The sequence below is a fragment of the Halomonas gemina genome (genome assembly GCF_023554995.1).
Classification (GTDB): Bacteria; Pseudomonadota; Gammaproteobacteria; order Pseudomonadales; family Halomonadaceae; genus Halomonas; species Halomonas gemina.
On the sequence record NZ_JAMJPK010000001.1, the window covers coordinates 388,464 to 840,874 of the forward strand.

General features: G+C 65.2%; 412 protein-coding genes, 7 tRNA genes and 4 pseudogenes (1 of these 423 only partly in view). 174 read left to right on the forward strand and 249 right to left on the reverse strand.

All coding sequences use genetic code 11. The features are described 5' to 3' along the window. Positions 1-170 carry the 5' end (the start) of a ribokinase gene (locus M8009_RS01925; RefSeq protein ID WP_250059077.1) on the reverse strand. 763 nt of this gene lie to the left of the window's left edge, so the window shows 170 of its 933 coding nt (coding positions 1-170); the start codon lies at positions 168-170; its stop codon lies off the left edge, out of view. A 14-nt stretch (positions 171-184) separates the two neighbouring features. Then, positions 185-1,120: a D-2-hydroxyacid dehydrogenase gene (locus M8009_RS01930; protein WP_250059078.1), complete on the reverse strand. Its 936-nt coding sequence runs from the start codon at positions 1,118-1,120 to the stop codon at positions 185-187. Between the two features lie 212 nt (positions 1,121-1,332). Between M8009_RS01930 and M8009_RS01935 the strand changes: the two genes are divergently transcribed. From M8009_RS01935 to M8009_RS01995, 13 genes are all read left to right on the forward strand, one after another. Next, a complete protein-coding gene (locus M8009_RS01935) occupies positions 1,333-1,623 on the forward strand; it encodes an FmdB family zinc ribbon protein (RefSeq protein ID WP_250059079.1) in 291 nt (96 codons plus the stop codon). 65 nt (positions 1,624-1,688) lie between these two features. After that, complete coding sequence (aspS, locus tag M8009_RS01940; protein WP_250059080.1) at positions 1,689-3,470, forward strand: aspartate--tRNA ligase; 1,782 nt, start codon at positions 1,689-1,691, stop codon at positions 3,468-3,470. 75 nt (positions 3,471-3,545) lie between these two features. Further along, complete coding sequence (locus M8009_RS01945; RefSeq protein ID WP_250059081.1) at positions 3,546-4,295, forward strand: YebC/PmpR family DNA-binding transcriptional regulator; 750 nt, start codon at positions 3,546-3,548, stop codon at positions 4,293-4,295. A 9-nt stretch (positions 4,296-4,304) separates the two neighbouring features. Beyond that, positions 4,305-4,844: a crossover junction endodeoxyribonuclease RuvC gene (ruvC, locus tag M8009_RS01950; RefSeq protein ID WP_250059473.1), complete on the forward strand. Its 540-nt coding sequence runs from the start codon at positions 4,305-4,307 to the stop codon at positions 4,842-4,844. A gap of 141 nt (positions 4,845-4,985) precedes the next feature. Continuing rightward, entirely contained in the window at positions 4,986-5,600 is a 615-nt protein-coding gene (ruvA, locus tag M8009_RS01955; RefSeq protein ID WP_250059082.1) for a Holliday junction branch migration protein RuvA, read from the forward strand. A 44-nt stretch (positions 5,601-5,644) separates the two neighbouring features. After that, positions 5,645-6,661, forward strand: coding sequence for a Holliday junction branch migration DNA helicase RuvB (ruvB, locus tag M8009_RS01960; protein WP_250059083.1), 1,017 nt, complete (start codon positions 5,645-5,647; stop codon positions 6,659-6,661). A gap of 58 nt (positions 6,662-6,719) precedes the next feature. Further along, complete coding sequence (gene tolQ, locus M8009_RS01965; RefSeq protein ID WP_284047698.1) at positions 6,720-7,397, forward strand: protein TolQ; 678 nt, start codon at positions 6,720-6,722, stop codon at positions 7,395-7,397. A 13-nt stretch (positions 7,398-7,410) separates the two neighbouring features. Continuing rightward, complete coding sequence (gene tolR, locus M8009_RS01970) at positions 7,411-7,854, forward strand: protein TolR (RefSeq protein WP_250059085.1); 444 nt, start codon at positions 7,411-7,413, stop codon at positions 7,852-7,854. A 9-nt stretch (positions 7,855-7,863) separates the two neighbouring features. Then, a complete protein-coding gene (tolA, locus tag M8009_RS01975) occupies positions 7,864-9,009 on the forward strand; it encodes a cell envelope integrity protein TolA (RefSeq protein ID WP_250059086.1) in 1,146 nt (381 codons plus the stop codon). After that, complete coding sequence (tolB, locus tag M8009_RS01980; RefSeq protein WP_250059087.1) at positions 9,009-10,298, forward strand: Tol-Pal system beta propeller repeat protein TolB; 1,290 nt, start codon at positions 9,009-9,011, stop codon at positions 10,296-10,298. Before tolA ends, tolB begins: the two co-directional genes overlap by 1 nt. Positions 10,299-10,335: 37 nt before the next feature. Beyond that, the gene (pal, locus tag M8009_RS01985) at positions 10,336-10,881 is read left to right on the forward strand and encodes a peptidoglycan-associated lipoprotein Pal (RefSeq protein WP_250059088.1); all 546 of its coding nucleotides are present in this window, start codon (positions 10,336-10,338) and stop codon (positions 10,879-10,881) included. Between the two features lie 29 nt (positions 10,882-10,910). Next, positions 10,911-11,690 (forward strand): tol-pal system protein YbgF, encoded by a 780-nt coding sequence (gene ybgF / locus M8009_RS01990; RefSeq protein WP_250059089.1) that lies wholly within the window; start codon positions 10,911-10,913, stop codon positions 11,688-11,690. A 17-nt stretch (positions 11,691-11,707) separates the two neighbouring features. Next, the gene (locus tag M8009_RS01995; protein WP_250059090.1) at positions 11,708-12,472 is read left to right on the forward strand and encodes a YciK family oxidoreductase; all 765 of its coding nucleotides are present in this window, start codon (positions 11,708-11,710) and stop codon (positions 12,470-12,472) included. A gap of 31 nt (positions 12,473-12,503) precedes the next feature. On the opposite strand, the gene M8009_RS02000 is transcribed toward M8009_RS01995, so the two are convergent. Both M8009_RS02000 and ubiG read right to left on the reverse strand, forming a co-directional pair. Then, positions 12,504-13,178, reverse strand: a complete 675-nt coding sequence (locus M8009_RS02000; protein WP_250059091.1) for an HAD-IA family hydrolase — start codon at positions 13,176-13,178, stop codon at positions 12,504-12,506. Then, on the reverse strand, positions 13,178-13,903 hold the full coding sequence (gene ubiG, locus M8009_RS02005) for a bifunctional 2-polyprenyl-6-hydroxyphenol methylase/3-demethylubiquinol 3-O-methyltransferase UbiG (protein WP_250059092.1): 726 nt from the start codon (positions 13,901-13,903) through the stop codon (positions 13,178-13,180). The genes M8009_RS02000 and ubiG overlap by 1 nt, the downstream gene beginning before the upstream one ends. A gap of 142 nt (positions 13,904-14,045) precedes the next feature. Here ubiG and galU point away from each other — a divergent pair, with 142 nt between their 5' ends. After that, positions 14,046-14,936 carry a UTP--glucose-1-phosphate uridylyltransferase GalU gene (gene galU / locus M8009_RS02010; protein ID WP_250059093.1) on the forward strand — a complete coding sequence of 297 codons (891 nt, stop codon included), beginning with the start codon at positions 14,046-14,048 and terminating at the stop codon, positions 14,934-14,936. 5 nt (positions 14,937-14,941) lie between these two features. Next, positions 14,942-16,231 carry a nucleotide sugar dehydrogenase gene (locus tag M8009_RS02015; RefSeq protein ID WP_250059094.1) on the forward strand — a complete coding sequence of 430 codons (1,290 nt, stop codon included), beginning with the start codon at positions 14,942-14,944 and terminating at the stop codon, positions 16,229-16,231. A 93-nt stretch (positions 16,232-16,324) separates the two neighbouring features. Here the strand turns inward: M8009_RS02015 and M8009_RS02020 are convergent, their stop codons facing one another. Next, complete coding sequence (locus M8009_RS02020; protein WP_133634177.1) at positions 16,325-16,903, reverse strand: superoxide dismutase; 579 nt, start codon at positions 16,901-16,903, stop codon at positions 16,325-16,327. 235 nt (positions 16,904-17,138) lie between these two features. Here M8009_RS02020 and M8009_RS02025 point away from each other — a divergent pair, with 235 nt between their 5' ends. Genes M8009_RS02025 through msrA form a run of 4 tightly spaced genes read left to right on the forward strand, consistent with a single transcriptional unit; the run spans position 17,139 to position 24,569 of the window. Further along, the gene (locus M8009_RS02025; protein ID WP_250059095.1) at positions 17,139-17,993 is read left to right on the forward strand and encodes a hypothetical protein; all 855 of its coding nucleotides are present in this window, start codon (positions 17,139-17,141) and stop codon (positions 17,991-17,993) included. A 27-nt stretch (positions 17,994-18,020) separates the two neighbouring features. Further along, complete coding sequence (gene tamA / locus M8009_RS02030; RefSeq protein ID WP_250059096.1) at positions 18,021-19,877, forward strand: autotransporter assembly complex protein TamA; 1,857 nt, start codon at positions 18,021-18,023, stop codon at positions 19,875-19,877. An 11-nt stretch (positions 19,878-19,888) separates the two neighbouring features. Beyond that, positions 19,889-23,902 (forward strand): autotransporter assembly complex protein TamB, encoded by a 4,014-nt coding sequence (tamB, locus tag M8009_RS02035; RefSeq protein ID WP_250059097.1) that lies wholly within the window; start codon positions 19,889-19,891, stop codon positions 23,900-23,902. Between the two features lie 52 nt (positions 23,903-23,954). After that, complete coding sequence (msrA, locus tag M8009_RS02040) at positions 23,955-24,569, forward strand: peptide-methionine (S)-S-oxide reductase MsrA (protein ID WP_250059098.1); 615 nt, start codon at positions 23,955-23,957, stop codon at positions 24,567-24,569. A 124-nt stretch (positions 24,570-24,693) separates the two neighbouring features. On the opposite strand, the gene M8009_RS02045 is transcribed toward msrA, so the two are convergent. The 11 genes from M8009_RS02045 to can form a co-directional block, all read right to left on the reverse strand. Next, on the reverse strand, positions 24,694-25,431 hold the full coding sequence (locus M8009_RS02045) for a Crp/Fnr family transcriptional regulator (RefSeq protein WP_250059099.1): 738 nt from the start codon (positions 25,429-25,431) through the stop codon (positions 24,694-24,696). A gap of 237 nt (positions 25,432-25,668) precedes the next feature. Beyond that, the gene (locus M8009_RS02050; RefSeq protein ID WP_250059100.1) at positions 25,669-26,217 is read right to left on the reverse strand and encodes a hypothetical protein; all 549 of its coding nucleotides are present in this window, start codon (positions 26,215-26,217) and stop codon (positions 25,669-25,671) included. A 113-nt stretch (positions 26,218-26,330) separates the two neighbouring features. Next, complete coding sequence (locus M8009_RS02055) at positions 26,331-27,377, reverse strand: hydrolase (protein WP_250059101.1); 1,047 nt, start codon at positions 27,375-27,377, stop codon at positions 26,331-26,333. Positions 27,378-27,384: 7 nt separating this feature from the next. Further along, positions 27,385-28,704, reverse strand: coding sequence for a Xaa-Pro dipeptidase (pepQ, locus tag M8009_RS02060; RefSeq protein WP_250059102.1), 1,320 nt, complete (start codon positions 28,702-28,704; stop codon positions 27,385-27,387). Continuing rightward, positions 28,701-29,648: a LysR family transcriptional regulator gene (locus M8009_RS02065; RefSeq protein ID WP_250059103.1), complete on the reverse strand. Its 948-nt coding sequence runs from the start codon at positions 29,646-29,648 to the stop codon at positions 28,701-28,703. The genes pepQ and M8009_RS02065 overlap by 4 nt, the downstream gene beginning before the upstream one ends. A gap of 64 nt (positions 29,649-29,712) precedes the next feature. Continuing rightward, positions 29,713-30,771, reverse strand: a complete 1,059-nt coding sequence (locus M8009_RS02070) for an ABC transporter ATP-binding protein (RefSeq protein ID WP_250059104.1) — start codon at positions 30,769-30,771, stop codon at positions 29,713-29,715. Then, on the reverse strand, positions 30,768-31,790 hold the full coding sequence (locus M8009_RS02075) for an ABC transporter ATP-binding protein (protein WP_250059105.1): 1,023 nt from the start codon (positions 31,788-31,790) through the stop codon (positions 30,768-30,770). Before M8009_RS02075 ends, M8009_RS02070 begins: the two co-directional genes overlap by 4 nt. Before the next feature lie 4 nt (positions 31,791-31,794). Continuing rightward, the gene (locus tag M8009_RS02080) at positions 31,795-32,736 is read right to left on the reverse strand and encodes an ABC transporter permease (RefSeq protein ID WP_250059106.1); all 942 of its coding nucleotides are present in this window, start codon (positions 32,734-32,736) and stop codon (positions 31,795-31,797) included. Continuing rightward, the gene (locus tag M8009_RS02085; protein WP_250059107.1) at positions 32,733-33,779 is read right to left on the reverse strand and encodes an ABC transporter permease; all 1,047 of its coding nucleotides are present in this window, start codon (positions 33,777-33,779) and stop codon (positions 32,733-32,735) included. The genes M8009_RS02080 and M8009_RS02085 overlap by 4 nt, the downstream gene beginning before the upstream one ends. A gap of 105 nt (positions 33,780-33,884) precedes the next feature. Continuing rightward, positions 33,885-35,459 carry an ABC transporter substrate-binding protein gene (locus M8009_RS02090; protein ID WP_250059108.1) on the reverse strand — a complete coding sequence of 525 codons (1,575 nt, stop codon included), beginning with the start codon at positions 35,457-35,459 and terminating at the stop codon, positions 33,885-33,887. Positions 35,460-35,605: 146 nt separating this feature from the next. After that, a complete protein-coding gene (gene can / locus M8009_RS02095) occupies positions 35,606-36,256 on the reverse strand; it encodes a carbonate dehydratase (RefSeq protein WP_250059109.1) in 651 nt (216 codons plus the stop codon). Between the two features lie 162 nt (positions 36,257-36,418). Between can and gorA the strand changes: the two genes are divergently transcribed. The 4 genes from gorA to M8009_RS02115 all read left to right on the forward strand — a co-directional run bounded on the left by gorA (position 36,419) and on the right by M8009_RS02115 (position 40,474). Further along, complete coding sequence (gorA, locus tag M8009_RS02100) at positions 36,419-37,780, forward strand: glutathione-disulfide reductase (protein WP_250059110.1); 1,362 nt, start codon at positions 36,419-36,421, stop codon at positions 37,778-37,780. A 238-nt stretch (positions 37,781-38,018) separates the two neighbouring features. After that, on the forward strand, positions 38,019-38,597 hold the full coding sequence (gene ectA, locus M8009_RS02105; RefSeq protein WP_133634146.1) for a diaminobutyrate acetyltransferase: 579 nt from the start codon (positions 38,019-38,021) through the stop codon (positions 38,595-38,597). 109 nt (positions 38,598-38,706) lie between these two features. After that, positions 38,707-39,972 (forward strand): diaminobutyrate--2-oxoglutarate transaminase, encoded by a 1,266-nt coding sequence (gene ectB / locus M8009_RS02110; protein WP_250059111.1) that lies wholly within the window; start codon positions 38,707-38,709, stop codon positions 39,970-39,972. A 91-nt stretch (positions 39,973-40,063) separates the two neighbouring features. Then, the gene (locus M8009_RS02115) at positions 40,064-40,474 is read left to right on the forward strand and encodes an ectoine synthase (protein ID WP_250059112.1); all 411 of its coding nucleotides are present in this window, start codon (positions 40,064-40,066) and stop codon (positions 40,472-40,474) included. 64 nt (positions 40,475-40,538) lie between these two features. On the opposite strand, the gene M8009_RS02120 is transcribed toward M8009_RS02115, so the two are convergent. Further along, positions 40,539-41,081 carry a DUF3833 domain-containing protein gene (locus tag M8009_RS02120; protein ID WP_250059113.1) on the reverse strand — a complete coding sequence of 181 codons (543 nt, stop codon included), beginning with the start codon at positions 41,079-41,081 and terminating at the stop codon, positions 40,539-40,541. Between the two features lie 608 nt (positions 41,082-41,689). Here M8009_RS02120 and M8009_RS02125 point away from each other — a divergent pair. The 6 genes from M8009_RS02125 (at position 41,690) to yidD (ending at position 46,395) form a co-directional block, all read left to right on the forward strand. Next, a complete protein-coding gene (locus M8009_RS02125; protein ID WP_250059114.1) occupies positions 41,690-42,538 on the forward strand; it encodes an ATP-dependent zinc protease family protein in 849 nt (282 codons plus the stop codon). A 43-nt stretch (positions 42,539-42,581) separates the two neighbouring features. Then, positions 42,582-44,087, forward strand: coding sequence for a UUP1 family membrane protein (locus M8009_RS02130; RefSeq protein WP_250059115.1), 1,506 nt, complete (start codon positions 42,582-42,584; stop codon positions 44,085-44,087). Positions 44,088-44,091: 4 nt separating this feature from the next. Continuing rightward, positions 44,092-45,054, forward strand: coding sequence for an alpha-L-glutamate ligase-like protein (locus tag M8009_RS02135; protein ID WP_250059116.1), 963 nt, complete (start codon positions 44,092-44,094; stop codon positions 45,052-45,054). A 73-nt stretch (positions 45,055-45,127) separates the two neighbouring features. Continuing rightward, positions 45,128-45,601, forward strand: coding sequence for a transcriptional repressor (locus tag M8009_RS02140; RefSeq protein ID WP_250059117.1), 474 nt, complete (start codon positions 45,128-45,130; stop codon positions 45,599-45,601). Continuing rightward, positions 45,598-46,038: a phosphoribosyl-AMP cyclohydrolase gene (hisI, locus tag M8009_RS02145; RefSeq protein ID WP_250059118.1), complete on the forward strand. Its 441-nt coding sequence runs from the start codon at positions 45,598-45,600 to the stop codon at positions 46,036-46,038. Before M8009_RS02140 ends, hisI begins: the two co-directional genes overlap by 4 nt. Before the next feature lie 69 nt (positions 46,039-46,107). Further along, on the forward strand, positions 46,108-46,395 hold the full coding sequence (yidD, locus tag M8009_RS02150; RefSeq protein ID WP_250059474.1) for a membrane protein insertion efficiency factor YidD: 288 nt from the start codon (positions 46,108-46,110) through the stop codon (positions 46,393-46,395). Here yidD and M8009_RS02155 read toward each other — a convergent pair whose 3' ends face one another. Both M8009_RS02155 and M8009_RS02160 read right to left on the reverse strand, forming a co-directional pair. Further along, complete coding sequence (locus M8009_RS02155; protein WP_250059119.1) at positions 46,396-46,824, reverse strand: SufE family protein; 429 nt, start codon at positions 46,822-46,824, stop codon at positions 46,396-46,398. A 27-nt stretch (positions 46,825-46,851) separates the two neighbouring features. Further along, on the reverse strand, positions 46,852-48,045 hold the full coding sequence (locus M8009_RS02160; RefSeq protein WP_250059120.1) for a tyrosine-type recombinase/integrase: 1,194 nt from the start codon (positions 48,043-48,045) through the stop codon (positions 46,852-46,854). Positions 48,046-48,345: 300 nt separating this feature from the next. Between M8009_RS02160 and M8009_RS02165 the strand changes: the two genes are divergently transcribed. Continuing rightward, on the forward strand, positions 48,346-49,386 hold the full coding sequence (locus M8009_RS02165) for a DNA-binding protein (RefSeq protein ID WP_250059121.1): 1,041 nt from the start codon (positions 48,346-48,348) through the stop codon (positions 49,384-49,386). A 51-nt stretch (positions 49,387-49,437) separates the two neighbouring features. Here M8009_RS02165 and nfuA read toward each other — a convergent pair whose 3' ends face one another. Further along, positions 49,438-50,028, reverse strand: a complete 591-nt coding sequence (gene nfuA / locus M8009_RS02170) for a Fe-S biogenesis protein NfuA (RefSeq protein WP_250059122.1) — start codon at positions 50,026-50,028, stop codon at positions 49,438-49,440. 307 nt (positions 50,029-50,335) lie between these two features. Between nfuA and metH the strand changes: the two genes are divergently transcribed. The 4 genes from metH (at position 50,336) to M8009_RS02190 (ending at position 57,729) form a co-directional block, all read left to right on the forward strand. Then, positions 50,336-54,055: a methionine synthase gene (gene metH / locus M8009_RS02175; RefSeq protein WP_250059123.1), complete on the forward strand. Its 3,720-nt coding sequence runs from the start codon at positions 50,336-50,338 to the stop codon at positions 54,053-54,055. A gap of 52 nt (positions 54,056-54,107) precedes the next feature. Next, on the forward strand, positions 54,108-55,436 hold the full coding sequence (locus tag M8009_RS02180; RefSeq protein ID WP_250059124.1) for an MATE family efflux transporter: 1,329 nt from the start codon (positions 54,108-54,110) through the stop codon (positions 55,434-55,436). Between the two features lie 117 nt (positions 55,437-55,553). Further along, positions 55,554-57,206 carry a nitrite/sulfite reductase gene (locus M8009_RS02185; RefSeq protein ID WP_250059125.1) on the forward strand — a complete coding sequence of 551 codons (1,653 nt, stop codon included), beginning with the start codon at positions 55,554-55,556 and terminating at the stop codon, positions 57,204-57,206. Next, on the forward strand, positions 57,199-57,729 hold the full coding sequence (locus tag M8009_RS02190) for a DUF934 domain-containing protein (protein WP_250059126.1): 531 nt from the start codon (positions 57,199-57,201) through the stop codon (positions 57,727-57,729). The genes M8009_RS02185 and M8009_RS02190 overlap by 8 nt, the downstream gene beginning before the upstream one ends. A 65-nt stretch (positions 57,730-57,794) precedes the next feature. Here M8009_RS02190 and smrA read toward each other — a convergent pair whose 3' ends face one another. Then, positions 57,795-58,388, reverse strand: coding sequence for a DNA endonuclease SmrA (gene smrA, locus M8009_RS02195; RefSeq protein WP_250059127.1), 594 nt, complete (start codon positions 58,386-58,388; stop codon positions 57,795-57,797). 115 nt (positions 58,389-58,503) lie between these two features. Here smrA and M8009_RS02200 point away from each other — a divergent pair, with 115 nt between their 5' ends. From M8009_RS02200 to M8009_RS02220, 5 genes are all read left to right on the forward strand, one after another. Beyond that, positions 58,504-58,944 carry a gamma-glutamylcyclotransferase family protein gene (locus tag M8009_RS02200; RefSeq protein ID WP_250059128.1) on the forward strand — a complete coding sequence of 147 codons (441 nt, stop codon included), beginning with the start codon at positions 58,504-58,506 and terminating at the stop codon, positions 58,942-58,944. A gap of 68 nt (positions 58,945-59,012) precedes the next feature. Further along, the gene (gene arsC / locus M8009_RS02205; protein WP_250059129.1) at positions 59,013-59,360 is read left to right on the forward strand and encodes an arsenate reductase (glutaredoxin); all 348 of its coding nucleotides are present in this window, start codon (positions 59,013-59,015) and stop codon (positions 59,358-59,360) included. A 57-nt stretch (positions 59,361-59,417) separates the two neighbouring features. Continuing rightward, positions 59,418-60,041 (forward strand): NAD(P)H:quinone oxidoreductase, encoded by a 624-nt coding sequence (gene wrbA / locus M8009_RS02210; protein ID WP_250059130.1) that lies wholly within the window; start codon positions 59,418-59,420, stop codon positions 60,039-60,041. Continuing rightward, positions 60,038-60,430: a DUF2069 domain-containing protein gene (locus M8009_RS02215; RefSeq protein WP_250059131.1), complete on the forward strand. Its 393-nt coding sequence runs from the start codon at positions 60,038-60,040 to the stop codon at positions 60,428-60,430. Before wrbA ends, M8009_RS02215 begins: the two co-directional genes overlap by 4 nt. 88 nt (positions 60,431-60,518) lie before the next feature. Further along, on the forward strand, positions 60,519-60,989 hold the full coding sequence (locus M8009_RS02220; RefSeq protein ID WP_250059132.1) for a c-type cytochrome: 471 nt from the start codon (positions 60,519-60,521) through the stop codon (positions 60,987-60,989). A 70-nt stretch (positions 60,990-61,059) separates the two neighbouring features. Here M8009_RS02220 and M8009_RS02225 read toward each other — a convergent pair whose 3' ends face one another. After that, positions 61,060-61,743 (reverse strand): cytochrome b/b6 domain-containing protein, encoded by a 684-nt coding sequence (locus M8009_RS02225; protein WP_250059133.1) that lies wholly within the window; start codon positions 61,741-61,743, stop codon positions 61,060-61,062. Between the two features lie 127 nt (positions 61,744-61,870). Between M8009_RS02225 and M8009_RS02230 the strand changes: the two genes are divergently transcribed. The 3 genes from M8009_RS02230 to pdxH all read left to right on the forward strand — a co-directional run bounded on the left by M8009_RS02230 (position 61,871) and on the right by pdxH (position 63,651). After that, positions 61,871-62,572: an AzlC family ABC transporter permease gene (locus M8009_RS02230; RefSeq protein ID WP_250059134.1), complete on the forward strand. Its 702-nt coding sequence runs from the start codon at positions 61,871-61,873 to the stop codon at positions 62,570-62,572. Next, on the forward strand, positions 62,569-62,916 hold the full coding sequence (locus M8009_RS02235; RefSeq protein ID WP_250059135.1) for a branched-chain amino acid transporter permease: 348 nt from the start codon (positions 62,569-62,571) through the stop codon (positions 62,914-62,916). The genes M8009_RS02230 and M8009_RS02235 overlap by 4 nt, the downstream gene beginning before the upstream one ends. A gap of 93 nt (positions 62,917-63,009) precedes the next feature. Next, on the forward strand, positions 63,010-63,651 hold the full coding sequence (pdxH, locus tag M8009_RS02240; protein ID WP_250059136.1) for a pyridoxamine 5'-phosphate oxidase: 642 nt from the start codon (positions 63,010-63,012) through the stop codon (positions 63,649-63,651). Between the two features lie 63 nt (positions 63,652-63,714). Here pdxH and M8009_RS02245 read toward each other — a convergent pair whose 3' ends face one another. Further along, positions 63,715-66,462, reverse strand: coding sequence for a bifunctional acetate--CoA ligase family protein/GNAT family N-acetyltransferase (locus M8009_RS02245; protein WP_250059137.1), 2,748 nt, complete (start codon positions 66,460-66,462; stop codon positions 63,715-63,717). Positions 66,463-66,573: 111 nt separating this feature from the next. Here M8009_RS02245 and M8009_RS02250 point away from each other — a divergent pair, with 111 nt between their 5' ends. After that, the gene (locus M8009_RS02250; protein ID WP_250059138.1) at positions 66,574-67,509 is read left to right on the forward strand and encodes a histone deacetylase family protein; all 936 of its coding nucleotides are present in this window, start codon (positions 66,574-66,576) and stop codon (positions 67,507-67,509) included. Positions 67,510-67,662: 153 nt separating this feature from the next. Beyond that, complete coding sequence (locus M8009_RS02255) at positions 67,663-68,298, forward strand: helix-turn-helix domain-containing protein (RefSeq protein WP_250059139.1); 636 nt, start codon at positions 67,663-67,665, stop codon at positions 68,296-68,298. 3 nt (positions 68,299-68,301) lie between these two features. Here the strand turns inward: M8009_RS02255 and M8009_RS02260 are convergent, their stop codons facing one another. Beyond that, a complete protein-coding gene (locus tag M8009_RS02260; protein WP_250059140.1) occupies positions 68,302-69,147 on the reverse strand; it encodes a formate dehydrogenase accessory sulfurtransferase FdhD in 846 nt (281 codons plus the stop codon). Positions 69,148-69,242: 95 nt separating this feature from the next. Here M8009_RS02260 and M8009_RS02265 point away from each other — a divergent pair, with 95 nt between their 5' ends. The 11 genes from M8009_RS02265 to M8009_RS02315 all read left to right on the forward strand — a co-directional run bounded on the left by M8009_RS02265 (position 69,243) and on the right by M8009_RS02315 (position 79,779). Then, positions 69,243-69,674, forward strand: a complete 432-nt coding sequence (locus tag M8009_RS02265; RefSeq protein WP_250059141.1) for a DUF3305 domain-containing protein — start codon at positions 69,243-69,245, stop codon at positions 69,672-69,674. Then, entirely contained in the window at positions 69,671-70,261 is a 591-nt protein-coding gene (locus M8009_RS02270; RefSeq protein ID WP_250059142.1) for a DUF3306 domain-containing protein, read from the forward strand. Before M8009_RS02265 ends, M8009_RS02270 begins: the two co-directional genes overlap by 4 nt. Before the next feature lie 186 nt (positions 70,262-70,447). Continuing rightward, positions 70,448-72,160: a 4Fe-4S binding protein gene (locus M8009_RS02275; RefSeq protein ID WP_250059143.1), complete on the forward strand. Its 1,713-nt coding sequence runs from the start codon at positions 70,448-70,450 to the stop codon at positions 72,158-72,160. A 4-nt stretch (positions 72,161-72,164) separates the two neighbouring features. Beyond that, complete coding sequence (locus M8009_RS02280; RefSeq protein WP_250059144.1) at positions 72,165-72,767, forward strand: TorD/DmsD family molecular chaperone; 603 nt, start codon at positions 72,165-72,167, stop codon at positions 72,765-72,767. Between the two features lie 93 nt (positions 72,768-72,860). Then, positions 72,861-73,064 (forward strand): twin-arginine translocation signal domain-containing protein, encoded by a 204-nt coding sequence (locus tag M8009_RS02285; RefSeq protein WP_250059145.1) that lies wholly within the window; start codon positions 72,861-72,863, stop codon positions 73,062-73,064. Between the two features lie 26 nt (positions 73,065-73,090). Beyond that, entirely contained in the window at positions 73,091-75,946 is a 2,856-nt protein-coding gene (locus tag M8009_RS02290; protein WP_250059146.1) for a molybdopterin-dependent oxidoreductase, read from the forward strand. A 10-nt stretch (positions 75,947-75,956) separates the two neighbouring features. Beyond that, on the forward strand, positions 75,957-76,571 hold the full coding sequence (gene fdh3B / locus M8009_RS02295) for a formate dehydrogenase FDH3 subunit beta (RefSeq protein WP_250059147.1): 615 nt from the start codon (positions 75,957-75,959) through the stop codon (positions 76,569-76,571). Positions 76,572-76,583: 12 nt separating this feature from the next. Then, positions 76,584-77,642, forward strand: a complete 1,059-nt coding sequence (locus M8009_RS02300) for a formate dehydrogenase subunit gamma (protein ID WP_250059148.1) — start codon at positions 76,584-76,586, stop codon at positions 77,640-77,642. A 94-nt stretch (positions 77,643-77,736) separates the two neighbouring features. After that, entirely contained in the window at positions 77,737-78,060 is a 324-nt protein-coding gene (locus tag M8009_RS02305; protein ID WP_250059149.1) for a DUF1244 domain-containing protein, read from the forward strand. Continuing rightward, positions 78,057-78,578 (forward strand): molybdenum cofactor biosynthesis protein B, encoded by a 522-nt coding sequence (gene moaB, locus M8009_RS02310; protein ID WP_250059150.1) that lies wholly within the window; start codon positions 78,057-78,059, stop codon positions 78,576-78,578. The genes M8009_RS02305 and moaB overlap by 4 nt, the downstream gene beginning before the upstream one ends. Next, positions 78,571-79,779, forward strand: a complete 1,209-nt coding sequence (locus tag M8009_RS02315) for a molybdopterin molybdotransferase MoeA (protein ID WP_250059151.1) — start codon at positions 78,571-78,573, stop codon at positions 79,777-79,779. The genes moaB and M8009_RS02315 overlap by 8 nt, the downstream gene beginning before the upstream one ends. Here the strand turns inward: M8009_RS02315 and M8009_RS02320 are convergent. The 7 genes from M8009_RS02320 to M8009_RS02350 all read right to left on the reverse strand — a co-directional run bounded on the left by M8009_RS02320 (position 79,766) and on the right by M8009_RS02350 (position 83,110). Then, the gene (locus M8009_RS02320) at positions 79,766-80,353 is read right to left on the reverse strand and encodes an acyl carrier protein phosphodiesterase (protein ID WP_250059152.1); all 588 of its coding nucleotides are present in this window, start codon (positions 80,351-80,353) and stop codon (positions 79,766-79,768) included. The two genes, M8009_RS02315 and M8009_RS02320, sit on opposite strands and share 14 nt — an antisense overlap. 10 nt (positions 80,354-80,363) lie before the next feature. Then, on the reverse strand, positions 80,364-80,717 hold the full coding sequence (locus M8009_RS02325; protein WP_250059153.1) for a TusE/DsrC/DsvC family sulfur relay protein: 354 nt from the start codon (positions 80,715-80,717) through the stop codon (positions 80,364-80,366). After that, entirely contained in the window at positions 80,717-81,007 is a 291-nt protein-coding gene (gene tusB, locus M8009_RS02330; protein WP_250059154.1) for a sulfurtransferase complex subunit TusB, read from the reverse strand. Before tusB ends, M8009_RS02325 begins: the two co-directional genes overlap by 1 nt. Before the next feature lie 21 nt (positions 81,008-81,028). After that, positions 81,029-81,403 (reverse strand): sulfurtransferase complex subunit TusC, encoded by a 375-nt coding sequence (gene tusC, locus M8009_RS02335; RefSeq protein WP_250059155.1) that lies wholly within the window; start codon positions 81,401-81,403, stop codon positions 81,029-81,031. 20 nt (positions 81,404-81,423) lie between these two features. After that, on the reverse strand, positions 81,424-81,816 hold the full coding sequence (tusD, locus tag M8009_RS02340; RefSeq protein WP_250059156.1) for a sulfurtransferase complex subunit TusD: 393 nt from the start codon (positions 81,814-81,816) through the stop codon (positions 81,424-81,426). A gap of 69 nt (positions 81,817-81,885) precedes the next feature. Further along, a complete protein-coding gene (locus M8009_RS02345; protein ID WP_250059157.1) occupies positions 81,886-82,560 on the reverse strand; it encodes a Bax inhibitor-1/YccA family protein in 675 nt (224 codons plus the stop codon). A 79-nt stretch (positions 82,561-82,639) separates the two neighbouring features. Then, positions 82,640-83,110, reverse strand: a complete 471-nt coding sequence (locus M8009_RS02350) for an NUDIX hydrolase (RefSeq protein WP_250059158.1) — start codon at positions 83,108-83,110, stop codon at positions 82,640-82,642. A 124-nt stretch (positions 83,111-83,234) separates the two neighbouring features. Here M8009_RS02350 and M8009_RS02355 point away from each other — a divergent pair. The 15 genes from M8009_RS02355 to M8009_RS02425 all read left to right on the forward strand — a co-directional run bounded on the left by M8009_RS02355 (position 83,235) and on the right by M8009_RS02425 (position 91,118). Next, positions 83,235-83,324 (forward strand) — tRNA-Ser (locus tag M8009_RS02355). Positions 83,325-83,487: 163 nt separating this feature from the next. After that, on the forward strand, positions 83,488-84,540 hold the full coding sequence (locus M8009_RS02360) for a tyrosine-type recombinase/integrase (protein ID WP_250059159.1): 1,053 nt from the start codon (positions 83,488-83,490) through the stop codon (positions 84,538-84,540). 36 nt (positions 84,541-84,576) lie between these two features. Next, positions 84,577-84,717, forward strand: coding sequence for a hypothetical protein (locus M8009_RS02365; protein WP_250059160.1), 141 nt, complete (start codon positions 84,577-84,579; stop codon positions 84,715-84,717). Next, positions 84,714-85,295 (forward strand): hypothetical protein, encoded by a 582-nt coding sequence (locus tag M8009_RS02370; RefSeq protein ID WP_250059161.1) that lies wholly within the window; start codon positions 84,714-84,716, stop codon positions 85,293-85,295. Before M8009_RS02365 ends, M8009_RS02370 begins: the two co-directional genes overlap by 4 nt. Positions 85,296-85,366: 71 nt before the next feature. After that, the gene (locus M8009_RS02375) at positions 85,367-85,579 is read left to right on the forward strand and encodes a helix-turn-helix transcriptional regulator (RefSeq protein WP_250059162.1); all 213 of its coding nucleotides are present in this window, start codon (positions 85,367-85,369) and stop codon (positions 85,577-85,579) included. A gap of 272 nt (positions 85,580-85,851) precedes the next feature. After that, a complete protein-coding gene (locus tag M8009_RS02380; RefSeq protein ID WP_250059163.1) occupies positions 85,852-86,025 on the forward strand; it encodes a hypothetical protein in 174 nt (57 codons plus the stop codon). Beyond that, positions 86,022-86,333, forward strand: a complete 312-nt coding sequence (locus tag M8009_RS02385) for a hypothetical protein (RefSeq protein WP_250059164.1) — start codon at positions 86,022-86,024, stop codon at positions 86,331-86,333. Before M8009_RS02380 ends, M8009_RS02385 begins: the two co-directional genes overlap by 4 nt. Beyond that, positions 86,330-86,581, forward strand: a complete 252-nt coding sequence (locus M8009_RS02390) for a hypothetical protein (RefSeq protein ID WP_250059165.1) — start codon at positions 86,330-86,332, stop codon at positions 86,579-86,581. The genes M8009_RS02385 and M8009_RS02390 overlap by 4 nt, the downstream gene beginning before the upstream one ends. Further along, positions 86,566-86,847 carry a helix-turn-helix domain-containing protein gene (locus M8009_RS02395; protein WP_250059166.1) on the forward strand — a complete coding sequence of 94 codons (282 nt, stop codon included), beginning with the start codon at positions 86,566-86,568 and terminating at the stop codon, positions 86,845-86,847. The genes M8009_RS02390 and M8009_RS02395 overlap by 16 nt, the downstream gene beginning before the upstream one ends. 43 nt (positions 86,848-86,890) lie before the next feature. Continuing rightward, positions 86,891-87,292: a hypothetical protein gene (locus tag M8009_RS02400; RefSeq protein ID WP_250059167.1), complete on the forward strand. Its 402-nt coding sequence runs from the start codon at positions 86,891-86,893 to the stop codon at positions 87,290-87,292. A 458-nt stretch (positions 87,293-87,750) separates the two neighbouring features. Further along, entirely contained in the window at positions 87,751-88,155 is a 405-nt protein-coding gene (locus tag M8009_RS02405; RefSeq protein ID WP_250059168.1) for a hypothetical protein, read from the forward strand. A 562-nt stretch (positions 88,156-88,717) separates the two neighbouring features. Next, positions 88,718-88,933 (forward strand): hypothetical protein, encoded by a 216-nt coding sequence (locus tag M8009_RS02410; protein WP_250059169.1) that lies wholly within the window; start codon positions 88,718-88,720, stop codon positions 88,931-88,933. Between the two features lie 16 nt (positions 88,934-88,949). Beyond that, a complete protein-coding gene (locus M8009_RS02415) occupies positions 88,950-89,888 on the forward strand; it encodes a hypothetical protein (protein WP_250059170.1) in 939 nt (312 codons plus the stop codon). Further along, entirely contained in the window at positions 89,885-90,271 is a 387-nt protein-coding gene (locus tag M8009_RS02420) for a hypothetical protein (protein WP_250059171.1), read from the forward strand. Before M8009_RS02415 ends, M8009_RS02420 begins: the two co-directional genes overlap by 4 nt. Positions 90,272-90,635: 364 nt before the next feature. Beyond that, a complete protein-coding gene (locus M8009_RS02425) occupies positions 90,636-91,118 on the forward strand; it encodes a hypothetical protein (RefSeq protein ID WP_250059172.1) in 483 nt (160 codons plus the stop codon). A 689-nt stretch (positions 91,119-91,807) separates the two neighbouring features. Here the strand turns inward: M8009_RS02425 and M8009_RS02430 are convergent. After that, positions 91,808-92,458, reverse strand: a complete 651-nt coding sequence (locus M8009_RS02430; RefSeq protein WP_250059173.1) for a metallophosphoesterase — start codon at positions 92,456-92,458, stop codon at positions 91,808-91,810. An 88-nt stretch (positions 92,459-92,546) separates the two neighbouring features. On the opposite strand from M8009_RS02430, the gene M8009_RS02435 reads away from it, so the two are divergent. Further along, the gene (locus tag M8009_RS02435) at positions 92,547-93,104 is read left to right on the forward strand and encodes a YaeQ family protein (protein WP_250059174.1); all 558 of its coding nucleotides are present in this window, start codon (positions 92,547-92,549) and stop codon (positions 93,102-93,104) included. Positions 93,105-93,133: 29 nt separating this feature from the next. On the opposite strand, the gene M8009_RS02440 is transcribed toward M8009_RS02435, so the two are convergent. Beyond that, positions 93,134-94,840, reverse strand: coding sequence for a potassium/proton antiporter (locus M8009_RS02440; protein WP_250059175.1), 1,707 nt, complete (start codon positions 94,838-94,840; stop codon positions 93,134-93,136). 161 nt (positions 94,841-95,001) lie between these two features. Between M8009_RS02440 and M8009_RS02445 the strand changes: the two genes are divergently transcribed. Next, complete coding sequence (locus tag M8009_RS02445) at positions 95,002-96,261, forward strand: ABC transporter substrate-binding protein (RefSeq protein WP_250059176.1); 1,260 nt, start codon at positions 95,002-95,004, stop codon at positions 96,259-96,261. Here the strand turns inward: M8009_RS02445 and M8009_RS02450 are convergent. From M8009_RS02450 to M8009_RS02460, 3 genes are all read right to left on the reverse strand, one after another. Further along, a complete protein-coding gene (locus M8009_RS02450) occupies positions 96,258-97,037 on the reverse strand; it encodes an alpha/beta fold hydrolase (RefSeq protein ID WP_250059177.1) in 780 nt (259 codons plus the stop codon). The genes M8009_RS02445 and M8009_RS02450 overlap by 4 nt on opposite strands. Before the next feature lie 25 nt (positions 97,038-97,062). Continuing rightward, on the reverse strand, positions 97,063-97,746 hold the full coding sequence (locus M8009_RS02455) for a 7-cyano-7-deazaguanine/7-aminomethyl-7-deazaguanine transporter (protein WP_250059178.1): 684 nt from the start codon (positions 97,744-97,746) through the stop codon (positions 97,063-97,065). Between the two features lie 142 nt (positions 97,747-97,888). After that, complete coding sequence (locus tag M8009_RS02460; protein WP_250059179.1) at positions 97,889-99,799, reverse strand: propionyl-CoA synthetase; 1,911 nt, start codon at positions 99,797-99,799, stop codon at positions 97,889-97,891. Between the two features lie 333 nt (positions 99,800-100,132). On the opposite strand from M8009_RS02460, the gene M8009_RS02465 reads away from it, so the two are divergent. Further along, a complete protein-coding gene (locus tag M8009_RS02465; protein ID WP_250059180.1) occupies positions 100,133-100,462 on the forward strand; it encodes an ArsR/SmtB family transcription factor in 330 nt (109 codons plus the stop codon). A gap of 9 nt (positions 100,463-100,471) precedes the next feature. Here M8009_RS02465 and sohB read toward each other — a convergent pair whose 3' ends face one another. Further along, positions 100,472-101,512 (reverse strand): protease SohB, encoded by a 1,041-nt coding sequence (gene sohB, locus M8009_RS02470; RefSeq protein ID WP_250059181.1) that lies wholly within the window; start codon positions 101,510-101,512, stop codon positions 100,472-100,474. Between the two features lie 134 nt (positions 101,513-101,646). Here sohB and M8009_RS02475 point away from each other — a divergent pair, with 134 nt between their 5' ends. Continuing rightward, positions 101,647-101,958: an SCP2 sterol-binding domain-containing protein gene (locus M8009_RS02475; RefSeq protein ID WP_250059182.1), complete on the forward strand. Its 312-nt coding sequence runs from the start codon at positions 101,647-101,649 to the stop codon at positions 101,956-101,958. 94 nt (positions 101,959-102,052) lie between these two features. Here M8009_RS02475 and nudC read toward each other — a convergent pair whose 3' ends face one another. The 4 genes from nudC to M8009_RS02495 are packed head-to-tail and all read right to left on the reverse strand — an operon-like array spanning position 102,053 to position 104,861. Next, positions 102,053-102,826 (reverse strand): NAD(+) diphosphatase, encoded by a 774-nt coding sequence (gene nudC, locus M8009_RS02480; RefSeq protein ID WP_250059183.1) that lies wholly within the window; start codon positions 102,824-102,826, stop codon positions 102,053-102,055. Further along, positions 102,826-103,587, reverse strand: coding sequence for a DNA polymerase III subunit epsilon (dnaQ, locus tag M8009_RS02485; protein WP_250059184.1), 762 nt, complete (start codon positions 103,585-103,587; stop codon positions 102,826-102,828). Before dnaQ ends, nudC begins: the two co-directional genes overlap by 1 nt. Before the next feature lie 37 nt (positions 103,588-103,624). Continuing rightward, a complete protein-coding gene (gene rnhA / locus M8009_RS02490) occupies positions 103,625-104,095 on the reverse strand; it encodes a ribonuclease HI (RefSeq protein ID WP_250059185.1) in 471 nt (156 codons plus the stop codon). Beyond that, the gene (locus M8009_RS02495) at positions 104,088-104,861 is read right to left on the reverse strand and encodes a methyltransferase domain-containing protein (protein ID WP_250059186.1); all 774 of its coding nucleotides are present in this window, start codon (positions 104,859-104,861) and stop codon (positions 104,088-104,090) included. Before M8009_RS02495 ends, rnhA begins: the two co-directional genes overlap by 8 nt. A 96-nt stretch (positions 104,862-104,957) precedes the next feature. On the opposite strand from M8009_RS02495, the gene gloB reads away from it, so the two are divergent. From gloB to M8009_RS02530, 7 genes are all read left to right on the forward strand, one after another. Further along, complete coding sequence (gloB, locus tag M8009_RS02500; RefSeq protein ID WP_250059187.1) at positions 104,958-105,725, forward strand: hydroxyacylglutathione hydrolase; 768 nt, start codon at positions 104,958-104,960, stop codon at positions 105,723-105,725. Positions 105,726-105,798: 73 nt separating this feature from the next. Further along, a complete protein-coding gene (locus M8009_RS02505; protein WP_250059188.1) occupies positions 105,799-106,986 on the forward strand; it encodes a transglycosylase SLT domain-containing protein in 1,188 nt (395 codons plus the stop codon). Between the two features lie 42 nt (positions 106,987-107,028). Beyond that, positions 107,029-108,858, forward strand: coding sequence for an extracellular solute-binding protein (locus M8009_RS02510; protein WP_250059189.1), 1,830 nt, complete (start codon positions 107,029-107,031; stop codon positions 108,856-108,858). Between the two features lie 58 nt (positions 108,859-108,916). Beyond that, on the forward strand, positions 108,917-109,990 hold the full coding sequence (locus M8009_RS02515) for a microcin C ABC transporter permease YejB (protein ID WP_250059190.1): 1,074 nt from the start codon (positions 108,917-108,919) through the stop codon (positions 109,988-109,990). A 4-nt stretch (positions 109,991-109,994) separates the two neighbouring features. Next, positions 109,995-111,089 carry an ABC transporter permease gene (locus M8009_RS02520; RefSeq protein WP_250059191.1) on the forward strand — a complete coding sequence of 365 codons (1,095 nt, stop codon included), beginning with the start codon at positions 109,995-109,997 and terminating at the stop codon, positions 111,087-111,089. After that, positions 111,082-112,680 carry an ABC transporter ATP-binding protein gene (locus tag M8009_RS02525; protein WP_250059192.1) on the forward strand — a complete coding sequence of 533 codons (1,599 nt, stop codon included), beginning with the start codon at positions 111,082-111,084 and terminating at the stop codon, positions 112,678-112,680. The genes M8009_RS02520 and M8009_RS02525 overlap by 8 nt, the downstream gene beginning before the upstream one ends. Positions 112,681-112,896: 216 nt before the next feature. Next, the gene (locus tag M8009_RS02530) at positions 112,897-114,639 is read left to right on the forward strand and encodes a sensor domain-containing diguanylate cyclase (RefSeq protein WP_250059193.1); all 1,743 of its coding nucleotides are present in this window, start codon (positions 112,897-112,899) and stop codon (positions 114,637-114,639) included. A gap of 13 nt (positions 114,640-114,652) precedes the next feature. Here the strand turns inward: M8009_RS02530 and M8009_RS02535 are convergent, their stop codons facing one another. Then, positions 114,653-115,351, reverse strand: coding sequence for a pseudouridine synthase (locus tag M8009_RS02535; RefSeq protein ID WP_250059194.1), 699 nt, complete (start codon positions 115,349-115,351; stop codon positions 114,653-114,655). Further along, the gene (locus M8009_RS02540; protein ID WP_250059195.1) at positions 115,351-116,166 is read right to left on the reverse strand and encodes an amidohydrolase; all 816 of its coding nucleotides are present in this window, start codon (positions 116,164-116,166) and stop codon (positions 115,351-115,353) included. Before M8009_RS02540 ends, M8009_RS02535 begins: the two co-directional genes overlap by 1 nt. Before the next feature lie 137 nt (positions 116,167-116,303). Here M8009_RS02540 and rarD point away from each other — a divergent pair, with 137 nt between their 5' ends. Both rarD and M8009_RS02550 read left to right on the forward strand, forming a co-directional pair. After that, positions 116,304-117,230 (forward strand): EamA family transporter RarD, encoded by a 927-nt coding sequence (rarD, locus tag M8009_RS02545; protein WP_250059196.1) that lies wholly within the window; start codon positions 116,304-116,306, stop codon positions 117,228-117,230. A gap of 76 nt (positions 117,231-117,306) precedes the next feature. Then, positions 117,307-118,458: an NAD(P)/FAD-dependent oxidoreductase gene (locus M8009_RS02550; protein ID WP_250059197.1), complete on the forward strand. Its 1,152-nt coding sequence runs from the start codon at positions 117,307-117,309 to the stop codon at positions 118,456-118,458. Positions 118,459-118,498: 40 nt separating this feature from the next. On the opposite strand, the gene M8009_RS02555 is transcribed toward M8009_RS02550, so the two are convergent. Continuing rightward, entirely contained in the window at positions 118,499-119,773 is a 1,275-nt protein-coding gene (locus M8009_RS02555) for an O-acetylhomoserine aminocarboxypropyltransferase/cysteine synthase family protein (RefSeq protein ID WP_250059198.1), read from the reverse strand. 146 nt (positions 119,774-119,919) lie between these two features. On the opposite strand from M8009_RS02555, the gene M8009_RS02560 reads away from it, so the two are divergent. After that, positions 119,920-121,638, forward strand: a complete 1,719-nt coding sequence (locus M8009_RS02560; RefSeq protein WP_250059199.1) for a SulP family inorganic anion transporter — start codon at positions 119,920-119,922, stop codon at positions 121,636-121,638. 11 nt (positions 121,639-121,649) lie between these two features. Here the strand turns inward: M8009_RS02560 and lhgO are convergent, their stop codons facing one another. Further along, the gene (lhgO, locus tag M8009_RS02565) at positions 121,650-122,849 is read right to left on the reverse strand and encodes an L-2-hydroxyglutarate oxidase (protein WP_250059200.1); all 1,200 of its coding nucleotides are present in this window, start codon (positions 122,847-122,849) and stop codon (positions 121,650-121,652) included. A 143-nt stretch (positions 122,850-122,992) separates the two neighbouring features. On the opposite strand from lhgO, the gene csiR reads away from it, so the two are divergent. Both csiR and M8009_RS02575 read left to right on the forward strand, forming a co-directional pair. Further along, a complete protein-coding gene (gene csiR, locus M8009_RS02570; RefSeq protein WP_250059201.1) occupies positions 122,993-123,679 on the forward strand; it encodes a DNA-binding transcriptional regulator CsiR in 687 nt (228 codons plus the stop codon). A gap of 177 nt (positions 123,680-123,856) precedes the next feature. Next, positions 123,857-124,066 carry a hypothetical protein gene (locus M8009_RS02575; protein ID WP_250059202.1) on the forward strand — a complete coding sequence of 70 codons (210 nt, stop codon included), beginning with the start codon at positions 123,857-123,859 and terminating at the stop codon, positions 124,064-124,066. 139 nt (positions 124,067-124,205) lie between these two features. Here the strand turns inward: M8009_RS02575 and M8009_RS02580 are convergent, their stop codons facing one another. The 3 genes from M8009_RS02580 to M8009_RS02590 are packed head-to-tail and all read right to left on the reverse strand — an operon-like array spanning position 124,206 to position 126,615. After that, the gene (locus tag M8009_RS02580) at positions 124,206-125,138 is read right to left on the reverse strand and encodes a 5-oxoprolinase subunit C family protein (protein ID WP_250059203.1); all 933 of its coding nucleotides are present in this window, start codon (positions 125,136-125,138) and stop codon (positions 124,206-124,208) included. After that, a complete protein-coding gene (pxpB, locus tag M8009_RS02585) occupies positions 125,135-125,863 on the reverse strand; it encodes a 5-oxoprolinase subunit PxpB (RefSeq protein ID WP_250059204.1) in 729 nt (242 codons plus the stop codon). Before pxpB ends, M8009_RS02580 begins: the two co-directional genes overlap by 4 nt. Then, positions 125,860-126,615, reverse strand: coding sequence for a 5-oxoprolinase subunit PxpA (locus M8009_RS02590; protein ID WP_250059205.1), 756 nt, complete (start codon positions 126,613-126,615; stop codon positions 125,860-125,862). The genes pxpB and M8009_RS02590 overlap by 4 nt, the downstream gene beginning before the upstream one ends. A 214-nt stretch (positions 126,616-126,829) precedes the next feature. On the opposite strand from M8009_RS02590, the gene M8009_RS02595 reads away from it, so the two are divergent. The 4 genes from M8009_RS02595 to M8009_RS02610 are packed head-to-tail and all read left to right on the forward strand — an operon-like array spanning position 126,830 to position 130,285. Beyond that, the gene (locus tag M8009_RS02595) at positions 126,830-127,831 is read left to right on the forward strand and encodes a TRAP transporter substrate-binding protein (protein WP_250059206.1); all 1,002 of its coding nucleotides are present in this window, start codon (positions 126,830-126,832) and stop codon (positions 127,829-127,831) included. 51 nt (positions 127,832-127,882) lie between these two features. Beyond that, a complete protein-coding gene (locus M8009_RS02600) occupies positions 127,883-128,434 on the forward strand; it encodes a TRAP transporter small permease (RefSeq protein WP_250059207.1) in 552 nt (183 codons plus the stop codon). A 16-nt stretch (positions 128,435-128,450) separates the two neighbouring features. Further along, entirely contained in the window at positions 128,451-129,746 is a 1,296-nt protein-coding gene (locus tag M8009_RS02605; protein ID WP_250059208.1) for a TRAP transporter large permease, read from the forward strand. Positions 129,747-129,766: 20 nt separating this feature from the next. Continuing rightward, the gene (locus tag M8009_RS02610) at positions 129,767-130,285 is read left to right on the forward strand and encodes a winged helix DNA-binding protein (RefSeq protein ID WP_250059209.1); all 519 of its coding nucleotides are present in this window, start codon (positions 129,767-129,769) and stop codon (positions 130,283-130,285) included. Positions 130,286-130,313: 28 nt separating this feature from the next. On the opposite strand, the gene M8009_RS02615 is transcribed toward M8009_RS02610, so the two are convergent. The 8 genes from M8009_RS02615 to osmF all read right to left on the reverse strand — a co-directional run bounded on the left by M8009_RS02615 (position 130,314) and on the right by osmF (position 139,898). Further along, positions 130,314-132,152: a protein kinase domain-containing protein gene (locus M8009_RS02615; RefSeq protein WP_250059210.1), complete on the reverse strand. Its 1,839-nt coding sequence runs from the start codon at positions 132,150-132,152 to the stop codon at positions 130,314-130,316. Between the two features lie 4 nt (positions 132,153-132,156). Then, positions 132,157-133,755: a dihydrolipoyllysine-residue acetyltransferase gene (locus tag M8009_RS02620; RefSeq protein WP_250059211.1), complete on the reverse strand. Its 1,599-nt coding sequence runs from the start codon at positions 133,753-133,755 to the stop codon at positions 132,157-132,159. A gap of 28 nt (positions 133,756-133,783) precedes the next feature. Beyond that, positions 133,784-134,761 (reverse strand): alpha-ketoacid dehydrogenase subunit beta, encoded by a 978-nt coding sequence (locus M8009_RS02625; RefSeq protein WP_250059212.1) that lies wholly within the window; start codon positions 134,759-134,761, stop codon positions 133,784-133,786. A gap of 1 nt (position 134,762) precedes the next feature. Further along, positions 134,763-135,974: a thiamine pyrophosphate-dependent dehydrogenase E1 component subunit alpha gene (locus M8009_RS02630; RefSeq protein WP_250059213.1), complete on the reverse strand. Its 1,212-nt coding sequence runs from the start codon at positions 135,972-135,974 to the stop codon at positions 134,763-134,765. 167 nt (positions 135,975-136,141) lie between these two features. Further along, positions 136,142-136,870, reverse strand: coding sequence for an ABC transporter permease (locus M8009_RS02635; protein ID WP_250059214.1), 729 nt, complete (start codon positions 136,868-136,870; stop codon positions 136,142-136,144). Further along, positions 136,863-137,807: an ABC transporter ATP-binding protein gene (locus tag M8009_RS02640; RefSeq protein ID WP_250059215.1), complete on the reverse strand. Its 945-nt coding sequence runs from the start codon at positions 137,805-137,807 to the stop codon at positions 136,863-136,865. The genes M8009_RS02635 and M8009_RS02640 overlap by 8 nt, the downstream gene beginning before the upstream one ends. Beyond that, complete coding sequence (locus M8009_RS02645; protein WP_250059216.1) at positions 137,804-138,964, reverse strand: ABC transporter permease; 1,161 nt, start codon at positions 138,962-138,964, stop codon at positions 137,804-137,806. Before M8009_RS02645 ends, M8009_RS02640 begins: the two co-directional genes overlap by 4 nt. Positions 138,965-138,971: 7 nt before the next feature. Then, positions 138,972-139,898 (reverse strand): glycine betaine ABC transporter substrate-binding protein OsmF, encoded by a 927-nt coding sequence (osmF, locus tag M8009_RS02650; RefSeq protein WP_250059475.1) that lies wholly within the window; start codon positions 139,896-139,898, stop codon positions 138,972-138,974. Between the two features lie 91 nt (positions 139,899-139,989). Between osmF and M8009_RS02655 the strand changes: the two genes are divergently transcribed. Next, positions 139,990-140,967, forward strand: a complete 978-nt coding sequence (locus M8009_RS02655) for a DUF1853 family protein (protein WP_250059217.1) — start codon at positions 139,990-139,992, stop codon at positions 140,965-140,967. A gap of 30 nt (positions 140,968-140,997) precedes the next feature. Here the strand turns inward: M8009_RS02655 and M8009_RS02660 are convergent, their stop codons facing one another. The 7 genes from M8009_RS02660 to M8009_RS02690 form a co-directional block, all read right to left on the reverse strand. Then, positions 140,998-142,227, reverse strand: a complete 1,230-nt coding sequence (locus tag M8009_RS02660; RefSeq protein WP_250059218.1) for a TIGR02679 family protein — start codon at positions 142,225-142,227, stop codon at positions 140,998-141,000. Next, complete coding sequence (locus M8009_RS02665) at positions 142,227-146,384, reverse strand: TIGR02680 family protein (protein ID WP_250059219.1); 4,158 nt, start codon at positions 146,382-146,384, stop codon at positions 142,227-142,229. The genes M8009_RS02660 and M8009_RS02665 overlap by 1 nt, the downstream gene beginning before the upstream one ends. A gap of 32 nt (positions 146,385-146,416) precedes the next feature. Further along, complete coding sequence (locus M8009_RS02670) at positions 146,417-147,673, reverse strand: TIGR02678 family protein (protein WP_250059220.1); 1,257 nt, start codon at positions 147,671-147,673, stop codon at positions 146,417-146,419. After that, positions 147,661-149,211 carry a TIGR02677 family protein gene (locus tag M8009_RS02675; protein WP_250059221.1) on the reverse strand — a complete coding sequence of 517 codons (1,551 nt, stop codon included), beginning with the start codon at positions 149,209-149,211 and terminating at the stop codon, positions 147,661-147,663. The genes M8009_RS02670 and M8009_RS02675 overlap by 13 nt, the downstream gene beginning before the upstream one ends. Before the next feature lie 200 nt (positions 149,212-149,411). Beyond that, positions 149,412-150,122 (reverse strand): HipA domain-containing protein, encoded by a 711-nt coding sequence (locus M8009_RS02680; protein WP_250059222.1) that lies wholly within the window; start codon positions 150,120-150,122, stop codon positions 149,412-149,414. A gap of 134 nt (positions 150,123-150,256) precedes the next feature. Further along, entirely contained in the window at positions 150,257-151,669 is a 1,413-nt protein-coding gene (gene cysS, locus M8009_RS02685) for a cysteine--tRNA ligase (protein WP_250059223.1), read from the reverse strand. A 1-nt stretch (position 151,670) separates the two neighbouring features. Then, positions 151,671-153,368, reverse strand: coding sequence for a glutamine--tRNA ligase/YqeY domain fusion protein (locus M8009_RS02690; RefSeq protein WP_250059224.1), 1,698 nt, complete (start codon positions 153,366-153,368; stop codon positions 151,671-151,673). Positions 153,369-153,698: 330 nt separating this feature from the next. Between M8009_RS02690 and M8009_RS02695 the strand changes: the two genes are divergently transcribed. The 3 genes from M8009_RS02695 to M8009_RS02705 all read left to right on the forward strand — a co-directional run bounded on the left by M8009_RS02695 (position 153,699) and on the right by M8009_RS02705 (position 155,379). Beyond that, the gene (locus tag M8009_RS02695) at positions 153,699-154,205 is read left to right on the forward strand and encodes a peptidylprolyl isomerase (protein ID WP_250059225.1); all 507 of its coding nucleotides are present in this window, start codon (positions 153,699-153,701) and stop codon (positions 154,203-154,205) included. An 85-nt stretch (positions 154,206-154,290) separates the two neighbouring features. Continuing rightward, positions 154,291-155,058, forward strand: coding sequence for a UDP-2,3-diacylglucosamine diphosphatase (locus tag M8009_RS02700; RefSeq protein WP_250059226.1), 768 nt, complete (start codon positions 154,291-154,293; stop codon positions 155,056-155,058). A gap of 21 nt (positions 155,059-155,079) precedes the next feature. Further along, positions 155,080-155,379, forward strand: a complete 300-nt coding sequence (locus M8009_RS02705; protein WP_250059227.1) for a nucleotidyltransferase domain-containing protein — start codon at positions 155,080-155,082, stop codon at positions 155,377-155,379. A 122-nt stretch (positions 155,380-155,501) separates the two neighbouring features. Here M8009_RS02705 and M8009_RS02710 read toward each other — a convergent pair whose 3' ends face one another. From M8009_RS02710 to M8009_RS02760, 11 genes are all read right to left on the reverse strand, one after another. Next, complete coding sequence (locus tag M8009_RS02710; RefSeq protein ID WP_250059228.1) at positions 155,502-156,521, reverse strand: CobW family GTP-binding protein; 1,020 nt, start codon at positions 156,519-156,521, stop codon at positions 155,502-155,504. Between the two features lie 159 nt (positions 156,522-156,680). Next, complete coding sequence (locus M8009_RS02715; RefSeq protein ID WP_250059229.1) at positions 156,681-158,498, reverse strand: SurA N-terminal domain-containing protein; 1,818 nt, start codon at positions 158,496-158,498, stop codon at positions 156,681-156,683. 182 nt (positions 158,499-158,680) lie between these two features. Continuing rightward, on the reverse strand, positions 158,681-158,953 hold the full coding sequence (locus M8009_RS02720) for an HU family DNA-binding protein (RefSeq protein ID WP_106231210.1): 273 nt from the start codon (positions 158,951-158,953) through the stop codon (positions 158,681-158,683). Between the two features lie 177 nt (positions 158,954-159,130). Further along, positions 159,131-161,539, reverse strand: coding sequence for an endopeptidase La (lon, locus tag M8009_RS02725; RefSeq protein WP_250059230.1), 2,409 nt, complete (start codon positions 161,537-161,539; stop codon positions 159,131-159,133). A gap of 432 nt (positions 161,540-161,971) precedes the next feature. Then, on the reverse strand, positions 161,972-163,252 hold the full coding sequence (gene clpX, locus M8009_RS02730) for an ATP-dependent Clp protease ATP-binding subunit ClpX (protein WP_250059231.1): 1,281 nt from the start codon (positions 163,250-163,252) through the stop codon (positions 161,972-161,974). 125 nt (positions 163,253-163,377) lie between these two features. After that, positions 163,378-163,998 (reverse strand): ATP-dependent Clp endopeptidase proteolytic subunit ClpP, encoded by a 621-nt coding sequence (gene clpP / locus M8009_RS02735; RefSeq protein WP_250059232.1) that lies wholly within the window; start codon positions 163,996-163,998, stop codon positions 163,378-163,380. A gap of 85 nt (positions 163,999-164,083) precedes the next feature. Next, positions 164,084-165,454: a trigger factor gene (gene tig, locus M8009_RS02740; protein WP_250059233.1), complete on the reverse strand. Its 1,371-nt coding sequence runs from the start codon at positions 165,452-165,454 to the stop codon at positions 164,084-164,086. 262 nt (positions 165,455-165,716) lie between these two features. Continuing rightward, positions 165,717-165,791 (reverse strand) — tRNA-His (locus M8009_RS02745). 23 nt (positions 165,792-165,814) lie between these two features. Continuing rightward, positions 165,815-165,889 (reverse strand) — tRNA-His (locus tag M8009_RS02750). A 72-nt stretch (positions 165,890-165,961) separates the two neighbouring features. Continuing rightward, positions 165,962-166,038: transfer RNA gene (locus M8009_RS02755), tRNA-Arg, on the reverse strand. A 67-nt stretch (positions 166,039-166,105) separates the two neighbouring features. Next, positions 166,106-166,182: transfer RNA gene (locus M8009_RS02760), tRNA-Pro, on the reverse strand. A gap of 177 nt (positions 166,183-166,359) precedes the next feature. Between M8009_RS02760 and folD the strand changes: the two genes are divergently transcribed. The 4 genes from folD (at position 166,360) to M8009_RS02780 (ending at position 169,477) form a co-directional block, all read left to right on the forward strand. Next, the gene (gene folD, locus M8009_RS02765; RefSeq protein WP_250059234.1) at positions 166,360-167,217 is read left to right on the forward strand and encodes a bifunctional methylenetetrahydrofolate dehydrogenase/methenyltetrahydrofolate cyclohydrolase FolD; all 858 of its coding nucleotides are present in this window, start codon (positions 166,360-166,362) and stop codon (positions 167,215-167,217) included. A 147-nt stretch (positions 167,218-167,364) separates the two neighbouring features. After that, a complete protein-coding gene (locus M8009_RS02770) occupies positions 167,365-167,832 on the forward strand; it encodes an S-ribosylhomocysteine lyase (RefSeq protein WP_250059235.1) in 468 nt (155 codons plus the stop codon). After that, the gene (gene mtnN / locus M8009_RS02775; protein WP_250059236.1) at positions 167,829-168,563 is read left to right on the forward strand and encodes a 5'-methylthioadenosine/S-adenosylhomocysteine nucleosidase; all 735 of its coding nucleotides are present in this window, start codon (positions 167,829-167,831) and stop codon (positions 168,561-168,563) included. The genes M8009_RS02770 and mtnN overlap by 4 nt, the downstream gene beginning before the upstream one ends. Before the next feature lie 2 nt (positions 168,564-168,565). Then, positions 168,566-169,477 (forward strand): alpha/beta hydrolase, encoded by a 912-nt coding sequence (locus M8009_RS02780; protein WP_250059237.1) that lies wholly within the window; start codon positions 168,566-168,568, stop codon positions 169,475-169,477. Between the two features lie 72 nt (positions 169,478-169,549). Here the strand turns inward: M8009_RS02780 and pyrC are convergent, their stop codons facing one another. Continuing rightward, positions 169,550-170,587 carry a dihydroorotase gene (gene pyrC / locus M8009_RS02785; protein ID WP_250059238.1) on the reverse strand — a complete coding sequence of 346 codons (1,038 nt, stop codon included), beginning with the start codon at positions 170,585-170,587 and terminating at the stop codon, positions 169,550-169,552. 141 nt (positions 170,588-170,728) lie between these two features. On the opposite strand from pyrC, the gene M8009_RS02790 reads away from it, so the two are divergent. Together M8009_RS02790 and M8009_RS02795 are read left to right on the forward strand one after the other, a co-directional pair. Beyond that, positions 170,729-171,622: a DMT family transporter gene (locus M8009_RS02790; RefSeq protein WP_250059239.1), complete on the forward strand. Its 894-nt coding sequence runs from the start codon at positions 170,729-170,731 to the stop codon at positions 171,620-171,622. A gap of 62 nt (positions 171,623-171,684) precedes the next feature. Next, positions 171,685-172,110, forward strand: coding sequence for a hypothetical protein (locus M8009_RS02795; RefSeq protein WP_250059240.1), 426 nt, complete (start codon positions 171,685-171,687; stop codon positions 172,108-172,110). A 230-nt stretch (positions 172,111-172,340) separates the two neighbouring features. On the opposite strand, the gene M8009_RS02800 is transcribed toward M8009_RS02795, so the two are convergent. Then, a complete protein-coding gene (locus M8009_RS02800; RefSeq protein WP_250059241.1) occupies positions 172,341-173,582 on the reverse strand; it encodes an NAD(P)/FAD-dependent oxidoreductase in 1,242 nt (413 codons plus the stop codon). A 79-nt stretch (positions 173,583-173,661) separates the two neighbouring features. Continuing rightward, on the reverse strand, positions 173,662-174,120 hold the full coding sequence (locus M8009_RS02805) for a tellurite resistance TerB family protein (RefSeq protein WP_250059242.1): 459 nt from the start codon (positions 174,118-174,120) through the stop codon (positions 173,662-173,664). A gap of 206 nt (positions 174,121-174,326) precedes the next feature. Between M8009_RS02805 and M8009_RS02810 the strand changes: the two genes are divergently transcribed. After that, on the forward strand, positions 174,327-175,394 hold the full coding sequence (locus tag M8009_RS02810) for a glycosyltransferase (protein WP_250059243.1): 1,068 nt from the start codon (positions 174,327-174,329) through the stop codon (positions 175,392-175,394). 9 nt (positions 175,395-175,403) lie between these two features. Here the strand turns inward: M8009_RS02810 and M8009_RS02815 are convergent, their stop codons facing one another. From M8009_RS02815 to M8009_RS02890, 16 genes are all read right to left on the reverse strand, one after another. After that, positions 175,404-176,471: a glycosyltransferase gene (locus tag M8009_RS02815; RefSeq protein ID WP_250059244.1), complete on the reverse strand. Its 1,068-nt coding sequence runs from the start codon at positions 176,469-176,471 to the stop codon at positions 175,404-175,406. Further along, a complete protein-coding gene (locus tag M8009_RS02820; RefSeq protein WP_250059245.1) occupies positions 176,468-177,034 on the reverse strand; it encodes a serine O-acetyltransferase in 567 nt (188 codons plus the stop codon). The genes M8009_RS02815 and M8009_RS02820 overlap by 4 nt, the downstream gene beginning before the upstream one ends. Before the next feature lie 98 nt (positions 177,035-177,132). Further along, positions 177,133-178,275, reverse strand: a complete 1,143-nt coding sequence (locus M8009_RS02825) for a glycosyltransferase (protein ID WP_250059246.1) — start codon at positions 178,273-178,275, stop codon at positions 177,133-177,135. Continuing rightward, positions 178,275-179,570, reverse strand: coding sequence for an O-antigen ligase family protein (locus M8009_RS02830; protein ID WP_250059247.1), 1,296 nt, complete (start codon positions 179,568-179,570; stop codon positions 178,275-178,277). The genes M8009_RS02825 and M8009_RS02830 overlap by 1 nt, the downstream gene beginning before the upstream one ends. Positions 179,571-179,684: 114 nt before the next feature. After that, positions 179,685-181,061, reverse strand: coding sequence for an undecaprenyl-phosphate glucose phosphotransferase (locus M8009_RS02835; protein WP_250059248.1), 1,377 nt, complete (start codon positions 181,059-181,061; stop codon positions 179,685-179,687). A 48-nt stretch (positions 181,062-181,109) separates the two neighbouring features. Continuing rightward, positions 181,110-182,039: a glycosyltransferase family 2 protein gene (locus tag M8009_RS02840; protein WP_250059249.1), complete on the reverse strand. Its 930-nt coding sequence runs from the start codon at positions 182,037-182,039 to the stop codon at positions 181,110-181,112. Then, positions 182,029-183,747: a hypothetical protein gene (locus M8009_RS02845; RefSeq protein ID WP_250059250.1), complete on the reverse strand. Its 1,719-nt coding sequence runs from the start codon at positions 183,745-183,747 to the stop codon at positions 182,029-182,031. The genes M8009_RS02840 and M8009_RS02845 overlap by 11 nt, the downstream gene beginning before the upstream one ends. Before the next feature lie 18 nt (positions 183,748-183,765). Then, on the reverse strand, positions 183,766-184,617 hold the full coding sequence (locus M8009_RS02850) for a glycosyltransferase family 2 protein (RefSeq protein WP_250059251.1): 852 nt from the start codon (positions 184,615-184,617) through the stop codon (positions 183,766-183,768). A gap of 65 nt (positions 184,618-184,682) precedes the next feature. Continuing rightward, entirely contained in the window at positions 184,683-186,371 is a 1,689-nt protein-coding gene (locus tag M8009_RS02855; protein ID WP_250059252.1) for a hypothetical protein, read from the reverse strand. Between the two features lie 207 nt (positions 186,372-186,578). Next, entirely contained in the window at positions 186,579-187,502 is a 924-nt protein-coding gene (locus M8009_RS02860; RefSeq protein WP_250059253.1) for a hypothetical protein, read from the reverse strand. Between the two features lie 84 nt (positions 187,503-187,586). Further along, positions 187,587-188,687: a rhamnan synthesis F family protein gene (locus M8009_RS02865; protein WP_250059254.1), complete on the reverse strand. Its 1,101-nt coding sequence runs from the start codon at positions 188,685-188,687 to the stop codon at positions 187,587-187,589. Positions 188,688-188,702: 15 nt separating this feature from the next. Then, on the reverse strand, positions 188,703-189,254 hold the full coding sequence (gene rfbC / locus M8009_RS02870; RefSeq protein WP_250059255.1) for a dTDP-4-dehydrorhamnose 3,5-epimerase: 552 nt from the start codon (positions 189,252-189,254) through the stop codon (positions 188,703-188,705). Continuing rightward, the gene (gene rfbA / locus M8009_RS02875; protein ID WP_250059256.1) at positions 189,251-190,132 is read right to left on the reverse strand and encodes a glucose-1-phosphate thymidylyltransferase RfbA; all 882 of its coding nucleotides are present in this window, start codon (positions 190,130-190,132) and stop codon (positions 189,251-189,253) included. The genes rfbC and rfbA overlap by 4 nt, the downstream gene beginning before the upstream one ends. Before the next feature lie 51 nt (positions 190,133-190,183). Next, complete coding sequence (gene rfbD, locus M8009_RS02880; RefSeq protein WP_250059257.1) at positions 190,184-191,071, reverse strand: dTDP-4-dehydrorhamnose reductase; 888 nt, start codon at positions 191,069-191,071, stop codon at positions 190,184-190,186. Beyond that, positions 191,068-192,150 carry a dTDP-glucose 4,6-dehydratase gene (rfbB, locus tag M8009_RS02885; RefSeq protein WP_250059258.1) on the reverse strand — a complete coding sequence of 361 codons (1,083 nt, stop codon included), beginning with the start codon at positions 192,148-192,150 and terminating at the stop codon, positions 191,068-191,070. Before rfbB ends, rfbD begins: the two co-directional genes overlap by 4 nt. Before the next feature lie 360 nt (positions 192,151-192,510). Continuing rightward, positions 192,511-194,238 carry an SLC13 family permease gene (locus M8009_RS02890; RefSeq protein WP_250059259.1) on the reverse strand — a complete coding sequence of 576 codons (1,728 nt, stop codon included), beginning with the start codon at positions 194,236-194,238 and terminating at the stop codon, positions 192,511-192,513. Positions 194,239-194,381: 143 nt separating this feature from the next. Between M8009_RS02890 and M8009_RS02895 the strand changes: the two genes are divergently transcribed. From M8009_RS02895 to M8009_RS02920, 6 genes are all read left to right on the forward strand, one after another. Then, positions 194,382-195,191 carry a helix-turn-helix domain-containing protein gene (locus tag M8009_RS02895; RefSeq protein ID WP_250059260.1) on the forward strand — a complete coding sequence of 270 codons (810 nt, stop codon included), beginning with the start codon at positions 194,382-194,384 and terminating at the stop codon, positions 195,189-195,191. 38 nt (positions 195,192-195,229) lie between these two features. After that, on the forward strand, positions 195,230-196,132 hold the full coding sequence (gene cysD / locus M8009_RS02900) for a sulfate adenylyltransferase subunit CysD (RefSeq protein ID WP_250059261.1): 903 nt from the start codon (positions 195,230-195,232) through the stop codon (positions 196,130-196,132). After that, positions 196,132-198,036, forward strand: a complete 1,905-nt coding sequence (cysN, locus tag M8009_RS02905; protein ID WP_250059262.1) for a sulfate adenylyltransferase subunit CysN — start codon at positions 196,132-196,134, stop codon at positions 198,034-198,036. Before cysD ends, cysN begins: the two co-directional genes overlap by 1 nt. Before the next feature lie 66 nt (positions 198,037-198,102). After that, a complete protein-coding gene (cysQ, locus tag M8009_RS02910; protein WP_250059263.1) occupies positions 198,103-198,885 on the forward strand; it encodes a 3'(2'),5'-bisphosphate nucleotidase CysQ in 783 nt (260 codons plus the stop codon). Between the two features lie 157 nt (positions 198,886-199,042). Continuing rightward, positions 199,043-199,261, forward strand: coding sequence for a hypothetical protein (locus M8009_RS02915; RefSeq protein ID WP_250059264.1), 219 nt, complete (start codon positions 199,043-199,045; stop codon positions 199,259-199,261). An 84-nt stretch (positions 199,262-199,345) separates the two neighbouring features. Then, complete coding sequence (locus tag M8009_RS02920) at positions 199,346-200,020, forward strand: transposase (RefSeq protein ID WP_250059265.1); 675 nt, start codon at positions 199,346-199,348, stop codon at positions 200,018-200,020. A gap of 135 nt (positions 200,021-200,155) precedes the next feature. Here the strand turns inward: M8009_RS02920 and M8009_RS02925 are convergent, their stop codons facing one another. The 3 genes from M8009_RS02925 to M8009_RS02935 form a co-directional block, all read right to left on the reverse strand. Beyond that, complete coding sequence (locus M8009_RS02925; RefSeq protein WP_250059266.1) at positions 200,156-200,632, reverse strand: hypothetical protein; 477 nt, start codon at positions 200,630-200,632, stop codon at positions 200,156-200,158. Then, a complete protein-coding gene (locus M8009_RS02930) occupies positions 200,629-200,931 on the reverse strand; it encodes a nucleotidyltransferase family protein (protein WP_250059267.1) in 303 nt (100 codons plus the stop codon). The genes M8009_RS02925 and M8009_RS02930 overlap by 4 nt, the downstream gene beginning before the upstream one ends. A 67-nt stretch (positions 200,932-200,998) precedes the next feature. Next, positions 200,999-201,175, reverse strand: coding sequence for a hypothetical protein (locus M8009_RS02935; protein ID WP_250059268.1), 177 nt, complete (start codon positions 201,173-201,175; stop codon positions 200,999-201,001). A gap of 117 nt (positions 201,176-201,292) precedes the next feature. Here M8009_RS02935 and M8009_RS02940 point away from each other — a divergent pair, with 117 nt between their 5' ends. From M8009_RS02940 to M8009_RS02950, 3 genes are all read left to right on the forward strand, one after another. Next, on the forward strand, positions 201,293-201,475 hold the full coding sequence (locus M8009_RS02940; protein ID WP_250059269.1) for a hypothetical protein: 183 nt from the start codon (positions 201,293-201,295) through the stop codon (positions 201,473-201,475). A gap of 68 nt (positions 201,476-201,543) precedes the next feature. Further along, complete coding sequence (locus M8009_RS02945; RefSeq protein WP_250059270.1) at positions 201,544-201,990, forward strand: CopD family protein; 447 nt, start codon at positions 201,544-201,546, stop codon at positions 201,988-201,990. Between the two features lie 336 nt (positions 201,991-202,326). Then, a complete protein-coding gene (locus tag M8009_RS02950) occupies positions 202,327-202,899 on the forward strand; it encodes a hypothetical protein (RefSeq protein ID WP_250059271.1) in 573 nt (190 codons plus the stop codon). Positions 202,900-202,956: 57 nt separating this feature from the next. On the opposite strand, the gene mscL is transcribed toward M8009_RS02950, so the two are convergent. The 6 genes and pseudogenes from mscL to M8009_RS02980 all read right to left on the reverse strand — a co-directional run. After that, positions 202,957-203,376, reverse strand: coding sequence for a large conductance mechanosensitive channel protein MscL (gene mscL, locus M8009_RS02955; protein WP_250059272.1), 420 nt, complete (start codon positions 203,374-203,376; stop codon positions 202,957-202,959). 280 nt (positions 203,377-203,656) lie between these two features. Continuing rightward, positions 203,657-204,076: a phasin family protein gene (locus tag M8009_RS02960; protein WP_250059273.1), complete on the reverse strand. Its 420-nt coding sequence runs from the start codon at positions 204,074-204,076 to the stop codon at positions 203,657-203,659. Positions 204,077-204,428: 352 nt separating this feature from the next. After that, a complete protein-coding gene (locus M8009_RS02965) occupies positions 204,429-204,698 on the reverse strand; it encodes a type II toxin-antitoxin system RelE family toxin (protein ID WP_250059274.1) in 270 nt (89 codons plus the stop codon). Continuing rightward, complete coding sequence (gene relB / locus M8009_RS02970) at positions 204,682-204,903, reverse strand: type II toxin-antitoxin system RelB family antitoxin (RefSeq protein ID WP_250059275.1); 222 nt, start codon at positions 204,901-204,903, stop codon at positions 204,682-204,684. The genes M8009_RS02965 and relB overlap by 17 nt, the downstream gene beginning before the upstream one ends. A 406-nt stretch (positions 204,904-205,309) precedes the next feature. Then, entirely contained in the window at positions 205,310-205,738 is a 429-nt protein-coding gene (locus M8009_RS02975) for a phasin family protein (RefSeq protein WP_250059276.1), read from the reverse strand. A 733-nt stretch (positions 205,739-206,471) separates the two neighbouring features. Continuing rightward, positions 206,472-206,604: pseudogene (locus M8009_RS02980) on the reverse strand (prepilin-type N-terminal cleavage/methylation domain-containing protein); the annotation flags it as partial. 396 nt (positions 206,605-207,000) lie between these two features. Between M8009_RS02980 and pilB the strand changes: the two are divergent. Both pilB and M8009_RS02990 read left to right on the forward strand, forming a co-directional pair. Continuing rightward, positions 207,001-208,797 (forward strand): type IV-A pilus assembly ATPase PilB, encoded by a 1,797-nt coding sequence (pilB, locus tag M8009_RS02985; protein ID WP_430886880.1) that lies wholly within the window; start codon positions 207,001-207,003, stop codon positions 208,795-208,797. A 270-nt stretch (positions 208,798-209,067) separates the two neighbouring features. Continuing rightward, positions 209,068-210,312 (forward strand): type II secretion system F family protein, encoded by a 1,245-nt coding sequence (locus tag M8009_RS02990; RefSeq protein WP_250059277.1) that lies wholly within the window; start codon positions 209,068-209,070, stop codon positions 210,310-210,312. 184 nt (positions 210,313-210,496) lie between these two features. Here the strand turns inward: M8009_RS02990 and M8009_RS02995 are convergent, their stop codons facing one another. Continuing rightward, positions 210,497-211,015: a L,D-transpeptidase gene (locus M8009_RS02995; protein WP_250059278.1), complete on the reverse strand. Its 519-nt coding sequence runs from the start codon at positions 211,013-211,015 to the stop codon at positions 210,497-210,499. Further along, entirely contained in the window at positions 211,015-211,683 is a 669-nt protein-coding gene (locus M8009_RS03000) for a TetR/AcrR family transcriptional regulator (protein WP_250059279.1), read from the reverse strand. The genes M8009_RS02995 and M8009_RS03000 overlap by 1 nt, the downstream gene beginning before the upstream one ends. A 468-nt stretch (positions 211,684-212,151) precedes the next feature. Between M8009_RS03000 and lexA the strand changes: the two genes are divergently transcribed. Both lexA and dinB read left to right on the forward strand, forming a co-directional pair. After that, positions 212,152-212,805, forward strand: coding sequence for a transcriptional repressor LexA (lexA, locus tag M8009_RS03005; RefSeq protein ID WP_133633777.1), 654 nt, complete (start codon positions 212,152-212,154; stop codon positions 212,803-212,805). A 36-nt stretch (positions 212,806-212,841) separates the two neighbouring features. After that, positions 212,842-213,888 carry a DNA polymerase IV gene (gene dinB, locus M8009_RS03010; RefSeq protein WP_250059477.1) on the forward strand — a complete coding sequence of 349 codons (1,047 nt, stop codon included), beginning with the start codon at positions 212,842-212,844 and terminating at the stop codon, positions 213,886-213,888. A gap of 15 nt (positions 213,889-213,903) precedes the next feature. Here dinB and M8009_RS03015 read toward each other — a convergent pair whose 3' ends face one another. Together M8009_RS03015 and purU are read right to left on the reverse strand one after the other, a co-directional pair. Continuing rightward, positions 213,904-214,575: an energy-coupling factor ABC transporter permease gene (locus M8009_RS03015; protein ID WP_250059280.1), complete on the reverse strand. Its 672-nt coding sequence runs from the start codon at positions 214,573-214,575 to the stop codon at positions 213,904-213,906. A 9-nt stretch (positions 214,576-214,584) separates the two neighbouring features. Further along, positions 214,585-215,439: a formyltetrahydrofolate deformylase gene (gene purU, locus M8009_RS03020; RefSeq protein ID WP_250059281.1), complete on the reverse strand. Its 855-nt coding sequence runs from the start codon at positions 215,437-215,439 to the stop codon at positions 214,585-214,587. Positions 215,440-215,751: 312 nt separating this feature from the next. On the opposite strand from purU, the gene M8009_RS03025 reads away from it, so the two are divergent. The 4 genes from M8009_RS03025 (at position 215,752) to M8009_RS03040 (ending at position 219,390) form a co-directional block, all read left to right on the forward strand. After that, a complete protein-coding gene (locus M8009_RS03025; protein WP_250059282.1) occupies positions 215,752-216,786 on the forward strand; it encodes a TRAP transporter substrate-binding protein in 1,035 nt (344 codons plus the stop codon). A 117-nt stretch (positions 216,787-216,903) separates the two neighbouring features. Further along, entirely contained in the window at positions 216,904-217,353 is a 450-nt protein-coding gene (locus tag M8009_RS03030) for a TRAP transporter small permease (RefSeq protein ID WP_250059283.1), read from the forward strand. Then, the gene (locus tag M8009_RS03035) at positions 217,350-218,627 is read left to right on the forward strand and encodes a TRAP transporter large permease (protein WP_250059284.1); all 1,278 of its coding nucleotides are present in this window, start codon (positions 217,350-217,352) and stop codon (positions 218,625-218,627) included. Before M8009_RS03030 ends, M8009_RS03035 begins: the two co-directional genes overlap by 4 nt. A 16-nt stretch (positions 218,628-218,643) precedes the next feature. Further along, positions 218,644-219,390 (forward strand): M15 family metallopeptidase, encoded by a 747-nt coding sequence (locus M8009_RS03040; protein ID WP_250059285.1) that lies wholly within the window; start codon positions 218,644-218,646, stop codon positions 219,388-219,390. Between the two features lie 54 nt (positions 219,391-219,444). Here M8009_RS03040 and M8009_RS03045 read toward each other — a convergent pair whose 3' ends face one another. The 9 genes from M8009_RS03045 to M8009_RS03085 form a co-directional block, all read right to left on the reverse strand. After that, positions 219,445-221,250: a PHA/PHB synthase family protein gene (locus M8009_RS03045; protein ID WP_250059286.1), complete on the reverse strand. Its 1,806-nt coding sequence runs from the start codon at positions 221,248-221,250 to the stop codon at positions 219,445-219,447. A gap of 116 nt (positions 221,251-221,366) precedes the next feature. Then, positions 221,367-222,527 carry a Fic family protein gene (locus M8009_RS03050; RefSeq protein WP_250059287.1) on the reverse strand — a complete coding sequence of 387 codons (1,161 nt, stop codon included), beginning with the start codon at positions 222,525-222,527 and terminating at the stop codon, positions 221,367-221,369. 108 nt (positions 222,528-222,635) lie between these two features. Beyond that, positions 222,636-223,904, reverse strand: a complete 1,269-nt coding sequence (locus tag M8009_RS03055) for an amidase (RefSeq protein WP_250059288.1) — start codon at positions 223,902-223,904, stop codon at positions 222,636-222,638. A 59-nt stretch (positions 223,905-223,963) separates the two neighbouring features. Beyond that, a complete protein-coding gene (locus M8009_RS03060) occupies positions 223,964-225,364 on the reverse strand; it encodes an amidase (RefSeq protein WP_250059289.1) in 1,401 nt (466 codons plus the stop codon). Between the two features lie 68 nt (positions 225,365-225,432). Further along, positions 225,433-226,686 (reverse strand): M20 family metallo-hydrolase, encoded by a 1,254-nt coding sequence (locus M8009_RS03065; RefSeq protein ID WP_250059290.1) that lies wholly within the window; start codon positions 226,684-226,686, stop codon positions 225,433-225,435. Between the two features lie 9 nt (positions 226,687-226,695). Beyond that, positions 226,696-227,973 (reverse strand): TRAP transporter large permease, encoded by a 1,278-nt coding sequence (locus M8009_RS03070; protein ID WP_250059291.1) that lies wholly within the window; start codon positions 227,971-227,973, stop codon positions 226,696-226,698. 41 nt (positions 227,974-228,014) lie between these two features. Further along, on the reverse strand, positions 228,015-228,536 hold the full coding sequence (locus M8009_RS03075) for a TRAP transporter small permease (RefSeq protein ID WP_250059292.1): 522 nt from the start codon (positions 228,534-228,536) through the stop codon (positions 228,015-228,017). A gap of 3 nt (positions 228,537-228,539) precedes the next feature. Continuing rightward, the gene (locus M8009_RS03080) at positions 228,540-229,541 is read right to left on the reverse strand and encodes a TRAP transporter substrate-binding protein (RefSeq protein WP_250059293.1); all 1,002 of its coding nucleotides are present in this window, start codon (positions 229,539-229,541) and stop codon (positions 228,540-228,542) included. Positions 229,542-229,644: 103 nt separating this feature from the next. After that, positions 229,645-230,637 carry an asparaginase gene (locus tag M8009_RS03085; RefSeq protein ID WP_250059294.1) on the reverse strand — a complete coding sequence of 331 codons (993 nt, stop codon included), beginning with the start codon at positions 230,635-230,637 and terminating at the stop codon, positions 229,645-229,647. A gap of 265 nt (positions 230,638-230,902) precedes the next feature. On the opposite strand from M8009_RS03085, the gene M8009_RS03090 reads away from it, so the two are divergent. Continuing rightward, positions 230,903-231,634 carry a FadR/GntR family transcriptional regulator gene (locus tag M8009_RS03090; protein ID WP_250059295.1) on the forward strand — a complete coding sequence of 244 codons (732 nt, stop codon included), beginning with the start codon at positions 230,903-230,905 and terminating at the stop codon, positions 231,632-231,634. Positions 231,635-231,712: 78 nt separating this feature from the next. Here M8009_RS03090 and M8009_RS03095 read toward each other — a convergent pair whose 3' ends face one another. Together M8009_RS03095 and M8009_RS03100 are read right to left on the reverse strand one after the other, a co-directional pair. Beyond that, complete coding sequence (locus M8009_RS03095; protein ID WP_250059296.1) at positions 231,713-235,708, reverse strand: EAL domain-containing protein; 3,996 nt, start codon at positions 235,706-235,708, stop codon at positions 231,713-231,715. A gap of 202 nt (positions 235,709-235,910) precedes the next feature. Next, positions 235,911-236,504, reverse strand: coding sequence for a transglycosylase SLT domain-containing protein (locus M8009_RS03100; protein WP_430886881.1), 594 nt, complete (start codon positions 236,502-236,504; stop codon positions 235,911-235,913). Positions 236,505-236,792: 288 nt separating this feature from the next. On the opposite strand from M8009_RS03100, the pseudogene M8009_RS19300 reads away from it, so the two are divergent. Next, a pseudogene (locus tag M8009_RS19300) lies at positions 236,793-236,870 on the forward strand (diguanylate cyclase domain-containing protein); the annotation flags it as partial. Positions 236,871-236,881: 11 nt separating this feature from the next. Here M8009_RS19300 and M8009_RS03110 read toward each other — a convergent pair. After that, positions 236,882-239,389 (reverse strand): EAL domain-containing protein, encoded by a 2,508-nt coding sequence (locus tag M8009_RS03110; RefSeq protein WP_250059298.1) that lies wholly within the window; start codon positions 239,387-239,389, stop codon positions 236,882-236,884. Positions 239,390-239,745: 356 nt separating this feature from the next. Between M8009_RS03110 and M8009_RS03115 the strand changes: the two genes are divergently transcribed. Then, complete coding sequence (locus M8009_RS03115; protein WP_250059479.1) at positions 239,746-241,353, forward strand: ribonuclease J; 1,608 nt, start codon at positions 239,746-239,748, stop codon at positions 241,351-241,353. Positions 241,354-241,472: 119 nt separating this feature from the next. Here the strand turns inward: M8009_RS03115 and M8009_RS03120 are convergent, their stop codons facing one another. From M8009_RS03120 to mobA, 7 genes and pseudogenes are all read right to left on the reverse strand, one after another. Then, positions 241,473-241,763 carry an H-NS family histone-like protein gene (locus M8009_RS03120; RefSeq protein ID WP_133633719.1) on the reverse strand — a complete coding sequence of 97 codons (291 nt, stop codon included), beginning with the start codon at positions 241,761-241,763 and terminating at the stop codon, positions 241,473-241,475. A gap of 260 nt (positions 241,764-242,023) precedes the next feature. Beyond that, positions 242,024-243,016: a GTP 3',8-cyclase MoaA gene (gene moaA / locus M8009_RS03125; protein ID WP_250059299.1), complete on the reverse strand. Its 993-nt coding sequence runs from the start codon at positions 243,014-243,016 to the stop codon at positions 242,024-242,026. Continuing rightward, positions 243,013-243,468, reverse strand: a complete 456-nt coding sequence (gene moaE, locus M8009_RS03130) for a molybdopterin synthase catalytic subunit MoaE (protein WP_250059300.1) — start codon at positions 243,466-243,468, stop codon at positions 243,013-243,015. The genes moaA and moaE overlap by 4 nt, the downstream gene beginning before the upstream one ends. A 2-nt stretch (positions 243,469-243,470) precedes the next feature. Next, positions 243,471-244,331, reverse strand: coding sequence for a cyclic pyranopterin monophosphate synthase MoaC (gene moaC / locus M8009_RS03135; protein WP_250059301.1), 861 nt, complete (start codon positions 244,329-244,331; stop codon positions 243,471-243,473). A gap of 13 nt (positions 244,332-244,344) precedes the next feature. Then, positions 244,345-245,598, reverse strand: a complete 1,254-nt coding sequence (moeA, locus tag M8009_RS03140; protein WP_250059302.1) for a molybdopterin molybdotransferase MoeA — start codon at positions 245,596-245,598, stop codon at positions 244,345-244,347. Next, the gene (gene mobB / locus M8009_RS03145; RefSeq protein WP_250059480.1) at positions 245,595-246,191 is read right to left on the reverse strand and encodes a molybdopterin-guanine dinucleotide biosynthesis protein B; all 597 of its coding nucleotides are present in this window, start codon (positions 246,189-246,191) and stop codon (positions 245,595-245,597) included. Before mobB ends, moeA begins: the two co-directional genes overlap by 4 nt. Beyond that, positions 246,189-246,782, reverse strand: a pseudogene (gene mobA / locus M8009_RS03150) (molybdenum cofactor guanylyltransferase MobA); the annotation flags it as partial. The pseudogene mobA and the gene mobB, both read right to left, overlap by 3 nt. 197 nt (positions 246,783-246,979) lie before the next feature. Between mobA and M8009_RS03155 the strand changes: the two are divergent. Beyond that, positions 246,980-247,564 carry a cupin domain-containing protein gene (locus tag M8009_RS03155; protein WP_250059303.1) on the forward strand — a complete coding sequence of 195 codons (585 nt, stop codon included), beginning with the start codon at positions 246,980-246,982 and terminating at the stop codon, positions 247,562-247,564. A gap of 6 nt (positions 247,565-247,570) precedes the next feature. Here M8009_RS03155 and M8009_RS03160 read toward each other — a convergent pair whose 3' ends face one another. The 14 genes from M8009_RS03160 to M8009_RS03225 all read right to left on the reverse strand — a co-directional run bounded on the left by M8009_RS03160 (position 247,571) and on the right by M8009_RS03225 (position 262,267). Further along, a complete protein-coding gene (locus M8009_RS03160; protein WP_250059304.1) occupies positions 247,571-248,809 on the reverse strand; it encodes a uracil-xanthine permease family protein in 1,239 nt (412 codons plus the stop codon). 91 nt (positions 248,810-248,900) lie between these two features. Further along, on the reverse strand, positions 248,901-250,511 hold the full coding sequence (locus M8009_RS03165; RefSeq protein WP_250059305.1) for a glycerol-3-phosphate dehydrogenase/oxidase: 1,611 nt from the start codon (positions 250,509-250,511) through the stop codon (positions 248,901-248,903). 143 nt (positions 250,512-250,654) lie between these two features. Then, a complete protein-coding gene (locus M8009_RS03170; RefSeq protein ID WP_430886882.1) occupies positions 250,655-252,397 on the reverse strand; it encodes an ABC transporter substrate-binding protein in 1,743 nt (580 codons plus the stop codon). 57 nt (positions 252,398-252,454) lie between these two features. After that, positions 252,455-252,727, reverse strand: coding sequence for a DUF2160 domain-containing protein (locus M8009_RS03175; RefSeq protein WP_250059307.1), 273 nt, complete (start codon positions 252,725-252,727; stop codon positions 252,455-252,457). 12 nt (positions 252,728-252,739) lie between these two features. Continuing rightward, a complete protein-coding gene (locus M8009_RS03180; RefSeq protein ID WP_430886883.1) occupies positions 252,740-253,633 on the reverse strand; it encodes a carbohydrate ABC transporter permease in 894 nt (297 codons plus the stop codon). Between the two features lies 1 nt (position 253,634). Continuing rightward, positions 253,635-254,516 carry a carbohydrate ABC transporter permease gene (locus M8009_RS03185; protein ID WP_250059308.1) on the reverse strand — a complete coding sequence of 294 codons (882 nt, stop codon included), beginning with the start codon at positions 254,514-254,516 and terminating at the stop codon, positions 253,635-253,637. After that, entirely contained in the window at positions 254,509-255,609 is a 1,101-nt protein-coding gene (locus M8009_RS03190) for an ABC transporter ATP-binding protein (RefSeq protein WP_250059309.1), read from the reverse strand. The genes M8009_RS03185 and M8009_RS03190 overlap by 8 nt, the downstream gene beginning before the upstream one ends. A gap of 1 nt (position 255,610) precedes the next feature. Then, entirely contained in the window at positions 255,611-256,699 is a 1,089-nt protein-coding gene (locus M8009_RS03195; RefSeq protein ID WP_250059310.1) for an ABC transporter ATP-binding protein, read from the reverse strand. 612 nt (positions 256,700-257,311) lie between these two features. Next, positions 257,312-257,941 carry a uracil phosphoribosyltransferase gene (upp, locus tag M8009_RS03200; protein ID WP_250059311.1) on the reverse strand — a complete coding sequence of 210 codons (630 nt, stop codon included), beginning with the start codon at positions 257,939-257,941 and terminating at the stop codon, positions 257,312-257,314. Positions 257,942-258,186: 245 nt separating this feature from the next. Next, complete coding sequence (gene ung, locus M8009_RS03205; RefSeq protein ID WP_250059312.1) at positions 258,187-258,870, reverse strand: uracil-DNA glycosylase; 684 nt, start codon at positions 258,868-258,870, stop codon at positions 258,187-258,189. Positions 258,871-258,873: 3 nt separating this feature from the next. After that, positions 258,874-259,353 (reverse strand): xanthine phosphoribosyltransferase, encoded by a 480-nt coding sequence (gene gpt / locus M8009_RS03210; RefSeq protein ID WP_250059313.1) that lies wholly within the window; start codon positions 259,351-259,353, stop codon positions 258,874-258,876. Positions 259,354-259,358: 5 nt separating this feature from the next. After that, positions 259,359-259,904 carry an adenine phosphoribosyltransferase gene (locus M8009_RS03215; protein WP_250059314.1) on the reverse strand — a complete coding sequence of 182 codons (546 nt, stop codon included), beginning with the start codon at positions 259,902-259,904 and terminating at the stop codon, positions 259,359-259,361. Between the two features lie 38 nt (positions 259,905-259,942). Beyond that, positions 259,943-261,247: an NCS2 family permease gene (locus M8009_RS03220; RefSeq protein WP_250059315.1), complete on the reverse strand. Its 1,305-nt coding sequence runs from the start codon at positions 261,245-261,247 to the stop codon at positions 259,943-259,945. 390 nt (positions 261,248-261,637) lie between these two features. Beyond that, positions 261,638-262,267 (reverse strand): riboflavin synthase subunit alpha, encoded by a 630-nt coding sequence (locus tag M8009_RS03225; protein WP_250059316.1) that lies wholly within the window; start codon positions 262,265-262,267, stop codon positions 261,638-261,640. Positions 262,268-262,874: 607 nt separating this feature from the next. Here M8009_RS03225 and M8009_RS03230 point away from each other — a divergent pair. The 4 genes from M8009_RS03230 (at position 262,875) to M8009_RS03245 (ending at position 266,181) form a co-directional block, all read left to right on the forward strand. Further along, complete coding sequence (locus tag M8009_RS03230) at positions 262,875-263,933, forward strand: methionine ABC transporter ATP-binding protein (RefSeq protein ID WP_250059317.1); 1,059 nt, start codon at positions 262,875-262,877, stop codon at positions 263,931-263,933. Continuing rightward, complete coding sequence (locus M8009_RS03235; protein ID WP_106232057.1) at positions 263,914-264,567, forward strand: methionine ABC transporter permease; 654 nt, start codon at positions 263,914-263,916, stop codon at positions 264,565-264,567. Before M8009_RS03230 ends, M8009_RS03235 begins: the two co-directional genes overlap by 20 nt. 262 nt (positions 264,568-264,829) lie before the next feature. Continuing rightward, positions 264,830-265,624: a MetQ/NlpA family ABC transporter substrate-binding protein gene (locus tag M8009_RS03240; RefSeq protein WP_250059318.1), complete on the forward strand. Its 795-nt coding sequence runs from the start codon at positions 264,830-264,832 to the stop codon at positions 265,622-265,624. Between the two features lie 83 nt (positions 265,625-265,707). Further along, the gene (locus tag M8009_RS03245) at positions 265,708-266,181 is read left to right on the forward strand and encodes a GAF domain-containing protein (RefSeq protein WP_250059319.1); all 474 of its coding nucleotides are present in this window, start codon (positions 265,708-265,710) and stop codon (positions 266,179-266,181) included. 44 nt (positions 266,182-266,225) lie between these two features. On the opposite strand, the gene M8009_RS03250 is transcribed toward M8009_RS03245, so the two are convergent. From M8009_RS03250 to glpK, 3 genes are all read right to left on the reverse strand, one after another. Beyond that, positions 266,226-266,302, reverse strand: a tRNA-Val gene (locus tag M8009_RS03250). Positions 266,303-266,326: 24 nt separating this feature from the next. Then, positions 266,327-266,403, reverse strand: a tRNA-Val gene (locus M8009_RS03255). 285 nt (positions 266,404-266,688) lie between these two features. Then, a complete protein-coding gene (gene glpK, locus M8009_RS03260; RefSeq protein ID WP_250059320.1) occupies positions 266,689-268,173 on the reverse strand; it encodes a glycerol kinase GlpK in 1,485 nt (494 codons plus the stop codon). A 211-nt stretch (positions 268,174-268,384) separates the two neighbouring features. On the opposite strand from glpK, the gene M8009_RS03265 reads away from it, so the two are divergent. Beyond that, positions 268,385-269,143, forward strand: a complete 759-nt coding sequence (locus tag M8009_RS03265) for a DeoR/GlpR family transcriptional regulator (RefSeq protein ID WP_250059321.1) — start codon at positions 268,385-268,387, stop codon at positions 269,141-269,143. 148 nt (positions 269,144-269,291) lie between these two features. Beyond that, complete coding sequence (glpD, locus tag M8009_RS03270) at positions 269,292-270,869, forward strand: glycerol-3-phosphate dehydrogenase (RefSeq protein ID WP_250059322.1); 1,578 nt, start codon at positions 269,292-269,294, stop codon at positions 270,867-270,869. 29 nt (positions 270,870-270,898) lie between these two features. On the opposite strand, the gene M8009_RS03275 is transcribed toward glpD, so the two are convergent. Further along, positions 270,899-271,486, reverse strand: coding sequence for a histidine phosphatase family protein (locus M8009_RS03275; protein ID WP_250059323.1), 588 nt, complete (start codon positions 271,484-271,486; stop codon positions 270,899-270,901). Between the two features lie 98 nt (positions 271,487-271,584). On the opposite strand from M8009_RS03275, the gene phnD reads away from it, so the two are divergent. The 5 genes from phnD (at position 271,585) to M8009_RS03300 (ending at position 276,243) form a co-directional block, all read left to right on the forward strand. Beyond that, a complete protein-coding gene (phnD, locus tag M8009_RS03280) occupies positions 271,585-272,589 on the forward strand; it encodes a phosphate/phosphite/phosphonate ABC transporter substrate-binding protein (RefSeq protein ID WP_250059324.1) in 1,005 nt (334 codons plus the stop codon). Positions 272,590-272,672: 83 nt separating this feature from the next. Beyond that, a complete protein-coding gene (gene phnC / locus M8009_RS03285) occupies positions 272,673-273,488 on the forward strand; it encodes a phosphonate ABC transporter ATP-binding protein (protein WP_250059325.1) in 816 nt (271 codons plus the stop codon). Further along, positions 273,475-274,290, forward strand: coding sequence for a phosphonate ABC transporter, permease protein PhnE (phnE, locus tag M8009_RS03290; RefSeq protein ID WP_250059326.1), 816 nt, complete (start codon positions 273,475-273,477; stop codon positions 274,288-274,290). Before phnC ends, phnE (M8009_RS03290) begins: the two co-directional genes overlap by 14 nt. Further along, entirely contained in the window at positions 274,284-275,093 is an 810-nt protein-coding gene (gene phnE / locus M8009_RS03295) for a phosphonate ABC transporter, permease protein PhnE (RefSeq protein ID WP_250059327.1), read from the forward strand. The genes phnE (M8009_RS03290) and phnE (M8009_RS03295) overlap by 7 nt, the downstream gene beginning before the upstream one ends. 85 nt (positions 275,094-275,178) lie before the next feature. Then, a complete protein-coding gene (locus M8009_RS03300; RefSeq protein WP_250059328.1) occupies positions 275,179-276,243 on the forward strand; it encodes an endonuclease/exonuclease/phosphatase family protein in 1,065 nt (354 codons plus the stop codon). 17 nt (positions 276,244-276,260) lie between these two features. On the opposite strand, the gene M8009_RS03305 is transcribed toward M8009_RS03300, so the two are convergent. After that, entirely contained in the window at positions 276,261-277,640 is a 1,380-nt protein-coding gene (locus M8009_RS03305; RefSeq protein WP_250059329.1) for a class II fumarate hydratase, read from the reverse strand. 221 nt (positions 277,641-277,861) lie between these two features. On the opposite strand from M8009_RS03305, the gene M8009_RS03310 reads away from it, so the two are divergent. From M8009_RS03310 to ehuB, 3 genes are all read left to right on the forward strand, one after another. After that, on the forward strand, positions 277,862-278,230 hold the full coding sequence (locus tag M8009_RS03310; RefSeq protein WP_250059330.1) for a phasin family protein: 369 nt from the start codon (positions 277,862-277,864) through the stop codon (positions 278,228-278,230). Between the two features lie 125 nt (positions 278,231-278,355). After that, positions 278,356-278,910, forward strand: coding sequence for a carboxypeptidase-like regulatory domain-containing protein (locus M8009_RS03315; RefSeq protein ID WP_250059331.1), 555 nt, complete (start codon positions 278,356-278,358; stop codon positions 278,908-278,910). Positions 278,911-279,213: 303 nt separating this feature from the next. Next, on the forward strand, positions 279,214-280,089 hold the full coding sequence (gene ehuB, locus M8009_RS03320) for an ectoine/hydroxyectoine ABC transporter substrate-binding protein EhuB (protein ID WP_250059332.1): 876 nt from the start codon (positions 279,214-279,216) through the stop codon (positions 280,087-280,089). A 19-nt stretch (positions 280,090-280,108) separates the two neighbouring features. Here ehuB and hda read toward each other — a convergent pair whose 3' ends face one another. Both hda and M8009_RS03330 read right to left on the reverse strand, forming a co-directional pair. Continuing rightward, complete coding sequence (gene hda / locus M8009_RS03325) at positions 280,109-280,810, reverse strand: DnaA regulatory inactivator Hda (protein ID WP_250059333.1); 702 nt, start codon at positions 280,808-280,810, stop codon at positions 280,109-280,111. Continuing rightward, on the reverse strand, positions 280,807-281,886 hold the full coding sequence (locus M8009_RS03330) for an AI-2E family transporter (RefSeq protein WP_250059334.1): 1,080 nt from the start codon (positions 281,884-281,886) through the stop codon (positions 280,807-280,809). Before M8009_RS03330 ends, hda begins: the two co-directional genes overlap by 4 nt. Positions 281,887-282,020: 134 nt before the next feature. On the opposite strand from M8009_RS03330, the gene purM reads away from it, so the two are divergent. Both purM and purN read left to right on the forward strand, forming a co-directional pair. After that, a complete protein-coding gene (purM, locus tag M8009_RS03335; RefSeq protein WP_250059335.1) occupies positions 282,021-283,094 on the forward strand; it encodes a phosphoribosylformylglycinamidine cyclo-ligase in 1,074 nt (357 codons plus the stop codon). Next, the gene (gene purN, locus M8009_RS03340; protein ID WP_250059336.1) at positions 283,091-283,822 is read left to right on the forward strand and encodes a phosphoribosylglycinamide formyltransferase; all 732 of its coding nucleotides are present in this window, start codon (positions 283,091-283,093) and stop codon (positions 283,820-283,822) included. The genes purM and purN overlap by 4 nt, the downstream gene beginning before the upstream one ends. A gap of 157 nt (positions 283,823-283,979) precedes the next feature. On the opposite strand, the gene dcd is transcribed toward purN, so the two are convergent. The 6 genes from dcd to M8009_RS03370 form a co-directional block, all read right to left on the reverse strand. Beyond that, positions 283,980-284,546 (reverse strand): dCTP deaminase, encoded by a 567-nt coding sequence (dcd, locus tag M8009_RS03345; protein WP_250059337.1) that lies wholly within the window; start codon positions 284,544-284,546, stop codon positions 283,980-283,982. 95 nt (positions 284,547-284,641) lie between these two features. Beyond that, positions 284,642-285,442, reverse strand: coding sequence for an iron-sulfur cluster carrier protein ApbC (gene apbC, locus M8009_RS03350; protein WP_250059482.1), 801 nt, complete (start codon positions 285,440-285,442; stop codon positions 284,642-284,644). 154 nt (positions 285,443-285,596) lie between these two features. Beyond that, positions 285,597-286,751, reverse strand: coding sequence for a coiled-coil domain-containing protein (locus tag M8009_RS03355; RefSeq protein WP_250059338.1), 1,155 nt, complete (start codon positions 286,749-286,751; stop codon positions 285,597-285,599). 137 nt (positions 286,752-286,888) lie between these two features. After that, a complete protein-coding gene (gene arfB, locus M8009_RS03360; protein ID WP_250059339.1) occupies positions 286,889-287,302 on the reverse strand; it encodes an alternative ribosome rescue aminoacyl-tRNA hydrolase ArfB in 414 nt (137 codons plus the stop codon). A gap of 58 nt (positions 287,303-287,360) precedes the next feature. Beyond that, entirely contained in the window at positions 287,361-288,035 is a 675-nt protein-coding gene (locus M8009_RS03365; RefSeq protein WP_250059340.1) for a spermidine synthase, read from the reverse strand. Positions 288,036-288,152: 117 nt separating this feature from the next. Further along, complete coding sequence (locus M8009_RS03370) at positions 288,153-288,701, reverse strand: YqhA family protein (RefSeq protein ID WP_250059341.1); 549 nt, start codon at positions 288,699-288,701, stop codon at positions 288,153-288,155. Between the two features lie 115 nt (positions 288,702-288,816). Between M8009_RS03370 and M8009_RS03375 the strand changes: the two genes are divergently transcribed. The 5 genes from M8009_RS03375 to M8009_RS03395 are packed head-to-tail and all read left to right on the forward strand — an operon-like array spanning position 288,817 to position 293,248. Next, a complete protein-coding gene (locus M8009_RS03375) occupies positions 288,817-289,746 on the forward strand; it encodes a YihY/virulence factor BrkB family protein (RefSeq protein ID WP_250059342.1) in 930 nt (309 codons plus the stop codon). 49 nt (positions 289,747-289,795) lie between these two features. After that, positions 289,796-290,239, forward strand: a complete 444-nt coding sequence (locus M8009_RS03380) for a GtrA family protein (RefSeq protein ID WP_250059343.1) — start codon at positions 289,796-289,798, stop codon at positions 290,237-290,239. After that, positions 290,236-291,414: a sulfotransferase gene (locus tag M8009_RS03385; protein WP_250059344.1), complete on the forward strand. Its 1,179-nt coding sequence runs from the start codon at positions 290,236-290,238 to the stop codon at positions 291,412-291,414. The genes M8009_RS03380 and M8009_RS03385 overlap by 4 nt, the downstream gene beginning before the upstream one ends. After that, on the forward strand, positions 291,411-292,544 hold the full coding sequence (locus M8009_RS03390; protein WP_250059345.1) for a glycosyltransferase: 1,134 nt from the start codon (positions 291,411-291,413) through the stop codon (positions 292,542-292,544). Before M8009_RS03385 ends, M8009_RS03390 begins: the two co-directional genes overlap by 4 nt. Next, positions 292,541-293,248: a polysaccharide deacetylase family protein gene (locus tag M8009_RS03395; protein ID WP_250059346.1), complete on the forward strand. Its 708-nt coding sequence runs from the start codon at positions 292,541-292,543 to the stop codon at positions 293,246-293,248. Before M8009_RS03390 ends, M8009_RS03395 begins: the two co-directional genes overlap by 4 nt. A 63-nt stretch (positions 293,249-293,311) precedes the next feature. Here the strand turns inward: M8009_RS03395 and M8009_RS03400 are convergent, their stop codons facing one another. The 10 genes from M8009_RS03400 to M8009_RS03445 all read right to left on the reverse strand — a co-directional run bounded on the left by M8009_RS03400 (position 293,312) and on the right by M8009_RS03445 (position 301,294). Continuing rightward, positions 293,312-294,742 (reverse strand): phospholipase D family protein, encoded by a 1,431-nt coding sequence (locus tag M8009_RS03400; protein WP_250059347.1) that lies wholly within the window; start codon positions 294,740-294,742, stop codon positions 293,312-293,314. A gap of 159 nt (positions 294,743-294,901) precedes the next feature. Continuing rightward, positions 294,902-295,129 (reverse strand): hypothetical protein, encoded by a 228-nt coding sequence (locus M8009_RS03405; protein ID WP_250059348.1) that lies wholly within the window; start codon positions 295,127-295,129, stop codon positions 294,902-294,904. Positions 295,130-295,166: 37 nt separating this feature from the next. Further along, on the reverse strand, positions 295,167-295,829 hold the full coding sequence (gene ureG, locus M8009_RS03410) for an urease accessory protein UreG (protein WP_250059349.1): 663 nt from the start codon (positions 295,827-295,829) through the stop codon (positions 295,167-295,169). Positions 295,830-296,031: 202 nt separating this feature from the next. Next, positions 296,032-296,745 carry an urease accessory protein UreF gene (locus tag M8009_RS03415; RefSeq protein WP_250059483.1) on the reverse strand — a complete coding sequence of 238 codons (714 nt, stop codon included), beginning with the start codon at positions 296,743-296,745 and terminating at the stop codon, positions 296,032-296,034. Then, positions 296,735-297,244 (reverse strand): urease accessory protein UreE, encoded by a 510-nt coding sequence (gene ureE, locus M8009_RS03420; RefSeq protein WP_250059350.1) that lies wholly within the window; start codon positions 297,242-297,244, stop codon positions 296,735-296,737. The genes M8009_RS03415 and ureE overlap by 11 nt, the downstream gene beginning before the upstream one ends. 247 nt (positions 297,245-297,491) lie before the next feature. After that, on the reverse strand, positions 297,492-299,195 hold the full coding sequence (gene ureC, locus M8009_RS03425; RefSeq protein WP_250059351.1) for an urease subunit alpha: 1,704 nt from the start codon (positions 299,193-299,195) through the stop codon (positions 297,492-297,494). Then, positions 299,192-299,524: an urease subunit beta gene (locus tag M8009_RS03430; RefSeq protein WP_250059352.1), complete on the reverse strand. Its 333-nt coding sequence runs from the start codon at positions 299,522-299,524 to the stop codon at positions 299,192-299,194. Before M8009_RS03430 ends, ureC begins: the two co-directional genes overlap by 4 nt. Positions 299,525-299,610: 86 nt before the next feature. Next, positions 299,611-299,913 carry an urease subunit gamma gene (locus tag M8009_RS03435; protein ID WP_250059353.1) on the reverse strand — a complete coding sequence of 101 codons (303 nt, stop codon included), beginning with the start codon at positions 299,911-299,913 and terminating at the stop codon, positions 299,611-299,613. A gap of 37 nt (positions 299,914-299,950) precedes the next feature. Next, entirely contained in the window at positions 299,951-300,865 is a 915-nt protein-coding gene (locus M8009_RS03440) for an urease accessory protein UreD (protein ID WP_250059354.1), read from the reverse strand. A gap of 186 nt (positions 300,866-301,051) precedes the next feature. After that, positions 301,052-301,294 (reverse strand): hypothetical protein, encoded by a 243-nt coding sequence (locus M8009_RS03445; protein WP_250059355.1) that lies wholly within the window; start codon positions 301,292-301,294, stop codon positions 301,052-301,054. 304 nt (positions 301,295-301,598) lie between these two features. Here M8009_RS03445 and M8009_RS03450 point away from each other — a divergent pair, with 304 nt between their 5' ends. Continuing rightward, a complete protein-coding gene (locus tag M8009_RS03450; RefSeq protein WP_250059356.1) occupies positions 301,599-303,227 on the forward strand; it encodes a hypothetical protein in 1,629 nt (542 codons plus the stop codon). Between the two features lie 64 nt (positions 303,228-303,291). On the opposite strand, the gene urtE is transcribed toward M8009_RS03450, so the two are convergent. From urtE to M8009_RS03490, 8 genes are all read right to left on the reverse strand, one after another. Continuing rightward, positions 303,292-303,990 (reverse strand): urea ABC transporter ATP-binding subunit UrtE, encoded by a 699-nt coding sequence (gene urtE / locus M8009_RS03455; protein ID WP_250059357.1) that lies wholly within the window; start codon positions 303,988-303,990, stop codon positions 303,292-303,294. Continuing rightward, entirely contained in the window at positions 303,990-304,835 is an 846-nt protein-coding gene (urtD, locus tag M8009_RS03460; protein ID WP_250059358.1) for an urea ABC transporter ATP-binding protein UrtD, read from the reverse strand. Before urtD ends, urtE begins: the two co-directional genes overlap by 1 nt. Next, the gene (gene urtC, locus M8009_RS03465) at positions 304,832-305,962 is read right to left on the reverse strand and encodes an urea ABC transporter permease subunit UrtC (protein WP_250059359.1); all 1,131 of its coding nucleotides are present in this window, start codon (positions 305,960-305,962) and stop codon (positions 304,832-304,834) included. The genes urtD and urtC overlap by 4 nt, the downstream gene beginning before the upstream one ends. Positions 305,963-305,968: 6 nt before the next feature. Next, on the reverse strand, positions 305,969-307,570 hold the full coding sequence (urtB, locus tag M8009_RS03470; RefSeq protein WP_250059360.1) for an urea ABC transporter permease subunit UrtB: 1,602 nt from the start codon (positions 307,568-307,570) through the stop codon (positions 305,969-305,971). An 80-nt stretch (positions 307,571-307,650) separates the two neighbouring features. Beyond that, positions 307,651-308,967 (reverse strand): urea ABC transporter substrate-binding protein, encoded by a 1,317-nt coding sequence (gene urtA / locus M8009_RS03475; RefSeq protein WP_250059361.1) that lies wholly within the window; start codon positions 308,965-308,967, stop codon positions 307,651-307,653. Positions 308,968-309,293: 326 nt separating this feature from the next. Beyond that, positions 309,294-310,820, reverse strand: coding sequence for a tripartite tricarboxylate transporter permease (locus M8009_RS03480; RefSeq protein ID WP_250059362.1), 1,527 nt, complete (start codon positions 310,818-310,820; stop codon positions 309,294-309,296). Next, the gene (locus tag M8009_RS03485; protein ID WP_250059484.1) at positions 310,820-311,272 is read right to left on the reverse strand and encodes a tripartite tricarboxylate transporter TctB family protein; all 453 of its coding nucleotides are present in this window, start codon (positions 311,270-311,272) and stop codon (positions 310,820-310,822) included. The genes M8009_RS03480 and M8009_RS03485 overlap by 1 nt, the downstream gene beginning before the upstream one ends. Then, positions 311,272-312,258: a Bug family tripartite tricarboxylate transporter substrate binding protein gene (locus M8009_RS03490; protein WP_250059363.1), complete on the reverse strand. Its 987-nt coding sequence runs from the start codon at positions 312,256-312,258 to the stop codon at positions 311,272-311,274. Before M8009_RS03490 ends, M8009_RS03485 begins: the two co-directional genes overlap by 1 nt. Positions 312,259-312,465: 207 nt before the next feature. On the opposite strand from M8009_RS03490, the gene M8009_RS03495 reads away from it, so the two are divergent. Genes M8009_RS03495 through M8009_RS03510 form a run of 4 tightly spaced genes read left to right on the forward strand, consistent with a single transcriptional unit; the run spans position 312,466 to position 316,182 of the window. Beyond that, positions 312,466-313,071, forward strand: a complete 606-nt coding sequence (locus M8009_RS03495; RefSeq protein WP_250059364.1) for a helix-turn-helix domain-containing protein — start codon at positions 312,466-312,468, stop codon at positions 313,069-313,071. Next, complete coding sequence (locus M8009_RS03500; RefSeq protein WP_250059365.1) at positions 313,068-313,733, forward strand: response regulator transcription factor; 666 nt, start codon at positions 313,068-313,070, stop codon at positions 313,731-313,733. Before M8009_RS03495 ends, M8009_RS03500 begins: the two co-directional genes overlap by 4 nt. Beyond that, on the forward strand, positions 313,730-315,103 hold the full coding sequence (locus tag M8009_RS03505) for a sensor histidine kinase (protein WP_250059366.1): 1,374 nt from the start codon (positions 313,730-313,732) through the stop codon (positions 315,101-315,103). Before M8009_RS03500 ends, M8009_RS03505 begins: the two co-directional genes overlap by 4 nt. Continuing rightward, positions 315,100-316,182, forward strand: a complete 1,083-nt coding sequence (locus M8009_RS03510) for an ABC transporter substrate-binding protein (RefSeq protein WP_250059367.1) — start codon at positions 315,100-315,102, stop codon at positions 316,180-316,182. Before M8009_RS03505 ends, M8009_RS03510 begins: the two co-directional genes overlap by 4 nt. A gap of 30 nt (positions 316,183-316,212) precedes the next feature. Here M8009_RS03510 and M8009_RS03515 read toward each other — a convergent pair whose 3' ends face one another. From M8009_RS03515 to M8009_RS03535, 5 genes are all read right to left on the reverse strand, one after another. Further along, positions 316,213-316,599, reverse strand: a complete 387-nt coding sequence (locus tag M8009_RS03515) for a septal ring lytic transglycosylase RlpA family protein (protein WP_250059368.1) — start codon at positions 316,597-316,599, stop codon at positions 316,213-316,215. 49 nt (positions 316,600-316,648) lie between these two features. Then, positions 316,649-317,530 (reverse strand): uroporphyrinogen-III C-methyltransferase, encoded by an 882-nt coding sequence (gene cobA / locus M8009_RS03520; protein ID WP_250059369.1) that lies wholly within the window; start codon positions 317,528-317,530, stop codon positions 316,649-316,651. Between the two features lie 162 nt (positions 317,531-317,692). Next, positions 317,693-319,153 (reverse strand): sodium-dependent transporter, encoded by a 1,461-nt coding sequence (locus tag M8009_RS03525; RefSeq protein WP_250059370.1) that lies wholly within the window; start codon positions 319,151-319,153, stop codon positions 317,693-317,695. Between the two features lie 163 nt (positions 319,154-319,316). Then, positions 319,317-320,417: a 4-hydroxyphenylpyruvate dioxygenase gene (gene hppD, locus M8009_RS03530; RefSeq protein WP_250059371.1), complete on the reverse strand. Its 1,101-nt coding sequence runs from the start codon at positions 320,415-320,417 to the stop codon at positions 319,317-319,319. Between the two features lie 310 nt (positions 320,418-320,727). Continuing rightward, entirely contained in the window at positions 320,728-321,033 is a 306-nt protein-coding gene (locus tag M8009_RS03535; protein WP_208108524.1) for an MTH1187 family thiamine-binding protein, read from the reverse strand. 144 nt (positions 321,034-321,177) lie between these two features. On the opposite strand from M8009_RS03535, the gene cfa reads away from it, so the two are divergent. Continuing rightward, positions 321,178-322,329 carry a cyclopropane fatty acyl phospholipid synthase gene (gene cfa, locus M8009_RS03540; protein WP_250059372.1) on the forward strand — a complete coding sequence of 384 codons (1,152 nt, stop codon included), beginning with the start codon at positions 321,178-321,180 and terminating at the stop codon, positions 322,327-322,329. A gap of 221 nt (positions 322,330-322,550) precedes the next feature. Beyond that, positions 322,551-323,465: a GGDEF domain-containing protein gene (locus M8009_RS03545; protein WP_250059373.1), complete on the forward strand. Its 915-nt coding sequence runs from the start codon at positions 322,551-322,553 to the stop codon at positions 323,463-323,465. Here the strand turns inward: M8009_RS03545 and M8009_RS03550 are convergent. After that, positions 323,462-324,118, reverse strand: coding sequence for a dienelactone hydrolase family protein (locus M8009_RS03550; RefSeq protein WP_250059374.1), 657 nt, complete (start codon positions 324,116-324,118; stop codon positions 323,462-323,464). The genes M8009_RS03545 and M8009_RS03550 overlap by 4 nt on opposite strands. A 147-nt stretch (positions 324,119-324,265) precedes the next feature. Between M8009_RS03550 and M8009_RS03555 the strand changes: the two genes are divergently transcribed. Further along, entirely contained in the window at positions 324,266-326,227 is a 1,962-nt protein-coding gene (locus M8009_RS03555) for a RecQ family ATP-dependent DNA helicase (RefSeq protein WP_250059375.1), read from the forward strand. Between the two features lie 5 nt (positions 326,228-326,232). Here M8009_RS03555 and M8009_RS03560 read toward each other — a convergent pair whose 3' ends face one another. Both M8009_RS03560 and M8009_RS03565 read right to left on the reverse strand, forming a co-directional pair. Further along, the gene (locus tag M8009_RS03560) at positions 326,233-326,862 is read right to left on the reverse strand and encodes a hypothetical protein (protein WP_250059376.1); all 630 of its coding nucleotides are present in this window, start codon (positions 326,860-326,862) and stop codon (positions 326,233-326,235) included. After that, a complete protein-coding gene (locus M8009_RS03565; RefSeq protein WP_250059377.1) occupies positions 326,862-328,421 on the reverse strand; it encodes a sigma-54-dependent transcriptional regulator in 1,560 nt (519 codons plus the stop codon). Before M8009_RS03565 ends, M8009_RS03560 begins: the two co-directional genes overlap by 1 nt. Positions 328,422-328,701: 280 nt before the next feature. Between M8009_RS03565 and phhA the strand changes: the two genes are divergently transcribed. Genes phhA through M8009_RS03580 form a run of 3 tightly spaced genes read left to right on the forward strand, consistent with a single transcriptional unit; the run spans position 328,702 to position 331,085 of the window. Next, positions 328,702-329,562 carry a phenylalanine 4-monooxygenase gene (gene phhA, locus M8009_RS03570; RefSeq protein WP_250059378.1) on the forward strand — a complete coding sequence of 287 codons (861 nt, stop codon included), beginning with the start codon at positions 328,702-328,704 and terminating at the stop codon, positions 329,560-329,562. Further along, positions 329,559-329,897 carry a 4a-hydroxytetrahydrobiopterin dehydratase gene (locus tag M8009_RS03575; RefSeq protein WP_250059379.1) on the forward strand — a complete coding sequence of 113 codons (339 nt, stop codon included), beginning with the start codon at positions 329,559-329,561 and terminating at the stop codon, positions 329,895-329,897. The genes phhA and M8009_RS03575 overlap by 4 nt, the downstream gene beginning before the upstream one ends. Continuing rightward, complete coding sequence (locus tag M8009_RS03580) at positions 329,898-331,085, forward strand: amino acid aminotransferase (protein ID WP_250059380.1); 1,188 nt, start codon at positions 329,898-329,900, stop codon at positions 331,083-331,085. Between the two features lie 105 nt (positions 331,086-331,190). On the opposite strand, the gene M8009_RS03585 is transcribed toward M8009_RS03580, so the two are convergent. The 3 genes from M8009_RS03585 to M8009_RS03595 form a co-directional block, all read right to left on the reverse strand. After that, the gene (locus M8009_RS03585; RefSeq protein ID WP_250059381.1) at positions 331,191-332,450 is read right to left on the reverse strand and encodes a D-amino acid dehydrogenase; all 1,260 of its coding nucleotides are present in this window, start codon (positions 332,448-332,450) and stop codon (positions 331,191-331,193) included. A gap of 209 nt (positions 332,451-332,659) precedes the next feature. Continuing rightward, positions 332,660-333,958, reverse strand: a complete 1,299-nt coding sequence (locus M8009_RS03590) for an MATE family efflux transporter (RefSeq protein WP_250059485.1) — start codon at positions 333,956-333,958, stop codon at positions 332,660-332,662. A gap of 118 nt (positions 333,959-334,076) precedes the next feature. Continuing rightward, a complete protein-coding gene (locus tag M8009_RS03595) occupies positions 334,077-335,903 on the reverse strand; it encodes a putative bifunctional diguanylate cyclase/phosphodiesterase (RefSeq protein WP_250059382.1) in 1,827 nt (608 codons plus the stop codon). A 294-nt stretch (positions 335,904-336,197) separates the two neighbouring features. On the opposite strand from M8009_RS03595, the gene M8009_RS03600 reads away from it, so the two are divergent. After that, positions 336,198-336,992, forward strand: a complete 795-nt coding sequence (locus M8009_RS03600) for a 2OG-Fe dioxygenase family protein (protein ID WP_250059383.1) — start codon at positions 336,198-336,200, stop codon at positions 336,990-336,992. 291 nt (positions 336,993-337,283) lie between these two features. On the opposite strand, the gene M8009_RS03605 is transcribed toward M8009_RS03600, so the two are convergent. The 15 genes from M8009_RS03605 to asd form a co-directional block, all read right to left on the reverse strand. Further along, positions 337,284-337,868, reverse strand: a complete 585-nt coding sequence (locus M8009_RS03605; RefSeq protein WP_250059384.1) for a YceI family protein — start codon at positions 337,866-337,868, stop codon at positions 337,284-337,286. A 43-nt stretch (positions 337,869-337,911) separates the two neighbouring features. Further along, on the reverse strand, positions 337,912-338,466 hold the full coding sequence (locus M8009_RS03610; RefSeq protein WP_250059385.1) for a cytochrome b: 555 nt from the start codon (positions 338,464-338,466) through the stop codon (positions 337,912-337,914). Between the two features lie 162 nt (positions 338,467-338,628). Continuing rightward, positions 338,629-339,321 carry a type 1 glutamine amidotransferase domain-containing protein gene (locus M8009_RS03615; protein ID WP_250059386.1) on the reverse strand — a complete coding sequence of 231 codons (693 nt, stop codon included), beginning with the start codon at positions 339,319-339,321 and terminating at the stop codon, positions 338,629-338,631. A gap of 175 nt (positions 339,322-339,496) precedes the next feature. Then, entirely contained in the window at positions 339,497-340,693 is a 1,197-nt protein-coding gene (locus tag M8009_RS03620; RefSeq protein ID WP_250059387.1) for an O-succinylhomoserine sulfhydrylase, read from the reverse strand. Between the two features lie 10 nt (positions 340,694-340,703). After that, a complete protein-coding gene (purF, locus tag M8009_RS03625) occupies positions 340,704-342,227 on the reverse strand; it encodes an amidophosphoribosyltransferase (protein ID WP_250059388.1) in 1,524 nt (507 codons plus the stop codon). An 81-nt stretch (positions 342,228-342,308) separates the two neighbouring features. After that, positions 342,309-342,902 carry a CvpA family protein gene (locus tag M8009_RS03630; RefSeq protein WP_250059389.1) on the reverse strand — a complete coding sequence of 198 codons (594 nt, stop codon included), beginning with the start codon at positions 342,900-342,902 and terminating at the stop codon, positions 342,309-342,311. 2 nt (positions 342,903-342,904) lie between these two features. After that, positions 342,905-343,570 (reverse strand): SPOR domain-containing protein, encoded by a 666-nt coding sequence (locus M8009_RS03635; RefSeq protein ID WP_250059390.1) that lies wholly within the window; start codon positions 343,568-343,570, stop codon positions 342,905-342,907. An 11-nt stretch (positions 343,571-343,581) separates the two neighbouring features. Continuing rightward, a complete protein-coding gene (locus M8009_RS03640; protein ID WP_250059391.1) occupies positions 343,582-345,015 on the reverse strand; it encodes a bifunctional folylpolyglutamate synthase/dihydrofolate synthase in 1,434 nt (477 codons plus the stop codon). A 9-nt stretch (positions 345,016-345,024) separates the two neighbouring features. Then, on the reverse strand, positions 345,025-346,047 hold the full coding sequence (accD, locus tag M8009_RS03645; RefSeq protein WP_250059392.1) for an acetyl-CoA carboxylase, carboxyltransferase subunit beta: 1,023 nt from the start codon (positions 346,045-346,047) through the stop codon (positions 345,025-345,027). A gap of 78 nt (positions 346,048-346,125) precedes the next feature. Next, positions 346,126-346,929, reverse strand: a complete 804-nt coding sequence (trpA, locus tag M8009_RS03650) for a tryptophan synthase subunit alpha (RefSeq protein WP_250059486.1) — start codon at positions 346,927-346,929, stop codon at positions 346,126-346,128. 15 nt (positions 346,930-346,944) lie between these two features. Further along, complete coding sequence (gene trpB, locus M8009_RS03655; protein WP_250059393.1) at positions 346,945-348,159, reverse strand: tryptophan synthase subunit beta; 1,215 nt, start codon at positions 348,157-348,159, stop codon at positions 346,945-346,947. A gap of 61 nt (positions 348,160-348,220) precedes the next feature. After that, entirely contained in the window at positions 348,221-348,859 is a 639-nt protein-coding gene (locus tag M8009_RS03660) for a phosphoribosylanthranilate isomerase (RefSeq protein ID WP_250059394.1), read from the reverse strand. Further along, on the reverse strand, positions 348,856-349,776 hold the full coding sequence (gene truA / locus M8009_RS03665; RefSeq protein ID WP_250059395.1) for a tRNA pseudouridine(38-40) synthase TruA: 921 nt from the start codon (positions 349,774-349,776) through the stop codon (positions 348,856-348,858). The genes M8009_RS03660 and truA overlap by 4 nt, the downstream gene beginning before the upstream one ends. 6 nt (positions 349,777-349,782) lie before the next feature. Further along, a complete protein-coding gene (locus M8009_RS03670; protein ID WP_250059396.1) occupies positions 349,783-352,668 on the reverse strand; it encodes a FimV/HubP family polar landmark protein in 2,886 nt (961 codons plus the stop codon). 247 nt (positions 352,669-352,915) lie between these two features. Beyond that, positions 352,916-354,028, reverse strand: a complete 1,113-nt coding sequence (gene asd / locus M8009_RS03675; protein ID WP_250059397.1) for an aspartate-semialdehyde dehydrogenase — start codon at positions 354,026-354,028, stop codon at positions 352,916-352,918. A 345-nt stretch (positions 354,029-354,373) separates the two neighbouring features. Between asd and M8009_RS03680 the strand changes: the two genes are divergently transcribed. The 4 genes from M8009_RS03680 to M8009_RS03695 all read left to right on the forward strand — a co-directional run bounded on the left by M8009_RS03680 (position 354,374) and on the right by M8009_RS03695 (position 359,611). Further along, positions 354,374-355,399, forward strand: a complete 1,026-nt coding sequence (locus M8009_RS03680) for a hypothetical protein (protein WP_250059398.1) — start codon at positions 354,374-354,376, stop codon at positions 355,397-355,399. Between the two features lie 177 nt (positions 355,400-355,576). Beyond that, positions 355,577-356,605: a hypothetical protein gene (locus tag M8009_RS03685; RefSeq protein WP_250059399.1), complete on the forward strand. Its 1,029-nt coding sequence runs from the start codon at positions 355,577-355,579 to the stop codon at positions 356,603-356,605. After that, positions 356,595-357,788, forward strand: coding sequence for a nucleotidyltransferase family protein (locus M8009_RS03690; RefSeq protein ID WP_250059400.1), 1,194 nt, complete (start codon positions 356,595-356,597; stop codon positions 357,786-357,788). The genes M8009_RS03685 and M8009_RS03690 overlap by 11 nt, the downstream gene beginning before the upstream one ends. A gap of 977 nt (positions 357,789-358,765) precedes the next feature. Further along, complete coding sequence (locus M8009_RS03695; RefSeq protein ID WP_250059487.1) at positions 358,766-359,611, forward strand: ABC transporter ATP-binding protein; 846 nt, start codon at positions 358,766-358,768, stop codon at positions 359,609-359,611. A 145-nt stretch (positions 359,612-359,756) separates the two neighbouring features. On the opposite strand, the gene M8009_RS03700 is transcribed toward M8009_RS03695, so the two are convergent. From M8009_RS03700 to leuC, 7 genes are all read right to left on the reverse strand, one after another. After that, the gene (locus M8009_RS03700) at positions 359,757-360,092 is read right to left on the reverse strand and encodes a PqqD family peptide modification chaperone (RefSeq protein ID WP_250059401.1); all 336 of its coding nucleotides are present in this window, start codon (positions 360,090-360,092) and stop codon (positions 359,757-359,759) included. A gap of 42 nt (positions 360,093-360,134) precedes the next feature. Then, positions 360,135-360,299, reverse strand: a complete 165-nt coding sequence (locus M8009_RS03705) for a hypothetical protein (protein ID WP_250059402.1) — start codon at positions 360,297-360,299, stop codon at positions 360,135-360,137. A 196-nt stretch (positions 360,300-360,495) separates the two neighbouring features. After that, positions 360,496-362,391 carry an asparagine synthetase B family protein gene (locus M8009_RS03710; protein WP_250059403.1) on the reverse strand — a complete coding sequence of 632 codons (1,896 nt, stop codon included), beginning with the start codon at positions 362,389-362,391 and terminating at the stop codon, positions 360,496-360,498. Beyond that, positions 362,388-362,870, reverse strand: a complete 483-nt coding sequence (locus M8009_RS03715; protein WP_250059404.1) for a lasso peptide biosynthesis B2 protein — start codon at positions 362,868-362,870, stop codon at positions 362,388-362,390. The genes M8009_RS03710 and M8009_RS03715 overlap by 4 nt, the downstream gene beginning before the upstream one ends. A 62-nt stretch (positions 362,871-362,932) precedes the next feature. Beyond that, positions 362,933-364,012 (reverse strand): 3-isopropylmalate dehydrogenase, encoded by a 1,080-nt coding sequence (gene leuB, locus M8009_RS03720; protein ID WP_250059405.1) that lies wholly within the window; start codon positions 364,010-364,012, stop codon positions 362,933-362,935. A gap of 171 nt (positions 364,013-364,183) precedes the next feature. Next, positions 364,184-364,837: a 3-isopropylmalate dehydratase small subunit gene (gene leuD, locus M8009_RS03725; protein WP_250059406.1), complete on the reverse strand. Its 654-nt coding sequence runs from the start codon at positions 364,835-364,837 to the stop codon at positions 364,184-364,186. A gap of 3 nt (positions 364,838-364,840) precedes the next feature. Then, on the reverse strand, positions 364,841-366,292 hold the full coding sequence (gene leuC, locus M8009_RS03730) for a 3-isopropylmalate dehydratase large subunit (protein WP_250059407.1): 1,452 nt from the start codon (positions 366,290-366,292) through the stop codon (positions 364,841-364,843). Positions 366,293-366,620: 328 nt separating this feature from the next. Between leuC and M8009_RS03735 the strand changes: the two genes are divergently transcribed. Both M8009_RS03735 and M8009_RS03740 read left to right on the forward strand, forming a co-directional pair. Then, entirely contained in the window at positions 366,621-367,514 is an 894-nt protein-coding gene (locus tag M8009_RS03735) for a LysR family transcriptional regulator (protein ID WP_250059408.1), read from the forward strand. A 155-nt stretch (positions 367,515-367,669) separates the two neighbouring features. After that, entirely contained in the window at positions 367,670-368,998 is a 1,329-nt protein-coding gene (locus tag M8009_RS03740) for a hypothetical protein (RefSeq protein ID WP_250059409.1), read from the forward strand. Positions 368,999-369,229: 231 nt separating this feature from the next. Here M8009_RS03740 and M8009_RS03745 read toward each other — a convergent pair whose 3' ends face one another. After that, complete coding sequence (locus M8009_RS03745; RefSeq protein ID WP_250059410.1) at positions 369,230-369,748, reverse strand: zinc ribbon-containing protein; 519 nt, start codon at positions 369,746-369,748, stop codon at positions 369,230-369,232. Positions 369,749-369,984: 236 nt separating this feature from the next. On the opposite strand from M8009_RS03745, the gene leuS reads away from it, so the two are divergent. The 5 genes from leuS to M8009_RS03770 all read left to right on the forward strand — a co-directional run bounded on the left by leuS (position 369,985) and on the right by M8009_RS03770 (position 375,789). Then, a complete protein-coding gene (leuS, locus tag M8009_RS03750; RefSeq protein ID WP_250059411.1) occupies positions 369,985-372,567 on the forward strand; it encodes a leucine--tRNA ligase in 2,583 nt (860 codons plus the stop codon). Between the two features lie 27 nt (positions 372,568-372,594). Continuing rightward, positions 372,595-373,083 carry an LPS-assembly lipoprotein LptE gene (locus M8009_RS03755; protein ID WP_250059412.1) on the forward strand — a complete coding sequence of 163 codons (489 nt, stop codon included), beginning with the start codon at positions 372,595-372,597 and terminating at the stop codon, positions 373,081-373,083. A 119-nt stretch (positions 373,084-373,202) separates the two neighbouring features. Then, positions 373,203-374,261, forward strand: a complete 1,059-nt coding sequence (holA, locus tag M8009_RS03760) for a DNA polymerase III subunit delta (RefSeq protein WP_250059413.1) — start codon at positions 373,203-373,205, stop codon at positions 374,259-374,261. 164 nt (positions 374,262-374,425) lie between these two features. Beyond that, complete coding sequence (locus tag M8009_RS03765) at positions 374,426-374,821, forward strand: PA2779 family protein (protein ID WP_250059488.1); 396 nt, start codon at positions 374,426-374,428, stop codon at positions 374,819-374,821. Between the two features lie 11 nt (positions 374,822-374,832). After that, positions 374,833-375,789: a PA2778 family cysteine peptidase gene (locus tag M8009_RS03770; protein ID WP_250059414.1), complete on the forward strand. Its 957-nt coding sequence runs from the start codon at positions 374,833-374,835 to the stop codon at positions 375,787-375,789. A gap of 274 nt (positions 375,790-376,063) precedes the next feature. Here the strand turns inward: M8009_RS03770 and M8009_RS03775 are convergent, their stop codons facing one another. After that, complete coding sequence (locus M8009_RS03775; protein ID WP_250059415.1) at positions 376,064-380,638, reverse strand: OmpA family protein; 4,575 nt, start codon at positions 380,636-380,638, stop codon at positions 376,064-376,066. A 286-nt stretch (positions 380,639-380,924) separates the two neighbouring features. On the opposite strand from M8009_RS03775, the gene M8009_RS03780 reads away from it, so the two are divergent. After that, entirely contained in the window at positions 380,925-381,350 is a 426-nt protein-coding gene (locus M8009_RS03780; RefSeq protein ID WP_250059416.1) for a DUF488 domain-containing protein, read from the forward strand. A gap of 333 nt (positions 381,351-381,683) precedes the next feature. Here M8009_RS03780 and M8009_RS03785 read toward each other — a convergent pair whose 3' ends face one another. From M8009_RS03785 to M8009_RS03795, 3 genes are read right to left on the reverse strand one after another with little or no spacing between them, the layout of a single operon-like run. Continuing rightward, complete coding sequence (locus tag M8009_RS03785) at positions 381,684-382,925, reverse strand: O-antigen ligase family protein (protein WP_250059417.1); 1,242 nt, start codon at positions 382,923-382,925, stop codon at positions 381,684-381,686. A 5-nt stretch (positions 382,926-382,930) separates the two neighbouring features. After that, a complete protein-coding gene (locus tag M8009_RS03790; protein WP_250059418.1) occupies positions 382,931-384,271 on the reverse strand; it encodes a UDP-glucose dehydrogenase family protein in 1,341 nt (446 codons plus the stop codon). A 36-nt stretch (positions 384,272-384,307) separates the two neighbouring features. Continuing rightward, positions 384,308-384,556, reverse strand: a complete 249-nt coding sequence (locus M8009_RS03795) for a hypothetical protein (protein ID WP_250059419.1) — start codon at positions 384,554-384,556, stop codon at positions 384,308-384,310. Here M8009_RS03795 and mntA point away from each other — a divergent pair. Then, the gene (gene mntA / locus M8009_RS03800) at positions 384,549-384,950 is read left to right on the forward strand and encodes a type VII toxin-antitoxin system MntA family adenylyltransferase antitoxin (RefSeq protein ID WP_250059420.1); all 402 of its coding nucleotides are present in this window, start codon (positions 384,549-384,551) and stop codon (positions 384,948-384,950) included. The genes M8009_RS03795 and mntA overlap by 8 nt on opposite strands. Before the next feature lie 678 nt (positions 384,951-385,628). On the opposite strand, the gene M8009_RS03805 is transcribed toward mntA, so the two are convergent. Further along, a complete protein-coding gene (locus M8009_RS03805) occupies positions 385,629-386,048 on the reverse strand; it encodes a DUF2384 domain-containing protein (RefSeq protein ID WP_250059421.1) in 420 nt (139 codons plus the stop codon). Positions 386,049-386,176: 128 nt separating this feature from the next. Beyond that, positions 386,177-387,430: a Vi polysaccharide biosynthesis UDP-N-acetylglucosamine C-6 dehydrogenase TviB gene (gene tviB / locus M8009_RS03810; protein WP_250059422.1), complete on the reverse strand. Its 1,254-nt coding sequence runs from the start codon at positions 387,428-387,430 to the stop codon at positions 386,177-386,179. A gap of 103 nt (positions 387,431-387,533) precedes the next feature. On the opposite strand from tviB (M8009_RS03810), the gene M8009_RS03815 reads away from it, so the two are divergent. After that, on the forward strand, positions 387,534-388,283 hold the full coding sequence (locus tag M8009_RS03815) for a zeta toxin family protein (protein WP_250059423.1): 750 nt from the start codon (positions 387,534-387,536) through the stop codon (positions 388,281-388,283). Then, a complete protein-coding gene (locus M8009_RS03820; RefSeq protein WP_250059424.1) occupies positions 388,280-388,438 on the forward strand; it encodes a hypothetical protein in 159 nt (52 codons plus the stop codon). Before M8009_RS03815 ends, M8009_RS03820 begins: the two co-directional genes overlap by 4 nt. Positions 388,439-388,561: 123 nt before the next feature. Here M8009_RS03820 and tviB (M8009_RS03825) read toward each other — a convergent pair whose 3' ends face one another. From tviB (M8009_RS03825) to M8009_RS04015, 38 genes and pseudogenes are all read right to left on the reverse strand, one after another. After that, positions 388,562-389,839 (reverse strand): Vi polysaccharide biosynthesis UDP-N-acetylglucosamine C-6 dehydrogenase TviB, encoded by a 1,278-nt coding sequence (tviB, locus tag M8009_RS03825; RefSeq protein ID WP_250059425.1) that lies wholly within the window; start codon positions 389,837-389,839, stop codon positions 388,562-388,564. Positions 389,840-389,941: 102 nt separating this feature from the next. Beyond that, positions 389,942-392,410, reverse strand: coding sequence for an MraY family glycosyltransferase (locus tag M8009_RS03830; protein ID WP_250059426.1), 2,469 nt, complete (start codon positions 392,408-392,410; stop codon positions 389,942-389,944). Positions 392,411-392,444: 34 nt separating this feature from the next. After that, positions 392,445-393,227 (reverse strand): ElyC/SanA/YdcF family protein, encoded by a 783-nt coding sequence (locus tag M8009_RS03835; protein WP_250059427.1) that lies wholly within the window; start codon positions 393,225-393,227, stop codon positions 392,445-392,447. A gap of 106 nt (positions 393,228-393,333) precedes the next feature. Further along, positions 393,334-394,461, reverse strand: a complete 1,128-nt coding sequence (locus M8009_RS03840; RefSeq protein WP_250059428.1) for a glycosyltransferase family 4 protein — start codon at positions 394,459-394,461, stop codon at positions 393,334-393,336. Between the two features lie 32 nt (positions 394,462-394,493). Next, a complete protein-coding gene (locus tag M8009_RS03845) occupies positions 394,494-395,507 on the reverse strand; it encodes a GSU2403 family nucleotidyltransferase fold protein (RefSeq protein WP_250059429.1) in 1,014 nt (337 codons plus the stop codon). Between the two features lie 143 nt (positions 395,508-395,650). Further along, a complete protein-coding gene (locus tag M8009_RS03850; RefSeq protein ID WP_250059489.1) occupies positions 395,651-396,697 on the reverse strand; it encodes an EpsG family protein in 1,047 nt (348 codons plus the stop codon). 43 nt (positions 396,698-396,740) lie between these two features. Next, positions 396,741-398,756, reverse strand: coding sequence for an asparagine synthase (glutamine-hydrolyzing) (gene asnB / locus M8009_RS03855; RefSeq protein WP_250059430.1), 2,016 nt, complete (start codon positions 398,754-398,756; stop codon positions 396,741-396,743). Next, positions 398,756-399,769 carry a UDP-glucose 4-epimerase GalE gene (gene galE / locus M8009_RS03860; protein ID WP_250059431.1) on the reverse strand — a complete coding sequence of 338 codons (1,014 nt, stop codon included), beginning with the start codon at positions 399,767-399,769 and terminating at the stop codon, positions 398,756-398,758. Before galE ends, asnB begins: the two co-directional genes overlap by 1 nt. Continuing rightward, positions 399,766-400,881 (reverse strand): glycosyltransferase, encoded by a 1,116-nt coding sequence (locus M8009_RS03865; RefSeq protein WP_250059432.1) that lies wholly within the window; start codon positions 400,879-400,881, stop codon positions 399,766-399,768. Before M8009_RS03865 ends, galE begins: the two co-directional genes overlap by 4 nt. A 58-nt stretch (positions 400,882-400,939) precedes the next feature. Then, the gene (locus M8009_RS03870; RefSeq protein WP_250059433.1) at positions 400,940-402,034 is read right to left on the reverse strand and encodes a glycosyltransferase; all 1,095 of its coding nucleotides are present in this window, start codon (positions 402,032-402,034) and stop codon (positions 400,940-400,942) included. Continuing rightward, positions 402,031-403,137 carry a glycosyltransferase gene (locus M8009_RS03875; protein ID WP_284047684.1) on the reverse strand — a complete coding sequence of 369 codons (1,107 nt, stop codon included), beginning with the start codon at positions 403,135-403,137 and terminating at the stop codon, positions 402,031-402,033. Before M8009_RS03875 ends, M8009_RS03870 begins: the two co-directional genes overlap by 4 nt. 15 nt (positions 403,138-403,152) lie before the next feature. Then, entirely contained in the window at positions 403,153-404,055 is a 903-nt protein-coding gene (locus tag M8009_RS03880) for a sulfotransferase family protein (RefSeq protein WP_347709822.1), read from the reverse strand. Positions 404,056-404,070: 15 nt separating this feature from the next. Next, complete coding sequence (locus tag M8009_RS03885; RefSeq protein ID WP_250059436.1) at positions 404,071-405,582, reverse strand: asparagine synthase-related protein; 1,512 nt, start codon at positions 405,580-405,582, stop codon at positions 404,071-404,073. 98 nt (positions 405,583-405,680) lie between these two features. After that, positions 405,681-407,081 carry a capsular biosynthesis protein gene (locus M8009_RS03890; protein ID WP_250059437.1) on the reverse strand — a complete coding sequence of 467 codons (1,401 nt, stop codon included), beginning with the start codon at positions 407,079-407,081 and terminating at the stop codon, positions 405,681-405,683. 48 nt (positions 407,082-407,129) lie between these two features. Next, positions 407,130-408,209, reverse strand: a complete 1,080-nt coding sequence (gene pseI / locus M8009_RS03895; protein ID WP_250059438.1) for a pseudaminic acid synthase — start codon at positions 408,207-408,209, stop codon at positions 407,130-407,132. Beyond that, on the reverse strand, positions 408,206-408,751 hold the full coding sequence (gene pseH, locus M8009_RS03900; RefSeq protein WP_250059439.1) for a UDP-4-amino-4,6-dideoxy-N-acetyl-beta-L-altrosamine N-acetyltransferase: 546 nt from the start codon (positions 408,749-408,751) through the stop codon (positions 408,206-408,208). The genes pseI and pseH overlap by 4 nt, the downstream gene beginning before the upstream one ends. Beyond that, on the reverse strand, positions 408,748-409,917 hold the full coding sequence (pseG, locus tag M8009_RS03905) for a UDP-2,4-diacetamido-2,4,6-trideoxy-beta-L-altropyranose hydrolase (RefSeq protein ID WP_250059440.1): 1,170 nt from the start codon (positions 409,915-409,917) through the stop codon (positions 408,748-408,750). Before pseG ends, pseH begins: the two co-directional genes overlap by 4 nt. After that, the gene (gene pseF, locus M8009_RS03910) at positions 409,910-410,614 is read right to left on the reverse strand and encodes a pseudaminic acid cytidylyltransferase (protein ID WP_250059441.1); all 705 of its coding nucleotides are present in this window, start codon (positions 410,612-410,614) and stop codon (positions 409,910-409,912) included. Before pseF ends, pseG begins: the two co-directional genes overlap by 8 nt. Beyond that, a complete protein-coding gene (pseC, locus tag M8009_RS03915) occupies positions 410,611-411,774 on the reverse strand; it encodes a UDP-4-amino-4,6-dideoxy-N-acetyl-beta-L-altrosamine transaminase (protein ID WP_250059442.1) in 1,164 nt (387 codons plus the stop codon). The genes pseF and pseC overlap by 4 nt, the downstream gene beginning before the upstream one ends. Continuing rightward, positions 411,775-412,773 (reverse strand): UDP-N-acetylglucosamine 4,6-dehydratase (inverting), encoded by a 999-nt coding sequence (gene pseB, locus M8009_RS03920; RefSeq protein WP_250059443.1) that lies wholly within the window; start codon positions 412,771-412,773, stop codon positions 411,775-411,777. Positions 412,774-412,798: 25 nt separating this feature from the next. Then, positions 412,799-414,613, reverse strand: a complete 1,815-nt coding sequence (locus M8009_RS03925) for an ABC transporter ATP-binding protein (RefSeq protein WP_250059444.1) — start codon at positions 414,611-414,613, stop codon at positions 412,799-412,801. A gap of 172 nt (positions 414,614-414,785) precedes the next feature. Next, complete coding sequence (gene glmS, locus M8009_RS03930) at positions 414,786-416,726, reverse strand: glutamine--fructose-6-phosphate transaminase (isomerizing) (RefSeq protein WP_250059445.1); 1,941 nt, start codon at positions 416,724-416,726, stop codon at positions 414,786-414,788. A 376-nt stretch (positions 416,727-417,102) separates the two neighbouring features. Next, positions 417,103-417,351 (reverse strand): DUF2442 domain-containing protein, encoded by a 249-nt coding sequence (locus M8009_RS03935; protein ID WP_250059446.1) that lies wholly within the window; start codon positions 417,349-417,351, stop codon positions 417,103-417,105. Positions 417,352-417,579: 228 nt separating this feature from the next. Further along, positions 417,580-418,014 carry a DUF4351 domain-containing protein gene (locus tag M8009_RS03940; protein WP_250059447.1) on the reverse strand — a complete coding sequence of 145 codons (435 nt, stop codon included), beginning with the start codon at positions 418,012-418,014 and terminating at the stop codon, positions 417,580-417,582. 874 nt (positions 418,015-418,888) lie between these two features. Continuing rightward, the gene (locus M8009_RS03945) at positions 418,889-420,307 is read right to left on the reverse strand and encodes an MBL fold metallo-hydrolase RNA specificity domain-containing protein (RefSeq protein WP_250059448.1); all 1,419 of its coding nucleotides are present in this window, start codon (positions 420,305-420,307) and stop codon (positions 418,889-418,891) included. Positions 420,308-420,426: 119 nt separating this feature from the next. Beyond that, positions 420,427-421,449: an NAD-dependent epimerase gene (locus tag M8009_RS03950; protein ID WP_250059449.1), complete on the reverse strand. Its 1,023-nt coding sequence runs from the start codon at positions 421,447-421,449 to the stop codon at positions 420,427-420,429. A 162-nt stretch (positions 421,450-421,611) separates the two neighbouring features. Further along, positions 421,612-421,725 (reverse strand): annotated as a pseudogene (locus M8009_RS03955) (helix-turn-helix domain-containing protein); the annotation flags it as partial. Positions 421,726-421,809: 84 nt separating this feature from the next. After that, entirely contained in the window at positions 421,810-422,646 is an 837-nt protein-coding gene (locus tag M8009_RS03960; RefSeq protein ID WP_250059451.1) for a hypothetical protein, read from the reverse strand. A 306-nt stretch (positions 422,647-422,952) separates the two neighbouring features. Further along, positions 422,953-423,969: a glycosyltransferase family 2 protein gene (locus M8009_RS03965; RefSeq protein WP_250059452.1), complete on the reverse strand. Its 1,017-nt coding sequence runs from the start codon at positions 423,967-423,969 to the stop codon at positions 422,953-422,955. 278 nt (positions 423,970-424,247) lie between these two features. Further along, positions 424,248-426,473, reverse strand: coding sequence for a polysaccharide biosynthesis tyrosine autokinase (locus M8009_RS03970; RefSeq protein ID WP_250059453.1), 2,226 nt, complete (start codon positions 426,471-426,473; stop codon positions 424,248-424,250). A 225-nt stretch (positions 426,474-426,698) separates the two neighbouring features. Next, positions 426,699-427,136 carry a low molecular weight protein-tyrosine-phosphatase gene (locus tag M8009_RS03975; RefSeq protein ID WP_250059454.1) on the reverse strand — a complete coding sequence of 146 codons (438 nt, stop codon included), beginning with the start codon at positions 427,134-427,136 and terminating at the stop codon, positions 426,699-426,701. A 4-nt stretch (positions 427,137-427,140) separates the two neighbouring features. Further along, on the reverse strand, positions 427,141-428,253 hold the full coding sequence (locus M8009_RS03980; protein WP_250059455.1) for a polysaccharide export protein: 1,113 nt from the start codon (positions 428,251-428,253) through the stop codon (positions 427,141-427,143). A gap of 485 nt (positions 428,254-428,738) precedes the next feature. Beyond that, entirely contained in the window at positions 428,739-438,842 is a 10,104-nt protein-coding gene (locus M8009_RS03985) for a malectin domain-containing carbohydrate-binding protein (protein ID WP_250059456.1), read from the reverse strand. 452 nt (positions 438,843-439,294) lie between these two features. Beyond that, on the reverse strand, positions 439,295-440,818 hold the full coding sequence (locus M8009_RS03990; protein ID WP_250059457.1) for a TolC family protein: 1,524 nt from the start codon (positions 440,816-440,818) through the stop codon (positions 439,295-439,297). 20 nt (positions 440,819-440,838) lie between these two features. After that, on the reverse strand, positions 440,839-442,185 hold the full coding sequence (locus M8009_RS03995; protein ID WP_250059458.1) for an HlyD family type I secretion periplasmic adaptor subunit: 1,347 nt from the start codon (positions 442,183-442,185) through the stop codon (positions 440,839-440,841). A gap of 15 nt (positions 442,186-442,200) precedes the next feature. After that, positions 442,201-443,991 (reverse strand): type I secretion system permease/ATPase, encoded by a 1,791-nt coding sequence (locus M8009_RS04000; RefSeq protein ID WP_250059459.1) that lies wholly within the window; start codon positions 443,989-443,991, stop codon positions 442,201-442,203. 100 nt (positions 443,992-444,091) lie between these two features. Further along, positions 444,092-446,464: a polysaccharide biosynthesis tyrosine autokinase gene (locus tag M8009_RS04005; RefSeq protein WP_430886884.1), complete on the reverse strand. Its 2,373-nt coding sequence runs from the start codon at positions 446,462-446,464 to the stop codon at positions 444,092-444,094. Between the two features lie 21 nt (positions 446,465-446,485). Further along, positions 446,486-447,604 (reverse strand): polysaccharide export protein, encoded by a 1,119-nt coding sequence (locus M8009_RS04015; protein ID WP_488592964.1) that lies wholly within the window; start codon positions 447,602-447,604, stop codon positions 446,486-446,488. A gap of 480 nt (positions 447,605-448,084) precedes the next feature. Between M8009_RS04015 and M8009_RS04020 the strand changes: the two genes are divergently transcribed. The 4 genes from M8009_RS04020 (at position 448,085) to M8009_RS04035 (ending at position 452,172) form a co-directional block, all read left to right on the forward strand. Then, positions 448,085-448,396, forward strand: coding sequence for a hypothetical protein (locus M8009_RS04020; RefSeq protein ID WP_250059461.1), 312 nt, complete (start codon positions 448,085-448,087; stop codon positions 448,394-448,396). A gap of 107 nt (positions 448,397-448,503) precedes the next feature. Further along, positions 448,504-449,130, forward strand: a complete 627-nt coding sequence (locus M8009_RS04025) for a YjbF family lipoprotein (protein ID WP_250059462.1) — start codon at positions 448,504-448,506, stop codon at positions 449,128-449,130. 97 nt (positions 449,131-449,227) lie between these two features. Next, the gene (locus M8009_RS04030) at positions 449,228-450,004 is read left to right on the forward strand and encodes a capsule biosynthesis GfcC family protein (protein WP_250059463.1); all 777 of its coding nucleotides are present in this window, start codon (positions 449,228-449,230) and stop codon (positions 450,002-450,004) included. 68 nt (positions 450,005-450,072) lie between these two features. Next, positions 450,073-452,172, forward strand: a complete 2,100-nt coding sequence (locus tag M8009_RS04035; RefSeq protein WP_250059464.1) for a YjbH domain-containing protein — start codon at positions 450,073-450,075, stop codon at positions 452,170-452,172. Between the two features lie 144 nt (positions 452,173-452,316). Here the strand turns inward: M8009_RS04035 and M8009_RS04040 are convergent. Beyond that, the coding region (locus M8009_RS04040) for a transposase domain-containing protein (RefSeq protein WP_250059491.1) at positions 452,317-452,411 on the reverse strand (95 nt) is incomplete at its 5' end.

Below are 452,411 nucleotides of genomic sequence, written 5' to 3' on the forward strand. Positions count from 1 at the left end.
CCCCAGTGGCGGACCCGTCCGCCGGCGCGTGCCATGGCCAGCGACTGGTTGGCCCCCTTGCCCCCCAGACCGACCCGGTAGTCGCGGCTGGCCAGGGTCTCGCCGGGGCGCACCAGGTGAGGGACGCGGTAGAAGTGGTCGAGGTTGATGGAACCGAAGTTGTGCAGCATGCGAGCCTCCGCGCTCAGCCTTCCTGCCAGCCGCGCAGGTTGTCGGCGGTGAGGGCCACGATCCGTTGGCGGGCCTCGGGGGTGATCCAGGCGTTGTGGGGCGTGACGATCAGGTTCAGCGGCTCGTCCAGGGCATCGAGCAGCGGGTGCCCGTCGCGGGGCGGCTCCTCCGGCAGCACGTCGACGCCAAGCCCGCCTAGGCGACCCTGGCGCAGCGCTTCGAGCGCCGCCTGCTCGTCGATGATCCCGCCCCGGGCGCAATTGATCAGCAGGGCGCCGGGCTTGAGGCTGGCCAGCAGGGGGGCGTCGACCAGGTGGCGGGTGGCCTCGGTGAGGGGACAGTGCAGGCTGATCACATCGGCTTCGGCCGCCAGGTCACGCAGGCCGGGGCGGCTGTCGTGGGCCTCGTTACCGGGGCGTGCGGCGAAGTCGACGTGCATGCCGAAGGCCTGGGCCAGGCGCGCCACCTTCGAGCCGAGCTCGCCCTGGCCGACGATCACCAGCCGCTTGCCTTCCAGCTGCAGGGTCGTGTGATCCATCAGGCAGAAGAAGGGGCTGTCGTTCCAGCGTCCCTCGGCCACGTCGCGCTGGTAGAGGGGCAGCCGGGTGGCCAGGGCCAGCATCAGCATCAGGGTGTGCTGGGCCACACTGGCCGTGCCATAGGCCGTGACATTCTTCACGGTGATGCCCAGGCGGTCGGCCGCGGCCATGTCGATGTTGTTGGTGCCGGTAGCGAGCACGCAGATCAGCCTGAGCGAGGGGAGGGCCTCGAGGGTCCCGGCATCCAGCACGACCTTGTTGACGATGGCCACCTCGGCGTCGGCGAGCCGTTCGGCGGCCTGGTCGCGCGTGCTCTGGTCATGCACCTCCAGGCTGTCGAGGTGCTGGCGGATCGGGGCCAGGTCGATGTCGGGACCCAGGCTGGCGGCGTCGAGGATGACGGCTTTCATGCGCTTTTCCTTGTCGATGCAGGCGTGTCGGACAACGGGCTGCGGCAGGGGTGGGCCTTGCCCGGCGCGACAGGCTATAATAGCCGGCTTTCGAGGCAGGCTTGGAATATCCGCGGGCCGGCCCTATATCGCACCACGGTAGCGCGAGACGGTGGGTGCCCCTGCCGTGCTTGACCCATGGGTAATGTCATTACATCGGGAGTGATCAAACCATGCCCATCTACGAATACGAGTGCAAGGCCTGCGGCCACCGCCTGGAGAAGCTTCAGAGGATCAGTGCCGAGCCGCTGAAAGACTGTCCCGCCTGCGAGGCGGCAGAGCTTCAGCGCCTGGTCTCCGCGGCGGGCTTCCGACTCGCCGGCAGCGGCTGGTACGAGACCGATTTCAAGTCCGGCAGCAAGAAGAATCTGGCCGGCGATACATCCAGCGAGTCATCCGGATCGAGCGAGAAGCCGCCGGCAGGCGACAAGCCGGCTAAGAAGAAGGATGAAACGGCGGCCTGAGGGCCGCCTCCTGACTCGAGCCCGGGCGATCACTTTTTTGACAATGCAACGGAACAGGATACGACATGCGCAGCCATTATTGCGGCCAGCTGAACGAGACCCTGGTGGATCAGACGGTCACCCTGTGCGGCTGGGTTCACCGCCGCCGTGACCATGGGGGCGTGATCTTCCTCGACATGCGCGATCGCGACGGCATCGCCCAGGTCGTGGTCGACCCCGATACCGCCGAGGCCTTCGCCAATGCCGACCGCGCCCGCAGCGAGTATGTGCTGCGCATCGTCGGTCGCGTCAGGCTGCGCCCCGAGGGCACCCAGAACCCCAACATGCCCACCGGCATGATCGAGGTGCTGGCCAAGCAGGTGGAGGTCCTCAACACCGCCGCCACGCCGCCCTTCCAGCTCGACGAGCATGGCAAGGTGGGCGAGGAGGTGCGCCTCAAGCACCGCTACATCGACCTGCGCCGCCCGGAGATGATCGAGAAGCTGCGCCTGCGCTCGCGCATTTCCCACAGCGTGCGCGCCTTCCTCGAGGGCCAGGGCTTCCTGGACATCGAGACCCCGATCCTGACCCGCGCCACCCCCGAGGGGGCCCGCGACTACCTGGTGCCGAGCCGCACGCATCCGGGCAGCTTCTTCGCGCTGCCGCAGTCACCGCAGCTGTTCAAGCAGCTGCTGATGGTGTCGGGCTTCGACCGCTACTACCAGATCGCCAAGTGCTTCCGCGACGAGGACCTGCGCGCCGACCGCCAGCCCGAGTTTACCCAGATCGACCTCGAGGCCTCTTTCGTCGAGGAGGAGGACATCATGGCGATCACCGAGGCGATGGTCCGCCAGCTCTTCCAGGAGGTGCTCGACGTCGAGCTGCCCGCCTTCCCGCGCATGCCCTATGCCGAGGCCATGAGCCGCTTCGGCTCCGACAAGCCGGACTTGCGCATCCCGCTGGAGCTCACCGACGTCGACGACCTGATGAAGGAGGTCGACTTCAAGGTCTTCTCCGGCCCCGCCAACGCCGATGACGGTCGCGTCGCCGCCCTCAAGGTCAAGGGTGGCGCCAGCCTCTCCCGCAAGGAGATCGACGACTACACCAAGTTCGTCGGCATCTACGGCGCCCGCGGCCTGGCCTGGATCAAGGTCAACGAGCGCGCCAAGGGGCTGGAAGGGCTCCAGTCGCCCATCGTCAAGTTCATGGAGGGCGTGGTCGAGCAGCTGCTGGACCGCGTCGGTGCCGAGGACGGCGACATCATCTTCTTCGGTGCCGACAAGACGCGCATCGTCGATGAGGCCCTGGGGGCGCTGCGCGTGCGCCTCGGCGAGGACCTCGATCTCTATACCGCCGACTGGGCCCCGCTGTGGGTGGTCGACTTCCCGATGTTCGAGGAGGACGGCAGCGCCCGCCTGCAGGCCCTGCACCATCCGTTCACCGCTCCCTCCTGCGACGCCGAGACCCTCAAGGCTCAGCCAGCCTCCGCGCTCTCGCGGGCCTATGACATGGTGCTCAACGGCACCGAGCTGGGCGGCGGCTCGATCCGTATCCACGACCAGGCGATGCAGCAGACCGTGCTCGAGGTGCTGGGCATCGGCGAGGAGGAGGCCCGCGAGAAGTTCGGCTTCCTGCTCGACGCCCTGCAATACGGCGCGCCCCCCCATGGCGGCCTGGCCTTCGGCCTCGACCGCCTGGTGATGCTGATGAGCGGGGCGAAGACCATCCGCGAGGTGATCGCCTTCCCGAAGACCCAGAGCGCGGCCTGCCTGCTGACCGAGGCGCCGGGCGAGGTGAGCACCGAGCAGCTCAAGGAGCTCAACATCCGCCTGCGCCAGAAGGCCAAGGCGGAAACCGCCAGCGAGTGACGGCGACCCCGACTCGATGTCATCTCACCGGCGCCTTCAGGGCGCCGGTGTCATGTCCAAGGCAAGGAGAGGTGAATGGCAGGCCATAGCAAGTGGGCCAATATCAAGCATCGCAAGGCGGCCCAGGACGCCAGGCGAGGCAAGATCTTCAACAAGCTGATCCGTGAGCTGAGCGTCGCCGCCCGCCAGGGCGGCGAGGAGCCGGCCGACAATCCACGGCTGCGCGCCGCCATCGACAAGGCGCTGGCCAACAACATGACCAAGGAGACCATCCAGCGGGCGGTGGACCGGGGCGCCGGCAACGCCGATGGCGACGCCATGGAGGAGTGCGTCTACGAGGGCTATGGTCCCGAGGGGGTGGCGGTGATGGTCGAGTGCCTGACCGATAACCGAAATCGGACTGTCTCCGAGGTGCGACATGCCTTCGGCAAGCAGGGTGGCAACCTCGGCACCACCGGCTCGGTGGCCTTCATGTTCCACCGTCAGGGTCGCCTGCTGCTGCCCGAAGGGGTCACCGAGGAAGCGGCCATCGAGGCCACCCTGGAGGCGGAGCCCGAGGAGATCGAGGTGCGTGACGATGGCCGCCTCGAGGTGGTCACCACGCCCGACTCCTTCGGCCGGGTGAAGGATGCGCTGGTCGCGGCGGGGATCGAGCCCGAGCACAGCGACGTGGGGCTCTATCCGGACACCACCACACCCATCGCCGAGGCGAATCTCGCCGGCCGGGTGCTCAAGCTGCTCGACATGCTCGAGGACCTGGACGATGTCCAGAACGTCACCACCAATGCGGAGTTCGCCGACGATGTCCTCGATGAGCTCGATTGAGCCTTGCCGATGCTGATCCTCGGCATCGACCCCGGCTCGCGGATCACCGGCTACGGGGTGCTGGACGTCACCACGCCCACGCCGCGCTACGTGGCCAGCGGCTGCATCCGCATCCAGGCCGGCGACCTGGCCCAGCGCCTGGCCCAGGTCTATGCCGGGGTCAGCGAGCTGATCGCGGTGCATGGCCCCGGGGAGTTCGCCATCGAGCAGGTGTTCATGTCGAAGAATGCCGACTCCGCCCTCAAGCTTGGCCAGGCCCGCGGCACGGCCATCGTCTGCGCCGCCAACCATGGCCTGCCGGTCAGCGAGTACGGCCCTCGCCAGATCAAGCAGGCGGTGGCCGGCAGCGGCAGCGCCGACAAGGCCCAGGTGCAGCACATGGTGACCGCGATCCTCGGCCTCTCGGCCACGCCCCAGGCGGATGCCGCCGACGCCCTGGCCATCGCGCTCACCCATGCCCATGCCCGCCTGGGGCTGCTGCGCAAGGGGAGCTATGGCGGGCACCGCAGCCGCCGCAAGGGGAGCGCCTGGCGCGACTTCCGCCCCTGACACTGTCGCCGCGAGGCGACGGTGGCAGATTGTCGAACGCTGTTCCCGCGGGCTGGCATGCGGCTCGGGCGAACAGTATAGTGGCCCGATGACGGCCCCGCGGGCCGCGATGGACTCCAACCCAAGGGACAGCGAACTTCCATGATAGGACGCCTGCGAGGCACCCTGCTCGAGAAACAGCCCCCCTGGATGGTGGTGGACGTGGCCGGAGTCGGCTACGAGCTGGAAGCCTCCATGACCACCCTGGTGGCCATGCCCGGCACCGGCGAGCCGGTATCGCTCTATACCCACCTGGCCATCCGCGACGATGCCCACCTGCTCTACGGTTTCGCCCGGGAGCAGGAGCGTGCCTTGTTCCGCGCCCTGATCAAGGTCAACGGCATCGGCCCCAGGCTGGCCCTGGGCATCCTCTCCGGCATGGACGAGGAGGCCTTCGTGCGCTGCGTGATGGACGACGACGTCAAGGCGCTGACCCGGCTGCCCGGAGTGGGCAAGAAGACCGCCGAGCGGCTGATCATCGAGATGCGCGACCGCTTTCCCCACTGGGAGCAACCGGGCGAACTGGCCGTCGGCACCCAGATACCGACCAGCAACGTGTCGTCCGGTCCCCCGGACCCCGTCGCCGATGCCGAGGCGGCCCTGGTCAGCCTGGGCTATAAGCCCGCCGAGGCGGCCCGCATGCTGGTCGGCCTCGAGGAGGCCGTTTCCACCGAGGCCATGATCAAGGCGGCGCTGACCCGCCGCCTCGCGGGGTGAACCGATGATGCCTCGCCACTTTTCCCCGATGCCGGATGGCCGCCATGCTCGAGACTGATCGCCTGATCGCCGCCGACCCCCGCGACGGGGAGGGCGGCGCCGAACATGCCATCCGTCCGAAGCGGCTCGCCGACTACATCGGCCAGCCACGGGTGCGCGAGCAGCTCGACATCTTCATCAGCGCTGCTCGTGGTCGCGAGGAGAGCCTCGACCACACCCTGGTGTTCGGCCCGCCGGGACTCGGCAAGACGACGCTGGCCAACATCGTCGCCGCCGAGATGGGGGTGGGGCTCAAGTCCACCTCGGGGCCGGTGCTCGAGCGGGCCGGCGACCTCGCCGCCATGCTCACCAACCTGCAGCCCGGCGACGTGCTCTTCATCGACGAGATCCACCGCCTGTCGCCGGTGGTGGAGGAGATCCTCTATCCCGCCATGGAGGACTTCCAGCTCGACATCGTCATCGGCGAGGGGCCGGCGGCGCGCTCGATCAAGCTCGACCTGCCCCCCTTCACGCTGGTCGGCGCCACCACCCGGGCGGGCCTGCTGACTTCGCCGCTGCGCGACCGCTTCGGTATCGTCCAGCGCCTGGAGTTCTACAGCATCGACGAGCTCACCGAGATCGTCGTGCGCTCCGCGCGGCTGCTGGGGGTCGAGAGCGACCGGGAAGGCGCCCGGGAAGTCGCGCGCCGTTCCCGGGGCACCCCGCGCATCGCCAACCGGCTGCTGCGCCGGGTGCGCGACTTCGCCGAGGTGCGCGCCCAGGGCCGGGTGGATGCCGAGATCGCCGACCTGGCCCTGAACATGCTGCACGTCGACCATCACGGCCTCGACCACATGGACCGGCGCCTGCTGCTGGCGATGATCGAGAAGTTCGACGGTGGCCCGGTGGGCATCGACTCGCTGGCCGCGGCGATCGGCGAGGAGCGCGACACCATCGAGGACGTCATCGAACCCTATCTGATCCAGCAGGGCCTGATGATGCGCACCGCCCGTGGCCGGGTGGTGACCCGTCAGGCCTGGGAACACTTCGACCTGGCGCCCCACGAGCGGGCGCCGGACTAGCGGCCCCCATTCCCGTGACGACTGACCAAGACCGACGAGGATCCCCGTGAACGACTCCATGTCCATACCCCACCTGATCATGAACGCCAGCGGCGTGGTGCAGATGGTGATGCTGATCCTGGTGATTGGCTCCATCCTCTCCTGGGTGGTGATCTTCCAGCGCACCTTCGTGATGCGCCGGGCGCGCAAGGCACACCGGGCCTTCGAGGACCGCTTCTGGTCCGGCGTCGACCTCAACGAGCTCTACCGCGAGACGCCCGCCGAGCAGGAGACCCAGGGCGCCGAGCACGTCTTCCGTGCCGGCTTTCGCGAGTTCAACCGCCTGCTGGCCAAGACCCGCAGCCCCCAGGCGATCCTCGAGGGTGTCCAGCGCAGCATGCGCGTGGCCTGGTCCCGCGAGGAGGACCGCCTCAACCTGCACCTGGTGTTCCTGGCCACCGTCGCCTCGGCCAGCCCCTACATCGGGCTGTTCGGCACCGTCTGGGGCATCATGGGCTCCTTCCAGTCCCTCTCCATGGCCCAGCAGGCGACCCTGGCCACGGTGGCCCCCTGGATCGCCGAGGCACTGATCGCCACCGCCATGGGGCTGTTCGCGGCGATTCCCGCGGTGATCTTCTACAACCGGCTCTCCGCCGAGTCGGGGCGCCTGCTGGGCAAGTACGAGGACTTCGCCGAGGAGTTCCACTCCATCCTGCACCGCAACTTGCAGGGCCGGACCGACCCCGGCGCCGACTGAGGGAGAGGCCGTCATGCTAGGACCCTTCAATCGTGGCGGGCGCCGCAAGCCCATGGGCGAGATCAACGTCGTGCCCTTCATCGACGTCATGCTGGTGCTGCTGGTGATCTTCATGATCACCGCGCCGATGCTCACCCAGGGCGTGCAGGTCGACCTGCCCCAGGTCAGCTCCGAACCCATCGAGGAGACCGAGGATCGCGATCCCATCAACGTCGCGGTTGAAAGCGACGGTCGGTATTCAATTTGGGTGGGCGACGACGAACCACGAGAGGTTGGCATTGACGAAATCGCCGAACGCGTGATCATCCTGCTGGAACGCCAGCCGGGGACCCCAGTGATGGTGCACGGCGATCGCAATGTCCCCTATGGCAAGGTGGTGACGCTGATGAGCACCCTGCAGACCGCGGGGGTGAGCAATGTCGGGCTGATCTCGGAACCGCCCCCCGGGGACAGTTGAGGAGCCCACATGGCCAGACATGACCGACGCGTGGGCTATGGCCTGCCGCTGGTGCTCGCCATCGCCCTGCACCTGGCGATCCTGGTGGCCAGCGTGATCCGCTTTCCCGAGCGGGAGACCGAGCCACCGAGCACCACTATCGTCCAGGCGACCCTGGTCAGCACCGAGACCACCACCGACCAGGCCCAGCGCGCCGAGGAGGCCCGGGCCCGGGCGGCGGCCCGCCAGGCCGAGGAGGAGGCTGCGGCCCGCGCCGAGGAGGAGGCGGCTCGCCAGGCAGAGGCCGAGGCCGTCGAGGCCGCGGAGGAAACCGCCCGCCAGGCCGAGGAAGCCGAGCGCCAGCGCCAGGCCGAAGCCGAGGCCCGCGAGGAGGCTCGCCGGGCCGCCGAGGAGGAGGCCGCCCGGCGCGCCGAGCAGGCCGAGGCAGAAGCCGAACGCCGGCGCCAGGCTGAAGCGGAAGCCGAAGCCGAAGCCGAACGCGTACGCCAGGCCGAAGCGGAAGCCGAACGTGTACGCCAGGCCGAGGCGGAAGCCGAACGCCAGCGCCAGGCCGAAGCAGAAGCCGAACGTGTACGCCAGGCCGAGGCGGAAGCCGAACGCGTACGCCAGGCCGAAGCGGAAGCCGAACGTGTACGCCAGGCCGAGGCGGAAGCCGAACGCCAGCGCCAGGCCGAAGCAGAAGCCGAACGCCAGCGCCAGGCCGAAGCGGAAGCCGAACGTCAGCGCCAGGCCGAAGCAGAAGCCGAACGTCAGCGACAGGCCGAGGAGCAGGCCCGTCGTGCCGTCGAAGCGGCCAACCAGGGCCTGGAGCGTGCCATCGAGGGCGAAGCAGACAACGTGGCCAATGCCCGCCAGGCCAGCGAGGCGGCCAACAGCTTCATCAACTTGGTGCGCCGGGCGGTGGAGCAGGCCTGGGTGATTCCGCCCAACGTGCCCGACGGGGCCAGCGCCGAGGTGTCGGTGCGACTGGGCCCCTCCGGGGAGCTGTTCGCGGCTACCATTGGTCAGAGCAGTGGCAACAGCGCCTTCGACCGCTCCGCGGTCCAGGCCGTGGAGGCCGCCGCGCCCTTCGCCGAGCTGCGCCAGTTGCCGGCGTCGGCCCAGCGCGACTATCGTCAATTCAACCTGCGATTCCGACCGGGGGATATCCGCTGATGAACATCCTGAAGACCACCTGGCTAGCCGCCATGCTGATGCTGGTCACCAGCCTGGCCCAGGCCGCCGACCTGACCATCGAGATCACCCGTGGCAGCGACCGTGCCACGCCCATCGCGATCGTGCCCTTCGCCGACGGCGACGACATGCCTCAGGACATTGCCCAGATCGTCTCCGATGACCTGGAACGCAGCGGCTACTTCGAGCCGCTGGAGCGTCGCGCCATGTTCGAGCGACCCGCCTCGAGCGAGGAGGTCCGCTATGGCGACTGGCGCGCCCTGGACGTTCGCTACCTGGTGGCGGGACGCATCAGCCGCGAGGGCGATCAGTACCGCATCCAGTACGAGTTGATGGACGTCAGCGGCGAGAGTCGCATGCTCGCCGAGAGCGTCACGACCGGCCGCCAGGGGCTGCGCGACGCCGCGCACTACATCAGCGACCAGATCTTCGAGGAGATCACCGATATCCGGGGGGCCTTCTCGACCCGCATTGCCTACGTGACCTCCAGCGGCGTGGGCGACGATACCCAATATGCCCTCCACGTGGCCGATGCCGACGGCCGCAACAGCCAGCAGATCCTCTCGTCCGACGAGCCGATCATGTCGCCGGCCTGGTCGCCGGATGGCGGCAAGCTGGCCTACGTCTCCTTCGAGACCGAGCGCCCGGCGATCTACATCCAGGATCTCGCCTCCGGCCGGCGCGTGCGTGCCACCTCCTTCGAGGGGCTCAACAGCGCCCCGAGCTGGTCACCGGATGGCCGCCGCCTGGCGATGGCGCTCTCCAAGGATGGCCAGCCCGAGATCTACGTCATGGACATCGGCTCGCGGGACGTGCGGCGCGTCACCAACAACTCCAGCATCGACACCGAGCCCGCCTGGGCACCGGATGGTCGCAGCCTGCTGTTCACCTCGGACCGCAGCGGTGGCCCGCAGATCTATCGCCTCGACCTGGGCAGCGGCGAGGAGGAGCGTCTCACCTTCACCGGCAACTACAATGCCCGGGCGCGCTTCGCCCCGGACGGCGAGGCGATCTTCCTGATACACCGCGGCAACAACGGCTATCAGGTGGCGCGCCAGGACCTGGAGAGCGGCCGCCTGGTGGCCCTCTCCGACATGGGACAGGCCGAATCCCCCAGTGTCGCGCCCAATGGCACCATGGTAATCTTCGCCACCCAGCAGGGCGGTAACGGCGTGCTGGGCGGGGTCTCCGCCGATGGGCGCGCCACCTTCCGGCTGCCGGCGGCGCAGGGGGATGTCCGCGAACCCGCGTGGTCACCGTTTCTGAACTGATGTATCCAGCACGATATATCCAACGAGGAGTTTCACGATGCAGCTCAAGCCCTATGCCAGAACCCTGGCCATCGCCCTCTCCCTGGCCTTCGTGGCCGGCTGTTCCAGCACGGGTGGCGGCCAGGACGGCGACCTGACGGGAGGTGCTGGCGGCAGCGATCGCGGCGGCGTGTCAACCGGCAGCGCCGATGGCCGGGGCGTCAGCGGTGACCGTGACGGCCGAGACGGACAGCGCGCCGATGCCGACGGCCGCATTCCGGAGACCCGCACCATCTACTTCGAGTACGACAGCGATACCATCCGCAGCGAGTTCGAGCCGGTGCTGACCGCCCATGCCCGCTTCCTGCAGAACAACCCCAATGCCAGCGTCGTCCTGCAGGGCCATACCGACGAGCGCGGTACCCGCGAGTACAACCTGGCGCTGGGCGAGCGTCGCGCTGGTGCCGTCGAGCGCTACCTCAACGTGCAGGGCGTGTCGCCCTCCCAGGTCGAGGTGGTCAGCTACGGCGAGGAGCGGCCCGCGGCCCGTGGCCAGAACGAGCAGGCCTACGCCCAGAACCGTCGGGTGGTCTTCGCCTACTGAGCCGGGCCAACACGACGAGGGAGAAAGCGATGAGACACGGTCTGAAGGGACTGTGCGGTGCGGGAGCCCTGGTGCTCCCGCTGACCGTAGCGATGCCAGCCCTGGCGCAGCAGCCGGTGATCGAGGACCTGACCGGACGAACCGGTTCCAGCAGCTTCTATGACCAGGCGGCCACCCGCGAGGAGGCCGGCGGCAGCCTGGTGATCTTCAACCAGGTCCAGCAGCACCAGGAGGAGATCCGCCAACTGCGCGGCCAGGTGGAGGAGCTGCGCCACCAGCTGGAGCAGCTGCGTCGCCAGACCCGCCAGCAATACCTGGACATCGAGGATCGCCTGATGGCGGCAGGCAGTGGCGTCGACCAGGCCGCTCCGCCCGTGGACGAGGAGAGTGCTCGCCAGGTCGCCGAGACCCCCTCGCCGAGCGGTGACGACCCTGCCGCACAGTCGGCCTACCAGACGGCCTTCTCGCATGTCCAGGCCCGCGAGTTCGGCCAGGCCATCGATGCCTTCGAGTCCTTCGTCAGCGCCCATCCCGACAGCCGCCTGACCGCCAACGCCCACTACTGGCTCGGCGAGCTCTACTCGGCCGAGGGCGAGCTGGAGGCCGCCGATGCCGCCTTCCGGCGGGTCCTGCAGGACTTCCCCGAGAGCAGCAAGGTGCCCGATGCCCTCTACAAGCTGGGGCTGCTGGAGGCGCGCCGTGGGCGCCCCGAAGAGAGCCGGGCGCTGCTCGACCGCGTGCGCGAGGAGCATCCCGACAGCAGCGCCGCTGGGCTGGCCGACGACTTCCTGCGCCAGGCAGGCAACTGAGGGACAGAGGAGACGTGATGACCTGCAAGATCGACTACCAGCCCGCGGCCGGTCTGCTCGAGGGCCGCATCATCCTGGTGACCGGTGCCGGTGACGGCATCGGTCGGGCCGCGGCCCTGGCCTTCGCCGGCCAGGGGGCCACCGTGATCCTGCTGGGGCGCACCATTGCCAAGCTGGAGACGGTCTACGACGAGATCGAGGCCGCCGGAGGCCCTCAGCCGGCCATCTTCCCGCTCAACTTCGAGGGGGCCACGCTCAAGGACTACCATGACATGGCCGAGACCCTCGACAAGGAATTCGGTCGCCTCGACGGTATCCTGCATAACGCCGGGATTCTCGGCCGCATCACGCCCTTCGAGCAGTACAATCCCGAGCTCTGGGAACAGGTAATGCAGGTCAACATCAACGGGCCGATCTGGATGACCCAGGCCCTGCTGCCGCTTCTCAAGAGCTCGCCGGACGCCTCGGTGGTATTCACCTCCTCGAGCGTCGGGCGCCGGGGCCGGGCCTACTGGGGGGCCTATGCGGTGTCCAAGTTCGCCACCGAAGGCTTCGTCGAGGTGCTGGCCGACGAGGTCGAGCATCTGGGCACCCTGCGCGTCAACAGCCTCAACCCCGGGGCGACGCGCACCGCCATGCGCAAGAGCGCCTATCCCGGGGAGAACGAGATGACGCTGCGGCCGCCGGAAGAGATCATGCCCACCTACCTGTGGCTGATGGGGCCGGACAGCCGCGGCCACAACGGCGAGAAGTTCGACGCCCAGCCGCCGAAGCAAGGGTGAGGGCGGTGCCCCGGGGTCGCCCGGGGCACCTTCACCCGTCCCGCCGGGCGCCGCGCAGTGCCGCCACCAGTGCCTCGGTGGTATCGAACCACAGGTCGGCGGGCCAGCCCCGGTAGTCGTCTCCTTCCTCGATATAGCCGTAGCCCACCGCCACCGCGGCCATGCCGGCGGCGCGTGCCGCCTGCATGTCACGCCGGTGGTCGCCGATATACCAGCACTCTGACGCCGTCGCCCGAAGGCGACGCGCGGCCTCCCTCAGGGGCTCGGGATCGGGCTTCTTGACCGGCAGGTCGTCGGCGCAGAGCAGGGCGCCGGGGGCAAGCCCCAATGCCTCGACCAGCGGTGCGGCAAAGGCCCGAGGCTTGTTGGTGACGATCCCCCAGCGGCGCTGGCCTGCCTCCCAGTCGGCCAGCAGCTGCTCCAGTGGGGGGAAGATGCGGCTCTCCTCGGCCACCGCCCGGCCGTAGGCCTCGAGCAGGAAGGCGCGCGCCTCGCCATGGCCGTCGGCCTCCTTGTCGAGGCCCAGTGCCAGGGTCACCAGGGCGCTGCCGCCGTTGGAGACCTGGGCGCGGATCACCGGATAGGGCAGGGCGGGCAGCCCGTGGTGGTGGCGCAGGGCGTTGGTGGCGCGTGCCAGGTCCGGCGCGGTGTCCACCAGGGTACCGTCCAGGTCGAAGAGCAGGACCCGGGGAGGGCCTCCGGCCATCACGTCGCCTCCCGGCGACAGTGCATCAGGTAGTTGACCGAGACATCGCTCGTCGACAGGGCATAGCGACGGGTCAGCGGATGGAAGACCAGACCGTTCTGCTCGCGCACGTCCAGCCCCGCCTCGCGGCACCAGGCCGCCAGTTCCGAGGGGCGGATGAAGCGGCGGTAGTCGTGGGTGCCGCGCGGCAGCAGGCGCAGCAGGTACTCGGCGCCGAGCACCGCCAGCGCATAGGCCTTGGGATTGCGGTTGAGGGTCGAGAAGAACACCTGGCCACCGGGCTTGACCAGGGCGGCACAGGCGCGCACCACCGAGCCGGGATTCGGGACGTGCTCGAGCATCTCCAGGCAGGTCACCACGTCGAACTCGCCGGGGTGGGCCGCGGCCATCTCCTCGACGCTGGCATGGCGGTAGCCGATGGCCACCCCGCTCTCCCTGGCGTGCTCCCGGGCCACGGCCAGCGGTGCCTCCCCCAGGTCGATGCCGGTGACATCGGCGCCACGGTGGGCCATGGCCTCGGCCAGGATGCCGCCGCCGCAGCCCACGTCTAGCACCCGTCGCCCGGCCAGTCCTGCCCGGGCGTCGATGAAGTCCAGGCGCAGCGGGTTGATGTCGTGGAGGGGCTTGAACTCGCCTTGCGGATCCCACCAGCGGTCGGCCAGGGCCTCGAACTTGGCGATCTCCGCCTGGTCGACGTTTTCCGCTTCCGAATGGCTTGCACTCATCTGCTCTCTCCAAGGTGTCGCCGACCTGACACGCTGGCAGGCCGGACTCTGTCCGGTATCATGGGGTATTGTACCCGCTCCCGGGAGGGCATTCCCACGCTTTCCCCGGGGCCGCATTCTCAACAGTGACAGGGACCGCACCATGATCAACAAGGCTGTTCTTCCCGTTGCCGGCTTCGGCACGCGCTGTCTCCCGGCCTCCAAGGCCATTCCCAAGGAGATGATCACCATCGTCGACCGGCCGGTGATCCAGTACGTGGTCCAGGAGGCCGTCGCCGCCGGCATTCGCGACATCGTGCTGGTGACCCATGGCACCAAGAGCGCCATCGAAAACCACTTCGACAAGCATTTCGAGCTCGAGGCGAGCCTCGAGGCCAAGGGCAAGACGGAGCTGCTGGAGGAACTACGCTCCATCGTGCCCGCCGACGTCAACATCATCAGCGTGCGCCAGCCCGAGCCGCTGGGCCTGGGCCACGCCGTGCTCTGCGCGCGCCCGGTGGTGGGCGACGACGAGCCCTTCGCGGTGCTGCTGCCCGACGTGCTGGTCGATGACGAGGGCATCGAGCCCAACGACCTGGCCGGCATGATCGCCTCCTTCGAGGCCAGCCACCACAGCCAGCTGATGGTCGAGGAGGTGCCCCATGAGATGGTCCACAAGTACGGCATCGTCGATACCGGCGGCGAGCTCCCCGGGCCCGGCGAGTCGCGGCCGATCGCCGGCGTGGTTGAGAAGCCGCCCGTCGACGAGGCGCCCTCCAACCTGGCGGTGATCGGCCGCTATGTGCTGCCGGGCCGGATCTTCTCGCTGCTTGCCGATACCCCGCCGGGGGCCGGCAACGAGATCCAGCTCACCGATGCCATCGAGACCCTGCGTCGCGAGGAGGGCGTGGATGCCTGGCGGATGCGCGGCAAGACCTACGACTGCGGCCACCAGCTGGGCTACCTGGAAGCGATCCTCGCCTATGGCCGCCGCCACGCCCGCTACGGCCAGGGGTTCCGTGAGCTGCTGACGCGCTACGCCGGAGAGGAGTGAGGCCCATGCGGGTACTGATCCATGGCAGCGAGCTGGCTGCCGCCTCTGCCGCGGCGGCGCTCTCCTGGGTCGGCCACCGGGTGACCTGGCTGCCCCACGCCTCGGCCGACTGGCCAGCGCTCTCCGCCAGCGGCTGGCTGACCAGCGAACCGGAGCTGATGCGCCGGCTCGAGGAGGGGCTGAGTCAGGGCAGCCTGCGGCTGGTTGCCGACGAGGGGGACGCCGTCGGTGGCGAGCCCTTCGATGTCTTCTGGCTCGCCGTCTCCCCGGACCAGCGTCAGGACGCGGCCGACAGCGTCGAGCGCCTGATGAGCGGGCTCTGCCCGGGGGCGGTGCTGGTCAATAACTCCACCTTTCCGGTGGGGGAGACCGAGCAGCTGGAGTCTCGCCTCGATGGTTGCCGGGCGGTGGCCCTGGCCGACCTGCTCGAGGAGGGGCGCGCCTGGGAGACCTTCACCCGGCCCTCCCGCTGGCTGCTTGGCTGCGACGACGACGGGGCGGAGCGCCAGGTACGCGAGCTGCTGCGTGCCTTCAACCGCCGCCGCGAGGTGTTCCAGCGCATGCCGCGCCGCGCCGCGGAGCTCACCAAGCTGGCCATCAATGGCATGCTCGCCACGCGCATCAGCTACATGAACGACATCGCCGGGCTGGCCGACAGCCTGGGGGTGGACGTGGAGTACGTCCGCCAGGGCATGGGTGCCGACTCGCGGATCGGCTACGAGTACCTCTACCCCGGCTGCGGCTTCGGCGGCCCCAACTTCTCCCGCGACCTGATGCGCCTGGCCGACGTCCAGTCGGCGAGCGGGCGCCACTCGGCGCTGCTCGACCAGGTACTCGACATCAACGAGCACAAGAAGGAGACGCTGTTCCGCAAGCTCTGGGCACACTTCCACGGCCGCCTGGAGGGTCGCCGCGTGGCGATCTGGGGGGCGGCCTTCAAGCCCGGTACCGCCCGCATCGACCAGGCACCGGTGCTCACGCTGCTGCGCGCGCTCTGGGCCCAGGGCGTCAGGGTTCGCCTGCATGATCCGGCGGCGATCCCGGCGGTGCTGGCCGAGGTCGGCGAGCACCCGCTGCTCGAGGTATTCCGGGGCGATCCCCTGGAGGCCTGCGAGGGGGCCGATGCGCTGATGCTGGTCACCGAGTGGAAGGCCTACTGGAACCCCGACTGGCCGCGGCTGGCCGAGCGGCTCGGCGAGAAGCTGCTGCTCGACGGGCGCAATATCTACGACCCCGCCCATGTCGCCGCCTGCGGCATGCACTATCGGGGGATCGGGCGTCGCGCCGATCCCTGACCGGTTGCCCTCAGGTGGCTCGATCAACGCAAGCGGCCCCGCCATCTGGCGGGGCCGCTTGCGTTCAGCGGTCGGCGCTTGAGCGCCGGGCGATCAGCTGAAGTTCTGGGCGACGAAGTCCCAGTTGAGCACGCTCCAGACGTTCTCGAGGTACTTCGGCCGCGCATTGCGATAATCGATGTAGTAGGCGTGTTCCCAGACATCGATGGTCAGCAGCGGGGTCTGGCCATGGGCGATGGGGGTGTCGGCGTTGCTGGTGTTGACGATATCGACACCACCGTCATCGGTCTTGATCAGCCAGGTCCAGCCGGAGCCGAAGTTGCCCGCGGCCTGGGCGTTGAAGGTTTCCTTGAACTTGTCGAAGGATCCGAACTTGGCATTGATGGCCTCGGCCAGCGCGCCGCTCGGCTCACCGCCACCGTTGGGCGACAGGCAGTGCCAGTAGAAGGTGTGGTTCCAGACCTGGGCCGCCTGGTTGAACAGGCCGCCGGAGGAGGACTTGATGATCTCCTCGAGGGACTTGTTGGCATCGTCGGTGCCGTCGGTCAGCTCGTTGAGCTTGTTCACGTAGGTCTGGTGGTGCTTGCCGTAGTGATACTCGAGGGTCTCGGCGGAGATATGCGGTTCCAGCGCGTTCTTCTCGTAAGGCAGTGCGGGCAGTTCGAATGCCATCGAATCTCTCTCCTTGTCGTCAGCGGTCTCGGTACAGCACCCCATGGTGCGGCATCGGAACCTCGGGATTCAAGGCTCGTCAGCTGGCGTTGACGGGCCCCGTGCGTTCCGATGACAAAAAACCTTACACTATCAGGACGATGTGTCGGTGCTGTCGCGGCATCATAGCACCCGGCCCCGGGGGCGCCAATCGACCAGGCCCCGGACACCCCGTTCCCCAGAGAAGGAGTTCGCCATGGCAGAGCGCCCGGATGCCCCCCGGTACAGCCGGCCGATCGTGCCGGACCCGGATGCCAGCCTGTCGGCGCCACGCTGGCGGCAGCCCCCGCCCCCGCGGGTATGGCCCCTGTGGCTGCTGGTGCTGCTGCTCCTCGCCGCCTTTGCCGCCCTGGCCTGGGCCGGCTGGCAGGAGCGCGCCCGGCTGCAGGGCGAACTCACCCGGGTCAGCGGAGAGCTCTCCAACGTGCATGCCCGCTTCGACGCGGAAACGGGCCGGGGGGAGGCCCTCACCACCCTGCAGGAGCGCCTGGATGAGCTGGCCAACCTGGAGGCCGAGCTCGACGCGGTCATCGACGCTCGCCTGGCCACGTTCGAGGCTCAGCGAGAAGAGCGCCTGGCGCCCATCGAGGAGGCGATGTCCTCCCTCGATGACCGGCTTGACACGCTTGGCGACGAGAACGAAGGCCGGGACGATACCCTGGCCGCGACACTCGCCGCGACCCGTAGCTCCCTGGATGCCCTGGAGCGGGCGGGCGAGGAGGGGCGCGCCGCCCTGCGCGAGCGTCTGGCCGCGCTCGACGATGCCCGGGAGGCGGAGGCCGCGCGTCGCGAGACACTGGCCACGGCACTGGAGGAGCTGGAAGCGCGCCTCGCCGACCAGCGCGAGACACAGCAGTCGCGCCTGGCGTCCCTGGACGAGGCGCTGGCGGACCTCGCCGCCGACGTTGAAGCTCTGGCGGGATCACGCGATGATGCACAGGAACGGAGTGAGACGTTGGATAGCCGGCTTCGGGACGTCGAGTCCGGGCTGCGCGAGCTGCGCCAGGCGCAGCTCGCCACGAGCGCCCAGCTCGAGGCTCTTCGCCAGTGACATGTCGCCAGTCAGGAAGCGGTACCAATGGATAATCGCGTGTTCACCCGCCTGGGGACGGCGGTAGTCTGCCTGGGCCTGGCGCCCGGCGCCCTGGCCCTCGAGGCCAACATCGAGGGCATCGAGGACCCGCTGGCGGAGAATGTCCGCCTCTACCTCGACGGGCTTGAGGCCGAGCAGTACAGCCCCGCTCGCCTGGAGAGCGAGGTGCTGCGGCGCAGCAGCGAGGCGCTGCGGGTCTACGGCTACTACTCGCCCCGGATCGAGCCCCGCTTCGACGACCCCGAGGCGCCCTCGGAGGTGACACTCTCCATCGACCCCGGCGAGCCGGTGCGCATCGAGGTCCTGGCGCTCTCCGTGACCGGAGACGCCGCCGAGGATGCCCCTTTTACCGAGGCCATCGAGGCCTTTCCCCTCTCGGAGGGGGATCGCCTGCGCCATGCCCCCTTCGACAGCTTGCGCAGCCGGCTGGCGAACCTCGCCCTCGAGCGCGGCTACTTCGACTGGCGCTTCACCGACCGGCGGATGGAGGTCAGACCCTACGCCAACAGCGCCCGGCTGTACCTGGCGCTGGACAGCGGCCAGCGCCATCGCTTCGGCGACGTGACCTTCCAGGGGCATCATATCGAGACCTCGCGGCTGGAAGCCCTGGCCCCTTTCGCCAGCGGGGATGCCTATCTGGCGAGCGAGGTGGCCAGGTTCAACCAGCGCCTGGGCCAGACCGAGTGGTTCGCCTCGGTGAACGTGCGCCCGCGCCTCGACCGGGAACTGGCGCGGCTGGCCCTGCCGGACGCCGAACCGGGCTGGTGGCAGTCGCTGGACGTCGAGGGCGTGGCGCCCGTCGCCGACCAGGGGCCGCACATCGCCGCCGAGGCGCTGGTATCGGCCGCCGGCCTGCAGCGCCCCGCCGTTCCCGAGGTGCCGATCGACGTGGTGGTGACCCCCGCCGACCGCCACCAGTTCGAGGTGGGGGTGGGCTATGCCACCGACGTGGGGCCTCGCCTGCGCTTCTCCTGGGACCAGCCCTGGATCAACCGCTATGGCCACAGCCTGGATCACGACCTCTACATCTCGGGGCCGGAGCAGCAGTTCACCGGGGTCTATACCCTGCCGCTGGCGGACCCGCTGCGCGACAGCTATCGCTTTCAGTATGGCCTGCGCAACAAGGACAACGACGATACCCGCACCCTGGAGAGCACCGTGGAGGCGGCCCGTCGCTGGACGTTCGACAATGGCTGGGAGCAGAGCCTCTACCTGCGCGGCACCTACGAGGACTTCACCCAGGCCGGGGTCTCCAACCAGGTGCTGCTGCTCTATCCCGGCATCAGCTGGTCGCGCACCCGTACCCGCAACCCCACCTTTCCCACCTGGGGGGATCGCCAGCGCCTGGCCGTGGAGTATTCCAGCGACTGGTGGGGCTCCGCCGCCGAGTTCCTGCGCCTCACCGGCGACAGCGAATGGATCCGCATGCTCGGCGACGACAACCGCTTCGTCGGCCGGGTCGGCATCGGCAGCATCACCACCGACGACTTCGCTGACATTCCGCCCTCGCTACGCTTCTTCACCGGCGGCGATCGCAGCATACGCGGCTACGCCTACGAGAGCCTTGCCCCCGAGGACGACGAGGGCCGCCTGGTCGGTGGCGAGCAGCTGCTGACCGCCAGCCTCGAGGCCCAGCGTCGCATCACCGGCAAGTGGTGGGCCGCGAGCTTCATCGACACCGGCGATGCCTTCAGCGACTGGGGCCCGAGCGACCTGAAGACCGGCGCCGGCCTGGGGGTACGCTGGATCTCTCCAGTCGGCCCGATTCGCCTCGATGTCGCCCATCCCTTCGATGCCGATGATCCCTTCCGCCTCCACTTCGCTATCGGCCCCGAATTCTGAGAGCCAACACCTTGAGAACCCGCGCATTGATCTGGGCCCTGGCCCGACTGCTGATCGTCCTGCCCCTCTGGCTGCTGGGCCTGGTGCTGCTGCTGCTGGGCCTGGCCCTCTCGCCCTGGGGCACCGGCGTGTTGCTCGAGCAGGGGGCCAAGCGCGGGCTCTACGAGCTGGGCGCCGTGGAGGGCGCCCCGCTGGATCACCTGGTGCTGCATGACCTCCGCCTGGAGGCCGGCCCGGCCCGCATCGCCCTGACGCGCTTCGAGCTGGCCTGGTCGGAAGAGTGTCTGCTGCAGGGCCGGCTGTGTCTCGACCGGCTGGCCGTGGAAGGCGCCGATATCCGTCTGGCAGAAACCGACGCCGAGCCGGAGGGGGCTTCGCAGGAGGAGGTCGGCGCGCCCCTCGAGGAGATCCGCCTGCCGTTCCCGGTGGAGCTGCGCGAGCTGTCGCTGAGTGATGTGACCCTGCAGCTCGCCGACGGGACCCTGCTGACCTGGGCGTCCTTTACCAGCGGCCTCCGGGCCGAAGAGAGCACCCTGACCCTGCTGCCCACCCGACTGGTCGGCACGCGCCTGACCCTGCCGCTCTCGGCGGGCACCCGCCTGGCCCTGAGCGAGGCCGAGCAGGAGGGGCCCCGGCTCACCGCGGCAGCCATCGATGCGGCCATCGCCGTGCGCTCGCCGCTGCCGGCCCAGGCCGCCGCCGAACTGGAGGGGCTCGCCGACTTGCCGCTGGACGAGCGGCCGCGACGTGTCCTCCCCGAGGTGACCCTGCCCATGGCCGTGGAGGTGCCGGAGCTTGCCATCGAGGACTTCGCCCTCGCCGGGTCCGTCGAGTATGGCGTCGAGCGGCTGCTTCTGCGCCTCAGCGCCCGCGGCCAGGAGGTGGAGATCGACACCCTGGCGGTGGCCACCGCCGATGCGGATGCCGAGCTGACGGCCCGCGTGGTGCTGCGTGACGACTATCCGCTGGAGGCCCGGCTGGCCGCCGACCTCTACCTGCCGGAGTGGATGCCGGCGCTTGAGGGGGAGCGCATCGAGCTTGCCCTGGCCGGCAGCCTGGCCGACCTCGAGGTCGACCTGGCCGCCCTGGGGCCGGTGGAGGCCCAGTTGGTGGCGCGCCTCGATGCCCTGGACCCGACCCTGCCGTTCAGCGCCTCGCTGCAGAGCGACGCCCTCCAGTGGCCGCTGCCCGGAGCCGAGGTCGAGCCGGCCAGCGACGAGGAGGACGCCGCGGCCGTGGCCCCCGAAGTGCCATGGCAGGTCGAGGACCTGGCGGTGCACCTGGAGGGCAGCCTGGTCGACTACCGCACCCGGGTGTCCCTCAATGCACGGGGACCGGACCTGCCACCCACCGACCTGCTGGTCAGTGGCAGCGGGGATCTCGAGCACTTCCGCTGGTCACCGTTGACGGTCAACCAGCAGGGCGCCGTGCTCCTCAGTCGCGGCCAGGCCGCCTGGGGCGACGGCCTCGACGTCGAGGCCACGCTCACGCTTGACAATCTGGACCCCGGCCGCTTCGTCGAGGGGCTCGATGGGCGCCTGGGCGGCGGCGCCGAGCTGGCCTTCATGCAGGACGCTGCGGGCTGGCGGCTCGAGGTGCCGGGGCTGGATATCCAGGGGGTGCTGGACGACCGGCCGCTGAGTCTCGAGGCCGTCCTCGCCGGGGACAGCGAGATGCGCTGGGAGATCGAGACCCTCGACTTTCGCCAGGGCGACAACCGGGTCAGCGTGGCCGGGCAGGTGAGCCGCCAGGCCCTGGACCTGGCCGGCGACCTGGACATGCCCGCACTGGAGAGCCTCTATCCTGGCCTCGGCGGCACCCTGGCCGGGCGCTTCACCACGGCGGGCAGCCTGGAGGCACCAGAGCTCGACCTCGCGCTGACCGGCCGCTCACTGGCCTTCGCCGGCAATGCCGTAGAGGCACTCGACCTGACGGCACGGGTCGCCGGCCTGGAGGACCCCGACCTGGCGCTGGCCCTGGAGGTCAGCCGCCTCGAGGCCGGCGGGCAGCGCCTCGACAGCGTCACCCTGGACCTCGACGGTCGCCTTTCCGAGCACCGCCTGCGTCTGGCCGCCGAGGGCGGCGAGGCGATGCCGCTGTCGCGTCTGGCCCTGGCCCTGGAGGGCGGGCTCGACGACGCCCGCGAACGCTATCGCGGGGCCCTGACACCGCTGGAGCTCGACAGCGAGTTCGGGGATATCCGCCTCGCCGAGGCGCTGACCTTCGAGGCCGACCTGCCGGCGGGGTCGGCGCGGGTGGCGCCCTTCTGCCTGACCCGCCGCCAGGGCGGCGAGGTGTGCCTGAGCGAGCCGCTGGAGGCCTCCGCGCAGGCCGGCCGGGCGGTGCTCGCGATCCGCGACCTGCCCATGGACCTGGCCGATGCCGCCATGCCACCGGGGTGGCGCATCAGCGGCGAGAGCGGCGGCACCCTCGCGGCCGGCTGGTCCGACGGCGGGGCGCGCTGGCAGCTAGACGCCGACCTCGACAGCCGCGCCGAGGTCACCGGCGAGGACGCCTACGGCCGGGCCTGGTCGGTTCCCGGCACCACGCTGGGACTGCAGCTGGAGGCCACCGAGGCGCAAGCGGAGCTCGACCTGGTGCTGGGGCTGGCCGACAGCGGCGAGCTGCGCCTGGCCCTGGGCATCGACGAGCCGCTGGGGGCGGGTGGGCTCGACGGTCGGCTGCGCATCGATGACCTGCGCCTCGCCCCCTATCGGCCCCTGGCCGCCGGCCTGGAGACGCTGGAAGGCGGGCTCGACGGCGATATCCGCATCGCTGGCACCCGCGAGGTGCCACGCCTCGACGGCCGGCTCGCCCTGGCCGGGCTCAGGGCCGGCGGCCTGGACCTGCCGCTGGAGGTGCACGACGGGGAACTGGTCGTGGAACTGGCCGGCGACCGAGCCGACATCGACGGCTTCCTGGCCGCCGATGAGGGGCGCCTGGAGATTGGGGGCAATGCCCGCTGGCCCGACGGCGGCAGCTGGCAGGCCGCCATCGACCTGCAGGCCGTCGATGACCCGCTGCTGGCGGTGCTGCCGGAGTTCGGGCGCCTGCGCCTGGCCCCGGACCTGAGGATTCGTGCCACGTCGGAGCGGCTTCAGGTCCGCGGAACGGTCGAAATCCCCTGGGCGCGGCTCGAGGTGGGTGAGGTCCCCGACTCGGCCATGGCCCCGAGCCCGGACGAGGTGATCATCACCGAGGAGCAGGATCGTCGGGCCGCCGAGCAAGCAGCAGCGGCAGAAGCGGACGGCGAGCCCGGCGAGTCCACCGCCGAGGCCATGGCCCGGGCGGGCATGGCCACCGACATCCTGATCACCCTCTCCCTGGGACCGGACATGCAGCTGGAGGCCTATGGCCTGGAGTCGGGGCTCTCGGGCAACCTCGAGGTCCGCCAGCAGAACGGGCCGGTCCAGCTGTTCGGCGACGTCAGCCTGGTCGACGGCCGCTTCCGGGCCTTCGGCCAGGACCTGCTGATTCGCGAGGGGATCATCTTCTTCAGCGGCCCCCCAGGACAGCCGCTGCTCGACTTCGAGGCGATCCGCAACCCCGCGGCCACCCAGGACGGGGTGATCGCCGGCCTGCGCGTCAGCGGCTCCGCCGACGCCCCGAGCCTGGCGATCTTTTCGGAGCCGGCCATGGATGAGGCCAGTGCGCTCTCTTACCTGCTGCGCGGGCGCGCCCCGGACAGCAGCGGCGGTGCCGACGGGGCCCTGACCTCGGCGCTGATCGGCCTCACCCTGGGGCAGACGGGCGGCGCCGTGGGCGCCATCGGCCAGGCCTTCGGCATCGATGACCTGAGCCTCGATACCGCCGGGGCCGGGGAGGAGAGCCAGGTGGTGGTCACCGGCAATCTCACCGAGCGCCTGAGCATCGGCTACGGGGTGGGCGTCTTCTCGCCGATCGCCGAGCTCACCCTGCGCTACCAGCTGTGGCGCAGCCTCTATCTCGAGGCGGTCTCGGGTGCGGCCCAGGCGGTCGACCTGGTCTACAGTTTCAGCCTGCCGGGCAATCCGCCGAGCCCATGAGGCGACGCCGCCATGCCCGGCGGACCTTCCACAAGACGATGGAGCCTATCCCATGCCACTGCATCCCGACCGCGCCCTCTCAGGGCGCGACACCCCGCTGCCGATCAGCGGGACCCACCTGGTCAACGGCCACGCCATGCTGCCCCCCTGGCCCGAGGGCATGGAGGAGATCGTGCTGGGACTGGGCTGCTTCTGGGGGGCCGAGCGGCTCTTCTGGCAGCTGCCTGGCGTGCACGTCACCGCGGTGGGCTACGCCGGCGGCGTGACCCCGAATCCCACCTATGAGGAGACCTGCAGCGGCCGTACCGGCCACGCCGAGGTGGTGCGGGTGGTCTTCGATCCCCGCGAGGTCGACCTGGAGACCCTGTTGCGGGTGTTCTGGGAGGCCCATGACCCGACCCAGGGCCACCGCCAGGGTAATGATATCGGCAGCCAGTACCGCTCGATCATCCTCACCACCACCCCTGGCCAGCGCGAGGTGGGCGAGCATAGCCGCGAGGCCTACAGCGAGGCGCTGTCACGCAGCGGCCGGGGCCACGTGACCACCGAGGTCGAGCCCCTGGAGGCCTTCTACTACGCCGAGGAGTACCACCAGCAGTACCTGGCGAAGAACCCCGGCGGCTACTGCGGCCTGAAGGGTACCGGCGTCAGCTGCCCGATCGGCTGAGTGGACGGACAGGCCAGGGACGGGGCTTCTGGCGAGAACGTCTGTCGAGAGCCCCTATCGACAACCCCTATCGAGAGCTGCTCGTCGACGTGGTGGCGTCACCGTGACGAGAGTCACGGTGCGGCTAACGTTGGGCCAGTAATGTCTTCAAACCGTCCCGCTCATCGATCAGGTACTCGGCATCGAAATCCGCTTCCTCGAACAGCCGCGTCGGGTCATATACCTCGATGCGGTCGCGATGCTTTTTCAGCACGCGATCGTGCTCCAGCGCCTTGAGCGTACGATTGATATGCACCGGCGACAGCCCCAGGATATCGCCCAACAGTCGTTGGGATATGGGAAATTCGAACGATGCCAGATCGACGTGCTGCACCTTCTCGAGTCGCAAGAAAGTTTCGACGATGAAATGCAGCACCTGTGAACGCGCACTGCGATGAAGCGTGACGAGCAACCGTTCGGCAAGCAGGGCCTCCTGGCAGCTGATCTTGGCGAAAAGGGTTATTGCCAGCGGTGTCGAGGCTTCAACGATATCGACGATGCTTTCGTGGGGAAACGGCTGAATCAACCCGGGGGTGACCATCCTCGCCTCGGTGATGTGTCGTCGGAAGGTAAACTCCTGAATGCCGATGATTTCCCCGGGCAGGAGCAGATCGATGATCTGCCGATCACCATCCTTGGAACTACGGATGGTGCAGGCCCAGCCATGTTGCAGGATAAACAGATCATCCACCTTGTCACCCGGGCGCCAGAGCAGCTGGTTTCGCTCAGCAGACCTGGCCTGCCGTTCGTAGCGGGCCAGCAGGGTTTCATCGTGTTCACTCAGGTCTAGATACCGGCCAAAGGAAGCCCGGAACGGGCTCATGATGCCCCCTGAAGGGGCGTTGGCGGGTGTTGCGTCAGGCGTTGGCGGGAAAGCGGCCAAACACACGCTCCTTCGGATCACTGCCCGAGCACGATAGAGGTATTCGCTTGGCTCACTCTATACGCGGCCGACGAATCTTTCCATGATGTCGCGCCGCCGGGCAGACGCCTTGCCCCGATGCGCAGCGCCTATCCGGCCTGATCGCTCTGCTTGCGGCCCGGGGTAATGCTTGGCCAATTACGCCCCGCAGGCTTTCGCCCTGGTGAGACCGGGAAGCCGGTCGCGCGCTTCGTGCAGAATCTGAAACTGTGCCCGACACTGCCCGATGCAGTCGTTCAGCCAGGCATTCAGGTCGGGGATGGCGTTATAGGCCTGCAGCCGCTCGTAGAAGCGGCGCGACCGCCATTGATCGAGCAGGGCGCGGCTGAGCTCCTGGGCGGCCATCTCATCGTCGTAGATGAAAAAGTGGCTCTGCCCATGCAGGTCTGGGCATGGGCTCATGGCTGGCCGCCGAAGACGAGGCAATCCCATCGACAGGGACGCTGCCACGTCGATCAAGCATTGAACGCGCTGCTGACTCTCCTCGGCCAAGGCCTGCAGGAGCCTGCTAACGCCAATGTGATAGGTCAGAAAACGCAGGGAGAGCCCATAATATCGAGCATACTCGTCGTATTCATGCTCGCTGGCCAGTGTCAGCAGGTCCTTGACCATGGTGTGGACGGGCGTCGAGCGGTTGGCCTGCTCGCGTGCATGGCAATCCAGGTGGTTGGCGCTGGATGTAGTCACAATGCGTTTCTCCTCTTGTGGCACCGACTGTTGTCGTCGTCCGGACCGACGGCCGATCCTTCTTGCCTGGCGTCAGAATAGAAAAGGCTGCCGTCGGCGTCTGCCAACCTGGGTTAAGGTCCCGTGCTTTTTTTGTGGCTTACCGACCGCAGAGAGGTCTGAAGAGCCGACATCGTCGATTGCCACTCATCCAGCTGTTGGCCGACTCGCCGCGCAAGCCAACTACGCGGTCGCCCTTGGTGCCACTCCACGAACCCTACGTGTCCGCCGTGCGAGGCCACTTCCAGCCGAACGGGTGGCGCAGGAGTCGGGAAGCGCTGGAAGAGGGCGGGTGGCATGAACGGGTCATCATCGGCATGCAGGATAAGCATCGGCAGCGCGATCTCGTCCAGCAGGGGGCCGGCGGAAGCACGGCGGTAGTAGTCCTCGGCGCCGTCGAAACCGTGCAGCGGGGCCGTCACGGCCTCGTCGTAGGCACGCAGGCTGTCCAGGGCCTCGAGCTCCTGCGAAGTGATCGACAGCGGCAGCTCCCCACGGGCCAGGCGAGGGGCCATCTTGCGTTTAAGCGAGCCGAGCAGGTGGCGCTCGTAGACGCGGGAAAACCCGTGACGGAGCGTATCGGCACAGGCCGACAGGTCCAGCGGCGCGCTGATGACGATGGCAGCGTCCAGATCGAGCCCCGCATCACCCTGCTCTGCGACCAGCTTGACCAGCATGTTGCCGCCCAGGGAGACCCCGGCGGCGACCTTGAGGGCGCGGGGATAGCGGTGGGCCAGCTGGCCGATCAACCAGTAGGCATCGGCCGTATCGCCGCTGTGGTAGGCCCGGGGCAGGCGATTGGGCGAGGGCCCGCAGCCGCGGAAGTGCATGAGCAGCGCGCGCCAGCCGAGGCCGGCGGCGGCGTGCAGCAGGTGGCGGGCATAGGGCGAGTCCAGCGAGCCCTCGAGCCCGTGGAAGAGCAGCAGGATGGGGGCGTCTGCCCGGTCGGGCTGCGGTCGCGCCCAGGCCAGTTCGACGAAGTCCCCGTCCGGCAGCTCGAGGATCTCGGTCTCGGCATCGACCGCCGGCGTCGGCAGGCAGCGGGGCAGCAGGGTCTGGACGTGCCGATTGGAGAGCCCCAGGGGCGGGCGGAAGTCGGCAGCGTGCCAGGTCGCGTCCATCGGGCGGTCACTCCGGCGGGGTGAGGTTGTCGTGGCCGGTGGGGGTGATCACCAGGTTGTCTTCGATGCGGATACCGCCATGGTCGGCCAGACGCTCGACGAGCGACCAGTCGATGTCGCCGCCAGCCGCGCCCTCCCTCAGCGGTGCCAGCAGCATGGGGATCACGTAGAACCCGGGTTCCATGGTGACCACCATGCCCGGCTCCAGTTCCCGGGTTAGGCGCAGGGCGGGATCCGTCTCGGGCGGCGGCAAGGGGCGGCCCGCGCCATTTACCCGGCCGGCCACGTCATGGACCTGCAGGCCCAGCGAATGGCCCAGGCCATGCGGACAGAAGGCCCGGGTGATGCCCTGGGCCACGGCCGCCTCGGGCGTGCAGTGGACCAGGCCCTGGTCGGCCAGCAGCTCTGCCAGGGCCCGGTGCATGCGCCGGTGAAGGTCCACGTAGTCCATGCCCGGCGCCAGTTCGCCGATCAGCCGGCGCTGCAGCGCCGTTACCCCCTCGATCAGCGCCGCGAAGGCGGGGTCGGCATCGGGGCCCGCCCAGCTGCGGGTGATGTCGGCGCAATAGCCCCGGTGGCGGTGGCCGGCGTCGAGCAGCAGGCTGCGCCGCCTAGCGGGAGCGACGCTGTCGTAGTGCTGGTAGTGCAGCACGCCGCCGTGGGCATTGAGCCCGACGATGCTGGCGTAGGGCAGGGCCGTCTCGCGCTGGCGGGAGCCGCCCAGGTAGGCGAGCTGGATGTCGAGCTCGGCGCCGCCCGCCAGGAAGGCGTCTCGGGCCGCGCGATGCCCGGCCATGGCGCGGTGATTGGCGTCGCGCAGGCAGGCGATCTCGTAGTCGCTCTTGCGCACGCGGCTCTCGTCCAGGGCAGCCACCAGGGTTGCCGGGTTGCGGGCGGCGCCGGTCGTCTCGGCCAGCGCCGCCGATACATCGCCGAGCACCGCGAAGTGACCGGCCGGCAGGGCCGGCGGGGCGTCGGCGCGGGCCATCTCGATGTCGAAGGCCTCCACCCAGGGCTCGTCGGGCAGGCGGGCCGGCAGGTGCCAGAAGTCGTCCGGGGCATGGACCTTGAGCCTCGGTCGCTGGCCCGGGCGGATCAGCAGCCAGCTGCGCGCGAGGTCGGCCTGGCCGGTCCAGTGCATGAAGTGGCCGTAGGCGGCGAAGCCCGCCTCCTGGTCGTCGGCGAAGTGGCGGCGGGGGTGGCCGCTGAAGAGCAGCACACCGTCGAGCCCCAGGCGCGTGAGCACCTCGTCGTAGGCCCGTTGCAGGGACTCCAGATGGCACCGTTGCAGGAGGGCGAGCGGCGAGGGCGTGGCAGGGGCGGTCATGGGGACTCCGGTGAGGGGATCGGGATGGGTTGATGAGGGGCGCCGCCGGACAGCGCCTTCCAGAGGGCCTCGAGGGCGGGCTGGCCGCGCTCGCGCCGGCGGTAGAGGCGGATCTCCAGGGGGACCTCCCAGCGGGCATCGCCGGCCCGCACCAGGCGGCCGGCGGCCAGGTCGCCGCGCACGGTGCGTTCGGGCAGCCAGCCGAGGCCATAGCCCAGGCCGACCAGCTCGCGGATATTGCCGCTCTGGATGCTCTCGTGGAGCACCCGGAAGCGGGGAGCCTCGGGCAGCTCATCCAGGTGGCTGCGCAGGGCCAGGTCGATCAGCCCGCGGGGGTGGTAGGCGATCAGTGGCAGGGTGAAGCGGGTCCCGGCCTGAAGCGCGAAGCGGGGGCGGCCGTCGGCCTCGGGCAGCGAGGTCGGGATCATCCGCTCGTGCCCCAGGCAGTCATGGGCGAGTCCCTCGGTCTCCGGCATGAGCGGGCAGGCGCCCGGCGGCCAGTAGCAGAGCACCAGGTCGCATTCGTCGCGGGCCAGGGCCTCGAAGAAGTCGCTGGCCAGCCAGCCGGTGGCGCGCAGGTAGGGCGTCAGCGGGGGCGGCGAGGCCCAGCCTGCCAGCCACTCGGGGAGGAAGTGCGCCAGCAGGCTCTGCGGCGCCGCCAGCCGCAGCTGTCCGGCCTGCTCCTCGGCCAGGTGGGCCAACCGCTGGCGGGTCGCCGCCACCCGGCGTGTGACCTCCTGGCAGAGGCCGAGGAACTCCTCCCCGGCCGGGGTCAGCGACAGCGGCAGGGTCTGGCGGTTGATCAGGGTGGTGCCCATCTCCTCCTCGAGCAGCTTGATGCGTCGCGAGAAGGTCGGCTGGGTGACGTTTTGCTCCTCCGCCGCCCGGGAGAAGTGCTGGGTCCGGGCCAGGGTGACGAAGTCTTCCAGCCAGCGCAGTTCCATGTCGATCCTCGTGCGTGCCGTGGCCGTGTCTCGGCCCCGGCATTGTGCCATAGCGTGGCGGGCCTCAGTCGATGCGCCCTTCCTCCACGGCGTGACAGGCCACCTGGCCGCCGTCGGCGGTGGCGATCAGGCCCGGGATCTCGCGCCGGCAGCGCGCGTCGGCATGGGGGCAGCGGCCGTGGAAGACGCAGCCCGAGGGCAGGTTGACCGGCGTGGGCACCTCGCCCTCCAGGCGGATGTGCTGCGGCCGGTCGTCCTCGAGGCGCGGGATCGCCGACATCAGGGCCTGGGTGTAGGGGTGTCGCGGCTTGGCGAAGAGTGTCGCCGTCGGCGCCACCTCGCAGACCCGGCCCAGGTACATCACCGCCACCCGGGTACCGAAGTGCTCGACCACGGCGAGGTCATGGGTGATGAACAGGTAGGTCAGGTTGCGCTGCTGCTGGGCCTCCATCAGCAGGTTCAGCACCTGGGCCTGGATCGACACGTCCAGCGCCGAGATCGGCTCGTCGGCGACGATGAACTCCGGGTCCACCGCCAGGGCGCGGGCGATGGCGATGCGCTGACGCTGGCCGCCGGAGAACTCGTGGCCGTAGCGGGCGCCCCAGTCGGCCGCGATGCCCACCGAGCTCATCACCTCGGCGACCTGCTCCTTGATGCGCTGCGCCGACCAGTCAGGGTGGTGGAGGCGGATCGGCTCCTCCAGGGTCTGCTGGATGGTCATCCGCGGGTTGAGCGAGGCATAGGGGTTCTGGAAGATCATCTGCATGCGCCGGCGGTAGGGCATCAGCGCCTTGTGGGAGAGGTCGTCGATGCGCTGACCGTCATAGTGGATCTCGCCGGCGCTGGGATGGAGCAGGCCCATCACGGTACGGGCCACGGTGGACTTGCCGCAGCCGGACTCGCCGACCACGCAGAGCGCCTCGCCGCGCCGGATCTCCAGGTCGACGCCGTTGATGGCATGCACGTGCTGCTGTTCGCGGACGATCCTGCCCTTCTTGAACTTGAGCTGCTCAAGGAAATCTCCGGAGAGCGCGAAGTGCTTCTCCAGGGCGCGGATCTCCAGCAGGGGGCTGGCCGCCTCGGGGGCCTGGCCAGGGGCGTGGGCGTGGGCGGTGGAACTCATCGGCGAATCTCCTCGGCCGGGATGCGTTCGCGCTCGAGCATCTCGGCGACCATGTGACAGGCGACCCGACAGTTGCCGGAAGTCACGAAACCGGGGACCTCGTCGATGCAGGCGCGGCGGGTGGTGCCATCGGCGCGCTCGACGAAGCCGCAGCGCGGGTGGAAGGCGCAGCCGCTCGGCAGGTTGTCCAGCGACGGCATGCTGCCGGGGATCTGGTTGAGCCGGCTGCCGGGGGTGGCCATCTGCGGCAGGGCATTGATCAGCCCCTGGGTGTAGGGATGCTGGGGGTCGTTGATGATCTCCCGCGTCGGGCCCTGCTCGATCACCCGGCCGGCATACATCACCAGCATGCGCTGGGTGACCTGGCTGACCACGCCCAGGTCGTGGGTGATCAGGATCAGGCCGACGTTGTGCTTCTCGCACAGTTCCAGCAGCAGCGCCATGATCTCGGCCTGGATGGTCACGTCCAGCGCGGTGGTGGGCTCGTCGGCGATGATGATGTCGGGGTCGAGCAGCAGCGCGATGGCGATGATCACCCGCTGGCGCATGCCGCCGGAGAGCTCGTGGGGGTACTGGTCCAGGCGCGCCGCGGGGGAGGGGATCTGAACCTGCTCGAGCTTGCGCAGGGCGATCGCCCGGGCCTCGCGGGTCGAGATGCGCCGGTGGGCCTTGAGGCATTCGACCATCTGCTCGCCGATGGAGAGCACCGGGTTCAGGGTCATCATCGGATCCTGGAAGATCATCGACATGCGGTGGCCGCGGACATGGCGCAGCGCCCGGTCGCTCATCTGGGTCAGGTCGCGACCGTCGAAGTGGATGCTGCCGCCGGCGATGTAGCCCGGCTTGGCGATCAGGTTGAGCAGGCTGAAGGCCGCCACCGACTTGCCGGCGCCGGACTCGCCCACGATCCCCAGGCGCTCGCCGCGCTCGAGGCTGAAGCTGACGTCGCGCAGCGCCTGGACATCGCCGCGGCGAAGGGCGAAGCGCACGTCGAGATGGTTTACGTCGAGGAGTGCCATGGGATCAGCCCTTGTAGAGTCGCGGGTTGAGGACGTCGCGCAGCCAGTCGCCGAGCAGATTGATCACCAGCACCAGCACCACCAGCACCAGGCCGGGGATCAGGGTGATCCACCAGGAGCCCGACTGCAGGTAGTCGAAGCCGGACTTGATCAGCGAGCCCAGCGACGGCTGCGTCTCGGGCATGCCCAGGCCGAGAAAGGAGAGCGCCGCCTCGGAGATGATGGCGTTGGCCACCTGCACCGTGGAGATGACGAAGATCGGCGACAGGGTATTGGGCAGGATATGGCGGAACATGATCCGCCGGCTGGTAAAGCCCATCACCCGGGCCGCATCGACATACTCCTTGTGGCGCTCGGCCAGCACCGAGGCGCGCACCGTGCGCGCGTACTGGGGCCATTCGGCCAGGCCGATGATCAGCACCAGCAGCGGCACCGCATAGGCGCTGAAGGTGGCGCCACCGAAGATCGCCTTGACCAGGGCGCCCACCACGATGGCCACCATCAGGGTGGAGAACGACAGCTGGATGTCGGCCAGGCGCATCAGGAAGGCATCCACGCGGCCGCCCAGGTAACCGGCGAGCAGCCCGAAGCTGACCCCCAGCATTGCCTGGAGGGCCACCGCGCCGAAGCCGATGATCAGCGACACCCGGGCGCCATAGAGGATGGTGGAGAGCAGGTCGCGGCCCTGGGCGTCGGTGCCCATCGGGTAGGTCGGGTCGCTGCCCTCGACCCAGAAGGGCGGCAGCTCCGAGGCCATGATGTCGATCTGCGCCAGGTCGTAGGGGTTCATGGGCGCCAGCCACGGGGCCAGCACCGCCACGGCGACCAGGGCGATGAAGACCACCAGGCTCAGCTGGGCGATCAGGTCACGCTTGAAGCTGTAGAGCAGGTAGGAGCCGCGAAAGCGTGACCAGCGGCTCGCCACCTGGGGTGTCGTGGTTGTCATGCGGGTTTCCCTGTCAGCTTGACGGTGGGGTTGACCAGGCCATAGATCAGGTCGACCAGGGTGTTGGTGATCACGAAGATCAGCCCCACGATCATCAGGTAGGTAATGATCAGCGGCACGTCGGAGCGCTGGATGGCGTTGAGGAACATCAGCCCCATGCCCGGCCACTGGAAGACCGTCTCGGTGAGGATGGTGTAGGCCACCAGGGTGCCGATCTGCACCCCGCCCATGGTGATCACCGGCAGCATGGTGTTCTTCAGGGCGTGCAGGAAGTAGATGCGGCGCAGCGAGATACCCTTGGCGCGCGCGAACTTCACGTACTCGGACTGCAGCACCTCGAGCATCTCCGCGCGGATCAGGCGGATGAACAGCGGCAGCATGATCGAGGCCAGCGAGATGGCCGGCAGCACCAGGTAGGTGAGGCCCTCGAGGGAGGCGAAGTTGGTCGCCCAGGTGCCGAACACGGGCACCGGGTTGCCGCGCCCGTAGGCCGGCATGCCGCCCTCGGTACTGACCAGGTCGTTGAGCCAGGCCCCCCAGCCGGTATCGGCGGGGAAGGGCGACCAGGAGACGCCGATGGCGAACAGCTGGATCAGCATGATGGCGGTGAGGAAGACCGGGATGGAGATGCCGATGATCGACACCCCCATGAAGAAGCGCGACAGCCACGCCCGGGGCCGGATCGCGCTATAGACGCCGATCGGCACCGAGAACAGCGCGATCAGCAGGGTGGTGGCGAAGACCAGCTCCAGGGTCGCCGGCAGGTGGCGGGCGATCACCTCGGTGGTGGGCTGGTTGAAGATGTAGGAGTAGCCGAAGTCCAGCTGCAGGGCATTGCCCGCGAAGCGCAGGTACTGGACCAGGAAGGGGTCGTTGAGGCCCAGCTGCTCGCGCAGGGCCTCGCGCTCGCTCTCCGGCACCGACTGGCCGACCATCTGCTGGATGGGGTCGCCCAGGTTGTCCTGGATGGCGAAGGCGATGAGGCTGATGACGAACATCACCAGCAGGGCATGGAAGAGGCGCTTGATCAGGAAGGCGATCATGGCTGGCGTCCCGTGTGCAACACGCGGCGACGCACTCGGCTGGCGAGCGCGTCACAGGGGTCAGGTTTCGGATGGCCAGCCCCTCGGGGCCGGCGCGGGGCGGACTTACTCTTCGTTGATCACCAGGTCCCCGAGGTAGGGGAAGTTCATCACGTTGAGGATCGGCTCGATGTCGATGTTGGACGCCGAGGCCCAGGCCAGGTCCTGCCAGTGCAGGGGCACGACGGCCGCCTCGTCATGCAGGGTCTGCTCGACCTGCTGCAGCATCTCGGCGCGCTTCTCGAGGTCGACCTCCAGGTTGGCCTCGGCCACCAGCTTGTCGAGTTCCGGGTTGCAGTAGTTGCCGGCGTTGTACTGGCCGGCGCCGCTGTCGGCATCCGGGCAGGCCGTCAGGTACTCGTGGAAGTTGGCGCTGTCCTCGGTGTCGGCGTGCCAGCCGATCAGCATCATGTCGGCGGCGCGGTCGTCGTACTCGCCCCAGTACTGGGCCTTGGGCAGGGTCTTGAGGTCCACCGTGACGTTGATGCGTGCCAGCATGGCGGCCACCGCCTGGGCGATCTTGGCATCGTTCACGTAGCGGTTGTTGGGCGCCATCATGGAGATCTCGAAGCCCTCCTCGAAGCCTGCCTCGGCCATCAGCTGCTGGGCCTTCTCCAGGTCGTAGCGCGGCTCGAGGTCCGCCACATGGCCGGCATAACCCTCCGGCGAGAACTGCGCCGCCGGGGTGGCGAAGCCCTTCATCAGGCGGTCGGCGATGCCCTCCTGGTTGACGGCATAGGCGAAGGCCTGGCGCACCCGCGGGTCCTGGAAGGCCTCGACGCGCTCCTGATTCATGTGGAAGAAGATGATCCGCGTGCCGGACATGGTCACCAGTTGGACATCCTCGTCCTCGCGGATCCGGTCCAGGTCGTTGGGCGGCACCGGGGCGATGAAGTCCACGTCGCCGGAGAGCAGGGCGGCCACGCGGGTGGCGTTCTCGCTGATCGGGGTGAGCACGATGTGCTCCACGTTGCCCGGGGACTCGTCGTCCCAGTAGCCGTCGAAGCGGTCGAACTCCATGCGGGTGCCCTTCTGGTGCTCGACCACGGTGAAGGGGCCGGTACCGGAGAGGTTGGCCGAGGCGAAGGAGTTGCCGTTCTTGACGATCTCGTCCTTGGGGTCGCCGTCCTCGTCGGTGCCGCTGTAGAAGGCGCTGTCCAGCGGGAAGATGTAGGTGGCAAGGTTAAGCAGCAGCGGGTAGGGCTTGGCGGTCGTGAATTCCACCGTGGTCTCATCGACCGCGGTGACGCTCTCGATGGGCTCGAAGATCGCCTTGAAGTCCGGGCTGCGCTTGAGGCGCTCGACGGTCCAGACCACGTCCTCGGCGGTGAAGGCGTTGCCGCTGTGGAATTCCACCCCCTCGCGCAGGGTCATGCGCAGGGTGGTGTCGTCGACCTGCTCCCAGCCGGTGGCCAGGCGCGGCTCGAACTCCAGGTCGCTGGTCCAGCGCACCAGGGGGTCGAAGGTCATGTGAGAGAGCTGGAGGATCCCCCCGGAGAGCTGCTCGTGGATGTCCAGCGACACCGGGTCGGCATCATAGGCCATGCGCAGGGTGGTCTCGGCGCTGGCCACGGAGGGCAGCACGGCGGTGGTCATGGCGGCGCCGATCACGCTCGCCAGCAGGGTCTTCTTGAGAGTCATGTGTCGTTCCATGCCGGTTGACTTGTTGTTGGTGATGACCACGAAGGTCCAGTCAACAACATAGTGAGCTCGGCCATGGAGGCACAATCGAAATTGTGAGAGGGCTCATGCGCCCGACGAATGAGCCTCGCCGGGCGGGGCCCGGGTCAGTCCCCGGCGGGGGTGATGCGGTCGATGCGATAGAGGGTCGCGACCTGGTCGAGGCCATGTACGCTGCAGTCGAGGTCGGAGACCCGGCCGTCGCTCAGCCCGTAGACCCAGCCGTGCACGGAGAGCGCCTGGCCGCGCTGCCAGGCGCGCTGGACGATCTTGGTCTGGCACAGGTTGTTGACCTGGGCCTCGACGTTGAGCTCGCACATGCGATCGATCTGCTCCTCGAGGGGCAGCGTTTCCAGGGCACTGCGGTGGTGGCTGTAGAGCTCGCGCACCGAATGCAGCCAGTAGTCGACCATGCCGCACTCGCCGCCGGCGACGGCCGCCCGCACGCCGCCACAGCCGTAGTGGCCGACCACCATGATGTGGCGCACCTTGAGCACGTCCACGGCGAACTGCACCACCGAGAGGGCGTTCATGTCGTTGTGGTGGAGCAGGTTGGCGACGTTGCGGTGGACGAAGACCTCGCCCGGTGGCAGGTCGATGATCTGGTTGGCCGGCACGCGGGAGTCTGAACAGCCGATCCACAGGTAGTCGGGACTCTGCTGGCGGGCCAGGCGGGCGAAGTAGTCCGGGTCGTCCCGGCACATCTTCTCCGCCCAGGTGCGGTTGTTGGCCAGCAGTCTCTCGATCTCGCGTTTCATGACAGGCTCCGGTAGCCGTGGCAGGGAAGGACGGTGCACCCTTGTAACCTCGCCTGCCGGGGTGGTCAACCGCTCTCCCGGGGCGTCGCCTCGACTGGTATGATCCGCCTCGAGATTCACTGGCGGGCCGAACGCGGCTCGACCCTTCGACAGGAGACTTGTGTGTCAGACTTCGACTATGACCTGTTCGTGATCGGGGCGGGCTCCGGTGGCGTACGCGCCGCCCGCACCGCCGCCGCCACCGGCGCGCGGGTCGCCGTGGCGGAGGATCGCTACCTGGGCGGCACCTGCGTCAACGTGGGCTGCGTGCCCAAGAAGCTCTACTCCTATGCGGCCCATTTCCACGAGGCCTTCGAGGACGCCGGCGGCTTCGGCTGGCACCTGCCCGAGGCGCCGCGCTTCGAGTGGGCCACGCTGCGCGACAACAAGGTCGGCGAGATCAAGCGGCTCAACGACATCTACGGCCGCCTGCTCGACACCGCCGGGGTGCGCTTGATCAACGGCCGCGCCAAGGTGCTTGACGCGCACCATGTCAGCGTCAACGACGAGACCCTGAGCGCCGAGAAGATCCTGGTCGCGGTGGGGGGCTGGCCCTGGGTGCCGGAGTTCCCGGGCAACCAGCACGTGGTGGATTCCAATCGGGTCTTCGACCTCGAGCGCTTCCCCGAGCGCTTCCTGGTCCTCGGTGGCGGCTATATCGCCGTGGAGTTCGCCAGCATCTTCAATGGCCTGGGCAGCGATGCCCACCTGGTCTACCGCGGCGAGCTGTTCCTGCGCGGCTTCGACCAGCAGGTGCGCGAGTTCACCCGCGACGAGATGGCCAAGAAGGGCGTCCATCTGCACTTCGAGGCCAACATCGCCTCGATCGAGAAGGTCGAGGGAGGCCTGCGGGTGAGCCTCACCAACGGCGAGCAGCTCGAGGTGGATGCCGTGCTGGCGGCGACCGGCCGCCGCCCCCACCTCGAAGGCCTGGGCCTCGATCGCCTCGACATCGCCTTGACCGACAGCGGCCACCTGCGCGTCAACGAACGCTTCGAGACCTCCGTGCCCTCGATCCTCGCCCTGGGCGACGTGACCGGTGGCCCCGAGCTGACCCCGGTGGCGCTCGCCGAGGCCATGCAGATGGTCAGGCATCACTTCGACGAGGTCGAGCCGGCTGCGCTTGACTACCGCAACATCCCCACCGCGGTGTTCTGTCACCCCAACATCGGTACCGTGGGGCTCTCCGAGGAGCAGGCCCGCCAGGCCTGTGGCGAGATCCGCGTCTATGTCGCCGACTTCCGCCCCATGAAGCACACCCTCTCCGGCAGCAGCGAGCGCTGCCTGATGAAGCTGATCGTCGACGACGCCAGCGACGTGGTGGTAGGGGCCCACATGGTGGGCGAGGAGGCCGGCGAGGTGATTCAGGGCATCGCCGTGGCCGTGCGCGCGGGCCTCACCAAGGCCGACTTCGACGCCACCGTGGGCATCCATCCCACCGGCGCCGAGGAGTTCGTCACCATGCGTGCGCCGACCCGGCGGTGAGTCCTCGAGAGCCTCGGACGGCGTCGCGGGCCACCCTCAGGGGTGGCCCGTGACGTTTCGGCCTCCCGACGTCATCGGAGTGGGCTATTATCCAAGAGGAGCGGCTCGACTGGCGGGTGCCGGCCCACGCAGCATAATTTTCCATTATGGATCCATGTCGCCAGGATAATCATGGTTTTGAATTGCCGATACGCCGCTGTTATACTCCCCTACAAATTCGCTACAGCGAACCATGACAATGAACGCTACCACCGAGCCCTTCACGCCCTCCGCCGACCTGGCCCGACCCACCGTGGCGGACGCCGTGGTCGGTCACGAGGCCTATCCGCTGTTCATCCGCAAGCCCAATCCCGATGATGGCTGGGGCATCTACGAGCTGGTCAAGTCCTGCCCCCCGCTGGACGTCAACTCCGCCTATGCCTACCTGCTGCTGGCGACCCAGTTCCGCGACAGCTGCGCCGTGGCGACCAACGAGGAGGGCGAGATCGTCGGCTTCGTCTCCGGCTACGTGAAGAGCAACGCCCCGGACACCTACTTCCTGTGGCAGGTAGCGGTCGGCGAGAAGGCGCGCGGCACCGGCCTGGCCCGGCGCCTGGTGGAGGCCGTGATGACCCGCCCGGAGATGGCCGAGGTCCACCACCTCGAGACCACCATCACCCCCGACAACCAGGCCTCCTGGGGCCTGTTCCGGCGGCTTGCCGAACGCTGGCAGGCGCCGCTCAACAGCCGCGAGTACTTCTCCACCGACCAGCTCGGTGGCGAGCACGACCCGGAAAACCTCGTGCGCATCGGCCCCTTCCAGACCGATCGCATCTGAGTCCCCCCGCTTCATCGCGCCTGCCGTCCTCGGGCGGCAGGCAACCCCACGCCCCGTCAGCCGCGCTCGCGCGTCCTGATCCCTATCTATTGCCAACAGGAGGTCGCACATGCAGACCCAGATCCTCGAACGCATGGAGTCCGAAGTCCGGACCTATTCACGCTCCTTTCCGGTGGTCTTCACCAAGGCCCAGAATGCGCGCCTGACCGACGAGGAGGGCCGCGAGTACATCGACTTCCTGGCCGGTGCCGGCACCCTGAACTACGGCCACAACAACCCGCACATCAAGCAGGCGCTGCTCGACTACCTGGCCGAGGACAACATCATCCATGGCCTGGACTTCTGGACCGCCGCCAAGCGTGACTACCTCGAGGCCCTCGATGAGGTGATCCTCAAGCCGCGCGGCCTGGACTACAAGGTCCAGTTCCCCGGGCCGACCGGCACCAATGCCGTCGAAGCGGCCATCCGCCTGGCCCGCAACGCCAAGGGCCGCCACAACATCGTCACCTTCACCAACGGCTTCCACGGCGTGACCATGGGCGCGCTGGCCACCACCGGTAACCGCAAGTTCCGCGAGGCCACCGGCGGGGTGCCCACGGTCGGCGGCAGCTTCCTGCCCTTCGACGGCTACCTGGGCGAGGGCGCCGACACCCTGGACTACTTCGAGAAGCTGCTCGGCGACAAGTCCGGCGGCCTGGACATCCCGGCGGCGGTGATCGTCGAGACCGTGCAGGGGGAGGGCGGCATCAACGTCGCCGGCCTCGACTGGCTCAAGCGTCTCGAGGGCATCTGTCACGCCCATGACATCCTGCTGATCGTCGATGACATCCAGGCCGGCTGCGGCCGCACCGGCAAGTTCTTCAGCTTCGAGCACGCCGACGTCGTCCCCGACATCGTCACCAACTCCAAGTCGCTCTCCGGCCTGGGCCTGCCGTTCTCCCAGGTGCTGATGCGCCCCGAGCTCGATGTCTGGAAGCCGGGCCAGTACAACGGTACCTTCCGCGGCTTCGCGCTGGCCTTCACCACCGCGGCCGCCGCGCTGCGCCAGTACTGGAGCGATGATACCTTCGCGCAGGACGTGGCGCGCAAGGGCGAGGTGGTCGCCAAGCGCTTCCAGAAGATCGCCGGCATGCTCCGCGAGCTGGACATCGAAGCCTCCGAGCGCGGCCGCGGCCTGATGCGCGGCATCGACGTGGGCAGCGGCGAGATCGCCGACAAGATCACCCACAAGGCCTTCGAGAACGGCCTGGTCATCGAGACCAGCGGTCAGGACGGCGAGGTGGTCAAGTGCCTCTGCCCGCTGACCATCACCGACGAGGAGCTGGAAAAGGGCCTCGATATCCTCGAGACCAGCACCAAGCAGGCGCTTAGCTGATAGGCTGAAGGTGTCGCCCCATGGGCGGCCCGGTCATCGACCGGTCGGCAGGGGCCGGCCGGTCCGTCACTGACACCACTGGAGAGCATCCATGATTGTTCGCAACCTCGACGAAGCCCGCAAGTCTGACCGCCTGGTGAAGGCCGAGAACGGCAACTGGGACAGCACCCGCCTGAGCCTGGCCGATGATGGCGGCAACTGCTCGTTCCACATCACCCGCATCTATGAGGGTACCGAGACCCATATCCACTACAAGCACCACTTCGAGGCCGTCTTCTGCATCGAGGGCGAGGGCGAGGTGGAGACCCTGGCCGACGGCAAGATCTGGCCGATCAAGCCGGGTGACATCTACATCCTCGACCAGCACGATGAGCACCTGCTGCGCGCCAGCAAGACCATGCATCTGGCCTGCGTGTTCACGCCGGGCCTGACTGGCAACGAGGTGCATCGCGAGGATGGCTCCTACGCGCCGGCCGAGGCCGACGACAAGAAGCCGCTCTGATCGACCACCGCTGTCGAGACGAGACTTCGACGCCCCCGGCTCCCATGAGCCGGGGGCGTTCTCGTCACGGGGTCCGGTCGAAGACGATGGTGATCTCGGCGAGGGTGACCCCGAATTTCTTCATCGCCGTGCGATTGATCAGGCGCCCGTCGGGCTGCAGGTACATCCAGTCGTCCAGGGTGAAGGTGATCTCGCGCCCCGAGACCTCGACGGGCAGGCGATAGCGCATGGTGAAGGCGTGGCCGGCCTGGCGCGCCTCCACCGGCTCCTCGACGTCATTGGCGCGGCCGATCCAGCGATTTTCCCCCTGGCGCTTGAAGGTCCAGATGCGTCGGTCGGTCTCGCCGTCGTCATAGGTAAAGCGTTCGTCCAGGGTCAGGGTGTCGCCCTCGAGCCGTCCATCGATCTCCACGGTGAAGCGGCGCTGCACCTCGCCGCTGTAGTCCTGCACCATGCCCCAGGCGCGGGTCTTGCCGTCGAAGTAGTCGCCGATGTCGAGGCGCGGTGTGGTGCCCGCATAGCGCTCGATATCGACGCTGCTGCAGCCGGCCAGCAGCCCGAGTGGGAGCAGCAGCATGGCCAGGCGGATGAGCCATTTCCTGTACATTTTTAATTCCATCAAAAGGGTCTGTACAGGAAGGCTAGCGGATTGCCAGTGCGGGCGCCATAGCCTCGGCACTCGTCACATGAAAGGCGTGGCCCTGGTACGCACGGAACGCCCAGAAGTCCGGCCGTTATGTTGTTCATTGGCGACATCGTCGGCGCGGAGAGTCGAATCCAGCGACGGAGCCGGCCTGGGTATTCTCGTGCTTGGCCACGCGGGTCGTGGTGCGCATTGCCCAGCATGGCGCCATATCATCAGAGCGTTGCGGTCCTGGGAGTCGCTGCGGCGCCAGGGATATCTGTTTGCCGACAATGGCAGCAGCGAAGGGCGTCTTCGATCGAATGTCCCGGGCGTGGAAGTCGTGCCGTCATCGCCGTAGGGCGCAACGAACTCCTAGCGCCCGGCAGACGTCATCAGGCGCCTTGGGAGCACTCGAGGGAGAAAAAGCACACAGGGCTATAGGTTCGTATAATGTATATTATGTTAAATCATGGTGATGGGTGAATCGTATGGGGCCGACTATAATCATGCTGTCGCGCCCCGTCGACGTTGGACAAGGCTGTCGGCGACTCCTTATCATCACGCATCACCCTGATGTTCGAGCCCTGTTCATGCGCCACTGCCTGCCGTCTGCCGGCACACTGATCGTTGTCACCCTGCTGTTGAGCGGCTGCACCCTGCTGCCCGACCGCGAGCCCCCGCCGCCGCCCGTTACCAGCGCAGAGTTCCAGGCGCGTATCGAGCGGCTGGAAGGCGCGGTCACCGCCAGCTGCGTGAGCGGCCAGCAGGCCCGGCTCGACCAGCAGCTGCACCGTCAGCAGGCGCTGTCGGCAGACGTGCGTGAGGTCGGCAGCCTGTTGCGGCAACTGCAGGGCCAGGTGGCGCAACTCGACCGCGATGACGACGCACCCGAGGTAACCCGCGAATGTAGCGACAGCCAGACGCGCCTGGACAACAAGGAGATCCTGGGGCGCAGCGAATGGATCGGTCTGCCGGGTGTCGGCACCTACCTCAAGGCGCGCATCGATTCCGGTGCCACCACCTCGTCGCTGTCGGCCACCGAGATCACCCGCTTCGAGCGCGACGGCGAGAACTGGGTACGCTTCAAGCTGGGCCTCAACGAGGCCGATAGCGTGGTCGCCGACGTTCGCGACGAGTGGATCGAGGCGCCGGTGGAGCGCCGGGTGCGCATCATCCAGGCCTCCGGCGAGGATTCGCGCCCGGTGATCAGCCTGCTGATGACCCTGGGTCCACTGCGCGAGACGGTGCAGTTCACCCTCAATGACCGCACCCACCTGGACCACCCGGTCCTGCTGGGCCGCCGTTTCCTGATGGACATCGCCGTCATCGACGTCGCCGAGCAGTACCTCCATGAGCGCCCCGAGTACCCGGGCGGGCGTCCGGCAGAGGAAGCCGCCGCCGACGAGGCCGCTGATCGCGATGAAGAAGCGGACGAGTGACGCTCGTCACGCCGCCTGACCCAAGCTCCCTCAAGGAAGATCCATGTCACGACTGCCCTTCTACCTGATCGTCGCCTTCCTGCTGGTGGCCGGTGTTGCCCTGAGCATCCACCGCCACGTGCAGTTCGAGGTCCCCTGGACACCGGGCGAGCAGCGCCAGGTCTGGGAAATCGAGGCCCAGGTCAACTTCACCGCCGACGGCGGGCCGGCCAAGGTCAACATGGCGCTGCCCTCGAGCCAGCAGGGGTATCGCATCCTCACCGAACACACCGCCTCGCCCGGCTACGGTCTGGCCTTCCTCGAGGAGAACGGCGGCCGACGCGCCGAATGGTCCACGCGCGAGGCCACCGGCGACCAGCAGCTCTATTACAGCGTCCAGGCACTGGTGGCCCCGGAGTCGAAGAACCCGGCGATCGAGTCCCCTCCCCTGCGGCGTGACATCGTCTGGGAAACGCCCTACGACACCGCGGCCAGCCAGGTGATCGAGCGGGCCTGGGCACGCAGCGCCGACCCCTTCACCTTCGCCCGCGAGCTGATCACCGACTTCACCGAGGAGCGCCAGGGCGAGAATGCCCGCCTGCTGCTGACCCAGTTCGATCGCACGCCGCTGCTGGTGCGACTGCTCAACCAGGCCGGCGTGCCGGCCCGAGAGGTCAGTGGCCTGCTGCTCGAGCACGGCCGCCGACGGCAGAGCCTGACCTCCTGGATCCAGGTCTTCGACGACCAGGAGTGGGCGCTGTTTGACCCCCGCACCGGGACCCGCGGCCGGCCGGACAATCTGCTCCTCTGGGAGTCCGCCGGGCAGGCGGTGCTCGAGGTCCAGGGCGGCAGCGACTCGCGGGTCGGCTTCTCGATGCTCTCCCGTAACCAGCCGGCGGCGGCGGCGGTGCGCAGCCAGCTGGCCGATGACACCCTGCTCAACTTCTCGATCCACAGCCTGCCCCTGGAGGATCAGGCGCTGTTCCAGACCATCCTGCTGATCCCCATCGGCGCACTGATGGTGGTGATCCTTCGGGTGCTGGTGGGCATCAAGACCTCGGGCACCTTCATGCCCGTGCTGATAGCGCTGGCCTTCATCCAGACCACTCTTGTCACCGGACTGGTCGGCTTCCTGCTGGTGGTGGCCGTCGGGCTGGTGATCCGCAACTACCTCTCCTACCTGAACCTGCTGCTGGTGGCGCGAGTGACGGCGGTGATCATCACGGTCATCGCCATCATCTCGGTGTTCTCGGTGCTCTCCTACCGCTTCGGGCTCAATGCCGGCCTGACCATCACCTTCTTCCCGATGATCATCCTCTCCTGGACCATCGAGCGGATGTCCATCCTCTGGGAAGAGGAAGGCCCCAAGCAGGTGCTGATCCAGGGCGGCGGCAGCCTGGTCACCGCGGTACTGGCCTACCTGGCGATGAACAACCCCTGGGTCCGCCATATCACCTTCAACTTCCTCGGCGTCCAGCTGATCCTGATGGCGCTGATCCTGCTGCTCGGCAACTACACCGGCTATCGCCTGCTCGAGCTGCGCCGCTTCAAGCCGGTCACGGAGGACTGACCCCATGTGGACGACCCCTGCCCGCCTGCATGCCAAGGGGATCATCGGCATGAACCGGCGCAACATCCGCTACATCGGACGCTACAACAACCGCCGGCTCTATCCGCTGGTGGATGACAAGCTGCAGACCAAGCTGCTGGCCCAGGAGTACGGCATCACCACCCCGGCGCTGATCGGCACCGTGACCACCCAGTTCGGCGTCAAGCACATCGGCGCCATGCTCACCGGCCACTACGGGTTCGTGATCAAGCCGGCCAAGGGCAGCGGTGGCAAGGGCATCCTGGTTATCGAGCGGATCGAGGGCGGGCGTTACATCAAGCCGAGCGGGGCCCAGCTGACCCTCGGCGACGTGGAGCGCCATGTCTCCAACATCCTCTCCGGGCTCTACTCCCTGGGGGGCTCGCCGGACGTGGCCCTGGTCGAGGCGCTGATCAACTTCGACGAGTCCTTCTCCGAGTACACCTACGAGGGGGTGCCGGACATCCGGGTGATCGTCTTCAAGGGCTATCCGGTGATGGCGATGATGCGCCTCTCCACCGCCGCCTCGGACGGCAAGGCCAACCTGCACCAGGGGGCCGTGGGCGTGGGCATCGACATCGCCAGCGGCAGCGCGATCCGCGGGGTGCAGTTCGATCGCACGCGACACGACCATCCCGACACCGGGCACGAGCTCGCCAGCCTGCACATCGGCGACTGGGGCACGCTGCTGCGGCTGGCCGCCGGTTGCTTCGAGATGACCGGCCTCGGCTATCTCGGCACCGACATGGTGCTCGACCGCGACCACGGCCCCATGCTGCTCGAGCTCAATGCCCGCCCGGGGCTGGCGATCCAGATGGCCAACGGCGAGGGGCTGCGCCCCCGCCTCGACCTGATCGAACGCCAGCCCGAGGGGGTCGCCCCCGAGGAAAGGGTCGCCTTCGCCCAGCACCATTTCGCGCGCTCCAGCGAGCTGCGCGAGACGGCCTGAGGGCGGCCACGGCTGGCCCCTCGTCGGCCCGGCGCGTAGAATGGCGCTTCCTTCCAGCCATCCCCCGGGTGCCATGACCGATTCCCGCGACATGATCCGCCAGGCCGAACGGCAGTGCCAGCAGCGCGGCGTGCGCTTCACGCCGATCCGCCGACGGGTGCTGGAGATGATCGCCGCCGCCCCCGGCAGCCTGAAGGCCTACGACCTGCTGGACCGCCTGGCGGCGGAGCACGCCGCGGCACGGCCACCTACCGTCTACCGCGCCCTGGAGTTTCTCATCGACCAGGGGCTGGTGCATCGCATCGAGTCCCTCAATGCCTATGTGGCCTGCCCCTGCCCCGAGCATGCCCACGGCTTCCAGCTGCTGATCTGCCGCCGCTGTGGCCGGGTCGAGGAACTGCACCTGGACGAGATCAACGACCACCTGGCGCGACGCGCCAGGGAGCTGGGCTTCGAGGTCCAGCGCCAAACCATCGAGCTGCTGGGCCAGTGTGACGCCTGCCGGCAGGCAACCGAGCGCCCCGCCACCCCTGCGGAGTTTCCATGAGCGATACCTTCAAGAGCCTCGAGCGGGCCTCACGCGACAGCCGGTTTCCCCTGGCCGGGATTCTCGACGCCATCCGCTTCAACGCCGACGGCCTGATCCCGGCCATCGCCCAGCAGCACGACAGCGGCGAGGTGCTGATGATGGCGTGGATGAACCGCGAGGCCCTGGCGGAGACCCTGCGCACCGGCCGCGTCTGCTACTGGTCGCGCTCGCGCGGCAAGCTGTGGCGCAAGGGCGAGAGCTCCGGCCAGCAGCAGCACCTGAAGGGCGCGGCGCTGGACTGCGACGGCGACACCCTGCTGCTGCAGGTCGAGCAGACGGGGCCGGCCTGCCACAGCGGCAGGCGCAGTTGCTTCTACGTGGCGCTGGAGGACGACGAGGCGCGTATCGCCAGTGACCCCTTGATCGATCCCGACACCCTCTACGGCAAGGGCTGAGACGTGTCCTGCCTGGCCGCCGGGATCCAACGCCTGCTGCGCTGGCTGGGCCGAGCCCTCGGCTGGCTGATGATCGCTGTGGTGAGGCTCTACCAGCTGACGCTGAGCCCGCTGCTGGGCCCACGCTGCCGCTACTGGCCAAGTTGCTCGAGCTATACTCTGGAGGCACTGCGGGTGCACGGCCCGTTGAGGGGCGGGATCATGGCGCTACGGCGAATTGCCCGCTGCCACCCAGGCTGCGAGGGGGGCATCGACCCGGTACCGGGCGGCCCCAGCGAGTGGCTCTGCCGGGAAGACCCGGAGCTGGACGAGCAGTTCCGCTGCCGGACGGACGACCGGCCATCCGGCGACCGCTGATCAGGCGGCCGCTTCCTCTTCGGCCACGCGGTAGATCCGCTCCAGCATGGCGTTGAGGCCGTTGCTGCGGGTCGGCGAGAGGTGCTTGTCGAGGCCCAGGTCACGCATGAAGTGGGGGCTGGTGGAGCGGATGTCCGCCGGACGACGGTCGTTGTAGATACGCATCAGCACGGCGATCAGCCCGGAGACGATGGCGGCGTCGGAGACCGCATCGAAGTGCAGGGTCTCGCCCTCGCGGCGGTGGTGCATCCAGACATTGGACTGGCAGCCCTGGATCTTCAGCTCCTCGACCTTCCACTCATCGGGAAAGGCCGGCAGCTGCTTGCCCAGGTCAATGATGTACTGGTAGCGATCCATCCAGTTGTCGAACATCTCGAACTCGTCGAGAAGCTCCTGCTGGGCCTGTTCGGCGGTGGTCTCGGCGCTCATGGTCTCTCCTGGCGGTGGCTTTAGCCATTATAACGGCTCACGGCCTTCATCTCGATCATCGTCATCGCCTGCCGGGCGCCCGACCCCCAGGCCGTGCCGCGCCTGCTGGCGATGCCACGCTTCGTCCTCGGCATGCAGGTAGCGCGTCGTGGTGTCGAGGCGCGAATGGCGGGCCGTCGCGGCCAGGTAGCGCAGCTCCACCCCGGCCTGGGCCTGGTGGGTCAGGGCCGTATGGCGCAGCCAGTGCGGTGTCGCCTGGCGCAGGCGCAGCACCTCGCCCTGCGCCGTCTCGCCCGCCTCATGCTCGAGCGCATCGGCCGCCTGCCGGAACCCCTCGCGGATCAGCCGGTAGAGGCGGTTGTCACCCAGCCCCCGCCGGCCGTCCAGGGCCCGCAGCAGGGGGGAGGCGTCATCCGGCGAGGGTTCCGCCGCCAGGCCCAGCGCGAGGCGCCATTCGCCGAGCAGCGTCATCATGTCGGGCGGCACCGGGATGCGTGCCGCCTTGTCGCCCTTCCCCACCACGCTCCACCACCAGCGCCCCTCGCGGCGCTGGAAGTCGTTCATGCGCGCCGCGCTCATCTCGCCGATCCGCGGGGCCAGCAGGTAGGCGAAGCCGAACACCAGGCGGCGCCGGGCCAGCTCGTAGCGGTGACGGGGTGAGGCGCCCTCTTCCGCCGGCCGGTTCAGCCACTCCCAGAGCCAGTTCCATAGCGGGCGCTCCAGGTAGCGCTCGATCCCGCCCTGGCGGTTGTCCAGCCGCCGGCGCTTGTCGCGCATCAGCCGGAAGGGGTTGTGGCGGACCCAGCCCGCCTCCACCAGCCAGGCGAACATGCCCTGCAAGATCACCAGGCTCTGACGGCGGCTGGCGGGCGACAGTGGGCCACGGAAGGGACGCCAGCGCGGGTCCTGGCGCGGGCGTACCGGCCCGACCCAGCGTTCGGCGGGCCGCGGGTCGGCCAGGAAGGCCTCGAAGGCGTCCAGGTCCTCCCGGCGCATCGCATCGAGCCCCCTGCCCTGCTCCGCCAGCCACAGCAGCAGGCGCTGGGCCTCGCGGCGATAGGCGCGCCGGGTCCGGGGGCTTGCCCGGTATTCCTCGAGCCACCGTGCCACGGCCTCGGCGTCCGTGCCGGCGGCGATATGCAGGCCCTGATGCGGCACCGCCTCATTGGGCCGTCGCTTGAGCACCGTCGATGTCGCACTGAACACTTCACCAGGCGTCATCTGTCCCGCTTCTCTGTCCATATCTACCCCTTGCTCCTTGCTCCTTGCTCCTTGCTCCTTGCTCCTTGCTCCTTGCTCCTTGCTCCTTGCTCCTTGCTCCTTGCTCCTTGCTGGTCAGTATCCGGCCTTCCCTGCTAGAAAATCAAGATAAGCCGCGTAATCTTGATTATATTCTGAATATCATAAATATTATTACGTATTACGTTTTATGTAATTATCTTCAATAGCGAACCGCCGACGGGTATACTGCGCTCGACCGCCAGGCAGCAGACCCGGCAGACAACTACGAGGACAATGACCATGGCGCGCAGCGGCGTGCGTTACGAGGATGTCCAGCGGGCCATCGATGCCCTGCTGGAGAAGGGCGAGGCGCCCAGCGTGCACAAGGTGCGCGAGGTGCTGGGGACCGGCAGCTTCACGACCATCAGCGAGCACCTGCGGGAGTGGCGGACACGGCGCGAGGAGAACCGCGACCTGCCCCCGCCACGCGGCATGCCCGAGGCCCTGCAGGAGCTCGCCGAGTCGCTGTGGGAGAAGGCCCAGGCATCCGCCAACGAGGCCCTCGCCCACTATCGGCAGGAGGCAGAGGGTCGGGTGGAGACGGCGCGGGAGGAAGCCGGCGAGGCCATGCGCCGCGCCGAGGACGCCGAACAGCGCGAGTCGGCGCTGGCCGCCCACCTGGCGCGTACCGAGCAGCGCCTGGAGGAGCAGAGCGGCGAGCTGGCGCGCCGCGAGTCCGAGCGCGACGTGCTGGCGGAGCGCGAGGCGAAGCTCACCACTCGACAGACTCGCCTCGAGGCGCAGCTGGCGAGTCTGCAGCAGGAGGGCGAGCGACAGGCGCGCGAACAGCAGCAGGCCATGACCGAGCAGGCCACGCGCCACCAGGAGCGCCTGGCCCGGGAGGAGAAGCGCCACGAGAGCAGCGAGGCGCGCCTGATGGGCCTGCTCGACGAGGCGCGCCAGGAGCGCCAGGCCGCCGACAAGCAGCATGCCCAGCGGCTGCAGCAGCTCGAGACACGCCTGGAGCGGGCACAGCAGCTGGTGCAGGAGGCGCGCGGCGCACTGGCCGAGGAGGAGAAGCGCCATCGCGAGACCGAGTGGGCGCGGCACCAGGCCGAGGAGCGGACCCGGACCCTGCAGCATGAGCAGGTCCTGATGCAGGCGCGCATCGACGAGCAGAAGCAGCTGCTGGAGGAGCAGGTGCGCCGCCTGCGCGACCTGGAGACCCAGCTCCACCGCTGCCTGTGGCAGACACCGGTGCCGGTCCGGGCGGGCGAGGAGGCGTCCGGGAACGACGAAGGCCCCGCGGGAGCGGGGCCTTCGACAACAGATTCAGAGTGAGGGCCGGGAAGCCTGGCGGCTTCCCCGGGGCACTCTCCCCCGGTGTTTCGACTAGCGGTAGTAGGCGTTGGTGGTGTCGGTATGGTCGGTCACGTCGCGGATCCCGGCGAGCTCCGGGATGCGCTCCAGCAGCGTCCTCTCGACGCCATCCTTGAGGGTGAGATCCACCGCGGCGCAGCCCTGGCAGCCGCCGCCGAAGGCCAGGATCGCGACCTGGTCCTCGGTCAGCTCGACCAGCTTGATCTCGCCGCCATGGGAGGCCAGTCCCGGGTTGATCTCGCTATAGAGGATGTAGTTGACGCGATCCTCGAGCGGGCTGTCGGCGTTGACCTTGGGCATCTTGGCGTTGGGCGCCTTGATGGTCAGCTGCCCGCCCATGCGGTCGGCGTTGAAGTCGACCACGGCTTCCTCGAGAAAGGGCAGGCTGTTCTTGTCCAGGTAGACGCGGATCTTCTCGAGCTCCAGCAGCTCGTCGCTGGGCTCCTCCTCGCCGGGCCGGCAGTAGGCCAGGCAGGTCTCGGCGTAGGGGGTGCCCGGCTGGGTGATGAAGATGCGCACCGCGATACCCTCGACGTTCTGCTTCTCGAGCAGTTCGGCAAGGTAGTCCTGGGCGCTGTCGGTGATCTGGATGCTGTCGCTCATGGTGCTCTCGCTATCGTGACATGCCGCTCCGGGGTGGCGTCGCGACATGTGCTGAAAGTGTGATGCCCCAATGGTAAGCGACCCGCGCGGCCGACACAATCCCGACTGAATTGCTGGGTTTTAGCCGGCCCCCTGCCGCGGCGGCGCGGCATTTGGTAACATGAGCGACTTTCCCGGCGGTCTGTCGCTGTGCCCGTGCCCGGCAGGCCCGCCCCTTGCCCGCAGCGCCTATCCTCGACAAGACGCCCCAGGCGCCCCGCTGCCGGCTCGACCCCTGACTGCCTTACGCTGGAGATTGATTCGACCCATGGCCGCCGCTCCCACCGCCCTGACCGCCACGCTCCATGACAGCCTCGCGCGACGCATCCTGATGCTCGACGGTGGCATGGGGACCATGCTGCAGAATGCCGGGCTCTCCGAGCAGGAGTTCCGTGGCGACCGCTTCGCCGACTGGCCGAGCGACCTCAAGGGCAACAATGACCTGCTGGGCCTGACCTGCCCCGACCTGGTGACGCGGATCCATCGGCAGTACCTGGAAGCCGGCGCCGACATCGTCGAGACCAACACCTTCAACAGCACGCGGCTCTCCCAGTCCGACTACGGCATGGAAGCGCTGGTCCCCGAGCTCAACCGGGAGTCGGCGCGCCTGGCGCGTGCGGTCTGCGACGCCGTGGCCGAGGAGAGTGGCGTGCCGCGCTACGTGGCCGGCGTGCTGGGGCCCACCTCGCGCACCGCCTCGCTGTCACCGGACGTCAATGACCCGGCCAAGCGCAACGTCACCTTCGATACGCTGCGCGAGAACTACTATGAGGCCGCCGAGGCGCTGATCGAGGGTGGCAGCGACCTGATCCTGATCGAGACCATCTTCGACACCCTTAATGCCAAGGCGGCGATCTATGCCCTGGAGGCGCTGTTCGATACGCGCGGCGAGCGGCTCCCGGTGATGATCTCCGGCACCATCACCGACGCCTCGGGACGTACCCTCTCGGGCCAGACCACCGAGGCGTTCTGGAACTCGGTGCGCCACGCCCGCCCGCTCTCCGTCGGCCTCAACTGCGCCCTGGGGGCACAGGAGCTGCGCCCCTATGTCGAGGAGCTGGCCACCAAGGCCGACGCCTTCGTCTCGGCCCACCCCAATGCCGGCCTGCCCAACGAGTTCGGCGAGTACGACCAGACCCCGGAGGAGATGGCGGCCATCGTCGCCGAGTTCGCCGAGAGCGGCCTGGTCAACATCATCGGCGGCTGCTGCGGCTCCACCCCCGAGCATATCGCGGCGATCCACGCCGCCATCCAGGGGCTGGCACCGCGGCGGGTGCCCGAGCGGCCGCGCGCCTGTCGTCTCTCCGGGCTCGAGCCCTTCAACATCGAGTCCGACTCGCTGTTCGTCAACGTCGGCGAGCGCACCAACGTCACAGGCTCGGCGCGCTTCAAGCGGCTGATCGTCGAGGAGGACTACACCACCGCCCTGGAGGTCGCCCTGGAGCAGGTGGAGAACGGCGCCCAGGTCATCGACGTCAACATGGACGAGGGGATGCTGGAGTCCCAGGAGGCGATGGTGCGCTTCCTCAACCTGATCGCCGGCGAGCCCGACATCGCCCGGGTGCCGATCATGATCGACTCCTCCAAGTGGGAGATCATCGAGGCGGGCCTTAAGTGCGTGCAGGGCAAGGCGGTGGTCAACTCCATCTCGATGAAGGAGGGCGAGGACGCCTTCCGCGAGCAGGCCACCATCTGCCGTCGCCATGGCGCGGCCGTGGTGGTGATGGCCTTCGACGAGGCCGGCCAGGCCGACACCTTCGCGCGCAAGACCGAGATCTGCCAGCGCGCCTACCGGATCCTGGTCGATGAGCTCGACTTCCCCCCGGAAGACATCATCTTCGACCCCAATATCTTCGCCATCGCCACCGGCATCGAGGAGCACGACAACTACGCCGTGGACTTCATCGAGGCCACCCGCTGGATCCGCGAGCACCTGCCCCATGCCCTGGTCTCGGGTGGCGTCTCCAACGTCTCCTTCTCCTTCCGCGGCAACAACCCGGTTCGCGAGGCGATCCACTCGGTATTCCTCTACCACGCCATCCGCGCCGGGCTGACCATGGGTATCGTCAATGCCGGCCAGCTGGCCGTGTATGACGACCTGCCGGCGGAGCTGCGCGAGGCCGTGGAGGATGTGGTGCTCAACCGCCGTGCCGATTCCACGGAGCGGCTGCTGGACCTGGCCGACAAGTACAAGGGCGACGGCAGCGGCCCGGTCAAGAAGGAGGATCTGGAGTGGCGCAGCTGGGAGGTCGAGAAGCGCATCGCCCACTCCCTGGTCAAGGGGATCACGGCCCACATCGAGGAGGATACCGAGCTCGCCCGGCAGCGGGCCGAGCGGCCCATCGAGGTGATCGAGGGGCCGCTGATGGACGGCATGAACGTGGTCGGCGACCTCTTCGGCGCCGGCAAGATGTTCCTCCCCCAGGTGGTCAAGTCGGCGCGGGTCATGAAGCAGGCGGTGGCCTACCTGATCCCCTACATCGAGGCCGAGAAGAGCGCCGACACCCAGGCCAAGGGCAAGATCGTCATGGCCACGGTCAAGGGGGACGTCCACGACATCGGCAAGAACATCGTCGGCGTGGTGCTCCAGTGCAATAACTACGAAGTCATCGACCTGGGCGTGATGGTGTCCGCCGAGAAGATCCTGCAGACCGCCCGCGACGAGAACGCCGACATCATCGGCCTCTCCGGCCTGATCACGCCATCGCTGGACGAGATGGTCCACGTGGCCAAGGAGATGCAGCGCCAGGGCTTCAGCCTGCCGCTGCTGATCGGTGGCGCCACCACCTCCAAGGCCCACACCGCGGTGAAGATCGAGCCCGGCTATGAGCATCCGGTGATCTATGTCACCGATGCCTCCCGCGCCGTGGGCGTGGCCGGCAAGCTGCTCTCCCCGGCCCTGAAGCCGGCCTACGTCGAGGAGATCCGCACCGAGTACGAGACGGTGCGCGAACGCAATGCCAAGCGTCGTCCCAAGGCCGCCGACCTCTCCTACGCCGAGGCCCGCCAGCGCAAGCCGGCCATGGAGTGGGACGGCTACACGCCACCGCGGCCGGCCATCACCGGGATCGAGGTGTTCGACGACTATGACATCGAGGAACTGGTCGAGCGCATCGACTGGACGCCCTTCTTCATGAGCTGGCAGCTGGCCGGCAAGTATCCGAAGATCCTCGACGACCCCAAGGTCGGTGAGGCAGCACGCAGCCTATTCGCCGATGCCCAGGCGATGCTGCGCAAGCTGATCGACGAGCAGCGCATCCAGGCGCGTGGGGTGATCGGGATCTGGCCGGCCAACAGCGTCGACGACGACGTCATCGAGGTCTATGCCGACGAGTCGCGCCGCGAGGTGATCGAGCGCCTGCACCATATCCGCCAGCAGACCACCAAGAACCGCGACGGTGTCTGTCACAGCCTGGCCGACTTCATCGCGCCCCGCCATGACGCTGATGGCGAGCCGAGCGGCAAGCCCGACTGGATCGGCGGCTTCGCCGTCACCACCGGGCATGGCGTGGAGGAACTCGCCGAGCGCTACAAGGCCGCGGGGGACGACTACAACGCCATCCTGGTCCAGTCGCTCACCGACCGGCTGGCCGAGGCCTTCGCCGAGCGCCTTCACGAGCGGGTGCGCAAGGAGTTCTGGGGTTATGTGCCGGACGAGGCGCTGAACAACGACGCCCTGATCGCCGAGAAGTACCAGGGCATCCGCCCGGCACCCGGTTACCCGGCCTGCCCCGACCACACCGAGAAGGCGACCCTGTTCCGCCTGCTCGAGGCCACCGAGAATACCGGCCTCGTGCTGACCGAGAACTTCGCCATGTGGCCCGCCGCCGCGGTGGCCGGCTGGTACTTCTCCCACCCGCGCTCGAAGTACTTCTCCACCGGCAAGATCACCCGGGACCAGGTCGAGGCGCTGGCCAGACGCAAGGGCATGCGCATCGAGGAACTCGAGCGCTGGCTCGCGCCGGTGCTCTCCTACGACCCGGCCTGACCCTTCCGGCCCGCCCTGGCGGGCCGCCTCCCCTCACCTGCCCGGAACACGGATGCTGCCCGAGCCCACTCGCCGCCAGACGATCCTGCGCCTCGCCCTGCCGATCATCGCCGGCATGCTCACCCAGAGCCTGCTCAACCTGATCGACGCGGCCCTGGTGGGCTCGCTAGGCGAGGTGCCGCTGGCCGGCGTGGGCATCGGCGGCTACGCCATGTTCCTGATCACCGCCGTGGTCTTCGGGCTCTCCTCCGGCGTCCAGGCCCAGACGGCTCGCCGCCACGGCGAACAGGACTGGGAGCGGCGCGCCATGGCGCTCAACGCTGGCCTGGCGATCGCCCTGGCGGTCGCCCTGCCCCTGACCCTGCTCTGCCTGTGGCAGGCGCCGCGCCTGCTGGCGCTGATCAACCAGGACCCGGCGGTCAATGCCGAGGCGGTGGACTACTTCCGCTGGCGGGTCGTCTCGCTGATCCCGGTGGCGATGATCTTCTGCTTCCGTGGCTACTGGAACGGCATCCAGCAGACCGGCATCTACCTACGCATCATCCTGGTGATGCATGCCATCAACGTGGTGGCGAGCATCGGCCTGATCTTCGGGCACCTCGGCCTGCCGGCGATGGGCGCGGCCGGGGCCGGCGCCGGCACCACGCTGTCGCTCTTTGCCGGGCTCGCCATCTGGGCCGGGCTCAGCCTGCGCCACGCCACCGCCAGCGGCTTCCTGGCCGGCCTGCCGCGGCGCCCCACCCTGGCGATCACCCTGCGCCTGGCCACCCCCCACTCCTTCCAGCAGCTGTGGTTTGCCGCCGGCTATGCCGTGCTGTTCTGGATCCTGGGCCAGATCGGCACCGCCAGCGTTGCCGTCGGCCACGTGCTGGTCAACCTCTCGCTGCTGCTGATCCTGCCCGGTGTGGGGCTGGGCATGGCGGCGATGAGCCTGGTGGGCCAGGCGCTGGGCCGCCAGGCCCATGGCGAGGCCCACCGCTGGGGCTGGGAGGTGGTGCACCTCGCCTGGCTCTGCCTGGCAGTGCTCGCCCTGCCGATGCTGCTGTTTCCCGAGGCGTTGCTTGGCCTCTTCCTGCACGATCCCGTGCTGGTCGCCATGGGCCGGGTGCCGCTGATGCTCACGGCCGTGATGATCGTGCTCGATGCCGCGGCGCTGGTGTTCGCCCAGGCGCTGCTCGGGGCCGGTGCCCACCGCACGGTGATGGCGACCACCCTCATCCTGCAGTGGCTGGTGTTCCTGCCGCTCGCCTGGTGGGTCGGGGTGGTGCTCGACCAGGGGCTGGTCGGCATCTGGTGGGTGCAGCTGGGCTATCGCTGCCTGAACTCGGCCGGCTTCATGCTGATCTGGCAGCGGCGGCGCTGGCAGGCGCTGGTCATCTGAGCCCGTCGTCATTCCATTTTGCATATAAACTATGAATATTTATTCTTTTCTAGAATAAACGACAAGCGGTAAGGTAGCGCCATAGTCCGCCACTTCCCAGCATCAGGAATGCGCTGAATGTATCGCTACGACACCCACGATCAGACGCTGGTCGATGAACGCGTCGCCCAGTTCCGCGACCAGATGCGCCGCTATCTCGCGGGCCGGATCAGCGAGGAGGAGTTCCTGCCGCTGCGCGTGCAGAACGGCCTCTACATCCAGCGCTATGCCCCCATGCTGCGCATCGCCATTCCCTACGGCATGCTGGCGTCCTATCAGCTGCGCAAGCTGGGCGAGATCGCCGCCCGCTATGATCGCGGCTATGGCCACTTCACCACCCGCACCAACCTGCAGCTCAACTGGCCGAAGCTCGAGGACGTGCCGGATATCCTCGCCGAGCTCGCCAGCGTGCAGATGCACGCCATCCAGACCAGCGGCAACGATATCCGCAACACCACCACCGACCAGTTCTCCGGCGTCGCCGCCGACGAGCAGGTCGACCCGCGCCCCTGGTGCGAGCTGATCCGTCAGTGGTCGACCTTCCACCCCGAGTTCGCCTACCTGCCGCGCAAGTTCAAGATCGCCGTGACCGGTGCGACCGAAGACCGCGCCGCCATTCAGGTCCACGACGTGGGCCTGCGCCTGTGGCGCGATCGTGACGGCGAGGTGCGCGTCAGGGTTCTGGCCGGCGGGGGCCTGGGCCGCACGCCGATGATCGGCGAGGTGGTGCGCGAGGACCTGCCCTGGCAGCACCTGCTGACCTACCTGGAGGCCCTGGTCCGGGTCTACAACCAGTTCGGTCGTCGCGACAACAAGTTCAAGGCGCGCATCAAGATCCTGGTCAAGGCGCTGGGGGTCGACGAGTTCCGCCGCCGCGTCGAGGAGGAGTGGGCCCACCTCAAGGATGGTCCCCAGACCCTGACCGCCGGCGCCGTCGAGGCCGTGGCGGCGCACTTCGTCGAGCCGCCACGGCGCGAGGTGACGGCCGAGGCCATCGACGCCTTCGAGCGGCTGCGCGGCGAGAACCGTGCCTTCGCGCGCTTCGTCACCAACAATGTCGCCGACCACAAGGTGGCCGGCTACAAGGCCGTGACCCTGTCGCTCAAGCGTCGCGAGCATTCGCCCGGGGATGTCACTTCGGAGCAGATGGCGGCCATCGCCGACCTCGCCGACGAGTTCGGCCACGGCGAGCTGAGGGTCACCCACGAGCAGAACCTGGTGCTCACCGACGTGCCGGTGGACCGCCTGGAGGAACTCTGGCAGCGGCTGGAGGCCCTGGGCATGGCCAACCCCACGGTGGGGACCCTGGCCGACCTGATCTGCTGCCCCGGCGGCGACTATTGCGGCCTGGCCAATGCCAAGTCGATCCCGGTCGCCCACGCTATCCAGGAGCGCTTCGAGGACCTCGACTTCCTCTACGACCTGGGGCCGCTGGAGCTCAATATCTCCGGCTGCATGAATGCCTGCGGCCACCACCATGTCGGCCACATCGGCATCCTTGGCGTCGACAAGAAGGGCGAGGAGTACTACCAGATCTCGCTGGGCGGCAGCCAGGGCAATGGCACCTCCCTGGGCAAGATCCTGGGCCCCTCGTTCTTCCGCGAGGACGTGCCGGAGGTGATCGACAAGCTGCTGCAGGTCTATGTCGGCAGCCGCCAGCCCGACGAGACCTTCCTCGACACCTATCGCCGCATCGGCCTCAAACCCTTCAAGGAGCGTGTCTATGCCTGAGCAGACCGTCACCCGCCCGCTGATCGTCAAGCGCCGCCTGGTCGAGGACCAGTGGGTCCGCCACGACGAGGAGACCGTCCCGGCGCAGGGGCCCTCCCTGGTCCCCCTGGCGGTCTGGCAGGCTGCCGGCCGGCGCGACGACCTGGCCCCCTGGCTGCCCAGCGACACCGAGCTCACGCCGGCGCTGGCCGACGAGCTCAAGACGGCCCCGCTGGTCGGCATCGACTTCCCGAAGTTCACCGATGGCCGGGGCTACAGCATCGCCCGACTGCTGCGCGAGCGGCACGGCTATCGGGGCCAAATCCGCGCCCTGGGCGATGTGCTGATCGACCAGCTGTTCTACATGTCGCGCTGCGGCTTCGATGCCTTCTCGCTGCGCGAGGACCAGGTCGTCGAGGATGCCCTGCGCGCCCTGGACACCTTCAGTCGCGGCTACCAGCCGGGCACCGACGACCCCGAACCGCTGTTCCGTCGTCGCCTGCGCGAGCTCGGACAGCGGCACGCGCAACCCGCCCTGGCCTGACGCTCCCTCCCCGTGCAGAGCACGCTGCCGGCCCTCGGGCCGGCAGCACTGTTTGCGCGCGGGCCTCAGCCGCGCCGCTTCTGCTGGCGTTCGCGGTTCGCCGACCTCGCTCGCTCGCTCTTGCGCAGCATCACCCAGGTCGCGCCCAGGCCGCCGTCTGCCTGACCCGCCGAGACGTAGGCCTGGACCTCGTCGAAGGCGCCGAGCCACTTCGCCAGGTAGGAGCGCAGCACGTTGGGCGGGCTGTCGATCTCGCGTCCCCGGCCATGGACGATCAGCACCGAGCGCAGGTCGTGGGCGTAGGCCTCGCGAATGAAGGGCGGCAGCAGTCTCCGGCACTCCTCCAGCGGCCGACGCAGCAGGTGGAGGCTGGCCTGCACCGGGTAGCCGCCGTGACGCAGACGGTCGACCACCGCCTGCTGGATGCCGTCGCGGTGGAAGGCCAGCGGATCGAAGGGGGGCACCAGGTCGACGAAGTCGTCGGAGAGGAAGTCGCGGCCCGAGGCCTCGGCCGCGGCACTCTCGCGCCGGGCCAGCTGCGCCTCGCTGGGCGCGCCGCGGGTTCGCCCGGGGTCGGCCCGGTTGGTGGCGCTGCGCAGGGGACGCACATCCTCCATCAGTGCCCGGAAATCCACGTCGTCGCGATTCGCCTGGCTCATGGGGCACCTCCTGGACGTCATGGGGAAATCCCATCCTAGCAGAGCCGCCCCGGCGGCTTAAGTCGCCGGCCCGATCGTGGCAGGATGGCCACCTCCCCCACGACAAGGATGCCCCATGCGACCCCTCAAGTGGCTGGGGGCCCTGGCCCTCGGCACACCGCTGGCCCTGGCCGGCTGGCTGTGGCTCTCGCTGCTCAGCCCCTGGACCTATGACCGACCCGACCACCTGGATCCCGTCCGGGAGGGCCCCCACCGGGTCTTCGTCTATGGCACTCTCACCCATGCGCCGGTCCGCTGGCTGGTCTACGGCCGCGTCGGCGACCCCGAGCCTGCCGTGCTGGAAGGCTTCGAGCGCACGGGTCTGGACCTGTCGCCGGCGCCCGGGGCCCGGGTCGAAGGGCTGCTGCTGCGTGTCGAGGCCCAGGAGCTCGAACGCCTCGACCGCTACGAACGCCTCGGCATCCGCTACGAGCGGGTCCGCCAGGTGCTCGCCGATGGCCGGGCGGCCTGGGTCTACCGTCGCCTGCCGGCCACGGACGAGGCATCGGCGGAGTGACGTCATGCTGGCCCTGCCTGCACCCGCTGATACAATGGCGCCACCTATCCCGGGTCCAAGGAGCCTCCATGGCCGGCATCACCCTCTACCACAACCCGCGCTGCTCCAAGTCACGCCAGGCCCTGGCCCTGCTCGAGGAGGGCGGTGCCGAGGTGACAGTCCGCCGCTACCTGGACGCGCCGCTGGATGCCGATGAGCTGCGCTCCCTGATCCAGCGCCTGGAGGGGAGTGTCTCGGCGCTGGTGCGGCACAATGAGACCGAGTGGAAGCAGCTCGGGGCCGATGCCGAGGATCCCCGCCAGGTGATCGATGCCATCGTCACCCACCCGCGGCTCCTGCAGCGGCCGATCGCCGACGATGGGCAACGGGCCGCCATTGGCCGGCCGCCCGAGGCGGTTTGCTCCCTCCTCGACTGATCCCCGTCGCGCGTCGCGCCGTCTTCAGGTCCATGCTTCAGTCCATCAGGAACCCCCATGACCGCAAATCTCCCCTATGTGCTGGTCCTCTTCTACTCGCGCCACGGCGCCACCCGCGCCATGGCCGAGCGCCTCGCTGCCGGCGTCGAGTCCTGCCCGGGCATCGAGGCCCGCCTGCGCACCGTGCCGCCGGTCTCGGCCACCTGCGAGGCCGTCGATCCCGAGATTCCCGACGCGGGCGCCGTCTATGCCAGCCTCGATGATCTGCGCCACTGCGCGGGCCTGGCCATCGGCAGCCCGACCCGCTTCGGCAACATGGCCGCCCCCCTCAAGTACTTCATCGACGGTACCAGCGAGCTCTGGCTCGGTGGTGCCCTGATCGACAAGCCGGCCACCGCCTTCACCTCGACCTCCAGCCTGCATGGTGGCCAGGAGACCACGCTGGTCTCGATGCTGCTGCCGCTGCTGCACCATGGCATGGTCTATGCCGGCCTGCCCTACAGCGAGATCGAGCTGATGGAGACCGCCGCCGGCGGGACCCCCTATGGGGCGAGCCATGTCGCTGGCAAGCGCAGCGACCGGCCGCTGGACGAGCATGAGCGCCACCTGGCCTTCGCCCAGGGCAAGCGGCTGGCCCGCCTGGCCCTGGCCCTCGATGCCGCGCGCCGGGAGGCCTCATGAGACAGTGGCTGGAAGGACTGGAAGCCCGCAAGGGGCTCGATCGGCTGACCGAGGGTTCACGCCGGCTGGTGCTGGGCAGCTACGGTCTGCTGCTGGCATTGATGGTCTATCGTGGTGTGATCGTCACCACCGACGGCAATCCCCTGGTGCCCCTGCTGGCCTTCGTGCTGCCGCTGGTGCTGTTCCTGCCCTCGATCCTCACGCGCCGCCCCCGCGGCCATGCCTGGCTGGCCTTCGTCAGCCTGCTCTACTTCAGCCAGGGGGTGATGGTGGCCACTCTTCCCGGCCAGGGGCTGCGCGGCAGTGCCGAGGCCTTGGTCGCCCTTGCCCTGTTCGTCGGCTGCACGGCCTACGCCCGCTTCCGCAGCCGGCAGCAGCGGGCCGACTAGCGGATGGCGCGAGAGCTGCTAGGCTGAGCTTGACCGGCGTCAAGCGACGACCGGTCATCCCCTCACTGGACACGAAATGGAGATCGTGATGCCACTCTCCCGCCTGCCTCTCATCGCTGCCGCCACCCTCTCCACCGCCCTTCTCGCCTCGACCAGTAGCCAGGCCGATGTCGACAAGGCCATCGAGTACCGCCAGGATGCCCTGGGCGTCATGGCCTGGCAGATCGGCCCGCTGGGCGACATGGCCCAGGGCAAGGTCGACTACGACGCCGAGGAGTTCGCCCGCCGTGCCGAGAATCTCGCCGGCGTGGCCCACCTCCCCTGGGAAGGGTTCGTCGAGGGCTCCCTGCGGGGGGACGACCATGGCGTCGATACCGATGCCCTGGCCGATATCGCCGACGACCGGGCGGACTTCGAGTCCCGTCAGCAGACCCTGATCGAGGAGACCGCCACCCTGGCCGAGCTCGCCCGGGGCGATGACTTCACGGCCATGCGCCGTCAGGTAGCGACGGTCGCCGATACCTGCAAGGGCTGCCACGACAACTATCGTGCCGAGTGATCCGGCGCGACGCCGTCACGCCGAGGCGGCGCCTCGAACCGCCTCGGCCTCGCCCCCATCTCGCCGCGCATCACAGCTGCCATAGCCAGCCCACCACCCCGATTGCGACCACCAGCAGGGCGGCCGCCAGCCAGGGACTGCCACGCGCCGGGACGGCGCTTTCGTCGGCCACTTTTTCGGGACCTCCCGGCAGCCGCTTGCGCCCCGTAACCATGGCGCCCACCAGACGCTCCCCCTTCAGCCGATGCACCACCAGGGCCACCAGGTGAAGCACGATCAATGCGATCAGCAACTGCGCATTCCAGTGGTGCAGGGTGTGCAGGCTGTCGCTGACCTCGCTCGAGACCCGCTCATGCAGCGGCGCCTGGAAGAAGATGTCGTCACTGAGGAAGAGCCCGCTGGTCGCCTGGACACTCAGTGACACCAGCATGGCGAGCACCGACAGTCCGCCGAGGGGATTGTGGCCGGCATAGGGCGGCAGCGGCCCGCGGCGCAGGGCGCGCAGGTAGTCCAGCATGGCGCGTGGCCCATGCAGGAAATGCCACAGCCGCGCGTGGTGGCTGCCCGCCAGGGCCCAGCCCCAGCGAAAGAGCAGCAGGCCCAGCACCACCAGCCCGGCCCGACCGTGGATCTCCACGGGAAACACGAAGGGCGCCCCGCCGGTCTTCATGGTGTAGAAGGAGAGTGCCACGGTGCTCACCAGGGCCCAGTGAAACAGGCGTATCGGCAGATCCCAGACTCTCACTTGGTGCATCTTGCTGGCTCCTCGCGTTTCCGGAATAACATCCTTGCCGCCGGGTGAGACATGGCGCCGTGCAGCGTATAATGTTCCGCTCATGCAAGTGTCGGCGCTACACCACACGACGACAAGGAGGTCCGCGTTGCTCAAGCGTCACGCCTGGCGGGAGGCGGGTGTCACCACCCTGCCGGTGATGTTCGGCTACCTGCCGCTGGGGGCCGCCTTCGGCATCCTCGCCATAGAGGTGGGCGTCCCGGCCTGGGGGGCGCTGCTGATGTCACTGCTCATCTATGCCGGGGCTGGGCAGTTCCTGGCCGTCACCCTGCTCGCCGCCGGGGCCGGGCTGGTGGAGGTGGCCGTGGCCACCCTGATGTTGAACTCCCGCCATCTCTTCTATGGCCTCTCCCTGTTGCGCCGCTTCCAGGGTGCGGGCTGGCGCAAGCCCTACCTGGTCTTCGCCCTCACCGACGAGACCTACTCGCTGCTCACCACCCACGGCGGTGATGCCGGCCTGGACCATGCCCAGGCCTTTCGCGTCAGCCTGCTCAACCAGCTCTGGTGGGTGCTGGGCTCGTTGGCGGGGGTGCTGGTCGGCACGACCCTGGCCTTCGATAGTCGCGGCATCGAGTTCGCCCTGACGGCGCTGTTCATCGTCCTCACCCTGGAACAGGCACGCCGGCTGCGCCAGTGGCTGCCCTTCGCCATCGCCCTGGTCACCGGCCTCGCGGCCATGCTGCTGCTGCCGGATCGCCACCTGCTGCTGGGCGCCATCGGGGCGGCCAGCCTGGTGCTGCTGGCCGACTACCGCCGCCGGCAGGGCCGGCTGGCAGGAGGTGCATCATGAACGGCCTCGATCTGCTGGGGTTCATCATGGTCTGCGCCGCGGCAACGCTCGCCACCCGGGTACTGCCCTTCGTGGCCCTGGCGCGCCAGGCGGAGCACCCGCTGATCCTGCACCTGGGCCGCTACCTGCCGCCGGCGGTGATGATGATCCTGGTGCTCTACGCCCTGCGCGACTTCCGCCCGCTGGCCGACGGCCAGCTCAATGCGGCGGCCGATGGCTGGCCGATGATCCTCGCCTCGCTGGCGGTGGTGGGCCTGCACCTGTGGCAGCGCAATGCCCTGCTCTCGATCATCGGCGGCACCGGCGCCTACATGGCGATGGTGCAGCTGGGCTGGGCACCATAAGCTTATCGGGAAATATCTACCGCCCGCCCCGCCCGGGGTATTGAGCTCGAACCGGCGAGCGGCGACCATGGCACAAAATCCGAGGAGAAGGTCATGACACGCAAGATTGCCGATATCCGGCGCGACTATGAAGGCGGCCAACTCGACGAGTCCGCCACCCCCGACGAGCCGATGGCGCTGTTCGACGAGTGGCTGACCCTGGCGCTGGAGGCCGAGGGGGACGACGGCAATGCCATGACCCTGGCCACCGCCGACAGTCAGGGGCGTCCCCATGCCCGCATCGTGCTGCTCAAGGGCATCGACGACCAGGGCCTGGTCTTCTACACCAACTACCACAGCCACAAGGGCAGCGAGCTGGCCAACGTGCCCCATGCGGCCCTGGTCTTCTGGTGGCCCTCGCTCTCCCGCCAGGTGCGGGTCGAGGGGCGTGTGGAGCAGGTCGCCCCCGAGGAGTCGGATGCCTACTTTGCCACCCGCCCGCGCGGCAGCCAGCTGGGCGCCTGGGTGGCCACCCAGAGCGTGGTGATCCCGGATCGCACCTGGCTCGAGGAGCGCGAGCAGCGCTTCGAGCACGCCTACGAGGGTCAGGAGATTTCCCGCCCCATCCATTGGGGCGGCTACCGGGTAGTGCCCGACATGATCGAATTCTGGCAGGGGCAGCCGAGCCGGCTCCACGACCGCATCCGCTACGAGCGCCGCGACGGCAGCTGGCACCGCTTCCGCCTGGCGCCCTGAGCGCGCCTCCCGCCCCACGGCTCCCGCTACTGTGGCGGGGGCCGTTGTCGTCCAGCGACCGGCTCAGTCCGGCAGGCTCTCCAGGCGATGCTTCTGCCAGTCGCTTTCCGGCTCGTTGAGCCGCAGCACCGCATCCACCACCTGCTCCTCCATGTTGTAGCGCTGCTTGAAGCCCAGGTGCTTCATCAGCGCTCGCATTGGATGGTTGTCGACCATGATCTTGCCGATCATCTCCAGGGTGCCCACGCTCTTGCAGTAGCTGATCATCTTCTTCATCAGCAGGCTGCCGATGCCGAGCCCCTGGAGGTCGTCGCGGATGATGACCGAGAACTCGGTACGGATGTTGTCCGGGTCGTTCCATACGCGGACCACCCCGAGCATCTCCTTGCTGCCGTCGTCTTGCAGGTGCTCGGCGATGAAGGCCATCTGCCGGTCATAGTTGATGTGCGAGAGGTTCGACAGGTCGCGCTGGGTCAGGTCGGCCTTGTTGTGGAAGTAACGGAAGCGGATGCTCTCCTCGGAGAGCTGCTCATGGAACCGGGTGATTAGTGGCGCATCCTCAGCGCGGATCGGGCGAACCTCGACCTGCCAGCCGTTCTTGAGCGTCACCCACTCCCGCAGCTCCTCGGGATAGGGCATGATCGCGAAGCGCGCGGGAGTGCCGAGGTCCATGGCGAAGTCCACCGCCAACACGCCATCGCGGTTGAGCAGCAGCGGGTTGAGCTCCAGGCCACGCAGCTGGGGCAGGTCACTGGCCATCTGTGACAGTTTCACCAGCAGCTCGCAGAGCCGCTCCAGGTCGCGCTCGGGATGGCTGGAGTGTTCGCGGATCAGGCGGGCGGCATGGGTGCGCCCCACCACGTCCGCGGCTAGGCTCATGTTGAGCGGCGGCAGGGCCACCTGGCGGTCGGCCAGGATATTGACCTTGTAGCCACCGATGCCGAAGACGATCACCGGGCCGAAGACCGGGTCCCGGGTGATACCGGCACACAGCTGCATGGAGTGCTTGCCACGCTGCATGGCCTGCAGGCAGTACTCGCGGACCGCGAAGTCCGGAAACTTCTCCGTTACCTTGTCGCGCAGGCGTCCCACGGCCTCGGCGACCTGTTCCGGGCTCGCCAGGTCCTGGATCAGGCCGGCGGAGATCTTGTGCGGGTGCTGGCGGTAGCGGAAGGGGCGGCAGTTGCCCTCGTGAACCACCTTGAGGGCCATGGGCCCCTCGAAGGCGGCTGCCGCCTCGGCGGCCTCCTCGGCAGTCTGCGGGTAGCGGCTCGCTGCCACCGGGAGGCCGTAGGCCTCCAGCACCCGGGACGTCTCGGAATGCGACAGGCATTCGCGTCCCGCCTCGCGGGCCTCCTCGATCAGCGACCGGCAGCGCCGACGGATCTCCGGGGTAGTGGCAAAGGGCAGGCTCGGCGGGATTTCCTGGAGCAGTGCCTGCACCCGCTGGTAGTCGACCATGTGCATGAAGGCCTTCACCGCCTTCTCCGGGGAGATGTAGGTGGGAATGCCGGCCAGATTGCACTCGTGGCGCGCCGAGAGGGCCTCCTCGAGGCCCATCCAGCTGGTCAGCAGGTTGCGCCGGAAGCGCTTGCGCGCGGCGATGATCGCCTGGGCGGTGGTCTTCGACGGGGCCAGGCGGGTCGGGGCATGGACGACCAGCACGGCATCCACGCCCGGGTCGGCCGCCACGATCTCCAGGGCCTCGACGAGTCGCTCCGGGGTGGCATTGCCGCCCAGGTCCACCGGGTTCTCGCCGGGCTTGCTCATGTCGAAGTCGTCGCGGCGCAGGGCGTCACGGGTCGCCTCGCTGAATTGGGCCAGCTTGCCCCCGGCGTTGATCAGCTTGTCGATGGCCAGCATCGCCGGCCCCAGGCCATTGGAGACGATGGCCAGGCGATCCCCCTTCAGCGGCTTCACGCGTGACAGCGTCTCCAGGGCATCGAACAGCTCGTCGGAGTCGTCGACCCTGACGACCCCTGCCCGGGCGAAGGCCGCATCGAAGATCTGGTCGCGATTGGCGACACCGGGCGTCGGCGGCAGGCCGGAAATGTCGGACTCCGCCGTACGGCCGCTCTTGATGGCCAGTACCAGGCGATTGCGGGAGGCATCGCGCAGCGCGGTCATGAAGTGCTGGGCATCCATGATGCGCTCGAGGTGAAGCAGGATCGCCTGGGCGGGGGAAAACTGGTTGATGTAGTCCATCAGGTCGGGCAACAGGACGTCGACGCTGTCCCCCACCGTGAGCAGGTGGGAGAAGCCGATGCCGCGGCCGGCGGCCCAGTCGATCATGGCATTGCCGAGCATTCCCGACTGGCCGAGATAGGCCACTCGCCCGGCCTTCACCGGCTGGCTGGCATAGGAGGCGTTGAGCTTGCGCCCCGGCACGATCAGCCCCATGCACTCGGGCCCGAGAACGCGGATGCCCGAGACCCTGGCGGCACCGAGCATGCGGCTGCGGATCGAGCCCTTGTCGCCACGCTCATCGTCGAGGTGGGCACCGCCGGACAGCACCAGCGCGGCCTTGACGCCGAAGCGCCCGAGCCTCTCGATCAGGCCCGGCACCGTCTCCACCGGCGAGCAGATCACCGCCAGGTCGGGTACCTCGGGGAGCTGCGAGACCCGGCTGACGCAGGGCATCGAGAAGACCGACTCATAGCCCTTGGGGTTGACCGCCCACACGCTGCCGGCAAAGCCGCCTTCCCGGAGATTGCGGATCACCAGGCCGCCCATGGAGTGTGGCTTTTCGGAGGCCCCGATCACCGCGATGGTAGCGGGCTCGAAGAAATGGCGCAGGAAGCGGGTGCTCAAGCAGGATCCTCCCTGAAGGGCTCGTCGCCCTTCATTGTGTAAGACTTATTGACACTGTTCTGCAAGCGGGCGTCACGATTAAGGTGACCTCAATCACTTCGGAGCCAGTGCATGATCACCGCATACATTACTCACCCCGACTGCTACTTGCACCACATGGGCCCCGAACACCCCGAGAGTCCGCTGCGGCTGGATGCCATCCGGGCGAGGCTGATGCTCTCCGGCGTGCTGCAGCAGACCATGCAGTCCGACGCACGGGAGGCGACCGAGGAGCAGCTCGCGCGGGTCCACCCCCTTCGCCACCTGCGGGCCCTGGACAAGTGCGTGCCGGAGCATGGCATCGTCACGCTCGATAGTGACACCATGATGAATCCTGACAGCCTCAAGGCGGCACGGGTGGCCGCGGGGGCGGTGGTGCGTGGCGTCGACCAGGTGTTCCGCCACCAGGCCGACAACGTCTTCTGCGCGGTGCGCCCCCCGGGGCACCATGCCGAGGCCACCGACGCCATGGGCTTCTGCTTCTACAACAACGTGGCGGTGGGCGCGGCCCATGCCAGGGCCAAGTACGGGGCCCGCCGGATCGCCATCCTCGACTTCGACGTGCACCAGTGCAACGGCACCATCGACATCTTCAAGGATGACCCCGAGGTGCTGGTCTGCACCAGCTTCCAGTTCCCGTTCTACCCCTGGCGCTACCTGCGCAGCGAATGGCAGAACGTGGTCAACACGCCCCTGCCCGCCGGCACCGACAGTGCCGCCTTCCGCCAGGCGATCGAGGACGACTGGCTCCCTGCCCTGCATGCCTTCAAGCCGGAGATCGTGTTGGTCTCGGCGGGCTTCGACGCCCACCGCGACGACCCCATGGCGGAGCTCTGCCTGGAGGACGAGGACTTCCACTGGGTCACCCTCATGGCACTGGAGATCGCCGCTCTCTATGCCGATGGGCGCCTGGTGTCGGTGCTGGAAGGCGGCTATGACCTGGACTCCCTGGGCCGATGTGCCGAGGCGCACCTCAAGGCCCTGCTCGGGTTGCCCTTCGGCGATTGAGCCGGCTGTTTCCCGGTACAGGGAAACAGCCGGCCTCCCATCGGTTTCCCCGCCTCCCCGTCGCGGCTTGGCATGACGGGGTCGCGGGCGTGGGGCCGCGAGCCATGGCTGTGGTAGGCTTGGGGAAACCTCGTTTCCTATAGTGAACAGCGCATGACCGCCACCACCGATCAGGACGCCGCCCTGCGCATCGCCGCCGGCCGCAAGCCCTTCGTCGAACCGCTGCGCCTCGGTGAGCGCCTCAAGGAGATTCGCCTGGCGCACCAGTGGACCCTGGAGGACGTCAGCCAGCGTACCGGCCTGGCGCGCTCCACCCTCTCCAAGATCGAGAACGACCAGATCTCCCCCACCTTCACCGCGGTGCAGAAGCTGATCAATGGCCTGGGTATCGACCTGCCCCAGCTACTCTCGCCCCCCCGGGTCCAGCCCCGCAGCATGGGGCGGCGCGACCTCACTCGCCGTGGCGAGGGCCAGCGCCACCCTACCCCGACCTACGAGCACGAGCTGCTCAGCTGCGAGCTCGCCCAGAAGCGCATGATCCCCTTCAAGACCATCGTGCGGGCGCGCGCCTTCGACGAGTTCAGCGAATGGGTGCGTCACGACGGCGAGGAGTTCCTGATGGTGCTCGACGGTGAGATCCTGCTCTATACCGAATACTACGAGCCGCTGGCCCTGGCCAGCGGCGACAGCATCTACTTCGACAGCGCCATGGGCCATGCTCTGGTCTCGGTCAGCGACGCCGATGCCGTGGTGCTGTCGGTCTGCACCCGGGGCGAGAGCAGCACCTGAGACTCACGCCCGCACCCGGTCCCCGGGACGCCGGGCGGGTACGGCATCGAGCTCGAGCCGTCCCGCGCCATGGATCGCCTGGAAGTGGCGCCCCTTGGCCCGGGCGATCAGCAGCACGCCGAAGCGCTCGGCCAGCTCCACCCCCTTCTGGGTCACGCCAGACCGCGACACCAGCACCCCGATGCCCATCTGTGCCACCTTGAGGACCATCTCCGAGGTCAGCCGCCCGGTAGTGTAGAAGACGTCGGCGTCGGCACTCTCCGCCGCCAGCAGCCACTGGCGGCCCGCCAGGGTGTCCACGGCATTGTGACGCCCGACGTCCTCGACGAAGTCCAGCACTGCCTCCTGGCGACACAGCGCGCACCCATGCACGGCCCCGGCACTGCGGTAGGTCTCGTTGTAGGCGCCGAGGTTGTCGAGCAGCTGGTAAAGCACCGACTGGCGCATCACGGTGGCCGGCAAGGGGCGCAGCGAGGTCGCCTCGAGCAGTCGGCCGAAAACCGTCCCCTGGCCGCAGCCGGTGGTCACCGTCCGCTGCCCCAGGCGCTCTTCCAGGTCCTCCGGCAGGTGGCGAGTAACCACCGCGGCCGCTTCCACCTCCCAGTCCACGTGCACCGCCTGGAGATCGTGCTGGTCAGCCAGCAGCCCCTGATTGCGCAGGTAACCGACCACCAGGGCCTCGGGGTCGGCGCCCAGGGTCATCAGGGTGACGATTTCCCGCTTGTTGAGGTAGACGGTCAGGGCCCGCTCCGCGGCGATGGCCTGCCGCTTCGCCTCGCCGAACTCGTCGAGCACCTCGATCTCCAGGGTGGCAGGTAGGCGTGCCCGGCTCAGGCTGATGTCGTGCATCCACGGCTCCTCGGCAGAACGTTGATTGTCGATGATGGCATTGTCTCTGCCTACTGTCTTTACTGCATAGACACAAGGCTGGAGCAAGTCGTCACATGTCGCCAATCAGTAGTTCTCGCTCCCTCAGCTTCGATGTCGTCGGCGAACCGCTCGCCATCAAGGGCTTCACCACGACCCGCTGGGAAATCATCGACCTGGCGCCCGGACACGCCGGGCCCTGGACCCTGGACCTGCAGCTCTACATGACCGAGCGGGCCGCCTACCGCTTCAACCTGACGAGTGCCACCCCCCGCTTGTTCGTGCAGGCCGGTGAGGCCGGCGCCAGGCCAACCCCCACTGCCATCACTGCCAGCCAGGACGTGGCCGCGGGCTGGCTCGATGGCGAGCATCGGGTCCTTGAGGTCAACATGCCGCTGGCGATACAGGCCTGGATCGAGGCCTACCTCGCCCATCATGGCGAGGCCCCGGCGGAGGGCCGCAAGAAGAAGCGCAAGGGTGCCGGGCGCGCCCGGGAGATTCAGGCGTGAGCCGGTTCGAGAGATGGTCCCGGCTCAAGCGCGGCGAACTCCCGGCGTCCCCGGAGACGCCGTTGTCGCCGCAGGGGAGCGAGACGAAGGAGAGCGAGGCGCCTGGCCGGGAGCCGCTGGAACCCGATCATCCCGATAGGGCGAGCGCGTCGCCGGCGCCCGGCAGCCTCGACCACACCCTGCCCGACCCGGACACCCTGCCCGCCGGCAGCGACATCAAGGCCTATCTGGCCTCCGGGGTCAGTAGCGGCCTGCGCAAGCGCGCCCTGCGTCGCCTCTTCGCCGCGGACCATTACGGCATCCGTGATGGCCTGGACGACTACGACCATGACTACCGCGAGAAGCTCCAGCCCCTGGCCGGTGAGGTGGCGGAGCGGCTGCGCAACTGGACCCGACAGCGGCTCGACGATGACGAGCCCCCGGAAGATGTCCCGGAAGAGGTTCCGTCAGAGGACACGGCCGCCAGCGAGGAGGGCTCCCCCGAACTTACCTCGGACGCCCCCCAACGGACGTCGGACACCGAAACCACCGGCGCATCCGAGGCGCTGTCGCCCGAGACGCCACGATCTCATGAGCGCAAGGGATGAATCCGAGGCGGGGCAGTCGTCCGACGTCAAGGGTCAGCCCATTGAGCCGGCCTATCGGGTCCATGAAGCAGTTCTGTGCATTAGACCAAGGGAGCGTTTGCGCACGGCGCCGATTCGACCAAGACTGATAGATTAGCACTTCACAACAAGAACAAGTTAACTCTACGTAACCGACCGTGAGACTGCATGAACCAGCGAATCGATATCATGCCGGTGGATGATGACCGCAACCGGCAGGCGCGGGAGGCAGCACGCCAGCGTGTCTCCTGGCCGGTCAACCTCACCCCGGCCAGCGTCGGCTACCGCAGCGAGGGACATGCCCTGGTGCTCGGCAACGAGCGCGACGTCCGGCGTGCCGCCCTTGCGCTGCACAAACGGGGCCTGCCTTCCCCGACCCTGCTCTTCACCGAGCCCATGGCCGATGGCGAGCCGCACGACGAGGACGAGGCGCTGCTCGCCGACACCGCCGCCATGACCCACCAGCGGCTCACCCTGGCCCAGTCCCGTACGCTCGAGGTCGAGGGTTATCTGGGGCACTTCTCGGTTCGCCTGGCCGGCCAGGAGGACACGCTCGACCTGGCACGGGCACTGGCCGGGCGCGGGCATTTCGACCTGGTGCTCGACCTGGGCGAGACCCCGGTGCTCGCCCTCGAGCTGCCCCCACCCGGCTATGCCGCCCTCGCCTGGCCTGACCCCCAGCGCGACGAGCAGCTGGAGGCGCTCGCCGGCCTGGTCGGCGAGTTCGACAAGCCGCGCTACTTCCAGATCGACAACGCCCTCTGCGCCCACTCCGCCAGCGGCTATACGGGCTGCACCCGCTGCCTGGAGGTCTGCCCCGCCGATGCCGTCAAGAGCCACCAGGGCCGCATCGAGGCATGGATCGAGATCGACCCCTTCCGCTGTCACGGCGTCGGCAGCTGCAGCAGCGCCTGCCCGACCGGGGCGATCGAGTTCCGCCTTCCCGAGACGGCCCGCCAGCAGGAGACCCTGCTGGCCTGGCTCGCCGCCTACCGGGACGCCGGGGGCACGGCACCGGTGGTGCGCTTCGCCGAGGCCGGCGACCTGGCCACGGAGGGCGAGGCCGCCGGCCATGTTCTCGACATCCCCCTCGAGGAACTCGGGGCCGCCGGTCACGACCAGTGGCTGACCGCCCTGGCCGGCGGGGCCGCCGAGGTGCGCATCCAGTGCCGCCCCGGCATGCCCGACCGCCTCACGGCCTTCATCGACGACCAGCTGGCCCAGGCACATGCCCTGCTGAACGCCCTTGGCCACTCGCCGACACGGGTGAGCCGCCTGACGGCCGGTGACCAGGCCGCCCGTGACGCCCTGCCGGGCGAGGCGCCGCTGGAGCACGCTCCCCTGACGCTTACCGGCAGCGACAAGCGCGACCGCCTCGATAGCGTGCTCGACCACCTGGCGCGTTGCGGCGCGCCCGATGGCCAGCGCCACGCGATGCCGGCCGGCGCCGCCTATGGCGGCCTGGCGGTGGACGGCGAGGCCTGCACCCTGTGCCTCTCCTGCGTCTCCAACTGCCCGACCCCGGCACTGGCCGCCGGTGACGACCGCCCGCTGCTGAGCTTTCGCGAGGCGGACTGCGTGCAGTGCGGGCTCTGCGCCGAGGCCTGTCCCGAGGATGCCATCACCCTGGTGCCCGGCTTCCTTGCCGACGCCAGGCGCGGCGAACGTCGGGTCCAGCACGAGGAGGCGGCTTTTCCCTGCATTCGCTGCGGCAAGCCCTTCGCCGCCGCGAGTACCGTCGCGACCCTCAAGGCCAAGCTTGCCGACCATCCCTACTTTGCCGGTGATGCCCTGGCACGCCTGGAGATGTGCGAGGACTGCCGGGTCAAGGATGTCTGGCAGGCCATGGCCCGCGACCCCGAATCGCAGCTGAAGGTATGACGCCATGAACGAATTGAACGAGCGCGACGCCCTGCGAGCCGATGTCTACCGGCTGCTGGCACGGCTGCTGCGCGAGGCGCCCGATGCCTCACTGCTCGACTGGCTGGCCGGACTGGAGGTCGACCAGGACGGCACCCTGCTCGCCGAGCGCTGGGCATCGCTGGTCGCCGCCGCGGGCGCGACCACGGCCGCTGCCCTCGAGCGGGCCCACTTCCGCCACCTGGTCGGGGTGGTGCAGGGCGACATCACACCCTATGCCTCCTGGTATCGCAACGGCGAGCTGATGGATGCGGCGCTGGTCGCCCTGCGCCGCGACCTCAAGGCGCTGGGCTTCCAGCGCGCCGAACACAGTCGGGACCCGGAGGACCACCTGGCCGCCCTGTGTGAGGTGATGGCCATGCTGATCGAGGCGCGCTCCGCGGACGAGGCGCGCTTCTTCATGGCGCACCTTGCGCCCTGGGCGTCGATTTGCCTGGCCGACCTGGGAGCCGTGGAAACCGCCTTCTATGCCCACCTCGGTCGTCTTGGAGAGGCCTTTATCGAAGAGGAGTCCCGGCGACTCGAGGCCGAGTCGCGCGAGGATCCCGTCCGGATCGTCGAACCCTGACGCCTCACGGCGGACCGTGAGGCCACAAACACAAAGACAATCACAACAAGGCCCGCAAGGGCCGCAGACAGCATGAGTAGAGGAGACATCCCCATGCCCAACACACGCAATCCGCAGCGCCGGCGCTTCCTCAAGACGCTCGGTATCGGTACTGCCGCCGCCGGTGCGGCGGCGGCCGTCGGTCATGTGACCCTGGCCCAGGCCGACGCCAAGCCGACCAAGAAGGAGGCCAAACCCTCCGGTGAGTACCGGGAAACCCCTCACATCCGTGCCTTCTACGCCACCCTGCGTGACTGACGGCCCCGAGCCAGGAGAGCGATGCTATGCGTCTGACACCTAGATCCGATACTCCGAGGGCCGGCGGACTGGGGATTTCCCGCCGTCAGTTCCTCAAGCGCAGTGGGGCCACCACCGGCGGGCTCGCCGCTGCCGGCTTCATGGGCGCTCCCATGATGCAGCGCACCGAAGCCGCCGAGAAGACCGCCTGGTCCGATGCCCCGGTGGAGACCAAGCGGACCGTCTGCTCACACTGCTCGGTGGGCTGCGGCGTCTACGCCGAGGTCCAGGAAGGCGTCTGGACCAGGCAGGAACCCGCCTTCGACCACCCTATCAACCGCGGCGCCCACTGCGCCAAGGGCGCCTCGCTGCGCCAGCACGGCCACTCGAGCCGCCGCCTCAAGTACCCCATGAAGCTGGTGGGCGGCGAATGGCAGCGGCTGAGCTGGGACGAGGCCATCGAGGAGATCGGCAACAAGGTGCTGGAACTCACCGAGGTACACGGCCCGGACAGCATCTACTGGCTGGGCTCGGCCAAGTTCAACAATGAACAGGCCTATCTGATGCGCAAGTTCGCGGCCCTGGCGGGGACCAACAACACCGACCACCAGGCGCGTATCTGCCACTCCACCACGGTCGCCGGGGTGGCCAACACCTGGGGCTACGGGGCGATGACCAACTCGCTCAACGACATCCAGAACAGCAAGTCGATCATGTTCATCGGCTCCAATCCGACCGAGGCACATCCGGTGGCCATGCAGCACATCCTGCTGGCCAAGGAGCGCAGCCAGGCGCAGATCATCGTCGTCGACCCGCGCTTCACCCGCACCGCGGCCAAGGCCGACAGCTTCGTGCGCATTCGCCCCGGGTCCGACGTGGCCTTCATCTGGGGCCTGCTGTGGCACATCTTCGAGAACGGCTGGGAGGATCGGGAGTACATCGACCAGCGCGTCTATGCCATGGACGAGGTGCGTGAGGAAGTGGCCCAGTTCCCGCCGGACGTAGTCGAGAACATCACCGGCGTCGCCGAGGAGGCGATGCGCGACACCGCTCGCCGCCTGGCCGAGAACCGTCCCGGCTGCGTGGTGTGGTGCATGGGGGGTACCCAGCACACCACCGGCAACAACAACACCCGTGCCTACTGCATCCTCGAACTGGCGCTGGGCAACATCGGCAAGTCCGGCGGCGGGGCCAACATCTTCCGCGGCCATGACAACGTCCAGGGCGCTACAGACCTGGGCCTGATGTCCCACTCCCTGCCCGGCTACTACGGCCTGGCCGAAGGTGCCTGGGCCCACTGGGCGAGGGTCTGGAACCTCGACCTCGACTGGCTGAAGAGCCGTTTCGACCAGGCCGAGTACGCCGATGGCCAGCCGATGTACTCCAGCGGCATCACCGTCTCGCGCTGGATCGACGGCGTGCTCGAGCAGGAGGAGGACATCTCCCAGCGCACCCGGCTCAAGGCGATGTTCTACTGGGGGCATGCGGTCAACTCCCAGACCCGTGGTCCCGAGATGCAGAAGGCCATGCAGCAGCTCGAGATGATGGTCATCGTCGACCCTTACCCCACCGTGGCCGGGGTCATGCATGACCGCCAGGACGGCGTCTTCCTGCTGCCGGCCGCCACCCAGTTCGAGACCACCGGCAGCGTCACCGCCACCAACCGCTCCATCCAGTGGCGTGACAAGGTGATCGAGCCGCTGTTCGAGTCCAAGCCCGATCACGAGATCATGTACCTGCTGGCCAGGAAGCTGGGCTTCGGTGACGAGCTGGTCAAGAACTACCAGATGAACGGCGACGAGCCGCTGATCGAGGACATCACCCGGGAGTTCAACGCCGGCATGTGGACGGTGGGCTATACCGGCCAGAGCCCGGAGCGGCTCAAGGCCCACCAGCAGAACTGGCATACCTTCAGCTTCCACGACCTGCGCGCCGAGGGCGGCCCCGCCGACGGCGACTACTATGGCCTGCCCTGGCCGTGCTGGGGCACCGCCGAGATGGGCCATCCCGGTACCCCGATCCTCTACGACACCAGCAAGAAGGTCTCCGAGGGCGGCCTGACCTTCCGCGCCCGCTTCGGCATCGAGCGCAATGGCGAGAACATCCTCGCCGACGGGTCGTTCAGCGAAGGTTCCGAGCTCGAGGACGGCTATCCCGAGTTCACCGATTCCATGCTCAAGGACCTCGGCTGGTGGGACGACCTGACCGACGCCGAGAAGGCCGAGGCGGAAGGAAAGAACTGGAAGACCGACCTCTCCGGCGGCATCCAGCGCGTGGCGATCGCCCATGAGTGCGCCCCGTTCGGCAATGCCAAGGCGCGCTGCAATGTCTGGACCTTCCCCGACCCCATCCCCAAGCACCGCGAGCCGCTCTACACCAGTCGCCGCGACCTGGTGGCCGACTACCCGACGTGGGACGACGTGGCCTCCCACTACCGCCTGCCCACCCTCTACAAGACCATCCAGGACAAGGACGTCACCGGGAAGTACCCGATCATCCTCACCTCCGGACGCCTGGTGGAGTACGAGGGTGGCGGCGAGGAGACCCGCTCCATGTCCTGGCTCGCCGAGCTGCAGCAGGAGATGTTCGTCGAGATCAACCCGGCACTCGCCAACGACCTGGCCATCGCCGAGGGCGACATGGTGTGGGTCGAGGGCGCCGAGGGCGGCCGCGTGAAGGTCAAGGCACTGGTCACCCCGCGGGTCGCCCGCGAGGTGGTCTTCATGCCCTTCCACTTCGGCGGCATGTTCCAGGGCGAGAGCCTGCACGACCGCTATCCGGAGGGCTCGGCACCCTATGTGCTCGGCGAGGCGGCCAACACCGCCACCACCTACGGCTATGACTCGGTGACCCAGATGCAGGAAACCAAGTGCACCCTGTGTCGCATCGAGAAGGCAAGCTGAGGAGAACACCATGGCCACGATGAAGTTCATGTGCGACGCGGAGCGCTGCATCGAGTGCAACGGCTGCGTCACCGCCTGCAAGAACGCCAACGAGGTGGAATGGGGCATCCAGCGCCGTCGCGTGGTGACCCTCAACGACGGCGAGCCCAGCGAGGTCTCCATCTCGGTGGCCTGCATGCACTGCGACGATGCGCCCTGCATCGCCGTCTGCCCCACCGAGACCCTGTTCCAGCGCGATGACGGCATCGTGCTGCACGACAAGGATCTGTGCATCGGCTGCGGCTACTGCCTCTACGCCTGCCCCTTCGGCGCCCCACAGTTCCCGAAGCAGAACGCCTTCGGCGAGCGGGGCAAGATGGACAAGTGCACCTTCTGCGCCGGCGGCCCGGCGGAGACCCAGGAAGAGGAGTATCAGAAGTACGGGGCCAACCGCATCGCCGAGGGCAAGCTGCCGCTGTGTGCCGAGATGTGCTCGACCAAGGCCCTGCTTGCCGGCGATGCCCAGGAGGTCGCCGATATCTTCCGCCAGCGCGTGGTCCAGCGGGGGCACAAGGATGGCGGCTGGTCGGGCAATCCCCGCGCCGATGCCGATTCCCTGGCCTACGATGCCACCCAGCAGGGGTAAGGAGGTCATGTCATGAGCAAGTCCACACCCTGGCGGGCGCTGTGGCGACTGCCCCTGCTGATGCTGGCCCTGGTAGCCAGCCTGGGGGTTGCCCAGTTCGCCCTCGCCCAGGCCGACCCCGATCGTGAGGCGGCCACGGCCGTCCCGGCCCTGGACGCCGATGCCTGGCGGCAGATCAAGAGCGGCGAGACCGGCCCCAACTACCGGGACAGCCGGTTCGACTCCAGCTACAACCTGATCAACGCCAGCGGCGAGACCTGGCGACAACTGCGTGAGCGCTGGGTCTCTCCCTTCGGGGTGATCGCCGTGGTGGGCATGATCGTCGTGATTGCGCTGTTCTACCTGGTGGTCGGCTCCAAGAAGCTCGATGAACCCCGAACGGGGCGCAAGCTGCTGCGCTGGTCCCTGATGGTCAGGTCCCTGCACTGGACGGTGGCGACGCTATTCATCCTGCTCGCCCTCACCGGGCTCAACCTGGCCTATGGCAAGGCCGTCTTCCGTCCGATCTTCGGCGACGGCTTCTGGGCGGCGATGATGTCCGGTACCAAGCTGATCCACAACTACCTGGGGCCGCTGTTCGGCATCCTGCTGGTGATCCTGCTAGCCAGGCTCTTCGTGCACAATCTGCCGAAGAAGCATGACCTCCAGTGGTTCCGAATGGGCGGCGGGCTGGTGGGCAAGGGACATCCGGATGCGGGCTTCGCCAACGCCGGCGAGAAGGCGTGGTACTGGCTGCTCGCCACCGCCGGCATCGCGGTGATCATCAGTGGCCTGGTGCTGGACTTCCCCAACTATGGCCAGGTGCGGGACACCATGCAGTGGGCCAACATCATCCATGCCGTGGGCGCGTTCGGCCTGACGGCAGTGGCGTTCGGCCACATCTACATCGGCACGCTCGGCACCGAGGGCTCCTTCGAGGGCATGGCGACCGGCTACGTGGACGAGACCTGGGCCAAGGAGCATCACAACCTCTGGTACGAGGAGGTCAAGGACCAGGCCGTTCCCGAGGAACAGCTGGCGGCCGACCGGGTGTCATCGCAGGACGATGAGCCGGCCCCCCGCTCCGGCTGAGCGTTGGCAGTAAGGCGCCCATCGACACCGCCTTCGGGCGGTGTCTTTTGTTAAGCTGGTACGCCAGACGCAATTGCCACCCCGAGGAGCCACCATGCAGCATCTCGACGACGCTACCCGTACCGAACTCGAGGCGGCCGCCTTTCGCCGCCTGCTCCGCCACCTGGACGAGCACAAGGAGGTGCAGAACATCGACCTCATGATCCTCGCCGACTTCTGCCGCAACTGCCTCTCCAAGTGGCTGGTGGCCGCCGCCGACGAACGCGGCGCTGACCTCGATTACGGCGCCGCCCGTGACTACGTCTACGGCATGCCCTATGCGGAGTGGAAGGCCAAGTACCAGCAGGAAGCCACCCCCGAGCAGCTGGCCGCCTTCGAGGCGCGCCAGGCCGCCAAGCAGGAGCAGCAGCAAGGATGAGCGAGCCGATGATTCCCCTCTCCATTGCGGTGTTGACCATCTCCGATACCCGCAACGAGGAGACCGACCGCAGCGGCCAGGCGCTGGTCGAGCGTCTCACCTCCGCCGGCCATGCCCTCCACGAGAAGCGCATCGTGCCCGATGACGTCTACCGCATCCGTGCCGTGGTGGCCGGCTGGATCGCCGATCCGGAGGTCCAGGTGATCCTGACCACCGGTGGCACCGGCTTTACCGGCCGTGACTCCACCCCCGAGGCGGTCTCGGTCCTGCTCGACAAGCAGATCGAGGGCTTCGGCGAGCTCTTCCGCCACCTCTCCTGGCAGGAGATCGGCAGCTCCACCGTGCAGAGCCGCTGCCTCGGCGGGCTGGCCAACGCCACCGTGGTGTTCTGCCTGCCCGGCTCCACCGGTGCCTGCTGCACCGCCTGGGACGGGATCCTGGCCGAGCAACTCGACAGCCGGCACAAGCCGTGCAACTTTGCCAATCTCGTCATCCCCGAGCGAGGCCAGCATGGCTGAGCTGCAATCGGTCGAGGCGGCACTGGTGGCACTGCTGCGTGACGTGGCCGCGACCCCGCCCGAAACCCTCCCCTGTGACGAGGCGGCGGGCCGCGTGCTTGCCGAGGCCATCGAGGCCCGGCTCGATGTGCCGTCCTTCGACAACAGCGCCATGGATGGCTATGCCCTGAACCACCGGGACGCCGGCAAGCGATTGCCGGTCTCCCAGCGCATCACCGCGGGCTCGCCGGCCACGCCCCTGGCGCCCGGCAGCTGTGCGCGGATCTTCACCGGGGGCGAGATCCCCCCGGGAGCCGACTGCGTGGTGATGCAGGAGCGGGTCGAGGTGGCGGCAGAGCTGGCCGCGATACCGCCCGACATCCCGGCCGGTGACAATATCCGCCGCCGCGGGCGTGACGTCGCGTCGGGCGATCGTCTGCTGCCGGCCGGCGAACGCCTGGAGGCTGCGGCCCTGGGCCATCTGGCCGGCCAGGGCATCACCGAGGTGCTGGTGCGCCGGCGGCCGCGGGTGGCGCTGCTCTCCACCGGCGACGAGATCGTCGACCCGGGCCGGCCGCTTGCCGCGGGCCAGATCTACAACTCCAACCGGCCGATGCTCAGGCGGCTGCTCGAACGCTTCGGCGCGGAACTGACGCTGGTCACCTCGATTCCCGATGATCCGTCGGGTACCCGCGAGACCTTGAGCGCCGCCGCCCGGGAGGCCGACCTGGTGATCAGCACCGGCGGCGTCAGTGTCGGTGAGGAGGACCACGTCAAGGCCGCCCTGGCGTCGCTGGGCCAGCTGGACCTGTGGCGACTGGCGATCCGCCCCGGCAAGCCGCTTGCCCTGGGGCGCCTGCCGGGACGGGAGGGTCGCGAGATACGCTTCGTCGGACTGCCCGGCAACCCCGTCTCCTGCTTCGTCGGGGCCTGGCTGTTCCTGCGCCCGCTGCTCGGTGCCCTGCAGGGCTGCCCGGCGCTCGCGCAGCTGCCCTGCCTCCGGGCCCGGGCGGATTTCGCGACGAGCACGGGCCCGCGGCGCCATTACATGCGCGTGATGCTCGAGTTCGGCGAGCACGGAATCCTGGCCCGGGCCTTCCGGGATCAGAATTCGGGCGTGCTGTCTTCCTGCATCAGCGCCGATGCACTGGCGGTGATTCCCGCCGAGAGCCGGGTCGACCCGGGCGATCCGGTCGACTGCCTGTGGCTCAGGGTCGAGTGAGCGGCCCATTGCCAGGGGCAAGGCCCAGGGCGTCATTGACCGCGGGCCAGAGCCTTTCGAAGTCGCGTGAGAGTCGCTCGTAGTCCTCTTCCAGCCAGGGCACCAGCTCGGCCAGGCGGTTGGGGCCGGAAAGCCGCTGGCCGATGCCCTCGATGGCCCGGCAGGTGAAGGCGAAGTCGGCATAGCGATTGAGCCAGTCCTGCTCCACCAGGACCGGCATCATCGCTGCCAGTCGGGCCGGGGCCGGTCGGGTCGCCAGCACCCGATAGCAGCGATGGACCAGCCAGTGCCGCTCGTCGCTCGTCAGCGTACGCGCCGTGAAGTGGTCCCAGACCAGGTCCAGTGCGATGCCGGCATAGCGGCGCTGCCTGCGCGGCGATCGCTCGAGCACGGACGAGACCACCGGATGGCCATCGACGAAGGCATCCACCCGCCGGTGGTGGCGAATGCCGCTCGCCTGCTCGGCATTCCAGGCCGAGAGGTCCACTCCCTTGACCCCATCGGCGATCAGGTTGCCATAGAGGAAATCATCGCTGCCGCCCCGGGCGAGCCAGCCATGCGCAAGGAAATTCACGACCGGCGGGTCACAGGCAGTGGGTGGGCTTGGGCAGCCCGGCAAGGCGGGCGGCAACCTTGGCCGGGCTGCCCGGGAAGAGCCGCATCAGGTGAATGGAGCGTCCCTTTTCGGGTCCCAGGGCTCGTTGCACTGCCTTCACCAGGGGGCGCATGGCAGGCGCCATCTCGTAACGCGCATAGAAGTCGCGCAGCAGCTGGAGAATCTCCCAGTGCTCCGAGGTCAGCGTGATGCCCTCCTCGCGCGCCAGGGCCTCGGCGACCTCGGGCGACCAGTCAGCCATGTCGACCAGATATCCTTCCGGATCGAGGGCATAAGTTTCTGAATCAATGAATAGATAACGGTATATTTCTGTGGTTGCCATCAGTACCAGCTCACCGTGCGCTCGGCTTCCTCGGTCAGGTCCACGAAGCCGTCCACGTCGACCACCTGCACGCTGGCGGCGCAGCGGCCAAGCAGCCCGCGGGACTCCAGGTCCTCCTTCAGGGCGAACAGGCGCCCCTCCAGGCCCGCGTAGTAGCGCACCAGCTGAGGGAGCGCTCCCTGGACCCCATCCTCGATCAGCAGCAGGCGATCCTCCGGCGACATGCCGGCCAAGGCCTGCTGATAGACCCGGCTGGTCGCCGGGGAACGGTTCACGACATGCAGCAGCATTGGCGCACTCCTTGCGTCTGGCTAGAAGGTCAGCACCAGGCGATGCCCGGAGAGGACACGCGACAGTGCCGAGGGCGACAGACACTCCACCTCGAGCATCAACTCGTCGCTCGAGAGGCCGAGGCACGAAAGCCCCTGCTCTTCCACCAGCAGCGTCTCGATATCATACATCTCCAGCATCTCCAGCGTCGCGGCCGTACCCTTCTGCCCCAGGGCACCCGCCTGCTGCCCCGGCAGCAGGGCCGTCACCCCCTCCCCCATGAACAGCAGGGAGACGCGGCGCCCGAAGGCGGCGGCGACCAAGGCGGCATCCAGCCCCTCCCTCAGCCAGCTGCTGCCATGGGGAGCATGGCGCAGGATGACCAGCAGGTCACTGTCGTCATGGTGTTCTTGCATCGCGACTCCGTAACACGCCCTCAGGGACCGAAGGTGACCAGGCGGTCGCAGCGGGAGCCGAGGTCGATCAGCTGGCCCAGCCCGGTCAGCTCGAAGGGAGCCTCCACGCTGACGCCATCCTTGCCATGCCGGGTCGCCTCCCGTTGGTCCAGCAGGCCACGCCGCAACGCGGCGGCGATGCAGACCTGCAACGCGACCCGATGCTCGTCGGCCAGCGCCGCCCAGGCATCCACCAGGTGAGGCTCGTCCTGGGGGGGCGCGGCCAGCCGGGCGGCATTGTGCACCCCATCATGGTAGAAGAACACTGCCTCGAGCCGGTGGCCCCGTGCCACCAGGGCCCGGGCAAAGCGCAGGGCGGAGTGGCTCGCCTGGTCACTGTAGGGGGCACCCATCAGCAGGATGGCATAGCGCATGGGGTCCTCCGGAAACAGCCTGGCCCCGCCGGGAGGCGGGGCCAGGGATTCGTGCGGTAGCGGTAGCCGTCAGTCCTGGCTCATGATCCCCAAGATGGAGAGCAGGCTGACGAACAGGTTGTAGATCGAGACATAGAGAGTAATGGTCGCGAGGATGTAGTTGGTCTCGCCGGCACGATGGACGATCTCGCTGGTCTGGTAGAGGATAGCGGCCGAGGCGAACAGCACGAAGCCGGCCGAGACCATCAGCGACAGCGCAGGGATCTGCAGGAAGATGCCCGCCACCATGGCAATGATCAGCACGATGGCACCGGCCATCAGAAAATTCGCCAGGAAGCTGAAGTCCTTGCGCGTGATCAGCGCCACGGCCGAGAGGCCGACGAAGGTCACCCCGGTCATGCCCAGCGCGGTCATGATCAACTGGGCCCCGTTGGGCAAGGTGAGATAGGCGCTGAGGATCGGCCCCAGGGTGAAGCCCATGAAACCGGTGAAGGCGAAGGTGGAAAGCAAGCCGATCGCCGAGTTGGCCGTCTTGTGCACCAGGAACATCAGGCCATAGGCACCGATGAAGAACACCAGGATGTTCATCCGTTCGATGCCCATGGCCATGGCGGCACCGGCCGTCACGGCGGAGAACAGCAGGGTCATCGCCAGCAGGCCGTAGGTGTTGCGCAGGACCTTGCTGGTACCGACAGCCTGGGTCTGAGTCTGCTGTCGTGTCATCTGCGTGTCTTGGTAAGCCATGGATCCGAAGCTCCCTGTGTGGTTGATCTAGGCACTAGACCTAGAATGCCGCTAGATGGTTCCCGACGCAAGAGACTGGCTAGTCAGGCTTCAACGCGCTTTCTGCGGACATGGCCTCGGCCAGTACCCGGCGCGCCACGCGGGCGGCCGAGTCACAGACCTCCCCGTCGTCCTGCTCGAGCTCCTCGAGGCCCATCCAGCGTAACTCCGTGGCATCGTCGGCTGCCGCCTCCAGCCCTCCCTGCCACTCGAGCTGCACCACCACGATGACGAAATGCATCCTCAGCAGGCCCGCGTCGTCGTGGTCGAACAGGTCGATGGCCGTGAGGATGCGCCGAGGCGCCGCGAGCACACCGGTCTCCTCCAGCAGCTCCCTCGCCGCTGCCTGCTGGAGACTCTCCCCCGCCTCCACCTTGCCGCCGGGCAGCGCCAGCATGCCCGCGCTGGGCGGGTTGCGCCGCCGAACCATGAGGATGCGGTCACCCTTGATCACGGCGGCCGAGACGGCGGGGACCGGCCGAATCCCGGCGCTCACTGTGGGGTCAAGCATGACGCTCTCCTGTAGCCACCTTCTATCCCATTGTGCCTCAGCTCGACAAGCCAGGCCTAACATCTTGATCCCTAGGCGCTCTTGACCCGGCGGGGAAAGCTGGTAATATACCCATCCGTGAGCCGGAGGGATGGCAGAGCGGTTGAATGCACCGGTCTTGAAAACCGGCGAAGGTGAGAGCCTTCCCAGGGTTCGAATCCCTGTCCCTCCGCCAGTACATCGTTTCAGGCAGTCCCAGACATGTCAGAAACTGCTCTAGAAAGCGCCTTCGGGCGCTTTCTTCGTTTCTGGTCGTCCCATACAGTCCTTGACTACCACCCCTCTGAGGGGGCATATCTGGGGGCATCCGCTTATGCCCCCGCCTGGAGGTGCCCCCAATGCCACAGCCGACCAACAAGCTGACGGCGACGGCCGCCCGCAACGCCAAGCCCCGCGACAAGACCTACCGCCTGGCCGATGGCGGCGGCATGTACCTGGAGGTCACGCCCAAGGGAGGTCGCTACTGGCGCCTGAAGTACCGCATCGACGGCAAGGAGAAGCGGCTGGCGCTGGGAGTCTTCCCCGAGACGAGCCTCGCCCAGGCCCGAGAAGCCCGCGACGAAGCCCGCCGGCATCTCGCCCAGGGCATCGACCCGGGCGCCGCCAAGCGTGCTGAGCAGCGGCAACGCAAGATCGCCGCGGCGAACACCCTGGAGGCCATCGCCGAGGAATGGCTCGAGGAGGTCCATAAGAACAAGGTGGTCCCCGACCACTACCGCCACGACCGCCGCCGGCTCGAGCTCCACCTGCTGCCGACACTCGGCCGGGAGCCGCTGGCCGAGATGAGCGCCGCCGACCTGCTGGACTGCCTGCGCAAGATAGAGAAGCAGGGCAAGCTCGAGACAGCCAAGCGGGTGCGCACCCTGGCCAGCCTGATATTCCGCTATGCCATCGCCACAGAGCGTGCCGACCGTGACCCGGCCGCCGACCTGAAAGGCGCGCTACGCTCTCCCAGCATTCGCCACCACCCGGCCATCACCGACCCCGAGGAGATCGCCAAGCTGATGCGCGCGGTCTACGCCTACAGTGGCGAGCCGGCGACCCTGGCCGCGCTGAAGCTGTCCGCCATGGTATTCGTCCGGCCGGGTGAACTCAGACAGGCAGAGTGGCAGACGGTAGACCTGGAGGCCGGCACCTGGTCATTCACGCCCAGCAAGAACGCCCCGCCGCTGATCGTCCCCCTGCCCTCTCAGGCGGTCGAGATCCTGGCCGACCTTCACGACCTGACCGGCCGCGGCCGTTACGTGTTCCCGGGTGCCCGGAGTGCCGCGCGGCCGATGAGTGAGAACGCCATCACCGCCGCCCTGGCTGGCATGGGGTACAAGGGCCGGATGACCGCCCACGGCTTCCGCGCCATGGCCCGGACAGTGCTCGAGGAGCGGCTGGGCTAACCGCCGGCCATCATCGAGCAGCAACTGGCCCACGTCGTGAAGGACGCCAACGGCCGCGCCTACAACCGAACCGCGCACCTGGAACAGCGCCGGGCAATGTTGCAAGCGTGGGCCGACTACCTGGACGCCCTGCGTGAAGGCGCCGGCAACGTGGTGCCGATCCGGGGGACTGCGTGAACGCCAGGCGTGAGAAGCTGCTGGAGGTCATTCAAGGGTGGCGTCGCCCGCGGCCGGAGGATCCTGAAAGCCTCGCCAGCGCCCTCGACCTCGAGTGTTCGATCCTCGAGCGCCTTCCTCCGCGTCCCGACATGAGCCGCGGGGAATGGATCGAGGCTGTCGAGCGCTTCAGGGCCGGCATTGAGCACGCCAGGCAGGCGTTTGAAGGGCTGCCGCCTTCAGCCCGCACAATGTTGGGCCAGCATTTGGCCTTGGGTGACATGGCTGGCGCTGGGGCCTCTGGGCTCTCGGCCGGACCGATGGAGTGGCCGCCCCTGGAGGAACTGCTCGAGGCACTCCACGAGGCTGCCGGCAACCTGGTCGAGGACGCCCCGGCACAATATGCCCGCCCCCGGCCCGAGCTCACGTTGATTGCCGTTGCGGTCCGTGTCTGCAAGCGCCATGGGGTAAGGGTGAGCGCTGCAAGCGGCGGCCGGTTCCTGAAGGTTCTGGAGGTCATCATCCCCGAGCGCGCGGACCACCGCGGCCTGATGCGGCAGGCGATGAAAATGGGGGTAATTTCTCCGCCTGACAGGTGAAACACTCCCCCTAATCTGCCTGGCTGTTCCCAGCCATCCTGAACGTGCCAAGAAGATAAGGAGGCACCAAGATGGCTCAGTCGATCCGCAAGGCCCTGATCAAGCGCCGTGAAGTGCTGGCGCGCACCGCCCTGGCGAACTCAACGCTCTACCGGCTTATGGGTGCCGGCGAGTTCCCGCAGTCGATCCAGATTGGCCCGCGCGCTGTGGCGTGGGTCGAGGAGGAGGTAGACGCCTGGATTGAAGCCCGCATCGAGGCAGCTCGAGAGAAGGGGGCCGCCTGATGTTGACTTGTTCCCCAGCGTCCCACTATGATTCACCTGCTGGCGCAAATTCGCCAGCCGACCTTGGCCGGTCGGAACCACATAGGCGCACAAGCGCCACCATCATGCCGGGCGCTTTTTTTGTGCCTGCCATGCGATATGGCGGCTGTGCGTGGGACACCTCCGGGTGTGCCGGTTTCCTATGTGACCGGTCGGCCAACCCGCGTACAGTCGCCCCCATCCGCTGCTTGGCCGCAGCCGGGGACGACTCCAATCACATAGGAGTCAGACCCATGACTATTCCCACCCGCATCGCGACAGCACGCGCCAGCGCTCACCGCGCCATGGCCCGCGCCGCCCTCTTCTCCGATTCAAGCGCCGCCGTCCGGCTCAAGCGCTACAACCACCATATGACGAAGGCCCGCACCCTGGAAGCCGCGGCAGGCGCTCAGGAGGTGGCTCAATGAACCCCATCGACACCCGCCCCCAGGACATCGCCGAGATCACGCACAGCGTTGGCGTCATTGCCGGCCTGGTAAGCGAGCACCTAACCCGCAATGCCTGTGAAGGCGACGCCCCGTTCCTCAGGGACCGCGAGCTGGCCGGCCTGATGGATGCGACCCGCCATCTTTCCATCCGAGCCCACGAGCTGGCCGAAGCTCTGGACGCGGCAGAACGGGCTGACAGCGACGAGTTGCCACCGTCTGCCCGCCGGCACCTTATGGCCGCCTTTGACGCCCTGCGCCTCGAGCAGGGGCAAGGGGGTGAGTCGTGAGCCTGACCATCAAGAACACCACTCTGAACCTGTGGCTGGCTCGAGGGGAGATTACCCACTTCGCCACCCTGCTGAATCAGGCTGGGCGCCGGGAAGAGGCCGAGGCGCTGACTAGAGCAGGGACCGAAGTCGGCCGAGCTCTGCTCAGCCTCGAGGATCTGCTGGACGAGAATGACGGCGCCATCAAGGCCGCCATCGCCCAGGTAGAGGAAGCGGCAAAGGAGGGGACATCATGTCAACGGCCATGAAAAAGCCCCGGGAGCAAGCCGGGGCCAGTTCAAAGATCAATGCGGGCACCGTTGATCCTAGCACCCAATCTGGGCGCCTGCTACAGGCCCTCAGGCGCCAGCCACTGAGCAGCTATGAGATCACCCTGCGCTTGCATATCGCCCACCCGGCGAGCCCGATCCGTGACCTTCGCAAGCGGGGGCACGACATCCGGACCGAGCACCACCCGCACCCGACGCGGCCGAATGAGCGCATCAAGCGCTATCGACTGATCGAGACGGAGTGAATAGCAGCGGGCGCCTGCTGGCGCCCGCTTGCCGGAGGATGTCATGCCCAGGAAGAAGCGAGAACGGGTTTCGACACCCGGAGGCTTCCTTGCGCTGCCGAAGCTCCTGATGGAACAGGATGACTTTCGGGAGCTGTCACCGTCCGCCATGAAGGTGCTGATGGTGCTGGGGAGCCAGTACAACGGCCGGAATAACGGCGACCTGTCCGCGACGCACTCGATGATGCGGGATTGGGGCGGTATGGCCGAGGGCACGCTCTCCAAGGCGCTGAAGGAGCTTCAGGACAGGAAGCTGATCGTGAAGAGCCGAGAGAACCGGCGAGGCCGTGAGGGGGCACGCTGCGCGCTCTATGCTCTGACCTGGCAGACAATCGACGACTGTCCGGGAAAAGACCTCGACCTGGTGCCCAGCATCGTGCCCTACCGCAAGCTATCCCAGGGGTGAACCAATCGCTCCCCCCTACCCTACCCGCCCACCGTGGCGGGTTTTTCATGCCCACTCGATAATTACCGTCTTCAATTTTTGAAGTGTACGGCATCAATTTTTGAAGCCTTCCCGGGAATCGGGCCGGGTAGCCTCAAATAAGGCATCAATTTTTGAAGCCTTATGGGCCCTGTTCGATATTTACCGGCTTCAATATTTGAAGACCCTTCTAGAGTTACCACCCGGGGGTGGTTTCTGGGGGCATTAGCTGAGCCCACATCTGGACCGAGTGAGTGGAGCTGGTGGCCCAAGCGAGGCCCGGATCTATGATCCGGCCGAGTCGCAGGGCCGAACAACTGAGCGAAGCGAAGGCGTTAGCGTGCTGGCGCTGAACCCGCCGACCGCCCAAAGTGGTCGCCCGCCCACTATCACTGGAACCCGCTGCTGGATCCGGTGGAGGTGTGACCTTGGAGCGCTGGATGGATCGAGTGGAAAATCCCGGAATTCCGGGTATTCAGATGCCGACAGAACCGACAGAACCGGGTTTCGTCAGTTCTGTCGGTACGCCAACCGCGGCTTATCCAGAAATTGAGGTTCCGCCCAAGCCGTCGCCCAGCCGCCATGACTGGCTGGAGTGGGTCGCCGCCCAGGTGCCGCTTATCCCCGATGACCGCCGCTACGTGTGGTCAAGGCTGGCCACCATGCCCCCTCAGGCGATGGAGAAGGCAGCCAGGCGATACGTCCAGACCTGGACGGATGTTGCTGGAGATGAGCCCAAGCCCCACCGCAAGGACAACGCCGGCAGGAGAGCAGCAAACCGGACCTTGCTGGCGCTGATCCGACCCGGGAGCTGGCGCTGGAGACATGAGCACCGCAAGCCCTGATCCCTCAATATTGAGGAGGCGGCACCACCCCTCAGCACTGTTGAGGGGTGCGCGAATCGTTCACCCCTACCGGGTGGAAGCTGGCCATGGCCCAGGGCTGGACCATGGCCACGCCCGCCGCTCGAGAAACACCCCTAGCCCTACTCCCGCGAAACACCCTCCGCCCCTTGGTCTCACAATGCCCAGCACCCTGCCTGGTGGCCGCGCTGTCCTGCTGGCTGTGCGCGTGTGATCCATGATGACCTCGACGATCTGCGCCAGCGCTCAGAACTTTTTAGGTACTCCCGGCGGGGGTGGGGCCTGCGGGTGACATGAGGCGCGGTTCTTTGCATGAGCGAGGCGCGTGAAACCCGGTTGATTGTTGTTGTTTCGCAGCCAGGCCGCCCCGCTTCAGGGCCCCCTGTAACCCGCGTGGCTGGCGCTTTCCCCAGCCTTGGGGCATTTCGGAAGGGTGCCGTGAAACGCGACACCCTCCGGCAGAAATCAGCAGAAACCACCGCCAGTGTTGCAAGCCGGCACAACTTGCGACGCTGTGAGTCATGGCAACCAAGGAGACGAGACCATGAGCAATCAGGCAGCCCAGCCGACCCCGTTGAAGTGGAAGTCCGCCGCCGCCGAGGCGACTGTTGAAGGCGAGCCCCGGCACTCCATCGAATGCGTGCGGCATTTCATGGTGGGCGGGTCGATGGCAAAGCCCGGCCAGGAAGTCCAAGACGTGCCGGAGCATATGGCCAAGCTGCTCCAGCGCACCGGTCGCGCCAAGCTGATCGCAGCCTAACCCCGAGGAGTACAGCATGTCCCAGGCATCCATTCAGGCGATTCTGACCCGCGCATCCCGAGCGCTGCCGGCGAACGTCACCCTGAAGAACCCCGGCACGCCCAACGAGACGTATCAAACCCTCCCGGGTGCGTCAGGCGTTGCGGCAGCCCGTGGCGCCCTCGCGCTGACCGACACCGTGCCGCGTCTGCCGGAGACCACGACCCGCGCCATCAATCAGCCAGCCGGCGAGAGCGAATCACTCGCCATGGCCATCGTCAGGCGGTCGCGTGTCGCCCAGGCCGGCGCCCGCGTTATTCCCGTGGAGCTGGCGCCGGAACCTGGCAGCCCCACCGCGCTCTGGAAGCGTGCTGGCGGTTTCACCGTGATCAGTGGCGCCAGCTTCACCGAAGGCGACGACGCAAGCCCGCTGGCCGCCCAGGAGCTGCCCGCCATGACCGAGGAAATCGACCTCGACTTCATGGGGCAGTACGGCGTCCGCTTCGAGCTGAGCCGCAAGGACCAGAAGCACAGCCACCCCGGCGAGCTCGATGCCAAGATCGTCAACGGCATCGTCTACGGGATCGCCACCCTGATCGACCGCGTTGCCCTGGAGACCCTGGAGGCCAAGCTGCTCGAGGCCGGGGGCGGGGCGGCGATGCCGACCTTCAGCATGGCCGATGTTGCCGCCAAGGGCCTGCGCTTCAACGAGCTTCGCGCCATCGTCGGCACCGATGCGACCGGCCACCTGGTGGAGGATGGACAACTCCGCGTTCGCGGCTTCCCTGCCGAGTTCACTGGCGAGCACCCGGCCACCTTCGCTGGCGCCTTCGACCGTCTCGGCGTGGCGGTGATGGATGACATTCGCGTCCTGGTGGAGCGTACCCGCCTCGATGGCGGCCTGGCGGTGACTTGCTGGGTCGATGCGATGGCGCTGGTACCGGACGCCGGCTACTTCTGGCACGTGTCCTCATGAAGTGGCCCTTTTCTCGCAAGCGCCGCCGCAGGATTGCTGCGGTGCCTGCTGAGCTGGTCCAGGCGATTCAGGACGTGGGCATCGTCTACCGGTCCTTTGTCGAAGATGAGGACGGCATCCAGACGCCCAGGCCCATGACGATGAGCTTTCTCGGCTCGCGCCCGATGTACCTGGATGACCCCCAGGCGGTCGCCAAGCTGCTGCGCAGCCACTGGCCCGAGCTGACCGACCGGCAGGTATCACGCGCCCTGGCGATGATTGGCAACCGGGTCGCGACCCTTCGCAATGAACGGCAGGATCGCGTTGACCTGCTCAAGACTGGCCGCCGCCGCCGTAAGGGATGGATGCGAGACACGGAGAACCTGATGCCATGGGAGCTTTGAAGCACAACATGAGCCGGCAGCGCGTCGCCACGACCCTGCCGCGCGAGACGCTGGAACGGGCCCACTCTGAACGGTCCCGAATCGCCAAGGAGACTGGATGCAAGCCGTCTCTGGCAAAGGTCCTGGCCGCCGCCGTGGAGCGTGGCCTGCCAGGGTAGTTGTCGCGGAGGAAAGGGGATTAGACGGCGAGTGCCCCACTTTTCGAAAAACCCCGTCAGCCGGCAGGTGAGCCAATCCTAGCCGCCGTGGCCGGCCCTTTCTCCAGCGAGCGCGTCATGGCCTGGTGCGCGCTCGCTTTCCACCTGCAAACCCTGCGGGTGGGCGCGAGGCTTTAGCCAGGCCGCCCTCTACTGGAGATCGAGCCTTGTCCAAGCGCCAGCCTCCCCCGCTGATCCTGCCCAAGTCCCTCGATCCTATCGGCTACATCATCGGCCTTTCGGCTGCCCTGAAGCTGGCGCGGGCTGCCAAGCCTCACCCCTGCCGCCCTGACAAGGCGAGCCTGTATATCCCGGCGCCTGATCGTCTCGAGGCGAGTCACCCACTGAGCCGAATTCTCGGCCGACCGCTGGCGCTCGAGGTGTGTGAGGAAATGGGCGGCTCTCACTGGTGGCCGCCATCTGGTGAGCACATCGAGGCTGCCATCCTGGCCCGCCAGGTGCTCGACCTGGTGGAGGTGGGGTTGAATCAAGAAGAGATCGCCGAGCGGTGCGGGTCTACAGCCAAGTGGGCAGGGAATGTGCTGACTGCCTATGAGCTGTGGCAGGAGACCGGGGACCTCGAGGCGGTCCGTCTCGGAGCGAAGGTGACATACTCTTTCGCCTCGCTCCTGCTCAACCGGTCCTGGTGAAGGGTGTGAAGTGAGCTCACTCCCCCGTATCGGAGTAGTGACTTGATTCTCTTCAATTCCCGCAGAGAACCGGCTTTACCGGACAGGCGTAGAAGTGACTCAGGATCACATTTAGGCGCTGAGCCCAGGTCTGGGCCGAGCTCAGAACTTTGTAGGTACTCCCGGCGGGTACGGGGCTTGCGAGGGTATTGCGGCGCCGTTCTTCACGTGAGCGAGGCGCCCGGATTGCCGGCCTACTACTACTTCGCCGCCGGCTCGTGCGCGCGCGGAGTCACGTCGAGGTAATCAGCGGAAAACTCCGCCGATTGACGCCGGCTCGTGCGCGCGGAGTCACGAAGGGTGCGCGGAACTGGTCACCCCTTCCCTGTGCAGTCTCGCGCAGAGATAGCGGAATCCCGCTATCTCTCGGCGTCGACTCGGCTGAATTTTCAGCCAGTAGCGTTTTTTTCGCATCGGCTGGCGCCAGCAATGTGATCCTGAGTCACTTTGACGGTGAGGGGGCATATCTGGGGGCACCTGAAGAGCGCCCGACACAGGAAACCCGCTTCCGGTGCGGCCTTGCGGCATGCTTTGTGCCGGACTGTCCCTCCGCCACTTCTTATTCAGAATCAAGCGCCTACGGGCGCTTTTTTCGTGATGCCGCCATCTCGCTCCTTCCCCGGCACCCTATGCCAGTGTCGTCGCCCTCCTCATCTCAACAGTTCGCGTGTTTCGACCAGTGTCAGACGACCGGTGGCGAAGGCCCCGGTATCGATGTAATGGACGTTGCCCAGCGTCAGTGGCCGCTCCACGATGGTGTGGCCGACGACGACGGCGTCGATTCCCGCCACCGGTGTCTCGTCGCCCCGCCGGATACGGTCACGCCCCCAGACCAGCGTTCGCGGGTCGGCCACCTCGATGCGTGACCAGTCATCCGGCGGCTCGGCGTGCACCAGGCCGACGCGCCTGCCCATGATCGCGATCTCGCGCGCCAGGGGCAGATGGGGAAGCGCTGCCTCCAGGACTCTTCGCATCTCGCCCACACCGCTCTCGGCGACCCAACCGCCGCCATTGGTCATCCACAGTGCCCAGGCGCTGCTGCCCTCCCCGTCGAGCAGCGCTTTCCTGGCCATTTCCTCATGATTGCCGCGTACGGCGTGAAACCACGGCATGAAGACGAGCATCAGGCAGTCGAGCGAATCGGCACCTCGATCGATGAGGTCGCCAACGCAGAACAGGCGGTCCTCCGACGGTCGGAAGGCGACTGCCTGCAAGCCTTCCTGCAGCAGGTGGTACTGACCGTGAATGTCACCCACGACGTAATCGCGGCCTCTGGTGTTTGCATGGTGCTGAATCAACATGGCACGGCCTCCTCCTCCATCCCCCGACGCCACCGACTATGTCATGATGGCAGACCCTGCTTCTCAGACGGACGAGCGACGCAGCGAAATGGCACTCAAGGCAACGATTCACAGGGTCCAGCTGCAGATCGCGGACATGGACCGGCACTACTACGCGGATCACGCCCTGACCGTGGCGAGACACCCCTCGGAGACCGACGAGCGCATGATGGTCAGGCTGCTGGCCTTCGCCCTGAACGCCGACGAGGCCCTGGCCTTCGGGCGGGGCGTGAGCACCGAGAACGAGCCCGACCTCTGGCGCCAGGACCTGACCGGCGACATCGAGCTCTGGATCCAACTGGGCCAGCCCGACGAGAAGAGCGTTCGCCGCGCCTGTGCACGAGCCGACCGGGTCGTCCTCTACACTTACAGCGGCCAGGGCGCCGCAATCTGGTGGGAGCAGATCGCCGGCAAGCTCGCCACCCTCGACAATCTCCGGGTGGTCGACATCTCGCCGGCATCGGTGGCGGCGCTGGGCGACCTGGTGGCCAAGAGCATGACGCTGAACTGCATGATCGAGGATGGTGGGGTCTGGGTGACCGATCCAGACCGGGGAGCTGTCGAGGTGGAAAGCGAGGTGCTGAAGGACACGCGTGCCGCTGGCTGACCACGCCGACGGGCCACCCGAACGTCGGCTCAGTAGAGCCTCAGGCCTACCCGAGTGACCTTGTTGCCATCCATCTCGCTGACCACCCAGTGGATGCCATGCCAGTCCACGTCATCGCCCACCACCGGGTGACCCCCGACCCGCAGGGAGATGAACTCGGCCAGCGTCATGTCGTGCTCGCCGGGGCTCAGGGTCAGGCCATAGGCATCGGCGATATCACGCATCTGTGCCTCTCCGTCGAAGGTGAAGGTCCCGAAGAAGGCCCGCTCGCGCTTGAGCTTGGCATCGCCGTTGAACAGCCGATTGAGCGCCGGCAGATCGTCGGTACGCCCGATCACGCAGATCACGTCCCCCAGCCGCAGCCGGGTACTGCCCTTGGGATGCAGCATGGCATGCTCGCGGAAGAGCGCCGAGATCAGCGCCCCGGAGGGAAAGCGCAGCAGCCGGATCGGCACGTCCTCGAGGTCGGCATTCTCCACCTCGTAGACGAACAGCTCGTAGTCATTCTCGGGCAGGATGCCCAGTGGTCCGCGACGGTTCGGGGTGACGCTGGGCGGCAGCTCGACCTTCATGCGCCGCGCCATCCACGGCAGGCTGCCACCCTGGATCAGCAGTGACAGCAGCACCACCGCGAAGGCCACGTTGAAGTAGAGCGAGGCATTCTCCACCCCACCGATGACCGGGAAGATCGCCAGCACGATGGGCACTGCCCCGCGCAGCCCCACCCAGGCGATGAAGCCGATCTCCCGCCAGCGGAACTTGAAGAAGGGCTTGACGGCGACCAGCACCGCCAGCGGCCTGGCGACCAAAATCAGCACCAGGGCCACCAGCAGCGCCGGCAGCGCGTAATCCAGCATCTCGCTGGGGGTGACCAGCAGGCCCAGCACCAGGAAGAGGCCGATCTGGGAGAGCCAGGCCAGGCCGTCGTGTACCGGCAGGATGAAGTTGAGGTGCCGCCCCGGCCGGTTGCCGATCATCAGGCCGGCCAGGTAGATGGCCAGGAAGCCGCTGCCGCCCAGGGCGCTGGTCAGGCCGAAGACACAGAACCCCAGGCCCAGGGCCAGCAGCGCATAGAGGCCCGGGGCCAGGTCCAGCCAGCTCAGCAAGCGCGCACTCAGCCAGCCGATGCCCAGGCCGATGACGATGCCCAGGCCGAACTGCTGCACGAGGAACAGCAGGGTCTCGCCCACCCCGCCGATATCGCCGACCAGCATTTCCACCAGCACCAGGGTGAGGAAGATCGCCATGGGGTCATTGGTCCCGGACTCGATCTCCAGCGTCGCCCCCACCCGCTCGTTGAGGTTGACCCCCCGGCCGCTGAGCATCGAGAACACCGCGGCGGCGTCGGTGGAGCCCACGATGGCGCCTACCAGCAGCCCCTGCACCAGGCTCAGCTCGAAGACCCACATGGCGAACACTCCCACCAGTCCGCTGGTGATGAAGACCCCCAGGGTGGCCAGGGAGAGCGCCGGCCGGAAGCCGACGCGAAAGGTCTTGAGGCGGGTACGCAGGCCACCGTCGAGCAGGATCATGGCCAACGCCAGGTGGCCGATCAAAAACGCCAGCGAATAGTCGTCGAACTGGATGCCGAGCAGCCCCTCCTCCCCGGCCAGCATGCCCAGTCCCAGGAAGATCAGCAGCAGGGGAACCCCGGCCATCGAGGAGAGCCGGCTGGCGAGGATGCTCAGGGCCAGCAGGAAGCCACTGAGCAGAAAGAGCGTATTGATCGAATCCATGGCGTCCTGCCTCGGCTGCGAGAGAGAGGATTATCGCATGCCGTGCCTGGCACGGCGATTTCCGTTTGTGGTCATCACTGGTCGCCGCCCGTGGACAGCGGTTAAGCTTGCGCGGCACCAACGCAAGGCCGGAGAGCGCGCATGGCAGGAGTCCCGTTTCGATGATCAGATCCGTTTTCCGACGGCCTCTTCGCCGCGGCCTCCTGCTGGCGGCAACTGCCCTCCTGTCGACGCTATGCGCCGCGGCTGACCCACCGACCGCGGCCGACCCACCGACCGCGGCCGACCCACCGGCCGCAGCCGCCGAGGGGCAGGAGGGCCACCCGCCACTGGGCACCGAGGTGATCGTGCCGGACCTCGAGGGTCTCGCCGAGGAGACGGAGAGGGCTGCCGCCGAGGCTGCGGCCTGGGCTGAGACCCGGCGTCGCTACCGCGAGGCCCCGGCCGGACCCAGCGTCGACACGCCCTCGCGCCCCAGCGTCCCGGCCATCGCCCTGCGCCCTGCGGAACCCATCGAGCCGCCGCCGGTCACCTCGCTCAGGGTCATGTTGGACGGCTATCCCAGCCCCCGCCATGCGGCCCTGTTTGTCGCCAGGGAGCGGGGCCTGTTTGCCAGCCGCGGGCTCGAGGTGACCCTCGCCACACCGGCCGATCCTGACGTGCCCAGCAAGTTGCTGGCGGCGTCGCGGATCGACCTGGCATTGGCCCGCCAGCCATTGCTGCACCTCCAGGTGGACCGCGGGCTGCCTCTGGTCCGTGTCGCCACGCTGGTCGCCATGCCCTTGAGTGCACTGGTCCTCCGCGAGGACGGGGCCATCGAGACGCCGGCGCAGCTGGCCGGCTCGCGCATCGGCCATGCCGATATCGACAGCCGTGACGTGCTGTTGGCTGCCCTGCTGCGCGGCGCAGCGATTCGCGACGACGAGGTGGAGACCGTGGCGCTGCACTTCCGGCTCGGCGACGCCCTGCGCGAGGGCCGCGTGGATGGCGTGATCGGCGCCATGCGTCACCTGCTGCCCCGGCAGCTGGCCGACGAGGGGCTGGCCACCCGGGTGCTGCGCATCGAGGAGTTGGGCATTCCGCTGCATGATGGCCTGGTGCTGCTCGCCAACCGCAATCACCTGGCACCGCAGCGGGATGCCATCCGCCGCCTGGTGGCGGCCATCGAGGAGGCCACGGCCTGGATCGCCAACCACCCGGGCGAGGCCTGGGCCCTGATGGTGAACGCGGAGCCGGCCCTGGATAGCGCGGTCAACCGCGAGGCCTGGGAGATGGTCCGCTCGCGCCTGAGCCTCAGCCCGGCGGCCCTGGACCAGGGCCGCTATCGCCGCTTCGAGAACTATCTCTTCGAGGCCGGCCTGATCCGGGAGCGCCACCCGGTATCGCGACTGGCCATCGACCCCGGGGCGCCGCCTCGCTAGCCCTCCACCCGCTCGACGAAGGCGTTGACCGCCGCCTGGAAGGCCGCGGGCTGCTCGGCATGCAGCCAGTGGCCCGCCTCCAGGGTCTCGACCTCGGCTCGCGGCAGCACCTCGCGCAGTGCCGGCAACATCTCATCCGTTACATAGCGCGAATGCGCGCCGCGCAACACCAGGGTCGGGCCGTCGAAGGCGCCCTCGCCCGCCGGCTCCCCCATGATCGTCTCGTAGTCCTCCTGAATCTCGTCGAGGCCGATGCGCAGGCGCAGGATGCCCTGGTCGTCGCGCTCCAGGTTGGTGGCCAGGAAGAGGCGCACGGCGGACTCCTCGACATGTTCGGCGAGCAGCGCGTCGGCCTCGCGGCGATTGGTCGGCTGGCCGTCCTCGACCCGGCGCAGGGCAGCAAAGACGCTGTCGTGGTCATGGCCGTAGGCGAGCGGCGCGATATCGGCGACGATCAGCGAGGCCACGCGGGACGGCGCCAGCCGGGCCAGGCTGATCGCCACCTTGCCGCCCATGGAGTGACCCAGCAAGTGGGCCCTGGCTACCCCGAGCCGGTCCAGCAGGGCGAGCAGGTCCTCGGCCATGGCGTCGTAGCCCATGCCGGCGACATGCGGGGATCGGCCATGGTTGCGCAGGTCGACGGCGATCACCCGATGCCGGCGCTGCCACTGCTTGAGGTGGGAGCGCCAGTTGTCGGCACTGCCGAGCAGGCCATGGACGACCACCAGCGGGATCGCGTCGCCCCCGGTGTCGATATAGTGGAGTTCGGTGGGCATCTATGTCTCCTCGGTTGAGGGTGAGTCAGATTCGGGCCCGTGCCTGGCCGGGCATCAGGTCGGGGCTTCCCGTCACGGCCACCAGGCGGCGACTGAGCCAGGCCAGCAGCACGCCATAGAGGGGCAGGAAGAACGCTAGGCTGATGCCCAGCTTGATCACGTAGTCGACCCAGGCGATCTCCGGCCAGTTGGCGGCCATGAAGGGATCGGGACTCTCGTGGAAGGCGATGGAGAAGAAGGCGAAGGTATCGGCCAGGTTGCCGAGCACCGTGGAGACCGCCGGCGCCACCCACCAGGCCTTCAGGGCGCGCAGGCGGTCGAAGACCTGCACGTCCAGCAGCTGGCCCAGCACGTAGGCCATGAAGCTCGCCAGCGCGATCCGCGCAACGAAGAGGTTCCACTCGCCCAGCCCCTCGAGACCCGCAAAGCCGCCACGCGGAAAAATGACCGAGACGACATAGGAGATCACCAGCGCCGGCAGCATGACCCGCAGCACGATGGCCCGCGCCGGCTCCTTGCCGAACAGGCGCACGGTGAGATCGGTGGCCAGGAAGATGAAGGGAAAGCTGAAGGCCCCCCAGGTGGTGTGGAAACCGAACAGGGTGAAGGGCAGCTGGACCAGGTAGTTGCTGGCGGCGATGACCAGGATATGGAAGGTGACCAGCAACGCCAGGCAGCGCCGGGTCTGGGCATCGGAAAGCACGAACATTACGGCATCCTTTTTTGGGGAGGGGTGAGGGAACCCTCGTGGCACGGGAGCCGCCCGCTGGCGGACAGGCCGCGCATTATACGGCCTGGCCCGACGCCTGGCCATGGCTTGCCGGCGGGGCCAGCGTTCGCGCGACTGAGCGTCAGACCTGACGGGCGTCGTGGGCGGTACCCACCGAGCGCTCCTTCATGGCCTCGTGCACGTCCTGCAGGCTCGCCGGGTCGTCGATGGTCGAGGGCACGCCGAACTCCTTGCCGTCGGCGATATTGCGCAGCAGCTTGCGCAGGATCTTGCCGGAACGGGTCTTGGGCAGGCGGTCGACCACCAGCACCTGCTTGAAGCAGGCGATGGGCCCGATCTTCTCGCGCACCAGGGCGATCAGCTCCTCCTCGAGCGCGACCTCGTCACCCTCGAAGCCATCCTTGGGAATCACCAGCCCCACCGGCAGCTGCCCCTTGAGGGCATCGTGAATGCCGATCACCGCGCATTCGGCGACGGCGGGGTGGGCGCCGACCACTTCCTCCATCTCGCCGGTGGAGAGGCGATGGCCGGCAATGTTGATGACATCATCGGTGCGCCCCATGATGAACAGGTAACCATCCTCGTCGAAATAGCCACCGTCACCGGTCAGGTAGTAACCGGGAAAGGCCGCCATGTAGGCGCTGTGGAAACGCTGCGGGTCACCCCATACGCCGGTCAGGCAGCCGGGCGGCATCGGCTGCTTGATCACCACGCTGCCCTGCTCCATGGGAGCGACCTGCTCTCCCTCGCGATCCAGGACCTGGACGTCGAAGCCGGGCACCGGCACCGTCGCGCTTCCCGCCTTGGTGGGCATCGGCTCCAGCCCCTGGAGGTTGGCGGCGATCGGCCAGCCGGTCTCGGTCTGCCACCAGTGGTCGATCACCGGCACGTCCATCAGGTCATCCAGCCAGTGGAAGGTCGGCGGATCCAGGCGCTCACCGGCCAGGAACAGCGCCTTGAGGCAGGAGATGTCGTACTGGGCCATCAGCTTGGCGTCCGGGTCCTCCTTCTTCATGGCGCGGAAGGCCGTCGGCGCGGTGAAGAAGCTCTTGACCCGGTACTCGCTGATCAGCCGCCAGAAGGCCCCGGCATCCGGGGTCTTCACCGGCTTGCCCTCGTAGACCACCGTGGTACAGCCGCGCAGCAGGGGGGCATAGACGATGTAGGAGTGGCCCACCACCCAGCCCACGTCGGAGGCCGAGAAGAAGACATCGCCGGGCTCCACGTCGTAGATGGCGTCCATGGAGTAGCTCAGTGCCACCGCATAGCCCCCGGTATCCCGCACCACCCCCTTGGGCTTGCCGGTGGTCCCGGAGGTATAGAGGACATAGAGCGGGTCGCTGCCCTTGACCGGCACGCAGTCGGCAGGCTCGGCCGCCTCGACCAGGGCCGCCCAGTCGTGATCGGTCGCCCCCAGTTCGGCGTGGTGCTGGTCACGCTGGAACACCACGCAGGCATCGGGCTTGTGGGCGCTCTGCTCGATGGCCTCGTCGATGATCGGCTTGTAGGGCAGCACCTTGCTGCCCTCGATCCCGCAGGAGGCGGCAACCACGACCTTGGGCGAGGCATCCTCGATGCGCACGGCCAACTCGTGGGGGGCAAAGCCGCCGAACACCACCGAGTGCACGGCGCCCAGGCGCGCGCAGGCGTACATCGCCATCAGCGCCTCGGGCACCATGGGCATGTAGATCACGACCCGGTCGCCCTTCTCGACCCCCAGCGACTTAAGGGCCCCGGCGAAACGGGCCACCTGGTCGCGCATCTCGGTGAAGGTAAGGGTCCGCTTGCTGTCGGTCACCGGGGAGTCCCAGAAGATGGCCGGCTGATCGCCACGCCCCTGCTCGACATGATGATCGAGGGCGGCATGGCAGATGTTGAGCTCGCCATCCACGAACCAGCGCGCATGGCCCGCCTCGTCGTATTCGAGAATGGTCGTGGGCGGTGTGAACCAGGGAATGCGCCTGGCCTGTTCGGCCCAGAAGGCCTCGGGGTGATCAATGGAGCGGCGGAACTCGTCTTGGTACATGCTCATCTGCATCCTGTCAGCAATCGAAGGGGCGTTGATTGTTGACACTCTAGAGCAACTTCACGCCCATAACCTCATACCATCGGCTAACCTTCGACAAAAGTGCAAGGCAACTCGGTCCCTATTGTCGACAACGAGCCGCGCAATGTCCCGGCCTCGGCATTGATCCAGCGTTGACTCGGCGACAGGCGCCAAGCTGGACTATTATTGAGGATAAGCTGAATCAGGATGTGCACGAGCAACAGACGCTACCCGCGAACGGCGGGCTCAGGGGAAGGCATTCAACAGCGCAGGCGACCGGCGATCGGCAAGCCGGCCCTGCCCGGCAGGGGACAGATCATGGGCAATACCAGCGGCGCTGCAGCACGCCTACTGGAAGGCGGCTCAGCGGTCATCGACGAGGCCAGCGCCCTGCTCAAGGCGATGGCCAACGACAACCGTCTGCGGATACTCTGCCTGCTCGACGGCACCGAGCTCTCGGTGACCGAGCTCAACCAGCGGCTCTCGCTCAGCCAGTCGGCGCTCTCCCAGCACCTGGCGATCCTGCGTCGCGAGAACCTGGTCAGCACCCGCCGGGAGTCCCAGACCATCTACTACTCCCTGCATGGTGCGCGGGCGAGAACCCTGATCGAGGCCCTCGGCCATCTGGAACTCGGCGGCAGGCCATAGCGGGCCCGGTCAGCGCTTCTGCCAGCGCCCGGCATCGAGCATCTCGAGGCCTCGTTCGATGCTCTGCTCCACGCCCCGCGAGACGGCCATGCCCAGACGATCGCCGAGCTTGTGTTTCTGCTCCAGCTTCAGGCTGATCACCCGCGCCTGCTGCATGCGCTCGACCAGGTAGGCCTCGCTGGTGCCCAGGGCATCCACCAGGCCTCTCGCCAGGGCATCGCTGCCGTACCAGATCTCGCCGGTGGCCACCGCCTCGATGTCGAGCCCCGGTCGCCGCTCGGCCACATGGCGCTTGAAGAGCTCGTGGGTGGTCTCGAGGTCCTCGAGAAACTTCTCGCGGCCCTCCTCGGTATTCTCGCCGAAGACCGTGAGGGTCCGCTTGTAGCGCCCTGCCGTGAGCAGCTCCACGTCGATGTCATGGCGCTTGAGCAGGCGATGCAGGTTAGGCAGCTGGGCGACCACCCCGATGGAACCGATCACCGCGAAGGGCGCGGCACGCAGCTGGTCGGCCGCACAGGCCATCAGGTAACCGCCGCTGGCAGCCACCTTGTCGACACACACCGTGGTGGCGAAACCCGCCTCGCGCAGGCGATCCAGCTCGGCGGCCGCCAGGCCATAGCCATGCACCAGGCCACCAGCCGACTCCAGGCGGATCACCACCTCGTCGCCCTGGCCCGCCACCGCCAGCACAGCCGAGACCTCCTCGGCCAGCCGCCCGGTGCCACTGGCCTTGATGTCGCCATGGAAATCGAGCACCCAGACCGTCGGGGAGGCCTTCCCTTCGCCCTTGCGGCCGCGCCGGTCATGCTCCTTGTCATCGCGCCGGAAGGCCTTGACCAGACGCTTGCGAGCCCCCGGCTGGCTGGCGGCCAGCTGCATCCGCCGGCGGCGGGAGCGGCGCATGCCGTTGAGCTCCTCGAGCCGCAGCCGGGTACGCTCCCCCGTCTCGCCCCTGACCCGCACGATCACCGCCACCGCCAGGCCGCCGACCACCACCAGGGTCAACAGCTGCGCCACGAACATGCCGAATTCCGTCAGCCACTCGTTCACTGCCTTCTCCTTTAGCTCGCTGTCCCGACATCCTGCCCGGGGCCCTCCCGCCGGCACAAGGGCGCTTGATTCAAACAACCGTTTCAAATACGCTCGGATACCGGACACCTTCCTCCCGCGACCAAGGATCCCCCATGTCAGACGCCACCATCGACAAGCTGCAGAGCCGCTTCGACGCCGAGGCCGCCAGCGGCATGCATGAAGTCTTCCAGTTCCATTTCTCCGATGCCGGCGACCACTACCTGGTCGTGGACGACGGCACGCTGGAAGTCCACGAGGGCGAGCACGACGATCCCTCGGTCAGCCTGAGCATGAGCAGCGAGACCCTCAAGGGCGTCATGAACGGCGAGATCAATGGCATGAGCGCCTTCATGACCGGCAGGCTCAAGGCCACCGGCAATGTCATGCTGGCGACACAGCTGACCCGCCTCTTCCCGGGCCACTGAGGCCCACCTCCCGTGGGGTCAGACCCTTAAGCATTCTTAGGATTAAAACCCTAAGAAAGCTTAAGGGTCTGACCCCGTGTATGGACCCCGTATACTACCCGCGGGGCCCGACCTCCCGGAGATGGGTCTCGATCAGCGCCCGCGAAATCGAGTAGAGCGGCGGCAGCTGGGGCAGGCGCCGCGGGCTGAACCAGGCGGCATCGGCGATCTCGACGCCGTCGATGCGGATGCGCCGGCTGGCCGCCTCGGCGAAGAACCCCAGCATCAGCGAATGGGGGAAGGGCCAGGCCTGGCTCCTGAAGTAGCTGATGCGTCCCACGCTGAGCCCCACCTCCTCGAAGATCTCGCGACGCACGGCCTCCTCGGCCGATTCCCCGGGCTCGACGAACCCGGCCAGGGTCGAGTAGCGCCCCGGCGGGAAGCGCGGGCTGCGAGCCAGCAGCAGCGATTCGCCATGGGTGACCAGGGTGATGATGCAGGGCGAGATGCGCGGGTAGTTGCGATGGCCGCACTGCTCGCAGTGCATGGCGAACTCGGCATCGAGGCGCCGCGCCGGCGCCCCGCAACGCCCGCAGAAGCGATGGTTGTCGAGCCAGGCCGCCACCTGCAGGGCCGTGGAGAGCAGCGGGAACCAGGATTCCGGCAGGCGGGCCAGCCAGGCGCGGGCATCGAGCCAGTCATCCCCGGGCTGTTGCTCCAGCGAGAGCGCCACCGGTTCCTCCTGCCACCAGCACAGCGGCTGCAGCCGCTGATGCCAGGGCTGAAAGGCCTGCAGCGGGCCCTCGTCGACCCCGGGCGCGATGCGCCCCCCGGCCAGGCGGATGACCCGCCCGGCCGTCTCCTCGTTGGGCAACTCCCGCCGCAGCATCAGCGTGACGCCTCACCGCCGGGCAGGCCGGGGTTGGCATCCCAGCGGCATTCGCCGGCGGCATCGCGGATGCGCTCCAGTTTGGCCCGGTGGGCCGCCAGTTCCGCTTCGTCGGGTGGCACCACCCGCAACTGCCCCGGGGAGAGGGAGAGCCGGCGGATGGCCAGCCCCTGGGGTTCGCCGGCGCGCCCTTCCGATGTCGCCGAGGCATCCAGGGAGAGCAGGGTCTGCCCCCCGGTCATGGCCAGGTAGACGTCGGCGAGGATCTCGGCGTCGAGCAGGGCGCCGTGCAGGACACGGTGCCCGTTGTCGATCTCGTAGCGCTTGCACAGGGCGTCCAAGCTGTTGCGCTGGCCGGGGTGCTTGTCGCGCGCCAGGGTCAGGGTATCGAGGATCCGGCAGTGGTCCGCCACCGGTCCGAGCCGCGGCTCGCCGCGCCGGGCGTTGAGCATGCCGAGCTCATGGTCGATGAAGCCCACATCGAAGGGGGCGTTATGGATCACCAGTTCGGCCCCCTCGATGAAGGCCCAGAAGGCGTCGGCAATCTCGGCGAAGACCGGCTCCTCGGCCACCCGCTCGTTGGTGATGCCGTGCACGCCCACGGCCTCGGCCTCGATGTCCCGCTCGGGGTTGATGAACTGGTGATAGCGGTTGCCGGTGAGCCGGCGATTGACCATCTCCACCGCCCCGATCTCGATCAGGCGATGGCCATCACGGGGATCGATGCCGGTGGTCTCGGTATCCAGGATGATCTGGCGCATGGGTGTCTCTCGTCGGCTCGCAGGAAAAGGCGGGGCGTCAGGCGCGGGCCCGGTGCTCGTCGATGGCCTCGTTGGCCAGCTCGTCGGCCCGCTCGTTGCCGGGATGGCCACTGTGCCCCTTGACCCAGTGCCACTCGATCGTGTGGCGATGGGTCTCCTCGTGGAGTTCGCGCCACAGCTCGGCGTTCTTGACCGGCTGGCGGGACGCGGTCCTCCAGCCACGCTTGATCCAGTTGTGGATCCACTCGGTGATGCCCTTGCGCAGGTACTCGGAGTCGGTCCACAGCGCTACCCGGCAGGGGCGCTTGAGCTCGCGCAGCGCCATGATCGCCGCCATCAGCTCCATGCGGTTGTTGGTGGTCACCGCCTCATAGCCCTTCAGCGCCTTCTCGTGGTGACCGCTGACCAGCAGGACCCCCCACCCCCCGGGGCCAGGGTTGCCGCGGCAGGCCCCGTCGGTATAGATCGTCACTGTCTGGGGGGGCTCGGCATGGCGTCTGTCAGTCACCCTTGCGGTTCCTTTCCGGTTGTGGCCCGACCCGCGTGGCGCTGCCCAGTGCCGGCCCGACCAGGGGGCGGGCCAGCTCGAAGGGCGAGCGCTGCGACTGGGCGAGCTGCGCCCGACGGCGGGCATGGATCATGTAGCTGTCCCCCAGCGGCAGGTTGTGGCGCCGGCCGAGGGTCTCCAGCATGGCATTGCGCGGCTGGCTGCCGGGCAGATGGAAGCCGCAATAGTCTACCCGCTCGATCTCGAAGTCGACAAACGCCAGCCAGTCGCCCAGCCGCCGGGGAGAGCGCCAGTGCCCGCGCCAGGGCATGCGACGCCGCCGGCCCGGCCAGACCCGCGAGAGCCCGCCGACACTCAGCGGGCACCAGCCGAAGATGATCAGTCGTCCATTGTCGGCGGTGACACGAGCCGCCTCCTGCAGCATGTGGTGCGGTTCGTCCACCACCTCCAGCAGGTGGTGGACCACCACCAGGCTCAGGCTGTCATCGGGGAGCGGCAAGGCATCCGGTGGACACACCAGGGTCGAGTCGTGGTCGGCCATCTCGCGGCTCGGCGACCAGCCCAGGGCATGGCGGATCGGGCAGATGTCGCTGAGCACGGGGGCCATGCCCAGTTCCAGGCTGTGGAGCCCGACCAGGCGTTCGCAGACCGGCCCCAGACAGGCACGCTCGGCCCGCCACAGGGCCTGGCCCGCCGGCGACGCCCAGTAACGTCGACCCTCCCGGACCAGTCGCGCCAGGGCGTGGGGATCCCGCGAATTTGACATAGTGCCGTTTTCCCTCCACAGTGCCGGGTTTTGTAAACCATATCGCAACGAAACGCGGCAGCGTCTGGCAACGCCTCCGTCGAGGACCCTGAGCCCATGTTGAGCGTGACACCGATACCCGCCTTTAGCGACAACTATATCTGGCTGCTGCGCCAGGACACGAGCCAGGCAGTCTGCGTGGTGGACCCCGGCGATGCAACGCCGGTGATAGAGTGGCTGGAGCGCGAGGGTCTGGAGTTGGGTACCGTGCTGATTACCCACCACCATCACGACCATACCGGCGGCCTGGCGGAACTGATCAAGCGCTATTCGCCGCGGGTGATCGGCCCGGATAATCCCGAGATCGACGGCATCGACGAGCGGGTCGGCGACGGCGACGAGGTGCGGGTGATGGGCAGGCTGTTCGAGGTGCTCGCCCTGCCCGGCCACACCCTGGATCATATCGGCTTCTTCACGCCGGGCATCCCGCCGCTGCTGTTCAGCGGCGACGTGCTGTTCAGTGCCGGCTGCGGCCGGCTCTTCGAGGGCACCCCGGCCCAGATGCATGAATCGCTGTCGCGCCTCGAGTCCCTGCCGGAGGACACTCTGGTGTTCGCCGCCCATGAGTACACGCTGGCCAACCTGGCGTTCGCCCGCGCCGCCGACCCGGACAATGCCGATATCGAGGCCGCCGAGGCAGAGTGCCAGCGGGCCCGGGAGCTCGACCGCCCCACCCTTCCCACCACGCTGGGCCGCGAACGCCGCATCAACCCCTTCCTGCGCTGCGCCTCGGCCGGCGTGCGCCAGGCCGCATCGGCGCACGGTGATACCGACAATGACCTCTCGACCTTCACCACGCTGCGCGCCTGGAAGGATGGCTTCTGAACGCGCCATTGATGGATGACACCCGGCCTGCCCGGAGCGGCAGGCCTTCGCATGACCAGGAGATCACCTTTCGATGACCTACCACACGACACGTCGACGGATCCTGGGCTTCACCAGCTGTCTCGCGCTGATGGGTTCACTGATGGCCACCACCGGCAACAGCCAGGCCTCACCGACACCCCAGCGCGCCTTCAAGGACGATTCGGCCAGCCACAAGGCCCAGCCTGCCCCGCTTCCCGCCAACCAGACCTTCTGGGATGCCCTGGCTCTCGAGCCCAGGGATGCCTGGTCGCGCCTCGCCGAAGCCTTCCAGTGGCAGGAGGACCTCGACCAGGCGCGCGTACAGCAGTGGATCGACCACTACCGCCAGAGCCCCCATAACATCGTCGAGATCACCGAGAGGGCCCGGCCCTGGCTCGCCTGGATCACCGAACGGGTGGAGGAGCGCGGCTTGCCAGGCGAAGTCGCCCTGATCCCCTTCATCGAGAGCTCCTTCGATCCCAACGCCCGCAGCCATCGCGGGGCGGCCGGCCTCTGGCAGTTCATGCCCGGTACCGGCCATGCCCTGGGGCTGCGCCGCGGCGGCGGCTACGACGGTCGCCTGGATGTGGCGCGCTCCACCCATGCCGCCCTGGACTACATCGAGATGCAGGCCGAGCAGTGGTACGAGGGAGACATCGAGCTCTCCCTGGCGGCCTACAATGCCGGCGCCGGCACCGTCAACCGGGCGCGCAGCGCCGCGCTCTCGCGTGGCAAGGCCGGCAGCTACTGGGACCTCAAGCTGCCGAGCGAGACCATGGCCTATGTCCCCAAGCTGATCGCCATCTCGGCAATCATCGCCGAACCGGAACGCTACAACGTCGAGCTGCCCCAGATAGAGGCCACGCCGGCCGTCGCCGAGGTCCCGGTGACCCGCCCGCTGGACCTCGGCGAAGCGGCCCGCCTGGCGGGGGTCTCCCACGCGGCCCTGGCCGACCTCAATCCCGGCCTGCTCGGTAACCGCGCCGACCCGCGCCACGTCAAGCGGCTGCTGGTACCCGCCGAGAGTGCCGAGCGGCTGGTGGCCCGTCTCAGCGGCAGTGCAAACCGGCAATTGGCCGCCGCCGACGGCGATGACGTCTACGTGGTCCGCCGCGGCGACAGCCTCTCGGCCATCGCCTCCCGCCATGCCGTGACGCTGGCCGACCTGGCCCGCTGGAACGGCATCGAGCGGCCCGACGCTTTACAACCGGGGCAACAGCTGACACTTTCCGGTAGTTGATGTCCGGGGCCCCGGCCCCGCCTGCTACAAGGAACCTGATCGATGCGACACGCTGCCCCTGGCCTGGGCCTGCTGCTGGGCGCGCTGCTCGGTGGACCGGCCCTGGCGGCCGACCCCGCCGACGTGGCCACCGTCCATGGCCTGGCCCTCTATGGCGACCCGGCATTGCCGGCGGACTTCACGCACTTCCCCCATGCCGACCCCGAGGCCCCAACGGGGGGCAGCCTGGTGCGCTCGGCCATCGGCAGCTTCGATTCCACCAACCCCTTCATCATCCGGGGCACCCCGGCCACCGGCCTGACCGAGATCTACGATACGCTGCTGACCCAGAACCCCGACGAGCCCTTCTCGATGTATGGCCTGCTCGCCGAGGGCGTGCGGCTGGATCCCGAGCGGCAGTGGATCGAATTCGACCTGCACCCCGAGGCGCGCTTCCATGACGGCGAGCCGGTGACCGCCGAGGACGTGGTGTTCAGCTTCGAGACCCTGACGGAGAAGGGCCAGCCCTTCTACGGGGCCTACTATGCCGACGTCATCGACGTGACGGCGCTCGACGAGAGCACCGTCCACTTCGACCTCGCCGACAGCGAGTCGCGGGAGCTGCCGTTGATCATCGGCCAGCTGCCGATCCTGCCGGCTCACTACTGGCAGGACCGGGACTTCGAGGCCACCACCCGCGACGCCCTGCTCGGCTCCGGCCCCTACCGCATCGGCGTGGTGGAACCGGGTCGGCGCATCGTCTACGAGCGCGTCGACAACTACTGGGGGCAGGAATTGCCGGTGAACCGGGGCCGCCACAACGTCGATCGCCTGGTCTACGACTACTACCGCGACCAAACGGTGGCCCTCGAGGCCTTCAAGGCCGGCAATCTCGACATGCGCATCGAGACCAGCGCCCGCAACTGGGCCACCGCCTACGACTTCCCGGCCCTGGAAGAGGGGTTCGTCGAACGGCTCGAGGTGCCGGACGGCCAGCCCGCCGGCATGCAGGCCTACGTGATGAACCTGCGGCGCGACAAGTTCCAGGACGTGCGCGTCCGCGAAGCCCTCAACCTGGCCTTCAACTTCGAGTGGCTCAATCGCAACCTCTTCTATGGCGCCTACCAGCGCACCGAGAGCTACTTCGCCAACTCCGAGATGGCCGCCGAGGGGCTGCCGAGCGAGGCAGAGCTGGCCCTGCTCGAGCCCCACCGTGAGGCGCTGCCCGAGCGCGTCTTCGAGGAGCCCCTGCCCGTCGAGCACCCCGAGGAGATGCGCCCCCGGCTGGCCAAGGCCCTGGAGCTGCTCAACGAGGCCGGCTATGTGGTCCGCGACGGCGTCATGACCCACCTCGACTCCGGTGCGCCGCTGAGGATGGAGGTGCTGCTCTTCGACACCCAGTTCGAACGGGTCGTGCAGCCGCTGCTGCAGAACCTGGCCAAGCTGGGCATCGAGGGCAACATCCGCATCGTCGACGTCAACCAGTACCTCAACCGGCTGCGCGGCTTCGACTTCGACATCATCGTCGGCAGCTTCCCCCAGTCGGCCAACCCGGGCAACGAGCAGCGCGACTTCTGGACCAGCGAATACGCCGAGGTTCCCCAGAGCCGCAACCTGATCGGGCTCAGTGACCCGGTGGTCGACGACCTGGTCGACGACCTGATCACCGCCGACTCCCGAGAGGCGCTGGATACCGCCGCCCGGGCACTGGACCGGGTGCTGCGCTGGGGCTTCTACGTCATTCCCCAGTGGCATCTCGGGAAGACGCGGATCGCGCTGTGGGACAAGTTCGGCTGGCAGGAACCCTTCCCCGAGTACAACCTGGACATGGCCGCCTGGTGGGTGGACCCCGAACGCGGCGCCGAGATCGAGGCCCGCCAGCGCAACCGCTGAGGTGCATGACCGGCGGCCGGTGCGCCGGCCGCCATCATCCGTGGAGTAAGGATACGCCGTGGCCCGTTATGTATTGCGCCGCCTGCTGCTGATGATCCCCACCCTGCTGGGGATCATGCTGCTCAACTTCATCATCGTCCAGGCCGCGCCGGGCGGCCCCATCGACCAGATGCTGGCCCGCTTCGAGGGCCTCTCCAGCCAGGCCAGCACCCGCATGGAGGGGGGTGGCGGGGACGTCACGTCGAGCGGCGAGTCCCGAGGCGCCCGGGGCATTCCCCCGGCCTTCATCGAGAAGCTGGAGGCGCAGTTCGGGTTCGACCAGCCCGCCCATGAGCGCTTCCTGGGCATGATCGCCGACTACGCCACCTTCGATTTCGGCGAGAGCTTCTTCCGCGACGAGCAGGTCACCACCCTGATGCTCGAGCGCCTTCCCGTCTCGATCTCGCTGGGGCTCTGGACCACGCTGGTGGTCTACCTGGTCTCCATCCCGCTAGGCATCCGCAAGGCCCTGCACCACGGCTCACGCTTCGACGTCTGGAGCTCGGGACTGGTGATCGTCGGCTACGCCATTCCCGGCTTCCTGTTCGCCATCCTGCTGATCGTGCTGTTCGCCGGCGGCAGCTACTGGGATGTCTTCCCGCTGCGCGGCCTCACCTCGCCGGACTTCGACGAGCTCTCCACCTGGGGCAAGGTCAAGGACTACCTCTGGCACATCACCCTGCCGGTGATCGCCTCGGCGATCGGCAGCTTCGCGACCCTGACCATGCTGACCAAGAACAGCTTCCTCGACGAGGTCCACAAGCAGTACGTGCTCACCGCGCGAGCCAAGGGCGCCAGCGACCGACGGGTGCTCTACGGCCACGTCTTCCGCAACGCCATGCTGATCATCATCGCCGGGCTGCCGGCCGCCCTGGTCGGCATCTTCTTCACCGGGTCGCTGCTGATCGAGGTGATCTTCTCCCTCAACGGCCTGGGCCTGCTGGGCTTCGAGGCGGTGATGCAGCGCGACTATCCGGTGATCTTCGGCACCCTCTACCTCTACACCCTGATCGGGCTGGTGCTGAAGCTGATCTCCGATTTGACCTATGTGTGGGTGGACCCGCGCATCGACTTCGAGACACGGGAGTCCTGATCCGATGTCACTGCTCTCGCGCGACCTCTCCCCCATCACCCGCCGCCGCCTCGCGGTCTTTCACGACAACCGCCGGGCCCGGCTCTCGCTGTGGATCTTCGCGATTCTCTTCGTGCTGAGCCTGGTGGCCGAGCTGATCGCCAACGACCGGCCCATCGTCATGCAGTACCAAGGAGAGTGGTACGCTCCGGTGCTGGTGGACTACCCCGATACCGAGTTCGGGGGCTTCCTGCCCAGCCCCGCCGACTACCGCGACCCCTTCGTGCGCGACGAGATCATGGCCAACGGCTGGATGCTCTGGCCACCGATCCCTTTCTCCTACGAGACCCTGGACATGGAACTGGACCACCCGGCCCCGTCACCGCCCACCACCCGCCACTGGCTGGGCACCGATGACCAGGGCCGCGATGTCCTGGCCAGGGTGATCTACGGCTTCCGCCTCTCGGTGATCTTCGCCCTGGTGCTCACCGCGGGCTCGCTGGTGCTGGGGGTGCTGGCCGGCGGCATCCAGGGCTACTTCGGCGGCAAGGTGGACCTGATCGGCCAGCGCTTCACCGAGATCTGGTCGGGGCTGCCGATGCTCTTCCTGCTGATCATCCTGGCGAGCCTGGTGGAACCCAACCTCTGGTGGCTGCTGGGAATCATGCTGCTGTTCTCCTGGCTGGGGCTGGTCGATGTGGTACGCGCCGAATTCCTGCGTGCCCGGAACCTGGAGTACGTGCGCGCCGCCCGTGCCATGGGCCTGCCCTCGCGACTGATCATGTGGCGCCACGTCCTGCCCAATGCCATGGTGGCGACCCTGACCTTCATCCCCTTCCTGTTCACCGGGGCCATCACCACCCTCACCGCCCTGGACTTCCTCGGTTTCGGCCTGCCGCCGGGCTCGCCGTCGCTGGGCGAGCTCGTCGCCCAGGGCAAGAACAACCTGCAGGCCCCGTGGCTCGGCATCACCGCCTTCGTCACCCTCTCGGTGATGCTCTCGCTGCTGGTGTTCATCGGCGAGGGGCTGCGCGATGCCTTCGACCCGCGCCATATCCAGCATGCCGCCAGCCCGTCCCCGGCAGCGAGCACCCCCTCGAGGAGCGGCCACGATGCGTGAACCGACCTCTGCCCCCCTACTAGAGCTGCACGACCTGACCATCGCCTTCGACGGGGTCAGCGTGGTGGAGCGGCTATCGCTCACCGTCAAGCGTGGCGAGACCCTGGCCCTGGTCGGCGAGTCCGGCTCCGGCAAGTCGGTCTCGGCACTGGGCGCCATGAACCTGCTCCCCCCCAATGCGCGAATCGAGGGCAGCCGCCGGCTGGGCGACACCGACCTCGCCACCCTCTCCGACCGGGGGTGGCGAGGGCTGCGGGGCGGCCAAGTAGGCTTCGTCTTCCAGGAGCCCATGACCTCGCTGAACCCGCTGCACCCCATCGGCAAGCAGATCGGCGAGACCCTGCGCCTGCACCAGGGACTGACCGGCAGGGCCGCCCGGGCGCGCACCCGGGAACTGCTGGAACAGGTCCGTCTGCCCCGTGCCGAGGAGCTGCTGGATGCCTGGCCGCACCAGATCTCCGGCGGCCAGCGCCAGCGGGTGATGATCGCCATGGCCATCGCCAACGGGCCCGAACTGCTGATCGCCGACGAGCCGACCACCGCGCTGGACGTCACCGTGCAGCAGGAGATCCTCGCCCTGCTCGCCGACCTGCGCGATGCCCACGGGATGGGCATGCTCTTCATCACCCACGATCTCAACCTGGTGCGCCGGCATGCCGACCGCATCTGCGTGCTGCATGCCGGCCGCGAGCAGGAGACCGGCCCGGTGGCCGAGGTCTTTACCCAGCCCCGCAGCGACTACACCCGACAGCTGCTGGAGGCCGAACCCGCGGGACGCCCGGCCCCCGTGGCGCGGGTGGCGCCGCTGCTGAGCGCCCGGGGGGTCGGGGTAAGCTTCCCGCGCCCGACGCGGCTGTTCGCCCGACGCCCGCCCCCCTTCGTGGCGGTCAAGCCGCTGGACCTCCATGTGGCGCCCGGCGAGACCCTGGGCATCGTCGGGGAGTCCGGCTCGGGCAAGACCACCCTCGCCCTCGCCCTGCTGCGACTGGGCCAGGGCAGCGGCGAGATCGACTTCGACGGCACCCGCCTCGACCAGCTGACCGGCAACGCCCTGCGACGCCAGCGCCGCTGCCTGCAGGTGGTGTTTCAGGACCCCTATGGCTCGCTCTCGCCACGCCTGCCGGTCTTCGATATCGTCAGCGAGGGGTTGCGCTTTCATCACCCGGAGCTCGACAGAGCCGAGGTCGACCGCCGCGTGCGGGCCACCCTGCGCGAGGTGGGCCTGCCCGAGGAGTGCGCCTCCCGCTACCCCCACGAGTTCTCCGGCGGCCAGCGCCAGCGCATCGCCGTGGCCCGGGCGATCATCCTCGAGCCACGGCTGGTGGTGCTCGACGAGCCCACCTCGGCGCTGGATCGCAGCGTCCAGAAGCAGCTGGTCGAGCTGCTGCGCGACCTGCAGGCCCGGCGCCGGCTCAGCTACCTGTTCATCAGCCATGACCTGGCGGTGGTGCGGGCCATGGCCCACCGGGTGCTGGTGCTCAAGGACGGCGAGGTGATGGAACAGGGCGACTGCCTGCAGGTCCTCGAGAATCCCGCCAGCGACTACACCCGGGCCCTGGTGACAGCCGCCGGGCTTGCCCCACGCGAGTGAGCCGATCATCGCCTGGCGTACTGCCTCTGCCTTGATCAACTCAGCTTTCGAGGCCCGTGAAGTAATGTGTTGTACTGCATGAATAAGATAACGGTATAAACCTGCACCCACGTCCGGGGCTGCCAGGAGATCCACGGAGGGGCGTTGACAAGGAAGGCATCCGCCGCAGGTTACGCTGGGTTACACTGTCGACCTGATTCGAGGCCTCGGGATGCCATGCGCACACTCCTCTCCTCCCTGTTCGGGACCCTGCTCCTGGCATTGCTGCTGGCCGCCCCTGCCTGCGCCGGCCCCGCCCCGTTGGCACTCGACGAGGGCTGGGAGTATCGCTGGGGAGACTCGCCCTTCCGGGCCGACGGCACCCCGGCCTGGGTCGACGACCCGGCATCCTCGAGCGAGTGGCAACCGATCGCCTTCCCTTCCAATCCGCCCGGCCGTGGAGGCAGCAAGCACGCCTGGTTCCGCATCACCCTGCCCGAGGGCAAGTGGCGCGACCCGGTGCTCTACATCTACAGCGTCGACCTGATCACCCAGGCCTGGCTGGAGGACGAGCTGATCTACCAGTACGGTCACTTCGATCCCCGCGGGGAGGGCCGCTTCGAGGGGTGGCCCTGGCACATGATCAGCCTGCCCGAGGCCTTCGCGGGCAGGACCCTCTACTTCCGCGTCTTCTCCGACTACACCGACATCGGCCTGTGGGGCGAGATCAAGCTGATGGACCGCCTCGACCTGCTGCACTACATCATCGAGCGTTCGGCCGGGGATCTGGTCGTCAGCGCCTTCCTGCTGCTACTGGCGCTGCTCGCCTTCATCTTCGCCCTCGTGCAGGCCGATCGGCGCAGCTTCTTCGGCATCGGCCTGTTCGCCCTGGCGGCGGGCAGCATGCTGCTGGCCGAGACCCAGGCCAGCCAGCTGCTGCTGGAGGTCCCCCTGCTGTGGGACTACCTGGCCGCCGTCGGCTACTACACCCTGCCGGTGGCCATGGGCCTGATGCTGGAACACTGGTTCGCCGCCCAGCGCCCGACGCTGCTGCGGCGCATCTGGCAGCTCCACCTGGGCTACCTGGTGATGGCACCGGGGCTGGCCCTGGCCGGCGTCATCGACCTCTCCAGCACCTTCCCGCCCTTCGATGCCCTGCTGCTGGTCACACTGCTGGTCATGTTCACCATCATCATCGTGCACCTGGACGCCCTCAATGCCGAGCAGAAGCTAATCATCACCAGCTACGGGCTCTTCGCCCTGCTGCTGCTGGTCGACATGGCTGTGGCCCACGGCCTGCTGCCCTGGCGCCGTGTTCCGGTGAGTGGCGCAGCGCTGGGCTTCGCGCTGGCCGTCGTGATGATCTCGATCTGGCACTACCAACATACCCAAGGCGAGCTGCGCCGCCTCAACCTCTCCCTCGAGAAGCAGGTCGCCGAGCGCACGCGGGCGCTGGAGCAGATGGTCGAGAAGCTGCAGGCCTACTCCTACCAGGACGCCCTGACCGGGTTGCACAACCGCCGCTACTTCGACGAGCTGCTCCAGCACGAGGCGGCAGTCGCGCGCCGCCATGCCACGCCGCTGACTCTGGCGATGATCGATATCGACCACTTCAAGCAGTTCAACGACCGCGAGGGGCACGAGGCGGGCGATACGGTGCTGGTCGGGGTGGGGCGGGTATTGACCCATCACTTCCGCGACGCCGATGTGGTCTGCCGCATGGGCGGCGAGGAGTTCGTCGTCATCATGCCGGGGGCCACCGCGGCCATCGCCGAGGCGCGCCTCGGCGAGCTGCTGGAGGTCCTGAGCCGTACGCGTTTTCGTCACCGCGAGCGGGTGCTCGGGCCGCTGTCGATCTCATGCGGCATTGCCACCTACCCCGAGCATGCCGGCGACCCGCTGACGCTGATCGGGCTCGCCGACAAGGCGCTCTACTCGGCCAAGCACCGCGGGCGGGCGAGGATCGAGACCTACGCCTGACTCGCGCCAGCACTCAGAACAGCGCCACCTCCTCCTCGGTAAGCTCCCGCCACGCGCCGGGCGCCAGATCTCCGAGGGAGAGCGGCCCGATCGCCTCGCGGTGAAGGGCCACCACATGGTGGCCGATGGCGGCGAACATCCGCTTGACCTGATGGTACTTGCCCTCGAACAGGGTCAGCTCGGCAACGCACGGTGAACGCATGGCCAGCTGCGCGGGACGCGTCGGCTTCTCCTCCCCGTCGAGCAACAGCCCCTCGGCGAAACGGGCCACGGCGTCATTCCGCGCCGCGCCGTCCAGCGATTCGGCGAGCGTGACCTCGTAGACCTTGCCACAGCGTCGCTTCGGCGAGGTGACCCGATGGGACCACTGGCCATCGTCGGTGAGCAGCACCAGGCCGGTGGTGTCGACGTCCAGCCGGCCCACCGTCTGCAGGCGTTCCACATGGGGCAGGTCGACCAGCTCGCGGACCAGTGGATAGAGGCCGCGACGGGCACTGCATTCGACCCCCTCGGGCTTGTGCAGCATCACGTAGCGCAGGCCGACCAGGGCCAGGGGCTCGCCATTCCAGGTGACGCGGCTGTGCTGGTCGACCTGGGTGGCAGGGTTCTTGACCAGCTCGCCATCCACCAGGACCTCCTCGCGGTGCAGGGCCTTCTTGGCCAGGCTGCGCGTCAGGTCGGTGGTCTCGCACAGGAAGCGGTCCAGGCGCATCAGTAGCCCACTCCGTCGGCGAGGCCGAAGTGGTCGGCATCGCGCCAGGCGGGAAACTTCTCGCGGAAGCCACGCAGCTCCTCGAGCGAGAGGCTGCCGGTCTTCAGGAAGGGGGTATCCCGGGGCTCGTCGATCAGCGCCTCGCCCTTGGCGTCGACCAGCATCGAATCGCCGGCATAGGCGAGACCCTTGGCATCCTCACCGACGCGGTTGACACCGATCACCGGGCAGAGATTCTCGATGGCCCGGGCCTGCAGCAGCACCCGCCAGGGGTGACGCCGCGGCGCCGGCCAGTTGGCCACGCAGAGCAGGGCATCATACTCGAAGTGCTCGTCGGGACCGGGCTGCTGGCGCAGCCAGACGGGAAAGCGCAGGTCGTAGCAGACGCTGAGCAGGATACGGAAGCCCTTGAGCTCGACGATCACCCGCTCATGGCCCATGGCGTAGCGCTCATGCTCCCCGGCCATGCGGAACAGGTGACGCTTGTCGTAGGTGACCAGGCTGCCGTCCGGGCGCGCCCAGACCAGGCGATTGAAGTAGTCGCCGTGCTCCACCACGGCGACACTGCCGGTGACCACGCAGCCGCGATGTGCCGCCTGGTCCCGCAGCCAGGCCACGGTCCGGCTCTCGGCCATGGGCTCGGCCATCTCCCGGGAGTTCATGGTAAAGCCGGTGGCGAACATCTCCGGCAGCACGATCAGGTCGGTATCGTCGGCGCCGAGCCCGCCCAGGGTCTCCTCGAGCATCCGGCAGTTGGCATCAGGGTCTTCCCAGCGCAGGTCACACTGCACCAGGGTGGTTCTCAGGTCGCTCATGAGCGTGACTCCCGTCCAGTGATAGGCCGGGTTACAGCCTACCCCAGGAGCCCCGGCTGCGTCAGCCGCCGGGCAAGACCCGTGGCGGCAACGCCAATAGCCTGCTAATGTCTAGGCGATTCTGCTTCGAGGCCTTCATGTCCCGCTACCCTACCTCTGCCCCACACCACGAAACCGGCAAGGGCGTCGCCTTCGGGCTGACCGCCTATATGACCTGGGGCTGCTTCCCGCTGTTCTTCGCCCTCTTTCAGGGCGTGCCCGCCTTCGAGATACTGCTTCACCGGGTGATCTGGTCCTGCCTCTTCCTGGTCGGGCTGGTCACCCTGCTCGGCCGCTGGGCGCCCATCCGCCGGGCCATTGCCGAGCCGAGGCGCCTCGGCCGGGTACTGGGTTGCGCCCTGCTCATCGCCCTGAACTGGGGGCTCTATATCTACTCGGTGGAGACCCATCACGTACTTCAGGCGAGCCTGGGCTACTTCATGACCCCGCTGGTCAACGTGGGGCTGGGCATGCTGGTGCTGCGCGAGCGCATGGCGCGCCTGCAGGGCGTGGCGGTGGGGCTCGCCGCACTGGCCATCGCGCTCCAGCTGGTGATACTTGGCGAGCTGCCGTGGATCAGCCTGGCCCTGGCCTTCTCCTTCGGCACCTACGGCCTGCTGCGCAAGCAGGTGCCACTGGACGGCCTCTCGGGCCTCTTCGTCGAGACCCTGCTGCTGCTGCCCCTGGCCCTGATGGCGCTGGGCTGGCTCACCCAGGCCGAGCTCTCCCACTTCCTCGACGATGGCCGCACCACCGGCCTGCTGGTGGCCAGCGGCGTGATCACCGCCCTGCCCCTGCTGGCCTTCGCCGGGGCCGCGCGCCGTCTGCGCCTGGCCACACTGGGCTTCTTGATGTACCTCAACCCGACCATCCAGTTCATCATCGCCCTGCTGGTGTTCCATGAGCCCCTGGCACCGGTGCAGCTGGCCACCTTCGTGCTGATCTGGGCCGGACTGGCCCTCTACTCCTGGTCCGCCTGGCAGTCTCGCCCCCGAGAGGCGAAGACCGCGCTCTCGTCGCGTTGACCCGTCCCGGGCGCCACGGCCTGTCAAGCCGGGCGCCCGTGTCGCCTGACCCGCGCCTTTCCGCTACCATCGCGGGATGACTGCCACACCTCCTCGCGCCGGAAGGCCTCGCCTGCTGCTGGTCGGCGCCGGGCATGCCCACCTGCACCTGATCCGACATCGCCACCGTCTCCAGGGCGCCGAGGTGACCCTCGTCGACCCCGGCAGCTTCTGGTATTCGGGGAGGGCCAGCGGCATGCTCGGCGCCCGCCACACGCCCGCCGAGGATCGCCTGGACCCGACCCGCCTGGCGGCCCGCTACGGCGTGCAGGCCCTGCGGGGCCGCCTGGCACACCTCGACCCGCAGGCACGAATCGCTCGGCTGGAGGACGGTCGCGAACTCGACTTCTCGCTGCTCTCGCTCAACCTGGGGTCGCGCACCCCCTGCCCCGCACCGCGCACGCCGGGACCCCATGTCTGGGCGGTCAAGCCGATCCCGCGTCTGCTCGCCCTGCGCCACTGCCTGGAAAAGGAGTTCTCCCGGGGCCTGGCCCCCCGGCTGGTCGTCGTCGGGGGTGGCCCGAGTGGCGTGGAGGTGGCCTGCCAGCTGCGCGAACTGGCCCGACGCCATGGCGCCCGCCCCGAGATCCAGCTGGTGACCCGCGGCGAGCGGCTGCTGGAAGGCGCCCCCGCGGGGGCCGTGCGCTGGCTGATGCGCCAGCTGGAGCGGCGCGAGATCCGGGTGAGGCTCGGCCTCGACGTCACCGGCCATGCCGCCGGCGGCCTGACCTTCGCCACCGAGGCCAATGCCTGGGGCGAGGACAGCCTGCAATGGCTGCCGGCCGACCATGTCGTGCATGCCACAGGGCTGGCCCCGCCCGAGGTGGTCGAACGGCTGGGCCTGCCACTGATCCCCGGTCGTGGCCTGGCGGTGGAGGCGACCCTGCAGAGCCCCGGCCACCCCGACATCTTCGCCGCCGGGGACTGTGCGGCCATGCTGCACCACGCGCTGCCGCGCCTGCGCATCCACGGCATCCGCCAGGCCCCGGTGCTGCTCGCCAACCTGGCGGCACGCCTGACCGGTGGCCCCCTGACCCCCTACGTTCCCCAGCGGCTGGCCCTGGCGGTCCTCGAGCTGGGCGCCGGCCAGGGACTCGCCATCCGCGGCCGCCGCTGGTGGGGCGGCCGCCTGGCCCTGGCCTGGAAGCGACGACTGGACCACCGTTTTCTTCGCCAATACCTGACCTGACGGAGGGAGCGAGGCCAGCAAAGGCTAACCCGACGCCGCGTCAGGCCTGACTGACGGCCAGCGCCTGGTCCAGGTCCGCGAGGATATCGTCGACGTGCTCGATGCCGATGGAGAGGCGGACCATGTCGGGCTTCACCCCGGCCGCCTTGAGCTCCTCGTCGTTGAGCTGGCGGTGGGTGGTGGAGGCCGGGATCGACGAACAGGTCTTGGCATCGCCGATGTTGACCAGGCGCAGGATCATGCCGAGCGCGTCATAGAAGCGTGCACCGGCCTCGCGCCCGCCCTGGATACCGAAGCTGAGGATGCCCGAGGCACGCCCGCCCATATAGCGCTGTGCCAGGCCGTGGTCCCGGTGGCTCGGCAGGCCGGCGTACTGCACCCAGGTCACCGCGGGGTGCCCGTCGAGGTACTCGGCCACCTTCAGGGCGTTGTCGCAGGTGCGCTCGATGCGCAGCGACAGGGTCTCGAGTCCCTGCAGCAGGTTCCAGGCCGCCTGGGCGGAGAGCGCCGCCCCCATGTTGCGCAGCGGCACCACCCGCGCACGGCCGATGAAGGCGGCCTCGCCCAGGTCGCGGGTGTAGCAGACGCCGTGGTAGGAGACGTCCGGCTCGTTGAGCAGCGGGAAACGCTCGGGGTGCTCGGTCCAGGGGAAACGGCCGGAGTCGACGATCACCCCGCCCACCGTGGTGCCATGACCACCGATATACTTGGTGGCCGAATGGATGACGATGTCGGCGCCGTGCTCGATGGGCCGCCACAGGAAGGGCGTCGGCACGGTGTTGTCGACGATCACCGGCACGCCGTGGCGATGGGCGGCATCAGCCAGGGCCGCCATGTCCACCACGCTGCCGGAGGGGTTGCCCACGCTCTCGCAGAACACCGCCTTGGTGCGGGCGTCGATCAACGACTCGAGGCCGGCGATGTCGTCCTTGTCGGCGAAGCGTACCTCGATGCCCTGGCGCGGCAGCGTATGCGCGAAGAGGTTGTAGGTGCCACCGTAGAGCTCGCTGATGGAGACGATATTGTCACCGGCCTCGGCGATGGTCTGGATGGCGTAGGTGATGGCCGCCATGCCCGACGCCACGGCCAGCCCGGCGATGCCCCCCTCCAGGGCCGCCACGCGCTGCTCGAGCACCGCACAGGTGGGATTCATGATCCGCGAGTAGATGTTGCCCTCGACCTTGAGGTCGAAGAGGTCCGCCGCATGCTGGGCGCTGTCGAACGAGAACGAGGTGGTCTGGTGGATGGGCACCGCCACGGCATGCTGGTCATCGGGGGCGTAGCCGTGGTGCAGGGCGAGGGTCTCGGGCTTCATGGCGTGTCCTTCTGCGTCGTTGTGGGAGTATCCACTGTTTCACCCGATGCTAACCAACCCTGAACCCGACGACCAATATCGTTTAGTCTGGTAGCCATGCCTCGGGGCCGCTCCCGTCGACCCTGCCACCGACATGGCGAACAAGGATGCTCAAGCGCTACCTGCCGATCCTCACCTGGCTGCCCCACTACACTCGCCGGCTGGCCGGCGCCGACCTGATGGCCGGGGTGATCGTCACCGCGCTGGTGATTCCCCAGTCGCTGGCCTATGCCCTGCTCGCCGGCCTCCCTGCGGTAGTCGGCCTCTATGCCAGCATCCTGCCGGCCATCGCCTATGCCCTGCTCGGCACCAGCCGCACCCTGGCCGTGGGCCCGGTGGCGATCATCGCCCTGATGAGCGGTGCCGCCCTCTCCGGGGTGGCCACCCCGGGCAGCTCGGACTACCTGCAGGCGGCCCTGGTGCTCTCGCTGCTCTCCGGGCTGATGCTCACCGCCATGGGCCTGCTGCGCCTGGGCTTCTTCGCCAACTTCCTGAGTCATCCGGTGATCGCGGGGTTCCTCTCCGCCTCGGCGGTACTGATCGCCGCCAGCCAGGCCGCCCACCTGCTGGGCATTCAGGCAAGCGGGTTCACGGCGCTGGGCCTGCTTGTCAGCCTCGCCGGCGACTTGGGGCAGACCCACGGGCCGACCCTGCTGCTCGGCCTGGGCTGCCTGGCCTTCCTGGTCGGGATGCGACGCTACGGGGAACGGCTGCTGCGGGCGGTGAGGCTGCCCAAGGGGCTGGCTTCGCTACTGACCCGGGCCGGCCCGGTGATCGCGGTGGTGGCGACGACGCTGTTGAGCTGGTGGCTCGGGCTCGCGGACCGCGGCGTGGCGGTGATCGGCGCCATCCCCGGGGGGCTGCCGCCACTGAGCCTGCCGCCGCTGGACCTGCCGCTATGGCGCAGCCTGCTGATTCCGGCCCTGCTGATCAGCGTGGTGGGCTTCGTCGAGTCGATCTCCATGGCCCAGATGCTGGCCGCCAAGCGCCGCGAGCGGATCTCGCCCAACCAGGAACTGGTGGGGCTGGGGGGCGCCAACCTTGCCGCGGCCTTCTCCGGGGGCATGCCGGTAACCGGGGGACTGTCGCGCACCGTGATCAACTTCGAGTCCGGGGCCCGTACGCCCATGGCCGGGCTCTTCGCGGCGCTGGGCATCGCGGCGGCGACCCTGGCGCTGACGCCTTTGCTGCAGCACCTGCCCATCGCCACCCTGGCGGCCATCATCACCGTCTCCATCCTGACCCTGGTGGATATCCCCCTCGTGCGCCAGACCTGGCGCTACTCGCGCAGCGACTTCTCGGCCATGGCGGTGACCATCGTGCTAACGCTGGTCGAGGGGGTCGAGGCCGGCATCATCTCCGGGGTCCTGCTCTCCATCGCCCTCTTCCTCTACCGCACCAGCCGACCGCACAGCGTGCTGGTGGGACGCATCGACGGCACCGAGCACTTCCGCAGCATCGAGCGCCACGAGACCGAGACCGTCAGCCACCTGGCCATGCTGCGCGTCGACGAGAGCCTCTACTTCGCCAATGCCCGCTACCTCGAGGACACCGTCTATGCGTTGGTGGCGAGCCGCCCGGAACTCGAGCACGTGGTGCTGATCTGCTCGGCGGTCAACCTGATCGACGCCTCGGCGCTGGAGAGCCTCGACGCCATCAACGCGCGGCTCGAGGACTCCGGGGTCACCCTGCACCTGGCCGAGGTCAAGGGACCGGTGATGGACCGCCTCAAGCACAGCGACTTCCTCGACGATCTCACCGGACGGGTCTTCCTCAGCACCTATGCGGCCTGGCAGGAGCTCAAGCGCTCGCCCGAGACGGCCTGATGGCTGGGCCGTCAACCGACCTCCACCTGCTCCTTCACCTTGTCGACGATATAGCGCCCGATGGGCAGTGCCGAGGTGGCCGCCGGCGACGGCGCGTTGCAGACGTTGACGGTGCGTCGCGTGTTGACGAACAGGAAGTCATCGATCAGCCGCCCGTCGCGGGAGACCGCCTGGGCGCGCACCCCGGCCGGCCAGGGCTGGAGGTCCTCGAGGGTCAGCTCGGGACAGTAGCGTCGCACCAGCGAAAGGTAGCGGCGCCGGGAGAAGGCGTTGCGCAGCTCCGCCAGCCCCGGACCCACGTTGCTGGCCAGCATCCGCCACACCCCGGGATGGGTGAACATCCGCGCCAGGTCCGGCAGCGAGACATCCGACTTGCGATACCCCTCCCGGGCCAGCGCCAGCACGGCATTGGGACCGATCGTGACGCCTCCACCGATCATCGGCGTCAGGTGCACGCCGAGGAAGGGCATGGCCGGATCGGGGATGGGGTAGACCAGGTGGTTGACGATGCCGTCACGCGCCTCTGGCAGGCGGAAGTACTCGCCGCGGAAGGGGCAGATGATGAAGCCAGGATCGCGCCCCAGCATCCTCACGACGCGATCGGCCATCAGCCCGGCGCAGGAGACCAGATAGCGGGTGGAGAACTCGTCATCACGGGTCCTGACCACCACCTCGCCGGGGCGCTCGTCGATCGCGGTCACCTCCTGATCGAAACGGACCTGCCCGCCACGCTGCTCGAACTCCCCGGCCATGGCCCGGGTCACCCGGGAATAGTCGACGATGCCGCTGGAGGGCACGAAGAGCGCCCCGACACCGGTGATCGCCGGCTCCCGCTCGGCAAGCGCCTCGGCGGATAGCCATTCGCACTCGAGGCCATTGGCAGCGGTTCGCTCCCAGAGCCCCTGCATGCGCTCGAGTTCGAGGTCGCTGGTCGCCACCAGCAGCTTGCCGCAGGTGCGGGTCTCGATGCCATGGGCCTCGCAGAACGCGCGGGTGGCCCGGTTGCCCTCGCGGCAGAAGCGCGCCTTGAGGCTGCCGGGGGCATAGTAGACCCCGGCATGGATGACGCCGCTGTTGCGGCCGCTCTGGTGGCGGGCCGCGCCAGACTCCTTCTCGAGCAGCAGGATGCGCCTGTCGGGAAAGGTCTCGCTCAGCTGCATGGCGGTGGACATGCCGAGGATACCCCCGCCGATGATGATGAAGTCGTACAAGGCTCACCTCGGGATGACAGGCATGTGAAAGGGAGAATATCCATGATCACTGACTGTTTCCATTTTTCGATGCTCCACGGCACGATTCACCACAGTGGCGATGATTGGGTATGATGGCACCACATCCGGAACGACAGCGCGCCATGGACACCATCTCGAAACAGAACCTGGGCGTCAGTGCCTACCACTGGCTCAAACGCGACATCATCCGCGGCGTCTTCACGCCCGGCGAGAAGCTGCTGATGAGCGGTCTCAAGGAGCGCTACGGGCTGGGCATCGGCCCCCTGCGCGAAGCCCTTTCGCAGCTGGTGGCCGAGAGCCTGGTGGTGGCCATCAGCCAGCGTGGCTATCGGGTGGCGCCGATGTCGCTGTCGGAACTCGCCGATCTCTATGACGCCCGGGCCCAGCTCGAGGGGCTCGTCCTGGAGCTTGCCATCCAGCGCGGCGGCGACGACTGGGAGGCCGAGATCCTGGCCAAGGCCCATACGCTGGCCAAGGTGACGGAGGTCAACAGCTCCGAGGAACTGCTCGACGTCTGGGATACCCGTCACAAGGCCTTCCACACCGCCATCGCCGCCGGCTGCAACTCCCCCCAACTGCTCAAGGTCCGCGAGGGCCTGTTCGACCAGGTGGAGCGCTACCGCCATCTCTGGCTGCGCGAGACTGTCTTCTCCGCCGAGGCCCTGGAGCGCAAGCGGCGCGAACATGCCGCCCTGGTTGAGGTCATCCTCTCCCGCGACGCCCCGCGCGCCGCCGAGATGATGCGCGAGCACCTGATGACGCCGGTGCCCATCATCACCGAGGTCATGCAGCGGCGGGGGCTGGCGTGAGGCCCTATCCCCCCTGTTGAGGCCGGGTACTCCATTATTCGACTGATAGTTGTCACACCGCCGTCATCGTCAGGCATGAAACTTCGCCTCAGACATCTCCTGAACAACATGCCAATGTTACACTCAGGATACAATCGATGCGTCCGGGGATCCGGCGCCAGCCCCAGGAGACAGACCATGCCTCACCTGCTGCGTTTTTCCCGCGACCTGGAAGCCCGCCTCGAGCGTGCCAGCCACCATACCGGCATCACCAAGGCCGAACTGATCGAGCGCCTGGTGCAGGACGGCCTGACCGACCTGGAGACCCAGCTGCTGATCGAGGGCGCGGCTCCTCGCGCTGAGCGCAGCATCGACCAGCTGCTGCGCGAGAGCGGCCTGGGTGCCTGAACTGGGTGCCTGAACTGGGTGCCTGAACTGGGTGCCTGAACTGGGTGCCTGAACTGGGTGCCTGAACTGGGTGCCTGAACTGGGTGCCTGAACTGGGTGCCTGAACTGGGTGCCTGAAAGAGTTGCCTGAGACGGCACCTCAGGCGAAAACGGCGCGAAAGCTTTGGTAGGCCGCCAACGCCTGCTCGGTCGCAACCGCCTTCAGCCGCACCTCCTGGCCCGGCAGGCACTGGGCCAGCCGTGAGCAGGCCAGCGGCGAGAGGGCCCCGAGCCGGGGGTAGCCGCCGATGGTCTGGCGGTCGTTGAGCAGGGCAATGGGCTGGCCGTCGGGGGGCACCTGCACCGCGCCCAGGCCGATCCCCTCGGAGATCATGCTGGCCATCCGGCAATCGAGCCGCGGACCGCTCAGGCGCACGCCCATGCGATCGGCGCGATCGTCCACCCGCCAAGGGGCATTGAACGCCTGGAAGAGGCTCTCACCGCTGAACTCGCCCACCTGGGCGCCCGGCAGCAGCGCCAGCTCGGCCGGCCGGCGATAGTCGACCTGCGCCTCCCGGGGCGCCACGCGACCGGCGTCGGCACACCGTGGCGTGACCCGCAGAGCGTCACCCTCGGCCAACCGGTGACCCAGGCCATCATGGCCGCCCAGCCCCTCACGTACCACGCAGGCCACGCTGCCCAGCACCGGCGCCGCCGCGAAACCACCGGCCACCGCCAGGTAGGCCCTGAGGCCGTTGACCGGCGCACCGAAGGCGAGCCGCTGGCCCGCCTTCACCGACAGCGATCGCCAGCCGTCGAGGGGCTCGCCATCCAGGGTCGCCGACAGGTCCGCCCCCGCCACGGCCACTACCAGGTCCTGCTCGGCGACGAGTTCGAGCCCGCCGAAGGTCACTTCCAGGGCCGGGGTACCCCAAGCGTTGCCGGCGAGCTGGTTGGCCCAGGCCCAGCCATGCAGGTCTGCCGGCCCACCCTGGGTCACCCCCAGCCGTCGCACCCCGAAGCGTCCGGCATCCTGAAGCAGCGCCAGGGGACCGGCGCGCGCCACCCTCAGGCCGTCTGTCGCATGCGTCATCTTCCCTCCTCCATCGGACGGGTGTCGCCACCCAGGCGCTCGAACTCGCTACGCTCGATGGGCACGAAGCGCACCCGATCACCCACCTGGAGCAGACTGAAGCCCTCCCGGTCACGGTCGAAGAGCACCGCAGGCGTCCGACCGATGAGGTTCCAGCCGCCCGGCGTGACCGCGGGGTAGGCCGCGGTCTGTCGCCCGGCCACGGCCACGCTGCCCGCCGGCACGCGCCGCCGCGGGGTATCCAGCCGTGGCGCCTCGAGCCTGGCATCGACGCTGCCCATGAAGGCGAAGCCCGGGGCAAAGCCCAGGGCGAAGACCCGATAGCTGCGCTCACTGTGGCAGGCCACCACCTCCTCGCAGCTCATGCCGGCCAGCTCGGCCAGTCGCGCGAGCTCGGGCCCCACCGAGGCGTCGTACCAGACCGGCAGCTCCTTGACCGGTGCGTCCGCCGCCTCCTCGTCGGGTTGAAGCCGCTGCAGGAGTTCGATCAGCCATCGCCTGGCTTCGTCCGGCGAGAGTCGCAGCGGGTCGAAGGTCACCAGCACGGTGGTATAGGACGGCACCAGATCGACCAGGCGGTCGCCGAAGGCCGTCTCGCACTCTCTCACCAGGGCGGTGAGCCAGGGCATGTTGGCCTCGTCGATGGCATCGAACAGCCGCACCATCCAGCCGTCCAGCCCGGCGGGCTCGAGGCGTGGCAGCCCCTGCGGAAATGGCGTACTCATGAGGCACTCGCCAGGCCGTTGAGCGCCTCGCGAATCGCCTTGATGGCGGCGATCGACTCGGGATTGTCGCCGTGCACGCAGAGGGTATCGGCGGCCAGCACCAGGTCGCTGCCGTCGCTGGCCGTGAGCGGCTCGCCACGGGCGATGCGCTGCGCCTGGTCAACGATCACCTCGGGGTCGTGATGCACGGCCCCCAGCTCTCGCCGAGAGACCAGCCGTCCCTCGCCGTCGTAGGCGCGGTCGGCGAAGGCCTCGAACCATAGCGTCACGCCATGCCGCTCGGCCAGCTCCCGTGGCGCGGAGGTATCCCGGGTGGCCATTACCATCAGCGGCAGCTGGACGTCATAGGCCACCAGCGCCCGCATCACCGCGTCGAGAATCTCCGGGTCGCGCATCATGTCGTTGTAGAGCGCCCCGTGGGGCTTGACGTAACCGACCTCCAGGCCCTCGGCCCGGCAGACCCCGGCCAGGGCACCGACCTGGTAGAGCACCAGGTTCTCGACCTCCTCGGCCGAGCAGGCCATCGAGCGCCGCCCGAAGCCGACCATGTCCGGATAGGCGGGGTGGGCACCCACGGTGACGCCATGGCGCTTGGCCAGCCGCACGGTCATGCGGATCACGTCGGGGTCGGAGGCGTGGAAGCCACAGGCCACGTTGGCCAGGTCCACATGAGGCATCACCTCATGATCCAGCCCCATGACCCAGGGACCGAAGCTCTCGCCCATATCGGCATTGAGCAGCAGGCTCTTCATGTTCCACCTCCTCTGAACTGGATTACGAAAAGAACTTATCAACGTTTTATCGATAAGACATCGTTCTTTAGTCTACACATCGTTGACTCGGCCTGGCCCGCCTGCCTAACCTTCTTCACGAACACTCGCTAGACTCCTTCTGGATGGCCGGCGTGCTGCGTCGTTCCATACCGTCCTGACAGCGACAACAAGAAACCTACACGAGGTACCGCCCATGACCGCCCGTAACTCCCTTCTTCATCTGACCTCGGCTGCCGCCATCGGTATCAGCCTAGCCACCCTGGGCAGCACCGCCCAGGCCGCGACCGAGTGGGACATGCCCACCCCCTACGGCGACATGACCTTCCACACCGTCAACATCCGCGAGTTCACCGACGACGTGCGCGAGGCAACCGATGGCGAACTGGACATCACCGTGCACTCCAACGGCTCGCTGATCGGCCATGCCGAGATCAAGAACTCGGTGCGTCGCGGCATCGTGCCCATCGGTGAGCTGATCATGTCCCGCCTGGCCAACGAGAACCCGATCTTCGAGGTCGACTCGGTGCCCTACCTGGCGGCCAGCTACGACGAAGCCCAGACCCTGTGGGAGGCCTCTCGCGAGGTCATCTCCGAAGAGCTCGCCGAACAGCAGCTGCGCCTGCTCTTCGCCGTCCCCTGGCCGCCCCAGGGCATCTATACCAACGAGGCCATCGAGTCCGGCGACGACCTCAAGAACCTGAGCATGCGTGCCTACAACACCGCCAGTGAACGGATCGCCCAGCTGGTCGGCGCCGTGCCGACCCAGGTCGAGGTGCCGGACATCCCCACCGCCTTCAGCACCGGCCGGGTCGACGCCATGATCACCTCGCCGGCCACCGGCGCCGACACCAAGGCCTGGGACTACCTGAGCCACTTCAACCACGCCCAGCTGTGGCTGCCGAAGAACATGGTGATCGTCAGCGAGAAGGCCTTCTCACGCCTCGATGAGGCCACCCGGGAAGCCGTGCTTCAGGCCGCCGCCGAGGCCGAGACACGCGGCTGGGAGATGAGCCGCCAGGAGACCGATGACGCCCTCGCGGTGCTCAAGGAGAACGGTATCGAGGTCAGCGAGCCGACCCCGGAGCTCGCCGAACTGCTCAAGGAGATCGGCGCGACCATGACCGAGGAGTGGGCCGGCCGCGCCGGTGATCAGGGGGCCGCCATCCTCGAGGCCTACGAGGCCGCCCGCGACTGATTTGCCACCCGCCGGGGCGCCTCGCCCCGGCACCAGCTTCCGGTTTCCGCCATGACCTACCGCCTACGACCGCTCTACAACCTGGGGGGCTACCTGGCCGCCCTCTGCCTGTGCCTGATCTGCGCCCTGATCACCGCCCAGATCCTCGGGCGCATCGTCGATCGCATCGCCACCGGGATCGGCGGCGACCGCATCGGCCTGGCGATTCCCGGCCTCTCGGAGGTCTCCGGCTTCCTGCTGGTCGGCGCCAGCTTCCTGGGGCTCGCCTACACCTTCGTGCATGGCGGCCATATCCGCGTGACGCTGCTGATCGGACGGCTTCCCGCCGCGCCGCGCGCCTTCGTCGAGCTCTTCTGCCTGAGCATCGCCCTGGTGCTGAGTCTCTATCTCGGCTGGTACCTCTACTGGCTGCTGGATGACAGCATCGCCTTCGGGGAGACCTCCTACGGCCTGCTGAGCATCCCGCTGTGGATCCCCCAGACGGCCATGCTCTGCGGCATCGTGCTGTTCTGCCTTGCGCTGGCCGAGGCCTGGCTTTCCACCCTGGTGACCGTCGCTACCCGACCCTCCAGCTTCACCATCGACGACAGCGGCCAGGATTGAGCCCGGGAGAACTACCATGCTTGTGATGATGACGGTCCTCTTCGGGGTCCTCCTGCTGCTGCTCGGCAGCGGCGTCTGGGTGGCCTTCTCCCTGCTCGCACTGGGCTGGCTGGGGCTCTCGCAGTTCACCTCGGTGCCCACCGGCGATGTGCTCGCCTCCAACGTCTGGGGCGAGAGCTACAGCTGGGAGCTCACCGCCCTGCCGATGTTCATCTGGATGGGCGAGATACTCTTCCGCTCGCGGCTCGCCGACGACATGTTCACCGGCCTTTCGCCCTGGATGCAGCGCATCCCGGGGCGCCTGCTGCACACCAACGTGATCGGCTGCGGGCTTTTCGCCGCCGTCTCGGGGTCCTCGGCGGCCACCTGCGCCACCATGGGCAAGATGACCATTCCCGAACTCACCCGCCGCGGCTACGACGAGAAGCTGATCATCGGCACCCTGGCCGGCTCGGCGACACTCGGCCTGCTGATCCCGCCCTCGATCATCCTGATCGTCTACGGCGTGGCCACCGACCAGTCCATCGCTCGGCTCTTCATGGCCGGCATCTTCCCCGGGCTGCTGCTGATCTCGCTGTTCGCCGGCTACCTGATGCTCTGGTCCTGGCGCTACCCGGACAAGATCCCTCCCGCCGAGACCGGCCTGCCGCTGGGCGAGAAGCTGCGCCGGGCGCGTCGCCTGATCCCCCTGCTGGCCCTGATCGTCGGGGTCATCGGCTCGATCTATGCCGGCCTGGCCTCCCCCACCGAGGCGGCCGCCGTGGGGGTGGTGCTCTCGCTGCTGCTGGCCAGTACCCAGGGCACCATGGACGGCACGGTGTTCCGCGACGCCCTGCTCGGGGCAGTGCGCACCTCGACCATGATCGCCTTCATCCTCGCGGGTGCCGCCTTCCTCACTGCCGCCATGGGCTTCACCGGCCTGCCCCGGGAACTCGCCGCCGGGATCGGCAACATGGGCCTCTCGCCGGTCATGCTGCTCGCGGCGTTGACCCTGCTGTTCATCCTGTTGGGCTGCTTCCTGGACGGCATCTCGGTGGTGGTACTGACCACCTCCATCATGCTGCCCATGGTCGAGGCCGCCGGCATCGACCTGATCTGGTTCGGCATCTACCTGGTGATCGTGGTGGAAATGTCGCAGATTACCCCGCCGGTGGGCTTCAACCTCTTCGTGCTGCAGGGCATGACGGGGCGCAATATCCTGTCGATCGCCTGGGCGGCCATGCCGTTCTTCTTCCTGATGATGCTCGGGGTGGTGCTGATCAGCCTCTTCCCGGGCATCGTCACCTGGCTGCCACAGGCCATGGGCAACTGATGACGATCAAGGAGCAGCACGTGACACGCGTACGGACACCTCGCGGCCCCATCGTCTCCTCGGAGCACCTGTCGCGCAGCAGCCAGGAGCTTTCGGAGTTCGAGTTCGGCCTGATCATCGCCGGGCATGCCTTCGACCGCTGGATGGTGCGCTGCATGGCGGCCAGCGGCTACCCGGAGCTCGGCGCCCTGGACGTGCTGGTGCTGCACAGCGTCAACCATCGGGAACGCGCCAAGCGCCAGGCGGACATCTGCCTGGTGCTCAACGTCGAGGACACCCATACGGTGACCTATGCCCTGAAGAAGCTGACCCGCCTGGGGCTGGTGGCGGGCGAGAAGCAGGGCAAGGAGACCTTCTTTCGCACCACCGAGCTGGGGCGGGAGGCCTGTGGCCGCTATGCCGAGATCCGCGAGGCCTGCCTGGTCGATTCGCTCGCCTCGATGGGCATCGAGCGCGAGGAGATGAGTCGCCTGGCGGGACTGCTGCGGGCCATGTCGGGGCTCTATGACCAGGCGGCACGCTCCGCCGCCTCGCTGTGAGAGATGACGACACGACGGTAAGCTGTGGTTATTCGCGGACAGCTTGCTCCAGCGCCGCCCGCGGGTCGCGGGGATAGAACCGCTCGGGCTGGCGCTCGATATGGGCGAAGAAACGCGTGTCCTTGTAGGGCATCTTCATGAAGCCCGACACCCCGAGCCCCTCGATCAGCCCCACCGCATCGAGGATGTCATCCAGGCGGCGCCTGAACTCGGCCTCCCGGGAGGGGTCGAGCAGCCGGTAGTGGCTGTGGATCTTGAGGTGCTCGGGCAGCGCCTCGAAGATGATCATGCCGGTATGGTGGATCTCGTTGAGGGCCTCCAGCGAGGCGATGATCGCCTCGGGCAGGACCAGGAACTCCTCCGGGTCCGGGCCATCCTCGAAGTAGCTGTGCAGGCGTGAGCGATCCTCCAGTTCCGGCACGGCGCTGACCTCGTAGTGCAACCGCATGCCGGGGGTGACCTCGAAGGGTTCCTCGACGCTCTCCCGGTCCAGGTGCAGGGTATCGCGGGCATTGAACAGGCAGCTCTTGAAGATGCCGCGACGGTGGATCGCCCGGGCCAGGGTGACCATGTTGTTGACCGCGGCGATGAAGGCCGCGCGGCGCTCGGGGTCATGCAGGTTGAGCGAGGTGTCGATATAGACCCCCTCGGCCTCCCAGCGTACCGCCAGCCCGCCCACCACCGGATACTTGCCCAGCCGGCTGACCGCCGCCAGGAAGGCCTTCTCGGTCTCGCCCATGTTCTGCATGAAGTTCTTGTAGTAGCGATCGAGCTGGACGTCGTTGACGTCATTGAGGGTCTCGCGCCCGCCCTCCTCGCGCAGGAAGGACTTGCGCGAGCTGTAGACAACGGTATCGATCTCGCGCCCGGCCGGACGGCTCCAGACCGGCACCAGGGGGGGCTCCTGGGGGGTGGGCAGATCGAGCATCACCAGGCGCGCGAGCCGCGGCATCTCGCGGATGAAGTGGTCGCCGGCGCGCATGCGGGTGCGCAGGTCGGGATCGAGCATGCCGTCTAGCATGCGCGCGAACTCCATGGGCAGCCCCAGGGAGGTGGCGGGAATGGCACGGTGGCCGAAGCGACAGGACTGGGCCGAGGCCAGGGCGTAGAGGGTGGCCGCCGCACCCTGCTCGTCGAAGCGCGGCGACGACAGCGCCCCGTTGAGCTGCTCCTCGCCGATGAAGTAGACATCCCCCAGCCGGGCGTTGGTCTGCTGCAGGTTGTCCGACATCAGCTCCATGACGTTGGTCGCCACGAACTGCAGACTGGCATCGAGCTGGGCGAACACCGAGGAGCCCCAGTCGATCAGCGCGATGGTCTCGTCGCGTGCGTCGAAGACCAGGTTGGAGGGCTTGATGTCGCCATGCACCACCGGCCTGCCGGCCGGCCCGCTCTCGCGGCGCAGGGTGCGCAGGATATCGGCCAGCTGGTCGGCAATGCGCACCACCAGGCGGGGCGACAGCCGTCCCTCGCGCAGCGAGACCTCCTCCATGTTGAAGCCCGGGGCGCGCTGCATCACCAGGATCGACTGGCTGCGCACCCGCTGGAAGACGATCAGCTTGGGCACCCGAGGATGGTCGACCTGCTCCAGCATGAAGGCCTCCTCCTCCAGGCGATCCTGGAGATGCTGGGGCAGGTTGACGCGGGTGAACTTGAAGACGTACTCCTCATCGAGCCCGGTGAGGCCGGCGAAGACGAAGCCGTAGGCGCCCTTGCCGATCAGTTCGATGTTCCGGTAGCCCAGCTGTTCCAGCTGGGCCTGGCACAGCGCTACCCACGCCTTGAGCTTGCGGGCATCGTCGTGGCTGAGCAGATAGATCGACTGCTCTTCCGGAATATAGAACTGCTGCAGGGACGCCTGGGTCATCGCATTAGCCCAAGTGCAGGAGCATCGTCTCCGGCGCTTCGAGATAGCCCTTCCAGGCATTGCAGAAGCGGGCGATGGTGCCGCCATCGATCAGGCGATGATCCCCCGCCCAGGTGACGGTCATGATCGCCCGCTTCACGACCGCGTCGTTGCTGTCGAAGCGCGGCAGCCACTGCGTCTTGCCGATGGCGACGATGGCCACCTCCGGGGCATTGATGATCGGCGCCGCATAGGTGCCGCCCAGCGCCCCGATATTGGAGATGCTGATGGTGCCACCCTTCAGGTCGGCTGCCGCCACCCTGCCCTCACGGGCTCCGGCGGTCAGCCGCTGGATCTCGCCGGCGATCTCCAGCAGGGTCAGACGCTCTACCGCCTTGACGTTGGGCACCATCAGCCCCGCCTTGCCGTCCACGGCCATGCCGATGTTGCAGGACGGCAGGTAGTGGATCTCGTCGCCCGCCTCGTTGAGGCGGCTGTTGAGGATCGGGAAGTCGCGGATCGCCAGCGCCATGGCCTTCATGAAGAAGGGCATCAGCGTCAGGCGCGCATCAAAGGCCTGGGCCTCGGGCTTGAGGCGCTCGCGCAGCGCCAGCAGTTCGGTGACATCGAGCTCCTCGCCGTACTGGAAGTGCGGGATCGTCGAGGCCGACGCCACCATCTGGCGGGCCATGGCCGCGCGCACGCCGCGCAGGGGTTCGACGCGCACCTCGGCCTCCTCGCCCGGCGGTCGGGCCGAGGGTGCCGCCTCACGGGCAGGTGCCGGCGACTCCGCCGCACTCGTGCCGCCGCCCTCGAGGAAGGCCTGGACATCCTCCTTCAGCACCCGCCCCTGCTTGCCGGACCCGGGCACCTGGTCGAGGCGCAGGTCATGCTCGCGCAGCAGGCGTCGCACCGCCGGGCTCGCCGGAATCCGCCCGTGGGGGCCAAGCCCAGTGGCCGGCGGAGCCTCGGCGGTCGAGCTCGCGGCCTTGGCCGCACGGGGGGCCGGTGCGGATGGCGCGGGTGCGGCCGTGGCGGTCTCGTCCGGCTGCTCGGAGTGCTCAGGTGCATAGGCAAACAGCGGCGCATGGACGCGGGCGATCTCGCCCTTGGCCACATGCAGCCGGGTGACCTGGCCCGCCTCGGGAGCGGTGATCTCCATCATGGCCTTGTCGGTCATCACGTCGACGACCGGCTGGTCCTCCTCGATGGTCTCCCCCTCTTTGATGCGCCACTCCACCACCTCGCACTCGACGATCCCCTCGCCGAGGTCCGGCAGGATAAAGTCCTTGGCGCTGACGTCCGCAGCCGCGGCCTGGGACGCTGTCCCGGGCGACTCGGCCGCACGAGGCTCCTGCGTCTCGGGCGTAGCCGATGCCTGTGCCTCGCCCTCGGCCTCATAGGCAAACAGCGGCGCATGGACCCTGGCAATCTCGCCCTTGGGCACGTGAAGCCGGGTGACCCGCCCCGCTTCCGGCGCGGTGATCTCGACCAGCGCCTTGTCGGTCATCACCTCGACCACCGGCTGGTCCTCCTCGATGACGTCACCCTCTTCGATGCGCCACTCCACTACCTCACACTCCACGATACCTTCGCCGATATCGGGCAGCTTGAACTCTGTCATCTTGTCTCTCCTGTCCTGAACCCGGTCGTCAGAAATTCACACTGGCGCGGATGGCCTCGACGATCTTCAGGTGATCCGGCAGGTACTCCTTCTCCAGCGTCAGCGGGAAGGGTGTGTCCAGGCCGGTCACCCGGGCGATGGGCGATTCAAGGTACAGGAAGCAGCGCTCCTGGATGGCCGCGGCGATCTCGCCGGCAAAGCCCCCGGTGCGCGGCGCCTCGTGGGTGACCACCAGCCGACCGGTCTTGAACACCGACTCGGCCACGCTGTCCTGGTCCCAGGGCAGCAGGGTACGCAGGTCGATCACCTCGCAGGAGATGCCATCCTTCTCGGCAAGCTCCACGGCACGGTCGATCACCTCCAGTTGGGCCCCCCAGCCCACCAGGGTCACATCGGTGCCCTCCTTGGTCACCTCGGCCTCGCCGATGGGCAGCTGGTAGTCCTCCTCCGGCACCTCGCCGACGGCCGCCCGGTAGAGGCGCTTGGGCTCGAAGAAGATCACCGGGTCGGGGTCGCGGATCGACGCCAGCAGCAGGCCCTTGGCCTGGTAGGGGTCGCGGGGCACCACAACCTTGAGGCCGGGGGTATGCGCGAAGTAGGCCTCCGGCGACTGTGAGTGGTAATGGCCGCCGGCGATGCCGCCGCCATAGGGGGCGCGGATGGTCAGGCCGCCGACGTTGAAGAGATCGCCGGAGCGATAGCGGAACTTGGCCGTCTCGTTGACGATCTGGTCGAAGGCCGGAAAGATGTAGTCGGCGAACTGGATCTCCGCCACCGGCACCGAGCCCTGGGCGGCCAGGCCGTTGGCGAAGCCGATGATGCCCTGCTCCACCAGCGGCGTATTGAAGCAGCGCGCGCGGCCGTACTTCTCCTGGAGGTGGCTGGTGGCACGGAAGACGCCGCCGAAGCTGCCCACGTCCTCGCCGAAGCAGAGCACCTTGTCGTCCTCGCCCATGGCGATGTCCAGGGCGTTGTTGATGGCCTGCAGCATGTTCATGGTCGGCATCTCACTCCCCTCCCTTGGCGGCTTCATCACCGGCCCGCACGTCCGGGTCCAGGGAGCGCGCCCCCTTCGGGTAGGCCTCCGGGTACTGGCGTATATGGGTCTTCAAGGCGTCGAGCTGGCGCTGCAGCTCCGGGGTGACGTCGGCATAGACGTCGGTCACCAGGCTGTCCAGGGGCGGCGGCGGACGCTTCTCGGCGCGCTTCATGGTCTCCAGCACCTCGCGGCGCAGGCTCTCCTGGAGGGCCTTCTCCTCCTCCTCGCTCCACCAGCCCAGGTCGATCAGCCAGCGCTGCATGCGCAGGATGGGATCCTTCTCGCGCCAGGCCTCTTCCTCCTTCTTCGAGCGGTAGCCGGAGGGGTCGTCCGAGGAGGAGTGGGCGGCCAGGCGGTAGCTCATGGCCTCGATGAGCACCGGCTTGTTGTGCTCCACGGCGATCCGGCGCGCCTCCCGGGTGGCCGCGTAGACCGCGAGGATGTCGTTGCCATCCACGCGGATCACGTGCATGCGATAGCCGAAGGCCCGCGGTGCTACGCCATCGGCGGCGAACTGCTCGATGGAGGGGGTGGAGATCGCATAGCCGTTGTTGCGGCAGAAGAAGATCACCGGTACCTCGTGCACCGCCGCCATGTTCAGGGCCGCATGGAAATCGCCCTCGGAGGCGGCGCCCTCGCCGAAGAACACCGTGGTGCACTGGCCGTCGCCGGCGAGCTTCTGGCCGTAGGCGTAGCCGGTGGCCTGGGGGATCTGGGTGGCCAGCGGCGAGGAGATGGTCATGTAGTGCAGTTTGCGCGACCCGTAGTGGATCGGCATCTGGCGGCCCTTGCCGTAGTCCAGCTCGTTGCCGAACAGCTGGTTCATGAACTCATCGAAGGTGAAGCCGCGATAGACCAGGGCACCCTGCTCGCGATACTGGGCCATGATCATGTCGGCATCATCCAGCGCCGCCGTGGCGCCGATCACCGCGGCCTCCTCGCCGGTGCACTGCATATAGAAGGAGAGGCGCCCCTGTCGCTGGGCGGCGAGCATCCGCTCGTCGAGCACGCGGGTGGCCACCATGGCGCGATAGATCGCCAGGGCCTTGTCGTGCTCGAGGTCGGGGGCCTTGGCGCCCTCGTGCAGGGTGCCGTCCTGCTTGAGCAGCCGGAAGGTGGGAATGCTGAACTCGTCACCGGCCAGGAAGGTCGGCTCGTGGATATCCGCTGTTGTTGTCATCGTCGTGATCCTGTGCCCCTTTTGGGGGCAGTGTTGTCTTTAATACTCCGAACCGCCAGGGGGTCGCCCCGGGGCCGGTCAACGCAACAGTATTGACGTTAACGTAAACTGGAGAGATTGGGTAGTCCCCGAAAGGCGGGAGATGGGCAGGTGCCAATAGTGACCCGTCAGCGAGATCCGGTTAACGGCAGCCGACTGAACAGGCTGTCCACGCTGATGGCCAGCAAGCCGATCATCAGCGCCCCCTGCACCACATAGGCGGTATTGCCGTTGACGATCCCCGAGATGATCGGGTCGCCCAGGTTGCTCGCCCCCACGGTGGCACCGATGGCCGCCGTGGCGATGTTGATGGTCACCGAGGTGCGGATCCCGGCGAGGATCACCGGCGCGGCCAGCGGCAGCTCCACCTGGTGCAGGATCTGGCCGCCGCTCATGCCCATGCCGCGCGCCGCCTCCATCACTCCGGGGTCGATGCCCTCGAGGCCGGCCAGGGTGTTGCGCACGATCGGCAGCAGGCCATAGAGAAAAAGCGCCACGATGATCGGCAAGGTGCCGAAGCCCAGCACCGGCACCGCCAGCGCCAGCACCGCCACCGGCGGGAAGGTCTGGCCGATGGAGGCCAACTGGCTGACCAGCGGCAGGAAGTCCCGTCCCCAGGCGCGGGTCGCGGCAATGGCGGCGCCCACGCCCACCAGGATGGCCAGCACCGCGGCCACGCTCACCACCAGCAGGTGGCGCCCCAGCAGGGTCAGGAAGTCGGCACGGGCATAGATCACCTGGCGGCTGTCGGCCTCGATCCAGCGAAACAGCCCATCGAGCTGTCCCATGCCGAGCGTTGCCGCCAGCAGCAGCGCCAGCCAGCCCAGCGGCACGGCCCAACGGCGCCACTCAATCATCGCTGCGTGCCCCCACCAGGCGGCGCAGGGAGAGCTCTCCCACCGGCATGTCGTCGTCATCCACCACGGTGAGCCGTTCGCTGTGACGCCACAGCATCACCGAGAGTGCCTCGCGCAGGCTGGCCTGCTGGCCGATCCGCTCACGCGCCAGCCGCCTCGGCCCCAGCGGCAACATCCGCTGGCTGACCGGCAACAGCGCCGCCTCCTTCAGGCCGCGATCCTCGCCGCCGAGCAGCGACTCGACGAAGCCGTCCGCCGGCTCGCGTAGCAGCTCGAGGGGCCGACCCTGCTGCACGATGCGCCCCTGATGCATCACCACCAGGTGATCCGCCAGGCGCAGCGCCTCGTCCATGTCATGGGTGACGAAAACGATGGTCTTGTGCAGTCGGGCCTGCAGCTCGCGCAGCTCCTCCTGCAGGCTCTCCCGGGTGATGGGATCCAGGGCGCCGAACGGCTCGTCCATCAGCAGGATATCGGGGTCGGCGGCCAGCGCCCGGGCCACCCCCACCCGCTGCGCCTGGCCGCCGGAGAGCTGGTGGGGATACTTGCCGGCGAACTCCTCCATGGCGAGCCCCAGCAGCGCCATCAGCTCCTCGACCCGCGCCTGGATCTTCGCGGCCGGCCACTTGAGCAGGCGCGGCACCAGGCCGATGTTGCGGGCCACCGTCCAGTGGGGAAAGAGCCCGGTGCTCTGGATGGCATAGCCCATGCGCCGGCGCAGGGTCTCCTGGCGGAAGGCACGGATCTGTTGACCCTCGATATGGATCTCGCCCTCGCTGTGCTCGATCAGCCGGTTGATCATGCGCAGGGTGGTCGACTTGCCGCAGCCGGAGGTGCCCACCAGCACACAGAGCTCCCCACGGGCCACGCTGAGCGAGATATCGTCCACCGCGGTGGCCGCGCCGAAGCGCTTGGTGACATGGATCAGGTCGATCATTGGGCCCCTCCCGGGCGCAGGATCTCGGTCAGGGCGCCCAGCAGGGCGTCCACCAGCAGCGCCAGCACCAGGATGGGGAGCGCGCCCAGCAGCACCAGGTCCATGGCGGCCTGGCCCAGCCCCTGGAAGATGAAGGTCCCCAGGCCGCCGGCGCCGATCAGCGCGGCCACGGCGGTCAGCCCGATGGCCTGCACCGTGGTGATGCGGATGCCCTCGAGGATCACCGGTAGCGCCAGCGGCAGGCGCACCTGGCGGAACACCTGGCCGCGGCTCATGCCCATGCCGCGGGCGGCATCGATCACCCCCGGGTCGACGGCCTCCAAGGCGACGAAGGTGTTGCGTACCATGGGCAGCAGGCTGTAGCCGACCAGGGCCAGCAAGGCCGGCGCCCAGCCGATGCCGCTGACGCCCAGTGCCGCCAGCCAGTCGACATTCGCCGACAGCCAGGCGAGCGGCGCCAGCAGCAGGCCGAAGAGCGCGATGCTGGGGATCGTCTGCAGGAAATTGAGCACGCCAAAGCCGGCCTTCTGCACCCCGGGCCAGCGGCGCATGGCCAGCGCCAGCAGCACGCCGATCACCAGGCTCGCCCCCACCGCCACTCCGACCAGCAGCAGGTGCTCGCCGACGGCGCCCAGGAACTGGCTACTGCGGCCGCGATACTCCTGCCACAGCGCCAGGGGCTCGAGCCAGCGGGAAAGACAGAGCCCCGCGCTCGCCACGGTAGGCAGCAGCAGTGCCCAGCCGACAAACCGTGAGAGAACCAGGCGACTGCGCAGCTCGATCATCGCCAGCAGCAACAGGAAGAGCACCACCCAGAGTCCGGCGCCGATGCCCAGCCGGGCCTGGTCGCGGTCGACCAGGGTCACGGCCGATAGCGCCAGCCAGGCCGGCAGCGCCGACAGCAGGAGCACCACCAGCACGAGGGCCAATGCAAGGCTTCGCCGGGCGGGTCGCCAGGCAAGCCCCGCCAGCGCCAGCCAGGGAAGCGTCGAGGCCAGGGCGCCGCTCGCCCCGAGGACCTCGTCGACCCGATAGCCGGTGCCGGGCACGATGCGATTGGCGGCAACGCTCACCGTGTCCAGGCCCAGCCAGGCCGCCAGGGCGACCAGCGACAGGCTGAGCAGGACGACATTGGGACCGGGGGTGTCCGGGCGCAAGACGGCCTCAGTCGTCCAGGGTATCGAGGAAGCCGGCAGCGACCTCGGCGGGCGCGCGGCCATTTACCGCCACGTCGCCATTGAGGCGCTGCAGGGTCTCGAGGTCCAGGGCCTGGAAGACCGGCGCGAGCAGGGACTCGATCTCGGGATAGGCCTCGAGCACCTCCTCGCGCACCACCGGGGCGGGCTGGTAGACCGGCTGCACGCCCAGGGTGTCCTCCATGACCACCAGGTCGAGGGCCTGCAGACCACCGTCGGTGCCGTAGGTCATGGCCGCATTGACGTTGCTGGTCTGCTGGGCCGCGGCGCGCATGGTGGCCGCAGTGTTGCCGCCGGAGAGCACCAGCAGCTGCTCCTCGGAGAGCTCGAAACCGTAGGCCTCCTGAAAGGCCGGCAACGCCTGGGGCGACTCGACGAACTCGGCGCTGGCGGCCAGCTTGAAGGTCCCCTCGTCGTCGAGGTAGGCCGCCAGGTCCTCGAGGCTTGCCAGCTCATGCTCGCGGGCGAGCTCGCCGCGCACGCTGATCGCCCAGGTGTTGTTGGCCTCGGCCGGCGTCAGCCAGACCAGGCCATTGGCCTCGCGATCCTTCTCGCGCACCGTCTCGAGGGCCTTGTCGGCATCGTTCCACACCGGGCTGTCGGCCATGTCGAAGAAGAAGGCGCCGTTGCCGGTGTACTCGGGATAGAGGTCGATCTCACCGGCGATCAGCGCCTCGCGCACGATGCTGGTTCCCCCCAGCTGAAGGCGGTCCTCGACCTCGATACCGCCCTGTTCGAGGCGCTGCAGGATCAGCTGGCCGAGCACCGACCCTTCGGTATCGATCTTGGAGGAGACCACCACGGGGTCCTGCGCCTGGGCCGAGAGGGCGATGAGGGTACCGGCGGCCAGGGCCGCACAGCGAGACACTGGGCTGGAAATCAGCGTACGGATCATCATGTTCACCCGGTTCCTTATGAATGTATCCTGAGTATAAGGCCTGTACAGCTTGTCTGTCAGACCCTCCCACCAACGTCTGGACATCGCCATGGCCCCACCCGCATGCGGACTCCTCGACCACTGCCACCACCCGCTGGTTCGCGACCTGGCGTGGCTTGTGCTGGTGCCCGACCTGATCGCGATGTCCTGGACAGGTCGGCCATCTCGCAGAGAGCTGGGCCTGGACGATGACGGCCAGCTGGCGGCCTGGCTCGATGCGCTGGAGGCGGCGCCCGACACGCTGGAGGCACATTTGGCACCGGCGCTCAAGGGACGCATGGGGCTCTACCACGAGCGGCTCTGGCAATTCCTGCTCGCCGAGGCGCCCGGCACCCGACTGCTGGCCCACAACCTGCGCATCCACCAGGGCAAGCGCACCCTGGGGGAGCTGGACCTGCTCTACTCTCGACGGGACGCCCCAAGCCCGGTGCACCTGGAGGTCGCCATCAAGTTCTACCTGGGCCTGCCCCAGGGGCCGGGCTCGCCGGATAGCCAGGCCCGCTGGATCGGCCCGGGCGGGGCCGACAGCCTGGCCGCCAAGCGCGAGCACCTGCATCGCCATCAGCTCAGGCTCGCCGGCTCGCCGGAGGCCCGCGAGGCCCTGGCCCCGCTGCTGTCGCCCTTCTCATCCTCTGGGCTGGACGGGCCCGCGCCCCCCATGGCGGTGCGGTTGGCGATCCCCGGGGTGCTCTTCTATCCCTGGCATGCGTCCCTGCCGGCGCCACGGGAAGCCACGACCGACCACTTGCAGGGGCGCTGGCTATTCGCCCGGGAGTGGCACCGGCTGCGCGATGGACTGCCCCCCGGCACCCGAGGCGCCTGGCTGCACAAGCCCCACTGGCTCGCCCTGCCCCGTCGCGAGGCGCTTGCGCCGCTGCGCGACCTGGAGGCCCGACTGGCCCAGCACTTCACCGCCCCGGCCTCCCCGGTCCAGCTGGCCCTGTGGCATGTGGATATGGGATGGCAACGAATCTTTGTCGTCGCCGATGACTGGCCGCGGCAGATTCCGCTGCCGCCCCGACCATGAAGCTAGCCGCCTCGAGAGGGAGGGCCAGAATTAACCGGCGTGAAGGTCGCCGAGCAGGATGTCGATCAGTTGCTCCTCATGCACTGCCCTGCCTCGCTCCTCCAGATCGGTGCGCAACTGAGGATCCCAGCACGCCTCGGTCGGCCGTCCCGCCAAGGGCTTGCCGTCGAGTGCCGCATAACTCCGGAGATCTTCGCCCCCCATCCGCCAGGGCCGCATGGCAAAGCGCTCCAGCAGGGCGTTGGCGATGCCGATACCCGCCCAGTCGAAGTCGCCGTGATAGTGCAGCACGGCCCCGGCGGCCTCCAGCTGCTCCAGCAGGGTGAGCACGGCGGCGCCGGGGCGCCCCCAGGTGGTGATCAGCGGCGCACTGTCGGCCCCCAGGCGCTCGGCCGCTTCGGCCAGTACGGCGGGATTCTCGCAGACAAACACATCCCGTCCTGCACAGTCCCACCCCGGTGGATGGCGCAACAGTTGCCGCAGGGTCAGCCAGCTGGGCTCGGCCTGTTGGCAGTAACGAGACAGGGCCTCATCCAGCGGCCGACCGGGGTGCACTGAAAGCCGCAAGGTCAGCACGGCAGTGGTGATATCACCGCCCATCAGCACGCCGGCATGGGCCCAGATGCTGCGCTCGTCGGGATCCACTCGGGCAACCCCACCCCGCCAGTATCGCGCCAGGGCCAGGCGCACCAGGGCGGCCACCGGCTTGCCGGTATCCAGGCCATGGGCATCGCCCAGGCACATGGCCGCCAGGGCGCTTAACGTCATCCCCTGAGCCGGCAGGCGCTCCAGCACGTCAAACGCTTGGCTCAGAAGCGCTTGGCCCCGGGGTTCGCTGCGCCTCGCCAGCCGCTTGAGCAGCCCGCTGGCCTGCAGCGCCTGCAGCCAATCGGCCACCCCGAGGGGCTCCGCCCGCTCCCCGTAGCCTTCGATGAGCGTGGTCCAGCACCGGTTCTGCGCCTCGCGCCGGGCGCGATCATCGACCAGCGGCCCGTCCAGCGCTTCCAGGGCAGCACGGAGGTCCTCGGCCACCCCGGCACGCGATAACGCCTCGGACATGGCACCCAGCTCCACACTCAGCGACTTGCCCTGGCGGGAAGAGCGCCCGATCAGGCGCTCCACGGCGGCCCGTTCGGCGTCGCTGACGCGGCTCAGGGACAGCCGTCCACCGCCCTCTCGTAACAGCTTGCGTGCCAGTCTCTGGCGCAGGCGGGCGAGTTCGTCACCCCCCAGCAGGCGCTGCAATCGTTCACAATCCATCAAAACAGGCTATCCATGCCGCCTTGCTCCGAGGTCTCCAGCGTTTCTGCCGTCGCCTCGCGACCCTGGCTGACGGGTAGCCCGTCGCGAACGCGACGGCGGCCGTCCCACTGCCAGCGGGTGACATGGACGGCATCGACCCCTTCACGACGCACCAGCTGGGCGATGGCCAGGCCCGGCACATCCGGGTAGCAGCCCCACTCGCGCTCCGAGGTCATGATGGCGTCAAGGTCGAACTGGGCCAGCAGGCCCATGCTCTTGGCCCGGGCATCGTCATCGATGCCGGCGAAGACCTCATCGAGCATCACCAGGCGGGGTGCATCGGCATGGGCACTACCGTAGTGGCTCGCCGCGGCGGCGAACAGCGGCAGGGTGATCACCAGGGCCCGTTCACCCCCGGAGGCGGGGCCATAGGCGGGGCGCCATTGACCGTTCTGATGGCGCTCCACCACGAAACGGTGCCAGAAGCGGTAGTCCAGGGCGCGCTCGAGGATCTCCTGCAGGGCGCCGCCCTCGTCGCTGGCCCGCGCCTCCTCGATGCGCCGACGCAGGAAGTCGCCCACCACCTCGCGATCCTCCGGCGACCAGGCATCCAGGGCCTGACGGCGCAGCCGCTGACAGACATCGGCAAGCCCCGCTGGCGCCGTCATGCCGCCGGCGCTCTGGCCCTCCGTCAGGGGCTGCCAGCGGATACGCAGGCGCATGCCGGTACTGGTGGGCCGGCTCTCCAGCTCGCGGTTCATGGCCAGCACATCGCGCTCCGTGCCGATGATGCGCTCCTGAATGTGGCTGGCCACCTCGTCGATCAGGTAGTTCTCCAGAAGCTCCCGCTCGCGGGCGTTAAGCAGTGCCTGGCGCTGGCTGATCTCGTCGTTGAGCTGTCGATACAGGGCATCGGGGTCCTGGCGCCGCCCCTGGAAGACGATGCGCACCAGCAGCAGGTCGTCGCGGGCCTCGGCGACGCAGTCGTGACCGCCTCGCGAGAGCACGTCGGTGAGCAGCTTGATGTGCTCGTGCAGCCGCCCCTGGTGGGCATGCCAGCTCTCCTCGGAGGCGTCGACATCGGCGGTCGCCTGGGCGGCGGCGCGGGCCAGGCGCACGGCAGGATCCGCCGCCCAGGAGGCCGGAGACTCTTCCACCGCGAAGGTCTCCGGGGCGGCGACGCGCAGCAGTCCCTCCTCCACCAGAGCCCGGAAGGCGGCGATCATCTCGGCGCGGCGCTGATCCAGCTCGGTCAGTCGCTGCTCGCCATGGGCCAGCGTCTCGGCCAGGCGCGCCACCTCGCCGAGCAGGGTCTCGAAGCGTTGCGCCTGCTCGCGCTGCTCCAGCGCCAACGCCTCGCTCTGCTCCTGAAGGGCTGCCAGCTGACGCTCCAGTTCCTGAACCTCGGCGCCCATGGTCTCGCGCAGGGTATCCCGACGCACCTCCGCCTCGCGGGCCTGCTCCTCGGCCTCAACATGCTCCCACTCGGCCTGCTGCAGCGTCTCCCGGGCCGCCTGCCGCTCGTCATGCTGTTCGCCATGGCGGCGCTGCGCCTGCCGCCAGGTCGTGATGGCCTGGACCAGTTCGCTGACGACGAGCCGATAGTCGTTGAGCGCGGCCTGGATCCGCCCCAGGGGCTCGCGCTCGGCGGGCAGGCGTAGATCCTCCGCGGCCTGATAGAGCTCACCGCGCAGCGCCTCCAGGGTCTCACGAGCCTCCTCCAGCGCCAGGCGTGCCTGCTCCAGGCGATCCGCCTGGGTATCCCGGGCGCGCCGCGCCGCCGCCTCGTTGGCATGGGCGTCGCGCAGCGCCTGGGCGCTGGGGCGCTGCTGCCACTCCTGTTCTGCGACCTTGAGGCGCGCCGCCAGGGTCTCGAGCGCCGTCGCGATCTCGGCATCCTGAGTGGCCAGGGCTTCCAGCGCCTGGTGGATCTCCGTCAGCCTGCGCTGCCGGGCCGCCTCCCGGGCCGCATGGCCGATATAGACCGCCGACGGCTTGCCCCAGCGGCCGCTGAGCGGCCCCAGCTGCCAGGCCCCGTCGGAACTGACCCAGGCGAAGGCCTCGGACGCGCCAAGGCCGATACCGGCCAGCAGCCGCTCGATGACCTCGACGGCGACCGGGGAGTGCTCAGGGGGATCGGCACGCAGGGCGCCGGCCAGGCTGGCCTCTGCCTGGGGCGCAACCCCGGCAACCGGCGGCGCCAGCAGGGTGTCCCAGGTGTCGGGGGCCAGCAGCTCGCCCTGCGGCAGCACCCAGGCGTCGAGCAGACCCGCGGCTTCCAGGGCGGCCTCCAGGCCGGCACGTTGGCGCTCATTCACGGAGGGCTGGAAGTCCACCAGCTGCCATAGCGGGGCACCCTGGCGACCATCGCGGCTGCCTTCGCCGCGGGTGTAGGGAGCGGGCGGTGTCCGCTCATCACCGGCCTCAAGGCGGCGAAGCTCCTCCTCCAACTCAGCGCGCTCGGCATCGAGTTCCCGACGCTGCTGCGCCAGCGCATGGCGCTGCTGGTTCAGGCCTTCGCGGCGGGCGTCACGGGTCGCCAAGAGCCCGGCCTCGGCGGGGTCATCGCCGCTCAGGTGCTCGCACCACGGCGCCAGCTCGGCGAGCAGCGCCTCGGGATCCTCGGGTGTGAGCTCGCGAAGTCCCGCGAAGCGCTCACGCCAGCTCGCCTGAAGTGCCTCGGCGGCATCCCAGCGGGCGGTCAGCGCCGCCTGCCACTCCTCCTCGCGACTCGCCAGGGTCTCCTCCTCGCGGCGCGCCTCATGTTCGACCCGATGAAACGCCTGCTCACCGCGCTCCACCTCGTCGAGGCGCCGATTGAGGTGGGTCACCCCCTCCTCGCGACGGCGATGCAGTTGGCGCAGCGCCTGCTGCAGGGCGTCGATCTCCCCGGGATCGGGAGACATCGCGTCAGTGCTGCCTGCTGCCGGCAGCAGTGCCGCCACCTGTTGGCGATGCTCGCCCCCCACACCTGCCGAATCGGCCAGCTCGGCACTCGCCTCTAGCTTCTGCTCCAGCACCGCGACGCCGGCCTCGAGGGCCTGCTCGGCCTCGGCGAGACGCGTCGCGGCGCGCTGATCGCCGTCTCGCTCGCGGGCCAACTGCTTTTCCTGACGCTCGGCCTGGGTACGGCGCTGACGCGCCAGCTCGTCGGCATTGCGCAGCGCCTCCGCCGAGCGCATGGCATCGCTGGCTTCCAGGGTGCGCTGGCGCGCCGCCAGCTCGCGCTGCTGAACCGCCAGCGTCTCCCGCGACTCGATGAGGGCGTCGCGCGACGCCAGCGTCTGTTGATGGGCCTGGCGGTCGCGGCCGAGCTGCAGGCGAATCCGCTCATATTCGGCATTGGCGCCGGTCAGCGACTCGGCGCGACGACGCACCGCGATGCCGGCATAGTGGCGATAGTGCCCAAGGAAGGCCTCTACCGCTCGGGCGGTCTCTTCCAGCCCCTGAATCTCCTCGCGATAGACATCCAGGCTGCGATAGGCCTCGGCCACCTCACTGATCAGCCCGCGCCCCAGCGGCGGCAAGGCGTCGCTGAGCGCCTGGGAGAGGCGATTGGGGTCGGGCTTCTTGGCCAGCTGCGGCTGGCGCAGCTGCAGCAGCAGGTCGAGCAGGGCGCCATAGCGCTGCTCCCCCAGCCGGAAGAGCCGTTCGTCGATGGCACGTCGGTAGTCCGCGGCGCGATCGAAGAGCTGGCCAACGCTGCCCAGGGCCTGGCTCAGCCGCTCGCGGCTGAGGCTGCGGCCATTCTCGATCAGGAAGAGGTCGCGCCCCACGCGCTGCGGCGTGGTGAAGAACCAGGAGCGCACCGGTCGCCCCGCCACCGCCTTGAGGCCGCAGCCCAGCGTAAAGGTCTCGGGTCCCTCATCCCCCTGGCGGCCGAACTCCAACCAGGTATAGCCCAGTCGCTCCTGGTATTCGCCCACCAGCAGGTTCCACTCCATGCGCTTGGCACTGTCGCCGTCGGGTTCCACCCGCGAGGGAATCAGCTGACCATCGAGCAGGAACGGCAGGGTCAGCGCCATCACCTTGGACTTGCCGGTGCCGTTGTTGCCGCGCAGCAGCAGCCGGCCATCGTGGAAATGGAAGGTCTCCTCGTCGTAGTAGAAGATCTCCACCAGGCCACAACGCAGTGGCTGCCAGCGCTGGCTCTGCGGTTCGGGAAGCTCACTCATGGGGCGGGACGCTCATTCATCGAAAGGGACGCTCACTCATTGAAAGAGGACTCGGCAAGATCGGGTTGAGCATTGTCGGGCGCACCGGGAAGCGAGGGCGTCTGAACGCGGAAGCGCCCCAACGCCGGTAGCGGCACGACGCGCTCACCCTGGCGTTTTACCAGGCGCAGCGAGGCCAGGCGGGCCAAGGTCTGCCGGGCAAGGCCATGGGCAGCGCCCGGCTCGCACGCAGACTTGCGCCAGTAGCGGCGGAATGACGGCTGCCACTCCTGGATCCAGGCCTCGGTCTCCTGGAGAGTGACGCCCTCGGGGCCGGCATCGGCCAGCCGCTCGGCCATGAGCAGTGCCAGGTGGCCCTCGGTACCCTCGGCCGGCATCTTCTCGTCGGTCAGCTCACCCTCGGGGTCCACCAGCGCCAGGCCCTCGGCACGCACCTCGGCCACCAGGCCCGTGGCCTGCTGCAGCCGCCGCAGCATGGGGCCGCGCTGATTGGCCAGGTAGGCGGCCTCGTCCTCGTCGAGCTCCTCCCGGTAGACCACCGGGTCATCCAGCAGCCGCCGCGCGAGGCGGTGACGCAACTCACGGTTGCGCCCGTCGGGTGTGTCCGGCACGAAGGTCTCGCTCAGGGCACGCAATCGCGCGTCCAGATCGAGCTCATGATCGGCGCCGTTCAGCGCCACCAGGGAGGGACCGCGGGCGGTGACCAGCAGCGCGGAGAGCACGCGCCGGTCGACGTCATATAGGACGTCGCCCTCCAGGCCACGGCGCAGGAATTGCTCCTCATCGCCGGCCACCCGGACCAGCACGCCCAGCTCCAGCAGCAGACGCACCACGACCACCAGGTCGCGGCGCGCCTCCTGATGATCCAGGGTGAAGGCCAGGCCAGAGTCTGCGAGCGCCGGGTCGCTCACCGCCTGCCCCAGCCCCTCGCCCAGCCGCCCCAGCGTGATCTGCGCATCGCCACGCTCGAGGTCGGCCAGCAGCAGGCAGAACAGCGCATAGCGTCGGCGGTTGAAGGTCCTGCGCTGGGTACCGCGGCCCACTGCCGCCGGGCGGGTGGAATCGCCGAGATCGGCGGGGCGCTTGTGCAGCCGCACGAAGTCACGCTCGCTCTGCAGGTGCCAGCCGGCCTCCCGGGCCAGCCAGTCGCGTAACGTCGCCGCATGGCGGCGAATCAGGGGGAAGGCGGCGTCATCGCTGCGAATCAGCGGCCGGGCCAACAGCGCCCGCAGGGCGCGACGCTGCTCCTCCTGGCGCTGGCGCGTCAGGGCATCGCTCAGCTCGTCCATGCGCCCTCCTCCAAATCGACGATCTCGAGCCGATAGTCACGGCCGCTCAGGGCACCGGCGTCGGTGCGGATGGTCGCGGCGGTCTCCGGCCCCAGCGGGCTCAGGGTGATCCGCAGGCCGCCGTCCCCTGTGGTAGTGGTGACAGGCGCGTCGTCGCCCTGGCCGGCCGCAAGGGCATCCCCCAGCAGGTTAAGCAGCAGGCGAAAGGCACCCTCATTCAGCTCCCCCAACTCGGAGAGCCGCGCGGCGCCACGTTCCACGAGCTGGCGCCGCGCGGCTCGGGCAGCATGAGCCTCCTCAGCCAGCTGGCGGGCCAGAAGCTCGCGCTCCCGGGCGCGACTGCGCAGCTTGGGCGGGGCGCCGGCCTTCTGATAGCTGCCGGTGGCCCTCAGCCGGGCCTGCACCTGCATGCCCGGTGCCTCGGCCCAGGGCGTGCTGGCCGGCACCGGCGTATGCTGCCACTGCTCGGCGGTCTCGGCGTCGATCACCAGGTGGCGGGCAGGCGACAGGCCGAAGGCGGTGCGCCACAGCCGGTGGGCCTCACCATCGTTGTCACACTCCAAGAACCAGCGCGCCAGGGTACGGAAATCCGCCGAGCGGTCGCTGCGTGCCATGCGCCGCTCATTGAGTCGAGCGACCATCTCCAGCAGCTGGGTCACGGCGCGCCGGGCACTGCTGCGCAGCAGCCGGGCCTGGGCCTGACGTCCCGGCTGGTCGAGAAACCAGGCGCGCAGCCCCGCCCAGTGGCCGTGCCAGCGCCGCCAGGCCTCGGCAAAGGCGCGCTCGCGCTCTTCACCGTCACTTGCCGACTCGCCGGGCGCCAGGTCGGCCAGCTCCCGCTCGGCTGCCTGACGCAGCAACCGGTTCACGGGGGGCTCACCATTTTCTCCGTTGACCTCCAGGGCACGGATCAGCTCGGCGATCTCGCCGGAGGCGGTCGTCAGGTCGCCGAGGAAACGCTCGATGTAGCCGATCACCCGCTCCTTGTAGAGCAAGAAGGCGTCGGCATCGCTGTCCTGGCTCTCCAGAGAGCGGTTCAAACCGGTCATGAAGGCGCGAGCATTCTCGGCCAGGTCGGAGAAGACACCGGCCAGGTCACGCAGAAGTAGCTGGCTATCGGTCGCGCTCGGCGCCTCGCTCTGCGACAGTGCCAGCAGCGCCCTCAAGCGAGTACGGATATCCTCGAGTGCCACGCTTTGCAGGGCACCTCGCCGCGCCAGTTCCTGATCATAGGTGGCCAGCGCGGCCTCTACCGCCTCGCCCTGACGGGTGATCTGGTAGACATAGAGGGCGCGGTAGTAGTCCTCGACGCTGGTGACCCGGGCGTTGTCGCGCTCGGCGTCCAGATTGCCCCAGGTGACCAGTTGGGTCAGCGCCACCTGCACGGTGGCCAGTTCCGTACCGCCGATCTGCTGCTGGACATCCTCCGGGCGCAGGTGCACCAGGAAGTGCGACTTGGCCTCAACGAAGGCGCGCATCACCTGCCGATAGAGGTCAGCCTTCTCGGCGGTAACATAGCTGAAGGGGGTGTAATCCAAGATCGCTCCGGTTCACAACAGTGCATTCCATCGAGTCATGAGCAACATTGTGCACGTTGCAGGGCATACCGGTAACTACCAGTTCTCTGCTTGACGATATGGTGACGCTGCTGCTGAAGCCTGCGCCAGCCACGCTCGTTCATTCCGGCCTCCATCAGGGCTTGTGGCAAGTCATCCGACGCCAGCAACACCTCCAGCCGCTATGCGAGTGCCCGTATCTCGCGCCTGACGAGCGCGTAACTGAATCGGCACTCCCTAGCAAAGGCCTGCCAGTCTCGCGGCAGAAGCTGCTGAGAGTTGGCTTGCTCGCCAATGGTGAAAGCCAGATCCGGGTGGCAGCCCAGTACCAGGGTGCCTACGAGATCATAGGCCGGAGCGTCCCGCCAGCGGCCTCGATCATCCTGGAGGAGAGAGATATTCTTGGCATGTCCGTCGGTGTTACCCACCAGCACGTTGAAGAGCTGCCAGCGCAGCAGATGGAGTACCGAGGCGGCATTCGGCCGGCAGGCGTGTCGAGCCGTCGCGATGCACTGCGCGAAGCGCGCCCCGCTGAGCACCTGATACTTGTCGATGCGCGTCTCCCATGGCCTGGCAGAAATCTCCTGGTGGATTCGGCGCAGCCCGGTCGTTCCGATGCCCTCCCTGTCGTAGCGCTCCACGAGCAGATACCCGTGCCCTGCTATCTCGCTAGCCGTGGTGAGCGGACACTCCAAGCCGGCCAGCCGGGCAAGGGTGTTCAGGAACAACTCGTTGAGGATGACCAGGTCGCGGCCATCGACGGCGAACTTGAGGATATAGGACGGGGGCGTGCTTCTCCCGTGCAACTTGATCACGCCACCCTCGACCAGCACCGGGATCTTGTCCTGGGCGCCCGCCAAGGACAGACGCGGAGGAACGGCATCGCCCATCATGCCAATCTTTTATCCCGATTGGGAAAATTTCGGTCATTCCAGCAGTTCGGCCGGGTATTTTTCGCTACCGGGAAAATAAAAAAACGCCAGGCACCCTTGCGGGGCCGGACGTCTTCCAGCTTAAAGCTTATGGCTTACAGCTCTTCTTCAGGCTTCTCGAACACCCAGCTGGTGCCCTCGCGGGCGTCCTTGAGGATGATGCCGAGCGCGGCGAGCTCGTCGCGGATGGCATCGGCGGTGGCGAAGTCCCTGGCCTGCTTGGCCGCGGTGCGCGCGTCGATCCTTGCCTGGATCTCGCCTTCCGAGAGCGGCAGGTCGGAAGCGCCGGCCTTGAGGAAGGTCGCCGGATCCTGCTGCAGCAGTCCCAGGACGGCGCCCAGGCGCCTGAGCTCCGCCGCCAGGGCCGTTGCGTTCTGCGGAGCCTCCTTCCTGGCGCGGTTCAGCTCGCGGGCCAGGTCGAAGAGCACCGACAGCGCCTCGGGGGTGTTGAAGTCATCGTCCATGGCGGCGGTAAAGCGCGCATGGTAGCTGCCATCCACCTTCCCCTCCACGGGCTCGATGCCTTCGAGTGACAGCCCTTCAAGAGCGTTGTAGAAACGCTCCAGCGACTTGCGGGCATCAAGCAGCGACTCCGGCGCGTAGTTGATCGGGCTGCGGTAGTGGCTGGCCACCAGCAGGTAGCGCACCACCTCCGGGTCGTGGTGCGCGAGCACCTCGCGGATGGTAAAGAAATTGCCCAGCGACTTGGACATCTTCTCGTGGTTCACCCGCACCGCCCCGGCGTGCATCCAGGTATTGACGTAGGCATGGCCGGTAGCCGCCTCGCTCTGGGCGATCTCGTTCTCGTGGTGGGGGAACATGAGATCCGGCCCGCCGCCGTGGATGTCGAAGGTCTCGCCCAGGCAGCAGGTGGACATGGCCGAGCATTCGATGTGCCAGCCGGGCCGCCCCTCACCCCAGGGCGAGGGCCAGCTTTCCTCGCCGGGCTTGGCCGCCTTCCACAGCACGAAGTCCAGCGGGTCCTCCTTGTGCTCGCCCACCTCGATGCGGGCCCCGGCGCGCATCTCGTCGGGGTCGCGATTGCTCAGCCGGCCATAGCGCTCGAAGCGACGCACCCGGTAGTAGACGTCGCCGTTATCGGCGGCGTAGGCGAAGCCCTTGGCGATGAGCGTCTCGATCATGGCAATGATCTCGCCGATATGGCGGGTGGCGCGGGGCTCACGATCCGGGGGCAGCACCCCGAGGCGCGCCTCGTCCTCGTGCATGGCCTCGATCATGCGCTCGGTGAGCGAGCTGATCGACTCGCCATTCTCCTCGGCACGCTTGAGAATCTTGTCGTCGATGTCGGTGACGTTGCGCACATAGGTGACGTCATAGCCACGGGCACGCAGGTAGCGGGTGATGACGTCGAAGGCCACCATCACCCGGGCATGGCCCAGATGGCAGTAGTCGTAGACGGTCATGCCGCAGACATACATGCGCACCTTGCCCGGCTCGATGGGCGTGAAGGGCTCCTTGCGGCGGGTCAGCGTGTTGTAGATCTGCATATCAGCCCTTCTTCCTGTCCTGCTCTTTCTTCTGCATCCGGGCCCAGCTGTCCTTGAGGCCCACGGTGCGGTTGAACACCAAGCGGTCGCCATGGCTGGCATGGCGGTCGGCACAGAAGTAGCCCACGCGCTCGAACTGGAAGCGGCTCTCCGGCTCGGCGCCCGCCAGGCTCGGCTCGCCGATCGCCTGCACGGTGACCAGCGACGCGGGATTGAGGTGCTCGAGGAAGTCGGCATCCTTGTCCTTGTCGGGCTGCTCCTCGAGGAAGAGGTTGTCGTAGAGACGCACCTCCATGGGCACGCCGTACTCGGCGCTGACCCAGTGGATCACGCCCTTCACCTTGCGCCCCTCGGGGTTTTTGCCCAGGGTGTCGAAGTCCACCGAGCAGCGCAGTTCGCTGATCTCGCCGGCGGCGTCCTTGATCACCTCGTCACAGCGGATCACGTAGCTGTTGCGCAGGCGCACCTCCTTGCCCGGTGCCAGGCGGAAGAACTTCTTGGGCGGCTCCTCCATGAAGTCGTCGTGATCGATATAGATCTCACGCGTCAAGGGCACCTTGCGCACCGCCATGTCCTCGCGGGCGGGATGGCCGGCAACCTCATAGACCTCCTCGAACTCTTGCGGCACGTTGGTCAGCACGACCTTGAGCGGCTTGAGGACGGCCATGGCGCGCGGGGCATTGTCCTCGAGGTCCGAGCGGATGGCGTGGTAGAGCATGGCGATATCCACCAGGCCGCCATCGGCGCGGGTGACGCCGATCATCTCGCAGAACTTGCGGATCGAGGCCGGCGTATAGCCACGACGCCGCATGCCGGAGATGGTCGGCAGGCGCGGGTCATCCCAGCCATCCACGATGCCCTCGTCCACCAGCAGCTTGAGCTTGCGCTTGGAGGTCAGGGTGTAGTTCAGGTTGAGCCGGGCGAACTCGATCTGGCGGGGCTTCGCCGGCACCGGCAGGTTGTCCAGGAACCATTCGTAGAGCGGGCGGTGATCCTCGAACTCCAGGGTGCAGATCGAGTGGGTCACGCCTTCGATGGCGTCCGACTGGCCATGGGTGAAGTCGTAGGAGGGGTAGATCTTCCACTTGTCGCCGGTCTGGTGGTGGCTGGCGTGGCGGATACGGTAAAGGATCGGGTCGCGCAGGTTGATGTTCGGGGAGGCCATGTCGATCTTCGCCCGCAGCACCTTCTCGCCCTCGGCGAACTCGCCGGTGCGCATGCGCTCGAGCAGGTCGAGGTTCTCGGCCGCACTGCGCTCGCGATAGGGGCTCGGCTTGCCCGCCTCGGTCAGGGTGCCGCGGTACTCGCGGATCTCGTCCGGCGAGAGGTCGTCGACATAGGCCTTGCCCTCGCGCACCAGGTGCTGCGCCCAGGCATAGAGCTGGTCGAAGTAGTCCGAGGCGAAGCGCACCGGACCCGCCCACTCGAAGCCCAGCCAGTGAACGTCCGCCTTGATGGCATCGATGTAGGCCTGCTCCTCCTTGGCCGGGTTGGTGTCGTCGAAGCGCAGATGACAGTCGCCACCGAAGTGCTCGGCGAGCCCGAAGTTCAGACAGATCGACTTGGCGTGGCCGATATGCAGAAAGCCGTTGGGCTCCGGCGGAAAGCGGGTCACGATCTTCCCGCTACGACCGGCCTCGATCTCCTCGCGGATCTGGTTGCGGATGAAATTCGGCGCGCTGGTGGTGTCGGTGGACATGTCGGAAAAAACGACCTCTGGTTGAAGGTGCGGGCCTGGCGGCGCGAACGTGGCGAGCCTTGAGCCGTATTTGGCAGTGCCTCAGCGAGGGGCGCCGGCGGCAGGCCGTAGAGGAGGTCCTACGCCAGGGATGGCGTCGGTAGCGCCCAGGGATGGGTTCACAGCGCCTCCTCGCAGGCCTGCCGCCGGAACAGCCCGAGCGGTGCCGCCATCGGCAATAGGCCTGGACGCCCTACGCTCGCTTCGCCCATGGAAGCAAAACCGTTATTATAGCGCCACAGCCATGGGCAACGCCAAGGCAACGCCCCTTTAGCGCACAGGAACTTATCGATGATCGTACTGCAGACCAATTTCGGCGATATCTCCATCGCCCTGAACCACGACGAGGCCCCCAAGACCGCCGCTAACTTCGAGCAGTACGTGCGCGACGGCTTCTACGACGACACCCTCTTCCACCGCGTGATCCCGGGCTTCATGGTCCAGGGCGGCGGATTCGACACCGACTTCAACCAGAAGCCGACCCGTGACCCGATCGAGAACGAGGCCGACAATGGCCTGAAGAACACCACCGGCACCCTGGCGATGGCGCGCACCCAGGACCCGCACTCCGCCACCGCGCAGTTCTTCATTAACGTCGCCGACAACGACTTCCTCAACCACAGCGGCAAGAACGTCCAGGGCTGGGGCTACTGCGTCTTCGGCGAGGTGGTCGAGGGCATGGACGTGGTCGAGAAGATCAAGGCCGTGCCCACCACCCGTCGCGGCATGCATGCCGACGTGCCCGCCGAGGACGTGGTGATACAGAAGGCCTACGTGAAGGACGAGCCGGAGGCCTGATCCTCGCCCGCCTTTTCACACGCCCGTCGGGACTCTCCAGAGCCAGGCGGGCGTGATTCGTTTCACCGTCTGAACTGGGCCTGCCATGACCACCCTGCTGATTTCCGACCTGCACCTGCACCCCGGCGCCCCTCAGGTCACCGAGGGCTTCCTGCACTGGCTGGACGAACGCGCCCGGGGCTGCGAAGCCCTCTATATCCTCGGCGACTTCTTCGAGGCGTGGATCGGCGACGACCTGCTCGACCTGGGCGAGCAGGACCCCACCGGCAACGCTGCCCTGGCGGCGCGCATTGCCGCCGCCCTGAAGCGCCTGGCCGATGGCGGCACGGCCATCCATCTGATGCACGGCAACCGCGACTTCCTGCTGGGTGAGCGCTTCGCCGCTGCGGCCGGGGCCAGCCTGCTGCCCGACCCCAGCGTGGTCACGCTCGGTGGCAAGCGCGTCCTGCTGATGCACGGCGACAGCCTCTGCACCCGCGACGAGGCCTACCAGGCCTTTCGCGCCCAGGCACGCCACCCGCTCTGGCAGGAGCAGGTGCTCTCGATGCCGATCCAGGAGCGCATCGCCCTGGCCAGGCAGTTGCGCGAACAGTCTGGCGAGGCCAACTCCAACAAGGCCGAGGACATCATGGACGTCACCCCCGACGAGGTGGTCAAGGTGATGGCCGAGCACGGCGTCACGACGCTGATCCATGGCCACACCCACCGCCCCGCGGTGCATGAGCTCGAAGTCGATGGCCAGCCTGCAAAGCGCTATGTGCTGGGTGACTGGCAGCCCGGCAAGGGCTGGGAGATCCTGGTCGAGGAGGTGGGTGAGCCGACCCTGCAGGCCGTGTACTACCCTCAAGCATAAGCCGACCGAGAGAAAGCCCCCATGCGCCTGACGATCGAACAGCGACGCCTCATCAAGGAGCAGGTGAAGAGAGTCTTTGGCGAGACCGCTCGTGTCATGGTCTTCGGCTCGCGCACTCGTGACGACATCAAAGGTGGCGACATCGACCTGCTTGTTCAGGTCGATAATCCTCTGGATCACCCAGCACTGGATGCCGCACGCCTGTCTGCCGCGCTCAGCCGGGCCATGGAGGGTCGCAAGGTGGACGTCCTGCTTCGCGACACGCGGCTCGAGGAGCTACCCATTCACCGCATAGCGGAAGAGACCGGAATTGCCCTGTGAATACCGTCAACCCGGAATCCCAGCGCCTCGCCTTCCTTGCCCGGGTAGCGACCAGAGAGGCCTCTTTGCTGGAGGAGACCGCCACCCGGCTGTTCACCGGCAATGCCCCCGTCACTCAGACGTCACGCAAGACATTCTGCCAGGTTCGCTTCCAGCGCCTCGGCCGCCGGCAGGCTGCCAGCCCCGCCGATCAGCTCCAGCCGTGAATCCCGCCGCCAAGCGCTGTCGGTGAGACTGACCGTGCCATCGGCGCGGTTGAAGAGCTTCCAGCCGTCGCCGGTATGCAGCACCCCTTTCACCCGCAGTTCTGCGGGCAGCTCGCCCAGCAGCCGCGTGACCTGGTCGAGGTCGAAGACCTCGGCGGCATGCCAGCGCCACCCCAGGGTGGCATGCCCCAGCGAGGCGCCCTCCTCGCGCAGCGGCCTGCCCGGCTCGGGCTCGCGAAGTGCGACGTCGTCGAGCACCAGGGTCGCCGATGCGGGCCGGGCCGCCTGGTGAGATGACGAGGCGGCAGCGCTCGCATTCCCATGCCGGCGACCATCCAGCAACCGGGAGAGCGGCAGCTCGCCATGGGGCGCCTCGGCCACCCAGCGCTTGGCCGGCCAGAAGTCACCCAGCCAGGATCGGGCCGCCTCGAGTTGCTCGGGGGTGGCCAGGTCGGTCATGGTCAGGGCCACCCCGTCGGCCATGGCCAGCTGGTCGCGGAAGGTCTCGTGCTTCCGGGCCCGCGGGTCATCGAGTCGCCGCGGGTCGAGCAGCGCGACGATGTCCCGGACGTCCAGCACCCCCTCGAAGCCCTCGCCACGCAGCACGTCCAGCAGCCCCGCCGGATGACCGAGCCCCGAGGGTTCGATGATCAGCCGATCCGGCCGGTAGCGATGCAGCAGGTTGACCAGCGAAGCCTGCAGCACGAAGGCCAGCTGACAGCAGAGGCAGCCACCCGGCAACCCCTTGACCACCAGGTCGTCGCGTTCGGCGAACATCGCCTGGTCGATCCCCACCCGGCCGAACTCGTTGATCACCACCGCCCAGCGCTCGCCATCGGGCTTCTGCTCGATCAACCGACGGATCAGGGTGCTCTTGCCACTGCCCAGGAAACCGGTGACCAGGTGAACAGGAACATTAGCCAGGGGAGCGGGCATGGATAGCCTCCGGCGGTGGGTTAAATGTTATAGAATAACATAATGGGCCAAGCGGCCATCGGGATGTAATGCTCTCGAGCAAAAGCAAACCCCGAAGGCCGAGACCTTCGGGGCTTGCTTGTAGCTCGGCGCTCGGCGCTCGGCGCTTGTAGCTCGGCGCTAGCGACGAATCTCCGCTTCCTCGCGCAGGTCGTCGAGCAGGCCCTGGATGGCGGCCTGGGCCCGCAGCCGTTCCGCCATGCGGGCCACGAAGGACTCGATCTGCTGATTGGGCTCGCCGGGCTGCACCTCGTCCAGGGCGATCAGCACCACGCGCTCGCCATCCACGGCATGGCCATAGACCGGCGAGTCACCCTCGGGATGCGGCAGGCGGAAGGCGGCCTGGATCAGCGCCTCGGAGAGGTTGCTCCCGCCCTGGCGGCTGACGCCCTCGGCCTGCTGCCAATCGATCTCCAGGGATTCACCGGCGCGCAGGCGCTCGACGCGTTCGGCGGCCAGTTCGACCAGCGCCTCACGGGTCTTCTCGCGGCGCACCGCCGCCTCGACCTCGTCGCGCACCTCCTCCAGCGGCAGGGTGGTCGCCTCGCGATGCTCGGCGACCCGCAGCACCAGACGACGATCCTCGTCGAGCTCGATCACCTCGCTGTTGTAGCCCTCCTCCAGCACATCGCCGCTGAAGGCCTGCTCCATCACGCCCGGCTCGGAGAGCACCCCATCGGCGCCCTCGCGCCCGACCCAGTCGCTCTGCTGGAGTTCCAGCCCCAGGTCTTCGGCAACGCTCTCCAGGTCCTCGGCGGCGAAGCTGTCATCGATCAGGCGCTGCGCCTGTTCGTTGAAGGCATCGGTGACCTGGTCACGGGCCAGCTGGCGCCGCAGCTGGTCACGGCTTTCCTCGAAGGCGGGACGGTCGAGCTCGGTGACCTTGACCAGATGCAGGCCGTTGTCGGTCTCGACGATCTCGGAGACCTCGCCCTCGCCCAGCGAGAAGGCCGCCTCCTCGAACGCCTCACCGAAGAAGCCGCGGGAGATGACGCCCAGATCGCCACCGGAGTCGCTGGTGGAGGTATCCTCGGACACCTCGGCAGCCAGCTCGGCGAATGCCTCGCCCTCGGCGAGACGCTCCTGTACCTGCTCGAGGAGGGCCTCGGCCTCCTCGCGGCTACGCGCGTCGCCGAACGTCACCATGATGTGCGAAACCCGACGATCCGCCTCGGCAGCCCCGTCTTCCCAGGCCTCACGCAGCGCCTCTTCGCTGACGTCGGCCTCCTCGGCCATCTGCTGACGGTCGAGAACCACATAGTTCAGCCTTACCTGCTCGGGCCGCCGGTAATCCGCCTGGTGGGCGTCGTAGTAGGCCTCCAGCGCCTGCTCGTCGACCTCGGGCGGCGTCTCCAGGTCTGCCGGCACCAGGGCATGGTGGCGGAAGCTGCGGCTCTGGCGCTGCAGCGCGGCGAGGCGCTCGCGCTCCTCCTCCAGGGTGAAGTCACTCACCGACAGGCCCTGCTGGAGCTGCTGGCGTTTCACGTCGACGCTCAACTGCTGGCGGAACGACAACGGTGTGAAGCCGGCGCTGGCGAGACGATTGCGGAACAGGTCCCGGTCGAAGCGCCCGTTGGCATCCTGGAACTCCGGCAGGTTGACGATCAGCTGGTCGAGCTGCTCCTCGGAGACATGCAGGCCGCCCTCCTCGGCATACTGCGTCAGCAGCCGATCGGTGATCAGCATGTCGAGCATCTCGGCCCGCAGGGCGCGCTCCTGCTCGGGCGGCACCTGGCCGCTGCGGATCGCTCGCTGAACTTCCATTTCCAGCTGCTGGCGGGTGATCGCCTCGCCGTTGACCTCGGCGACCTCGTCGCCACTGTTGCCCAGCAGCCCGACCAGCGATTCCACGCCGAAAAGCGCCATGGTCACGACCACGGCGCCGATGATGATCTTCGCGCCCCAGCTCCTGGAGCGGTCACGAATACTTTGCAGCATGCAGGCCTCTGCGGATCAAGTGAGTCGAGTCGCGCCACATTATACGCATCACCGTGCATCACGCGACGCCAGCAGCGGTGAGGGTGGCCGAAAAAAGGTGACCGACAAAAGAACAGGCGCACCGCCGGGGCGATGCGCCTGTTATGGAACCAACCGTCAGTGGTGCGGCAGGCGCCGTCGACTCAGTTGACGGAGTCCTTGAGCGCCTTGCCGGCCTTGAAGCTGGGGACCTTGGCAGCGCTGATCTCGATCGGCTGACCGGTCTGCGGGTTACGGCCGGTGCGGGCAGCGCGCTCCTTCACCTGAAAAGTACCGAAGCCCACCAGGGAAACGCTGTCACCCTTCTTGAGGCTGTCGGTCACGGTCTCGACCATGGCATCCAGCGCACGAGAAGCCGCTGCCTTGGGAATGTCGGCAGACGCGGCAATGGCTTCGATCAGCTCGGATTTGTTCACACTTCACCCCTTGACGTTTTCGTAAATTGGCTCTAATCGGCGAGACGTTCGGCTGACTGACGCGATCACAGCATGGCGGTAGTTTATAGCAATGCGGTGAAAGACCTGTCAAGCAACCTTCCCTGCCAAACCCCGCCATACCGGGGTTCTGGCACCGGCATAGCGAGATAAATATCGTTAGTGCGTACTGACCATCGGCGCCGAGGAGGTGGAGTCTTCCGCTCGAGGTTCCTCCTTTTTCGGCACCGGCTTGTCGGCCAGTGCTACCTCCAGGACATCATCGATCCAGCGAACCGGGCGAATATCGAGAGCTTCCTTGATATTGTCCGGCACCTCCTTGAGGTCGCGACGGTTCTCCTCGGGTATTAGCACCGTCTTTATACCACCGCGCCTGGCGGCCAGCAATTTCTCCTTCAGCCCGCCGATCGGCAGCACCTCGCCGCGCAGGTTGACCTCGCCGGTCATGGCCACGTCGCAGCGAACCGGACGCCCCGTATAGGCCGAGACCATGGCCGTGACCATGGCAATGCCCGCGCTGGGACCGTCCTTGGGCGTGGCGCCCTCGGGCACGTGGATGTGCAGGTCCTCCTTCTCGAAGCGCTCCGGGTCGATGCCCAGCGCCAGGGCCCGGGCGCGCACCACCGTCTGGGCCGCGCTCACCGACTCCTTCATCACGTCACCGAGCGAGCCGGTCTTGTCCAGGCGTCCCTTGCCGGGCGTGATCACCGACTCGATGTTGAGCAGCTCGCCACCCACCGAGGTCCAGGCCAGGCCGGTCACCCGGCCGACCTGGTCTTCCTGGTCGGCCAGGCCGTAGCTGTAGCGGCGCACCCCGGCATAGGGCTCGATGTCGGCCGCGGCGAGCAGCACCGGTGCCTGGGCGCCCGCCTGGCTCTCCTTCTCGAGGCGCTCGCGGAGCACCTTGCGGCACACCTTGGCGATCTGGCGCTCCAGCTCGCGCACCCCGGCCTCGCGGCTGTAGTAGCGGATCAGCTCGAGCAGGGCGTCGTCCGAGAACTCCAGCTCCTCCGGCTTGAAGCCGTTGGCCTTGAGCTGCTTGGGCACCAGGTAGCGACGCGCGATGGCGAGCTTCTCGTCCTCGGTGTAGCCCGGCAGGCGGATCACCTCCATGCGGTCGAGCAGCGGCCCGGGGATGTTCATCGAGTTGGCGGTGCAGATGAACAGCGTCTCGGAGAGGTCGTAGTCCAGCTCCAGGTAGTGGTCGCTGAAGGTGTCGTTCTGCTCAGGGTCGAGCACCTCGAGCAGCGCCGAGGACGGGTCGCCGCGGTGGTCCATGCCGACCTTGTCGACCTCGTCGAGCAAGAACAGCGGGTTCTTGACCCCGGCCTTGGCCATGCGCTGGATCATCTTGCCCGGCAGCGAGCCGATATAGGTGCGGCGATGGCCACGGATCTCGGACTCGTCGCGCACCCCGCCGAGCGCCAGGCGCACGTACTTGCGGTTGGTGGCCCGGGCGATGGACTGCCCCAGCGAGGTCTTGCCCACCCCGGGCGGCCCCACCAGGCAGAGCACCGGGCCCTTGAGCTTCTTGACCCGCTTGTGCACCGCGAGGTACTCGAGGATCCGCGCCTTGACCTCCTCGAGGCCGTAGTGGTCCTCATCGAGCACCTTCTGGGCGTGCACCAGGTCATGCTTGATGCGGGTGCGCTTCTTCCACGGCACCGCCACCAGCCAGTCCAGATAGGAGCGCACCACCGTGGCCTCGGCGGAGTTCGGCGACATCATCTTCAGCTTGCCCAGCTCCTGGAGCGCCTTGTCGCGGGCCTCCTTGGGCATGCCGGCTTCCTCGATGGCCTGCTCGTACTTCTCGGCCTCGTTAGGCACGTTCTCGAGCTCGCCCATCTCCTTCTGGATGGCCTTCATCTGCTCGTTGAGATAGTACTCGCGCTGCGACTTCTCCATCTGGTCCTTGACCCGCGAGCGGATGCGCTTCTCCACCTGCAGCAGGTCGATCTCGGACTCGATCAGCGCCATCAGGTGCTCGATGCGATCGCGCACCCGGTCCATCTCCAGCAGCTGCTGCTTGTCGTCGATCTTCAGCGACAGGTGGGCACAGATGGTATCCACCAGGCGGCTGGGGTCCTCGATGCCGGAGAGCGAGTTGAGCACCTCGTTGGGCACCTTCTTCGACATCTTCACGTACTGCTCGAACTGGTTGAGCAGTACGCGCACCAGCGCCTCCTGCTCGCGTTCGCTGAGCGGTTCGCTCTCGCGCAGGCTCACCTCGGCGCGGCTATAGCCGCCATCGACGGCGACGATCTCGCGGATATCGGCCCGGGACTCGCCCTCGATCAGCACCTTGACGGTGCCGTCGGGCAGCTTGAGCAGCTGCATGATCTCGGCCACGGTGCCGATGGCGAACATGTCCTCGTTATCGGGGTCGTCCTTGCTGGCCTCGCGCTGGGCCACCAGCAGGACGCGCTTGTCGGCCGCCATGGCCGCCTCGAGCGCCTGGATCGACTTCTCGCGGCCAACGAACAACGGGATGACCATCTGCGGGTAGACGACCACATCCCGCAGCGGCAAAAGGGGCAGACTCAGGGTCTGTTCGGCGTTCTGCTGCATCGCAGACGTTCCTCACACGAAATCGGATGGATACCCAAGGAGTGGGGGCGACAGGCGGGCTTTACAAGGCGCGGCATGCCGTCTACCCACGCAAGCGCCCACCTCGTCAGGCGGAATAATGATCATCGCAATACGGCGTGAAGGAGGCGAAGTGCCCTTGTGGGAGCGCAATTCATTGCCGGTTCGACGCATCGACGAATGGCGCCGAAAGACGCCCTGGGCTGAGTGCCTATTGCTGGGAAGGCCTCCGGCCTTCTATCGCGATCTGAAGATCGCTCCCACAGGAAAGTAGCCTATGTCCTTGCCTGCCAAACAGAATCACGCCAATGTGCAAAGAATCTAAAAAAGCGGGAGCGCCTCGCGACTCCTGTCGGCCATGCTGGCCGACACAGGGAGGCGAGGCGCTCCCGCCCGGGGCCCGGCCCCGGTGGTTCAGCCGTCGGTGCCGTCGACCCGCTGCGCCTCCTGCTGGGAGTAGATCAACAGCGGCTCGCTCTCGCCACTGATGACCGAGGCATCGATCACCACCTTGGACACCCCCTCCAGGGAGGGAATCTCGTACATGGTATCGAGCAGCACGGACTCGAGGATCGAGCGCAGGCCGCGGGCACCGGTCTTGCGCGCCATGGCCTTGCCGGCCACCGCCCTCAGGGCGTCCTCGCGGAACTCCAGCTCCACGCCTTCCATCTCGAACAGCCGGGCGTACTGCTTGATCAGCGAGTTCTTGGGCTCGGTGAGGATCTGGATCAGGGCATCCTCGGTGAGCTCGGTGAGGGTCGCGATCACCGGCAGGCGGCCGACGAACTCGGGGATCAGGCCGAACTTGACCAGGTCCTCGGGTTCCACGTCGAGCAGCAGGTCGCCCACGCCCTTGGTCTCGTCCTTGCTCTTGACCACGGCGTTAAAGCCGATGCCGCCCTTCTCGGCGCGATCGCGGATCACCTTGTCCAGCCCGGCGAAGGCGCCGCCGACGATGAACAGGATGTTGCCGGTATCGACCTGCAGGAACTCCTGCTGGGGATGCTTGCGGCCGCCCTGGGGCGGCACCGAGGCGGTGGTGCCCTCGATCAGCTTGAGCAGCGCCTGCTGCACGCCCTCGCCCGAGACGTCACGGGTAATGGACGGGTTGTCCGACTTGCGCGAGATCTTGTCGATCTCGTCAATGTAGACGATGCCGCGCTGAGCCTTCTCCACATCGTAGTCGCACTTCTGCAGCAGCTTCTGGATGATGTTCTCGACATCCTCGCCGACGTAGCCCGCCTCGGTGAGGGTGGTCGCATCGGCGATGGTGAAAGGCACATTGAGCAGCCGCGCCAGGGTCTCGGCGAGCAGCGTCTTGCCGCTGCCGGTGGGACCGATCAGCAGGATGTTCGACTTGCCAAGCTCGACGTCGTCGTCCTTGGCGCCGAAGCGCAGGCGCTTGTAGTGGTTGTAGACCGCCACGGACAGCACCATCTTGGCGCGGTCCTGGCCGATCACGTAGTCATCGAGGGTGTGACGAATCTCGCGGGGCGCAGGCAGACGCTCCTCGTCGCTCTCGGCATCGGCATCGAGCACCTCCTCGCGAATGATGTCGTTGCAGAGGTCGACACACTCATCGCAGATATACACGGACGGGCCGGCAATCAGCTTGCGCACCTCATTCTGGTTCTTGCCGCAGAACGAGCAGTAGAGCAGTTTGCCGCCTTCGTCCTTGCCTTTGCCGTCGGCCATTCGCGTACCTCTTTCATAATGACGCCCCTACAGTATGGCTCATGGGGCGTCGGGTTCACCACGGCGGCCTCGGCCGCCGGGAAACGTCTCAGTGCATGAAGGTCACTCGGGTGAAATTCACGCTATCAGGATGTCGGCCGCTGTTCCAGCACCGCGTCGATCAGGCCATATTCGGCGGCCTGCGCGCCGTTCATGAAGTTGTCGCGGTCGGTATCCCGGGCGATGGTCTCGATGTCCTGGCCGGTATGGTGCGCCAGGATCTGGTTGAGCTTGTCGCGGATACCGAGGATCTCGCGGGTGTGGATCTCGATGTCCGACGCCTGCCCCTGGTAGCCGCCCAGCGGCTGGTGGATCATCATCCGCGAATTGGGCAGGCAGTAGCGCTTGCCGGCGGCACCGCCGGCCAGCAGCAGTGCACCCATGCTCGCCGCCTGGCCGATGCAGACCGTGGAGACGTCAGGCTTGATGAACTGCATGGTGTCGTAGACCGACATGCCCGCCGTCACGCCGCCACCCGGCGAGTTGATGTACAGGTGGATGTCCTTGTCCGGATTCTCGGACTCCAGGAACAGCAGCTGCGCCACCAGCAGGTTGGCCATGTAGTCTTCCACCGGGCCAATCAGGAAGATCACGCGCTCCTTGAGCAGGCGGGAGTAGATGTCGTAAGCCCGCTCGCCGCGCGCGCTCTGCTCGACCACCATGGGCACCAGGCCACCGGCGGATTGGATATCGAACGGGTTGCTCATCTGGGTGATGTCCTTGGTTCCGATAAATGGAAGCTTAGGGGTATTCCCGCCCGAGCGTAATCGGGCGGGACGCACCGGGGCGTGATCAGGCCTGCTTCTCTTCGCCCTGCTCGTCGGCCTCGGCCTCTTCGCCTTCCTCGTCGACTTCGCCCTGCTGCTGGGCCGCGGCGAGGGCCTCCTGGTAGCTCATTTCCACGTCCTTGACGCTGGCCTGCTCGAGCAGCACATCGACGGCCTTCTCCTCGAGGATAGCCGACTGCACCTGGGTCTTGAGCTGGTCGTTGCCCATGTAGTACTCGACCACCTGCTCGGGGTCCTGGTACTGCTGGGCCAGCTCCTCGACCTTGGCCTTGATCTCGTCGTCGCTGGCCGCGAGCTCGTGGCGCTTGATCACCTCGGCCAGCAGCAGGCCGACCTGGACGCGGCTCTTGGCTTGCTCGGCGAACAGCTCGTCGGGCAGCTGGCTGACATCGAAGTCCTCGCCGAGGCCGAACTGCTGGGCCGCCTGGCGCTTGAGGCCCTCGGTCTCCTGCTGCACCAGCGCCTGGGGCACCGGAATGTCGTTGGCCTTCTTCAGCGCCTCGAGAACCTGCTGCTTGACGCGGTTGTCGATGGCCTGGGTCGCCTCGCGGGTCATGTTCTTCTTGACCTCGGCGCGGAACTTCTCCAGGTCGCCATCCTCGACGCCGAACTTCTCGACGAACTCGGCATCCACCTCGGGCAGGGCCTGGCCCTTGACCGCGTGGACCTTGACCTTGAAGGTCGCTTCCTGGCCAGCCAGCTGCTCGGCCTGGTAGTCCTCGGGAAAGGTGACCTTGAGCTCCTTCTCCTCGCCCGCCTTGGCACCGACCAGCTGCTCCTCGAAGCCGGGGATGAAGCTGCCGGACCCGATTACCAGCTCGTGGCCCTCGGCGCTGCCGCCCTCGAAGGGCTCGTCGCCCAGGAAGCCCTGGAAGTCGATCGTGACCTGGTCGCCCTCCTCGGCGGCGCGCTCGACCTCTTCCCAGCCGGCATTCTGCTTGCGCAGGGTGTCGATCATCTCGTCGACGTCGGCCTCGCTCACCTCGACCACCGGACGCTCGACCTCGGTGCCCTCGATGGACGAAAGCTCGACCTCGGGATAGATCTCGAGGGTCGCGGTAAACTCCAGGTCCTTGCCCGCCTCGTTTACGGTGGCCTCGATCTGCGGATAACCGGCCGGGTTGAGCTCGTGCTCGGAGATGGCACGCACATAGCGCTCGCGCATCACTTCGCCCACCACCTCGTCGCGCACGCCACGCCCGTAGCGCTGGCGGATCACCGACATCGGGACCTTGCCCTTGCGGAAGCCGTCCATGCGAACGGTCTTGGCGGCATCCTTGAGACGGGCGGCAACGGCCTCGTCGACCTCGGCGGCCGGCACCTGGACCTTGATGCGGCGTTCAATCTGGGAGGTCGTATCGACGGAAACTTGCATGAAATGTCCTCTACCGACTGGGGCGTTCTGTGAAAGCGTGAAAGGGTCAAAGGGCTGATTCTAAGAATCCCGCCCGGTACTGGCAAGCGCCGTGCCTGAACAGATGGGGGCCTGGCAGCACATTACAAGGGGCATGACGGGGATTTTTCCGCGCTGGCGACTGCCACGCTCGGCAATGGGAAGGCGTGACGACAAGCGCCATGACACGGATGAAACGCCAGGGAACTGGAACGGGAAAAGCGAGAGCTGCTGAGGGAGGCAATGGGGTGGATGATGGGGATCGAACCCACGACCACCGGAGCCACAATCCGGGGCTCTACCACTGAGCTACATCCACCACTGCCTGAGGTCATGTCGAGGTGGGGTGGATGATGGGGATCGAACCCACGACCACCGGAGCCACAATCCGGGGCTCTACCACTGAGCTACATCCACCACTACGACACGGGTCTTGCTGAAAGCTCTAACGCATCGGCCGAAGCGCTACCGGCCACTCCATGCGACACATGGCGCGCCCAGCAGGACTCGAACCTGCAACCTACGGCTTAGAAGGCCGTTGCTCTATCCGGTTGAGCTATGGGCGCATTCTACGTTTCAGAGCGCCTGACCGCAACCCAAAATGAGAAATAAAACTTCCCAATCAATAGGTTGTGGTCGGGGTGGAGGGATTCGAACCCCCGACATCCTGCTCCCAAAGCAGGCGCGCTACCAGACTGCGCTACACCCCGCCGGCTCTTGCACGGCCCTGACGCCGCCGCAGGGGCCTCGTCAAGCGCTGCGTATTCTACGGAACTTTCCCGGTGGGTCAAGCGAGAAGCGCGCCACGGCCGCCCGGGCGCTTTGCCTTGGGGCCCGGGCATGCGAAAATCCACCGCCTCGCCCACCCACCACCAGAGGGAAGCTCGATGACCGCCCAACTGATCGATGGCAAGTCCATTGCCGCCCGAGTCCGCCAGCAGGTCGCTCGACAGGTGCAGGCACGCCGCGAGGCCGGAGGGCGCATTCCCGGACTGGCCGTGGTGCTGGTGGGCGAGGACGCCGCCTCCGCCGTCTATGTGCGCAACAAGCACCGCGCCTGCGAGGAGGCCGGCATCCGCTCGTTCAAGTACCCGCTGCCGACGGATACCCGCCAGGATGAGCTCGAGAGCCTGGTCGACCAGCTCAACGCGGACCCGCGCATCGACGGCATCCTCGTGCAGCTCCCGCTTCCCGAGCACCTGGACTCCCGCCCGATCCTCGAACGCATCCTCCCGCACAAGGATGTCGACGGCTTCCATCCCTACAACCTCGGCCGCCTGGCCCAGCGCATGCCGCTGCTGCGCCCCTGCACCCCCAAGGGGGTGATGACCCTGCTGGAGGCAAACGACCTCAAGGTCCGCGGCCTGGACGCCACGGTAGTCGGCGCCTCCAACATCGTCGGCCGCCCCATGTCGCTGGAGCTGATGCTCGCCGGCTGCACCACTACCGTCTGTCATCGCTTCACGCGAAACCTCGAGGCGCATGTCCGGCGCGCCGACCTGCTGGTGGTCGCGATCGGCAAGCCGGGTATTGTCAAGGGCGAGTGGATCAAGCCCGGCGCCATCGTCATCGACGTGGGCATCAACCGCCAGGAGGACGGCCGCCTGATCGGCGACATCGACTTCGCCCCGGCCGCCGAACGCGCCAGCTGGATCACCCCGGTCCCTGGCGGCGTCGGCCCCATGACCGTCGCCAGCCTGCTCGAGAACACCCTGCAAGCCGCCGATATGCACGACGCCACCTAAGTTTCCCTTGGGGTCAGACCCCTCAGCAAACTTTGGGGTCAGACCCCTCAATCCGCTTTGGGGTTTGACCCCACGCCCTGCCGTGCACCTTTCGTCGAATTCGGCTAGAATCAGCGCCTCTTTTTCCCCGACTCGCGAGGTCTCCCGATGACCGACCAGAAGATGAATGTCGAAAGCTTTAACCTCGACCACACCAAGGTGAAGGCGCCCTATATCCGCCTCGCCGACATCAAGACCGGCGAGAACGGCGATACCATCCACAAGTACGACATGCGTATCTGCCAGCCCAACCAGGACCACATGGAGATGCCCGGATTGCACTCCCTGGAGCACCTGATGGCCGAGCTCTCGCGCAACCACTCCGACAAGGTCGTCGACATCAGCCCCATGGGCTGCCAGACCGGTTTCTACATCGCAATGATCAACCACGACGACTACGACGGCGTGCTCGACCTGCTGGAAGGCACCCTCAAGGACGTGCTCGAGGCCACCGAGGTGCCCGCCTGCAACGAGATGCAGTGCGGCTGGGCGGCGAGCCATAGCCTGGAGGGCGCCCAAGAGATCGCCCGCGGCTTCTTGGCCAAGCGTGACGAATGGAACCAGGTGTTCGCATGAAGCGCATCGGCATCATCGGCGCGATGGCCCAGGAGGTCGCGGCGCTCGCCGCGCAGCTGGAAGATCGCCGCACCCGTGAGCACGTGGGTTGCACCTTCCATCTCGGCAAGCTGCACGGCGTCGAGGTGGTGATCCTGCAGTCCGGAATCGGCAAGGTGAATGCCGCCATCGGCACTACCCTGCTGCTGGACGTCTACCACCCCGAGGCGATCATCAACACCGGCTCCGCCGGCGGTTTCGGCGAGGGGCTCGAGATCGGCGACGTGGTCGTCTCCAGCGAGGTGCGCCACCACGACGTGGACGCCGTCGTCTTCGGCTATGAGCACGGCCAGGTACCGCAGATGCCCGCTGCCTACCTGCCCGACCCGCGACTGGTCACCATGGCCCGGGAGTGCATCGAGCAGCTGGGCGAGGTCAATGTCGTGGAAGGCCTGATCGCCACCGGCGACGTCTTCATGGCCTGCCCGGAGCTGGTGGCCACCACCCGCTCGCGCTTCCCCACCATGCTGGCCGCCGAGATGGAAGCCGCGGCGATCGCCCAGACCTGCCATCACTACGGCTGCCCTTTCGTGGTCATCCGCGCGCTCTCCGACATCGCCGGCGGCGGCGACAACCACCTCTCCTTCACCGAGTTCCTGGAGAAGGCCGCCGATCATTCCACACGCATGGTCACGGCCATGGTCGACCGCCTGGGTCACCACAGCCGCCAGGCCGAAGCCATCGAGGGCTGAACATGGCTCGCGCCTTGCGTGGCTGGTGGGGGCTGGCCCTGTTCCTTCCCCTGCTGCTGACAGGCTGCGCCACCCATATCGACCGCAACGGCGAGGTCACAGCCCTTGAGGAGGTGGAACCCGTTCACTACGCCGTCGAGCGCCTGGCGCCGCGCACCTATACCCCGCCCGACTGGCCGGAGATGCTCGAAGCACGTGTCCTGCTCCCCGACACGCCGCCAGACCAGCGGCGTCCGGCCGCCCTGCTGGTTCACGGCGGGGGCTGGCAACGGCGCAGCCCCGATGACATGGACGAGATCGCCGAGCGTCTCGCCGAACGCGGCTACGTGACGGTCAACGTCGCCTACCGCTTCGCCCCGGAGCACCGTTTCCCCGCCCAGCTCCACGACCTGCAGCGGGCCATGGCCTGGATCCACGAACATGCTAATGCATGGCGCATCGACACCGATCGCATCGTCGGCGTCGGCTATTCCAGCGGCGCCCATCTGGTCAGCCTGCTCGGGGTCTCCGCCAACGTCGATGCCCTGGCCGAGCCCCATGGTGGTGACCACGCCCGACTGGCCGCCGTGCTGGGCGGCGGCCTGCCGAGCGACCTCTTCAAGTTCGATGACGGACGGCTGGTGGTGGAGTTCATCGGCGGCACCCGGGCCGAGCGGCCCGAGGCGTACCGCCTGGCCTCGCCGATCACCCACGTCGATGCCGACACCCCGCCACACTTCCTCTTCCACGGCCGCTGGGATGGCCTGGTCCCGCTGGACCACGCCACCGACTTCCACGCCGAGCTCCTCGCCCAAGGCGTGGAGAGCGAGCTCTACCTGCAGCACTACCGCGGACACTTCACCAGCTTCCTGACCCGCGGCAACGCCATCGAGGCCGGCATCGCCTTTCTCGACCGGCAGCTACTCGACGATTAAGCCCGTGCCTGAGACGGCAGCGGCCGCCCCCGGGGCGGCCGCTGCCATTGTCGCGATCACCAGTGACTGGCATCAGTCCTGCAGCCTCCACTCCAGCCTCTCGCCGGCGGCAAGCGGCACGATGGTCTGGCCCTCGGCATAGGGCAGCGATTCGGGCAGCTGCCAGGGCTCGCGCACCAGTGTCACGGTGTCGGTGTTGCGCGCCATGCCGTAGAAGTCGGGGCCGAAGTGGCTGGCGAACCCCTCGAGGCGCTCCAGGGCCCCGGCCTGCTCGAAGGCGGTGGCATAGAGCTCCAGGGCCGCCGGCGCGGTATAGGCCCCGGCACAGCCGCAGGCACTCTCCTTGTCGCCGCGCGCGTGGGGGGCGCTGTCGGTGCCCAGGAAGAACTTGGGGCTACCCGAGGTCGCCGCGGCCAGCAACGCCTGGCGGTGGCGCTCGCGCTTGAGGATCGGCAGGCAGTAGTAGTGGGGGCGGATACCGCCCACCAGCATGTGGTTACGGTTGAACAGCAGGTGGTGAACGGTGATGGTGGCGGCCACATTGGCCGGCGCGGCGGCCACGAAGTCGGCGGCATCGGCCGTGGTGATGTGCTCGAAGACCACCTTGAGGTCCGGGTGGCGCTCGAGCAACGGCTTCATGACCCGCTCGATGAACACCGCCTCGCGGTCGAAGATGTCGATATCGGCGTCGGTGACCTCGCCATGCACCAGCAGCGGAATGCCCAGTCGCGCCATGGCGGCCACGGCCGCATCGCAATGGGCCAGGTCGGTGACGCCGGAGGCCGAGTTGGTGGTCGCCCCGGCGGGATAGAGCTTCACGGCCTGCACCAGGCCGCTGGCGTGCGCCCGCTCGATCTCATCGGCCGGGGTGTTGTCGGTCAGGTAGAGGGTCATCAGCGGCTCGAAAGCGGCTCCGGCGGGCAGAGCCGCGAGGATACGCTCGCGGTAGGCCAGCGCCTGCTCGGTGGTGGTTACCGGCGGCTGGAGGTTGGGCATGATGATGGCACGGCCCATCTGGCGGGCGCTGGCGGCTACCACGGCGGCCATGGCCTCGCCGTCGCGCAGGTGAAGATGCCAGTCGTCCGGGCGGGTCAGGGTGATCGAATTCACGGCGGGTCCTGTGTCGAAAGCATGGAGGGGCGTCTTGAGCCAGAATGGCGCCAGTATATCGCAACCCCGCCGACGACCCGAGGCCACGACAGGCCATTCGTCTGCTAACATATCCGGCCATTCCCCGCGCCCCGGAGCCCGATGCCGTCCGTTGACCCTGTTCGCTCGCCGCTGCGCGCCGACCTCCTCCTTCTGCTGGTGACGATGCTGGCCGCCGCCGGCTGGATCTTCTCCAAGGAGGCGCTGGCCGGCATGCCGCCGCTGCTGTTCATCGGCACGCGCTTTGTGATCGCCGGCGGCATCCTGGCGCTCTTCGCCCTCGCCGCCCTGCGCCGGCTCTCCCCGGCCGAGTGGCGCCTCGCGGCCGGGGTGGGGCTGATCTTCAGCGCCGCCATTTCGCTGTGGGTGCTCGGCCTGCACCACTCCCGCCACCTCGGCGAGAGCGCCTTCATCAACAGCCTGGGCATCCTGCTGGTGCCGGTGGTGGCACGCCTGCTGTTCGGCGACCGGCCGCCACGCACCACCTGGATCGCCCTGCCGGTGGCGCTGGTCGGTTTCATGCTGCTGTCGCTGAATGCGGGGTTCCGGATCGAGCCCGGCCAGTGGCTGATCGCCGGCTCGGCGCTGGTGTTCTCGGTGCTGATCAATGCCAACTCGCGGGTGGTCCGCCGCGTGCCCGCCCTGCCGCTGACCGCCATCCAGCTGCTGGTGGTGGGCCTGATGCTGACGCTCGCCTCGCTCCCGTTCGAGCCCTGGCCGGCTCGCCTCTCGGCGGCCACCCTCGGCTGGGTCGCCGCCAGCATCCTCTTCGCCAGCACCCTGCGCTTCTTCCTGCAGGTCCATGCCCAGGGGCTGACCACCCCCAGCCATGCCGCGGTCATCCTGATGCTCGAGGCCGTGTGGACTGCGCTGATGGCCGCCTGGTGGTTCGGCGAGACCATGACGCTGCTCCAGCTGCTGGGTTGCTCGCTGATCTTCGCCGCCCTGCTGATCAACCGCTGGTACTGGGTACGCCGACTCTTCAAGCGCCGCTGAATGCCGTATCATGGCGCCAGAATTCGCCCCGCCACCGACGCCCGGCCACCCATGAGGACATGATGCCCAAGGTAAGACACTACGCCGATATCGTTGCGATCCTGGCCGGCTTCATGTGGCTGGTGCTCTACTGGTCGGTGAGTATCTCCGCGCACCTGGGCAGCATCGAACCCAGCCTCGCCGCCCTGCTGATGGTCGGCAGCCTGATCCTGATCAGCTTCGTGCACCGGCCGATTCGGGTGCTGCTCGGCCGCTACCATGTGCGCAAGCGGCGCACCGAGATGTGGATGCATATCCTCGCCCTGCCCCTGTTTCTGGCCTTCCTGCTGGCCATCGTCATCGACCACCTCATCACGCCGATGAACGGCGAGCAGAAGATGCTGCTGTTCAATGTGCTGGCCACCGCCGGCTGGCTGGTGTTCGTCTTCACCCTGCTCATCAAGTTGCTGATGCACCTGATCCAGCGCAAGCGCAAGGCGAAGAGCTAATTCAGTTTTGGGGTCAGACCCTTCACTAAACTTTGGGGTCTGACCCCAGCACCACTCTGTGGGAGCGACGGTTCGGCGCTCCGACTTCAGATCGCGATTGGAGGCCGAAGGCCTCCCGCCTTCGGCACTCGGTTCGGGGCGCCTGTCGGCGCCATTCGCGCAATGAATTGCGCTCCTACAGGGAACTGTCAGTGACTTCACGCCAATGTGCGAAGAAGCAAAAGTCAGCCTCAGAACCTCTCGGCCCGGAACGGCGCCATATCGATCTCGGCTTGCTCGCCATCCATCATCTGGGCCAGCAGGCGGCCGGTGGCCGGCCCCAGGGTGAAGCCCTGGTGGCCATGGCCCAGCGCCAGCCAGAGCCCCTCCTGCCCCGGCGCCGGGCCGATCACCGGCTTCATGTCCGGCGTGCAGGGACGCGCGCCCTTCCAGGGCTCGGGGTCGAGCCGTTCTCCCAGCGGGAACAGCCTTCGCGCCACGCGCTCGGCGGCGGCCAGCTGCTCCAGGTGCGGCGGCGCCTCGAGGCGCTCCAGCTCCGCCCCGGTCGTCAGGCGGATCCCCGCCTGCATCGGCGCCAGCAGGTACCCCACCTCGGCATCCATCACCCAGTGGCCGAGCCGGGCCGTGCCGGTGGTGCCGTAGTGCATGTGATACCCGCGCTTGACGAACAGCGGGATATCGAGTCCCAGGCCGGAGAGCCAATCCCGCGCCCAGGGCCCCATGGCCATCACCAGCTGCTCGGCCTCCAGCACGCCCTCCTGCGTGGATACCCGCCAGCCGCTGCCCTGGCGAGCGACATCCTTCACCTCCGTCTGCCGAACGCGGCCGCCTTCTGCCTCGAAGCTTTTGGCATAGGCCTGCACCAGGGCGCCGGGATCGGCCACCGTCCAGGGTTGCTCCCAGTGGATCGCCCCGGCCAGATCAGTGGCCAGACTGGGCTCCATGGCCGCCAGTTCACCGACATCCAGCGCCCGGTAGCGCACCCCGAACCGCTCGGCGTTGGCCTCGGCGTCGCGCAGACGCGCCGCCATGGCCTCCTGGCTGCGATAGACCTCCAGCCAGCCTTCCTTACGCACCAGGTGCTCGGCGCCCGCCGCCTCGACCATCGGCGCATGGGCGTCCAGCGAGAGGCAGATCAGCGAGGCGTACTCCGGCACGATGCGCGCATAGCGCTTGGGAGAGGAGTTCTGCCAGTACTGCAGCAGCGGCCCGGCGGACTGCAGCATGCCCCCGGGCCGGTAGCGGATATCCACCTGGCGGTTGGGCAATACCCGCAGCATGGTGGCGAGATCCCGCGGGAAGGGATAGGGCTGCACGGCCTCGCGCTGGATGATGCCGGCATTACCGAAGGAGGTCTCGCGGCCCGGTTCCCGGCGGTCGACCAGGGTCACCGAGTGGCCGCGCCGGGCCAAGTGCCAGGCTACCGACACGCCGACCATCCCGGCGCCCATCACCACGATTTCACGCGCCATCTCTGACTCCTTGTCTGCTGTTCACGGCTCTTACCGAGCATGCACCTTCGCAGTGCGAAGGGAAAGCCCGTGCTCGGCGTCAACCGTCCTCCCCCTCCTGAACCCTCAGCTTGGTGCGGATGAAATCCGAGTGGCTGACATGCAGCAGCTCGGCCAGGCGCCGGATGCGGTGCTCCTCCAGGTGATGCTGCTCGCCATCGGCCAGCGACAGCGACCACATCATGCGCACCAGCTCACAGCGCTGCTCATAGTCGAAGTGCTCCTTGACCAGGCTGACGAAGCGGTAGTGGTCCACCGCCGAATCGGCCTCCTCGCGGGCCAGGCGCATCAGCTCATCGAGGTCCGCCTCCGCCAGGTCGAAACGCCGCTGCAGCAGCTCGCGCAGCAGCGCCACCTCGCTGTCGTCGAGGTGATAGTCGGCACGCGCCACCTCGAACAGCAGCGCCGCCGTGGCCAGCTCCAGGGTGGGGGCCGCCGCTTCGCCGCCCCCACCCTCGGCCAGCATCTCGTTGAAGAAGCGCTGTATCGAATCGATCATAAAGTCCCTCCTGTCACAACCGGTCAGCCGATCTCTCGTGCATGGTGAAATGCTATCACTCCGAGACAACGCACGGCGCGAAAGGTCCCGACCCGATGACCGCCGCAGATGAGATCATCGCCCTGCCCCTGGCGCCCGGGGAGCCCTGACGCGCCCTTCCCAGGCTGTGGTAGCATGCAGCGCATTTACGCTTAATGGAGCCGCCCGTGGCCGCCAAACGCTTCGCCTTCGTCATCGCCGACCTCTACGGCGGCGGTGCCCAGAAGTCGCTGCTCTATACCGCCGACCAGCTGCGCCAACGCGGCCATGAGGTCATCGTCTTCACCCTGCGCGAGCTGGTGGAGCATCGCATCCCCGAGGGGCTCTCGATCGAGAACCTCGGTGTGGTGACCTCCTTCACCAAGGCCACCACCACGGTGCTCACCGAGAAATGGCAGGCACGCAAGATCGCCCAGGCCCTGGAGGCCTGGCAACCGGACGTGGTGATCTCCTGCTCCTGTGACAAGATCACCCGCCATCTGCGCCATTCCAACCTCTACTTCTGGGTAAAGTCCGACGTCTCGGCCAAGTTCAGTGAGCCTAGGAAGCGAGCCCGTGCCTTCGACAAGGTGCGTCGCTTCTATGGCGGCCGACGTGTCATCGCCGTCTCCCATGGCGTGAAGGAGAACCTCGAGAAGGTGGTGGGACTGGAAGCCGAGCGGATACTTGCCATCTACAACCCCTACGAGCGTGAACCCTTCGTCGAGATGGCGAAGGAACCCGCCGAACTACCCGACGGTGAGTTCTTCCTCTGCGTGGCTTCGCTGGAACCCCGCAAGCGCCACGACCGCCTGCTGCGTGCCTACGCGCAAAGCGGCGTGGCCACACCGCTGGTGATCATGGGCAAGGGCAAGCCGGAGCACGAGAGCGCCATTCGCGAACAGATAAGCGAGCTCGGGCTCGAAGACCGCGTCATCATGGCCGGTTACCACCACAATCCCTATCCCTGGATCGCCGCGGCCAAGGCGATGATCCTGACCTCCGATGCCGAAGGCCTACCCCGGGTGCTGATCGAGGCCCTGCTGCTGCACACCCCAGTGATCAGCGTGGACTGCCCCAGCGGCCCGCGGGAGATCCTCACCCAGGAGCTCGCCGACTTCCTGGTGGCGCCCGACAACGAAAAGGGCCTGGCCGATGCGATCGCGCGCATGGACCAGGCCCCCATCGAGATCGAGGAACGCCACTACCGGCAGTTCCTCAGGGAAAACGTCATCCCGCAATTTGAAGCGTTATGATGCACGAAGTCAGGAGGTTATCTCCATGAGGCGAAGATATTCGGCAGTTACAACTTCCGCTGAAAAGGGGGCGTAGTGTTCCGCTCGGATGGTGGGGGGGTTGGCAATCATCTCTTTGATTTTCTTACCCAATAACTCCCCCTCATCGAGAGGTACCAGACAGTCAGAAAGCTCTCCCTTGAGTATCTCCCTTGGGCCTGATGGACAGTCAGTACTGACAACCGGGGTACCGCATACCAGCGACTCTACGATAACGCGGCCGAACCCTTCGGAATCCGATGATAAAACTAGCAGGCGAGCATGATGCATATAGGCATAGGGATTTGATTTTTCACCCACGAAGTGCACTCGTTCAGTGATGCCAAAATCATCGGCCAGTTTCCTTGCCTCGTTGATTTCACCATCGCCCACAACAACAAGGTCTTGTGAAATCCCACTATTGATGTAAGCCCTCAACAACCTATCGTAACGTTTTTGTCGTTTCTCAAGCCTACCCACAAAGACGATATAGTCTTCGTAGCCCACCGACTCCTGCATCATCGTCTGGATATAATTGGCATCGATAATATTATGAATAACTACAGAATCTCTTAAGGCTACACCCTTGGCCGCCAAAAAGTTCAGTATGCCGCGTGAAAGTGCAATGACTCTTCGTCCATTATACAGGCGGATAAGTTGGCGAAGCCTGTGATTATAGCGATGCCCTTCCAATAGTGCAGAGGGATCGGTACGCATACACAACCAAGCCCTTTCTGCCAGACTCGAACGGGTAACGACCTGATGTGTGTAATGAAGGTTAGCCACCACTAGGTCAAATTCGCCGGGCTGATCACGAAACCATTGATCCAGCAGACGAGCATGCAGGTGATATCGTCTTAGCTTTTGCCAGGGGCCGCGAGGCTGAAAGCTGACGACATGGATATCAACGTCGGATGGTACCTCACGCCAAACCTTGTCTTGCAGGGAAACAATCGTGATCGCAAAACCACGAGCAGATAGCGCCTTGGCCAGGCTCAGTATGGAAACGGGAGCTCCACCGCCACCCAGATGATCGGCAAGAAATAGAATACGCATCATAAACGATGAACGGCTCCCACCCTATCGCCAGCTCGTGTAGAACGAATCACTCGAGCAGGCACACCCGCTACTACTACATCATCTCCAAATTCATCAGCCACTAAAGCATTAGCACCGACTACAACACGATTTCCAACGCGCCCTCTTCCCACAAACTTAGCACCCGGATATAGTGTGACGTCGTCGCCTACTCTTTGCATCAAACCATCGTGATTGCGTGGTGCTGCCCCTACGGTTACCTGTTGATAAATCAGGCAGCGCTCGCCAATTTGCAAGCCACCACCTAACACGATTGAGGTCGGGTGAGGCAACCTCAGTCCCTTTCCAATTTCAGCTCTCGGATGGACGTAGAGTCCAAAGCTTGTAACCAACCTGTACTGTGCCCAGTTGGCGATAATGCTCCAGCCCTGAGAGGAGCAAAGCTGAACCAACCGTATATACAGCACGGATTGACGAGAAGGGCTCCGGGAAAACAGCACCTTGAGCAGGCGCAGATACACCCAGCGGGGCTTGCCGCCCAGCACCTCACAGGTGCAGGTATCCAGAAACTTTGTATGAAGCATCACACGCCACTAATCCAGGCAAAACAAAATGATATCAGCTCATCAAACATGGAGCTTGAAGACCAGGTAATCGCAATTATGCATCACGCCTGACCATGTCAGCTCTGCCCCACGAACCGGTTAGCCACCGTCTCAGGCCGGAAGTCATCGAGCCAACTCTCCTTGACAGTTGGCTTCTCGCCTTTTACGGCAGCGCGGATGTCCTCGGCCAGACTCTCCTCGTCATGGGGTACGATGCTGGCTTCCAACTCACCCTTGAGGATCTCGCGAATGCCCCCCGGGCAGTCCACGCTGAGCACCGGCGTACCGCAGGCCAACGCCTCGAAGAGCACGATGCCCATGCCCTCGAAGCGCGAACTGAGCACGAACAGTCTCGCATGGTGCATCCAGGGGTAGGGATTGGCACGCTGGCCGGCGAATATCACTCGCTCATCAATCCCCAGTTCCCTCGCCAGGGCCTCGAGCCTCGAACGCTCCTGACCATCGCCCAACAGCACCAGGGGAAGTACCACCCCGGAACGGGCATAGGCACGCAGCAGCAGGGCCTGATCCTTGGCTGGAACAAGGCGCGCCACGTTGACGATATAAGGCTCCTCGGGAAGGTCCGGCTCGGGTTTTATCATCTGCCGATGGATGCTCTCGAGCGGACAGGGGTTGGCAATCACCTCCAGCGAGGCCGGCCTGAAGTGCCAAGCCCGCATGGCCTCCCGTACGCTCTCGGCCACCCCTTGTGACACCGTCACCAGATGGCGACGATGGTAGAGGCAGCGCGCAAACAGCCGCCGACGCCAGTTGGTCTCACCCACATGAAGAATGTTCTCCAACACGAAGCGCGCCCGATCGTCCCGGAAGCTCCATACCAGTTCGAAGGTGCCGATCCCACGGAAGACGATACGGTCCACCCGGCCATGGCGATGCTCGAAGGCCTTGAGCCACAGCCGGAACACCACACCCCCCATGATGCCGGTGCCAATAAACAGCGAACGCTTGACTAGAGGGTTCAGGATCAGGCGTGCCAACAGTTCCAGGAAAAGACCTATCCCGGTGAGTCGGCTCCACCAGCGCAACGCCAGATGATGCTGCTCCACTTCGGAATGTTCCGGGACAAACGGCTTGTCAACCTGCCGAAAGCAGAGCAAATGGCTCTCATTTCCCGCCTGGGCAAACGCATCCGCTAGGTTCACTGCCACTCGCTCCATCCCCCCCATCTTGAGGGAACGAACTACCACCAGCGTACGCATCAGTACATGTCCTTATGTTTCAGGGCAGGGAAAACGCGTCGACCGGTCTTCCGCTGCCACCGCCAGATATGCGTCACCAGCCCCCCTACCACCAGGTTATGAACATAGACCCCCGTCCCGAAGGAGTTATAGGACTCGAACTGATTGACCACCATCCAATAGACAAAGAAGGCGGCGCCAAACAGCGCTACATCGTTGGGCATCACGCCACCCCGCCAGGCCAGCCAGGTGCCACGGCCGATCCATACCGCCAGGGCAAAGACCACCAGCACGCCGAGCAGGCCGTAGGCCACCCACACCTCGAGCAGATAGTTATGCAGATGGCCGAATCGTTCCTTCACCTCGACAGGAAGCCAGGAGGTATGGTCCATCACCAAGGAACGCCCCTCACTGCCCCACCCCACCAGGGGGCGCTCGGCGATCCACTCCAGGGCCGCCCGCCAGCTATGGATACGAATGCCGATACTGGTGTAAGGCACGGAATCGAACTCACCCTGGGTAATGTCCGCCACTACCGAGCTTTCGTGTGACAACCGCTCGGTCAAGGTGCCCTGGAAGACCATACCCAGCACGATGACAACCACCAGTAGACCACCAGCCGTCAGCATCACCGGCCTGGCAGGATGCGCTGCGCTGACACGCGAACACATAAGGGTCCAACCTAGCCACAGTGCTCCCGCTGACGTCAGGGCTAGTGTTACGGCCAGCCATACGGCCCGTGTCTGGCCGATGGCAATGCCAACCAGGCACAGGCCGATCAGCAGCAGCGATATCGTTATACGCCATGGCACCCACCGCCCGCCAACACGCCCGAAACGCGTCGTGAACACGACCAGTCCCAGCAGAGCCACACCGAACAGCATGGAACCGTGCTGCAGGTTACGGATACCGAAACCCACACGCTGCCCCTGCAGCCCGGCCAACCACTCCTGAAGCCCGTCGCCATGGGTAAAGGAGGCTACCAGGTACCCAAGAAGAGCCAGCGACCATACCAGCAAGGTGTTGCGGGTGCTGCCACCCAGCCACCACGCCACCGCGATGAAGATAAACAGCTTGGCAAGGCGATCCAGCTTGGGATTATCGCCCACCCATTCGGGATGGTGCCATGCCCCCAACGCCCAGGAGAGCGTCTGCACCAACAACGCGGCGAGGAGGAGCCACATGGGCCCGCTGCTCCGAAGGCCAGAGCCGTACACCAGGACCATACCCAGGCCGAGCAGTGCGCAAAGGGTTTCTGCCAGACTTCCTGCCGACGGCCAGAGAATGCCAAACCCGGCATACAGCGCAAGCGCCATAACGCCAGGCCACCTTAGGATCGCAGGACTCTTCCAGGCCGGGTTGCCCTCCCAGATTTCACCGAACCTCATATCGAGCCATCCCTCTCGGTGGCTCGGCTTGCTACCCGCCCTTCAATATGCATTCGGTCCTCTAAGCCCCTTGATGATCGTTAACGCGATGATTCGAAGATCCAGCCAGATCGACCAATTATCGATATACCACAGATCGTACTCGACCCGCTTCTCCATCTTCTCGATGGTCTCAGTAGCACCACGAAATCCATTGACCTGAGCCCACCCCGTGATCCCCGGCTTAGCCTTGTGGCGCTTCATGTACGACTCCACCAAATCCTTGTATTGGTCGTTATGAGCCAATGCATGAGGCCTCGGCCCAACAATGGACATCCGGCCTTGTAATACATTATAAAATTGAGGCAACTCATCTAAAGACGTCCGTCGGAGAAACGCACCAAATCGAGTAATCCTTGGGTCCCCGAGACGGGCTTGGGTGACTTGACCACCAGGTTCCTCGTGAATCTCCATGGAGCGAAATTTATAAACCTTAAAATTACGCCCATTGACGCCAGTGCGATACTGCTTAAATAAAACCGGGGCAGATGGGCACTGTAATTTCAACACTAAAGCGATAGCCACACAAATGGGAAAGGACAGTAAAAAGAAAAACGTTCCGAGCACCTGATCCTCAATTCTCTTGATGAAATGAGCCGTTTCCGTCATCGGAGTGACACTGAGATCAATGCTCATATGACCAGCCACCTCGCTAACACGGTGGTTAAGCAATGACATATCACGAAACTCGGGGATAAACCGTACCTCAACCAACTGATGGCGAAGAGCGTACATCACATCCCTAACCGTGGCTCCCATTTCTAACGGCAAACAAACCCATACCTCACGAGCCCCCGAGGCCGCGACGCGTTGAGCCAAGTGAGCTAAGTCTTTAGATGATGGAGTTTGCTTGAATCTTTGAACACCTGAAATAGAAAAACCTTCGCCTGGATAGCGACGCATTCCTTTTGCCACCTTGAGTATATGCGTAGATGGACCGACAAGAAAAACTCCACGAAGATTAGCACCAAACGATCTAGCGCGCTTAAGGAGCAACATGACAATGATACGAAACCCAGCAGCCAATCCCCAGGAGAGTAACATAGTCGAGCCGAGCCAAATGCGAGAAAACCGATTCGCCGCTTCACTTAAATAAATGATGGAGGAGGCGATAAGCCCTACGAGGACCCATATCACTAACAGACGGAATAAAATCTTGGCAAGTCGTGTGGTCCGCCAATGCACATAAGCACCATCAATAAAGTTGGCCATGACGACAAACAAAGATATTAGCGTCATACCAATGACATAGCGCTCGTGCGGAGGATAGTCAGTAAGGCGGAAATAATAAGCTACAAACCCAGCAATAAAGACACATAGGGCATCGACCAGAGGCACAAAAATGGGCGCAGGAAACGTTTCGGTAAGGCTTTTTTTCATGCTAAACTCAGATAGCTGATCAAAAAACTCTATAGAAGATGAGCAACTTCAGGAAAGCCAAAAACGAGTATGCATAGAAAGAGCTTTTTTAACATTCATCGGGATAAAAGCCTCAATTGATCCCAGTTTAAAGCCGATTAGTTTCAATGCATTCCTCAACAAGGACGATGGCCATAAATAACAATGGCGAAAGCCTAAAAATTTCAATTCCGAAAGCACATACCTAAGCCCCTCTCCCTCGACACCCCCCAATTCTTTACATATCCAAGGTGTACGGGAATGGAAAACCCCTATATCAAAATAACGCGAAAACTCTTGTAACAATGTATAGTCATGCGAATGAAAACAGGTAGCATCGGCGGAATAAGCAATTTTCCAGCCGCTCACAAGCATGGAAGCACCAACATACATGTCTTCGGACAAAATAAGTTGTGTAGGAAAGCCACCAACCTCTTGTAACGCCGTAGCACGGTAAGCTGCAAAGGAGTTGGAAACAAATGCCGCTTTTATCCCCTTGCTTATTGCATCCTCTAGAGAGTATACATGGGAAACACTTGGATAGTTAAAAAAGCGAGCATGCTGAGCCAAAAGCGAGGCACCAACGTGTGGTAGTTGACGGCCATAAGCACATCCAACTTCAGGATCGGCGAATGCGTACAAGAGTTGCTCAATTGCCCTGTCATGCGCCAGAATTGCATCCTGCGTCAAAAAAACATAAATATCGTAACCGGTTAATCGATCAACCATCATTTGACGAGTCCCACCATGATCGAATTCAGAACGCTTTATCGACATGGCGCTATCATTAGAATACTGCTGAACAAGATTTTCTGTACCGTCGTCAGAAGAAGAGTCTACGAAAAACAAATCAAAACAATAACTTTGTTCCGACAATGCATTAACAAACACCTTTAGTTCTGGACCTGCATTCAATGTTGGCACTATGCAACAAATAGAAAAACGCTCATCAGGAAACATGCATGCCTACTTTTTTACTATGACAAGCTTTTTTATACATATCCAATAACATTGGAAGACCATTGACTACATCAGCATATCTCTGAGATTTCATTGCCCTACAAAATTCATGGAAGAGACAAGAAAACTGTATTTCTTCAACAGAAACATTTTGAAAAACACTTCTCTCTTCGGTAAGAGTAGAGAACTTCTCAGAAAGTTCTGCTAAATGATTTTCTTTAGCTGGCCAACCCGCAGCCCCTTGCTCAAGCTTCCACTCTCCCCATTCTAACAATAAAAACGTATCTTCATATCCCTTAACTAGCCATTCTTTTTTCACAGGAGCACTCAACATCAATGGCATCTGATTCATAAGATTACACATGCCTGAATAAGAATCCAGAAGCTCAGTGAGCTTTCCAGTTTCCTGCGATCCTATAGACAATTTTAGTCTAGAAAAATCAGTGTCACGTAAAAGGCTCGAAGCTAAAGGGTGTGATCTACGATATTGATCCACAATCTCATCCGGAAGTGTAACTCCCATTAAATTTAACTGTATATCCCTAGGTGGAATCGCCGGCTTAGTAGAGAAAACGTCTATTTCACCAAAGTCCATGACATGGATGTGATGACCGCCTAAATATGTAGTCAGCAACAACTTGGGTGCGGGTAAATTTACGGAAGAATTTAGCAAGAGAGATGCTTCATGCTGAGCCTTTTTCTTATGTTTTTTATGATATATCTTTACGAAGCAATAATTATTTGACGAAAGGTTCTTTACTACTAAAAACAGGACATCCGGAATTCCTGATTGCCGCCACTGCACATGGTATCTTTGCCATGAAGTCCCAGTTGCTTCTTTGAGTATATCAGGCGCCCATGAATCAATACTCCTGTTTTCTAATAGGTACCATACCCCATCGCTGCCTTTTCGCTCTCTTTCTACAAAAATCTTATCATGAAAATATACCGCATCCATTTTATTTTTGTTACCTATAAAGAAATGAATATCTCTCGCCACTGAGCTAACATTGCCCAATATAATTCTAAATGCTATTATAGAAACCAATGCAACTATAAAATCGGGCGGATGTAAATATAAAAAATCAACTAACACATATGAAAACACACCGAAGAAAGCAAGGCCTTGCGTAATATTCAGCACATTTCCCAATTCTGATGCAGGTAGAAAACCTCTCTCTTCAATCCGCGTGATGTTAATAATATACAGCAGAAAAGTGGCTATTATCACAAAAAATAACAGCAAGATCTCTTTATAAAACACAGAAAAGAAGAATGATGAAAGTAATAAAAAAACAATGCTAGATAGCATTGAAGAAATTCTTTTATAGGAACCATGCAAAAAATCGTCTTGTCCTTCGAAAAGAACTAACTTGGCACTTTTCCTCTCCAAAGATCTATAGCCGACCAAGGTATAGACCTCGCTAACCTTTGATGAAATTACATGTACGACAAACAATAACCCAGATATAACTCCTAAACCAATAACCAGCGCATCCCAGCCTATTTTATTAACAATAGGTATAAAATAAGTTGGTGTAGTTTCCGAAGAAAGCAATATAATTACTTTCATTGGAACTAAAAATGCTAATATCATTGACACTTTGGCAATGAGTGCTGAGAGTGTTGTGATTAATGCCATGACGGGCGATGCAGTAATAAACTTCCACAATAACCTCATTACCCAGGTAAAGACTTTATTTAACATCACATTAATATCTCAGAATCAGTTTCTTTTAAAAAAATAAAATATTTTTAGAATGGTTAACCAAGACAACGCCATATAACTATTATGGCCAAGCTCTGCAGCTTGGGCGAGAATACATTTATAGTCCGCCCACCATTTCTTGGCATCCATAATTTTTTTCGTATAGCTTTTCAAGCTATAACCTTTAGCGCCGATAGCATTTTGAGAATGTTGCCTATATTTCACCAGCGGCTCGGGCAAAAATTGGACAATTCCATCGTTCCTCAAGATGCAACATGAAATCCACCAATCATGCATGACAGCAGCATCGGCCATGGGTAAGGATAATTCAATAGCTCTTCTATTTAAGATAGCTGCACAACCAGTTACGTTATTCTGTATAAGTTGCCGGGGCAACGTTGCATGTCTAGGAAGCCGCTGATAGGAAAAGAAAGAAGGTGAAATACAGCCTAAGGAATTATCAACGACCTCCAGGTCACAATGAATTAAAATCGGCTTTTGCGGAAAATTTAATTCCGTTTCCTTGATAGTCTTTAACATCTCTTGGATTTTTTCCGGCATCCATACATCATCTTGATCACAGAACATGATATAATCAGCCGATGAATAATTCATTAAAAACTCAAAATTCTTTAGAACCCCCAACCTTACGTTTTCATCCTGTATGACAAAAAAAACATCAGGATAAAAATCAGAATATTTTTTCAGTATAGAGACAGTGCTGTCATCTGAGCCGTCGTCATGTACTAATACTCGTATTGGCCGATGTGTTTGCGCAAGCAAAGATTCTAGTAGATCGACTAAATACCTCTCTCCATTGCTTGTAGCTAGCAAGATTTCAACCAATGTATTTTTACACCAAGATGACAAGATTTATTCTCCATTATCTAACCATGCCATAATTCATCGAAAAAAATTTTATTACAACACTACCTTCACCTGCGGCGCGAAAAAGCTGAAGATACTTTATGTAGCCACGATCGATTTCGATGAATATTATCCGGCTTTGCAGGTGATTCTATTAACTCAATATCCAGGTCTTGCCAAACAACAGCGATTCGCCGTGCAAGATCAGCGCGAGCAGCAAGATGCTTTACTCCAGCTATTGCTTGCAGTACAACAAGTTGCGTTGCCGGGTCGCTAGCTCGCTGCCGCCTCAAGGCAGAATGAACGGAGGAGAAGTTTTCGGGAGCTTGCTTCATATGCAGGCTAGCCAGTTGATACTCAAGTAGCGGCGGGCGACTGTTAATACTCGCTAACAGTGCAATGCCCTGATCAGTTTTTCCCTGTAGATCTAGCCCTTCTGCTAGTGCTTGTACTAGAGGTGATTTATTTGGGTGTCGCTCTAGTGCCTTCCGGAGGTGACTTTCAGCTAGGCCAAAATGGCCTTGAGAAAACCAAAGCCGGCTCAATCGCACATGGAAGGATGGGTTAGCATCATTACGTGCGATGGCCTGCCAATAAAAATGCTCAGCAGCTTCATCGTCTAACTCAGACTCGTGACAAATGCCCAGCAGATGAAAGAGGTAAGGCATAACCTTGCCACATAATAACACTTTCCCAAGAGTGTTCTTCGCTTCCAGTGAATTACCTCGAGCCATCTGGGAACGGGCTAGATGTTCCCAACATTCGGGGTCGAAGCGTGCCTCTCGCTCTATACGTTCCTGCCAGTAAACCGAGTCCAATGGCAAATGGGTATGCTTCGCCAAAAGCTCCAACTGCTCTTTTAGGGTGCCTTCCGGCATATGTGAAGAAAGTATAGCTGGCGAGTCCACCCTGTCTGCAGCGGCTAGTAGTAGCTTAGCATGCGTTCCTACTTGACGGTCCTGTACCCAATGGGGGTGTTCACTCTCTGCACGATGATCCGTGAATTCCAACAATCGTTGCCACATTGCCTCCAACTCGTCAATCAGCGAAACTGACAGACGATCACGAATGCTAACCTCGATACTGTCGTGGCTTAAGGAATGACGTATAGGAGATGCCGTCTCTATATCTAACGACAAACAAAAGCGGCTGTTGACTTTTTCTATTACAGGCAGGCCGGCTATCAACGCCTTCTGGGTGACTACCAGACAGAGTTCGCGATCCTCTTCCAACAGATCAAGTATGCGCCGGTGGTAGGCTAACCACATGCGCGCTGCACGCTCAGGATCTCGCCAAAATATCGCGTCCCCCCAAACGCTTCCTTCGCCCAAAGCTAGTACCTGACTGTGACGACGATAAAGAGACTGCACGCTGCCGCTCCAGTGCCGCAGTAGCACCAAGTAGCGACCATGCTTTCCCAGTGCTTTGCGCCAGGCCGGTAGAAACAGGCATGTGCGGGGATCTTTGGCCCCCCAGGTATCACCAGATGTTAGGTCGCGCTGCAGTATATAACGCGAAATTAAATCAACTTGCTGCGGAGGTTCTAGCGTTATTTGATCGTGGAATTGCCAGTTTACACCATTTATCCGCAGCAGGCGGTCATGAAGATCCACCAGCCGCATATCTTCAAAATGGCCCTCAGGATTTGAGATTGCTGGCGGCATCAAGTAAAAACCCATATTGAGCCCAGCACGATAGAGCCATTGGGAAAGCGAAGAAGACAGGCTTCGATGAAAACTAATAACGAGCAATTTCACGACTTAGCACCACGCACGGATCATCGGAACCATAAGAACATCCACATCTAAAAGCTGGAAATTTGGTTGAATTAGACTAAATGAGTATATAATAATGCGTCTGATTTTTATTTGCTATTATCGGTTTTATCTCAGACATGTTTGCTATTATTTAACTTTTTTCACGCAATTATTAGTGGTAAAAACCTCCTAAATTGCAATAAATTATCACTCTTCAAAAATATATGGTGTATTATTCAAAAAATTAATTTCATCACTGACTTTGGCTTTTATCACATCGCCTTTTTTAATCTCAACTCCTGAAGGAAGTTCGAAATTAAACGCACATGCCTGTCCAAAGGTTTTTTCTAAATCCTCCCGAGGAGAATTAGCTTTCACAGTTCCAAGCAAAGCATCATTGCGATATATATCAACTAAAGCGATTTTTTTATTATAATCGTACTTAGCCCAACCGCGCACTAAACCTTTATTTACAGCATCTACTCTACCTTGAGCCTTAGTGATCCTCGACTTATCCAAGTAATCCTCAGGTGAAGGCCGAATGAAGGCTATCGCATCGCTTATCTGCTGTTCGCTTGGTGATAAACCCGAGAATTTTTTAAGTTCGTGAACAAAATTTTCCGTATTGTTTATTACTTTCTCATAAGACACGAACATCGAGTTAGGGTTATTTTTTTCAATAAACCTCAGGCACTCTTCATACTGTGAGACAGCATTTTTCATTCCCTTAATAATATCTTGCTTCATTGAAATATTATTTCTATGTGCGATAGAAAAGATATCTTTGAAAACAAATACATAGAAAGGAGAATCAAGAGTTTTGTGTACAGCCTGTAAATATGAGATGTTCGATGGCCGCTTCCAGCCCCACGTTTTGTATGAAGCATTATATCTTCTTACTGTTTCTAATGCTGAATCATAATCTTTATTCTCGAAAAATGCTGAAAGCTTGAGATCCTCATAAACAGGAGGGGTTGCAGTCTCACCCATGAAGACTCCTAACTTACTTAACGCACCAGCTACCATAGAAGTGCCACCACGTGCTGTACCAACAACCACAATCGGCTTACCGTCTATTGGCCGGCACTTTCCAAGTATTGCAACACCCTTGTTAACCAAAGAGTCTTTCACAACCATCCTCCTAAAGCTCGACGCCTAAGATAACTACTGACCAATTTCTATAAGAAAATAGAACCAAGTGATTCATGAATTAATTTACTTAACTCCAACATTGAATTTAATTTTGTCACCAAAGCTCAACTCACTGCTATCTCCTTTTTTCCTTAACGCATTTATATATTCACAAAACTCCCGCTCTTGCAGTAAGTTAGAGGTTATATACTCCACCTCCCAGAAAGGGAATCTGCTTCTATATACAATGTCTTTTTTATATAATGGGGAGTTGAGGAAGTATGGGAAAAGAAATGCTCCCGCGTGTATTGGAGACGTATTGTTTAAAATGTTAGTAATAACCTCAACTCTGTAGCCTGCAGATTTACTATATTTCTCTTGATCTATTGCACCACGCCAAGGCCGCGGCAAAAAACTAAGTATCTCGCCAACTTTCTCCACTGGCTCTTGCTTTAATTTATCATACATTTTTGATACTGAATATACCACATATGAACTTCTAGCAGACTCAGCTATAGCTTTAGAAAGCTTTTTCTCTCCGTTCTCTATTGCGTATATCCTGTTATTTATTGGCACATAATTTTTCCAGAACTCCCTAAATCCCTTACTTTGGAATACATGGTTGGATATGGATACACAGAATGATTGCAAATGGTGGCCTTCACTAAGACTCCAATTTTCATAAGCAGCTATTGCGTCAATGTCTTTCAAAAGCTCTTTCACAAAAGAACTCAGGCCATTAGATGAGTAATAAACACTATCATTCATTAACAAGAGCCTATCTAGCTCCACGTTACTTTCATATATATAGGAAATTGCATCCTTGTATGCCCCAAAATCAAAGCCTTGATTATTCCGCAGTATTAACTCTTTGCAATTTCTAAGGAAGAACTCTTCCTGCTCCTCACTAAGAGTATGATTGCAAACCAGCATAACATTGACACTATTCTTTGTTAGCTCTTTGACAATATTTTTTATGCTTTCTGACAGTCTCCCATCTGGCTCATAATAGACTAATATTGCATAAGTTCTGCTATCTTCATAATTACCTTTTTTTATTTCGACAATATTATTTTTTTTCCGATTCTTTAATCTTAACTTTTGAGCTAGAATATCTATATGGATATATCTTATTTTAGCCGCTAAAATAAGAATTCTTGTGCCTATGGATGTCAGCTTCCCCATTCAAGTATCCTTTAACTATTCAAAATAATCTGCAACGGAAAAACTATTTGCCATCTCGTCCTTATCTGACACTATAAAATCAACATCCAGATCTGGCCAGTGGATATCTAAATCAGTGTCGCTCCATATTATGGAGCGCTCACAATCAGGGGCGTAAAAGCTGGTTGTCTTATATAAAAAATCTGCTGTCTCAGAAAGAACTACAAACCCATGTGCGAATCCTTCCGGCACCCAAAGCTGTCGCTTATTTTCCTCAGACAAGTAGGCAGTAACCGATTTCCCAAAGGTTGGAGAGCTTTTCCGAATATCTACTGCAACATCAAATACTTCACCACGCGCAACTCGAACCAATTTACCCTGCGCATGGGGAGAAAGCTGATAATGCAAACCCCTCAACACTCCTTTACACGACCGAGAGTGGTTATCCTGCACAAACTCAACCGGGTAGCCGATGGCCTCCTCGAATTTTTTTTGGTTAAAGCTTTCGAAGAAAAAACCTCTCTCATCACCAAATACGTTGGGCTCTAAAAGAACAACCTCGGGTATATCTAAAGGAGTCGCTTTCATTTTCTGGCTCCTTTTACAACACGAAGAAGATATTGTCCATATCCCGTCTTTTCCAACGCCTCAGCTTCTGTCAAGATTTCCTGATCAGAGATCCAGCCATTATGCCAGCCAATTTCTTCAAGACAGGCCACTTTAAGGCCTTGTCGATGTTCAATAGTTTGTACGTACTGACTGGCCTCCAAGAGACTGTCGTGCGTTCCAGTATCTAACCAAGCAAAGCCGCGGCCAAGACGTTCAACACGTAAATCGCCACGTTCTAGATAAGCATTGTTAACGCTGGTAATTTCCAGTTCACCCCGGTCAGAAGGCTTCACCTGCTTGGCAATTTCAACAACGTCGTTATCGTAGAAATACAATCCTGTAACCGCATAGAATGACTTGGGCTCTTTAGGCTTCTCCTCGATGGAAACCGCCTTGCCTTGTCCATCGAACTCAACGACCCCAAATCGCTCAGGATCCTTGACCCAATAGCCGAATACCGTTGCTCCACTCTCATGCCCTGCAGCGCGATTGAGCTGCTCCGTGAAGTGCTGACCATGAAAAATATTGTCGCCCAATACCAAACAGACTGAGTCGTTTCCAATAAACTCTTCACCAATAATGAATGCTTGTGCCAAGCCATCAGGGGTCGGTTGCACTGCATATTCAAACTTTATGCCAAATTGAGCACCGCTTCCCAGCAGTTTTTCGTACTGGGGCAAATCATCGGGTGTAGAGATAATCAGGATTTCACGAATACCTGCAAGCATCAGAACCGATATCGGATAATAGATCATCGGCTTGTCATAGATTGGCAGGAGCTGCTTGGAAACTCCACGAGTGATGGGATGCAGTCGAGTTCCGGAACCACCAGCGAGAATGATACCTTTACGTGACATATTGGCAACCTTGTATTATTGAATCTTAGCTATGCATATTAATATGCCAGCTTAGTTTTTGAATAAATATTCCTGTAACGTCAGCTTGAGCTGTTCGTTCCAATCTGGAATCTCGAGATCAAGAGCCTGTTCCAACTTAGTGAGCGATAGCCGTGAGTTCAGGGGTCGGGCTGCGGGCGTAGGGTACTCTGAGGTGGGTATCGCAACAACGGCGTCCGGGTGTATTAAACGGGTTTCTCCCAAGTCTTTCGCTTGACTGAATATCTCACTGGCAAAACCATGCCAACTGGTCTCTCCATGGGGTGCGAGATGATAGACTCCGTCAAGTAACTGCCTTTCTAGTGCCAGAACACTAATCTGAGCAATCAACCTTGCAGACGTTGGAACCCCAATCTGATCACTGACAACCTTGAGCTTATCTCGCTCGCGGCCCAAGCGCAGCATGGTCTTCATAAAGTTGTTGCCGCGGGCACTGTATACCCAACTGGTACGAAAAATTAGATGCCTGCAGCCGCTAGCTTTGATGGACTGGTCGCCCGCCAGCTTGGTCTGCCCATACACCCCAAGTGGCCTGGTGGGATCGTCTTCTTGCCAGGGTGTATCCCCGCTCCCCGGGTATACATAGTCGCTGGAGTAGTGCACTAGCCACTGGCTTCGTGACTTACTGTACTCGGCCAGCTGAGCAGGCAACTCGGCGTTCAAGCGGTGAGCGAGCTCGGGTTCGCTCTCGGCTTTATCAACGGCAGTGTAAGCCGCTCCATTGGCGATCAGGTCGGGCTGGTGTTTATCAAGCCAGGCTGCCACAGCTCTGGCATCGGTGAGATCCAGCTCCTGTCGTGTGGGTGCCAGCACCTTACCGAGAAGGCATAGCTGGCGCTGTAGTTCAAATCCCACCTGCCCCGTACCGCCGGTTACCAGGATCTTCTTATTGCCTTTCATGCTCCAACCCCCAGGCGCTGGCCTTGATAGCTGCCGTCCTGTACCCGTTTCCACCAGGCTTCGTTATTCAGGTACCATTGAACCGTCTTGCGTAGGCCGGTTTCGAAGGTTTCATGCGGCACCCAGCCTAGCTCACGCTCGACCTTTCCGGCGTCGATGGCATAGCGCAGATCGTGGCCGGGACGATCGGCCACGAAGGTGATCAGCTCCCGATGTGAGGTGTAGGGTGTAAGATGAGAGTTGCCAACCAGCTCATCCAGCAAGACGCATAGTGTGTTCACCACCTCGAGGTTGGTCTGCTCATTGTGGCCACCGATATTGTAGGTTTCCCCTACTTTGCCTTGTGTGGCCACTCTGACCAAAGCGCGAGCGTGGTCTTCTACATAGAGCCAGTCACGGACCTGCTGCCCATCGCCGTATACTGGCAGCGGCTGGCCTGCGAGGCCATTGAGAATCATCAGCGGAATCAGCTTCTCGGGAAAGTGATAGGGACCGTAGTTGTTGGAGCAGTTAGTGACCAGGGTAGGCAGGCCGTAGGTTCGCTGCCACGCGCGAACCAGGTGATCGGAACCAGCCTTGCTTGCCGAGTAAGGAGAACTAGGCGCATAGGGCGTCTCTTCGGTGAAGAGCCCCTCGGGCCCTTCTAGATCGCCATACACCTCGTCAGTAGATATATGGTGAAAGCGGAAATCCGCGGCTTTTTTCGTATTGCTCTCCTGCAGATTTTTCCAGTAGTTCCGTGCAGCTTCCAACAGCACTGAGGTGCCTACCACGTTGGTCTGGATGAACTCTGAAGGGCCATCGATGGAGCGGTCAACGTGGCTCTCTGCGGCAAGGTGCATCACCACGTCTGGATCGTGCTCGTTAAAGACTTGCTGCATTGCAGTGGCATCACAGATATCGGCCTGTACGAAGCGATATCGGTCGTTTCCTTGCACCTCGGCCAGAGATTCCAGATTTCCCGCATAGGTCAGCTTATCGACATTGACAACACGATGATCCGTATTTTGAATCAGCTCACGCACCACGGCGGAGCCGATGAAACCGGCACCACCAGTGACGATGAATGTCTTGGCCATCTTCAGGTCCCTCTACAAATAACGTATGAACCAAACTTTGGTTGGGGGCTAGCTAGACAGGAGGAGCACTTATCACCATCAATCTGCACGCTGATGGTGAGGGGGTCCAGGCACGCTACCGCCCGAGGATTGTCCCGGGCGCTTTCCCATGCCCTTCAGAAACAGGGACATCGCCGGGTAGATCCTGCCCCCGTGCCGAGATCCTTCGTTGATCGCACCATTCTACGCAACTGCGCTGTCCGGCTCCACGCAGGTCGCAGAGCAAGCAGCGTGAACCTTAGCTTGGAGCTAAGGCAACTTGGCTTGTGAAGGATACAGCCCGCGTGTTGTGCCCACAACGGCAGCGCAGCATGAACGCGCTCAGAAGGGAAACACCAGCGGCGTGAGCAGCAGCACCCCGGCCGAGTAGGTCAGGCTGACCGGCAGGCCCACCTTGAGGAAGTCGCTGATGCGGTAACGCCCGGGGGAGTAGACCATCAGGTGGGTCTGGTAACCGTAGGGAATCAGGAAGCAGGCGCTGGCGCCGTAGGCCACGGCCATGATGAAGGGCATGGGGTCGACGCCGAAGGCCTGGGCGGTGGTCCAGGCCACGGGGAAGGCCAGCGCCGCGGCGGCGTTGTTGGTTACCGTCTCGGTCAGCAGCAGCGTCAGGAAGTAGCAGCCGATGAAGGCGGCGTAGACGCCGTGGCCGCTGAACAGCGCCTGCATGCCAGCGGCAAGCAGGTCGGCGGCCCCGGAGTTCTCCAGCCCCTGGGCGATAGCCAGCGCCGAGCCGATGATCATCCACAGCTCGAAGGGGAAGCGGCGGCGCAGCTCGGCGGGGCTGAGCACGCGGCCGGCGATCAGCCCGGCCATCAGCAGCAGCAAACCGTGAAACAGCGGCAGCACCTCCAGCGCCGCCAGGCCGATCACGCTGGCGAAGCCGGCCAGGGTAAACCCGCTCTCCAGGCGGTTGAGCTGGGGGCGCTTGAAGCTGCCGCTGAGCAGATGGAAGTTGCGGTCGATATTGCGGTGCTGGCGGAAGTCGCTTCCCACCGCCATCAGCAGGCAGTCGCCGGTGCGCAGGGGGATCTGGCCGAGCTGGCCCTCCAGGCGCTTGCCGCCGCGGCGGATGCCCACCACGCCGGCATTGAACATGCTGCGAAAGTCCACCTCCTGCAGGGTCTGCCCGGCCAGTTCCGATTCGTGGGAGATCACCACCTCCACCAGGTTGGTGGCCAGCAGATCGTCGGCCTGGTGGCCGAACAGCTTGAGCCCCGGGAAACGCTGCAGCGCCTGCACCTTGCTCACCTCGCCGGTGAACACCAGGGTATCGCCCTCATGCAGGATCTCCTCCGGGCCCACCGGGCTGATCAGCCGCCCGTTGCGTTCGATCTCCAGCAGGTAGAGTCCCTCCAGGCTGCGCAGGCCGTTGGCCTCGATGCTGCGTCCGATCAGCTCTGAGCCGGGCTGCAGGTCAGCGGCCAGGAAGTAGGCGAGCTTGTCGGCGGTCGCCTCGGGCCGGTGGTGCGGCAGCGCGCGGGCCCGCCACAGCAGAACGCCGAAGGTGAGCAGTGCCACCGGAATGCCGACAAGGCTGAACTGGAACATGCCCAGCTCGAAGCCGGCACTGCTCAAGGCGAAGGAGTTGACCACCAGGTTGGTGGAGGTGCCCACCAGGGTCGTCACGCCGCCCAGTATCGAGGCGTAGGAGAGCGGAATCAGCAGCCGCGAGGGGGCGATGCGCTTTTGCCGCGAGATGGCGCCCAGGAAGGCGGCGACCACGGCGGTGTTGTTGAGAAAGGCCGAGAGCACGGCACTGGTGGCCATCAGCCGGGCCGTGGCGCTGCGCTCCTTGCCGCTCAGCAGGCGCTGGGAGAGCCAGTCCAGCAGCGGCGTGCGCTCCAGGGCCAGCGAGACCAGCAGCAGCAGCATCAAGGTGGCCAGTGCCGGGTTGGTGTACTGGCGCAGCAAGGTGGCGGTATCCACCAGGCCAGCCAGCAGGTAGGCGCCGGCCAGGCTGACGAAGGCGATGGCCGGGCGCACCCGGCCGGAGATCAGCAGGGCCAGCAGGCCGGCGATGGAGATCAGTACCGCCCAGGTCATCATGAAGGCTCGTCCTTGAGGTGGCCGGGTTGAAATTCGTGGCTTGTGGGATTCTACGTGGGCTTTTATGATGATGTCGAATCAAGGGCAATTCTGTTTTCGCCTTTGGATTTAATACCCAATATATTCAATGGTTTGGTAAAAGATTGGCCACTAAACATTTATCGCCTGAGCTGCTGAACGAGCGCCGCCTGGAGGCCGTTCGCCTGCGCCTGGATGGCCACACCGTGGCCCGGGTGGCGCAGCAGACGGGGCTTTCCGCGCCCACCGTGTCGGCCGCCTGGAAGGCTTTCCGAGAAGGCGGTTGGGAGGCCGTGCCGGTGCGACAGCGCGGGCGCAAGTCGGGCCAGGCGAGCTCTCTGGGCGAGCGTGAGCAACACATACTCTGGCGCCTGCTCGCCGAGTTGCCCTCGTCACCGCTGCCCGGCTGGAGCAGCCAGGCCCTAGCGGAGGCCATTGCGGCCGAGACGGGCAGCGAGGTCTCGCCGCGAGCCATCGAACACTGGCTGGCCGCGCAAGACCTCAAGCCCACGCCCCTGGCGCTGGCCGGCCTGGCGCGCCGGCGCTCCACCCCGGGCCGCTGGTATCGCCAGCAGGTGCAGCCGGTACTCGAGCGGGTCCGCCAGGCCGGTGGCGATGTGTGGCAGGGCGGCGTTCGCGTTTCGCCACTGGGCGAGCAGCCCCCCGACGAACCGCGCCGCTACCAGCTCTACCTGCACGGCAAGCGTGGCGCACTCTATACACGTTGCCTGCCGGCGCCGCCAATGGCCGAGGCGTACCTGGCGCTGTTCGAACGCTTGCTCGCGCAGGCCGTAGGCCCAGTCGCCCTGCTCTTCCACGGCGCCTGGTTTCAGGCCAGCCCGGAGATCCAGGCCTGGCTCAAGCACCACCCCGAGCTCCACCTGATCAACGTAGCGCCGAACCTTACCTTGGGGTCAGACCCCAAAGTTCGCTGAGGGGTCTGACCCCAACATTCTCTTTGGATGGAAAGCCCATGACGACACTCACACACTTACAGCGCCTGGAGGCCGAGAGCATCCAGATCATGCGCGAGGTGGTCGCGGAGACCGAGAATCCGGTGATGCTCTACTCCGTCGGCAAGGACAGCGCGGTGATGCTGCACCTGGCGCGCAAGGCCTTCGCGCCCTCCCCGCCCCCCTTCCCGCTGCTGCACGTGGATACCCGCTGGAAGTTCCGAGCCATGTACGAGTTCCGCGACCGCATGGCCGAGGAGATCGGCATGGACCTGATCGTGCACATCAACCCCGAGGGCGTGGAGAAGGACATCAACCCCTTCACCCACGGCTCGGCGATCCACACCGACGTGATGAAGACCGAGGGCCTCAAGCAGGCGCTGGAAAAATACGGCTTCGATGCCGCTTTCGGTGGCGCACGGCGTGACGAGGAGAAGTCCCGCGCCAAGGAGCGGGTGTTCTCCTTTCGCACCGCGGCGCACCGCTGGGACCCCAAGAACCAGCGCCCGGAGCTATGGAAGCTCTACAACACTCGCAAGCACAAGGGCGAGTCGATCCGCGTCTTCCCGCTCTCCAACTGGACCGAGCTGGATATCTGGCAGTACATCTACCTGCAGAACATCCCCATCGTGCCCCTCTACTACTCCGCCGAACGCCCGGTGGTGGAGCGCGACGGCACGCTGATCATGGTCGATGACGAGCGCATGCCGCTGGAGCCCGGCGAGGTGCCGATGATGCGCAAGGTGCGCTTCCGCACCCTGGGCTGCTACCCACTGACCGGCGCCATAGAATCCGAGGCCGACACCCTGCCGGCGATCATCCAGGAGATGCTGCTGACCAACACCTCGGAGCGCCAGGGCCGGGTGATCGACCACGACAGCGCCGCGTCGATGGAAAAGAAAAAGCAAGAGGGGTACTTCTGATGTCTCATTCCTCCGATCTGATCGCCGACGACATCGCGGGCTATCTGAAGGCACACGAGCACAAGGGCCTGCTGCGCTTCATCACCTGCGGCAGCGTGGACGATGGCAAGAGCACGCTGATCGGGCGGCTGCTGTTCGAGTCCAAGCTGCTGTTCGAGGACCAGCTGGCCGCCATCGAGGCGGACTCCAAGAAGTACGGCACCCAGGGCACCGAGATGGATTTCGCGCTGCTAGTCGATGGCCTGGCCGCCGAGCGCGAACAGGGCATCACCATCGACGTGGCCTACCGCTTCTTCTCCACCGACAAGCGCAAGTTCATCGTCGCCGATACGCCGGGCCACGAGCAGTACACGCGCAACATGGTCACCGGCGCCTCCAACGCCGATGCCGCCATCCTGATGGTCGATGCCCGCCACGGCATCCTCACCCAGACACGCCGCCACAGCTTCCTGATGTCGCTGATCGGCATGCGCAAGGTGGTGGTGGCGATCAACAAGATGGACCTGGTGGACTACTCGAAGGCGCGTTTCGACGAGATCGTCGAGGCGTACCGCGCGTTCGCCAAGCAGCTGGGGCTAGAGGACATCACCTTCATCCCGATGTCGGCGCTCAAGGGTGACAACGTCATCGAGCACGGCCACCACATGCCCTGGTACCACGGCCCCACGCTGATGGCCTACCTGGAGACCGTAGAGGTCGACGACGAGCGCCTGCAGCGCGACCCCTTCCGCCTGCCGGTGCAGTGGGTCAACCGTCCCAACCTGGACTTCCGCGGCTTTACCGGCATGGTGACCAGCGGCACGGTCAAGCCCGGCGACGCCATCCGCGTGCAGCCCTCCGGCAAGACCAGCACGGTGTCGCGCATCTATACCTTCGACGGCGACCTCGACGAAGCCGTGGCCGGCCAGTCGATCACCCTGCTGCTGAACGACGAGATCGACATCTCCCGGGGCGACATCATCTCCGGCGTCGAGCAGCCGAGCCAGACCGCCGACCAGTTCGAGACCACTCTGGTGTGGATGCACGACCAGCCGCTGCTGCCCGGCCGCCCCTACCTGATGAAGATCGGCACCCAGACCGTCTCGGCGACCGTCACCGACATCAAGTACCAGGTCAACGTCAACACCCTGGAGCACACCGCCGCCAAGCAGCTGGACTTGAACGGCATCGGTGTTTGCACGCTGAGCCTGAACAAGGCCGTGGCCTTCGACCCCTACCGGGAGAGCCAGGATACCGGCGGCTTCATCCTCATCGACCGCATGACCAACAACACCGTCGGTGCCGGCATGCTGCACTTCGCCCTGCGGCGCAGCCAGAACATCCACCGGCAGCACGTGGATATCGACAAGCAGGCCCGCGCGCTCAGCAAGGGGCAGCAGCCCGCGGTGCTATGGTTCACCGGGCTCTCCGGCGCCGGCAAGTCGACCATTGCCAACCTGGTGGAGAAGAAGCTGCACGCCGCCGGCCAGCACACCTACCTGCTGGATGGCGACAACGTGCGCCACGGCCTGAACCGCGACCTGGGCTTCACCGATGCCGACCGCGTCGAGAACATCCGCCGCGTGGGCGAGATGGCCAAGCTGATGGTCGACGCCGGCCTGATCGTACTGACCGCCTTCATCTCGCCCTTCCGCAGCGAGCGCCAGCTCGCCAGCGACCTGCTGGACGACGGCGAGTTCATCGAGATCTTCGTCGACACCCCGCTCGACGTGGCCGAGGAGCGCGACCCCAAGGGGCTCTACCGCAAGGCGCGCCGCGGCGAGCTGAAGAACTTCACCGGCATCGACTCCGCCTACGAGCCGCCTGAGAGCCCGGACCTGCATATCAAGACCGGCGAGATAAGCAGCGAAGCCGCCGCCGACGCCATCGTCGCCCTGCTGCGCGAGCGCCAGATCATCGCCTAACCCCCCTGCGGGGTCAGACCCCAAAGTTCCCTGAGGGGTCTGACCCCAAGGCTTGCTGAGGTTGCTATGTCATTTGCACAACTACTGAACGACGTCGAGCGCATCGCCCACGAGGCGGGTGAGGCCATCATGGCCGTCTACGCCCGCGACTTCTCCGTCGAGGAGAAGGAGGACAAGAGCCCGCTCACCGAGGCGGACAAGGCCGCTCATGAGATCATCGTCGCGGAGCTCAATGCCCTGCCGGGCGGCATCCCGGTGCTCTCCGAGGAGCATACCGAGGCCTTCACCGGGGCGGATGCCGAGGGCCGCTACTGGCTGGTCGACCCGCTGGACGGCACCAAGGAGTTCATCAAGCGCAACGGCGAGTTCACCGTCAACATCGCGCTGATCGAGCACGGCAAACCGGTGCTCGGGGTGGTCGTCGCCCCGGCGCTGGGAGTCTCCTATCTCGCCGCCGAGGGCGTGGGGGCCTTCAAGGCCGAGTGGGGCGAAGGGAAAGGCGGCGAACGCCGGCCGATCCAGGTGGCCGGCACGCCCGCCGACGGCGCCACCTGGCGCGTGGTGGGCAGCCGCTCTCACCCCAGCCCCGACCTGGCCGAGTGGCTCGCGCAGCTTGGGGAGCACGATATGGTGCCCATGGGCAGCTCGCTGAAGCTCTGCCTGATCGCCGAAGGTGAGGCGGACGTCTACCCCCGCCTCGGGCCCACCTGCCTGTGGGACACCGGCGCCGCCCAGGCGGTGGTCGAGCAGGCCGGCGGACGGGTGGAGACCCTGGCCGGCCAGCCGCTGCGCTATACCACCCCGCAGGAGCACCTCAACCCCTACTTCGTCGTCTGGGGCAACGCCTAAGCCCCCTGTGGGGTCAGACCCCTCAGCGGACTTTGGGGTCTGACCCCACGTTCGGCGGTCGGCGACGAGATCGCTTACATCCCGCGGCCGCGTTCTCGCACGGGGCCAGGTGGCGCGATGACGTACCATCGGGGCAGATCCAGGGAGGGATTGCCCCATGAGACCCATCACGCTCGACGTCGATCCCCAGGGTCGGCGCATCCTGTCCTGCACCTGCGGCACCATCGAGATCGCCCGAGCCAATGACTGGCAGGAGTTCACCGTCGAGGCGCTCGACAACGACCTGGCCGTGGTCACCTGCACGAACTGCGAACGGCATGCCCGGTTGGTCCGCCTCGACGCCGAGCCGGAGCCCTCCCCTCAGCCCACCTGGTGATTCAGCAAACTTTGGGGTCTGACCCCAAACTTGGCTGGGAGGGCTACACTGTAACGCGATGTATCCATGCCAAGGGAGAGGGAGATGGTGCGCCCGGCTCGTATCCTGCTGCCCGAGACCCCGCTGCACCTGATCCAGCGAGGCAACAATCGCGGCGCCTGCTTCGTGCATCGCAAGGATGGGCTCAAGTACCTGGAACTGCTCGACGAGTTGCGTCGGGAGTGCGGCGTCGACATCCACGCTTACGTGCTGATGACCAACCATGTGCATCTGCTGGCCACGCCGTGCGATGCCCCCGAGGGCATCAGCCAGATGATGAAGGAGCTGGGCCAGAGCTACGCCCAGTACTTCAACCGCCGCCATCAGCGCACCGGCGGGCTTTTCGAGGGGCGCTACCGCTCCTGCCTGGTGGCGGAGGAGCCATACCTCTTCGCCTGTTACCGCTATATCGAACTCAACCCGGTGCGGGCCGGCATGGTCGAGCACCCCGCTGACTACCGCTGGTCGAGCTACCGCGCCAATGCCCGGGGCGCCCACGATCCGCTGGTCCACCCCCATGGCGTCTACGAGGAACTGGCGGCCTCCCCCACCCGCCGCCAGCAACGCTACCGAGAGCTGTTCAGGGGCGAGCTCTCCGACGCCATGCTCGACGAGATCCGCCAGCAGACCCGCAGCGGCCGCCCGCTCGGCAGCGAGGCCTTTCAGGCAAGGATCAAGCATGCCTTGGGGTCAGACCCCTCAGCGAACTTTGGGGTCTGACCCCAGCACACTGACCAGCGCATGCTCCCAACGCGAAACGCGCTGCCTGCGGGCGATGGCAGCTGCCTGAAGTGGTCCCCATCCTTTGGACCACCTGACAGTTCATCTAAGTTCTGATCCGATATGTCATAGGCCTCAGGCCTGAGGCGGCATGCAATAGCGGCTGCTGAACGCCTTGACGTACTCCAGCGTGGCCAGCAGCTCTTCGCCCAGCGTGAATGCCTTGTTGAGCAGGCTTGCCTGGATCTCGGGATCATCGGGATAGTCGTGGGAAAACTGATTCCGCATCTCTCGAAAGCGCAACCACTGGGCGGCCGAGCGAATGGCGCCAATCTTCTCCAGGCGGTTGAGCTTGTCGATAAAGGTCGGGAATTCGCCCGGCTCCTGGGTCAGCTCAAGCACGCCGGGCAGGAGCCGGGCTCCCATTGCATCCTGAAGCTTGGAAAACCGGATCACGAATTGATCCACCACCGCGAGATCCATGGGCGTGAATTCGGCTAGCGCTTCTGGCGCGACCGGAAAACGGTGGTTCAGTGTTCCCATCGCCCAGCGCAGCCGTTCAGCATGGCGCTCGCAGATGTCGAGGCTTCCCTCGAATGCCTCATGATTCACAAAACCACTCCCGTTTCCCTCGCCACGCGATGCACCGGCAAATCCGGGCTCGCCTGTCGGCAGATCACCAGATCGATCTTCTGCTCACCCAGGCGTTGGTGCAGTTCCACCATAGCCTCCAGCTTGGCCTCCACGATCGCGTCGGAATCCTGCAGCTCCGGCTCGATATACAGGTCGATATCCCCGCCGCGGGCCCTATCGTCTACCCGCGAACCAAACAGCAGGATGCGCGTCGAGGCCCCGAAATGCCGCTTCAGGATCGTCACGATCTGCCGTTGCTCTTGCTCACTCAGGCGCATTGCCGTTTCCGTCAATCAACTTTCAATGCTGATAAGTCTAGCATGACCCCTTATGCGGCCAGATCCGTCAGCGGTTACCGTAGCCAGCCGCCAGCGCCGGGGCATGCACGAGGCAGAGCACAGGTACACCGTCTTCGACCAGCGCCAGGTTGAAGGTGAACTCGTCGTTGCCGGCGATAAAATCACGCCCGGCGGCCTCTACTCCGGCGATGAGCCGATCGATGCTGTTCTGGGCCAACTTCATGAACTCCCTCCATTGCGACTGCCTACGACCTAAGTCGTAGACAAACGTTTGATCTCGGGTATAATGGAAACCACTTCCACATATATTAGCAGGCCATCATGGCCTCGGAGCACCAACATGACCGGCATCGCATTCGCCACCATCTGGGATCAGACCCTTCCCTCGCGTCCGCTGCGCTCGGCGCGTCGTCGCCGCAGCACCGAGCGCTTCCTGACCATCTGGAGCCGCCCTGAGGCCCAGCTGCCGAAGAAGAGCCCCCAGGCGACTCGCACCCACCGCCTGCCGCGCTTCTATATCTAACGCATTCTTGAGGTCAGACCCCTCAGTAGACTTTGGGGTCTGACCCCAAAGGGGAGTTCGGAGCCGCCGTGACCGCCATCCTGCTGTTGCTGCACCTGCTGGGCGCCACCGTCTGGACCGGCGGGCACCTGGTATTGGCGGTGACCATTCTGCCGCGGGTGCTGAAGGGCAAGGACGTGGCGGCGCTGACCTGGTTCGAGCAGGGCTACGAGCGCATCGGCATGCCGGCGCTGGTGGTGCAGATCGTCACCGGGCTGTGGCTGGCGTGGCAGAAGATGCCCTCCCTGGCGCTGTGGTTCTCGGCCGAGGGCGGCCCGGTGGCGCAGCTGATCCAGGCCAAGCTCGTGCTGCTCGGCCTCACCGCCCTGGTGGCGGCCCACGCCCGCTTGCGGGTCATCCCGCGCCTCTCGCCGGCCACCCTGCCGCTGATGGGCTGGCATATCCTCGCCGTCACCCTGCTCTCGGTGCTGTTCGTGGTGGTGGGACTATCGTTCCGGGTGCGCTGGGGAGTCTGAGGTGCGACACCCTTTGCTCATCTCTCGGCGGGACATGCCCCACGGATACTGCAACCCGCGCGGCGGCCATACGGCCCTCTCGCTTGCGCCTCCCTCCCGGTGCGACAGCGATTACGCCCTTGGCTAATTACGAAGTTTCAAATATAGTAACGTTTTGTTTACACAAAGCCTCTCTACCTCGCCCCTCATGACACCTGCCTGCAGCGCCATCGGCGCTGTGTCGCGCCCCTTCATGCCAGCGAAGCGCACAGAGGGTAAAGGCGCTCCATCCGGGGTCATGGCATGTGACAGGGCATCATTGAACAGGGAGTTTCATTGGCATATCGAGGGCACACCATGATCAAGCGCTGGTTGCACCGTGAACCCATCCGCTGCTGGGTGATCAAGCAGGTCGACGAGGACTTGCTGCATCTATGCGAAAGCGGACGGCTGATCACGCAGCTCAAGCGCAAGGAGGCCGAACGCCAGCTCGCCCGGGGGGAGTACCGGGGCGGCGTGCAGATCGGCGATACCGGCATCGTGCTCAACAGCGCGCTATTCGAGGCGCTCGTGCCTTGGCCCGAACTCACGCTGGATGACCACTACCGCGCCCACTGGCAGGGGCGCAGCTGGTCGGTCTCCCGCGTGCCGCAGCGCTGCTGGGCCTGGGAAGGCCGGCTGGTCGCCGAGCCCAGGTCACCCGGCAGCCTGCCGGCCTGGCAGAGCACCGAGGATCTCACCCATGTGCGCGCGCGGGCTGATAGCTCGGAATGGCTCAGCGGCCCAGCGACCTTTCGTGCCGTGAATGCCTTGGAGGATCCAGAGACGGATATCCGCGATGCCATCGCCCGCAACCGCGCCCGCCAGGCGGCCAACCGGGCCGAGCCCGTCAGCAAGGCAAGGGTACCCCAGGAAGAAGAGATCGTCTGATCACCCTAATAACGCCCGCCTGCCAGCCGCGGCAAGCCACCAGCGGGCCTACGGTAGCTACTCCTTGCGCAGTTCATCGCGGATCTCGCGCAGCAGCAGGATGTCCTCCGGCGGCGCGGCGGGTTCCGTGGGCGCCGCGGCCTGCTGGCGGCGCAGGCGGTTGATGCCCTTGACCAGCAGGAAGACCGCGAAGGCCACGATCACGAAGCTGATCACGTTGTTGGCGAAGAGGCCGTAGTTGATGGTCACGGCGCCGGCCGCGCTGGCGTCGGCCACGGTGGCGAAGGGGCCCTCGCCCTTGAGCACCAGGAACAGATCGGAGAAGTCGACGCCGCCGAGCAGCAGCCCGATGGGCGGCATCAGCACATCGTTGACCAGGCTCTGGACGATGGTGCCGAAGGCCCCACCGATGATGATCCCCACCGCCATGTCCACCACGTTGCCGCGCACGGCAAATTCCTTGAACTCCTTGAGCATGCTCGCCCCTCCTCGATGCCCGACGCCCCTTGCGTCGATACCCGCCCAGACCATACCCATGCAGCCCGGGCCGGCCAACGCCAGTATAGTGCAGCCAGCGTAATCACCGAGGCGTGATGGCCCCTAGGGGTAACGTCGCCCCTTGGCCCATCCGACGGCAAGCGCCCCACAGGCAGGCCGGGAGCACCCACACGACAGCAGACCGCCGATCGATGATCGGCGGCCTGCTGGAGTCTTGCGTCAACCCGGCCCGTGGGCCGGGTCTAACACCAATTCAGGCTTACTTGGCCTTGGGTGCGGCTTCCTTGACGGCCTTGCTGGCGGTCTCGGTGGCTTCCTTGGCGCTTTCCTGGGCCTGCTTAACGCTGCTCTCGGTCAGCTTCTGGCTCTCCTGAACGAACTCCTGCTGCAGGGCCACGGCCTTCTCGGCATCGCCCTTCAGGCGCTCGGTCAGCTCCTGAGCGACCTTTTGCTGGCCTTCCATATAGCTCTTGAGGCCTTCGGCGTCCTTGACCTCGATCAGGCTGCGCAGCTGCGCCAGGCTCACGTCGCTATAGGCCTTGGTGGCCTCGAGCTGGGCGTTGATCAGCTTCTCGGTGACATCGACCGAGAGCGCGGCGAAGGCGCGAGCCGGGGCGAAGAAGGTCTCGAGCTGAGCGGTGTCGAACTGCTTGGTGTCGAAGGAAAATACGTTGGTCATGATGGGAACCTCCAGGGTTCTACTTGCCGTGGAACGGGAGATCCCCGTTCTGATGCTGTGCACGATAGCAGCCATTTTTGTGCAGTGCAACATGGATGCTATGAAAAGCTATGAAAAGCTGTGACACCTTGTGATCAAGCGCCCGGCACGTCTTGCGAGGCGCGCCATGCGGCCAACCGCGCGCTGTTTCGCCAGCACCTGGCGGAGTGCTCGTCGACGAGATCCGCCAGGTCACCCACAGAGGCTGGTGCTGGGCACGCCGCGCTTCCAGCAGCAGGTCGCCGAGCTGCTGGGCCGGCATCTCTGCCAGCCGCTGGGTGGTTCAGGCCAGAAGGGAAATGGGGTCTTCCGACTAGCCCTCATAGACATCCTTACGATGGGCCGCCCGGACCACCAGTATCACCAGCCGGTCATCCTGAACCTGGCAGATGACACGGTAATCTCCCACGCGATAGCGCCAGAACTCCGTCAACTCACCTCTCAGGGGGTTGCCCAGTTGGCGCGGATGATCCAGCGACACCACCCGCTCTTCCAGATAGGCACGAATGCGCCGGCGTTGCTGGGGGTCGATCTTCTTGAAACTCTTTGCCGCCGAGGCCAGATATTCAACCTTCCAGGTCACGCCAGAACTCCTCGGCGGTCATGACACGATCCCGGCCCTGGCGAAGCTGCTCAAGCGCATGCTCTGCCAGATAGGCGTCCTCCAGCTCGTCGAGGTGCTCCTCGATCAGCTTGCGCAGGTAAAACGTCTTGGAGCGCCCCGTCGCTCGGGACAGATGGGCCAGGCGTTCTTCGATATCCGGATCCAGGCGGAGACTGATAGGCATGTTGCTCGTCTCTTGTGATACATGCGATCAATGTATCGCAGCTGAGCCTAAACCACCAGCGGCCGGCATCGCTGCCGGCCGCAGGTAGTTCAGGAAATGGGCAGGGAAATGGGGTATATCTGGGGTCTCCCCACGAATGATGTCACGACATCGACATGTTCGAAGGTGTTGGTGCCTCATGCGGGCACGGTGCCGCGCCCTTGGGGTCTGACCCCGCTGCAGCGTGTTGCGCCAACACTCTGATATTACTGAGCAATCAACAACCTGGGGGTCAGACCCCAAGGGCTACGCCGAGCTCTCGGGCTTCCGCCAGGAATATGCAGCCGACAGCAGGCCGCCGATCGATGATCGGCGGCCTGCTGGGGTCTTGCCTCACCCCGGCCCGTGGGCCGGGTCTAACACCAAATCAGGCTTGCTTGGAGGCCTTGGGCGCGGCTTCCTTGACGGCCTTGCTGGCGGTCTCGGTGGCTTCCTTGGCGCTTTCCTGGGCTTGCTTGACGCTGCTCTCGGTCAGCTTCTGGCTCTCCTGGACGAACTCCTGCTGCAGGGCCACGACCTTCTCGGCATCGCCCTTGGCCCGCTCGGTCAGCTCCTTGGCGACCTTCTGCTGGCCTTCCAGGTAGCCCTTGAGGCCTTCGGCGTCCTTGACCTCGACCAGGCTGCGCAGCTGCGCCAGGCTCACGTCGCTGTAGGCCTTGGTGGCCTCGAGCTGGGCGTTGACCAGCTTCTCGGTGTAATCGACCGAGAGCGCGGCGAAGGCGCGGGCCGGGGCGAAGAAGGTCTCGAGCTGAGCGGTGTCGAACTGCTTGGTGTCGAATGCGAATGCGTTGGTCATGATGGGAACCTCCTGGGTTCTGGTGCCATGGAACGGGCGATCCCCGTCCTGATGCCCTGCACGATAGCAGCCATTTTTGTGCAGTGCAACATGGAGGTTGTGAAAAGCCATGAAAAGCTGTGACACCTTGTGATCAAGCGCCCGGCACGTCAGGCGCGGCGCGCCATGCGGCCAACCGCGAGCCGTTTCGCCAGCATTTGGCGGAAGGGCTGGTCGACGAGATCCTCCAGGCCACCACGGCGGGCTGGTGCTGGGCACGCCACGTTTCCAGCAGCAGGTGGCCGAGTTGCTGGGCCGACGCAGCGTGCGCGGCACGCCGGGGCGCACGCCCAGGCGACCGCCGGAAGATATCGAATAAAAGAAAGTAAGAAGAGGAAACAAAAACGCCAGCGGCCGGCATCTCTGCCGGCCGCTGGTTGGTTCAGGCTAGGTGGGTAATGGGGGTCTGTCCCCGATTAGCCTCTAGCCTAAGAAAACAATCACAAATTACTAATATCTACGTCATCACCAAAGGTGTATGTAACTGTCGATGTAGTACTGCTATCACTCGGTAAAGTATATGTCCCTACAATGGTTGCATTAGCACTTGAAGTAGCAGCATTGAATACCAATCCTTGGTCACAAGCAGAAGTGGTATAGGCAGTTGCTGCGCTGGAAGGATCAGAGTTGGCTATAATAGCCGTCCTAGCCGCCGCAATCTCCTGCTCACAAGCAGCCTCAGCAGCATTATCCTGATAGTTGGAATACTGCGGAATTGCAATCGCCGCCAGGATCCCGATAATCGCCACCACGATCAGCAGCTCGATCAGGGTAAAACCGCCCTGTGCTTTGTTCAGTTGGGTCTTCCGGTTCTTCAATTCGTTCATCGTCCTGTCCCTTACTCGTTCGTTCCGCCGTGGCGCGTCTGGCATTGCCTTCTTCTGCTGCCCCGTGCGGGTGTGGATTGATGGTCGGGCCGCCGAGGGTTCCAAAAGAGCCTCACGCGCCCTGCCATCACTTCGCTACAACCTGCCTGTCGCGCGTCTCATCCCTGTAGGTCTAGCACCTTGGCCGCCGACCCTACGCTTACATTAAATTACGCTTTGCAACCCTGCAAGCAGTATTGTAGCCGACAGGCGCAAGGGTAGCATGAGCCTCATGCTGATGAATGAGCCAAGGTACGAGCAAAAGGTTGAAATGGCGTGGTTCCATGCTGGGCGGGGGGTGGCACCAGGGGCTAGAATCACCACAACCGACGAAGCTTGCTGCACCTGCGAGGCGCCATGAACGACTACCGCCCCCCCTCACCCGAGATGCCCCCGGCCACGCCGGCGCCGGCGCCTTCACCGCTGCACGGCGCCACCCAGCGCAGCGGGCTGCGCGGGCTGGCCCGGCGCCTGGTCGCCGACGGCCTGCTCGGCGAGGCGGCGGCAGTGCGCGCCGAAAGCGAGGCGCGCGAGGCGGAGATGTCGCTGCTCGAGCACCTGATCGAGGCGGGCATGGTGCCGGCGCGCAAGGCCACGCTGACCGCCGCCTGGGAGTATGGCCTGCCGATCATCGACCTGGACGCCATCCGCCTGGAGAGCCTGCCCCCCGCGGCGGACTACCCGGAGAAGATCCTGCGCCGGCTGGGCGTGCTGCCGCTGGTGCGCCACGGCCATCGGCTCACCGTGGCGGTGCCCTACCCCTCCACGCTGGCCTTGCTCGACGAGCTGCAGTTCGCCACCGGCCTCACGCCGGAGGGGGTGCTCTCCCCGGTGGACCAGCTCGGCCCGGTGCTCGAGAGCTACCTGGGCAGCAGCGAACGCCGCATGCTCGACGAGCTGGGCGACGTCGACGACGCCGTGGGCGAGCTGGCCTATGACGAGGGCGTGGTGGACGCCTCCGACGAGCAGGCCGCGGTAGCCGCGGCCGGCGACGACGCGCCCATCGTCAAGTTCGTCAACAAGATCCTGCTCGACGCCATTAACCGCGGCGCCTCGGACATCCACTTCGAGCCGTATGAGACCAGCTACCGGGTGCGCTTTCGCATCGACGGCATCCTCCACGACGTGGCCCACCCGCCCTTCGCCATGCGCACGCGTATCTCGGCGCGCCTCAAGGTGATGTCGCGGCTGGATATCTCGGAGCGCCGCCTGCCCCAGGATGGCGCCATCAAGCTCAAGCTCTCCACCACCCGCTCCATCGACTTTCGCGTCAACTCACTGCCCACGGTGTACGGCGAGAAGGTGGTGCTGCGTATCCTCGACCCCAGCTCGGCCCAGATGGGCATCGAGCAGCTGGGCTTCACCCCCGAGCAGCGCGAGATGTACGAGAGCGTGCTCGACGACCCCCAGGGCATGATACTGGTCACCGGGCCCACCGGCAGCGGCAAGACGGTGACCCTCTATACCGGCATCAATATCCTCAACCAGGTGGAACGCAACATCTGCACCGCCGAGGACCCGGTAGAGATCAAGGTGCCGGGGGTCAACCAGGTGAACGTGCTGCCCAAGATCGGCCTGGACTTCGCCAGCGCCCTGCGCGCCTTCCTGCGCCAGGACCCGGACGTGGTGATGGTCGGCGAGATCCGCGACCTGGAGACCGCCGAGATCGCCGTCAAGGCCTCCCAGACCGGCCACCTGGTGCTCTCCACCGTGCACACCAACTCGGCGGCGGAGACCCTCACGCGCCTGGCCAACATGGGGGTGGCGCCCTTCAATATCGCCAGCTCCGTGAGCCTGATCATCGCCCAGCGCCTGGCGCGGCGGCTGTGCAAGCGCTGCAAGCAGCCGGCGGACATCCCCCGCGAGGTGCTGCTGCAGCAGGGCTTCACCGAAGACGAAGTGGCCGGCGCCACGATCTATGAGCCGGTGGGCTGCAAGCACTGCACCCAGGGCTTCAAGGGCCGGGTGGGCATCTACGAGGTAGTGCCGATCAGCGATGACATGAGCCACCTGATCATGACCAACGGCAACTCGCGAGACTTCGATACCCAGGCCCGCCAGGAGGGCCACCCGGACCTGCGCAGAAGCGGGCTTTTGAAGGTGATGCAGGGGCTGACCAGCCTGGCCGAGGTCAACCGGATAACGAAGGACTAGCGCCAAGCGGCCAAGAGCTTATGGGGTCAGACCCCACCGTGGCTGTGGCAGACGACGTAACGCCGGCTACAGGGCCGTTGCGTGTGAGGGGTCTGACCCCATAAGCGAGCCCGAAGACGCCACGGGTGCCTTTGGGGTCATGCCTGGGGTCAGACCCCACGACCATTGCCTAGCGGCTGGCGGGGCTCTTGAGCAGCCAGGGTATCTTGGCAGCTTGGCGCTTGGCAGCTTGGCTGCTCAACCATAACGCAGGGACGGGAACCTATGAACATGGCAACGCAACCCCTGAGCAAGTCGCAGCGCAAGCACCAGAAGCTGAAGCTCTACCGCTGGCGCTGGACGGGCATGGGGCCCAACGGGCGCAAGGTCGCCGGGGAGATCATCGCCACGAAGCGAGCAGAGGTGGAGAAGGTGCTCGCCGGGCAGAACATCGTGGTCAAGCAGATCCGCCGCAAGAGCGGGTTCGGCAGTGGCATGGGCACGATCAAGCCGCGCGACATCATGCTCTTCGCCCGCCAGATGGCGACCATGATTCGCGCCGGGGTGCCGGTTCTGCAGGCCTTCCAGGTGGTGGCGGAGAGCCTCAAGAAGCCGGCGATGAGCGCGCTGGTGCAGGAGCTGATGAATGACGTGGCGGCCGGGGCGAGCTTCTCCGAGGCGCTCAGGCGCCACCCCCAGCACTTCGACCGGCTGTTCGCCAACATGGTGGAGGCCGGGGAGCAGTCCGGCTCGCTGGATCGCATGCTCGAGCGCGTGGCGGCCTACAAGGAGAAGATGGAGTCGCTCAAAAGCCGCGTGAAGAAGGCCCTGTGGTACCCGGCGGCGGTGATCTCGGTGGGCATGGCCGTGACGGCCCTGCTGCTGATCAAGGTGGTGCCGCAGTTCGAGAGCCTCTTCCACGGCTTCGGCGCCGAGTTGCCCGCGCCGACCCGCATCACCATCGCGCTTTCGGAGTTCGCCCAGCAGTACTGGTGGTGGGGGGTACTAGGCCTGGTGGCCTTCGTGTTCTTCCTGCGCACCGCCATGAAGCGCTCCGAGGCCTTCCGCTACCGCATGCATGCCTTCTCGCTGCGCATCCCGGTGATCGGCGATATCCTCGACAAGTCCTCGGTGGCGCGCTATTCGCGCACCCTGGCGACCACCTTCGGCGCCGGGGTGCCGCTGGTGGAGGCGCTGGAGACCGCCCAGGGGGCCGCAGGCAACATGGTCTACGAGCGCGCCATCGCCCAGATCCGCGAGGACGTGTCCAGCGGCCAGCAATTGAACTTCGCCATGCGCATGACCGAGCAGTTCCCGGCGCTGGCGGTGCAGATGGTGGGCATCGGCGAGGAGGCCGGTTCGCTCGACGCCATGCTCAACCGGGTGGCGGACTACTACGAGGAAGAGGTCGACAACAAGGTGGATACCCTCACCTCGCTGCTCGAGCCCTTCATCATCGTGGTGCTGGGCGTGCTGGTCGGCGGCCTGGTGGTCTCCATGTACCTGCCGATCTTCGAGCTGGGGAGTGTCATCTAGCGCCGAGCGCCGAGCGCCGAGCGCCGAGCGCCGAGCGCCGAGCGCCGAGCGGGATGATGGCTCCGCCCGTCATGGTGTCAAGCCGCCTGGCCGCCTGGCTTGCTTGGCGGCTTGGCGGCTTGGCGGCTTGGCTGCTTGGCTGCTTGGCTGCTTGGCTGCTTGGCTGCTTGGCTTGCTTGGCTGCTTAATCATGCAGCCAGACCGGCGTACCCGGCACGGTGATCTCGAACAGTGCCAGCAGCTCACTATCGCGCAGCCGAATGCAGCCATGGGAGCGGGCAACACCCATGGGCTCGCTGGGCGGGGTGCCGTGCAGGTAGATGTAGCGCCGCTGGGAATCGACGCTTCCGCCGCGGTTGCGGCCGGGCTCCAGGCCGCTGAGCCAGAGGATGCGGGAAAGGATCCAGTCGCGCCCCGGGTGCTCGGCGGCCAGCGCCGCGCTGTAGACCTCGCCGGTGGGCCGGCGGCCGCGGTAGACGGTGCCGGGCGGATTGCCCGCGCCGATGGCGGCACGCACATGATGCCAGCCCAGCGGCGTGGCGCCGCTGCCCTCCTCCTCCCCGGTGCCGTTGGCGGCCGTGGAGACCGCGCAAGACCACTCGACCTCGCGCCCCCGCCAGACGCTCAGCCGCTGGGCGCTAGTATCGATCTCAAGCCACCGCCCTTCCTCCGGCGGCAGTTCGGTAAGCAGCGGGGTGCGCATCAGCCCGCCTCGCGCTGGGCCGGGGTGGGCTCGGGCAGCGGCGCGTTCATGGCCGCCACCACCACCGGGCGAAGGCGCCGCACCAGGTCGCGCACGCTGACGTGCTCGCCGTAGTCCTTCTCGGCGATGTCGCGCAGGGCATCGAGGCCGGAGAGGGTGAAGATCACCGTGCCCAGCATGAAGTGCAGCCGCCAGAAGCGCTCGGCATCGGGTAGCTCCGGGGTGGCCTGGCGCACCAATTCCGTAAAGCGGGTGAAGACGCTGCCGTACTCCTCCTGGATATAGCGGCGCAGGTGGCCCTGGGCCTGGCTGTAGGCGAGCCCCAGCAGGCGCATGAACACCTTGAGGCTGTGGCGCTCCGCCGGCACCTCGAGCACGCTGCGCGCCATGGTCTCCAGCAGCTCCTCCAGCGGGATGACGCCGCCCGCGTGGCGCGCCTCGAGCTCGTCGAGGGCCGCGTGGAAGCGCACGGTGAAGGGGTCGAGGTAGCGCGCGAACACCGCCTGGATCAGCGACTTCTTGGAGCCGAAGTGGTAGTTGACCGCCGCCAGGTTGACCTTGGCCTTGCTGGTGATGTTGCGCAGCGAGGTCTCGGCGAAGCCACGTTCGGCGAACAGCACCTCGGCGGTATCGAGGATGCGCGTGACGGTGTCGGGCTGCTGGGCCATGGGCGACGGCTCCACGTCATTGGAAACAGATGTTTGAATGTCATCAAAGTGTATGACAGCCATGGGCGCGGCTCAATGCCGCAGGGAGCTGGGTGTTTGAAACGGGGTCGAGCACCGAGAGACGAGTGCTTACTGTGGGAGCGACGATTCGGCGCTCAGACTGTAGATCGCGTTGGCATTCCTGTGGGAGCGATCTTCAGATCGCGATGGCGCCGCCAGGCGCCCAAGACAATCCCACCGATGCTCCGCGACGGATCGGGAACAGAGTCGAGTCGCCTATCGCGCAATAAATTGCGCTCCCACAAGGAACTATCGACCCTCTTCTTCCGCCTTTGCGCTTGGCGCTTGGCGCTTGGCGCTTGGCGCTTGGCGCTTGGCACTTTTACTGGACAGAAAGACATGCTGTATACTTGATCAGACGCGTGGCGAGACGCTCGCCACTCCCTGGTTACCGACCCTGGAGGTCCTATGAGTCGCTCCCTCACGGCCCGGCAGCAGAACGTGTACGACTTCATCGTCAAGACCATGAACGAGCTGGGCTACCCGCCGACCCGGGCGGAGATCTCCCGGGCGCTGGGGTTCAAGTCGGCCAATGCCGCCGAGGAGCACCTGCGCGCCCTGGAGCGCAAGGGCGCGATCAAGGTGATCCGCGGCACCTCGCGGGGCATCCGCCTGCCCGCCCAGGAGCCGGAGGCCGCCAACGACGAGGGGCTGGACGAGCCGGCCCAGGGCCTGCCGATCATCGGCGAGGTGGCCGCGGGTAGCCCGATCCTCGCCGCCGAGCACATCGACCGCTACTGCCCGCTGCCGCCGGAGTACTTCACCCCGCGGGCCGACTACCTGCTGCGGGTGCGCGGCCTCTCCATGAAGGATGCCGGCATCCTCGAGGGCGACCTGCTGGCGGTGCACCGCACCGAGCGCATCCGCGACGGCCAGATCGTGGTGGCGCGCCTGGAGGACGAGGTCACCGTCAAGCGCTTCCACCGCCAGGGCCATGTGGTCACCCTGGAGGCCGAGAACCCCGATTTCGCGCCCATCGAGGTGGACCTGCGCCATGACCCGCTGGAGATCGAGGGCATCGGCGTGGGCGTGATCCGCGGCGGCAGCGGCCAGGCGCTCTGAGCGAGGCCGGCGGCCCCTCGCCCCATGACCGAGCGCGTGCGCAAGATCCTCCACGCCGACTGCGACTGCTTCTTCGCCGCCGTGGAGATGCGCGACAACCCCGCCCTGCGCGACATCCCGCTGGCCATCGGCGGCTCGCGGGAGCAGCGCGGGGTGATCGCCACCTGCAACTACCCCGCCCGCCGCTACGGCATCCACTCCGCCATGCCCACCGCCCGGGCGCTGCGCCTCTGCCCCCACCTCACCCTGATGCGCGGCCAGTTCGAGAAATATCGCGAGGTGTCGCGCCAGATCCAGGACGTCTTCCACGAGCTCACCCCGCTGGTGGAGCCGCTGTCGCTGGACGAGGCCTTCCTCGACGTCACCGAGGTGGAGGGCTTTCGCGGCAGCGCCACCTGGATGGCCCGCTGGCTCAAGGAAGAATGCTTCCGACGCACCGGCATCACCGTCTCGGTAGGCGCGGCGCCCGCGAAGTTCCTGGCCAAGATCGCCAGCGACTGGGAGAAGCCCGACGGCTTGACGGTGATCCCGCCGGAACGGGTCGACGCCTTCGTGCGCGACCTGCCGGTCAAGAAGCTCCACGGGGTGGGCCCGGCCACCGGCGCCAAGCTCGACGCCCTGGGCATCGCCACCTGCGCCGATCTCCGCGAGCTACCCATCGAGCGCCTGCTGGACGACTTCGGCAAGTTCGGCCGGCGGCTCTATGAGCTCTCCCGCGGGATCGACGAGCGCCCGGTGCGCATTGAACGCGAGCGCAAGTCGGTGAGCGTGGAGACCACCTTCGACCACGACCTCCCCGACCTTGCGACCGCCAGCGCCGCCCTCGCCCCGCTCTGCGACAAGCTGCAGGGCCGGCTGCAGCGCCACGGCCACCCGCCGATGGCCGGGCTCTTCGTCAAGGTCCGCTTCGACGACTTCAGCCTCACCACCCTGGAGAGCCGCGGCCTCACCCCCGATGCCGAGAGCTACACCCGCCTGCTGGAACAGGCCTGGGCCCGCGCCCGCCGACCGGTGCGCCTGCTCGGCGTCGGCGTGCGCCTGGTCCCGGAAGAGGCACGACAGCAGCTGTCACTTCCCCTGTAACCCCGCCCTTCGCGGCTACTTGGTATCGATGTAGCGATGGTCGTTGAAGGTGGCGACCCAGCCGGGGTGATAGACCAGCAGGATGCTCATCAGCATGCCGGTGATGAAGGCCTCACTGGGCATCAGCAGCGGCAGGAAGCGGGCGTACTCCAGCGCCTGGCGCAGCGCCTCGGCGTCACTGGCACCCAGCGCCATCAGCCCCACGGCGGCCAGGCCCGCCGCCAGAGTGGCCAGCGCCGAGCCGAAGAAGCCGCAGACGAACAGGAAGACCATCAGGTTGTCGGGCAGACGCCGGTCGACGATACGCCAGACGATGCCCATCACCAGCGCCGGCACCACCCCGGTGACCAGCACGTTCACCCCCAGCAGCGGCCACTCGATACGCCCCAGCAGTACCATGGCGATATTGATCATGGTGATCGAGAGCAGCGCCAGCGGCGCCTTGAAGACCAGCGTCAGCAGGGCGGTGAACATCAGGTGCAGGGTCAGCCAGTCCACCGCCTGGGCGCGCAGCTGCCAGAACAGCATCACCATCACGGTAGCCGCCAGCCAGCGGTGCTGGAGGGCGTGGTCATCGAGCAGCGCGACCCACGGCCGGCGGCTCAGCGCCAGGCCGACCACCGCCAGCGAGACCAGGCCACAGAGCCACAGCAGCCAGGGCGCGAGAACCGGAGCAGCAATCGTCACGACATCACCTCACGCAAAGACCACGGTCTTGTTGCCGTGGATGAGCACGCGATCCTCCAGGTGCCAGCGCAGGCCGCGCGCCAGCACCGCCTTCTCCACGTCCCGCCCGAAGCGCACCAGGTCGCTGGGGGTGTGGCAGTGGCTGACGCGATGGATGTCCTGCTCGATGATCGGCCCGGCGTCGAGCTCCTCGGTGACGTAGTGGCAGGTGGCGCCGATCAGCTTCACGCCACGCTGATGCGCCTGGTGGTAGGGCCGGGCGCCGGCGAACGACGGCAGGAAGCTGTGGTGGATGTTGATCATCCGCCCCTGGAAGCGCGAACAGAGCTCGGGCGGCATGATCTGCATGTAGCGGGCCAGCACCACGCAGTCGGCGTGGGCCTCGTCCACCAGCTGCTGGACCTCGGCGAAGGCGGCCTGCTTGTCGTCGGCCTTGACCGGCACATGGTGGTAGCTAATGCCGTGCCACTCCACCAGGCCGCGCATGTCCTCATGGTTGGAGATCACACCGGCGATGTCGCAGTCGAGCTCGCCCGCCGTCCAGCGATAGAGCAGGTCCACCAGGCAGTGGGTCTCCCGCGAGACCATCAGCACCACCCGCCGCCGCTGGCGGGTATCGGTGAGCGCCCAGGTCATCTCGAACTCGTCAGCGATCGGCGCAAAGGCCTCGCGCAGCGCCTCCGGCGGCATGCCCACCGAGTCGGCGAGGATCTCGTAGCGCATGAAGAAGCGCCCACCCTCCAGGTCGGAGTGCTGGCTCGCCTCGGTGATCGAGCCGCCGTGACCGGCGATGAAGTTGGAGACCCTGGCGACGATGCCCAGGCGGTCGGGACAGGAAACCACCAGGCGGTAGTAGTGTGACATCGGATGACCCCGGGTTGCGGCTATGGCTGGGGGCAACAGTGTAGCCAAAACAGGGGCTTCGGGCACGCGTGGCGCCGAAGCGTTATGATGACATCATTCCATACACGACCGACACGAGGCACAGCGGCCGATGCTCAACACCCGCGCCCTCTCCTACCTGAGCGAAGTGATTCGTCGCGCCTGCTGAACGACATAGGTTGTTTAAAAAACAACGCTATCGGGTTTGATCAGTCAACAGAGCAACGCCTAGTCTGCTCATATACCGGCCGAGAGGCCGGCAGTTCCGCCAACAACAACGCCCGGAGTCCAAACATGAATCCCACTCGATCGTTTGCCGTGTCCTCCCTCACCGCCGCCGTCCTGGCCGCGGGTGTGCTGGCCAGCCAGGCGCAGGCCGCCACGACCGTGGACCTGAGCTACAACGGCGCCCCGGATCCCGACAAGAATGCCGTGCATGTCTTCGCCACCAACCTCAAGGAGCTGGTCGAGGAAAAGACCAACGGCGAAATCGAGCTCAAGCTCTACCCCAACAGCATGCTGGGGGAGGAACAGGAGCGCATGGAGCAGACGATGAACAGCCCCAGCCTGAACATCGCCTCCTTTGCCGGCATGTCTCCCTTGGTTCCGGAAGTGTTCGTCAGCGCCATTCCCTTCCTCTTCGATGACTTCGAGTCGGCACGCACCTTCTTCGACGAAGGCCAGTACTGGCAGGCCGTCGAGGATGCCCTGCGTGAGCGCACCGGCGTGGAGCTGCTGGCCGTGGTCGAGGAAGGCGGCTTTCTGGCCTTCACCAATGACGAGAAACCCATCTCCTCGCCCAGCGACTTCGAGGGGCTGCGCTTTCGCGCCATGGACCCCAGCCAGGTCGCGCTCTACGAGGCCTTCGGGGCCTCCGGCACGCCGATCCCCTGGACCGAGGTCTACATGTCTCTCAAGACCGGCGTCGCCGATGGCCAGATGAACCCGCCGATGTACATCATCATGGGCAGTCTCTATGAGGTGCAGGACTACCTGACCCTGGCCAACATCCAGTATTCGGACCAGTTCCTGGTGGGTAACGGTGCGATGATCGACGGCTGGGACGAGGCGATGCGCGAGGCCTTCATGGAGGCGGTCGCGGAGGCCAACCAGATGGCCCGCGAGCACAACGAGACCCGGGTCGACGAGCGCATCGCCTACCTCGAGGAGCAGGGCATGGAGGTGATCCGGCCCTCCGAGGAGGAGCTGGCGGCATTCCGCGAGCAGGGCCAGCCGGCCTATCTGGAATGGCTCGGCGAGCAGGACATCGATCAATCCTTCATCGACATGGCGCTCGAGGATGCCGGGATGACCCATCTGGCCGAGTAAGCCACGCCGTCGCCGAGACATCCTGCAGTTCGGGCAGGGGGCTTCTCCCCTGCCCCATGACAGATGGCCTCTATCATGTCGTTATCGAACTCTCGCGTACTGGCCATCAGCCGGTCCGTGTCCCTGACGGTTGCCAGCAGCCTGCTGCTCATCGATCTGGCGGTGATCCTCTTCGGCGTGTTCATGCGCTACCTGGCCGGCGGGGCGCCGATCTGGACCGACGAGCTGGCCCGCTTCCTGATCATCGGCAGCGTGCTGCTCGGGGCCGGTGCCGTCTGGGTGGAGGGCGGCCACATGCGTGTCGCGCTGATCGAGCGCCTGCTTCCAGCGCCGCTGTGCCGCCTCCTCAACCTCTACCAGTGGCTCCTCACGCTTAGCATTGCCGTCGGCGCCGCCATCATCAGCTATCGCTATGCGATGTCCGTCTCGATGTTTACCAGCCAGGGGCTGGGCATCAGCAGGACCATTCCCATGCTGTCGGTGCCGATCGGCTTCGCGCTGCTGGCCTGGCATGCCCTGTGGCATGGTCCGGCACCCCTCAAGACGCTCACGGAGGACCCCGCATGACCTTGACCATGCTGGCCGTCTTCCTCGTGCACGTCCTGCTGGGGTTGCCGCTTTTCATCTCGCTGCTTGCCACGGCGGTGGTGGGTTTTCTGTTCGTGGATCCCGCGATGATCCCGCGCATGATGCCGCAGCAGTTCTTCGGCGGCATCAATGTCTTCTCGTTGATGGCCATTCCACTTTTCATACTGGCCGGCAACCTGATGAATGTGACCCGGCTCACCGACCGGCTGATGGCCTTCGCCAAGCTGCTGGTCGGCCACCTGCGCGGCGGCATGGGCCATGTCAACGTGGTCTCCAGCGTCTTCTTCGCCGGCGTGAATGGCTCCGCGGTGGCCGACACTTCGGCGCTGGGCTCGCTGCTCGTGCCCCCCATGCGCAAGGAGGGCTACTCCACCGCCTTCGCCGCGGGCCTGACGGCGGGCAGCTCGCTGATCGGGCCGATCATCCCGCCCAGCATCTTCATGATCCTCTACGCCTCGCTGACCAACACCTCGGTCGGCGACCTGTTTCTCGCCGGGGTGATCCCGGGCCTGCTGCTGGGCCTGGCGTTCATGACCATGAATGCCTGGTATGCCTGGCACAAGGGGCTGGAAAAGCGTGGCGGACTGCCTTCACGCCGGGAGCTGGCCGTGACGGCCCTGGGCGCCCTGCCCGCGCTGGTGGCCCCGTTCATCATCGTCTCGGGGATCGTCATGGGCTTCGTCACGCCCACCGAATCCGGGGCACTGACGGCACTCTACGTGGCGCTGTGCGGCCTGGTGCAGGGCAATCTGCGCATCGCCGATTTCTGGAAGGCCATGGTCGACACCACCCGCCTGACCTCGGCGATCTTCCTGATCATGGCCGCCTCGGCCACCATCAGCTGGCTGCTCTCCTATGCCCAGGTGCCCAACGAGTTCGTGGCGCTGCTGGCCCCCTACATCGAGCAGCCGGTGGTGATCCTGCTGCTGCTGAGCCTGATCACCTTCGTCACCGGCATGTTCATGGAGGAGGTCTCGGCCCTGATGCTGCTGACGCCGATCTTCTCTCCCGTGGCCATGATGGCGGGCATCGACCCGGTACATCTGGGCATCATCATCACCTTGAACATCACCATTGCCCTGATCACCCCGCCGATGGGCGCCTGCGTGTTCGTGGCGGCCGCGGTGAGCCGGCTCGAGATCACCTCGCTGTTTCGTACCATCTGGCCGTTCGTGGTGACGGCGATCCTGGTACTGATCCTGCTGATCCTCTTCCCTTCCCTGACCCTCTGGCTACCGACCCTGCTTGGCTGACCCCATGGAGACCATCGTGAACCGCTCCCTGTCATCGCCCATCGAACGCCACCCCGACCCCGACTGGTCGGTGGTGAGCCGCATCCCCATCACGGGAAGTGACGAGCCCCTGGTGCCGTTGAGCCTGGCGCCGCCACCGATCAGGATCTTCCCGGTCTATGCCAGGCAGGATATTCCCGGGGCGGTCAACGAATGCTATGTGCGTGAAGGGGTCTATCGGCGGCTGCTGACGGTAGCACGCTCGCTGCCCACCGAGTACGGGCTGGTGATCCTGGACGGCTGGCGACCCTGGCGCGTGCAGCAGTACCTCTTCGACACGCTGCAGGAAGCCATCCGCTCCCACCATCCCGAGCTCAGTGAGGAGACACTGCTGGAGCGAACCCGGGAATTCGTCTCCGTGCCCAGCCGCGAAGCGAACTCGCCGAGTCCCCACCTCACCGGCGGTGCCGTGGATGTGACCCTGAGCGATACCGACGGGCTGCCGCTGGACATGGGCACCCTGTTCGACGAGGCGGTGCCGGCCTCCCACACTGTCGCGCTGGAAGAGATTCCTCACCCGGACGCCCGACAGCGGCAGGCCCGCGACAACCGCCGCCGCCTCCATGGGGCCATGCGGGAACAGGGCTTTACCAACTTGCCGAGCGAGTGGTGGCACTTCGATGCGGGGGACCAGCTGTGGGCCCATTACAGCGGGCATGCCCAAGCCCTCTATGGGCCGGCGGAGCTCGAGACCATTGAAAGTCGTTGGCGGCGACAGCTGTGAGCCAAGGGCCTGCCGGGCTGCTGGCGTGGCACAAGGACACTGGACCCATAAGGCTCAGGACTGGCGCACATAGCTGCCGGGGGCGTCTTCGAGCGCCGGGAAGCGCTCGCTGCCCATCGGGGGTGGCGAGCACTTGCCGGACGAATGCGAGTCCAGCCAACGCTGAAAGGCCGGCCACCAGGAGCCCTCGTGCTCCGGGGCAATCTGCTGCCAGGTTTCCGGGTCCAGGTAGGGCTCGCCCTGACGCTGGGTTCGCATCTGGAAACGCCGATGGGGATGCTCTGGCTCGCTGACAATGCCCGCGTTGTGTCCGCCGCTGGTGAGCAGGAAGGTCACCTCGTCGGCATCGGTCAGCAGGTGAATCTTGTAGACCGATTCCCAAGGGGCAACATGATCCTTGGTCGTCCCCACCGCCAACACAGGCACCCGGATGTCCTGGATCGCAATGGGTCGATGATCGACCTGATAGCGGCCACTGGCCAGGTCGTTGTTCAGGAACAGGGTACGCAGGTAGTCGGAATGCATGCGATAGGGCATGCGCGTGATATCGGCGTTCCAGGCCATCAGGGCGTTCATTGGCTGCCGCTTGCCCAGCAGATAATCGTGCACCATGCGTGACCAGATCAGGTCGTTGGAACGCAGGATCTGGAAGGCGCCAGCCATCTGATAGCCGTCCAGGTAACCCTGGTCCCACATCATGTTCTCGAGATAGGACACCTGGCTCTCGCCGATGAACAGCATCAGCTCGCCCGCCTCGGTGAAGTCCACCTGGGTGGCCAGGGTGGTGAGCGATGCCAGCCGTTCGTCGCCGTCACGCGCCATGCCCGCCGCCGCAATCGACAGCAGGGTGCCGCCCAAGCAGTAGCCCAGGCCATGCACCTTGGGCTGGCCGGTGATCGTGGTCACCACATCTAACGCCGCCATGGGGCCGAGCCGGCGGTAGTCCTCCATGCCAAGGTCGCGATCCTCCGAGCCCGGGTTGCGCCAGGAGATCATGAATACCGTATGGCCCTGGTCCACCAGGTACTCCACCAGCGACTGGCCGGGGGCCAGATCGAGCACGTAGTACTTCATGATCCAGGCCGGCACAATCAATACCGGCTCGGCATGGACCTGTGGCGTGGTGGGCGAGTACTGGATCAACTCGATCAACCGGTTGCGATAGACCACCTTGCCGGGGGTGACGGCCAGGTTCTCGCCGACACGGAATAGCTCGACGCCTGTCGGCGGCTTGCCCGAGATGTTGCGTTCCCAGTCCTCGAGGACGTTCTGCCAGCCATCCACCAGGTTCATGCCGCCTGACTGCAGCGTGGCCGCGGTGACCTCCGGGTTCAGCCAGGGCACGTTGGAGGGCGACCAGTGATCCAGCAGCTGGCGCGTCACGAAGTTGACCACGTGTTCGCGTTGCGGCGACAGGCCCTCGACACCGGTCGTGGCGTTGTGCCACCACTGTTGGGTCAGCAGAAAGGACTGATAGATGACGTTGTAGGGCCACTGCTGCCACGCCTCGCCCGCAAAACGCTTGTCCTGCGCCATGGGCTGGATACAGGGGCTGGCCGCCGGGTCGCTGGCGACACGGCTGACGTAATCCCCCAGACGCAGGCTCTTGCGCAGGGCCTTCTCGCCCAGCTCCACCTGCTTGCCCGGCGACAGCGCAAGGTGCGCCAGCCATTCGACGTACACGCTGGCCAGCCCCGCCGGGGTAATGCCGGCGGTCATCCGCGCCAGATTCGCCTTGAAGGCACGATCCAGGGCATGGGTGGAATAGAACCCCGGATTCGGCCGTTCCTGCTCGGCCGGGGGTGGCGGACACGAAAGGTCCTCTGCACCGCGGGATTTCGTCCGGCTCTCTTCGGTCATCGCCCTGCCCCCTTCAACGAAAAATTGCCAACAGCAGCGCCGTGGTTACCCTTCATGGCAGTAACGCCCTTCAGCCTAGCAGATACTGCGCCGCATCATGACTACATCGGGGCCTACTAACCCGCTTCCTGGCGAAGCAGTTCCGGAACCTGGTAGCGCGTGCTTCGACCTCCTGCAGGGAGCCTTACCAGGCAACCTTTCTCCACAAGCCCCGCCAGATGGCGCGTGGCGGTTGCCTTACTGACCCTTGTCACTTTCTGATACTGAGCAGCACTGATGCCTTGCTCAAATCCCCTTTCCCCTCCATCAAGCAGCCGGTTAAGCACCTTGACCTGCTCGGGGAGCAGGCCGGACATGCTGAAGCGCTGCCAAAAACGGGCCTTGACCAGGGTACGACCGCCCCTGTCGAGCACGTCCACCAGCGTGGCGTCCAAGGTATCCAAGAACCAAGCGAGCCACGCGGTAAGGTTCGGACTTCCTCGCTGGCTCGCTTCCAGGCAGCGATAGTAATCGTCCCTGCGCGCCAGGATCGCTGCTGACATGGCATACATGCGAATACTCTGCTGATCCGCCTGCGCCAAGGCGCGATCGGCGATTGCCCGGGCGATACGCCCGTTGCCATCCTCGAACGGATGAAGGGTCACAAACCAGAAATGCGCCAGGCCCGCTCGAATGAGAGGATCCAGCGCTGGATCATGTCGGCTGGATTCGAACCAATCCAGGAACCGATCGATCTCTACCTCCAACCCCTCTCTGGGTGGCGCTTCGAAATGCACCTTGGGACGATCAATCCGGCCCGACACAACCTGCATCAGCTCCAATCCGCGCCACTGGCCAGGTCGCAGTGCCGTCAAGGAAGATTCAGCATCAGGGAATAGCCATCGATGCCACTGCAGCAGTCTCTCTGCATCCAGTAGTGAATCAGAATTCAGGATGGCATCCAGCATCAATTCGGCCAGGCCTTCGGACCGCGGCGAGGGTGGGCCGTCCGGTTCCTCAATGCCAAGCCGCCGCGCCAGAGAAGAACGCACAGAGGCGACATTGAGGCGCTCACCTTCAATCGCCGATGAGGTGACGATGTTCTGCAAAAGCGTATCCAAGGTCGCCTTCGCTTCTGCCTCCTGCTCATCACCGGGAGTGAGCGCTCCTGACCGGCCAAGCAAGATGCCCAGATTCCTCCAGCACCTCTGTAGACGAGGTTGAACCTCTCCCGCCTGCCACGTGAAATAAGGCCAGTCGGGGTGCTGCCAGATCCATCTCGGGGCTTGTACGGTCATATCAAATTGCCAGGATGACGTCGGAGAGCCAAATACAAACCATATTCGGCTCACATAATGAGCTGAATAATGCTCCTATTCGACTCAACAGGCAAGTGGTGTGGCCCCCTACCCTGCAGCCGCCACCAGCGTTCGCGCAATCGACAGGAGACGCTCGTCCTGCCAGCGGTCGGCGACCAGCTGAACTCCCACCGGTAGCCCTGCTTGTCCGGTGTTCAGCGGCAGGTTGAGGCACGGCACCCCGAGCAGCGTCCAGGCCCGGCAGTAGATTGGGTCGCCGGTGGCATCCAATCCCTGCGGGGCAACCCCCGGGGCGCTCGCCGCCAGGATCACGTCGACCTCATCGGCAAATACCCGCGACAGCGCCTGCCGGCACTCTTCGGCCGCCAGCAGGGAGGCCCGATAGTCGGCATGGGAGGTCGCCAGGCCCTCCTCGATCAGTTCGACGAGCCTGGCACCCATCTCATCGCCGTGCTGCTGGAATTCGCTGGCCAGTGATTGCGCGGCCTCGTAGGCCAGCACCACCTGATGATGCCTGACGAGGTCGTCGTAGCGGGTATCCAGGGGTAAGGCAAACACCCTGGCGCCGGCCTGCTCCAGGCGACTGGCGGTGCTGGACAAGGCCTGCGCGACATCGGGATCGAGGGGCCTGTCACCCGGCAGGTTACGCAGCCCGACGCGTATGCCGCCGACATCGGGCAGTGGCTCGATGGCCTCGGAACGGGTCAAGGCCGTGAAGGTCGTGCAGATATCCTCGATGTGTCGGGCAAACCAGCCCAGCGTATCCATCGAGGGCGCAAAGGCCTTGATTCCCGAGAAGGAGACCGTATTGACGGTGGGCTTGAAGCCGAAGACGCCACAGTAACTCGCCGGGCGAATGATGCTTCCGGCCGTCTGGGTGCCCAGGGCAAGCGGTACCATGCCGGCCGCCACGGCGGCAGCCGAGCCACTGGAAGAGCCGCCCGGGGTCCGCGAGAGATCGTGCGGGTTGCGCGTCTTGCCGGGCGTGAAGTAGGCAAACTCGGTGGATACGGTCTTGCCCAGCGGCAGGGCCCCCTGACGCTTGAGCAGGGTAACCACGGCGGCATCCACGATGGCTCCCGGCGAGACGAGATAGCCGCCGGTCCCCCAGGTGGTCGGCATCTCGGCGGTGTCGATGATGTCCTTGATGCCCACCGGCACCCCGCGCAACAGCTGCCCGGCACCCGGCAGGATCGCGGTCGACGTCGGTGGCATGCGGTATTCCCAGGCCTGGACATCCGCTTCACGCGCCTCGATCCGCGTCTGGCAGGCATGCCACCAGGCCAGATCATCGCATTCGTCTCGGGCAACCCGGGCGCGAAAGGCCTCGATGGTGTCGTCGCCGCGCTCTAACATGCCCGAACTCCTCTGTGCACGGAAGGGTTACCGAGTATCAAAACCATGTCTATACGACGTCAAGGAGCCGGCGGGGCGCCGAGGATGGCCAGGCTGTTGCCCAACTGTTCCTCGATGGCCTGGCCGATGGCCAGCAGCCGCGCGTCCTGCCAGGGCCCGGCCAGCACCTGCAAGCCCACCGGCATGCCGGCATCATCCTTGCCCACCGGCAATGTCAGCCCGCACAGCCCCATGAAGTTGCCCACCACGGTGTTGCGCAGGGCCTGCATGTTGGCCTTGGGATAGGCCCCGTCCGGCTCGAGGCTCTCTAGGGTCGGCGGCGTCAGCGTCACGGTCGGGGTCAACAGGGCATCGACGCGCGCCAGGCACTCGGCGGCGCTTGCCGACAGCGACTTGAGCACGTCGCAGCGTCGGACATATTCCCAGCCGGGGATGTCGTCGGCTGCCTTGACCCGGGCCGCCACATTGGGATCCAGGCCGTCGATGGCCTCCGGTAGCTGGGTCTTCAGGAAGGCCGCCAACTCGACCGCCGCCAGCCCGCCCTGCTGGAACAGGGTGAAGAGCTCATCCGTGCGGGGCAGATCGAGCGACACGATGCGCGCCCCCGCGGCTTCGAGCTGACGGATGGCGGCCTGAACCGACTCGGCGATGCCCGGGCTGCACTCCTCCCAGAAATAGGCCTCCGGGACCCCGAAGGTCAGGTCGGCCAGTGACGGGCGTGCCGGAATGCCGCGGGAATGGGACGTCAGGGCGCCATCCAGCGCATCGAAGGCAAAGGCCAGGTCATCGACACTGCGGGCCAGCAAGCCCGGCGTGTCCAAGGTGGCCGACAGCGGCACGATCTGCGCCGTGGACCAGCGCCCGACCGTTGTCTTGAGACCCGCCACGCCGGTCATCGCGGCAGGCACCCGCACCGAGCCCGCCGTGTCGGTTCCCAGCGCCAGACTGGCCGTGCCGTTGACCAGCGACACTCCGGCACCGGCACTGGACCCACCGGGTGTCCGGTGGTGGACCGGGTCCCAGGGATTGCGGGGCGCCCCCCAATGCGCGTTGGTGCCCAGACCGCCGAAGGCGAACTCCACGGAATGGGTCTTGCCCATCACGCTGGGCAACTGCCGCAGCAGCGCCGAGACCATGGGACCGGGCTCCTCCCAGTGTCGCGGCAACCGCCGAGCGGATCCGGCATAGGTCGGAAGGCCCGGTACCGCATAGATATCCTTGATCGAGATCGGAACGCCCATCAGCGGCCCCGTATCACCGCCGCTGGCAAGTACCCGATCGGCGGCCCGAGCCGTCTCCAGGGTGGCCTCGCCATTCCAGGTCAGGTAGGCGTGATCATGGTCACCGCGACTGGCGTGGTGGTCGATCGCCGTCTCGGCAAGCTGGGCAGCACTCAGCGAGCCGCCGCGCAGCCGGTCATGCTGTTCGCGCAGCGGAAGAAAGATCGGGGACGTGTGCATGGCGAGGCCTTCTTGTGGTTATGGATATGGCTATGGATTTCAGAGCAACACCAGATGCCGTGGGCCGCTCACTTCAGCAGACGCGACGCCGCCTCGGCCAGAGCACGCGCCGCGATGTCGGCATCCTGGCGCTCGATATGCTCGTCGGGATGGTGGCTGATGCCCGCGCGGCAGGGCGTGAAGAGCATGGCGGTGGGGCAGACATGGGCCAGATGGATGGCATCATGGAAGGCACCGGAAACGAGTTCCGGCGTCTCTGCACAGACGCTGCCGGCGCTCTCGCGGAGCACGGACAGAAGAGGCTCGGGGAAGGCCACCGGCGCCACCCGGGAGGTCACCTCGAGGGTGACATCACAGCCACTCCACTGCCGCTCGGCCAGGGCATGGAATTGGCGGTCCAGCGCATCCAGCACTTGTGCGTCGGGGTGACGCAGGTCGATGGTGAAGGTGGCCCGCTGGGCAATGGTGTTGACCGAATCGGGCCACAGGGAGAACTTGCCGATGGTGAAGCGCAGGTCATCGTCCTGTTCCCGAGTCGCGGCCTTCAGCGCAGCGACCAGATCATGGGCACCATCGAAGGCATCCCGGCGCGCCTGCCGCGGCGTGGTGCCGGCATGATTGGCCATGCCTTCGACCTCGATACGATACCAGTTGACCCCCTGGATCCCGTTGACGACCCCCACCGGCTTGCCCAGCTGTTCCAGCACCGGCCCTTGCTCGATATGAAGCTCAATAAAGGCATGCGGTACGAAGGGGTCCGGGCGGTAAGAGAGACCACTCTCCTGCAGCAGGGTCAGGCACTGCTGGAGGGCATCACCGAAGCGCACGCCGTCGCCGTCCACGGCGGCCACGATCTCGTCATACGCCCGCTGCCCGGCGAACCATGAGGAGCCCGAGGCACCCGGAGCAAAGCGCGCACCCTCCTCGTTCGTCCAGGAGACGACCTCGAGCGGGCGCCGGTACTCGATGCCCTGCTCGTGCAGGGTCCTGAGTATCGCCAGGCCCGCGAGGACGCCCAGGGCCCCGTCATGCGCGCCGGCCTGGGGCTGACTGTCCAGGTGGCTACCGATCAACAGCGGGGCCAGGGTGGCATCCTGGCCTTCACGTCGCAGGAACAGGTTGCCCAGGGCATCGAAATAGACCTGGCAGCCAAGCGAGCGGCCCTGCTCGGCGAGCCACAGACGAGCCCGATTGTCCTGAGCGTCGAGGGCCAGCCGTCGAATCCCCTTGGGCTCGAGCGCGCCGATGGTCGCCAGCGCCTGGACATCGTCCCAGAAGCGCTGCCCATCCAGCGTTTCATGAAGATGCATTCTCTCGGTCATGACACCCCCTCAGCGGTAGATCAATTCGGGCAAGTAGGTACTGATCCAGGGCACATAGGTAATGATCACCAGAGACAGCAGCATCAGGCCGATCAACGGCAGACAGGCCTTGAAGACCTCGGGTAATGTCATCTTGGAGATAGCCATGGCCACGAAAAGGTTGAGGCCGACCGGTGGCGTGATCATGCCGACCGAGAAGTTCACCAGGGTAATCACACCGAAGTGCGTCGCATCGATACCCACCTGGGCGGCAATGGGTTGCAGCAGCGGCGACAGCACGATGATGGCCGAGGCGCTGTCCAGGAAGAAGCCGGCAACGATCATGACCACGTTGAACAGCGCCATGACCTGGATGGGATCGTCGGTCCAGGAGAGCACCTCCCCCGCCAGTTGCGTCGGTGCCCCGGTAATCGCCAGCAGCCAGGAGAAGGCCGATGCCCCTGCGGTGATCAGCAACAGGGATGCCGACATCAGCCCTGCACTGTTGAGCGTCGACAGCAGGTTCTTCAGGTCGATCTTCCGATAGACCACCATCCCCACGAACAGGCCGTACATGCAGGCCACGGCGGCGGACTCGGTGGGCGTGAACACGCCGCTATAGATCCCACCGAGCAGAATGACCGGCAAGCCCAATCCCCAGGCCGCCGCCTTGAACGCCGAACCGATCTCGCGCAACGACGGAAACCTGCTGCGCCCATAACCCTTGAAGGATGCGTATACGATGCAATAGGCAATGAGGATCGAGGCAATCAGAATGGCAGGCAACAGGCCTGCCGCAAAGAGACGCCCCACCGAGGTCCCGGTGACCGAACCGTAGATGATCAGCGCGATGCTGGGCGGCACGATGGGCCCCAGGGTGCCCGCTGTGGCGATCACCCCGATGGCGAAGCGCTTGTCATAACCGGCCGCCACCAGGGCCGGAAACATAATACTGCCGATGGCCACCACCGTGGCCGGGCTCGACCCCGAGATGGAACCGAAGAACAGGCACGACAGTACCGTTGCCGCCGCGAGCCCGCCGGGCACCCAGCCGACGAGCGCCTTGGCGAGATCGATCAGGCGGTCCGACAGGCCGCCGATGCGCATCAGCTCGGCGGCCAGGATGAAGAAGGGAATCGCCATCAGCGAGAAGTTGTTCATCCCCGAGAACATGCGCATCGGCACAATGATCGGGTCGGTACTGCCAAAGAACTGGATGGCGAGCATCACAGAAAAGGCCAGCGCCGCAAAGATCGGCAACCCCAGAAGCAGCACAGCGAAGAAGATGGGCAACAAGGCCGTAATCATGGGGAATCCTCGTGGTTGTCACGTAGCGTGGCGTGAGCCCATCACACCAAGTTTTCTTTCTCGGCAGCGAGCTCTTCCGCCATGCTGACGGGGGGCTTACGCCAGACCTCACGGATCACCCAGCAGTAGCGAATGATCAGCAATACCCCAGACAGACCGATCGGCAGGTATACCCAGGCCATGGGCATGCGCATCGCGGGGGACAGCATGCCCCGCTCCAGGGTCAGGGAGAAAAGCTGAAAGCCGAGGTAGGCCAGCATCATGGCGAAGATGATACCGAGTACCGCAGTGAGGATGTGCAACCAGCGATTGACGGCCGGTGGCGCGAAGGCATTCAGCACGTCCACCGAGATGTGGGCCCCGTGTCGAACGCCCATGCTGGCTCCGACGAAGCTCATGCAGACAATGGAATAGATCACGACCTCTTCAGCCCAGGAGAGCGAGTTGTTGAAGCCGTAGCGATAGACGACCTGGAAGGTGGTGATGATGGTCGCAATCGACATGAAAGCGACCATCGCCACCTTTTCCAAGCGATCAATGAGTTTATTGAGCGCTTCGAACATGGCTCAATACTCGATGCCCACGGCGTCGTAGACCTTGTGCAGAAGATCCGTCGTCACGATCTCCTCGTACTCTTCATGCACCGGCATGCTCGCCTCGATGAATGCCGCCCTGGCCTCGTCGGTGATCTCGTTGATCGCGATCTCACCTTCGATCTCCTCGAGAATCCGTCCCTCGTCCTGCAACGTCAGCTCGCGTGATGCGTCGCGACCATTGTCAAACGCCTCGACCATGACCTGCTGCAGATCCTCCGGCAGAGAATCCCAGGCATTCTGGTTCATGACTGCGGCATAGGCATGGTAGGCATGGTTGGTCAGCGACAGATAGTCCTGCACCTCGTAGAAGCGCATGGTGTAGATGTTGGCCAGCGGGTTTTCCTGCCCCTCGACTACGCCTTGCTGCAGGCCGTTATACACCTCGGTAAAGGCCATCGCCGTGGCATTGGCGCCCAGGTTCTCATAGGTCGAGATGATGATCGGCGCCTGCATGGTCCGCATGCGGATCTCGGCAAGGTCTTCCGGCGTCTCGATCGGACGGACATTGTTGGTGATATGCCGGAAACCCGCGCCCCAGAAGTTCACGCCAACCATGTTGTCATCCTCGAGGGTATCGAGAATCTCGCGCCCCACGTCACCGTCGAGCACCTCGACCATGGTGTCGTAGTCCGGCAACAGGAACGGCAGGTCGAGGATCTGCATACGCGGCTCGAAATTCCCTAGGGTGGCAGTTGGCGGGATGCCGATATCGACCAACCCCATCTGGATCTGCTCGATGATCTCGACATCACCGCCCACCTGCGCGGCGGGGAGCACCTCGATGCTGATGCGTCCGTCCGACTTTTCCTCAACCTCTTCCTTGAAGCGTAGCGCCGCCTGACCGTTCGGGGTTTCCTCGATCAGCACGTGGGCAAAGGTGAAGTTGAAGTCCGCCGCCTGTGCCTGGCTGATCCCGAAAGACACTGCTGCGATCGCGGCCGCCAGTGATACCTTGGTCAACTTGTTATTCATTGTTTGCACCTATCTGTGGTTACGGGGCTGGGGTTGTGGAGCCAAGCGCTGGCTTGGCACTCAAGGACCTGCCGAACCGAATCGATCCTTCGACTCGACAGGATCAGGACATCGTTTGTTCGAGGTGAGAAGCCACCTCCTCCGGGCTAACGGTGGAAAGCAGGACAGCCAGGGTCAGACGCGCCTTGCGCGCACTCAAGTCGCGAACGGGGATGGCTCCATGGGCCTGGAGACTGGCCAGACTCCCGGGGAACTCGTAGCGCGTATTGACCGGTCCTTCATGGCAGCCGGACACCACGGCAACCGGAATCCCCCCACGCGTTGCCTCACCGATGGACGCCAACCAGGTCGGCGGAACATGCCCGCGGCCGAGGCCCTCCACCACCAGCGCCTGTGCGCCGCTGGTCACCGCGGCCTCGATGAGTCGTGGGCTGGCATCCAGGTAGGCAGGGAGGATGTCGATACACGGCAGGCGATCGCCGAGGGGAAAGGGCGCTGCCCGCCGCGGGAACTGGGCGAGATGAACCCGCTGGCCATCCACGTAGCCCAGCGCACCGACATCCGGGGCACCGAAGCCGTTCAGCCGATAACTATTGAGCTTGCGGACGCTGCGTGCGGCGAAAATCGACTCGTTGAAGACGACCGTTACGCCAATGCCTTTCACACAGGGTGCTGCAGCAACGGTGATGGCATTGGCAAGGTTGCGAAAGGCATCGGTGCCCTCCTCGTGCGGGGCACGTTGCGAGCCGGTGATGACCAGGGCACACGACTGAAGCGACAGGGTGATATCGAGGAAATGGGCCGTCTCTTCCAGCGTATCGGTGCCATGCGTGATGACGATGCCGATCACGTCCGGCTCCTGCTCCAGGGCCTGACACTGACGACTGAGCGTAACTAGGTCATCTAGGCTGATGGCATTGCTGGGCTTTTGCAGTATCGAGCGAACCTCGATCTCGAGGTCCGGTGCCTGCGGCACTGCCACACGCTCCAGTAGCGACTCGCCTGACATCGCCCCGGACACGTTGAGGCCGGTCCCGCCGGGCTTGCTGGCGATCGTGCCCCCTGTGGTCAACACGATGACGCGCTGTTTGGTCATGGCATGGCACCGAATCTGGTTTGCTCGCGCCCCGATGGGCCTCTCATGCAGGTCATCTCGACGCCCTTCTCGCCCCTGAGCCTGCCTACTGATGAGACATCTGATGTCTGACGTCTTGGGTCATGCTAGACTCAGCTCATGTCGAGATGCAAGCGCCGTTTGTCACGCTCCACATTGCGCAGAGTGATGTCTCGCCACAAACGACCGGGCTCAGCACGCCAGCGAACCCTGCTCTCAGAGGCCAACGACAGCACGAGACCCTTTCATGAATACCTTCTCCACCCCGACGGCTATGCCGGAGCAGCCTGAACGCTTCGGCGGTTCCATCGAACGCAGTTCGATTGCCTTCCAGATACTGGAGCGGATCAAGTCCGCGCTGATTCGCGGTGACCTCAAGCCAGGCGACTACCTGCCCTCAGAGACCGAACTGACCCAGAGCCTGGGCATCGGCAAGTCGAGCGTTCGCGAAGCCATCAAGATGCTCCAGGCGATCGGCATCGTGGAGGTCCGCCGTGGCCATGGCACGATCATCAAGCGCGAGCCGGGGGAGCCACTGGTCGACCCCATGGCCTTCGGCATGATCCTTGCGCGCGGCATGACGCGCGACGTACTCGAGTTCCGGGCGATGTTCGAGCCCGCCTACACCCTCCAGGCGATGACCAACGCCACCGATGAGGACCACCAGCGAATCCAGATGGCCATTGACGACATGGCCGCGGCGATTGCCAACGGCGAGCAGACATCGCGCCACGATGTCAGCTTCCATCGCGCCATCCTGCATGCCACCCACAACCCGATGACCATCCGGGTCGGCCAGACGCTGCTCGAGCTGATCGAGGCGGCCCTCGAGACGTCCATGCAGACACTCCCGGAGACCGCACTCGACGATCACCAGGCGATCTATGCCGCCTTCCGGGCGGGTGATGCCGAGGGGGTTAGATGCGCTATCGAACACAGCGCGAAAAGCTGGGAAACCAACCTGACGTATCGGGATTGAGTCCGCCGGGTAAACAGGTCAAGTTGATACCGATGCGCTGAACCTGCCTACTGCCGAGCATTCCCTCTGCCGGCAATCCTACTCGTCCAGATGAACCGGTTGGCACTCGCCGAGGAATTCGATGAGGCCCTCCAGTGGCATGGGGCGCGCGAAGTAAAAGCCCTGGAAGAAATCGCAGCCATGGCTCAACAGCAGCTGGTGCTGCGCCTCATGCTCGATACCCTCGGCGACCACCTTCAACCCAAGGTGGTGCGCCATGGAGATGATGCCCTGGATGATCGCCGCATCCTCCGCATTGCGCGTCACTTCACTGACGAAACTGCGGTCGACCTTCACGGTGTCGATAGGCAGGTTCTTGAGGTAGCTGAGGCTGGAAAAGCCGGTGCCGAAGTCGTCGATGGCGACGCCCACGCCCATGGCTCTGAGAGCATGCAGCGTCTCGATGGCGCGCTCGGTGTCGTTCATCAGCACGCCTTCGGTCAGCTCCAGTGACAACTTGGGGGCCGGTAACCCGGTCACCGCCAGGGTCTGGCGCAGGTTGCCGAGAAAGCTCGAACGGCGGAACTGCAGCGGCGAGAGGTTGACCGCGACGTTGAGGCCCCCCTGGCCTGCCTCGTCGAGCAGGCGCAGATCATGGCAGGCCCTCGAGAGTACCCACTCGCTGATGGGAATGATCTGGCCGGTCTCCTCGGCCAGGGGAATGAACTGGGCGGGGGAAACATAGCCGCGCACCGGGTTGGGCCAGCGCAGCAGCGCTTCCACGCCTGCGACGCGGCCCTGGCGATCGATCAACGGCTGATAATGCAGCTCGAAGGCCTGCACATCGATCGCCTCCTGGAGCTCATTGCGCAGCGCGACGCGATCACCCAGCCGCTGGGTGATCTCGGGCGTGTACCACTGACAAGCATTGCGCCCCTGCTGCTTGGCCAGGTACATCGCCATATCGGCCTGCTGGATCAGCTCGAGGGGCTGGGAGAGCGCCGAAGTGCTGACGGCGATGCCGATGCTGCACGACAGCGACAGCTCATGTTCGCCGACCCGATAGGGCCGGGCGATGATCGAAAGCAGCCGCTCGGCCACCTGCAGCGCCTGGTCGTCAGTGTCCAGGTCGGGCAGCAGCACCACGAACTCGTCGCCGCCGAGGCGCGCCAGGGTATCCCCGCTGCGCATCGCCGCGGAGAGGCGCTTCGCGACGCCCAGCAGCAGCTGATCCCCGACCGCATGGCCGAGGCTGTCATTGATCGGCTTGAACTCATCGAGGTCGACGAAGAGCACCGCCAACAGGTGGCCGTGACGCCGGGCCAGTTGGAAATCGTGCACCAGCCGATCCTCGAGCAGCGTGCGGTTGGCCAGCCCGGTCAGCGCATCGTGGCTGGCGTGGTGCGCCAGGCGCGCCTCATAAGCCTTGCGTTCGGAGATATCATGCTGGATGCCCACGTAATGGGTGACCTGCCCCGCGTCGTCGCGCACGGGGGCGATGTAGAGATCGTTCCAGAAGGGGGTACCGTCCTTGCGGTAGTTGCACAGGGTGACATGCACTTCGCTCTGACGGGCCAGATGCTGGCGAATCTGCTCCACTGCCGTCCTGTCCGTCTCGGCGCCCTGCAGGAAACGACAGTTGCGGCCGATGACCTCCTCCCGCGAATACCCCGTCATGCTCAGGAAGGCGTCGTTGGCATAGATGATGGGCAGATCGGGCTGTCCCGCATCGGCAATCAGCACCCCGTTGATGCTGGCTTGCACTCCGCGCTCGAGAATCCGCAACCGGGTCTCGCGTTCTCGCCGCTGGGTGACGTCCTTGGCGATGCCAAAGATCCCCGTGATGCGCTGGTCGATCACGATCGGCAGATTGGTGACATCCAGGCGGCGGCGCGTGCCATCCCGATGGGGAATCTGGACGTCATAGCGGCAGGGCTCCCCGTCCACCGTGATCGCGAACTTGCGCTGAACGCGCGTCAGGTCATCGGGCTGCAGGAATTGCGAAAAGTGCCTGCCCAGGATCTGCTCGACAGGAAGACCGGTCAGCGCCGCACAATGCTCATTGGCCGTGAGGAAATGCCCCTGCAGGTCGAGCGAGAACACCGCATCCGGGTTGTAGGCGAACAGCGAACGGTAGCGCTGCTCGCTCTCCCACAGCGCGCGTCGATCCTGCTCGCGCTCCACCGCCAGCGCCACCAGGTCCACGGCCTGATGCAGCCGTTCCTGCTCGCGCTGGCTAGGCCTCGCCGGCTGCCGGTAGTAGGTCGCAAAGGTGCCCAGCAGCCGGCCATCACTGGCGATCACCGGATAGGACCAGCAGGCCCGCAGGCCCGCCTGCCTGGCCGGGTCCCTGAATCCCGTCCAGCGGGGGTCGTGCGCGAGGTCTTCGCAGACCACCAGCTCACGGTCATGGGCCGAGCTGCCGCAGGCCCCGATGCCGGCGCCGATGGGAACGCGAGCGATCGCTTCCCGATAGCTCGGCGGCAGGCTGTTACCCGCGGCCAGGTGCAGCCGCTGGCCGTCGGCGTCAGCCAGCATGATCGAGCATATGCCGCCCTGCAGCTGCCCCTCGAGCATCCGGCAGAGGGCCTCGAGCGTCTGGTCGAGGGGTGCCTCCTCGGCAATCATCGTCTGGATCGACTGCTGCTGCTCGAGCTGTTCGCGTGTCGCCATCAGGTTACGAGAGTGCCCCAGGACCAGGCGCACCAGCCCCAGGCTGACGACCACGAGATAGGTCAAGGTCAGCCCGCCCAGCCCCACGGCCGAGGGCACGACGGCGGCCTGCAGCCAGCTCGCCTCGGCACCGGGATGCACCGACGGGCTAAGCATGGGGCCCCCCGGCAAGCCGATGTGGCGTGATGCGTAGGTGGGGGCTTGCGTCACGTCACGGGACACCCTGCCCGGCGCCGTCAGCGAGATGAGCACCCACTCATCCCGGGCGAGGTTGACCTGGAAACCGCCCAGCTGAATGCGCAGCCCATGCTCCATCAGCGTAACCATGTCCAGCACGGCCACCAGCTGCTGCTCACGACGCGGCACTGCGATCGCCATGATCGCCAGCCCCGGGGCCCCGTCATCGGGCACCATCAGACGCGGTCGCGCAAAGGGCAGGTTCAACCAGTCACGCACGCGCTCGGTATCGGTCCAATGGTCCAGCCAGCGCCGCGCCGCGTCGTTGCGCGCCTGGTACCAGAGCCAATCCAGGGAGTGCTCCGGGGGCTTGCCCAGTAACCCGATGAACGCAAGGCTCGGGGTATCGCGCAGGTGGTTGGCCACATCGCGATGGAGAACCTCCGCTTCAAGCCCGCCAGCGGAGGCATCCAGCCGCTCGGCCATGCGCTGCATCAGTGCCAGGTGCGAGCCCATCACCTGCTCGGCGTTGAGTCGGACGTTGTCGAGCAGGTACTCGGCCTGCTGGGAGAGCCGCTGTTGCTGCTGCCAGCCGAGCAGGTACCACGCCAGACTGCTGACCAGCACCCCGACCAGGCCTACCGTGACGGCCGCCCGGCCCAGATCATGCGGGTGCTGGCCGGCCCCGGCACTCGCCGCCAGCATGGCGCTGCCATACATCAGCGCGAACAGCCCCACCACCAGCGGCGATGACGTCATCGCCCCCACGCCGGACGGCGGCGCCGAGAAGACCCACAATGCCCCCAAGTCGGCCAGCCCGACGACCATCTGCAGTAGCCCCGCCCACCACCAGAGGCGACGCCGCGCCGGCCGCCCCAGCCCCAGGAGCAGGCAGGCGGCCACCACCACCAGCAAGGAGGCAAGCGGTGACGACATTCGCGGCGCCCCGCTCAGCCAGGAGATGCCTGCCTGGCTACCGCCGGCCAGGGCATGGTGCAGCAGGATGACGAGCGTCAAGATCAGCAGGCCGCCACCGGCCAGCAGGCGCGCCCGGGGCCATTGCTGCACCACCGCCAGCAGGCCGGCACCGGACAAGACGGCGGCCAGCGCGGCATCCGGCACCAGCAGGGTTCTCAAGGGGTAGTGCCACCACTGCATCAGCCCGGCGAGCCCCATCAGCATGAAGGCGACCGAGACCATCAGCAGCCAGCTATCTCGGGCGATCTCACGGGTCTTGAACGGCATGAACGGTGTGCTCCCTGCGCCTTGGCAACGTGACGTCCGGATCGCTCCAGGCCCGTCGCCTCCTTGTCGTTGTATGACGGATGTTGCAATGCGTGATGCCAGGACACCAGCCTCTCAACTCATTATCTGGACCCTGCATTCCACGGTCGAGACGATGACGGCCATCCTGGTCCCTCTCCCTGGGTGACGACTCAGCCGCGGATCAACGGCAGAAGGGCCAGACCTCGAGCAGGCCGTCGCAGCGAAACTCCGCCTCGCAGGCGGCCAACTGATGCTGATAGCGCGAGGCGGTGGCGGCTACCTGGCGGGCAGCACGCTGGACAGCAGGCTTGCCGCGCCAGGAGCCCCGCCGGTAGCCGCCCTGCCCCTCGTGATAGGCCAGATAGAGATGTTCGGGATTGTCCAGCGAGACGCCGGCCATGCGCCGAGTTCGGGCGTTATACCAGCCAATGAAGTCGGTGGCATGCTTCATATGGGTGCGCCGCGCAAACAGCCGCCCCGCATCACCCTCGTATTCGCCCCACACCGGGTCCTGGGCCTGAGCGTAGCCATAGGCCGAGGAGGGCCGCGTCCAGGGAATGAATCCCAGCAGCTTTTGCCGTGGCGGCTTCACATGGCTGCGGAAACTGGACTCGCGCTCGATGAAGGCCATCTGGGTGGCGATGGGAGTCCCCCATTTCTCCTGTGAGTCATGGGCGTAGTCGTACCAGGCGGGCTGCTCGCGAAAGATTTCGCAGATATTCGCCTGGTTCTCGGGCGGCGCCGGGGCCAGCATCGCGCACCCGCTGAGCGACACCGACAGTCCGATTCCTGCCGCGAGACGCAACCAGGTCGACCGATAGCTTATGGCATTCATGATCCTCGAGTGACTCCCACGACAGTTTGCGCTGGCAGGCCATTCCGGCCAGCAGGGTTAGGCATTCTCGACGCGGCGGGCTCTGCTACCCAGGCGTGCCGGCGTCGTCACCGAGAGCCCTGATAGGGTACCTGAATATGCGAGTCGACAGGCCCCCTTGGTGGCCACGGAGCGTCGATGCCCTCAGCCACCGTGCAGCGGAGCGGCGCTCCCACTGACGGTGCTGGCACGCCCGCGGCCCTGCTGATGTTCGACCTGGACCACCTCAAGCCCATCAACGATACCGGCGGTCACGCCCTGGGCGACGGCAGGGTCGTTCAGCCTGTCGGGATTTCAGCCGCCAGATAGCGTTCGGCGAAGCCCTCGGCCGTGACCGGCCGCCCGGTGAGAAATCCCTGGATCAGGTTGACGTGGTAGCGGGCAAGCGCCTCCCGTTGGGCCTCGGTCTCCACGCCCTCGGCCACCACCTCCAGACCGAGCTCCTTCGCGAGGCCCGTCACCGCGGCGACGATGGCCGCGCTGCCAAGGCTCTCGCCCAGACCCTGAATGAAGCTGCGGTCGATCTTGAGGGTGGTTACCGGCAGATCCTGCAGATAGCTCAGCGAGGAGTAGCCGGTGCCGAAGTCGTCGATGGCGATGCGACAGTCCATCTCGCGCAGCGCCTCCAGGGTATGAATCGCCTGCTGCTGCTTGTCGAGCAGGATGCTCTCGGTGAGCTCGAAGCCGACCTGCCCCCTGGGCAGGCCATAGTCGGCATGGAGGGTGCGTACCTGGGCCACCAGGTCACTCTGCCAGAACTGGCGTGCCGAGAGGTTGACGGCGACCCGCGGCGGCGCGAGGCCCTCGGCCAGCCAGTCGCGCAGCTGGCCGGCCACCAGCCGCATCAGCCGCGCCCCCAGCGGCAGGATCAACCCCGACCGCTCGGCCAGGGGAATGAAGTCGACGGGCGAGACCTGGCCGAACGCCGGATGATGCCAACGCAGCAGGGCCTCGGCCCCTTGCAAGATGCCACTGTCGCGATCAAACAGCGGCTGATAGTTCACCTCCAACCCCTCGCCGGTTTCGGCGGTATTGCGCAGCGCCGTCTCGAGCTCCAGCCAATGATGGTCCTGCCGGTGCATCTCGGCGCGAAATAGCCGATAGGTGTTGCGCCCCTCCTGCTTGGCGCGGTACATGGCGGCATCGGCCTGGCGCACCAGAACCTCCACCTCCTCGCCGTCGTCCGGGTAGAGGCTGATCCCGAGGCTGCAGCCGACGCGGAAGACCTGCCCGCCCACCTCGAAGGGCGCGCTCACCGATTCCACCAGCCGACGCGCCACCCGGGTGACATCGTCGACCTCCTCCACGGCGTTGATCAGCACGATGAACTCATCGCCCCCCTGACGCGCCAGGGTGTCGTCCTCGCGAAGGTGCCCGCGCAGCCGCTGGGAGACCTTGACCAGCAGTTCATCGCCCACCGCATGGCCCAGGGCATCGTTGACCTGCTTGAAGTGGTCCAGGTCAAGGAAGACCACCGCCAGGCGCTGCTGATGGCGGTGGGCATGGCGAATCGCCAGGTCCAGGCGATCCTCCAGCAGGCGCCGGTTGGGCAAGCGCGTCAGGGGGTCGTAGTAGGCCAGGCGGCGCACCTGCTCTTCGTTCTCGCGGATATGGGTAATGTCGGTGAACAGTGCCGCGTAATGGGTGACCTCGCCCGGGTCATTGCGGATGGCGGTGATGGTCAGAAGCTCGAGGTAGAGCTGTCCGCTCTTGCGGCGGTTCCAGATCTCGCCGCGCCAATAGCCGTGATCCTGCAGGGTCCGCCACATGTCGCGATAGAAGTCGTCATCATGGCGCCCCGAGGAGAGCATCGCCGGGGTACGCCCCGCCGCCTCCTCCAGGCTGTAGCCGGTCATGTGCGTGAAGGCCGGATTGACGAACTCGATGCGCCCCAGGGCATCGGTGATGATGATGCCTTCCAGGGAAGCGTCGATGACCCGCTCTGCCAACTGCAGGTGCTCACGCGACTGGGCCAGTGCCTGATCGCGCTGCTCCAGGGCCTCACGAAGGTCCTCCAGATAGTAGTGCTCGGCACCGGCCAGCAGATCCTGAAAGCCCAGCAGGCCGACCACCTCGTCCTGGTCGTCGAGCACGCCCAGATGACGGACGCGTCGATCGATCAGCAGATCCCGGGCATGGATCAGCGGCGCCTCGACGCGGACCGTGAGCAACGGTCGACTGGCCAGTTCGCCGATGGCGGTGGCATCCGGATGGCGGGCCACGAATCGCACCAGGTCTCGCTCGGTGAGGATGCCGAGCGGCTGGTCGCGGCACACCACCACGGCGGCGTCGCAACCGCTGTGGCGCATGTGCTCCGCGGCTTCATTCAGCGTGAGTTCTCCCGGCAGCAGCAGGGGCCGACGGCGCATTGCACTGCCCACCTCGCGCAAGCGCAGATAGGGCTCCAGGCCCTGATTCAGCGCCATGTCGGTCTGGGAGAGGATGCCCCTGGGGGTGCCCGCATCATCCACCACCAGCAGATGGCGGCGGCGCTCGGCACTGAAGCGCAGGGCCGCTTCGCCTACCGGAGTCGCCTGGTGGATGCTGGCCACCGGGTGACTCATCACCTGGTCGATGGGGCGCCTGACGGCCTCCGGGTCGGCGAAGTCCACGAACAGGCTATCGTGTTCGGTCCAGATGCCGACCACTTGGCTGCCCCGCATCACCAGCATCGAGCTGCAACGCCGCTCGGCCATGCGCGAGGCGGCCTCGCACAGTGGCGTGTCCGGCGCACAGGACAACAGGCCTGTGTGCATGATGCGCGCTACGGGAAGGTCTGTTTTCATGACATCTCATTGATGGAAGAGGCTTGATCAATATCAAGTAAAAACCAGACAATCTACGCCGGTTGGCACAGGCAGTGAATGACGCAAACAAGCCATTTATTGATGCGGATCAATGAGATGACGATTGTCGGCCCTGAACGGCGTGCTCCACCCGTATCCACGCGAGAGGTGGCCACCGCCGGCCTGAGCCGAACGGCTGAGAGCCGCGTTGTGGGGCCCGGCGGGCTTCCCGTATAGTGTTGGAACACTCTCCCAGGCCCGCGCCCTCCTCGATGCCACAGCCACGCGTCCAGATCCGCCCTCGCCGCCGCCCTCCCCTGCATTTCCTGCCGCTGGGCGGCTGCGGCGAGATCGGCATGAACCTCAGCCTCTACGGTTATGGGGAGAGGGGCCAGCAAGACGACTGGATCGCCGTGGACTGCGGCATGATGATCCGCCAGGACCTCCCCGACAATCCGCTCCAGGTGCCGGATCTCTCCACCCTGGAGACGCTCGGGATCCAGCCTCGGGCGCTGATCATCACCCACGGCCACGAGGACCATATCGGGGCCGCCGCCTGGCTGTGGCCCAGGTGGGGCTGTCCGATCCACGCCACCCCGCTGGCTGCCGGCCTGCTGCGAGCCAAGTTCGCCGAACGCGGGCTGGCCACTGACGCCATCAGGGTCATCGAGCCCGGCGAGGCGCTGGAGTCCGGTCCCTTCACGCTGCGCTTCCTGCCGGTGACCCACTCGATTCCCGAGAGCTGCGCCCTGCTGATCGTCGCCGGCGAGCAGCGGGTGCTGCACAGCGGCGACTGGAAGCTCGACCCGGAGCCGCTGATCGGGCCGCCGATCTCGGCCGCGACCTTTCGCGCCATCGCGCCCGTGGACCTGGTGGTGGGCGACTCCACCAATGCGCCGATGCCCGGCCACTCCCGCAGCGAGGGCGAGGTCGCCGAGGCGTTGAGCCACACCATCGCCCGCTGCGAGGGTCGCGTGGTGGTGAGCTGCTTCGCCAGCAACCTGGCGCGGGTCCTGGCCATCGGCCGCGCGGCCGAACGCTGCGGCCGTAGAATCAGCCTGATGGGTCGCTCCATGGAGCGCATGGTAGGCGTGGCCAGAGGGCTAGGCTACCTGGACGACCTGCCGCCGCTGGTACCGGTGACAGACCTCGGCTATCTGCCGCCGGACGAGGTGCTGGTGATCGCCACCGGGAGCCAGGGCGAGCAGCGGGCCGCGCTGTCCCGCCTCTCCCGGGGCCGCCACCCCCATTTCGAGTTGATGGCCGGCGACACGGTGATCTTCTCCGCCAAGTCCATCCCCGGCAACGAGCGGTTGATCGAGCGCCTGAAGCGCGGCCTCAAGCACTTCGACGTGAGCATCCTCGACGATGAGAATCACCCCGAACTCCACGCCTCGGGCCATCCGGCCCAGGACGAGTTGCGCACCTTCTATGGTTGGGTGAAGCCCCGCTACCTGCTGCCGGTCCATGGCGAGCCTCGCCACCAGCAGGCCCACCGGGAGCTTGCCGAGTCCCTCGGCATCCAGGCCCCGATGACGCCGGTAAACGGGGACCTGATCCGCCTGGATGCCGAGGGGCTTTCCCTGGAGGCACGCCACCCTCAGCAGCCGCATATCGTCAGCCAGGATGCGGTTTCCGCCCTGCCCGGACTCGGGAATGGCGACGGAAGCAATCGCTCACGCCATGGCAGCCTTTATCTCGCCATCTCGGTGGCCGCTACCGACACCGGCTGGACCCGCATCGGCCGGCTGATGCTCGACGCCAGCCAGACCAGCCCCATGGACGAGACGGCCTTCGCCGACTGGCTGGACGACTGCCTGGAGGAGATCCAGGTGGACTCCCTGGCGGAATTACGCCTGGCGCTGCAGCCCCGGCTGCTCGCCTGGCTCGCCGATCACCTGCACCGGATACCCGAGGTCCACCTGCAGATACTGGCGGTGGAAGCCGAGATGCTGGGGAAATAGCACGAGTCTTCCATCGTGGGAGCGATCTTCAGATCGCGATGAGCAAGACAAGAATCGCGAAGCAAGCTTCGCTCCCACAATGTCTTCATGGCACCTTTGGGAAAGGTCGGTTAGACGCCTCAGGCCTTGCTGGCATTCTTCGGCGGACGACCACGCTTGCGCTTGGGCTGTTCGGTCACCAGGTCATCCAGGGAAAGGCCGGCCTCATTGATCTGTTCGCGGATCTCGGCGAGTTTCCTGGCCTTCTCGGCTTCCTCTTCCTGGCGCTGAACTTCCTCGTCCTTCTTCTGCTCGATCACCTCACCGATGACCTCGGCCAGCTTGTGAAGCTGTTCCATGCTCAGCTGGCGTGCCGCGGCTCGAGCCACGTTCTTGTTGCGGGCGATGCGCTCCAGGGATTCGCTGGACATTGGCGGTCTCCATGCCGAATGGTGAACAGTTGCGTTGTGTAATGACACGTCAAAAGTATATGCACCTGCGCCACATTGGCAAGAAAAGTCGCGGGAAAAAGCGGAAGAAAGAAAGGGAAAATTGCCTCGCCCTGAGGCAGGCAGACGGGCAGGATTAGCGAAATCCCGGCAGGATGTCCCTCGCCCACAAGCAAACGGGCGACACCGTGATGTCGCCCGTTTGCTTGTGGCGCCGGCTTTCACCCGGCTGCGATGACGGCTCAGCCGCCGGTCATGTTCATGAAGCGCACCACCTGGACGTCGCCGTCGGTGGTGAAGTGATGTCGCTCGGGTTTGAGCGGCATGGCGCGCACGATGGCCTGCTTGAGCGCCTCGATATCGCCGGGGTGGCGACGCAGCACGGCGCGCAGGTCCACGGAGTGCTCGTTGCCGAGGCACAGCAGCAGGCGCCCCTCCACGGTGACGCGAACCCGGTTGCAGGTGTCGCAGAAGTTGTGGCTGTGGGGTGAGATGAAGCCGACCCGGGAGTCGCTGTCGGGCATCATGAAGTAGCGGGACGGACCGAGGGTCGACTCGGTGGTGGGGATCAGTTCGTGGCGGGATTCGATCCGCTCCTGCACCTCGTCGCTGGAGCAGAAGGTCTCGGCACGGGAATGGTCCGACACGTCACCCAGCGGCATCTCCTCGATGAAGCTGATGTCGAGGCCCTCGTCACGCGCGAAGTCGACGAGATCCAGCACCTCGTCATCGTTGCGTCCCTTGAGGATCACGGCGTTGAGCTTGATGCGCTCGAACCCCGCATCGCGCGCGGCACGAATGCCGTCGATGACCTTGTGCAGGTCGCCGGTGCGGGTGAGGCGACGGAAGCGCTCGGGATCCAGGGAGTCGAGGCTGATATTGAGACGCTTGAGTCCCCCCTCGCGCAGGCGAGAGGCGAACTTGGGCAGGCTCGCGCCATTGGTGGTCATGGCGAAATCCCTGAGCCCCGGCAGCGCCCCGATATCCGCGACGAGGCGATCGATATCGCGCCGCACCAGGGGTTCGCCCCCGGTCAGGCGGACCTTCTCCACGCCCATCTCGGTGAAGGCGCGGGCGACCATCGCCAGCTCCTCCAGGGTCAGCACCTGGGCACGCGGCAGGAAGGTCATCTCCTCGCTCATGCAGTAGACGCAGCGGAAATCGCAGCGATCGGTGACCGAGATGCGCACATAGCGCACTCGCCTGCCGAAGTCGTCGATCAGCTCATCGGTCATGAAGTCTTCTCCCAGCGACGGGCATCATGATGGTCCCCGTCGCGCTCCGAAACCCAGTAGTCCCCGCTGGCGGTGTGCTCCTTCTTCCAGAAAGGGGCGCGGGTCTTGAGGTAATCCATGATGAAGTCGCAGGCCTCGAAGGCGGCGCGTCTATGGGCGCTGGCGACCACTACCAACACGATAGGGTCTGCAGGGGTGAGGCGTCCAATCCGGTGGATCACGGTCACGCCCTGCAGTGTCCAGCGGGACTCCGCCTGCTCGACGATCTCGCCGAGGGCCGCTTCGGTCATGCCGGGGTAGTGCTCCAGGGTCAGCGCCTGGACCTCGGGACGCTCGTTGAAGTCACGCACCAGGCCGGTGAAGCTCACCACCGCCCCGATATCGCTGCGTCCTTCGAGCAGGGCGCGCTGCTCGACGCCGGCATCGAAGACGCTTTGCTGCACGCGGATCATCGCTAGCCTCCGGTCACCGGGGGAAAGAAGGCGACCTCGTCGTTGTCGGTCAGCGGGGTGGCATCGCCGGCCATCACCTGATTGACGGCACACAGCACCCGCCCCTGGTCGAGCCCCTCGAAGCGCGGATCCATCGCCTTGAGGGCCGTCTTGAGGCCGGCCACGTCGGAGCTCGGCAGGCGATCGACGGGGACCGAGACGTCGCCGACTCCGAGACGCTCGCGCAGCTCGGCCAGGCACTTGACGCGGATGCAGGGAGCAGCGATGTCGCAGCGCTGCCCCACCGAGACCTCGCCTGAGGCCCCCTCGCCGGTGACGATCGGCGACGGGGCGGACTCGATGCTGGAAGGGGCCACTGCCCGCTCCCCATGGGCTTGCTCGCGCCGATAGTCGCCGGACTTGCCGCCGGTCTTGGTATCGAGGTGGATGGCGCCGATCTCCATGCCCTTGTCCACGGCCTTGCACATGTCATAGAGGGTCAGGCAGGCCACCGAGACCGCGGTCAGGGCTTCCATCTCCACCCCGGTTCGCCCGTTGAGGCGGCAGGTGGCGGTGACATACACGCAGGACTCGGGTTCGTCGAGCTCGAAGTCGATGGCGACCTTCGAGAGGGCCAGGGCATGGCAGAGCGGGATCAGCTCGTGGGTGCGCTTGGCGGCCTGGATGCCGGCGATGCGCGCCGTGGCGAGCACGTCGCCCTTGGGCAGGCCACCCTCGGAGAGTAGCGCCAGGGTCTCGGGCTGCATGCGAATCAGGCCCGAGGCGCTGGCCTCGCGGGAGCTTTCGGGCTTGTCGGCGACGTCGACCATATGGGCCTCGCCGCGCGTGTTGAGATGGGTCAGGGACGGGTTGGTCTGAGGCATGGGGGTCAGCGTCTCATGGCAGTCGATGAAGGGGTTGGATGCGCACCGTCTCGCCAGGGGTCACCCCCTCGCAGTCGTCGGTGAGCTCGATCAGGCAGTTGGCCGCCACCATCGAGGAAAGGATGCCGGAGCCCTGGGCGCCGGTGCTGCACACGTGCAGGCGGCCATCGGCGTCGGCGTGGTAGCGGCCGCGCAGGTAGTCGGTACGCCCGAGGCGGCTCTTCAAGGCCTCGTCGGCGATGGCGACCAGCCGCTCGGGGTCGTGCACCGGCCTGCCCTGCAACTTGGACAGCAGCGGCACCACGAACTGCAGGAATGTCACCATCACCGCCACCGGGTTGCCGGGCAGCCCCAGGAAGGGCACGCCGCGCTCGCCCAGCAGGCCACATGCCAGGGGGCGCCCGGGGCGGATGGCGATGCGCCAGAAGGCCAGGCGGCCGACCGCCTCCAGCGCCGCACGGGTGAAATCGGCGTGGCCCACCGACACGCCGCCGCTGGTGATCACCATGTCGGCCCGCCCGGCGGCATCGCCCAGGGCGGCGATCATGGCCTCCCGGTCGTCGGGCAAGATGCCCAGATCGATCAGCTCAGCACCCTGCTCGGCCAGCAGGCCGGCCAGGGTATAGCGGTTGGCATCGAAGATGCCGGCCGACGGCAGCGGCTCGCCGGGGGCGGTGACCTCGTCACCGGTGGAGAAGATCGCTACCCGCGGGCGACGATGCACGCCCGCCTCGGCCAGGCCCAGGGAGGCCAGCAGGCCGAGCTCGGCCGAACCCAGCCGGGTACCGGCGCGCAGCGCCGTCTGGCCCCGGCAAATGTCCTCGCCGGCCTGACGCACGTGCTGGCCTGGCCTGACGCGTTCGGGTTGGAAAACCACGACCGCCTCGCCGCGCGTCTCGAGCTGCTCGAGCATGATCACGGTATCGGCCCCCGGCGGCAGAGGCGCCCCGGTGGTGATGCGCACGCACTCCCCGGCGCCCAGCGACGCCTCGAAGCGACGTCCGGCCAGCACCTCGCCGACCACTCGCCACTCGCCAGGTGGCTCAGCATGCGAAGGCCAGGCCAGGGCGATGCCGTCCATGGCGGCGTTGGTGTTCTGGGGCACATCGATGGGCGAGACCGCGTCCTCGGCCAGCACCCGGCCGTGGAGTTCGGCCAGGGCCACCCGTTCGGCAGGCAGCGGCGCCTCGACGAGGCCGGCCAGGCGTGCGCGAGCCTCCGCCACCGGGAGCATGCGCTCACCGAGATCGAAGCAGGAGAGCGTCATGGCGCGGACTCCTCACACTGGCGCTCGCGGGGCCATTGACTGGCCGGCCAGCGGGCGGGCCAGGCGGCGATCCAGTCGGTGAGGGCCTCGAGGTCATTGAGGTCCAGCGCCTCGACGCCCTCGGGCAGCGCCAGCGCCGCGTCACTGGCCACGGCGCGCACCCAGGGGTCCTCGGCGACGCGCAGCGACTTGCCCACCTCGGGACGATAGAGCTCAAGCTTGGGCAACGGCCAGGCCTTGAAGCCCTCCACCAGCACCAGGTCGGGATGCTGGGGGCGCACCATCTCGATGAGTTCGGCCAGGTCGGCCTCCTCGCGCCCGGGGGTCTCCATCATCAGCGCCACCCGGGCGCGGGACGCCACCAGCATCGGCGAGGCACCGGCCTGGCGCAGGCGGTGGCTATCCTTGCCGGGCTGGTCGACATCGAAGGCGTGGTGGGCATGCTTGATCACCGCCACGCGCAGGCCCCGTTCGCCGAGGCGCGGCAGCAGCTGCTCCAGCAGGGTGGTCTTGCCGGTACCGCTCCAGGCGGCGATGCCAAGCAGTGGCAGGTCGTCGTCGAAGGGGAGGCGCGGCGGTACGGCATTGCCCAGGGCGCGCTCAAGCCGCTGCTTCTCGTCATCGGTATTGAGGTTGGCGAAGGCGTCCGGGCAGTCGCTGACGTCCACCCGACACCAGGCGTGGCGGGCATACCAGCGGTCGATCTTGCGCTCGCCGTCGGCCAGCGCCGCCGCCAGGTCATCAACCAGGGCGGTACGAATCAGCGCCACCACCGGATGCAGCCGCTCACCGTCGAAGGCCACGGCGATATCGTACTCGCCTTCGCTCCTGCAAACAGCGGCCACCATCCGGTCCACCAAATCCCGGGGCAACGCAGGGCTGTCGCAGGGCACCACCAGCAGCCAGGGCGTGGTTGCGGCACGCAGGCCGCTGTAGATGCCCATCAGCGGGCCCTGGAAGCCGCCTTCGGCATCCTGGATCACGCGATCGGCCAGCGGCCCATAGGCCTCGGCATTGCGATTGGCGTTGATCAGCACCTCGGCAACGCGCCCCGCCAGGCGTTCGCGAACATGCGCCACCAGCGGTCGCCCGGCGAAGGGTTCAAGCCCCTTGTCGCGACCGCCCATCCGGCGCCCCTGGCCGCCGGCCAGGATCAAGCCGGTAAAGTCGTCTCGGGTGATCATCCAATGGCGCTCCTGACGAATCGGTCATGTTATGAGTCATGATGCCTCAGCCCGGCGGCGGGTGCCATGCCGGCCCTCCACGCTGGCGCCCTGCCCTGACACCGGTCAAGCCGTGGCTTATACCCGTGTCTCCAAGGAGGTACACTATGTTGAAAATATTCCACGAATGCGGCAACAACCGCGGTAAGGACCGATCCATGGAAGAGGCATTCGATGTAGGCGCCCGACTCAAGCAGCTGCGGCTCTCACGTGGGCTGTCACAGCGCGAACTGGCCAAGCGGGCCGGGGTCACCAACAGCACGATCTCGCTGGTCGAGCAGAACAACGTCAGCCCCTCGGTGAGTTCGCTGAAGAAGATACTCGACGCCCTGCCAGTGTCGATCAGCGCCTTCTTCGCCGGGGACGAACCCAGCCAGCCGCAGTCCTTCTATCGCCGGGGCGAACTGACCGATATCGGCGATGGCAAGCTTTCCTGGCGGCTGGTGGCTGCCCGGCGCCCCGACCGGCGCATGTCGATCATCCACGAACACTACCCGCCCGGGGCCGACAGCGGCGAGGAGATGCTGGAACACGACGGCGAGGAAGGCGGCGTGGTGATCTCGGGGCAGATCGAGATCACCGTGAACGGCGAGGTGGGAGTGCTGAGTGCCGGCGACGCCTACTACTTCGACTCCCGCCTGCCCCACCGCTTCCGCAACCCCGGCGACGAGGAGTGCGTGATCGTCAGCGCCAGCACCCCGCCGACCTTCTCCGACGCGGGCCAGGAGATGCATCACGCCTGAGCGAGATCACTCCTCCTCGGCGCGGGGCAGTACCCAGTTGAGGATGATGCCGACCAGGGCGGCGAGGCTGACCCCCTGCAGGGTGAACTGGCCATTGCCGAACTGCATGCCACCGATGCCGAAGACCAGCACCAGGGAGACCACCACCAGGTTGCGCGGCGCGGTGAGCGGCTTGCCAGCCCGCACCAGGGTGTTCATGCCGACCACGGCGATGGAACCGAAGAGCAGGGTCATGATGCCGCCCATCACCGGACCGGGGATGGTCTGCAGCAGCGCACCGAGCTTGCCGACGAAGGCCAGGACGATGGCGATGCAGGCGGCGACCACCATGATCCGGGGGTTGAAGGCACGGGTCAGGGTCACGGCACCGGTGACCTCGGAGTAGGTGGTGTTGGGCGGCCCGCCGAACAGCGCCGCTGCGGTGGTGGCCAGGCCGTCGCCCAGCAGGGTGCGATGCAGGCCGGGCTTCTCCAGGTAGTTCCTGCGCGTCACCGAGCCGATGGCGACCATGTCACCGATATGCTCCACCGCCGGGGCGATGGCGACCGGGATCATGAAGAGGATCGCCGCCCAGTGAAAACTCGGCGCGGTGAACGACGGCAGCGACAGCCAGGCGGATTCCTGCACCGGGGTGAAGTCCACCACGCCCATCAGCAGCGCCAGCACGTAGCCCGTGACGATACCGCCCATGATCGGGATCAGGCGGATCAGGCCGCGGCCGAACACCGCCAGCACCAGGGTAACCAGCAGGCTGGCCATGGAGAGGAAGATCGCCGCGCCATAGCCGATGTTCTCGCTGGTCTCGCCGGTGGCCATGTCCACGGCCACCGGGGCCAGGGCCAGGCCGATCACCATGATCACCGGCCCCACCACCACCGGGGGCAGCAGCCGATGCAGCCAGGCGGTGCCCTTGAGGCGCACGAACTGGGAGATCACCACATAGACCAGGCCGGCGGCCATCAGCCCTCCCAGGGTGGCGGGAATGCCGTAGTTCGCGACCGACCCCTGGATGGGCGCGATGAAGGCAAACGACGAGGCCAGGAAGACCGGCACGCTGACCCGGGTCACGCCATGGAAGATCAGGGTGCCGATGCCCGCCGTGAACAGCGCCACATTGGGATCCAGCCCGGTGAGCAGCGGCACCAGCACCAGGGCGCCGAAGGCCACGAAGAGCATCTGCGCCCCGGTGAGCAGGGTGCGCAACGGGGTGTCGGTTGGCATGGCGGCCGCCGTCGTGTCGGTCATGGTCAAGGGCTCCGAGAAGGTCGAGGGGAACGGGTCGCGCGGCATTCTACCAGCCTGGCTGCCCCGGGCTACCGCACACCGCTCCCTTCTTTCAACCCTCCTCTGCCTCCAGGTACTCCTGCAGGCGTGCCTCGGCCTGGTCGTCGAAGAGGATCTCGCAGGCTTCGCGCAGTCCTGGCGAGTGGCGGATGCTCTCCTCGGGCACCACCAGCGAGACCTTGGCGCGGCGCCTCAGGAAGTCCTCGAGCTTGGTCACCATCTCGCGGCGCCTGGCCAGTTTCAGTTCGCAGCGCAGGTATTCGGTGCCCTCGATGAGCACCTCGCCCTGGCGCGGGTCCTGGCGGATGTCCTCGAGCATCTCCAGCGCCTGGGCGCCATAGCGGCGCCAGAGTCGGGTGCTGAGCGGCTCGGAGGCCTCGGCGCTGGTCATGGCATCCAGGTCCATCAGCCGCGCCTGGTGCATGAAGGCCTCGCGAACCGAGGCATCGGGCTCGCCGTACCAGCGAAACGCCGGATACGGGATCTCGATGCCGAGCCGGCGCACCTCCTCCACCACCTCCTCGCCGACATTGAGACAGTCGGTCAGCTTGCCACCGAAGATGCTCAGGTGACGCCGCTCGCTGTCGATATCGATGGCATGCTTGCGCGACAGGTTGAGGAAATCCCGATCGCCGCTACCGCTGGGCTTGACCGCCAGGGGACGCACGCCGCAGCGCGTGGCGATGATGTCCTCCTTGCCCAGCGGCGTCGCGAGTTCGAGTCGCGTGTTGATGTTGTCGAGCACGAAGCGGATATCGTCTTCTGTGGCGCCGACCTCCGGCTTCTCGACCCGGGTATCGGTGGTGCCGATACAGGTGCGCGGCCCCATGGGGATGACGAAGAAGAGTCGACCATCGTCGGCGAAGAAGGCCAGAACGCGCTTGCTGTCGGTCAGCCGCGGCACGATCAGATGGATGCCCTTGGAGAAGACGTGATGGTGGACGGTCTGCTGCCCCGAGAGGCTGTTGTGCTGGTCGACCCAGGGGCCCGCCGCATTGATGAGCACCCTGGAGCGAATCTCGAAGGTACTGTCATCGGTACGGTCCCGGACCCTGGTGACCCAGAGGTCGCCCTCGCGACGCGCCCCCAGCGACTCGACGTAGTTGGCCGCCACGGTGCCGAAATCCAGCGCGCCACGCACGAAATTGAAGACGAAACGCGCATCGTTGTCGTGCAGGTAGGCATCGGAATATTCGAAGCCTCCCTGAGCATTGCGGGTATTGATGATCGGCTCCCGCGCCTTGATCCCCTCGGGTCGCAGATAGTTCGGCATGCGCGTGAAGGCACTGCCCATCAGCCAATAGAGCCAGGTACCGGCCCAGGGATAGAGCGGATGATGGCGAAAGCCCTTGTTGATGGTGGTCAGGAAGCGGATCTCCTGGACCGTGGAGGGGTAGCTTCTGATCAGGTGGTTGCGGCTCTTGCACAGCTTGCGCACCAGCTTGAAGTCGCCGCTCTCCATGTACTTGATACCCCCCCACACCAGGTTGGAGGAGTGCATGCTGGTGCTGCCGGCGAAATCACCGCGATCGATCAGCGCGACCCTGGCCCCCTTTCCGCTCAGCGCCGCCGCCGCCGAGGCCCCATTGATGCCGCCCCCGATGACCAGCGCATCGAAGGTCTGGCCAGGGAGCTTGCGGATATTGTTCTCTCTGAGTTGCATGTCTGGCCCTTCTTCAAAGCAACAGGCCCCGCTCGGTATGCACCGAGCGGGGCCATCCCGTTCAGGCAACCGGTTACACGATCTTGAACGGCCCCGGGAGCGCCCGGGGCAAGGTCGGGCGGGTCATGCGACCCGCCAACTCATCACTCGCGAGAACCGGCAGCCATCCATGCCTCCATCATCTCGTCGTAGGGCACGGTGGTGCCCTGCGGCATCTCGTCATCCAGCTTCGCCTTGGGCGAACCTTCCTGGTCGAGCCAGTACTGGGGGTCACGCTCCTCGTTGAGGTTGGGGGCATAGGTCGTGAAGACCTTGGCCCGCGCCAGGCGCGCCATGATGCTGTCGAGATCCCCGGCGAGGTTGTCCAGCGCTTCCTTCGGCGAAATATCGCCGCTGACGGCCGGTGCCAGGTTCTGCCACCACAGCGGCGCCATGCGCGGATAGTCCGGCACGTTGGTGGAGGACGGCGTCCAGTTGGACTCGTTGGGGCTGCGGTAGAACTCCACCAGGCCGCCGAGCTTGGGCGCCATCTCGCTCATCTGGTCGGAGAAGACATCCGACTCGCGGATCGGCGTGAGGCCCTCCATGAGCTTCTCCAGCGATACCGTCTTGGAGACGGTGAACTGGGCGAACAGCCAGGCGGCGGTGCGGCGATCCTCCGGGGTGGAATCGAAGAAGGTCCAGGACCCCACATCCTGATAGCCGACCTTCATGCCCTCCTCCCAGTACGGCCCGGTGGGCGACGGCGCCATGCGCCACTTGGGATTGCCCTCCTCGTCGGTGACCGGCAGATCAGGGGCGGTCATGTCCGCGGTGAAGGCGGTGTACCAGAACATCTGCTGGGCGATCTGGCCCTGGGCAGGAACCGGGCCGGCCTCGCCGAAGGTCATGCCGCTGGCCTCGGGCGGGGCGTACTTCTCGAGCCAGTCCACCATCTTGGTCACGGCGAACACCGAGGCCGGCGAGTTGGTGGCGCCGCCGCGAGAGACGCTGGCGCCGACCGGTTCGCTCTGTTCGTTGACGCGAATGCCCCAGTCATCCACCGGATTGCCGAAGGGCACACCGGGACTGCCCATGCCGGCCATGGAGAGCCAGGAGTCATGGAAGCGCCAGCCCAGCGACGGGTCGCGACGGCCGTAGTCCATGTGGCCATAGACCTGGGTACCGTCGATCTCGCCGACGTGCTCGGTGAAGAACTCGGCGATGTCCTCGTAGGCGGTCCAGTTGGTCGGCACGCCCAGGTCATAGCCGTAGATGTCGCGGAACTGCTCCTGGAGGTCCTCGCGCTGGAACCAGTCGTAGCGGAACCAGTAGAGGTTGGCGAACTGCTGGGTGGGTAGCTGGTAGATGCTGCCATCCGGGCCGGTGCCATACTGCAGGCCGATGAAGTCATCGAGATCCAGGGTGGGCAGGGTGTAGTCGGCCCACTCGTTCTCCATGGCATTGGAGATGTTGACGGTGGTGCCGTAACGGATATGGGTGCCGATGGCGTCGGAGTCGTTGACGTAGCCATCGTAGATGTTGCGACCCGACTGCATCTGGGTCTGCATGTTGTTGACCACATCACCCTCGCCGATGATGTTGTGGGTCACCTCGATGCCGGTCAGCTCAGAGAACGCCTCGGCCAGCACGTCCCGCTCGTAGATATGCGTGGTCAGGCCCTCGGCGACGGTGTTGATCTCCATGTCGCGGAAGGGCTCGGCCGCCTTGGCGAACCACATCAGTTCCTCGATCTGCTCCTCACGGGAGAGCGTCGAGTTCTGGAAGTGTTCATCGACCAGGCGTTCGGCGATGGCGCGCGCATCATGATCGTCGGCGTGCAGGGCTGGACTTGCCAGCATGACACCGGCCGCCAGTAGAGAGAGTCGCATTGTTGTCGCTTTCATATTGACCTCTTTGGTTGTCGTCGTCCGTCCCTGGACATTCGGCTCCATGCGTTTCTGTCAGCCCCAGCGCATCAGGATCAGTAGCCAGAGCACCGATGCCCCCAGAGCCAGCCAGATGCTGAGCGGGGTGAAGCCCACCACCACAAGGTGGATATAGGCCGCGCAGAGCAGCCCGATGAAGAGCCTATCGCCGCGGGTGGTCGAGATGGGCAGGAAGCCCTTGCGCTCGACCGTCGGCGAGATGACCTCCCAGGCCGTCATGCCGGCCAGCATGGCGGCGATGACCGCGAAGAAGATCGTGGTGGGGGTGGTCCAGACCATCCATTCCATGTCGCGTCCTCCTCAGGTCCGGCCCAGGGCAAAGCCCTTGGCGATGTGGTTGCGAACGAAATAGACCACCACGATGCCCGGCAATATCGTCAAGGTGCCGGCGGCGGCCAATGCCCCCCAGTCGATCCCCGAGGCGCCCTTGGTCTGGGTCATCACCGAGGCGATGGGCTGGGCGCCGGTGGAGGTCAGGGTGCTGGCCAGCAGCAGCTCGACCCAGGAGAACATGAACAGGAAGAACAGGGTCACGCCGATCCCCGAGCTGATCATGGGGATGAAGATCTTCACGAAGAACTTCGGGAAGCTGTAGCCATCGATGAAGGCCGTCTCGTCGATCTCCTTGGGTACCCCGCTCATGAAGCCCTCGAGGATCCACACCGCCAGCGGGATATTGAACAGGCAGTGGGCCAGCGCCACCGCGACATGGGTGTCGAACAACCCGACGGTGTAGTAGAGCTGGAAATAGGGCAGCAGGAAGACGGCCGGCGGCGCCATCAGATTGGTCAGCAGCCAGAAGAACAGGTGCTTGTCGCCGATGAACTTGTAGCGGCTGAAGGCATAGGCGGCCGGCAGCGCCACCGCGATGCTGATCAGCATGTTCATCAGCACGTAGGTGATCGAGTTCACGTAGCCCATGTACCAGCTGGACTCGGTGAGGATCTTGGCATAGTGCTCGAAGGTGAACGCCTCGGGCCACAGGGTCAGTCCGCCGAGGATCTCGGTGTTGGACTGGAAGGACATGTTGAGCAGCCAGTAGATCGGCAACAGCACGAAGACGATATAGGCGGTCATGAGCCCCCGGCGACGCCACTGGCGGGAGGCCGGGCGCGCCTTGCGACGACGCCGGTTGTCGGCGGCCGCAGCGCGCTGGCGAACGGCCTCGGGGGTGGTGGGCAATGCATCACTCATGTCATGCCTCCTGGTTGTTGTCGTCTTTCTGCATGTTCATGATCGCGGTGTAGAACACCCAGGTGACCAGCAGGATGATCAGGAAGTAGATCAGCGAGAAGGCCGCCGATGGCCCCAGGTCCTGCTGGCCGATAGCCATGGTCGTCAGCGACTGGCTGAGGAAGGTGGTGGAGCTGCCGGGGCCCCCGCCGGTAAGCACGAAGGGCTCGGCGTAGATCATGAAGGAGTGCATGAAGCGCAACAGCACCCCGATCACCAGCACGTTGGTGAGCTTGGGCAGCTGGATATAGCGGAACACGGCCCACTTCGAGGCACGGTCGATACGCGCCGCCTGGTAGTAGGCATCGGGGATCGAGCGCAGGCCGCTGAAGCACAGCAAGGCGATCAGCGGTGTCCAGTGCCAGACATCCATCAGGATAATGGTCGCCCAGGCATCCACCGGGCTCGACGTGATGTTGTAGCCATAGCCGAGCTCACGCAGGCTCCAGCCCATCAGGCCGATATCGCCCCGGGTGAAGATCTGCCAGATGCTGCCCACCACGTTCCAGGGAATCAGCAGCGGCATGGTGACGAGTATCAGCACCGCCGAGGCCTGCCAGCCCTTCTTGGGCATGATCAGGGCGATGCCGATCCCCAGCGGCACCTCGATGGCCAGCACGGTCAGCGAGAAGGCGAACTGTCTCAGCACGGCCGCCTGAAGGGCCGGGTCGTTGAGCATCACCTTGAACCACTCGGTGCCCGTGAAGAAGCGTGTATTGGCATCGAAGACATCCTGGACCGAGTAGTTCACCACGGTCATCAGCGGGATGACGGCCGAGAAGGCCACCAGCAGCAGCATGGGCAGGATCAGCCACCATGCCCGGTTGTTGTAGACCTTATTCATGGTCGATCTCCACGCGGTATTCGTCGACGTAAAGGCCGAGTCGCTCATCGGGGAAGCGCAGCCATGCCTTGCCGGTTGGCGTCACCTGGTCCTCCTCGATGCGCGCCTTGAGGGCAATGCTGCCCAGCGTCAGGTAGACGATCGAGTAGGTCCCCAGGTCCTGGGCATGATCCACCCGGGCCTCCATGCCGCCCTCGACCGGCGCGTCGTGCACCTCGATGAACTCGGGACGGATACCCAGCTTGATGTGAGTCGAGCGGGCACCGGCCACGGCGTCATGGACGCCCTGCCCGACCGCCAGCTCGATATCACCGGCCATCACGCGCCCGTCACGGGACGTCACCTCCAGGAAGTTCATGCCCGGGCTGCCGATGAAGTAGCCGACGAAGGTGTGATTGGGCCTCTCGAAGAGTTCCCTGGGCGTGCCGAACTGCACCACCTGGCCCTCGTACATCACGGCGATCTTGTCAGCGAAGGTGGAGGCCTCGAGCTGGTCGTGGGTCACGTAGACCATGGTGATCTCGAAGCGCTGGTGGATCTCCTTGAGCTTGCGGCGCAGCTTCCACTTGAGCTGGGGGTCGATGACGGTGAGCGGCTCGTCGAAGAGGATCGCCGAGACGTCCTCGCGCACCAGCCCCCGGCCCATGGAGACCTTCTGCTTCTCGTCGGCGGTGAGGTTCTTGGCCTTGCGCTTGAGCTGGGCGGTGAGCTCCAGCACCTCGGCGACTTCCATGACGCGCTCATGGACCCGGGCCTCGGGGGTCTTCACGTTGCGCAGCGGAAAGGCCAGGTTGTCGTAGACCGTCATGGTGTCGTAGATGACGGGGAACTGGAAAACCTGGGCGATGTTGCGCGCCTCGGGGGGCAGGGCATTGACCACCTCGCCGTCGAAGAGCACCTCGCCGCTGGAGGGTTCCAGCAGGCCGGAGATGATGTTGAGCAGGGTCGACTTGCCGCAGCCCGAGGGCCCGAGCAGCGCATAGGCTCCCCCCTGGTGCCAGACGTGGTCCATCTCGCGGATGGCATAGTCCTCGGGCGACCGGGGGTCGGGCAGATAGGTATGGGCCAGGGCTTTCAGGGTGATCTCTGCCATCTCAGAGCCCCCCCAGGTGCGTCGGGATATGCACCACCGCGCCCTGGCGGTCGAAGGCATAGACCTTGTGGGTCGGGAAGTAGAGCGTCACCGGCGCATCGACACGGAACTCGTGGACACCCTCGAGGTGCACCGTCATGTGGAAGAGCGCGTTGTGCACATGAAGGAAGGTCTCGGAGCCGCTGATCTCCGCCAGGTCGACGGTCATCTTCACCTCGATATCATCCTTGGCCCGGGGCGAGAGCGAGATGTGCGAGGCACGCACGCCGAAGCGGTACTCGCCCGGCGCCAGGCTGCGCAGGTCGTCGTTGATGGGAAAATGCAGCGTCTTGTCGAAAGTCACCTCGGACCCGGAGATGATTCCCTCGACGATGTTGATCGGCGGTTCGGAGAACATCTCCGCGGTCAGGATGTCGCGCGGACGGTGGTAGACGTCTTCCGTCCGGCCGTACTGCAGCAGGCGCCCTTCATGGAGCACGGCGGTGTTGCCGCCCAGCGCCAGGGCCTCGGCGGGTTCGGTGGTGGCATAGACGGCGATGCAGTTGCGCTCGCTGAACACCGAGCGCAGCTCGTCGCGGAATTCCTCGCGGAGCTTGTAGTCGAGGTTGACCAGCGGCTCGTCGAAGAGCACGACATCGGCATCCTTCACCAGCGCGCGCCCCATGGCGGTGCGCTGCTGCTGACCGCCGGAAAGCTCCAGCGGCAGACGATCGAGCAGGTGCTCGATATGCAGCATCTCGGCGACCTCACGCACCCGCCGGTCGACCTCGGCGCGCGCGACCTTGGCCAGCTTGAGGGGCGAGGCGATGTTGTCATAGACGGAAAGGGCCGGATAGTTGATGAACTGCTGGTAGACCATGGAGACGTTGCGCTTGCGCACCGAGCGCCCGGTCACGTCCTCCCCGTTCATCAGGATTCGCCCGCGGGTCGGGGTATCGAGCCCCGCCATCAGCCGCATGAGGGTGGTCTTGCCGGCCAGGGTCCGTCCCAGCAGGACATTGAAGGAGCCCGGCTGGAGCTCCAGGTTCACGCCCGAGATGTGAGTGGCGCCACCGACCACGTGATCGATGTTATCTAGGATCAAGGACATACAGATCTCGACGGTTCGTTGTTATGTGATGGGTTCGGAGACTGCTGAACACAACCTAGTCGAGATTCGCTTTCAAACACAAATGTCGGCAATCGAAAATATCGAGAACCGGCACAAGGATCCTCTCATCAATGATGCAACCTACTGGATTTACCTGTATTTTTATATCGATTGAACTTTTGTCTAACGAATGAGCGCGGGAGGGGGGGAAATATCGGCTCGGGAAGGAGCGTCACCCTGTGATCGAAAACGAACATGCCACAACATCTTGAGACGATCAGGGATAACGACGGGAAGAGGCAACGCCAGCCTTCGCGACAGGGGACAGGTCGCGGAGGCTGGCGTCAGGAAGGGACTCGGCGTAAAAAAAGGATCATCGCATTTTAGCGTGAACGAAGCGAAGTACCCTTGTGGGAGCGCAATTCATTGCCGGTTCGACGCCTCGACGAATGGCGCCGACAGGCGCCCTGGACTGACTGCCTATTGCCGGAAAGGCCTCCGGCCTTCTTTCGCGATCTAAAGATCGCTCCCACAGGTGCGCCTACAAACGGCATCCTTTTCTGTCGAACGACATCACGCCAAGGTGCGAAGAACCTAAAGAAGTCGTGCCGTTCAGCGGGTACCGAAGATCTTGTCGCCCGCGTCGCCCAGACCCGGGACGATATAGCCGTTCTCGTCGAGATGGTCATCCACCGCCGCGGTGTAGAGCTCGATGTCCGGATAGGCGTCCTGGACCCGCTTGATGCCCTCGGGGGCGGCCACCAGCACGATGACCTTCATGAGCTTGCAGCCGCGCTCGCGCAGCATGTCCAGGGTCGCGACCATGGTGCCTCCGGTGGCCAGCATGGGATCGATGACGATGGCCATGCGCTCGTCCAGGTCATTGGCGAACTTGGCGAAGTACGGTACCGGCTCGAGCGTCTCCTCATCACGGTAGAGCCCCACCACGCTGACCCTGGCACTGGGAATCAGGTCGGTGACGCCGTCGAGCATGCCCAGCCCCGCCCGCAGGATCGGCACGATGGTGACCTTCTTGCCCTTGAGGAGCTGCACCGGGATCTTCTCGCCGTTCCAGCCGTCGATTTCCTGCTCCTGGAGTTCCAGGTCGCTGGTCGCCTCATAGGTGAGCAGCTTGGCCAGCTCGCCGGCCAGTTCGCGGAAGCTCTTGGTGCTGATGCCGGCTTCGCGCATCAGGCCGAGCTTGTGCTGGACCAGGGGATGCTGGATGGCGTGGACGCTCATGGGGGGACCTCTTGGACGGCGGTAAATACGTGGCGACTATCGTCGGATGGACAGCAACGACAAATTGTTAGCCATTCTAACTTCATCCCGCGTCGACGTTAAGCACGGTGCTTGTCCGGCGCCAGGTCTGCGAGGGGGCGCTGTGAATACCTCCCTGTACGCTACCGATGCCATCCCTGGCATAGGACCCCCTCTGCGACCTGTCCCCGGCGCACCTCGCCTTATGCTGCTGTCCGGCAGCGTGTTCAGGGCGTCTCTGGCAGCTGCCAGTCGATGGGCTCACGTCCCTGCTCGACCAGGAAGGCATTGGCCCGGGAGAAGTGATGGTTGCCGAAGAAGCCGCGGTGGGCGGAGAGCGGCGAGGGATGCGGGGATTCCAGCACCAGGTGGCGCGAGGTATCGACCAGCGCCTTCTTCTTGCGCGCCGGACTGCCCCACAGCAGGAACACCGAGGGTTCGGCATGCTCGCTCACGGTGGCAATGGCGCGGTCGGTGAAGGTCTCCCAGCCCTTGCCGCGGTGCGAGCCGGCATTGCCCTGCTCCACCGTCAGCGAGCTGTTGAGCAGCAGCACCCCCTGGCGCGCCCAGTGCTCGAGGTTGCCGTGGTCCACCGGCCTGAAGCCCACGTCCGCCTGCAGCTCCTTGTAGATGTTGACCAGTGACGGAGGGACACGAACGCCGGGGCGCACCGAGAAGCAGAGGCCATGGGCCTGGTTCGGCCCGTGGTAGGGATCCTGCCCGAGGATCACCACCTTGACCCGGTCCAGCGGCGTCAGATCGAAGGCGCGGAACCAGTCCGTCGAGTGGGGATAGATCACCTTCCTGGCGGCCTTCTCGGCGGCCAGGAACTCACGCAGCGCCTGCATGTAGGGCGCCTGGAACTCGTCGCCCAGCCACTGCTGCCAGCTGTCGGGGAGCGGCGTGCTCATGGCTCAGCGCTTCGCCTGGTCGACCAGCGGTTCGACGTAGGCCACGCCCATGTCCCAGGGGAACTGGATCCAGCAGTCCTGGGCGACCTCGGTGAGGTACTGGTCCACCAGCGGCTTGCCCTCGGGCTTGGCATAGATGGTCACGAAGTGGGCCTTGGGGAGCATCTCGCGCACGGCCTTGGCGGTACGGCCGGTATCGACCAGATCGTCGACCAGCAGCCAACCCTCGCCCTCGTGGTCGACGCCCTTCATCACCTCCAGGCCGCCCTGGTCCATGTGGTCGTAGCTCTTGATGCAGACGGTATCGATCAGGCGCACATCGAGCTCGCGGGCGATCAGCGCCGCGGGAATCAGCCCCCCGCGGGTGATGGCGATGATGCCCTTGAAGTCACGCTCGATCAGCCGATGGCAAAGTTCGCGCACGTCGCGATGCAGCTGGTCCCAGGACACGGTGAAGTGCTGGTGGTAGCGATGGGTGCTCATGAGCTTTACTCGTCCTCGGTGAAGGCGCAGACGGCGAAGACCCCGTAGCCCGCCTCACGGATACGCTGGGACCCGCCCAGGTCCGGCAGGTCGACGATGGTGGCGGTCTCGATCACCCGCCCGCCGCTGCGGGTGATCAGCTTGGCCGCGGCCAGCATGGTGCCGCCGGTGGCGATCAGGTCGTCGACGATCAGGATGCGATCGCCCTGCTTGAAGGCGTCGGAGTGCAGTTCCACCTCGGCCTCGCCGTACTCCAGCGTATAGGTCTCGCTGATGGTGCGGAACGGCAGCTTGCCCTTCTTGCGCACCGGCACGAAGCTGCAGCCCAGCTCGTAGGCGAGCGGCGCGCCGATGATGAAGCCGCGAGCATCGATGGCGGCGATGGCGTCGAGGTCCATCTCCTGGTAGCGATGCACGAAGCTGTCGACCAGCTTGCGGAAGGCCGCGCTGTTCTGCAGCAGCGGGGTGATGTCGCGGAAGTTGACGCCCGCCTGCGGCCAGTCGGGGACCGTGCGGATCACGGACTTGATGTAGTCGCCGTAGATGCTCATTAAGTCGAGTCTCGGTGAGTGAGTGCAATGAGTATGGTTCAGTCGAGGAACAGGAACTTGCCGGCAAACAGCAGGGCCAGCACGATCACCGCGGGATTCAGGTCCTTGAAGCGCCCGGAGAGCGTCTTGATCGCGGCGTAGCTGATGAAGCCCAGCGCGATGCCCTCGGCGATCGAGAAGGTCAGCGGCATGGCCAGGGCAGCGATCAGTACCGGCGCGGCGTCGGTCGGGTCGTCCCAGTTGGCGTGGGCCAGGCTGCCGGCCATCAGCACCGCCACATAGAGCAGGGCCCCGGCGGTGGCGTAGGCCGGGATGGAGCCCGCCAGCGGTGCAAAGAACAGGCTGATCAGGAACAGCACCGCCACCACCACGGCGGTCAGGCCGGTGCGCCCGCCGGAGGCAATGCCGGCGGTGGACTCGATGTAGCTGGTGGTGGTGGAGGTCCCCAGCACGGCGCCGGCCATGGACGCGCCACTGTCGGCCATCATCGCGCGGCCGATGCGCGGCAGCTTGCCGTCCTTGTCCAGCAGCCCACCCTTGTGGGCCACGCCGACCAGGGTGCCGGAGGTGTCGAACAGGTCGACGAACAGGAAGGCGAAGATCACGCTGAGCATCGCCACGTCCAGGGCGCCGACCAGGTCCAGGGCCATGAAGGTCGGCGCGATGGAGGGCGGCATGGACATGAAGCCGCCGAACTCGTTGTGACCGAGGAGCATCGCCAGCACGGTCACGCCGAGGATACCGATCATCACCGCCCCGGTGACCTTGAGGTAGGCCAGTGCGGTGATCACGAAGAAGCCCAGCAGCGCGTAGAGCGCGGCAGGCTCGGAGAGGTCCCCCAGGGCCACATATGTAGCGTCGTTGGCGACCACGATGCCGGCATTCTTCAGCGCGATCATCGCCAGGAAGAGGCCGATACCTGCGGCGATACCCAGGCGCAGGGAGAGCGGAATCGAGTTGATGATCCATTCGCGGATCTTGAAGATGCTAAGCAGGAAGAAGATGAAGCCGGAGAAGAAGACCGCGCCCAGCGCCGCCTCCCAGGTGTAGCCCATGCCCAGCACCACGCCGTAGGTGAAGAAGGCGTTCAGCCCCATGCCGGGCGCCTGGGCGATGGGGTAATTGGCCCACAGGCCCATGATCAGGCAGCCCACCGCGGCGGCCAGGCAGGTGGCGACGAACACCGCGCCGTAGTCCATGCCGGCCTCGGAGAGGATGCTCGGGTTGACGAAGATGATGTAGGCCATGGTCAGGAAGGTGGTGATCCCGGCGATGACCTCGGTCTTCACATCGGTCTTGTGCTCGACCAGCTTGAACTGGTTGTCGATCAGGCGTTTCAGCATGGTTGTCGTTCCTGCGCGCGTGGACGTTGCGATGGCCCTGAGGTGCGAGAAAGCCCGCGAGAAAAGCCGCCTATGGTACCCAAAGCCTCGACGAGTGGCGAGGCGCCCGGGCACCTACAAAGGATTGTCGCCAGACGGTGTTACCACTCGGGGCTATTCCGGCGACGGGTCTACGAGGAGGCGCTGTAAACCCATCCCTGGGCGCTACCGACGCCATCCATGGCGTAGGACCTCCTCTCCGCCCCGTCCCCGGCGCCCCTCACCTTGGTAGCAACGACTTTTGAGCGACTCCAGGCAGCACGGTCCCAGCTAGTTAAGCAACTTGCGGGCCATACGCCACCCGGCCGGCCAACGCAGAGTTGACGGAACGGTCAGGTTCTGTCGTTGGCGTCACACTCCTCGTGCCTCCAGCACCCGCTCCACCGTCTCGACGATGGCCTGGGTCTGGGGGTCGATCTCGATATTGACGGCGTCCCCCGGAACCCGATCCACCAGGATGGTGCGGGCCAGGGTCTCGGGGATCAGGTCGACGCAGAAGCGCGGGCCGTGGTCCGCGGTGGCCGACTGCACCTTGCCGATGGTCAGGCTGATGCCGTCCACGCCGATATAGCCCTTGTCGAACAGGAAACGGCCCAGCGCATGAGGCACCTCGAACCAGAGCCGGCGATTGTTGGGGGCCTCGTCGAGCTCGACCAGCTCGGCCAGCGCCATCACATGGCCGGACATGGCATGGCCACCGATCTCGTCGCCGAAGCGCGCCGCCCGCTCGATATTGACGCGATCCCCCACCGTCACCGCACCAAGATTGGTCACGCGCAGGGTCTCGCGCATCAGGTCGAAGCTGACCCTCTCGCCATCGATGGCAGTGACCGTGAGACAGACCCCGTTGTGGGCTACCGAGGCGCCCAGCGCCAGCCCCTCGCGCAGCTCTGCCGGCAGTACCAGCACATGGGTGCGAAAGGCCTCTGCCTCTTGGATGGCCACCACCTCGGCGGTGCCCTGAACGATGCCTGTGAACATGAACGCTCCTCGTGCTGGCCGGCCGCAAGCGGGCCGGCGAAAGAGCGCCAGTCTAGGAAACCCCGGGGACGACGTCCATGGCGGCGAGGGGCAAGACCCTGGGTCTCCCCACGAATGAGGTGATGATATCGACAGGTTCGAAGGGGTTTGTGCCTCATGCGGGCACGGTGCCGCGCCCTTGGGGTCTGACCCCGCTGCTGCATAGTACGCCAACCCTTTGATATAGCTGAGCAATCAAGAGCTTGGGGGTCAGACCCCAAGGGCTACGCCGAGCTCTCGGATATCTACCAGGAATATATTCCACTATTATCCCTCGAGGCAGAGTATTCCACCAATACAAAGCTTTCTTAACGGCATCATCTCCCATTCTCATTGACATACGCTCGTTCGAAACCTAGGATAAGCGGCTACATTTTGAAGGCGCCGATTTGTACCCGGATTGCGGGCGCCGACGTCGCGGACCGCCTCCCGAGGCAGTCCACGGCGTGAAGTGCAGCTAAAAGGGTGTGTCCAGCGTTGATGGCCACCCGCCAGGGTGGCCTTTTTTTCGTGCCTGCCCACTGCCCTGTCCGCCCGACTCTCGACCGGCGCCCCACCGGCGGCTGTGATGATTCGACTCCACGACGTTTCCAAGACCTACTACCCCAGGGGGCGGCGCAGCGCCAGCTCGGCCGTGACGGCGCTCAAGCATGCCGACCTCCATGTGCCCCAGGGCCAGATCCATGGCGTGATCGGCCTCTCCGGGGCCGGCAAGTCCACCCTGATCCGCTGCGTCAACCTGCTCGAGCGACCCACGACGGGCACCGTCACCGTGGATGGCCAGGAGCTGACGGCCCTCTCAGGGGCGGCCCTCAACCAGGCGCGCCACCGCATCGGCATGATCTTCCAGCACTTCAACCTGCTGACCTCGCGCACCGTCTTCGCCAACGTGGCCCTGCCGCTGGAGCTGATGGGCATGAAGCGCGGCGAGATCCGTGAACGGGTCACGCCGCTGCTGGAGCTGGTGGGCCTGGCCGACAAGGCGCGCCAGTACCCGGCACAGCTCTCGGGCGGCCAGAAACAGCGCGTGGCCATCGCCCGGGCACTGGCCAGCCGCCCCAAGGTGCTGCTCTGCGACGAGGCCACCTCGGCACTTGACCCCCATACCACCGGATCGATCCTGGAACTGCTGCGCGACATCAACCGCAAGCTCGGCCTGACCATCCTGCTGATCACCCACGAGATGGAGGTAGTGAAGTCGATCTGCCACCGGGTCAGCCTGATCTCCGATGGCGAACTGGTCGAGGAAGCCGACGTGGGCGACTTCTTCACCGCGCCGGGTACCCGGCTGGGGCGCGACTTCCTCAACGACTTCCTGAAGCTCGACCCGCCACGCGCCCTGATCGAGCGCCTCGAGGAGACCCCCGGGCCACACAGCCATCCGGTGGTTCGCCTGGCCTTCTCGGGCGACGCCGTCTCCACCCCGCTGATCTCGCGACTGGCCCGGGAGTGTGGCGTGGATGTCAGCATCCTTCAGGCCAAGGTGGAATCCATCCAGGAACGCACCCTGGGGCTGATGATCGCCGAACTGATGGGCCCGGCGGAGAAGACCCGCGAGGCCCTCGACTATCTCGAATCCCACGACCTGCAGGTGGAGGTGCTCGGCCATGTCCAGCGCGATGATTGACCTGATCCTCAAGGCCACCCTGGATACCCTCTACATGGTGGGTGTCTCCGGCGTGATCTCGGCCCTGGTGGGTATCCCGCTGGGCGTGCTGCTGTATGTCACCCGGCCGCGACAGATACTGGCCGAGCCGACGCTCAACCGGGTGCTGGGGGCCATCACCAACATCGGCCGCTCGATCCCCTTCATCATTCTGATGGTGGCGATCATCCCCTTCACGCGGATGCTGGTCGGCTCGTCGATCGGCACCAATGCCGCCGCCGTGCCCCTGACCATCGCCGCCATTCCCTTCGTGGCGCGCCTGGTGGAGGGCGCCCTCAACGAGATCCCCCCGGGCCTGGTCGAGGCCGCGCAGTCCATGGGCGCAACACCCTGGCAGATCATCACCAAGGTGCTGGTGCCCGAGGCGCGCGGCGGCATCTTCACGGCGCTCACGGTGACGGTGGTCACCCTGGTCAGCTACTCGGCCATGGCCGGCGCCGTGGGTGGCGGCGGCCTGGGCGACCTGGGCATCCGCTATGGCTACAACCGCTTCAACCCCACCATCATGCTGATCACCGTGGTGATCCTGGTGGTGATGGTCCAGGGTTTCCAGAGCCTGGGGGATTATTTGGTCCGTAAGAGCGACCACAAGTGAGTGAAGACACTGATTTACTGCTGCGCTCGGGCCCTTGAGAAAGACAGCTGGCCGCCGGCGGTGCCGGTGCGCCGGCCCGGTCGTCTCCTCATGTAGCAGGCTACACTCCGGGAACTGTGCTCCGGCGGCGGCCAGCCTCTCTTCGCTCGCGACGTAAATCAGCGCCTTCCCAAATATAGAAATGCAGTATATAGTATTTAGCTATTAAAAATTAACCCATTATGCTTTTCATGTGGGAATAGTACGAAAGGAGAATCACGACATGCGCAAGAGCCTGATCGGCACCCTGGCGGCCTCCGCCCTGACCCTCGGCGCCGGCACCGCCCTGGCCGACGAGCACGCCATCAAGGTCGGCACCGTGGCCGGCCCCGAGACCGACGTCATGCAGGTGGCCGCCGAGATCGCCGAGCGCGAGTATGGCCTCGAGGTCGAGATCATCGAGTTTACCGACTACGTGACGCCCAACGCCGCCCTGGCCGACGGCAGCCTCGACGCCAATGCCTACCAGCACGAGCCCTACATGCGCTCCATGGTCGAAGACCGGGGCTACGACTTTGCCATCGCCGGCTACACCTTCGTCTATCCGATCGGTGCCTACTCCGAGAAGTACGACAGCATCGAGGATCTGCCGGACGGGGCCACCATCGCCCTGCCCAACGACCCCTCCAACGAGGGCCGGGCGCTGATCCTGATGCACAACGAGGGGCTGATCGAGCTCAATGATCCAGAATTCCTGGAAGCCACCCCGCTGGACATCGCCGAGAACCCACGCGACTTCGAGTTCCGCGAGATCGAAGCCGCCCAGCTGCCGCGCGTGCTGCCCGACGTGGACATGGCCTTCATCAACAACACCTTCGCCCAGCCGGCCGGGCTGAGTCTGGACGATGCCCTGATCAAGGAAGGCGCGGAGTCGCCCTACGTCAACCTGATCGTGGTGCGCGGTGGCGACGAGGAGCGTGAGGCCATCCAGCAGCTGGTCAAGGCCTACCAGACCGAGGAGGTCGAGGCCAAGGCGGAGGAGCTGTTTGGGCCGCAGGCGGTGCCCGGCTGGAAGTGAGTGAGTTTCCCTATCTAACTATTTAAAGATGTACGAATCTGGGGCCGGCCGCTGTGCCGGCCTCCTTCGTTCAAGGAGCCGCCATGACACCGGACTACTCCCTGCTGGCCCGCCAGCTCGAGGCCCTGCTCGATACCCGCGACTGGCTGACCAACAGCGCCCAGACCTGCGCCTTCCTGATGCAGGAGCTACCCGACCTCAACTGGGCCGGCTTCTACCTGCAGCACCAGCCCGACCTGCTCTGCCTGGGGCCCTTCCAGGGCAAGCCGGCCTGCCACCCCATCCCCTTCTCGAAGGGCGTCTGCGGCGCCGCCGCCCGCACGCGCGAGACCCAGCGCGTGGATGACGTGCACGCCGTGGCGGACCACATCGCCTGCGATGCGGACTCCCGGGCCGAACTGGTGGTGCCCATCGTGGTGAATGAGCGACTGTGGGGCGTCCTCGACCTGGACAGCCCGAGGCAGGAGCGCTTCTCCGAGGCCGACCAGGCGGGCATCGAGGCCCTGGTGGCCACCTTCATCAAGCGCAGCGATCTCGCATGCAGTGACATCACATAGCGAAACGCCCCCGCAGCTTGGAGCTGCGGGGGCGAGTCGGAATCTGGTAGGACCAGGCGGATTTGAACCGCCGACCTCCACGATGTCAACGTGGCGCTCTAACCAACTGAGCTATGGTCCTGAAGCTGTTGTCACCGGGCGAATCTGGTAGGACCAGGCGGATTTGAACCGCCGACCTCCACGATGTCAACGTGGCGCTCTAACCAACTGAGCTATGGTCCTGCCTCACCGCTGCGGCATCACTTCGCCGTGGCAACGGATGCGTATTGTACCCATCCGCCCCGCAATTGCAAGCCCTAATAGATGGCCCGAGAGCTCGGCGTAGCCCTTGGGGTCTGACCCCCATGTCGTTGATTTCTCGATTATATTAAAGGTTTGGTGTAATAAGCAGCAGCGGGGTCAGACCCCAAGGGCGCGGCACCGTGCTCGCATAGGGCACAAACACCTTCGAACCTGTCGTTATTGTCAGGTCATTCGTGAGAAACCCTCAGGGTCTACCCCCAAGGGCTACTGGGTACGGACCCGCTCGACGGCCTCCTTCCAGCCGCTGTAGAGACGCTCGCGCTCCCCCTCCTCCATCTGCGGCGTGAAGCTTCGTTCGCAGCGCCACAGCTCGGCGATCTCGTCGAGGTCGCGATACCAGCCAAGCCTCAGGCCGGCCAGGTAGGCGGCCCCCAGGGCCGTCGTCTCCAGCACCGTGGGCCGGTCCACCTGGACACCCAGCATGTCGGCGAGGAATTGCATCACCCAGTTGTTGGCCACCATGCCACCGTCGACCCTCAGGATGCCCGGCGAGGCCGACATGTCGTCGTCCATGCAGACCTGCAGGTCGCGGGTCTGGTAGCAGACCGCCTGGAGGCCGGCGGCGACGATCTCGGCAATGCCGGTGTCGCGGGTCAGGCCGAAGATGGCACCGCGCGCCTTCGGGTCCCAGTGCGGCGCCCCGAGGCCGGTAAAGGCCGGCACCAGATAGACGCTGTGGCCGCTGCGCGTCTGGCTTGCCAGGGCCTCGGTCTCGGCGGCATCGGCAAACAGCTGCAGGCCGTCGCGCAGCCACTGCACCGTGGCGCCGGCCACGAAGATGCTGCCCTCCATGGCGTAGGTCGGCTTGCCGTCGAGCCGATAGGCCACCGTGGTCAGCAGCCGGTTGTGTGAGACCTCGGCGGTCTCCCCGGTGTTGACGATCATGAAGCAGCCGGTGCCGTAGGTGCTCTTGCCCATGCCCGGCGAGAAGCAGGCCTGGCCAACCAGTGCGGCCTGCTGGTCGCCGGCCACCCCGGCGATGGGCAGCTCGCCACCCAGCCAGTGGGCATCGACCCTGCCGAAGTCGTCGCTGGAATCCTTGACCTCCGGCAGCAGGCTCGCCGGAATGTCGAACAGGGCCAGCAGCGCCTCGTCCCAGCGCTGCTCATGGATATTGAACAGGGCGGTGCGCGAGGCATTGGTGGCATCGGTGGCGTGCACCCGGCCGCCGGTCAGCCGCCAGATCAGGAAGGTGTCGACGGTGCCGAAGGCCAACTCGCCCCGCTCGGCCCGCTCCCTGGCGCCTGGCACCTCATCGAGCAGCCAGCCGAGCTTGGTGGCCGAGAAGTAGGGGTCGATCAGCAGCCCCGTGCGCGCCTGGACCTCCTCCAGGTGTCCCGCCTCGCGCAGCCGCCGGCAGGCCTCGTCGGTGCGGCGGTCCTGCCAGACGATGGCGTTGTGCAGCGGCTCCCCTGTGGCCCGATCCCACAGCAGGGTGGTCTCGCGCTGGTTGGTGATGCCGACCCCGGCGATCTCCTCGGGCGCGATGCCGCTATCGGCCAGCACTTCACGGCAGGTGGTGAGCACCGTCTCCCAGATGTCCTCCGGGTCATGCTCGATCCAGCCATCATGCGGAAAGTGCTGTGGGAACTCGCGCTGCGCCGTGGCGATGCTGCGCCCCTGGCGGTCGAAGAGGATGGCGCGGGAGCTGGTGGTGCCCTGGTCGATGGCCAGAAGGTAAGAAGCCATGGCAAGCATCCTGTTGTGGTTGTACTGGCGTGCTGATTTCGCTTTTAGACGCTAATGTTCGTTTATGATCATCCAGACTACTCCAGCCGACCGTCCCGCTCAAATGCCCGGCCCCGGGAGAAACTACGACTTTGGATGGAGAAGGATGCTCGGCCCCATGCCTGCAGTGGCCGAAACGATGTCGTAGAATCCGGGGAGCCAAGGAGATCTCATGAATCAGCAGCAACGCCAGGACGCCATCATCGAGCTGGTACGCCGCCAGGGCTATGCCAGCATCGAGCAGCTCACCGAGCACTTCACGGTCACCCCCCAGACCATCCGTCGCGACCTCAACACCCTCTCCGCCGAGGGGCGCATCCGCCGGGTCCATGGCGGTGCGGGCCTGGAGTCGAGCACCGTCAATACTGCCTACTCGACCCGCAAGACCCTCAACCTCGAGGCCAAGCAGCGCATCGCCGCCCTGCTCGCCCGGCACGTTCCCGACCACTCGTCGCTGTTCATCAACATCGGCACCAGCAACGAGGTGGTCGCCGAGGCCCTGCTCGACCACCAGGGGCTGGAGGTGATCACCAACAACCTCAACGTGGCGGCGATCCTCCAGCACAAGGAGGACTTCAACGTGATCATCGCCGGCGGCCAGGTGCGCTCCCGAGACGGCGGCATCATCGGTGAGGCGACCATCGACTTCATCAACCAGTTCAAGGTCGACTACGGCATCATCGGCATCAGCGGCATCGACGAGGACGGCTCCCTGCTGGAATTCGACTATCAGGAAGTGCGAGTCGCCCAGGCCATCATCCGCAATTCCCGCAAGGTCTTGCTGGCCACCGACCACTCCAAGTTCCAGCGCAACCCGGTGGTGCGCCAGGGCAACCTGGCACAGCTCGATGCCCTGTTCACCGACCGCGAGCCGCCCGAGGCCATCCTGCGCCTGCTCAAGCAGCACGATGTGACGCTGCATATCGCCTGACGCCGCGCCCGGCAGCACACTCCTCTCCTTCTCTCGCACTGGCAACACGCCCGGCGGACCCCGACGCGCCTTGATGTTCGTTTTATTTTCGTATATTTTCGATTTCAAACATCATCGAGGTCCGGGCAACTACCGGACGGGAGATTCCATGAGCGACAAGTCGGACGAGGTACTCGACCTCTTCGTGATCGGCGGCGGCATCAACGGCACCGGCATTGCCAACGATGCCGCCGGGCGCGGCCTGTCGGTCGGCCTGTGCGAGCAGGGGGACCTCGCCGGCGCCACCTCCTCGGCCAGCAGCAAGCTGATCCACGGCGGCCTGCGCTACCTGGAACACCATGAGTTCCGTCTGGTGCGCGAGGCGCTACGCGAGCGCGAGGTGCTGCTCGCCAAGGCCCCCCACATCATCTGGCCACTGCGCTTCATCCTGCCCCATCGCCCCCATCTGCGTCCGGCCTGGATGCTGCGCGCCGGCCTGTTCCTCTACGACCACCTCGGCAAGCGCGAAAAACTGCCGGGCTCCCGCAGTATCAGGCTCACCGCGCATCAGGGCCTTGCCCCCGGCATCACCCGCGGCTTCGAGTACTCGGACTGCTGGGTGGATGACGCCCGCCTGGTGGTGCTCAACGCCATCCAGGCCCGCGACAATGGCGCCGAGATCCGGGTCCGCACTCGCTGCATCGGGGCCCACGAGGTCGATGGCCAGTGGGTAGTGGCACTCGAGGAAGTCGATTCCGGTAAACGCCTGACCCGCCGCTGCCGGACACTGGTCAACGCCGCCGGCCCCTGGGTGGAGCAGGTGGTGCGCCGCCAGGCCAGGCGGCCATCGCGGTATGGCGTGCGCCTTATCCAGGGCAGCCACCTGATCGTGCCTCGCCTCAACCACGATGAACGCGCCTATATCCTCCAGAACACCGACCGGCGCATCGTCTTCGTGCTGCCCTATGAGGAGGACTTCAGCCTGATCGGCACCACCGACCGACGCTACGAGGGCGACCCGTCCCGCGTCGAGGCCAGCGGGGAGGAGATCGACTACCTGCTCTCGGTGGTCAATGCCCATTTCCGCACCCGGCTGACCCGGGACGCGGTGATCCGCACCTTCTCCGGCGTGCGCCCGCTGTGTGACGACGAGTCCGCCGACCCCTCGGCCATGACGCGGGACTACACCCTCGACCTTGATACCCGTGGCGCCCCATTGCTGTCGGTCTTCGGCGGCAAGATCACCACCTACCGCAAGCTTGCCGAGGCCGCCCTGGCCGCGCTTGAACCCCACCTGCCGACGATGGCCGCCCCCTGGACGGCCGAGACGCCGCTGCCGGGGGGCGACATCGGTGACCAGGCCAGCTTCGAGAACCAGCTGCTCACGGACTACCCCTTCCTGGACGCCGCCCAGGCACGGCGCTTCGCCCGCAGCTATGGCTCGCTATGCCGGGCGTTCCTGGAGGGCAGGGACTCCCAGGCCGCCCTGGGCCAGGCGTTCGGCGCCGGGCTGACCGCCGCCGAGGTGGACTACCTGATCGAGCAGGAGTGGGCACGCGCCCTCGATGACATCCTGTGGCGGCGAACCAAGCTGGCCCTGCGTCTCAACGCCATCGAGACTCGCCGACTTGCCGACTACCTGAACGATCGTCTCGATCACCGGGGAAGCCAATCCACCTCCCCGATGGAAAAGTCCACCCGGGTGCGTCAAGTCGGTGCCCGATCTGCGCCACGGCGCACCGCCTGAGGTCAGGCGTCACTCTCACGCGAACAGGGTCACAGGACGGTGACGCTGGCCGGCGCGAGTGGCGGCCGCTCACGATGCCGGGTGAGCTCCCGGCCTTCCAGGGCGGCGAGCAGGATCTGCAGCGGGTCCCCGTGACTGACCAACAGGATGGTTTCCCCCGCATGACGCTGCTCAAGTTCAGCGATCAGTCCCGACATCCGCGCGGCCACCTCGGCCACGGCCTCGACCCCGGCATGGCGGTGCGCCGGATCATGGGCGTCCCGCGCCCAGACCTCGGCATAGCGCTCATCCGCCTCGCCCTCCAGGCTCCCGAAATGACGTTCCCGCAGTCGCTCTTCGGCCTCAAGCCGCAGGCCGAAGTGGTGCGCGATGCGCTCGGCCGTCTCGGTGGTACGCCGGAAGTCCGAATGCAGGATCCGGCCAGGTGTCGCCCAGCGCCAGTCCACCAGCAGGCCATCGAGCTGTTCCCGCCCACGGGAGGAGAGACCGTAGCCCGTCAAGCCACGTTCCGGCGAACTGATGATTCGCCCCTGCTGGTTGGCCAGGCTATGGCCGTGGCGCATCAGCAGGTAGCGGTTGTGCCAGTGGCCTGATGCGGCGGGGAAAGTGTTTGACATGGTTTTGTCACGAACTCTAGATTGAGAAGGGTTATTCGGAATCACTCATCGAGATGTCGATATCCGAACGTCACAACAATAATCTCACGAGGCACGCCATGATCCATCATCCCACCCGGTCTCGAAAGCACCCGCTCGCCACGCTGGCCCTCTCCTCGCTGTTGCCGCTTGCCCTGCTGGGCGCTACCCAGGCCCAGGCCCAGGACGATTGCGAGCGTGGCGCCCTGGCTGACATCTACTGCGACGAGAATGGCGACATGGTCGCCGACCGCCCGGCCGACGAATCCGAGTGGGCCGATCCCGACACCCTGATCTTCGCCTATACGCCGGTGGAAGACCCGGCGATCTATTCTGACATCTGGCAGCCGTTCATCGACCACCTCGAAGAAGTGACGGGCCGCGACGTGCGCTTCTTCGCCGTGCAGTCCAACTCGGCCCAGGTCGAGGCGATGCGCAGCGGTCGCCTGCACATCGCCGGCTTCTCCACCGGCCCGACGCCCTTCGCCGTCAACCTGGCCGGTGCCGTGCCCTTCGCCCTGATGGGCTCGGATGACGGACGCTTCGGTTACACCCTGCAGCTCTACACCCACGTCGATTCCGGCATCGACGAGATGGCCGACCTCAAGGGCAAGCGGGTCGCCCACACTTCGCCGACCTCCAACTCCGGCAACCAGGCGCCGCGCGCCCTGTTCCCGGAAGAGGGCATCGTTCCCGGCGAGGACTACGAGGTGGTCTACTCGGGCAGCCATGACCAGTCCATGCTGGGGGTCGTGGCACAGGACTACGACGCCGCCCCGGTGGCCTCGGAAGTCGTCGATCGCATGGCCGCCCGCGGCCTCTATGATCCGGAAGATGTCAAGATCATCTACGAGTCCGACAGCTTCCCGACCACTTCCTACACCTACGCCCACAACCTGCATCCCGACCTGGTCGACAAGATCGAGGAAGCCTTCTTCAGCTTCGAGTTCGCCGGCACCGAACTGGGCGAAGAGTTCGAGGGGGTCGAGAAGTTCATCCCCATCAACTACCAGGATAACTGGAAGGTCATCCGCACCATCCAGAGTGCCAACGGGGTCGAATATACCCCCGACAACCTCGAGTAAGGCTTACCCGCCAGCACGACGCCGGCCTTAGCGTAAAGGCCGGCGTCGCTGTCTGGTCGACCCTCGACTGCCTGGACCCGCCGATGCTAGAGATATCCAACCTGATCAAGCGCTACGGTCACGACGAGCCCGTGCTCAAGGGACTCGACCTCGCCGTCGAAGATAACAGCGTGGTGGCCATCGTCGGTGCCTCGGGCGCCGGCAAGAGCACCATGCTTCGCTGCATCAACCGCCTGGTGGAACCCACCTCGGGATCAATCAAGCTCAACGGCACCGAACTCGTCAAGCTCCGGCACGGCGAGCTGCGGCGCGCTCGACGCAAGATCGGCATGGTCTTCCAGGGCTTCAACCTGATCGACCGCCTCACCGTGATGGAGAACGTGCTGGCCGGCCGGCTCGGCTACGTCAGCCTCTTCCAGGCCATCACCCGCCGCTATCCTGCCGCGGACATCGAGCGCGCCTTCGTGCTGATGGAGCGGGTAGGTATCGCCCACTATGCCAACAAGCGGGCCGACGAGCTCTCCGGTGGCGAGCGCCAGCGGGTCGGCGTGGTGCGTGCACTGATGCAGGAACCCGAGGTGCTGCTGGCCGACGAACCCACGGCGTCGCTGGACCCGCGCACCTCGGAACAGATCATGGTGCTGTTGCAGAGCCTGGCGAGCGAGCTGTCGCTGCCGGTGCTGATCAACATCCACAACGTGGCCCAGGCCAGGACCTACACCGACCGCATCGTCGGGCTGCGCCACGGCACCATGATCTTCGATGGCACCCCCGCCGACTTCGACCAGGAAGCGCTGGACGCCATCTACGGCGGCATCGAGTCGCCCGAGGACGAGACCGCTACCCCGCAGGCCGGACGTGGCGCCAGTGAACGGGAGATTCACCATGACCCGTCCTGACACCACCGGCGCGACCCCGCCGCGGACCTGGCGCAAGCCGCCCTTCATCGCCAACCCCCTGCTGCGCTATGGCCTGCTGGCGGTGGTGGCCGTCTACCTGGTGTGGGCGCTGGCCACCCTGCCCTTCAACTGGGAGCGCATCAGCGAAGGGCTGCCCCGGGCGGCACGCATCTTCGGTGGCGGCTTCCCGCCGAACTTCTCGCGCTTCGACCTGCTGCTGACCGGCTTCACGGAGAGCCTGCAGATCGCCATCCTGGCCACCCTGCTCGGGGTACTCTTGTCGATCCCCTTCGCGGTGATGGCGGCGCGCAACGTCGCCCCCTTGCCCGTCTACCTGCTGGGCCGCGCGGTGATCATCGTCTCGCGCAGCTTCCATCCGGTGATCGTGGCCATCCTCTTCGTTGCCGCGGTGGGCTTCGGCCCCCTGGCGGGGATCCTGACCCTGACGCTCTACTCCATCGGCTTCGTCGGCAAGCTGCTCGCTGAGGAGATCGAGGAGATCGACTGGGGACAGGTCGAGGCCATGCGCGCCACGGGCGCCGGCTACCTGGCCACGCTCTACTATGCGGTCTTCCCCCAGATCCTGCCGCGCCAGGTGGGACTCTCCATGTACCAGCTCGACAGCAACCTGCGCGCCTCCGCGGTGGTGGGTATCGTCGGGGCGGGGGGCATCGGCAGCACCCTGATGAACGCCTTCGGGCGCTATGACTATGACTTCGCCTTCGCCATCCTGCTGGTGATCATTGCCGTGATCCTGCTCAGCGAAGGCGTCAGCGGCTGGGTAAGGAAGAAGATATGGTAAAGGATGCCGACCTGCTGGCCGATCGCGTCTGGCGACGCCACAACCCCCGGGAGCAGCTCATCCGCTACGGCGTCGTGCTGGTCACGCTGATGCTGGTGGTCTGGGCGGTGCGCGACATCGATATATTCTGGCCCTGGGTGTGGGATGCGCCCAATCAGATCTCGAGCCTCGGGGCGCGCATGTGGCCGCCGGACCCGAGCCGGCTCGGCGAGATCGTCAATGCCATGCTCGAGACTGTGCATATCGCCACGCTGGCCACCCTGCTGACCATCTTCATCGCCCTGCCGGTCTCCTACATCGCCGCCCAGAACACCACCCCCAACCGCGCCTGCCTGTGGCTGGGGCGCTTCATCCTGGTGTCGAGCCGCTCGGTGAACACCATCATCTGGGCGCTGCTGTTCGTGGCGATCTTCGGGCCCGGGGTGCTGGCCGGGATACTGGCCATCATGTGCCGCTCGGTGGGCTTCATCGGCAAGCTGATGGGCGAGGCCATCGAGGAGATCGATCGCCGCCCCGTGGAGGCCATGGAAGCCACCGGTGCCTCCAAGGCGAAGGTGATCGCCTATGCCGTGGTCCCCCAGGTGATGCCGGCCTTCTTCGCCATCGTCATCCTGCGCTGGGACATCAACATCCGCGAGTCCACGGTCCTCGGGCTGGTCGGGGCCGGCGGCATCGGCGTGATCCTGCAGGGCTCCATCGACACCTTCGCCTGGCAGACCGTCGCCACCATCCTGATCGCGATCATCGTGCTGGTGCTGATCGGCGAGGCCATCACCGGCCTGTTGCGCCGCAAGGCCCTCTAGACATTCACGAGCAGGCATTCACGTGCGCTAGCTTCCGGCGTAGGCTTGAAACGGGACGTCACCGAGGCCACAGGGAGGTCATGTCGTGCTCTCCATCCTGCTTGCGGTGGTCGCCATCGTATTGCTGGCGGTCACCCTGGTGGCCCGGTCGCCGCTGACCTGGTGGTGGATTCGCGTCTGCGAGTTCCCGCGCCTGCAGCTCGCCGCCCTGGCGGTGGTCACCATACTGCTTTCCCTGCTGGCCACCCCGCCCTGGTCGTGGGTGGCCCTGGCCTCGAGCCTCGCCACCCTCATCCTGCAGATGGCCCGCATCCTGCCCTGGACCCCGCTATGGCCGGTACAGGTCCAGCGCGCCGAGCCGGGACAGTCGGACCGCTGCCTGACGCTGCTGATCGCCAACGTGCTCACCCCCAACCGCAATGCCGAGACGCTCACCCGGCTGATCCATGAGCACCGGCCCGACCTGGTATTGACCCTGGAATCCGATGCCTGGTGGCAGGCGCAGCTCGACACCGCGCTTAACGAGGAGTGGCCCCAGGCGGTGCGGGTGCCGCTGGACAACCTCTACGGCATGCACCTCTATTCACGGCGGCCGCTGCTCGACCCCGAGGTACAGTGGTTGATCCAGGACGACATCCCCTCGATCCATACCGGCGTCACCCTCCCCAGCGGCGACACCGTCCGCCTGCATGCCGTGCATCCCCGTCCGCCGGCTCCCAACGAGAGCGAGGAGTCGCTATGGCGCGATGCCGAGCTGCTGCTGGTGGGCAAGGCGATTCACGAGAATCCGGTTCCCACACTGGTGGCCGGGGATCTCAACGACGTGGCCTGGTCACGCACCACCCGGCTCTTCTGTCGGGTCAGTGGCATGCTCGACCCGCGGCGCGGGCGCGGCATGTTCAGCACCTTCCACGCCAGCTATCCGCTGCTGCGCTGGCCCCTGGACCACGTTTTCACCAGCGAGCACTTCACCCTGAAGGCCATGCAGAGACTGCCTCACATCGGTTCCGACCACTTCCCGATGCTGGTCACCCTCTGCTACCGCCCCTCCCGCGCCGACGAACACGAGACGCCCGAGGCCGACGGGGAGGAGCACCATGATGCCCGGGAGACCATCGAGGAGGGCAAGGAGCGCGACCAGGAGACCTGAACGCGCCTGACCGAGCGCTATTCGGGCACCCCGCCTCGCGTCAAGGAGGCGGGGTCGAGGAGTCGCTCGAGCTCCGCGCGAGACAGGTCGGTCTGCTCCTCGGCCACCTCGATGATCGGCCGTCCCGCCTGGTAGGCATGCTTGGCAATGGCCGCTGCGGCGTCATAGCCGATCACCGCATTCAATGCCGTGACCAGGATGGGGTTGCGCGCCAGCGGCTCCTCTAGGTTGTCGTGGCGCACATTGAAGGTGGCGATGGCGCGATCGGCCAGCAGCCGGCTGGTGTTGGTCATCAGGGTGATCGAGGTCAGCAGGTTGTTGGCAACCAGCGGCAGCATGACGTTGAGCTGGAAATTGCCGCTCTGTCCGGCCACCGTCACCGCCGTGTCGAGCCCGATCACCTGGGCGGCGGCCTGGGCAGCCGACTCTGGGATCACCGGATTGACCTTGCCGGGCATGATCGAGCTGCCGGGCTGCAGAGCCTCGAGCTCGATCTCACCCAGCCCCGCCAGGGGCCCGGAGTTCATCCAGCGCAGGTCATTGGCGATCTTCATCACCACGCAGGCCAGGCCCCTGAGTTGCCCGGAGAGCTCCACCGCCGCGTCCTGGGAGGCGAGGCTCGCGAAGAAGCTGTCGTTGGGCGAGAACGACAGCCCTGTCTGCTCGCTCAGGTCGCGCGCCATGCGCTCGGCGAACTCGGGGTGGGCATTGATGCCGGTGCCCACCGCCGTGCCGCCCTGGGCCAGGCGACAGAGCCGCACCAGGGCGCTGTCCAGGCGCTCAATGGCCTGCCCCACCTGGCTCGACCAGCCCCCCAGTTCCTGGCTCATGCGCAGCGGCATGGCGTCCATCAGGTGGGTACGCCCGGTCTTGACCACCTCGTCGAGCTCGGCGGCCCGCGCGTCGATGGTCTCGCGCAGGTGCTCCAGGGCCGGACGCAGCTGGCTGGTCACCGCCAGCGCCGCGGACACATGGATCGCCGTGGGAATCACGTCGTTGCTCGACTGCCCCATGTTGACGTGGTCGTTGGCGCCTACCTCCACTCCGTCGCGGCTGGCCCGCCTGGCGATCACCTCGTTGACGTTCATGTTGCTGGAGGTGCCCGAGCCGGTCTGGAAGACGTCCACCGGGAACTGGTCGTCGAGATGCCCGGCGAGGATCACCTCGGAAGCGGCGACGATCTCCCGGGCGCGCGCATCGTCGAGAAGGCCCAACTCGCGATTGACCCGGGCCGCCGCCAGCTTGATGCGCGCGATGGCGTGGATGAAGGCCGTCGGCATCGGCTGGCCGGAGACCGGGAAGTTGTTAACGGCGCGCTGGGTCTGGGCTCCGTAGAGGGCCTCCCTCGGCACTTCCAGCTCGCCCATGCTGTCACGCTCGATGCGATGGTCGCTCATGTCCGGCTCCTCGTATTGGGGATGGATGGTGCTCTACTCAACATGGCGCCGAGCACGTGGCCTTGCAAGAGACCTCCCTCATCGGCAGCAGGGCTATCGAAAGAAAGAATGTTGCACTGCACAAACCGCTCTGCTATTGTGCATCGCAACAGAGACGCAGAAGGCATCGGCAGACCGCCAGGGCCTTCGAATTGATCCGAAATCCCCAGGAGGGACTCACGATGCAAAACTTCGACACCAAGCAGTTCACCGAACAGTTCGAATCCATGTTCTTCGGCCCGGCACGCGCCTACGCTGCCCTGTCCGTGGACTACACCGAGAAGCTGGTCAACGCCCAGCTGGACGCCGGCAAGGCCTACACCGACACCGGCCTGGCGCAGCTGCGCAGCCTGATGAATGTCAAGGATGCCGAGGGCCTGCGTACCTACATGGAAGGCCAGCAGAAGGTCGCCAAGGACCTGACCGAGCGCCTGAAGGACGACGCCGAAAAGGTCGTCTCCCTGCAGCAGGACTTCGTCCAGCAGAGCCAGAAGCTGACCGAAGACAACGTCAAGCAGGCTACTGAGACTGCCACCAAGGCAGCCAAGTAAGCCTGGCGGCGCCGGCACTGCCGGCGCTGGCTTGACCACAAGAGGGCCGCCGATCATAGATCGGCGGCCCTTTTGCGTTATGCTCACCGGGCACGGGGCCTCGTCCACCATCAGGGAGAGTGAACATGACACGCTGGATCCTTGCCGCCCTGCTCGGCCTATCGCTGGCCGGCTGCCAGATCATCGAGCCACGCTATCCTGACGGAGAGCGCGAGCGCGTCGAGATCATCGAGCGCGGCATGGAGAGGCCGAGCGAGCCCGAACGCGCCGAGCGCCCTGATACTACCGGCCGGGTCGCCCGCCAGGTGGCCTTCCCCGCCGAGCAGTATGCCGCCCTGGAGAAGAGCGGCAGCGCCGTGATCAGCGGACGGTTGACGATCGGCGGGCGCCCGGTGCCGAACGCGGGCGTCTCGGCAGCCCCGGTGACCACCTACTCCGCCGAGGCCGCGGAGCAGGCCTTGGCGGGCCGCGCCGTGGAGCCCGCCGACCCCCGAGCCCGCGCGTACACCCACACCACCCGCACCGATGGCAATGGCTACTTCCGCCTCGATGGCCTGCCTGCCGGTGAGTTCTATGTCTCGGGTAGCGGACAGGACCCCTCCAGCGGCGAGACCCGCGTGGTCATCCGCCAGGTCAGCCTGGGCAACGGCCAGTCGCGCAGCGTCGAGCTCAGCCGTTGAGCCGCCTGTAGATGGCTCTCTGAGGCCTATTCGCCGCTTGTAAGAGATCGCCGACAGTCGTTGTCTATGATTTGCCACAGTGGCTGTCGGCGGACTAGCATCCCATCAACGCCACTTCTACGCTAAATATATCGCCCTCGAGAGACGGCGACACGTCGCCATGATGGCTTCGTTACGGAGGTGCCCATAGGCATGAGACACCACACATCACTCTGCCCTATCGGATTTGACGCCACACCCAAGACTCCAGCGTGACCGGTGACGCCAACTGCGCAGGGCAGATGTCACCCGAGGTTCACAACGATGACAACAAACACATTCCTCATGGTACCGCCTGTGCTTGCCGGCGCTTTTGCCACCCTGCTCGCCATCCCCGGACTGCAGGCCGACACCCTGGAGGAGATCCAGCAGCGCGGTGTGATCCGCATCGCGGTCGCCAACGAGAAACCCTACGGCTACTTGAACGAAGAGGGTAAAGCGTTGGGCGTAGGCCCTGAAGTCGCTCGGCGCATCCTCGATGATCTTGGTATAGAGGAGATCGAATGGGTCGAGACGGAATTCAAGAACCTCATCCCAGGGCTGGAAGTCGGTCGCTTCGACATGGCCGCTGCGGAAATGGCCATCCTACCCGAACGCTGCAATCGCGTGCTCTTCTCAGACCCCAACACTTCCTATGGCGAAGGGCTACTGGTGCTTGCCTCCAATCCCAACGGTATTCGGGCCTACGAGGACTTCGTCGAACGCCCGGACACCATCCGCGTCGCGGTCCAGGAAGGCACGGTTACCCAGGACATGTTCGAGGCCATGGGGGTCGATCCGGACCGGATCGTCACCGTGGAGCGCCTCCCGGACGCCATCGAGGCCATCGTCCGCGGTCGGGCCGACGCCTTCGCCGCCACCGGGATGACGGTAGCGTCTCTGGAGCAGATGAGCCCGCAGGTGGAGGTGGAGTTCAACTTCAACGACCCTGTTGTAGACGGTCGTGAGGTACGCTACTTCGGCGGCTTCGCCTTCCCTCGGGATGCCGAGGACCTGCGTGACGCGGTGAACGAAGCCTTGGAGGAAGAGAAGCGTTACGGAGACTGGCAGCAGACGCTGGCTCGCTACGGCTTCCTGACAAAGGACATCATATACTCCTACCGCTTCAACGCCGAGCAGCTGTGCAGCGGGGCTGGCTAGCGCCACATGCGCCACGCCCCTACCAGCCCAGCGCCTGCTTGACGAAGGGAATGGTCAGCTTGCGCTGGGCGGAGAGCGAGGCGCGATCCAGGGCCTCCAGGGTCTCGAAGAGCGCATCCAGCCGCCTGGGCCCCCGATGCAGGATGTAGCGGGCCACCTCGTCGGGCAATTGCATGCCACGCCCCCGCGCGCGCAGCTGCAGTGCCGCCAGGCGCCCGGCGTCATCCAGCCCCTGCAGATGGAAGGTCATGCCCCAGGTGAGGCGCGAGGCCAGGTCGGGCAGCGTCACCGACAGCTGGCGTGGCGGCGCCTCGGCGGCGATCACCAGGCGCTTTCCGGCATCCCGCAGGCGGTTGAAGGCGTGGAACAGCGCCTCCTCCCAGCGCTTGCGCCCCATCACCCGGTCGAGGTCGTCGATCGCCACCAAGTCCAGGCGCTCGATCTCCTCGAGCATCAGCGGTGGGAAGTGGCCGAGCTCCGCCAGGGGCAGGTAGAGCGCCCGACGGTCACGGTCGGAGGCCGCATGGCAGGCCGCCTGCAGCAGGTGGCTACGCCCGGTGCCGGAAGCGCCCCAGACGTACAGGAAGGGCTCGCCGTCGTCGTCGAGCTGGTGCACGAGCCGGTCGACCAGGGTCGCATGGGGCCCGGGGTGGAAGTTGGCGAAGGTGGCGTCGTCGCGCAGTCCCACGCCCAGCGGCAACTGCGCGGGTGCTCGACTCATGGCGACTCCTGGTCGTGGATACGTTGACGATCTGCGTCATACAAGGTGCTGTTTTTATAGTGCTCGTGGAGATAACGCAACACCACCATCACCACCGCGGCCACGGGCAGCGCCAGCAGCACCCCGGTGAAGCCGAACAGCTGCCCGCCGGCCAGCACGGCGAAGATCACGGCCACCGGATGCAGGCCGATCTTGTCGCCGAGCAGCTTGGGCTGGAGCACCACGCTCTCGACCAGTTGACCGAAACCGAACACCGCCGCGACGCCGAGCAGGATCAGCCAGTCGCCGAACTGGAAGAACGCCACCACCCCGGCCACGGAGATGCCCACGATCACCCCGAGATAGGGCACGATGCTGGCCAGCCCCGCGAGCATGCCGATCAGCAGGCCGAAGCGCACGCCGAGCAGGGTCAGCCCCACCGCATAGATCACCCCCAGGCAGAGCATGACGATCAGCTGGCCACGCAGGAAGGAAGACAGCACCTCGTCGCATTCGCCGGCGAGGCGCACCACGGCGGGCTCCCAGCTGCGCGGCAGCGAGCCGCGCAGCTTGGCAACCAGGATGTCCCAGTCCAGCAGCAGGTAGAAGGTGACCACCGGAATCAGCGCCAGGTTGCCGATCCAGGCGACCAGCGCCAGGCCGGAACGCGAGGCCTGGGCCAGCAGGCTGGCGGCGAAGGTCCCGGTCTCCTTCCAGTTGTCGACGATGGCCTGGCGCATCTGGTCGATGTCGGTGGAGAGGTCCAGGCCGGTGAGCGACTGGATGCGTGGCACCACGGTCTGCTGGGCCCAGTTGAGCACCGCCGGCAGCGATTCGATCAGCTGGCCGAGCTGTCGGCCCAGGATCGGCACCACCAGCAGCAGGGTGAGCACGATGGCCAGCGAAAGCAGCAGGAAGACCAGCGAGACGGCCAGGCGCCGCGAGAGGCCATACGCCTCGAGGCGGTCGGCCAGGGGATCCCCCAGGTAGGCCAGGATCATGCTGACGAAGAAGGGCATCAGCACCGGCTCGATGCTGACCAGGAACCAGAGTCCCACCGCCGCCACCGCGGCCACCACCCACCACTGTCTGCGCATCGCTTCCTCCCTGTGTCGGCGCGGCCGGCGGGCTGCCAGCCGCGCGCCGTGATGCTACAATTCGTTCCCCGATCTACCGTTGCGCGTCGCCCTGCGACAGGCATCGCGACCGCCATTCTCATACAGGAAGCGACATGACCGATTCCACCCAGCGCCCGACCGGGACATCGCTCAGCTACAAGGACGCCGGTGTCGACATCGATGCCGGCAATGCCCTGGTCGACCGCATCAAGGGCGTCGCCAAACGCACCACCCGCCCCGAGGTGATGGGCGGCCTGGGCGGTTTCGGCGCCCTGTGCGAGCTGCCAACCGGCTACCGGGAGCCGGTGCTGGTCTCCGGCACCGACGGCGTCGGCACCAAGCTGCGCCTGGCCATGGACCTCGGCCGCCATGACACCATCGGCATCGACCTGGTGGCCATGTGCGTCAACGACCTGGTGGTGGCCGGCGCCGAGCCGCTGTTCTTCCTCGACTACTATGCCACGGGCAAGCTGGACGTGGATATCGCCGCCGACGTGGTGACCGGTATCGGCGAGGGCTGCGAGCAGGCCGGCTGCGCCCTGGTGGGCGGCGAGACCGCCGAGATGCCCGGCATGTACGAGGGCAGCGACTACGACCTCGCCGGCTTCTGTGTCGGCGTGGTGGAAAAGTCCGAGATCCTCGACGGCAAGAAGGTCGGCGAGGGTGACGTGCTGCTCGGCCTGGCCTCCTCCGGCCCCCACTCCAACGGCTACTCGCTGATCCGCAAGATCCTCGAGGTCAGCGACGCCTCACTGGATATTGCCATCGACGGCCGTCCGCTGGGCGAGGCCCTGCTCGCGCCCACGCGCATCTACGTCAAGCCGCTGCTGTCGCTGCTCAAGGAGACCGACATCCCGGTGCATGCCCTATCGCACATCACCGGCGGCGGCCTCACCGAGAACATCCCCCGCGTGCTGCCCGAGACCCTGGCGGCACGCATCGATGCGTCCAGCTGGACGCGACCGGCCGTTTTCGACTGGCTCCAGCAGCAGGGCAACGTCGAGGAGCGGGAGATGCACCGGGTGCTCAACTGCGGCATCGGCATGGTGATCGTGGTCCCGGCGGAGAAGGCCGACCAGGCCCGTGCCCATCTGCAGGCCCAGGGCGAGACGGTCCATCGCATCGGTAAGGTCATCGCGCGGGGCGACGCCGAGGAGCAGGTCCAGCTGGAGAACCTCAAGGCATGAGCGGGACCGACTACCAGAGCGACACACTGAACGCCTTCACTCCCGAACCCAGCGAGGCGCGACGGGTGGTGGTGCTGATCTCCGGCAGCGGCAGCAACCTCCAGGCGCTGATCGATGCCCAGCGCCATGACGCCCTGGGGGGCGAGATCGTCGCGGTGATCGCCAACCAGCCGGATGCCTATGGCCTGAAGCGTGCCCGGGAGGCCGGCATCGATGCCGTCGCCCTGCCCCACCGCGAGTACGACAGCCGCGACGCCTATGACGGCGCCCTGATCAAGGTCATCGAGCGCCACGAGCCCGACCTGATCGTGCTGGCCGGCTTCATGCGCATCCTCACGCCGCGCTTCGTCAATCGCTTCCTGGGGCGGATGCTCAACATCCACCCCTCGCTGCTGCCCGATTACCAGGGCCTGCACACCCACGCCCGTGCCCTGGCCGATGGCGTTGCCGCACACGGCTGCAGCGTGCACTTCGTCACCGAGGAGCTGGATGGTGGCCCGGTCGCCCTGCAGGCCGAGGTGGCCGTCGCCGAGGACGACACGGAAGAGAGTCTCCAGGCCAGGGTCCAGGCCCGCGAGCATCTGATCTATCCGATCGCCGTGCGCTGGTTCCTGGAGGGGCGCCTGCAGCTCAAGGGCGACAGCGCCACCATGGACGGCGTCGCCCTGCCGCCTACCGGCATGCGGCTCTCCCATGCCGATGCCGCCGAGGAGCTGGACGAGGACTGACAGCTGCCAAGCAGCCAAGCTGCCAAGCTGCCAAGCTGCCAAGCTGCCAAGCTGCCAAGCTGCCAAGCTGCCAAGCTGCCAGGAGTGTCCGAAGAACTCGTGCAAAAGCAAGCCCCGAAGGTCTCGGCCTTCGGGGCTTGCTTGTAGCTCGGCGCTATTACGTCCTGGGCAGCGTCACGCCGCGCTGCCCCATGTACTTGCCGCCGCGGTCCTTGTAGGAGGTCTCGCACACCTCGTCGGACTCCAGGAACAGCATCTGCGCCACGCCCTCGTTGGCGTAGATCTTGGCCGGCAGGTTGGTGGTATTGGAAAACTCCAGGGTCACATGCCCTTCCCACTCGGGTTCCAGCGGGGTGACGTTGACGATGATGCCACAGCGGGCATAGGTGGACTTGCCCAGGCAGATGGTCAGCACGCTGCGGGGGATGCGGAAGTACTCCACGGTGCGGGCCAGGGCGAAGGAGTTGGGAGGAATCACGCAGACCTCTCCCTTGATATCGACGAAGCTCTTGTCGTCGAACCCCTTGGGGTCCACCACCGCGGAGTGGATGTTGGTGAACACCTTGAACTCGTCTGAGCAGCGCACATCGTAGCCGTAACTGGACGTTCCGTACGAGATCACCCGCCGATCGTTGTTGTAGCGCACCTGATCGGGCTCAAAGGGCTCGATCATGCCCTCCCGCTCGGCCATGCGGCGAATCCACTTGTCGCATTTGATGCTCATTGAAACGTCCTGAACTGTAGCTGGGGAAACCGGCGAAAGAAAACCGGGGCCACATCATAGCGGCCCCGACGGGGAAGGTCACGGCAGGCGCCCTCTCACTCGCTGAAGGAGATCTCCGGCCCCTCGGCGCCCTGCCCGCGGATCTGCTCGGCGACCTGGCGCGCCATATCGCGGAAGGTGGCGGTTACTTCGCCCTTCGGTTCGGCCACCACGGTGGGCCGCCCGCCATCCACCTGCTCGCGGATCGACAGGGTCAGGGGCAGGCGGCCCAGCACCTGGGTCTCGTACTCCTGGGCGATGCGCTCGCCGCCGCCCTCGCCGAAGATCGGCTCGCTGTGGCCGCAGTTGGAGCAGATGTGCAGGCTCATGTTCTCCACGACCCCGAGCACCGGCACGTTGACCTTGCGGAACATCTCGATGCCCTTGCGCGCGTCCAGCAGGGCAATGTCCTGGGGCGTGGTGACGATCACCGCGCCATCCACCGGCACCTTCTGGGCCAGGGTCAGCTGGATGTCGCCGGTACCCGGCGGCATGTCGATGAACAGGTAGTCCAGATCGTCCCAGACGGTCTGGGTGAGCATCTGCTGGAAGGCGCCGGCGACCATGGGCCCGCGCCAGACCATGGGCTCACGGATGTCGACCAGAAAGGCCATGGACATGGCCTGGATGCCATGGGCCTCGAGCGGCTTGAAGCGGTTCTCGCCGGCGGACTGGGGACGCACGCCCTCGCCCACCCCGAGCATCTGGGCCTGGCTGGGGCCATAGATGTCGGCATCCAGGATGCCCACCCGATAGCCTTCGGCGGCCATGGCCAGTGCCAGGTTGACGGTCACGGTGGACTTGCCCACCCCGCCCTTGCCGGATGCCACGGCGACGATATGCTTGACCCCTTCGATCACGACACGCTCCTTAATGCAGTTGGGGTTGCCACGCAAGCGGCTTGAAGGGTCAGTATACCCGGCGGGTCGCCCTGCCATGCAATGCCTGCCAACGCACGACGGCGAGCCTTTGGCTCGCCGTCGAGTGGGTTACGACCGTCTCATGGACGGCTCAATTGTTGTTGTCGTCTTCCAGGACATCGGCCTGTTGCTGAGCGGCACCGCCGTTGCCCTCCTGCTGGGCATCGGCCTGATGCTGGTCAGCGCCGCCATTGCCCTCCTGCTGGTCAGCGCCGCCATTGCCCTCCTGCTGGTCAGCGCCGCCGTTGCCCGCCTGCTGGTCATCGGCCTGCTGCTGAGCGGCGTCGTTGCCCTCCCCGGCTTGCACGCTGTCTTCCAGACGGGACAACTCATTGCGCCATGTCTCGAGCTGGCCTTCCAGGCGCTCGAGCTGGGACTGGCGGGACTCGACCTGAGACTCGATCTCGGCGACCTCTTCACGACCGACCTTGATGGCGACCTCGAGGTCCTTGAACGTCTCGCGCGCCTGGTCGACCTGTGACCTGGCCTCTTCCAGCTCACTGCGGGTCGCCTCCAGCGCCTCGTTCGCCTCGCTGCGGCTGGCCTCGAGCTCGCTGAGCTCCTGCTGGAGAGCATCACGCTCCTCCTGCCTGGCCGCGATCTCGTCGTTGATGCCGGCGAGGTTCTCCTCGGCCGAGGCGACCTCCTGCTGCAGGCCCTCGAGCTCGGTGCGGGCCTCGTCGCGCGCGGCGACCGCCTCGCTGCGCTCCTGCTCGGCCTGCTGGCGGGCCTCCTCAGCCTCCTGGCGAGCCGCTTCCGCGGCTTGGCGGGCCTCCTCGGCCTCCTGACGCGAGGCCTGGGCCTCGTCACGGGCCTGGGCCGCCTGCTGACGCTCCTCCTGGGTGGTCGCGAGGGCCTCGTCGGCTTCCGCAAGCTCGCCCTGGCGGGCTTCCAGATCGGCCTGTACCGCTTCCACCGAGGCCTGGGTCTCCTCCAGCTCGGTGCGGGCGACTGCGACCTGCTCCTCGGTGCTCGCCAGCTCCGACTCTGCGGCCTGCTTCTGCTCCTCGAGCTCGCTGCGACGCTCCTCCAGGGCATCGACGTTGCCGGCGGCACTCTGGAGCTCCTCGACGCGACCCGACAGGGACTCGTTCTCGGCCTGGACGCTCTCGAGTCGCGTCTGCAGCGACTCTCGGGCCTCATTGCTGGAACTGACGCTGGACTGCGCAAACAGCGCCCAGATGATGGCAACCACCGCCACGGCCGCCAGGCCCCTGACGCGGTTGTCCTTGAACAGCTCACTCATCGACGTATCCGCCATCGACAGATCCCCCTGCGTGGTTGGATGTCACCGGCCATGGATGGCCAGTCTTCGTGGTCACGACTTCCAGCATACACGTCCAGTGACACCTCGCCACTCGACCATCGAAGTCCCTGTCAACGTCAGGTATCGACCTTACCGCGCAGTGCCTTGTGTCGGCCGCGCTTCTTCTTGCTGTCCAGGCGGCGCTGCTTGGCGCCCTTGCTGGGGCGGGTGGCGATGCGCTTCTTGGGGGCATACATGACGCTCTTGATCAACGCCTTGAGCCGCGCCAGGGCCTCGGCGCGGTTGCGCTCCTGGGTGCGGTGGCTCTGCGCCTTGATGATCACCACCCCGTCGCGGGTGATGCGTTGGTCGCCCAGCGCCAGCAGCTTCTCCTTGAAGCCCTCGGGCAGGCTCGACGCCTGGATATCGAAGCGCAGGTGGATGGCGCTGGCAACCTTGTTGACGTTCTGCCCGCCGGCCCCCTGGGCGCGCACGGCCTGCATCTCGATCTCGTGGTCTGGAATGTTTACCTGGCGAGAGAGCTCCAGCATGCGTTGGCCTTTCAGGGTGAAGGATGAGTGAGTGGCGAATGGTGAAGACCGAGGGACCTCAGTATGCCAGCCAGATGCGATGCTTGGCCCCCTTGCCGGGGCGATGGGCTCGCACCGTGACCTCCTCGACCAGCAGCCCGACACGACGCAGCCGCTCGGTGAAGGCCGGGTCCTGGCCCGCCGACCAGACCGCCAGCACGCCGTCCGGACGCAGCGCCTGCTGGGCCGCGGCAAGCCCTCTAGGCGAGTAGAGCCAGTCGTTCTCCCGGCGCGTCAGCCCCTCGGGGCCGTTGTCCACGTCGAGCATGATGGCGTCGAAGCTGCCCGGCTCGCGGCGCAGCAGTTCACCGACGTCCCCCAGACTGACGCGGGTGCGGGGGTCGTCGAGGGGCCGACCGGCGGCGTCGCCCAGCGGCCCTCGGTTCCAGTCGACCACCCCCGGGACCAGCTCGGCGACGACAACCTCGGCATCCTCACCCAAGGCGTTCAGCGCTGCGGCCAGGGTGAAGCCCATACCCAGGCCACCGACCAGCACCCGGGCACCGGGACGGTCGGCAACCCGCTGGCAGGCCAGCTCCGCCAGGGCGTCCTCGGAGCCGTGCAGGCGGGTGTTCATCAACTCTCCGGTCTTGCCGGCGATACGGATCGAGAACTCGTCATTACGCTGCAGCAGCCGCAGCTCGCCACCCTGCCCGGGGATGCTCGCCGTACCGATCACTTCGAATTTTGCCATGGTGTCTCGTTGTAGGGTCAGGGTATCCAGGGGCTCGCATTATGCGTTGGTCGGTGGCGACATGCCATCCGACGGATCTCGCGGCTGCCATGACGTGCCACGGAGCACCGGGCCGGGTCACTCCTGCTTGTGTGCCAGCGCCATCAGGTAGAGGGCCAGCGCCAGGGCCAGCACCGACAGCGCCAGGTAGATGGCATCCCGCGGCGTGTCGAAGCTGATGCCCACCACTGCCCGGAAGAACTCGATGATCACGGCCAGGATCACCACCCGGGCGATCTTGTCCTTGAGCTGGTCGAGGGAGCTGACATTGAAGGGGTGCTGGGGATCGCGTCCCTCGGCGGGCTCGATGCGCGAGACGAAGAGCTTGTAGACCCCGAGCCCGAAGATCATCAGCACCAGGGCGATCAGGTAGATGTCCACGGCGACGATGATATCGGTGACCACGCTCTTGTGGATGTCGGCGCCCCCGCCGGTGTAGTGGCGCCAGGTATCGACCAGCACCGAGAGGATATCCAGGCTGGCGATGATGAACAGCACCAGCGCCCCCAGCAACGCCGGCACCACGGCCATGAGAACCATCAGGCGGGAACTCCAGAGGAAGGCCTCGAAGCGTCGCTCGAGCTCGCTGCGTTTCGTCTTGCGCTGGGGCCGGGAATCCGGATCCATGGTTCTCTCCTCGTGTGTTCAGGACCATCGACTGGGGCAACGCCGGGAACGGGGTTTGACGGGGCGAGGCCGGATACGCCTATGATGGCGGAGGCACTCTCGCACGGCAGCCCCAATGACATCACCGCCGCTTCGCTACCGACGACTGATCTTCACCCTGCTGCCACGCATTCTGCACTTCCTGTGGCGCGTGCTGTGCGCCTTCCTGCGCAACCGCGGCATCCTGCTGGCGGGTGGCGTAGGCTACAACATCCTGCTCTCCATCGTGCCACTTTTCGCCCTGATGGTGGTGCTGCTGGCCGGGGTGGTCGACCAGCAGCACCTGCTGGAGGTGCTGACCATCCAGGCCCGCCACCTGGCCCCTGCCCACGCCGAGGTGCTGCTCGATGCGGTACGCACCCTGCTCGACTCCCGGGACGTGATAGGCATCCTGGGCTTTCCCGTACTGCTGCTGTTCAGCTCCTTCGCCTTCCGCATGCTAGAGGATGCCCTGGCGATCATCTTCCCTGCCTCGGACGCCCACCATCCTGGGCGCAGTGCCTGGGTCTCGGTACTGCTGCCCTACGGCTTCATGCTGGTGCTGGGGGCGGGGCTGCTGGCGCTGACCCTGCTGGTCAGCCTGGTCAGCTCGATGAATGCCCTGTGGCTGGCCCTGTTCGAGCGCGAACTGCCGCTGGCTGGCCTCTCCGAGCCGATGCTCAACCTGACCAGCTTCCTCGGCGTCTTCCTGTTGTTCAGCGCCATCTACAAGGTCCTGCCGGTGGTGACGATCGCCCTGCGTCGCGCCCTGGTGGGGGGCTTCGTCGCCGCCCTGCTGTGGGAGGGAGTGCGCCTGCTGCTGGTCTTCTACTTTGCCAATATCTCGCTGGTGAACGCGGTGTATGGCTCCCTGGCAACCCTGGTCGTCGTGCTGCTGAGCCTGGAGGTGGGCGCCATCATCCTGCTGCTCGGCGCCCAGGTGATTGCCGAGCTGGAGCGCAATGCCCGCCTCGGCCTGGCCTGGCATATCGACCCGCGCCGCCAGGCGGTGACCCACGTCGACTAGTGGGGTAGAGTCTGTCCCTTGCTCCACAAGGTGCCAACCTGCCGATCTCATGATCAAACGCCTTATACACTCAAGCAGCAACAACGCGACCTTTCTGCGTTTCGCCATCGTTGCTTGCAGCATTTCCGCCATCGACATCAGTGTGCTGTACGGACTGCACGAGGGCTATCAGGTCAATGTGTTCCTGTCCCGTATCTTTTCCTACTTCCTTGCCATGACCGCCGGCTACTTCCTGAACCGTCATTTTACCTTTCATCGTCACCAGCGCTTTCGCAAACTCCTGGCCGATCTCGTTCGCTTCTATTCCGTTTTCACGGTGGGCGGACTGATCAACTACGGGATCTTCGCCGTGACTGTCACTCTCGGTCATCAGCTGGGCCTCAAACCCGGCGCGACCTTCTTGCTCCCCTTGCTGGGCGTCTGGCTCGGCGGCATGGCAGGCATGAGCTTCAATTATGTCGTTTCCCACAAGCTGGTCTTTCGACAACCATGACCCTCTTGCTGACATTGATCGAGGGCGTTGGCCTCTACGTGGCCTGGTGGCTGCGGTCGCTGATCGCCTGGCGAGACCCCCGCGCCCCCATGACCCTCCGGCGATTCATCGTGCTGCTGTTGGGCATGCCGATATTTCTGTTGGTTCAGCTCGTTCACGCAACCTGCCTTCTGCTGGACGAACTGCTCTTTCCAAGCTATCGAAAGATTGCCATCAAACGCCCTCTGTTTATCACCGGCATCCCCAGAAGTGGAACCACGTTTCTGCATCGCACTCTCGCTGTGGACGGGGAGCGCTACACAACCCTGACCACCTGGGAGGCACTGCTCGCCCCCTCCATCGTTCAGCGCCGGATCATTCAAGGTCTCGCCCGGATTGACGGCCTGCTGGGTGGCCCCGGCAGACGCATTCTCGGCGTCCTGACCCGGCGACTGGCCGGTAGGCTTACCGAGATTCACGAGGTGGGGCTGGAGGCAGCGGAGGAAGACTACCTGGCCCTCTTGCCGGCGGCCGGCTGCTTCATCCTGCTGCTTGCCTTCCCCGGCGCTATCGGACTGCAACGACTTGGCCACCTGGACCGGCAGATGCCTTGTAACCGCCGTCAACGCCTGCTTCGCTTCTATCGAAGCTGCCTGCAGCGGCATCTGTATAGCGACGGCGGGCGCCGGTTTCTGCTGTCCAAGAACGCTGCGTTCGGCAGCTGGATCACCGGCCTGCAAGCCATCTGTCCGGACGCGCGATTCATTCTGTGCATACGTGAGCCGCTTGCCGCCCTGAGCTCGCAGATCAGCTCGATCGACAGCGCCCGCGCCCTTTTCGGCACAGCGGTGAACAGCGAAGCGCTCCAGCGACTGTTTGCCCATCAATTCGCCGAGACGCTAGAGCACATGGCAGCGACCGTCCCGAACAGTCCGACCAACAGGATAGCCGTGGTGGACATGGCAGATCTCGGTGCCGACCCGGCTACCGTCATTCCCGCCACTCTCGTCCGGCTGGATATTCCAGTCAGCCAGGCACTGATGGTCCATCTGGCGATGTTGCCCAGGCGCCAGCCCAGCCGCCACCAGCATTCGGTCGACCGGCTCGCACTGCCGTCAGGGGAACTGGAGCAACGACTGTACCCCCCCTATCATCGCTTGGCGGACCTTCCCCACCGGACACGGATAGCGACGTGAACGACACCTCGTATCATCTAGATACTGCCAGCCTGACTGCCGGACAGCTGCGCGTTGCCATCTTTTCCGACTCGTTTCCCGTGCGCAACGGCACCGGCGCCTATTACCACGATCTCCTTGCACATCTGCATTCGCACGTAGCCGCCGTAGAGGTGATTCAGCCACGGCCAAGGGGACGATTCAGCATTCTTTCCCTACCGCTGCCCGGGGATCCGACGCAACAATTGGTGGTCCCGAACCTGTTCCGTATTCGCCGCCAGCTGTCCAGATTGCGGCCCAATATCATCGTGAGTGTCACGCCTGGCCCCTTCGGCCTATTGGGTCTATGGATGGGGCGCCAGCACGGCTGTGGCTTCATTTCCGCCTATCATACGAATTTCGAGGGCCTGGCAGACCTTTACTGGGGGCCCGTGAAAAAACGCGTCATCAACGGGTCGTTGCAAGGGGTCAACCGTTTCATCTGTCGTCGTAGCACTACCGTGCTGGCCAACAACGGGGCTCTCACCGAACCGGTAAGGGCCCTGGGCGCCCCGCAGGTGGACATCATGGGGACGCCCCTGGCCTGCGAATTTCTCGAACCGCCGACGACGCCGCCATCGGGAACCCTGGAGCAGGTCTGCTTCGCCGGACGGCTGGCCAAGGAAAAGAATATCGACGCCTTCATTGATGCGGCCCGAAGCCACCCTCAATGCCGTTTCGTGATCGGCGGCGATGGACCGTTGCGCAAGATGGTACTGCAGGCGACCGAGGAGCTGGACAATCTCGACTATCGCGGCTGGCTGAACCGGGATGCATTGCGGACACTGATAGATGAATCCAGCCTGCTGGTGCTGCCCTCTCACATGGAAACCTTCGGTTCCATCGCACTGGAAGCGCTGTCTCGGGGACGACCGGCGCTGGTCTCCGAGAATGCCGGCATCCACCACTGGCCACAGCTCGCCGACGCCCTGATCCCGCTCGGCACTGGCGCCTCGGTCGCCGATGCCCTGGACGAGCTTGCCGTCTGGCCCGCCGAGACCTGGAAGGAAAAGGCAGGCCTGGCACGCCAGGCTGCCGAAACGCTCAATCGAGAGACCGTGGCGCAATGGCTGGCCGTGCTGTGCCGTCACGCGCGAGAAGGCCGAGGATGACAGCATTGATCAGCATTCACGACGTCATGCCCGAGACCCTTGACCATGTCGGTCGTCTTATCCGCCGACTGAAGGACAACGGCCATTGCGCCATCACGCTGCTGGTGGTGCCGGGCAGGAACTGGTCAGCCGACGACATTCGTCGGCTGACCGAGTGGTCCGACGACGGGATCGAGTTAGCCGCCCATGGCTGGCATCACCGGGCCGCAGCCATTCGGGGAATATGGCACCGACTGCATGCCGTCTTTCTCTCACGAGACGCGGCGGAACATCTGGCCCTCGATGCCGATGCCATCGAAGCCCTCATGCGGGACAGCGCAGCCTGGTTCATTCGGCAGGGGCTCCCGACTCCGACTACCTATGTGCCACCTGCATGGGCCCTGGGTCCCTTGCCCAGGGACCGCTGGTCTTCACTGCCTTTCCGACGAATCGAGGTCACACGCGGCATCATTGACATCGCGTCTGGACGGCTTTACTCACTACCACTGGTGGGATTCGAGGCCGATACCCGATACCGGGCCGCCTTCCTGCGCCGCTGGAACCGCTTTCAAGTCTGGCAGGCTCGCCGCCGAAATCGGCCACTGCGCGTCGGCATCCATCCGCATGACGGAGAGCTGAAACTGGCGGATGATCTGGCGGCGTTCATCAAGCATGGCTGGAAGTCCCGGCGTATGGACGACGGGGCCTGGCAAGAATCCGCATGATGCCTCGCCTGCTCGGGTGGAGATATCATCAGGCAGCGCGACAGAGATGACGCCCACCCACCCTCAGAAAGTCGACAACCCCGTTGCCTCCATGACCCGATAGCGCAGCCCCTGCCAGGCCGTGGCGTCATCGAAGGCCTCGAAGGGCTCGCTGGTGAGCCGCTGCGGCGTACTCTGCCAACGACGCTCGAAGAAGGCCGCGGCATCGCGCAGGGCCGAGGTCTCAACGGGCCCCGCCAGGCGCACGCTGGTCTCCAGGTTCAGGTCGTCGAGGTTGCGCCGGGTGAAGTTGGCAGAGCCGAGGATCATCTCGGCCTCGGCGCCGACCGCGGCGGGCCGGCGCAGCAGCAGCTTGCTGTGGCACTGCTCGCCTTGGCTGGCACACCAGCGCACCGGGATACCGGCGGCATGCAGTTCGCGAGCCACGGGCCGGTTGGGGATGCCGCCCTTCTCCAGCCCGAAGGCATCGCGGTTGGGGTCGAGCAGCACGCGTAGCGCCACCCCGCGGGCCTTGGCGGCCACCAGCGCGGCGATCACCTCGCGGTGGGCCAGATAGAAGACGGCGATGTCCAGGCGGTCACCCTCGCCGCTGGCCTCGATGGCCGCCAGCAGGGCATCGCGGATCGTGCCCTCGGTGAGCACCTGCAGCCTGGCCTGCTCGGTCGCCTGGTTCTCGTCGTCGGGCGGCACCGGCCCGGCCAGGCTCACGCCAGACCAGCCCGCCACCGGCCGCTCGGAGGCCAGCAGGTCCAGTGCCGCCGCTCCCTCGAAACGCAGCGCCACATTACCGTGCAGGCTGCTGGCGTCATGGGGATTGGCGGAGGTGACCAGTCCCGCCCAGCCTTCGCCATGGTCCACCACCAGGGTCTTGCGATGGTTGGCATTGAAGTTGAGCAGGGCCAGGTAGCTGCGCAGCGGCACCCGCCCGGGCCCCAGGGCATTGGGCAGCCAGCCCCCGTCGCTACCGTTGCCCAACCAGCGCGGCCCCAGGTGCCAGCCTCCCGACCACAGCGGGTTGGAGGCCCGCAACCGATTGAGGTCGGTGATCACCACCCGGACACCGGCATCGCGCAGGGCCTGGAAATGCTCGAGCTCCAGTCCCCCGTAGAGGGTATTGAGCGGGTCGGTGATCACCACCACCTCCATGTCGGGGTGACGGCGCTTCTGCTCGGTCAGCGCATCGGTGACCTCCGCCGACAGCGGCCGGAACGCCTGGCCGTCGGCGGCCCCGGCGAAGTCGTTAAACAGGAACATGTCCAGCACCACCAGGCGCCGGGCCTGGCCGATCAGCGCCAGCACCTCGTCGAAGATCTGCCGCCGGGTATGACGCTCGCCCGTGGGGCCATACCAGGTCTCGTCGGCGAGAAAGCGCACGTTGGTAGCAGCGCGCTCCGGGAAGGCCCGGGAGACGCCCTCGGGCAACGGCTTGTAGCGCTGCCAGGCGCCCATGGCGACCCAGGCCACCAGCAACGCCATCACCAACCATGGCCACATTCGCCGCCTCCCCTGCCCCGGTGTCTGCCTGCCGTCCATGCCAACCTCTTCGTTCATGCCAACGCCTCGGTGACGTCAACGGCCAGCATAGCGACAGGGGAGGCAAAAAGCAGTGCACCCGACCAGGGCCGGGCGCACGCAGCACCGACTCAGGGCCGCTCAGCGTTGGCGGCGCGCCCGGCGGTGGCGCAGGATCAGGCGTGCCAGCCCCGCCAGGGAGGCCACGCCCAGGGCGACGATCCCGAGCACGGCCAGCATCGACGGGCTGCCGGTGTGGGCATGCACCGAGGGGGCACCATGTCCCGAGTGGGCCAGTACCGCGGTGGTCGGCAGCATGGCGGCTGCCGAGAGTCCGGCACGAGTGATGGAAGCAAGTCGAGTATTCATGGAGGGGTCTCCCGGATCAGGCGAAGGATGGATGAGGTCAGGCGGTAGCAGGCTCGGTCCGGCTCTCGGGCGGGCGGCGATCCGACGGCCGGCGCTCCGGCAACATGCCCCGGTCGAGGATGAAGCGGATGATCTCCTCGAGCCCGACGCCGTCGTAGAGGTTGGTGAACACGAAGGGACGCTCGCCGCGCATCTTGCGAGAATCACGGTCCATCACCTCCAGCGAGGCGTGGACCTGCTCGGCGATATCGATCTTGTTGATGATCAAGAGATCCGACTTGGTGATGCCGGGGCCGCCCTTGCGCGGGATCTTGTCACCGGCGGAGACGTCGATCACATAGAGGGTCAGGTCGGAGAGCTCCGGGCTGAAGGTGGCCGAGAGGTTGTCCCCGCCGGATTCCACCAGCACCAGTTCCAGGCCCGGATGGCGCGCCTGGAGGTCATCGATGGCGGCGAGGTTCATGGAGGCATCCTCACGGATGGCCGTGTGCGGACAGCCGCCCGTCTCCACGCCCAGGATGCGATCCGCGGCCAGCGCTTCGTGCTTGAGCAGGAAATCGGCATCCTCTCGGGTATAGATGTCGTTGGTCACCACGGCGATATCGTAGTGGTCACGCAGCGCCAGGCAGAGCTGCTTGAGCAGGGCCGTCTTGCCGGAGCCCACCGGGCCGCCGACGCCAACGCGTAGGCAATGTGTCATTATCATGTCTCCTCTGGGAAAAGTGTTGCTTCGAATTAGAGCGAACAGCCGGTGAATTCAAAGCTTCTGTCACCATATTCGAGCACGGTGACGCGCCCTTGGGGTCTGACCCCGCTGCTGCTTGTTACACCAACCCTTTGATATGACAGAGCACTCAACAACCTGGGGGTCAGACCCCAAGGGCTACGCCGAGCTCTCGACGCTAGCTTCTAAACAGCCTCGAATACTGGGTTTCATGCAGGGCGCTCGCGAGCGCCAGCCCGGGCAGCGCCGGGCCGAGCGCGTCGTCCTCGATCGTCAACGCCTCGTCCACGGCGGCCACCAGTGCCGGGCGCAGCCGCTCCACCAGGCGCTGGGCCGCGGTATGGCCGAGCGGCAGTGCCTTGCAGGCGACGGCCAGCTGGTTCTCCAGCCAGGCCCAGGCAAACCCCAGCAGCGCCTGGCGCCGGGTCACACCGCGGGCATGGGCTGTCCAGGCGAAGACCGTCACATAGCCCGCGCCGGCAGGCAGCGGCGGCGACTCTCTGGAAGGGCTGTCGGGCAAGAGCCCCAGGCTCTCCAGGAGGCGCGCCAGCGAGGCGCCCAGCCGGCTGTCCTCGGCGGCCAGCTCGGCGGTCTCGCGGTTGGCGGCAAGCCAGGCGTTCCACTCGGCCAATGCCTCGCCATCGCCCGCGGCCCAAGCGGCGTGGAGGCGCGCCAGCGCCGGCAGCTCGCAACGTGTCAGGCCATCCTCCAGCACGCCATCGAGCCAGTCGCCAAGTGTGGCCTCGTCGGTTACCCAGCCCAGCTCGAAGGCGCTCTCCAGCCCCTGGGAGAAGGCGAAGGCACCGATGGGCAGGGCCGGGCTGACCAATTGCAAGAGCCCCAGCAGCGCCAGATCGTCGCCCTGCTCCACGCCTGCCGGCTCAGTGGGCATGGGAATGTTCATGGTGATGGCCAGCGTCATGGTGGTGCTCATGTGAATGGCCGTGGCCGAGCTGGGTATAGGCACCGGGCTCCGGGTCGAAGGGGGCGTCATGGTGCTCCAGGCGCGCCCCCAGGCGTTCGGCCAGCTCCTCGAGCACATGGTCCGGCGGGAAGCGTACATAGCCGCCCTGCTCGTCCTCGCCCAGCGCCAGCTGCACATGCCGGTTGCCCAGGTGGTAGGCGAGCCGCGCCAGGGGCAGCCCGGCCGCGATGCGGGCGGTGACTACAGGCTCAACGGCCGCCCTCAACTGCACGACCTCGCCGCTCTCGGCGCGCAGTCCCTCGCCGTCACGCAGCACCGGGCCGCGGTCGAGGAACAGTCCCAGTGCTCGGCCCGAGTCACTCGTTGCCTTGAGGCGACCCAGCACGCGCCGCTCATAGGGCAGCGTCAGGGTGTCATCCGCCTGGCTCGCCGCGATAGGCCCCAGGCGCTCGGTCAGTTTCAACATTGGAAAACCGCTCCTTTAGTATCTCGAGACGAGCCAGCCTTGCCGTTGCTCAACGCCACGCGGCCGAAACCCTGGCGCCCCGGACGGACTCCTGCGGTCGGAAAGACGGCACATCCCTGTTCCGGCTTTCCTCGATCTTCATCCCTGAAGATCGCCCGCATCGCTTCGTCCGGGTCACCAGCGGCCACGCGAGGTTTCGCGCCGACAAGCTGGCTCTCATATAGACAAATCCTCTTCGCCTTAGCCATCAGAACAAGTGATAGCGCTGGGCGAGCGGCAGCTCGGTCGCCGGCTCGCAGGTGAGCAGTTCGCCGTCGCAGTGCACTTCATAGGTCTGCGGGTCGACGGTGAGGGCCGGGCAGGCGTCGTTGAGCTTCATGTCGCTCTTGCGAATCTGCCTGACATTGCGGCACGCGCTGAGGGTACTGCGCAGCCCCAGGCGCTCACCGATGCCGGCCTCAAGCGCCGCCTGGCAGACGAAGGTCAGCCGGGTCTGGCTCGCTGCCCGACCGAAGGCGCCAAACATGGGGCGGTAATGCACCGGCTGCGGGGTGGGAATGGAGCCGTTGGGATCCCCCATGGGCGCGGCGGCAATCATCCCGCCCTTGATGATCATGGCCGGCTTGGACCCGAAGAAGGCGGGTTTCCAGAGCACCAGGTCGGCCAGCTTGCCCACTTCCACCGAGCCCACCTCATGACCGATGCCATGGGTGATGGCCTGGTTAATGGTGGTCTTGGCGATGTAGCGCTTGGCGCGGAAGTTGTCAGCGCCGAGCGCCTGATCCTCGGGCAGCAGGCCACGCTGCACCTTCATCTTGTGGGCGGTCTGCCAGGTCCGGCAGACCGACTCCCCCACCCGCCCCATGGCCTGGGAATCCGAGGCGATCATCGAGATCACGCCCAGGTCATGAAGGATATCCTCGGCGGCGATGGTCTCGCGGCGGATGCGCGAGTCGGCGAAGGCCACATCCTCTGGAATCCTGGGGTCGAGGTGGTGGCACACCATCAGCATGTCGAGATGTTCGTCGATGGTGTTAACGGTATAAGGCCGCGTCGGATTGGTCGAAGAGGGCAACACGTTTGCCCGCGAGCAGGCGGTGATGATGTCCGGGGCATGGCCGCCCCCGGCGCCCTCGGTATGGTAGGTATGGATGCAGCGCTCCTTGAAGGCCGCCAGCGTATCCTCGACGAACCCCGACTCGTTCAGGGTATCGGTATGGATCGCCACCTGGACGTCGTAGCGGTCGGCCACGGAGAGGCAGTTGTCGATGGCCGCCGGGGTGGTCCCCCAGTCCTCGTGGAGCTTGAGTCCCATGGCCCCGGCCTCGAGCTGGGCCTCCAGCGCCTCGGGCAGGCTGGCGTTGCCCTTGCCAAGAAAGCCGATGTTCATCGGCATGTCGTCCACCGCCTGGAGCATCTTGCCCAGGTGCCATTCGCCGGGGGTACAGGTAGTGGCGTTAGTGCCCGTGGCAGGCCCCGTGCCACCGCCCAGCATGGTGGTGATGCCGCTCATCAGCGCCTCTTCCACCAGCTGCGGACAGACGAAGTGGATGTGAGCATCGATCTGGCCGGCGGTCAGGATCTTGCCCTCACCGGCGATGATCTCGGTGCCGGGACCGATGACGATCTCCACGTCGGGCTGGGTGTCCGGATTGCCGGCCTTGCCGATGGCGGCGATGCGTCCGCCCCGGATGCCCACATCGGCCTTGACGATGCCCCACCAGTCGAGGATCAGGGCATTGGTGATCACGGTATCCATGACCGAAGTGTCCGCGCGCTGGCTCTGCCCCATGCCGTCACGGATCACCTTGCCACCGCCGAACTTCACCTCGTCGCCGTAGTGGGTGGCGTCGCGCTCAACCTCGATCCACAGCTCGGTGTCGCCGAGGCGCACCCGGTCGCCCACCGTGGGTCCGTACATGTCGGCATAGGCCTGTCGCGAGATCTTCATGGCTGACCTCCCTGTTTCACGGCATCGAGCGCGCCCATTACCTCACCGCGAAAGCCGTAGATATGACGGCGGCCAACGTAGGGGATCAGCGTCACCTCGCGCATCTGGCCGGGTTCGAAGCGGATCGCGGTACCGGCGGCCACGTCGAGGCGATAGCCGCGGGCCTTGTCACGATCGAAGGTCAGGGCGGGGTTGGCCTCGGCGAAATGGTAGTGAGAGCCGACCTGGATCGGTCGGTCACCGGTATTGGCGACATTGACGGTAATCCGCTCGCGCCCCTCGCAGAGGGCGATCTCACCCTCCTGTAACTGATATTCACCGGGAATCATTGTTGGCTCCTTGTCAGTCGCTGTGAGGAGATAGGAGATAGGAGATAGGGGGTTACGCCTTACTCCTCACGCTTTACGCCTCACAATCAAACGATGGGCTCATGGACGGTGACGAGCTTAGTGCCGTCGGGAAAGGTGGCCTCCACCTGCACCTCGTCGACCATCTCGGCCACGCCCTCCATGACGTCATCGCGGGTCAGGATCTCGCGGCCGAAGCCCATCAGCTCGGCGACGCTGCGCCCGTCCCGGGCGCCTTCGAGGATCTCGAAGCTGATCAGCGCCACCGCCTCGGGATAATTGAGCTTCAGGCCACGCGCGCGGCGGCGCTCGGCCAGCTGGGCCGCCGAGAACAGCAGCAGCTTGTCCTTGTCTCTTGGGGTCAGTTCCATGTCGGAGTCTCCAGGCTATTGGGGTCGGCTATTGGGGTCAGGTCAGCCAGATTCGTGGGGTATGAGCCGGCCGGCCGATCAGCCGTGGCCGCAGGATTTCCCAGGCGAGCCGGCACAGCGCCCAGGCCTCGTTGCGTTCCTGGCCGAGGTAGCGCAGCAGCAACACCCCGTGGCGCACCGTGACCGCCCAGCGGGCCGAGGCACCAAGCGCCTCGCGAAGGACCTCGACGGCCTCGCCCTCGTCATCGAGCCCCACCGCCCAGAGCGTGGCCTGCACGCTGGCCCCGCCCTGCCCCCAGCGGCCAAGGAAGCGCGGATGGCCAGGGTCCAGCGGCTGACGTTCGAGCCAGAGTGGCCGGCCATCCCGGGTCAGGCGGAAGCGCTGCTCGATGCGTCCACTGACATAGGGGAGTTGGCTGGCCGGGCGGCCGAGGGCCATCACCTCCCAGCCCAGGCAGCGTGCCGACCCCGAAAGCGCAATAGTGGTGCATTGCTCGCCCCGGGAACCATCGAAGGCAAGGGTCTCCTGGGGCAGCCACTCGAGAATTCCGCCGTCGGCGACGTCGAGGCGGGTCTGCTGTTGCCAGGCCACCCGGTGGCTATCGGCCTTGTAGAGCTTGTTGGCGGCGGGCGTGGTCAACAGCGCATGGGCGCCAGATTCGACACGGGTCGAGATCGATAGGGCATCGCCGCTGACCAGCCCGCCGGGGGGATGCAACAGGTAGACATGGCAGGCGCCGGGGCGGCCTCCCGCGTCGCGCCCTTCGGGATGAAAGGGGCGCTGGACGCGCAGCGGGCCAAGATGACGGGATCGCGTCATGCGAGTCATCCCCTCGCGGCTCTCGAAGCCGAGCTCGAGAGAGGCAGCCCAGCGGCGATCCGCATCGAAACGATGGCCGGAGTCCTCGAGGCGAGACGGGGAAACGGGCATGGCGGGCAAAAAAGCCGTCATCGGCAACTGCCTTCTGGTCGGGGTACGCAATGGATGTCATATGGCAACTGCCTACTCACAGCAAGGCCCGTACCAGAATGGTGAGAAATAAATAAAATTTTTTATATTCAATAGCTTGTATCGCAAAAAAAAACCATGAAAGGCCATGTCCAGCCTCTTCTCGCTATCATTTGGTGCAAACGCTGCTCAACCATGCACCATCGGCGAGAACAGGATTTGACGATCGTCCCACACTGGTGCGCCAAACACGGTTAGCACACCGGTACCTACCCTCGCCGCAACCCTGCCGATAGAGCCAACACCGCCAGGTGCGATGGTGGCGCCACTGCTATGCTTGGACAGGTACAGGAACAGATCATGGCGATTGAGCCGGGTGTGTGTGGCAAGTCGAATCAGTATCTGCGAGTGCTGGGGCAGACGCTCGATCACTTCCTGACCTTCCCCTCCCGACGTCGAGCATGAGCCGCGACCTGACCCTCGACGGCTGTGCCACCCCCAACCCCGGCGACACGGGCATCCCCTGAAGCGACATGGACGTCGAGCCGTCGGCGCCGTCGCAATGGAGTGGGTACTGATCCTGGAGATCGGACTCGTAGGCCTGCACGAGCGCGTCCGGCGGCACAACGCCATGGCGCACAGGCTGACCGAACAAGGAAACGCGGCCCTGCGCCTGTCCGGAACGGACACGCCCATCCGGCCGTGACGTCACTCACACTAGATGCAGGAGTTCGTCATGAAAGCTTTGCTTCCCACCCTCGCATTTATTAGCACGCTGCTGACGGCCACGTCACTGGTGGCCCAGGAAGAGCATCAAGGCAACGGGGCCGGCGCTGAAGTGCCACCCCTGGGTCGTGTCGATTTCCGCGTACAGTGCGAGGAGGCGGCGCGCGCCGCCTTCGACGAGGCCCTGGCGATGACGCACCACATGATGTACGCGCAGGCACGCGGTCGTTTCGAGGCCATCGTCGAGCAGTACCCGGACTGCGCGATGGCCCACTGGGGTATCGCCAAGACCCTGTTCCAGCCACTGTGGGCCACGCGGCCGTCGGAGGAGGACCTGCAGCGTGGTTGGCGCGAGTCGCAGTGGGCCGCGGAGCTGGCCCATAGCGAGCGCGAGCGCCATCTCATCGACGCCACTTCGGCCTTCTTTCGGGAACCCGGTAAAGCCGACTATGCCACCCGCCAGGGCCGCTGGGCAGAGGCCATGCAGAGCGCGTACCGGGCGGAGCCGGAGGACGACGACATCGCCGCGCTCTACGCCCTGTCCCTGCTGGCGCGGGCACAAGGCGCCGACGACCCGCATCCGCTGCACGAACAAGCCGAGGACATCCTGCGCGCGATCAACGCGCGCGAGCCATCCCACCCTGGCGCGATTCATTACATCATCCACGGCGACGACATCGACGGGCGCTCTGACCGTAACCTGGAAATCGTCGCGACCTACGGCCAGGTCGCGCCGGACGTGCCGCATGCGCTGCACATGACGACCCATATCTTCGTCCGTCTCGGCGACTGGCCGGGGGTGATCGAGTGGAACCGTCGCTCGGCCGAGGCCGCGTTGGCGAATCCGTCGGGCGAGCACGTCTCACACCACTACCTGCATGCGCAGGACTACATCATCTACGCCCATCTGCAGCGCGGCGAGGACGAGCAGGCCCAGCAGGTACTGGCCGAGGCCCGGGAGCACGGGCCGATGCAGCCCACCGTCATCAGCGCCTTCCATAGTGCCACCATGCCCGCGCGCATCGCCGTCGAGCGCCGCGACTGGACGAGGACCGCCGCGCTCGAGCCGCGCACCCCAGAGGAGTTGCCGTGGGACGCGTCGCTCGGCCTGTGGGCGACGTCGCAGACCTGGCTGGCGCGCGGCCTGGGCGCCGTGCACGGCGATGACATCGACGATGCCGAACAAGCCCTGGAGCGCGTCCAGGCCCTGCGAGCGGACGCGGAGGAACAGGGTGAAACGCTCATCGCTCGCTACATCCGCATCGACGAGCATATCCTCGCCGGCTGGATCGCCCACGCCGCGGGCGAGGCAGACCAAGCGGTGGAGCAGATGCGGGCCGCGGCCCGGATCGAGGAAAGCGTCGAGAAGCACCCCGTTACGCCCGGCGCGCTGCTGCCGCCAAACGAGTCACTGGGCGACTTGCTGATGGTGCTCGAGCGGCCGGCCGAAGCGCTTGCGGCCTACCAGGCATCGGATGCGGTGTGGCCGGCACGCTACAACACGCTGCTCGGTGCCGCACGTGCGGCACATGCTGCGGGCGATGAAGCGGCAGCTGACTGGTACGGCAAGCTTCTGGAGACCGCGCCGCAGGCACAGCGCGAGAGCCTTAAGGAAGCGCACGAGATGGCGGCAGGTTGAAGTGTGCGAAACCGGCACCGCACGGGCCGGGTAATGAACACGCCGGCGCTCGGCGCTTCAGAGCCTATACCGTCAGGTGCTCCTTGATCAGCGCATCGGAGAGCTCACCGATCCTGCCTTTGGCCATGGGGCGTCCGCGATCCATGATCACGAACCGATCGGCATACTTGCGGGCAAAGGGGAGCTTCTGCTCCACCAGCAGCACGCTGAGACCATCCTCCTTGATCAGCCGGCGGATCACCTCGCCGATCTGGGCCACGATATTGGGCTGGATGCCCTCCCCTGGCTCGTCGAGGATCAGCAACCTCGGCTCCAGAACCAGCGCCCGGCCAATGGCCAGCTGCTGCTGCTGCCCTCCCGAGAGGTCGCCGCCGCGCCGATGCTTCATCTCCTCGAGGACGGGAAAGAGCTCGTAGACGCGGGAGGGAATGCGCTTGAGTCCATCGGCCCGCGCCGCCAGGCCGGTCCGCAGGTTCTCCTCCACGGTTAGCAGCGGGAAGATCTGCCGCCCCTGGGGCACATAGCCGATTCCCAGTCGCGGGCGTGCCTCCACCGGTCGCTTCGTCAGCTCGACGCCATCGTCATAGCGGATGCTGCCCGAGGCGAGTGCCACCTCGCCCATGATGGCCTTCATCAGGGTGGTCTTGCCGACCCCGTTGCGGCCCATCACGCAGGTGCACTCGCCGGCCGGCACGACCAGGTCGAGATCCCACAGCGTGTGGCTCTCGCCATAGAACTGGTTGAGCTTGTCGATGGTCAGCATCAGGCGGCCTCCTCGTCGGGGTCAGCGCCCAGATAGACCTCGACGACCTTCGGGTCCTGGGAGACCTGATCCATGCTGCCCTCGGCCAGCACGCTGCCCTGGTGCAGCACCGTCACCGTGCGGGCGATGGAGCGCACGAAGCCCATGTCGTGCTCCACCACCACCACGGACTGCTTGCCCTTGCCGGCCAGGCCGGTGAGCAACTCCGCCGTGCGCTCCATCTCCTGCTCGGTCATGCCGGCCACCGGCTCGTCCACCAGCAGCAGCCGCGGCCGCTGCATCAACAGCATGCCGATCTCCAGCCACTGCTTCTGACCGTGGGAGAGGATGCCCGCGGGGCCATCCCGCAGCTCGACGAGCCCGATGGTATCGAGCACCTCCTCGATGCGGTCGCGGATCTCGCCGCTCATGCGCGCGGTAAGCGTTGGCAGGATGCGCTTGTCGGCGGCCATGGCCAGCTCGAGGTTCTCGAAGACGGTCAGCGCCTCGAACACCGTGGGTTTCTGGAACTTGCGTCCGATACCCAGGCTGGCGATCTCCGGCTCGCTCATGGCCAGCAGATTGTGGCGGCTGCCGAACCACACCGAACCGCTATCGGGCCGCGTCTTGCCGGTGATGATATCCATCATGGTGGTCTTGCCGGCCCCGTTGGGGCCGATGATGCAACGCAGTTCGCCGTCGTCGATGGTCAGGTTGAGATCGTCGATGGCCTTGAAGCCATCGAAGGTCACGGTCACGTCTTCCAGGTAGAGGATCGGGCCGTGGCGCACATCCACCGGAGAGGTGGCGGGCACCAGGAAATCGAAGACGCGATCACGATCGGCCAGGGAGCTGATAAAACTCATGACGTTGCCTCCTGGGGTGTCGAGGAATCATCCGACTGGTGCTCTTTGCGTTTGAGGCGATAGGACAAGAGGCCGGCGACGCCCTTGGGCAGGAAGACCGTGACCAGCACGAACATGCCGCCCAGGGCGAACAGCCAGGCATCCGGCATCGCGCCGGTGAACACCGTCTTGGCATAGTTGACCAGCAAGGCCCCGATCACCGCCCCGTAGAGGGTGCCTCGACCGCCCAGGGCGACCCAGAGCACGATCTCGATGGAGAAGATCGGCGAGAACTCGCTGGGATTGATGATGCCCACCTGGGGCACATAGAGCGCGCCGGCCACCCCGGCGAGCATCGCCGAGACCACGAAGACGAACAGCTGGAAGCGCTCGACCCGGTAGCCGAGGAAGCGCGTCCTGGCCTCGGCATCGCGACAGGCGACGCTGACCCGGCCGAGCTTGCTGGTGACGATGGCACGACACAGCACATAGCCCAGCGCCAGCGCCAGGCCGGTAGCCACGAAGAGCCCCAGGCGAGTGACATCGGTACGCAGATCGAAGCCCAGCAGTTCCCGGAAGTCGGTCAGGCCGTTGTTGCCACCGAAGCCCATCTCGTTACGGAAGAAGGCCAGCATCAGGGCGAAGGTCATGGCCTGGGTGATGATCGACAGGTAGACCCCGGTCACCCGAGAACGAAAGGCCAGGAAACCGAACACCAGCGCCAGGGCGCCCGGCGCCAGCATCACCATCAGGAAGGCAAACCAGGGCATGTCGAAGCCGAGCCAGTACCAGGGCAGGCTGTCCCAGTTCAGGAAGACCATGAAGTCCGGCAGGATCGGATCGCCATAGGTGCCACGATCGCCGATCTGGCGCATCAGGTACATCCCCATGGCATAGCCGCCCAGGGCGAAGAAGGCCCCGTGGCCCAGGCTGAGGATGCCGAGATAGCCCCACACCAGATCCACCGCCACGGCCAGCAAGGCATAGCTCAGGTACTTGCCGAGCAGGGTCACGGTGTAGGCCGAGACGTGTAGGGGATGACCCGCCGGGACGGCCAGGTGGAGCACCGTCACCAGCGCCAGGCAGGCCAGCAACACGCCCAGGAAGAGCCGGGTCGCCCCTTCGTTGAAGGGTTGCAGTAACCACATAACGTTCTAGCCCTCCGCCGCGCGGCCCTTCTGCGGAAAGAGTCCGCGGGGGCGCTTCTGGATGAACAGGATGATGAAGACGAGCACGATGATCTTGGCAAGGACCGCGCCCGCCCAGGGCTCGAGCACCTGATTGATCACGCCCAGCGACAGGCCCGCGACCAGGGTGCCCCAGAGGTTCCCCACGCCGCCGAACACCACCACCATGAAGGAATCGATGATGTAGTTCTGGCCCAGATTGGGCCCCACATTGGTGAGCTGGGAGAGCGCCACCCCGGCGAGCCCCGCCACGCCCGAGCCCAGCGCGAAGGTCATGATGTCCACTCGGGTCGCCCGGATCCCCATGGCGCGCGCCATGGCGCGGTTCTGGGTCACCGCCCGCACCTCCAGGCCGAGGCGGGTACGCCGCATCACCAGCATCAGGCCGGCAAACACCACCAGCGCGAAGCCCAGCACGAAGAGACGATTGAGGGTCAGCGAAAGCCCCTCGTTGATCATCAGCGAGCCGCTCATCCAGTCGGGGCTGACCACGGTGCGGTTCTGCGGTGAGATGACCGTGCGTACCAGCTGCTGCAGGATCAGGCTGACGCCGAAGGTCGCCAGCAGGGTCTCCAGCGGGCGGCCCTTGAGGAACTGGATCACGCCGCGCTCGATGGCGATGCCGGCCAGCGCTGCGACCAGGAAGCCCGCGGGGATCGACAGCACCAGCGCCAGGCCGGGCTGTCCGGGCAGCAGCTGCTGCATGGCCCAGGTGGTGTAGGCGCCGAGCATGATCAGCTCGCCATGGGCCATGTTGATCACGCCCATGACCCCGAAGGTGATGGCCAGGCCGATGGCCGCCAGCACCAGCACCGAACCCAACGAAAGGCCGAAGTAGAGCGTCTCGAGACCACTGTTGAGGCGCCGCTTCTGTTCGATGTCGTCCAGCGCCGCCGAGGCAGCATCGGCGATAAGCGGATCATCGCTGCGCGCGGCCGAATTCAGAGCGGCGCGAACGCGACTGTTCAGGCTGCCCTCGAGCTCGGCGATGGCATCGATGTCGCCCTCGCTGAGGCGGTGAATCGCCAGGCCCTGCTCGAGCAGGCGGCGCACCTCGGCATCGCCCTCATCAGCGATCACCTCGCGCAGCGGCTCGACCAGGGTGGCATCCATGCTGCCCAGGAGCTCGCGGGCCGCCTCGCGCCGGTCGTCGACATCGTCGGTATAGAGATCGAGCACCGCCAGGGCGCTCTGCAGCTGCCCACGCAGGGCATTGTTGATACCGATACGATCGAGATCACGGCGCGACATCTCTCCGGCATCATCGAAGCTCAGTGCATCGATCACCGGCCAGCTGCGCCCGCGGTTCTCGACCACGATGACGAAGCGTCCGCTGTCCTTGTGGCGCTGCAGCTTGCCGTCCAGCAGTTCCTCGAGCCAGCGGCGGCTGCGCTCGTCACCACTGGTGATGATCGCCTCGATGGCCTCGCTCTTTTCGGCGTAGGACTCGGTGGCAAGGGATTCCAGCAGGGCCTGGCCGGGATCATCCTGCGCCTGGGCAACCGGGACAAACCCGACCAACAGAAAGAGCAGCAACAACCCAGGCACGAAGGATCGAATCATCCTCATGGGAGAGTCCTGTGGTTATAGGGAAAATTTCGAGCGGCGTGTTCAAGGGGCCGGCCATCGCGGCCGGCCCATGACTGGTGTTATTCCGCTGCTGCGTCGGCCTGGCCGCCGCCACAGCTGCCCTCGACCACATTGTAATTGCCGCACTCCATCGGCTTGCGCCAGTCGCTGATCAGGTCACGCGAGCCCTCCAGGTAATCGGACCAGGCGTCGCCAGCCACGGTGGACGGGGTCTCCCAGACGATGGAGAACTGACCGTTGTCCTGGATCTCGCCGATCAGCACCGGCTTGGTGATGTGGTGGTTGGGCATCATCGCCGCATAGCCGCCGGTCAGGTTGGGAACGGCCACGCCGATGATCGCGTCCTTGACCGCGTCCACCTCGGTGGTGCCGGCCTTGCGCACCGCCTCGGCCCACATATTGAAGCCGATGTAATGGGCTTCCATGGGATCGTTGGTCACCGCCATCTCGTCGCCGGTGTAGTCGATCCAGGCATCGATGAAGTCGTAGTTGGTATCGGTATCGACGCTCATGAAGTAGTTCCAGGCCGCCAGATGCCCGACCAGCGGCGCCGTATCGATGCCGGTCAGCTCCTGTTCGCCCACCGAGAAGGCCACCACCGGGATATCGGAGGCGTTGATGCCCTGGTTACCCAGTTCACGATAGAAGGGCACGTTGGCGTCGCCATTGATGGTCGAGACCACCGCGGTCTTCTTGCCCTGACTGCCGAAGTCCTTGATCTCGGAAACGATATTCTGCCAGTCCGAGTGACCGAAGGGCGTGTAGTTGATCATGATGTCCTCTTCCGCGACCCCGAATTCGTCCTGCAGATAGGCCTCGAGGATCTTGTTGGTGGTGCGCGGATAGACATAGTCGGTGCCGGCGAGTACCCAGCGCTCGACACCGACCCGGTCATGCAGATAATTGACGGCGGGGATCGCCTGCTGGTTGGGCGCCGCGCCGGTGTAGAAGACGTTCTCGGAAGACTCCTCGCCCTCGTACTGCACCGGATAGAAGAGCAGTCCGTTGAGCTCCTCGACCACCGGCAGCACCGACTTGCGCGAGACCGAGGTCCAGTTGCCGAAGATGACGTCCACCTCCTCCTGGGCCAGCAGCTCACGCGCCTTCTCAGCAAACAGCGGCCAGTCGGAGGCCGGGTCCACCACCACGGCTTCCAGTTCACGTCCGAGCAGGCCGCCCTTCTCGTTCTGCTGTTCGATCAGCATCTCGACGGTGTCCTTGAGCACCGTCTCGCTGATGGCCATGGTGCCGGAGAGGGAGTGCAGGATGCCCACCTTGATGGGATCTTCCTGGGCCAGGGCAGGCGTGGCAACGGCCGCGCTCAGGAGCGGTACGGCCAGCCAGCGGGATGTGCGGTACACGGATGACGGGATCATGGGATCTCCTTGCGATCGATGTTGTTGTCGATGAGGCCATCGCGGGATGTCTCTCATAGCCGTCGCAAGGGTTGTGCCATATCGACACCATGGCGGTTTTTATCTTTCTATTCAGACCATTGGCTTTCCACCTTCAAGAAGCCGAATGAACCGCAAGGCGATCTCCTGGTGCAAGGGGCACAGTGCCCTGCCCCAGGATCGTTCGCACCGCTGGTGCAACGCACCGTCGTGACGCAGTGGGGCCAACACGCAAGACAGGGGCGCCGGCTCGGCCGGCGCCCCCGCTGGGCAGTTCCCTTGACTGGGCAGTTCTGTTAGAGCAGGGTTCAGTCGCCCTCGGGACCACCCGTCCCGGTGGTGACCCGCATCCGGCGCCGCAGGATCGGCCCGACGATATAGGGCAGGATCAGCCCCAACCCAGCGAACAGCCAAAGGCCAATGGCCAGGCCGCTGTCCCAGAGGATGGTCCAATCGCCGTCGGAGATGTCCATGGCGTGGCGCAGGTTTTTTTCCATCTCCGGCCCCAACAGCAGGCCGAGGATGATCGGCACCAGTGGGATCTCCAGCTTGCGAAAGATGTACCCCGCCACGCCGAAGGCCACCATGAAGTAGAGATCGAAGGTGGTGTTGCTGATCGAGTAGATGCCCACGAAAGCAATCATGGTGACGATCGGTAGCAGGTACATCGGCGGTACTGACAGGAGCTTGACGAAGATCCCCACCATCGGAATGTTCAGGATCAGCAACAGGAAGTTACCGATCAGGAGGGCTGCGATCACGCCCCAGACGACGTCGGCGTTCTGGGTAAACATCAGTGGTCCGGGGGTGATGTTCAGCGAGATCAGCAGTGCCAGCAGCACGGCCGTGGTCCCACTACCCGGCACACCGAGCGTCAGCATCGGTACCAGGGCCCCACTGGACGCCCCGTTGTTGCCGGCCTCGGGGGCTGCTACACCACGCGGATCGCCCTTTCCGAAATAGCCTTTCTTGCCCAGCACACGCTTTTCCAAGGTATAGCTGATGAAGCTACCCAGCGAGGCACCCGCACCCGGCAGTACGCCGGCGATAAACCCCAACACCCCGCCGCGAAAGCTGGTAGGCAGAATCTCGCGGATATCTTTCCACTTCAGCGATAGCTTGTTGACCGCCATCTTTTCCTTGCCGCCACCCGCCTTCTCCTCGATGAAGAACAGCAGTTCAGAAATGGCAAACAGCCCCACGATGGCAATGATGAAGTCCACGCCCTCGTAAAGCTCCAGGGTACCGAAGGTAAAGCGCTGAACCCCGGTGGAATCGATGCCGACCGTAGCGATCATCAGGCCGATGGCCGCCGCTACCACTGTCTTCATGGGATTCTTGCCAGTAATACCACCCAGCGTCGCAAAGGCCAGCAGGAAAAGCGCAAAGTACTCGGCCGGCCCGAAGGTCAGGGCGAAGTCGGCGAGCAATGGCGCCAGCAGGATCAGGCCGATGGTGGCGATCAGGCTACCGATGAAGGAGGCCACGGCAGAGATGGCCAGCGCCTCGGAAGCCTTGCCCTGTTGGGCCATGGGATAACCATCGAGACAGGTCATCATCGCCGGCTCATCGCCGGGAATGTTGAGCAGTATCGACGAGATCCGCCCGCCATACATGGCCCCGGCATAGACCGAGGTCAGCATGATCATCGCAGTTTCCGGCGCCAGGCCGAGGGTGAAGGCCAGCGGAATCAGGATTGCCACCCCGTTGGCCGGGCCGAGCCCCGGCAGGGCGCCGATCAGGGTACCCAGGAAGGCCCCGATCAGCGCAAACATCAGGTTGTGCGGTTGCAGCGCGACACCGAACCCATCCATCAAGAAACCTAGGGTCTCCATCAGCTCACCTCCATGAACGACAGCACGCCTAACGGTAGCGCCAGGTCGAGGGCGAAGTTGAACACCAGGTACACCACCACACCGGAAATCGCCCCGATGATATAGGCCTTGATCGGGCGCGACCCCATGCGCCAGCAGAGGGTGCCCACGGCCAGGGTCGTGCTGATGATGAAACCGAGCGGCTGAAGGAACATCGCATAGAGGATCAGCACCACCACCGCGACGATCAACTCGACGCCGGTGCGACTCCATGGCCAGGCGTTGTCCGGGTCCGGCCGTACAACCATATACAGACTGGAAAGCCCCAGCACAACAGCCAGTAAGCGAGGAAAGGTCTCGGGTCCAACGGCCTCGGACCCACCAAACGGTTCCGTAAACTGGGTGGTGCCCCAGCCGTACGCGACGGCCAGGACAATCATCAGTATCCCGAAGATGCGATCGTTGGAAACCATCACTGAATCAACCCAATGTCCTTGGAGAGCTGCTCGATGTCGGCGATCTGGTCCTTGACGAAGGTCTCGAACTCACCGGCGCTCATATGGAAGGGCATCAGGCCGTTCTGCTGCATGACGTTCTTCCACTCCTCGCTTTCGTAGATGGTGTCCATGGCGTCGACCCAGTACTGCTTGGCGTCGTCGGAGATGTCCGCCGGCATGTAGAAACCGCGCCAGTTGGGTCCCAGTGCCTCGATACCCTGCTCACGCGCAGTGGGAATCTCCGCGAGGTCACCGGGGAGACGCTCCTCGGAAAGCACCGCGAGAACCTTGAGGTCACCGGATTCCATGAAGCCCTGCGCCTCGGTGATATCGCCAGTGAAGGCCTCGACGTGACCGCCGATCACCTGGGTCAGCGCCTCGCCACCATTGTTGTACGACAGGTAGGCGATGCGTGGCAGGTTCTCGACTCCGGCAGCCTGTGCCGCGATCAGCACCTTGAGATGATCCCAGCCGCCCTTGGCACTGCCGCCGGCGAACTTGACGCTGCGCGGATCTTCCTTGAGAGCATCCATTAGCTCGTTGAGATCATCGAGTTCGGAATCAGCGGATACAGCGATGATTCCGTAGTCGGCGCCCAATGCCCCGATCCAGTTGACCATGTCGGCGGTCATGTCAGGGAACTGGCCCTGGGCAAGACGGGTCGTGGTGGCCGTGGACGCCGCAACGAGGAGATTCTCGTCGCCGGCTCTCTTGCTGATGGTGTGCGCATAGGCTACGCCACCACCGGCGCCGGCCATGTTGATGGTCTGGACATTACCCGACACCAGGTCGAGTTCCTGAAGCACATTACCCACGCTGCGGCAGGTGAAGTCCCAACCGCCACCTGGATCAGACGGTGCGATACACTCCACCTTCCCTTCAGGCTCAAAGGCCATGGCGGTACTGGCACTGGCGGTGAAGGCGGCAATAGCGATGAGTTTGAGCGGCGTTCTTGTGGACATTGTTGTTGTCCTCCTGGTCGGACTATGACGGAAAGTGGACTTGCGGAACCTGTCGGCTTTCCTTACAATTCTGTAAGGCAGAACATCGTTCCTCAGAATGGAAAGTTAGGCCTGACGTCGAGGGGCGTCAACGCTTGGCGCCTTAATTGCGACCAAAGTTCAACCCCCCCCGGTTCAACGCACGTAACAAGGAGGCGCGTCCCTTCGATGGCACAGGACCGCGTCGAGGCCGTGGAGCGAGCACTGACGGTGCTCGAGGCCTTCGACTCCCCCCAGGAGCACTTCACCCTGGCCGAGCTGGCCCAGGCCACCGGCTACTACAAGAGCACCCTGCTGCGCCTGCTCGGGTCACTGACCCGCTTCGACTATGTGCAGCGCGACGAGCAGGGCCGCTGGCACCTTGGCCATGCCCCGGTTCGCCTGGCACGGCGGCACCTTCCGGGCCGACACCTGGCGACCCGGATACAGCCACTGCTCGTCCGCCTGGCGGCCGATACCGGCGAGACCGCCGCCCTGCTCGAAGTGGAGGACGACTTGGTCGAGTGCCGACTGGTCAGCCTTCCCGACGCTGCCCTGCGCCATGACCTGCGCCCGGGGGATCGCTGGCTAGCGTCGGTAGAGGATGACCCTCGCCCGGTGCTGCCTGGTGGCGTGATGGTGTGCCAGGCCCTGCCCGGCGATAGCATCGAGCCACCGATGTGGCTCACCCTGTCGGGCCCCGCCGGACGCCTGGATCCACATCGGGCACAGGCCATCCTGGCCGATGCCGTGGCGTCGCTGGCGACCGGTTCGACCCGGGGGGCAGAATCATGACCCTGTTGTTGTTGGTAGAGGATGACGCCCTGCTGGCCGAGACCCTGGTCGATTCCCTTGGCCTCGAGGGCCATGAGGTGTGTCACCTCGACGACGGTGAAGCGGCGCGGGCGCGTCTCGCGGTGCCGGGACATGGTGCCGCACTGGTGCTGCTCGACCTGAACCTGCCGGGATGCAACGGCCTGGCGGTCCTCGAAGCACTGCGGCTCCACGACCTGGACACCCCGGTGCTGATCCTGACCGCCCGGGGCGCCGTGGAGGATCGCGTGCGGGGCCTCGACCTGGGCGCGGACGACTACCTGGCCAAGCCCTTCGCCCTGGATGAACTCGAGGCCCGGGTTCGTGCCCTGCTGCGGCGCCGCAGCCCCGACCCGCAGCTCAGGGTCGGCGACCTGATGCTCGACACCCAGCACCAGCGATTCACGCTCGAGGATGCACCGCTCGCCCTTCCACCCCGGGAGCAACGCCTGCTGGCCTGCCTGATGCGTCATGCCGGCGAGCCGGTGGACAAGGCGCGCCTCGCCGAAGAGGCCTTCCAGGGCGATGCCATGGGCGACAACGCCATCGAGGTCTACATCCACCGCCTGCGCAAGCGACTCGGCCACAGCGGCGTGGCCTTGCGCACGGTGAGAGGCCTGGGTTATCTGTTGGAGGCGACGTGAAAGGAGGCGACAGCCTCTACCGTCGGCTGCTCACCTGGCTGCTGCTGCCGCTGCTGGCGCTTGGCGGGGTGATGGTGTTCCTGGCCTGGGTGGAGGCGCAACGCACTGCGGACCGGGCCTTCGACCGGCTGCTCGAGGCCGCGAGTCTGGCCATCGCCGAACAGGTGCAGTGGCAGGACGACCGCCTGTGGCTCGACCTGCCCCCGGCGGCGCTGGAGATGCTGGCCACCGACGCCGAAGAACGGGTCTTCTACAGTCTGGTCGACCGTGACGGACGCTTCATCACCGGCAACGCCGACCTCCCCGGCGATAGCCGCCGCAGCATCGCGTCAGGCGACACCCTGCTCTACCGCAACATCGGCTGGCAGGGGCTATCGCTGCGCCAAGGGGTGCGCCGCTCGCGCCTCGAGGACTGGGGCGTGCGCGAACCCTTCGAGGTCCGCGTCGCCCACAGCCGCGAGGGACGTGATGCCCTGGCTGCCGAGCTGTGGCGGGCCAACCTGGCGATGATCATGGCCATGGCGGCGCTGGCGACGGTGGGCCTGCTGCTGGCGATCCGTGCCGCCCTGACGCCGCTGACCCGGCTGCGCCGAGCGATCCGCGCCCGCGACCCGCGCACCCTGGCTCCCCTGGAACTCTCCCTGCCGCGAGAGCTCGCCGAGCTTCGCGATACCGTCAACGAGCTGCTTGCCAGGATGCGCCGCGTGCGCGCCAATCAGGAACGCTTCATCGGCGATGCCTCTCACCAGTTGCGCACGCCCCTGGCGGGCCTCTCGGCGCGGGCCGAGCTCGCCCTTCGCCAGGAGGATCCGACGCGCTGGAAGGAGGCCCTGGTCGCCATGCAGGCAACCAGCGCTCGCACCGCACGGCTGGCAGTGCAGCTGCTGTCGCTGACCCGGCTGGCCAATCCCGAGTACCGCCCTGAGCTGGTGCCGCTGGAACTCAACGCCATCGCGCGCCAGGCGGTACGCGACCACTGGTCCTCCTGCCATCGTCAGGGGGTCGACCTGGGGGTGGAGGCCACCGGGGGCGAGGTCTGGATCCGCGGCATGGACTGGCTGATCGCCGAGGCCATCGGCAACCTGATCGACAATGCCTGTCGCTACGGGGGACGCCGGGTCACGGTGCAGGTCGAGGACGCGCCGCCCCGCCTGGCCGTGGAAGACGATGGCCCCGGGATCCCGGAAGCGAGGCGGCTGCTGATGCTGCGCCCCTTCCACCGCGACCGCGACGACCTGGAGGGATCCGGGCTGGGGCTGGCGATCGTCGATGGGATCGCGCGAACCCATGGCGCACGCCTGCGGCTCTCGGCAGGCCATGCCGGGCGTGGACTGCGTGTGGTACTGCAGTTTCCGGGAGGCACCCCATGAATCGCCTGAGTCGACTCGCCAGTCGCTGGCTGCTGCTTCTCGGCCTGATCGGCACACCCGCCGGTGCCGACGAGACCCTGCACTATCCGGCCACGCCCGACAGCGGGCCCGGCGCATCGCTGGTGATCCACGGGGCCCTGGACCTGCCCCAGATGCGCCCCCTGCTGGAGGACTTTCACCACGCGCATCCCGACCTGGATCTTCGCTACCGGAACCTGACGACCCTGGCGCTGCACGAGCGCTTCCTGGCCGCGCCGGACGAGGCCGATGTACTGCTCTCCTCGGCCATGCCCTGGCAGTACCTCCTGGCCAATGAGGGCTACGCCCAGCCGCTGGAGACACAGGCCGCCCACGACTGGCCTGCCTGGGCACGCTGGCGTCATGAGCTCTTCGCCTTCACCTTCGAGCCCATCGTCATGGTGGTGAACGAGGCGCTCATCGAGCGCTACGGGGAGGTGCGCAGCCATGCCGACCTTCTCGCCCTGCTGGAGCGCCATGCCGAGGCCCTGCAGGGCCGGGTAGTGACCTATGACCCGGCGACCAGTGGCGCAGGCTATACCTATGCCATCGAGGAATCGCGGCTATCGCCCCGCTACTGGGACCTGGTGGCGGCGCTGGGCCAGGCCGAGGCCGAACTGGTGGGTACCACCGGAGAGATGCTGGAGGGGCTGATCGAGGGACGCTACCTGGTGGGCTACAACCTGCTGGGCAGCTATGCCCAGGAGCGGCTGGCCGACCAGCCGCGGCTCAAGATCGTGGTACCCGAGGACTATGCGCTGGTGACACAGCGCCTGGCGCTGATCCCGCGCCAGGCGCCCCACCCCGCGGCAGCCGAGCGTTTTCTCGACTATCTCATCGGCGAGACGGGACAGGCCGTCCTCGCCGGCAAAACCACCCTGGGCGCCATCCATCCGGCGCTTGAGGGACCGGGCACGGCGACGTCACTGCGTCAGGAAAGGGGCGAGGCACTGCGGCCGATCACCCTGGGCCCAGGCCTGCTGGCCACCCTGGACGATCTCAAGCGTGAGGCGCTACTGACCCGCTGGCAGCGGGAGTTCTCCCGACGCGAAAGGCGCTGACGGACGGAGACGTTTCGATATCGACCAGCCCTACCGGACGAAGGAGATTTCCACCGGGACGGTCCCGCGACTCAGCATGCCGAGCGCCTTGGCGGCGCGCTTGGAGAGATCGATGATGCGCCCCTTGGCATAGGGGCCCCGGTCGTTGATCAGCACCTCGACCTCGCGGCCGTTGTCCTCGCGGGTCACCACCACCTTGGTCCCGAACGGCAGGGTAGGATGGGCAGCCGTGAGGGCCTGCTGGTCGAAGGGCTCGCCACTGGCCGTGGTCCGGCCCTGGAAGCGGTCGCTGTAGTAGGACGCGACACCCTGCTGGGTCTCTGCCGTCTTATCGTGGGCCTGCCCCTTGCCGGCGCAGCCGGTCATCAGCAGACCCGCCAGGCAGCAGGTCAGAATCAGGCGGGATCGACTCCCCATACGGTCACCTCATGACTTACCGTGTTGCGCCGAACCTCGCATCCAGCGATCAGGCGCCATGATCGGTTGTTGACGGCGCAGGGTGCTTGCCCTGCAGCCAACCCGAACTCGTGGCTCGGTCCTGGTCGAACCAGGCCAGCCGGTCGTGCAAATTCACGACACTGCCGACGACAATCAGGGTCGGCGGTTGGATAGTAACCACTTCGCCTCTCGGCGGCAACTCTTGCAGGGTTCCGACATGCACTCGCTGGCGCGCCGTGGTGCCCTGCTCGATCAAGGCCACCGGGGTCTCGGGGGGCAAGCCATGGCGCTGAAGGTGCTCGCCGATCAATGCCAGGCTGCCCAGCCCCATGTAGAACACCAGCGTCTGGCCGGGGCTGGCCAGCGTCGGCCAGTCCAGATCGCAACCGCCATTGCGCAGGTGGCCGGTGACGAATCGCACCGACTGGGCATGATCGCGGTGGGTCAGCGGGATGCCGGCATAGGCGGCGCACCCCGACGCCGCGGTGATGCCCGGTACCACCTCCACCTCGATACCGGCCGCCACCAGCGTCTCGAGCTCCTCCCCGCCGCGGCCGAAGATGAAGGGGTCGCCGCCCTTGAGCCGGACCACCCGCTTGCCGGCACGGGCCCAGTCGACCAGCGCCTGGTTGATGCCACCCTGGGGCACGCTGTGACGCGAGCGCTCCTTGCCGACATAGAAACGCGACGCCTGCGGAGCCGCCAGGGCGAGAATCTCATCGCTGACCAGTCGATCATGCAGGATCACCTCGGCGGCCTGCAGGCGACGCAGCGCCTTGATCGTCAGCAGCTCCGGGTCACCTGGGCCGGCGCCCACCAGGCTGACGCCACCGGGGGGAAAGGCCGAGCCGGTCGGCAACCGGACGCCCGGGTCGAGCGGATCGCCATCGCGTTCGGGACCGACCCTCATATTCCAATATCTCCATTATAAAATATTATCTATGCATTATGGTAATTAAAAGCCCCACCACATGCCACTACCCCCTCAGCACTGGTCTATAACCGTTCGACCTAACGACGTCGCCCCCGCTGGGCGGGGGCGACGGGATATCTCCTGAACGTTGCGACGCGCTCAGGGGCAGAGCACACGGCGCAGGCGGGGGCTGGTCAGCTCGCCGACCAGGGTGATCACCACCAGGATCGCCAGCAGCCAGGGCCAGTGCAGCGCGAACTCCACCCGGGTGATGCCCAGGGCATCGACGAAGATCACCAGGATGCCCAGCGGACTCACGTAGCGGACCATGAACAGCCAGAGCGCATGCCAGCCGGCAGAGAGCCCGAGTTCCTCGCGGAAGGTCTCGCTCTTGAGCACGAAGCCGGCGAGCAGCACCATGCCCAGCCCGCCCAGCGGCATCATCCAGCGCGAGGTCAGATAGTCCAGCCAGTCGAAGAAGTGCTTGCCGGCCAGGGTCCAGTCGGCGCCGACGTTGAACGACAGCATCGCCAGGGTGCTGACCAGCCAGAGCACGATGCCGGTGCCCCAGGAGGCCGTGCGCCGCGAGAGGCCCTTGTTGTCGGTGAGCCACGAGACCGTGGCCTCGACCATCGAGATCGAGGAGGTCAGCGCCGCCATGGAGAGCATCACGAAGAACAGGATGCCGAACAGGGTACCCAGCGGCATGGCCTGGAAGGCCAGCGGCAGGCTCATGAAGATCAGCCCCGGCCCGCTGCTCGGGCTCATGCCATTGGCGAAGATCACCGGGAAGATCGCCAGCCCGGCCATCAACGCCACCAGGGTATCGGCCAGCGCCACGGACAGCGTGGTGCGGGCGATGGAGGCCCGCGCCGGCAGGTAGCTGCCGTAGGTGAGGATGGCCCCTGACGCCAGGGACAGGGTAAAGAAGGCATGTCCCAGGGCGGCCAGCATGCCCTCGCTGGAAAGGCTGCCGGCATCGAAGGAGAACAGGAAACGCACCGCCTCGCCGAAGCCGCCGGAGTAGACCCCGTAGCCGATCAGGATCAGCAGCATGACCACCATGCCGGGCATCATCCAGCTGACGCTCTTCTCGATGCCCGCCTGGACGCCCTTGCCGACGATCATCATGGTGGCCACCGTGACCAGGGTGCTCCAGAACCCCAGGTTGAGGGGGCTAGCGTTGTTGGCGCCGAAGATCGCCGCCATCTCCTCGACGCTGGAACCGGCCAGGCCACCGCTGAGCATCTTCCACAGGTAGGAGAAGGACCAGCCGGCGACCACCACATAGAACGACAGGATCAGGAAGCCGCAGAGCATGGCCATCCAGCCCAGCAGTGACCATGCCGAGCCGCGACCCGACTCGCCGACCACGCGACGGATGGCATCGATGGGACTGCCGCGGCCGCGGCGCCCGAGGGCGATCTCGGTCATCATCACCGGCACCCCCACGGCCAGGATGCAGGCCAGGTAGACCAGCACGAAGGCCCCGCCACCGAACTCGCCGGTGATGTAGGGGAATTTCCAGATGTTGCCCAGGCCCACCGCGGAGCCGGTCGCCGCCAGGAGGAAGCCCCAGCGGCCTAGCCACTGGGTCCGGGGTTGTTGAGTCGTTGTCATATCGCACCAGGGGTCACGGAAATTGTTGTTCCGACACGGCGACTGGTCGCCACATGGGCGCCATTGTGACGGATTTTATCGTGAATGGGCAGACGAGCGGTCGATTGTGCTGCCGTAGACCGTTCCCGCCTGCCGCGCGCTTAGCGCAGAGTCACATCGAGGGTCAGTCCGCCTTGAGCACACCGCGACGGATCTGGTCTTCCTCGATGGATTCGAACAGGGCCTTGAAGTTGCCCTCGCCGAAACCGTCGTTGCCCTTGCGCTGGATGATCTCGAAGAAGATCGGCCCGATCACCGTCTCGGTGAAGATCTGCAGCAGCACGCCCTCGTCCGGGCCACCGTCGACCAGCAGGCTCAGTTCGCGCAGCTCCTCGAGGTTCTCCTGGTGGTTGGGCACCCGCTCGTCGACCTTCTCGTAGTAGGTGTCCGGGGTCGTCAGGAAGGTCACGCCATTGGCCTTGAGGGCCCGCACCGTGGCATAGATGTCGTCGGTGGCCATGGCCAGGTGCTGGATGCCCTCGCCGTTGTACTCGCGGAGGAATTCGGCGATCTGCGAGGTGTCGTCGGCGGACTCGTTGATCGGGATGTGCATCTTGCCGCAGGGCGCGGTCATGGCGCGGGAGTGCAGGCCGGTCTTCTTGCCCTTGATGTCGAAGTAGCGGTTCTCGCGGAAGTTGGCGATGGCGGTGTAGAAATCCGCCCAGGGGTCCATCTGGCCGCGGTCGACGTTGTGCGTCAGGTGATCGAGGACCTGCAGGCCCACGCTGTTGTCGTTGGGCGAACGGTCGGGGATCGCCTCGAAGTCGATGTCATAGATGGTCCGCCCTTCCTCGTCGAGCTTATGGTCGACGAAGTAGAGCAGCGAGCCGCCGATGCCCTTCACGGCGGGGATGCCCACTTCGCCGGGCCCCACCGGATTATCCATCGGTTCGGCACCCTTCGCCACGGCGTAGTCGAAGGCCTGCCGGGCATCGGCCACCTTCCAGGCCATGGCGCAGGCGCTGGGGCCGTGGACCCTGGCGAACTCGGCGGCATGACTGCCCGGCTCGGCATTGAGGACGAAGTTAACGCCCTCCTGCTGGAACAGCGTGACCTGCTTGGAGCGATGGCGACGGGTCTCGGTGAACCCCATGCGAAGGAACAGGGCGCGCAGCGCCTCGATGCCTTCGGCGGTGGGTGCGGTGTACTCGACGAACTCGAAGCCGTTGGTGCCGATGGGATTGGCGCGGTCGAGGGCGTCGGGGGTATGAGCGGGAGCGTTCATGCATCCTCCAGGGGCTGTTGTTATGAATCGAGGGGTGACGTCGCGATGTGACGGTCATCGACCCGTGGCGAACGTTGTAAAGCCGCCGGCGGGCTCTCGATGATGTTCAGCCTAGTGCCTCGGCCCTCCTGTCGGAACGTGTCAGCAATGCCCCTGATACCCGATCAGGAGGGTCCCTGCCCCCTGCTTCGTAACGAATTTCTTACAGCCCCCACAGGCCCATCGCTCCCGGCCTCGTCATGGCGAAAATCCCTGACAGGGTGTAACGATATGTTGACAGTCAGCTTGCCTCAGCGCGGTGCCGTCGGTGTCACTGGCCGCCCAGCAGGGTCTCGACGCTCGCCACCTTGTCATCCATGTGCTGGTCGCGATCGGTGCGAGTCCCGAGCTTGAGCGTGGTAGTGATGCGCGGCGCCCCCATCTCGTGCACGACCTCGTGACAGCGCTTGACCACCGCCATCACCTCGTCCCAGGGCCCCTCGATGTTGGTGCCATAGGCATGCATGCGGTGCTCCAGACCGGACGCCTGGATCACCCGCTGGCAGGCCGCGATATGCGGCGAGACCGACACCCCGACGCCCAATGGCACCACACAGAGATCGATGATCACGTTCATGGCTCTTCCTCCTCGTTTGTGAAGTCGTTGAAATACACGAGCTAAGCATGCTGGTCTATGCTGATTCTCAAGAGTGACACTGCCGTAGAGCCGTGCCCAGAGTGTTCGCCAGCCTGACCCCCATCAGCGGCCCCGGAGGACTCCATGACCAGCGAACCACGTATCGGCCCCATTGCCCTGCCCGATACACGGGCCCGCCGAATCTTCGAACAGCTGCTCGAGGGGTCGGGCGTCACACTCAACGGGGATTCGCCCCAGGATATCCGCGTGCTGCATCCCGACTTCTTCTCGCGGGTGCTACGCCAGGGAACCCTGGGGCTCGGCGAGTCCTACATGGATGGCTGGTGGGAGTGTGAGCGCATCGACGAGCTTGCGGCCCGACTGCTGCACAACGGGCTCGGCGAGCACGCCCGCTCGACCACCGAGCGCCTCAAGTACCGCCTGCAGGCCGGCTTCCTCAACCTGCAGAGCAAGGCCCGTGCCTACATGGTGGGCGAGGCCCACTATGACCTGGGCAACGATCTCTTCGAGCGCATGCTCGATCCCACCATGTGCTACTCCTGCGGCTACTGGAAGTCGGCCGATGACCTGCACCAGGCCCAGCGCGCCAAGCTGGAGCTGGCCTGTCGAAAGCTCGACCTCACCCCGGGCATGAAGGTCCTCGATATCGGCTGTGGCTGGGGCAGTTTCGCCGAGCATGCCGCTCGCCATCACGACGTCGAGGTCACCGGCATCACCATCTCACGGGAACAGGCCGCCCTGGCCAGGGAGCGATGCGCCGGGCTGCCGGTGGAGATCCTGCTGCAGGACTATCGCGACCTGGATGGCCGCTATGACCGCATCGTCTCCATCGGCATGTTCGAGCACGTGGGACACCGCAACTACGCCACCTACTTCAAGACGGTGAAGCACCTGATGCCGGCCGATGGCCTCTTCCTGCTGCATACCATCGGCTCCAACCGCTCCGAGATCACCGCGGACCCCTGGATCAATCGCTACATCTTCCCCAATGGTGTCCTGCCCTCGGCCATGGACATCGCACGCACCAGCGAGGACCACCTGCTGATGGAGGACTGGCAGAACTTCGGTCCCGACTACGACCGGACGCTGCTGGCCTGGCTGACGAACGTCGACGCCCACTGGCACGAGATCGCCCATCGCTACAACGAGCGCACCCGCCGCATGTTCCGCTACTACCTGGCGATCTGTGCCGGGGCCTTCCGCGCCCGCCACCTGCAGCTCTGGCAGGTCGTGTTCTCCCGCGGACGCCCGGGGCGCTACGACGCCCCGCGGTAACCCCCCGGGCCAAAACCCCCACCCTTTCTTGACCCAGGTCATTTGTCGAGCGGCTTGTAGGCGATCTCCTACACCTCAGGGAGGATGCCGCCACGCCCATGACGGCGTATCATAATGTGCTTGACCAAGAGGCGCCCAGCGCCCGATACCTGCCGTCGCCATGGGGCAGGACAACAACCAAGAACGAACCACCTGTTCGCAGCAGGGAAAAGGACACCCGCATGCCTTCCAACGACGTCATGCCGGGTGGGGAAACGCCGCAGCCGGACTGGATCCTCGAGTTGACCGAGCAGTTGCCCGGAGTGATCTTCCAGCTACACCGGGCCCCAGACGGCCGGATGCACTTCCCCTACCTGGCCGGCAGCGGTACCCAACTGACCGGAATCGATCGACGTGACCTGGCGCAGAATGCCCTGCTGGCCCTCGAGCGCCTGGCCGACGCGGATTACCCTCGCCTCATGGCTGCCATCGAGCGATCCGCCCGCTGGCAAAGCCCCATCACCACCAAGTTTCGGCTGCGCATGGCCGACGATCGCCTGAGCTGGATCGCCCTGCGCGCCCAGCCCCGCAAGGTCGACAACGGTGTCCTCTGGTACGGCATGATGATCGACATCAGCGAACAGATGGCCGAGGAGCAGCGGCTGCGCCGGCTATCTGACACCGACGACCTGACCGGCCTGGCGAATCGCCGCAAGCTGATGCAGCGCCTGGACGAGGAGATCTCGTTGAGCAACCGGCATGCCCTGCCACTGTCGCTGATGATGCTCGATCTCGATCACTTCAAGGCGATCAACGACACCTGGGGGCACCTTCAGGGCGACCAGGTGCTCAGAGACCTCGCCGAGCTCTGCCGGGAAATGCTGCGCGAGGAGGACCTCGTGGCCCGGCTGGGTGGCGAGGAGTTCGCCCTGCTGCTGCCGCTGACGCCCGAGTTTCACTGCCGAAAGCTGGCGGAACGCCTGCGCGAGCGGATCGCCGATCATGACTTCGGTATCGGACCGGGACGCATCACCGTCAGCATCGGCATCGCCGAACACCGCATCGGTGACTCCCGCGAGACCCTGATCCAGCGTGCCGACGAAAGCCTCTATGCAGCCAAGCACGGTGGGCGCAACCGGGTCATGGTCGGGGTCTAGACACGGCCGAGATGGTCGAGAAACCAGCGGGCGGCATGGGCCTCGACCCTCTCCAGGGTGCCGGGCTCCTCGAAGAGATGGGTGGCGCCCGGCACGATCAGCAGCTCGCGAGGGCAGGCCATGCGCGCCATGGCCCGTTCGTTCAGTTCGATCACCTGGCTATCCCGGCCGCCGACCAGCATCAGGGTCGGCGCCTTCACCCGCGGCAGGGCCTCCCCGGCGAGGTCGGGCCGCCCTCCCCGCGAGACCACGGCCTGCACCAGCGCCGGCTGCTCGGCGGCGGCGATCAGTGCCGCCGCCGCCCCCGTGCTGGCCCCGAACAGGCCGATCTCCCATTCCCGGGTCTGGGGCGACTCGGCCACCCAGGCCACGGCCCCGCTCATGCGTGCGCCGATCAGGGGAATATCGAAGCGCAGCGCCCGGGTGCGTTCGTCGATCAGGCTCTCCTCCGGCGTCAGCAGGTCGAACAGCAGGGTCGCCAGCCCTTGCTCGGCCAGGTGGCGCGCCACCCGGCGGTTGCGCACGCTGAAACGGCTGCTGCCGCTGCCGTGGGCGAACACCACGATGCCCGCCGGGTGCTCGGGCAGTAGCAGGTCGCCTTCGAGCGTGACGCCGCACGTCTCGAGTTCGAGATGACGCTCGGTGATGGACATGGTGCCCTCCCTGCCCCGGCCTATGGTGGTGACGGAATCAATGAAAGTGTAGTGATAGCGGGCGCCATTGGCGCGGACGAGGGCGGACCAGCACGTTATACTGGACAGATTCCCAGTAACCCTCCGACGACACAGCAGGCGGTGCCCATGATCCAGCAGACCCTCCAGGAGGTCTTCGGCTACGACGACTTTCGCCCGGGACAGCGGCCGGTAATCGAGGCCATCGTGGCCGGCCGCTCCGCCGCGGCGATCTTCCCCACCGGTTCCGGCAAGTCGCTCTGCTACCAGCTGCCGGCCCTGCACCTGCCGCACCTGACCCTGGTGATCTCGCCGCTGCTGGCCCTGATGCAGGACCAACTGGCCTTCCTCAGCCGACACGGCATCCCCGCCGCGAGCCTCGATTCGAGCCAGAGCCGTGAGGAGGCGGCGGCGGTCATGGAAGGCGTCAAGCGTGGCGAGATCCGCATCCTGATGGTCTCGGTGGAACGCCTCAAGAACGAGCGGTTCCGCGCCTTCATCCAGCGGGTGCCGATCTCCTTGATGGTGGTGGACGAGGCCCACTGCATCTCGGAATGGGGCCACAACTTCCGCCCGGACTACCTCAAGCTGCCGGACTACCGCCGCGACTTTGCCATCCCGCAGGTGCTGCTGCTCACCGCCACGGCCACCCCGCGGGTGATCGACGACATGCGTTCGCGCTTCGACATCGCCCCGGGAGACGTCACCGGCACCGGCTTCTACCGCGCCAATCTCGACCTCCAGGTGACGCCGGTGCCCGCCGCCGAACGCCCACGCCGGCTGGTCGAGTGGCTGCGCCCCCGGTTCGAGCAGGGGCCGCCCGAGTCGACCATCGTCTATGTCACCCTGCAGCAGACGGCGGAGCAGCTGGCCGCCTACCTGGCGAAGGCGGGCCTGCCGGCCACCGCCTACCACGCCGGGCTCGACGGCGAACGGCGCGAGGCGATCCAGCGTGACTTCATGGCGGGCCATACGCCCTGCATCGTTGCCACCATCGCCTTCGGCATGGGCATCGACAAGGCCGATATCCGCAACGTGGTGCACTTCGACCTGCCGAAGTCCATCGAGAACTACAGCCAGGAGATCGGCCGTGCCGGTCGCGACGGCCTGCCCGCCCGCTGCCTGATGCTGGCCGGGCGCGACCATATCGAGGTGCTGGAGAACTTCGTCTACGGCGACACGCCCGAGCAGCATGGCATTCGCCGGGTGATCGACGACCTGCGCAGCGCCGGAAGCCAGTGGGAGCTGATGCTCAACACGCTGTCGCGGCACAGCAATATCCGCCCCCTGCCGCTCAAGACCCTGCTGGTGCAGCTCGAGCTGCGCCGCCTGATCGCGCCTCGCTACAGCTACTTCGCCGACTACCGCTTTCGGCTGGAGGAGAACGCCGAGTCCCTGATCGAGCGCTTCCAGGGCGAGCGGCGCTCCTTCGTCCAGGCGATCCTGGACGCCTCCTCCCGCGCCCGCACCTGGTACAGCCTGGACTTCACCGCCCTGGAGGCCCTCGGGGCGCAGCGCGGCCTGGATACCCGTCGCGGCCGGGTGATCACCGCCCTGGACTACTTCGTCGAGAAGGGTTGGATGGTGCTGGAGAGCAAGCAGATGACCGAGGTCTACGAGGTGCTCTCGGCCGAGATCGACCCGGCGTCGCTGACCGAGGAGCTCTTCGCCTACTTCCGCGACAAGGAGCGCGCCGAGATCGACCGCCTGCATGCCATGCTCGCGCTCTTCGAGAGTGACCGCTGCCTGAGCCGGCGGCTGGCCGACTGGTTCGGCGATGCCCGGGCGCCCGAGCACTGCGGCCACTGTTCGGCCTGCCGGGGCCAGGTGGCACGACTCCCGGCCGCCGAGCCGACACAGCCGCTGTCGTCCCGGGAGATCGAGCCGCTGTGCGGCCCCTTCCTGAAGCGGCTAAGCGAGGCCGGCGAGGGCCACCCGGCCACGGTAGACCTGGTGACGCGATTCCTGTGCGGGATCACCACGCCGCTGTTCACCCCCATGAAGGCCCGCAAGCTGGAGGCATTTGGCGCGCTGGAGGGCTATCCCTATGCCGAGGTTCGCCGGCGCGTCGCCGAGCAGCTCCCCGGCTGACCGGGTCAGCCGCGACGGCGACGCGAGAGCACCAGGGTCAGCCAATGCACCGGCAGGTAGATCAGCAGCGGCCAGAGGAGCATCAGCAAAACCAGGTAAAGCAGCGGGTCCACCAGCGACTGGGGCTGCCCGAAGGGTCCTTGGGTCCAGTTGATGTTGCGCTCGGCCTCGGTCAAGAGATAGCTGGCAGGGATCACCAGCCAGGTCAGCGCACTCTGCCAGGCCAGCGCCCGACGGTCGTAGCCCAGCCGCCACACGGCGTAACCGGCCACCGGCGGCAGCAGCAGGTGGTAGAGCGACATCAGGCGAGTCAGCAGGGGGTGGCGGTCATCGAACATGTACTCGGTGCCGCCGATGGGGTGCCAGCCGGTCAGCCAGGCGGTGCCCACGTCCACCGCCCACAGGCTGCCGACCAGGGCCACCGCCAGCCACTGCATGGAGACCAGGCGCCGGCTCTCGCCCCACACCCCGGCGAGGAGCAGGAAGTTGGCCAGGTTGCACAGCCACCAGTAGTTCTGGGGACCGAGCAGCACCCAGTAGGTCGGCGCCCAGACGACGACCCACAGGCTCAGGACCAGCTTGAGCCACAGGGGCAAGCCCTGAGTCGGCACGGAGTGTCCAGCCTGGCGAAACATCACGCCTCCCCGCCGATCCCGTAGCGCCTGAGCTTGTTGGCGATGGTGGTATGGGAGACCCCGAGACGCTTGGCCAGCTGCCGGCTGGAGGGATGCCGCGGATAGAGTTCGGCGAGCACCCGACGCTCCACCTCCCCGAGGATGCCGGCGAGGGAGCCCTCGAGGTCGATGCCCGCCAGGCCTGCCGAATCGCCGACGTCGGGCAGCCGCAGGTGGTCGGGCTCGATGGCCTCGCCCTCGCACAGCGAGACCGCCTGGAAGAGCACGTTCTCGAGCTGGCGGACATTGCCCGGCCAATGGTAGGCAGAGAGCCTCGCCAGGGCCGGCGTCGAGAGCGCCGGCAGGCGGCAGCCGATCTGGCGAGCCGCGCGGTCGATGAAGTGCATCGCCAGCGCCTCGATGCCATCCCGGCACTCGCGCAGTGGCGGTACCTGAAGCGACAGCACGTTGAGGCGATGGTAGAGGTCCTGGCGAAACAGCCCCTCGGCACAGAGCGCGGGCAGGTCCTGCTGGGTAGCACAGATCACCCGCACGTCGAGCCAGGTCTCCTCGTCGCTGCCCACCCGCCGGAAGCCGCCATCCTGCAGGAAACGCAGCAGCTTGACCTGCAGCCGCGGGCTCATCTCGCCCACCTCGTCGAGAAAGATGGTGCCCCCTGCCGTCAGCTCCAGCAGGCCCAGCTTGCCCTCGGGCCGTGCGCCCTCGAAGGCGCCGGGGGCATAGCCGAACAGCTCGGTCTCGGCCATCGACTCGGGCAGGCCGGCGCAGTTGAGGGCCATGAAGGGGGCCTGGCCACGCGCACTGGCCAGGTGGCAGGCCCGGGCCAGCAGCTCCTTGCCGGTACCGGTCTCGCCCTGGATCAGCAAGGGCGCGTCCAGCGGTGCCATCCGCCGCGCCTCGCGGATCAGTGCCTGCAGTCTCGGGCTCGCCTGGAAGATCGCCTCGAAGCCGCGAAGCTCCTGGCGCTGCACCTGGTAGATGCGCTCGCCGATGCGATCGGCCCGGTGAAGCGTCACCACGGCACCGGCCAGCGAGGCCACGTCGTCCTGATGCTCCCGGTGCAGCGGCGCGATATCGGCCAGGAAGGTGGTCTCGCGCAGCGTGATGCGCAGGCCATTGACCCGGGCATTGTTGCGCCGGATCAGCGCCGGCAGGTCCAGTTCAGGGAGATGGCGATCCAGCGAAAGCCCGGGCACCTCGTCGATGCGCACCCCGAGCAACTGCCCGGCGGCCCGGTTGGCGGCGACGATATGTCCCTCCATGTCGATGGACATCACCGGGTCGGAGAGCGACGAGAGCAGCGCATCCAGCTCCAGGTGTCGCCGTTCGCTGGGCATCAGGCTGACCTGGCGCACCGCGAATACCCCCGGCACCGCCTCCAGCGCCGGCCGAAGGGTGGCCAGTTGCGCATGCAGCAGGTTAGGCACATGCAGGTAGATCGCATTGCCGTGCTCGCCACCGACCTCGCCACGGGCCACGTTGAGGCCGTAATCGGAGAAGTGGGCGACAATGTCGCGCAGGATGCCGATCCGGTTCTGGCAGTGAAACCTCAGTCGCATCGGGCCAAGTTCTCTCGTGGGTGTCTGGAAAGTCGTCACGTCCACGTGACTCGAGTGTCAAGATAACGTGACACCTGCACCGCCTCAATCCGCGCCAGCACGCATCTTGCCCCCTGGATCCTGGCTAGCGAAAAGAATCGTCACGATTCCTTTACAGCGCAATGCCCGCGGACTGCCTGACATCAGTGGTCAGAGGCCCCGCTCGCCGTCCCGTCATGCCTAGACTCGAGAGGATTCCGCACGGCCGACAACAACCCACAAGCGACGCCACGGAGAACCCATGACGACTGCGACATCCCGATTGAGTGAACTGAGCGAGTTCGCCAGCAAGACCGGCTACCGCGCTCGACTCCCCGACGACCAAGGCCATATCGCCTACAGCGACACCGAGCACGGCACCTGGCACGCTCTGATGCAGCGCCAGCTGGGCATGATCGAGGGACGCGTCTGCCAGCAGTACCTCGACGGCCTGGAGCGCCTGGCCCTGCCCGAGGACCGCATCCCCCAGCTCGGCGAGGTGGACCGGGTCCTGCAGGCCGCCACCGGCTGGCAGACGGCCCAGGTACCCGCCCTGATCCCCTTCGACACCTTCTTCGACCTGCTCGCCAACCGACGCTTTCCCGTGGCCACCTTCATCCGTACGCCGGAGGAGATGGACTACCTGAAGGAGCCGGACATCTTCCACGAGATCTTCGGCCACTGCCCGATGCTCACCGACCCCTCGTTCGCCGAGTTCACCGCCACCTACGGTCGCCTGGGCAAGGCCGCCACCCCGAAGGAGCGGGTCTATCTGGCGCGGCTCTACTGGCTCACCGTGGAGTTCGGCCTGGTCGATACACCGGCCGGGCGGCGCATCTACGGCGGCGGCATCATCTCCTCGCCGAAGGAGACCCTCCACGCGCTCTCCGACGTGCCGGCACACCGCCCCTTCGATCCCGTGGATGCCCTGCGCACCCCCTACCGCATCGACATCCTCCAGCCGCTCTACTACGTGCTTGACGATCTCACCACCCTGCATGACCTTTCTCGGCAGGACATCATGGGCATGGTGCAGCGCGCCATGGAACTGGGCCTCTTCGAGCCCCGTTTCGAGCCTGCCCCATCAGCCCAAAGCCCCCAAGACGACAAGGAGACACCATGAGCCAGCTATCCGAACAGCAGTGCGAGGCCTGCAGCGCAGACGCCCCCCAGGCCACCGAGACCGAGATCGAGCAGTACAAGACCGAGATCCCCGAGTGGCAGATCATCGAGCGCGATGGCATCATGAAGCTGGAGCGGATCTTCACGTTCCGCAACTTCAAGCAGGCCCTCGACTTCACCAACCGCGTCGGCGAGATCGCCGAGGAAGCCGGGCACCATCCGGCCCTGCTGACCGAATGGGGCAAGGTCACTGTGACCTGGTGGTCGCACGAGATGAAGGGCCTGCACAGGAACGATTTCATTCTTGCCGCCAGAACCGACGAGGTAGCGAAATAAATGTTCGAGAAAATTGAGCGGGTTCCCGGGGACGCCATCCTCGGTCTGATCGAGGCCTTCAAGAAGGACACCAACCCTCAGAAGGTCGATCTCGGCGTCGGCGTCTACAAAGACGACCAGGGCAACACCCCGGTGATGCGCGCCGTCAAGGAAGCCGAGGCCCTGCTGCTCAAGAACGAGACCACCAAGACCTACATCGGCTCCCATGGCGCGCCGGAGTACGGCGAGGTGATCCTGCCCATGGTGCTGGGCGAGGGCTCACCGGTGCTGGAGGCCAAGCGTGCCAGTGCCACCCAGTCCCCCGGCGGTACCGGCGCCCTGCGCCTGGCGGCCGACTTCATCGCCAAGCAGCTCCCCGGCAGAGACATCTGGGTCTCCGACCCGACCTGGCCGAACCACCTGGGGATCTTCCCGGCCGCTGGCCTGACGCTGCAAAAGTACCCCTATGTGGACGCCGAGAACCGTCTCGACTTCGACGGCATGCTGGCGGCGCTCAAGCAGATCCCTGAGGGTGACGTGGTGCTGCTGCACGCCTGCTGCCACAACCCCACCGGCTTCGACCTCTCCCGCGACCAGTGGCATCAGGTGCTGGAGGTGGTCCGCGAGCGCAGCCTGCTGCCGCTGATCGACTTCGCCTACCAGGGCTTCGGCGAGGGCCTGGACGAGGACGCCTACGGGGTGCGCCTGATGGCCGAGAAGCTCGACGAGGTGATCATCACCAGCTCCTGCTCCAAGAACTTCGGCATCTACTGCGAGCGCACCGGCTGCTTGATCATGGTGGCCAAGAACAATGAGCAGATGGAGAACGTCCGCTCGCAGATCGCCATCGTGGCCCGCGAGAACTACTCCAACCCGCCGGCACACGGCGGCGCCATCGTCAGCGAGATCCTGCACTCCGCAGAGCTTGCGGCGATCTGGCGCGAGGAGCTCACCGAGATGCGCGACCGCATCAACACCCTGCGTCGCGACTTCGTCGAGGCCCTCAAGCCGGCCGGCCTGGACCAGAAATACGCCTGCGTGGCCGAACAGCGCGGCATGTTCTCCTACACCGGCCTGACGCCCGAGCAGGTCGACCGCCTGCGCGACGAGTACGGCATCTACATGGTGCGCTCGGGCCGCGCCAACGTGGCCGGCTTCTCCCACGAGAACCTGCCCTATCTGGCCAAGGCAATCGCCGCGGTCAACTGATCGTCACCGCGCCCGGGACCAGCAAGCCAAGGCCCCGCCGGGAAACCGGCGGGGCCTTCTCGTTTGCCAGTGGCTTGGTACTGGTTCCCTTGCTCCTCGCCCGCATCAAGCCGCGTAGCGGGAGACATCCAGGCCACTGGGATCGATCGCCGGGGCCTTGCCGCTCATCAGGTCGGCCAGCAGCTGGCCGCTGCCGCAGCTCATGGTCCAGCCCAGGGTGCCGTGACCGGTGTTCAGCCACAGGTTGTCGACCCGGGTGGCGCCGATGATCGGCGTGGAGTCGGGGGTCATGGGGCGCAGGCCGGTCCAGAACTCTGCGTTGGCCACATCGCCCCCTTCCGGGAAGACGTCACGCACCACCATGCCGATGGTGGCGCGGCGCTTCTCCAGCAGATCGAGGTTGTAGGAGGCCAGCTCGGCGGTGCCGCCCACCCGGATGCGGTCATCGAAGCGCGAGATCGCCACCTTGAAGGTCTCGTCCATCACCGTGGACTGGGGCGCGCCGCCGTCATCGGTGACCGGCACGGTCAGGCTGTAGCCCTTGACCGGATAGATCGGCAGCCTGACCCCCAGATCCTTGACCAGAAACGGCGAATAGCTCCCCAGGCAGACCACGTAGGCATCGGCGGTGAGCTCGCCAGCACTGGTCACCACGCTCTCGATGGCGCCGGCACTGCGCTTGAGCCGCTGGATGTCGATGTTGAAACGGAACTCGACGCCCAGCCGGTCGCGGCAGTAGTCCGCGAGGCGGTTGGTGAAGAGGTGGCAATCGCCGGTCTGGTCGTCAGGCAGGTGCAGGCCACCGACGAACTTGCCGGGCACCCGGGCCAGGGCGGGCTCCACACCGGCGATCTCGTCGGCGTTGAGCAGCCGGTGGCGCACCCCGCACTGCTCGAGCACCTTCATGTCCTTGGCCACCGCTTCCACCTGGCTCTCGTGGCGGAAAAGCTGCAGCAGGCCACGCTGGCGATCCTCGTAGCGGATACCGGTCTCGTCGCGCAGGGCATTGATGCAGGTTCGGCTATGCTCGGCCACGCGCACCATACGCTCCTTGTTGACCATGTAGCGGTCGGCATTGCAGTTGCCCAGCATCTGCATCATGAAGCGCGCCATGGTCGGATCCATCTTGGGTTGGATCTTGAGCGGGGCGTGCTCCTGGAACATCCACTTGACCGCCTTCTGCGGGATGCCGGGCGCCGCCCAGGGCGAGGAAAATCCGAAGGAGACCTGGCCCGCGTTGCCGTAGCTGGTTTCCAGCGCCGGTGATGGCTGACGGTCCACCACCGTGACCTCGTGGCCCTGGCGGGCCAGGTAATAGGCGCTGGTGACGCCGACGACGCCGCTGCCGAGAATCAGTACCTTCATGGGGTCTCCCCTTCTGCCTTGTGGTTGTAAGCGCCGAGCGCCGAGCGCCGAGCGCCGAGCGCCGAGCGCCGAGCGCCGAGCGCCGAGCGCCGAGCAGGCAGTATAGGGATCTATGGCCGAGATATTCGACTGAATATTCGGCATTTAGCATGATATTTATTTTTAATAAAGATTTATATCAGGCTTTACGTCTTCAAAGGTCTATATTTTTAGTTTATTTCACTGGTCGCTTGTTCCGGCTGCCGCCGGGGGCTGGCGAGGATGCGTCGCAGTACCTGCCAGGCCGCCAGGCCCGCCAGCAGGTTGCCGATTGCCGCGCCCATGGCCAGGCCCAGCAGGTCACCCAGCCAGGCCCCGGCCCAGAGACAAGGCAGGTAGAAGACGAACAGCCGGGCGCCCGACATCAGCATGGCGCGCAGCGGCCAGCCCAGGGCGTTGCCCGCCGAGACCACGATCATGCAGACCCCCAGTGCCGCATAGCTGGGCAGCAGGAAGCGGATCAGGGTCGCCAGGTCATCGCGCACCTCGGGATTGCCGGAAAGGGCCAGCGCCACCCAGGGTGAGGCCAGGGCCATCAGGATCCCCAGCGACAGTTGCCAGACCACCACCACCCGCAGTGCCAGGCGCATCAGCCGATGGATCTGCTCCCAGTCCCCGGCGCCATAGCAGCGCCCGAGCCAGGGCGGCAGCGACATGGTCATGGCCAGCACCACCATCAGCGAGAGGGTCTCCAGGCGGCTGGCCAGCCCCCAGGCCGCCACCTGCGCCTCGCCCAGCGACGCCACCACCGAGATGGCGAGCATCGCGGCCAGGGGCGGCATCAGCTGGCTGATCATGGCCGGACCGGCAATGCCGGCGAAGGGCAGCAACGAACGGCGCAGCTCCCCGAACACCCCCTCGGCCGCCAGCCAATCCATGGCTCTCAGTCGGCGACCCAGCACCAGCAGACCGCTGGCGAAGGCGATCGTCGTGGCCCACGCCGCGCCGGGCAGCCCCCACCCCTGCCAGGGGCCGACGCCAAAGATCAGCAGCGGGTCGAGGAGCAGGTTGACCAGGCTGGTGATCACCATCATCTTGCCGGGCAGCCAGGTGTCCCCGTGGGCCCGGAACAGGCTATAGCCGAAATAGAGCACCGCCCCCAGCCAGGCCGCCAGCAGCTGGGGCGCCCAGTAGGCCCTGATCAGCGCACGAGTGGACTCGTCGGCACCCAGCAGGGCAAAGACGGGCCCCTGGATGGCCCACAGCAGCACCACCAGCAGGGCGATGGTGACGGTTCCCGCCAGCAGCACCAGGCTGCCCAGTCGCCGTGCCCGGGCGGCCTCGCCTGCCCCCAGGGCACGCGAGATCAGTGCCGCGATGGCGATCCCCATGCCGACCTGAACGCCGATGACCAGGAAGGACAACGGAAAGGTGAAGGACTGGGCGGCCAGCGGTGCGGTGCCGAGGCGCGCGATAAAGGCACTGTCCACCAGTTGGAAGCCGAGCAGTGCCAGCACGCCGATGGCCATGGGCCAGGTCTGGCGCCAGAGGGTTAGGCCAAGCGAGGAACGGGATTCGTCGAGGGAATTCACAGGGGCTCCGTGGTCGTCCGCAAGGCAGGCATTCTACGCCAAGCAGGCGGCGGACTCAGCCCGGGACCCCCGGATGCCCCGTCACCAGGCCGCCCAGCACGCGCTCCATTTCCAGGGCGGGCATGGGGCGGAAGAAATAGAACCCTTGGACCAGGTCGCAGCGCATCTCCCGGACCAGCGTGAGCTGTTCACGGTTCTCGACGCCTTCGGCCACCACCTCCAGGCCCAGGCGATGACCGATGAAGATCGCGGCCTCCATGATCGCGCGATCCTCGGGCTGGTCCGGGGCATCCCGCACGAAGGCACGATCGATCTTGAGTGCCGTGACCGGGAACTGCTTGAGGTAGCTGAGCGACGAATAGCCGGTGCCGAAGTCATCGATGGCGATGCGAAAGCCCAGGTGATGGAGCCGATGCAACCCCTCGAGGATCCTGTCGTCGGCTTCGATCAGCACATTCTCGGTGAGCTCGAGACCGATATGCCGGGGCCCCAGGCCATGACGGGCCAGGCAGGCTTCGAAGCGCTGGAAGACATCGGGCCGGCTCATCTGCCGGCCGGAGAAATTGATGTCGATGCGTTCGATGGCCAGGCCGGCATCACGCCAGAGCGCCCGCTGATGGCAGGCGGTTTCCAGGACCCAGTCACCGAGACGGTGGATCAGGTCGGAGCGTTCGGCGAGGGGAATGAACTCGGCCGGCGAGATCGGCGGGCCCTCCGCTGGCTGCCAGCGCAGGAGCGCCTCCAGGTTCTCGATGCGCCCGCTCACGGCAGAGACCTGAGGCTGGTAGTAAAGCGACAGCTCTCCGCCGTCCAGGGCCTGCTCCAGCCGGTCGACCAGGCGATGCTGGTGGAGCAGCTCGTCGTGGAGCTGCTGGTCGAAGAACCACACGCTGCCGCGGCCATCCAGCTTGGCCCGGTTCTTGGCCACATCGGCATTGCGGATCAGCTCGCGCGCCGTATCGCCGTTGTCCGGGTAGAGGCTGACGCCCAGGCAGGCGGTCACCTGGCGCCGCGACCCGTCCATCAGGAAGGGATCACGCAGCACCTGCTGGACCTTGTGGACCAGCTGCGGGAGCACATGCTCGCGCTGGAACTTCGGGAAGGCGATCACGAACTCGTCGCTGGAGAGTCGCGACATCATGTCGGAGGCTCGCGTTGCCCGATGCAGTCGCCGAGTCAACTCGACCAGCAGCCGATCCCCCTGCTCGTAGCCCAGGGCGTCATTGATCTCCACGAAATGGTCGATATCCAGGTAGACCAGCACCAGCCCGCTGTCCTGTCGGCGACAGTCGGCGATGGCCTCGTCCAGCTGCGCCTCGAAGGTCTGGCGATTGGGCAGGTGGGTCAGGGCATCGAAGCGGGTGGCGAAGTCCAGCTCGCGATGCGCCCGCTTCTGGTCCGAGAGGTCAACGTCGACACAGAACATCAGGGGATCGTCGGTATGCTCGCCGAGCATGACATGGTGGGAGAAGACCGGGACCAGCTCCCCGCTCTTGTGCTGGAGCTCGAGCTCATCGGCAGGAATCTCGACCCCTTCCCGCACCCAGGCACGGTGCGCCTGGACCACCGGCTCGCGCATCGGCGCCGGGATGATCAGCTCTTCCAGCAACTGGCCCTGGGCCTCCTCGGGGGCATAGCCGTAGAGCCGGGTGCTGGCCTCGTTCCAGTAGATCACGCGGCGCTCGCGGTCATAGCCCTGGACCGCCACCTTGGGCAGGCTCTCCAGCAGGGCACGGAAGCGCTGTTCGCTCTCCAGGTATTGGCGACGCACGACCTCGACATCGTCCCGGACGCTGTCGCCCCGGGTCTCGGGCCTTCTCGCTCTGACCTGCTGCCACCAACGCGCCAGCCAGTGCCGGAAGCCGGTATCGCGACCGCTCATCTACTTCCTCATCCTCGAAAGACGTTGTCACCCTTCAGTATGTGGCGAGACCGCCCCATCGTGCGACATCGAAAACTCTCATCCTACCCGCTTGTGTAAGAAATATCCTACACGGGAGCCGGCTCTGCCAGGCATTGCCATCCGACGATTCAACGAAGGATCCAAGCCGCCCTGTACGACAAGTCTCGTACATTTTTTGACATTTCGTTGCAAATCTTCTCCTTTTCGTAGGGTTGCCCGGTCATACGGGCAACCCACGGGCAATCATGCCCCACACCTAATGGAGAAGATCTCATGAAACTCGATACCCTCAAGTACGGCTTCGATCCCGCTACCATGCCCCTCGACCCGGTCGCCGACTACTGGTCGCCGGAGGTCACCGATGCCCTGCAACAACAGGACTGGGCCAGGACAGAGGTGCGCTCCCGGGTGGATCTCGAGGCCTGGCAGGCGTTCACCGCCGACCTGCCCCGTGACCCCTACGTCAACCGTCGCTGGAAACGCATGTCCTGGCTGGCCCTGGATGAGCGGGGCGAGGCCTACGATATGGGCCATTGCCCCATGGCACAGGGGGGCGCCTTCAATGATGCCGAGAGCATGGCGGACCGCCTGCGCTACTACGAGCCACTGACGCCCGAGTTCATGGCCCGCCCGGATGTGAAGGCCTTCGTGCGCGCCTGGGCCCGGCTCTGGGACCTGAAAGCCCACGAACCCATCCTGATGCAGATCACCGGCGTGCGCGGCGAGGGCATGGTCGACCCCCTGCAGGGCCAGGGAATCCATGCCGACGGCTGCAAGGCGCTGAGCATCATGGTGCTGAACCGCCACAATGTCGCCGGGGGCGATAACCACCTCTATGCCGACAAGGCGGGCACCCGGCCCCTGGTCGACACGACCCTCGCCCCCGGCGATATCCTGCACCTGCGCGACGACCGCCTCTTCCACAGCGTGGACGGCATCCACCAGCAGGATACTGATGAGCCCTTCGAGCGCTTCATCATCATCATCAACAGCCGCTTCGTGGATGCGTTCCAGAACCGCATGCTGCGTCGGCACTTCCCCGAGGCGGTGCTTAACGAGACCCGCTAACCCCCACCGCTAGACCTGCGAAAACGGTTCTTCGCACATTGGCGTGAAGGAAGTGAAGTACCCCTGTGGGAGCGCAATTCATTGCGCGAATGGCGCCGACAGGCGCCCCCGGGCTGAGTGCTTATTGCCGGGAAGGCCTCCGGCCTTATTTCGCGATCTGAAGTCGGGGCGCCGAACCGTCGCTCCCACAGGACAGCATCACGCCAAAATGCGATGATCCCAAAAAAGACGCCCCCCGGAGCCTCTCCGGGGGGGCGTCATGCTGCCTGCGGGTCGAGCCGCGGGGATGCCTTACTGGCGAATCCCCTCGAAGGTCACATAGAGCTCGAGCTCATGCATCATCTCGGGGAAATCCCCCATGTCGATGCCGTAGTCGGCCAGAATAAGGGTGGTCGAGCCTTCGAAACCGGCCCGGTAGCCGCCCCAGGGATCCTCGCCCTCCCCGACCAGGGTAACCGGCATCTCGACCTCGTTGGTCTCGCCATGGAGGGTCAACTCGCCGCTCAGCACGCCTTCGTTGTCGCCGGTCGGTTCGAAACCGGTGGAGGTGAAGGTGGCGGTGGGATACTCGCCCGCGTCCAGGAAGTCATCGCTCAGGATGTGCTTATCGCGCTCGGCATGGTTGCTGTTGAGGCTACTCACCTCGACCTCCACGCTGGCGGCCGAGGCTTCCAGGTTCTCAGGATCGTAGCTGAAGCTGCCGGAGAACTCCTCGAAGCTGCCGAGGATGTAGGAGTAGCCGAGGTGGCTGATCTTGAACTGCACGAAGGCATGCTGGCCGTCCGTGTCGATGGCGTAGTCGGCGGCCTGGGCTTGGCTGACGCCCACCAGGGCAGCGGCGCTCAGGGCGGTGGCGATGGCGGTCTTCTTGATCATCAGGCATCTCTCCTTGGGGTCGTCTCGGGGAAGGTCAATCGCCTCAGGGGCGACGGGAGCGTCGCGGGTCGACCATGCGCAACAGGACATCGTTGCGATCGACCCAATGGTGTTTCAGGGCGGCCAGGGTGTGCCCCGCCGCCAGCAGGATCAGCGCCAGGGCGCCGTACCAGTGAACCTGGCCGGCCACGGTGGCCTGGTTCGGCAGGTCGCTGATCAGGGCGGGCACCACGAAGGCGTCGAACACGCTGATCCCCTTGCCATCGGCGGTGGAGATCAGGTAGCCGCTGAACAGCACCACCAGCATCAGTACGTAGAGGCCAATATGGCCCAGGTGGGCGGCCAGGCGCTCGAGAGGATGTCCCTTCTCCACCGGCACCGGGTTGGCGATGCGCCAGGCCAGGCGAATCAGGGTGGCGAACAGCAGCAACATCCCCACGGAACGATGCCACCAGGGCCCCAGGTTGTACCAGCTGTCATAGTAACCGAGCCCGGTCATCCACCAGCCCAGGATGAAGAGGCCGATGATCGCCAGGGCACTGATCCAGTGCAGCAGGATGCTGACCAGCCCCCAGCCGCTGCGGGTGTTCTTCCACATCTTCAGGTGCCTCGGTCCGCGCAGTATCGATCATATGATCCTACCGCAGCGTACCATCGGTATCTGCTGAAAAATGCCGAACACACCATTCGGAAAAACCACATGCCGCCCCTCATGGCAAGGGAGGCGGCATGGCAGGCATGTGGCAGTGGATTGCCCCTGTCAGCCTCTATCGGCAAGGACCTCGAGCAGCAGGCGGGCGGTGGGGGCGCTGGACGCCGGGTTCTGGCCGGTCACCAGCAGGCCATCGCGCACCTGGAAGGGAGCGAAATCATCGCCGCTGCGCTCGTAGTGGGCACCCTGGGCCTGGAGCGCATCCTCGAGCAGGTGCGGCACTACCTGCGACAGGCCCACGGCCTCCTCCTCGCTGTTGGCAAAGCCGGTGACCTTGCGCCCCTTGACCAGCGGCTCACCCGCGGGCGTGCGGGCCTCGAGCAGCACGGTGGGCGCGTGGCAGACCGCCGCCACCGGCCGCTCGGCCGCCAGGAAGCCCTCGACCAGGCGGCGGGCATCGGGATCCCCCGTGAGGTCCCAGAGCGGTCCGTGCCCCCCGGGGAAGAAGACCGCATCGAAATCGCCCACCTCGACCTCGGAGAGCCGGCGGGTCTCGGCGAGTTGCGCCTTGGCCGCGTCGTCCGCCTCGAAGCGGCGGGTCTCCTCGGTGAGGGCCTCCTCGGCCTGGGAGTTGGGGTCCACCGGCGGCAACCCTCCCTTGGGCGAGGCCAGGGTGATCTCGGCGCCGGCGTCCTTGAAGACGTAGTAGGGTGCGGCGAACTCTTCGAGCCAGAAACCGGTCTCGTGGCCGGTGTCACCCATGCGGTCGTGCGACGTCAGTACCATCAGGATCTTCATCATGGCCCTCCTCGGGCAGCTATGAATGCGTGCCCTGATGAGATGGCGACGTGAGGCAGGAGTTCAAGGTGGCAGGCGATCGGCTTGAGAATCGGCTCATCACATATTGGCGAAATGAATTGCGCTCCCACAAGGGTGTTTCACCTCCTTGAACGCCAAAATGCGATGACCCTGAAAATCACACCAGGGCGTCGAGCCCTCGGGCCAGGTCGGCGCGGATGTCTTCCATGGCCTCCAGGCCGACCGCCACACGGATCAGCCCCTCGGTGATCCCCGCAGCGTCCTTCTGCTCCTCCGAGAGGCGCCCATGGGTGGTGGTGCCGGGATGGGTGATGGTGGTCTTGACGTCACCCAGGTTGCCGGTGATGGAGATCATGCGGGTCGCATCGATCACCGACCAGGCCGCCTCGCGTCCGCCCTTTACCTCGAAGCCCAGCACCGCCCCGTAGCCCTGCTGCTGGCGGCTGGCGAGCTCGTGCTGCGGATGCGTGGCCAGGCCGCTGTAGTGGACCCGTGCCACCGCGGGATGCCCCTCCAGCCACTCGGCCAGGATCCGGGCGTTCTCGCAGTGCGCCCGCATGCGCAGGTTGAGGGTCTCCAGGCCCTTGGTAAAGATCCAGGCATTGAAGGGGCTCAGGCAGGGGCCACAGGTGCGCACCACCCCGAACACCTCCTCGAGCTCCTTGTCACGCCCCACCACGGCACCCCCGATCGCCCTGCCCTGCCCGTCCAGGTACTTGGTGGCGGAATGGATCACCAGGTCGGCGCCCAGGGCAATCGGCTTCTGCAGCGCCGGGGTCAGGAAGCAGTTGTCGATGGCCAGCCAGGTGTCATGGCGATGGGCGATCCTGGCCAGCGCCGCGATGTCCACCACCTCGGAGAGCGGGTTGGACGGCGTCTCGGCGAACAGCAGCCGGGTGGCCGGGGTGATCGCCGTCTCCCAGGCCGCGAGGTCGGACAGTTCCACGTAGCGCGTGGTGATGCCGAACTTGCCCAGGTACTTGTCGAACAGGCTGACCGTGGAACCGAACAGCGAGCGCGAGGCCACGATCTCGTCGCCCGACTGGAGCAGGGCCAGCACGGTGGCCAGGATCGCCGCCATGCCGGAACTGGTGGCGACGCAGCGTTCGCCCCCCTCCATGGCCGCCAGGCGCTGCTCGAAGGTGCGCACCGTGGGGTTGGTGAAGCGCGAGTAGACGTTGCCCGGCTCCTCGCCGCTGAACTTGGCCGCCGCCTCCGCGGCGCTGCCGTAGACGAAGCTCGAGGTCGGGAAGATCGGCTCGCCATGCTCCTGCTCATGGGTACGCTGGTGACCGGCACGGATCGCCAGGGTCTCCAGTTCCCACTCCTGCTGCGGTGTCTGATCCTGCTGCATGACCTGCCCCTCAGTCGTCGATGTCATCTTCCTGGTTGTGCACCCCCACCAGGGCATGGTCGCCGGCGCTACGCTCCTGCTTGGCGTCGTCGCTGCGCGAGGCTTCGAGGTCCGAGAGGTAGCGCTCGTCGATGTCGCCGGTGACGTACTTGCCGTCGAACACCGAGCAGTCGAAGGCCTCGAGTTCCGGGTTCACCTCGCGGCAGGCCTCCTTGAGATCCTCGAGATCCTGGTAGAAGATCCGGTCGGCGCCGATCAGCTCGCCCACCTCGGCCTCGCTGCGGCCGTGGGCGATCAGCTCGCTGGCCGCCGGCATGTCGATGCCATAGACGTTGGGATAGCGCACCGGGGGCGCGGCCGAGGCGAAGTAGACCTTGCGCGCGCCGGCCTCCCGGGCCATCTGGATGATCTGCTTGCAGGTGGTGCCACGCACGATGGAGTCATCCACCAGCAGCACGTTCTTGTTCTTGAATTCGATGCCGATGGCATTGAGCTTCTGACGCACCGACTTCTTGCGCTGGGTCTGTCCCGGCATGATGAAGGTCCGCCCGATGTAGCGGTTCTTCATGAAGCCCTCGCGATAGGTCACACCCAGGTGCTGGGCAAGTTCCAGGGCCGAGGTGCGCGAGGTGTCGGGAATCGGAATCACCACGTCGATATCGTGCTCCGGCCACTCGTTCTGGATGCGGTCGCCGAGCTTGCGACCCATCTGCATGCGGGTGCCGTAGACGTAGGCGCCGTCGAGGATGGAGTCGGGGCGGGCCAGGTAGACGTGCTCGAAGATGCAGGAGGCGAGCCGCGGATAGTCGGCACACTGCTGGGTATGGATGGCGCCGGTCATGTCGACGAAGATCGCCTCCCCCGGCGCCAGGTCACGGTGCAGCTCGAAGCCGCCCACGTCCAGCGCCACCGACTCGGACGCGATCATCACCTCCTGCCCCTCGCCCTCGTCGCGGGTACCGAACACCACCGGACGGATACCATGGGGGTCACGGAAAGCGACCAGGCCCACGCCGTTGATGATCGCCACCGCGGCGTAGCCGCCCCGGCAGCGACGATGCACGCGCCGCACCGCGTCGAAGATGTCTCCGGGCTCCAGGTGCAGGCCCTGCTTGCCCAGCTCGTGGGCAAAGACGTTGAGCAGCACCTCCGAGTCGGAGCTGGTGTTGATATGGCGCAGGTCGGAGGAGAACAGCTCCTGCTTGAGCTGGTCGGAATTGGTCAGGTTGCCGTTATGGGCCAGGGTGATGCCGTAGGGCGAGTTCACGTAGAACGGCTGGGATTCCGCCTCGCTGGAGGAGCCCGCCGTGGGATAGCGCACGTGGCCGATGCCCAGGTTGCCCTTCAGGCGGGTCATGTGACGGGTGTGGAAGACGTCCCGCACCAGGCCGTTGCTCTTGCGCAACAGGAACCGGCCCTCGTGCCAGGTCATCATGCCGGCGGCATCCTGTCCGCGATGCTGGAGCACCGTCAGGGCGTCATAGATGCCCTGGTTCACCGCCTGCTTGGCCATCAGGCCCACGATACCGCACATTCCACCTTACCTCGCTTGCCTGGAACTTGCTGTGAAGAGTCGGGACGGGACCGTGTTCCGGCCCGCCCCGGGATTGGGATGTCAGGGGGGCGTCGCCTCACTGGCGTCGTCCGGTGCCGGCTCGGGCTGGGTTGCCGACGGCCGTTCCGGACGCGGCAGGGAGAGCTCGCGCAGCGACTCGGGCGCCTCGGGCAGACGCCCTTCCCAGCCCTCGAGATGGCTCACCGCCCAGTCGCGCAGCTGCTCGAAGGTCGGCCGCAGCTCGGCCTCCTGCCAGGCCTGCAGCTGGACCAGCGGCGTCAGGCTGAGCAGGATGGTCGCCAGCACCAGGATCGCCGCTCCCTTGGCCATGCCGAAGGCGGCACCGGTCACCCGGTTCAAGAACCCCATGCCGACCCACTCCACGGCGGCATGGACCATGCGGATGACGATGCCGCAGAGCAGGATCACCGCGAAGATCACCAGCACGAAGGCCAGCACCAGGCGGCCATCGGCGTTGTCGATCAGCCCCGAGAGCAGGTCCGCCACCGGCTCGGCCAGCAATCGCGCGGCCATCAGGGCGATGATCCAGGCGGCCAGCCCCAGGGCCTCGCGGATCAGTCCGCGCAGGAAACCTGTCAGCCCGGTCACCACCAGCACCGCCACGAAGAGCCAGTCGATCCAAGTCAGTGCCATGCTCAGTTGCCCGTCCGCACCAACAGGCCCTGGAGGTTGGCATCGGCCTTGAGCTTGGCCATCACCTCCTCACCCTCGCGGGAGGTGGCGTAGGGACCGACATAGACGGTGGTCAGGCCGTTGTCACGGACGCGACTATAGACGGGCAGGCCCTGCGCGGCCAGGTTCGACTCGAGACGCTCGGCATTGGCCTGCTCCCCGAAGCTGCCCACCTGGACGGCCCACTCGCCCTCGGGCGCCGCCTGGGCCGCCTGGGCCGCCTCGCGGCTCGCCTGCTCGGCCTCGCCCGACAGGCGCTGGTCGGCGGCGCGCGCCAGCTCGGCGATGGGATCCTCGTCGGCCTCGTCACGCGCCTCGGTGTCCGCCGTCTCGGGGGTCGTCGGCTCGGTGTCAGCCATCGCCTCGACCGCCTGCTCGGTCTCCGGTTCGATCCGCTCCTCCGTGCTCGCCGGGTCAGAGGACGAGGTCCCGCTGGGCGACCGGATCTGCCCGAGGCTCGTCGGCGGCTCGGGGTCGGGCACGTCACGACGCTCGACCTCCACCGGCTGCTCGATGGACATCACCGGCTGGGGGCGCTCGCTGCGCGGCGCCGGCTCGTCGAACAGCATCGGGACGAAGATCACCGCCAGGGCGATCAGGATCACTGCTCCGCTGAGACGTTCTCGCATTCCGTATTTCATCACGCTCCCTCGATGGCCGTGTCTTCCCCTGAAGTCTGATCCGCCGCCAGCCACCATTCCAGTACCTCGGCCACGGTGAAGAAGGACCCGCAGACCAGCACCCGATCCTCGGGCGCGAGTCGGGCCGCCAGCCAGTCGGCCGCCTCGACCGGCGAGGCGCTGCGGTGCCAGACCTCGCCGCCGCGGCGGGCCAGGCGCTCGGCCAGGTCGTCCGCCGTGCGGGCACGCTCCCCCGCTAGGCTCACCGGCACCCAGGCGTCGACCACCGGCAACAGGGCGTCGATCACGCCATCGGCATCCTTGTCGGCGAGCATCCCCAGCAGACCGATGGTGCGTCCAGTGCAGGGGCGCGCCGCCAGCCGCAGGGCCAGATAGCCGGCGGCATGGGGGTTGTGGCCCACATCCAGGCACCACTGTCCCAGCCACTGCATGCGGCCCGGCAGCTGGACCCTGGAGAGGGCCTCACGGCAGGCGTTGGCGTCCAGCGACACACCGGCGAGCGCCAGCGCCTGCAGGGCCGTGGCGGCATTGTCCAGGGGCAGGCCGGGGTCGGGGAGGTCGATGACGCCTTGGGGGCCAGACCCCAGCGGTGTCCTCGCCCTTTTGGGGTCAGACCCCGGCTGAGGGGGTCGCTGCTGGAAAAGTGCACCATGCCGGACCTGGCGACTTGGCTGGGGTCTGACCCCAAAAGGGCTACCTGCCATCTGACCCCAGAAGCTCCAGCCCTCGCCATCGCCTTCACGCTGGAAGGCTTCACCCAGGGCGTAGACGTCGGCGCCGAGCTCCTCGGCCACCTGGCGCACGCTGTCCGGCAGCGTCGTGCTGCCCAGCACCGCGGGCCGGGCGGCACGCAGGATGCCGGCCTTCTCGCGGCCGATGCCCTGCAGGTCGGTGCCGAGAAAGGCGGCGTGGTCCAGGGCCACGGTGGTGATCACCGCCACATCCGGATCAATGATGTTGACGGCGTCGAGCCGACCGCCGAGGCCGACCTCGAGGATGGCGAGGTCAAGGCGACATCGCGCGATGGCCCACAGCGCCCCCAGGGTGCCCACCTCGAAGTAGGTGAGGCTGACCGGCTCGCCCGCCAGGCGGGCCGCCTCCACCGCCTCGAAGCCGGCGATCAGCGTCGCGTCGTCGGCCTCCTGGCCGTCGAGGCGCAGGCGTTCGTTGTAGCGCAGCAGGTGGGGCGAGGTGTAGGCCACCGTGGAGAGGCCATGGGCTCGGGCCAGCGCCTCGAGCATGGCCACGGTCGACCCCTTGCCGTTGGTACCGGCAACGGTGATCACCCGGCCGGAGAGCGGCGCCTCGAGAAGCCCCATGCGGCGCGCGACCTCGGCCACGCGCTCGAGGCCGAGGTCGATACCGACCGGGTGGGCCGCCTCCAGCCGGGCCAGCCAGGCCGGAAGCGTGTCGGGAAGGGCGTGGTCGCTCATGCCGATCGGTCAGCGCGTCGGATCGGAGCGCTCGCCGGACTGCTCGGCGTCACGGTCGGCCTCCGGCTCGGCGGCCGACGTCGGGCTGCGGGTCGCCAGCGCCTCTTCCTGCTCGGCCTGTTCGGCCGCCTGCACCAGGTCAGGCTCGTCGCCGAGGTCAGCGCCCTGCCCGGCCACCGGCCAATGGGTGAGCTTGCGCAGCACGCCGCCCAGCCGCTCGCGCATCTCGCCACGCGGCACGATCATGTCCACGGTGCCGTGCTCGAGCAGGAACTCGCTGCGCTGGAAGCCTTCCGGCAACTGCTCGCGGACCGTCTGCTCGATGACCCGAGGCCCAGCAAAGCCGATCAGCGCATTGGGCTCGGCCACGTTGAGGTCGCCGAGCATCGCCAGCGACGCCGAGACACCACCGAACACCGGATCGGTCAGCACCGAGATATAGGGCACGCCGGCCTGCTTGAGCTTCTCCAGGGCCGCCGAGGTCTTGGCCATCTGCATCAGCGAGAACAGCGCCTCCTGCATCCGTGCGCCACCGGAGGCGGAGAAGCAGATCAGCGGGATGCCCTCCTCCAGGGCGACGGTCGCGGCACGCACGAACTTCTCGCCCACCACGGCCCCCATGGAGCCCCCCATGAAGGTGAACTCGAAGGCCACCACCACCACCGGCAGCCCCTCCAGGGAGCCGCGCATGGCGATCAGCGCATCCTTCTCGCCGGTCTCCTTCTGGGCCGCCGCCAGGCGGTCCTTGTACTTCTTGGAGTCGCGGAACTTGAGGCGGTCGACCGGCTCGAGGTTGGCGGCGAGTTCCTCGCGGCCCTCCTTGTCCAGAAACCAGTCCAGCCGCTTTCGGGCGGTCAGCCGCAGATGGTGGTCGCACTTGGGGCAGACGTTGTGGTGCTTCTCCAGTTCGGGGAGATAGAGCACCGCCTCACACTTGGGGCACTTGCGCCACAGGCCATCGGGCACGCTCGCCCGGCGCTCCTTGCGCTGGATGCGGCCCACCGAGGGCACGATCTTGTCTAGCCAGCTCATGTCAGAAACACTTCCGTATAGGCTGATGCCCCCGGCGGCGCCGGGGGCAGGGTCGATTCGGTTGGCGACGGGCGCGGCTCAGGCGTCCAGCGCCTGGCGCATCTTCCCCAGCACCGCCTTCAGGGCGGCCGGGATTGCCTCGGGACGTTCGGCATTCTCGGCGATGCGATTGACCAGCGCCGAGCCGACGATCACGCCATCGGCCACCTTGCCCACCTCGGCCGCCGAGGCCCCGTCGCGAATGCCGAACCCCACGCACAACGGCAGGTCGGTCATCTCGCGAAGCGGTGCCAGGTGCTCGGCCACATCCTCGGCATTGAGACTTGCCGAGCCGGTCACGCCCTTCAGCGAAACATAGTAGATGTAGCCCTCACCGTGGGCGCATATTGTAGCGGCCCGGGCACGCGAAGTGGTAGGGGCGATCAGGAAGATCGAGGCCAGCCCGCGGGACTTGAGCAGCGGACCGACCTCGTCGGCCTCCTCCGGCGGCATGTCGACGATCAGCACGCCATCGACACCGGCCCCAACGGCCTGGTCGGCAAAGGCCTCGAGGCCGATGCGCTCCACCGGGTTGAGGTAGCCCATCAGCACCACCGGGGTCTCGCCGTCGGTCTGGCGAAACTCGCGCACCATCTCGAACAGGTGGGAGAGCCGCACGCCGTGCCTGAGGGCACGCTCACAGGCCTTCTGGATTACCGGCCCGTCGGCCATGGGGTCCGAGAACGGCACCCCGAGCTCGATGACGTCGGCCCCCGCTTCCACCAGGGCATGCATGAAGCCGACGGTGTGCTCGGGCGCCGGGTCACCGGCGGTGATGTAGGGAATCAGCGCGCGGCGCCCCTCGGCCTTGAGCGCGGCGAAGCGTTGGTCGATACGATTCATGGTCTGGGCCGTCATCTAGAATTCGATCCCGTCGATCTTGGCGACGGTCATGATGTCCTTGTCACCACGACCGGAGAGGTTGATCACGATGTTCTGGTCAGGGCGCATGGTGGGCGCCAGCACCTTGGCATAGGCCAGGGCATGGGCCGTTTCCAGCGCCGGCATGATGCCCTCGACGTGGGTCAGCTCGCGGAAGGCCGCCAGCACGTCATCGTCGTTGGCGGCCACGTAGTTGACCCGCCCCACGTCCTTCCACAACGCATGCTCGGGGCCGACGCCCGGGTAGTCCAGGCCCGCCGAGACCGAGTGGGTATCGGAGACCTGGCCGCCCTCGTCGGACATCAAATAGGTGCGGTTGCCATGCAGCACGCCGCGCGGCGCACCGGACGCCAGGGGCGCGGCATGGCGGCCGGTCTCGACGCCGTCGCCGCCCGCCTCGACCCCGTACATGACGACGTCGTCGTCCTCAACGAAGGGATAGAAGAGGCCCATGGCGTTGGAACCGCCGCCTACACAGGCAATCAGCGCATCGGGCAGCTTACCGAACTCCTCGAAGGACTGGCGGCGCGCCTCACGCCCGACCACCGCGTTGAAGTCGCGGACCAGCATCGGATAGGGGTGGGGGCCAGCCACGGTGCCAATGATGTAATAGGTGGTGTCGACGTTGGTCACCCAGTCGCGAAGCGCCTCGTTCATGGCGTCCTTGAGCGTGCGGGTGCCGGATTCCACCGGGATGACGTTGGCCCCCAGCAGGCGCATGCGATAGACGTTGAGCTTCTGGCGCTCCACATCGGCGGCCCCCATGTAGACATCGCACTCCAGCCCCAGCCGCGCTGCCACGGTGGCGGACGCAACGCCGTGCTGCCCTGCCCCGGTCTCGGCGATCACTCGCGGCTTGCCGGTCTTCTTGGCAAGCAGCGCCTGGCCGATGGTGTTGTTCACCTTGTGGGCACCGGTGTGGTTGAGGTCCTCGCGCTTGAGCCAGATCTGTGCGCCACCGAGCTGCTTCGACCAGCGCTCGGCATGATAGAGCGGTGACGGGCGGCCCACGAAATGGGCCAGGTCGTAGTCGAATTCCGCCAGGAAGGCCGGGTCGTCACGAAGACTCAGATAGGTCTTCTCCAGCTCATCCAGGGCGAAGCTCAGGGTCTCCGAGACGAACCGGCCGCCGTAGGCGCCGAAATGGCCGCGGGCATCCGGCAGTCGGGTCAGGTCACTGAACTTGCTCACGAAAGACACCTCACAGGGTCGCCAGAAGGGGTGTAGGGGAACAGGGTGAAATCAACAGGGCTCAAGCGTCGAATCGCGCGTCATCGGCCCGGCGCACGGCCCGCAGGAAGGCCGCCATGCGGGCGGCATCCTTGATGCCGGGCGCGGCCTCGATGCCACCGGAGACATCCACGGCGAACGGGGCCACGGCCGCGATCGCCTCGGCCACGTTGTCCGCCGACAGGCCTCCGGCGAGGATAACAGGTTTTGCCAGGCCTGCGGGGATTCGCGACCAGTCGAAGGTCTCGCCGGTGCCGCCCGGCACGCCCGGCCGGTAGGCGTCCAGCAGCAGCGCCCGCGCCCCGCCGTAAACCTCGGCGGCGGCGTGAAGGTCGAGGCCATCGCGCATGCGCAATGCCTTGATCCAGGGGCGGCCAGCGGCCTCGCAGTCGGCCGGCGACTCGTCGCCATGGAACTGCAGCAGGTCCAGGTGCTCGGCCGAGCGTGCCACCAGCCCCGGGTCCGGGTCGACGAACAGCCCGACCCGGGTAACGAAGGCCGGCACCCGCTCACTCAGTTCGGCGAGTCGCTGCTCATCCAGGGCCCGCTTGCTGCCCGGCCAGAGCACGAAGCCCAGGGCATCGGCGCCCGCGGCCACCGCGGCGTCGACATCCTCGGGACGCGTCAGGCCGCAGAACTTAACTCGCGTGCGCCCACTCATGTCGCCTCCTGCTCGGCGGCCACCGGCCTGCCGCGGCGAAACTCGACCATCGGGCAGTCGGGCAGCGGCCGCTCCCCGGTCCACTCGCCGAGGAAGGCCAGCAGGTTGGGGCCCAGCGGCTCCCGCGGCAGCCCCCACGCCTCATCGTAGAGCGAATCGACGAAGTGCAGGCCGCAGGCCGGGGCGGTGACATCGGCGAGCCGCCGGTCCTTCAGCGCCATCAGCTCGCTCAGGTAGTCATCGCCGCGCTCGCCGCGCCCCACCGAGACCAGGGCACCGACGATATTGCGGATCATGTGATGCAGGAAGGCATTACCCTGGACGTCGATGACCACCAGCGGGCCGTGTCGGTGCACCTCGATGAAGTGGAGGTGGCGCCAGGGGGTCTTCGACTGGCAGCCGGCGGCCCGGAAGCTCGAGAAGTCATGCTCGCCCACCAGTGCCTGGGCGGCCCGGTGCATGCCCTCGGCATCCAGGGGGTCACGACACCAGGTGGCGTTGGCCCGTTCCAGCACCGGGCGGCTCGGCTGGTTGAGGATCACGTAGCGGTAGCGCCGCGCCAGGGCCTTGAAGCGGGAATGGAAGGCGTCGGGGACCGGCTTCACCCAGCGCACGGCAACATCGCGTGGCAGGTTGGCATTGACGCCGAATACCCAGGCCTTCTGCGAGCGAGGCACCGGGGCATCGAAGTGGATGATCTGGCGGGTGGCGTGGACACCGGAGTCGGTGCGGCCGCTGGCATGCACGGTGATCGACTGGTTCGCCACCTTGGCCAGTGCGGCCTCCAGCGCCGCCTGCACCGAGGGGGCATGCTTGAGGCGCTGCCAACCGCAGTAGGCGCTACCGTCATACTCCACCCCCATGGCCAGGCGGCCGGTCAGGGGGTGGCGGTCATCAAGGGATCGGAAAAGGGTCATTCGGCCTCATTGCACGGATTGGTCCAGCAATTCGCGGGCCTCCTGCCGGGCATCCGGGTCGTCGGACTCGTCGATCAGGCTCTCGAGCAGCGCGCGGGCCTGGCCGTCCTCGCCGGCGTCCAGCAGACGCCGCGCCTCGGCCAGCGTCGACGCGGAGGAAAGCGCCGCGGAAAAGTGGGCATTATCCCGCGACAGCGGCGGGAAGGCCACCTCCTCGACGTCCCACTCCTCGGGCATGCCGCGTTCGGCCCTGATGCCGGGCATGGCATCCGCTGACTCGCTGTCTCCGCCACCGGACGAGGTGAACTCCACGCTGGGCTGCATGGGCGTCTCCTCGCGGGGCGCCGGGCGCTCCTCCAGCGCCGGCGGACGATAGTCGATGATCTCGCGGCCGTCATCCGCCTGGCGAGTGGCCAGAGGAACGCTTTGCAGTTCCTCGGCGACGTCGGGCTCCTGGTCGCCCGGCGCCTCCTCGGGTCGCTCGACCTCCCCGGGCGCTTGGCCGTCCAGATCGGATGGCGCGCCGACATCCGGCCGCGGGGCGTCATCCTCCTGCGGTGCCGCTTGCGCTTCTGGCTCCAGCTCAGGCGGACGATAGCGCGCCAGCGGATCGCCCTGATCAGTGCCCGAGGCGGTCTCCTCGTGCAACGCCCGGATTTCCGGGGTCTCCCTCGGTGCCTCGCCGGAGGGGTTCTCGCGAGAGGCGGTTTCGCGAGAAGAAGTTTCAGAAGAGGCGGGGTCGCGAGAAGAGGATTCACGAGAGGGTTCCTGGCGAGGCGTCGCGCCGTCCTGGCCGGGCTCGTCTTGGACAGGCTCGTCCTGGGCCTGGGCATCATCTGGCGTGTCGTGTGCATCGAAGCGGCGCGGGGGCAGCTCGTCGGCCACAGGGAAGACGGCCCGGTCGGCAGGCGTCTCCGCCACGGGTTCTGCTGCCTTGGCGGACGGGGCGCTGCGGACATGGCGCTCCATCAGCCGGGCGACCTCGGCCTGGAGTTCCGGGTCTCCGCCGGCGCGCAGCTGCTCGGCCTGGCGCGCGGCCGCCGCATGATCGCCCTGCTCCAGCTGCACCCGCAGCAGCTTGAGCCTCAGGTCATCGCGCCCGGGCTCCCGTGCCAGGCTGGACTCCAGCAGTTCTCGCGCCTGGTCGTAGCGCCCGTAGGCGATGAAGATATCGGCCTCGCTGATCGCCTCGGCCTCGGGCATGGACGCCCGCACCGGCGCCTCGCTCTTCTCGTCGCGGAGATCGGCCTGCTGCGCCTTCGCCTGGGGGCTGCCCGGCACCACCACGCCACTGGCTGCCGGGTCCACCGGGCGCGCCTCGTTGAACACCGGCGCCGGCTCGCTCTCCTCGCGGCGGCGGTGTCGCACCAGGGCCCACAGCGCCAGCAGCGCCGCCAACCCGGCCCCTCCCAGCATCAGGTTGCGGTCGGTACCGCCCTGGTAGAGCGCGCCCCACCAGGGCGCCTGCTGGGAAGCGTCCGGCTCGCTGCCGGGGGCCACCACCCCACCGGCGCCCGGGGCATCGGCACCCTGCCCCCCGGCACTCAGGGCGGCCAGCTGGTCGCGCATGGCGTCCAGCTCCTCACGCAGGTCGCCAAGCTGGGACTGCAACTCGTCACGCTCGCTGCGAACCGCCTCCAGGGCCTGACGGTTCTCTAGCCACCGCGCCTCGAGGCGCAGCAGCCGCTGGTCCTCGGTGAGCTCGCCGCCGCCCTGGATCAGCGCCAGCACTTCGGGGTCGATGAACGGCCCCTCGCCTTCGCTGTCCGCGGGCATGGCCAGGGAGGCGGCAGCCGCCTCCTCCTCCTCTTCCTCCTCCAGCGGCGCACCGGCGGACGACTCACCCTCCTGCCGGGCCGAGATGCCCTCGGCCGGCACCACGTCCTCGGCGGCCACCTCGGCATCGCTGAGCAGCGTCAGCCGCTGCCCCGCTTCGCCAGCGGCGTCCTCGTCGTTGGCGGCAGCCTCGCTGGACGCCGTCTCGACGTCCTGAGGCTGGGCCTCGCTGGTCGGTTCCGCCGATGCCCCCTGCTGTGCCGGCGCGCTGGCCACGGCCGACGCCGGGGCATCAGAGGGACCCCCCAGCGCAACCCGAGCCGGTGCCCCGCTGCCACGGTTGGCCCAGGCCTGGTTCATGGCCTGGACGACGCGCTCGGCATCGGCGGCGGAGCGTGCCGCGATCGCCTCGCGGGACGGCACCACCAGCGTGAAACCCGCCCGCATGGCATTGATGTTGTCGGAGGGAAAGACCTCCGGGTTGGCCTCCACCAGGGCGACCATCATCTGGTTCCTGCTGATGCCGCTGTCCGGCCGCAGCCGGCCGGCCACCGACCAGAGGGTGTCGCCGCTGCGCACCCAGGCGGGATCCCCCGAGCCGGCGCTGGAGGTGCGGGCCACCGGGCGGGACGAAGCGTCCTCCGTCGGGGCGGGCGCGCGGGTGGAAGATGTGGCCTCCCGCGGCGCAGTCGAGGACGCCGCGACCAGAGCCGGAAGCTGGTCATAGTTCGGCGGGTCGAGCAGCAGGGTCACCTCCCGCAGCTGCTGGCCGCCCGGCCAGTCGAAGCGCAACAGCAGGTCGACCCAGGGCTCACGCACGGCCCGCTCGCTGCTCAGGTCGACCACCAGGCGCCCCTGGCGTCTCGCCACGTCCATCTTCACGCTGGCGGCCAGCGGGGTGCGGGGCAGGCCGGCCGCCGAGAAGGCGCGCTCATCGGCCACCGAGACATTGAGCAGCTCTGGCTGCAGGCCACTGCTGTCGGTCAAGGGGATGCTCGCCCGCAGCGGCGCATTGAGCGTCGAGTTCACCTCGGCCTCCCCCAGGCCGAGGGCCAGCGCCAGCGGGCTGGCGGCGGAGAGCGAAAGCAGCATGGCGAGTGTCAGCTTGCGTTTCATCGGGTTCCCTTGCGTCGTTCCACTGCGCCCCGCCGACCCGGCGGTGCCTGGTAGTATATTCTTAGTGATTATGATGACTATGTATCACATTCCCTGCACCGGTACCCTCCCGGAACACTAGCGGCAACCATACATTCAACATAAGCCATTGATCGCTCAACATGCGAATGCGTGCTTACCAACGAAAGCGGGACACCACCAGGGCGTCCCGCTTTCGTTCACGCGGTCATGAACCGCCGCATGGGGCTTACTGCTCGCGCAGGATCTTCAGCATGCGCTTGAGCGGCTCGGCCGCACCCCACAGCAGCTGGTCACCGACGCTGAAGGCGGAGAGGTATTCGCCGCCCATGGCCAGCTTGCGCAGGCGACCCACCGGCACGCTCAGGGTGCCGGTGGCGGCGGCCGGCGTCAGGCCATCGATGGTGGCGTCCTTGTCGTTGGCAATCACCTTGACCCAGTCGTTGTGGCGAGCCAGGCGATCCTCGATCTCGTCGATCGGGACATCCTTCTTGAGCTTGATGGTGAAGGCCTGGCTGTGGGAGCGCATGGCCCCGATGCGCACACAGAGCCCGTCGATGGGGATCGGGTTGTCCTGAAGGCCGAGGATCTTGTTGGTCTCCACGGAGCCCTTCCACTCCTCCTTGCTCTGGCCGTTGTCGCGCTTGACGTCGATCCAGGGCAGCAGGCTGCCGGCCAGCGGGGCACCGAAGTTGTCGGTGGGGAAGTCGCCCGAGCGCATCGCCGCGGTGACCTTGCGATCGATGTCGAGGATGGCGCTGGCCGGGTCGGCCAGCTCGTCGGCCACACTGTCACGCAGGCTGCCCATCTGGGTCAGCAGCTCGCGCATGTGCTTGGCGCCGGAGCCGGAGGCGGCCTGGTAGGTCATGGAGGTCATCCACTCGATCAGGTCCGCCTCGAACAGCCCACCCAGGCCCATCAGCATCAGGCTGACGGTGCAGTTGCCGCCAACGAAGGTCTTGGCGCCCTTGGCCAGCTGGGCATCGATGACGTTCCGATTGACCGGGTCGAGGACAATGGTGGCGTCATCCGCCATGCGCAGGGTGCTGGCGGCATCGAGCCAGTAGCCCTTCCAGCCGCCCTGGCGCAGGTCGGCGTAGACCTTCTCGGTGTATTCGCCGCCCTGGCAGGTGACAACGACGTCCAGCGCCTTGAGGGCGTCCAGGTCGAAGGCATCCTTCAGCGGGGGCACGTCGACGCCGACATCGGGGCCCTCCTGGCCGACCTGGGAGGTCGTGAAGAAGGTCGGCTCGATGCCCTTGAAATCGCCATCCTCGAGCATCCGCTGCATCAGCACGGAACCCACCATGCCACGCCAACCGACAAAACCGACTTTCAACATGTGAAGCCCTCCAGAAATCGAATGTGGGGGCATTATACACGAGCCACCCACCCCTCGCAGACGACGATCAGCCCCGGACAGCGCAGGTGTGGCCAGCATCTAGCGCTGGCTTCACCCGCCAGGGCACGCATTTTGTAACAGTTCTTGACAATATGGCGGCATAAAGTAAACTTATGTAACATGCATCGAGCGCCAGCAGCATGGATATGGATGGCATCGAGCGCCAGCGGCATCTATGTAGAGGGCATCAAGAGCCCACGGCAAGGCGGGTCAGGGGCCTCACTCGGCATTCCGCCCATCCATTGACGCACATGGACAAGACCCCACCGAAGGGGGGCTCAGGATATGCACCACGATCTCGCCGTCCCTGCCGCCCGGAACGTTCCGGGCATCGAGGAGAAACGCGGGCACTTTAGAGCCGCCGTGCCGCGTTACCACTACAGCACCTACGGCCTCGTGCTCAGCTCGCAGTTCGAGCTCCCCGAACTTCGCGGCACCGAGCCCACGCCCACCCCCGATATCGAAATACTGGCCGACTCCTTCCCTGAAGATCCGAACAAACCTGGCGTTGGCGACATCGACCGGCAGGGTTCCGCCGACTGCTCCCAGTTCGTCTTCGAAGGGGTCGCCCGTTATCGAATCGAACAGGGAAAGCGTATCCTGATCGACCGGCGCGTGTTGAAGACCCGCGGGACCGGCACGCCTGAAAGGGACCTGCGAGGCCATCTGCTGGGCAGCGCAATGGGCACCCTGCTGCACCAGAAGCACTGGCTTCCCCTCCACCTGAGCGCCCTGGAGACGCCGGACGGCATCTGGGGATTCACCGGCGCTCCCGGCGCAGGAACATCGACACTGGCTGCCTGGCTGCATTATCACCACGACTGGCCACTGTTGACAGACGAGGTCGGCGTCATCAAGCCGGATGAGGCACTCCCCTACCTGCACCCGGGCCCACCCAGGCTCAAGCTCTGGAAGGATGCCCTGGCCAGCCTGGGGTTCGATCATCACAGCCTCAGCAGGGATCTGACACGAAGCGGCAAGTATCACCTCATTCGACGCCGCGGATTCCACACCTACGCCCAGCCGCTGAGGGCCCTCGTCCTGCTGGAGCATGCCGAAAAGGGCACCGCCGCCAGCCTGGAGCCCCTCGAAGGCCTGGAGGCCCTCGAGGTCGTCATGGCGTCCCTCTACCTACCGGAGTGGGGGCAGGCATTGAACGGCCCGGCGCGGCTGAGGACCTACGCCTCCGAGCTGGCTCAGCGCATCCAGGTCTATCGCTATCGCCGTCCCTGGACGCTGGACGACATGGAGCAGAGCCTGGCGCCGCTGGTGCAACGGATTCATGAGCGCGCGAGTCATGACGCAACTTGAGTCACACCAGCTCGGCGCCGGAGCATGAGGAGATCAACGCTTCTCGAAGGCGGCCAGCACGGCGTCCCCCCAGGTCGCCCCCCCCTGTTCAAGACTTAAAGTTTTCATCCTTGGCCACCCGGGTATTGGGATTACAGTATATTAACAATTGGGGCGTAGCTAAGGCGGAGAGCAATCATGCCAGGCACCAGAGATCTACCTGCACTGGACTTCCCTCCGGTATCGCCACTGCCGAACAGGCGCCGAAACTCATCACCTCCTCATTGTTTCCGTTTCTACGCCACCTACGGGCTGACGATCGCTTCACAGCTTGAGCTTCCCGAGCTCGAAGCGCTGCCGCCTGAAGCGAGCCCCGACATCCACATTCGCATCGGCGAAGTGGCTGGCCACCTTGAAGAGGCAGAGTTCAGCACGCCCTGGCTCCAGTGCAGCGGCAATTGCTGCCAGTTTCTCCTCGATCGCATCGCGCGCTATCGCGTCGAGCAGGGCATGAGTATCCGCGTCGATCGCCGGCTGGGGCCCGCGTGCGGGTCGACGACCGACGAGGGTGACCTGCGCGTCTACCTGCTGGGAAGCGCCCTGGGCGCACTGCTCCACCAGCGACACTGGCTGCCCCTCCATATCAGTGCGGTACAGACCCCGGCTGGCGTCTGGGGCTTCACGGGAGACTCCGGGGCAGGCAAGTCAACCCTCGCAGCGTGGCTGCACTATCGATACGGCTGGAAGCTGGTCAGCGACGATGTCGGGGTGATCAGGCCCGAGGAGACGCCCCCCACCCTCTATCCGGGGCCCCCTCGCCTCAAGTTATGGAAGGACGCCCTGGAACGCCTGGGCATCGATCGTCAGGGCCTGGTCCGGGACCTGACACGCACGGAAAAATTTCATCTGAACCGGCACCTGGGGTTCACCCACGACAGCGAGCAACTGAAAGCGCTCGTGATGCTGGAGCGAGTGCCCGCCGATGAAAAGGCCTCCATCGAGCCAGTCGAAGGCGTCGAGGCCTTCAGGATTGTGATGTCGGCCCTCTACCTGCCGGAGTGGGGGCAGCGCTTCAATGGTCCTGCCCGGCTGATGCAATATGGCGCCGACCTGGCGCGGCAGATCCGGGTCTATCGCTACCGGCGGCCCTGGTCGCTGGAGAAGGTCGAGGAGAGCCTGACCCCGCTGATGCACCATATCCATGAGCGAGCGGGACATGCCAGCTAAACTCGATCGACCCGACGCCACGCTTCGCCTGCTGATATTGCTGGCCAGGCTGGAGCTGTCCGAGGCTCAGCGAGAGGCAGCCCTGACCCTCTGCAGCGGCATCCAGGCCTGGCATGAGGTGGCGAGGCGGGCAGAACGGCAGCTGGTGCTGCCCTTGGTGTATCGCCACCTGCACGAGCTGTCGCCGCCGACGCTGTCACCGGCCGATGCGGCTCACCTGCGTCAGCGGGCCCTGAGCCTCGTTCAGGTCAACCTGCTCGTCGCCGGCGAACAGCAGCGCCTGGTTGGCGAAATACTGGATCCCCTGGATATTCCCTACCTCTTCTTCAAGGGGCCGGCTCTGGCGGCCCGCTACTATGATGAACCAGCCATGCGATCCTGCCGGGATATCGACCTGCTGGTGCCACGCCACCGCTGTGTCGAGCTGCTGGAATTCGCCCTGCGGCATGGCTATCGGCCACTCGCCCCGGAAGCCTTGACACCCGACAGGCAGAGTCTCGAGTTTGCCCTCCGCGCGAAAACCGTGGTGTCTCTTGTCTCTCCCTCAGGCGTCTGTATCGAAGTCCACCATGAGATCGACCGAGGCACCGGGATCTACCAAAGCGACGCGCTCCTCGACAGCCGGGTCGCCCACCAGGCCGGTGGTGCCCTGCTGTACTCGATGCCGACCAGCGAGCTGTTTGTCTACATCTGCCTGCATCACACGCGTCACTACTGGTCACACCTTCACTGGCTGGTCGACCTGGATGCCATCCAGCGCCATCCTGACTTCGATGCGGCAGCGGCCTACGCCTGCGCAGAGCGCCGGGGCCTGGCGTCCACGTTCAATGCCTGCCTGGAATTCTACCGGGCGCTCGCCGCCCCCGAGCCCGAACACTCATTGCACCTCAGCCCGCGCAGCCGCGAGATGCTCGAGGCCTGCTTCACGACGCTGCAGGGCGGGCTCGAGGCCGAACTGGCACTGCGCCGCCAGCGACCCACCCGGCAGTTCGGCTTCACCTGGCAGACGACCCTGGCCAATCGGTGGACAAGCCGCCTCAGGAAATGGGCCAGCCCGCTGCAGCCGGGTTATATCGATTACCAGTTCCTCCCATTGCCATCCCGTTGGCAGTGGCTCTACTACGCCATACGGCCCTACCGCGCCCTGGCCAAACGCCGTCGAGCCCGGTGGCCCGCACAATGATTCCTTCCCCGCGAACCATCCTGGAGCCCCTCGGCACCCTTCGCCGGGTTCTGCCACTGCTCTGGGCCAGCAGTAGCAAGTGCGCCCTGCTCACCACCTTCCTCATGGTGCTCGAGGTCGGTTTCGGCCTGGCGGCGCTCTATCTGCTCAAGCAGCTGGTCGATCTGGTCACGACCCTGCTGGGCGATGAGGCCACCGCGGCCCAGGGCATGGAGCAAGTCCTGGGCTATGTTGCCCTCACCGGGGGAGCGACCCTGGCTTTCATGGTGACCCGCGCCCTATCGAACCTGGCCAAGGAAGCGCAGGCCCTGCTGGTGGCTGACTACATCGACGGCAAGGTCCATGAGCGTGCCGTCAGTGCCGACCTGGCCTTCTATGAGAGCCCACGCTATTTCGACACGCTAGAGCGGGCTCGGGAGTCAGGCAACCAGCGCCCCGCCCAGGTCATCGGCAACCTGATGATGCTGTCGCGAAATGGCCTCATGCTGGCGGCGGTCGTTGTCCTGCTCGTTTCGATCGACTGGCTGCTGCTGCCTGTCCTGTTGGTGGCCATCCTACCGGGGCTGCTGGTGCGCCTTCACTTCACGCGACACCTCTATGACTGGCAGCGCCGTCGGACGCAGATGGAGCGGAAAGCCAGCTACCTCGATTGGCTGATGACCTCCAACCTGCACGCCAAGGAACTGCGCATCTACCAGCTGGGCGACCACCTGCGGGCTCAATACGCCAAGCTGCGAGGCCAAATTCGCCGGGAGCGCCTGCAGATCACCCAGCGACGCACCCGCCTCGAAGTGGTCGTCGGCAGCGCCGCAGCCATCGCCTTTTTCACCAGCCTGGCCTACCTGGCCTGGCAGACCGCGGAAGGACACAGCAGTGTCGGCGACCTAGTGCTGTTCATGCTGATCTTCCAGCGCGCCCAGACCATGGGACAGGAGCTGGTACAGCAACTGTCCAAGCTCTATGAGGACCACCTCTACATGGGGCTGCTGTTCGAGTTCCTGGATATTCGCCCCGAGATCGCTGAGCCGAACCACCCGGCGGCGGTACCAGAGAGCCTTCGCGAAGGCATCCGCTTCGAAAAGGTCGGCTTCCAGTACCCCGGATCGGCTGAGCCGACCCTGAGCGATATCGACCTCAGTATCCGCCCTGGCCAGGTCGTCGCGCTGGTGGGCGTCAACGGGTCGGGAAAGACCACCCTGATCAAGCTGCTGTGCCGGCTCTACGACCCCGCCCAGGGCCGCATCACCCTCGATGGCGTCGATATCCGGAACTACAGCCCGGAGCAGTACCGCAATCTGTTCAGCGTCATCTTCCAGGACTACTCCCAATATGCAGCGAGCGTGAAGGAGAATATTCACTTCGGTGACATCCAGTCTTCCGGCGAGCAACCCTCGATCATGACGGCAGCCATCAACGCCGGCGCCGACGATTTTATCAGCAGGCTACCGCGCGGTTATGATACCCCTCTTACCCGAATGTTTGACGAGGGGCAGGAGATCAGCATCGGGCAGTGGCAGAAGCTCGCCCTGGCACGCGCCTTCCTGAGAAAATCGACGTTCATCATACTCGACGAGCCGACCAGCTCGCTGGACCCCGAGGCCGAGTTCGAGATGTTCGAGAACTTCCGGGAGCGAATCAATCATCGCGGCGCCCTGATGATCAGCCATCGGCTGTCCACCGTCAGGATGGCCGACTATATCTATGTGATGGATCAAGGCAGAGTCTGTGAAAGTGGCACGCACGAGGAGCTGATCCGCAAGCGCGGCACCTACTGCAAGCTGTTCAACAAGCAGGCATTTCATTATCGGGATGCCGAGGTATAGGGACGAGAGACAGCCTGGACAACAAAAGAGCCGGGAGCCGGGCTCAATTCCCGACTCCCGGCTCCAAGCCAAGGCCAACTCTCTGCAGTTACACCCTATACAGTTACACCCTGCAGTTACACCCTGCAGTTACACCACCACCCCTCTACAGCCTCACCACCAGTTCCTCAGCCTCCAGCTGGGCGATAAAATCGAGTACTTCATTTTCGCAGGCATCGCGCTCAACCGAAAACTCTCGCATCAGCTGATCGCAGATCGCAGATACAGTGATCTGGTCTTCCATCAGGTCCCAGATTCGTCTGCCGACGACGGGCACCCCATAGTACATCCCCCTGCTGACGCTGAAGAGAACGAGATCATCCCCCACGCGGGAGGCAAGGGGCGACGGGGATCGCTGCACGCAGCTTTCGATATCCAACTGGCTTTTCATATTCAACTGAGTCTGCATATCACAGCACCCGATCATGAAGTCACGACCCATGGCAAAGATGACATCCCTGTCAATGACTCTAGCTCCCGACTATCAGGAGCCGCCGCCTCCCGGAACATTGGCTCGTCCCGACATCATTTCTGCCGGTACATTGCGACCTCCGGAGAAAGTCTGATCGACGCTCATGCGTGATAGCTCCGGTGTCACCCACTCGCTTTTCCCGGCGGTCTCTTGAGTCACTTCCGGTGTCTGCTTCATCTCACGTCACTCCATCGTTGCCCTTAGCCTGCACTCGTCTGACCATTCCGCCGGCCATACGAGTCCCCAAACAGCCGAACGCTATTTTTCACAAGGATGCGTAGAGCTGTGTTAAATATCGTAACTCCGGGGCAGCCGGTCAACGCCTTTCGCCTAGCGCTTAAGTCATAGTAAGAAAGCATGTGTAACCTGGTCATCAAGCAGATGGCATGTATCGCCTCCACAGATGCCAGGCCTGTACCGCCGAACACAGCGAAATGAAATCGGAAAGTTGAGCATCATTCATGCCGCCACCGGGCGCCTGAGCCAGGCGTTCCCGAAACGCCGCCATCTCCAGCCACTCACACGGCAGCTGAAACGCCTGCCGCTCAGCGGCCGATGCCAGGAGTCGCCAACACTCCTCACGAATGGCCATGCGCTTCCTCTCGTTGGCGTTATCGTTCTTGCCCAGGCCGGGAGGGAGACGCTGGCCGATGGCATCGCGATAAAGCCGCCGAGGCTGCCCCTGTTCCCAGAGAAGCTCCGGAGGAAGCCCCAGGGTATAGTCCAGCAGGCGCCGGTCGGTGAGGGGGTAGCGATAGAGCAAGCCATGCTCAGCCGACCAGTGTGCCCAGGTCGACATGCGGCTGCCCAGGTGCCCATGGTGCATCAGCAGGCACTGCATGCGTCCGGGGTCGGGATAGATTCGCCAGGCCGCCCCGCGTCGGATCGCGGCCTGAGGAAAGCGCTCGATCAACGCCTGGCGATACAGCGGCGTCGGCCCTCCAGCATCGTCATAGGGTGAGTAGCGTTCGAAGAGCGCATCGGGAAGGCAAGGCACGACGCCCTGCTGCCAAAAGAAGCGCGCCATCTTGCGCGGGCGCCTGAGGCCCCCCGCCGCCTCCCGGGTCAGGCTCAGCAGCTTCCCCCACCGACCGCGCCTGAGCAGATAACCCGGGTAGCCTCGGATACCGAAGGTGGCCGACTCGTCCCCTCCCCATCCCGAGAGCATGACGCGCACATCTCGCTTCGCCGCCACACGCATCACGCCAAGCTCCTCGAAGACATCGACGGTGCCATCCACCGCCATGTCCCGCTCCAGATACGCCAGGAAATCAGCCCCGGTGGTGGTGCCATAGTGGCACTCCAGCGCCTCCTGTCGACAGATCCGCGCGATGACCTCACGCTCGTCGCGTCGCCCGGCTCCCGGCAGGGGGTATTGGGACGACACGGGCGGGGACCAGGTATAACAGCTATCGAGGCGACGACCCCGGTCCTGCATCAGCTGGCTGGCCAGGACCGTCACGCCACTCGAGTCGAGCCCACCGCTGAGGTGTGAGCCCACCCCTTCTGTAACGTCCAGGCGATCGCCCACCGCCTGCATCAGCAGCTCATGAAAGTGCTCGACGTAGTCCTCGCGACGAGCGTAACGTACGCTGGCAGCCTCCTCCGGGGACCAGTGCGTATCCAGGGTCAGCCCCTGCTGATCGACGCGCAGCACACGACCGGGGGGCAGCGGGTAGACGTCTCGAAAGAAGCTGATGTCATGGCAATCCCCCGGAGAGAGCAGGAAGGCGGCCACGCTTGACTCGTCGATCGCCGGGGAGAGGCCGGGCCAGGCCCGGAAGGCGCGTTGATCGGTGGCGAAGCAGAAGCGGTCGCCCTGCCGGAGACAGTAGAGGGGGCGCGCGCCGATATGGTCCCGAGCGCAGAGTAGCGAGCGGTCGTGGGCATCCCACAGCGCAAAGGCAAAGTCACCGACCAGCCGCCTGACACAGTCGGCCCCCCAGCGGCGATAGGCCAGCAGGATCAGCCGGCTGTCCGGAAGGGTGCCGCGACAGCGGCGCTCGATGCCCAACTGGTCACACAGCGCCTCGCGGTTGTCGAGGATCGCATCGGCGACGAGCACGAGCCCGTCTTCCTCAAGCGGCTGGCTCTCGAAGGCGGCGGCAGCTGTGATATCCAGCCGTTGATGGCCAAAGGCACAGCCATCGAGTAGCGTCGAGGATCGCCCGTGATTGCCATAGTGATCCAGCGCCGAGAGCGCCGCCTGGAACGCCTGGGGGTCGACCGGCGCCCCGTCGAGGTGCACACAGCCAAGAATCGCACTCACCGGGCGTGACCTCGCGCCACGGGATTCGCATGGACGAAACAGGAGATCGGTGAATACGCCTCCCCGGTCTCGCCACCCAGCACGACGCCGGATCCGTGACAAATCCAGGCATGTGCCTTGAGCTTCATGCGCTGGTCGGGTGCCCGTTCGGCCAGGGTGCCCAGTACCAGGCTGCTGGCGATACGCCGCCGGCGCAGCATCCAGTGGGCCGCCATGGCGAGCATGAGGCAGGTCAAGCGCCCCCCCAGCCGGGCGTTGATCGACTCGATGCAGCGACAGATGGGCGCAACCCGGGGATCTTCGCCCTCCTCCGCCACGGGGTCGGCGTCGCCCGGCCGCTGCTCACCCAGCCAGGGGGACCAGAAGCGGAAGGGCAAGCCCCGGACCAGGCCCCAGGAAAGCAGGAGCCAGACAGAGGCTTCCAGATACAGACGCTTCCTGGCCCAGGGTAACGCGATGAAACGCCGAAGGGTCTTCATAATGCGTCTGCCGTCTCCGAGCAATCCTCAGCCAACAGCATGACCCAAGCCGGTGCAGCTGGCTACCGTGCCTCGAAGGCCGCCAGCACGGCGTCCCCCATCTCGGCGGTGGAGACGGTGCGGGTACCCTCGGAGGCGATATCGGCGGTTCGCAGGCCATCGTCCAGCACCTGGCCCACAGCCGCCTCGATGCGCTCCGCCAACGCCGGCTCATCCAGCGAGTAGCGCAGCATCATCGCCACCGAGAGGATGGTGGCGAGCGGGTTGGCGATGCCCTGTCCGGCGATGTCCGGCGCGCTGCCGTGGCAGGGCTCGTACATGCCCTGGCCACTCTCGTTGAGCGAGGCGGAGGGCAGCATGCCGATGGAGCCGGTAAGCATGGCCGCGGCGTCGGAGAGGATGTCGCCGAACATGTTGCCGGTGACCATCACGTCGAACTGCTTGGGCGCGCGCACCAGCTGCATGGCGGCGTTGTCGACGTACATGTGCGAGAGCTCGACGTCCGGATACTCCGGCGCCAGGCGCTCCATCACCTCGCGCCACAGGATGGTGACCTCAAGCACGTTGGCCTTGTCGACGCTACAGAGCTTCTTGCCTCGTTTCTGCGCCATCTCGAAGGCCACGCGACCGATGCGTTCGATCTCGCTCTCGGAATAGATGTAGGTGTTGAAGCCCACCCGCTCGCCGTCACGCTCCTCGATGCCGCGCGGCTGACCGAAGTAGATGCCACCGGTGAGCTCGCGCACGATCATGATATCCAGCCCGGCGACCAGCTCGGGCTTGAGGCTGGAGGCGGAGGCCAGCTGAGGATAGGTGATGGCCGGGCGCAGGTTGCCAAACAGGCCCAGCTGCTTGCGCACGCCGAGCAGGCCCTTTTCGGGGCGCTTGGCGAGGTCCTCGATCTTGTCCCACTTCGGGCCGCCCACGGCGCCCAACAGGATGGCGCGAGCCGCCTTGGCCTTCTCCAGGGTCTCGGCGGGCAGCGGCTCGCCGTGCTCGTCATAGGCGGCGCCGCCGAGCAGCCCCTCCTCCACCTCGATATCCAGGCCCCGGGCCTTGCAGGCCGCCAGGATGCGGCTGGCCTGGGCGGTGATCTCGGGGCCGATGCCGTCACCCGGTAGTACCAGAATCTTTTGCGTCATCATTGCTTCCTTGTGGGGTCAGCGCCGGAGCGGGGCTTAACCGGCGACAAGCCTGCGAGGAGGCGCTGTGAACCCATCCCTGGGCGCTACCGATGCCATCCCTGGCATAGGACCTCCTCTTCGGCTTGTCCCCGGCGCCCAGGCCCCGGCAAGAGCAGCCTGATTACGCCATCAAGCCTGAGCGCTATCGCGAAACAGCCAGGGCCGCGCAGCGCGATGCTTCTCCTCGAAGGCGCGGATGGCGTCCTCGTCCTTCAGCGTGAGCCCGATATCATCCAGGCCCTCCAGCAAGCAGTGCTTGCGGAACTCGTCCACCTCGAACTCGAGGATCTCGCCGGAGGGCGTGATCACCCGCTGGTTCTCCAGGTCCACGTCGAGCCGGTAACCCTCGTTCGCCTCCACCTCGGCGAACAGGCGATCGACGCTCTCCTCGGGCAGGGTCACCAGCAGCAGCCCATTCTTGAAGGCGTTGTTGTAGAAGATATCGGCGAAGCTCGGGGCGATCACCACGCGGAAGCCGAAGTCCTCCAGCGCCCAGGGCGCATGCTCGCGGGAGCTGCCGCAGCCGAAGTTGCGCCGCGCCAGCAGCACGCTGGCCCCCTGGTAGCGCGGCTGGTTGAGCACGAAGTCGGGACTCTTCGGGCGCTGCGAGACATCCTGGCCGGGCTGTCCCTCGTCGAGGTAGCGCAGCTCGTCGAAGAGGTTGACGCCGAAGCCGGTGCGCTTGATCGACTTCAGAAACTGCTTGGGAATGATCAGGTCGGTGTCGACGTTGGCCCGGTCGAGCGGTGCGACGAGGCCTTCGGTGCGTTCAAACTTCTTCATGATTCAGGCCTCCTCTAACTGGGCATCGTCATTGGCGGCAAGCTGCCTCACATCCACGAAGTGGCCGGCGATGGCCGCGGCCGCCGCCATGGCCGGGCTGACCAGGTGGGTACGCCCGCCGAAGCCCTGGCGGCCCTCGAAGTTGCGGTTGGAGGTGGAGGCGCAGTGTTCGCCGGCGCCCAGCTTGTCGGCGTTCATGGCCAGGCACATGGAGCAGCCCGGTTCGCGCCACTCGAAGCCCGCCTCGATGAACACCTTGTCGAGGCCCTCCGCTTCGGCCTGGCGCTTCACCAGGCCGGAACCCGGCACCACCATGGCCAACGCGATCGAGTCGGCCACCTTCTTGCCGCGCGCCACCTTGGCCGCCTCGCGCAGATCCTCGATGCGCGAGTTGGTGCAAGAACCGATGAACACCTTGTCGAGGCGGATATCGGTGATCTTCTGATGAGGCGCGAGCCCCATGTACTCCAGCGCCCGGGTGTAGCCACGCTGCATGGTCTCGTCACCGGCCTCGGCGGGATCCGGGACCTCGCCGGAGATGCCGGTGACCATCTCGGGGCTGGTGCCCCAGCTGACCTGCGGCTCGATTTCGGCGGCATCCAGGGTCACCACCTTGTCGAAGGCGGCGTCGGGATCGGAAACCAGATGGCGCCAGTCGGCCACCGCGGCGTCCCACTGCTCGCCCGTCGGGGCATAGTGGCGGTCGCGCAGGTAGTCGATGGTGGTGTCGTCCACGGCGATCAGGCCGACCCGCGCGCCGGCCTCGATGGCCATGTTGCAGACGGTCATGCGGCCTTCCATCGAGAGAGCCTGGATGGCGCTGCCGGCGAACTCGATGGCATAGCCCGTACCGCCGGCGGTGCCGATGCGGCCGATGATGGCCAGCACGATGTCCTTGGCGGTGACGCCGGTGCCGAGTTCGCCCTCGACGCGCACCTGCATGTTCTTCATCTTCTGCGCCAGCAGGCACTGGGTGGCGAGCACGTGCTCCACCTCGGAGGTGCCGATGCCGTGCGCCAGCGCCGCGAAGGCGCCGTGGGTGGCGGTATGGGAGTCGCCGCAGACCACGGTCATGCCCGGCAGGGTCGCGCCCTGCTCCGGCCCCACCACGTGGACGATGCCCTGACGCGGGTCGTTGATCTTGAACTCCTCGATGCCGAACTCGACGCAGTTGTCATCGAGGGTCTGCACCTGGATCAACGACACCGGATCCTTGATGCCGGCGTTGCCCTCGGCGCGCTCCTTGAGCGTGGTGGGCACGTTATGGTCCGGAGTGGCCAGGTTGGCATCGAGGCGCCACGGCTTGCGTCCCGCCAGGCGCAGGCCCTCGAAAGCCTGGGGCGAGGTCACTTCGTGGAGCAGCTGGCGGTCGATGTAGATCAGCGCGGTGCCGTCGCCGCGCTCCTTGACGAGGTGCTGCGACCACAGCTTGTCGTAGAGTGTCTGGCCTGCCATATCGTTTCTCCCGGGCTCTTGGGCCCTTAGTGTCCGGTCTCTCGTTGCCGCCTGTCGTCCTTGGCCGCTCGGCGCTTGGCCACTTGGCCGCTTGGCCGCTTGGCCGCTTGGCCGCTTGGCCGCTTGGCCGCTTGGCCGCTTGGCCGCTTGGCCGCTTGGCCGCTTGGCCGCTTGGCCGCTTGATGCCCAGTCTCCTGCGACTCGCCCATAAAATCAATTCATGTTATTTATGGATTGGATTCCAAACAGGAATTTAACTCCCCTTTGGGGTCAGACCCCAAAGTTTGCTGAGGGGTCTGACCCCAAGGAATACTTAGGAGATCGCGGCTTGGATACCCAGAGCCTGCAGGCCTTTCTCGCCGTGGCCGATAGCGGCAGCTTCTCCCGGGCCGCGGAGCAGCTGCACCTGACCCAGCCGGCGGTCAGCAAGCGCATCGCGGTGCTCGAGGGCCAGATCGACGCCCGGCTGTTCGACCGCATCGGGCGACGGGTGAGCCTCACCGAGGCCGGCCGGGTGTTGCTGCCCCGGGCGCGGCAGATCCTGGTGATGGTCGACGACAGCCGCCGGGCGCTGGGCAACCTCGAGGGGAGCGTGGCCGGCAGCCTGACGCTGGCCACCAGCCACCATATCGGCCTGCACCGTCTGCCGCCGCTGCTCCAGGCCTATACCCGCGAGCACCCCGAGGTACGCCTCGACTTGCACTTCCTGGATTCCGAGCAGGCCTACCAGGGGGTGCTGGATGGCGAGCTCGAGATCGCCGTGGTGACGCTCGCCCCCCACCCCGACCCACAGCTCCGCGTGGTGCCGGTATGGGTCGACCGGCTGTGCTTCGTCTGTGGCCACGACCACCCCCTCGCCGGCCACGGACGCCTCGCCCTCCAGGAGCTGTGCGCCTTCGACGCGGTGCTGCCCGGCCCGTTGACCTTCACTCGCGGCCTGATCGAGTCGCGCTTCGCCTCGGCCGGGCTGGACCTGCCGGTGGCGCTCTCCACCAACTACCTGGAGACGCTGAAGATGATGACCGCCATCGGCCTGGGCTGGAGCCTGTTGCCGGAGCGCCTGGTGGCCGGTGACCTGCACGAGTTGGACGTCGACCACCCGCCCATCCACCGCCCCCTGGGCTATCTCGTGCATCGCAGCCGCACCCTCTCCAACCCCGCCCGGGCCATGCTCGCCCAGCTCGACGCCGCCCGAGAGCCCGCGGCCAGGGAGTGGGGCTGACAGCTCAGGCCACCGCAACGCAACCCCACCGCCGCTTCGCGCCGGATCGCGAAGGAAGTCGAGGCGTCGAACCGTTCGCTCCCATAGAGAGCCTCGGGACAGCCTCGCGGCAGATTGTTTAGACTGCTCATCATTTACGCCAGGAACCCAATTCAGTGCCTGACAACGCCGCATCGCCGATAACTCCCCGCCATGCCCTGGCCGGTGGCCTGCTCCTGGCCGGTCTGGTCCTGCAGATCGTGCAGTTCACGAACCTGCTCCCGCTGGCGCATGCGGTGGGCTACAGCCTGTGGCTGGCCACGGCGCTGCTGTGGGTCGATATCCCCCGGCGCACCCGGCGCCAGGCAGGAGTCCTCGCCGCGCTTGGCCTGGGGCTGCTGGTGCTGGCGCGCACCTGGCACGGGGCCAGCATCGACTGGCCGGGCATCCTCGACGGCAATACCTATGTGGTCGCCATGCTGGTCGGGGTCAGCTTCATCGGCCTGATCGGCAACCTGCGCGGGCGGTCGCGCCCAGCGGGCAAGGCCCTGACCGGCGCCCGCGGCATGCTGGGCACCTGGCTGGGCGTCCACCTGCTCGGCTCGATCCTCAACCTCTCCACGGTGTTCATGGTCGGCGACCGTCTGGAACGCCGCGGCCCGCTCACCACGCCGCAGCTGCTGGGGCTCAACCGTGGCCTCTCCAGCGCCGCGCTCTGGTCGCCCTTCTTCGCCTCCATGGGCGTGGTGATGACCCTGGCGCCGGCGATGCACTACGCCACGATCCTCGCCTTCGGCCTGCCGCTGGCCCTGGTCTCGGGCATGCTGACGGTCGGCGAGCTGTCGCGTCGCTTCGAGCTGGCCGACACCGCCGGCTTCTCGCTCTTGCCGCGCAGCCTGCTGATGCCGCTGAGCATGGCGACCCTGGTGATGCTGTTCCATTACCTCATCACGCCCACCCTCTCCATCGTCAGCATCATCACCTTCCTGCTGCCGAGCGTGGCGCTGCTCTCCAACCTGCCCCAGGGGCCACGCTGGACGCTGCGTCGGGTCTATCAGCACACCCTTACCCGTCTGCCGGCCATGCGCGGCGAGGTCTCGCTTTTCCTCTGTGCGGGACTGCTGACCCAGGGTCTCTCGAGCTTCATCACCGCCGCCACGGGCAGCACCTGGACGCTCTTTGCCCACTTCGGCCCCCTGGAGGCGGTCACCAGCTTCCTGGCCATCGTCATCAGTGCCGTGGCCGGCCTGCACCCCATCATCGGCGTCTCGGTGCTTGCCTCGATGCTCGACCTGGACGCCGGCCGTCAGACCCTGTTCGCCTTCGTGGCCCTGGCCTCCTGGGCGGTGGGGACCAGCGTCGGCCCCCTCTCGGGCATCAACCTCTCGCTGCAGGGGCGCTACGGCGTCAGCGGCACACAGATGATGCGCCAGAACCTCGGCTATGCGGCGATCATGACGCTGCTGGTAGTGGGGGCCATTCTGGTGATGGAGGCAGGGCTTTAAGGCATTGATGAGGCCGCCCTGTGGGAGCGAACGGTTCGACGCCTCGACGCTTGCGTCGCGATCCGGCGCGCAGCGGCGGTGGGGTTGTCCTGGGCGCCTGGCGGCGCCATCGCGACATGAATGTCGCTCCCACAACACAATGGCGGCACCGCACTACTGTGGGAGCGATCGCTTGCGTCGCGATCCGCCGCGCAGCGGCGGTGGGATTGCTCCCTGTGGTAGGTAACCTCCTCACTCCAAAGGCGCGCGCACGAAGTAGCGATGCCCGCACTGGTGGCAGGGCTCGATGCGGGCCACGCTTTCCAGCTCGACGATGGCATCGCAATGCGCGCAGGCCATGCGCCCGGGGACGGCCATCTCGCCGGCGACATAGTCGGCGCGTGACGCCTCCAGGTCATCCTCGAGCTGCTCCCGTTCGATCACGCTGCGATCGGCGATGGACAGCAGCGACTCCACCACCTTGCGCGACAGCATCGAGAGGTCGATCCCCAACCAGGTGGCGACACTCTCGCCGCCGGCATCAAGGTAGCGACGCAGCTCCTTCAGGTCACGCTCGACCCAGGCGCGCAGCAGTGACAGCTCATCCTTGGTGAACTCCTCCAGCTCGGCCTCGAACTCCACCGCATCGTCGAGCTCCTGCTGCAGGTTCTCCCAGGTCAGCTCGTCGGCCCCATCGCGCAGTCGGTCGAGCATGCGCTCGTAGCCCTCGCGAAGGCGGTGTTCCCGGTGCGGATCCTTGTGCTCACTCATGCTGATCTCCTCGTATCGCGGCAGGGCTTGCTGGCCCGGCAATGCTGCCCCATAGCCGCCGGGCGCCGTGCTGGGGTATCCTAGCGCACAGCCAGTTATGCCATTTAGACGACATCCCGCCGGAAATTCAATGGTTTCGCGCCGCCACAGCGCCAGACCTTGACGCCGGACAAGGGCCGCTGACATGCGCAGCGCCACGCCGCTGCGCTCGACTTTCAAGGTACCCGAAGAGAGCGATGGACGCACAGTACAAGCCCCACGAGACCGAACGCGACGCCCAGCAGTTCTGGGACACCAACCAGTGCTTCAAGGCGGTGGAAGACGCCAGCCGCGAGAAGTTCTACTGCCTGTCGATGTTCCCCTACCCCAGCGGCAAGCTGCACATGGGGCATGTGCGCAACTACACCATCGGCGACGTGGTCTCCCGCTACCAGCGCATGCAGGGCAAGAACGTCATGCAGCCCATGGGCTGGGACGCCTTCGGCATGCCCGCGGAGAACGCCGCGATCCAGAACCGGGTACCGCCGGCCAAGTGGACCTACGACAACATCGACTACATGCGCCGCCAGCTCAAGGCGCTGGGCTTCGCCTACGACTGGAGCCGCGAGTTCGCCACTTGCGACGTCGACTACTACCGCTGGGAGCAGTGGTTCTTCACCAAGCTGGTGGAGAAGGGCCTGGTCTACAAGAAGATGTCCACCGTCAACTGGGATCCGGTCGACCAGACGGTGCTGGCCAACGAGCAGGTCATCGAAGGGCGCGGCTGGCGCTCCGGCGCGCTGGTGGAGCGCAAGGAGATCCCGCTGTGGTTCCTCAAGATCACCGACTACGCCGAGGAGCTGCTGGCCGACCTGGAGCGCATCGACTGGCCCGAGCAGGTCAAGACCATGCAGCGCAACTGGATCGGCAAGTCGCGCGGCGTGGAGATGACGTTCGATATCAAGGCCGCCGATGGCTCACCGGCCGAGCCGCTCGCGGTCTACACCACCCGCCCCGACACCCTGATGGGCGTCACCTACATGGCGGTGGCCGCCGACCATCCGCTGGCCAAGCAAGCCGCCGAGGGTAACGCCGAACTGGCCGATTTCTGCGCCGAGTGCGCCCGCGGCGGCACCTCGGAGGCCGAGCTGGCCACGCGCGAGAAGAAGGGCATGCCCACCGGCCATGTGGCCGTGCATCCCCTCACCGGCCGCGAGGTCCCGGTCTATGTAGCCAACTTCGTGCTGATGGAATTCGGCACCGGGGCCGTGATGGCCGTGCCCGCCCACGACCAGCGCGACTGGGAGTTCGCCACCAAGTATGGCATCCCCATCGAGGCGGTGATCGCCGACGCGGACGGCCAGGTGCCGGACCTCTCCCAGGGCGCCCACGATGACTACGGCGTGCTGATCCACTCCGGCGAGTTCGACGGCCTCGACTTCGAGGAAGCCTTCGAGGCCATTGCCAAACGCCTCGAGGAGCTTGGCCGCGGCGAGGTGAAGACCAACTTCCGCCTGCGCGACTGGGGCGTGGCCCGCCAGCGCTACTGGGGCGCGCCGATCCCGGTCAAGTACGGCCCCGAGGGCCAGACCGTGCCGCTCACCGATGAGGAGCTGCCGGTCGCCCTGCCCATGGAGGTCACCGTCGACGCCACCGGCTCGCCGCTCAAGCGCATGCCGGAGTTCTTCGATCTTGGCGACGGCTGGAGCCGCGAGACCGACACCTTCGACACCTTCATGGAGTCCTCCTGGTACTTCGCTCGCTTCTGCTGCGCCGACAACATGGAGGCGATGCTCGACGAACGGGTCGACTACTGGCTGCCGGTGGACCTGTACATCGGCGGCATCGAGCACGCCATCCTGCACCTGCTCTACGCGCGCTTCTTCACCAAGCTGATGCGCGACCTGGGGCTGGTGAAGGCCGACGAGCCCTTCCAGCGCCTGCTCACCCAGGGCATGGTGATCGCCGAGACCTTCTACCGACCCACCGAGAACGGCGGCAAGGAGTGGTTCAACCCTGCCGACGTGGAGGTCAAGCGCGACGACAAGGGACGCCCGGTCAGTGCCGTACTGGCAAGCGACGGCGAACCGGTGGAGATGGGCGGCATCGAGAAGATGTCCAAGTCCAAGAACAACGGCGTCGACCCGCAATCCATGATCGACCGCTTCGGCGCCGACACCGTGCGCCTGTTCATGATGTTCGCCGCCCCGCCGGAGCAGTCCCTGGAGTGGTCCGACGCCGGCGTCGAAGGCGCCCACCGCTTCCTCAAGCGCCTGTGGCGCCTGGTCAGCGAGCACCTCGCCGCCGGCGAACCCGGCACGCTCGACCTCGCCGCCCTCACCGAGCCCCAGCGAGAGCTGCGCCGCAAGACCCACGAGACCATCAAGAAGGCCGGTGATGACATCGGCCGGCGCACCACCTTCAATACCGCCATCGCCGCGGTGATGGAGCTGACCAACGCCCTCTCCAAGTTCGACGACACTTCGCCCCAGGGGCTGGCCGTGGCGCGTGAAGCGGTGGAAGCCTGCGTGCTGCTGCTCGCCCCGATCACCCCCCACGCCTGTCACACGCTGTGGCATGAGCTGGGCCATGAGGAACCGGCCATCGATGCCCGCTGGCCCGAGGTCGACGAATCGGCCCTGGCGCGCGACAGCATCGAGCTGGTGGTGCAGGTGAACGGCAAGCTGCGCGCGCGCATCGAGGTCGATGCCTCCGCCACCAAGGAGGACATCGAGGCCCAGGCGCTGGCGGCGGAGAATGTGCAGCGCCATACCGAGGGCAAGACCATCCGCAAGGTGATCGTGGTGCCCGGCAAGCTGGTCAACATCGTGGTCGGCTGACCGCCGCACCCTGACGGGGAGTGACCCATGCAGCGCCGAACCCTACTGCAACTCGGCCTCGCCGCCGGCGCCTCCCTGGCGCTGGCCGGCTGCGGCTTTCGCCTGCGCGGCCTCGACCAGCCGCTGGTGGCCATCGACGCCCTGGCCCTGGCGGGCGAGGAGAGCGAACTGGCCCGCCAGGTCGCCCGCCGCCTGGAGCGTGCCGGCACCCGGATCGATGACCAGGCGGCGCAGGTGCTCAACCTGGGAGTGGAAAGCTTCCGCGAGCGACGCCTGAGCGTGCTCGACAGCGGACCCCGCGAGTTGGAGATGACCCTGACGGTGCCCTTCTCGGTGCAGCGCCGCGCCGACGGTGCCTACCTGCTCGACCAGCAACAGCTGGAAGTCAGCGAGCGCCTGACGGTCAACGATGACGAGCTGCTGGCCCAGGACGAGCTGCGCGACGCCACGCGTGAGAGGCTGCGCGACGAAGCCGTGCGCCAGCTGATGGACCGCCTGCGCGCGCTGGGCGAATGATGCAAACGCTTTTAGGGTCAGACCCCAAGGTATTCTTTGGGGTCTGACCCTTAAGCATCCTTTGGGGTCTGACCCCAAAGGGGCAGGCCCGCTCGGCAAGCCCATGTAAAGAGACATCCATGAAAGTCTTCCCCGACAAGCTGCAAGACGCGCTGGCCAAGAAACTCCCCCCGGTGGTGATCGTCGCCGGCGAGGAGCCGCTGCAGCACATGGAGGCCTGCGACGCCGTCCGCGCCGCCGCCCGCCAGGGAGGCGTCGAGGAACGCGAGGTCCTGCACGTGGAGGCCAATTTCGCCTGGGGCCGCCTGACCGAGGCCGCCGCCAGCCTCTCGCTGTTCGCCACGCGCCGGCTCATCGAGGTGCGGCTGGGCAGTGGCAAACCCGGCCAGGAAGGCGCCAAGGTACTGCGTGACTACGCCGAGCACCTCAAGGGAAGTGACGACATCCTGCTGCTCTCCGCCGGCAAGATCGACTATCGCGAGCAGAAGAGCGCCTGGTTCAAGGCCCTGGACAAGGCCGGGCTCTTCGTACCGGTGTGGCCGGTGGACGTCTCGCGGCTGGGCTTCTGGCTGCGCGACCGCGCCTCCCGCCACGGCCTCTCCCTGGACCTCGATGCCGCCCGGCTGCTCGGCGAGCGCACCGAGGGCAACCTGCTCGCCGCCGACCAGGAACTGCAGAAGCTGGCCCTGATGCTGCCCGCCGGCGCCCGCGTCGGCCCCCGGGAAGTTGCCGGCGGCGTGGAGGACAGCGCCCGCTATGACGTCTTCACCCTGATGGACGCCTGCCTCAAGGGCGAGCGCACGCGGGTCACGCGAATCATGGCAGGCCTGCGCGGCGAGGGGGTCGAAGCCCCCATCGTGCTCTGGGCGCTGTCCCGGGAGCTGAGGCTGCTGCTTTCACTCCAGCAGCACCTCGAGCAGGGCCAGAGCCTCGAGCATGCCTGCAAGGCCCAGAAGCCGCCGATCTTCGAGAAGCGCCGCCCCGCCTACCAGCAGGCCATCGCCCGGCTCCCCCTGAAGCGGCTGCACAAGCTGCTGCTCTTCGCCCAGCGCCTGGACCTGGCGATCAAGGGCGGCAGCAGCGTGCCGCTGTGGGACGGCCTGCATGACCTGGCACTGACCCTGGCCGGCGGCCGCGGCCTGCTGGCCGAACTGCCCTCCTCCTACCGCATCGGCTGACCCCAAAGGGCCTCGGCCGATTCCCCTCCCACAAGGGCATGAAATCTCACATCATTCCGTCCTATACTGGGCGAGCATCGCGTGGTTTCGCCGAACTGCATGGAGGCAGCACCGGCGAAGCCTGGAGCCGGAAGCCCAACCCAAGAAGAAGGAACACCGACATGATGAAGAAGCTCTGCCGTTACCTCAGCCCGCTGCTGATTGCCGCCCTGGTGCTGGGCAGCCTGCCGGTGGCCGCCGCGCCGGCGAATCCAGGCAGCGGCCTGGTCACCACCCAGGACGCCCTGAGTGTCGAGCGTGCCCAGGGGGATCGGGAGCGGATCCACGAGATCCTCGCGCGTGACGATGTGCAGGATCAGCTCGTCGCCCAGGGCGTCGACCCCGCCGAAGTGGAAGCCCGCGTGGCCGCCCTCTCCGACGCGGAAGCCGCCCAGATGGCCGACCAGCTCGAGCAGCTGCCGGCCGGTGCCAGCGTGGTCGGTGCCCTGTTCGCCGTCTTCGTGATCCTGCTGGTCACCGACATCCTCGGCCTGACCAACGTCTTCCCCTTTACCCGCTGAGCACGAACCCCATGATGCACTGCCGTGACAGGCAGCCGCATACCAGGAACGCCCGCGCCGCGGGCGTTCTTGCGTTGGTGCTGCTGCTCCTGACCCTGGCGGGCTGCGCCGCTACCCCGCAACTCGCCGAGACCACCGAGCGCGAACTGCCCCGCAAGGCGCTGCTCGAGGATACCCCCTTCCACGGCCAGCGCGACTACCAGTGCGGCCCCGCTTCGCTTGCCATGGTGCTCAACGCCTCCGGCGTACCCGTGGAGGTCGACACCCTGATTCCCCAGGTCTTCTTGCCCGGTCGCGAAGGCAGCGTCCAGCCCGAGATGCTGGGCACCGTGCGTCGCCACGGCCGCATCCCGTTCCGCATCGACGGCAACCTCGACGCCCTGCTCACCGAGATCGACGCCGGCCATCCGGTGGTGGTGATGCAGAACCTCTCCCTGCCCGCCTGGCCGGTCTGGCACTACGCCGTGGCCATCGGCTTCGACCTGGAGGAGGAGACGCTGATCCTGCACAGCGGCATGGAACCGGAGCGCATCGAGTCCTTCAAGCGCTTCGATGCCACCTGGGCCCGCAGCGATCGTTGGGCCTTCGTCGCCCTGCCGCCGGGCGAGCTTCCCGCCACCACCGACGCCCAGGCCGCCCTGGACGCCATCGCCGACTTCGAGCGTGTGCAGGGAGCCAAGGCCGCCCTGCCCGCCTGGGAGGCGCTGGTTGGCCGGCACCCGGGAGCGGCCATGGGCCACTTCGCGCTCGGCAACGCCCGTCACGCCAGCGGCGATAGCCAAGGCGCCATCGAGGCCTTCGAGGACGCCGTAAAAGCGGACCCCGAGCTTGCCGTCGCCTGGCTCAACCTGGGGCTGCTGCACCGAGAGCGGGGTGAAGGCGATCAGGCGCGCGAGGCCCTGAAGCGAGCCGCCGCCCTCCCAGGCCCCTGGCAGGAGCAGGCTCGAGAAGCCCTGAACGCGCCATAAAGAGAGCGGCCTACCGCACATTACTTGGCTTATGGTCGTCGATGAGAGCGAGAGCTAGCGGGCGGAGCCCAGTGAAAACAGACCGCGCAAGCTACCCGGTTGCCTTTCCGCATCGGCTGCTTATCACGGCAATGGGGCCCTTCCCCCCGGGTCCGCAGCACCCCGTCGGCGAAGGGCCCCACCGCTTTCAGGGTTGTCTCGGCTATCTGCCACACCCCCCCCTTAGCTGCTGAGGGAGTGGCAACGTCCGAGCCCTCGCCCCCTGAAGCTGACGCTAGAACGGACTCCATTCCCACCCCCAGTCTTGCGCTTTCGGCTTCATCTTCGGCTTGGGGTCAGTTAGCCACATTTGAGCCGGTAGAGGGGTCAGCAAGGACGAGCTGGCCTGTATCCCGATTGCCTTGTCGTCACTCGTCAACCGGGCCTGGGTCTGAATCTCGTTGATCATCGGCGACAACCGTAGCACTACGGCCTGTACCCCGGAGGTGAAATCACCGACAGAGCCTGTGCCAAGCTGGACATCACCCATGGTGCCATGCCACTCCATTGCACTCATCGGGCTCTCGCTTTCGAAATCGATCCACGGTGTCCAGCTGGAGTTCTGGGACGGCGGCTGACTGAGCCAGATACCGAAGCTAAGGCCACGATATACGATCTGCCCCTTCACCGTCTGGGCATCACTTTGTGTGCGATTGCGCAACTCAAACTTGATCGACTTAGCTTTCAACAACTCTTTAGGGAGGTCCATCGGCGACATGCCGAATAGCTTCTCTAGTGAATCATTGTGCTGAAACTGGAGCCGCAACTGCCACTTGGTGAATCTATCCCCGCCAGGATCGCGCACCGGCACTTGCGGACGCTTGATCACAGGCACCGGGGTAAACGCTTCATACGCCACCACGACACTTCGTTCAGCCGGATCTTCCAGCGGCCCCTCGGCATCGATCGGGTCAGTTTCCCCCACCCCGGTCACCTCGAGGATACGATGGTCCGGGATCCCGATGATATCCACCAGATGATCGCGAACCGATTGTGCCCGCTGCTCAGACAGGGTCTGGTTGCTGCTGGTGCTGCCGGTCTCGCTGGTGTGACCCTCAATCAAGCGGATCCGGCCCTCGTCGCCCAGGTTGGGCGCCAGCTGGTTACCTAGATAATCCTTGTGCGCTTGTGTCAGGTCGCTGGAGCCCACGCCGAAATCGGCCAGAAGGATCCTGCCACGCGCCCACTCTTCGCCGACCTCGACGTTGAGCTCTTTCACCGCGGGAAAATCACGGCTTGGCTGCGGATTTTCATCGGCATTGTGCAGGCGGGCCGAACTGCGCTGATACTGCTCTTCACTGATGGCACCCTTCGAGCGCGCATCATCGAGGTTTTGCTGATGATCGCGGTTTTGCACCGGATCCGATTGGCGATGAGCCTGGTTGGCCTGGTCTTCCGCCATCTGGCGCGCCTGTGCCAGTCGTTGTTGCGCGGCCCGGCTGGCTTCTGCCTGATCCGCTGAAGAGGCATTCTGCGCATCCGACGCCGCCTGCTGTTCGGCCTGCCCCAGCAAGCTGGTCAGCGCCTGCAGGCTGGAACGTTGGGCCGCCCCGGATTCCTGCATGGCCCGACTGGCCAGCTGCCGGGCGGCATCGACAGTCTCGCTGCCGAGCGACATATCACGGAATATGCCACCGGTCGACAAGGCATTAAGCATAGCGGATAGACCGCTCGGGGCCGGGGCCGGCGGGGCGCTCTGAATATTGATCGAGGAAGCGGGCACGGAAGCGCCTTGCGGAACGATATCCCGCGCCCGACTGCCGGGGGATACGCCGGAGATATCCGGGGCCGACCCCTGGCACTGTTGCGAAGGATCGATCATGCGGTCGACATCGCGCACCTCGGTGGCATTGCATTTAGACAGCAGGGTCTCAGCGTAAACGCCCCGTGTGGGCAGGCTGATCAGTTTTTGCGTCCGCATCTCGTCCAGTGTCAGGTAGGACGCGGCGGCAATGCTCTCCTCAGCTTGCAGGCGCTGACCCTGCACTTGAAGCGGGAACGCCACCAGATTGCCCATGATCCCCACGGCGCGATTTTCGATCAGCTGCAACAGGGGGACATTCTGAACACCGCTACTGCCATCATCATAAGGGTAGCTGAAGTGTTCGAGGCGCAAGGCACGACGATCAGGATCCTCACCCAACCAGAGTGCACGCAAATAGGCCATGCGATTGGATTTTATATGCTGCGCCAATTCCTCGAGGGCACTGTAATCCTGGTAACGACGTGTACGGGTCTGGATGATATCCGGACGCACCGGGTTGAGACCGTCGATGGCATAGGCAGGATTGTCGCCTTTCAGGGTTTCACTCAAGCCCACTTCATCGATCAGTTCGATACTGCGTTGCCGGGGAAGTACGTCACTGGGATCCGTATGGGCGGTGACCCGCAGTCGCGTCATGGTGTATTTCTGCACCTCGGTGACACGCTCCTGGAACGGTGTATCATCGCTCCCGCCAAAGAATTCAGCCACCTCTCTCGCGACATCTCCGACACTATCAATGGTCTTACCGACCCCCACCATTTCGGATTCCACGGCCTTCTTCGGTGAGAACATCACCTCGATGCCGCTAATGGTAGCGATCGGGACCGGCTGTGAGGTAAACACACTGACCGCCGAGGCCTCACGCGCATCATCGTGCTGCAGCGTCACGGTTTGGCCTTCGCTGGTATGCACCAAGAGTGACACCCCCGCGCGCCACGGCTCACGCAACTCGACCGTCCAGCGTGAAACGGTGATTTCAGGACGTGTCTCCTCATAGATTTCCGGCGTATGCACCAGGCGGTACAAGGCATCGAGACCGGCTTGATATTGCGAGGGCACCAGCTCCCGCAGGCGATCAGAATAGCGGTCTATCCAGCTTATCAGCGAAGATTGTGCGAAACTCTGGACCCAGCTCAATCCCCCCGTGGAGTTGTTGATTACCTGCCGCACGATTCTTTGGACATTCTGGCGGTTGATGGTATCGTCCGAATAGGTGCCATCGGGATCGACGTCGGTTCCTAACCAGTAATCCTTCACCGAGACCCCGCCGTCTTCAGCGACATTGACCTCATGCGAGGCGAATCCCGCTTCACGAACCAGAGCATTCTCGACCTTCTGGGTGTATCGAACCCAAGCGTCATAGCCGATCATATCGGCATGCTCGGCGACTTCGTTCGGCGTCGACAGTGCTTCCAGACCACGTGCCATCGCTTCATCGACTGCGCGCATCATGTAGATCGAGCGATCGATATTGGTCCCGTTATTCTCGTTGTAAACCGTCAACCCCCAATGCGCGCTGGTCATCTTGCTGACCACCTCAGCACCGCTATCACTCAAGCGCACTTGCAATTTACGCATCGCTGACAACGGATCGAAACTGCTGAATCCGGGGATGTCACCCCATAGCGATGTCGGCACTTCATAGGGGATCAGTAGTACATCAACCTGATCCACCAGCTCGGTTTGCACATTATAATGCTCAAGCACTTGAAAGTACTCGACCGTCATCGCATGATTGCGGTTATGATTGCGCACTATGCGCGTGCGAATATCCTCGGTTTCGGTCTGCTGGCTCTGAGTTACCACCATCGAACGCTGCGAACGGACCCGCGTGCTGCGCTGCTCGACGCTATCCATCAGGCTCTGCAGGGTGTTCGCCGTGATCTCGCGGTGGCCACTGCTGAAGCTTCGCGAACTGGCGGCACTACCGCCAAGGCTAAACCCGACAGAACCGAGGACCCCCTTGGCGATACCGGCCAGACCACCAGTGATGCCACCACCCCCTTGCACGCTGCTGCTTCTGCCACGCTGCACCTCATCGACCGTACCCTCGACAATTTCCTCAATGGCACGATCCCGGTGCATGTCATGCTGGAGGCTTTCGCGAGCCGTCGCTCGCTCACTGCGACGAGCGCGTTCCTCTCTTGACCATTCGATCATGGCGATCTTGGTCTCTTCACAAGGCGCCAATGCCAGCGAGTACAACAGCCGGCCCAGGCCATGTCCTACCCGGGTCCAGGATTGCTTGTAGACGTTCAGGCGGCCAAGGGTTGGCGATGATGGCTGACTGACACTCTTTTCGTTCGCCGTCGACCAGTCATAGGATATCGGACCGGTGATAGGCTGACGCTCCTGAACCATCTCTTCGAGTGCGACCCGCTGGCCCAGCTCCGGCTCTCCCACGCGGACGATCTGGTTGAAGTAGAACTGGCGTGTCTCGACGCTGGCCGTGAAATCCAGCGCGCAATTGCCATCCTTGTTGATCACTTGCGGGCTGAACAGTTCTGGAGCGTTCGCGACATCGGCCGTATCCGGCGGCGTGAGGAAGGCGCCGCTTTCCAATCGACCTTCAGGTATCCAACGATCAACTTTATCGGCGACAGTGATCACTCGACCCTGGCTCAAATCGCCGATGCTGGCATCGAACACATGACTGGCGTCATCTCGTGGCTTACCGTCGACCGTCGGAGTGACCGCGATGCGGGTATCGTCAGTAGCTTCATCGAGCAGGTCGGTGCTGATGTAGCCACTGGGCCCGGCCGTAACGATGCGTTCGCTGACGGTCTCCCCTGATTTCATTACTCTCAACCGCATGCGCGCCCCTGGCTGGGGCTTCCCCGATCCATCCTGAATCCGCAACCGGACCTTGCCGATGGACCGAACCGCCTGCAGCTGGCCGCCATCGTCGTAGCGGTAAGTCAACGGCCGCTCGTACTTGCTGCGGCGCAAAGCCAGGCGGGCATTGGGCGCGAAAATCGACGGACCTACAGCGCTCAGATCGATCTCATGAGGTTTGACGTTACGAGAGTTGGGATCATTGACCATTGGAGCCCCCGCGAAGATCTGGTGCTACGGTAAGCTGACAAATCTGGTTATTGTCTGGTTAAATTCTCAAAACTAGCGAATTACTATGGAGTGTAGTAGTTCACTCGCTTGCATCAACCACGTCATTATCCAGGGATCCATATACGAACGGGCATCAACGCTTGTCGATGATCAGGCGTTGTGCTACAGGGTTGCTGCGACCAGGCGCCCAGGACGCTCCGGCAGTTGCCTGAGGGGAAGGATACGGAGAGACTAGACTACAGATTGCCGGCAAGGATCGCTCGCCATGACCTACGACATCGTCTTCAAGCGCATCTACCAGCCGATGGAGGCCGAGGATGGCGCCCGGGTGCTGGTCGACCGCCTCTGGCCGCGCGGCAAGCGCCGCGAGAGCCTGGCGTTGACCGACTGGTACCGCGATGCCTCTCCCTCACCCGCGCTACGCCGCCAGTACCACCTGGGCGAGATCAACGAGGAAGTGTTTTCCGCCCGCTACCGGGGAGAGCTGCGGGATGCGCCGGAGAGTTTGATTCCGCTGATGCGCCACGCCCGAGAGGGCCGGCTAACGCTGCTCTCGGCAGCCCGCGACCTGGAGGACACACACCTGCCGCTGCTGCGCGAGGCTATCTTGCAGGCGCTTCATGACGAAGACGCCGAGGACCGAGAACTGGCCTCGCCCCCCTGCTACCGTGGCATGCTGAATGACGAATGACGCCACAGGAACAGGCCCTCATCATCCCCTCAGGCAGCTTCATGCAACCGGGAGCGCGGCAGTGTCTGCTCGCAATCGACACAGTAATAAAACCGCTCCAGATGGAGCAGACGCTGCCACCATTGCCGCCTGAGCTTATAGACACCTAAGCCGTGACAGTGAGGACACTGTAGTTTCATGGAATCTCCTTAGGCCGGCCGCCTCGACACCCCTGGAAGTCACGACTTCACCATTGAAGCGTTACGCCAAAAAGTATTATCGGCTCGACGGCGTGAACGCAATCCGCACCACGTCTCATTTCCATCATCCCTGATCATGGTGAATCGTCATGTTTCATTGTGGATGACGCCCTAGAGGGGCATGCCGATAGAGGCTCCAGAGCACCACCAACCAGCCGCTATATACCGCCACGCCGACAGGATAGGCCAAAAAACTATAGGTAAGACCGAAATCGAGAAAGGTCACGGGCAGCAACAATCCCGCCACCGCCAAGGCGCGATGCGAGGTATCGGGATGATTCAAACCGCCGCGAAACAGCCACAGCGGCAGCAGGTAGAGGCCCAACAGCGCGAGCAGGCCCGGCAACCCACGCTTGGCCCAGGCGTTGAGCAGATCATTGTGGGCATGAGCGTGTGCCAACACTGCCCGGTCGAGCTCACCGGCCTCCACCCGCGAGCGCATTCCCTCCATGTAACCCGCCTTACCGTGCCCCATCAGCGGCCGCTCGACGATCAGCCCCACCGCCCCTTGCCACATCTCCAGGCGCGTCGTCACCGAGCCTGTCTTGGCCCGCTCACCCGCCAGATAATGCTCAACCTCGGCAACCGCCAGACTCACGCGATGCTGTACCCCGGTCTGGGGTAACACATAGAGGCCGGCCAGCAGGCCCCCCGCTCCCACCCACCAGAGGGCGGCCTGCCTCCGAGGGAGCCAACGACCATAGCCCCGCTGAAACACCAGCAGGATCAGCGGCAGGGCGACCCAACCACCCCGCGTACCGGAGAGCACCGAAGCCGCTACCCCGCCCAGGGCGCCCAGCCCCAGCACCACCAGCCAGCCATACCGCCGGGGGGCGTTGAGCGCCCAGCCGATACCCGCCAGGCAGAGCACGCCGGCCAGCAGGCTGAGGTTGCCAAACAGGATGGCATGCAGTGGTTCGTGGCCACTGGCCCGGCTCACGCCATTCAGCGTCTGCCACAAGGCCCAGCCGCCCGTTGTCATCCCCGCCAGCGCAAGGCCGGCCCACAGCCAGATCAACGAAGGCAGCCAGGCATGGAGGGCGGGCAACACCAACAGCGCCAGCACTACCGGCAGCAGCAGCGGCAGCAGCTGGGCGGCCTCGCCGTGATAGGCCGCGATGGCCAGCTGAGAGGCGCCGAACAGCAGCAGCATCAGCGCCAGCCCCCAGCCCCGGCGACCCAGAGGGCGAACCCTCATCCAGCCGGGGACCAACCGGCCCAACAGGGCCAGCAGCCCGAGCAGCCCCAGCCACAGGGGGCCCCACCAATAGCCGCCAGGCAGCAGCACCGGCAAGGCCATGGTCGCCACGATCCCGGCGGCCGTCAGGCCCCGCATCAAGGTCATCGCCGGTGCAGCGAGTCCCCACGCCCCACGGCGTAGTACATCAGCCCGGCCTGCTTGATGGTCTGGGGGTCGAAGAGGTTGCGGCCATCGACGACCACCGGCATGGCCAGCTGGTTCTTCAGCCAATCGAAATCCACCGCGCGGAAGTCCTTCCACTCGGTGCAGATCACCAAGGCATCGGCCCCCTTCACCGCCTGGATGCGATCGGCCACCAGCACCAGGTCATCGCGCTCGCCATAGAGGCGCCGGCACTCCTTCATCGCCTCGGGATCGAACGCCTGTACCCGGGCGCCGGCATCCCACAGGGCCTCCATCAGCGTGCGGCTGGGGGCATCGCGCATGTCGTCGGTATTGGGCTTGAAGGACAAGCCCCACAGGGCAATGGTCTTGCCGGCAAGATCGCCATCGAAGGCCTGGGAGAGCTTGGCGAACAGCGTCTGCTTCTGGCGCTTGTTGATCGCCTCCACGGCATTGAGCAGCTCGGCCTGGTAGTCGACATCGCTGGCGGAACGCGCCAGCGCCTGCACATCCTTGGGAAAGCAGGAACCGCCATAGCCACAGCCGGGGTAGATGAACTGGTAGCCGATACGCGGGTCGCTGCCGATGCCGCGGCGCACCTGCTCGACATCCGCCCCCAGGCGTTCGGCCAGGTTGGCAATCTCGTTCATGAAGCTGATCTTGGTGGCCAGCATGGCGTTGGCGGCGTACTTGGTCAGCTCGGCCGAGCGCACGTCCATGAACATCAGCTTTTCCTGCAAGCGGATGTAGGGGCCGTAGCACTCGCGCATCAGCTCCTTGACCCGTTCGGAGTGGGTCCCCACCACGATGCGCGCCCCGTGGGTGAAGTCGTCGATGGCCGCGCCTTCCTTGAGGAACTCCGGATTGGAGCAGACATCGAACTCCAGCGCCTCGCCGCGGGCCGCCAGCGCCGCCGCCACCGACTCGCCCACCCGCTCGGCGGTGCCCACCGGCACGGTCGACTTGTCGACGATCACCTTGTACTCGTTCATGTGCTCGCCGATGGTATTGGCCACCGCCAGCACATACTGCATATCGGCGCTGCCGTCCTCATCCGGCGGCGTGCCCACGGCGATGAACTGCAGCGTGCCGAAGGCCACCGCCTCGGCCGGGTCAGTGGTAAAGCGCAACCGCCCAGCGGTCACGTTTTCCTGAACCATCCGCTCCAGGCCCGGCTCGTAGATGGGGATCTCACCATCCTGCAGCCGCTGCACCTTGCCCTTGTCCACGTCCATGCACAGCACGTCGTGGCCCACATCGGCCAGGCAGGTACCGGTCACCAGCCCCACATAACCCGTTCCAAAAATCGTGATCTTCATTCCCTTCCTCCTGAATTATCCCGTCACCAGCTCCTCTCAGAGCCTGATATGCACCTCGGCCTTGGGCAGCGCATACTTCAAATCGTACAACACATGCATGGGCTTGCCCCAGGCGCGCATGTCTTCCACGCCCAGTTCGCGGAACGGGTCGTCAAGTTGGCCGGTGGACGCCTCATGACGGGGCTCGGCGCCCGCCACGCCTTTGCCGAGCGCATCCGTATTGGCCTGGGAAATGATAGACTCGAATAACGCGACCCACCGCACCTGAGAGTCAGCAATGCGCAATCAGTCCATCATCCTCCATGCCCTGGCCGACCTGGCGGCCTGTGAGAGCGACATCGCCGTGCTCTGGCTCTATGGCTCTCGCGCCAAGGGCACCGCTTCGGCAGAGAGTGACTATGACCTCGCGGTGGCATTCCGCGACTTCGCCAAGGAGCCGCTGGAGCGTCGCCTGCGGCCCGAGTTGCTGGCACAAGACTGGCAGGATCGACTGGGCTTGAAGCAGGACCAGCTCTCAATCGTGGATATCAACCTCGCCCCCCTCCCCCTGGCCCACGCCGTAATCCGCACCGGGCAAGTGCTGCAGGCCAATGACCACCTGCGCCTGATCCGCGAGGAGAACCGCATCACGTCGATGTGGGAACTCGACCACCAGTACCATCAGCGGCATTTTGCGTGACCGGCCAAGGAGGCCCAGACATGGAAGCCGAATATGTCGATGCCATGCGCGAGCACTTCGCAACCTTGGCAGAGGAATTGGAACAGCTACCTGTGGGAGCGATATTTTATATCGCGATGGCGCCGCAGGCGCCCAGGACAACCCCACCGCCGCTTCGCGACGGATCGCGACGCAAGCGATCGCTCCCACAAAGGCCCGGAGCTGGATCATGATTGTGGGAGCGGCGGCTGGGCGCTCCAACTTCAGATCGCGATGGCGCCGCAGGCGCCCAGGATGCACCCAGCAACGCTGAGGCCCCCTACCACCTCAGGTCAACGCTTTCCTTGGGCAGCAAATACTTCAGGTCATAAAGCACGTGCTCGGGATAGCAGTGCGGTTGTCTATTCCCAAGACCGTTGGTCCTTGGGAAGATCATCATCGGGATCGTAAGCCACCAGTCGGAGTCGGTCCCCTTCCTGCAACGCTTCCGTATAGAGCACCAGATTCGTGCCGCCGGGATTTGCCACCGAGGGAAACAAGATACCGGCAGCCCCGCACTCCAGCGCTACACCGACCAGCAGCCAGCTGGACGGTTCAAGCGGCCACCATATTCGGCGGCTCCGGCACCACTGGTGGGTGCCCATGCCCACCGTGGCACGTGGACGCGGTAGGCAGGGCACGCCAGCGACTCTCGTACCTTCACCCTACCGCCCCGGCCTTCAGGGCTTGCAGGTAACGTACCAGGTCCTGAGTTCGACCTTCACTGACCAGTCTTTCCGGCGTTCGATAATCGAAGGTGCTGATGGGTTCGTTCCGAAACCAGAACAGGGCATGCCTGAAGTCCCCGTTGATGTCGGTGGCAGCACGCAACACCTGCAACGCATCGCGCAGAAAGCCTTGCAGCTTCTCGCTCCCTTGAGCGCGTGAGAGGGTGACTCGGTGCACATGGGCATCCGCAGCCAGAACTTGCAGATCCATGCCCAATGCGCGAGCGAACAATCTGGGGTCGATGATCGGCTTGCCCGCTGCCGTTGCAGATCGCTTGAGATCCTCAACGAAACGTTCGTAGGTCTTGGGCGCCTGGTATTCGTTCGGGTCGATAAGGGCTTCAGCACTCATGACGGGGTACCTCGCATGCCAGATGGAGCATCAATACAGGTTACATCATTGCTGCATTAATGCATCACTGCAACATAGCCACTGGGACTCGAGGCGTCCATGCCCCTCGACCCTGCTGCCCCTCGCCGTCAGAGCCTGAGGTCGACGCTTTCCTTGGGCAGCACGTACTTCAGGTCGTAGAGCACGTGCTCGGGCTTGCCCCAGGCGCGCATGCCTTCCACGCCCAGTTCGCGGAACTCGCGGTGGGCCACGGCGAGGATGATGGCGTCGTAGGCGCCGGCGTCGGGCTGCTCCACCGGGCGAATGCCGTACTCGTGCTCGGCCTCGTCCTTGTTGACCTGCGGGTCGAAGACATCCACCGCCACGCTGTAGTCGGCCAGTTCCTTGAGGATGTCCACCACCCGGGTGTTGCGCAGGTCCGGGCAGTTCTCCTTGAAGGTCAGGCCCATCACCAGCACCCGCGCGCCCTGCACATGGATGCGGCGCTTGATCATCTGCTTGACCAGCTGACTGGCCACATAGGCCCCCATGCCATCGTTGATGCGCCGCCCGGCGAGGATCATCTCCGGGTGGTAGCCCACCTGCTCGGCCTTGTGGGTCAGGTAGTAGGGGTCCACGCCGATGCAGTGCCCGCCCACCAGGCCGGGGCGAAACGGCAGGAAGTTCCACTTGGTGCCGGCGGCCTCCAGCACCTCCTCGGTGTCGATCCCCAGGCGGTTGAAGATCACCGCCAACTCGTTGATCAGGGCGATGTTGATATCGCGCTGGGTGTTCTCGATCACCTTGGCCGCCTCGGCCACGGCGATGGAGCTGGCCTTGTGGGTGCCGGCGGTGATCACCCGGCGATAGAGGGCATCGACGAACTCGGCCACCTCCGGCGTGGAACCGGCGGTCACCTTCTTGATGCTGGTGACGCGGTGCTCCTTGTCGCCCGGGTTGATGCGCTCCGGGCTGTAGCCGGCGAAGAAGTCGCGGTTGTAGGTCAGCCCTGATACCCGCTCGATCACCGGGATGCAGTCCTCCTCGGTGGCGCCGGGGTAGACGGTGGACTCATAGATCACCACATCGCCCTGGCCCACCACCTGGCCCAGGCTCTCGCTCGCCTTGATCAGCGGCGTGAGATCCGGCCGCCGGCTCTCGTCGATGGGCGTGGGCACCGTCACGATATAGACATTGCACTCGCGCAGCGCCGAAAGCTCGCTCTCGAAGCTGAGCCCGGTGGCCTCGGCCAGCAGCTCCGGCTCCACCTCCAGGGTATGGTCGATGCCGTCTCGCAGGTCATTGATGCGCTTCGCGTTGATATCGAACCCCACGGTGGGCAGCACCTTGCCGAACTCCACCGCCAGCGGCAGCCACCGGCACCTCCACCAACGCCAGGCCATGGCCTTAGAGAGCACGCTACAGAATTATACTTAGCATCCGACCCTTGATGAGATCAGTGCTACCCTGCCATCACGTGCCACTCGCAACATGACCATCAGCCACATGACCAACGTCACTGCTCATCAAGCTGAAGAGCACCCTATCACCACGCGGGCCATTGCGTTTGCCAGGAAGCAAAAGAAGCGGATTGCCAAACGCGTTGCCGACAAGCACCTTTATCCCCCCGAGAAATATCCAGTATCGGTGTTCATGGCGGGCTCACCCGGTGCCGGCAAGACAGAGGCCTCAAAGGAACTCATCGCCGTCCTCAGTGAAAATGGCCAAGACATCCTGCGCATCGACCCTGATGAGCTTAGAGATGAGTTCGAGGATTACCATGGCGGCAATGCCTGGCTGTTTCAGCCGGCCGTCTCTATTCTGGTAGAAAAGCTCCTGGACGTGGCCCTGAAGCAGCATCAGAGCTTTCTTCTGGATGGCACCTTCACCAACCTTGCCAAGGCCCGGGAGAACGTAGCTCGCTCGCTTGGCAAATCCAGGGTCGTGCAGATTCTTTATGTCTACCAGGATCCCTTACTTGCTTGGGAGTTCGTAGAAGCCCGCGAAGCCTTGGAGGGTCGAAGAATTCCAATAGAAAGCTTTTCAGAACAGTACTTTGCAGCCAGAGATGTGGCCAACCGTATCAAGCAGGAGTTCGGCGAATTGGTGATGGTCGACCTGCTGATCAAGAACCACGACGGCTCACATCGCGAGTACGTGCAGAACGTGGAACGAATTGACACCCACATTGCCGAAGCATACTCTCGCGAGTCCCTTCTGCAAAAGCTCGCCGAGAAGACGAGGAAGCGGACATGATGACCAAAGATGAAAAGACCGGCGGCAGCCCCCTATCAGCATTCATCCGCAACGCCAGCCCCGAACGCAAGCGTGATGTTTATCGCCAGGTGATCGAGCGCGCCAACCAGCGCCAACAGGCAGTGCTGGAAAAGGCAGTCCACAAGCCCTCCTGACGACCCGCCTACGCCGTCAAGAACCCGCCCAAATGGCGGGTTTTTCATTTCCATCGCCTTAAATGCCCTTAAGGGTCCGACCCCTAAGCGGATTGAGGGGTCTGACCCCAAAGGGGGGTTCGGCTAGAGCCTGAGGTCAACACTTTCCTTGGGCAGCACGTACTTCAGGTCGTAGAGCACGTGCTCGGGCTTGCCCCAGGCGCGCATGCCCGCGACGCCCAGTTCGCGGAACTCGCGGTGGGCCACGGCGAGGATGATGGCGTCGTAGGCGCCGGCGTCGGGCTGCTCCACCGGGCGAATGCCGTACTCGTGCTCGGCCTCGTCCTTGTTGACCTGCGGGTCGAAGACGTCGACCGCCACGCTGTAGTCGGCCAGTTCCTTGAGGATATCTACCACCCGGGTATTGCGCAGGTCCGGGCAGTTCTCCTTGAAGGTCAGGCCCATCACCAGCACCCGCGCGCCCTGCACATGGATGCGGCGCTTGATCATCTGCTTGACCAGCTGACTGGCCACATAGGCCCCCATGCCATCGTTGATGCGCCGCCCGGCGAGGATCATCTCCGGGTGGTAGCCCACCTGCTCGGCCTTGTGGGTCAGGTAGTAGGGGTCCACGCCGATGCAGTGCCCGCCCACCAGGCCGGGGCGAAACGGCAGGAAGTTCCACTTGGTGCCGGCGGCCTCCAGCACCTCCTCGGTGTCGATCCCCAGGCGGTTGAAGATCACCGCCAACTCGTTGATCAGGGCGATGTTGATATCACGCTGGGTGTTCTCGATCACCTTGGCCGCCTCGGCCACGGCGATGGAGCTGGCCTTGTGGGTGCCGGCGGTGATCACCCGGCGATAGAGGGCATCGACGAACTCGGCCACCTCCGGCGTGGAGCCCGAGGTCACCTTCTTGATGCTGGTGACACGGTGCTCCTTGTCGCCCGGGTTGATGCGCTCCGGGCTATAGCCGGCGAAGAAATCGCGGTTGTAGGTCAGCCCTGATACCCGCTCGATCACCGGGATGCAGTCCTCCTCGGTGGCGCCGGGGTAGACGGTGGACTCATAGATCACCACATCGCCCTGGCCCACCACCTGGCCCAGGCTCTCGCTGGCACGCAGCAATGGCGTTAGATCCGGCCGCCGGCTCTCGTCGATGGGCGTAGGCACCGTCACGATATAGACATTGCACTCGCGTAACGCCTCGAGATCGCTCTCGAAGCTGAGCCCGGTGGCCTCGGCCAGCAGCGCCGGCTCCACCTCCAGGGTATGGTCGATGCCGTCTCGCAGGTCATTGATGCGCTGCGCGTTGATATCGAACCCCACGGTGGGCAACACCTTGCCGAACTCCACCGCCAGCGGCAGCCCCACATAGCCCAGGCCGATCACGCCCAGTCGAATGTTGTCCATGCTCAGCATCTGCTTGTTCCTTGCGCTATCGTCGTTGCACTGAAATGAAAACGGGGCCGGATGTTACGCCATGTAACATTAAGCCGCCCCCGGTTTAACGAAAAGATGAATTCACTCACCCCGGGGGTAACGGGCGCTCCCGTGCACCCTGGGCGCACGGCGATACCGCCGGCGCAGCCCATGGCGGTTCACCACCCCGCGCTGGCGCAGCCAATCGCGCTGGAACACCGCCGCACAGCAGGCGGCCATCAGCAGCACCATCATGGCCAGGGAACCGGCCTCACGAATCGGCACCGCCAGGGCGAACATCACCACCACGCTCACCCCGCTACTCAGCAGCCCCAGCACCCAGGCCGCTGGCCAGATCCGCTCCACGGCCATCAACAGCACAGCCCGCAGGCAGATCACCGCCACTGCCGCGAACCCCAGCAGGCCCACCAGCCCGAACCCCACCGCGATGCCGGCATACAGGGAATGAAAGCCCTGGTAACCCGCCAGCCAGCCAGAGTAGACCGTAGGCGCCATGCTGCCGGAGCCCAGCAGCGGACGCGCCAGCCAGGCCTCGCGGGCGTGCCCCCAGAGCATCAACCGCTCGACCGTGCCGGCATGCACGGCGTAGGCCGCCTCCAGCTCACCGCGCAGGTAGAGGCTGCCCGCCTCGAGGGGCCGGGTGATGCCCTCGAGCACCGGCGGCGAGCCATCGCTCAGCCCGTACCAGGTCACCAGGCTGATGCCACCCAGCGCCCCCAGCGCGGCAATGCCCCACAGGCCCAGGCGCTCCCCCTGCGGGCGACCCAGCAGCGGCGTGGCCAGAGCGAAGCACCCCAGCCCTGCCAGGGCACCGATCCAGCCCGAGCCATAGTGGGTGGCCACCAGCACCATCATCACCAGGGTCGCGAGCAGCATGGCCACCCCCACCTGATAGGCCGGCCGCCAGCCGGTGCCCAGGCGTTGCAGCCCGGAGAACAGCATGGCCACCAGCATCAGCAACCCCACCGAGGCCAGAAAGCCGGTCTGCGCCGGGTGCCCCCATACCCAGGGGTTGGCCAGCATGCCCTGCTCCAGCCGTGACCAGTCGACCCGGGCAATGAAGGCGGCGGCCCCGCCCAGCAGCAACACGCCGAACAACCCGGGCCAGTGCAGGCGGCTCTGGGCCAGCCACCAGCCCAGCGGCACGCTGATGATACCGGCGAGCAGCACCAACGGCCGCCAGTCCGGCGACACGCTGCCCCCCAGCTCCGCCCCCAGGCTGCGCGCCACCAGGAACAGGGTCAGCCCGGCAGACACCCAGAACAGCGGCAGGTGCGACACATCCCGCCAGAAGAGCCGACAACTGAGCAGCGTGGCCACCAGCACCAGCCCCGCGCCGAGGGCCGCCCCCCAGGCGGAGAGGGCCAGGCTGAAGATGCCCAGATAGAGCCCCGCCAGGGCCAGGTAGCGCCGCCAGCCCGCCACCAGGGGGCGCGTGCGCAACATCACTTCGAGCAGCGGCTCGCCGCGACTGAAGCGGGCGATCGTCATCGAGTTCGCATACAGCCGCCGCAGGGCCTTGCTGGTGCGCCAGGCATGGCGAATGAACACATAGTGCAGCATGGCCACGCCGATCAGCCCCAGCAGCAGCAGCACATCCGGCACGCCCACCAGCGAGCCCAGCACCCCCACGGCCCCCAGGGCGAACACGATGGCCACCAGCGCAAGGGTGGTGCCCTCATGACTGAACCCCGCGCGCAGGAAGAGATGGTGGAGGTGCTCGCGGTCGGCGGCGAAGGGGCTCTGGCCCTTGCGTACCCGGCGGATCGCCAGGCTCAGGGTATCCGTTACCGGCAGCACCAGCACCCAGCCGTAGGCCACCGGGGCGAGCACCGCTTGCTCATGCTGGGAGAGGGCCACCACGAACCAGGCGATGGCCAGCCCCAGTGCCATGCTGCCGGCATCGCCCATGAAGACGTTGGCCTTGCGCCGCCAGGGGTGGCGCAGGTTGAACACCAGAAACCCCGCCACCGCAAAGGCCAGCGAGGCGATCACCGCCAGCAGGCCAAGCTGCCCCTGAAGGCCGGCCACCACGCCCAGCCAGGCCAGCATGGCCACCACCACGCCGCCGGCCAGGCCATCGATGCCATCCATCATATTCACGGCATTGATCAGCCCGGCCACCGCGATCACCGTCAGCGGCGCGGCGATCGCGCCCAGCTGCACCAGGCCCACCCCGGGAAAGTCCCCCAGGGTCACCACCACCTGCCGCCCCCACAGCACCATCAGCAGCGCCGCCGCAAGCTGCACCCCCAGCTTGAGGAGGCTGCGCATGTCTCGGGCATCGTCATAGACGCCACACGCGACCAGCAACGCCATGCCCGCATACAGCGGCAGCAGCTCCAGCAGCGAGGCCGCCACCAGCGGCTGCACCACCACAAAGCCGATGAAGACCCCGAGCCCGCCGGTCAGCGGGATTATCCCCTGATGCTGCTTGCGCCCCCCGGGCCGGTCGGCCAAGCCCATGGCCAGCGCCGGCCGCCGCAAGGCACGAATGGCCACCGCCGAGAGCAGCATGGCCAGGGCAGGAAACAACAATGTGACAGGCATAACACGATACCTTCATCCATGAAGCTGTTGGAATTCATTCGCTTGCAGAAACACGGCCACGCCCTTCAAACCTCATGGCCCATTGGCCCATGGCCTCATATAGGGCCCGCTCGGTCTTGCGAAGGTGGCTGGCAGAGGGCACCCAATCGGACACACTATCCGCCGGCTCTCCCTTGGCGAGGTAATGGGTGGGTGCCGCCAGCGGCGCAAGGCCTACCGCGCGAAAATGCGCCATGGCCCGCGGCATGTGCGAGGCGGAGGTCACCAGCACCACCCGGGCGCCCTCCCCCAGTGCCTCACGCACCGCGCGGGCCTCCAGGCCGGTATCCGTCGGGGTATCCAGCACCCTCAGCCGCGGGCTCGGCACGCCAAGCGCCCGGGCGGCCCGGGCATAGCCCTGGGCCACGGGCGCCCGGCTAGGATCACGGCTGGCCCCCGTTACCACCAAGGGCAGCGCGGGCCGCTGACGCCACAGCCGCACCCCCTCCATCAGCCGGATGGCGGAACTCTCGCCGAGCTTGCCGGTGATCGAGCGGGGCGCATCCGGCTGCCAGCCGCCGCCCAGCACCACCACCGCCTGGATATCGGCAGCCAGCGTCGGCATCGGCGCATACTCGGCCTCCAGCGGCGCCAGCAGGCGCTCCGCCACCGGCCCCCAGCTGGCAAGAAACAACAGCCCCAGGCCACCGGCCGCCGCCGCCATGCCCGTGCGCCGCCACCCCCACAGGCCCAGCAGCAGGCCCACCACCAGCAGCCCCAGCACCACCGGCAGCGGCATCACCAGCTGGGCCGCCAGCGTCTTCAAGAGGTCATACATGTTCGGGTTTCCGGGTCAGGGGTGAAGGGTGAGGCGTAAGGCGTAAGGCGTAAGGGGTGAGGCGTGAGGCGTGAGGCGTGAGGCGTGAGGCGTGAGGCGTGAGGCGTCACCGAGCCTGAAGGCAGGCCAGCGCCGCCTCCACCACGATCCGCTCATCGAACTCGTCCTCGATGCGCTGGCGCGCCGCCGTGCCGGCCTGCTGCAGCTGTTCGCTGGGCATCTCGATACACGCCCGCATGCGCTCGGCCAGCGAATCGGCGCTCTTCACCTCACACAGCCAGCCGGTCTTGCCCGGCTCAACGGCATGCCGACAGCCCGGCACATCGGAGACGATGGCCGGGCGGCCCATGGCCGCGGCTTCCAGCACCGTGCGCGGCATACCCTCGCGGTAGGAGGGCAGCACCAGTACCTGGGCCTGCTCGATAAAGGGCCGCACGTCGCCCTGCTCGCCCAGGTAGTCGATCACCCCGGCCGCCTGCCACTCGCGCACCTCGTCTTCGGTGATGGCGGTGCGGTTGCTCGCGCTATGCGGCCCGATCAACATGAAGCGCGTCTCGGGGTGGTGGGCCCTCACCTGCTCGGCGGCCTGCACGTATTCGCGCACGCCCTTGTCGCCCAGCAGGCGGGCGATCATCACGAAGGTGAAGGGGCCACCTTCCGTCCCAACCCCAGGCAGCGGCGAGAAGGCGAAGCGGGTGGTATCCATGCCGGAGCCCGGCAGCACCGTGGTGGGCGTGTTCTTGAGCAGGCCGTGGGACTGGAAGAGATCGTGGTCTTCCTGGTTCTGGAAGAACACCCGCCGCGCCCCGCGATTAACGAAGCCGTAGAGCGCGCGCACCCGGCGAAACAGCCAGTTGTCATGGAGGAAGGCCGTGCCCAGGCCGGAAACATTGTTGGCATAGGGGATGCCCAGCGCCCGGCAGGCCAGGCCCGAGTAGATATTGGCCTTGACCGTGAAGTTGAACACGAAGGCTGGCTTCAGGCGGCGCAGCGTACCGGCCAGCGCCAACAGGCTCTTGCCCTCGCCCACCAGGCGGGTGCTCTTGCCCTCCATGGGCAGCGCCATATGCTCGATGCCCAGCTCCTCCACCAGCCGCGCGGCGTAGTCATCCTGCGGCGCCAGGCCGATCACCCGGTAGCCCGCATCAAACAGCGCCAGGATGGTGCCGCGGCGGAAGTTATAGAGATACCAGGAGGTGTTGGAGACCAACACCACAACGTCCTTGTCTTGCATCGGTGTTCCTGTGAGGTGTGAGATGTGAGGCTTTACACATCAAAGTCATCCAACTCGGCGCTAGCGTCTTGGCGCAGCAAGTGGGGAAAGGCCCGTGTCACCGCTCGTGTCGTGGGCAAATCCTTCAACTCGTGATGAAGCAGGCTGGCCACCAGCCTGGCCTGGGCTTCATCACGGTACCGCTTGGCCGGCTCACGGTCGGGCCGCTGGCTGACATACCACTTGTGCAGCACGAACGCCCGGGGGTCGGGCGTCGATAGCCGAAGCGGCATCCCCCGCTCATCGAAGACGACTGCCTCGAAGCGCGGCGATGCCACCAGCCACTTGAGTGACTCGATGGTCACCGGGGTCAGATCCCCCTCCTCCAGCAGATGCTCGAAGTCGTTCATCTGCAGAGGATCGCTGCCACCCTGGGTGATGAAGTCGACGCGATAGCCGATGTCATTGACAGCACAGAACATGAACGTCGCATCAGTGAACCGCTGGAAGGTCTTGTCGGTTCGGCGCAGCAGGGAGAGCAAGCCCTCGGGTTGTACCTGAGCCGCGATACGAACTCCCTGGCGGGCATCCATCAGCACATCCACATCGGAGGTGGCCAGGTGCTCGGGCTCGACCAGCACGCCGGCCCGTGCCTCATACGCGTAGAGTGCATTGGTACCAATGATGCGGAAAGGAACGCCCTGACGCTGCAGAGCACGAATGACGCGGGCGGCGATGAGAGGGAAACGGTGCAGCCGATTGGCTCGCACGTAAGCCGCATGCGTCTTCAACTGGTGCTTCAGGGCGTCTTCCCGCGCCTTGTGTGCCGCCTTCCTGGCGTCAAACGACGCCTTGATGGATTCCGTCTCGGGTGAACGCGGCCCCAGCGATTGGTTCTTGCCGTGGGAATACCCGCGGTAGAGATACTCGCGGCCAGCGATGAGCTTCCAGTGCATGGAGCCAGCCACCTGACGTGCTTGGCCACGATGCGCCTCCAACGCCTCGAAGAGCTGGATAGCATTGGTGGCGACCTTGGCTTGCTCCAGTTGAAGCCGTGTGTAGCTCACGCTGTTTCCTCATGCAGATGACCCTACTCGGCATCTTAACTAAAAAAACAACATATGTATTGGAGATTTAGTTAACCACCTCACGAGCAAATCAGACAACGCCCTCTAACCTCACCTCTCGCACCTCGAACCTCACCCCTCCCTCACATCCCCACCACCTGATACGGCAGCCACCAGTCTGAATGCACCGCAAAGAACAGCCAGACGAAAAGCACGGCCGTGTAGTAGGCCACCACCCCCGCCACGATATAGGCGCGATGGAAGGTATCTCCCACGATCAGATGCAGGCGCGAGAACACGAACACCTGCAGCGGAATGAGATAGAGCGCCACCCGATCCGTGGCCGTGGAAGACATCACCACCAGCGGCAGGCAGGCGATGGCCAGTACCGACATCCACCACCACAGCCGCTGTTCGGCATGGCTCAGCCGCATGTACCGGTTCAGCAGCAGGAACAGCACTGCCGGCACGGCGTTCATCAGCACCCGAATCAGCCCACCCTGGGACTGATAATCCGCCTCCACATAGTTGGCCCAGAGCTGGTCGACGGAATCAAACAGAAACAGGTAGCCACCGATCAGCGAGGCGGCACCGCCCCAGGCCAAGGAGGCGAAACGGTTCTGGCTGGCGGCCAGGCCGGCCACCGGCAGCATCAGCACCGCACTCTTGTGGAAGGCGGCGCCGATCAGCACCCAGACCACGAACACGCGCACGCGATTATCGCCGAGGGCCACCAGTCCCAGCAGCACGAAACCCAGCGCCACCGCCTGGCGGGAATAGCCCATGCCCACCACGATGATCAGGTAGGGCACCGCCACCAGCAGCGCCAGCCAGGGCAGCGGCTGACGGCGGGCAAAGGCAATCACCCCGCTCATCAGGATGGCGCCGCACATCAGGTTGACCCAGTAGATGTTACCGCCCAGGTTCACCGCCAGCCAGTTGAGCAGGTAGTAGCCGGGATCGCCGTGCGTCAGCACCTCGAACAGGGACATGGCGGCGGCCTGATCGACATAGCGCAGGTAGGCGCCCCAGTCGCCGCCCACCTGAAAACGCAGGCCAATCGCCAAGGTAAAGACCGCGCCGATCAGCCACCACATCGTGGGGCGCGAGGCGGGTGTCAGCCGCCGCTGGGAGAGCACCCCCGCGGCGGGAATCAGAAAGAGTATCCAGTAGGGCAGCATAGGGCTCACTTGCAAGCGAAGCGCCGCTTCGGCAGCGCTTAGGAAACGGGGTTCAGGGCAGGCCAGGTCGCCAGCGCCGTTGCCAGGCCAGCAGCTGCAGTACGGCCCACAGCTGCTGGGCGTGGTGGCCCTGGCCCTTGAGGTGGGCCTGCCACAGGCGGCGCACCTGGCCGGCATCCAGCATCGGCAGCGCCTGCAGGCTGGCGGTGGAGAGCAGGTCCTCCGCCCAGTCGCGCAGCGGGCCACTTAGCCAGGCATCCAGCGGGATGGCGAAACCCATCTTGGGCCGGTCGATCAGCTCACGGGGCACATGGCGATAGAGCAGCTGGCGCAGCACCCACTTGCCCTGCCCCTCCTTGAGCCGGGTCTCGACGGGAATGTGCCAGGCGGTATGGAACACCTCGGGGTCGAGGAAGGGTACGCGCACCTCCAGGCTGCTGGCCATGCTGGCCCGGTCTACCTTCACCAACACGTCGTCAACCATGTAGTGAAGCGTGTCCATCAGCAGCATCCACTCCACGCTATCGAACTGCTGCAGGGCCGGGAACAGCGCCTTCGGGGTCTGTCCGCTGCACTCCCCTTCCAGTAGCGCGGCGGGCTCACGGTTCATCGAGGCCACGCCGACGAACAGCGCACGCTCGCTAGGGCTTTCCAGCACCGCGGCCAGCTTGTGCAGTTTCTCACCGAAGGTGCGCACCTGCAGGCGGCTCGGCAATACCCTGCCGCCCAGCCGCATCAGCGCATCGTAGCCTTGGGCGGGAATCGCCTTGAGCGAACCGCCCAGCGCCCGGCGCGCCGGCAGCGGCAGGCGCTTGAGCTTGTGCCAGATCCGCGGCACCCACAGATGGCGGTTGTAGCCGCCGAACAGTTCGTCACCGGCATCGCCGGAGAGCGCCACGGTGACGTGCTCGCGGGTCAGCCGGGAGACCAGCGCGGTAGGCAGCTGGGAGGAATCGGCGAAGGGCTCGTCATAGAGCTCGGGCAGCTTGGGCACCAGGTCCAGCGCCATCTGGGAGGTGGCTTGGAGCGTCATGTGCTCGGTGCCCAGGTGGGCCGCCACCGCCTCGGCGTGGCTCGATTCATCGTAGCGGGCATCGTCGAAGCCCACCGAGAAGGTGCGCACCGGCGCCTCGGCCTGTTGCTGCATCAGCGCCACGATCAGCGAGCTATCGATGCCGCCCGATAGAAAGGCCCCCAGGGGCACATCGGCCAGCATGCGACTCTTAACGGACTGGCCCAGCGCCTGTTCGACGGCGGAAACCGCCGCCTCGGGTTCATTCAAGGGCTCGGCCTGCATCGATTCCCGCGCCGCCTGCTCCGCGGACCACCAATGCACCGGCGCCGGCAGCTGGCCGGCCTGCACATCCGCGTGGGTGATCGTCACCAGAGAACCCGGCGGCAGCTTGGCCACCCCCTGGAAGATGCTCGCCTCGCCGCCCACGCAGCCGAAGCGCAGGTAGCCTTCCAGTGCCTGCTCGGCCAGGGTGCCCTGCCATTGGGGGTGGGCCATCAGCGCCTTGAGCTCGGAACCGAACAGCAACGACCCACGCCCCGTGACCGGCTCGCCCTCACCACTGCTAGCACCCTGGGCAAAGCCAACGTAGAGCGGCTTTTCGCCGAAACGATCCCGCGCCAGAGTCAGCGTCCGCTCCTGGCGATCCCACAGCGCGATGGCAAACATCCCCACACAGCGCTTGAGCGTTTCTTCCACACCCCACGCTGAAAACGCCGCCAGCAACGTCTCGGTATCCGAATGCCCCCGCCACTGTGGTACCTCACCTCTCGCCCCTCTTACCTCGCTCCTGAGCCTTTCGTGATTATAAATCTCACCATTAAAGGCGATCACATAACGCCCGCATGCCGAGTGCATGGGCTGATGCCCCGCTGGAGAAAGATCGAGAATAGAGAGCCGCCGATGGCCCAGCACCAGCCCGGCGCCCTCTTCGGCCCAGTGGCCTTCGCTATCCGGGCCGCGGTGGATGATGGCTGCGGTCATGGCCTGAATGGCGCCCAACCCCGCCCTGGCATCGAACCCGCTCGGTTGCAGAAAACCCGCCAGTCCACACATCAGTCGTACCCTTCCGGGTTGGCCTGCTGCCAGCGCCAGACGTCCATCATCATGGCATCCAGGTCGCGCCGAGCCTTCCAGCAGAGTTCTTCCCTCGCCTTGCCGGGATCCGCCCAGAACGCCGGCAGGTCACCCGCACGCCGGGGCGCGAAATGGTAGGGCACGCTACGGCCGCTGGCCGTCTCGAAGGCGCGCACCATCTCCAGCACGGAATAGCCCCGCCCGGTGCCCAGATTCCAGACGTTCACCCCCGAGCGGGTGTCCAGTGCCTCTAGCGCCGCTAGATGGCCTTCCACCAGGTCCATCACGTGCAGGTAGTCCCGCACCCCGGTGCCGTCGTCGGTGGGATAGTCGCTGCCGAACACGGCCAGCGACTCCCGCCGCTCGGTGGCCACCTGAGCGATGTAGGGCACCAGGTTGTTGGGCGTGCCGCGCGGCGACTCGCCGATGCGCCCGCTCTCGTGCGCCCCTGTCGGATTGAAGTAGCGCAGCACCCCGATATGCCAGCGCTCGTCGGAAACGGCCAGGTCGGACAACACCTGCTCGACCATCAGCTTGGAACGGCCGTAGGGGTTGCTAGGTGTACCCGTGGGTAGGCCCTCGTGCCAGGGCAAGGGATGGCCCTCTCCGTAGACGGTGGCCGATGAGCTAAACACCAGGCGGTGTGCACCCGCCCCCTCCATGGCCTGGCACAGGGTGACAGTTCCGCCCACATTATTCTCGAAGTAGGCCAGCGGCTGCTGGACGCTCTCGCCCACGGCCTTGAGCCCGGCAAAGTGCATCACCGCATCAATCCTCTGCTCGGCGAACAGCTTGTCCAGCAGTGCCCGGTCCCGCACATCACCTTCGATGAAGGGCACCTCCCCACCACCGAGTTCCGCGGCTCGCGCTACCGCCACGGCCGAGCCATTGGCCAAGTTATCTAGCGCCACCACCTGATGGCCCGCCTCCAGCAGCACCACGATGGCATGAGAGCCGATGTAGCCGGCCCCTCCCGTTACCAATATTCTCATTTCACCCCTTCAGGTTCTTTGTAAGCGGTCTGATACACAGCCAGGTAACGATCCGCCATGACGTCGAGCGAAAAGCGCGCCATCACTCGCTCGCGCGAAGCGCTGCCCAACTGCTCGCGCTCCTCCGGCGAAAGCCGCAAGACCCGCTCCATCGCCGCCGCCAGGGCAGTATTATCACGCGGCGGGACCAAGAAACCGTCTTCGCCCACCACTTCGCGCACCCCGCCGCAATCGGTGGCCACCACCGGCCGCTCGCAGGCCATGGCCTCTGCTACCACCAAGCCGAACCCCTCCCAGGCCGAAGGCAGCACGAACACATCACAGGCGGACATCAACGCCGGTACATCATGGCGCACGCCGAGAAAGCGCACCCGATCCACCATGCCAAGCGATTGTGCCAAGGCTTCCAGTTCACCGCGCAACGGCCCTTCGCCCACGATCGCCAGTTGCGGTGGGATGGCGCCAGGATCAAGGTGGGCGAAGGCACGCAAGAGGTTCGGGTAATCCTTCTGCTCCCAGAGCCGGCCCACGGCGAGCAGCAGCGGAGTGTACCCATCGAGACCTAGCTCCGCCCGAACCCGCACCCGCGCGGCCGGGTCGAAGGCGAATGCCGCCGTATCGATACCGTTGTGGATGGCGATCATCCGCCCCGGCCGCAGAGCCCACTGCGCCTCGAAGGCCTCAACTGCCTCGTCGGAGACATTGGTGGAGATATCCGCCAACCGGTCGGTCAGACGATAGGCGACCATGCGCAACCGCCCCTCCTCGTTGGTATTGTGCGCACTGGAAACCAATCGCGGCATGGGTGTGACCATCCGCAGCAGGCGGGTGAGGAGATTGGCATGCACCAGGTGGCTATTGACCACATCCGGCTGAAACGCTCGGACCAGCCGGCGGAAGCGCCCCAGTGCCGCCAGAACACCCGGCGGGCTGCGCCGCATGTTCAGGTTCTCCAACCGCACCCGCGGGTCGCTCGGTCGCAACTCCGCCTCGCCGTGAAAGCGCACGAGCATGACCTCATGGTCGTCGGCAGCGTACTGATCCGCCAGAGCTGTCAGCAGGCGCTCTGCACCACCAACGCCCAGGCTGGTAATCGTCAGTAGGATTCTCACCGATCCACCCCACCGGGTGTGATAGAGCCAACACGGCACCTCCCATACGAAAGAAACCTCATTTCAGCCCCAACTCGCCAAACATCGCTTCCCACTCCTGCCGTATACCGTCGGGCCGGTAACGCCGTGCGTTTTCCCTCGCCGCTCGCGCCATTAGGGCCCGCTCAGCGGCATTGCTCATAAGTTCCGTAAGCCCCTCGGCCAGTGCCTGTGGATCTTCCTGCTTCACCAAACGACCACTGCCACCGGCCAGTACCTCGCGGGGGCCGGTGGGGCAGTCGGCGGAAACACTGGGCAGGCCGAAGTGCTGGGCCTCGAGCAGCGTCATGGGCAGCCCTTCCCAGCGCGAACTCATCACGTACAGGTCCGCGGCGGCATATTCCCGAGCCATATCCCGCACCTGGCCGACGAAGACCACCGAATCCTCGATGCCCAGTTCCGCCGCCAACGCCTTCAGCGCGGCCTCTTCCTCGCCGCCACCGACGATTCGCAACACCCAGCCGTTTCTCGCCTCGCCGAGGTAGTGCCAGGCACGCATCAAGACGTCGAAGCCCTTCTGGCGGGTGAGGCGGCCGACGGCCAACGCAATCGCGGGCGCGTCCAGCGGGCGCGGTGATACCGGCTCACTCTCCGGGAAGCGGGGAATCGGGTTCCAGATGGCCTGGACCCGATCAACGATGCGGTACTTGCGGCGCCATGCCTCGGCATCCCGCTCGGTGAGCACCACCACCCGGTCGCTCAGGCGCGAGGCCGCCAGCCGGGCCAGGTCACGCATGCGCGTGCCGTGGCTCGTGGCCAGGTTGAAGTGCTCCCAGCAGATCACCTTCACCGGCGAGTGCCACACCCAGGGCACGCAGAAGGCGAACAGAATGGAGTCCACCAGGATCATCGCGTCAGCGCCGGATTCACGAGCCTCGGCCTTCAGGAAGCGCGAAATTGCCGCAGCCCTGCGCAGACTGCCGCCAGCCGCCGCCAGGCCGGCGGTCTTCACGCGGACGGCATCCGGCATGTCGAACCAGGGTTCCGCTGGGCCGAAAAGGCTCAGGATGGTTATCTCGTGACCCGCTTCGGACAGCGCCGCCGCGATCTCCGTCGTCACTCGTTCGGTACCGCCGTATGCGGAAATATCCCCAAGAACAAACAAAAGCTTCACGGTGATTCCACTCCCATGACACGCAGATATTGCCGAGCCACGGTCTGGGCTTCAAACTGTTTCAAATGTTCGGCCAGCGCTGCCGGATCGACTGGATGCTCCTTGGCTCGCAGAATGGCATCGGCCATGGCCTGACTATCACCGACAGGTACCAGCTGACCGAAATGGCCTTTCGCAAGAATTTCGCTGGGGCCACTGGGACAGTCTGTCGATACTACTGTCGCGCCCACTCCCAAGGCCTCGACCAATACATTGCCAAATCCCTCCCAAGCGGAAGACAGAGCAAAAACATCCGCCTGTGCAAAGTAGTCCAAGGGATTGTTCACGAAACCCACAAGATCCACCTTATCAGCAATGTCAAGTTGATGGATTTCCAGACGAAGAGCCTCCTCACACTCACCTTGCCCCAGTATCACTAGCCGCGTATCGGCCGTTAGATTCGCCAATGCAATGGCCTTCAACAAGACATCCTGCTGCTTCTGCGCCGACAGCCGTCCCGCTGTGACTACAGAAATCCAGCTGCTCTTAGAGTCTAACCAAGAGTGCACTCGGCGATACTGCCCGGCTTTCGGACTACACTCGAAGGCTGGATTATAAATCGTGACAGCCTTATTTTTTTTAAGACCAGCAGTAGATATGACATCCTCCTTGACCCCTTCAGAGATAGCTACCACTCTTTTGGCCTTTGGCAGGTACCATCTAGCGGCCAAAGGCATCAGGTACCGTTCCTTCCATCGTGGAGATTCTCGGCAATGGGTCGAGAAATGGTTAGGGATTCGAGCGACAACAGGCACTTTACCTTTCGACCTTCTTGAGGCCTGGATAGCGATAATAGAGGCGCCTTCCATCATTCCCAACAAAACAAAGGGCTGACGTTGATCAATATAGGAGATAATCGAGTTACGCCAATGACTTGCACCTGGTTGCTCCGGAAAAATAACCTCACAACTATCAGGAACTGAATCTAGATAATCGCCCTCTCTGCTTCCCAGCAGAAAATCAACGTCATGCCCAGCCTCGACAAATTCTCGGCTCAAGTTGATTGCCATGCGCTCGGCGCCTCCGCCAGCCAACGAGTACACCGCTATGCCAATACGCGCCATAGTCACCCCGAGTCTTTAATGCCGCAACCAGTGCGAAAGATCACGTCCTAACAGAGTTTCAAGCTTTTCCACCTGTGGCCGAAAGGCATCCTCAAGCTCATGAACAAAATGCTCTGGCAGCCGTTCTTTTTTTCCTTTTTCAATATTATACTTTTCCATCCATCGGCTGGGTGTTATGCCCACTGCGTTACCCATTTTCTTCAGTGGCCCATAGAGCCTGCCGAGTCTCTCGGGAAGATTTTTATGCAGCAAAGCCAGATTTTTATTCTTCAACCGCTTTCTTTCATTGACAACTTCAAAAGAATTCGGAAGAACAGGGCTCACCTCTAGAAAACTCAGCACATCCCTGTAGACTCCTTCGACATCCTGCTTCACGTCATCATGAAGTATGACTAACCGTTGTGAGGCCGGGACAATGCTCATAAGTTTCTCAACCTGGTCACCCAGACACCCGACTTCATAATACTGGAGAATATTCGGCTCGACACAAGAAGGGGGAATGTTCTGGCCCTGTCGCCTTGCTGCCTGCAAGGACCAAGCATACTCAAAGTTATGCTCATCCTCAGAAAGGTTGTAACAAAGCTCGGAGTGGTACGCTTGAATCATCTCAACCGGGTTACGCAGCATCGCGATGATTTTGGCATCAGGGTTCTCCGCCATGATGCTGTGCACTGCGTTTTTGGAAAATAGATAGCTGGCGGAAGCTTCACCTACAATAGACGAAGCAGGCGCATCGTCAAACAAGCGAGAGTAACTTTTATGATCATCAATCCGATCGCGCAGCCTCAAGTCATCGCTATAAAAATGAGGCTCTTTCAATTCAGGTAGGAATATTTCTGGATGATCTTTCAAATAGTAATACAGCATCGTCGTCCCGCACTTTTGCGCACCGACAATAAAAAAGCTTGGAGTACCCACAAAAAATCCAGCCTATCAATTCAAGTATGTTGAATGATTATACCAGCCACTAATCATAAACAAGCAATACAGTCTTTCGGCATTTTTCCTGTACCGAAACCCTTGGTCCACCATCTTTCTTACATGGCTTTCAATGGCAGGCGTCCAAAGTGGACATGCCAGAATTTCGTCCAAAACGAATCTTTGATTCAGCTCTAAAAACCTCGTATAATCGAAAACAAATCCCTTTTTTCCTATTTTATCCGAATCAACACCGACTCGCTTTTTTATGTAATCTCTGAGAATAACTTTATTTCTGTAATTGTCTCTATCAAACCGATTTTCCTCAGGAAGATTGAAGAAGTAATCAACAACCGATTCCTGAGCCCAAGGAAATTTAACATTCCATTCGAACGCATCTGCCGCATTTCGTGCCTTTCTCATGAAAAGCTCGTGGTCTACATACTGGCCTCGAATAAATGCGCGGCAATCTACTGGATCTCTATAGGTTAGCCCCCCAACCAAGTCGTCCCAGAAACGATGGGTATCGAAGGCGCTTAAATCAAACGCCTTCTGCTCCTTGGGCCAATAGGTACCAAGCAAACCGTCCAATTCATACTCAAACCTCATTGCCCCAGACGGGAATCGGTCGGATGGATAGACCTTGCGAAGCAGAGCACTCAAAAAACCAGGAAGCTGTCGACGCTTTTGTTTAACTACATTTGGAGTGGGCAAATAGCCTATGTATCCATCACTGCCCAGCCCATCCAAAACAGTAACCCCCGAATCTAAACACTCGACTCCTGCAGCAGCATAAGAGAGGGCAGCATAATCTAAGGAAGGAAACGGTGTCCTTTCGAAATATGTTATGAGGCGCTGTATATCAATATTACCAAAATCGACATCAATCACTGTATGTCTAAGATTTAATCTTCTAGCAACAGACTCTGCGATCTCTGATTCATCGGCTGCACCTGGAGAGCGATAGGTGACGCAGTGCAAATCCTTGTGGCCTGAATCGACCGCAGCCATTGCAAGTGGAATTGAATCTTTCCCACCACTTAGAAACAGGGCCTTGTCGGTTGCTCCTTTCAATGCGTGATCGACCGCAGTAGACAAGACTTCTTGAACAGCACCTAAGTCAGGCGAGCTATCCTCACGACTTCGAGAGTTTACGAATGGAAACTCCACACTTCTATGAAGTGACCACCTGCCACCGTCAAACCATAGGTCAATAACTTGTCCGGCAGTTATAATATAGAGATTCTGATAGCAGCTATAGGGCACTGGTATTACGTAGTTTTGCAACAAGAAACTGGTCGATTTATCGTCTAACCGTAGCAGTTTTCTAGCCTGCAAATATTCTAGAATACTTGGCAAGTGCAAAGAGAAGTGCACATTGTGCCCGTCATAGTAGAGATAAATAGGACGTTCGCCAGCCAAGTCCGAGAAAAATCTTAAGTGTGTTTTGTCATCATTCAGGACAAACTGACACCGGTCGAACCCATCGGAGGCGGAAGGGAGATGCGCTAAGTCAAAAACACTCATATATTTCCTAAAGTCAATATTGATGACTCTCAACACTCACCGCATTTATCAACCATAAATCATGGCGATACTGCAACATGCCAAAGCCTTTCGACGACTCAACCCGCCACACTCCTCACGAATTGAGAAAAAGCTATCAACTTCCCATTATATTTCGCTTTCTTTGCTACACTGGGTTCATTTTTCCAGGCATTGTCCCCAAGACCTGAGACTGAAGTCTCACACTCGTTATGGAAAAGTTTGCAAACATCATCATAGCTTATGTTAAACTCTTTTCTATTAACTTTCACACAAAAGCGACTTAATGATTCTGTATCTTCATATAAATGGATTAATTCATCATTTTTAATTGTTGAGTAAACACCTCTCCCAAATACAACACTAGGCTTTCCACGAATAACTGACTCTACAGAAACGGTTCCATTGACAGATGATGTAAGGCAAGAGCCATCAATTAATTTATAAGAATCTATATTAATATCTACTAAATAAGTATTTGTTAGTTCAGATATACTCTTGTAAAATTCAAGCGACCTCACACCCTTTGGAAATTTATTATTAAACATTGACGGGTGTTCTTTAACATACAGGCACATATCATCAGGAAGTGCGTCTCTCATTGCTTTGATTGCTAAATACTGCTGCGTAAACCCCCACCCTTCTGGTAAGGTGGTTTTTTCTGGCTGATAATGCAAAAAAAAGATTACATAATCTCCGCTGAACGAAGGCTCGACAGCATTTTTCTTATAATAAAAAAAGTATTTGAAGGCTCTCATCGACTTATGGTTTTGGTAGTCAAAAAAGAGCTTTTTGAAAAGTGATTTCCACCCAATATTATTTTTATTTCGCATTGCCTCGTAGAATGGCAATGCATTTTCTCTACGCCCTTTTTTACTTTCAAGGAATTTATTTATTTGACTACACTCTCCCTCTTGCAATAACGTTGATACAGGAAATCCGCACGGGGCTATAAATGATCGATTATCTCTACTCAACCCTTCAGCTAAAAAGTACCGCCACGGGATTATTGAATTTTGCACATAAACGACTCTAACACCCAACAATTCTGCAACTTTCCCATACAGCCATTGCTCAATTCTATGGGGCGTAGAAAACATGAAATAATAAGAGATTGTATTTCGATAAAAAAAATTATATGCGCACTCGAACTTTTTATAAATTAACAACACCCTCTCTTGCATTGACAGGCATAGCTCGGCCTTACTCGCCTGGCGTTCAAAAATCATAAAGGTTTCGGGGCATGCAATAAGTTCGAAGAAAGTTTTTTCTTTTTCTTCCTTAGACTCGCACCAAAAAGATGACTCACTTACATCAAAATATTTCTCAACACTACATCCATGATCTTTTAAATAAACAGCGACTTCATCATGCCTAGTTAGGAAAACGAAAGATGCTTTTTTATCATCTCCAGCAGGAATTGCATCGACTACATCTTCCGGGTAGCACTCATCTCCAAAATCTACCAACACACTTGTCATTAACCGAATACCCCAAATTAAGTTCGTTGCTAAAAAATGCAAATAGTATCAGTAAACCGTAGGGGCAAGACTTGACTCACCTAAAAAATCAGTAGTTACGGGTGTGTTTTTAGCAACATCTCGAACGACATTATCGCCTATAATATTATTGAAGTGCTTGGGCGAAATCCCATACCCCGGCCTCACACTCCTCACCGCATCCTCGGTAATCACCTCACCGGCTTTCAAATCCTTGACGAAATACAGCGATCGCCGGAACTGTGCATTACCCTGCTCGCTGGACTTTCTCCCGTAATCTACCTGACCCAGCGCCTGCCAGGCGGTCTTGGCATCGCGACACAGGGCGGCGAGTTCAGGGGGTTCAAGGGAAAAGCTGTCGTCGGGGCCGCCGCCGTTGCGGTCGAGGGTAAAGTGTTTCTCGATCAGGCTGGCGCCCAACGCCACGCTGGTGATGGCGGTGGTGTTGTCGATGGTGTGGTCGGAGAGTCCCGTGACCAGCCCGAAACGCTCGATCATGTCGGGGATGGTACGCAGGTTGTAATCTTCCGCCGGGGCGGGATAACCGCTGACGCAGTGCAGGATGGCCAGCTCTTCGCACCCGGCGCCGCGGGCGGCGTCGATGGCTTCCTGGATCTCCTCGGCGTCGGCCATGCCGGTGGAGATGATCATCGGCTTGCCGGTGCGGGCAACGTATTCGATCAGCGGCAGGTCGACGGCCTCGAAGGAGGCGATCTTGTAGGCCGGGGCGCCGAGCTCTTCGAGCAGATCCACCGCCGTGGTATCGAAGGGTGAGCTGAAGATGGTGATGCCGAGCTTGCGAGCGTGCTCGAAGAGCGGCTGATGCCACTCCCAAGGCATATGCGCTTCTTCATAGAGCTCGTAAAGAGTCCGCCCGTCCCACAGTCCGCCTTTGATCTTGAAGTCGTCACTGTCGCAGTCGAGGGTGATGGTATCGGGGCGGTAGGTCTGCAGCTTGACGGCGTCGGCACCGGCCTTGCTGGCTTCCTCGATGATGCGCATGGCGGTTTCGAGCTTGCCGTTATGGTTGGCGGACAGCTCGGCGATGACGTAGGGCGGCTGGTCCGCGGCGATGCGGCGGCCGGCGATCTCGATAGCGGGGTGGGTCATGGGGTGGTGGCTCCTTGACGTGGCTGCCAGTCGGCGGCGAGCAGGCCAAAGCCGATGACGTCATGATAGGTACGGCCGTCGAAGTGGTGGTCGCGCAGGCGGGCTTCCTGCTCGAAGCCCAGGCGTTGATGAAACCGGATCGAGCGGTCATTGCTCGCCAGGGCCTCACCACACAGCTTGTGCAGCTTGAGGGTGGCGAAGGCGTGGACCAACGCCGCCTCGCCAAGTGCCCTGCCACTGCCGCGCGGCGCCTCGGGGGCGAGGTAGAACCCCCAGACGGCACGCCTGGCGTGGGTATCCACCACGTGAAGGTTGACGAAGCCGAAGGGCTCACTGGCGGCGTCACAAAACTGCCGCTCGACGATCATCAGATGCCTGTCGGGATCGTTGCGTGCCCGCTGAAACCAGCCATGGTGCTCGTCGGCGCTGATCGCATGTTGCGTATACATGAAGCGGCGCACCTCGGGATGGTTGCGCCAGGTGCGGATGCGCTCGAGATCCATTTCCTGAAGCGGGCGAAGGTGGACGCTGTCAGCTGTCATTCGCAGGGGCTCTCCTCAGCGATCTCCCACATGGCATGACACACAATGGCCGTGCCGTCGCCTGCGGTGAGTGATGCGGCTGCCTCGCTCATCCGGGCCAGCGCCTGCGGCCGGATCAGGGCCGGCCAGCGTGCCGCTAGCGAACCCAGTTGCACGGGCGGGCCGAGGGACACGGCCACGCCGGCGGCATCCAGGGCCTCGGCGATCGGCTGCTGATTCTCCGCCAGTACCACCATCAGCGTCGGCAGCCCCAGGCAGCAGCGCTCCCAGGAGGTGCTGCCGGCGGCGCCGATGGCGAGGTCCGCCTCGGCCATGCGCTCGGCCATGTCGGCCACATTGACCACCACTTCGGTGGGCCATGGCAGGGTCGCGGCCTTGGCCTGGACCGATTCCCGCCAGGGCGCCGAGGCCCCCATGACCACGGTGATATGGCAATCGTCGGGTAGTGGGCAATCGCTGAGGGCGCTCAGTACGTCAGTGGTGGCATTGTCCTTGTCCACGCCGCCCAGGGTGATCAGCAACTCACGCAGCCGCGGGGAGCGGCGGCGTGCCAGGCTGGTCTCACGCAAAGGGGCGAACTCGGGGCGCAATAGCGCATAGCGCGGGCCGACCAGGCAACGGCAATGCCCGGGGACGAGGCCTGCATAGTCCTCGGCCTGGCGGCCCAGGTTCTGGTCGAGCAGCAGGTCGGCGCGATGTTCTCGATCGGCCAGGTCATCAATCACCAGCAGCCGGCCGTCGGCCGGTGTCACCCGGGCTTCCCAGCGGGCATCGAGCGCATAGTGGTCGACCACCAGCCAGTCGGGGGCCAGCCCTTCCAGGATCTCGGCGCACTGGGCGGCATCCGCTTCCCAGGTGGTACCGAGCCAGTCGGCGTGGGCCAGCTGCTGAGGAGTAGACGGTGACTCTGCCGCTGCGGGGGTTTCTGGGTGGCCGGTCGGCAGCCGATGGATGGCGAAGCCGCGGGCCTGCAGCAGATCGAGGGCATGCCCCGTATGTTCACGGCACAGGAAGTGACACTCGGCGCCTTGCTCACGCAGGGCCTCGGCGAGGGTCAAGCAGCGCATCACGTGGCCGCTGCCGATCTGCAGCGAGGCATCGGCACGAAACACGACTCGCGGCGCGCGGCTGCCCTGCCCTTGGCTATTCGCTACTTCCTTAGCCATCGGCGTGCCCCTGGGCCTGCAGGGCCTTGAACAACCATTCAGCGCGCTGCCAATCCTCCGGGGTGTCGATGTCCTGCACGCGATGTCGCGGCAGCGTCACCGGCACGGCGCGCTGGCTGAAGATCGGCGTACCGGCACTCCAGGCCCCGGCACGGCCCCAGTAGAACTGGCCGGCATCATGCCAGGCCTCTTCCAGGTCCTGGGAACGGGTGGCGAAGTGTTCCGGCTGAAACATCGCCACACGCCCCTCGGCGGTGAGCCGCAAGGCGCGCTGGATCGGGAAGGCGTAGCTGGTCACCGAGAAGGCATACTCGACGCCGGGCGACTGCAAGGCCTGCTCGCCTTTCTTCAGGTCATCCGCCTGGGCGAAGGGCGCGGTGGCGTAGAGGCAGCACACGGCCTCGGGTGACTGGCCCTGCTTGCGCAGCCAGTCGATGGCGTGGGCGATCACCGGGATGGTGCCGGTATGGTCGTCAGCCAACGCGGCGGGGCGCATAAACGGCACCTCGGCGCCCCACTCGCGCGCCACCGCAGCGATCTCGTCATCGTCGGTGGAGACGATGACCCGATTGAAGCAGCCGCTGGCCAGCGCGGCCTCGATCGACCAGGCGATCATCGGCTTGCCGCAGAACGCCTTGATGTTCTTGCGCGGGATCCGCTTGCTGCCGCCCCGGGCGGGAATGATGGCAATCTTCATGAGCCGGTCAGGGCCTGTTTGAGCGCCGCCACCACCGCATCCTGCTGGGCGTCGCTCAGGGTGGGGAACATCGGCAGGCTGATGGCCTCGGCGTAGTAGCGCTGCGCCTCGGGAAAATCGCCCGCCTGGAAGCCCATGGCCTGATAGTAGGGCTGGGTATGTACCGGGATGTAGTGGAGGTTCACGCCAATGCCCTTCTCGCGCAGCGCCTCGAAGACCTGGCGATGGGTCAAGCCGATCTGGTCGAGTTGGAGGCGAATCACATAGAGGTGGCGCCCGGAATAGGCGTCTGGATGCTGCCAGGGCGTGGTCACCGGCAGGCTTTCCAGCAGGTCATCATAGCGGGCGGCAATGGCATTGCGCCGGGCCACGTAGTCGTCCAGGCGCTCGAGCTGGCTGACGCCCAGCGCCGCCTGCAACTCGGTCATGCGGTAGTTGAAGCCCAGCGCCACCTGCTGGTAGTACCAGGGGCCATCGGCCTCGTGGGTCATCAGTGCGGGGTCGCGGGTCACGCCGTGGCTGCGTAGCAGGTTCATCTGCTGTGCCAGTCGATCATCATTGGTCAGCGCCATGCCGCCTTCGGCGGTGGTGATGATCTTCACCGGGTGGAAGCTGAATACGCTGATATCGCTATAATGGCCGTTACCGATGGTCTCATTCTGGTACTGGCCGCCGATGGCATGGGAGGCATCCTCGATGATCTTGAAGCCGTAGCGCTGGCCGAGGGCATGGATGGCCTGCATGTCGCAGGGCTGGCCACACAGGTGCACCGCCACCACCACCTTGGGCAGGCGCCCTTCCCGTTCGGCCCGCTCGAGCTTGGCCGCCAGGGCCTGGGGGCAGAGGTTATAGGTGCGCGGATCGATATCCACGAAGTCGACCTTGGCCCCGCAATAGAGGCCACAGTTGGCCGAGGCGACGAAAGTGATTGGCGAGGTCCAGAGCGCATCGCCCTCCCCCAGGCCCAGCGCCAGGCAGGCGATGTGCAGCGCCGAGGTGGCGCTGTTGACCGCCAGCGCATGGCGCGCCCCGACCTTGTCGGCCACTGCCTGCTCGAAGCGCGGCACCATTGGGCCTTGGGTCAGGAAGTCCGACTGCAGCACCGCCAGCACGGCGTCGATATCGGCCTGCTGGATATCCTGGCGTCCGTAGGGAATCATTCAGATCGCTCCAATCTTTTCCCAGTTGGCGTCGAGCCACGTCTTGAGCGTGTCGTCGCTCATCCATTCGGCGTTGTTGTCACTGGCGTAAACGAAGCCTTCCGGCACCTTCTTGCCGTCCTTGATACGGTTGGCGTCCTTGTCCCAGCTGTTGATAGCCGGCAGGATCTTGAAGTGCTCGGGGTACTCGTAGGTGTAGTAGGCATCCTCGGCGCCGATCATCTGCTCGTGCAGCTTCTCGCCGGGGCGGATGCCGACTTCCTCCTGCTTCGCTTCCGGGGCCACCACCCGCGCCAGTTCGGTGACCTTCATGGAGGGGATCTTCTTGACGTAGATTTCGCCGCCTTCCATGTCCTCGAAGGCGTGCCAGACGAGCTCGACGCCCTGCTCCAGGGAGATCATGAAGCGCGTCATGCGCGCATCGGTGATCGGCAGCACGCCCCTATCCTTGATTGACACGAAGAACGGGATCACCGAGCCGCGCGAACCCATCACATTGCCATAGCGTACCACCGCGAAACGGGTGTCATGGCCGCCGGCGTAGGAGTTGCCGGCCACGAAAAGCTTGTCGGAGGTCAGCTTGGTGGCACCGTACAGGTTGATCGGGCTGCTGGCCTTGTCGGTGGAGAGTGCCACCACCTTCTTGACCCCCTTGTCAATGCAGGCATCGATCAGGTTCATGGCGCCGATGACGTTGGTCTTGACGCACTCGAAGGGGTTGTACTCGGCCGTGGGCACGATCTTGGTGGCCGCGGCATGCACCACGTAATCGACACCGTCCAGGGCGCGGTAGATACGCTCGCGGTCGCGCACGTCGCCGATGAAGAAACGCACGCGGGAATCACCCTCGAACTTCTTGGCCATTTCCCACTGCTTCATCTCATCGCGCGAGAAGATGATCACCCGCTTGGGGTTATAGCGCTCGAGCAGCATGGGGATGAAGGTGTGCCCAAAGGAGCCTGTGCCGCCGGTGACGAGTATAGATGCATCATTGAACATCGAGTGAATTCCCTATCAATTACCGTTATGCATGCTCGGCCATGCGTTTGAAGATGGTGTTACGTTCGGAGAGCTCGGTATAACTGCCTTGATCGACCAGGCGGCCATCCGCGAGCAAATAGATCGAGTCGCACTGCTTCACCGTGGCCAGGCGGTGGGCGATCATGATGATGGTCTTCTTACCGGAGAAGTCGTGAATGGCGTCCATGATCAGCTTCTCAGTGATGCCGTCCAGCGCACTGGTGGCCTCATCGAGGATCAGTACGTCGGCGTCGTGGTAGAGGGCGCGTGCGATGCCGATACGCTGGCGTTGACCGCCGGAGAGCTGCACGCCGCGTTCGCCCACGCGAGTCTCCAGGCCATCGGGCAGTTCGGCGAGCAGTTCATCCAGGTGCGCCATGCTGGCCGCCTTGCGCACCTTGGCCTCGTCGATGGCTTCCGGCGGCAGGCCGAAGCCGATATTCTCGCGGATGGAGCTATCGGCCAGAAAGATCGCCTGGGGGACGAAGCCCAAGCTATTCTGCCAGGCGCGGCGATGTTGGTCCGTGACCGGTTCTCCATCTACCAGCAATTGGCCCTGTTGCGGCTCGATCAGCCCCAGCAGCAGATCGATGGCAGTGGACTTGCCGGAGCCGGAGGCCCCCACCAGGCCGATCACCCGGTTGGCGGGGATCTCCAGGTTCAGGGCCTTCAGGGCCGGCTCATCTTTCCCAGGGTAGGTAAAGGTCACATCCTTGAGTTGGATAGCATCGCGTGGCGCCCAGTGGGCGGCTTGCTGCTGGTCTGCCTGTTGGCTGACGGCAGCAGCTTGCGGCGCCATGGCACTGGCGCGCAGGTCGTCGCGCAGGGCATCGAAGGCGGCCAGGTTGCCGCGGATCTGCGAGATGCTGGTATACACCTGCTGGAAGGCCGGCAACAGCTTGAAACCCGCCAGGGCATACACGGAGAGCACCGGCAGGATGGTACCCAGGTTGCCCTGGTGGGCGGCCAGCAGATAAAGGATCAGGAAGATCACGCTACCGAAGGCGACCAGCTCCATGGCGTAGCGAGGCGCCTGGCCCATGGCCTGGGTGGTGCCCTGTGCCTCGGCGAAGCGATCGCAGGCGCCATCGAAGCGATCGGTGAACACCTCCTGGCGGCCGAGCAGCAGGGCATCCTTGATGCCACCGAAGCCCTCGCCCATCAGCTTGAAGCGAAGCCGCTGGGCCTCGGTGATCGCCTTGCCATTGCGCACCAACCGCCGACGCACCGTGCGATAGAGCAGTACATAGGCCAGCGAGAAGATTACTAGCCCCGCCAGGGCCACCACGGGGTTATAGAGAAATATCGCCAGCGCCATCATCAGCGCCATCACCAGCTTGGCATTCATCTGCATCAGCGGGTTGATGATGCTGCCCGTGATGCGCTGACACTCCTGGGCGATCTGGTTGGTGAGCTGGCTGCTGCTGCCGCTGGCATGAAACAGCCAAGGCTGATGCATGTAGTGGCGGTAAAGCCGGCTCGCGAGTTCCGCTCCTACCCGCGCGCCATACATTGAGAGCCGCCAGATGGTAAACATCGAGATCAGCGCCGAGCCAGTGAGCACCACCAGCACGCCGATGCCCAGCCAGAACAGGAAGGTACGGGGCTCGGTGAATCCGCTGGCGCGGTAGAGATCGGCCATCATGCCCTTGCCCTGCAGCTGGCTCATATCGCCCACCAGCGCCATGAAGGGGCCGATGGAGACCACGCCGGCAATCTCGGCGAAGGACATCAGCACCACCAGGATCTGGAGGCGCAGGAGTTTCTTGCGCTGCTCGGCGGTGAGTAGGTAATAGAGTTCTTTCAGCTGTGAGAGCATAGGTACCAGGGGCGAGGTGTGTTAGGGCCAAGCGGCCAAGCGGCCAAGCGGCCAAGCGGCCAAGCGGCCAAGCGGCCAAGCGGCCAAGCGGCCAAGCGGCCAAGCGGCCAAGCGGCCAAGCGGCTAGAGTGTTGATCAGTGAAAATCTGCGGGCCAAGACCCGTGGGCGACACTATTCGACGGTGACGGATTTGGCCAGGTTACGAGGCTTGTCGACGTCGGTGCCCTTGACCAGGGCGACGTGGTAGCTGAGCAGTTGCAGGGGCACGCTGTAGAGGATCGGGGCGGTGAGCTCGGGGACCTTGGGCAGCGGGAAGTTGCGCATGCCCTCCTCGTCTTCCAGGCCGGCGCGTTCGCAGACGAAGTTGATCAGCCGGCCGCCGCGGGCGCGCACTTCCTGCAGGTTGCTCTTGAGCTTTTCCAGCAGCGCGTCGCTGGGGGCCACGCTGACCACCGGCATGGCGTCGTCGACCAGCGCCAGGGGGCCGTGCTTGAGCTCGCCGGCGGCGTAGGCCTCGGCGTGGATGTAGGAGATCTCCTTGAGCTTGAGCGCGCCTTCCATGGCCACCGGATAGTGGGCGCCGCGGCCCAGGAAGAGGGTGTGGCGCTTCTCGGCGAAGCCGTTGGCCAGCTCGGCGATGGCCGGCTCGAGCTCCAGCACCTGGCGTAGCTGCTCGGGCAGCGCCTGCAGCGCGGCGATCTGCTCGGCCAGCTCAACCTCATCCAGCCTGCCCTGCTCGCGACCCAGCACCAGCGCCAGCCAGGCCAGCACCGCCAGCTGGGTGGTGAAGGCCTTGGTGGAGGCCACGCCGATCTCGGGGCCGGCGTGGGTCATCAGCCGCAACTGGCTCTCGCGTACCAGCGAGCTGCCCGGCACGTTGCAGATGGCAAGCGTAGCGAGATACCCGGCCGACTTGGCGAAGCGCAGCGCGGCCAGGGTATCGGCCGTCTCGCCGGACTGGGAGAGGGTGACGAACAGCGTGCCGGGCTGCACGGCCACATGGCGGTAGCGGAACTCGCTGGCCACCTCCACGCTGCATGGCAGCCCCGCCAGGCTCTCGAGCCAGTAGCGCGCCACCAGGCCGGCGTGGTAGCTGGTGCCGCAGGCCACAATCTGCACCTGCTTGACCCGGGGCAGCAGCTCGGCGGCCTCGGGGCCCAGCACGGCGGTGAGCAGCGTGCCTTCCGGCGTCAGCTTGTCGGCCAGGGTATCGACCAGCACCTCGGGCTGCTCGTGGATCTCCTTGAGCATGAAGTGGCGGTAGTCGCCCTTGCTGGCGGCCTGGGGGCCGTGTTCGAAGCGCGCGATGGGGCGTTCTGCCTGCTGCCAATAGCAGGAATTGCTCAGCGGAGCTGAGCTCCCACACCCCCTTATGGTGCCCGATTGCTCCCCTTGCAGAACCGGGCCGCTAGAGAAGATATCACTGGTGTGGGCAGTGAGCAGGGCGTGGTCGCCTTCTTCGAGGTAGACGAAGCGGTCGGTGACCTGGAGCAGCGCCAAGGGGTCTGAGGCGATGAAGTGCTCGCCACTGCCCACGCCGATGACCAGTGGGCTGCCCATGCGGGCGCAGAGCAGCTGTTCGGGGTGCTCGCAGTGGATGATGCCCAATGCGTAGGCGCCGTGCAGTTCGGCCAGGGTGGCGCGGAAGGCGGCCAGCAGGGTATCGCGGGCTTCCTGGGCGTGGCGCGGTTGGGGTTGCGCGCGGTAGTGGCAGTCGAAGAGATGGGCGATGACTTCGGTATCGGTCTCCGAGTGGAAGCGGTAGCCCTGCCCTTCCAGGCGCGCCTTGAGCGGCTCGAAGTTCTCGATGATGCCGTTGTGCACCACCGCCACGCTGGCGCTGGAGAGGTGCGGATGGGCGTTCTCGCGGCTGGGCTTTCCGTGGGTGGCCCAGCGGGTGTGGGCGATGCCCAGCCGGCCGTTGAGGCGGCGCCGGGTGAGCGCCGCTTCCAGCTCGGCGACCTTGCCCTGGGCGCGTTCGCGCTGCAGCTCGCCGGTACGCACCACGGCCATGCCGGCGGAGTCGTAACCGCGGTATTCCAGGCGCTTGAGGCCTTCCAGCAGGATGGGGGTGATGTCGCGTTGCGCGATCCCGCCTACGATGCCGCACATAGGAGCTTCCTTGGATCTGGTGGTATCAGCCGTGGTTTGTCCGCGAGGCGGGGCTGGGTGCCGCGCTTCGCAGACCCATGAGCTGGCTTCGGTGGCTCTCTTGGGTCAGACCCCGCTTGGTTGCCAGGGCTGTGGGGGTGCCTGTTGCCGGTAGAGTGCTCGCTGCCGGGGTCTGACCCGCGAGGCGGGGCTGGGTGCCGCGCTTCGCAGATCCGTGAGCTGGCTTAGGTGGCTCTCTTGGGTCAGACCCCGCTGGGTTGCCAGGGCTGGGGTGGTGCCTGTTGCCGGTAGAGTGCTCGCTGCCGGGGTCTGACCCGCGAGGCGGGGCTGGGTGCCGCGCTCCGCAGAGCAGCGAGCTGGCTTGGGTGGCTCCAGTTCAGGCGACATCCTGACGCCGGTGGGTCATGTCGCCATGACCGGCTAATAACCCCTCGATGGAAATGTCTTCATCAAGGGCATCCCAATGGATCCCGCAAGGGCTCAATTCGTAATCGGCTCGCTGGTCGGGGGTTGCATTGAGTACCCGTGGAAACCATGCCATCGGAATGCCGATAGTGCGACCGTCATTGAGTTCGACCCAGAAGCTGTCTTCATCAAATGTTACATGCTTAGGTGAAGTAGTCATACCAGGACCTCTCGAGTTGATCACGGCGGGTCTCTCGCTGTGGCGGCTTGGCTGCGAACCCATTCTGGCCAGCTAGCCAGCGGGCCGAACGGAGAGGCTAATCCGGCTCATGCGTCAAGAAGCGACACTGGCAGTCACGGGATGATTCGTGGGGAGACCTCAGGGTCTGACCCGCGAGGCGGCTGGGTGCCGCGATTGGAAGGAGCAATCGCAGGGCTCAGTGGGCGCTTAGCCTTCCCCGAAGACGTCGGGCAGCGACTGGGCGTCCAGCAGGTTCTCGGCCCACTGTTCCAGTTCGTCAGTGGTCGCTTGCTGCAGCCGCTGCTCCGTCTTCTCATCGAGTGGACCAAAACGACGCACCAGTTGCTTGCGAATTAGGGTCTGCTCGCCTTGCTGCATGCCCTGCTGCATGCCCTGCTGCATGCCCTGCTGCATGCCTTGCTGCATACCTTCGGTACGTAAACGCTCGGCCAGTCCGGTCATGGCGGTGCTCTCCTGCGGGTATCGGGATTCATACAGCTGACGCTCAGCATCACTCAATCCCGTGTAAATATCGACGAAATCCAAGTATTTGATCTGCTTCTCGATATTCGGTTCAAGCGTTAGCAGTCCCTTGATCGCCTCGGCGTAGATCTCGACCTTCTGTTCCGGTGCCCACTGCATATTGGGCAGGTTCAGGCGGGCGACCAGGTTGTTGCTATCAAGGTACCGTTCGGCGGGGGTCGCCGCCGGGAGTCTGACCCGCGAGGCGGAGCTGGGTGCCTCGCTCCGCAGACCCGCGAGCTGGCTTCGGGGCTCTCTTGGGTCAGACCCCGCTGGGTTGCCAAGGCTGTGGTGGTGCCTGTTGCTGGTATGTGCTCGCTGCCGGGGTCTGACCCGCGAGGCGGAGCTGGGTGCCTCGCTCCGCAGACCCGCGAGCTGGCTTCGGTGGCTCTCTTGGGTCAGACCCCGCTGGGTTGCCAAGGCTGTGGTGGTGCCTGTTGCCGGTAAAGTGCTCGCTGCCGGGGTCTGACCCGCGAGGCGGAGCTGGGTGCACATCCCGTGGTGCTCATTCGGGCACGCTACCGCCCCGGGGTGTCATTGGCGCATCCCCGAGGCCGGCTGCCCCCGCGCGGGGCCATTTCTTTATCACGCGGTATCGCCGAGGTGGCGAGGCCGCGCTTGTGGCATTTTTATTAATGATTGATTATAAAGGCAATTCTGGCTAAAGCGCCTTGGCCTTCCCTGTTGGCGGGGAGAGGCTAGCACGGACTGCCCGCTGCGACTAAGGGGGCTTGGGCAAGAAAGGGGAATTGTCAGTGATCTCTTACAAAGCCTCTGCCTGATGTCTTACATCTGGTGGCGATAAGGGCCTGTTGCCTATGTTCTGGCAGGTTACCCCGGCCATCGCTGCGCGATGGATCGCGAAGTGAATCGAGGCGTCGAACCGTTCGCTCCCACAGGGGGCGTGTGCTGGCTTTCTGCCTTTTGCCGCCGCTGCGCAATGGATCGCGAAGTGAATCGAGGCGTCGAACCGTTCGCTCCTACAAGGGGGAGATTACGTTGCCAGGCTTACCGCGATCTCGTGGCCGGCGGTGTGTGCCCAGCGTTCGATCTCGGCCTTGAGGGCGTGCTTGGCGCCCAGGTCGCCGTGGACGAGGCGGATCTCCCGCGGTGGGGTGGCCATTTCCTGGATGAAGCGCAGCAGGTCGGCTTGATCGGCGTGGGCGGAGTAGCCACCGATGGTGTCGATGCGCGCGCGGATGTCGTAGCGCTGGCCGTCGAGTTCTACCCAGCCGCCGCGGGGGCCGTAGCGCTGGATGTCGCGCCCCGGGGTGCCGGCGGCCTGGTAGCCGATGAACAGCACGTCGTGACGTTCATCCCCCAGCATGCGCTTGAGGTAGTTGACCACCCGGCCGCCGGCGCACATGCCGCTGGCGGCGATCACCACCGCGGGGCGGTGGTTGCCGGCCAGGTAGTCGACCGTTTGCTGGTGCTCGTCGTGGCTGTCCACGGTGTAGAGGTTGTCGAAGGCCAGCGGGTGGCGGCCGCCCTCTCGCCGCGCCTGGGCTTCGGCGTCCCACCAGGGCTTGAGCTCGCGGTAGACCGCGGTGAAGCGGGCGGCCAGGGGCGAGTCGACGATGATCTCGAGCTCGCGCCAGCGGGCGTCCTCGGCGGCGTGGATCAGCCCTTCCAGCTCAAAGAGCAGCTCCTGGGTGCGGCCGATGCTGAAGGCCGGGATGATCAGCGTGCCGCCGTTGGCCAGGGCCCGCTCGATGGCCGCCTTGAGCCGCGCCTGGCGGGTGGTGCGGTCCTCGTGCTGGCGGTCGCCGTAGGTGCTCTCCAGCACCAGCCGATCGGCGCGCTCGGGGGATTCCGGCGCCGGCAGCAGCGGCGCATGGGGCGCGCCCAGGTCACCGCTAAAGACGGTGCGCTGTGCCTGGCCGGTGTGATGATCGTGATGATCCACTTCGACATAGGCCGAACCGAGGATATGCCCGGCGCGCTGCAGGCGCACGCGCACCCGGTGGCGTTCGTCGTCGACCAGGGGGTGCCACTGGCCGTAGTCCAGAGGTACCAGGCGCCCTTCCACCTCATTGAGGAAGCGCTCGATCAGCCCCCGGTCGCGGGTGAAGCCGATCTTCAGGGCGTCTTCGATGACCAGCGGCAGCAAGCGCGCCGAGGGCACCGAGCAGAGGATCGGCCCCGGGTAGCCGGCGGCCAGCAGGTAGGGCAAGCGCCCGATATGGTCGATATGCACGTGGGTGACCACCAGGCCGAGCACGTCGTCCACCGGGAACTCCACCCGGTGCTGCTCGAGGGGGCTGAGCGTGGGGTCGGCGTCCTGGCCCTGGAAGAGGCCGCAATCGACCAGCAGGGCGCGGTCCTCGGCCAGCTGCAGGCGGTGGCAGCTGCCGGTGACGCCCTCGGCGCCGCCGTGATGGGTGATCAAGGGATAGGTGGCCGGGCGTTCCATGCTGGGCTTTTCCTGGGTAGTGGTGTTGGGGCGCTGTGGCTTGGGTATTGCCTGCTGCCGCCGCTGCGCGACGGATCGCGCAATAAATTGCGCTCCTACAGGGGGCTCCAGGGAAACCGTTAGACGTTGTAGTACTCGCGGTACCAGGCGACGAAGTTGGCGACGCCTTCCTTCACGGGGGTGGCGGGCTTGTAGCCCACGGCGCGTTCGAGCTCGCTGGAGTCGGCGTAGGTGTCGGGGACGTCGCCGAGCTGCAGGGGCAGCAGTTCCTTGATGGCTTGCTTGCCCAGGGCTTCCTCGATGGCCTCGATATAGGCGCTGAGCTTGACCGGGTCGTTGTTGCCGATGTTGAAGAGCCGGAACGGGGCGTTGCTGGTGGCCGGGTCCGGGGTGTCGCTGCTCCACTCCGGGTTGGGCGCGGCGACCTGGTCGCTGGCGCGGATCACGCCCTCGACGATGTCGTCGATGTAGGTGAAGTCGCGGGTGTGATGGCCGTGATTGAACACCTGGATGGGCTCGCCGGCGAGGATGGCCTTGGTGAACAGGAACAGGGCCATGTCCGGCCGACCCCAGGGGCCGTAGACGGTGAAGAAGCGCAGCCCGGTGGTGGGCAGCCGATAGAGGTGGCTGTAGCTATGGGCCATCAGTTCGTTGGCACGCTTGGTGGCGGCGTAGAACTGCAGGGGATGGTCCACGCCGCGGTGCTCGGAGAACGGCATGTTGGTGTTAGCGCCGTAGACGCTGCTGGTGCTGGCGTAGGTGAGGTGCTCCACCCGGTGGTGCCGGCAGGCCTCGAGCAGGTTGGTGAAGGCGACGATGTTGCTCTCCACGTAGGCGTGGGGGTTCTCCAGCGAGTAGCGCACCCCGGCCTGGGCGGCCAGGTTGATCACCCGGTCGATCCGCTGCTCGCTGAAGCAGCGCTCCACCGCGGCCCGGTCGGCCAGGTTCTCGCGGTAGAAGACGTAGGGGCTCCCCGTGCGCCGGGCGGTCTCTTCGAGGATCTCGAGCCGGGCTTCCTTGATGGCAGGGTCGTAGTAGTCGTTGACGGTGTCGATGCCGACCACGCCGTCGCCGCGCTCGAGCAGGCGCTTGGCGGTATGAAAGCCGATGAAGCCGGCGTTGCCGGTAACCAGAATGTTCATAATCTACCTGTGGGCCGATGAATAAGCGTCGCGGCGCGAGCCGTTACTTGTAGGAGAACTGGTAATAGCCGTAGCCGTAGCTCGCGGCGGTTTTGCGCTCCATGGCGTTGAGGATGGCGCCTTTTCCTGAATTCAAGCAATAAGCGAAGTACCTGCGGTATCCAGGGCTCCTGAGTATTCCCCTAGCTCCCTGCCGATCTGCCGCTGGCTCAAGCCCAAGTCATAGCGGGCGTGGATCTGGTTTCGTTGGGTCTGGGTCAGCTGTCGGTATCCCATGCTCTGCATCACCTTGGTCGGTGAGCCGAGAAGGGTACCGGCGATGCCCCTCCTGCCTCCACCGTGGTGACCAAAGTGCTGCGGTTATTCTATGGACCCAGGAATAGAAAAATTAGTCAAATATTCCGATAATTCCCTAAGCTCTATATCCTCGACAAGAACATCAAAATCTTGTTCTTCTCGTATGGCAAGCCAACGACCTTCAACTCTTAAATCGCTAGCTTTTACTTGGCTTCCTTTAAAAACCCTGGTCAATGTGGGGACTGGGCTTTTGCAAAGCCTAACTAAATTTTTAAAATTAAGATAGCGCATAGGGTTTCTTGCTATTTTCTTAATCGCAGCGTGTACGTCCTTTCCATCAAATGAACTTCCACCTCCATAACTCGGCACCTTTTTTAAAGACTCCTCAGAGTAAAACTCTCCGCCAAAATCACGCCAAAGCTTTTTTCGATAACCTGGGTCTTTGAACCAAGAATTGTATGCAACAAGAATAAAGCCTTCATCATTAATATATTTCAGTGCAATTGACTTCCAGTTATAAACAAACTCTTTTAAATTATTTGAAGATGTTAGTCCACGCTTGCTATGAGCCACCTTTCTGCTCGCCCAGCAATTATATGGATCTCTCACTATAAAAACCGGAATAACATCAAATTGAGAAAAAAAAGAACTGAATGGCGATGGCGAACTTTCCAAAAAACTTAGATTAGGACGCATTTTGTTCGAAGAATCTTCAAAAGAGCAAATTACAACATGGTTTTTTAATTCTTTTTCAATGTTTTTTTTATTGGCATCACTATCGAAAAAATCATGCTCAAGGTCATTAAAAAAAACTACTGAACTATAAAAAGAGGATATCCAGTTTATTATGGCGTGATTTCCAGACCTTTGAAGACCATAAACCAAGATTAACTTTTCCATTTTTATCTCAACGAAGAAAATTTAATTTTATTGAAAACATCAATGATTCTTTCTTCAAATATCGCCATCAGCTATGCAAGATCGACACGAGGCTTTCTCTGCTGCTCTGCCTGGGCGAAAGAGATCTGCTTCATCGGGTGGCTCGGTCAGGTGGTGACAGGGTAGCCAGAGTTTACCCCGCCAACGGCTGTCAGGCAGCTGCGGCGGGATGTATGCAGCGTTTCCCTAATCGCTAAGGAGCTGGAAGTCGTCACGCTGCCCTTTAACTCCATGCCAGATACAAGACGAAATATCGAGAAGAAGAAACTACTCTCTGGGTTTAAAAACAATCGCATCCAGCCCAAGCAGAGACACTCCCTTGCGGGCAAGAGCCTTGAGAGCCACCTTTGCGCCAACTCTTGCAGGGTGTTGGCGAGGTGGCAAGAGGGCTAAAGCAAGTGGGTATGAGCGATATATCAGTTCCGTTGCTTCGTTTAATTCTTCTTCATAAACCACGATGTCACTTACATCACCAATTATATAGCTGCTCCATGAGAGCTGGGCACGATACATATTGATAATTCTTACAAGCACATCGCCACCAAGTTCAGAAAACGAACTGACAGCCAGTGCATAGGCTCTGTACATATACACATAAGCTTTAGCGTTAGTCGTAGTCGATGTTACGCTTGATTCGTTAAGAACATACTCATGCAGAACCTCGTGGGTCACGTAAACGGATTCTGCCTTATAAAAACAGCCTATATTCAACAAAAGATCTTCATTGAGGCTTTGGCGCCAAGGAAAGTGCATATCGGCATGCGGAGCCATGACCTCCCTATGGTAAAGCTTGTTCCACAGCGACCCCGTGCCAAATTCGAAACGAGAGAATTTTTCAAAGACCTCCGATTCTATCTTTTTGCTGCTTTTAAATCGAATCTTTGGTGCGATTGGCTTTCGCTCTTTGGTAACTCTGTACGAACCGCAAACAACTATATCCACAGCTTGCTGTTCCGCCGCCCGATGCATTGCTTCAAACATGTTCGGACGAGCGAAATCATCCGCATCAAGAAAGCCGATCCAAGGTGCTGATGCCTTCTTAAGGCCTGTTAAGCGAGCTTCATGCACACCTTGATTCTCGGTAAGGTGGATGGCCACGATGTTTCCGTTCTCGCTTTCCAGCCGTGAGATGGTTTCAGCAGAGCTGTCGGTAGACGCATCGTTGACAACGATGATTTCAATATTTTTCAGCGTCTGGTCGAGCAGAGATTGTACTGATGCTTCAAGGCTCGCGCCGGCATTAAAGACAGGTACGATGACCGATACGTCCGGTGACTTAACCATTAGCCGACCTCTAATTGGATTTTTTAGACAGCCTTTTGATTAAAAAGCAGCTTTTTTACAAGAATGCTTACCTCTTGCCTTCAATATTTTTCTTGATCTCTTCATCTGCAACATCTCCCACTGAACGCATCACCCATAAGCAGAGGCCGTTAGATAATCGCATTATATCCTGCTGGTTACGCGCTACGATGCCCGTCGTAGCGCGGTTTTTCATGCGTTTTTTCTGCTACAGGCAAGCGCAGACGAGTAGTTACCAAGGGGGTATTCAAGTATGAGAACTACTTGTAGGAGTACTGGTAATAGCCGTAGCCGTAGCTCGCGGCGGCCTTGCGTTCCATGGCGTTGAGGATGGCGCCCTTGACCGTCACCCCGCCGCTCTCCAGCCGCCGGGTGGCAATCTGCATCTCGCGCAGCGGGTTGACCTCGAAGCGGGCCACCACCAGCGTGGTACCGCACTGGGCGCCGACCACGGCGGCATCGGTCACGGCCAGCACCGGCGGGGTGTCGAGGATCACCAGATCATAGCGCTGCCCCGCTTCCTCGAGAAAGCGGCTGAAGCCGGCGGTCATCAGCAGTTCCGAGGGGTTGGGCGGGGCGGTGCCGCGGGAGACGTAGTCCAGCCCCTCGATGCCACTTTCACGGATCACCTCATCCAGCGGTAACCGGCCGCCGAGCAGCTCTGAAAGCCCGCCGTCGCTCTTCCCCTTGAAGGCGTGATGGATATGCCCCTTGCGCATGTCGGCGTCGACCACCAGCACCTTCTGGCCGGCCTGGGCACAGACGGCGCCGAGGTTGACGGCGATGAAGCTCTTGCCGATGCCAGGGCTGGGGCCGGTGATCATCAGCCGGTTGTCGCTGGCCTCGAGCATGGCGAAGTGCAGGCTGGTGCGCAGCCCGCGCAGCGCCTCCACCGAGGTGTCGGCGGGGGCGCGCTCGGCGAGTATCCCACTGACCACTTCGCTGCTGTGGCGGTCGCGGCGGTGCTTGATGCGTTTGACCAGCTTCTTCTGTTCGTCGGAGAGCGGCACCGTGGCGTAGACCGGCAGGCCGGCGTCCTCGAGCTGTTCGGGGGATTCCACGCCGCGATTGAACAGGCCGCGCACCAGCACGATGCCTACCGCCAGGATGCCGCCAAACAGGGTGGCGAGCACCACGATAAGCGGCTTGCGGGGCTCGATGGGCCCCCCTGCGACCAGCGCCTCGTCGATGATGCGCACGTTGCCCACGGTGCCGGCACGCGCCAGTTCCATCTCCTGCATCTTGTTGAGCACGTTGACGTAGATGGCCTGGGTGACCTCGACGTCACGGGTGCGGCGCACCACTTCCTGCTGGGCGGCGGGCAGCTCATCGACGCGCTCGTTGAGCTCGGCGCGGCGCTCCTCGAGCTGGCGCTTCTGACGCAGCAACGACTGATAGGTCGGGTGGTTTGGGGTGTAGCGCTCCCTTAATTCGGCTTCCTGGAACTCCAACTCGCTGAGCTGGCTCTCGAGCTCGATGAACTGCTGGATGGTGGCCTGGGCCTCGGAGCTCAGGTCGACGCTGTCCTGTTCGACACGGTACTCGTTGAGGCTGTCCTCGGCGGCGGCGAGCTGGTCACGCAGCTCGGGGGCCTGCTCCTCGAGGAAGGCCAGGCTCTTTTCCGCCTCGGCGGACTGGCGCTGGACGTTCTGGGTGAGGAAGGTCTCGGCGACGGCGTCCAGCGAGCGACGAATCTCCTCTCGGTCGGGGCCGGTAAGGGTCAGGCGCAGCATGCCGGTATCACTGCTACGGCCACCGCCGACCTCGGCCACGTTCAGCCGCCCTTTCAGGCTGCCGATGGCGGCCGCGCGGGTGCGCTGGACCACGGTGAACTCGGCCCCCTCGGGGGCCTGCAGCTCGGCCAGGCGCAGTTTGATGTCGCCGTTAGCGAATTGGGCAAGCTCCCCCACCCGGCCCTGGCCGAGCTCGCGAGGGGGCTCGTCTGCCGGGGCGTGGGTGAGCGTATAGCTACCACCCTGCCCGGCCGTGACGATCAGCGGCTGGCCGCGCAGGGCGTCGGCCACCTCCAGCCGGCCCAGCGTCAGGAACTCATTGCCCCAGACCTCGGGACGCCCCTCCATGAAGCCGGGGCGCTCGATGCCCTGGCGGCGCACGAACTCACCGACGAACGGCAGCAGGCGGGGCTGCACCACGGTATCCAGCCCCACGCGCTCGACGACCTGGCCGAGCACCATGCGCGACTGCAGGATCTGCACCTCGGCGGCGGTGCTGCTGCTGGGGTTCTCGCCCTGGCTGCCCATGACGTTGGCCAGATCGCCCAGCGGGCTGACGGAGGAGCGTTTTTCGACCTGCACCAGGGCATCGCCCTGGTAGATCGGCGTGGCGAGGGTGGCATAGACGGCCCCGCACACGGCGAAGAGCACGGTGATGGCGATGATCAGCCACTTGTGGTCGACCAGCAAGCCGAACAGCCGACCAAGGTCGATCTCGTCGTCGGCGGTGGTGTGAGGGGTTTTCTCGGTCATGGAGGTGTTCAAGGCTCTGAATGATAAAGATTAGGTGAGGGAGATTGGGGCGACCCCTGGTGGTTGCGCAATTTATTGCCGGTTCGACGCTTCGACGATTGGCGCCGATAGGCGCCCTGGGCTTAGTGCCTAATGCCGGGGAGGCCTCCGGCCTCCTTTCGCGATCTGAAGTCGGAACGCCGAACCGTCGCTCTCAAAGGGGCTTCAAGGGCCCATGGCTCCGGCCTAAAGCCGCTTCGCCCAGGCGTCGGTGCTCTCTTTCAGGAGCTTGTGCACATGGGCGAAGACTTCGTCGCTCTTGCGGTAGGGGTCGGAGATGTCACGCCCCTTGCCGTTATCGAGCCAGCGGCCGAGGAGCAGGGTCTTGCCGAGGGCTTCCGGGGCAAGCTCGCCGACGGCGCGACGCTGGCCTTCGCTCATCACCAGTACCAGGTCGTGGGCCACCAGCATATCGGGCGTGAGCTGGCGGGCCTGGTGATCACTGACGTCCAGCCCTTCGGCTTCGGCCAGGGCCCGGGCCTGGGGGGCTACGCCCCGCCCCTCCAGGGCACCGAGCCCGGCGGAGGCGATCTCACGCTCCGGCAAGTGGCGGCGTAGCATGGCCTCGGCCACCGGGCTGCGGCAGATATTGCCGGTACAGACGATCAGGATGCGCTGGAACATGGGCTCAGATGTCGCTGACGTCGGTGGAGGTCTCCGCCACCGTGCCGGGCAGGCTGATCGAGGGCAGCAGCAGGCTGATCACGCGGTTCCAGCGCGCCACCGGGGCCGTGGTGACGTAGATCACGTCCTGGGGCTGCAGCTGGAAGTCGCTGCCCATGGTGAAGGCCGTGGCATTGCTGATGTCGAGCTGGAAGACCGTGGCCAGCTTGTCACTACCTTCGTCTTGCCCACGGATCACGAAGATGCCAGAGGGTTCGGCGCTCTCTTCATTCACCCCGCCGGCCCGGGCGATGGCATCGGTCAGCGATAGCCGCTCGTTGCCCAGCGGCAGGTTGCCGGGCCGCTTCACCTGCCCCATCACCGCCACGCTCTGGTTCTCGGCGCTGGGCACGTGAACCACGTCGCCGTCGCGCAGCAGGCGATTCTGGCGCTGGTCCCCCTGGCGCAGCAGGGCATAGAGCGAGAGCCGCTCTTCCTGGCCATCGCGGGTGAGGATCACCTCGTGCCAGTTGGCGTCTTCCTGGGCGCCACCGGCCTGGCTGAGGGCATCGACCAGCGTCATGGGTACGCGCGTGATCGGCAGCGTGCCGGGCTCGCCCACCGCACCGCTGACGTAGACCTTCTTGGAATTGAAGGCGGCCATGCGCACGTCGACCTGCGGCTCGGTGATGTAATCGGCCAGGCGCCGGGCCAGTTCGACGCGGATCTCCTCCAGGGTGCGTCCGGCCACGTCCACCCGGCCGATGAAGGGATAGAAGATAGTGCCGTCACTGCGCACCTCGTTGCCGGCTTCGGCGGCGCTACGCTCGCTGCCGGCCGGGATGGTCAGTTCGGGGTGGTCGTAGACGATGATGCTGAGTACATCCCCCGGCCCGACCCGGTATTCGTAGTTATCCAGCGCCTGACGCAGGTCGTCGGCCATGGGCCGAGCCTGGCTGACCTGATGGCGATAGGTGGCAACCAGCCCCGGGGTGATCGGCTGGATATCGACCAGGTCATCGATGGGCGCCGTCTCGGCGCTATAGTCGATATGGCCGCCGGGAGCCATGGAGCAGCCGGTCAGCAGCATGACGCCCAGCAGGGCAGTCAGCGGGGAAAGGTGGCGTGGTGGGCGCATAGGGCACGGCCTCTCATTGATAATTCAGGTTACGAAGCGTAATACAACGTGAGTATGGCACAGGTGCAGACACGCTACCGCCCCAGGGTGTCATGGCGCATCCCCGAGGCCTGATGAAAGACTGACGCAGCCGCTAGCTTCCCCGTCGCAGATGACGAGAAAATGTCGATGTCAAGCGGCGAATGGGGCTTGCGCGTTGATTTCCGTGTTGAATTTCCGGGATGCAACGGTGGGCCCTGTCGGGGTGGGATACTACAGAACATCATTGGAAGCGCCTAGACCAGCCGCCCTACTCGGCGCGGATTGTCGGCGATCTCTTACAACATCAGGCTGATGACAGCGTGGCGCAGGGTGTTACATGGCCTCACTAAAGCGACGCCGCCGACCACGAAAAAGCACCTGCTGCCACCGGCGAGGCGGGGCAGGCAGGTGCCTGAGGGGATGCTCTCTTCCTTCTATGGCGCTATGGCGTCATGGCCATTCTTTCACCCCATCGACTCGCTGGCGGTGATCAGCCCGGTGTTGAGGCCAACAAAGCCCACGTCTTCGCTGATGTGATTTACCTCGCTGTCTGCGGACTGCTCCTCTTCGATGAAGATAGTCGCGCCGTCGGCGTTGATCGCCGCAGCCCGCACCGAGGCAGGGTCCGTTCCATCGAATGTCTGCATGTCGGCGAAGAATGCCACCTCGTCGAAGCTTCCGTCGAACTGGATATCAAAGGATGAAGAGGTCACTTGATCACCAGTGCGTCCGGCCAGCAGGCCATCGAGTGTGGTGCCTCCCTCGGAGATGGCGATCCAGTCGACAGACTCCAGGCCATGTCCCGAGGTATCGGCCTCCTCGTTCTGCAACCTTAGAGTGAAGCTGTCGCCATCGACCGCATCGATGCGATGCGTGACCGCCGAGGCCTCATTGACACTGGTGGTCTGGGCCAGCACCACGGGCGCAGCACCGAAGTCCGTGCCCAGTGAGATCTCGGCGGCGGTGCTGCTTCCCTGCCCCTTGCCGGCGGCAATCGTCTGGCCGTTAGCCAGGGTGTGAACCCCGCTATTGATCGCCAGCCAGCCCAGACTCTCTTCGATATGCACCCCGTCGAGGGAGTCCCACTCGTCGATCTGGAACTCGAAGCCGGTATCGGTGACGTTGCGCAGGCGGACCGTGACCTGCTCACTACCGTTGTAGGTAACCGGCCCCATGACCACCGCAGGATCCTCCAGAGGCTCGCTAAAACTGACGCTGGTCCAGCTATCGGCATCCGTCTGTGTCAGCGTCACAACGCCGCTTTCCCCGATGACTCCAGGCTCGGATGCCGAGGCATCGTCCTCCTCGACGATACCGCTTGCCGAGTCGGCATTGGGGTTGATGTCGTACTGGTCGTCGTTGACGCCGATCAGGCCCACCTCGACCGTATCGGGGCCGTTATCGACATCGTCGTTGGGGACCTCGATGGCCAGCGTGCCGACGTTACCGTTGAATGCCACGGCCTGGGTCTGGGTGGTACCGCCATCCACCGAGTAGAGGATGTCCAGCGTGGTATCGACCGTGTTGTCGGCGGTCAGCGCAAAGGCCAGCGTGGTGGTGCCGCTGTCGCCACTCTCGGTCACCGTCGGGGCGTCATCGATGCCGATCAGCGTGGCGGGGTCGCTGCCTCCTCCCGTTCCATGGCTAAGATAGATCGGCTGGGTGACCGGGCCCAGGGCGACCCCTCCGGAAGCCAGGTTGGGGTCCTCGATCACTGCGGCCATGAAACCCAGCGGTAGGGTATCGTCACCCTCGAAGCTCTCAGTTCCGTTGAGGAAGCTGTCGTAGGTGAACTGACCGGATACGTCGGCCGTACCGTTGCCATCCAGTTGCACGTCGACAAACTGGAATTCCGCGGCGTTGTTTGCGGCAAAGGACTCGCCGGAGAGGCGCCAATCGACGATTTCCGCGAGACTGCCGTTGGTATTGGCCACCGGCTGATGCCCCTTGGTCATGACCACCCGGACCCAGGCTCCGGGTTCCCCGGAAACCTGAACGGTGGGCACCTCGTTAGCGTAATTGCCGACGCCCCCCGGGTTGACGCCGTTCACGGTCAGGCTGGCCACGAGGTTCTGGCTCGCCTCGCTCACCAGCGCCTGGGAACCGGCCTGGCTGCCATCACCCATCAACTGGGCGCTGGCGATACTGCCATCGGTGAACTGCACATAGACGCGCGAGCCGGTCAACTCCGCCCCGGAGACGCCACCGACATCCCAGTCAGGCTCGGAATCGGTGTCGACGCCGAGTGTGCCGTTCTTCTCCATGCCGGCAATCGAGTTGGGATCCATGTCACCGCTGAAACCGACTGTCTCGCCCTGCGTGAAGCCACCATCTGCCGTAGCGGAGAACTTGACCAAGGCACCGCGATAGCCACCGTTGGTGTTCGGGTCAGTTGGGTTGGGGTCGGCCCCGGGGAGGAAGTAGTGTTCATACTCTGACGGCGAGATTGCCCCCGTGCCCCCGTCGGTATTGATGTCCCACGCTTTGAAGGCGGTATCTCCCCCCTTGCCATCCGGATCGAACACGCTGTCGCCATAGAGGGCCGAACGGACGTCGAAGAACACGGCCGCTATCTTCTTGTCGCCAGTATTGGTGACCTGGAAGGCGTCATTGCCGAAATTGGAGCTCTGGACGTTTTCATTACCCGGCATGATCGTCACCAAGGCGGACCCAATCATCGACGCATCGTAGGTTTCCGACTCTTCTAGATCAGCCCCCGCAAAGACCTGCTCCGCGGTCAGCGGGGCCGGGCCATCATCCTCACTGACGCTACCGCTGGCCGTGTCGGCAGCGGGATCGCTGTCATACTGGACGTCGTTGATGCCGACCAGGGTCACCTCGACCGTATCGGGGCCGTTGTCGATGTCATCATTGACGACATTCACTTGCAGCGTGCCGACATTACCGCTGAATGCCACGACCTGGGTCTGGGTGGTGGCGCCGCCGTCCACCGAATAGACGATATCCAGCGTGGCATCGACCGTGTCCTCGGCGGTCAGCGCAAAGGCCAGCGTGGTGGTGCCGCTGTCACCACTCTCGGTCACCGTCGGGGCGTCATCGATGCCGATCAGGGTGGGCGTCGATACGCCCTCGCTACCGGTGATCACCCCGGCATTAAGCCCCACATAGCCGACATCTTCGTGAGTATGGGTCAGCTCGCTGTCCGCCGACTGCTCCTCCTCCACAAAGATCGTCGCCCCCTCGGCACCGATGGCCCTGGCACGTACCGTGGCCGAGTCCGGACCATCGAAGGTCTGCATGTCGGCGAAGAAGGCCAGCTCCGCGAAACTGCCGCCGAAGTCGATCGCGAAGTCCTGGTGGGTGACCTGATCACCGGTGCGCCCGGCCAGCAGGCCGCCCGCCGTGCCACCGCCTTCGCTGACGGCGATCCAGTCCACGGCTTCGCTGACCGGGGCTGACGAGGCCCCCTCCTCGTGCTGCAGGCGCAGGTTGAAGCCGCTGGTGGTGACGCCATCGATTCGATCGGTGACCGCCGCGCTGCCGTTGGTGCTGGTGGCCTGCGCCAGGACGACCGGGGCCTCGGCGAAAGCCGTGCCATACGTGAACGCCGTCGCCGTGCCATCGGCCGCTCCCTTTCCGGCGGCAATCGTCTGCCCACTGGGCAACGTGTGGGTGCCGCTATTGATCGCCAGCCAGCTGATCGTTTCCTGGCCATGGACGCCGTCCAGGTAGTCCCACTCGTCGATCTGGAACTCGAAACCGCTGTCCGTCACATTGCGGACACGCACCGTCGCCGGCTCGCCGTCGTTGGTGGTGAGCGGCCCCATCACCACCGCGGGGTTCACCAGCGCCTCGCTGAACGTCACGCTGGTCCAGTCGCCGCTGCTCGCCTGGGTGAGGCTGGTCACCCCACTCTCCCCGATCACGTCGCTGGCCGGGGCATCGTCCTCCGCCACGGTGCCGCTGGCGGTGGTGGCCGCCGGATCGATGGCGTACTGGTCGTCGTTGACGCCGACCAGGCTCACCTCGACCGTATCGGGGCCGTTATCGACATCGTCGTTGGGGACCTCGATGGCCAGCGTGCCGACATTACCGCTGAACGTCACGGCCTGGGTCTGGGTGGCGCCGCCGTCCACCGAGTAGAGGATGTCCAGCGTGGCATCGACCGTGTCCTCGGCGGTCAGCGCAAAGGCCAGCGTGGTGGTGCCGCTGTCACCACTCTCGGTCACCGTCGGGGCGTCATCGATGCCGATCAGGGTGGGCGTCGATACGCCCTCGCTACCGGTGATCACCCCGGCATTAAGCCCCACATAGCCGACATCTTCGTGAGTATGGGTCAGCTCGCTGTCCGCCGACTGCTCCTCCTCCACAAAGATCGTCGCCCCCTCGGCACCGATGGCCCTGGCACGTACCGTGGCCGAGTCCGGACCATCGAAGGTCTGCATGTCGGCGAAGAAGGCCAGCTCCGCGAAACTGCCGCCGAAGTCGATCGCGAAGTCCTGGTGGGTGACCTGATCACCGGTGCGCCCGGCCAGCAGGCCGCCCGCCGTGCCACCGCCTGCGCTGACGGCGATCCAGTCCACGGCTTCGCTGGCGGGGGCTGACGAGGCCCCCTCCTCGTGCTGCAGGCGCAGGTTGAAGCCGCTGGCGGTGACGCCATCGATTCGATCGGTGACCGACGCGCTGCCGTTGGTGCTGGTGGCCTGCGCCAGGACGACCGGGGCCTCGGCGAAAGCCGTGCCATACGTGAACGCCGTCGCCGTGCCATCGGCCGCTCCCTTTCCGGCGGCAATCGTCTGCCCATTGGGCAACGTGTGGGTGCCGCTATTGATCGCCAGCCAGCTGATCGTTTCCTGGCCATGGACGCCGTCCAGGTAGTCCCACTCGTCGATCTGGAACTCGAAACCGCTGTCCGTCACATTGCGGACACGCACCGTCGCCGGCTCGCCGTCGTTGGTGGTGAGCGGCCCCATCACCACCGCGGGGTTCACCAGCGCCTCGCTGAACGTCACGCTGGTCCAGTCGCCGCTGCTCGCCTGGGTGAGGCTGGTCACCCCACTCTCCCCGATCACGTCGCTGGCCGGCGCATCGTCCTCCGCCACGGTGCCGCTGGCGGTGGTGGCCGCCGGATCGATGGCGTACTGGTCGTCGTTGACGCCGACCAGGCTCACCTCGACCGTATCGGGGCCGTTATCGACATCGTCGTTGGGGACCTCGATGGCCAGCATGCCGACGTTACCGCTGAATGCCACGGCCTGGGTCTGGGTGGTACCGCCATCCACCGAGTAGAGGATGTCCAGCGTGGTATCCACCGTGTTCTCGGCGGTCAGCGCAAAGGCCAGCGTGGTGGTACCGCTGTCGCCACTCTCGGTCACCGTCGGGGCGTCATCGATGCCGATCAGGGTGGCATCCTCCGAAGCACCGTCGGGCGACGTTACTCGAAGGTCTGCCCAGCGTGCCTCGAAGGAGTCCAACACCCCAAAATCGTTGGAGGTGACCCCCACTGCGGTGTTTGCCGCTGCGTCTAACAGGTTATCGAGCACCGGCGTCGGCAGAGTCTCCGCCTGGGCTGTGACGAAGCCTGGAGTTGCGGTCGCCCGCAGACCGCCGAGCACGGCACCCGAGTCAGCGTATAGGGTGACGATGGGCGTCACCGTACCCGCCGCCTTGTCGATGACCATCGACATCTCGACCTCGGCGATATCCTGCAAGCCGAGGCTGGTATCGTTGAGCATGTCGCCGAGCGCATAGGGGGTGTCGATACCGCCACTGGCATCGGGGTTAGACCAGATCTGGACGATGTTTCCGCTGTTTCCCGAAAGCACCAGCTTGACCAGCTCATTCTCGCCCTGGCTGCCCAGTCCGAACACAATCCCCTGTTGCGCATAGTTGGGAATGGTGTCAGGCGACAAGCCCTGATCCGTAAGCGCCGCCGGGAAGCCGTTGGTGAAGCGCGAGCTGATGGTCAACTCATTCAGGGACTCGTCGCTGAGATCCACGAACTTGACAAAGTCGTTGGCGCTGTTGCCATTGATGATGTCGCCGTCGGAGGTGTTGACGACCAGGTCGCCTCCCTCAATAGTGGTGACTACCGACCCGTCGTTCACGCCGCCCAATACGTCATCGAAGCCACCTTCATCCAGCGGCTCCCCCGCGGTCTCGAAGTCCAGCTCGAAGAGGGTAGCGATACCGCCCTCGTCACCGATGGTGAAGTCCGTCTCGAAGGCCGCGACGCCATTGCCGGATGTGTCCAGGTAGCTACCCTCGGCCACACCCACCGAATAGGTACCGCTCTCCCAGGCGTTGGTGTCGGAGGGAGGGGTGAGCTGGTACTGGACCGTGGCGGTCTTGCCGCCATTGCTGACCACGATAGACGACAGTGACACCGTTGCCGGCTCGATGCCGGTGATGATCAGCTCATCGCCTTCGACGGTGCCGATATCGACCTCGACATTGTCGTTAATGACCACCGTGGCAAGGATCGGACTATCGTTGTCCAGAGGGTCCTCGACGGTAATCGACTGGACTACCGGCGACTCGCTGTCAGGAACCCCGGAATCAGCACCGATCTGATTGATTTCGATAGCGTTGATCTTGGGATTTTGGTCGCCGTGATTGAAGGCCAGGTTGAGGGTGTCGTCATTCGCGGTGAAGGTGTAGGTACGTGACAATCCGAACCCCAGCAGCTCCGCATTGGTGGCGTCAGGGCCGAGGATATCCTTCGCCTCCTGAAGGGGGTTGATGTCGTTGAACACACCCGGCACCGCGCCTTCAACCTCGACATCGAAGATGCGATCGCCAGTGTAATTGAAAATGCCGCTCCAGTTCTCGGTGTAATAGAGCGTGACCGAGTAGGTCTCACCGGCGATAACCGGAAAGGCGTATTCGATCTTGGGTTCGGCGGCGCTTCCGTCATAGCGTTCCTGAGCAAAAACCTGCCACGGCACCACGTCGGCATCGAACTGGGTCAAATCTATCTCGGTTTCTTCATCTGTCAAGGAATCGCTATAGGTTTGCGTGGTATTGCCTTGCAGATACGCGAAGTCTGAATTGGTATCCCCTTCCCAATCCAGATCGCCGTCCAGGGCCGCTACGGTACCGCCACCGGCATTTACCCGATAGACGACCGTCTCAAGGCTGTAGGTGACCTGAGTTCCGAACGGAGTCTGCTCGAACTCGAATACGGAGGGGCCTTCATTGGGATCGAAGTCTTCGAACTGGGGCCCCGTGAAGCTGACCGACGACGTTTCGCCAGTATTTGAGTCGGTGAACGTCAGGATCAAGGCGCCCCCGCTGGAGCTATAACTGACGTCGTTGGCCGACAGGAAACTCTCGAGGATCAGCAGGTGATCGTCCTGGAGGAAATCGGTGATCACGCTGCCATCGATGGTCTCGAAGGTGCCGCGGATACTGTCGGCGCCGCCGCCACCGGTAAAGGTGTTGTTACCCGAACCGGCGATGAAGATGTTGTCGCCACCATGACCGGTGACGTGGAAGTCGGCACTGGATCCGCTACCATCGAAGTTCTCTACGCTCTGGTCCAGCGGTGCCAGGTTGGTATCGGTGCCGGTATAGAGGATCGTATCGATGCCGTCGGTGCCCTCGGCACCCACTTCTTCCCCGGTGGTCGCCTCGATCTCGTTGCCGATCGCCTCGACATTGAGATTAAAGAAGTCGACCCCCGACAGGCCATCCTCGCTGGCGGCATCCTCGGGCGTGGTCTCGGCGAGAAAGCCCACCGCCGCCCCGGAGGGCACCGTGATACCTCCATCGGTGATGGTGTGGTTGCCGGTGAGGATATCCTGCAGCACCCCGGGGGGCAGGCTGAAGCCTCCCAGATCCAGTTCGGTAGCCTGGCTCTGGGTGTCGAGTTGGTAGCTGGCCTTCACCGCGAAGCCGTTCTCGATATCGACCTCGAGATTCAGATCGAGGAGAGAAACATCGGTGGTGTTCAGATCCGGCACGCCGACAGTTGCCAGGGTGGTGTAGTTTGCGTCGTCGAGTTCGTAACCGACCTCGAAGCCCGGCATGAGCGAACCGTTGACCATGACGGCGCCGAACATGAAGCGCAGAAAGTTGGCCTGGGTGCCATCACCCAGCATGATACCGGTCAACTGCCCCTGCTTGATGCCTCCGGTGACCGAGGGGACCCAGTTCTTGATCTTGGAAGACATCACCAGGCGCTCGACGTCCTGCGCCGGCTTGATGCCCACGTGCATGGCATCGCGTGCGGTATTACCGGTGCCGACTACGCTGCCACCGACCACCTTCTTGATCTGGAAGATGGGCGCATTGCCGCCGGGGATGATGTTGCCCCCAAGGTCGTAGAGGCCGTCTTCCTGTTGATCTTCGCTGAAGCCTTCCTCTGCGGTCTTGGCATCGCGATTGGGCGTCATGCCATCCAGGGCCGCCCCCATCAGGCCGGTATCGAGGATGGTGCCCGGGTAGGGGCTACCCGTGGGCTGGAAGTCGAGAAAGACCCGCTCGCCGGCGGCGAGGTCGAAGCCGTTGTCTTCGCTGAATTCGAAGGGGTCATGGATATGGTCGATGCCATCCATGTCCTGATCGGTGGGATCAGAGGCCTCGCTGCCGGCCAGCGGCACCGCCCCGTTGTTGGGCTGCAGGATCTCGATGAAGGGCCCGTTCTGCTTGAACACCGTGGTCCAGATGGAGCCCTGGAAGGCCGTTTCACCACCATGGGGCCCCAGGTCGTCACCGATGGAGGTCAGGCCCAACGGGGCGCCGTTGACATCGATGATGGTGCGATCGTCAGCGAGGGTCTGTCCGCTACCGCCCACGCTGGTTTGCATGACCCCGTTCTCGTCGCGCCCCATGGCCACCAGACTGCCCTGGTTGAGGACGGCGGCCAGGATCGCTCCCGACATCTTCACGCCGCTGTCCGGGTCGTCGAGAATCGTCGAGGTGTATTCGGTCAGGCCATTGATCGAGCCCTTGCCGGAATCGAGCGCACCGTCGGTATAGCCGCCCTCGCGGTAGTCGCCTTCGATGGGGTTGAGCGTAGCGACGACCTCGTGAAAGTCGATCGGCATGCCGCTGTCGCCAAGGACCGTTTCGCCATTGATCTCGGTGGGCTGCTCGTCATAGTTGCTGGTCAGGTATGCATTTCCGGCATCGGTAATGTAGTAGTGCTCTCCCGGGGTGACGCCGATCAAGCGGCTGGTGAGGTCGCCCGTATCTACCGTGTCGTAGTCGATCTCTACCTGTTCCATCCAGTCGAAGACGTCATCGAAATCACTGGTTCCGGTATCTGGATCGACAACATTCGACAGCAACAGGTAGGCGTCTTCGACCCCATCCTTGGGGGTGAAGAGCATGCCCGACTGCCCGCCACTGGCGCGCGTGGGGTTGGGGTGGCCGCCGTAGACCAGGGTGAGGGTCTCGCCACTGTCCGGATCTTGCCACTGGTAGGTTTGTGCCCCGCCCTGGCCGGCCGAGAGCTCACGCCCGGAGAGGTCATCGGAGCGGGTGATCTCGTGGAACTGGTCGTAGTTCTTGGGGCTCCAGTTCTCGAGGTTGATGGGATCCCCAGTATTGATATCGCCATTGTTGAGGTTGGTGGCGATATAGTTGGCAAGTTGCGCGAAATCCTGGTTGCCCCCATCATCGCCTGCCTCACCGATGGGTCGACCGCCCCAGCTGTCGTTGGCGCCGTTATCGTAGGTCCAGACCCGGCCGTCTTCGGTCACTTCGACGTCGTAGGAGTTGCGGTAGCCCGCGGAGTAGATCTGCACCGGACCATCGGGATCGATCTTGCCGGCATTGAGGCTATCGTTGCCGCCGAAGGGGTCATTCTCGTCGGGATTACCCGGTCGAGTGGGATCATCCAGGGTGGGAACATCGTAGATGTACTGTCGCCCCGACGAGGTATCGGTGAGCACTGGCATGCCGTTGAGCTGGTCGAGGTCGACCTCCAGGATCGCCGCGCTATAGGCGGTCTCCTGCTGACCGGCGAAGTTGTTCGACGGCGCGCCGCTATTGGCATTCCCACCACTAGCGACGATCATGCGTTCGCTGACCAGATTACCGTTCTCGTCGACCTCCTGTACCACCTCGAGGCCATTGAGGGCGTGGTTCTCCTCGGAGCGTGCCAGGCCGCGCACCAGATCGATGGCCTCCCAACCGGTTTCGGTCTGATCGATACGTGTGATCACGCCGGAATTGGTGTCCAGCCCGCTGTCGGCACCATCACCGCCAGCACCCATGCGGCTGTCGCTGGAGGTAACATAGACCGATACCGCCGGCTTGCCGTCGATGATTACGGGGGTACCATCAGCGGCGTACTGCTGAACGACCGAAATGCCGGTGACCTGCCGGTTGTTGCCCGTGTTGGGTGAGCCGTCATCGTTGAAGTTGGGAATATCCTTGACCTGGCTGAGCGTCTCGGCCTCGGTGACATAGAAGGAGTTGATGTTCTCGCCGTCGTTCGGATCGACATCACCGAAGGCGACCGTCAACACCTTGACGCTACCCGTGACTTCCGTGACGTACAGCCGCCCGTCAGGCCCCCAATCCAGGGAGGTGGGCTGTGACAAGGTCACCTTGCCGTTCAAATCAAGACTGCTCTTGGAAAAATTATCGGTAACCATTGTTACTGCGCCCCCACGCCATGAATCCAATACCCACGATGTGCCGAATCGTTAAATCGACACCCAGTTTCCCATTACCCTTTAATCTTCTCTGTGAGCTTTCCGGTGAGATGTGTCTTCAAGACCCTTGACCAGAATGCTGCACTCTATGCGGCCACATCAGAGCTTAATCTGACCATGCCAGAACTTATTCAGCCACAAATACCGCTACGAAAAGCACTTGCGAATCCACGACATTGCATTCCGTTGATTGCCTCCCGTGTCCTTTAATCTAGCCCAATACAATAGCTTGTTACCAACAGAAATACTTGGTTACCATAATGAAATATAGTCCAATGCTTAAATGGCAAGAAGACTACTGTGTGGCTCTTAGAGGCTTGACGTTAATATCCACAAAAAAGCCGTCTTTACTGATAGTTAAAGAACTAGATTCTTCATTACTCACGACGGCTTCAGGGTGAGGCATATACGTCCTTGATATCGGAAAGCGATGGAGTCCCCGCCGTCCTTCGGACGTCATCCGCCTTGCTGGTCGTGATGCGTTGTAACAAGGACATGGCGTCGAACAGGTCGGCGGTATCCAGATCGCCCACCGCCGCCTCGAGGTTGAGCCTGTCGGCGATATGCTGGCAAATGACCTCGACGAACCTGATCCGCAGGTCATACAGCTCGGCACGCGCATCGATGACATCGACCAGGTCGCGCAGCCCCAGGTCCTCGCCGAGGATGGCCGCTTGCAGGAAGAGGCCACTGGACTCGATGGAACGCGACAAGGCATCGAGGCGACGGAACCCCCCTTCCAGGTTTCTCAGGCGCCTCTGGATCTCGACCGTGGCGAGGCGCGACTCGTTGAACACGGCTTCGCGCCCCGCGAGGTTGGTCAGCTCTCCCTGGCGGATATTCGCCGTGGTGTAGCCTCCGCGATACAGATCGGCACTGAGTTCGACACTCGCGGTCAGGTCCCGGCTGCGGCGCAACTCGTCCGAGCTGCGTCGGTCGCCGTAGCTGAGGTTGAGATTGAGCTGGGGATAGCGACTGGCCCGGCGCACCTCGGTGTCGCGGCGAGCCACCTCGTACTGCTGCCGGGCAAGCAGCACCTGGACGTTGTCGTCGGCTCTTTCCAGCCACCTCTGGCGCTGGGCGTGGTGCTGTCGGTCCAGCTCGACCGACTCCAGATCGCCCAGCGCCATGCCGGAAAAGTCCGCCAGCCGGCCCGTCAAGCGCTGAAGGTCACTCAGGGCGTTATCCAGCTCGTTCTCGGCCTCGACCTGATCCGCTACCGTCTGATCGAGGCGGGCCTGGGCTTCCATGACGTTGATCCGGTCGCCCAGCCCGAGCTCGTAGGCACGCTGGGACTGGCGCCGCTGCAAGGCCAGGGATTCCTCCTTGGCTTCCAGCAGCCCCTTCTTGCTCGACGCCAGATAGGCATCGAGGTAGGCGGAGACCACCTCCAGCGCCAGGTCCCGCTCCGTTACCGCGACCTCCAACAGGGCGGCATCGACTTCTTCTCGCGCGCGGTCTATCCCTTTCCAGCGTTCCAGGTTGAACAGCGGCTGAGACAGCTCCACCTGCCAGTAGGTGTCATCGGTGACCCCGGAGACGCGATCGTCGTAGACCTCATCGGGGTAACGCTCGGGATTGTCGGTATAGATATTGTCGGCCTGCTGATAGGAGTACCCGATATTGGCACTTACCTGGGGTTTCAATCCGGCGGTGGCCTTGGGAATCTCCTGGCGGGTTGCCTGCATCCGGTAGCGCTGACGGGCCAGCTGACTATCGTTCTTCAGCGCCAGCGAGAGGAGATGCGGCAGTGACGGCAGGTCGCCGGGGCGACCCGGCGGCACCTCCTCGGATAGCGCGGAGCGCCTCCATGTGGACTCCCCGATATCGCTTGCCATGGCCTGAACGGCCGCCCCGCTGTACATCATCCACAGCGTCAGCACCAACAATGTCTTCTTCTTCGAAACGCGTCTCATTGTGAAAGATGCCCTGATCATCAATCCTCCCTGATGGCGCGCGCCAAGATGTCATTGATCGGCTTGGCTATGTAGCTGGCGAAGGTGCGCTGGCCGGTACGAATCATCACCTCGGCGGGCATGCCGGCCAGCAGTTGCATGTTCTCGTTCATGTCTTCCTGCCCCCGGTCGGTGACACGCACTCTGGCCTTGTAGTAATGGGTTCGGGTGGCTTCGTCCTCGAAGCTATCCGCCGATACATGCACGACCTCGCCATCGATGACGTTGGATAAGCGCTGATTGAAGGCGCTGAAGCGAATCTCGGCTGGCTGGCCGACGAAGATATTGTCGATATCGCGATCCGGCACGCGGGCTTCGACCACGAAACCGTCTCCGGCTGGCACCAGATCCAGCAGTGGGTCTCCGGGTTTTGCGACCGCACCGATGGTATGCACCTGCAGCCCCACCACGGTGCCGTCTACCGGTGCGGTAACATGGGTTCGCCGGGACTGGTCCTGAAGGGCGATGATGCGCTCTTCGGCATCCACGACTTGCGCCTGTACCTCGCGCAGCCGCTCGCCCACCTCCTGCTGAAATTCCTGGATCCGAATTTCCTTCTCGAGCCGGTTTTCGCTGATCCTGGATCTCAGGCTGGCGGCTTCGGAACGGTTCTGGGCGATCTCGCTTTCGAACTGCAGGATCTGACGCTCCAGCTCTCGCATGCGCTGGTTGTTGCCCAGCCCCTCCTTGAACAGCGAGCGATAATCCGCGGCTTCGCCACCCAGGGAGCGAATATGGCGGCGAGCGATCTGCGTGCGCTCCTCGAGCCCTTCGATCTGCTCTTGCATCTGCACGACCTGCTCGTCGTGCGAGGAGAGTGCGCTCTGCAGCGATTCTTTGCGTGACTCAAACAGCCGGCGCTGGACGCGAATCACTTCTTCCACACGCGACGAACCGGTGTCGGTGAGGTCATCGGGAAATGCCAGCGACTCTTGTCCGGACTGCTCTGCCAGCAGGCGAATCTCGCTGGCACGGGCGATCGCATGCTCGGAACGGGCCATCTGCAGTTCGGCACGCACCTTCGTGTCATCGATGACCAGCAGCGTCTCGCCGGCGGAGACCCGTTGGCCATCCTCCACCAGGATCTGCTGGACGATGCCGCCTTCGAGGTGCTGCAGGGTCTTCTTGAAGGACTCCACCGATACCGAACCGGGCGCCACCACGGCCACGGCCAGGTTGGCTGATAGCGCCCAGCCGCCGAACCCACCGAAGGCGACCAGCAGGATCGCCATGCCCAGGCGACGACTGCCCTTGTCGGCGACCGGCAGCCTTTCGGGTGTTGCCGCCTCGGGGCCTTGACTCTCGATTGCACTTGTCTTGTCAGGCATCAGCTCTCTCCGCCTCTACTTCTCGCCGCCGTCCTGTGGGGCGGGGCTGTTCGTGGCAGCAGGCTTGACGTGCGCCAAGCCGCCCCCGGCACTTCTGATCGTGCCGCCCCGGGCAGTCTGGCCGGGTGCCGGCTTGACCAGCTGGGGCAATACTTCCTCGATGGGGCCGAACTTGCTCATCTGCCCCTCCTTGAGCATCAGGATCTTGTCGACGCCTTGCAGGATCGCCGGCCGATGGCTGATGACGAACAGGGTCGTTCCCTCTTTCTTGAGCCGCTGCAGACTCTTTGCCAAGGCCTGTTCGCCCGCCGCATCGAGGTTGGCATTGGGCTCGTCGAGGACCACCAGCACCGGCTGCCCGTATAGGGCCCGCGCGAGGCCGATACGCTGACGCTGGCCCCCCGAGAGCGACCCGTTGCCGGTGATATGGGTGTCGTAGCCTTCGGGCATGCGCAGGATCATTTCGTGGACGCCGGCTTTCCTGGCGGCCTCTACCACAGCGTGGGGATCGAGTTCACCGAAGCGGGCGATGTTCTCGCTGATACTCCCGTCGAAGAGCTCGATGTCCTGCGGCAGATAGCCGATATGGGGCCCCAGCTCGTTGCGGTTCCAGCGACTCACATCTGCGCCATCGAGGCGCACCTTGCCGGTGAAGGTCGGCCAGACACCCAGCAGTACCCGGGCGAGGGTCGATTTCCCCGAGGCACTGGGGCCGACGATGCCGATGTGCTCTCCCTTGGCGACCGCGAAGTGGATGCCGAGCAGGGTCTGGATACGCTCCCCGGGAGGCATGGCCGAGACGTTCTCGACCGAGATGCCGCCTTGCGGTGCCGGCAGTTCCATGCTCTCTTCGTCGGCCGGCACCTTGTTGAGCAGCTCATCGAGCCGATGATAGGCGCCCCGCGCGCTGACGAAGCCCTTCCAGCCGCCGATCATCTGATCGATCGGCGCCAGGGCGCGCCCCATCAAGATCGAACCGGCGATCATCATGCCCGGCGTCAGATCACCAAGCAGCACGAGGTAGGCGCCCAGCCCCAGGATCAGCGACTGGAACATCAGCCTCAGCATCTTGGAGAGGTTCGTCAGCACCCCGGCACGGTCACTGGCCTGCGACTGGTGCACCAGGTATTCGTGATGCTTGGCCGCCCAGCGCCCCATGATGTTGGGGAGCATGCCCATGGCGTGCAGCACCTCGGCGTTGCGCAGATTGCTGTTGGCCAGGTCCTGTGACTTGATGTGCTCGCTGTTGGCCACGGCGAGCAGCTGGCGGGTCAGCATCTCGTTGGCGACGGCCAGTCCCAGCAGAACGATGCCGGCCCCGGTCGCGAAGAACCCCAACCATGGATGGAAGAGGAATAGCACCCCCAGGTAGATCGGAACCCAGGGCGCATCGAAGAAGGCGAACAGGCCGTTGCCGGTCAAGAATTGGCGAATGTTGGTTAGATCGCTGAGAGGTTGTGCCGAGGGCGGACCGGCCATGGTCAGCGTCTTCTTGAACATGGCGCCGTAGAGGCGCTGGTTGATCAAGACATCCAGCCGATTGCCGACCCTGACCAGGATCCGCGATCGCACCAGTTCCAGCCCCCCCATCACCAGGAACAGGAACACCACGACCATGGTCAGCATCAGCAGCGTTTCCTTGCTTCCCGTGGTGACGACCCTGTCATATACCTGCAGCATATAAAGGGGCGGCACCAACATGAGAAGATTGATGAACAGGCTAAAAAACCCGACCATCAGGAAGGATCCCTTGCAGACCGCGAGAATGCGCGACAGGTCTGTCTCGTTGTTCGGCTTCTTGGCCATGGACTTCACCTTGATGATTAGAAGAAACGGCAAGAACCGGACGCTTTACCGCTGAACTTTACTTTTTTATCTCGTTTCTGATCATTCGCAGCAAGACCAATTAACTATAGGAATACTGGTAGTATCCATAGCCATAACTAGCTGCCGCCTTGCGCTCCATGGCGTTGAGGATCGCGCCTTTCACCGTCACCCCAGCACTCTCCAATCGACGCGTGGCGATCTGCATCTCGCGCAGCGGGTTGACCTGGAAGCGTGCCACCAAGAGCGTGGTGCCGCACTGGGCGCCGACCACGGCGGCGTCGGTGACGGCGAGCACCGGCGGGGTGTCGATGATCACCAGGTCGTAGCGCTGCCCCGCTTCCTCGAGGAAGCGGCTGAAGCCGGCGGTCATCAGCAGCTCCGAAGGGTTGGGCGGTGCGGTGCCGCGGGTCACGTAGTCCAGCCCGTCAATGCCGCTGGCACGGATCACCTCATCCAGCGGTAGCTGGCCGCCGAGCAGTTCTGAAAGCCCGTCGTTGCTGCTCACCTTGAAGGCGTGGTGGAGATGTCCCTTACGCATGTCGGCGTCGACCACCAACACCTTCTGCCCGGCCAGGGCACACACTCCCGCCAGGTTGATGGCGATGAAGCTCTTGCCAATGCCGGGGCTGGGGCCGGTGATCATCAGCCGGTTGTCACTGGCCTCGAGCATGGCGAAGTGCAGGCTGGTGCGCAGCCCACGCAGTGCCTCCACCGAGGTGTCGGCGGGGGCGCGATCGGCGAGCACGCCACTGACAACCTCGCTGGCGTGGCGGTCGCGGCGGTGCTTGATGCGCTTGACGAGTTTCTTCTGTTCGTCGGAGAGCGGTACCGTGGCGTAGACCGGCAGGCCGGCGTCCTCGAGCTGTTCAGGGGCCTCGACACCGCGGTTGAACAGGCTACGTACCAGCACGATGCCCACCGCCAGCATGCCACCGAGCAGGGTGGCAACCACCACGGCCAGCGGCTTTCTGGGGGTGATAGGCATGCCAGCGACCAGGGCCTCGTCGATGATGCGCACGTTGCCGACGGTGCCGGCACGGGCTACCTCCATCTCCTGCATCTTGTTGAGCACGTTGACGTAGATGGCCTGGGTGACCTCGACATCGCGAGTGCGACGTATCACTTCCTGCTGGGCGGCAGGCAGCGCATCGACGCGTTCGTTCAGCTCGGCGCGGCGCTCCTCGAGTTGCCGCTTCTGGCGCAGCAGCGACTGGTAGGTCGGGTGGCTCGGGGTATAGCGCTGGGCGAGCTCGGCTTCCTGGAATTCCAGCTCGTTGATCTGGCTCTCGAGCTCGATGAACTGCTGGATGGTGGCCTGGGCCTCGGCGCTGAGGTCGACGCTGTCCTGTTCGACGCGGTATTCGTTGAGGTTGTCTTCGGCGGCAGCCAGCTGGTCACGCAACTGGGGGGCTTGCTCCTCGAGGAAGGCCAGGCTCTGCTCGGCCTCGGCGGACTGGCGCTGGACGTTCTGGGTCAGGAAGGTCTCGGCGACGGCGTCCAGCGAGCGACGGATCTCCTCTCGGTCGGGGCCGGTGAGAGTGAGGCGCAGCATGCCGGTACCGGCGTTGCGCCCCCCTCCCACCTCGGCCACGCTCAGGCGACCGGCCAGGCGTTTGATGGCGGCAGGCCGGGTATGCTTCGTCAGGATGAATTCAGCGCCTTCAGCGGCTTGCAGCTCGGCCAGGCGCAGTTCGATGTCACCGTTGGCGAAACGGGCAAGTTCCCCCACTCGACCTTGGCCAAGCTCGCGGGGGGGCTCATCCTGGGGGATGTGGGTGAGCGTATAGGTACCGCCCTGCCCTGCAGTGACCATCAGGGGCTGGCCGCGGAGGGAATCGTCTACCTCGAAAACGCCCAGGCGCAAGAATTCTCCCCCCCACACCAATGACCGCCCCTGCAGAAAACCTGGAAACGAGAGTTCCGCCTTCAAGATGTCGGGGACGGCAATGCTGCCTTTAAGCGCTTCCGGCAATGCTGTGCTTTGCTGGACGAACTCAGGCAGTTCGATGCTTCGGGGCAGCCATTCGGCAAGGTCCAGACGGCCGGTGAGGAACTCGGGACGTTGAATCTGATGACGCGCTATGAAACTGCCGACCAGTGGAGGACGTTTAGGCTGTACCACGGTATCCAGCTCGACTCGGTCAACGACCTGACCCAGCACCATGCGAGATTGCAGGATCTGGACCTCGGCAGCGGTTGGGCTGCCAGTGGTTTCCCCCGTGCCCATGACATTGGCCAGATCTCCCAATGGGCTGACCGAGGAGCGGCGTTCGACTTGCACCAGGGCATCACCCTGATAGATCGGCGTAGCAAGGGTAGCGTAGATGCCCCCCGCCGCAGTGAACAGCAGGGTGCTGCAAATAATCAGCCACTTATGATCGAGCAAAAGACCGATAAGACGACCGATATCGAGTTCGTCACGAGTAGATTGAGTGATTGTTTTCGTATTCATGTCTCATCTTCTTCCACTGGATCACAGATTGCTGACGTCGGTGGCGCTTTCCGCCACATTGCCGGGAAGCACCAGCGAAGGCAGCAACAGACTGATCACACGATTCCACCGCGCCAACGGCGCGGTGGTCACGTAGACAACGTCCTGTGGCTGCAGCTGGAAATCGCTGCCCATGGTGAAGGCGGTCGCGTTGCTGATATCGAGCTGATAAACGGTGGCTAGTTTTTCGCTGCCTGCGTCGTGCCCGCGGATCACGAAGATGCCCGACGGCTCGGCGGTTGCTTCGTTCACCCCGCCTGCCCGCGCGATGGCGTCGGTCAGCGATAACCGCTCGTTACCCAACATCATGTTGCCGGGACGGCCCACCTGCCCCATCACCGCCACACTCTGGTTCTCGGCACTGGGTACGTGCACCACGTCACCGTCACGAAGCAACCGATTCTGGCGATGATCCCCCTGGCGCAGCAGCGCATAGAGGGATAGCCGTTCTTCCTGGCCATTGCGGGTAAGGATCACCTCGTGCCAGTTGGCATTTTCCTGGGCGCCGCCGACCTGACTGAGGGCGTCGACCAGGGTCATCGGTACACTGGTAATCGGCAACGTTCCGGGGTTCTCCACTGCACCGCTGATATAGACCTTCTTGGAGTTGAAAGCAGCCATGCGCACGTCGATTTGGGGCTCGGTGATATAGGCAGACAACCGGCGAGCCAAGTCGTCGCGGATCTGCCCGAGACTGCGACCGGCGACCTGGACGCGACCGATGTAGGGATAGAAGATAGTTCCGTCGCGGCGCACCTCATGGCCGGCTTCTGCCGCACTCCGCTCGCCGCCTGCCGGGATGGTCAGTTCCGGGTGGTCGTAGACGATGATGCTCAGCACATCTCCCGGCCCTACCAGGTATTCGTAGTTCTCCAGCCTCTCACGCAACTCTGGGCTCATGGGACGAGCCTGACTGACGGTCTCACGGTAGGTAGCGACCAATGCAGGGGTGATCGGCTGAATATCGACCAGGCCGTCGAGTGGAACAGCTTCGGTCTCGGCGCTGTAGTCAATATGGCCGCCAGGAGCCATGGAGCAGCCGGTGAGCAGGACGGCGCCCAACAGGGTCGCCAAGGGAGAGAGGTGGCGTGATGGGCGCATGCGCGATGGCCTCTGGCTGGAAAATGTAAAGAAATACAGGGTTACGAAGTGTAACTCAAGGTAATTATGGCACAGGGCCTCGCTCTTCGCGTCTGGCTATAACTTGAAACATTGCTGAAATATATAATACTTTTTTATGTCAACTTCGTGTTGGCCACTCATGATGACCACAAGCATGCTAGAGTGACGTTATCCATTGATTGTCATGAGAGGCTTCTGCTTCCTAGGGCATTGGCGCTCTATCGGATAAGCACCAGATAAGGCGGAATAGTGGCTGGAGGGAGACTTTTTTGAACCTCTCATCAATCTCTTACACGAATGTCGTCCTGGCGGCATTAGGGTCTCGAGAAGATATGTCGCGCTCAGCGGGTGCGCCCTGCGGGTTGTTCAGGCTCTATGCGGAAGAGACACAAAGCGTTACGCTTACTCGTCAGGTCATGAGCCGTACGTGACCACCACCCCCAAATGAGGAGGGATCCCATGATGATCAAGAAGCACGTTGCCCTGCTGGCCATTGCCGGCATGCTGACCAGCCCCATGGCCATGGCACAAGGTGCGGACGGTACTGGAGCCGCAGCGAGTTCAGGAGCTGCTGGCGGTGGCGCTGCTGCAGCAGATTCAGGCGGACCTGGGGGTTTCGCAGGCCTCGCCCAGGCAACGGGACTATCTCAGGCCCAGCTGGTTGCTGGTGGTGCTTTCATCGGTATCGGCATTGCGGTCTCAATGGTGTCGGGAGGTGGCGCTGGCGGTACAGGCACCACCGGTACGACTGGCACCACTGGAACCAACTGATTTCGGGGTAATTAATGCCGACGCCACGCCTTTCACGCCCCTTGCTGCCACGCTCATCATGCCGGGGAGTAGCTAACCATGTTGGCAAAGGATTGAACCTGGCAGTGATGGTTCTGTTTCTTTCGGGTTGTGCCAGTGGCGGCGTCACGCCGCTCGGCGACGCTCTAACCGGCTGGGCGACCAGTGACAGTAGCGTTGCCGAGCGTGCTGCATCGCTGGAGTATGCCTCGCTGTCCCTGGACACGGGCGATAGAAAGGGCTTGGTCGCGTTGGGGGCCGTGGCGGGCCCGGCCACTTACTGGCCAACCGGCAATAATGGCATGCTGGTGCTCTATCACGATGGCCTGCAGGCGACCGCCGGGTTGCAGCAGGATCTCCTCGAAACTCGGTACCGCTCCCTCGATGGCGCGGCCGGGGGAGCGTCCGATTTCGTGCCCTGGCAACAGGACACCCCTGGCAACTTCCGGATGGAGCGCCATTGGCAAGGAAGCGATGGATTGCCTAACCGACTGGCGGCTCGGGGCTCACTGACCTGTGGCGAAAGCCAACCCCGCCAGTTACCCCTTGGCGAACGGCAGCTACAACGCTGCGACATGCAGCTGGTCTGGGAAGATGGCCAGCGCACGCGTTCGACCCTGTGGCGCGACGCCGAAACCCTGAGACTCTGGGCCGCGGACACCACTCCATGGCCCGGCGGGCCGAGAATTCGCTGGGAAGTGGCTCGCGGCTGGTAGTGATAAGGGCGGCAGGCTGATTGCCATCAAGACTGACCATGAAGCGGCATAACGATAAAGGGAAGATAATGCTATTCAGGAGAGGGGGACCATGGGAATGGCCGGCCTGAAGCACTTGACTGTGGGCCTGGTGCTGGGACTGTCGATATCCCAAGCAAATGCCCAGACTGCCTCTTCGTCAACCCTGGCCGATGCCTGGTTGCAGTGGCAGCAGGCGAATCCGGCCCCGGTGGCATGGCAGTACGCCTTCGCGTTGCGACATGACACCGCTGCCGACTTGAGGAATCGACGCCGCCAGCTGATCGCAGAGCTTCGGACCCTGACGGTGAGTTCCCGGGTGGCCGGGCGGTCCGACCGTGTAGCAGCACTGACCGTCTGGCGCGAACGGCTGGCCTCCTGGGATGACGACCAGACGCGCACGCCCGGACGAATGGACCTGCCCTGGCTGGGGGCCAACCTGCGTCACAATCCGCCGCTCTCGCGTATCGTTCATCTTGGGGTCTGTGACACGCCGGGGTGGGTCGAGGTATGGAGCCTTGACGGTGTGACTCGCCTGGACTGGGTGCCCGACCTGACGATGGATGATGTGCTTGACGCTCTATCGCAGGAGGCAGCACAAGACGCTGATCATGCCGCCATCGTCAGCCCCAACGGTGACATCACACGCCGCGGCGTGGCGGCCTGGAATCACGAGACAAGCCCGCTGGTTCCGGGCAGCCGTGTGATGCTGGAGTTGCCGACTCGACAGGGCTTGCGCGCCGCCCTGCCCTTCCCGGGCACGACCCATGAGGCCGATCTGATCAATACCCGCTTGCCGGCGCTGCTTGCCACGCGCCTGCCCGGGGATGACTGCACCATGACAAGGACTCCCTGATGCAATGTCGCTCCCGCTTCCCCGACTCGTGTAAGGCACGCCGGCACGACGCCGCGCCACGACGCCACATGTCATCAATTGCGCCACTGACACTGGCCGTGGCCATGGCGTCCGCCTGGTCTATCCAGGCACATGCCCAGGGCCTGGCCGGTGAACTGGGTGCCGGGCAGAGTGATTTCGGTGGCGTAGGCCTGATGCAGACCCCCACTGCACGCATGGCGCCAGTCGGCACCATGTCGATCAGTGCCAGCCGCACCTCGCCCTACCGGCGCTATAACGTCTTCTTCCAGCCACTTAGCTGGTTGGAAGGAGGATTTCGCTACGTTGAGATTGAAAACCGAGAGTATGCAGCAGCTAGAGAGGAGCGAAACAATCTCGACAAAGGCTTCGACATGAAGCTTCGGCTGCTGGAGGAGACGCGTTACTGGCCTCAGTTGGCCTTGGGCTTTCGAGACGTGGGGGGAACGACCCTGTTCGGAGCGGAATACCTGGTGGCCAGCAAGCGCTGGTACGACCTGGATTTCAGCCTGGGCCTTGGCTGGGGATATCTAGGCAATGCCGAGGACGTTAGCTCGCCATTAGGCTGGGTGTCGGAACGCTTCGATGATCGCCCTCGTCGGGCAGGTGGCGACCAGGGGGGCGAATTCGCCATCGACGCACTATTCCGCGGGCCCATGGCACTGTTTGGTGGCGTCGAATACCAGACTCCCTGGGACCCGCTGGTGCTCCAACTGGAATATGAGGGCAATGACTACCGCAACGAGCCCCAGGAGAACGACCAGGCGCAGGATTCTCGATTCAATCTGGGGGCACGCCTGGGCGTGACCGACAATCTGGAGCTGCGAGCGGGTTGGCAGCGCGGTAACACCGCCATGGCGGGTGTGACCTACAACATCGACCTGGCGGGCCTGAGCCAGGTCAAGCGGGATCCTGCCCCCGCTGACATCGCCGCTCCGCGACGCGAGAGCTGGTCGGCAGTTGCCGGCGAGCTCGAAAAAAATGCCGGCATGCGCGTGGCAGCGATTCAGCGTGATGGAGACAGTGTGCGAGTAGTGGCGGAACCCGGCACATTCCGGTCACTCGCTCAGAGTGAAGGACGCGCCGGTCGCGTGCTGCACGCCCAGGCCGATGAGGATGTAGAACGCTTCCGTTATCGCTGGGAGAACCGTGGAATGGCACTGCGTGAAAGTGTCCATGAGCGTGAGGCGTTCGTGGCGGCGGCAGGCTCCGCTGAGCACGAGCTACAGCATAAGCACGGGATCTACGTGCATGCACGCCTCGACGATACCCACGACGATAACGCTCAACCTCTCTACTCCGGCTCGCCCCGCCGCTTCGACTGGCGCATTGAGCCGCGACTGGACCAGAACTTCGGTGGGCCGGACGGCTATCTGTACCGGCTGGTGGCAGCAGCCGACGCCGAGTATCATACCGACCGAAATGGATGGTTCTCAGGCAGCCTGGCCGCCACCCTGGCCGATAACCTGGACAAGTACGAGTATCGCGGACCATCGGAGCTGCCGCGGGTAAGAACCTTTATCGGCGACTATCTCAGCGAATCGACCCTGGGGATCGAGAACCTGCAGTACACGCGCACCGCTCAACCGAGCGACGACTGGTATGCCATGGGCTACGGCGGCCTGCTGGAGATGATGTTTGCGGGAGTCGGGGGCGAGCTACTTTACCGCCCGTTCGACAGCCCATGGGCCGTGGGGGGGGATATCAACTGGGTGCGTCAGCGCGATTTCGAGCAGGGCTTCGAATTACGTGACTACGACACCTGGACAGGTCATCTCACAGCCTACGTGAATACCGGCTTGGAAGATGTTCTTGCCCAGGTCAGCGTGGGTCGTTACCTGGCCGGCGACTACGGCGCCACCCTGGATCTGTCTCGTAAATTCGATTCCGGTGCCCGGGTGGGTGCCTGGGCGACCTGGACAGACGCCGACGATGACTTCGGCGAGGGTGGTTTCGACAAGGGGCTCTATGTATCGCTGCCTTTCGACGCCTTCTTCACGCGCTCCAGCCGCGCTAGCGGCACTATAGCTTGGCGACCACTTACCCGTGATGGGGGTGCCATGCTTCATCGCCGCCACTCTCTCTATAAGCTGACCGAAGAGCGGGACCTGGGTCGGTACTGGGACGAGTACGGCACTACCTGGCAATAAGCCCAGACCCAATATTTGACAGTATCTTCATGACCGGGCCCCCAAAAGGTGGCCCGGCTTTCATTAGTGGATGACCATACCTCAGCTACCCTACCTCATCCTGACACGATCAGTAAGCGTTCGGGCATCACCGCCGGCGCATGGTCAGGCGGTTTTTTGCCAGTTCTGCGGAAGGAGCTCGTGGAGCTGGCTGGCTTTCTGGGTCGGCAACCGTTCCAGCACGTCCTTCAGGTAGGCGT

Excerpts from the sequence above, each read along its gene's own strand:
- M8009_RS03515 (WP_250059368.1), bottom strand. The coding sequence starts at position 316,599 with ATGGGGAGTCGATCCCGCCTGATTCTGACCTGCTGCCTGGCGGGTCTG.
- M8009_RS03500 (WP_250059365.1), top strand. The coding sequence starts at position 313,068 with ATGACCCTGTTGTTGTTGGTAGAGGATGACGCCCTGCTGGCCGAGACC.
- tviB (WP_250059422.1), bottom strand. The coding sequence starts at position 387,430 with ATGGCCTGGCGTTGGTGGAGGTGCCGGTGGCTGCCGCTGGCGGTGGAG.
- M8009_RS02590 (WP_250059205.1), bottom strand. The coding sequence starts at position 126,615 with ATGAAGAGCCTGCTGCTCAATGCCGATATGGGCGAGAGCTTCGGTCCC.
- tusC (WP_250059155.1), bottom strand. The coding sequence starts at position 81,403 with ATGCAAGAACACCATGACGACAGTGACCTGCTGGTCATCCTGCGCCAT.
- M8009_RS02560 (WP_250059199.1), top strand. The coding sequence starts at position 119,920 with ATGCTCAAGCGCTACCTGCCGATCCTCACCTGGCTGCCCCACTACACT.
- M8009_RS03615 (WP_250059386.1), bottom strand. The coding sequence starts at position 339,321 with ATGATGAAGATCCTGATGGTACTGACGTCGCACGACCGCATGGGTGAC.
- M8009_RS02285 (WP_250059145.1), top strand. The coding sequence starts at position 72,861 with ATGCCCAACACACGCAATCCGCAGCGCCGGCGCTTCCTCAAGACGCTC.
- folD (WP_250059234.1), top strand. The coding sequence starts at position 166,360 with ATGACCGCCCAACTGATCGATGGCAAGTCCATTGCCGCCCGAGTCCGC.
- M8009_RS03025 (WP_250059282.1), top strand. The coding sequence starts at position 215,752 with ATGAATCCCACTCGATCGTTTGCCGTGTCCTCCCTCACCGCCGCCGTC.
- cfa (WP_250059372.1), top strand. The coding sequence starts at position 321,178 with ATGACCAGCGAACCACGTATCGGCCCCATTGCCCTGCCCGATACACGG.
- M8009_RS03770 (WP_250059414.1), top strand. The coding sequence starts at position 374,833 with ATGATGCACTGCCGTGACAGGCAGCCGCATACCAGGAACGCCCGCGCC.
- M8009_RS03680 (WP_250059398.1), top strand. The coding sequence starts at position 354,374 with ATGCACCACGATCTCGCCGTCCCTGCCGCCCGGAACGTTCCGGGCATC.
- M8009_RS03605 (WP_250059384.1), bottom strand. The coding sequence starts at position 337,868 with ATGATCAAGAAGACCGCCATCGCCACCGCCCTGAGCGCCGCTGCCCTG.
- M8009_RS02290 (WP_250059146.1), top strand. The coding sequence starts at position 73,091 with ATGCGTCTGACACCTAGATCCGATACTCCGAGGGCCGGCGGACTGGGG.
- M8009_RS02840 (WP_250059249.1), bottom strand. The coding sequence starts at position 182,039 with ATGTTTCCTGATGAGCGTTTTTCTATTTGTTGCATAGTGCCAACATTG.
- M8009_RS02315 (WP_250059151.1), top strand. The coding sequence starts at position 78,571 with ATGGCTGAGCTGCAATCGGTCGAGGCGGCACTGGTGGCACTGCTGCGT.
- moaA (WP_250059299.1), bottom strand. The coding sequence starts at position 243,016 with ATGACCGATGAGCTGATCGACGACTTCGGCAGGCGAGTGCGCTATGTG.
- M8009_RS03120 (WP_133633719.1), bottom strand. The coding sequence starts at position 241,763 with ATGTCCAGCGAATCCCTGGAGCGCATCGCCCGCAACAAGAACGTGGCT.
- M8009_RS03670 (WP_250059396.1), bottom strand. The coding sequence starts at position 352,668 with ATGAAACGCAAGCTGACACTCGCCATGCTGCTTTCGCTCTCCGCCGCC.
- gpt (WP_250059313.1), bottom strand. The coding sequence starts at position 259,353 with ATGAGCACCCATCGCTACCACCAGCACTTCACCGTGTCCTGGGACCAG.
- M8009_RS02345 (WP_250059157.1), bottom strand. The coding sequence starts at position 82,560 with ATGGCTTACCAAGACACGCAGATGACACGACAGCAGACTCAGACCCAG.
- M8009_RS02000 (WP_250059091.1), bottom strand. The coding sequence starts at position 13,178 with ATGGCCGGAGGCCCTCCCCGGGTCCTGCTCTTCGACCTGGACGGTACC.
- M8009_RS02620 (WP_250059211.1), bottom strand. The coding sequence starts at position 133,755 with ATGACAGAGTTCAAGCTGCCCGATATCGGCGAAGGTATCGTGGAGTGT.
- M8009_RS02085 (WP_250059107.1), bottom strand. The coding sequence starts at position 33,779 with ATGATCGCCTTCCTGATCAAGCGCCTCTTCCATGCCCTGCTGGTGATG.
- M8009_RS04035 (WP_250059464.1), top strand. The coding sequence starts at position 450,073 with ATGTCATCAATTGCGCCACTGACACTGGCCGTGGCCATGGCGTCCGCC.
- M8009_RS02130 (WP_250059115.1), top strand. The coding sequence starts at position 42,582 with ATGTCACGACTGCCCTTCTACCTGATCGTCGCCTTCCTGCTGGTGGCC.
- M8009_RS03000 (WP_250059279.1), bottom strand. The coding sequence starts at position 211,683 with ATGGCCCAGCAGCCCGACACCGTCACGCGCATCCTCGATACCGCCGAG.
- M8009_RS03485 (WP_250059484.1), bottom strand. The coding sequence starts at position 311,272 with ATGGTTTCCAACGATCGCATCTTCGGGATACTGATGATTGTCCTGGCC.
- ung (WP_250059312.1), bottom strand. The coding sequence starts at position 258,870 with ATGAGCACGCCGCTCCCCGACAGCTGGCAGCAGTGGCTGGGCGACGAG.
- M8009_RS03875 (WP_284047684.1), bottom strand. The coding sequence starts at position 403,137 with ATGGCGCGTATTGGCATAGCGGTGTACTCGTTGGCTGGCGGAGGCGCC.
- hda (WP_250059333.1), bottom strand. The coding sequence starts at position 280,810 with ATGAGTCGAGCACCCGCGCAGTTGCCGCTGGGCGTGGGACTGCGCGAC.
- M8009_RS03820 (WP_250059424.1), top strand. The coding sequence starts at position 388,280 with ATGATGACCAAAGATGAAAAGACCGGCGGCAGCCCCCTATCAGCATTC.
- M8009_RS02350 (WP_250059158.1), bottom strand. The coding sequence starts at position 83,110 with ATGCTTGACCCCACAGTGAGCGCCGGGATTCGGCCGGTCCCCGCCGTC.
- metH (WP_250059123.1), top strand. The coding sequence starts at position 50,336 with ATGGCCGCCGCTCCCACCGCCCTGACCGCCACGCTCCATGACAGCCTC.
- M8009_RS02550 (WP_250059197.1), top strand. The coding sequence starts at position 117,307 with ATGACTGCCACACCTCCTCGCGCCGGAAGGCCTCGCCTGCTGCTGGTC.
- M8009_RS02200 (WP_250059128.1), top strand. The coding sequence starts at position 58,504 with ATGCGACCCCTCAAGTGGCTGGGGGCCCTGGCCCTCGGCACACCGCTG.
- leuD (WP_250059406.1), bottom strand. The coding sequence starts at position 364,837 with ATGAAGAAGTTTGAACGCACCGAAGGCCTCGTCGCACCGCTCGACCGG.
- M8009_RS03935 (WP_250059446.1), bottom strand. The coding sequence starts at position 417,351 with ATGACTACTTCACCTAAGCATGTAACATTTGATGAAGACAGCTTCTGG.
- M8009_RS03190 (WP_250059309.1), bottom strand. The coding sequence starts at position 255,609 with ATGGCAGAGATCACCCTGAAAGCCCTGGCCCATACCTATCTGCCCGAC.
- M8009_RS03245 (WP_250059319.1), top strand. The coding sequence starts at position 265,708 with ATGACACCGGACTACTCCCTGCTGGCCCGCCAGCTCGAGGCCCTGCTC.
- cysD (WP_250059261.1), top strand. The coding sequence starts at position 195,230 with ATGACGACACTCACACACTTACAGCGCCTGGAGGCCGAGAGCATCCAG.
- M8009_RS02520 (WP_250059191.1), top strand. The coding sequence starts at position 109,995 with ATGTCACTGCTCTCGCGCGACCTCTCCCCCATCACCCGCCGCCGCCTC.
- pal (WP_250059088.1), top strand. The coding sequence starts at position 10,336 with ATGCAGCTCAAGCCCTATGCCAGAACCCTGGCCATCGCCCTCTCCCTG.
- nudC (WP_250059183.1), bottom strand. The coding sequence starts at position 102,826 with ATGCTGCGGCGGGAGTTGCCCAACGAGGAGACGGCCGGGCGGGTCATC.
- phnE (WP_250059327.1), top strand. The coding sequence starts at position 274,284 with ATGGTAAAGGATGCCGACCTGCTGGCCGATCGCGTCTGGCGACGCCAC.
- M8009_RS03065 (WP_250059290.1), bottom strand. The coding sequence starts at position 226,686 with ATGACCGAGAGAATGCATCTTCATGAAACGCTGGATGGGCAGCGCTTC.
- urtA (WP_250059361.1), bottom strand. The coding sequence starts at position 308,967 with ATGATCCCGTCATCCGTGTACCGCACATCCCGCTGGCTGGCCGTACCG.
- M8009_RS03490 (WP_250059363.1), bottom strand. The coding sequence starts at position 312,258 with ATGTCCACAAGAACGCCGCTCAAACTCATCGCTATTGCCGCCTTCACC.
- M8009_RS02950 (WP_250059271.1), top strand. The coding sequence starts at position 202,327 with ATGATCAAGCGCTGGTTGCACCGTGAACCCATCCGCTGCTGGGTGATC.
- M8009_RS02960 (WP_250059273.1), bottom strand. The coding sequence starts at position 204,076 with ATGACCAACGTATTTTCCTTCGACACCAAGCAGTTCGACACCGCTCAG.
- M8009_RS03620 (WP_250059387.1), bottom strand. The coding sequence starts at position 340,693 with ATGCAGCAGGATCAGACACCGCAGCAGGAGTGGGAACTGGAGACCCTG.
- M8009_RS02180 (WP_250059124.1), top strand. The coding sequence starts at position 54,108 with ATGCTGCCCGAGCCCACTCGCCGCCAGACGATCCTGCGCCTCGCCCTG.
- M8009_RS03785 (WP_250059417.1), bottom strand. The coding sequence starts at position 382,925 with ATGCGGGGCCTGACGGCCGCCGGGATCGTGGCGACCATGGCCTTGCCG.
- urtB (WP_250059360.1), bottom strand. The coding sequence starts at position 307,570 with ATGAGGATGATTCGATCCTTCGTGCCTGGGTTGTTGCTGCTCTTTCTG.
- moaB (WP_250059150.1), top strand. The coding sequence starts at position 78,057 with ATGAGCGAGCCGATGATTCCCCTCTCCATTGCGGTGTTGACCATCTCC.
- M8009_RS02325 (WP_250059153.1), bottom strand. The coding sequence starts at position 80,717 with ATGGCAACCACAGAAATATACCGTTATCTATTCATTGATTCAGAAACT.
- M8009_RS03450 (WP_250059356.1), top strand. The coding sequence starts at position 301,599 with ATGAAAGCTTTGCTTCCCACCCTCGCATTTATTAGCACGCTGCTGACG.
- M8009_RS03635 (WP_250059390.1), bottom strand. The coding sequence starts at position 343,570 with ATGCGAGAACGTCTCAGCGGAGCAGTGATCCTGATCGCCCTGGCGGTG.
- M8009_RS02065 (WP_250059103.1), bottom strand. The coding sequence starts at position 29,648 with ATGGAACTGCGCTGGCTGGAAGACTTCGTCACCCTGGCCCGGACCCAG.
- purM (WP_250059335.1), top strand. The coding sequence starts at position 282,021 with ATGACCGATTCCACCCAGCGCCCGACCGGGACATCGCTCAGCTACAAG.
- M8009_RS02255 (WP_250059139.1), top strand. The coding sequence starts at position 67,663 with ATGACCGCCACCACCGATCAGGACGCCGCCCTGCGCATCGCCGCCGGC.
- M8009_RS02805 (WP_250059242.1), bottom strand. The coding sequence starts at position 174,120 with ATGATCGATTCGATACAGCGCTTCTTCAACGAGATGCTGGCCGAGGGT.
- M8009_RS02705 (WP_250059227.1), top strand. The coding sequence starts at position 155,080 with ATGCGCCTGACGATCGAACAGCGACGCCTCATCAAGGAGCAGGTGAAG.
- hppD (WP_250059371.1), bottom strand. The coding sequence starts at position 320,417 with ATGAACGCTCCCGCTCATACCCCCGACGCCCTCGACCGCGCCAATCCC.
- M8009_RS03165 (WP_250059305.1), bottom strand. The coding sequence starts at position 250,511 with ATGCAACTCAGAGAGAACAATATCCGCAAGCTCCCTGGCCAGACCTTC.
- yidD (WP_250059474.1), top strand. The coding sequence starts at position 46,108 with ATGATCGCTGTGGTGAGGCTCTACCAGCTGACGCTGAGCCCGCTGCTG.
- holA (WP_250059413.1), top strand. The coding sequence starts at position 373,203 with ATGAAAGTCTTCCCCGACAAGCTGCAAGACGCGCTGGCCAAGAAACTC.
- M8009_RS03990 (WP_250059457.1), bottom strand. The coding sequence starts at position 440,818 with ATGAGACGCGTTTCGAAGAAGAAGACATTGTTGGTGCTGACGCTGTGG.
- cysQ (WP_250059263.1), top strand. The coding sequence starts at position 198,103 with ATGTCATTTGCACAACTACTGAACGACGTCGAGCGCATCGCCCACGAG.
- ectB (WP_250059111.1), top strand. The coding sequence starts at position 38,707 with ATGCAGACCCAGATCCTCGAACGCATGGAGTCCGAAGTCCGGACCTAT.
- M8009_RS02605 (WP_250059208.1), top strand. The coding sequence starts at position 128,451 with ATGCTTGTGATGATGACGGTCCTCTTCGGGGTCCTCCTGCTGCTGCTC.
- dcd (WP_250059337.1), bottom strand. The coding sequence starts at position 284,546 with ATGAGCATCAAATGCGACAAGTGGATTCGCCGCATGGCCGAGCGGGAG.
- M8009_RS02595 (WP_250059206.1), top strand. The coding sequence starts at position 126,830 with ATGACCGCCCGTAACTCCCTTCTTCATCTGACCTCGGCTGCCGCCATC.
- moeA (WP_250059302.1), bottom strand. The coding sequence starts at position 245,598 with ATGACGCTCTCCTGCTTCGATCTCGGTGAGCGCATGCTCCCGGTGGCG.
- M8009_RS02225 (WP_250059133.1), bottom strand. The coding sequence starts at position 61,743 with ATGCACCAAGTGAGAGTCTGGGATCTGCCGATACGCCTGTTTCACTGG.
- M8009_RS02615 (WP_250059210.1), bottom strand. The coding sequence starts at position 132,152 with ATGACCCAGGCGTCCCTGCAGCAGTTCTATATTCCGGAAGAGCAGTCG.
- M8009_RS03545 (WP_250059373.1), top strand. The coding sequence starts at position 322,551 with ATGCCTTCCAACGACGTCATGCCGGGTGGGGAAACGCCGCAGCCGGAC.
- M8009_RS02635 (WP_250059214.1), bottom strand. The coding sequence starts at position 136,870 with ATGATTGAGTGGCGCCGTTGGGCCGTGCCGCTGGGCTGGCTGGCGCTG.
- M8009_RS03415 (WP_250059483.1), bottom strand. The coding sequence starts at position 296,745 with ATGCCCACTGAGCCGGCAGGCGTGGAGCAGGGCGACGATCTGGCGCTG.
- M8009_RS03370 (WP_250059341.1), bottom strand. The coding sequence starts at position 288,701 with ATGGATCCGGATTCCCGGCCCCAGCGCAAGACGAAACGCAGCGAGCTC.
- M8009_RS03510 (WP_250059367.1), top strand. The coding sequence starts at position 315,100 with ATGAATCGCCTGAGTCGACTCGCCAGTCGCTGGCTGCTGCTTCTCGGC.
- pseB (WP_250059443.1), bottom strand. The coding sequence starts at position 412,773 with ATGTTCAATGATGCATCTATACTCGTCACCGGCGGCACAGGCTCCTTT.
- M8009_RS03525 (WP_250059370.1), bottom strand. The coding sequence starts at position 319,153 with ATGACAACGACTCAACAACCCCGGACCCAGTGGCTAGGCCGCTGGGGC.
- M8009_RS03715 (WP_250059404.1), bottom strand. The coding sequence starts at position 362,870 with ATGAAGACCCTTCGGCGTTTCATCGCGTTACCCTGGGCCAGGAAGCGT.
- M8009_RS04015 (WP_488592964.1), bottom strand. The coding sequence starts at position 447,604 with ATGCGCCCATCACGCCACCTCTCTCCCTTGGCGACCCTGTTGGGCGCC.
- M8009_RS02835 (WP_250059248.1), bottom strand. The coding sequence starts at position 181,061 with ATGAAAAAAAGCCTTACCGAAACGTTTCCTGCGCCCATTTTTGTGCCT.
- M8009_RS02020 (WP_133634177.1), bottom strand. The coding sequence starts at position 16,903 with ATGGCATTCGAACTGCCCGCACTGCCTTACGAGAAGAACGCGCTGGAA.
- pseF (WP_250059441.1), bottom strand. The coding sequence starts at position 410,614 with ATGAAGATTGCCATCATTCCCGCCCGGGGCGGCAGCAAGCGGATCCCG.
- M8009_RS02940 (WP_250059269.1), top strand. The coding sequence starts at position 201,293 with ATGACCGGCATCGCATTCGCCACCATCTGGGATCAGACCCTTCCCTCG.
- phnE (WP_250059326.1), top strand. The coding sequence starts at position 273,475 with ATGACCCGTCCTGACACCACCGGCGCGACCCCGCCGCGGACCTGGCGC.
- M8009_RS03075 (WP_250059292.1), bottom strand. The coding sequence starts at position 228,536 with ATGTTCGAAGCGCTCAATAAACTCATTGATCGCTTGGAAAAGGTGGCG.
- M8009_RS02220 (WP_250059132.1), top strand. The coding sequence starts at position 60,519 with ATGCCACTCTCCCGCCTGCCTCTCATCGCTGCCGCCACCCTCTCCACC.
- M8009_RS03695 (WP_250059487.1), top strand. The coding sequence starts at position 358,766 with ATGGGGCTGCTGTTCGAGTTCCTGGATATTCGCCCCGAGATCGCTGAG.
- M8009_RS03055 (WP_250059288.1), bottom strand. The coding sequence starts at position 223,904 with ATGTTAGAGCGCGGCGACGACACCATCGAGGCCTTTCGCGCCCGGGTT.
- M8009_RS03640 (WP_250059391.1), bottom strand. The coding sequence starts at position 345,015 with ATGAGCGACCACGCCCTTCCCGACACGCTTCCGGCCTGGCTGGCCCGG.
- M8009_RS03495 (WP_250059364.1), top strand. The coding sequence starts at position 312,466 with ATGGCACAGGACCGCGTCGAGGCCGTGGAGCGAGCACTGACGGTGCTC.
- galE (WP_250059431.1), bottom strand. The coding sequence starts at position 399,769 with ATGAGAATATTGGTAACGGGAGGGGCCGGCTACATCGGCTCTCATGCC.
- M8009_RS03275 (WP_250059323.1), bottom strand. The coding sequence starts at position 271,486 with ATGTCAAACACTTTCCCCGCCGCATCAGGCCACTGGCACAACCGCTAC.
- M8009_RS02790 (WP_250059239.1), top strand. The coding sequence starts at position 170,729 with ATGCCGTCCGTTGACCCTGTTCGCTCGCCGCTGCGCGCCGACCTCCTC.
- M8009_RS02280 (WP_250059144.1), top strand. The coding sequence starts at position 72,165 with ATGAACGAATTGAACGAGCGCGACGCCCTGCGAGCCGATGTCTACCGG.
- M8009_RS02070 (WP_250059104.1), bottom strand. The coding sequence starts at position 30,771 with ATGAGTTCCACCGCCCACGCCCACGCCCCTGGCCAGGCCCCCGAGGCG.
- M8009_RS03085 (WP_250059294.1), bottom strand. The coding sequence starts at position 230,637 with ATGACCAAACAGCGCGTCATCGTGTTGACCACAGGGGGCACGATCGCC.
- M8009_RS02025 (WP_250059095.1), top strand. The coding sequence starts at position 17,139 with ATGGCAGAGCGCCCGGATGCCCCCCGGTACAGCCGGCCGATCGTGCCG.
- M8009_RS02800 (WP_250059241.1), bottom strand. The coding sequence starts at position 173,582 with ATGGCGCGTGAAATCGTGGTGATGGGCGCCGGGATGGTCGGCGTGTCG.
- ruvB (WP_250059083.1), top strand. The coding sequence starts at position 5,645 with ATGCTCGAGACTGATCGCCTGATCGCCGCCGACCCCCGCGACGGGGAG.
- M8009_RS01930 (WP_250059078.1), bottom strand. The coding sequence starts at position 1,120 with ATGAAAGCCGTCATCCTCGACGCCGCCAGCCTGGGTCCCGACATCGAC.
- M8009_RS03430 (WP_250059352.1), bottom strand. The coding sequence starts at position 299,524 with ATGATTCCCGGTGAATATCAGTTACAGGAGGGTGAGATCGCCCTCTGC.
- pseI (WP_250059438.1), bottom strand. The coding sequence starts at position 408,209 with ATGACCCACCCCGCTATCGAGATCGCCGGCCGCCGCATCGCCGCGGAC.
- pxpB (WP_250059204.1), bottom strand. The coding sequence starts at position 125,863 with ATGAGTACGCCATTTCCGCAGGGGCTGCCACGCCTCGAGCCCGCCGGG.
- M8009_RS03535 (WP_208108524.1), bottom strand. The coding sequence starts at position 321,033 with ATGAACGTGATCATCGATCTCTGTGTGGTGCCATTGGGCGTCGGGGTG.
- M8009_RS02525 (WP_250059192.1), top strand. The coding sequence starts at position 111,082 with ATGCGTGAACCGACCTCTGCCCCCCTACTAGAGCTGCACGACCTGACC.
- M8009_RS03110 (WP_250059298.1), bottom strand. The coding sequence starts at position 239,389 with ATGAAAACAGACCTTCCCGTAGCGCGCATCATGCACACAGGCCTGTTG.
- M8009_RS03755 (WP_250059412.1), top strand. The coding sequence starts at position 372,595 with ATGCAGCGCCGAACCCTACTGCAACTCGGCCTCGCCGCCGGCGCCTCC.
- M8009_RS02465 (WP_250059180.1), top strand. The coding sequence starts at position 100,133 with ATGGGCAATACCAGCGGCGCTGCAGCACGCCTACTGGAAGGCGGCTCA.
- fdh3B (WP_250059147.1), top strand. The coding sequence starts at position 75,957 with ATGGCCACGATGAAGTTCATGTGCGACGCGGAGCGCTGCATCGAGTGC.
- M8009_RS02995 (WP_250059278.1), bottom strand. The coding sequence starts at position 211,015 with ATGCGCACCCCGCTGCTTACCGAACTGCCGCCGGAGGAAGGGCGGTGG.
- ehuB (WP_250059332.1), top strand. The coding sequence starts at position 279,214 with ATGACAACAAACACATTCCTCATGGTACCGCCTGTGCTTGCCGGCGCT.
- M8009_RS03070 (WP_250059291.1), bottom strand. The coding sequence starts at position 227,973 with ATGATTACGGCCTTGTTGCCCATCTTCTTCGCTGTGCTGCTTCTGGGG.
- arfB (WP_250059339.1), bottom strand. The coding sequence starts at position 287,302 with ATGCTGGAGCTCTCTCGCCAGGTAAACATTCCAGACCACGAGATCGAG.
- M8009_RS03050 (WP_250059287.1), bottom strand. The coding sequence starts at position 222,527 with ATGACCGTACAAGCCCCGAGATGGATCTGGCAGCACCCCGACTGGCCT.
- ruvC (WP_250059473.1), top strand. The coding sequence starts at position 4,305 with ATGCTGATCCTCGGCATCGACCCCGGCTCGCGGATCACCGGCTACGGG.
- M8009_RS03480 (WP_250059362.1), bottom strand. The coding sequence starts at position 310,820 with ATGGAGACCCTAGGTTTCTTGATGGATGGGTTCGGTGTCGCGCTGCAA.
- M8009_RS02690 (WP_250059224.1), bottom strand. The coding sequence starts at position 153,368 with ATGTCCACCGACACCACCAGCGCGCCGAATTTCATCCGCAACCAGATC.
- M8009_RS03175 (WP_250059307.1), bottom strand. The coding sequence starts at position 252,727 with ATGGAATGGATGGTCTGGACCACCCCCACCACGATCTTCTTCGCGGTC.
- M8009_RS03585 (WP_250059381.1), bottom strand. The coding sequence starts at position 332,450 with ATGAAGGTACTGATTCTCGGCAGCGGCGTCGTCGGCGTCACCAGCGCC.
- M8009_RS03950 (WP_250059449.1), bottom strand. The coding sequence starts at position 421,449 with ATGAACATTCTGGTTACCGGCAACGCCGGCTTCATCGGCTTTCATACC.
- M8009_RS02505 (WP_250059188.1), top strand. The coding sequence starts at position 105,799 with ATGACCTACCACACGACACGTCGACGGATCCTGGGCTTCACCAGCTGT.
- M8009_RS03565 (WP_250059377.1), bottom strand. The coding sequence starts at position 328,421 with ATGCGACTGAGGTTTCACTGCCAGAACCGGATCGGCATCCTGCGCGAC.
- ectA (WP_133634146.1), top strand. The coding sequence starts at position 38,019 with ATGAACGCTACCACCGAGCCCTTCACGCCCTCCGCCGACCTGGCCCGA.
- phhA (WP_250059378.1), top strand. The coding sequence starts at position 328,702 with ATGACGACTGCGACATCCCGATTGAGTGAACTGAGCGAGTTCGCCAGC.
- tviB (WP_250059425.1), bottom strand. The coding sequence starts at position 389,839 with ATGCTGAGCATGGACAACATTCGACTGGGCGTGATCGGCCTGGGCTAT.
- M8009_RS03995 (WP_250059458.1), bottom strand. The coding sequence starts at position 442,185 with ATGCCTGACAAGACAAGTGCAATCGAGAGTCAAGGCCCCGAGGCGGCA.
- M8009_RS02695 (WP_250059225.1), top strand. The coding sequence starts at position 153,699 with ATGATCGTACTGCAGACCAATTTCGGCGATATCTCCATCGCCCTGAAC.
- M8009_RS02250 (WP_250059138.1), top strand. The coding sequence starts at position 66,574 with ATGATCACCGCATACATTACTCACCCCGACTGCTACTTGCACCACATG.
- M8009_RS02575 (WP_250059202.1), top strand. The coding sequence starts at position 123,857 with ATGCCTCACCTGCTGCGTTTTTCCCGCGACCTGGAAGCCCGCCTCGAG.
- M8009_RS02440 (WP_250059175.1), bottom strand. The coding sequence starts at position 94,840 with ATGGATTCGATCAATACGCTCTTTCTGCTCAGTGGCTTCCTGCTGGCC.
- tolA (WP_250059086.1), top strand. The coding sequence starts at position 7,864 with ATGGCCAGACATGACCGACGCGTGGGCTATGGCCTGCCGCTGGTGCTC.
- M8009_RS02845 (WP_250059250.1), bottom strand. The coding sequence starts at position 183,747 with ATGTTAAATAAAGTCTTTACCTGGGTAATGAGGTTATTGTGGAAGTTT.
- nfuA (WP_250059122.1), bottom strand. The coding sequence starts at position 50,028 with ATGAGCGACAGCATCCAGATCACCGACAGCGCCCAGGACTACCTTGCC.
- M8009_RS03685 (WP_250059399.1), top strand. The coding sequence starts at position 355,577 with ATGCCAGGCACCAGAGATCTACCTGCACTGGACTTCCCTCCGGTATCG.
- M8009_RS03705 (WP_250059402.1), bottom strand. The coding sequence starts at position 360,299 with ATGAAGCAGACACCGGAAGTGACTCAAGAGACCGCCGGGAAAAGCGAG.
- M8009_RS02445 (WP_250059176.1), top strand. The coding sequence starts at position 95,002 with ATGATCAGATCCGTTTTCCGACGGCCTCTTCGCCGCGGCCTCCTGCTG.
- M8009_RS02830 (WP_250059247.1), bottom strand. The coding sequence starts at position 179,570 with ATGGCGCTTGCGCTGTATGCCGGGTTTGGCATTCTCTGGCCGTCGGCA.
- M8009_RS01945 (WP_250059081.1), top strand. The coding sequence starts at position 3,546 with ATGGCAGGCCATAGCAAGTGGGCCAATATCAAGCATCGCAAGGCGGCC.
- M8009_RS02265 (WP_250059141.1), top strand. The coding sequence starts at position 69,243 with ATGTCGCCAATCAGTAGTTCTCGCTCCCTCAGCTTCGATGTCGTCGGC.
- M8009_RS02530 (WP_250059193.1), top strand. The coding sequence starts at position 112,897 with ATGCGCACACTCCTCTCCTCCCTGTTCGGGACCCTGCTCCTGGCATTG.
- M8009_RS03745 (WP_250059410.1), bottom strand. The coding sequence starts at position 369,748 with ATGAGTGAGCACAAGGATCCGCACCGGGAACACCGCCTTCGCGAGGGC.
- tolB (WP_250059087.1), top strand. The coding sequence starts at position 9,009 with ATGAACATCCTGAAGACCACCTGGCTAGCCGCCATGCTGATGCTGGTC.
- M8009_RS03235 (WP_106232057.1), top strand. The coding sequence starts at position 263,914 with ATGTCCAGCGCGATGATTGACCTGATCCTCAAGGCCACCCTGGATACC.
- can (WP_250059109.1), bottom strand. The coding sequence starts at position 36,256 with ATGAAACGCGAGATCGAGAGACTGCTGGCCAACAACCGCACCTGGGCG.
- M8009_RS02260 (WP_250059140.1), bottom strand. The coding sequence starts at position 69,147 with ATGCACGACATCAGCCTGAGCCGGGCACGCCTACCTGCCACCCTGGAG.
- M8009_RS03170 (WP_430886882.1), bottom strand. The coding sequence starts at position 252,397 with ATGAAAGCGACAACAATGCGACTCTCTCTACTGGCGGCCGGTGTCATG.
- M8009_RS03885 (WP_250059436.1), bottom strand. The coding sequence starts at position 405,582 with ATGAGTGTTTTTGACTTAGCGCATCTCCCTTCCGCCTCCGATGGGTTC.
- leuC (WP_250059407.1), bottom strand. The coding sequence starts at position 366,292 with ATGGCAGGCCAGACACTCTACGACAAGCTGTGGTCGCAGCACCTCGTC.
- M8009_RS03805 (WP_250059421.1), bottom strand. The coding sequence starts at position 386,048 with ATGAGTGCTGAAGCCCTTATCGACCCGAACGAATACCAGGCGCCCAAG.
- dnaQ (WP_250059184.1), bottom strand. The coding sequence starts at position 103,587 with ATGCGCCAGATCATCCTGGATACCGAGACCACCGGCATCGATCCCCGT.
- M8009_RS04000 (WP_250059459.1), bottom strand. The coding sequence starts at position 443,991 with ATGGCCAAGAAGCCGAACAACGAGACAGACCTGTCGCGCATTCTCGCG.
- M8009_RS03835 (WP_250059427.1), bottom strand. The coding sequence starts at position 393,227 with ATGTATGACCTCTTGAAGACGCTGGCGGCCCAGCTGGTGATGCCGCTG.
- M8009_RS02215 (WP_250059131.1), top strand. The coding sequence starts at position 60,038 with ATGAGACAGTGGCTGGAAGGACTGGAAGCCCGCAAGGGGCTCGATCGG.
- leuB (WP_250059405.1), bottom strand. The coding sequence starts at position 364,012 with ATGACGCAAAAGATTCTGGTACTACCGGGTGACGGCATCGGCCCCGAG.
- cysN (WP_250059262.1), top strand. The coding sequence starts at position 196,132 with ATGTCTCATTCCTCCGATCTGATCGCCGACGACATCGCGGGCTATCTG.
- M8009_RS03365 (WP_250059340.1), bottom strand. The coding sequence starts at position 288,035 with ATGGCAAAATTCGAAGTGATCGGTACGGCGAGCATCCCCGGGCAGGGT.
- M8009_RS02655 (WP_250059217.1), top strand. The coding sequence starts at position 139,990 with ATGGCCCCACCCGCATGCGGACTCCTCGACCACTGCCACCACCCGCTG.
- M8009_RS02625 (WP_250059212.1), bottom strand. The coding sequence starts at position 134,761 with ATGCCGACCATGAACATGCTGCAGGCCATCAACAACGCCCTGGACATC.
- M8009_RS03590 (WP_250059485.1), bottom strand. The coding sequence starts at position 333,958 with ATGGCCATCGGCGTGCTGGCACTGCTCGGCTTCCAACTGGTGGACAGT.
- M8009_RS03890 (WP_250059437.1), bottom strand. The coding sequence starts at position 407,081 with ATGACAAGTGTGTTGGTAGATTTTGGAGATGAGTGCTACCCGGAAGAT.
- relB (WP_250059275.1), bottom strand. The coding sequence starts at position 204,903 with ATGCCTATCAGTCTCCGCCTGGATCCGGATATCGAAGAACGCCTGGCC.
- osmF (WP_250059475.1), bottom strand. The coding sequence starts at position 139,898 with ATGATCCGTACGCTGATTTCCAGCCCAGTGTCTCGCTGTGCGGCCCTG.
- M8009_RS02915 (WP_250059264.1), top strand. The coding sequence starts at position 199,043 with ATGAGACCCATCACGCTCGACGTCGATCCCCAGGGTCGGCGCATCCTG.
- M8009_RS02535 (WP_250059194.1), bottom strand. The coding sequence starts at position 115,351 with ATGCGCCTGGACCGCTTCCTGTGCGAGACCACCGACCTGACGCGCAGC.
- M8009_RS02450 (WP_250059177.1), bottom strand. The coding sequence starts at position 97,037 with ATGCCCACCGAACTCCACTATATCGACACCGGGGGCGACGCGATCCCG.
- M8009_RS03180 (WP_430886883.1), bottom strand. The coding sequence starts at position 253,633 with ATGAGTGATGCATTGCCCACCACCCCCGAGGCCGTTCGCCAGCGCGCT.
- pdxH (WP_250059136.1), top strand. The coding sequence starts at position 63,010 with ATGACACGCAAGATTGCCGATATCCGGCGCGACTATGAAGGCGGCCAA.
- M8009_RS02395 (WP_250059166.1), top strand. The coding sequence starts at position 86,566 with ATGTCAACGGCCATGAAAAAGCCCCGGGAGCAAGCCGGGGCCAGTTCA.
- M8009_RS02135 (WP_250059116.1), top strand. The coding sequence starts at position 44,092 with ATGTGGACGACCCCTGCCCGCCTGCATGCCAAGGGGATCATCGGCATG.
- M8009_RS03115 (WP_250059479.1), top strand. The coding sequence starts at position 239,746 with ATGAACCTCAGCCTCTACGGTTATGGGGAGAGGGGCCAGCAAGACGAC.
- M8009_RS03315 (WP_250059331.1), top strand. The coding sequence starts at position 278,356 with ATGACACGCTGGATCCTTGCCGCCCTGCTCGGCCTATCGCTGGCCGGC.
- M8009_RS02670 (WP_250059220.1), bottom strand. The coding sequence starts at position 147,673 with ATGGACGAGCTGAGCGATGCCCTGACGCGCCAGCGCCAGGAGGAGCAG.
- M8009_RS03035 (WP_250059284.1), top strand. The coding sequence starts at position 217,350 with ATGACCTTGACCATGCTGGCCGTCTTCCTCGTGCACGTCCTGCTGGGG.
- M8009_RS03555 (WP_250059375.1), top strand. The coding sequence starts at position 324,266 with ATGATCCAGCAGACCCTCCAGGAGGTCTTCGGCTACGACGACTTTCGC.
- phnD (WP_250059324.1), top strand. The coding sequence starts at position 271,585 with ATGATCCATCATCCCACCCGGTCTCGAAAGCACCCGCTCGCCACGCTG.
- M8009_RS04030 (WP_250059463.1), top strand. The coding sequence starts at position 449,228 with ATGGCCGGCCTGAAGCACTTGACTGTGGGCCTGGTGCTGGGACTGTCG.
- upp (WP_250059311.1), bottom strand. The coding sequence starts at position 257,941 with ATGAGCGTCCACGCCATCCAGCATCCCCTGGTCCAGCACAAGCTCGGC.
- M8009_RS03975 (WP_250059454.1), bottom strand. The coding sequence starts at position 427,136 with ATGTTCCAGCGCATCCTGATCGTCTGTACCGGCAATATCTGCCGCAGC.
- ureC (WP_250059351.1), bottom strand. The coding sequence starts at position 299,195 with ATGAAGATCTCGCGACAGGCCTATGCCGACATGTACGGACCCACGGTG.
- pseC (WP_250059442.1), bottom strand. The coding sequence starts at position 411,774 with ATGATTCCCTACGGACGCCAGGATATCCAGCAGGCCGATATCGACGCC.
- M8009_RS02090 (WP_250059108.1), bottom strand. The coding sequence starts at position 35,459 with ATGACTCTCAAGAAGACCCTGCTGGCGAGCGTGATCGGCGCCGCCATG.
- M8009_RS02415 (WP_250059170.1), top strand. The coding sequence starts at position 88,950 with ATGTCCCAGGCATCCATTCAGGCGATTCTGACCCGCGCATCCCGAGCG.
- M8009_RS02710 (WP_250059228.1), bottom strand. The coding sequence starts at position 156,521 with ATGCCCGCTCCCCTGGCTAATGTTCCTGTTCACCTGGTCACCGGTTTC.
- M8009_RS03395 (WP_250059346.1), top strand. The coding sequence starts at position 292,541 with ATGACAGCATTGATCAGCATTCACGACGTCATGCCCGAGACCCTTGAC.
- ubiG (WP_250059092.1), bottom strand. The coding sequence starts at position 13,903 with ATGAGTGCAAGCCATTCGGAAGCGGAAAACGTCGACCAGGCGGAGATC.
- trpA (WP_250059486.1), bottom strand. The coding sequence starts at position 346,929 with ATGAATCGTATCGACCAACGCTTCGCCGCGCTCAAGGCCGAGGGGCGC.
- M8009_RS02630 (WP_250059213.1), bottom strand. The coding sequence starts at position 135,974 with ATGACAACAACAGCGGATATCCACGAGCCGACCTTCCTGGCCGGTGAC.
- rfbB (WP_250059258.1), bottom strand. The coding sequence starts at position 192,150 with ATGGCCAAGACATTCATCGTCACTGGTGGTGCCGGTTTCATCGGCTCC.
- M8009_RS02160 (WP_250059120.1), bottom strand. The coding sequence starts at position 48,045 with ATGACGCCTGGTGAAGTGTTCAGTGCGACATCGACGGTGCTCAAGCGA.
- M8009_RS03310 (WP_250059330.1), top strand. The coding sequence starts at position 277,862 with ATGCAAAACTTCGACACCAAGCAGTTCACCGAACAGTTCGAATCCATG.
- M8009_RS03195 (WP_250059310.1), bottom strand. The coding sequence starts at position 256,699 with ATGTCCTTGATCCTAGATAACATCGATCACGTGGTCGGTGGCGCCACT.
- M8009_RS02930 (WP_250059267.1), bottom strand. The coding sequence starts at position 200,931 with ATGCGCCTGAGTGAGCAAGAGCAACGGCAGATCGTGACGATCCTGAAG.
- M8009_RS02165 (WP_250059121.1), top strand. The coding sequence starts at position 48,346 with ATGGCGCGCAGCGGCGTGCGTTACGAGGATGTCCAGCGGGCCATCGAT.
- lexA (WP_133633777.1), top strand. The coding sequence starts at position 212,152 with ATGAGTCGCTCCCTCACGGCCCGGCAGCAGAACGTGTACGACTTCATC.
- M8009_RS01995 (WP_250059090.1), top strand. The coding sequence starts at position 11,708 with ATGACCTGCAAGATCGACTACCAGCCCGCGGCCGGTCTGCTCGAGGGC.
- galU (WP_250059093.1), top strand. The coding sequence starts at position 14,046 with ATGATCAACAAGGCTGTTCTTCCCGTTGCCGGCTTCGGCACGCGCTGT.
- M8009_RS02075 (WP_250059105.1), bottom strand. The coding sequence starts at position 31,790 with ATGGCACTCCTCGACGTAAACCATCTCGACGTGCGCTTCGCCCTTCGC.
- M8009_RS02435 (WP_250059174.1), top strand. The coding sequence starts at position 92,547 with ATGGCACTCAAGGCAACGATTCACAGGGTCCAGCTGCAGATCGCGGAC.
- M8009_RS02405 (WP_250059168.1), top strand. The coding sequence starts at position 87,751 with ATGGATCGAGTGGAAAATCCCGGAATTCCGGGTATTCAGATGCCGACA.
- M8009_RS02700 (WP_250059226.1), top strand. The coding sequence starts at position 154,291 with ATGACCACCCTGCTGATTTCCGACCTGCACCTGCACCCCGGCGCCCCT.
- pseH (WP_250059439.1), bottom strand. The coding sequence starts at position 408,751 with ATGACAGCTGACAGCGTCCACCTTCGCCCGCTTCAGGAAATGGATCTC.
- pseG (WP_250059440.1), bottom strand. The coding sequence starts at position 409,917 with ATGGCTAAGGAAGTAGCGAATAGCCAAGGGCAGGGCAGCCGCGCGCCG.
- M8009_RS03550 (WP_250059374.1), bottom strand. The coding sequence starts at position 324,118 with ATGTCCATCACCGAGCGTCATCTCGAACTCGAGACGTGCGGCGTCACG.
- asnB (WP_250059430.1), bottom strand. The coding sequence starts at position 398,756 with ATGTGTGGACTGGCGGGTTTTCTGCAACCGAGCGGGTTCGATGCCAGG.
- M8009_RS03945 (WP_250059448.1), bottom strand. The coding sequence starts at position 420,307 with ATGGAACGCCCGGCCACCTATCCCTTGATCACCCATCACGGCGGCGCC.
- M8009_RS03965 (WP_250059452.1), bottom strand. The coding sequence starts at position 423,969 with ATGGTTAAGTCACCGGACGTATCGGTCATCGTACCTGTCTTTAATGCC.
- M8009_RS02410 (WP_250059169.1), top strand. The coding sequence starts at position 88,718 with ATGAGCAATCAGGCAGCCCAGCCGACCCCGTTGAAGTGGAAGTCCGCC.
- rfbD (WP_250059257.1), bottom strand. The coding sequence starts at position 191,071 with ATGAAAGGCAATAAGAAGATCCTGGTAACCGGCGGTACGGGGCAGGTG.
- M8009_RS03215 (WP_250059314.1), bottom strand. The coding sequence starts at position 259,904 with ATGAGCATCTACGGCGACTACATCAAGTCCGTGATCCGCACGGTCCCC.
- M8009_RS03265 (WP_250059321.1), top strand. The coding sequence starts at position 268,385 with ATGAATCAGCAGCAACGCCAGGACGCCATCATCGAGCTGGTACGCCGC.
- M8009_RS03610 (WP_250059385.1), bottom strand. The coding sequence starts at position 338,466 with ATGTGGAAGAACACCCGCAGCGGCTGGGGGCTGGTCAGCATCCTGCTG.
- M8009_RS03775 (WP_250059415.1), bottom strand. The coding sequence starts at position 380,638 with ATGGTCAATGATCCCAACTCTCGTAACGTCAAACCTCATGAGATCGAT.
- M8009_RS02815 (WP_250059244.1), bottom strand. The coding sequence starts at position 176,471 with ATGATGCGTATTCTATTTCTTGCCGATCATCTGGGTGGCGGTGGAGCT.
- M8009_RS03185 (WP_250059308.1), bottom strand. The coding sequence starts at position 254,516 with ATGAATAAGGTCTACAACAACCGGGCATGGTGGCTGATCCTGCCCATG.
- leuS (WP_250059411.1), top strand. The coding sequence starts at position 369,985 with ATGGACGCACAGTACAAGCCCCACGAGACCGAACGCGACGCCCAGCAG.
- M8009_RS02890 (WP_250059259.1), bottom strand. The coding sequence starts at position 194,238 with ATGATGACCTGGGCGGTACTGATCTCCATCGCCGGCCTGCTGGCCCTG.
- tusB (WP_250059154.1), bottom strand. The coding sequence starts at position 81,007 with ATGCTGCTGCATGTCGTGAACCGTTCCCCGGCGACCAGCCGGGTCTAT.
- M8009_RS03060 (WP_250059289.1), bottom strand. The coding sequence starts at position 225,364 with ATGCACACGTCCCCGATCTTTCTTCCGCTGCGCGAACAGCATGACCGG.
- M8009_RS02300 (WP_250059148.1), top strand. The coding sequence starts at position 76,584 with ATGAGCAAGTCCACACCCTGGCGGGCGCTGTGGCGACTGCCCCTGCTG.
- M8009_RS02600 (WP_250059207.1), top strand. The coding sequence starts at position 127,883 with ATGACCTACCGCCTACGACCGCTCTACAACCTGGGGGGCTACCTGGCC.
- M8009_RS02555 (WP_250059198.1), bottom strand. The coding sequence starts at position 119,773 with ATGAAGCCCGAGACCCTCGCCCTGCACCACGGCTACGCCCCCGATGAC.
- M8009_RS03660 (WP_250059394.1), bottom strand. The coding sequence starts at position 348,859 with ATGAGTGGGCGCACGCGAGTTAAGTTCTGCGGCCTGACGCGTCCCGAG.
- M8009_RS03435 (WP_250059353.1), bottom strand. The coding sequence starts at position 299,913 with ATGGAACTGACCCCAAGAGACAAGGACAAGCTGCTGCTGTTCTCGGCG.
- M8009_RS03225 (WP_250059316.1), bottom strand. The coding sequence starts at position 262,267 with ATGTTCACAGGCATCGTTCAGGGCACCGCCGAGGTGGTGGCCATCCAA.
- M8009_RS03970 (WP_250059453.1), bottom strand. The coding sequence starts at position 426,473 with ATGACCGAGAAAACCCCTCACACCACCGCCGACGACGAGATCGACCTT.
- M8009_RS03765 (WP_250059488.1), top strand. The coding sequence starts at position 374,426 with ATGAAGAAGCTCTGCCGTTACCTCAGCCCGCTGCTGATTGCCGCCCTG.
- glpK (WP_250059320.1), bottom strand. The coding sequence starts at position 268,173 with ATGGCTTCTTACCTTCTGGCCATCGACCAGGGCACCACCAGCTCCCGC.
- purU (WP_250059281.1), bottom strand. The coding sequence starts at position 215,439 with ATGTCACACTACTACCGCCTGGTGGTTTCCTGTCCCGACCGCCTGGGC.
- wrbA (WP_250059130.1), top strand. The coding sequence starts at position 59,418 with ATGACCGCAAATCTCCCCTATGTGCTGGTCCTCTTCTACTCGCGCCAC.
- M8009_RS02305 (WP_250059149.1), top strand. The coding sequence starts at position 77,737 with ATGCAGCATCTCGACGACGCTACCCGTACCGAACTCGAGGCGGCCGCC.
- purN (WP_250059336.1), top strand. The coding sequence starts at position 283,091 with ATGAGCGGGACCGACTACCAGAGCGACACACTGAACGCCTTCACTCCC.
- M8009_RS02185 (WP_250059125.1), top strand. The coding sequence starts at position 55,554 with ATGTATCGCTACGACACCCACGATCAGACGCTGGTCGATGAACGCGTC.
- M8009_RS02715 (WP_250059229.1), bottom strand. The coding sequence starts at position 158,498 with ATGCTGCAAAGTATTCGTGACCGCTCCAGGAGCTGGGGCGCGAAGATC.
- M8009_RS02640 (WP_250059215.1), bottom strand. The coding sequence starts at position 137,807 with ATGATCGACCTGATCCATGTCACCAAGCGCTTCGGCGCGGCCACCGCG.
- urtD (WP_250059358.1), bottom strand. The coding sequence starts at position 304,835 with ATGAGTTTTATCAGCTCCCTGGCCGATCGTGATCGCGTCTTCGATTTC.
- tamA (WP_250059096.1), top strand. The coding sequence starts at position 18,021 with ATGGATAATCGCGTGTTCACCCGCCTGGGGACGGCGGTAGTCTGCCTG.
- M8009_RS03045 (WP_250059286.1), bottom strand. The coding sequence starts at position 221,250 with ATGACCGAAGAGAGCCGGACGAAATCCCGCGGTGCAGAGGACCTTTCG.
- M8009_RS02580 (WP_250059203.1), bottom strand. The coding sequence starts at position 125,138 with ATGACGCATGCGACAGACGGCCTGAGGGTGGCGCGCGCCGGTCCCCTG.
- M8009_RS04005 (WP_430886884.1), bottom strand. The coding sequence starts at position 446,464 with ATGAATACGAAAACAATCACTCAATCTACTCGTGACGAACTCGATATC.
- M8009_RS03690 (WP_250059400.1), top strand. The coding sequence starts at position 356,595 with ATGCCAGCTAAACTCGATCGACCCGACGCCACGCTTCGCCTGCTGATA.
- M8009_RS02990 (WP_250059277.1), top strand. The coding sequence starts at position 209,068 with ATGGCAACGCAACCCCTGAGCAAGTCGCAGCGCAAGCACCAGAAGCTG.
- M8009_RS02055 (WP_250059101.1), bottom strand. The coding sequence starts at position 27,377 with ATGGACGCGACCTGGCACGCTGCCGACTTCCGCCCGCCCCTGGGGCTC.
- M8009_RS03230 (WP_250059317.1), top strand. The coding sequence starts at position 262,875 with ATGATTCGACTCCACGACGTTTCCAAGACCTACTACCCCAGGGGGCGG.
- tolQ (WP_284047698.1), top strand. The coding sequence starts at position 6,720 with ATGTCCATACCCCACCTGATCATGAACGCCAGCGGCGTGGTGCAGATG.
- M8009_RS04025 (WP_250059462.1), top strand. The coding sequence starts at position 448,504 with ATGGTTCTGTTTCTTTCGGGTTGTGCCAGTGGCGGCGTCACGCCGCTC.
- ureG (WP_250059349.1), bottom strand. The coding sequence starts at position 295,829 with ATGACACATTGCCTACGCGTTGGCGTCGGCGGCCCGGTGGGCTCCGGC.
- pepQ (WP_250059102.1), bottom strand. The coding sequence starts at position 28,704 with ATGACCGCCCCTGCCACGCCCTCGCCGCTCGCCCTCCTGCAACGGTGC.
- accD (WP_250059392.1), bottom strand. The coding sequence starts at position 346,047 with ATGAGCTGGCTAGACAAGATCGTGCCCTCGGTGGGCCGCATCCAGCGC.
- M8009_RS02825 (WP_250059246.1), bottom strand. The coding sequence starts at position 178,275 with ATGCGTACGCTGGTGGTAGTTCGTTCCCTCAAGATGGGGGGGATGGAG.
- M8009_RS02935 (WP_250059268.1), bottom strand. The coding sequence starts at position 201,175 with ATGAAGTTGGCCCAGAACAGCATCGATCGGCTCATCGCCGGAGTAGAG.
- purF (WP_250059388.1), bottom strand. The coding sequence starts at position 342,227 with ATGTGCGGTATCGTGGGCCTGATGGCCAAGCAGGCGGTGAACCAGGGC.
- M8009_RS02235 (WP_250059135.1), top strand. The coding sequence starts at position 62,569 with ATGAACGGCCTCGATCTGCTGGGGTTCATCATGGTCTGCGCCGCGGCA.
- M8009_RS03980 (WP_250059455.1), bottom strand. The coding sequence starts at position 428,253 with ATGCGCCCACCACGCCACCTTTCCCCGCTGACTGCCCTGCTGGGCGTC.
- M8009_RS03630 (WP_250059389.1), bottom strand. The coding sequence starts at position 342,902 with ATGGCACTGACTTGGATCGACTGGCTCTTCGTGGCGGTGCTGGTGGTG.
- M8009_RS03575 (WP_250059379.1), top strand. The coding sequence starts at position 329,559 with ATGAGCCAGCTATCCGAACAGCAGTGCGAGGCCTGCAGCGCAGACGCC.
- M8009_RS03330 (WP_250059334.1), bottom strand. The coding sequence starts at position 281,886 with ATGCGCAGACAGTGGTGGGTGGTGGCCGCGGTGGCGGCGGTGGGACTC.
- tolR (WP_250059085.1), top strand. The coding sequence starts at position 7,411 with ATGCTAGGACCCTTCAATCGTGGCGGGCGCCGCAAGCCCATGGGCGAG.
- mtnN (WP_250059236.1), top strand. The coding sequence starts at position 167,829 with ATGAAGCGCATCGGCATCATCGGCGCGATGGCCCAGGAGGTCGCGGCG.
- M8009_RS02865 (WP_250059254.1), bottom strand. The coding sequence starts at position 188,687 with ATGGGGAAGCTGACATCCATAGGCACAAGAATTCTTATTTTAGCGGCT.
- M8009_RS03840 (WP_250059428.1), bottom strand. The coding sequence starts at position 394,461 with ATGCAAGACAAGGACGTTGTGGTGTTGGTCTCCAACACCTCCTGGTAT.
- M8009_RS02045 (WP_250059099.1), bottom strand. The coding sequence starts at position 25,431 with ATGAGCCCGTTCCGGGCTTCCTTTGGCCGGTATCTAGACCTGAGTGAA.
- M8009_RS02540 (WP_250059195.1), bottom strand. The coding sequence starts at position 116,166 with ATGAGCGACCTGAGAACCACCCTGGTGCAGTGTGACCTGCGCTGGGAA.
- M8009_RS02975 (WP_250059276.1), bottom strand. The coding sequence starts at position 205,738 with ATGACCAACGCATTCGCATTCGACACCAAGCAGTTCGACACCGCTCAG.
- ruvA (WP_250059082.1), top strand. The coding sequence starts at position 4,986 with ATGATAGGACGCCTGCGAGGCACCCTGCTCGAGAAACAGCCCCCCTGG.
- moaC (WP_250059301.1), bottom strand. The coding sequence starts at position 244,331 with ATGCCTCAGACCAACCCGTCCCTGACCCATCTCAACACGCGCGGCGAG.
- M8009_RS03580 (WP_250059380.1), top strand. The coding sequence starts at position 329,898 with ATGTTCGAGAAAATTGAGCGGGTTCCCGGGGACGCCATCCTCGGTCTG.
- hisI (WP_250059118.1), top strand. The coding sequence starts at position 45,598 with ATGAGCGATACCTTCAAGAGCCTCGAGCGGGCCTCACGCGACAGCCGG.
- M8009_RS03080 (WP_250059293.1), bottom strand. The coding sequence starts at position 229,541 with ATGAATAACAAGTTGACCAAGGTATCACTGGCGGCCGCGATCGCAGCA.
- cobA (WP_250059369.1), bottom strand. The coding sequence starts at position 317,530 with ATGAGGGTCGGTCCCGAACGCGATGGCGATCCGCTCGACCCGGGCGTC.
- M8009_RS02140 (WP_250059117.1), top strand. The coding sequence starts at position 45,128 with ATGACCGATTCCCGCGACATGATCCGCCAGGCCGAACGGCAGTGCCAG.
- M8009_RS03925 (WP_250059444.1), bottom strand. The coding sequence starts at position 414,613 with ATGCTCTCACAGCTGAAAGAACTCTATTACCTACTCACCGCCGAGCAG.
- ureE (WP_250059350.1), bottom strand. The coding sequence starts at position 297,244 with ATGTTGAAACTGACCGAGCGCCTGGGGCCTATCGCGGCGAGCCAGGCG.
- M8009_RS03400 (WP_250059347.1), bottom strand. The coding sequence starts at position 294,742 with ATGTGGCCATGGTTGGTGATGGCGTTGCTGGTGGCCTGGGTCGCCATG.
- M8009_RS02660 (WP_250059218.1), bottom strand. The coding sequence starts at position 142,227 with ATGGATTGTGAACGATTGCAGCGCCTGCTGGGGGGTGACGAACTCGCC.
- csiR (WP_250059201.1), top strand. The coding sequence starts at position 122,993 with ATGGACACCATCTCGAAACAGAACCTGGGCGTCAGTGCCTACCACTGG.
- M8009_RS03160 (WP_250059304.1), bottom strand. The coding sequence starts at position 248,809 with ATGACCGACACGACGGCGGCCGCCATGCCAACCGACACCCCGTTGCGC.
- mscL (WP_250059272.1), bottom strand. The coding sequence starts at position 203,376 with ATGCTCAAGGAGTTCAAGGAATTTGCCGTGCGCGGCAACGTGGTGGAC.
- M8009_RS02770 (WP_250059235.1), top strand. The coding sequence starts at position 167,365 with ATGACCGACCAGAAGATGAATGTCGAAAGCTTTAACCTCGACCACACC.
- rfbA (WP_250059256.1), bottom strand. The coding sequence starts at position 190,132 with ATGTCACGTAAAGGTATCATTCTCGCTGGTGGTTCCGGAACTCGACTG.
- tusD (WP_250059156.1), bottom strand. The coding sequence starts at position 81,816 with ATGCGCTATGCCATCCTGCTGATGGGTGCCCCCTACAGTGACCAGGCG.
- tig (WP_250059233.1), bottom strand. The coding sequence starts at position 165,454 with ATGCAAGTTTCCGTCGATACGACCTCCCAGATTGAACGCCGCATCAAG.
- M8009_RS02400 (WP_250059167.1), top strand. The coding sequence starts at position 86,891 with ATGCCCAGGAAGAAGCGAGAACGGGTTTCGACACCCGGAGGCTTCCTT.
- urtC (WP_250059359.1), bottom strand. The coding sequence starts at position 305,962 with ATGTGGTTACTGCAACCCTTCAACGAAGGGGCGACCCGGCTCTTCCTG.
- M8009_RS02665 (WP_250059219.1), bottom strand. The coding sequence starts at position 146,384 with ATGAGTGAGCTTCCCGAACCGCAGAGCCAGCGCTGGCAGCCACTGCGT.
- gloB (WP_250059187.1), top strand. The coding sequence starts at position 104,958 with ATGTTGAGCGTGACACCGATACCCGCCTTTAGCGACAACTATATCTGG.
- M8009_RS03960 (WP_250059451.1), bottom strand. The coding sequence starts at position 422,646 with ATGGAAAAGTTAATCTTGGTTTATGGTCTTCAAAGGTCTGGAAATCAC.
- M8009_RS03830 (WP_250059426.1), bottom strand. The coding sequence starts at position 392,410 with ATGCCTGTCACATTGTTGTTTCCTGCCCTGGCCATGCTGCTCTCGGCG.
- M8009_RS02190 (WP_250059126.1), top strand. The coding sequence starts at position 57,199 with ATGCCTGAGCAGACCGTCACCCGCCCGCTGATCGTCAAGCGCCGCCTG.
- M8009_RS03095 (WP_250059296.1), bottom strand. The coding sequence starts at position 235,708 with ATGCCGTTCAAGACCCGTGAGATCGCCCGAGATAGCTGGCTGCTGATG.
- ybgF (WP_250059089.1), top strand. The coding sequence starts at position 10,911 with ATGAGACACGGTCTGAAGGGACTGTGCGGTGCGGGAGCCCTGGTGCTC.
- M8009_RS02780 (WP_250059237.1), top strand. The coding sequence starts at position 168,566 with ATGGCTCGCGCCTTGCGTGGCTGGTGGGGGCTGGCCCTGTTCCTTCCC.
- M8009_RS02455 (WP_250059178.1), bottom strand. The coding sequence starts at position 97,746 with ATGTTCGTGCTTTCCGATGCCCAGACCCGGCGCTGCCTGGCGTTGCTG.
- M8009_RS03815 (WP_250059423.1), top strand. The coding sequence starts at position 387,534 with ATGACCAACGTCACTGCTCATCAAGCTGAAGAGCACCCTATCACCACG.
- msrA (WP_250059098.1), top strand. The coding sequence starts at position 23,955 with ATGCCACTGCATCCCGACCGCGCCCTCTCAGGGCGCGACACCCCGCTG.
- M8009_RS03220 (WP_250059315.1), bottom strand. The coding sequence starts at position 261,247 with ATGCTGAAACGCCTGATCGACAACCAGTTCAAGCTGGTCGAGCACAAG.
- M8009_RS03940 (WP_250059447.1), bottom strand. The coding sequence starts at position 418,014 with ATGCAGTGGGCACCGGAACAGAAGGTCGAGATCTACGCCGAGGCGATC.
- M8009_RS03385 (WP_250059344.1), top strand. The coding sequence starts at position 290,236 with ATGACCCTCTTGCTGACATTGATCGAGGGCGTTGGCCTCTACGTGGCC.
- M8009_RS02820 (WP_250059245.1), bottom strand. The coding sequence starts at position 177,034 with ATGCTTCATACAAAGTTTCTGGATACCTGCACCTGTGAGGTGCTGGGC.
- M8009_RS02380 (WP_250059163.1), top strand. The coding sequence starts at position 85,852 with ATGACTATTCCCACCCGCATCGCGACAGCACGCGCCAGCGCTCACCGC.
- asd (WP_250059397.1), bottom strand. The coding sequence starts at position 354,028 with ATGTTGAAAGTCGGTTTTGTCGGTTGGCGTGGCATGGTGGGTTCCGTG.
- M8009_RS03595 (WP_250059382.1), bottom strand. The coding sequence starts at position 335,903 with ATGAGCGGTCGCGATACCGGCTTCCGGCACTGGCTGGCGCGTTGGTGG.
- smrA (WP_250059127.1), bottom strand. The coding sequence starts at position 58,388 with ATGAGCCAGGCGAATCGCGACGACGTGGATTTCCGGGCACTGATGGAG.
- M8009_RS02155 (WP_250059119.1), bottom strand. The coding sequence starts at position 46,824 with ATGAGCGCCGAGACCACCGCCGAACAGGCCCAGCAGGAGCTTCTCGAC.
- M8009_RS02015 (WP_250059094.1), top strand. The coding sequence starts at position 14,942 with ATGCGGGTACTGATCCATGGCAGCGAGCTGGCTGCCGCCTCTGCCGCG.
- pilB (WP_430886880.1), top strand. The coding sequence starts at position 207,001 with ATGAACGACTACCGCCCCCCCTCACCCGAGATGCCCCCGGCCACGCCG.
- M8009_RS03700 (WP_250059401.1), bottom strand. The coding sequence starts at position 360,092 with ATGGGTCGTGACTTCATGATCGGGTGCTGTGATATGCAGACTCAGTTG.
- M8009_RS02795 (WP_250059240.1), top strand. The coding sequence starts at position 171,685 with ATGCCCAAGGTAAGACACTACGCCGATATCGTTGCGATCCTGGCCGGC.
- M8009_RS03780 (WP_250059416.1), top strand. The coding sequence starts at position 380,925 with ATGACCTACGACATCGTCTTCAAGCGCATCTACCAGCCGATGGAGGCC.
- truA (WP_250059395.1), bottom strand. The coding sequence starts at position 349,776 with ATGACCCTTTTCCGATCCCTTGATGACCGCCACCCCCTGACCGGCCGC.
- mntA (WP_250059420.1), top strand. The coding sequence starts at position 384,549 with ATGCGCAATCAGTCCATCATCCTCCATGCCCTGGCCGACCTGGCGGCC.
- M8009_RS02120 (WP_250059113.1), bottom strand. The coding sequence starts at position 41,081 with ATGTACAGGAAATGGCTCATCCGCCTGGCCATGCTGCTGCTCCCACTC.
- glpD (WP_250059322.1), top strand. The coding sequence starts at position 269,292 with ATGAGCGACAAGTCGGACGAGGTACTCGACCTCTTCGTGATCGGCGGC.
- M8009_RS03375 (WP_250059342.1), top strand. The coding sequence starts at position 288,817 with ATGACATCACCGCCGCTTCGCTACCGACGACTGATCTTCACCCTGCTG.
- rarD (WP_250059196.1), top strand. The coding sequence starts at position 116,304 with ATGTCCCGCTACCCTACCTCTGCCCCACACCACGAAACCGGCAAGGGC.
- lon (WP_250059230.1), bottom strand. The coding sequence starts at position 161,539 with ATGCAGCAGAACGCCGAACAGACCCTGAGTCTGCCCCTTTTGCCGCTG.
- glmS (WP_250059445.1), bottom strand. The coding sequence starts at position 416,726 with ATGTGCGGCATCGTAGGCGGGATCGCGCAACGCGACATCACCCCCATC.
- aspS (WP_250059080.1), top strand. The coding sequence starts at position 1,689 with ATGCGCAGCCATTATTGCGGCCAGCTGAACGAGACCCTGGTGGATCAG.
- arsC (WP_250059129.1), top strand. The coding sequence starts at position 59,013 with ATGGCCGGCATCACCCTCTACCACAACCCGCGCTGCTCCAAGTCACGC.
- cysS (WP_250059223.1), bottom strand. The coding sequence starts at position 151,669 with ATGCAGATCTACAACACGCTGACCCGCCGCAAGGAGCCCTTCACGCCC.
- M8009_RS02920 (WP_250059265.1), top strand. The coding sequence starts at position 199,346 with ATGGTGCGCCCGGCTCGTATCCTGCTGCCCGAGACCCCGCTGCACCTG.
- M8009_RS02115 (WP_250059112.1), top strand. The coding sequence starts at position 40,064 with ATGATTGTTCGCAACCTCGACGAAGCCCGCAAGTCTGACCGCCTGGTG.
- M8009_RS01935 (WP_250059079.1), top strand. The coding sequence starts at position 1,333 with ATGCCCATCTACGAATACGAGTGCAAGGCCTGCGGCCACCGCCTGGAG.
- phnC (WP_250059325.1), top strand. The coding sequence starts at position 272,673 with ATGCTAGAGATATCCAACCTGATCAAGCGCTACGGTCACGACGAGCCC.
- M8009_RS02275 (WP_250059143.1), top strand. The coding sequence starts at position 70,448 with ATGAACCAGCGAATCGATATCATGCCGGTGGATGATGACCGCAACCGG.
- M8009_RS03985 (WP_250059456.1), bottom strand. The coding sequence starts at position 438,842 with ATGGTTACCGATAATTTTTCCAAGAGCAGTCTTGATTTGAACGGCAAG.
- urtE (WP_250059357.1), bottom strand. The coding sequence starts at position 303,990 with ATGCTGACCATCGACAAGCTCAACCAGTTCTATGGCGAGAGCCACACG.
- clpP (WP_250059232.1), bottom strand. The coding sequence starts at position 163,998 with ATGAGCAACCCGTTCGATATCCAATCCGCCGGTGGCCTGGTGCCCATG.
- moaE (WP_250059300.1), bottom strand. The coding sequence starts at position 243,468 with ATGATCCGCGTGCAGCAAAGCGTCTTCGATGCCGGCGTCGAGCAGCGC.
- M8009_RS02420 (WP_250059171.1), top strand. The coding sequence starts at position 89,885 with ATGAAGTGGCCCTTTTCTCGCAAGCGCCGCCGCAGGATTGCTGCGGTG.
- M8009_RS03405 (WP_250059348.1), bottom strand. The coding sequence starts at position 295,129 with ATGAATACTCGACTTGCTTCCATCACTCGTGCCGGACTCTCGGCAGCC.
- M8009_RS02680 (WP_250059222.1), bottom strand. The coding sequence starts at position 150,122 with ATGATGGGCGATGCCGTTCCTCCGCGTCTGTCCTTGGCGGGCGCCCAG.
- M8009_RS03440 (WP_250059354.1), bottom strand. The coding sequence starts at position 300,865 with ATGACGGCTTTTTTGCCCGCCATGCCCGTTTCCCCGTCTCGCCTCGAG.
- M8009_RS03560 (WP_250059376.1), bottom strand. The coding sequence starts at position 326,862 with ATGTTTCGCCAGGCTGGACACTCCGTGCCGACTCAGGGCTTGCCCCTG.
- M8009_RS02385 (WP_250059164.1), top strand. The coding sequence starts at position 86,022 with ATGAACCCCATCGACACCCGCCCCCAGGACATCGCCGAGATCACGCAC.
- M8009_RS02080 (WP_250059106.1), bottom strand. The coding sequence starts at position 32,736 with ATGACAACCACGACACCCCAGGTGGCGAGCCGCTGGTCACGCTTTCGC.
- M8009_RS03790 (WP_250059418.1), bottom strand. The coding sequence starts at position 384,271 with ATGAAGATCACGATTTTTGGAACGGGTTATGTGGGGCTGGTGACCGGT.
- M8009_RS03155 (WP_250059303.1), top strand. The coding sequence starts at position 246,980 with ATGGAAGAGGCATTCGATGTAGGCGCCCGACTCAAGCAGCTGCGGCTC.
- rfbC (WP_250059255.1), bottom strand. The coding sequence starts at position 189,254 with ATGAAAGCGACTCCTTTAGATATACCCGAGGTTGTTCTTTTAGAGCCC.
- M8009_RS03090 (WP_250059295.1), top strand. The coding sequence starts at position 230,903 with ATGAATACCTTCTCCACCCCGACGGCTATGCCGGAGCAGCCTGAACGC.
- M8009_RS02495 (WP_250059186.1), bottom strand. The coding sequence starts at position 104,861 with ATGTCAAATTCGCGGGATCCCCACGCCCTGGCGCGACTGGTCCGGGAG.
- M8009_RS02475 (WP_250059182.1), top strand. The coding sequence starts at position 101,647 with ATGTCAGACGCCACCATCGACAAGCTGCAGAGCCGCTTCGACGCCGAG.
- M8009_RS03305 (WP_250059329.1), bottom strand. The coding sequence starts at position 277,640 with ATGAGCGACCATCGCATCGAGCGTGACAGCATGGGCGAGCTGGAAGTG.
- M8009_RS03600 (WP_250059383.1), top strand. The coding sequence starts at position 336,198 with ATGAAACTCGATACCCTCAAGTACGGCTTCGATCCCGCTACCATGCCC.
- M8009_RS02360 (WP_250059159.1), top strand. The coding sequence starts at position 83,488 with ATGCCACAGCCGACCAACAAGCTGACGGCGACGGCCGCCCGCAACGCC.
- clpX (WP_250059231.1), bottom strand. The coding sequence starts at position 163,252 with ATGGCCGACGGCAAAGGCAAGGACGAAGGCGGCAAACTGCTCTACTGC.
- M8009_RS02375 (WP_250059162.1), top strand. The coding sequence starts at position 85,367 with ATGGCTCAGTCGATCCGCAAGGCCCTGATCAAGCGCCGTGAAGTGCTG.
- M8009_RS03240 (WP_250059318.1), top strand. The coding sequence starts at position 264,830 with ATGCGCAAGAGCCTGATCGGCACCCTGGCGGCCTCCGCCCTGACCCTC.
- M8009_RS02510 (WP_250059189.1), top strand. The coding sequence starts at position 107,029 with ATGCGACACGCTGCCCCTGGCCTGGGCCTGCTGCTGGGCGCGCTGCTC.
- M8009_RS03355 (WP_250059338.1), bottom strand. The coding sequence starts at position 286,751 with ATGAGTGAGCTGTTCAAGGACAACCGCGTCAGGGGCCTGGCGGCCGTG.
- M8009_RS03380 (WP_250059343.1), top strand. The coding sequence starts at position 289,796 with ATGATCAAACGCCTTATACACTCAAGCAGCAACAACGCGACCTTTCTG.
- M8009_RS02460 (WP_250059179.1), bottom strand. The coding sequence starts at position 99,799 with ATGAGCATGTACCAAGACGAGTTCCGCCGCTCCATTGATCACCCCGAG.
- M8009_RS02430 (WP_250059173.1), bottom strand. The coding sequence starts at position 92,458 with ATGTTGATTCAGCACCATGCAAACACCAGAGGCCGCGATTACGTCGTG.
- M8009_RS04020 (WP_250059461.1), top strand. The coding sequence starts at position 448,085 with ATGATGATCAAGAAGCACGTTGCCCTGCTGGCCATTGCCGGCATGCTG.
- M8009_RS02125 (WP_250059114.1), top strand. The coding sequence starts at position 41,690 with ATGCGCCACTGCCTGCCGTCTGCCGGCACACTGATCGTTGTCACCCTG.